The sequence below is a fragment of the Actinosynnema sp. CS-041913 genome, from assembly GCF_050942485.1.
In the GTDB taxonomy this organism is placed as follows: Bacteria; Actinomycetota; Actinomycetes; order Mycobacteriales; family Pseudonocardiaceae; genus Actinosynnema.
Map to the genome: position 1 here is coordinate 6485498 of NZ_CP192037.1, position 451531 is coordinate 6937028.

435 protein-coding genes, 3 rRNA genes, 1 pseudogene and 1 riboswitch (2 of these 440 cut by a window edge) are annotated in these 451531 nt (G+C 71.6%); of the genes and pseudogenes, 193 read left to right on the top strand and 246 right to left on the bottom strand.

Features of this window, described 5'->3' with window-relative positions:
- Positions 1-1094, top strand: partial view of a glutamate synthase subunit beta gene (locus ACQPZF_RS28765; RefSeq protein WP_433262178.1) — the 3' portion only. It extends 358 nt beyond the left edge of the window; the window shows 1094 of its 1452 coding nt (coding positions 359-1452); its start codon lies beyond the left edge, outside the window; the stop codon is at positions 1092-1094.
- A 132-nt stretch (positions 1095-1226) separates the two neighbouring features.
- On the opposite strand, the gene ACQPZF_RS28770 is transcribed toward ACQPZF_RS28765, so the two are convergent.
- From ACQPZF_RS28770 to ACQPZF_RS28785, 4 genes are all read right to left on the bottom strand, one after another.
- Positions 1227-2042 carry a hypothetical protein gene (locus ACQPZF_RS28770; RefSeq protein WP_433262180.1) on the bottom strand — a complete coding sequence of 272 codons (816 nt, stop codon included), beginning with the start codon at positions 2040-2042 and terminating at the stop codon, positions 1227-1229.
- A gap of 167 nt (positions 2043-2209) precedes the next feature.
- The gene (locus tag ACQPZF_RS28775) at positions 2210-2851 is read right to left on the bottom strand and encodes a DUF4360 domain-containing protein (RefSeq protein ID WP_433262182.1); all 642 of its coding nucleotides are present in this window, start codon (positions 2849-2851) and stop codon (positions 2210-2212) included.
- 72 nt (positions 2852-2923) lie between these two features.
- Entirely contained in the window at positions 2924-3547 is a 624-nt protein-coding gene (locus ACQPZF_RS28780) for a DUF4360 domain-containing protein (protein WP_433262184.1), read from the bottom strand.
- 452 nt (positions 3548-3999) lie between these two features.
- Positions 4000-4518 carry a MarR family winged helix-turn-helix transcriptional regulator gene (locus ACQPZF_RS28785; RefSeq protein ID WP_433262186.1) on the bottom strand — a complete coding sequence of 173 codons (519 nt, stop codon included), beginning with the start codon at positions 4516-4518 and terminating at the stop codon, positions 4000-4002.
- A 59-nt stretch (positions 4519-4577) separates the two neighbouring features.
- Between ACQPZF_RS28785 and ACQPZF_RS28790 the strand changes: the two genes are divergently transcribed.
- On the top strand, positions 4578-6083 hold the full coding sequence (locus ACQPZF_RS28790; protein ID WP_433262188.1) for a diguanylate cyclase domain-containing protein: 1506 nt from the start codon (positions 4578-4580) through the stop codon (positions 6081-6083).
- A gap of 73 nt (positions 6084-6156) precedes the next feature.
- Here the strand turns inward: ACQPZF_RS28790 and ACQPZF_RS28795 are convergent, their stop codons facing one another.
- The 4 genes from ACQPZF_RS28795 to ACQPZF_RS28810 are packed head-to-tail and all read right to left on the bottom strand — an operon-like array spanning position 6157 to position 9216.
- A complete protein-coding gene (locus tag ACQPZF_RS28795; protein ID WP_433262190.1) occupies positions 6157-6843 on the bottom strand; it encodes a SecDF P1 head subdomain-containing protein in 687 nt (228 codons plus the stop codon).
- The gene (locus ACQPZF_RS28800; RefSeq protein WP_433262192.1) at positions 6840-7646 is read right to left on the bottom strand and encodes a cyclase family protein; all 807 of its coding nucleotides are present in this window, start codon (positions 7644-7646) and stop codon (positions 6840-6842) included. Before ACQPZF_RS28800 ends, ACQPZF_RS28795 begins: the two co-directional genes overlap by 4 nt.
- Positions 7647-7705: 59 nt before the next feature.
- The gene (locus ACQPZF_RS28805; protein WP_433262194.1) at positions 7706-8803 is read right to left on the bottom strand and encodes a zinc-binding dehydrogenase; all 1098 of its coding nucleotides are present in this window, start codon (positions 8801-8803) and stop codon (positions 7706-7708) included.
- Positions 8800-9216 carry an acyl-CoA thioesterase gene (locus ACQPZF_RS28810; RefSeq protein WP_433262197.1) on the bottom strand — a complete coding sequence of 139 codons (417 nt, stop codon included), beginning with the start codon at positions 9214-9216 and terminating at the stop codon, positions 8800-8802. The genes ACQPZF_RS28805 and ACQPZF_RS28810 overlap by 4 nt, the downstream gene beginning before the upstream one ends.
- A 704-nt stretch (positions 9217-9920) precedes the next feature.
- Here ACQPZF_RS28810 and ACQPZF_RS28815 point away from each other — a divergent pair.
- From ACQPZF_RS28815 to ispG, 6 genes are all read left to right on the top strand, one after another.
- Positions 9921-11327 (top strand): family 2B encapsulin nanocompartment shell protein, encoded by a 1407-nt coding sequence (locus ACQPZF_RS28815; RefSeq protein ID WP_433262199.1) that lies wholly within the window; start codon positions 9921-9923, stop codon positions 11325-11327.
- A gap of 27 nt (positions 11328-11354) precedes the next feature.
- Complete coding sequence (locus ACQPZF_RS28820) at positions 11355-12761, top strand: family 2B encapsulin nanocompartment shell protein (RefSeq protein WP_433262201.1); 1407 nt, start codon at positions 11355-11357, stop codon at positions 12759-12761.
- Between the two features lie 100 nt (positions 12762-12861).
- Positions 12862-13902 (top strand): family 2 encapsulin nanocompartment cargo protein polyprenyl transferase, encoded by a 1041-nt coding sequence (locus ACQPZF_RS28825; RefSeq protein WP_433262203.1) that lies wholly within the window; start codon positions 12862-12864, stop codon positions 13900-13902.
- A 205-nt stretch (positions 13903-14107) separates the two neighbouring features.
- Positions 14108-15034, top strand: coding sequence for a 4-hydroxy-3-methylbut-2-enyl diphosphate reductase (gene ispH, locus ACQPZF_RS28830; protein ID WP_433262205.1), 927 nt, complete (start codon positions 14108-14110; stop codon positions 15032-15034).
- On the top strand, positions 15031-16857 hold the full coding sequence (dxs, locus tag ACQPZF_RS28835) for a 1-deoxy-D-xylulose-5-phosphate synthase (protein WP_433262207.1): 1827 nt from the start codon (positions 15031-15033) through the stop codon (positions 16855-16857). The genes ispH and dxs overlap by 4 nt, the downstream gene beginning before the upstream one ends.
- 5 nt (positions 16858-16862) lie before the next feature.
- Positions 16863-17954: a flavodoxin-dependent (E)-4-hydroxy-3-methylbut-2-enyl-diphosphate synthase gene (gene ispG, locus ACQPZF_RS28840; RefSeq protein ID WP_433274727.1), complete on the top strand. Its 1092-nt coding sequence runs from the start codon at positions 16863-16865 to the stop codon at positions 17952-17954.
- Positions 17955-17977: 23 nt separating this feature from the next.
- On the opposite strand, the gene ACQPZF_RS28845 is transcribed toward ispG, so the two are convergent.
- A complete protein-coding gene (locus ACQPZF_RS28845) occupies positions 17978-20515 on the bottom strand; it encodes an ABC transporter permease (protein WP_433262209.1) in 2538 nt (845 codons plus the stop codon).
- Complete coding sequence (locus ACQPZF_RS28850; RefSeq protein WP_433262211.1) at positions 20515-21270, bottom strand: ABC transporter ATP-binding protein; 756 nt, start codon at positions 21268-21270, stop codon at positions 20515-20517. Before ACQPZF_RS28850 ends, ACQPZF_RS28845 begins: the two co-directional genes overlap by 1 nt.
- Before the next feature lie 436 nt (positions 21271-21706).
- On the opposite strand from ACQPZF_RS28850, the gene ACQPZF_RS28855 reads away from it, so the two are divergent.
- The gene (locus tag ACQPZF_RS28855; RefSeq protein WP_433262214.1) at positions 21707-22051 is read left to right on the top strand and encodes a DUF742 domain-containing protein; all 345 of its coding nucleotides are present in this window, start codon (positions 21707-21709) and stop codon (positions 22049-22051) included.
- A gap of 686 nt (positions 22052-22737) precedes the next feature.
- On the opposite strand, the gene ACQPZF_RS28860 is transcribed toward ACQPZF_RS28855, so the two are convergent.
- Positions 22738-23475, bottom strand: a complete 738-nt coding sequence (locus ACQPZF_RS28860; protein ID WP_433262216.1) for an anti-sigma factor family protein — start codon at positions 23473-23475, stop codon at positions 22738-22740.
- 4 nt (positions 23476-23479) lie between these two features.
- On the bottom strand, positions 23480-24043 hold the full coding sequence (locus ACQPZF_RS28865) for a sigma-70 family RNA polymerase sigma factor (RefSeq protein ID WP_433262218.1): 564 nt from the start codon (positions 24041-24043) through the stop codon (positions 23480-23482).
- A gap of 177 nt (positions 24044-24220) precedes the next feature.
- Between ACQPZF_RS28865 and ACQPZF_RS28870 the strand changes: the two genes are divergently transcribed.
- The 6 genes from ACQPZF_RS28870 to ACQPZF_RS28895 all read left to right on the top strand — a co-directional run bounded on the left by ACQPZF_RS28870 (position 24221) and on the right by ACQPZF_RS28895 (position 30067).
- Entirely contained in the window at positions 24221-24799 is a 579-nt protein-coding gene (locus ACQPZF_RS28870; protein ID WP_433262221.1) for a hypothetical protein, read from the top strand.
- A gap of 11 nt (positions 24800-24810) precedes the next feature.
- Positions 24811-25566, top strand: a complete 756-nt coding sequence (locus ACQPZF_RS28875) for a DUF4142 domain-containing protein (RefSeq protein ID WP_433262223.1) — start codon at positions 24811-24813, stop codon at positions 25564-25566.
- 167 nt (positions 25567-25733) lie between these two features.
- Entirely contained in the window at positions 25734-26573 is an 840-nt protein-coding gene (locus ACQPZF_RS28880) for a ferredoxin (protein ID WP_433262225.1), read from the top strand.
- Complete coding sequence (locus ACQPZF_RS28885; protein WP_433262227.1) at positions 26570-28132, top strand: FAD-dependent oxidoreductase; 1563 nt, start codon at positions 26570-26572, stop codon at positions 28130-28132. Before ACQPZF_RS28880 ends, ACQPZF_RS28885 begins: the two co-directional genes overlap by 4 nt.
- A 54-nt stretch (positions 28133-28186) precedes the next feature.
- A complete protein-coding gene (locus ACQPZF_RS28890; RefSeq protein ID WP_433262229.1) occupies positions 28187-29410 on the top strand; it encodes a family 2 glycosyl transferase in 1224 nt (407 codons plus the stop codon).
- A 165-nt stretch (positions 29411-29575) separates the two neighbouring features.
- Positions 29576-30067 carry a YkvA family protein gene (locus ACQPZF_RS28895; RefSeq protein ID WP_433262231.1) on the top strand — a complete coding sequence of 164 codons (492 nt, stop codon included), beginning with the start codon at positions 29576-29578 and terminating at the stop codon, positions 30065-30067.
- Here ACQPZF_RS28895 and ACQPZF_RS28900 read toward each other — a convergent pair.
- Both ACQPZF_RS28900 and ACQPZF_RS28905 read right to left on the bottom strand, forming a co-directional pair.
- Positions 30041-31114: a YeiH family protein gene (locus tag ACQPZF_RS28900; RefSeq protein ID WP_433262233.1), complete on the bottom strand. Its 1074-nt coding sequence runs from the start codon at positions 31112-31114 to the stop codon at positions 30041-30043. The genes ACQPZF_RS28895 and ACQPZF_RS28900 overlap by 27 nt on opposite strands.
- 174 nt (positions 31115-31288) lie before the next feature.
- The gene (locus ACQPZF_RS28905; protein ID WP_433274729.1) at positions 31289-31990 is read right to left on the bottom strand and encodes a lysophospholipid acyltransferase family protein; all 702 of its coding nucleotides are present in this window, start codon (positions 31988-31990) and stop codon (positions 31289-31291) included.
- A 111-nt stretch (positions 31991-32101) separates the two neighbouring features.
- On the opposite strand from ACQPZF_RS28905, the gene ACQPZF_RS28910 reads away from it, so the two are divergent.
- Genes ACQPZF_RS28910 through ACQPZF_RS28920 form a run of 3 tightly spaced genes read left to right on the top strand, consistent with a single transcriptional unit; the run spans position 32102 to position 35227 of the window.
- Positions 32102-33292, top strand: coding sequence for a PP2C family protein-serine/threonine phosphatase (locus ACQPZF_RS28910; protein WP_433262235.1), 1191 nt, complete (start codon positions 32102-32104; stop codon positions 33290-33292).
- Positions 33292-34797, top strand: coding sequence for a sensor histidine kinase (locus tag ACQPZF_RS28915; RefSeq protein WP_433262237.1), 1506 nt, complete (start codon positions 33292-33294; stop codon positions 34795-34797). The genes ACQPZF_RS28910 and ACQPZF_RS28915 overlap by 1 nt, the downstream gene beginning before the upstream one ends.
- Complete coding sequence (locus ACQPZF_RS28920) at positions 34790-35227, top strand: response regulator (protein WP_433262239.1); 438 nt, start codon at positions 34790-34792, stop codon at positions 35225-35227. The genes ACQPZF_RS28915 and ACQPZF_RS28920 overlap by 8 nt, the downstream gene beginning before the upstream one ends.
- Here the strand turns inward: ACQPZF_RS28920 and ACQPZF_RS28925 are convergent.
- Positions 35224-35847, bottom strand: a complete 624-nt coding sequence (locus ACQPZF_RS28925; RefSeq protein WP_433262241.1) for a TetR/AcrR family transcriptional regulator — start codon at positions 35845-35847, stop codon at positions 35224-35226. The genes ACQPZF_RS28920 and ACQPZF_RS28925 overlap by 4 nt on opposite strands.
- Before the next feature lie 73 nt (positions 35848-35920).
- Here ACQPZF_RS28925 and ACQPZF_RS28930 point away from each other — a divergent pair, with 73 nt between their 5' ends.
- Positions 35921-36700, top strand: a complete 780-nt coding sequence (locus tag ACQPZF_RS28930) for an alpha/beta fold hydrolase (protein WP_433262242.1) — start codon at positions 35921-35923, stop codon at positions 36698-36700.
- 119 nt (positions 36701-36819) lie between these two features.
- Here ACQPZF_RS28930 and ACQPZF_RS28935 read toward each other — a convergent pair whose 3' ends face one another.
- Positions 36820-37080, bottom strand: coding sequence for a GNAT family N-acetyltransferase (locus ACQPZF_RS28935; RefSeq protein ID WP_433262244.1), 261 nt, complete (start codon positions 37078-37080; stop codon positions 36820-36822).
- 431 nt (positions 37081-37511) lie between these two features.
- Here ACQPZF_RS28935 and ACQPZF_RS28940 point away from each other — a divergent pair, with 431 nt between their 5' ends.
- Positions 37512-38498: an LLM class flavin-dependent oxidoreductase gene (locus ACQPZF_RS28940; protein ID WP_433262246.1), complete on the top strand. Its 987-nt coding sequence runs from the start codon at positions 37512-37514 to the stop codon at positions 38496-38498.
- A 281-nt stretch (positions 38499-38779) separates the two neighbouring features.
- Here the strand turns inward: ACQPZF_RS28940 and ACQPZF_RS28945 are convergent, their stop codons facing one another.
- The 3 genes from ACQPZF_RS28945 to ACQPZF_RS28955 form a co-directional block, all read right to left on the bottom strand.
- Positions 38780-40786 (bottom strand): HelD family protein, encoded by a 2007-nt coding sequence (locus ACQPZF_RS28945; RefSeq protein WP_433262248.1) that lies wholly within the window; start codon positions 40784-40786, stop codon positions 38780-38782.
- Between the two features lie 118 nt (positions 40787-40904).
- Positions 40905-41726 carry an ABC transporter ATP-binding protein gene (locus tag ACQPZF_RS28950; RefSeq protein ID WP_433262250.1) on the bottom strand — a complete coding sequence of 274 codons (822 nt, stop codon included), beginning with the start codon at positions 41724-41726 and terminating at the stop codon, positions 40905-40907.
- A gap of 137 nt (positions 41727-41863) precedes the next feature.
- Positions 41864-42004 (bottom strand): hypothetical protein, encoded by a 141-nt coding sequence (locus ACQPZF_RS28955; protein ID WP_433262252.1) that lies wholly within the window; start codon positions 42002-42004, stop codon positions 41864-41866.
- Between the two features lie 209 nt (positions 42005-42213).
- On the opposite strand from ACQPZF_RS28955, the gene ACQPZF_RS28960 reads away from it, so the two are divergent.
- Complete coding sequence (locus tag ACQPZF_RS28960; RefSeq protein WP_433262253.1) at positions 42214-43785, top strand: substrate-binding domain-containing protein; 1572 nt, start codon at positions 42214-42216, stop codon at positions 43783-43785.
- A gap of 75 nt (positions 43786-43860) precedes the next feature.
- Here the strand turns inward: ACQPZF_RS28960 and ACQPZF_RS28965 are convergent, their stop codons facing one another.
- The 4 genes from ACQPZF_RS28965 to ACQPZF_RS28980 all read right to left on the bottom strand — a co-directional run bounded on the left by ACQPZF_RS28965 (position 43861) and on the right by ACQPZF_RS28980 (position 47547).
- The gene (locus ACQPZF_RS28965) at positions 43861-44058 is read right to left on the bottom strand and encodes an MbtH family protein (RefSeq protein ID WP_433262255.1); all 198 of its coding nucleotides are present in this window, start codon (positions 44056-44058) and stop codon (positions 43861-43863) included.
- Positions 44059-44154: 96 nt separating this feature from the next.
- A complete protein-coding gene (locus ACQPZF_RS28970) occupies positions 44155-45486 on the bottom strand; it encodes a lysine N(6)-hydroxylase/L-ornithine N(5)-oxygenase family protein (RefSeq protein ID WP_433262257.1) in 1332 nt (443 codons plus the stop codon).
- A gap of 738 nt (positions 45487-46224) precedes the next feature.
- Positions 46225-47211: a LacI family DNA-binding transcriptional regulator gene (locus ACQPZF_RS28975; RefSeq protein ID WP_433262259.1), complete on the bottom strand. Its 987-nt coding sequence runs from the start codon at positions 47209-47211 to the stop codon at positions 46225-46227.
- A 99-nt stretch (positions 47212-47310) separates the two neighbouring features.
- Positions 47311-47547 carry a hypothetical protein gene (locus ACQPZF_RS28980; RefSeq protein WP_433262261.1) on the bottom strand — a complete coding sequence of 79 codons (237 nt, stop codon included), beginning with the start codon at positions 47545-47547 and terminating at the stop codon, positions 47311-47313.
- A gap of 82 nt (positions 47548-47629) precedes the next feature.
- Between ACQPZF_RS28980 and ACQPZF_RS28985 the strand changes: the two genes are divergently transcribed.
- Together ACQPZF_RS28985 and ACQPZF_RS28990 are read left to right on the top strand one after the other, a co-directional pair.
- Positions 47630-48169, top strand: a complete 540-nt coding sequence (locus tag ACQPZF_RS28985; RefSeq protein ID WP_433262263.1) for an MOSC domain-containing protein — start codon at positions 47630-47632, stop codon at positions 48167-48169.
- Positions 48170-48184: 15 nt separating this feature from the next.
- Positions 48185-48901, top strand: a complete 717-nt coding sequence (locus tag ACQPZF_RS28990; protein WP_433262265.1) for an SDR family NAD(P)-dependent oxidoreductase — start codon at positions 48185-48187, stop codon at positions 48899-48901.
- A gap of 35 nt (positions 48902-48936) precedes the next feature.
- Here ACQPZF_RS28990 and ACQPZF_RS28995 read toward each other — a convergent pair whose 3' ends face one another.
- The 6 genes from ACQPZF_RS28995 to pcaH form a co-directional block, all read right to left on the bottom strand.
- Positions 48937-49668, bottom strand: a complete 732-nt coding sequence (locus tag ACQPZF_RS28995; RefSeq protein ID WP_433262267.1) for an SDR family NAD(P)-dependent oxidoreductase — start codon at positions 49666-49668, stop codon at positions 48937-48939.
- A gap of 107 nt (positions 49669-49775) precedes the next feature.
- The gene (gene pcaC, locus ACQPZF_RS29000) at positions 49776-50150 is read right to left on the bottom strand and encodes a 4-carboxymuconolactone decarboxylase (RefSeq protein ID WP_433262269.1); all 375 of its coding nucleotides are present in this window, start codon (positions 50148-50150) and stop codon (positions 49776-49778) included.
- Positions 50147-50902 (bottom strand): 3-oxoadipate enol-lactonase, encoded by a 756-nt coding sequence (pcaD, locus tag ACQPZF_RS29005; RefSeq protein WP_433262271.1) that lies wholly within the window; start codon positions 50900-50902, stop codon positions 50147-50149. Before pcaD ends, pcaC begins: the two co-directional genes overlap by 4 nt.
- Entirely contained in the window at positions 50899-52239 is a 1341-nt protein-coding gene (locus tag ACQPZF_RS29010) for a class-II fumarase/aspartase family protein (RefSeq protein ID WP_433262273.1), read from the bottom strand. Before ACQPZF_RS29010 ends, pcaD begins: the two co-directional genes overlap by 4 nt.
- A complete protein-coding gene (pcaG, locus tag ACQPZF_RS29015) occupies positions 52214-52780 on the bottom strand; it encodes a protocatechuate 3,4-dioxygenase subunit alpha (RefSeq protein ID WP_433262275.1) in 567 nt (188 codons plus the stop codon). Before pcaG ends, ACQPZF_RS29010 begins: the two co-directional genes overlap by 26 nt.
- Positions 52773-53498: a protocatechuate 3,4-dioxygenase subunit beta gene (pcaH, locus tag ACQPZF_RS29020; protein WP_433262277.1), complete on the bottom strand. Its 726-nt coding sequence runs from the start codon at positions 53496-53498 to the stop codon at positions 52773-52775. Before pcaH ends, pcaG begins: the two co-directional genes overlap by 8 nt.
- Positions 53499-53723: 225 nt before the next feature.
- On the opposite strand from pcaH, the gene ACQPZF_RS29025 reads away from it, so the two are divergent.
- The 8 genes from ACQPZF_RS29025 to ACQPZF_RS29060 all read left to right on the top strand — a co-directional run bounded on the left by ACQPZF_RS29025 (position 53724) and on the right by ACQPZF_RS29060 (position 61287).
- Positions 53724-55301 carry a DUF4331 domain-containing protein gene (locus ACQPZF_RS29025; RefSeq protein ID WP_433262279.1) on the top strand — a complete coding sequence of 526 codons (1578 nt, stop codon included), beginning with the start codon at positions 53724-53726 and terminating at the stop codon, positions 55299-55301.
- Between the two features lie 62 nt (positions 55302-55363).
- On the top strand, positions 55364-56635 hold the full coding sequence (locus ACQPZF_RS29030; RefSeq protein ID WP_433262281.1) for a tetratricopeptide repeat protein: 1272 nt from the start codon (positions 55364-55366) through the stop codon (positions 56633-56635).
- A complete protein-coding gene (locus ACQPZF_RS29035) occupies positions 56632-58041 on the top strand; it encodes a nickel/cobalt transporter (protein WP_433262283.1) in 1410 nt (469 codons plus the stop codon). The genes ACQPZF_RS29030 and ACQPZF_RS29035 overlap by 4 nt, the downstream gene beginning before the upstream one ends.
- A 50-nt stretch (positions 58042-58091) precedes the next feature.
- Positions 58092-58739, top strand: a complete 648-nt coding sequence (locus ACQPZF_RS29040; RefSeq protein ID WP_433262285.1) for a response regulator — start codon at positions 58092-58094, stop codon at positions 58737-58739.
- An 89-nt stretch (positions 58740-58828) separates the two neighbouring features.
- Entirely contained in the window at positions 58829-59206 is a 378-nt protein-coding gene (locus ACQPZF_RS29045; RefSeq protein ID WP_433262287.1) for an ATP-binding protein, read from the top strand.
- A gap of 221 nt (positions 59207-59427) precedes the next feature.
- Positions 59428-60501 (top strand): PAS domain-containing sensor histidine kinase, encoded by a 1074-nt coding sequence (locus ACQPZF_RS29050; RefSeq protein WP_433262289.1) that lies wholly within the window; start codon positions 59428-59430, stop codon positions 60499-60501.
- The gene (locus ACQPZF_RS29055; protein WP_433262291.1) at positions 60498-60878 is read left to right on the top strand and encodes a response regulator; all 381 of its coding nucleotides are present in this window, start codon (positions 60498-60500) and stop codon (positions 60876-60878) included. Before ACQPZF_RS29050 ends, ACQPZF_RS29055 begins: the two co-directional genes overlap by 4 nt.
- A 61-nt stretch (positions 60879-60939) precedes the next feature.
- Entirely contained in the window at positions 60940-61287 is a 348-nt protein-coding gene (locus ACQPZF_RS29060; RefSeq protein ID WP_433262293.1) for an STAS domain-containing protein, read from the top strand.
- A 4-nt stretch (positions 61288-61291) separates the two neighbouring features.
- On the opposite strand, the gene ACQPZF_RS29065 is transcribed toward ACQPZF_RS29060, so the two are convergent.
- A complete protein-coding gene (locus ACQPZF_RS29065) occupies positions 61292-61471 on the bottom strand; it encodes a DUF397 domain-containing protein (protein WP_433262295.1) in 180 nt (59 codons plus the stop codon).
- The gene (locus ACQPZF_RS29070) at positions 61468-62310 is read right to left on the bottom strand and encodes a helix-turn-helix domain-containing protein (RefSeq protein ID WP_433262297.1); all 843 of its coding nucleotides are present in this window, start codon (positions 62308-62310) and stop codon (positions 61468-61470) included. Before ACQPZF_RS29070 ends, ACQPZF_RS29065 begins: the two co-directional genes overlap by 4 nt.
- Positions 62311-62432: 122 nt before the next feature.
- Here ACQPZF_RS29070 and ACQPZF_RS29075 point away from each other — a divergent pair, with 122 nt between their 5' ends.
- Entirely contained in the window at positions 62433-62642 is a 210-nt protein-coding gene (locus tag ACQPZF_RS29075) for a hypothetical protein (protein ID WP_433262299.1), read from the top strand.
- Positions 62643-62691: 49 nt separating this feature from the next.
- Here the strand turns inward: ACQPZF_RS29075 and ACQPZF_RS29080 are convergent, their stop codons facing one another.
- Complete coding sequence (locus tag ACQPZF_RS29080) at positions 62692-67119, bottom strand: HAMP domain-containing protein (RefSeq protein ID WP_433262301.1); 4428 nt, start codon at positions 67117-67119, stop codon at positions 62692-62694.
- 96 nt (positions 67120-67215) lie between these two features.
- Here ACQPZF_RS29080 and ACQPZF_RS29085 point away from each other — a divergent pair, with 96 nt between their 5' ends.
- Positions 67216-68607, top strand: a complete 1392-nt coding sequence (locus tag ACQPZF_RS29085) for a PP2C family protein-serine/threonine phosphatase (protein ID WP_433262303.1) — start codon at positions 67216-67218, stop codon at positions 68605-68607.
- Between the two features lie 2 nt (positions 68608-68609).
- Here the strand turns inward: ACQPZF_RS29085 and ACQPZF_RS29090 are convergent, their stop codons facing one another.
- Positions 68610-68936, bottom strand: a complete 327-nt coding sequence (locus ACQPZF_RS29090; RefSeq protein ID WP_433262305.1) for an STAS domain-containing protein — start codon at positions 68934-68936, stop codon at positions 68610-68612.
- Positions 68937-69074: 138 nt separating this feature from the next.
- On the opposite strand from ACQPZF_RS29090, the gene ACQPZF_RS29095 reads away from it, so the two are divergent.
- Both ACQPZF_RS29095 and ACQPZF_RS29100 read left to right on the top strand, forming a co-directional pair.
- A complete protein-coding gene (locus ACQPZF_RS29095; RefSeq protein ID WP_433262307.1) occupies positions 69075-69458 on the top strand; it encodes an ATP-binding protein in 384 nt (127 codons plus the stop codon).
- 378 nt (positions 69459-69836) lie between these two features.
- Entirely contained in the window at positions 69837-70064 is a 228-nt protein-coding gene (locus ACQPZF_RS29100; protein WP_433262309.1) for a hypothetical protein, read from the top strand.
- A gap of 96 nt (positions 70065-70160) precedes the next feature.
- Here the strand turns inward: ACQPZF_RS29100 and ACQPZF_RS29105 are convergent, their stop codons facing one another.
- On the bottom strand, positions 70161-70361 hold the full coding sequence (locus tag ACQPZF_RS29105; protein ID WP_433262311.1) for an antitoxin: 201 nt from the start codon (positions 70359-70361) through the stop codon (positions 70161-70163).
- Positions 70362-70616: 255 nt separating this feature from the next.
- On the opposite strand from ACQPZF_RS29105, the gene ACQPZF_RS29110 reads away from it, so the two are divergent.
- From ACQPZF_RS29110 to ACQPZF_RS29125, 4 genes are all read left to right on the top strand, one after another.
- Positions 70617-72281, top strand: coding sequence for a DUF885 domain-containing protein (locus ACQPZF_RS29110; RefSeq protein ID WP_433262313.1), 1665 nt, complete (start codon positions 70617-70619; stop codon positions 72279-72281).
- A gap of 108 nt (positions 72282-72389) precedes the next feature.
- A complete protein-coding gene (locus tag ACQPZF_RS29115) occupies positions 72390-72980 on the top strand; it encodes a YdeI/OmpD-associated family protein (RefSeq protein WP_433262315.1) in 591 nt (196 codons plus the stop codon).
- A gap of 75 nt (positions 72981-73055) precedes the next feature.
- Complete coding sequence (locus tag ACQPZF_RS29120; RefSeq protein WP_433262317.1) at positions 73056-73703, top strand: HemK2/MTQ2 family protein methyltransferase; 648 nt, start codon at positions 73056-73058, stop codon at positions 73701-73703.
- On the top strand, positions 73687-73881 hold the full coding sequence (locus tag ACQPZF_RS29125; RefSeq protein WP_433262320.1) for a CDGSH iron-sulfur domain-containing protein: 195 nt from the start codon (positions 73687-73689) through the stop codon (positions 73879-73881). The genes ACQPZF_RS29120 and ACQPZF_RS29125 overlap by 17 nt, the downstream gene beginning before the upstream one ends.
- A 76-nt stretch (positions 73882-73957) precedes the next feature.
- On the opposite strand, the gene ACQPZF_RS29130 is transcribed toward ACQPZF_RS29125, so the two are convergent.
- The 3 genes from ACQPZF_RS29130 to ACQPZF_RS29140 form a co-directional block, all read right to left on the bottom strand.
- Positions 73958-74950, bottom strand: coding sequence for an iron-containing redox enzyme family protein (locus ACQPZF_RS29130; protein ID WP_433274731.1), 993 nt, complete (start codon positions 74948-74950; stop codon positions 73958-73960).
- A 5-nt stretch (positions 74951-74955) separates the two neighbouring features.
- The gene (locus ACQPZF_RS29135; RefSeq protein WP_433262322.1) at positions 74956-76068 is read right to left on the bottom strand and encodes a carboxylate-amine ligase; all 1113 of its coding nucleotides are present in this window, start codon (positions 76066-76068) and stop codon (positions 74956-74958) included.
- A gap of 145 nt (positions 76069-76213) precedes the next feature.
- Positions 76214-76363: a hypothetical protein gene (locus tag ACQPZF_RS29140; RefSeq protein WP_433262324.1), complete on the bottom strand. Its 150-nt coding sequence runs from the start codon at positions 76361-76363 to the stop codon at positions 76214-76216.
- 198 nt (positions 76364-76561) lie between these two features.
- On the opposite strand from ACQPZF_RS29140, the gene ACQPZF_RS29145 reads away from it, so the two are divergent.
- The 8 genes from ACQPZF_RS29145 to ACQPZF_RS29180 all read left to right on the top strand — a co-directional run bounded on the left by ACQPZF_RS29145 (position 76562) and on the right by ACQPZF_RS29180 (position 82699).
- Entirely contained in the window at positions 76562-77467 is a 906-nt protein-coding gene (locus ACQPZF_RS29145) for a Ppx/GppA phosphatase family protein (RefSeq protein WP_433262326.1), read from the top strand.
- A 13-nt stretch (positions 77468-77480) separates the two neighbouring features.
- Complete coding sequence (locus ACQPZF_RS29150) at positions 77481-77858, top strand: STAS domain-containing protein (RefSeq protein ID WP_433262328.1); 378 nt, start codon at positions 77481-77483, stop codon at positions 77856-77858.
- Between the two features lie 327 nt (positions 77859-78185).
- Entirely contained in the window at positions 78186-78542 is a 357-nt protein-coding gene (locus tag ACQPZF_RS29155; protein ID WP_433262329.1) for a hypothetical protein, read from the top strand.
- 2 nt (positions 78543-78544) lie between these two features.
- Positions 78545-79048: a GNAT family N-acetyltransferase gene (locus ACQPZF_RS29160; RefSeq protein WP_433262331.1), complete on the top strand. Its 504-nt coding sequence runs from the start codon at positions 78545-78547 to the stop codon at positions 79046-79048.
- A 52-nt stretch (positions 79049-79100) separates the two neighbouring features.
- Positions 79101-80021, top strand: coding sequence for an anti-sigma factor RsbA family regulatory protein (locus ACQPZF_RS29165; protein WP_433262333.1), 921 nt, complete (start codon positions 79101-79103; stop codon positions 80019-80021).
- A 195-nt stretch (positions 80022-80216) separates the two neighbouring features.
- A complete protein-coding gene (locus ACQPZF_RS29170; RefSeq protein WP_433262336.1) occupies positions 80217-80945 on the top strand; it encodes an alpha/beta fold hydrolase in 729 nt (242 codons plus the stop codon).
- A 141-nt stretch (positions 80946-81086) separates the two neighbouring features.
- On the top strand, positions 81087-81734 hold the full coding sequence (locus ACQPZF_RS29175; RefSeq protein WP_433262338.1) for an HAD family hydrolase: 648 nt from the start codon (positions 81087-81089) through the stop codon (positions 81732-81734).
- A gap of 8 nt (positions 81735-81742) precedes the next feature.
- Positions 81743-82699, top strand: a complete 957-nt coding sequence (locus ACQPZF_RS29180; protein WP_433262339.1) for a TIGR03557 family F420-dependent LLM class oxidoreductase — start codon at positions 81743-81745, stop codon at positions 82697-82699.
- Positions 82700-82704: 5 nt separating this feature from the next.
- Here the strand turns inward: ACQPZF_RS29180 and ACQPZF_RS29185 are convergent, their stop codons facing one another.
- On the bottom strand, positions 82705-83967 hold the full coding sequence (locus ACQPZF_RS29185) for a serine/threonine-protein kinase (protein WP_433262341.1): 1263 nt from the start codon (positions 83965-83967) through the stop codon (positions 82705-82707).
- A 191-nt stretch (positions 83968-84158) separates the two neighbouring features.
- Here ACQPZF_RS29185 and ACQPZF_RS29190 point away from each other — a divergent pair, with 191 nt between their 5' ends.
- Complete coding sequence (locus ACQPZF_RS29190; RefSeq protein ID WP_433262343.1) at positions 84159-84317, top strand: hypothetical protein; 159 nt, start codon at positions 84159-84161, stop codon at positions 84315-84317.
- A gap of 31 nt (positions 84318-84348) precedes the next feature.
- On the opposite strand, the gene ACQPZF_RS29195 is transcribed toward ACQPZF_RS29190, so the two are convergent.
- From ACQPZF_RS29195 to ACQPZF_RS29205, 3 genes are read right to left on the bottom strand one after another with little or no spacing between them, the layout of a single operon-like run.
- Positions 84349-84840, bottom strand: coding sequence for a hypothetical protein (locus ACQPZF_RS29195; RefSeq protein ID WP_433262345.1), 492 nt, complete (start codon positions 84838-84840; stop codon positions 84349-84351).
- Between the two features lie 28 nt (positions 84841-84868).
- Positions 84869-85315 carry a hypothetical protein gene (locus ACQPZF_RS29200; protein WP_433262347.1) on the bottom strand — a complete coding sequence of 149 codons (447 nt, stop codon included), beginning with the start codon at positions 85313-85315 and terminating at the stop codon, positions 84869-84871.
- A gap of 46 nt (positions 85316-85361) precedes the next feature.
- Complete coding sequence (locus ACQPZF_RS29205; protein ID WP_433274733.1) at positions 85362-86639, bottom strand: PucR family transcriptional regulator; 1278 nt, start codon at positions 86637-86639, stop codon at positions 85362-85364.
- 81 nt (positions 86640-86720) lie between these two features.
- Between ACQPZF_RS29205 and gabT the strand changes: the two genes are divergently transcribed.
- The gene (gene gabT, locus ACQPZF_RS29210; protein WP_433262349.1) at positions 86721-88007 is read left to right on the top strand and encodes a 4-aminobutyrate--2-oxoglutarate transaminase; all 1287 of its coding nucleotides are present in this window, start codon (positions 86721-86723) and stop codon (positions 88005-88007) included.
- Positions 88004-89431: an aldehyde dehydrogenase family protein gene (locus ACQPZF_RS29215; protein WP_433262351.1), complete on the top strand. Its 1428-nt coding sequence runs from the start codon at positions 88004-88006 to the stop codon at positions 89429-89431. Before gabT ends, ACQPZF_RS29215 begins: the two co-directional genes overlap by 4 nt.
- Before the next feature lie 120 nt (positions 89432-89551).
- Here ACQPZF_RS29215 and ACQPZF_RS29220 read toward each other — a convergent pair whose 3' ends face one another.
- Complete coding sequence (locus ACQPZF_RS29220) at positions 89552-90580, bottom strand: AI-2E family transporter (protein ID WP_433262353.1); 1029 nt, start codon at positions 90578-90580, stop codon at positions 89552-89554.
- Between the two features lie 111 nt (positions 90581-90691).
- Here ACQPZF_RS29220 and ACQPZF_RS29225 point away from each other — a divergent pair, with 111 nt between their 5' ends.
- Together ACQPZF_RS29225 and ACQPZF_RS29230 are read left to right on the top strand one after the other, a co-directional pair.
- Positions 90692-91306 (top strand): hypothetical protein, encoded by a 615-nt coding sequence (locus ACQPZF_RS29225; protein WP_433262355.1) that lies wholly within the window; start codon positions 90692-90694, stop codon positions 91304-91306.
- Entirely contained in the window at positions 91303-92187 is an 885-nt protein-coding gene (locus ACQPZF_RS29230; RefSeq protein WP_433262357.1) for a DUF4231 domain-containing protein, read from the top strand. Before ACQPZF_RS29225 ends, ACQPZF_RS29230 begins: the two co-directional genes overlap by 4 nt.
- A gap of 76 nt (positions 92188-92263) precedes the next feature.
- On the opposite strand, the gene ACQPZF_RS29235 is transcribed toward ACQPZF_RS29230, so the two are convergent.
- A complete protein-coding gene (locus ACQPZF_RS29235) occupies positions 92264-95566 on the bottom strand; it encodes an AfsR/SARP family transcriptional regulator (protein ID WP_433262359.1) in 3303 nt (1100 codons plus the stop codon).
- Between the two features lie 230 nt (positions 95567-95796).
- Between ACQPZF_RS29235 and ACQPZF_RS29240 the strand changes: the two genes are divergently transcribed.
- Positions 95797-96129, top strand: a complete 333-nt coding sequence (locus ACQPZF_RS29240; protein ID WP_433262361.1) for a hypothetical protein — start codon at positions 95797-95799, stop codon at positions 96127-96129.
- Between the two features lie 185 nt (positions 96130-96314).
- On the opposite strand, the gene ACQPZF_RS29245 is transcribed toward ACQPZF_RS29240, so the two are convergent.
- From ACQPZF_RS29245 to ACQPZF_RS29255, 3 genes are all read right to left on the bottom strand, one after another.
- Entirely contained in the window at positions 96315-97481 is a 1167-nt protein-coding gene (locus ACQPZF_RS29245) for a toll/interleukin-1 receptor domain-containing protein (RefSeq protein ID WP_433262363.1), read from the bottom strand.
- A 103-nt stretch (positions 97482-97584) separates the two neighbouring features.
- The gene (locus ACQPZF_RS29250) at positions 97585-97929 is read right to left on the bottom strand and encodes a hypothetical protein (protein WP_433262365.1); all 345 of its coding nucleotides are present in this window, start codon (positions 97927-97929) and stop codon (positions 97585-97587) included.
- A gap of 107 nt (positions 97930-98036) precedes the next feature.
- The gene (locus tag ACQPZF_RS29255; RefSeq protein WP_433262366.1) at positions 98037-98642 is read right to left on the bottom strand and encodes a TetR/AcrR family transcriptional regulator; all 606 of its coding nucleotides are present in this window, start codon (positions 98640-98642) and stop codon (positions 98037-98039) included.
- 142 nt (positions 98643-98784) lie between these two features.
- On the opposite strand from ACQPZF_RS29255, the gene ACQPZF_RS29260 reads away from it, so the two are divergent.
- Together ACQPZF_RS29260 and ACQPZF_RS29265 are read left to right on the top strand one after the other, a co-directional pair.
- Complete coding sequence (locus ACQPZF_RS29260) at positions 98785-99573, top strand: SDR family NAD(P)-dependent oxidoreductase (RefSeq protein WP_433262368.1); 789 nt, start codon at positions 98785-98787, stop codon at positions 99571-99573.
- A 394-nt stretch (positions 99574-99967) separates the two neighbouring features.
- On the top strand, positions 99968-100486 hold the full coding sequence (locus tag ACQPZF_RS29265) for a lytic polysaccharide monooxygenase auxiliary activity family 9 protein (RefSeq protein WP_433262370.1): 519 nt from the start codon (positions 99968-99970) through the stop codon (positions 100484-100486).
- A 55-nt stretch (positions 100487-100541) separates the two neighbouring features.
- Here the strand turns inward: ACQPZF_RS29265 and ACQPZF_RS29270 are convergent, their stop codons facing one another.
- The 3 genes from ACQPZF_RS29270 to ACQPZF_RS29280 form a co-directional block, all read right to left on the bottom strand.
- On the bottom strand, positions 100542-101270 hold the full coding sequence (locus ACQPZF_RS29270; RefSeq protein WP_433262371.1) for an SDR family NAD(P)-dependent oxidoreductase: 729 nt from the start codon (positions 101268-101270) through the stop codon (positions 100542-100544).
- A gap of 304 nt (positions 101271-101574) precedes the next feature.
- Positions 101575-102195 carry a UdgX family uracil-DNA binding protein gene (locus ACQPZF_RS29275; protein ID WP_433262373.1) on the bottom strand — a complete coding sequence of 207 codons (621 nt, stop codon included), beginning with the start codon at positions 102193-102195 and terminating at the stop codon, positions 101575-101577.
- 1 nt (position 102196) lies between these two features.
- Complete coding sequence (locus tag ACQPZF_RS29280; RefSeq protein WP_433274734.1) at positions 102197-102379, bottom strand: CsbD family protein; 183 nt, start codon at positions 102377-102379, stop codon at positions 102197-102199.
- Positions 102380-102449: 70 nt separating this feature from the next.
- Here ACQPZF_RS29280 and ACQPZF_RS29285 point away from each other — a divergent pair, with 70 nt between their 5' ends.
- Entirely contained in the window at positions 102450-102806 is a 357-nt protein-coding gene (locus ACQPZF_RS29285; protein WP_433262375.1) for a VOC family protein, read from the top strand.
- Between the two features lie 197 nt (positions 102807-103003).
- Entirely contained in the window at positions 103004-103492 is a 489-nt protein-coding gene (locus ACQPZF_RS29290; protein ID WP_433262377.1) for an ANTAR domain-containing protein, read from the top strand.
- Here the strand turns inward: ACQPZF_RS29290 and treZ are convergent.
- The 6 genes from treZ to ACQPZF_RS29320 all read right to left on the bottom strand — a co-directional run bounded on the left by treZ (position 103441) and on the right by ACQPZF_RS29320 (position 112897).
- A complete protein-coding gene (treZ, locus tag ACQPZF_RS29295) occupies positions 103441-105174 on the bottom strand; it encodes a malto-oligosyltrehalose trehalohydrolase (RefSeq protein ID WP_433262379.1) in 1734 nt (577 codons plus the stop codon). The two genes, ACQPZF_RS29290 and treZ, sit on opposite strands and share 52 nt — an antisense overlap.
- Positions 105171-107336: a malto-oligosyltrehalose synthase gene (gene treY / locus ACQPZF_RS29300; protein WP_433262381.1), complete on the bottom strand. Its 2166-nt coding sequence runs from the start codon at positions 107334-107336 to the stop codon at positions 105171-105173. The genes treZ and treY overlap by 4 nt, the downstream gene beginning before the upstream one ends.
- Positions 107333-109456, bottom strand: a complete 2124-nt coding sequence (gene glgX / locus ACQPZF_RS29305) for a glycogen debranching protein GlgX (RefSeq protein ID WP_433262382.1) — start codon at positions 109454-109456, stop codon at positions 107333-107335. Before glgX ends, treY begins: the two co-directional genes overlap by 4 nt.
- 49 nt (positions 109457-109505) lie before the next feature.
- On the bottom strand, positions 109506-109850 hold the full coding sequence (locus ACQPZF_RS29310) for a hypothetical protein (RefSeq protein WP_433262384.1): 345 nt from the start codon (positions 109848-109850) through the stop codon (positions 109506-109508).
- Positions 109851-109937: 87 nt separating this feature from the next.
- The gene (gene malQ, locus ACQPZF_RS29315) at positions 109938-111800 is read right to left on the bottom strand and encodes a 4-alpha-glucanotransferase (RefSeq protein ID WP_433262386.1); all 1863 of its coding nucleotides are present in this window, start codon (positions 111798-111800) and stop codon (positions 109938-109940) included.
- 179 nt (positions 111801-111979) lie between these two features.
- Positions 111980-112897 carry a LacI family DNA-binding transcriptional regulator gene (locus ACQPZF_RS29320; RefSeq protein WP_433274736.1) on the bottom strand — a complete coding sequence of 306 codons (918 nt, stop codon included), beginning with the start codon at positions 112895-112897 and terminating at the stop codon, positions 111980-111982.
- A 108-nt stretch (positions 112898-113005) separates the two neighbouring features.
- Between ACQPZF_RS29320 and ACQPZF_RS29325 the strand changes: the two genes are divergently transcribed.
- Positions 113006-113467, top strand: a complete 462-nt coding sequence (locus tag ACQPZF_RS29325; RefSeq protein WP_433262388.1) for a peroxiredoxin — start codon at positions 113006-113008, stop codon at positions 113465-113467.
- A 53-nt stretch (positions 113468-113520) separates the two neighbouring features.
- Here ACQPZF_RS29325 and ACQPZF_RS29330 read toward each other — a convergent pair whose 3' ends face one another.
- From ACQPZF_RS29330 to ACQPZF_RS29345, 4 genes are all read right to left on the bottom strand, one after another.
- A complete protein-coding gene (locus ACQPZF_RS29330; RefSeq protein WP_433262390.1) occupies positions 113521-114102 on the bottom strand; it encodes a TetR/AcrR family transcriptional regulator in 582 nt (193 codons plus the stop codon).
- 1 nt (position 114103) lies between these two features.
- A complete protein-coding gene (locus tag ACQPZF_RS29335; protein WP_433262392.1) occupies positions 114104-115054 on the bottom strand; it encodes an LLM class F420-dependent oxidoreductase in 951 nt (316 codons plus the stop codon).
- 215 nt (positions 115055-115269) lie between these two features.
- A complete protein-coding gene (locus ACQPZF_RS29340; RefSeq protein WP_433262394.1) occupies positions 115270-116157 on the bottom strand; it encodes a M23 family metallopeptidase in 888 nt (295 codons plus the stop codon).
- A 453-nt stretch (positions 116158-116610) separates the two neighbouring features.
- Positions 116611-117021, bottom strand: coding sequence for a winged helix-turn-helix transcriptional regulator (locus tag ACQPZF_RS29345; RefSeq protein WP_433262396.1), 411 nt, complete (start codon positions 117019-117021; stop codon positions 116611-116613).
- A gap of 168 nt (positions 117022-117189) precedes the next feature.
- Between ACQPZF_RS29345 and ACQPZF_RS29350 the strand changes: the two genes are divergently transcribed.
- Together ACQPZF_RS29350 and ACQPZF_RS29355 are read left to right on the top strand one after the other, a co-directional pair.
- Complete coding sequence (locus tag ACQPZF_RS29350; protein WP_433262398.1) at positions 117190-117840, top strand: DsbA family oxidoreductase; 651 nt, start codon at positions 117190-117192, stop codon at positions 117838-117840.
- Between the two features lie 73 nt (positions 117841-117913).
- The gene (locus ACQPZF_RS29355) at positions 117914-118594 is read left to right on the top strand and encodes an SDR family NAD(P)-dependent oxidoreductase (RefSeq protein ID WP_433262400.1); all 681 of its coding nucleotides are present in this window, start codon (positions 117914-117916) and stop codon (positions 118592-118594) included.
- A gap of 331 nt (positions 118595-118925) precedes the next feature.
- On the opposite strand, the gene ACQPZF_RS29360 is transcribed toward ACQPZF_RS29355, so the two are convergent.
- The 7 genes from ACQPZF_RS29360 to ACQPZF_RS29390 form a co-directional block, all read right to left on the bottom strand.
- The gene (locus tag ACQPZF_RS29360) at positions 118926-121043 is read right to left on the bottom strand and encodes a transglycosylase domain-containing protein (RefSeq protein WP_433262402.1); all 2118 of its coding nucleotides are present in this window, start codon (positions 121041-121043) and stop codon (positions 118926-118928) included.
- Positions 121044-121270: 227 nt separating this feature from the next.
- Positions 121271-122314, bottom strand: a complete 1044-nt coding sequence (locus ACQPZF_RS29365; RefSeq protein WP_433262404.1) for a PfkB family carbohydrate kinase — start codon at positions 122312-122314, stop codon at positions 121271-121273.
- 18 nt (positions 122315-122332) lie between these two features.
- Positions 122333-123028 (bottom strand): RNA polymerase sigma factor ShbA, encoded by a 696-nt coding sequence (gene shbA / locus ACQPZF_RS29370; RefSeq protein ID WP_433262406.1) that lies wholly within the window; start codon positions 123026-123028, stop codon positions 122333-122335.
- Between the two features lie 177 nt (positions 123029-123205).
- Entirely contained in the window at positions 123206-124435 is a 1230-nt protein-coding gene (locus ACQPZF_RS29375) for a class I SAM-dependent methyltransferase (RefSeq protein ID WP_433262408.1), read from the bottom strand.
- Positions 124436-125134 carry a DUF1365 domain-containing protein gene (locus tag ACQPZF_RS29380; RefSeq protein ID WP_433274738.1) on the bottom strand — a complete coding sequence of 233 codons (699 nt, stop codon included), beginning with the start codon at positions 125132-125134 and terminating at the stop codon, positions 124436-124438. It lies immediately after the preceding gene.
- Positions 125128-126369: an NAD(P)/FAD-dependent oxidoreductase gene (locus ACQPZF_RS29385; protein ID WP_433262410.1), complete on the bottom strand. Its 1242-nt coding sequence runs from the start codon at positions 126367-126369 to the stop codon at positions 125128-125130. Before ACQPZF_RS29385 ends, ACQPZF_RS29380 begins: the two co-directional genes overlap by 7 nt.
- Before the next feature lie 16 nt (positions 126370-126385).
- A complete protein-coding gene (locus tag ACQPZF_RS29390; RefSeq protein ID WP_433262412.1) occupies positions 126386-127102 on the bottom strand; it encodes an alpha/beta hydrolase in 717 nt (238 codons plus the stop codon).
- Between the two features lie 55 nt (positions 127103-127157).
- On the opposite strand from ACQPZF_RS29390, the gene ACQPZF_RS29395 reads away from it, so the two are divergent.
- From ACQPZF_RS29395 to ACQPZF_RS29410, 4 genes are read left to right on the top strand one after another with little or no spacing between them, the layout of a single operon-like run.
- Positions 127158-127985, top strand: coding sequence for an alpha/beta fold hydrolase (locus ACQPZF_RS29395; protein WP_433262414.1), 828 nt, complete (start codon positions 127158-127160; stop codon positions 127983-127985).
- 51 nt (positions 127986-128036) lie between these two features.
- Complete coding sequence (locus tag ACQPZF_RS29400) at positions 128037-128222, top strand: helix-turn-helix domain-containing protein (RefSeq protein WP_380725938.1); 186 nt, start codon at positions 128037-128039, stop codon at positions 128220-128222.
- A gap of 4 nt (positions 128223-128226) precedes the next feature.
- Complete coding sequence (locus ACQPZF_RS29405; RefSeq protein WP_433262415.1) at positions 128227-128787, top strand: nucleotidyltransferase family protein; 561 nt, start codon at positions 128227-128229, stop codon at positions 128785-128787.
- Positions 128788-128828: 41 nt separating this feature from the next.
- Complete coding sequence (locus ACQPZF_RS29410) at positions 128829-129464, top strand: hypothetical protein (RefSeq protein ID WP_433262417.1); 636 nt, start codon at positions 128829-128831, stop codon at positions 129462-129464.
- On the opposite strand, the gene ACQPZF_RS29415 is transcribed toward ACQPZF_RS29410, so the two are convergent.
- Positions 129456-130622 (bottom strand): MFS transporter, encoded by a 1167-nt coding sequence (locus tag ACQPZF_RS29415; protein ID WP_433262419.1) that lies wholly within the window; start codon positions 130620-130622, stop codon positions 129456-129458. The two genes, ACQPZF_RS29410 and ACQPZF_RS29415, sit on opposite strands and share 9 nt — an antisense overlap.
- Entirely contained in the window at positions 130615-131379 is a 765-nt protein-coding gene (locus tag ACQPZF_RS29420) for a DeoR/GlpR family DNA-binding transcription regulator (protein ID WP_433262421.1), read from the bottom strand. Before ACQPZF_RS29420 ends, ACQPZF_RS29415 begins: the two co-directional genes overlap by 8 nt.
- Positions 131380-131482: 103 nt before the next feature.
- Here ACQPZF_RS29420 and ACQPZF_RS29425 point away from each other — a divergent pair, with 103 nt between their 5' ends.
- On the top strand, positions 131483-132220 hold the full coding sequence (locus ACQPZF_RS29425; RefSeq protein WP_433262424.1) for an SIS domain-containing protein: 738 nt from the start codon (positions 131483-131485) through the stop codon (positions 132218-132220).
- Between the two features lie 64 nt (positions 132221-132284).
- Complete coding sequence (locus ACQPZF_RS29430; protein WP_433262426.1) at positions 132285-133859, top strand: penicillin-binding transpeptidase domain-containing protein; 1575 nt, start codon at positions 132285-132287, stop codon at positions 133857-133859.
- A 7-nt stretch (positions 133860-133866) separates the two neighbouring features.
- On the opposite strand, the gene ACQPZF_RS29435 is transcribed toward ACQPZF_RS29430, so the two are convergent.
- The 4 genes from ACQPZF_RS29435 to ACQPZF_RS29450 form a co-directional block, all read right to left on the bottom strand.
- The gene (locus ACQPZF_RS29435) at positions 133867-135732 is read right to left on the bottom strand and encodes an ABC transporter ATP-binding protein (protein WP_433262428.1); all 1866 of its coding nucleotides are present in this window, start codon (positions 135730-135732) and stop codon (positions 133867-133869) included.
- A 194-nt stretch (positions 135733-135926) separates the two neighbouring features.
- Positions 135927-136748: an enoyl-CoA hydratase/isomerase family protein gene (locus ACQPZF_RS29440; RefSeq protein WP_433262430.1), complete on the bottom strand. Its 822-nt coding sequence runs from the start codon at positions 136746-136748 to the stop codon at positions 135927-135929.
- Positions 136749-136814: 66 nt separating this feature from the next.
- A complete protein-coding gene (locus tag ACQPZF_RS29445; protein ID WP_015103570.1) occupies positions 136815-137024 on the bottom strand; it encodes a helix-turn-helix domain-containing protein in 210 nt (69 codons plus the stop codon).
- Between the two features lie 164 nt (positions 137025-137188).
- Positions 137189-138817, bottom strand: coding sequence for an ABC-F family ATP-binding cassette domain-containing protein (locus ACQPZF_RS29450; RefSeq protein WP_433262433.1), 1629 nt, complete (start codon positions 138815-138817; stop codon positions 137189-137191).
- Positions 138818-138964: 147 nt separating this feature from the next.
- Between ACQPZF_RS29450 and ACQPZF_RS29455 the strand changes: the two genes are divergently transcribed.
- On the top strand, positions 138965-139741 hold the full coding sequence (locus tag ACQPZF_RS29455; protein WP_433262434.1) for an SDR family oxidoreductase: 777 nt from the start codon (positions 138965-138967) through the stop codon (positions 139739-139741).
- A gap of 300 nt (positions 139742-140041) precedes the next feature.
- Here ACQPZF_RS29455 and ACQPZF_RS29460 read toward each other — a convergent pair whose 3' ends face one another.
- The 3 genes from ACQPZF_RS29460 to ACQPZF_RS29470 all read right to left on the bottom strand — a co-directional run bounded on the left by ACQPZF_RS29460 (position 140042) and on the right by ACQPZF_RS29470 (position 141873).
- On the bottom strand, positions 140042-140416 hold the full coding sequence (locus ACQPZF_RS29460) for a hypothetical protein (RefSeq protein WP_433262436.1): 375 nt from the start codon (positions 140414-140416) through the stop codon (positions 140042-140044).
- 283 nt (positions 140417-140699) lie between these two features.
- Complete coding sequence (locus ACQPZF_RS29465; RefSeq protein ID WP_433262438.1) at positions 140700-141365, bottom strand: hypothetical protein; 666 nt, start codon at positions 141363-141365, stop codon at positions 140700-140702.
- Positions 141358-141873 carry a SigE family RNA polymerase sigma factor gene (locus ACQPZF_RS29470; protein ID WP_433262440.1) on the bottom strand — a complete coding sequence of 172 codons (516 nt, stop codon included), beginning with the start codon at positions 141871-141873 and terminating at the stop codon, positions 141358-141360. Before ACQPZF_RS29470 ends, ACQPZF_RS29465 begins: the two co-directional genes overlap by 8 nt.
- Positions 141874-141890: 17 nt before the next feature.
- Between ACQPZF_RS29470 and ACQPZF_RS29475 the strand changes: the two genes are divergently transcribed.
- The gene (locus ACQPZF_RS29475; protein WP_433262441.1) at positions 141891-142133 is read left to right on the top strand and encodes a hypothetical protein; all 243 of its coding nucleotides are present in this window, start codon (positions 141891-141893) and stop codon (positions 142131-142133) included.
- Positions 142134-142304: 171 nt separating this feature from the next.
- Here ACQPZF_RS29475 and ACQPZF_RS29480 read toward each other — a convergent pair whose 3' ends face one another.
- Positions 142305-142955, bottom strand: coding sequence for a TetR/AcrR family transcriptional regulator (locus ACQPZF_RS29480; RefSeq protein ID WP_433262443.1), 651 nt, complete (start codon positions 142953-142955; stop codon positions 142305-142307).
- Between the two features lie 42 nt (positions 142956-142997).
- On the opposite strand from ACQPZF_RS29480, the gene ACQPZF_RS29485 reads away from it, so the two are divergent.
- Complete coding sequence (locus tag ACQPZF_RS29485) at positions 142998-143627, top strand: FMN-dependent NADH-azoreductase (RefSeq protein ID WP_433262445.1); 630 nt, start codon at positions 142998-143000, stop codon at positions 143625-143627.
- Here the strand turns inward: ACQPZF_RS29485 and ACQPZF_RS29490 are convergent.
- Together ACQPZF_RS29490 and ACQPZF_RS29495 are read right to left on the bottom strand one after the other, a co-directional pair.
- A complete protein-coding gene (locus ACQPZF_RS29490) occupies positions 143624-144289 on the bottom strand; it encodes an acVLRF1 family peptidyl-tRNA hydrolase (protein ID WP_433262447.1) in 666 nt (221 codons plus the stop codon). The genes ACQPZF_RS29485 and ACQPZF_RS29490 overlap by 4 nt on opposite strands.
- Before the next feature lie 28 nt (positions 144290-144317).
- Complete coding sequence (locus tag ACQPZF_RS29495) at positions 144318-144893, bottom strand: hypothetical protein (RefSeq protein WP_433262449.1); 576 nt, start codon at positions 144891-144893, stop codon at positions 144318-144320.
- Between the two features lie 305 nt (positions 144894-145198).
- On the opposite strand from ACQPZF_RS29495, the gene ACQPZF_RS29500 reads away from it, so the two are divergent.
- Positions 145199-146176, top strand: coding sequence for a hypothetical protein (locus ACQPZF_RS29500; protein ID WP_433262451.1), 978 nt, complete (start codon positions 145199-145201; stop codon positions 146174-146176).
- A gap of 150 nt (positions 146177-146326) precedes the next feature.
- Here the strand turns inward: ACQPZF_RS29500 and ACQPZF_RS29505 are convergent, their stop codons facing one another.
- The 5 genes from ACQPZF_RS29505 to ACQPZF_RS29525 all read right to left on the bottom strand — a co-directional run bounded on the left by ACQPZF_RS29505 (position 146327) and on the right by ACQPZF_RS29525 (position 156067).
- Entirely contained in the window at positions 146327-149125 is a 2799-nt protein-coding gene (locus ACQPZF_RS29505) for a S8 family serine peptidase (RefSeq protein ID WP_433262453.1), read from the bottom strand.
- A gap of 145 nt (positions 149126-149270) precedes the next feature.
- Positions 149271-150845 carry a deoxyguanosinetriphosphate triphosphohydrolase family protein gene (locus ACQPZF_RS29510; RefSeq protein ID WP_433262455.1) on the bottom strand — a complete coding sequence of 525 codons (1575 nt, stop codon included), beginning with the start codon at positions 150843-150845 and terminating at the stop codon, positions 149271-149273.
- A gap of 65 nt (positions 150846-150910) precedes the next feature.
- A 5S ribosomal RNA gene (gene rrf, locus ACQPZF_RS29515) occupies positions 150911-151027 on the bottom strand.
- Between the two features lie 102 nt (positions 151028-151129).
- Positions 151130-154209, bottom strand: a 23S ribosomal RNA gene (locus ACQPZF_RS29520).
- A gap of 342 nt (positions 154210-154551) precedes the next feature.
- Positions 154552-156067 (bottom strand): 16S ribosomal RNA (locus ACQPZF_RS29525).
- Together the 16S, 23S and 5S rRNA genes form the textbook arrangement of a ribosomal RNA operon.
- 356 nt (positions 156068-156423) lie before the next feature.
- Between ACQPZF_RS29525 and ACQPZF_RS29530 the strand changes: the two genes are divergently transcribed.
- The 5 genes from ACQPZF_RS29530 to ACQPZF_RS29550 all read left to right on the top strand — a co-directional run bounded on the left by ACQPZF_RS29530 (position 156424) and on the right by ACQPZF_RS29550 (position 161639).
- Positions 156424-157395, top strand: a complete 972-nt coding sequence (locus tag ACQPZF_RS29530) for an MASE1 domain-containing protein (protein WP_433262456.1) — start codon at positions 156424-156426, stop codon at positions 157393-157395.
- Positions 157395-158480 carry a lycopene cyclase family protein gene (locus ACQPZF_RS29535; protein WP_433262458.1) on the top strand — a complete coding sequence of 362 codons (1086 nt, stop codon included), beginning with the start codon at positions 157395-157397 and terminating at the stop codon, positions 158478-158480. The genes ACQPZF_RS29530 and ACQPZF_RS29535 overlap by 1 nt, the downstream gene beginning before the upstream one ends.
- A gap of 40 nt (positions 158481-158520) precedes the next feature.
- A complete protein-coding gene (locus ACQPZF_RS29540) occupies positions 158521-160224 on the top strand; it encodes an EAL domain-containing protein (protein WP_433262460.1) in 1704 nt (567 codons plus the stop codon).
- 91 nt (positions 160225-160315) lie between these two features.
- Positions 160316-161434, top strand: a complete 1119-nt coding sequence (locus ACQPZF_RS29545) for a carboxylate-amine ligase (RefSeq protein WP_433262462.1) — start codon at positions 160316-160318, stop codon at positions 161432-161434.
- 16 nt (positions 161435-161450) lie between these two features.
- Positions 161451-161639: a CBS domain-containing protein gene (locus tag ACQPZF_RS29550; protein WP_433274740.1), complete on the top strand. Its 189-nt coding sequence runs from the start codon at positions 161451-161453 to the stop codon at positions 161637-161639.
- Positions 161640-161738: 99 nt separating this feature from the next.
- Here ACQPZF_RS29550 and ACQPZF_RS29555 read toward each other — a convergent pair whose 3' ends face one another.
- The 8 genes from ACQPZF_RS29555 to ACQPZF_RS29590 are packed head-to-tail and all read right to left on the bottom strand — an operon-like array spanning position 161739 to position 168378.
- A complete protein-coding gene (locus ACQPZF_RS29555) occupies positions 161739-162131 on the bottom strand; it encodes a metal-sulfur cluster assembly factor (protein WP_433262464.1) in 393 nt (130 codons plus the stop codon).
- Positions 162128-162571 (bottom strand): Fe-S cluster assembly sulfur transfer protein SufU, encoded by a 444-nt coding sequence (sufU, locus tag ACQPZF_RS29560; RefSeq protein ID WP_433262466.1) that lies wholly within the window; start codon positions 162569-162571, stop codon positions 162128-162130. The genes ACQPZF_RS29555 and sufU overlap by 4 nt, the downstream gene beginning before the upstream one ends.
- Positions 162572-163843: a cysteine desulfurase gene (locus ACQPZF_RS29565; protein ID WP_433262468.1), complete on the bottom strand. Its 1272-nt coding sequence runs from the start codon at positions 163841-163843 to the stop codon at positions 162572-162574.
- Between the two features lie 34 nt (positions 163844-163877).
- Positions 163878-164645, bottom strand: a complete 768-nt coding sequence (gene sufC / locus ACQPZF_RS29570) for a Fe-S cluster assembly ATPase SufC (RefSeq protein ID WP_433262470.1) — start codon at positions 164643-164645, stop codon at positions 163878-163880.
- A 53-nt stretch (positions 164646-164698) separates the two neighbouring features.
- On the bottom strand, positions 164699-165031 hold the full coding sequence (locus ACQPZF_RS29575; RefSeq protein ID WP_433262472.1) for a non-heme iron oxygenase ferredoxin subunit: 333 nt from the start codon (positions 165029-165031) through the stop codon (positions 164699-164701).
- The gene (gene sufD / locus ACQPZF_RS29580) at positions 165028-166203 is read right to left on the bottom strand and encodes a Fe-S cluster assembly protein SufD (RefSeq protein WP_433262474.1); all 1176 of its coding nucleotides are present in this window, start codon (positions 166201-166203) and stop codon (positions 165028-165030) included. Before sufD ends, ACQPZF_RS29575 begins: the two co-directional genes overlap by 4 nt.
- A gap of 1 nt (position 166204) precedes the next feature.
- Entirely contained in the window at positions 166205-167653 is a 1449-nt protein-coding gene (gene sufB / locus ACQPZF_RS29585) for a Fe-S cluster assembly protein SufB (RefSeq protein WP_433262475.1), read from the bottom strand.
- The gene (locus ACQPZF_RS29590) at positions 167650-168378 is read right to left on the bottom strand and encodes a helix-turn-helix transcriptional regulator (protein ID WP_433262477.1); all 729 of its coding nucleotides are present in this window, start codon (positions 168376-168378) and stop codon (positions 167650-167652) included. Before ACQPZF_RS29590 ends, sufB begins: the two co-directional genes overlap by 4 nt.
- Before the next feature lie 116 nt (positions 168379-168494).
- Here ACQPZF_RS29590 and mptB point away from each other — a divergent pair, with 116 nt between their 5' ends.
- Entirely contained in the window at positions 168495-170057 is a 1563-nt protein-coding gene (gene mptB, locus ACQPZF_RS29595; protein WP_433274742.1) for a polyprenol phosphomannose-dependent alpha 1,6 mannosyltransferase MptB, read from the top strand.
- 15 nt (positions 170058-170072) lie between these two features.
- Complete coding sequence (locus tag ACQPZF_RS29600; RefSeq protein ID WP_433262479.1) at positions 170073-173732, top strand: patatin-like protein; 3660 nt, start codon at positions 170073-170075, stop codon at positions 173730-173732.
- A 4-nt stretch (positions 173733-173736) separates the two neighbouring features.
- Here the strand turns inward: ACQPZF_RS29600 and ACQPZF_RS29605 are convergent, their stop codons facing one another.
- Both ACQPZF_RS29605 and ACQPZF_RS29610 read right to left on the bottom strand, forming a co-directional pair.
- Positions 173737-175758 carry a glycosyltransferase gene (locus ACQPZF_RS29605; protein WP_433262481.1) on the bottom strand — a complete coding sequence of 674 codons (2022 nt, stop codon included), beginning with the start codon at positions 175756-175758 and terminating at the stop codon, positions 173737-173739.
- Positions 175755-176375: a DUF998 domain-containing protein gene (locus ACQPZF_RS29610; protein ID WP_433262483.1), complete on the bottom strand. Its 621-nt coding sequence runs from the start codon at positions 176373-176375 to the stop codon at positions 175755-175757. Before ACQPZF_RS29610 ends, ACQPZF_RS29605 begins: the two co-directional genes overlap by 4 nt.
- Positions 176376-176512: 137 nt before the next feature.
- On the opposite strand from ACQPZF_RS29610, the gene ACQPZF_RS29615 reads away from it, so the two are divergent.
- The 3 genes from ACQPZF_RS29615 to ACQPZF_RS29625 are packed head-to-tail and all read left to right on the top strand — an operon-like array spanning position 176513 to position 179208.
- The gene (locus ACQPZF_RS29615; RefSeq protein ID WP_433262485.1) at positions 176513-177445 is read left to right on the top strand and encodes an ABC transporter ATP-binding protein; all 933 of its coding nucleotides are present in this window, start codon (positions 176513-176515) and stop codon (positions 177443-177445) included.
- A gap of 56 nt (positions 177446-177501) precedes the next feature.
- Positions 177502-178221, top strand: coding sequence for an ABC transporter permease (locus ACQPZF_RS29620; protein ID WP_433274744.1), 720 nt, complete (start codon positions 177502-177504; stop codon positions 178219-178221).
- A 45-nt stretch (positions 178222-178266) separates the two neighbouring features.
- Positions 178267-179208, top strand: coding sequence for a COX15/CtaA family protein (locus ACQPZF_RS29625; RefSeq protein ID WP_433262487.1), 942 nt, complete (start codon positions 178267-178269; stop codon positions 179206-179208).
- Here ACQPZF_RS29625 and ACQPZF_RS29630 read toward each other — a convergent pair.
- Genes ACQPZF_RS29630 through ACQPZF_RS29645 form a run of 4 tightly spaced genes read right to left on the bottom strand, consistent with a single transcriptional unit; the run spans position 179145 to position 183122 of the window.
- Positions 179145-179609, bottom strand: a complete 465-nt coding sequence (locus tag ACQPZF_RS29630; protein WP_433262489.1) for a GbsR/MarR family transcriptional regulator — start codon at positions 179607-179609, stop codon at positions 179145-179147. The genes ACQPZF_RS29625 and ACQPZF_RS29630 overlap by 64 nt on opposite strands.
- 57 nt (positions 179610-179666) lie before the next feature.
- Positions 179667-180185, bottom strand: a complete 519-nt coding sequence (locus ACQPZF_RS29635; RefSeq protein WP_433262491.1) for a DUF742 domain-containing protein — start codon at positions 180183-180185, stop codon at positions 179667-179669.
- Between the two features lie 7 nt (positions 180186-180192).
- On the bottom strand, positions 180193-180636 hold the full coding sequence (locus ACQPZF_RS29640; protein ID WP_433262493.1) for a roadblock/LC7 domain-containing protein: 444 nt from the start codon (positions 180634-180636) through the stop codon (positions 180193-180195).
- Entirely contained in the window at positions 180633-183122 is a 2490-nt protein-coding gene (locus ACQPZF_RS29645) for a nitrate- and nitrite sensing domain-containing protein (RefSeq protein ID WP_433262495.1), read from the bottom strand. Before ACQPZF_RS29645 ends, ACQPZF_RS29640 begins: the two co-directional genes overlap by 4 nt.
- A gap of 250 nt (positions 183123-183372) precedes the next feature.
- Between ACQPZF_RS29645 and ACQPZF_RS29650 the strand changes: the two genes are divergently transcribed.
- Together ACQPZF_RS29650 and ACQPZF_RS29655 are read left to right on the top strand one after the other, a co-directional pair.
- Positions 183373-183780 carry a DUF485 domain-containing protein gene (locus ACQPZF_RS29650; RefSeq protein ID WP_433262497.1) on the top strand — a complete coding sequence of 136 codons (408 nt, stop codon included), beginning with the start codon at positions 183373-183375 and terminating at the stop codon, positions 183778-183780.
- Positions 183777-185354: a solute symporter family protein gene (locus ACQPZF_RS29655; protein WP_433262499.1), complete on the top strand. Its 1578-nt coding sequence runs from the start codon at positions 183777-183779 to the stop codon at positions 185352-185354. The genes ACQPZF_RS29650 and ACQPZF_RS29655 overlap by 4 nt, the downstream gene beginning before the upstream one ends.
- Positions 185355-185422: 68 nt before the next feature.
- Here the strand turns inward: ACQPZF_RS29655 and ACQPZF_RS29660 are convergent, their stop codons facing one another.
- Positions 185423-186274: an ATP-grasp domain-containing protein gene (locus tag ACQPZF_RS29660; RefSeq protein ID WP_433262501.1), complete on the bottom strand. Its 852-nt coding sequence runs from the start codon at positions 186272-186274 to the stop codon at positions 185423-185425.
- Between the two features lie 203 nt (positions 186275-186477).
- A complete protein-coding gene (locus ACQPZF_RS29665) occupies positions 186478-186765 on the bottom strand; it encodes a hypothetical protein (RefSeq protein WP_433262502.1) in 288 nt (95 codons plus the stop codon).
- 37 nt (positions 186766-186802) lie between these two features.
- Here ACQPZF_RS29665 and ACQPZF_RS29670 point away from each other — a divergent pair, with 37 nt between their 5' ends.
- Positions 186803-188425, top strand: a complete 1623-nt coding sequence (locus ACQPZF_RS29670; RefSeq protein WP_433262504.1) for a DUF885 domain-containing protein — start codon at positions 186803-186805, stop codon at positions 188423-188425.
- Between the two features lie 95 nt (positions 188426-188520).
- Positions 188521-189492 carry a quinone oxidoreductase family protein gene (locus ACQPZF_RS29675; RefSeq protein WP_433262505.1) on the top strand — a complete coding sequence of 324 codons (972 nt, stop codon included), beginning with the start codon at positions 188521-188523 and terminating at the stop codon, positions 189490-189492.
- A gap of 42 nt (positions 189493-189534) precedes the next feature.
- On the opposite strand, the gene ACQPZF_RS29680 is transcribed toward ACQPZF_RS29675, so the two are convergent.
- Positions 189535-190119, bottom strand: coding sequence for an FKBP-type peptidyl-prolyl cis-trans isomerase (locus ACQPZF_RS29680; protein WP_433262507.1), 585 nt, complete (start codon positions 190117-190119; stop codon positions 189535-189537).
- Positions 190120-190341: 222 nt separating this feature from the next.
- Here ACQPZF_RS29680 and ACQPZF_RS29685 point away from each other — a divergent pair, with 222 nt between their 5' ends.
- From ACQPZF_RS29685 to shbA (ACQPZF_RS29700), 4 genes are all read left to right on the top strand, one after another.
- Positions 190342-191349 (top strand): hypothetical protein, encoded by a 1008-nt coding sequence (locus ACQPZF_RS29685; protein ID WP_433274746.1) that lies wholly within the window; start codon positions 190342-190344, stop codon positions 191347-191349.
- A gap of 63 nt (positions 191350-191412) precedes the next feature.
- Positions 191413-192003 (top strand): hypothetical protein, encoded by a 591-nt coding sequence (locus tag ACQPZF_RS29690; protein ID WP_433262509.1) that lies wholly within the window; start codon positions 191413-191415, stop codon positions 192001-192003.
- A 63-nt stretch (positions 192004-192066) separates the two neighbouring features.
- Positions 192067-192720, top strand: coding sequence for an HD family phosphohydrolase (locus ACQPZF_RS29695; RefSeq protein ID WP_433262511.1), 654 nt, complete (start codon positions 192067-192069; stop codon positions 192718-192720).
- Positions 192721-192857: 137 nt separating this feature from the next.
- Positions 192858-193448, top strand: coding sequence for an RNA polymerase sigma factor ShbA (gene shbA / locus ACQPZF_RS29700; RefSeq protein ID WP_433262513.1), 591 nt, complete (start codon positions 192858-192860; stop codon positions 193446-193448).
- A gap of 90 nt (positions 193449-193538) precedes the next feature.
- On the opposite strand, the gene ACQPZF_RS29705 is transcribed toward shbA (ACQPZF_RS29700), so the two are convergent.
- Entirely contained in the window at positions 193539-194462 is a 924-nt protein-coding gene (locus tag ACQPZF_RS29705) for a heme o synthase (RefSeq protein WP_433262515.1), read from the bottom strand.
- A 261-nt stretch (positions 194463-194723) separates the two neighbouring features.
- Between ACQPZF_RS29705 and tkt the strand changes: the two genes are divergently transcribed.
- The 7 genes from tkt (at position 194724) to ACQPZF_RS29740 (ending at position 204569) form a co-directional block, all read left to right on the top strand.
- The gene (gene tkt, locus ACQPZF_RS29710; protein ID WP_433262517.1) at positions 194724-196817 is read left to right on the top strand and encodes a transketolase; all 2094 of its coding nucleotides are present in this window, start codon (positions 194724-194726) and stop codon (positions 196815-196817) included.
- A gap of 20 nt (positions 196818-196837) precedes the next feature.
- The gene (gene tal, locus ACQPZF_RS29715; RefSeq protein ID WP_433262519.1) at positions 196838-197950 is read left to right on the top strand and encodes a transaldolase; all 1113 of its coding nucleotides are present in this window, start codon (positions 196838-196840) and stop codon (positions 197948-197950) included.
- A 6-nt stretch (positions 197951-197956) separates the two neighbouring features.
- Positions 197957-199573, top strand: coding sequence for a glucose-6-phosphate isomerase (locus ACQPZF_RS29720; protein WP_433262521.1), 1617 nt, complete (start codon positions 197957-197959; stop codon positions 199571-199573).
- Positions 199570-201111 carry a glucose-6-phosphate dehydrogenase gene (zwf, locus tag ACQPZF_RS29725; RefSeq protein ID WP_433262523.1) on the top strand — a complete coding sequence of 514 codons (1542 nt, stop codon included), beginning with the start codon at positions 199570-199572 and terminating at the stop codon, positions 201109-201111. The genes ACQPZF_RS29720 and zwf overlap by 4 nt, the downstream gene beginning before the upstream one ends.
- The gene (gene opcA, locus ACQPZF_RS29730) at positions 201108-202292 is read left to right on the top strand and encodes a glucose-6-phosphate dehydrogenase assembly protein OpcA (protein WP_433262525.1); all 1185 of its coding nucleotides are present in this window, start codon (positions 201108-201110) and stop codon (positions 202290-202292) included. Before zwf ends, opcA begins: the two co-directional genes overlap by 4 nt.
- Complete coding sequence (pgl, locus tag ACQPZF_RS29735; RefSeq protein ID WP_433262527.1) at positions 202289-203068, top strand: 6-phosphogluconolactonase; 780 nt, start codon at positions 202289-202291, stop codon at positions 203066-203068. The genes opcA and pgl overlap by 4 nt, the downstream gene beginning before the upstream one ends.
- Before the next feature lie 247 nt (positions 203069-203315).
- Positions 203316-204569: a sensor histidine kinase gene (locus ACQPZF_RS29740; protein WP_433262529.1), complete on the top strand. Its 1254-nt coding sequence runs from the start codon at positions 203316-203318 to the stop codon at positions 204567-204569.
- 139 nt (positions 204570-204708) lie between these two features.
- On the opposite strand, the gene ACQPZF_RS29745 is transcribed toward ACQPZF_RS29740, so the two are convergent.
- Entirely contained in the window at positions 204709-206349 is a 1641-nt protein-coding gene (locus tag ACQPZF_RS29745) for a serine/threonine-protein kinase (RefSeq protein WP_433262531.1), read from the bottom strand.
- Positions 206346-207245: a hypothetical protein gene (locus ACQPZF_RS29750; protein ID WP_433262533.1), complete on the bottom strand. Its 900-nt coding sequence runs from the start codon at positions 207243-207245 to the stop codon at positions 206346-206348. The genes ACQPZF_RS29745 and ACQPZF_RS29750 overlap by 4 nt, the downstream gene beginning before the upstream one ends.
- 372 nt (positions 207246-207617) lie before the next feature.
- On the opposite strand from ACQPZF_RS29750, the gene ACQPZF_RS29755 reads away from it, so the two are divergent.
- A complete protein-coding gene (locus ACQPZF_RS29755; RefSeq protein WP_433262535.1) occupies positions 207618-207794 on the top strand; it encodes a hypothetical protein in 177 nt (58 codons plus the stop codon).
- A 214-nt stretch (positions 207795-208008) separates the two neighbouring features.
- Positions 208009-208206, top strand: coding sequence for a hypothetical protein (locus tag ACQPZF_RS29760; RefSeq protein ID WP_433262537.1), 198 nt, complete (start codon positions 208009-208011; stop codon positions 208204-208206).
- A gap of 485 nt (positions 208207-208691) precedes the next feature.
- On the opposite strand, the gene ACQPZF_RS29765 is transcribed toward ACQPZF_RS29760, so the two are convergent.
- The 6 genes from ACQPZF_RS29765 to ACQPZF_RS29790 form a co-directional block, all read right to left on the bottom strand.
- Complete coding sequence (locus ACQPZF_RS29765) at positions 208692-209036, bottom strand: RNA polymerase-binding protein RbpA (protein WP_015103628.1); 345 nt, start codon at positions 209034-209036, stop codon at positions 208692-208694.
- Positions 209037-209071: 35 nt separating this feature from the next.
- Positions 209072-209305 (bottom strand): preprotein translocase subunit SecG, encoded by a 234-nt coding sequence (gene secG, locus ACQPZF_RS29770; protein ID WP_121007938.1) that lies wholly within the window; start codon positions 209303-209305, stop codon positions 209072-209074.
- Between the two features lie 90 nt (positions 209306-209395).
- Complete coding sequence (gene tpiA / locus ACQPZF_RS29775) at positions 209396-210184, bottom strand: triose-phosphate isomerase (protein ID WP_433262539.1); 789 nt, start codon at positions 210182-210184, stop codon at positions 209396-209398.
- A complete protein-coding gene (locus ACQPZF_RS29780) occupies positions 210184-211368 on the bottom strand; it encodes a phosphoglycerate kinase (RefSeq protein WP_433262541.1) in 1185 nt (394 codons plus the stop codon). The genes tpiA and ACQPZF_RS29780 overlap by 1 nt, the downstream gene beginning before the upstream one ends.
- Before the next feature lie 38 nt (positions 211369-211406).
- Complete coding sequence (gene gap / locus ACQPZF_RS29785; RefSeq protein ID WP_433262543.1) at positions 211407-212411, bottom strand: type I glyceraldehyde-3-phosphate dehydrogenase; 1005 nt, start codon at positions 212409-212411, stop codon at positions 211407-211409.
- A gap of 600 nt (positions 212412-213011) precedes the next feature.
- Positions 213012-213539: a hypothetical protein gene (locus ACQPZF_RS29790; protein WP_433262545.1), complete on the bottom strand. Its 528-nt coding sequence runs from the start codon at positions 213537-213539 to the stop codon at positions 213012-213014.
- A 240-nt stretch (positions 213540-213779) separates the two neighbouring features.
- Between ACQPZF_RS29790 and ACQPZF_RS29795 the strand changes: the two genes are divergently transcribed.
- The 4 genes from ACQPZF_RS29795 to ACQPZF_RS29810 all read left to right on the top strand — a co-directional run bounded on the left by ACQPZF_RS29795 (position 213780) and on the right by ACQPZF_RS29810 (position 217529).
- The gene (locus ACQPZF_RS29795) at positions 213780-214511 is read left to right on the top strand and encodes a DddA-like double-stranded DNA deaminase toxin (protein ID WP_433262547.1); all 732 of its coding nucleotides are present in this window, start codon (positions 213780-213782) and stop codon (positions 214509-214511) included.
- Between the two features lie 589 nt (positions 214512-215100).
- Positions 215101-215382: a reverse transcriptase N-terminal domain-containing protein gene (locus ACQPZF_RS29800; RefSeq protein WP_433262550.1), complete on the top strand. Its 282-nt coding sequence runs from the start codon at positions 215101-215103 to the stop codon at positions 215380-215382.
- Positions 215382-216878 carry a group II intron reverse transcriptase/maturase gene (gene ltrA, locus ACQPZF_RS29805; protein ID WP_433262552.1) on the top strand — a complete coding sequence of 499 codons (1497 nt, stop codon included), beginning with the start codon at positions 215382-215384 and terminating at the stop codon, positions 216876-216878. The genes ACQPZF_RS29800 and ltrA overlap by 1 nt, the downstream gene beginning before the upstream one ends.
- Before the next feature lie 204 nt (positions 216879-217082).
- Complete coding sequence (locus ACQPZF_RS29810; protein ID WP_433262554.1) at positions 217083-217529, top strand: Imm1 family immunity protein; 447 nt, start codon at positions 217083-217085, stop codon at positions 217527-217529.
- Between the two features lie 255 nt (positions 217530-217784).
- Here the strand turns inward: ACQPZF_RS29810 and whiA are convergent, their stop codons facing one another.
- From whiA to uvrC, 4 genes are read right to left on the bottom strand one after another with little or no spacing between them, the layout of a single operon-like run.
- The gene (gene whiA, locus ACQPZF_RS29815) at positions 217785-218771 is read right to left on the bottom strand and encodes a DNA-binding protein WhiA (protein WP_433262556.1); all 987 of its coding nucleotides are present in this window, start codon (positions 218769-218771) and stop codon (positions 217785-217787) included.
- Positions 218762-219808, bottom strand: a complete 1047-nt coding sequence (locus tag ACQPZF_RS29820) for a gluconeogenesis factor YvcK family protein (protein ID WP_433262558.1) — start codon at positions 219806-219808, stop codon at positions 218762-218764. Before ACQPZF_RS29820 ends, whiA begins: the two co-directional genes overlap by 10 nt.
- Complete coding sequence (rapZ, locus tag ACQPZF_RS29825) at positions 219805-220662, bottom strand: RNase adapter RapZ (RefSeq protein WP_433274748.1); 858 nt, start codon at positions 220660-220662, stop codon at positions 219805-219807. The genes ACQPZF_RS29820 and rapZ overlap by 4 nt, the downstream gene beginning before the upstream one ends.
- Before the next feature lie 26 nt (positions 220663-220688).
- Positions 220689-222659 (bottom strand): excinuclease ABC subunit UvrC, encoded by a 1971-nt coding sequence (gene uvrC / locus ACQPZF_RS29830; protein ID WP_433262560.1) that lies wholly within the window; start codon positions 222657-222659, stop codon positions 220689-220691.
- A 914-nt stretch (positions 222660-223573) separates the two neighbouring features.
- Here uvrC and ACQPZF_RS29835 point away from each other — a divergent pair.
- Both ACQPZF_RS29835 and ACQPZF_RS29840 read left to right on the top strand, forming a co-directional pair.
- Positions 223574-223783: a hypothetical protein gene (locus ACQPZF_RS29835; RefSeq protein WP_433262561.1), complete on the top strand. Its 210-nt coding sequence runs from the start codon at positions 223574-223576 to the stop codon at positions 223781-223783.
- Positions 223784-224007: 224 nt separating this feature from the next.
- Positions 224008-224853, top strand: a complete 846-nt coding sequence (locus tag ACQPZF_RS29840; RefSeq protein ID WP_433262563.1) for an RNA polymerase sigma factor — start codon at positions 224008-224010, stop codon at positions 224851-224853.
- 283 nt (positions 224854-225136) lie between these two features.
- Here ACQPZF_RS29840 and ACQPZF_RS29845 read toward each other — a convergent pair whose 3' ends face one another.
- From ACQPZF_RS29845 to ACQPZF_RS29855, 3 genes are all read right to left on the bottom strand, one after another.
- Entirely contained in the window at positions 225137-225613 is a 477-nt protein-coding gene (locus ACQPZF_RS29845; RefSeq protein ID WP_433262565.1) for a Rieske (2Fe-2S) protein, read from the bottom strand.
- A 122-nt stretch (positions 225614-225735) separates the two neighbouring features.
- The gene (locus tag ACQPZF_RS29850; RefSeq protein WP_433262567.1) at positions 225736-226125 is read right to left on the bottom strand and encodes a Rieske (2Fe-2S) protein; all 390 of its coding nucleotides are present in this window, start codon (positions 226123-226125) and stop codon (positions 225736-225738) included.
- Positions 226126-226139: 14 nt separating this feature from the next.
- A complete protein-coding gene (locus tag ACQPZF_RS29855; RefSeq protein WP_433262569.1) occupies positions 226140-226628 on the bottom strand; it encodes a hypothetical protein in 489 nt (162 codons plus the stop codon).
- Positions 226629-226952: 324 nt separating this feature from the next.
- Between ACQPZF_RS29855 and ACQPZF_RS29860 the strand changes: the two genes are divergently transcribed.
- The 3 genes from ACQPZF_RS29860 to ACQPZF_RS29870 are packed head-to-tail and all read left to right on the top strand — an operon-like array spanning position 226953 to position 229986.
- Complete coding sequence (locus ACQPZF_RS29860) at positions 226953-228464, top strand: helix-turn-helix domain-containing protein (protein WP_433262571.1); 1512 nt, start codon at positions 226953-226955, stop codon at positions 228462-228464.
- On the top strand, positions 228464-228949 hold the full coding sequence (locus ACQPZF_RS29865) for a hypothetical protein (RefSeq protein WP_433262573.1): 486 nt from the start codon (positions 228464-228466) through the stop codon (positions 228947-228949). The genes ACQPZF_RS29860 and ACQPZF_RS29865 overlap by 1 nt, the downstream gene beginning before the upstream one ends.
- Positions 228950-228999: 50 nt before the next feature.
- Positions 229000-229986 carry a helix-turn-helix transcriptional regulator gene (locus ACQPZF_RS29870; protein WP_433262575.1) on the top strand — a complete coding sequence of 329 codons (987 nt, stop codon included), beginning with the start codon at positions 229000-229002 and terminating at the stop codon, positions 229984-229986.
- Here ACQPZF_RS29870 and ACQPZF_RS29875 read toward each other — a convergent pair.
- Both ACQPZF_RS29875 and ACQPZF_RS29880 read right to left on the bottom strand, forming a co-directional pair.
- Entirely contained in the window at positions 229943-231277 is a 1335-nt protein-coding gene (locus ACQPZF_RS29875) for a M28 family peptidase (RefSeq protein ID WP_433262576.1), read from the bottom strand. The genes ACQPZF_RS29870 and ACQPZF_RS29875 overlap by 44 nt on opposite strands.
- A 122-nt stretch (positions 231278-231399) precedes the next feature.
- Positions 231400-232347, bottom strand: a complete 948-nt coding sequence (locus tag ACQPZF_RS29880) for an LLM class F420-dependent oxidoreductase (protein WP_433262578.1) — start codon at positions 232345-232347, stop codon at positions 231400-231402.
- Between the two features lie 166 nt (positions 232348-232513).
- Between ACQPZF_RS29880 and ACQPZF_RS29885 the strand changes: the two genes are divergently transcribed.
- Positions 232514-233626, top strand: a complete 1113-nt coding sequence (locus ACQPZF_RS29885; RefSeq protein WP_433262580.1) for a serine hydrolase domain-containing protein — start codon at positions 232514-232516, stop codon at positions 233624-233626.
- Positions 233627-233752: 126 nt separating this feature from the next.
- Here the strand turns inward: ACQPZF_RS29885 and ACQPZF_RS29890 are convergent, their stop codons facing one another.
- The 6 genes from ACQPZF_RS29890 to rpe all read right to left on the bottom strand — a co-directional run bounded on the left by ACQPZF_RS29890 (position 233753) and on the right by rpe (position 238375).
- Positions 233753-234181, bottom strand: coding sequence for a PH domain-containing protein (locus ACQPZF_RS29890; RefSeq protein ID WP_433262582.1), 429 nt, complete (start codon positions 234179-234181; stop codon positions 233753-233755).
- 5 nt (positions 234182-234186) lie between these two features.
- The gene (ribH, locus tag ACQPZF_RS29895) at positions 234187-234666 is read right to left on the bottom strand and encodes a 6,7-dimethyl-8-ribityllumazine synthase (protein ID WP_433262584.1); all 480 of its coding nucleotides are present in this window, start codon (positions 234664-234666) and stop codon (positions 234187-234189) included.
- Complete coding sequence (locus ACQPZF_RS29900) at positions 234663-235937, bottom strand: bifunctional 3,4-dihydroxy-2-butanone-4-phosphate synthase/GTP cyclohydrolase II (RefSeq protein WP_433262586.1); 1275 nt, start codon at positions 235935-235937, stop codon at positions 234663-234665. Before ACQPZF_RS29900 ends, ribH begins: the two co-directional genes overlap by 4 nt.
- Entirely contained in the window at positions 235934-236566 is a 633-nt protein-coding gene (locus ACQPZF_RS29905; RefSeq protein WP_433262587.1) for a riboflavin synthase, read from the bottom strand. The genes ACQPZF_RS29900 and ACQPZF_RS29905 overlap by 4 nt, the downstream gene beginning before the upstream one ends.
- 10 nt (positions 236567-236576) lie before the next feature.
- Positions 236577-237572 (bottom strand): bifunctional diaminohydroxyphosphoribosylaminopyrimidine deaminase/5-amino-6-(5-phosphoribosylamino)uracil reductase RibD, encoded by a 996-nt coding sequence (gene ribD / locus ACQPZF_RS29910; RefSeq protein ID WP_433274750.1) that lies wholly within the window; start codon positions 237570-237572, stop codon positions 236577-236579.
- A 62-nt stretch (positions 237573-237634) separates the two neighbouring features.
- Complete coding sequence (gene rpe, locus ACQPZF_RS29915) at positions 237635-238375, bottom strand: ribulose-phosphate 3-epimerase (RefSeq protein WP_433274752.1); 741 nt, start codon at positions 238373-238375, stop codon at positions 237635-237637.
- Positions 238376-238572: 197 nt separating this feature from the next.
- Between rpe and ACQPZF_RS29920 the strand changes: the two genes are divergently transcribed.
- On the top strand, positions 238573-239205 hold the full coding sequence (locus ACQPZF_RS29920) for an SDR family NAD(P)-dependent oxidoreductase (RefSeq protein ID WP_433262589.1): 633 nt from the start codon (positions 238573-238575) through the stop codon (positions 239203-239205).
- Positions 239206-239697: 492 nt separating this feature from the next.
- On the opposite strand, the gene ACQPZF_RS29925 is transcribed toward ACQPZF_RS29920, so the two are convergent.
- Genes ACQPZF_RS29925 through def form a run of 5 tightly spaced genes read right to left on the bottom strand, consistent with a single transcriptional unit; the run spans position 239698 to position 245739 of the window.
- Positions 239698-242199 carry a LuxR C-terminal-related transcriptional regulator gene (locus tag ACQPZF_RS29925; protein WP_433262591.1) on the bottom strand — a complete coding sequence of 834 codons (2502 nt, stop codon included), beginning with the start codon at positions 242197-242199 and terminating at the stop codon, positions 239698-239700.
- Positions 242200-242235: 36 nt separating this feature from the next.
- Positions 242236-242826: a flavoprotein gene (locus ACQPZF_RS29930; protein WP_433262593.1), complete on the bottom strand. Its 591-nt coding sequence runs from the start codon at positions 242824-242826 to the stop codon at positions 242236-242238.
- A 14-nt stretch (positions 242827-242840) separates the two neighbouring features.
- Positions 242841-244268 carry an RsmB/NOP family class I SAM-dependent RNA methyltransferase gene (locus ACQPZF_RS29935; RefSeq protein WP_433262595.1) on the bottom strand — a complete coding sequence of 476 codons (1428 nt, stop codon included), beginning with the start codon at positions 244266-244268 and terminating at the stop codon, positions 242841-242843.
- Entirely contained in the window at positions 244265-245191 is a 927-nt protein-coding gene (gene fmt, locus ACQPZF_RS29940; RefSeq protein ID WP_433274754.1) for a methionyl-tRNA formyltransferase, read from the bottom strand. Before fmt ends, ACQPZF_RS29935 begins: the two co-directional genes overlap by 4 nt.
- Positions 245192-245193: 2 nt before the next feature.
- Positions 245194-245739, bottom strand: a complete 546-nt coding sequence (gene def, locus ACQPZF_RS29945) for a peptide deformylase (protein ID WP_433262597.1) — start codon at positions 245737-245739, stop codon at positions 245194-245196.
- Between the two features lie 253 nt (positions 245740-245992).
- On the opposite strand from def, the gene ACQPZF_RS29950 reads away from it, so the two are divergent.
- Positions 245993-246577 carry an RNA polymerase sigma factor gene (locus ACQPZF_RS29950; protein WP_433262599.1) on the top strand — a complete coding sequence of 195 codons (585 nt, stop codon included), beginning with the start codon at positions 245993-245995 and terminating at the stop codon, positions 246575-246577.
- Positions 246574-247785 carry a hypothetical protein gene (locus ACQPZF_RS29955; protein WP_433262601.1) on the top strand — a complete coding sequence of 404 codons (1212 nt, stop codon included), beginning with the start codon at positions 246574-246576 and terminating at the stop codon, positions 247783-247785. Before ACQPZF_RS29950 ends, ACQPZF_RS29955 begins: the two co-directional genes overlap by 4 nt.
- Before the next feature lie 79 nt (positions 247786-247864).
- Here the strand turns inward: ACQPZF_RS29955 and ggt are convergent, their stop codons facing one another.
- The 14 genes from ggt to pyrR form a co-directional block, all read right to left on the bottom strand.
- Entirely contained in the window at positions 247865-249646 is a 1782-nt protein-coding gene (ggt, locus tag ACQPZF_RS29960) for a gamma-glutamyltransferase (protein ID WP_433262603.1), read from the bottom strand.
- Positions 249647-249734: 88 nt separating this feature from the next.
- Positions 249735-251726 carry a primosomal protein N' gene (locus tag ACQPZF_RS29965; RefSeq protein ID WP_433262604.1) on the bottom strand — a complete coding sequence of 664 codons (1992 nt, stop codon included), beginning with the start codon at positions 251724-251726 and terminating at the stop codon, positions 249735-249737.
- Positions 251727-252019: 293 nt separating this feature from the next.
- Complete coding sequence (gene metK / locus ACQPZF_RS29970; RefSeq protein WP_433262606.1) at positions 252020-253222, bottom strand: methionine adenosyltransferase; 1203 nt, start codon at positions 253220-253222, stop codon at positions 252020-252022.
- Between the two features lie 65 nt (positions 253223-253287).
- Positions 253288-254526 carry a bifunctional phosphopantothenoylcysteine decarboxylase/phosphopantothenate--cysteine ligase CoaBC gene (gene coaBC / locus ACQPZF_RS29975; protein WP_433262608.1) on the bottom strand — a complete coding sequence of 413 codons (1239 nt, stop codon included), beginning with the start codon at positions 254524-254526 and terminating at the stop codon, positions 253288-253290.
- Positions 254523-254801, bottom strand: a complete 279-nt coding sequence (gene rpoZ, locus ACQPZF_RS29980; protein ID WP_053721631.1) for a DNA-directed RNA polymerase subunit omega — start codon at positions 254799-254801, stop codon at positions 254523-254525. Before rpoZ ends, coaBC begins: the two co-directional genes overlap by 4 nt.
- A 3-nt stretch (positions 254802-254804) precedes the next feature.
- Positions 254805-255446, bottom strand: a complete 642-nt coding sequence (gmk, locus tag ACQPZF_RS29985; protein ID WP_433262612.1) for a guanylate kinase — start codon at positions 255444-255446, stop codon at positions 254805-254807.
- The gene (gene mihF, locus ACQPZF_RS29990; RefSeq protein ID WP_033427832.1) at positions 255443-255760 is read right to left on the bottom strand and encodes an integration host factor, actinobacterial type; all 318 of its coding nucleotides are present in this window, start codon (positions 255758-255760) and stop codon (positions 255443-255445) included. Before mihF ends, gmk begins: the two co-directional genes overlap by 4 nt.
- A gap of 300 nt (positions 255761-256060) precedes the next feature.
- Complete coding sequence (gene pyrF, locus ACQPZF_RS29995; protein WP_433262615.1) at positions 256061-256879, bottom strand: orotidine-5'-phosphate decarboxylase; 819 nt, start codon at positions 256877-256879, stop codon at positions 256061-256063.
- Positions 256876-260196 carry a carbamoyl-phosphate synthase large subunit gene (gene carB, locus ACQPZF_RS30000; protein ID WP_433262617.1) on the bottom strand — a complete coding sequence of 1107 codons (3321 nt, stop codon included), beginning with the start codon at positions 260194-260196 and terminating at the stop codon, positions 256876-256878. The genes pyrF and carB overlap by 4 nt, the downstream gene beginning before the upstream one ends.
- Position 260197: 1 nt before the next feature.
- The gene (gene carA / locus ACQPZF_RS30005) at positions 260198-261352 is read right to left on the bottom strand and encodes a glutamine-hydrolyzing carbamoyl-phosphate synthase small subunit (RefSeq protein ID WP_433262619.1); all 1155 of its coding nucleotides are present in this window, start codon (positions 261350-261352) and stop codon (positions 260198-260200) included.
- The gene (locus ACQPZF_RS30010) at positions 261349-261834 is read right to left on the bottom strand and encodes a transporter (RefSeq protein WP_433262621.1); all 486 of its coding nucleotides are present in this window, start codon (positions 261832-261834) and stop codon (positions 261349-261351) included. The genes carA and ACQPZF_RS30010 overlap by 4 nt, the downstream gene beginning before the upstream one ends.
- Positions 261831-263129 carry a dihydroorotase gene (locus ACQPZF_RS30015; RefSeq protein WP_433262623.1) on the bottom strand — a complete coding sequence of 433 codons (1299 nt, stop codon included), beginning with the start codon at positions 263127-263129 and terminating at the stop codon, positions 261831-261833. The genes ACQPZF_RS30010 and ACQPZF_RS30015 overlap by 4 nt, the downstream gene beginning before the upstream one ends.
- Positions 263126-264058: an aspartate carbamoyltransferase catalytic subunit gene (locus ACQPZF_RS30020; RefSeq protein WP_433262625.1), complete on the bottom strand. Its 933-nt coding sequence runs from the start codon at positions 264056-264058 to the stop codon at positions 263126-263128. Before ACQPZF_RS30020 ends, ACQPZF_RS30015 begins: the two co-directional genes overlap by 4 nt.
- Positions 264055-264627 carry a bifunctional pyr operon transcriptional regulator/uracil phosphoribosyltransferase PyrR gene (gene pyrR / locus ACQPZF_RS30025; RefSeq protein WP_433262627.1) on the bottom strand — a complete coding sequence of 191 codons (573 nt, stop codon included), beginning with the start codon at positions 264625-264627 and terminating at the stop codon, positions 264055-264057. The genes ACQPZF_RS30020 and pyrR overlap by 4 nt, the downstream gene beginning before the upstream one ends.
- A 259-nt stretch (positions 264628-264886) precedes the next feature.
- Here pyrR and bldD point away from each other — a divergent pair, with 259 nt between their 5' ends.
- On the top strand, positions 264887-265375 hold the full coding sequence (bldD, locus tag ACQPZF_RS30030) for a transcriptional regulator BldD (protein ID WP_015103676.1): 489 nt from the start codon (positions 264887-264889) through the stop codon (positions 265373-265375).
- 387 nt (positions 265376-265762) lie between these two features.
- Here bldD and nusB read toward each other — a convergent pair whose 3' ends face one another.
- The 3 genes from nusB to ACQPZF_RS30045 are packed head-to-tail and all read right to left on the bottom strand — an operon-like array spanning position 265763 to position 267885.
- Positions 265763-266182 (bottom strand): transcription antitermination factor NusB, encoded by a 420-nt coding sequence (gene nusB / locus ACQPZF_RS30035; protein ID WP_184695701.1) that lies wholly within the window; start codon positions 266180-266182, stop codon positions 265763-265765.
- A gap of 1 nt (position 266183) precedes the next feature.
- On the bottom strand, positions 266184-266747 hold the full coding sequence (gene efp / locus ACQPZF_RS30040) for an elongation factor P (RefSeq protein ID WP_433262631.1): 564 nt from the start codon (positions 266745-266747) through the stop codon (positions 266184-266186).
- Positions 266748-266799: 52 nt separating this feature from the next.
- Complete coding sequence (locus tag ACQPZF_RS30045) at positions 266800-267885, bottom strand: M24 family metallopeptidase (protein ID WP_433262633.1); 1086 nt, start codon at positions 267883-267885, stop codon at positions 266800-266802.
- Positions 267886-267937: 52 nt separating this feature from the next.
- On the opposite strand from ACQPZF_RS30045, the gene ACQPZF_RS30050 reads away from it, so the two are divergent.
- Positions 267938-268342: a B-4DMT family transporter gene (locus ACQPZF_RS30050; RefSeq protein ID WP_433262635.1), complete on the top strand. Its 405-nt coding sequence runs from the start codon at positions 267938-267940 to the stop codon at positions 268340-268342.
- A gap of 30 nt (positions 268343-268372) precedes the next feature.
- Here the strand turns inward: ACQPZF_RS30050 and ACQPZF_RS30055 are convergent, their stop codons facing one another.
- From ACQPZF_RS30055 to ACQPZF_RS30100, 10 genes are all read right to left on the bottom strand, one after another.
- Positions 268373-269863, bottom strand: coding sequence for a beta-xylosidase (locus ACQPZF_RS30055; RefSeq protein ID WP_433262637.1), 1491 nt, complete (start codon positions 269861-269863; stop codon positions 268373-268375).
- A gap of 93 nt (positions 269864-269956) precedes the next feature.
- Positions 269957-270367 (bottom strand): VOC family protein, encoded by a 411-nt coding sequence (locus ACQPZF_RS30060; RefSeq protein ID WP_433262639.1) that lies wholly within the window; start codon positions 270365-270367, stop codon positions 269957-269959.
- Positions 270364-270792 (bottom strand): type II 3-dehydroquinate dehydratase, encoded by a 429-nt coding sequence (aroQ, locus tag ACQPZF_RS30065; protein ID WP_433262641.1) that lies wholly within the window; start codon positions 270790-270792, stop codon positions 270364-270366. Before aroQ ends, ACQPZF_RS30060 begins: the two co-directional genes overlap by 4 nt.
- Entirely contained in the window at positions 270789-271895 is a 1107-nt protein-coding gene (gene aroB / locus ACQPZF_RS30070) for a 3-dehydroquinate synthase (RefSeq protein WP_433262643.1), read from the bottom strand. Before aroB ends, aroQ begins: the two co-directional genes overlap by 4 nt.
- A 19-nt stretch (positions 271896-271914) precedes the next feature.
- Positions 271915-273012: a DNA glycosylase AlkZ-like family protein gene (locus ACQPZF_RS30075; protein ID WP_433262645.1), complete on the bottom strand. Its 1098-nt coding sequence runs from the start codon at positions 273010-273012 to the stop codon at positions 271915-271917.
- Between the two features lie 4 nt (positions 273013-273016).
- Positions 273017-273535 (bottom strand): shikimate kinase, encoded by a 519-nt coding sequence (locus ACQPZF_RS30080; protein WP_433262647.1) that lies wholly within the window; start codon positions 273533-273535, stop codon positions 273017-273019.
- Positions 273532-274731: a chorismate synthase gene (gene aroC, locus ACQPZF_RS30085; protein WP_433262649.1), complete on the bottom strand. Its 1200-nt coding sequence runs from the start codon at positions 274729-274731 to the stop codon at positions 273532-273534. The genes ACQPZF_RS30080 and aroC overlap by 4 nt, the downstream gene beginning before the upstream one ends.
- Before the next feature lie 21 nt (positions 274732-274752).
- Entirely contained in the window at positions 274753-275319 is a 567-nt protein-coding gene (locus ACQPZF_RS30090; protein ID WP_433262651.1) for a prepilin peptidase, read from the bottom strand.
- A 90-nt stretch (positions 275320-275409) separates the two neighbouring features.
- The gene (locus tag ACQPZF_RS30095; RefSeq protein WP_433262653.1) at positions 275410-275865 is read right to left on the bottom strand and encodes a PTS sugar transporter subunit IIA; all 456 of its coding nucleotides are present in this window, start codon (positions 275863-275865) and stop codon (positions 275410-275412) included.
- Entirely contained in the window at positions 275862-276095 is a 234-nt protein-coding gene (locus ACQPZF_RS30100; RefSeq protein ID WP_433262654.1) for a glucose PTS transporter subunit EIIB, read from the bottom strand. The genes ACQPZF_RS30095 and ACQPZF_RS30100 overlap by 4 nt, the downstream gene beginning before the upstream one ends.
- 175 nt (positions 276096-276270) lie before the next feature.
- Between ACQPZF_RS30100 and ACQPZF_RS30105 the strand changes: the two genes are divergently transcribed.
- The 3 genes from ACQPZF_RS30105 to ACQPZF_RS30115 are packed head-to-tail and all read left to right on the top strand — an operon-like array spanning position 276271 to position 278652.
- Complete coding sequence (locus tag ACQPZF_RS30105) at positions 276271-277032, top strand: GntR family transcriptional regulator (RefSeq protein WP_433262656.1); 762 nt, start codon at positions 276271-276273, stop codon at positions 277030-277032.
- A gap of 3 nt (positions 277033-277035) precedes the next feature.
- On the top strand, positions 277036-278364 hold the full coding sequence (locus ACQPZF_RS30110; RefSeq protein WP_433262659.1) for a PTS transporter subunit EIIC: 1329 nt from the start codon (positions 277036-277038) through the stop codon (positions 278362-278364).
- Between the two features lie 18 nt (positions 278365-278382).
- Positions 278383-278652 carry an HPr family phosphocarrier protein gene (locus ACQPZF_RS30115; RefSeq protein WP_433262661.1) on the top strand — a complete coding sequence of 90 codons (270 nt, stop codon included), beginning with the start codon at positions 278383-278385 and terminating at the stop codon, positions 278650-278652.
- Positions 278653-278724: 72 nt separating this feature from the next.
- Here the strand turns inward: ACQPZF_RS30115 and ACQPZF_RS30120 are convergent, their stop codons facing one another.
- Genes ACQPZF_RS30120 through ACQPZF_RS30145 form a run of 6 tightly spaced genes read right to left on the bottom strand, consistent with a single transcriptional unit; the run spans position 278725 to position 284674 of the window.
- Positions 278725-279570, bottom strand: coding sequence for a shikimate dehydrogenase (locus ACQPZF_RS30120; RefSeq protein ID WP_433262663.1), 846 nt, complete (start codon positions 279568-279570; stop codon positions 278725-278727).
- A gap of 2 nt (positions 279571-279572) precedes the next feature.
- Positions 279573-280793, bottom strand: coding sequence for an endolytic transglycosylase MltG (gene mltG, locus ACQPZF_RS30125; protein ID WP_433262665.1), 1221 nt, complete (start codon positions 280791-280793; stop codon positions 279573-279575).
- Positions 280790-281305, bottom strand: coding sequence for a Holliday junction resolvase RuvX (gene ruvX / locus ACQPZF_RS30130; RefSeq protein WP_433262667.1), 516 nt, complete (start codon positions 281303-281305; stop codon positions 280790-280792). Before ruvX ends, mltG begins: the two co-directional genes overlap by 4 nt.
- Complete coding sequence (gene alaS, locus ACQPZF_RS30135; RefSeq protein ID WP_433262670.1) at positions 281292-283964, bottom strand: alanine--tRNA ligase; 2673 nt, start codon at positions 283962-283964, stop codon at positions 281292-281294. The genes ruvX and alaS overlap by 14 nt, the downstream gene beginning before the upstream one ends.
- A 54-nt stretch (positions 283965-284018) precedes the next feature.
- Positions 284019-284285 carry a hypothetical protein gene (locus tag ACQPZF_RS30140; RefSeq protein WP_433262672.1) on the bottom strand — a complete coding sequence of 89 codons (267 nt, stop codon included), beginning with the start codon at positions 284283-284285 and terminating at the stop codon, positions 284019-284021.
- Positions 284282-284674 carry a DUF948 domain-containing protein gene (locus ACQPZF_RS30145; protein ID WP_433262674.1) on the bottom strand — a complete coding sequence of 131 codons (393 nt, stop codon included), beginning with the start codon at positions 284672-284674 and terminating at the stop codon, positions 284282-284284. The genes ACQPZF_RS30140 and ACQPZF_RS30145 overlap by 4 nt, the downstream gene beginning before the upstream one ends.
- Before the next feature lie 203 nt (positions 284675-284877).
- Here ACQPZF_RS30145 and ACQPZF_RS30150 point away from each other — a divergent pair, with 203 nt between their 5' ends.
- The 3 genes from ACQPZF_RS30150 to ACQPZF_RS30160 are packed head-to-tail and all read left to right on the top strand — an operon-like array spanning position 284878 to position 287134.
- Positions 284878-285006: a hypothetical protein gene (locus ACQPZF_RS30150; protein WP_433262676.1), complete on the top strand. Its 129-nt coding sequence runs from the start codon at positions 284878-284880 to the stop codon at positions 285004-285006.
- A complete protein-coding gene (locus tag ACQPZF_RS30155) occupies positions 285007-286194 on the top strand; it encodes a cupin domain-containing protein (protein ID WP_433262678.1) in 1188 nt (395 codons plus the stop codon). It abuts the gene before it with no gap.
- A gap of 16 nt (positions 286195-286210) precedes the next feature.
- Complete coding sequence (locus ACQPZF_RS30160; protein WP_433262680.1) at positions 286211-287134, top strand: sucrase ferredoxin; 924 nt, start codon at positions 286211-286213, stop codon at positions 287132-287134.
- Between the two features lie 129 nt (positions 287135-287263).
- Here ACQPZF_RS30160 and ACQPZF_RS30165 read toward each other — a convergent pair whose 3' ends face one another.
- Complete coding sequence (locus ACQPZF_RS30165) at positions 287264-287992, bottom strand: SAM-dependent methyltransferase (RefSeq protein ID WP_433262682.1); 729 nt, start codon at positions 287990-287992, stop codon at positions 287264-287266.
- A gap of 41 nt (positions 287993-288033) precedes the next feature.
- Positions 288034-289380: a replication-associated recombination protein A gene (locus ACQPZF_RS30170; RefSeq protein ID WP_433262684.1), complete on the bottom strand. Its 1347-nt coding sequence runs from the start codon at positions 289378-289380 to the stop codon at positions 288034-288036.
- Positions 289381-289469: 89 nt separating this feature from the next.
- Between ACQPZF_RS30170 and ACQPZF_RS30175 the strand changes: the two genes are divergently transcribed.
- Genes ACQPZF_RS30175 through ACQPZF_RS30190 form a run of 4 tightly spaced genes read left to right on the top strand, consistent with a single transcriptional unit; the run spans position 289470 to position 291723 of the window.
- Positions 289470-290105: a type VII secretion target gene (locus tag ACQPZF_RS30175; RefSeq protein WP_433262686.1), complete on the top strand. Its 636-nt coding sequence runs from the start codon at positions 289470-289472 to the stop codon at positions 290103-290105.
- 9 nt (positions 290106-290114) lie between these two features.
- Complete coding sequence (locus tag ACQPZF_RS30180) at positions 290115-291134, top strand: CHAP domain-containing protein (RefSeq protein WP_433262688.1); 1020 nt, start codon at positions 290115-290117, stop codon at positions 291132-291134.
- Positions 291131-291403, top strand: coding sequence for a YbaB/EbfC family DNA-binding protein (locus tag ACQPZF_RS30185; protein ID WP_433262697.1), 273 nt, complete (start codon positions 291131-291133; stop codon positions 291401-291403). Before ACQPZF_RS30180 ends, ACQPZF_RS30185 begins: the two co-directional genes overlap by 4 nt.
- Positions 291403-291723 carry a hypothetical protein gene (locus ACQPZF_RS30190; protein ID WP_433262698.1) on the top strand — a complete coding sequence of 107 codons (321 nt, stop codon included), beginning with the start codon at positions 291403-291405 and terminating at the stop codon, positions 291721-291723. Before ACQPZF_RS30185 ends, ACQPZF_RS30190 begins: the two co-directional genes overlap by 1 nt.
- A gap of 446 nt (positions 291724-292169) precedes the next feature.
- On the opposite strand, the gene ACQPZF_RS30195 is transcribed toward ACQPZF_RS30190, so the two are convergent.
- Both ACQPZF_RS30195 and ACQPZF_RS30200 read right to left on the bottom strand, forming a co-directional pair.
- Positions 292170-292922, bottom strand: a complete 753-nt coding sequence (locus ACQPZF_RS30195) for a lytic polysaccharide monooxygenase (RefSeq protein WP_433262701.1) — start codon at positions 292920-292922, stop codon at positions 292170-292172.
- Positions 292923-293315: 393 nt separating this feature from the next.
- Positions 293316-294074 carry an ESX secretion-associated protein EspG gene (locus tag ACQPZF_RS30200; RefSeq protein WP_433262703.1) on the bottom strand — a complete coding sequence of 253 codons (759 nt, stop codon included), beginning with the start codon at positions 294072-294074 and terminating at the stop codon, positions 293316-293318.
- A gap of 74 nt (positions 294075-294148) precedes the next feature.
- On the opposite strand from ACQPZF_RS30200, the gene ACQPZF_RS30205 reads away from it, so the two are divergent.
- Entirely contained in the window at positions 294149-294901 is a 753-nt protein-coding gene (locus ACQPZF_RS30205) for a helix-turn-helix transcriptional regulator (RefSeq protein WP_433262705.1), read from the top strand.
- Here the strand turns inward: ACQPZF_RS30205 and ACQPZF_RS30210 are convergent.
- The 5 genes from ACQPZF_RS30210 to ACQPZF_RS30230 are packed head-to-tail and all read right to left on the bottom strand — an operon-like array spanning position 294828 to position 297930.
- Positions 294828-295379: a hypothetical protein gene (locus ACQPZF_RS30210; RefSeq protein WP_433262707.1), complete on the bottom strand. Its 552-nt coding sequence runs from the start codon at positions 295377-295379 to the stop codon at positions 294828-294830. The two genes, ACQPZF_RS30205 and ACQPZF_RS30210, sit on opposite strands and share 74 nt — an antisense overlap.
- Positions 295380-295390: 11 nt before the next feature.
- Positions 295391-296026, bottom strand: a complete 636-nt coding sequence (locus ACQPZF_RS30215; protein WP_433262708.1) for a hypothetical protein — start codon at positions 296024-296026, stop codon at positions 295391-295393.
- Positions 296019-296285 carry a WXG100 family type VII secretion target gene (locus tag ACQPZF_RS30220; RefSeq protein WP_433262710.1) on the bottom strand — a complete coding sequence of 89 codons (267 nt, stop codon included), beginning with the start codon at positions 296283-296285 and terminating at the stop codon, positions 296019-296021. Before ACQPZF_RS30220 ends, ACQPZF_RS30215 begins: the two co-directional genes overlap by 8 nt.
- Positions 296282-297484 (bottom strand): PPE domain-containing protein, encoded by a 1203-nt coding sequence (locus ACQPZF_RS30225; protein WP_433262713.1) that lies wholly within the window; start codon positions 297482-297484, stop codon positions 296282-296284. The genes ACQPZF_RS30220 and ACQPZF_RS30225 overlap by 4 nt, the downstream gene beginning before the upstream one ends.
- A complete protein-coding gene (locus ACQPZF_RS30230; protein ID WP_433262715.1) occupies positions 297481-297930 on the bottom strand; it encodes a hypothetical protein in 450 nt (149 codons plus the stop codon). The genes ACQPZF_RS30225 and ACQPZF_RS30230 overlap by 4 nt, the downstream gene beginning before the upstream one ends.
- Positions 297931-298086: 156 nt before the next feature.
- Between ACQPZF_RS30230 and ACQPZF_RS30235 the strand changes: the two genes are divergently transcribed.
- Positions 298087-298671: a uridine kinase family protein gene (locus tag ACQPZF_RS30235; RefSeq protein ID WP_433262717.1), complete on the top strand. Its 585-nt coding sequence runs from the start codon at positions 298087-298089 to the stop codon at positions 298669-298671.
- Positions 298672-298684: 13 nt separating this feature from the next.
- Here ACQPZF_RS30235 and ACQPZF_RS30240 read toward each other — a convergent pair whose 3' ends face one another.
- From ACQPZF_RS30240 to ACQPZF_RS30255, 4 genes and pseudogenes are all read right to left on the bottom strand, one after another.
- Positions 298685-299467: an energy-coupling factor ABC transporter ATP-binding protein gene (locus ACQPZF_RS30240; RefSeq protein WP_433274756.1), complete on the bottom strand. Its 783-nt coding sequence runs from the start codon at positions 299465-299467 to the stop codon at positions 298685-298687.
- A gap of 15 nt (positions 299468-299482) precedes the next feature.
- Positions 299483-300121, bottom strand: a pseudogene (cbiQ, locus tag ACQPZF_RS30245) (cobalt ECF transporter T component CbiQ); the annotation flags it as partial.
- Entirely contained in the window at positions 300118-300429 is a 312-nt protein-coding gene (locus tag ACQPZF_RS30250) for a PDGLE domain-containing protein (RefSeq protein WP_433262719.1), read from the bottom strand. The pseudogene cbiQ and the gene ACQPZF_RS30250, both read right to left, overlap by 4 nt.
- Complete coding sequence (locus ACQPZF_RS30255) at positions 300426-301115, bottom strand: energy-coupling factor ABC transporter permease (protein ID WP_433262721.1); 690 nt, start codon at positions 301113-301115, stop codon at positions 300426-300428. Before ACQPZF_RS30255 ends, ACQPZF_RS30250 begins: the two co-directional genes overlap by 4 nt.
- 125 nt (positions 301116-301240) lie before the next feature.
- Here ACQPZF_RS30255 and ACQPZF_RS30260 point away from each other — a divergent pair, with 125 nt between their 5' ends.
- Positions 301241-303724, top strand: a complete 2484-nt coding sequence (locus ACQPZF_RS30260) for a DEAD/DEAH box helicase (protein WP_433262723.1) — start codon at positions 301241-301243, stop codon at positions 303722-303724.
- 75 nt (positions 303725-303799) lie between these two features.
- On the top strand, positions 303800-306754 hold the full coding sequence (locus tag ACQPZF_RS30265) for a BTAD domain-containing putative transcriptional regulator (RefSeq protein ID WP_433262725.1): 2955 nt from the start codon (positions 303800-303802) through the stop codon (positions 306752-306754).
- A 78-nt stretch (positions 306755-306832) separates the two neighbouring features.
- Here the strand turns inward: ACQPZF_RS30265 and ACQPZF_RS30270 are convergent, their stop codons facing one another.
- Together ACQPZF_RS30270 and ACQPZF_RS30275 are read right to left on the bottom strand one after the other, a co-directional pair.
- Positions 306833-307807, bottom strand: coding sequence for an Imm1 family immunity protein (locus ACQPZF_RS30270; RefSeq protein WP_433262727.1), 975 nt, complete (start codon positions 307805-307807; stop codon positions 306833-306835).
- 196 nt (positions 307808-308003) lie between these two features.
- Positions 308004-308528, bottom strand: a complete 525-nt coding sequence (locus ACQPZF_RS30275) for a hypothetical protein (protein WP_433262728.1) — start codon at positions 308526-308528, stop codon at positions 308004-308006.
- Positions 308529-308809: 281 nt separating this feature from the next.
- Here ACQPZF_RS30275 and ACQPZF_RS30280 point away from each other — a divergent pair, with 281 nt between their 5' ends.
- The 5 genes from ACQPZF_RS30280 (at position 308810) to ACQPZF_RS30300 (ending at position 314297) form a co-directional block, all read left to right on the top strand.
- Entirely contained in the window at positions 308810-309949 is a 1140-nt protein-coding gene (locus ACQPZF_RS30280; RefSeq protein WP_433262730.1) for a helix-turn-helix domain-containing protein, read from the top strand.
- Between the two features lie 247 nt (positions 309950-310196).
- On the top strand, positions 310197-311036 hold the full coding sequence (locus ACQPZF_RS30285; protein WP_433274758.1) for a LytR/AlgR family response regulator transcription factor: 840 nt from the start codon (positions 310197-310199) through the stop codon (positions 311034-311036).
- Positions 311033-311422 (top strand): hypothetical protein, encoded by a 390-nt coding sequence (locus ACQPZF_RS30290; protein ID WP_433262732.1) that lies wholly within the window; start codon positions 311033-311035, stop codon positions 311420-311422. Before ACQPZF_RS30285 ends, ACQPZF_RS30290 begins: the two co-directional genes overlap by 4 nt.
- Positions 311419-313128 carry a cation acetate symporter gene (locus tag ACQPZF_RS30295; RefSeq protein ID WP_433262734.1) on the top strand — a complete coding sequence of 570 codons (1710 nt, stop codon included), beginning with the start codon at positions 311419-311421 and terminating at the stop codon, positions 313126-313128. Before ACQPZF_RS30290 ends, ACQPZF_RS30295 begins: the two co-directional genes overlap by 4 nt.
- 5 nt (positions 313129-313133) lie before the next feature.
- Complete coding sequence (locus ACQPZF_RS30300) at positions 313134-314297, top strand: histidine kinase (RefSeq protein WP_433274760.1); 1164 nt, start codon at positions 313134-313136, stop codon at positions 314295-314297.
- A 116-nt stretch (positions 314298-314413) separates the two neighbouring features.
- Here ACQPZF_RS30300 and ACQPZF_RS30305 read toward each other — a convergent pair whose 3' ends face one another.
- Entirely contained in the window at positions 314414-314986 is a 573-nt protein-coding gene (locus ACQPZF_RS30305) for a transposase (protein WP_433262736.1), read from the bottom strand.
- A gap of 203 nt (positions 314987-315189) precedes the next feature.
- Between ACQPZF_RS30305 and ACQPZF_RS30310 the strand changes: the two genes are divergently transcribed.
- From ACQPZF_RS30310 to ACQPZF_RS30325, 4 genes are all read left to right on the top strand, one after another.
- A complete protein-coding gene (locus tag ACQPZF_RS30310) occupies positions 315190-316032 on the top strand; it encodes a metallophosphoesterase family protein (RefSeq protein WP_433274762.1) in 843 nt (280 codons plus the stop codon).
- Entirely contained in the window at positions 316029-316691 is a 663-nt protein-coding gene (locus ACQPZF_RS30315) for a 4'-phosphopantetheinyl transferase family protein (protein WP_433262738.1), read from the top strand. Before ACQPZF_RS30310 ends, ACQPZF_RS30315 begins: the two co-directional genes overlap by 4 nt.
- A gap of 9 nt (positions 316692-316700) precedes the next feature.
- Positions 316701-318179: a glutamate--cysteine ligase gene (locus ACQPZF_RS30320; protein WP_433262740.1), complete on the top strand. Its 1479-nt coding sequence runs from the start codon at positions 316701-316703 to the stop codon at positions 318177-318179.
- A gap of 198 nt (positions 318180-318377) precedes the next feature.
- Positions 318378-319355, top strand: coding sequence for an Imm1 family immunity protein (locus ACQPZF_RS30325; RefSeq protein WP_433262742.1), 978 nt, complete (start codon positions 318378-318380; stop codon positions 319353-319355).
- Between the two features lie 197 nt (positions 319356-319552).
- Here ACQPZF_RS30325 and ACQPZF_RS30330 read toward each other — a convergent pair whose 3' ends face one another.
- The gene (locus ACQPZF_RS30330; RefSeq protein WP_433262744.1) at positions 319553-319906 is read right to left on the bottom strand and encodes a hypothetical protein; all 354 of its coding nucleotides are present in this window, start codon (positions 319904-319906) and stop codon (positions 319553-319555) included.
- A 212-nt stretch (positions 319907-320118) separates the two neighbouring features.
- Here ACQPZF_RS30330 and ACQPZF_RS30335 point away from each other — a divergent pair, with 212 nt between their 5' ends.
- Positions 320119-320814 (top strand): DUF998 domain-containing protein, encoded by a 696-nt coding sequence (locus tag ACQPZF_RS30335; RefSeq protein ID WP_433262746.1) that lies wholly within the window; start codon positions 320119-320121, stop codon positions 320812-320814.
- Here ACQPZF_RS30335 and ACQPZF_RS30340 read toward each other — a convergent pair.
- Entirely contained in the window at positions 320778-322391 is a 1614-nt protein-coding gene (locus tag ACQPZF_RS30340) for an AMP-dependent synthetase/ligase (RefSeq protein ID WP_433262747.1), read from the bottom strand. The genes ACQPZF_RS30335 and ACQPZF_RS30340 overlap by 37 nt on opposite strands.
- 51 nt (positions 322392-322442) lie before the next feature.
- Here ACQPZF_RS30340 and ACQPZF_RS30345 point away from each other — a divergent pair, with 51 nt between their 5' ends.
- Together ACQPZF_RS30345 and ACQPZF_RS30350 are read left to right on the top strand one after the other, a co-directional pair.
- A complete protein-coding gene (locus tag ACQPZF_RS30345) occupies positions 322443-322985 on the top strand; it encodes a TetR/AcrR family transcriptional regulator (protein ID WP_433262749.1) in 543 nt (180 codons plus the stop codon).
- A gap of 4 nt (positions 322986-322989) precedes the next feature.
- Complete coding sequence (locus tag ACQPZF_RS30350) at positions 322990-323397, top strand: hypothetical protein (protein WP_433262751.1); 408 nt, start codon at positions 322990-322992, stop codon at positions 323395-323397.
- Positions 323398-323454: 57 nt separating this feature from the next.
- Here the strand turns inward: ACQPZF_RS30350 and idi are convergent, their stop codons facing one another.
- The 3 genes from idi to ACQPZF_RS30365 are packed head-to-tail and all read right to left on the bottom strand — an operon-like array spanning position 323455 to position 325975.
- Positions 323455-324030, bottom strand: coding sequence for an isopentenyl-diphosphate Delta-isomerase (gene idi / locus ACQPZF_RS30355; RefSeq protein WP_433262753.1), 576 nt, complete (start codon positions 324028-324030; stop codon positions 323455-323457).
- 48 nt (positions 324031-324078) lie between these two features.
- Positions 324079-325152, bottom strand: a complete 1074-nt coding sequence (locus tag ACQPZF_RS30360; protein ID WP_433262755.1) for a 3-dehydroquinate synthase II family protein — start codon at positions 325150-325152, stop codon at positions 324079-324081.
- Positions 325153-325183: 31 nt separating this feature from the next.
- On the bottom strand, positions 325184-325975 hold the full coding sequence (locus tag ACQPZF_RS30365; RefSeq protein ID WP_433262757.1) for a 2-amino-3,7-dideoxy-D-threo-hept-6-ulosonate synthase: 792 nt from the start codon (positions 325973-325975) through the stop codon (positions 325184-325186).
- 214 nt (positions 325976-326189) lie between these two features.
- Between ACQPZF_RS30365 and ACQPZF_RS30370 the strand changes: the two genes are divergently transcribed.
- Positions 326190-327137 (top strand): LysR family transcriptional regulator, encoded by a 948-nt coding sequence (locus ACQPZF_RS30370; protein WP_433274763.1) that lies wholly within the window; start codon positions 326190-326192, stop codon positions 327135-327137.
- Between the two features lie 29 nt (positions 327138-327166).
- Here the strand turns inward: ACQPZF_RS30370 and ACQPZF_RS30375 are convergent, their stop codons facing one another.
- The 3 genes from ACQPZF_RS30375 to ACQPZF_RS30385 form a co-directional block, all read right to left on the bottom strand.
- Positions 327167-327526: a cupin domain-containing protein gene (locus tag ACQPZF_RS30375; RefSeq protein WP_433262759.1), complete on the bottom strand. Its 360-nt coding sequence runs from the start codon at positions 327524-327526 to the stop codon at positions 327167-327169.
- Positions 327527-327718: 192 nt separating this feature from the next.
- Positions 327719-328129, bottom strand: coding sequence for a hypothetical protein (locus tag ACQPZF_RS30380; protein ID WP_433262761.1), 411 nt, complete (start codon positions 328127-328129; stop codon positions 327719-327721).
- Complete coding sequence (locus ACQPZF_RS30385) at positions 328126-329340, bottom strand: hypothetical protein (RefSeq protein WP_433262762.1); 1215 nt, start codon at positions 329338-329340, stop codon at positions 328126-328128. The genes ACQPZF_RS30380 and ACQPZF_RS30385 overlap by 4 nt, the downstream gene beginning before the upstream one ends.
- Before the next feature lie 76 nt (positions 329341-329416).
- Between ACQPZF_RS30385 and ACQPZF_RS30390 the strand changes: the two genes are divergently transcribed.
- The 4 genes from ACQPZF_RS30390 (at position 329417) to ACQPZF_RS30405 (ending at position 334951) form a co-directional block, all read left to right on the top strand.
- Entirely contained in the window at positions 329417-330817 is a 1401-nt protein-coding gene (locus ACQPZF_RS30390; protein ID WP_433262764.1) for an SDR family NAD(P)-dependent oxidoreductase, read from the top strand.
- Positions 330818-331020: 203 nt separating this feature from the next.
- A complete protein-coding gene (locus tag ACQPZF_RS30395) occupies positions 331021-331752 on the top strand; it encodes a hypothetical protein (RefSeq protein ID WP_433262766.1) in 732 nt (243 codons plus the stop codon).
- Entirely contained in the window at positions 331749-332687 is a 939-nt protein-coding gene (locus ACQPZF_RS30400) for an ATP-binding protein (protein ID WP_433262768.1), read from the top strand. The genes ACQPZF_RS30395 and ACQPZF_RS30400 overlap by 4 nt, the downstream gene beginning before the upstream one ends.
- The gene (locus ACQPZF_RS30405; protein WP_433262770.1) at positions 332684-334951 is read left to right on the top strand and encodes a hypothetical protein; all 2268 of its coding nucleotides are present in this window, start codon (positions 332684-332686) and stop codon (positions 334949-334951) included. Before ACQPZF_RS30400 ends, ACQPZF_RS30405 begins: the two co-directional genes overlap by 4 nt.
- Positions 334952-335399: 448 nt before the next feature.
- On the opposite strand, the gene ACQPZF_RS30410 is transcribed toward ACQPZF_RS30405, so the two are convergent.
- The 4 genes from ACQPZF_RS30410 to fxsA all read right to left on the bottom strand — a co-directional run bounded on the left by ACQPZF_RS30410 (position 335400) and on the right by fxsA (position 341498).
- Complete coding sequence (locus tag ACQPZF_RS30410) at positions 335400-336545, bottom strand: hypothetical protein (RefSeq protein ID WP_433262772.1); 1146 nt, start codon at positions 336543-336545, stop codon at positions 335400-335402.
- 31 nt (positions 336546-336576) lie between these two features.
- Positions 336577-337539 (bottom strand): hypothetical protein, encoded by a 963-nt coding sequence (locus ACQPZF_RS30415; protein WP_433262773.1) that lies wholly within the window; start codon positions 337537-337539, stop codon positions 336577-336579.
- Between the two features lie 19 nt (positions 337540-337558).
- A complete protein-coding gene (gene fxsT / locus ACQPZF_RS30420) occupies positions 337559-341266 on the bottom strand; it encodes an FxSxx-COOH system tetratricopeptide repeat protein (RefSeq protein ID WP_433262775.1) in 3708 nt (1235 codons plus the stop codon).
- A 64-nt stretch (positions 341267-341330) separates the two neighbouring features.
- Entirely contained in the window at positions 341331-341498 is a 168-nt protein-coding gene (fxsA, locus tag ACQPZF_RS30425) for an FxSxx-COOH cyclophane-containing RiPP peptide (RefSeq protein ID WP_433262777.1), read from the bottom strand.
- A gap of 162 nt (positions 341499-341660) precedes the next feature.
- Between fxsA and ACQPZF_RS30430 the strand changes: the two genes are divergently transcribed.
- The 4 genes from ACQPZF_RS30430 to ACQPZF_RS30445 all read left to right on the top strand — a co-directional run bounded on the left by ACQPZF_RS30430 (position 341661) and on the right by ACQPZF_RS30445 (position 348139).
- Positions 341661-342782, top strand: coding sequence for an FxsB family cyclophane-forming radical SAM/SPASM peptide maturase (locus ACQPZF_RS30430; protein ID WP_433262779.1), 1122 nt, complete (start codon positions 341661-341663; stop codon positions 342780-342782).
- Complete coding sequence (locus ACQPZF_RS30435; protein ID WP_433262781.1) at positions 342779-343921, top strand: aKG-HExxH-type peptide beta-hydroxylase; 1143 nt, start codon at positions 342779-342781, stop codon at positions 343919-343921. The genes ACQPZF_RS30430 and ACQPZF_RS30435 overlap by 4 nt, the downstream gene beginning before the upstream one ends.
- 105 nt (positions 343922-344026) lie before the next feature.
- Positions 344027-347458, top strand: a complete 3432-nt coding sequence (locus ACQPZF_RS30440; protein WP_433262783.1) for a TM0106 family RecB-like putative nuclease — start codon at positions 344027-344029, stop codon at positions 347456-347458.
- Positions 347459-347593: 135 nt separating this feature from the next.
- Positions 347594-348139 carry a snapalysin family zinc-dependent metalloprotease gene (locus ACQPZF_RS30445; RefSeq protein WP_433262785.1) on the top strand — a complete coding sequence of 182 codons (546 nt, stop codon included), beginning with the start codon at positions 347594-347596 and terminating at the stop codon, positions 348137-348139.
- Positions 348140-348377: 238 nt separating this feature from the next.
- Here ACQPZF_RS30445 and ACQPZF_RS30450 read toward each other — a convergent pair whose 3' ends face one another.
- Positions 348378-349043: a maleylpyruvate isomerase N-terminal domain-containing protein gene (locus tag ACQPZF_RS30450; RefSeq protein ID WP_433262787.1), complete on the bottom strand. Its 666-nt coding sequence runs from the start codon at positions 349041-349043 to the stop codon at positions 348378-348380.
- A 561-nt stretch (positions 349044-349604) separates the two neighbouring features.
- Between ACQPZF_RS30450 and ACQPZF_RS30455 the strand changes: the two genes are divergently transcribed.
- The gene (locus tag ACQPZF_RS30455; RefSeq protein ID WP_433262788.1) at positions 349605-350222 is read left to right on the top strand and encodes a hypothetical protein; all 618 of its coding nucleotides are present in this window, start codon (positions 349605-349607) and stop codon (positions 350220-350222) included.
- Here ACQPZF_RS30455 and ACQPZF_RS30460 read toward each other — a convergent pair.
- From ACQPZF_RS30460 to ACQPZF_RS30485, 6 genes are all read right to left on the bottom strand, one after another.
- Positions 350219-351208 carry a zinc-dependent alcohol dehydrogenase family protein gene (locus ACQPZF_RS30460; protein WP_433262790.1) on the bottom strand — a complete coding sequence of 330 codons (990 nt, stop codon included), beginning with the start codon at positions 351206-351208 and terminating at the stop codon, positions 350219-350221. The genes ACQPZF_RS30455 and ACQPZF_RS30460 overlap by 4 nt on opposite strands.
- On the bottom strand, positions 351205-352005 hold the full coding sequence (locus ACQPZF_RS30465) for a carbohydrate ABC transporter permease (RefSeq protein WP_433262792.1): 801 nt from the start codon (positions 352003-352005) through the stop codon (positions 351205-351207). Before ACQPZF_RS30465 ends, ACQPZF_RS30460 begins: the two co-directional genes overlap by 4 nt.
- Positions 352002-352940 (bottom strand): carbohydrate ABC transporter permease, encoded by a 939-nt coding sequence (locus tag ACQPZF_RS30470; protein WP_433262794.1) that lies wholly within the window; start codon positions 352938-352940, stop codon positions 352002-352004. Before ACQPZF_RS30470 ends, ACQPZF_RS30465 begins: the two co-directional genes overlap by 4 nt.
- 31 nt (positions 352941-352971) lie before the next feature.
- Complete coding sequence (locus ACQPZF_RS30475; RefSeq protein ID WP_433262796.1) at positions 352972-354312, bottom strand: ABC transporter substrate-binding protein; 1341 nt, start codon at positions 354310-354312, stop codon at positions 352972-352974.
- 163 nt (positions 354313-354475) lie between these two features.
- Positions 354476-355237, bottom strand: a complete 762-nt coding sequence (locus ACQPZF_RS30480; RefSeq protein WP_433262798.1) for a DeoR/GlpR family DNA-binding transcription regulator — start codon at positions 355235-355237, stop codon at positions 354476-354478.
- A gap of 315 nt (positions 355238-355552) precedes the next feature.
- Positions 355553-356635, bottom strand: a complete 1083-nt coding sequence (locus tag ACQPZF_RS30485; protein WP_433262800.1) for an alkene reductase — start codon at positions 356633-356635, stop codon at positions 355553-355555.
- A 51-nt stretch (positions 356636-356686) separates the two neighbouring features.
- On the opposite strand from ACQPZF_RS30485, the gene ACQPZF_RS30490 reads away from it, so the two are divergent.
- Positions 356687-357079, top strand: a complete 393-nt coding sequence (locus tag ACQPZF_RS30490) for a MarR family winged helix-turn-helix transcriptional regulator (protein WP_433262802.1) — start codon at positions 356687-356689, stop codon at positions 357077-357079.
- A gap of 157 nt (positions 357080-357236) precedes the next feature.
- On the opposite strand, the gene ACQPZF_RS30495 is transcribed toward ACQPZF_RS30490, so the two are convergent.
- Positions 357237-357740 (bottom strand): enoyl-CoA hydratase/isomerase family protein, encoded by a 504-nt coding sequence (locus tag ACQPZF_RS30495; protein WP_433262804.1) that lies wholly within the window; start codon positions 357738-357740, stop codon positions 357237-357239.
- An 82-nt stretch (positions 357741-357822) separates the two neighbouring features.
- Here ACQPZF_RS30495 and ACQPZF_RS30500 point away from each other — a divergent pair, with 82 nt between their 5' ends.
- From ACQPZF_RS30500 to ACQPZF_RS30520, 5 genes are all read left to right on the top strand, one after another.
- The gene (locus ACQPZF_RS30500) at positions 357823-358368 is read left to right on the top strand and encodes a hypothetical protein (protein ID WP_433262806.1); all 546 of its coding nucleotides are present in this window, start codon (positions 357823-357825) and stop codon (positions 358366-358368) included.
- Between the two features lie 121 nt (positions 358369-358489).
- Positions 358490-361378 (top strand): type 2 lanthipeptide synthetase LanM family protein, encoded by a 2889-nt coding sequence (locus ACQPZF_RS30505; protein ID WP_433262808.1) that lies wholly within the window; start codon positions 358490-358492, stop codon positions 361376-361378.
- On the top strand, positions 361375-361584 hold the full coding sequence (locus ACQPZF_RS30510) for a hypothetical protein (protein ID WP_433262811.1): 210 nt from the start codon (positions 361375-361377) through the stop codon (positions 361582-361584). The genes ACQPZF_RS30505 and ACQPZF_RS30510 overlap by 4 nt, the downstream gene beginning before the upstream one ends.
- An 85-nt stretch (positions 361585-361669) precedes the next feature.
- Positions 361670-364591 carry a helix-turn-helix transcriptional regulator gene (locus ACQPZF_RS30515; protein WP_433262812.1) on the top strand — a complete coding sequence of 974 codons (2922 nt, stop codon included), beginning with the start codon at positions 361670-361672 and terminating at the stop codon, positions 364589-364591.
- Positions 364592-364661: 70 nt separating this feature from the next.
- Positions 364662-365348 (top strand): peptidylprolyl isomerase, encoded by a 687-nt coding sequence (locus ACQPZF_RS30520; protein WP_433274765.1) that lies wholly within the window; start codon positions 364662-364664, stop codon positions 365346-365348.
- Between the two features lie 276 nt (positions 365349-365624).
- On the opposite strand, the gene ACQPZF_RS30525 is transcribed toward ACQPZF_RS30520, so the two are convergent.
- Complete coding sequence (locus ACQPZF_RS30525; RefSeq protein WP_433262813.1) at positions 365625-366347, bottom strand: hypothetical protein; 723 nt, start codon at positions 366345-366347, stop codon at positions 365625-365627.
- A 98-nt stretch (positions 366348-366445) separates the two neighbouring features.
- Here ACQPZF_RS30525 and ACQPZF_RS30530 point away from each other — a divergent pair, with 98 nt between their 5' ends.
- Complete coding sequence (locus tag ACQPZF_RS30530; protein WP_433262815.1) at positions 366446-367099, top strand: MOSC domain-containing protein; 654 nt, start codon at positions 366446-366448, stop codon at positions 367097-367099.
- A gap of 11 nt (positions 367100-367110) precedes the next feature.
- Here ACQPZF_RS30530 and ACQPZF_RS30535 read toward each other — a convergent pair whose 3' ends face one another.
- Entirely contained in the window at positions 367111-367947 is an 837-nt protein-coding gene (locus ACQPZF_RS30535) for an aldo/keto reductase (protein WP_433262817.1), read from the bottom strand.
- Between the two features lie 87 nt (positions 367948-368034).
- On the bottom strand, positions 368035-370062 hold the full coding sequence (paaZ, locus tag ACQPZF_RS30540; RefSeq protein WP_433262819.1) for a phenylacetic acid degradation bifunctional protein PaaZ: 2028 nt from the start codon (positions 370060-370062) through the stop codon (positions 368035-368037).
- 67 nt (positions 370063-370129) lie between these two features.
- Here paaZ and ACQPZF_RS30545 point away from each other — a divergent pair, with 67 nt between their 5' ends.
- On the top strand, positions 370130-370252 hold the full coding sequence (locus tag ACQPZF_RS30545; RefSeq protein WP_433262821.1) for a hypothetical protein: 123 nt from the start codon (positions 370130-370132) through the stop codon (positions 370250-370252).
- Positions 370253-370289: 37 nt separating this feature from the next.
- Complete coding sequence (locus ACQPZF_RS30550) at positions 370290-371261, top strand: LLM class flavin-dependent oxidoreductase (RefSeq protein WP_433262823.1); 972 nt, start codon at positions 370290-370292, stop codon at positions 371259-371261.
- A gap of 164 nt (positions 371262-371425) precedes the next feature.
- On the opposite strand, the gene ACQPZF_RS30555 is transcribed toward ACQPZF_RS30550, so the two are convergent.
- A complete protein-coding gene (locus ACQPZF_RS30555) occupies positions 371426-372325 on the bottom strand; it encodes a proteasome assembly chaperone family protein (RefSeq protein WP_433262824.1) in 900 nt (299 codons plus the stop codon).
- A gap of 12 nt (positions 372326-372337) precedes the next feature.
- Positions 372338-373279, bottom strand: a complete 942-nt coding sequence (locus ACQPZF_RS30560; RefSeq protein WP_433262826.1) for a TetR/AcrR family transcriptional regulator C-terminal domain-containing protein — start codon at positions 373277-373279, stop codon at positions 372338-372340.
- 88 nt (positions 373280-373367) lie between these two features.
- Between ACQPZF_RS30560 and ACQPZF_RS30565 the strand changes: the two genes are divergently transcribed.
- Both ACQPZF_RS30565 and ACQPZF_RS30570 read left to right on the top strand, forming a co-directional pair.
- Positions 373368-374579, top strand: coding sequence for an FAD-dependent monooxygenase (locus ACQPZF_RS30565; RefSeq protein ID WP_433262828.1), 1212 nt, complete (start codon positions 373368-373370; stop codon positions 374577-374579).
- Between the two features lie 107 nt (positions 374580-374686).
- Entirely contained in the window at positions 374687-376537 is a 1851-nt protein-coding gene (locus ACQPZF_RS30570) for an ABC transporter ATP-binding protein (RefSeq protein WP_433274767.1), read from the top strand.
- 99 nt (positions 376538-376636) lie between these two features.
- Here ACQPZF_RS30570 and ACQPZF_RS30575 read toward each other — a convergent pair whose 3' ends face one another.
- Positions 376637-377128 carry an SRPBCC family protein gene (locus ACQPZF_RS30575; protein WP_433262830.1) on the bottom strand — a complete coding sequence of 164 codons (492 nt, stop codon included), beginning with the start codon at positions 377126-377128 and terminating at the stop codon, positions 376637-376639.
- A gap of 228 nt (positions 377129-377356) precedes the next feature.
- Here ACQPZF_RS30575 and ACQPZF_RS30580 point away from each other — a divergent pair, with 228 nt between their 5' ends.
- Positions 377357-378568 (top strand): IS110 family transposase, encoded by a 1212-nt coding sequence (locus ACQPZF_RS30580; RefSeq protein ID WP_433262832.1) that lies wholly within the window; start codon positions 377357-377359, stop codon positions 378566-378568.
- A gap of 5 nt (positions 378569-378573) precedes the next feature.
- Here the strand turns inward: ACQPZF_RS30580 and ACQPZF_RS30585 are convergent, their stop codons facing one another.
- Genes ACQPZF_RS30585 through ACQPZF_RS30595 form a run of 3 tightly spaced genes read right to left on the bottom strand, consistent with a single transcriptional unit; the run spans position 378574 to position 381697 of the window.
- Positions 378574-378921 carry a metalloregulator ArsR/SmtB family transcription factor gene (locus ACQPZF_RS30585; protein ID WP_433262834.1) on the bottom strand — a complete coding sequence of 116 codons (348 nt, stop codon included), beginning with the start codon at positions 378919-378921 and terminating at the stop codon, positions 378574-378576.
- Between the two features lie 21 nt (positions 378922-378942).
- On the bottom strand, positions 378943-380031 hold the full coding sequence (locus tag ACQPZF_RS30590) for a M20 family metallopeptidase (RefSeq protein ID WP_433262836.1): 1089 nt from the start codon (positions 380029-380031) through the stop codon (positions 378943-378945).
- 46 nt (positions 380032-380077) lie between these two features.
- Entirely contained in the window at positions 380078-381697 is a 1620-nt protein-coding gene (locus ACQPZF_RS30595; protein ID WP_433262838.1) for an AMP-binding protein, read from the bottom strand.
- A 151-nt stretch (positions 381698-381848) separates the two neighbouring features.
- On the opposite strand from ACQPZF_RS30595, the gene ACQPZF_RS30600 reads away from it, so the two are divergent.
- Positions 381849-382394 (top strand): hypothetical protein, encoded by a 546-nt coding sequence (locus ACQPZF_RS30600; protein WP_433262840.1) that lies wholly within the window; start codon positions 381849-381851, stop codon positions 382392-382394.
- Between the two features lie 106 nt (positions 382395-382500).
- On the opposite strand, the gene ACQPZF_RS30605 is transcribed toward ACQPZF_RS30600, so the two are convergent.
- Positions 382501-383007 carry an HAD domain-containing protein gene (locus ACQPZF_RS30605; protein WP_433262842.1) on the bottom strand — a complete coding sequence of 169 codons (507 nt, stop codon included), beginning with the start codon at positions 383005-383007 and terminating at the stop codon, positions 382501-382503.
- A 78-nt stretch (positions 383008-383085) separates the two neighbouring features.
- On the opposite strand from ACQPZF_RS30605, the gene ACQPZF_RS30610 reads away from it, so the two are divergent.
- From ACQPZF_RS30610 to ACQPZF_RS30620, 3 genes are read left to right on the top strand one after another with little or no spacing between them, the layout of a single operon-like run.
- The gene (locus ACQPZF_RS30610) at positions 383086-383769 is read left to right on the top strand and encodes an SDR family oxidoreductase (RefSeq protein WP_433262844.1); all 684 of its coding nucleotides are present in this window, start codon (positions 383086-383088) and stop codon (positions 383767-383769) included.
- A 23-nt stretch (positions 383770-383792) separates the two neighbouring features.
- A complete protein-coding gene (locus tag ACQPZF_RS30615) occupies positions 383793-384395 on the top strand; it encodes a DUF4230 domain-containing protein (RefSeq protein ID WP_433262846.1) in 603 nt (200 codons plus the stop codon).
- Between the two features lie 12 nt (positions 384396-384407).
- A complete protein-coding gene (locus ACQPZF_RS30620; RefSeq protein ID WP_433262848.1) occupies positions 384408-385313 on the top strand; it encodes an RluA family pseudouridine synthase in 906 nt (301 codons plus the stop codon).
- Here ACQPZF_RS30620 and ACQPZF_RS30625 read toward each other — a convergent pair.
- Together ACQPZF_RS30625 and ACQPZF_RS30630 are read right to left on the bottom strand one after the other, a co-directional pair.
- The gene (locus tag ACQPZF_RS30625) at positions 385301-385867 is read right to left on the bottom strand and encodes a DUF305 domain-containing protein (RefSeq protein WP_433262850.1); all 567 of its coding nucleotides are present in this window, start codon (positions 385865-385867) and stop codon (positions 385301-385303) included. The genes ACQPZF_RS30620 and ACQPZF_RS30625 overlap by 13 nt on opposite strands.
- Positions 385868-385957: 90 nt before the next feature.
- A complete protein-coding gene (locus ACQPZF_RS30630) occupies positions 385958-386698 on the bottom strand; it encodes a lytic polysaccharide monooxygenase (RefSeq protein WP_433262852.1) in 741 nt (246 codons plus the stop codon).
- A 134-nt stretch (positions 386699-386832) separates the two neighbouring features.
- Between ACQPZF_RS30630 and ACQPZF_RS30635 the strand changes: the two genes are divergently transcribed.
- On the top strand, positions 386833-387909 hold the full coding sequence (locus tag ACQPZF_RS30635) for an NlpC/P60 family protein (RefSeq protein ID WP_433262854.1): 1077 nt from the start codon (positions 386833-386835) through the stop codon (positions 387907-387909).
- Positions 387910-388019: 110 nt separating this feature from the next.
- Here ACQPZF_RS30635 and ACQPZF_RS30640 read toward each other — a convergent pair whose 3' ends face one another.
- The 6 genes from ACQPZF_RS30640 to ACQPZF_RS30665 form a co-directional block, all read right to left on the bottom strand.
- A complete protein-coding gene (locus ACQPZF_RS30640) occupies positions 388020-389108 on the bottom strand; it encodes a glycoside hydrolase family 19 protein (RefSeq protein ID WP_433262856.1) in 1089 nt (362 codons plus the stop codon).
- A gap of 157 nt (positions 389109-389265) precedes the next feature.
- Positions 389266-390039 carry a nucleotide exchange factor GrpE gene (gene grpE / locus ACQPZF_RS30645; protein WP_433262857.1) on the bottom strand — a complete coding sequence of 258 codons (774 nt, stop codon included), beginning with the start codon at positions 390037-390039 and terminating at the stop codon, positions 389266-389268.
- 87 nt (positions 390040-390126) lie between these two features.
- On the bottom strand, positions 390127-390972 hold the full coding sequence (locus ACQPZF_RS30650) for an alpha/beta fold hydrolase (RefSeq protein ID WP_433262859.1): 846 nt from the start codon (positions 390970-390972) through the stop codon (positions 390127-390129).
- Positions 390969-391835, bottom strand: coding sequence for an LLM class flavin-dependent oxidoreductase (locus ACQPZF_RS30655; protein ID WP_433262862.1), 867 nt, complete (start codon positions 391833-391835; stop codon positions 390969-390971). Before ACQPZF_RS30655 ends, ACQPZF_RS30650 begins: the two co-directional genes overlap by 4 nt.
- A complete protein-coding gene (locus tag ACQPZF_RS30660; RefSeq protein WP_433262864.1) occupies positions 391835-392782 on the bottom strand; it encodes a zinc-binding dehydrogenase in 948 nt (315 codons plus the stop codon). The genes ACQPZF_RS30655 and ACQPZF_RS30660 overlap by 1 nt, the downstream gene beginning before the upstream one ends.
- A gap of 113 nt (positions 392783-392895) precedes the next feature.
- Entirely contained in the window at positions 392896-393534 is a 639-nt protein-coding gene (locus tag ACQPZF_RS30665) for an alpha/beta fold hydrolase (RefSeq protein WP_433262866.1), read from the bottom strand.
- A gap of 33 nt (positions 393535-393567) precedes the next feature.
- Between ACQPZF_RS30665 and ACQPZF_RS30670 the strand changes: the two genes are divergently transcribed.
- Complete coding sequence (locus ACQPZF_RS30670) at positions 393568-394524, top strand: helix-turn-helix transcriptional regulator (RefSeq protein WP_433262868.1); 957 nt, start codon at positions 393568-393570, stop codon at positions 394522-394524.
- On the opposite strand, the gene ACQPZF_RS30675 is transcribed toward ACQPZF_RS30670, so the two are convergent.
- Positions 394515-395222 (bottom strand): SDR family oxidoreductase, encoded by a 708-nt coding sequence (locus tag ACQPZF_RS30675; RefSeq protein WP_433262870.1) that lies wholly within the window; start codon positions 395220-395222, stop codon positions 394515-394517. The genes ACQPZF_RS30670 and ACQPZF_RS30675 overlap by 10 nt on opposite strands.
- A gap of 111 nt (positions 395223-395333) precedes the next feature.
- Between ACQPZF_RS30675 and ACQPZF_RS30680 the strand changes: the two genes are divergently transcribed.
- The 11 genes from ACQPZF_RS30680 to ACQPZF_RS30730 all read left to right on the top strand — a co-directional run bounded on the left by ACQPZF_RS30680 (position 395334) and on the right by ACQPZF_RS30730 (position 406878).
- Positions 395334-396371 carry a serine hydrolase gene (locus tag ACQPZF_RS30680; RefSeq protein ID WP_433262872.1) on the top strand — a complete coding sequence of 346 codons (1038 nt, stop codon included), beginning with the start codon at positions 395334-395336 and terminating at the stop codon, positions 396369-396371.
- 112 nt (positions 396372-396483) lie between these two features.
- On the top strand, positions 396484-397908 hold the full coding sequence (locus ACQPZF_RS30685; protein ID WP_433262874.1) for a Dyp-type peroxidase: 1425 nt from the start codon (positions 396484-396486) through the stop codon (positions 397906-397908).
- A 362-nt stretch (positions 397909-398270) separates the two neighbouring features.
- A complete protein-coding gene (locus ACQPZF_RS30690; RefSeq protein ID WP_433262876.1) occupies positions 398271-399311 on the top strand; it encodes a LacI family DNA-binding transcriptional regulator in 1041 nt (346 codons plus the stop codon).
- 149 nt (positions 399312-399460) lie between these two features.
- Entirely contained in the window at positions 399461-400783 is a 1323-nt protein-coding gene (locus ACQPZF_RS30695; protein ID WP_433262878.1) for a hemolysin family protein, read from the top strand.
- On the top strand, positions 400780-401811 hold the full coding sequence (locus ACQPZF_RS30700; RefSeq protein ID WP_433262879.1) for a hemolysin family protein: 1032 nt from the start codon (positions 400780-400782) through the stop codon (positions 401809-401811). Before ACQPZF_RS30695 ends, ACQPZF_RS30700 begins: the two co-directional genes overlap by 4 nt.
- A gap of 118 nt (positions 401812-401929) precedes the next feature.
- On the top strand, positions 401930-402421 hold the full coding sequence (locus ACQPZF_RS30705) for a toxin-antitoxin system HicB family antitoxin (protein ID WP_433262881.1): 492 nt from the start codon (positions 401930-401932) through the stop codon (positions 402419-402421).
- A 119-nt stretch (positions 402422-402540) separates the two neighbouring features.
- Entirely contained in the window at positions 402541-403404 is an 864-nt protein-coding gene (locus ACQPZF_RS30710; RefSeq protein WP_433262883.1) for a DUF4097 family beta strand repeat-containing protein, read from the top strand.
- Complete coding sequence (locus tag ACQPZF_RS30715) at positions 403401-404597, top strand: cytochrome P450 (RefSeq protein ID WP_433262885.1); 1197 nt, start codon at positions 403401-403403, stop codon at positions 404595-404597. The genes ACQPZF_RS30710 and ACQPZF_RS30715 overlap by 4 nt, the downstream gene beginning before the upstream one ends.
- A 55-nt stretch (positions 404598-404652) precedes the next feature.
- Positions 404653-405591, top strand: a complete 939-nt coding sequence (locus tag ACQPZF_RS30720; protein ID WP_433262887.1) for an ATP-binding cassette domain-containing protein — start codon at positions 404653-404655, stop codon at positions 405589-405591.
- Entirely contained in the window at positions 405588-406361 is a 774-nt protein-coding gene (locus tag ACQPZF_RS30725; RefSeq protein WP_433262889.1) for an ABC transporter permease, read from the top strand. Before ACQPZF_RS30720 ends, ACQPZF_RS30725 begins: the two co-directional genes overlap by 4 nt.
- A gap of 256 nt (positions 406362-406617) precedes the next feature.
- Entirely contained in the window at positions 406618-406878 is a 261-nt protein-coding gene (locus tag ACQPZF_RS30730) for a hypothetical protein (protein WP_433262891.1), read from the top strand.
- Positions 406879-406899: 21 nt separating this feature from the next.
- Here ACQPZF_RS30730 and ACQPZF_RS30735 read toward each other — a convergent pair whose 3' ends face one another.
- Both ACQPZF_RS30735 and ACQPZF_RS30740 read right to left on the bottom strand, forming a co-directional pair.
- A complete protein-coding gene (locus ACQPZF_RS30735) occupies positions 406900-408030 on the bottom strand; it encodes a S1 family peptidase (protein WP_433262893.1) in 1131 nt (376 codons plus the stop codon).
- A gap of 177 nt (positions 408031-408207) precedes the next feature.
- Positions 408208-409437, bottom strand: a complete 1230-nt coding sequence (locus ACQPZF_RS30740) for an MFS transporter (RefSeq protein ID WP_433262895.1) — start codon at positions 409435-409437, stop codon at positions 408208-408210.
- 109 nt (positions 409438-409546) lie between these two features.
- Between ACQPZF_RS30740 and ACQPZF_RS30745 the strand changes: the two genes are divergently transcribed.
- From ACQPZF_RS30745 to ACQPZF_RS30755, 3 genes are all read left to right on the top strand, one after another.
- Positions 409547-410461: a helix-turn-helix domain-containing protein gene (locus ACQPZF_RS30745; protein ID WP_433262897.1), complete on the top strand. Its 915-nt coding sequence runs from the start codon at positions 409547-409549 to the stop codon at positions 410459-410461.
- Between the two features lie 4 nt (positions 410462-410465).
- Positions 410466-411341, top strand: coding sequence for a 3-methyladenine DNA glycosylase (locus tag ACQPZF_RS30750; RefSeq protein WP_433262899.1), 876 nt, complete (start codon positions 410466-410468; stop codon positions 411339-411341).
- Positions 411342-411435: 94 nt separating this feature from the next.
- Positions 411436-413214: a substrate-binding domain-containing protein gene (locus ACQPZF_RS30755; protein ID WP_433262901.1), complete on the top strand. Its 1779-nt coding sequence runs from the start codon at positions 411436-411438 to the stop codon at positions 413212-413214.
- Between the two features lie 491 nt (positions 413215-413705).
- Here the strand turns inward: ACQPZF_RS30755 and ACQPZF_RS30760 are convergent, their stop codons facing one another.
- Entirely contained in the window at positions 413706-414671 is a 966-nt protein-coding gene (locus ACQPZF_RS30760; protein WP_433262903.1) for a helix-turn-helix transcriptional regulator, read from the bottom strand.
- Positions 414672-414733: 62 nt separating this feature from the next.
- Here ACQPZF_RS30760 and ACQPZF_RS30765 point away from each other — a divergent pair, with 62 nt between their 5' ends.
- The gene (locus ACQPZF_RS30765) at positions 414734-415138 is read left to right on the top strand and encodes a DUF3224 domain-containing protein (protein ID WP_433262904.1); all 405 of its coding nucleotides are present in this window, start codon (positions 414734-414736) and stop codon (positions 415136-415138) included.
- Positions 415139-415331: 193 nt separating this feature from the next.
- On the opposite strand, the gene gcvP is transcribed toward ACQPZF_RS30765, so the two are convergent.
- The 8 genes from gcvP to ACQPZF_RS30805 all read right to left on the bottom strand — a co-directional run bounded on the left by gcvP (position 415332) and on the right by ACQPZF_RS30805 (position 423240).
- The gene (gene gcvP / locus ACQPZF_RS30770; RefSeq protein ID WP_433262906.1) at positions 415332-418220 is read right to left on the bottom strand and encodes an aminomethyl-transferring glycine dehydrogenase; all 2889 of its coding nucleotides are present in this window, start codon (positions 418218-418220) and stop codon (positions 415332-415334) included.
- 153 nt (positions 418221-418373) lie between these two features.
- A riboswitch (glycine riboswitch) is annotated at positions 418374-418465 on the bottom strand.
- A gap of 195 nt (positions 418466-418660) precedes the next feature.
- Complete coding sequence (locus tag ACQPZF_RS30775; RefSeq protein ID WP_433262908.1) at positions 418661-419230, bottom strand: MerR family transcriptional regulator; 570 nt, start codon at positions 419228-419230, stop codon at positions 418661-418663.
- Between the two features lie 494 nt (positions 419231-419724).
- The gene (locus ACQPZF_RS30780) at positions 419725-420198 is read right to left on the bottom strand and encodes a bifunctional nuclease family protein (protein ID WP_033427967.1); all 474 of its coding nucleotides are present in this window, start codon (positions 420196-420198) and stop codon (positions 419725-419727) included.
- Positions 420199-420341: 143 nt separating this feature from the next.
- Positions 420342-421049, bottom strand: coding sequence for a transcriptional regulator FtsR (ftsR, locus tag ACQPZF_RS30785; protein ID WP_433262911.1), 708 nt, complete (start codon positions 421047-421049; stop codon positions 420342-420344).
- The gene (garA, locus tag ACQPZF_RS30790; protein ID WP_015103832.1) at positions 421046-421510 is read right to left on the bottom strand and encodes a glycogen accumulation regulator GarA; all 465 of its coding nucleotides are present in this window, start codon (positions 421508-421510) and stop codon (positions 421046-421048) included. The genes ftsR and garA overlap by 4 nt, the downstream gene beginning before the upstream one ends.
- A 113-nt stretch (positions 421511-421623) precedes the next feature.
- The gene (gcvH, locus tag ACQPZF_RS30795; protein WP_433262913.1) at positions 421624-422025 is read right to left on the bottom strand and encodes a glycine cleavage system protein GcvH; all 402 of its coding nucleotides are present in this window, start codon (positions 422023-422025) and stop codon (positions 421624-421626) included.
- A gap of 39 nt (positions 422026-422064) precedes the next feature.
- Positions 422065-422649 (bottom strand): CDP-alcohol phosphatidyltransferase family protein, encoded by a 585-nt coding sequence (locus ACQPZF_RS30800; RefSeq protein ID WP_433262915.1) that lies wholly within the window; start codon positions 422647-422649, stop codon positions 422065-422067.
- Between the two features lie 351 nt (positions 422650-423000).
- Positions 423001-423240 carry a hypothetical protein gene (locus ACQPZF_RS30805; protein WP_433262917.1) on the bottom strand — a complete coding sequence of 80 codons (240 nt, stop codon included), beginning with the start codon at positions 423238-423240 and terminating at the stop codon, positions 423001-423003.
- A 435-nt stretch (positions 423241-423675) separates the two neighbouring features.
- Between ACQPZF_RS30805 and ACQPZF_RS30810 the strand changes: the two genes are divergently transcribed.
- Positions 423676-424101 (top strand): STAS domain-containing protein, encoded by a 426-nt coding sequence (locus tag ACQPZF_RS30810; RefSeq protein WP_433262919.1) that lies wholly within the window; start codon positions 423676-423678, stop codon positions 424099-424101.
- Here the strand turns inward: ACQPZF_RS30810 and ACQPZF_RS30815 are convergent.
- Positions 424040-424846, bottom strand: coding sequence for an ATP-binding protein (locus tag ACQPZF_RS30815; protein WP_433262921.1), 807 nt, complete (start codon positions 424844-424846; stop codon positions 424040-424042). The two genes, ACQPZF_RS30810 and ACQPZF_RS30815, sit on opposite strands and share 62 nt — an antisense overlap.
- A gap of 126 nt (positions 424847-424972) precedes the next feature.
- Between ACQPZF_RS30815 and ACQPZF_RS30820 the strand changes: the two genes are divergently transcribed.
- Together ACQPZF_RS30820 and ACQPZF_RS30825 are read left to right on the top strand one after the other, a co-directional pair.
- A complete protein-coding gene (locus ACQPZF_RS30820) occupies positions 424973-425398 on the top strand; it encodes an ATP-binding protein (protein WP_433262923.1) in 426 nt (141 codons plus the stop codon).
- Positions 425395-426183, top strand: a complete 789-nt coding sequence (locus tag ACQPZF_RS30825; protein WP_433262925.1) for a SigB/SigF/SigG family RNA polymerase sigma factor — start codon at positions 425395-425397, stop codon at positions 426181-426183. Before ACQPZF_RS30820 ends, ACQPZF_RS30825 begins: the two co-directional genes overlap by 4 nt.
- Positions 426184-426420: 237 nt before the next feature.
- Here the strand turns inward: ACQPZF_RS30825 and ACQPZF_RS30830 are convergent, their stop codons facing one another.
- The 5 genes from ACQPZF_RS30830 to ACQPZF_RS30850 all read right to left on the bottom strand — a co-directional run bounded on the left by ACQPZF_RS30830 (position 426421) and on the right by ACQPZF_RS30850 (position 430554).
- Positions 426421-426714, bottom strand: a complete 294-nt coding sequence (locus ACQPZF_RS30830) for a WhiB family transcriptional regulator (RefSeq protein WP_433262927.1) — start codon at positions 426712-426714, stop codon at positions 426421-426423.
- 157 nt (positions 426715-426871) lie between these two features.
- Positions 426872-427837 carry a TIGR03557 family F420-dependent LLM class oxidoreductase gene (locus ACQPZF_RS30835; RefSeq protein ID WP_433262929.1) on the bottom strand — a complete coding sequence of 322 codons (966 nt, stop codon included), beginning with the start codon at positions 427835-427837 and terminating at the stop codon, positions 426872-426874.
- A gap of 170 nt (positions 427838-428007) precedes the next feature.
- On the bottom strand, positions 428008-428664 hold the full coding sequence (locus tag ACQPZF_RS30840; RefSeq protein ID WP_433262931.1) for a M50 family metallopeptidase: 657 nt from the start codon (positions 428662-428664) through the stop codon (positions 428008-428010).
- Between the two features lie 140 nt (positions 428665-428804).
- Positions 428805-429509 (bottom strand): DUF4383 domain-containing protein, encoded by a 705-nt coding sequence (locus ACQPZF_RS30845; RefSeq protein ID WP_433262934.1) that lies wholly within the window; start codon positions 429507-429509, stop codon positions 428805-428807.
- A gap of 478 nt (positions 429510-429987) precedes the next feature.
- Complete coding sequence (locus ACQPZF_RS30850; protein WP_433262937.1) at positions 429988-430554, bottom strand: class I SAM-dependent methyltransferase; 567 nt, start codon at positions 430552-430554, stop codon at positions 429988-429990.
- A gap of 114 nt (positions 430555-430668) precedes the next feature.
- On the opposite strand from ACQPZF_RS30850, the gene ACQPZF_RS30855 reads away from it, so the two are divergent.
- Positions 430669-431637: a zinc-binding dehydrogenase gene (locus ACQPZF_RS30855; protein ID WP_433262939.1), complete on the top strand. Its 969-nt coding sequence runs from the start codon at positions 430669-430671 to the stop codon at positions 431635-431637.
- A gap of 163 nt (positions 431638-431800) precedes the next feature.
- Here the strand turns inward: ACQPZF_RS30855 and ACQPZF_RS30860 are convergent, their stop codons facing one another.
- The 4 genes from ACQPZF_RS30860 to ACQPZF_RS30875 all read right to left on the bottom strand — a co-directional run bounded on the left by ACQPZF_RS30860 (position 431801) and on the right by ACQPZF_RS30875 (position 434572).
- The gene (locus tag ACQPZF_RS30860) at positions 431801-432496 is read right to left on the bottom strand and encodes an anti-sigma factor family protein (protein WP_433262941.1); all 696 of its coding nucleotides are present in this window, start codon (positions 432494-432496) and stop codon (positions 431801-431803) included.
- Complete coding sequence (locus ACQPZF_RS30865; protein WP_433262943.1) at positions 432493-433044, bottom strand: sigma-70 family RNA polymerase sigma factor; 552 nt, start codon at positions 433042-433044, stop codon at positions 432493-432495. The genes ACQPZF_RS30860 and ACQPZF_RS30865 overlap by 4 nt, the downstream gene beginning before the upstream one ends.
- 89 nt (positions 433045-433133) lie before the next feature.
- Positions 433134-434045 carry a DUF1996 domain-containing protein gene (locus ACQPZF_RS30870; RefSeq protein ID WP_433262945.1) on the bottom strand — a complete coding sequence of 304 codons (912 nt, stop codon included), beginning with the start codon at positions 434043-434045 and terminating at the stop codon, positions 433134-433136.
- 77 nt (positions 434046-434122) lie between these two features.
- Entirely contained in the window at positions 434123-434572 is a 450-nt protein-coding gene (locus ACQPZF_RS30875) for a hypothetical protein (protein WP_433262946.1), read from the bottom strand.
- A 227-nt stretch (positions 434573-434799) separates the two neighbouring features.
- Here ACQPZF_RS30875 and ACQPZF_RS30880 point away from each other — a divergent pair, with 227 nt between their 5' ends.
- Genes ACQPZF_RS30880 through ACQPZF_RS30890 form a run of 3 tightly spaced genes read left to right on the top strand, consistent with a single transcriptional unit; the run spans position 434800 to position 436164 of the window.
- Entirely contained in the window at positions 434800-435114 is a 315-nt protein-coding gene (locus ACQPZF_RS30880) for a PadR family transcriptional regulator (protein WP_433262949.1), read from the top strand.
- Positions 435111-435581, top strand: coding sequence for a hypothetical protein (locus ACQPZF_RS30885; protein WP_433262951.1), 471 nt, complete (start codon positions 435111-435113; stop codon positions 435579-435581). The genes ACQPZF_RS30880 and ACQPZF_RS30885 overlap by 4 nt, the downstream gene beginning before the upstream one ends.
- The gene (locus tag ACQPZF_RS30890; RefSeq protein WP_433262953.1) at positions 435571-436164 is read left to right on the top strand and encodes a hypothetical protein; all 594 of its coding nucleotides are present in this window, start codon (positions 435571-435573) and stop codon (positions 436162-436164) included. The genes ACQPZF_RS30885 and ACQPZF_RS30890 overlap by 11 nt, the downstream gene beginning before the upstream one ends.
- Before the next feature lie 298 nt (positions 436165-436462).
- On the opposite strand, the gene ACQPZF_RS30895 is transcribed toward ACQPZF_RS30890, so the two are convergent.
- On the bottom strand, positions 436463-437101 hold the full coding sequence (locus ACQPZF_RS30895) for a TetR/AcrR family transcriptional regulator (RefSeq protein WP_433262955.1): 639 nt from the start codon (positions 437099-437101) through the stop codon (positions 436463-436465).
- Positions 437102-437336: 235 nt separating this feature from the next.
- Here ACQPZF_RS30895 and ACQPZF_RS30900 point away from each other — a divergent pair, with 235 nt between their 5' ends.
- Both ACQPZF_RS30900 and ACQPZF_RS30905 read left to right on the top strand, forming a co-directional pair.
- A complete protein-coding gene (locus ACQPZF_RS30900) occupies positions 437337-438542 on the top strand; it encodes an allophanate hydrolase (protein WP_433262957.1) in 1206 nt (401 codons plus the stop codon).
- A 37-nt stretch (positions 438543-438579) separates the two neighbouring features.
- Positions 438580-439584 (top strand): PHP domain-containing protein, encoded by a 1005-nt coding sequence (locus tag ACQPZF_RS30905; protein ID WP_433262959.1) that lies wholly within the window; start codon positions 438580-438582, stop codon positions 439582-439584.
- A gap of 59 nt (positions 439585-439643) precedes the next feature.
- Here ACQPZF_RS30905 and ACQPZF_RS30910 read toward each other — a convergent pair whose 3' ends face one another.
- Positions 439644-440615, bottom strand: coding sequence for a radical SAM protein (locus ACQPZF_RS30910; protein WP_433262961.1), 972 nt, complete (start codon positions 440613-440615; stop codon positions 439644-439646).
- 226 nt (positions 440616-440841) lie between these two features.
- On the opposite strand from ACQPZF_RS30910, the gene ACQPZF_RS30915 reads away from it, so the two are divergent.
- The 3 genes from ACQPZF_RS30915 (at position 440842) to ACQPZF_RS30925 (ending at position 442854) form a co-directional block, all read left to right on the top strand.
- A complete protein-coding gene (locus ACQPZF_RS30915) occupies positions 440842-441480 on the top strand; it encodes a sensor histidine kinase (protein ID WP_433262963.1) in 639 nt (212 codons plus the stop codon).
- A 7-nt stretch (positions 441481-441487) separates the two neighbouring features.
- Positions 441488-442165 (top strand): response regulator, encoded by a 678-nt coding sequence (locus ACQPZF_RS30920; protein WP_433262965.1) that lies wholly within the window; start codon positions 441488-441490, stop codon positions 442163-442165.
- 65 nt (positions 442166-442230) lie between these two features.
- Entirely contained in the window at positions 442231-442854 is a 624-nt protein-coding gene (locus ACQPZF_RS30925; protein WP_433262967.1) for a response regulator transcription factor, read from the top strand.
- Positions 442855-442889: 35 nt separating this feature from the next.
- Here ACQPZF_RS30925 and ACQPZF_RS30930 read toward each other — a convergent pair whose 3' ends face one another.
- From ACQPZF_RS30930 to ACQPZF_RS30955, 6 genes are all read right to left on the bottom strand, one after another.
- Complete coding sequence (locus ACQPZF_RS30930; RefSeq protein WP_433262969.1) at positions 442890-444197, bottom strand: COG1470 family protein; 1308 nt, start codon at positions 444195-444197, stop codon at positions 442890-442892.
- Between the two features lie 90 nt (positions 444198-444287).
- On the bottom strand, positions 444288-447533 hold the full coding sequence (locus tag ACQPZF_RS30935; protein ID WP_433262970.1) for a VWA domain-containing protein: 3246 nt from the start codon (positions 447531-447533) through the stop codon (positions 444288-444290).
- 7 nt (positions 447534-447540) lie between these two features.
- A complete protein-coding gene (locus ACQPZF_RS30940; protein ID WP_433262972.1) occupies positions 447541-448356 on the bottom strand; it encodes an NADase-type glycan-binding domain-containing protein in 816 nt (271 codons plus the stop codon).
- A gap of 407 nt (positions 448357-448763) precedes the next feature.
- Positions 448764-449303, bottom strand: coding sequence for a phage tail protein (locus ACQPZF_RS30945; protein WP_433262974.1), 540 nt, complete (start codon positions 449301-449303; stop codon positions 448764-448766).
- On the bottom strand, positions 449300-451240 hold the full coding sequence (locus ACQPZF_RS30950; RefSeq protein WP_433262976.1) for a putative baseplate assembly protein: 1941 nt from the start codon (positions 451238-451240) through the stop codon (positions 449300-449302). The genes ACQPZF_RS30945 and ACQPZF_RS30950 overlap by 4 nt, the downstream gene beginning before the upstream one ends.
- A protein-coding gene (locus tag ACQPZF_RS30955) for a GPW/gp25 family protein (protein WP_433262978.1) crosses the window boundary here: on the bottom strand, positions 451240-451531 show its 3' portion. The gene runs 119 nt beyond the window's last position; only the last 292 of its 411 coding nucleotides appear in the window; its start codon lies off the right edge, out of view; the stop codon is at positions 451240-451242. Before ACQPZF_RS30955 ends, ACQPZF_RS30950 begins: the two co-directional genes overlap by 1 nt.

Genomic DNA, 451531 nt, shown 5'->3' on the forward strand with positions numbered 1-451531 from the left:
AGATCTCCATCATCGACCGCGCCTGGGACGAGGGCTGGGTCACGCCGCAGGAACCCCGTACCCGCACCGGCAAGCGCGTCGCCGTGGTGGGCTCGGGGCCCGCGGGCCTCGCCGCCGCGCAGCAGCTCACCCGCGCCGGGCACGACGTGGTGGTGCTGGAGCGGGCGGACGCGATCGGCGGGCTGCTCCGCTACGGCATCCCCGAGTTCAAGATGGAGAAGTGGCGGCTGGACCGCCGGCTCGACCAGATGCGGGCCGAGGGCACGCAGTTCCGGACGAACGTGAACGTCGGCGTGGACGTCACGGTCGACGAGCTGCGCGCGTCCTACGACGCCGTGGTGCTGGCCGGCGGCGCGACGGCGTGGCGTGACCTGCCGGTGCCCGGCCGCGAGCTGTCCGGCGTGCACCAGGCGATGGAGTACCTGCCGTGGGCGAACCGGGTGGCGCGCGGCGAACTCGACGCGGCGCCGATCAGCGCCGAGGGCAAGCACGTCGTCGTGATCGGCGGCGGCGACACCGGCGCGGACTGCGTCGGCACCGCCCACCGCCAGGGCGCGCTGTCGGTGACCCAGCTTGAGATCATGCCCCGGCCGCCGGAGCAGCGCGCCGAAACCCACCCGTGGCCTACGTACCCGATGGTGTACCGGGTCGGCTCGGCGCACGAAGAGGGCGGCGAGCGGCTGTACGCGGTGTCCACGGTGGAGTTCCTGGGCGACGCGGACGGCGCGGTGCGCGCGCTGAAGCTGGTCGAGGTGGCGGCGTCGGGCGGCCGGTTCGAGCCGGTGCCGGGCACCGAGCGGGAGATCCCGGCCGAGCTGGTGACGCTGGCGATGGGCTTCGTCGGGCCGGAGCGGGCCGGTCTGGTGGAGGGCCTGGGCGTGGACCTGGACGCCCGGGGCAACGTCGCCCGCGACCAGTCCTTCGCGACCTCGGTGGACGGCGTGTTCGTGGCCGGTGACATGGGCCGCGGCCAGTCGCTGATCGTGTGGGCGATCGCGGAGGGCCGCTCGGCGGCGGCCGGCGTGGACGCGTACCTGACGGGCCGGGACGTCCTGCCCCGTCCGATCGAGCCGACGGACCGGCCGATCGGCTGACGAGACGACCTCGCGGCGGGCGGCCAGTGCCGCCCGTCCGCCGCGAGGTTCCCCAACAGCCTGACCTCGCCCGGTGCGGGCACGTGTTCGGGCAGACCCACGGGAATCAGGGTCTGCCCCCGGGTGGCCTGCTCAGCGCACGGCGGCCAGCCGGAGGTCGGGCACCCGCAGCGACCGGCCGACGAGATCCCGGCCGCTCCACGCGGGGTCCGTGCCGTGCCACGACACCGATCCGCAGCCGAGCGTCGCGGTCGTCTCGCCGGCGGGCAGCGTGCCGGGGAACGCCAACGTCTCCCGCACCACCGCGCCACCGCCGGGCACGTCCAGGAAGAACCGCTCCCGCAGGACCTCGAACAGCCCGTCCAGCCGCAGTTCCGTGCCGTCCGCCCCGACCAGCCGGCACGAGTCGACGACGCTGACCTTCGCCGCCAGCGCGCTGCGGTTCACGGCGGAGACGGTGACCTTGGTGAAGTTCTCCGTCACCCGCACGTCCTCCACGGTGGCCACCAGCGGCCCGACCTCGCCAGCCGCGGGCGCGGCGAGCCGGCCGGCCAGCACCTCCTCGTGCGCGGTCACCCGGTCCACGGCCGACGTGGCCAGCCACGCCGCCGCGCCCCCGACCGCCAGCAGCACGAGCGCCACGCGCAGCAGGGCGTTCGGGCCGGCGCCGCGCGCCCGCACCCCGGGCAGCTCCCGCACCAGGTCCACGGCCAGCGGCGGCGCACCCAGCGCGATCGCCAGCGCGGCGGTCACCAGCGGCGACGTGGTCGGCAGGACGGTCTTCACCACCGCCGTCACGGCCAGCGCCGGCAGCAGGCTCCGCACGACCCGGCCGGGCGTGAGGAACCGCTTCCGCACCCGCGGCGGCGGGCCGGTGCGCCGCGCGGGCGCCCGACGCCGCTCGTGGTACGACCGCTCGTGGTACGCCCGCTCCCGGGAAGTGCTCATCGCGCCCCCACCTCAGGTCCACAACCGTGGCCCCACCAGCGTGCCCACCCGGTGATCGGGCCGGCCGGAGCACACGCCGGAGACCACCCGGACGTGGGACGGTCCGGGCAGCCGCGCGCCTGCCCGGACCGTCCACGTCGGTCACACCGGATCCGCCTCCCTGCCCGCTACCTGCGCGGCGGGCATGTCTTCCAGGCGAAGTGGTAGGTGGTCTTCAGCTCGGCGTCCGTCGAGTCCATGGTCATCATGCTGATCGCCTTCGGGGTGGTCGCCCCGGCGTTGACTCTCAACTCGGTGTTGATGTTGAAGTTCCGCTTCTCACCGCACGGCGCGTAAGCGACGGCGCCGATCGGGATCTGGTCGACAGCCTCCCAGTTGTCGTCATACGCCCCGTCGTATGAATGCGACTTGTACACTGTCTCCGACAAGCCCTGGAAGTAGTAGTTCGCCTTCTGCACTCCAGTGATACCGCGATCCAGCTTCGCGTACCCCCGGTAATCGATCTTCGCGATGCCGTAAGTGAAGCCCTGCGGCACCTTGACGTCGAGGGCCAGTTGGCAGTTCTTCCGGAAATCCGTTGCCGTGGTGCCCGGTCCGACCTTGGCGATGTACTTGCTGTAAGTGACGGTGAACGCCTGACGGTCGTCCGAGACCACCGTAGCCACGGAGCCCTTGGGGCAGCCCGAGCCGTTCACAGTCACCACATCGACGTAGATCACGCCCGGCGGTGGCACATCGCTGGGTGCGCCCCCGGGAGGAAAAATGATCGCTGACGAAGCGAGGGCGGCTGCGGCCACGAAATTCAGCATGAAAGCACCTTCCGACTAGTTCGCGCGGCGGCGATGATTGTCGCTATGTCGCGGCGGCGGCCTGTCCGAAAGCTAGCTGCAGCGCTTCCAGGAGAAGTGGTAGCGGGTGTTCACGTTGCCGTCGGTCGAGTCCATGGCGATGAAGCTGGTGCCCTTGGAGGAGCCGGCGTTGACCCGCAGTTCGGTGTTGACGTTGAAGATGCGCTTCTCACCGCACGGGGCGAACACGATCGAGCCCCACTCGGTGCTGTCGGTGGCCTGCCAGTTGTCGCTGTGCGGGCCGCGGAACGTGTGGCCCTTGCGCGCGGTCCCCGACTGGCCCTGGAAGTAGTAGCCGGCCTGCTGGAGCGCGGTCGCGCCGGACTGGAGGTGGGCGAAGCCCCGGTAGTCCGCCTGGGCGATGCCGAAGGTGAAGCCCTGCGGGTAGTTCACCTGGATGCCGAGCTGGCAGTTCTTCCGGAAGCCGGTCGGCTCGGAGCCGGGGCCGGTCTCGGCCAGGTACTCGCTGTAGGTGACCGTGAACGAGGTGCGGTCCGGTGACGGCGCGACGGCCGTGGTGCCCGCCGGGCAGCCGGAGCCGTTGACCGTGCGAACCTCCACCGTCACGTAATCGGGAGGCGCTTCCGCCTGCGCGGCGCCGCCCGTGGGCACGACAGCGGACAGGGCGAGGACGGCCGCTGCTAATGTGGTCAGCATAAAATGGCCTTTCTCCTGCGTGATGACGCGGCGGCGCTGTGGAAATGTAGCGCAGGATTCCGGCCCCCCGTTCCGCCAACCGGGTGGCAACCAAGTTTCAAACCTCCGCAGGTTGCCGGCGAAAACTTCCCGACAGCCCCGCTGACCACCTGCCGGGAAGTGCGGCAACTTTCAACCACACTTTTCCGGAAATACTGTCTCTCCCGTTCGGACGGCGCTCCGCCCTAAAATCCGACACACCGCCGAGAACAATCGACGGGCCGCCGGGATTCTTTACAAAGGGCACCGGCCATCACCCCATCAGGTGACCATCCGACCGGTATCGATGATATGTCGCCCCCACTCGCGGTGCAGCCTCGGGGGCGGCGGAGCGCATCGTTCGGAGGCCGACCGACACGGCCGGCGCACGTCGAATTCGACTTCGCATTGACGCCGGCAAACACCTCGTCGAATCAATCGGGCCGCGCGGCCACCACCCGCCGGATCAACTCGACCATCTGCGCGCACTCCGCCGGGTCCAGCACCTCGAACCACCGCGCCTCACGCGCGTTCTGGCTCGGGAACACCCGCGCCACGGACCGCCGGCCCTCGTCGGTCAGCGCCACGAACACCACCCGCCGGTCCTGGTCGTCGCGGGTCCGCTCGACCAGGCCCGCCCGCTCCAGGGTGTTGATCAGGTTGGACATCGCCGAGCGGGTCGTGCCCGACAGGTCGGCCAGCCGCGCCGGCTGCGTGGGGCCCAGGATCCACAGCTTGAACATCAGCCGGAACCCCGGCATGGTCCACCCCTGCTCGCGGTGCACCAGCGCCTCGTAGTCCGTGATCATCATGTACGCGAGGTGGAGCACGTTGTACGAGAGGCCGAACGCCTCCGCGTCACCGCCGAACTCCGCGATCCGGTGCCGCGCGAACCGCTCGTAGTCCTGCTCTGTCACCACGTCGTCCGCGACGGGAACCTCCTGCTCTGCCACCTGCGCATCCTCGCAGGGCCGGCCGGTCCGTGGAACGCGAATGCGGCACACTTACCGGCGTGCTCGGGACGAGGCGGTTCGGCATCACGGCGGCGATCGCGCTCGCGCTGGCCGCCGCCGCGTCCGTCGCGGCCAGTTTCGACGTCGTCACCGGTGAGGCCGCCGTGGCGCTGGACGACCTCGCCCAACTCGCCACCGGCCTGTTCGCCACGGGTTCCTGCTGGTGGACGGCCCGCCGGGCGCACGGACCGGACCGGGTGTGGCGGGTCGTCACGGGCTTCGGCATGCTCGGCTGGTCGGTCGGGCAGAGCCTGTGGACCTGGTACCAACTGGTCGAAAAGCGCGCGGTGCCGTCGCCGTCGCCCGCCGACGCGGGCTACCTGAGCATCGTGCCGTTCGCGTTCGTGGCGCTGCTGGTGATCGGCAGCCACCGCCGGTCCGAGCACCCGGACGCCCTGCTGGACCGCCGGTCCCGCAGCGCCCGGCTGGTGCTGCTGCTGGACGGCCTGATCGTGGTCGGCTCGCTGTTCCTGCTCACCTGGACGACGTCGCTGGGCGGCCTGGTGCAGACGGGCAACCCCAGCACGGCCGCGTTCCTGGTCGCCATCGCCTACCCGCTGACCGACCTGGTGCTGCTGGTGATCGTGGTGGTGCTCGGCGCGGACCGGAAAGTCGTGCTGCGGCCCCAGTTGCGGCTGCTCGGCCTCGGCCTGGTCGGGCTGGCCGCGTCCGACGGCGCGTTCGCCTACCTGGTGAGCGTCCAGGCCCCGGAGGTGCCGCCGCTGGCCAACGCGGGCTTCGTGATCGGCCCGGTGCTGATCGCGCTGGCCGCCCTCGTGCCGACCGCGCCGCACACGGCGCCCACCCGCACCGCCCGCTCGTGGCAGTGGGCGTACCTGCTGATGCCTTACGTGCCACTGCTGGTGAGCAGCGTGCTGGTGCTGCGCCGGACCGCGATCGGCGACCTGGCCCCGTTGGACGCGGTGGAGATCGGCTGCGGCTTCACGGTGTTCGTGGCCGTGATCCTCCGCCAGCTCGCGACCATTGTGGACAACGCGAAGCTGGCCGCGATGCTGCGGGAATCCGAACGCACCCTGGCGCACCAGGCACACCACGACGCGCTCACCGGGCTGGCGAACCGGGCGCTGTTCGAACGCCGCCTGGACGAGGCGCTGGCGGCCCACCACGACGGCACGCCGTTCGGCCTGCTGTTCGTGGATTTGGACGACTTCAAGGCCGTCAACGACATCTCCGGCCACGCCCAGGGCGACGCGGTGCTCGAACGCGTCGCCCGACGCCTGCGGGACTGCGTCCGCGACACCGACGTGGTGGCCCGGCTCGGCGGTGACGAGTTCGGCGTGCTGGTGAAGGGTGTGGACGAACCTGAGAAGGTCGCGTTCCGCATCCTCGACGCGCTGGGCGAGGACGTCAGCGCGAGCGTCGGCGTGGTGGTGTGCGCCGACCCGGACCCGGAGGACACCGCCGAGTCCGTGCTGCAACGCGCCGACAAAGCCATGTATGCGGCCAAACGCGACGGTGGCCGGGGACTGGTGATCCATCCCTGACGGCGGTGGTCGCTCGGCTCGCCTCGGGTGCGGGACCTCAGGGGCGAGTTTGGTTCGGGTGCGAGGTTGCGCGCTAGCGCCCGCCCAGCCTCGCCGCCAGTTCCTCCGCTTCGGACCGGTCGAACTGACCGGAGATGATCGCGGTCCCGCCCAGGATCGGTTCGTTGACGCTCGGCGCGGACAACACCGAAGTGTTGAGCACCAGCCCGATTCGCTGCCCCACCGACTCGGCGGTGAGCCGGCCCCAGGCCTCCGCGCCGCCTGGCGTGAACTCGACCTCGACCACGAACCCGCCGCTGTTCTCGTCGGGCCGCGCGGTGGCGCGGGCGATGTCGTCGTTGCCGAGCGCGGCCGGGCCGAGGACGAACCGTTCACCGGTCTTCCGGTCGCACGTGAGCAGTGGCAGGGCCGGGTCGTCCTGTCCCGCCAGCGGGTCCTCGTCCGGGCACCGGAACGCCGACACGAGCGGCTGGTGGTCGGCCGGGTTCGCCAGAGCCGGGTCCTGGCGCGTCTTCCGCTCCGCCTCGATCGCCTGCTGCTGCGGCGCGGTGGACGGCTCCAGTGCCCGCGGCACGCCGCCGGCCTGGCTGGTCGGCGTGGTGGGCGACTGCGCGGCCAGCACCGGGCGGAACAGCAGCACGGAGCGGCCGGCGGGCAGGGCGGCGGCGCCGGTGGCGGGGGTCGGGGTGCCCGCGGTCGTGCAGCCCGCCAGTACCAGCCCCGCCGGCACCAGCAGGGCCGCGACCAGGACGGCCTTCACCGCTTCGGCACGAACGCGTAGATGCTGGCGGGCGAGCCGGAGCCGCGCCGGTTCACGGTGCCGCCGACCAGGATGTGCGCGCCGGTCGCCGGCAGCTTCGCGAGGTTCGCCAGGATCTCCAGGCTGATCCGGTGTTCCCGGTACAGCAGCTTGGACACCGAGTAGGACGTGTCCACCGCGGGCTCCACGCTGAACGTGTCGGTGCCCAGCGCGCCGCGCCGCCCGAGCCGCCCGGTCCGCACCAGCCACCGCGCCGCCTCCAGCGAGAACCCCGGCTGGTGCATCTGCCCCGCCTGGTCGAAGTTGTAGAACGCCGGGGTGCCCCAGCGGTCCTCCCAGCCGGTCCACAGCACGATCGCCGCTTCGTCCGGGATCCGCCCGTGCTCGCGTTCCCAGCGCTGGAGGTCCCGCACGCCGACCGCGTAGTCGGCGTCGCGCGCGGCCCGTTCCCGCACGTCGATCTTCACGGCGGGCAGGAACAGGTCCTCGACGTCGAGTTCGTCGGCGTGCGGCTGGTCCTCGTTGAAGTGCGCGGGCGCGCCCCAGTGCGTGCCGGTGTGCTCGCCCTGCCGCACGTACTGGAGGTAGAAGCCGTCCTCGGGCACGGTGGCCACCGTGGTCGCGGTGAACTCCGGGTCGCCCGGGTAGACGTTGGTCCGGTCGGGATCGTTGACGTGCGCCAGGTTCACGAGCCGGTAGTCCCGCAAGCCCGGCGGGGCCGCCGCCCCGGCCGTCCCCGCACCCGTCACGACCATCCCGCCCACTGTCGAAACCACGCCCGCGAGCATCGACCGTCTGCGCACCGCCGACCACTCCTCCAGCTAGCCGTCACCCGATCCGGGCAACCTTAACCGCCGGGCCGTCACCAGACGACGACCTGCCGGACGGCTTCACCGGACGCCAACCGGGCGAACCCCTCGTTGAGCCGGTCCGGTTCCAGCCGCCCGGACAGCAGCTCGTGCACGGGTAGCCGACCGGCCTCGTACAGGCCGATGAACCGGGGCACGTCCCGGCGCGGCACGCACGACCCCAGGTAGCTGCCCTTCAGCGTCCGCTCCTCGGCGACCAGGCTCAGCGCGGGCAGCGCCACCGTCCGGTCGGGGTGCGGCAGCCCGACCGCCACGGTGGTCCCGCCCGCCGCCGTGGCCAGGTAGGCCTGCTCCAGCACGGCCGGCACCCCGGTGGTGTCGATGACCTTGTCCGCGCCGCCGCCGGTCAGCTCGCGCACCGCCTCGACGGCGTCCGGACCGCCGGCCACCTCGTGCGAGGCGCCCAGCCGCCGCGCCAGCGCCCGCTTGTGCGCCACCAGGTCCACCGCGACGAGTTGCGACGCCCCGGCGACCCGTGCGGCGAGCAGCGCGGCCAGCCCCACTCCCCCGAGCCCGAACACCGCGACCCGGTCGCCGGGCACGACCGACGCGCTGTGGAACGCCGCGCCGGCGCCGGTCAGCACCGCGCACCCGAACAGCGCGGCCACGTCGAACGGCAGCGACGCCGGGATCCGGGTGGCCGACTTCTCCGACACCACGGTGTGCTCGGCGAACCCCGACACCCCGAGGTGGTGGTGGGGTCGCGTGCCGTCGGGCAGCCGCCACCGCCGCCCGCCGCCGAGCAGCGTGCCGTCCCGGTTCGCCGCCGCGCCCGGCTCGCACAGCGCGGGCCGCCCGGCGACGCACCGCCGGCACGACCCGCAGGCGGGCACGAACGAGAGCACCACGTGGTCGCCGACCGAGAACTCCGCGCCGGGACCGGTCTCCACGACCTCGCCGGCCGCCTCGTGCCCCAGCACCATAGGCAGCGGCCGGAGCCGCGAGCCGTCGATCACCGACAGGTCGGAGTGGCACAGCCCGGTCGCGCCGACCCGCACCAGCAGCTCGCCCGGCCCCGGCGGGTCCAGCTCCAGGTCCAGCACCTCCAGCGGACCGCCGACGGAAGCCAGCACCGCGCCGCGGACCTTCACGCGACCACCAGCCCTGCCATCGCGGTCCGCAGCCCGGCCGGGATCTCCACCGGCTTGCGGGTCGCGCGGTCCACGAACACGTGCACGAAGTGCCCTTCCGCCACCACGTCGTCCCGGTCCTCGGGGTAGAACCCGACCTCGTAGCGCACGCTGGACCGGCCGAGCCGGCCGATGCGCAGCCCGGCGTCCACCGCCTCGGGGAACGCGATGGGCGCACGGTAGTTGCAGTGGGACTCCACGCACAGCCCGATCGCCGGGCCGCCGTGGATGTCCAACCCCGCCTCGGCGATCAGCCAGGTGTTGATCACCGTGTCCATGAACGCGTAGTGGACGACGTTGTTCACGTGCCCGTACACGTCGTTGTCCGCCCACCTGGTCGGAATCCGCTGCCAGTGCCGGTAGTCCTCGCGCACACGACCTCCTCGTCAGTCGAGCACCCCGCGTCGGCCCGCCACCCGCCGCGGCGCTCCGCTCGTCCTGCTTACGGCCGGCGGGCGGCGGGCGGAAGACCTCCGGCCGAAATTTTCTACCAGTGTTAGTTTTCGCCCTCGGACCGGTCGCCCGGACTCCACCGCCCACCCTCCTGAACCCCCGATCGAATGACTTCGACCCCCTGACCGAATGACATCGCGGCCACTTCTCGGGGCGCACACGACGTCCTCGCGCATTCCCGGCCGGACCACCGCTGCGTGACCGGACGGACCAACCCCGCACGCTCCGCGCCGACCGCCCGTCGATCGACTACCACGGAAACGGTGAGCGGGCGGGATATCTCCCCGAATTCCCGCACGGGACTGCCTTCCAATGGCTGATCTTCAAGCCGCACTTCTGCGGTATGACGACTCCCGCGCTACTTCCAGCAGAAGTCAACAACCTTTTCGAGTGAACCCGGATACAGCGAAAGAGTTACAGATTCCAGTTCGAGCAGAATATGACCCCTAACGCCGACTAAAATCACCCGTTGATACTTGCGTCGAGCAAGACCTCCACGGCGAGTGTCCAAAGTGGCTCCGCATAGCCCTATGGAGCGTCGCCGTGTTGGCCGCTTCCCGTCCCGCATTCGGCCTCACTACCGTCGGTCCGGACCAATGAGCGAAATCCGATTGGCGGTGTACTGGTGACTGTGACCGATTCGGACGTGGACATCGAACGGCCCCGGCTGAGCCTCGGCACAGCAGCGGCCCGGAACCTGGCCACGACCACCAAATCCGTCCCGCAGATGCAGGGCATCACGTCCCGGTGGCTGCTCAAGGTGCTGCCCTGGGTGCAGGCCTCCGGTGGCGCCTACCGGGTCAACCGGAGGCTCAGCTACGCGGTCGGCGACGGGCGGTTGACGTTCACCAACATCGGCGCGGACGTACAGGTCATCCCGCAGGAGCTGACCGAGCTGCCGCTGCTGCGCGGCTACGACGACGTGGAGGCGCTGACCGCGCTGGCGGGCGTGTTCCAGCAGCGCGAGTACGCGCCGGGGGACGTGATCGTGGAGGCCGGCCGGCCCCAGGACCAGGTGTTCCTCATCGCGCACGGCAAGGTGAACAAGATCGGCCAGGGCGAGTACGGCGACCAGACGGTGCTCGGTGTGCTGGCCAACGGCGACTACTTCGGCGACCAGGTGCTGGCCGGCCCGCAGGACGAGTGGGAGTTCACCGTCAAGGCCGTCACCCCCGTCATCACGCTCGCGCTGAGCTGGGACGACTTCGAGCGGCTCAACGGCAACGCGGGCGGCCTGCGGGCGCACATCCAGCACCTGTCCGCGCCCGGCGCGCAGCGGCAGAACGCGCACGGCGAGGCCGAGATCGACATCGCGTCCGGCCACGAGGGCGAGCCCGACCTGCCCGGCACGTTCGTGGACTACGAGTTGAGCCCGCGGGAATTGGAGCTGAGCGTCGCGCAGACCGTGCTGCGGGTGCACAGCCGGGTCGCCGATCTGTACAACCAGCCGATGGACCAGGTCGAGCAGCAGTTGCGGCTCACCATCGAGGCGCTGCGCGAGCGCCAGGAATACGAAATGGTGAACAACCGCGAATTCGGCCTGCTGCACAGCGCGGACCTCAAGCAGCGCATCCACACCCGCAACGGGCCGCCCACCCCGGACGACCTGGACGAGCTGCTGGGCGTGGTGTGGAAACAGCCGACCGCGTTCCTGGCGCACCCGAAGGTCATCGCCGCGATCGGCCGTGAATTCAACAAACGGGGCCTCTACCCGTCGAGCGTGGACCTTGGTGGCCACCAGGTGCCCGCCTGGCGCGGCGTGCCGATCCTGCCGTGCAGCAAGATCGGGATCAGCAAGACCCGCACCAGCTCCATCATGCTGCTCCGCGCCGGCGAGCAGAACCAGGGCGTCATCGGCCTGCACCAGACCGGCCTCCCCGACGAGTACCAGCCCGGTCTCAGCGTGCGGTTCATGGGCATCGACGAGAAGGCGATCATCTCCTACCTGGTCAGCGCGTACTACTCGGCCGCGATCCTCGTGCCCGACGCGCTCGGCGTGCTCGAAAACGTGGAACTCGGCCGCGAAGACTAGTCCCCGCAACGAGATTGGGAACCTGACGTGACCGTGACAGACCCCGGCCTCAACGCCGAAGAGGCCGAGCGGCGACAGAGCCTGAGCACCGCGGGCGCGCGGAACCTGGCGACCACGACCAAGTCCGTCCCGCAGATGCAGGGCATCACCCCCCGATGGCTGCTGCGCAAGCTCCCCTGGGTGCAGACCCAGGCGGGCACCTACCGGGTCAACCGCCGGCTCACCTACGCGGTGGGCGACGGGCGGGTGACGTTCACCAGCACCGGCGCCGACATCCGGGTCATCCCGCAGGAACTGCGGGAGCTGCCCGCGCTGCGCGACTTCCCCGACGACGAGGTGCTGGTCGCCCTCGCCGGGCGGTTCCAGCAGCGCGAGTTCGCGCCCGGCGACGTGCTGGTCGAGGCGGGCCGCCGGGCCGAGGAGGTCTACCTCCTCGCGCACGGCAAGGTGAACAAGATCGGCCGGGGCGAGTACGGCGACCAGACCGTGCTCGACACGCTGGCCGACGGCGAGCACTTCGGCGCCGAGGTGCTGACCGGCCAGGAGGCCGACTGGGAGTGCACCGTCAAGGCCGTCACGCCGGTGATCGCGCTGGTGCTGCCGTGGCGCGCGGTGGAGCAGCTCGGCGACTCGGCCGACGCGCTGCGCGCGCACCTCCGGGAGGTGGCGGGCAACCGGGACAAGCCGCAGAACAAGCACGGCGAGGCGGCGATCGACATCGCCTCGGGCCACGAGGGCGAGCCGGACCTGCCGACCACGTTCGTGGACTACGAGCTGTCCCCGCGCGAGTACGAGCTGAGCGTGGCGCAGACCGTGCTGCGGGTGCACAGCCGCGTCGCGGACCTCTACAACAAGCCGATGAACCAGACCGAGCAGCAGTTGCGGCTGACCATCGAGGCCCTGCGCGAGCGGCAGGAGCACGAGATGATCAACAACCGGGAGATCGGCCTGCTGCACAACGCCGACCTCAAGCAGCGCATCCACACCCGCACCGGGCCGCCCACCCCGGACGACCTGGACAACCTGCTCAGCAGGCGCCGCAAGACGGCGTTCATGCTCGCCCACCCGAGGGCGATCGCCGCGTTCGGCCGGGAGGCCTCCCGGCGCGGCCTGTACCCCGGCACGGCCGACGTGGACGGCACGCGGGTGACGACCTGGCGCGGGGTGCCGCTGCTGCCGTCGAACAAGGTCCCGATCTCCCGGCAGGGCACCAGCTCGATCCTCGCGATGCGCGTGGGCGAGCAGGACAACGGCGTGATCGGGCTGCACCAGACCGGCATCCCCGACGAGTTCCAGCCGGGTCTGAACGTGCGGTTCATGGGCATCGACGAGAAGGCGATCATCTCCTACCTGGTCAGCGCCTACTACTCGGTGGCGGTCCTGGTGCCCGACGCGCTCGGCGTGCTGGAGCACGTGGAGATCGGCCGCTACTAGCGGCACACCGGCGCACGGCGGCCGGGCCCGGCGCCCGGCCGTCCACCCACTCCTGCGCGCGGCTCTTCCGGGCGCACCCCCCGAACAGGAGAGCCAGCCGATGACCGACCTGGACGTCCCCTCCGCGCACCGGTCCGCGCGGGAGGTGCTGAGCTGGAGCCGCGCCGGCGTCGACCCGGCGCTGCGCGCCGCGGTGGACCGGCTGCCCGACTCGATGCGGGTGATCGCGGGCTACCACTTCGGGTGGTGGGACGAGCACGGTCACCCGACCGGCGCGGACCCGGGCAAGGCGCTGCGGCCGGCGCTGGTGCTGCTCGGCGCGCAGGCGGTGGGCGGCACGGCGGAGACCGCGCTGCCGGCGGCCGTGGCGGTGGAGCTGGTGCACAACTTCTCGCTGCTGCACGACGACGTGATGGACGGCGACACCACCCGGCGGCACCGGCCGACGGCGTGGACCGCGTTCGGGGTGAACGCGGCGATCCTGGCCGGCGACGCGCTGCTGACGCTGGCGCTCGACCTGCTGGCGGGCAGCGGCCACTCGGCGGCGGCGCCGTCGATCCGGGTGCTGTCCGAGGCGACGCAGCGGCTGCACGACGGCCAGGCGGCGGACCTGTCCTTCGAGGACCGCACGGACGTGCGGCTGGCCGAGTGCGTGCGGATGGCGGAGAACAAGACGGCCGGGCTGATCGGCGCGGCGTGCGCGCTGGGCGCGATGTTCGGCGACGGCCGGGCCGAGCAGGTGGCGCGGCTGCGGGAGTTCGGCGAGCACGTGGGCCTGGCGTTCCAGTTCGCCGACGACGAGCTGGGCATCTGGGGCGACCCGGCGGTGACCGGCAAGCCGGTGTACTCGGACCTGCACAACCGCAAGAAGTCCCTGCCCGTGGTGGCCGCGCTGGACTCGGGCACGCCGGCGGCGCGCGAGCTGCACGCGCTGTACCGCGGCGACCGGGAGCTGTCCGGGGTGGAGCTGGTGCGGGCGGCGGAGCTGATCGAGGCGTCCGGCGCGCGGGCGTGGAGCCGGGGCCGGGCCGACGAGCTGCTGGCGCGGGCGCGGGCCCACCTGCGGTCCGCCGGGCCGGCCGAGCGGGCGGAGCGGGAGCTGGACGCCCTCGCCCGCCTCGCCATCCACCGCGACCACTGAGCCCGCCGCCCACCGCCCACCGCCCACCGCGACGCTTGGCCCGCTATCCACCGCGACGCTTGGCCCGCCGCCCACCGCGACCGCTTGGCTTCGCCATCCACCGCGACCACCACGTAGCCCGCCATCCGCCGCGATCACTGAGCCCGCCGCCCACCGCGACGCTTGGCCCGCCACCCCTCGCGACCACTGAGTCAGGAGCCCCGGCATGGTCCTTCCCGTTGTGCTGCTCGCCTCGCCCCGGTCGTTCTGCGCCGGCGTCGAGCGGGCGGTGGAGATCGTCGAACACCTGCTGGCGCGGCACGGCGGGCCGATCCACGTCCGCAAGCAGATCGTCCACAACACGCACGTGGTCGCCGAACTGGAGGAGCGGGGCGCGGTGTTCGTGGACGAGTTGGAAGCCGTGCCCGACGGCGCGACCGTGGTGTTCTCCGCGCACGGGGTGTCCCCCGCCGTGCGCGCGGAGGCCGCGCGGCGCGGGCTGGACGTGGTGGACGCGACGTGCCCGCTGGTCACGAAGGTGCACGCCGAGGCGCGGCGGTTCGCGGCGCGCGGCGACACGGTGGTGCTGATCGGGCACGCCGACCACGAGGAGGTGGAGGGCACGCTCGGCGAGGCCCCGGAGCGGATCGTGCTGGTGGCGTCGGTCGCGGACGTCGAGCGGCTGGAGGTCCCCGATCCGACCAGGGTGTCCTACCTGACCCAGACGACGCTGGCGGTGGACGAGACGGCCGAGGTGGTGGCCGCGCTCCGGGGAAGATTCCCGGCGTTGAGAGGCCCGGGGTCGGACGACATCTGCTACGCCACGACCAACCGGCAGGACGCGGTGCGCGAGATCGCGCAGGACGCGGACCTGGTGCTGGTGGTGGGTTCCGCGAACTCGTCCAACTCGGTGCGGCTGGTGGAGCTGGCCCGCCGGCAGGGCGCGCCCGCCCACCTGGTCGAGGACGCGTCGGGCATCCGGCCCGAGTGGCTGGACGGGGTGCGGGTGATCGGGGTGAGCGCGGGGGCGTCCGCGCCGCCGCGGCTGGTGGACGAGGTGATCACCGCGCTGGGCGCGTGGGACGTCCAGGTCCGCGAGACCACCCGGGAGACCATCCGGTTCACCCTGCCCTCGTCGGTGAGGCCGCGATGACGCTGCTGGAGGCCATCACCGGTCCCCGGGACGTGCGGGCGCTGCCGCCGTCGGCGCTGCCGGTGCTGGCGGGCGAGATCCGCCGGTTCCTGGTCGAGCGGGTGACCCGCGCGGGCGGGCACCTCGGGTCGAACCTGGGCGCGGTGGAGCTGACCATCGCGGTGCACCGGGTGTTCGAGTCGCCGCACGACGTGCTGCTGTGGGACACCGGGCACCAGGCGTACGTGCACAAGGTGCTCACCGGGCGCGCGGCGGAGTTCGAGACGCTGCGCCGCGCCGGCGGCCTGTCCGGGTACCCGTCGGCGGCCGAGTCGCCGCACGACGTGATCGAGAACTCGCACGCGTCCACCGCGCTGTCCTACGCGGACGGGGTGGCGAAGGCGTTGCGGCTCAAGGGTTCCTCCCGGCGAGTGGTGGCGATCGTCGGGGACGGCGCGCTGACCGGCGGCATGGCGTGGGAGGCGTTGAACAACCTCGCCGGCACCGCCCACCCGGTGGTGGTCGTGCTGAACGACAACGGCCGCTCCTACGCGCCGACGACGGGCGGGCTGGCCGCGCACCTGGCCGCACTGCGCGAAGGCCGCTCCTACGGGCCGACCACGGACGGCTTGGCCGCACCGCGCGAACACCGCTCCCACGAGCCGACCACGGACGGGCCGGCCGCACTGGGCGAAGGCCGGCGGCGAACGTTGTTCGAGGACTTGGGCTTGGCCTACCTCGGGCCGGTCGACGGGCACGACCCGGTGGCGCTGGAGCACGCGCTGCACGAGGCCGCGGCGGTGGGCCGTCCCGTGGTGGTGCACTGCGTGACCGGCAAGGGCAGGGGCTACCCGCTCGCCGAGCAGGACCAGGCCGACCACCTGCACACCGTGTCCGCGGCCGGGTCCGGCGGCGGTCGCACGTGGACGGACGTGTTCGGCGCGGAGATCGCGGAGATCGGCGCGGACCGGTCGGACGTGGTGTGCCTGACCGCCGCCATGCGCGGGCCGACCGGGTTGGACGCGTTCGCCGCGCGGTTCCCGGAGCGGGTGTTCGACGTGGGCATCGCCGAGCAGCACGCCGTGACGTCGGCGGCGGGGCTGGCGATGGCCGGGCTGCACCCCGTGGTGGCGGTGTACGCGACGTTCCTGAGCCGGGCGTTCGACCAGGTGCTGCTGGACGTGGCGCTGCACCGGCTGCCGGTGACGTTCGTGCTCGACCGCGCCGGGGTGACCGGGCCGGACGGTCCGAGCCACCACGGCATGTGGGACGCGTCCGTGCTGCCCGTCGTGCCGGGGCTGCGGCTGGCCGCGCCGCGCGACCCGGAACGGCTGCGGGAGCTGCTGCGGGAGGCCGTCGCGGTGGCGGACGGGCCGACCGCGATCCGGTACCCGAAGTCCTCGGCCGGGCCGGACATCCCCGCGCTGCGCCGGGTGGGGCGGTGCGACGTGCTGCGGGACGTGCCGGACCCGGTGGGCCTGCTGGTCGCGGTCGGGCCGATGGCGCGGGCCTGCCTGGACGCCGCCGAGGAGTTGGCCGGGCACGGCGTCCCGGTCCGCGTCGTGGACCCGCGCTGGATCGCGCCGCTGGACCCCGCGCTGGTCAAGATCGCCGCCGCGCACCGGCTGGTGCTCGCGGTGGAGGACACCACGGCCACCGGGGCGCTGGGCGGACGCCTCGCGCAGGCGCTGGCGGCGGTCGGCGCGTCGACCCGGGTCGGCACGTTCGCGCTGCCCGCGAGCTTCCTCCCGCACGGCTCGCGCGCGGAGATCCTGCGGGCGCACGGCCTCGACGCGGCCGGCATCACCACGACCGTCCTGAAACGACTGAAGGAGCACAGTTGACCGCGCTGCAACTGATCCCGCCGGTCCGGCGCCGCCGGCTGTCCCGCAAGGTGTCCCTCGCCGGCGTCGACGTGGGCGGGGACGCGCCGGTCAGCGTGCAGTCCATGACCACGACGCCCACCGCCGACGTGGAGGCCACGCTGCGGCAGATCGCCGAGCTGACCGCCGCCGGGTGCGAGATCGTGCGGGTCGCGGTGCCGTCCCAGGACGACGCCGACGCGCTGCCCGCCATCGCGCGCAAGTCGCCGATCCCGGTCGTCGCCGACATCCACTTCCAGCCCAGGTACGTGTTCGCCGCGATCGACGCCGGGTGCGCGGCGGTGCGGGTGAACCCGGGCAACATCCGGAAGTTCGACGACAAGGTGGGCGAGATCGCCCGCGTCGCCGGTGCGGCGGGGGTGCCGATCCGGATCGGCGTGAACGCCGGCTCGCTGGACCAGCGGCTGTACCGCAAGTACGGCGGGGCCACCCCGGACGCGCTGGTGGAGTCGGCGCTGTGGGAGTGCTCGCTGTTCGAGGAGCACGGGTACACCGACCTCAAGCTCTCGGTGAAGCACCACGACCCGATGGTGATGGTCGCCGCCTACCGGCAGCTCGCCCGGTCCTGCGACTACCCGCTGCACCTGGGCGTCACCGAGGCCGGGCCGCTGGTGCAGGGCACGGTGAAGTCGTCGGTCGCGTTCGGCGTGCTGCTGGCGGAGGGCATCGGCGACACGATCCGGGTGTCGCTGTCCGCGCCACCGGTGGAGGAGGTCAAGGTGGGCGCGCAGATCCTGGCGTCGCTGGGGCTGCGCCCGCGCAAGCTGGAGATCGTGTCGTGCCCGTCGTGCGGGCGGGCGCAGGTCGACGTGTACAAGCTGGCGGAGCAGGTGACCGCCGCGTTCGAGGGTTTCCCGGTGCCGCTGCGGGTCGCGGTCATGGGGTGCGTGGTCAACGGTCCCGGCGAGGCCAGGGAGGCGGACCTCGGTGTCTCGTCGGGCAACGGCAAGGGGCAGATCTTCGTGCGGGGTGAGGTGGTGCGCACCGTTCCCGAGTCGAAGATCGTGGAAACGCTCCTCGAAGAGGCGGTGAAGCTGGCAGCGCCGGAGCCCGCCTGAGGAACGGGCTCCGGCGCTGCGCGTCACTCGTAGGAGATCGCCTGGAGCACGTTGAGGCGCGCGGCGCGGATCGCGGGCAGGATCGCCGCGACCACGCCGATGACGGCGGCGAGGAGCAGGTAGCCGCCTAGCTGCGTCCAGGGGATGCCGAGATCGGTGAAGCCCTCGTCCGCCAGCGCCCGGACCGCCGCGACCCCCAGCGCGGTGCCCACGGCCAGGCCGAGCAGGGCGCCGAACACGGAGATCACCACGGATTCCACGGTGATCATCCGCATCACCTGGGCGCGGCGCATGCCGATCGCCCGCAGCAGGCCCAGTTCCCTGGTTCGCTCGATGACCGACAGCGCCAGCGTGTTGATCACGCCCAGCACCGCGATGAGGATCGCGAGCGCCAGCAGGATCTGGATCATCACCAGCACGGTGTCGAGCTGGGACGCCTGCTGCCGCACGAACGCGCTGCGGTCCTGGACGGTGATCTCCGGGTTGTCCGAGAACAGCGGCTCCACCCGCTGCTGCACGTCCGCCACCGCCGTGCCGGACCGGACCTGCACGAACGCGTTGCTGAGCTGCTGGACCCGGAAGTCCCGCGCCGCGTCCACCGGCAGCACGATCGCGTTGGTGAGCACGTTGTTCTTCGCGTACACCAGGCCGACCGTGTAGGTGACGGCCTCGCCCCTGGTGGTCTGCACCGTGGCCGTGCCGCCCTGCTTGAGGTTCAGCGTGTTCGCCATGTCGTCGTCCAGCGCGAGTTGACCGGGCGGCAGGTCGGCGAACGTGCCGCTCCGGCTCTCCAGGCCGAACTGCCGCTGCATCGCCGCGACGTCCGTGACGGCGACGGCGAACTGCTGCGTGCCGTCGACCAGGATCCGGTCGGAGTACCAGCCGAACGCCGAGTCCACCCCGGGCAGCCGCTCCACCTGGTCCAGCCGGTCGGGGGCGAACGTCGCGTCGCCGCCCGGACCCTGCGCCTCGCCGGAGATGATCAGGTCGGACTTGACCTGGCCCTCGGCCACCTTCGTGATGCTGGTGGTGGCCGAGGCGAGGATGACGCTCACCCCGGTGATCAGCGCGATGCCGACCATCAGCGCCGCGGCCGTGATGGCGGTGCGGCGCGGGTTGCGCGCGGAGTTGCGGCGGCCCAGCGTGCCCGGCATGGACCAGGCCAGCAGCTTGCCGATCAGCGACACCACGGGCCTGCTGATCAGCGGCGTCAGCAGGGCGACGCCGACGAACGCGGTGAGCAGCCCGGACATGATGAACCACAGCGCGGCGTCGGAGAACCCGTACCAGAGCAGCCCGCCGCCGGCCGCGGCCAGCACCGCGCCCGCGATGGTCGGCCGGGTCAGCGGCCGGTCCGGGGTGGCGGCCTCCCGCATCGCCGCGACCGGCGGGATGCGCGAGGCGCGCAGCGCGGGCAGCACGGCCGCGAGCACCGTGACGATGATGCCCACCGCGAACGACGAGATCACCGCGCTGGCGGGCACCGCGATGCCCGCGAGTTGCAGGCTGCCGCCGCCGACGCTGCTGAAGATGTTGGCGAGCAACGCTCCCACGCCGATACCCGCGCCGAGGCCGACCACGGAGGCGATCAGTCCGATGACCACCGCTTCCAGCACGACGGTGCCGACCAACTGCTTGCGGCTCGCGCCCATCGCCCGCAGCAGCGCCAGTTCGCGGGTGCGCTGCGCGACGATGATGGAGAACGTGTTGAGGATGATGAAGATGCCGACGAACAGCGCGATGCCCGCGAAGCCGAGCAGGATGTAGTTGAAGAACGCCAGGCCTTCGCCGATCGCGTCGGCCTGGTCCTTCGCCAGCTCCTCGCCGGTCTTGACCTGGTACCCGTCGCCGAGCCGCTGCTGGATCCGTTGCCGCAGCGCGTCTTCGGCCACACCGTCGGCGGCGCGGACCGTGATGCCGCTGTACGCGCCGGGTTCGCCGAGCAGGAGTTGCTGCGCGACCGGCTCGGTGAACGCGGTGGTGAGTTCGCCGCCCAGCGAGTCGCGGTTGCCCGGGTAGTCGAAGATGCCGGCGACGGTGAAGTCCTTCTTGGTCTCCAGGGTGACGACGGACATCCGCTCGCCGACCTGGAACCCGCCGGTCTTGGCGAGGTAGGCGTTGATCGCGATCTCGTCGTCGCGTTGCGGCGGCCGGCCTTCCCGCAACTGCTGCTGACCGCCGTCGCGCCACGCCATGCCCATGCGGGGCGCGCCGGAGGTGGTGAGCACCTTGCCGTTCTCACCGATCGGGCGGGCGGAGCCCGTCACGTCGCCGACGGCGCTCCGCACCCCGTCGACCGACTGCACGGCCTTGAGGTCGTCGCCGCTGAGCGTGCCCGCGAGCGCCCCGTCCTGGTCGTCGCCCTCGATCTTCGGCTTGAGCGCGACCTGCACGTCCACGTCGGTGTAGATGGTGGTGAACAGGCTCTTGAACGAGCGGTCGAGCGTGTCGGTCAGCACGAACGAGCCGGACACGAACATCACGCCCAGCACCACGGCCAGTCCGGACAGGACCAGCCGCAGCTTGCGCGCCAGCACGCTCTTGAGCGTCGCCTTCAGCATCACACCACGACCAGTTCGTCACCGTCGAGGTGCTTCATCGTGTCCAGCACCGCTTCCGCGGTCGGCCGGTGCAGCTCGCGCACGATCCGCCCGTCGGCGAGGAAGATGACCCGGTCCGCGTACGACGCGGCGTTCGGGTCGTGCGTCACCATCACGACGGTCTGCCCGAACTCGCGCGCGGACCGCTGGAGGAACCCCAACACCTCCGCGCCGGACTTCGAGTCGAGGTTGCCGGTGGGCTCGTCCGCGAACACCACCTCGGGCCGTGCCACCAGGGCGCGGGCGCACGCGACGCGCTGCTGCTGCCCGCCGGATAGCTGGGTCGGCCGGTGGCTCAGCCGATCGCGCAGGCCGACCGTGTCGACCACGGTGTCGAACCAGTCCCGGTCGACCTTCTTGCCGCCGATGGCGAGCGGCAGCGTGATGTTCTCCTCGGCGGTGAGCGTCGGCAGCAGGTTGAACTGCTGGAAGATGAACCCCACCTTGGACCGACGCAGGTCGGTCAACCCCTTGTCCCGTAACCCGTTGACCTTCGTGCCACCGATCCACACGTCCCCGGAGTCGATGGTGTCCAACCCCGCGAGGCAGTGCATCAGGGTCGACTTGCCCGACCCGGAAGGCCCCATGATGGCGGTGAACCGCCCGCGTTCGAAGTCGACGCTCACCCCACCCAACGCGGTGACCGCGGCCTCCCCCGTCCCGTAGGACTTCCACACATCCACCGCTCGCGCCGCGGACTCCGTCTTGCCCGTCACCAGATCCTCCAGTGCCCCTCGCAGACGGCAGTCGCCGTCCCTCGGCAATGGTCCACGGTGGAGCGCGGTAACGCGTCCGGCGCCAACCCTGATTCGAACTCAGGGAAATCCCCGGTACGCGCCGATCCGAAGGTCGCGGTTCACCGGCCGGATACAGGTGGACGGATAACGATTCACCTCATATCAATGCAAAAGCTCGCCATTCCGATCCACTGACGGTTCGTAAGCAACTTTTACCAGCCCGATCATCCGACCCTTCCCGAAAGGTTCAGACACTCCGGGGAAGCAACACGACACAGACCGTGGCAACGACCCGCGATCCTTCCCACATGCCGGGAACATCGAGACAGGAGCCCTTGCCGGCCGTAGGGTCTGGCGTCGTCAGTGACCATGAACACTCGGCCGAGAAGATCATCGACCGCTTGAGGAGCTGGTGGTGTCAACCTTCCGGGTGCGCCCCTACACCAGGACCGGCGGGCGGACACGCTCGACCACGACGCTGGCCATCGAGACGATCGTGTCGACGAACGAACAGGCCCGACGCGACGCACTGACGTCGACCGCCGAACACCGGATCATCAGCGACCTGTGCCGACACCCCCATTCCGTGGCGGAAGTCGCGGCACGCATGCGACTCCCATTGGGAGTGGTCCGCGTACTGCTGGCGGACATGTCCGACATGTCCCTGATCAACGTGCACGAACAAGCCGGCCTAGCCGGCGACGGCAGACCGTCGATCGAACTGATGGAACGAGTCCTGACCGGCCTACGCCGAATCTGACCAACGCGGCCAGCCGACTGACAGACACGGACGGCACCACCAACCCAACCCGGCCCCGCCAACGCAGCCCACACACAGCCCGCGCGCAGCGCTCTTCGCAGTGGCGCGCGCAGCGCGCACACCCCCGGTTGGGCTGCGTGTCATCCCCGTATGGCCTGCCCGCAGGGAACCGCGCTTGTCCTGGTAGTGCAAGCACGCACTTCGCTTGCACTACCAGGACAAGGGTGGTTGTCTTTTGACCAGGTCATGCGGGGATGGCACGACGCCCGAGTCTTGCTTTTGTGATCATCCTTGGCGGCCTGCCTGTCCGGCGAGGACGCTTGTAGCTTTTTGACTCAGCGCGATCGCGACCGCTTCAAGACGAAGAGCGGGCGCTCGCCGCTGGGCAGGCCTCCGGGGAGGAAATGCCAAGGCGTCGTGTTCTCCCCGTATGACCTGTCAAAGACCACCACACTTGTCAAGGAGGCGCAAGCGAAGAGCGTGCTTGCACCTCCTTGACAAGCGCGGTTGCCCTGCGGGCAGGCCATACGGGGAGAACACGAGGCCCCTCTTGTGTGCTCGCGCAAGCTTTGGGTCGGTGTGCTCGCGCAAGCCTTGAGTCGGTGTGCTCGCGCAAGCTTTGGGTCGCGGTGCCAGTGCGGCCTTGAGGTTCGGCGTTCGTCCACCACCGTCCTGAATGGACAGCTCTAGGAAGTGGGCAGTCGGACCAGGGTTGTGCCCTCTTTGGTGTCCCGTACCGAGAACTCGGTTATCTCGTGCCACCTCAGCCCGACGGCCGAGTTGATCCGCACCGGTTCCTTGTCCGGGGTGGACGATCCCACCAGCCACGACGAGACGACCATCGTCTCACCGTTCCCGGCCTTGGCCACCAGCTCGCAACGAGTAGGACCCTTGGCGCCCTTGACTTCCAGGGCCACCGCGGTGCCCCACGGCTCCGCGGTGGCGTTGATCCTGGCCCACACACCGGTAGCGGAGTCGGTGCGGGTGACGGTGCCGGAGACGTCGGGGGCGTTCTTCGCCACGGCCGTCGGCCCCGGCACCGTCGAGGAAGTGTTGGGGTTTGCCACGTTGTCGTTCTGCGAAGGTGACAAGCTGACCGAGACTACCGCGGTCAGCACGACGAGCAGCACGGCCGCGGCGGCGGCCAGGAGCACCGTGTTGCGTCGTCGTCGTGATCGGTCTTGTGAGACGGAGTCCAGCATCGCGCGCACGGAGCGGCCGTCGGGGCGCTCCCCCGCGTTGGCGCGCAGCATGCCGTTCGCGTCGGCTTCGTCCAGGAGGTCTGGCAGTACGGCGAAATCGCGCAGGTCCAGCGCGCAGCGTCGGCATTGGGCGAGGTGGTTCTCGAAGGCGTCCACCTCGTCCTCATCGAGGATGCCGAGGACGTACGCCGCCACGTCCACGTGGTCCGGCCGCGAAGTCACCCTGTCAGCCCCGATCCTGCAATGCCCGCCGCAGGGCGCGGAGTGCGTAGTAAACCCTGGACTTGACCGTGCCCGGCGGCACGCCGAGCACCGCTGCCGCTTCCCCGACGGTGCGATCCCTCAGATACGTTTCGAGAATAGCCTCCCGGTGCTCTTCCGTCAGTCCGTTCATCGCCTCGGCCACCACTATCGCCGCCAGGGTGCGGTCCGCTTCGTCCCGCACGGCGGCCTCATCGGACGGCGTCAACTCCGACTCCTGCGGTCGGACGCTGCGCTTGCGGCGGTCGTCGATGACCAGCCGCCGGGCGACGGTGAACAGCCACGAGCGGAGCAGGACGGGATCCCGTTCCAGCTTCTCGGCGTTGCGCCACGCCCGAACCAGCGTCTCCTGCACGATGTCCTCTGCCCACTGCCGGTCACTGCCCGTCAATCGCATGGCATGCCCGAGCAGCGCACTGCCGAACTCCTGGTAGAGCCTGCGGATCAGCTCGTCTTCCAGACTGAGTTCCGGCCAAGCGTGATCTCTTTGGGGTTGAGTGCTGCGTCTGTGCCGCGCCACGCCACGCATCCAAGCGCGCGAACGGGTGTGAAGTCGAGGGTTTGACGGGAGAAAAAGTCCCCGATTTGTTCGTGAACCGTCACCGCATCGTGTCCGTACTTCCCGGTATCCGCTGCGTTGGCCGGACCGGGACCTCCGGTCGCTAGGCCCTTCGGCGGAACCCGCCAGCAGGAGAAAGGACCAACGATGCGTGGTCGACGTTCCCGAAAGGCAGTGCTGGTTGTTCCGGCTGCCGCGGCATTGTTGCTGGTCAGCGCCTGTGGCGCGGTCACCGGCAGCACTGCGGGCGGCCAGAACGGCGCGGGAGGCGTCAACTCCGGCACGACGACTCTCCAGCAGAACCCGGAATTCAGCAAGGAGCCGCACCAGATGCTGTCGGCCACCGAGTCGAAGCAGGTCGGCTGGTTCGTGGCCGACGCGGGCGGGTTCGCGCTGTACCGGTACGACAAGGACACCGCGAAACCGCCGAAGTCCACTTGCGACGGCGAGTGCCTGAAGACGTGGCCCCCGGTGCTGGTCGGCGAGCACACCATGACGTCCGGTGTGGACCCGACGCTGGTCGGGTCGGTCGCCCGGTCGGACGGCAAGAAGCAGGTCACGCTGGCCGGCTGGCCCCTGTACCGGTACACCGGCGACAAGAAAGCCGGCGACCTGGCGGGGCAGGGCAAGGGCGGCACGTGGTTCGCCATCACGCCGGAGGGCAAGAAGGCGCAGGCGAACGACGGCGCGGCGGACACACCAGGGTCCACCGGCGACGGCAACTGAGGAACCCACCCATGTCAGCCAAGCGCTTCAGCGCGTTCGTGCTCGGTCTGCTGGTGCTGTTCAGCTCCGCGTTCGCGGGCACGGCCCGCGCCGACGACCCGCCGGGCGGGGGCCCGGTGGAGCAGACGCCGCTCGGCCCGATCACCGCGCTGGACAAGGACCTGCTGGTCAAGGTCCGCCTCGCCGGCCTGTGGGAGATGCCCATGGGCGAGGAGGCGAAGACCCGCGCGGCCAGCCAGCGGGTGAAGGACGTCGGCGCCCAGCTCGCGAGCGACCACATGTTCCTGGACGAGCGGGTCGTGCGGCTGGCCGGGCAGATGGGGGTGGCGCTGCCGGACGAGGCCAACGCCGACCAGCAGTCGTGGATGGCGGAGATGCGGTCGCGGACCGGCGCCGCGTTCGACGACTCGTTCGCCAACCGGCTGCGGGCGGCGCACGGCTCGATCTTCCCGGCCATCGGCACGGTCCGCGCGAACACCCGCAACGAGGCCATCCGGCAGTTCGCCCAGGTGTGCAACCAGATCGTGCTCAAGCACATGACCTTGTTGGAGAGCACCAACATGGTCACCGACATGGGCCTGTCGAAGCCCGTCGCCGCCGGCGCGCAGCCGGCGCGGGGCACGGTGACCGCCGATCCGCTGCGGACCTCCCAGGCGGTCGGCCAGACCGGCCCGAATCCCCTGACCGTCCTTCTGATGTGCCTGGCGGGCGCGGTGGTGACCCTCGGGATCCTGCGCCTGTTGCGGCCCAAAACCGACGTCAAGTGAGAGGAGGTGGTGGCCGGAAGTCCCGACACCACAGCGACACCATCGCGGAACTGTTTACACCCTTCACCCGCCCGGTGCGGTCGTGACCACTCCTGCGCGGCCCCACCGGGCGGGTCGTCCCCTCCCACCACCTGCGAGTTCTCTCCCGCCATCTCGGAGGTCTCACCGTGTTCTCCCAGGTTCCGCTGCTGATCGCCCAGGCGACCGGCGGCGACCACGACGCCGGCGTGCGCCACGTCGCGCAGATCTCGGCGCGCCTGGCCTACGCGTTCATGTGCGCCACCCTGTGCTGGGGCGTGCTGATCGCGACCGGCTGGGCCAACAAGATCACCGGCAGACAAGGCCTGCGCAACAGCCACATGGTGCTGGCGACGCTCGCCCTGGCGTTCGGTTCCCTGCACGCCTTCGCGTTCACCCTGATGCGGACGGCCCCGTTCGCCTTCACGCAGATCACCGTGCCGTTCCTGGACGGCGGCCTGTTCCGGCACGCGCTGGGCATCGTCGGCCTCGAACTGATGCTGGCCGTCGCGTTCACCGCGGGGCTGCGCAAGAAGATCTACTACCGCAAGTGGTTGCGGCTGCACCAGCTCGCGTACGCCGCCGTGGGACTCGCCGTCGTGCACTCGTGGTTCGGGGCCACCGCCAACGGGAACCTCGCCCTGCTGTGGGTCGCGGGCCTGAGCGTCCTCGTCCCGACGGCGACCATCGCGCTGGCCCGCTTCCTGCCGCCGCACGTGCTGGTGCGGCTGGGCATGCTGGAGCCGGAGCCGGGCTTCGAGCCCGAGCCGGACGGCGCGGGCGGCAGCGCCCTGGACATCAGCGTGGACAACGAGCGGTGCCACCGCTACGGCATCTGCCAGGCCGAGGCGCCGGGCCTGTTCCAGCTCGTCGACGACGAGCGCCTGCGCTACGAGCGCAGACCGCCCCCGGAGCTGTTCGCCAAGGCGCGAGCCGCCGCGCGGGCGTGCCCCATGCGCGCCATCGAGCTGCGGGAGCGTGTCCGGTGAAGAACGAGGAACGGGTTGTCATCGCGGGCGGCGGGCTGGCCGGGCTGCGGGCCGGCGAGCGGCTGCGCGAACTGGGGTTCCGGGGCGAGATCGTGATCGTCAGCGCGGAGCGCCACCTCCCCTACCACCGGCCGGCGCTGTCCAAGGAGGCCATCAACGGCGAGCTGAACGCCTCGGACCTGCGGCTGACCATCAGCCGCGAGCTGAACGCGATCTGGCGGCTCGGCACCGCCGCCACCCACCTGGAGCCGGACCGGCGGGTCGTCGGACTGCCCGGCGGCGAGGAGCTGGGCTACGACGGGCTGATCATCGCCACCGGCGTCGAGCCCCGGCACCTCCAGGGCGCGCCGCGCCAGGACCAGCGCATCCACGTGTTGCGCACGGTGGACGACGCGATCGCGATCAAGCAGGCCATCAACTCCACGCAGGGGCTGGTGGTGGTGGTCGGCGGCGGCCTGATCGGCTGCGAGATGGCGGCCTCGGTGAAGTCGATGGGCCGGGACGTGGCGATCGTGAGCCGGTCGAGCACGCTGCTCGGCAGCGCGGTCGGCAAGAACATCGCGGACACCGTCACCGAGGCGCACCGGGCGCGGGGCGTGCGGATGGCGATGGGCGTGAAGATCCGGCACTGGATGCCGCAGGCGGGCGGGGTGGCGATCCACCTCTCGGACGGGCAGGTGTTCTTCGCGGCGGTCGTGGTGATCGCCGTGGGGGCCTCGCCGTCGGTGGCCTGGCTGCGCGGGTCCGGGCTGGTGCTGGAGGACGGGGTGCTGTGCGACCCCACGTGCCACGTGGTCGGCGGGACCGACATCGTGGCCGCGGGCGACGTGGCGCAGTGGCCCAACCTCCGCTTCGGAGGACGGCCGCGGCGGGTCGAGCACTGGCTCAACGCGGTGGAGATGGGGCGGGCGGCCGCGGAGAACCTGTTGGCGGGCAGGGAGAGTTCGCGGCCGTTCACCCCTGTCCCCCGGTTCTGGACCGAGCAGTACGGGATGCGCATCCAGGGGTCCGGCCTGCCCGCGATGGGCAAGGACACCACGACGCTGGCCGGGTCGCAGAAGGACCACCGGACCATCACCGGGTTCGTCGACGACGGCCGGCTGGTCGGGATGGTCGGGCTGGACGCGCCGACCGCGATGATCAAGCTGTCGACCGAGCTGTGGCGGCAGAACCGGGTCACGGTGTCCGGCCCCCGGCGGCGACCCCAGCACCTCGCGCCGCCCGACCAGCTCGCCGAGCCGAGGCGGACACCCCAGCCGGTGCCGTACGAGGCCCCGCCGACCCGGTTCGACTCCCCGCCGGCAGGGGGCGACGCCGCACCATCCCGGTTCGACGCTCCGCCGACGCACTTCGAGGTCCCGTCCCGACCGGAGCCGGAGCCGGAGCGGTACGAGCCGGACCCGACGCGGGTCGAACGGCTGGAGCCCGCCCGGTACGAGGTGCCCCGCCAGCAGCAGGAGTCGCAGCCGCTGCCGATACCGCCGCACGCCCCGGTGGTCCGCACCAGGGCGCACCCCCGGCCGCTGGTCCGCACCGGACCGCGGGACAGACCCCGGTGAGCCGTTACCCGGAGGCGGTGGTTCGGTAACCCGGTGCACCCAGCATCCGGACCCATGGCCGACCGGAGTGGCACCACCGTCGTCGGGATCCCGGCCCGCGACGAGGCGCGCACGGTCGGCGCGGTGGCCCTCGCCGCCGACGCCGGCCTGCACCGCGCCTTCCCCACGGGTACGAACGTGGTCGTGCTGGCCGAGAACGGCAGCACCGACGGCACCGTGCGGCGGTTCGCCGAGACGCCGCTGCGGTCCCGCAAGGTGGTGGCCGGCTCGGGCGGCGCGGGCACCGGCAAGGGCACCAACGTGTTCGCGATCATGGACCGGGCGCTGGAGCTGGCCGCGGACCGGGTGCTGCTGCTCGACGCGGACGTGCGGTCCGCGGAGCCCGCGTGGATCGGCCGGCTCGCGGACGCCGTGGCAGGTGCCGAGCCGGTGCTGGCCGTGCCCGCGTACCGGCGGAACCGGTACGAGGCGAACACCACCAACCACCTGGCGAGCCCGCTGCTGGCGGCGGTGTTCGGGGTGCACGTGCAGCAGCCCATCGGCGGCGAGTTCGCGTTCAACCGGGCGTTCCTGGAGCGGTCCCGCGGGTGGCACCGGCCGGACAGCGCCCACCTGTACGGCATCGACGTGTGGCTGACCGCGAACGCCCTGCGCGAGCGCTTGCGGGTGGTGGAGGTGCCGCTGGGGCGCAAGCTGCACAACTCGCCGTTCCCGAAGATCCTGCGGCTGCCGCAGCAGGTGCTGGACTCGCTGTTCCACGTCGTCCTGCGCACCGACCGGCTGCGTCCGCCGGGGTCGGAGGCGCCCGGGGCGCGGGCCGCGGTGGACGGCGCGGCCGTGCGGCAGGACCCGGCGGTCGTGTCGCGGGTGTCGGCGTCGGTCGCGAGGTATCTCGACGCGCACCGGGACGGCGTGCGGACGCTGTTCCCGTCGGCGTGCGGGGTCGGGCCCGCGCCGTGGGGTCTGCGGGTGACCGCGGACGACTGGCCGCACATCCTGGCCGACGCGCTCGCCGCCGTGGCCGAAGGGCGGTTCGAGCCGGCCCGGGACCACCTGGTGGCGCTGTACGTGAACCGGGTGCTGACGTTCTGGGAGGAGATCGACGGGCTGGCCGACGGCGAGGTCGACGCGCTGCTGGACCGACAGGCGGCGCGAACCGTGCGCGCGGTCCAGGGCAGGGGCATCGTGCTGGGCGGCACGACCGGGCCGGACCGGTTCGACGTGCGGCACTGGGCGGGCTTCAACGACGAACCCGCCCTGAGCGCACCCGTCCGGTGACGGCCAATCGGTGACGCCCGCTCGGTGACGCCCGCTCCCGTCACGCCCACCCGGTGACCGCCGCACCCGTGACGGCCGCCCGCTGTGCGCGCTCCGGCGGGAAAGACCCCGGGGCTGCGCGCGTCGAGCGGTAGCTGATCAGCGGAAAGTGGATACCCTGTGCCGGTGGTCTTCTTCGGTATCATGCTCGCCGCGATCGGGGTGTCGACCCTGCTGTGGCGCGATGCCGACGTGGTCGGACTGCCACCGGTCGCGGTAGGCGTCGCGCTGCTCGTCCTGGCCGCGGGCTCGATCGTGTTCGGCGTCGCGCGGCGCAAGCGCAAACGGGTCGAACGGGGCGAACCGGAGCCGGTCGGCTCGGTGATCGCCCGCGCCAAGGCGCTCCCCCGCCTGCTGCGGCAGCGCAAGGCGTACGGCCTGCCCACGTCCCGGCTGGCGCAGTGGGGCTTCGCGATCGTCTACCTCGTGTCGCCGATCGACATCCTGCCCGAACTGCTGCCGGTCGTCGGCATCACCGACGACGCGGGAGTGGCGGTGTGGCTGCTCACCAGCCTGTCCACCGCCGCCGGCCAGTACCTGAACTGGGAACGCGGGCGGAAGGGCAGCGGGCCGGAGCAGAAGGGCGCCGGGTCAGAACAGCAGGACCGCGAGCCCTAGCGCGGCCAGCACGTTCACGCCGGTCGACGCCGCGAACACGCCCACCGGCCGCCACCCGGCCTGCTTCAGCGCACCCGCCCGGAACTCCAGCCCGATGCTGACGAACGCCAGGATCAGGAACCACGTCCGCAGGTCGTTCACCACGCCGATGGCCGCCTTGCCGGACGGCACGTTCGCCAGGTAGACGGTCGCCAGGACGGACGTGACGAGGAACCCGAGCACGAACTTGGGGAACCGGTCCCATAGCTGCCGCCCCGCCGACACGCCGACCGGCTTCCGCTCCACCTTCAGCGCGAAGTACGCGGTCAGCGCCACCGCGACGACGCCGAGCAGGGCGTTCTGCGTGACCTTCACGATGGTGGCGATCTGCAGCGACTCCTCGCCCGCCAACGTGCCCGCCGCCGTCACGGCCGCCGTCGTGTCGATGTTGCCCCCGATCCACGCCCCGGTGACCCGCGGGTCGAGCCCCAGCGCCGTGGCGGCCAGCGGCAGGATGAAGATCGACGGCAGGGCGAAGACGATCACCAGGCTGGCGCTGTAGGCGAGCTGCTCGCGCTTGGCCTGCACCGCGCCCGCCGCCGCGATGGCCGCGCTGACGCCGCAGATCGCGACCGCCGCCGACAGCAGCGCCCGCAGCTTGTCCTCCAGGCCGAGCTTCCCGCCCAGCCACCAGGAGAACCCGAACACCACGCTGATCAGGACCACCGACTGGACGATCGCCGGCCCGGCGGCGGACACGATCACGCCCAGGTTGATCGACGCGCCGAGCAGCACGAGGCCGGTCTTGATGAAGAACTCGGTGCGGAACCCGCCGGACAGCCGCTCGCGCACGCCGGTCGCGCTGAGCACCGCGTTGCCCAGCAGCCCCAGCAGGATCGCGTAGATCGGGAACTCGACCGACGCCCCGATCCCCTCCAGGCCGGTGCCCTTGGTGGCCTTCGGGACGGTGGTCGACAGGTAGCGCGCGGCCCACGACAGCACGAGCACCACCACGACGCCCAGCGCCGCGTCGAGCAGCGGCTTGCGGGTCTGCTCCGAAGTGGCCATCACGGCACCAGGCCCGGCGTGATGACACCGGCCAGCGCCAGCCCGAACAGCGCCAGGCCGACGATCACGGCCAACCAGTCCTCGCTGATGCCCCGAGGTCGTCCGCCCATCGCTCACGCTCCACAATGCGGGAAGGCAACGAGCACCGAACGCTAGCGACCGCAACGGGAACCGTCACCGGCTCCCAGGATGTGGGAGTTCGCGGACACCGGCCAGCAGCGCCGTGATCGCCGCCATGATCCGTTCGGTCGCGGCGTCCAGCACCTGTTTGGTGGGGTTCGGCCCGTACAGGTCGGACAGGTCGACCGGCGGGCCCGCCACCACGTGCACCTTCGTCCACGGCCGCGGCACGAACCGGCCCGGCGGCAGCAGCTCCCGGGTGCCCCACTGCGCCACCGGCACGACCGGCGTGCGGGACTCCAGCGCCAGCCGCGCCACCCCGTTCTTGCCGCGCATCGGCCACCCGTCCGGGTCGGCGCTGAACGTGCCCTCGGGGTACACGATCACGCACTGCCCGTCCTCCAGCGACGACCGCGCCGGGTCCAGCGCCCGCCCGGCCCGCACGCTCCCCCGGTCCACCGGGATGTGCCGGCCCGACGACATCACCCAGCCGATGACCGGCGCCTTCCACAGGCTCGCCTTCGCCAGGTACCGCGGCACCCGGCCGGAGGCGAGGGTGAACGCGGTGAGCGTCACCGGATCGGCGAACGACAGGTGGTTCGACGCGAGCAGCACCGCGCCCCGGCTCGGGATGTTCGCCCCGCCCGCCATCCGCATCCGCACGAACAGCACGAGCAACGGCCACAGCACGTCGATCGCCACCGAGTACCAGAAACCCCTGCCGCGCCTGGGCAACCGCGCGGTCAGCGCCACCATCCGGGAGAAACTCACCCCCGGATCTTCGCTGCTGCCCCCGCGCGCGGTTCCCGCGACCCACCGAACCGCCCTCGACCGGCGGTGATCGCTGTTCGGCTAGGGTCGTCCCCCGTGACCGGGTTGAGCGGAACGCGTGCGGCGGTGGACCGCATGACCGTGCTGCTCGTCGAAGACGACGAGGGCGACGCCGTGCTGGTCGAGGCACTGCTGGACGAGGTCGGCGCGGACATCGACCTGCGCCGGGCGCGCACCCTGCGCGAAGCCGCGCCGCTGGTGCCGAAAGTGGACTGCGTGCTGCTGGACCTGGGCCTGCCCGACACCACCGGCCTGGACGGCCTGACCAGGCTGCTCGCGCTGCCCGCGCCCGCCGCCATCATCGTCCTCACCGGACTGACCGACGAGCGCCAGGGCGAGCGCGCGGTGGCCGCCGGCGCGGAGGACTACCTGGTCAAGGGCCAGGTCGACGGGCCCGCGCTGGTGCGCGGCATCCGGTACGCGGTCGGCCGCAAGCACGCCGAGGAGACCCAGCGGCAGCTTCGCGACGAGAAGCTGCACGCCGCCGAGAAGACCCGGCTGGAACGCGGCCTGCTGCCGTCCCCGATCCTGCACGGCCAAGGCCTCGGCCTGGAGGTCCGCTACCGGCCGGGCGGCAGCCGGATGCTGCTGGGCGGCGACTTCTACGACGCCGTGCGCACCCCCGACGGCACGCTCCAGGTGATCGTCGGCGACGTGTGCGGGCACGGCCCGGACGAGGCGGCGCTGGGCGTGTTCCTGCGCATCGCGTGGCGGGCGCTGGTGCTGGCCGACCAGGAGCCGTCGCGGGTGCTGCGCACGCTGCACGAGATCCTGGAGCACGAACGCCACCAGCCGGGCCTGTTCACCACGGCCTGCATGGTGACCATCTCCCCGGACCGGCGCTGGGCGCGGATCTACCTCGCCGGCCACCCCGAGCCGATGCTGCTGGTCGGCGACCGGGTGGTGGAGCTGCCCCGCGACCGGGCAGGCCTGCCGCTGGGCGTCCTGTCGGACAGCACGTGGAGCGGCCTGGACGTGCCGCTGCCCGCGGGCTGGTCGCTGCTGCTCTACACCGACGGCCTGGTCGAGGGCCGGGTCGCGGGCGACACCGAGCGGCTCGGCTCGGAGCGGCTGATCGAGCTGATCGGCCGGATCACCAAGACCCGGCCGGACTGGGCGAGCCACCCCGCGGGCCTGCTGGACGAGCTGATCACGTGGGTCAAGGAACTCAACGGCGGCGAACTGGACGACGACATGGCCGCACTGCTGATCTCGGACCTGGGCTGATGGTCTACCGCTACCGCACCCGCTGGCCGGCGAGCCGGCTGCTCACCGCGTCCGTGGCGATCCTGATCATCGTCTGCGCCGCCGCGATCGGGAGCGTCACCGTGGGCCTGGCGAGCCTCACCGACGCCCGGACGCTGCTGCTGGACACCGTCGGACCCGCCCGGAGCCAGGTGCTGGAGCTGGACAACGCGCTGATCGACCAGGAGAACGGGGTGCGCGGCTTCGCGCTCACCGCGAGCGAGGCGTTCCTCGACCCCTACCAGCAGGGCCGGCGGTCCGAGCAGGACGCGCTGGCCTCGGCCCGCTCGTCGATCGGAACGGTGCGGCCGGACCTGGCCGACGACCTGGACGCCATCGGCAGCCTGGCGGTCGGCTGGCGCGCGGGCTACGCCGAGGTGGTCATCTCCGAGGTCCGGGCGGCGGACGCGCCCCGGGCCGACCGCGCCGACGCCGAGCGCGGCAAGGAGCTGTTCGACAACGTCCGGCGGGCGGTCGGCGACCTCCAGCGGGCGCTGGACGACGAGGCGGGCAAGGCCCGCGCCGAGCTGGACGCCGTGGCCGACCAGGTGCTGATCCTGGTCATCGGGCTGGGCGTGCTGCTGGTGGTGATCATCGCCGGGGTGGCCGTGGTGCTGCACCGCATCCTGATCCGGCCGCTGGCGGGGCTGGCCGCGCAGGTGCGGCGGGTGTCGTCCGGCGACTTCGTGCACGCCGTGGAGACCGGCGGCCCGCGCGAGACCGTGATGCTGGGCCAGGACGTGGACGCCATGCGCGCCCGGATCCTGAACGACGTGGAGGAGCTGCGCCGGTCCAACTCGGAGTTGGAGCAGTTCGCCTACGTCGCCTCCCACGACCTCCAGGAGCCGCTGCGCAAGGTGGCGAGCTTCTGCCAGCTACTGGACCGCCGCTACTCGGGCCAGCTCGACGACCGGGGCGAGCAGTACCTGCGGTTCGCGGTGGACGGCGCGAAGCGGATGCAGGTGCTGATCAACGACCTGCTGGCGTTCTCGCGGGTCGGCCGGATCACCCGCGAGCACGTGCTGGTGGACCTCAACGACACGGTCGCGCAGGTGCTGGACAGCTACTCCGAGGTGGTCGAGCGGACCGGCGCGACGGTCGAGGTGGCCGAGCTGCCGTCGGTGCGCGGCGAGGCGTCGCTGCTGGGCGGCGTGTTCGGCAACATGATCAGCAACGCCCTGAAGTTCCACGGCGAGGACCCCCCAGTGGTGAGGGTCGAGGTGGAGCGGACCGGCGACTCGTGGACGTTCACCATCAGCGACAACGGCATCGGCATCGAGCCCGAGTACGCTGAGCGGATCTTCGTGATCTTCCAGCGGCTGCACCACAAGGACGACTACCCCGGCACCGGGATCGGCCTGGCGATGTGCCGCAAGATCATCGAGTACCACGGCGGCACCATCTGGTTGGACACCGGTGAGGGCGTCGGCACGACCTTCAAGTTCACCCTGCCGGCAGTAGAGGACACCGAGGACTCCGATGAATGACGCGATGAACGTGGTCGACGTGCTGCTGGTGGAGGACGACCCCGGCGACGCCCTGATGACCCAGGAGGCGTTCGAGCACCACAAGATCCGCAACCAGCTCCACGTGGTGCGGGACGGCGTCGAGGCGCTGGAGTTCCTGCGCCGCGAGGGCGAGCACGCCGACGCGCCGCGGCCGGGACTGATCCTGCTGGACCTCAACCTGCCCAAGATGGACGGCCGGGAGGTGCTGGCCGAGGTCAAGGCCGACCAGAGCCTGCGGACCATCCCGGTGGTCGTGCTGACCACGTCGGAGGCGGAGGAGGACATCCTGCGCAGCTACAACCTGCACGCCAACGCCTACGTCACCAAGCCGGTGGACTTCGACCGGTTCATCGAGGTCGTGCGGCAGATCGACGACTTCTTCGTGACCGTGGTGAAGCTGCCCCGCTAGGCCGGCGCGGTGCCGCCGTACGCCGCCAGGAACGTCCGCACGGCCTCGTCGGCGAACCGGTGGAGTTCCTCGGTGGAGTACGGCTCCGGGTCGAACATGGCCCGGTTCAGCGGCACGGACAGCGCCAGCCAGACGAACTGCTGCGCCGCCAGCAGCGGGTCCGGCGTGTCCAGCCGTCCCTGGTCGGTGAGCTGGGCGAAGCGGAGCGCCATCCGCTCGTAGCCGCGTTCGGGGCCGGAGGCGTACCAGGTGCGGGCCAGGTCGGGGAACCTGTCGGCCTCGCCGATGACGACCCGGCGCATCCGGACCAGGTGCGGCTGGGTGACGACGGTGACCAGCTTGCGGGCGATCTCGCGGAGGTCCTGTTCGAGGTCGGTGCTGTCCGGCAGGTGGTCGAGCACGGCGTCGGACCGCTGCCCGCCTGCCCGGATGTCGGCCGTGATGATCTCGGTGAACAGCCGTTCCTTGTCCGCGAAGTGCTTGTACACGGTCTGCTTGGACACTTCGGCGAGGGCGGCGATCTCGTCCATGCTGGTGCCCTGGTAGCCGTTGCGCAGGAAGACCGTGCGGGCGGCGTCCAGGATGGCGCGGCGCTTGCGGGCGGATCTGGTCTCCTCCATGGGACGTGACAGTACTGGACGGACCAGTACTCCCATCAGTACTGTACGGTCTAGTTCTCTACGGGAGGTAGTCATGTCATTGGCGCGTTCGCAGGACGGCACCACGATCGGGTACACCCGCACCGGCTCGGGCCCGGCCGTGGTGCTGGTGGACGCCGCGAGCTGCTACCGGGACTCCGGGCCGCTGCCCGCCCTGGCGGAGGCACTGGCGTCCGATTTCACCGTCTACACCTACGACCGGCGCGGACGGGGCGAGAGCGGCGACACCTTGCCGTACGCCGTCGAGCGGGAAGTCAAGGACCTGCGGGCGCTGATCGACGTGGCCGGCGGGACGGCGTTCGTGCACGGCTTCTCGTCCGGGGCGGTGCTGGCCCTGCACGCCGCCGCGCAGGGCCTGCCGATCCGGGCCCTGTCCCTGCTGGAGCCGCCGCTGGACGAGTCGCCGGTCGAGGACACCGCGCTGAGCGCGGAGATCACCGCGCTGGTCGACGCCGGGCGGCCGGCCGACGCGCTGCTGCACTTCCACACGACAGTCGGCGTGCCGGAGGAGATCGTGGCCGGGATGCGGCAGTCACCGCAGTGGCCCGAACTGGTCGCGTTGGCGCACACGCTGGTGTACGACCTGGCGATCGTCGGGAAGGCGCCGGACTTCACCGCGATCTCGGCGCCGACGCTGGTCGTGGACAGCAGTCATACCGACGAGCGACTGCGGGCGTGGGCGGACGGCGTGGCAGCGAACCTGCCCGGCGCCGCACGCCGCACACTGCCCGGCGAATGGCACGGCGTGGCGCCGGAAGTGCTGGCTCCCGTGCTGGCCGAGCACTTCAGCGCGGCGGTTCAGCGGACCGAGTAGCGCGGCATCCCGTTCGGTTGTCCGACTCGGTTGGCTGCGCAGGCCGTCGTCGGCGCGGAATCCGTGCACCCCGGGCGCAACCTCAAGGATTCCGGGTTCGGTCCGATCCATGCAGGGTCCTACTTGCCGACAACCTCGGGGTGCTTCTCCAGATAGCTGCGGACGAACGGGCATTCCGGGACGACTTCGAGGCCACGCTCACGCACGTCCTCCAGCGCCTGCCGGACCAGGGCGCTACCGAGCCCCTTGCCCTCGACGCTCACCTCGGTGTGGGTGAACGTGATCCGGCCAGGCTCCAGGACGTACTCGGCGACCCCGCCCAACTCCCCGTCGAGGAACACCTCGAACCTCGACTCGTCGGCGTTGTCGGACACGCTCACAGCCACATCGACTCCAGTGTTCTCGGCGGGGTTTGTGGTAAAAACGCAGGTAGACGTCCTGCTGGTAGCCTACGCTTGATCACTCGATCGGGCGAAGTCCACCGATTCCGGGCACTATCCGGACGCGGATTTCGTTGCCGTAAACAAGGAGCGCGGCACGGCGGCGAGGTACATCGCAAGGCTGGGGCGGAGCCATATCTTCGGGCGTCGCACCGGTAAGCATGAGTCCGGTAAGCATGGGCCCCGGTAAGCATGGGGCGGTGGGCAAGGCGGCGGCAGGCCTGGCACCGGCGCGCATGGCGAGGGCAAGGGCGGGCAGGGCGCCTGGCAGCCGGCCACCAGGCAGGCTCGGCACGGCGTCACCCAGGCCAGGAGTCACGAGACCCACCGTAACCGCGCAGTGCCGTAACCGCGCAGTGCAAGATTGCGCGATGGACGTCTACCTGCTGATCCTGGGCGACCACCTGCCGGACCCGACCTCGGGCCGGGTGGTCAGCGAGGCCGAACGGCTGCGCGCGATCGTGGAGCAAGCCGTCGTGGCCGAGGAGGCGGGCTTCACCGGAGTGGCGATCGGCGAGCACCACTTCACGCGGTACATCGTGAGCGCCCCGGAACTGCTGCTGGCGACCATCGCGGAACGCACCACCACGCTCCGCCTCTCGACCGGCGTCACCCTGCTCGCCCACCACGACCCGGTCCGGGTGGCCGAGGAACTCGCGATGCTCGACGTCCTGTCCGGCGGCCGGGCGGAGATGATCGTTGCCCGAGGGGTGTCCCAGCGCACCGACCTGGCGTTCGGGGTGCAGGACGATCTGCGGGCGAGGTTCGACGAGAACCTGCGGCTGCTCCTGCGGTTGTTGGAGGAGCCGCACGTGACCTGGAACGGCAGGTTCCGCAGTCCGCTGACCGACGTGACCACGACCCCGCGCCCGATCCAGCGGCCCCGGCCCCTGGTGTGGATCGGCAGCGGCTCGGCGGTCTCGGCGGATCTGGCGGTCGAGTTGGAGCTTCCGCTCATGCTGCCCAGCACCCTGCGTGACCCGAGTACCCACCGCGCCGTCGTGGAGCGGTATCGGGCTGCCATGAACGGGCGGGGGCGGGTTGCTCTGCCCAGTCACGTGTTCGTCGCGCCGACTGCGTCCGAGGCGCGTGCGACGTGGCGGCCTCATCTCGCGGCGTACGCGCAGTTCGCCGATCCGTGGCGGGGGGACGGCGGGGTGGACATGGCCGCGCTGATGGATGGCGCGGCGGTGTGTGGCGATCCGGCGGAGGTCACCGATCGGCTCAATCGGTTGAGTGAGTTGTTGGGGCTTGACGCTCAGTTGGTGATGGTCGACATCGGTGGTCTGCCGCACTCGGCGGTGTTGGACGCGATCCGGTTGTTCGGCGCGGAGGTGTTGCCTGGTCTCAAGTCCTGAGTCCTCAGACCCGACAGACCCGACAGACCCGGCAGATCCGACAGACCCGGCAGATCCGACAGACCCGGCAGATCCGACAGACCCGGCAGGCGCGGCAGATCCGGCAGGCACGGCAGGGCCCGGCAAGCGCGGCAGGGCCCGGCAGGCGCGGCACACCCGACAAGCGCGGCAGGACCCGGCAGGCGCGGCACACCCGACGAGCGCGGCAGGACCCGGCCTGCACCTGAGCGGCCGGGTCCTGCCGGGGTTCTGGCGGGAGACCGGGGGTTCGAGCTCGAAGCTCAGCGCTTGAGCCGCACCACCACCAACCGCTGCGTGGCACGGGTGAGGGCGACGTACCGCTCAGCCGCCGTCATCCGCTCCGGCTCCACCACGACCACGGTGTCGAACTCCAACCCCTTGGCCGCAGCAGGCGTCAACCCACCCTCGTACCCGATCACCGCGAAAGTCCCCGAAGAAGCGCACAACCGCGAAACGACCGCCAAATCCTCCACCACCATCTCCACCGGCGACTCCCCCGACCGCACCGACGTGGGCAACACCGCCGAAGGATCCAGCTCCGCCAACGCCGAAGCGGCATACTCCATGACCGCCGCAGGAGTCCGGTAGTTGACGCTCAACCGCCGATGAACCCACCGGTCACGCACGTAGGGCGACAGCAGCGACCCCCAAGACCGCACCCCCGCTTCCGCCTGACGCTGGGCCAGATCACCGACGATCGTCATGGAACGGTTGGGGCTGCGGCGCATCAGCACCCGCCACTCCATTTCGGACAGTTCCTGCGCCTCGTCCACCACCACGTGCCCGTAGGTCCACTCCCGGTCGGCCGCCGCGCGCTCGGCCACCGTCCGGTGGTCGCGGAACGTGTGGCGGTCGGCCAGCCATTCCGCGTTGACCAGGTCCACGGCCCGGAGTTCTTCCGAGTACATCTCCGCATCGGTGTCGATCACCTCCAGCACGCCTTGCGCGTACGAGACCTCCTCGGCGCGTTCCCGTTCCGCCTCCCGCTCGGCGTCGCCGGACGTGCCGAGCAGTTCGGCCGCCTCGTCCAGCAGCGGCACGTCGGACACCGTCCACGCCCGACCGTTCGACCGGTACAGCTCCGGGTACCCGAGGGCGAAGCACCGGCCCTCGTACAGGTCGGCCAGCAGTCGCCGCGCGGTGAGGGTGGGCCACAGCGCGTCGACGGCTTTGCGCAGGTCGGGGTTGTCGTCGAGGTCCCGTCGCACGTCCGCGGCGAGTTCCGGCCAGTCCTCGCCGATCAGCGCCGTCGCCCGGCGGACGAGCACGTCGGCCAGGGTGTCGTGGAACACCTGGCGGGCTTCGTTGTGCAGCAGGCCGCTCGCCCGTGCCTTGTCCCGTGCGGCGAGCGCGGCCGAGGCGTCGACGTGCACGGTCACGTCCTCCAATTCGACCGGCATCGGGTTCTCCGGCAGTTCCTGGCGGTCGGAGATGGCTTCCCGCAGCAGGTCCACGGCCGCCAGGCCGCCCTTGAGGCCTTGGACTTCGGGGGTGTCCTCCAGGGTCGTCCGGATGCCGGGGAACAGTTCGCCGGGTGTCGCGAACACGACGTCGGTCTCGCCCAGTGACGGCAGCACGTCCCCGATGTAGCGCAGGAATCCCGGGTTGGGCCCGACGACGAGCACGCCTTGCCGGGAGAGGCGTTCCCGCTGGGTGTAGAGCAGGTAGGCGACACGGTGCAGGGCGACGGCCGTCTTGCCGGTGCCGGGACCTCCTTCGACGACCAGCACGCCGCGGTGGTCGAGTCGGATGATCTCGTCCTGTTCGGCCTGGATGGTCGCCACGATGTCCCGCATGGTTTCGCCGCGGGGCGCGTCCAGTGCCTCCAGCAGGGTGCCGCCGAGTTCGAGTTCGTCGTCGTGGAAGCTTTCCAGCCGGCGTCCGCGGGTGCGGAAATGCCGCCGTCTGGTGAGGCCTTCCGGGTGTGCGCCGGTGGCGGTGTAGAACGGGCGGGCGATCGGCGCGCGCCAGTCGGTGAGCGCCGGCCGGTAGTCGTCTTCCGGGTCGTACAACCCGATTCGGCCGATGTAGGTGCGGCTGCCGTCGGCGTGGTCGGTGCGGCCGAAGCACAGCCCTTCGTCCGCCACCGTCAGCCTCCCCACCTGCTCGGACAGCGTCCGGACGGCCACCTCGCGGTGCCAGCGCTGTTCGTCCGGGTCGAGCAGGGCGGCGGCCAGCTCGGCCTTCGCCGCGGCCCGCTCGCGGTCGAGCCGGCGGTAGAGGGAAGAAAGCAGTCGTTGTTCCGTGGACAATTCCCCTGTTGCCACGCTTGCCCCCTGTGATACAGTAGGTTGTATCGTTACCTCACCTATCGTGATGAGGTAACCCCTATTTATACCACGGGCTTCGCTATTCGCGCGATCCCATTCGGGTGAGCAGTGCCCGTTATTCGATCTTCGCGGTGTCCGCCAGGGCGGCCCGCTGTCTGCGCAGCGGCACGATCAGGGGCGTGCCGGTCTCGGGGTCGCTGATCACCCGGCAGGGCAGGCCGAACACGTGCTCCACCAACTCCGCCGACACGATGTCGGCCGGGTTGCCCTGCGCCACGATGCCCTCGTCGGGCTTCATGGCGATCAGGTGGGTGGCGTACCGGCAGGCCTGGTTCAGGTCGTGCAGCACGGCGACCAGCGTGTGCCCGCCGTCTTCGTGCAGCTCCGCGCACAGGTCGAGCACTTCGACCTGGTGCGCGATGTCGAGGAACGTGGTCGGCTCGTCCAGCAGCAGGATGGACGTCTGCTGCGCGAGCACCATGGCCAGCCACACGCGCTGCCGCTGCCCGCCGGACAGCTCGTCCACCAGCCGGTCCGCCAGGTCGTGCACGCCGGTCAGGTGCATGGCCTGCGCGGTGGTCTCCTCGTCCTCGACGGACCACTGCCGCAGCAGCCGCTGGTGCGGGTAACGGCCTCGGGCGACCAGTTCGCCCACCGTGATGCCGCCGGGCGCGATGGACGACTGCGGCAGCAGCCCGAGCCGCCGAGCGACCTCTTTGGACCGATAGGACGAGATGACCTCCCCGTCCAGGTACACGGCGCCGGCCCGGGGCTTCAGCATCCGGGCGAGCGCTTTGAGCAAAGTGGACTTCCCGCACGCGTTGGGTCCGACGATGACGGTGAACGAGCCGTCCGGGATCTCGACGTCCAGCCCGCCCACGACCCGCCGCGAGTCGTAGGCCAGGGTCAGGTCCTCGGCACGCAGTCGGGTCGTCATCGCCCGCTCCCCTTTCGCCATTCCCGGGCTCGCGGCGGCACCACGACGTCGCCCATCTCCAGCAGCGCCGAGCCCGGACCCGGTGAGCAGGGCGCGTTCGCCGATCCCGGACGACGCGCCTCCGGTGCGCACGGTTCTCACAGCGCCGCCGGCTGCCGGCACAGGTGGTCCGCGCCGCCGATCAGGGGCGCCACGCGCGGCACGGTGGGGCCGGCGAACTGCCAAGTGATCCCGGGCGTCCGCCTGAGCACGGTCGCCCGCACGCCGTCCCGTCCCACCCGCACCTCCCTGATGTTTAGGTGAGGCTAACCGAACGATCCGGAGCCGGGCAGGCAGGGTGACGGTTGACACTACCGGCCGCGGGACCTGTCCCGGCGACGTGTTGCGAATTCATAACCGATGAACATCGGATGAACACGACCGGGGTCGGCGTCGTGCCCTGACACGATTCCGCCAGCACTCGGTTCGGGTTCGCCGGAGGTGGGTCGTGGACGGTTTCCCGTGGGACGTGTTCATCGGTTGTGTGGCGCTCGCGGTGGCGTTATTCGCATTCATGTGGGAATTCGTCTTCATCGGCCGGAAAAGCCTGGGCTATCGCTGGCAGATGGACACCACGGCGGGCGGGCTGGTCACCGCCGGGGACGCGAAGGTGTCGTTGCTGACGCACCGGGCGAGCAATGGCGGCACCGCCGACGACCCTTCTTTCGCGTTGCTGCGCATCGAGAACAGCGGGATGAGCAACATCACGCCCGGCGATTACGTCGGAATGCCCCGGGACGGGCACGACGACACCGACGACCGGGTCGCGCTGCGCGTGGAGTTCCCCGGACGCCTGGTGATCGGCCTGGTGCTGACCGAGATCAGCGATTCCTACATCACCGCGATGCTCACCACGCAGGCCGGGCTGCGCATTGTCAACGAGCAGCAGGGCAATGACCCGCTGGGGGTCATCGAACTGCCCGCCGTGCCACTGAACCGACGTGACCACTACAAGATTCTGATAGCCCTGGAACGCGCCGAGGGAGCGCCGGCGGCTTTTCCGCCGCCCGCCGTCGTCGGCAGCATCCAGGGCGGCCGGCTCCGGCAGACGAAGAACCGCATCGGCCCGTCGTGGAAGAGCACCGCGCTGGCCGGGACGCTTTCCCTCGCGCTGGCCACCCTGGTGATCATCTCGATCACCCGGGAAGACCCCGCGCCACTGGACTGCGCGAAAGGCAAGCTGACCGTGGTGGGGTCCACGGCATTCGAGCCGGTTGTCCGCAAATCGGCGGAAATGTACGCGCAGACGTGCCCCGACGCGGCCATCGCCATCGAGACGGCGGGCAGCGGCGCGGGTTTGCGCAGGCTCGACGAGGAAGGGCGCAAGCCGGAGAACGGCGGCAACCCGGCCGTGCTGGCGTTCTCCGACGGCGCGAAGCCCGACGGCTACCCGAGCCTGCTGCCGCGTCCGACCGCGTTCTCCTTGTTCACCTTGGTGATCCACCCCGACGCGGGCGTGCAGGACCTGACCGTCGACCAGATCCGCACCCTCTACGAGGGCGGGACCACGAACTGGCGGGAGGTCGGAGGGAACGACCTGCCGGTCGCCGTGATCAGCCGCGAGCCCGGCTCCGGCACGCGCACCACGTTCCAGCGCCGGGTGCTCGGCGGCGAACGCGAGCCCGGCACCAACTCCGACGACTGCCGGACGCTGGACCCCGGCGGCCGGCCCGGCGCCGTGCGGTGCGAGCGGGACTCCACCGACGCCGTGCTGAACACCGTCGCGAACACGCGCGGCGCGATCGGCTACAGCGAGGCGAAGGCGGCGGTCGACCGGGGGGACAAGCTGCGGATCGTCCGCATCGGCGGGCACGCGGCGACCCTGGACGGCGCCGACAAGGGCGCGTACCCGTTCTGGGAGACCGAGTACGCCTACACCTACGGCGAGCCCGCGGCCGACTCCCTCGCCGCCAGCTTCCTGCGCTACCTCACCAACGAGGTGGGCAAGGACATCGTCCGCGCCTCCGGCAACCGCCCGTGCGCGGAGTTGGAGAACCCGCAGCTCTGCGCGCCGCAGTGAGCCGCGTCCGGCACGTGGAATCCCCCGGCCCGGCAAGGATTTCCGCGGACCGCCCTGGCCGCTTGCGGGCCCGGCTCAGTCCCGCAGGCTCAGCGGGCGCAGGTCGGTCCAGTGCTCCTCCACGTAGGCCCCGGCCGCCTCGCGGGTGTCCGGGCCGAACACGGCCCGCCACCCGACCGGGATCTCGGCGAACGACGGCCACAGCGAGTGCTGCCCCTCGTCGTTGACCAGGACGTGGAAACGGCCTTCGGTGTCGTCGAACGGGTTGGTCATCTTGTCCTCCGGTCGGGGTCGGCGCACCTCGGGTAGGCGGGTGGGCTCCTGATCGCTTCGGGCAGCGTGAACTTCCTGGACATGCGGGTGGTTCGGTCAGCCCAGCCGATAAGCGCTGATCGCGTACGCGGGCTGGACCGGGACCGGGGGCGGCTCGCGCCGGTCGAGCACGGACCGGAGGATCTCCCCGACCCGGACGGACGTGTTGGACAGCAGCGACGACGAGATGCCGTGCGTGTGCTCGGTGCCGCCCTGGAGGTAGATGCCGCCGAGCAGGCGGTCCTCGGTGACCAGCCGGTAGTCGCGGCCGACCCGCAGGCGGTCCTGCTCGTCCCGCAGGCACCGCCCGGCCAGCTCGCCCAACAGCCCCGTCGGGTCGGCCTCGCGGTAGCCGGTGGCGTAGACGATCGCGTCCGCGTCGAGCACGGTCCGCGCGCCGGTGGACAGCGACTCGACGGTCACCCGCACCGCGTCGGCGGTCTCCGCCAGCTCCACGACGCAGGACAGGTTCAGCAGCCGGAGCCGTTGCGCGCCGGCGACTTTCTCCCGGTACACCCGCCGGTACAGCTCGGCGATCAGGTCGTTGTCCACCACCGCGTAGTTGGTGTTGGAGTGGTAGTCCATGAGCCGGCGCTTGACCTGCTCGGGCGCGGCGTAGAAGTCGTCCACGGCGGCCGGGTCGAAGATCCGGTTGGCGAACGAGCTGTCGTCGGCCGGGCTGTACCCGTAGCGCGCGAACACCGCGCACACCTCGGCACCCCGGAACCTCTCGTGCAGGTACGCGGTCACCTCCGCGCCGCTCTGCCCCGCGCCCACGACCACCAGCCGCTTCGGGTCCTCCAGGGACTCGATCCGGTGCAGGAAGTCCCGGTTGTGCCACACCCGGTCGGACTGCACCACCCCTTCGGGCAGCGAGGCCCGCAACCCCGTCGCCAACACCAGGTTCCGGGCGCGCCGCACCTCCACCTCCCCACCCGACGTCCGCGACGACACGTCGAAGTGCGTGACCGCCCCGTCCTCGGTCACCGGGCGCACGGCCACCACGTCGTGGTCGTAGGACACCAGGTCGTCGACCTTCTCGGCGGCCCACTCGAAGTACTCGTGGAACTCCACGCGCAGGGGGAACAGGTTCTTGTGGTTGATGAAGTCGACCAACCTGCCTTGGCCGTGCAGGTAGTTCAGGAAGCTGAACGAGCTGCTCGGGTTGCGCAGCGTCACCAGGTCCTTGAGGAACGACACCTGCATGGTCGCGTCGTCCAGCAGCATCCCGCGATGCCAGCCGAACCGGGGCTGGCGTTCCAGGAAGTGGGCGGTCACCACGTCTTCGGGCCGCGCGGCGGCGTTGTGCTCGGTGACGGCGATCGCGAGCGCCAGGTTCGAAGGCCCGAAGCCGACGCCGAGGACGTCGAAGACCGGTGGCTGTGGCATGGCTGTCCCATCGGTGCGACAACAGGGAGTGATCGAACTTTGGTTACCCTAACCTAAGTACACTACCCGGTGGGAGTGATCCAGACCTCTCGGTTGATTAGGCTAGCCTCACCTAGCAACCAGGGGAAGGGCGGTTCGTAGGGTGTCGACGGCCGTCGACGACGCCGTCACCACGCCGCAACGTGGCACTCGTCATGGACACCGTGGCACTCCTCCAGGTTCGGCACCCGGGTACCGCCGACCTCGATCGCCGCACCGAAGATGCTCCTTTTGGCCCACCCACGAGGAAAAAGCACTCGAACGGCGCAGCGCCCCAAGACCCAAAGGTTTTTACGCAGAAGGACGGCAGAAGAGGGACCACGGACTAAAAGCGCTCCAGAAGCACGCAGGTCTGGGCTCAAGCCGGGAACAGCACGCAACGGGACCACATCATCGGAAGCCCTAAAGGCTGCCGGGGGACCGGTGTCAGCGCAACGCGCCGCCCGCAGAGCGACCCGCCCAGCGTGCCAGGCCGCGTGCCTTCGGCCCGAAGAGCACGCGACCTGGCAGCCGCAAGTGCGCGATCCGTAGCGCGCGTGGCGTTCCAGCCGTCCCTGGCAGCATCAGGGGCTTAGCGATGATGTGGTGCCGCTGCTTAGCGTTCCCCGCTTGAGACCAGACCTGCGTAGGTACTGGTCGCCTTGCGTTGTGGTCCCTCTGCGGTGGTGCCGTTGCGTAAAGATCTCAGGCTAATGATCTTCAGGCAGTTCGGCGGGGGACGAGTGTCGTCGGCAGCACTACCGGGTCGAGGCTCAGGCTGTTGCCCTCGAAGCGTGACAACAGCAGGCGTGCCGCTGTGCTGCCCATGTCCCGCATCGGTTGGCGCACTGTGGTCAGTCCGGTGTGGGCCGCGATCGGTATGTCGTCGAAGCCCACCACCGCGACGTCGTCCGGCACGGTGCGGTCCGCCGCTTGCAGTGATCGGATCACGCCGAGTGCCGTCAGGTCGTTGTGCGCGAACACCGCGTCGAACGGGCGGCCGGTCGCGAGCAGTTTCTCCGTGGCGATCGTGCCCCCGTCCGTGCCGAAGTCGCCCTCCACCACCAGGCGTGGGTCGACGTGCACGTCGGCTGCCATCAGCGCGTCCAGGAAGCCGTCCAGGCGTTCCTTCACACACCCGAAGTGCGCGGGACCGGTCACGACGGCGAAACGTTCGCGGCCGGTGGACATCAGGTGTCGCGCCGCCGCCTGCGCGCCTTCCCGGTTGGTGGTGGCGACGGACGGGAAACCGGGGCGGTTGTCCCGGTCGTCGATCACCACCACCGGCAGGCCCTGGCCGTGCAGGGTCTCGATGTGGCCGGACGTGTCCGGCGGCTCGATCACCAGCAGGCCGTCGAACGCCTTCGCCGACACGTGGCCGGCGAACCGGGTCAACGACTCCGCGCCCTGGTTCACCGTGTACAGCAGCAGGCCGTAGCCCTCGGCTTCCAGCTCGTCCACCGCGCCCTGCACGACCTCGCCGGCCCACGGCCACGTCAGCGACGGCACCAGCATGCCGACGGTGCGGGTGCGGCCACGGGCCAGGCCGACGGCACGCGCGCTGGGAACGTACCCGACGTCGGCGATGACCTGCCGCACCCGCACCGCCGTGGCCGCGTCCACGTCCGGCTTGCCGTTGAGCACACGGGACACGGTCGCCTTGCTCACCTGGGCACGTTGGGCGACTTCGGCGATTGTGACGCGCACTGGGCACTCCATCGGTCGGACGGCGGCCGTCGGAACCGGTACCGGAACCGGTTACGGGCAGGCAGTCAACCGTCAACGCCCACGAGCGTCAAGAGTCGATCACGCGAGCATCGCGAGGCCCGCCGGGGTGATCTCGGCGGGCGCCCACGGCCCGCCGTCGTCGTGTCGGGCCGGACGGACCAGTCCGGCGTGCGCCAACTGGCGAGCGGCCGACTGGTCGCTGCACAGCAGACCGTCGACCCGCAGGTCGGGTTCCTGACTGTGCGTCACCTCGGCGCGGCCCGCCGCGACGGCCCGCAGCAGCGCGCGTGCCCGGTGGTTCAGTTCGTCGTCCATGATCATTCACCGTTGTTTGCAGGGTTGTACACCGGGTTCATCGCCGCGACCGGCCGAAGTCTTACTGGGTAGGGTCGGGTTCATGGGGACAGTCGAGGCCGTGAGCCGTAGCGCGGAGTACACGTTCACCAAGCCGAACCGGGACGGCATCCGGCTGGTCGCCGGCCTCGGCGTCGACGGCGACGTGCACGCGGGCGAGTTGGTCAAGCACCGATCGCGCGTGCGCCGTGACCCGACGCAACCGAACCTGCGCCAGGTGCACCTGATGCACGCCGAACTGCACGACGAGCTGAACGCCCTCGGCTTCGCCGTCGCCGCTGGTCAGCTAGGTGAGAACATCACCACGCGGGGCGTCGACCTGCTCGGCCTGCCCGCCGGGACGCGGCTCCTGCTCGGCGCGTCGGCCGTCGTGGAGGTCACCGGCCTGCGCAACCCGTGCCCGCAGATCGAGGCGTTCCAGGAGGGCCTGCTCAAGGAGGTCGTCGGGCGCGACGAGGAGGGCAACGTGGTGCGCCGGGCCGGGATCATGTCGGTGGTCCTGGTCGGCGGCGAGGTCCGGCCGGGCGACGCGATCGGGGTGGAACTGCCCGCCACGCCGCACCGCCCGCTCCAGCCGGTGTAGCTACTGTCCGTGGGCATGGACCTCACGGGCACGGTGACCCTCGTCACCGGGGCGAGCGGCGGGATCGGGGCGGGTGTCGCGCGGCGGTTCGCGGCGGCCGGGGCCTCGGTGGTGGCGCACTCGTTCCGGGGTGAGGTCGATGTCGGCGGACTGGCCGTCGCGGCCGACCTGACCGACGAGGACGAGTGCTTCCGGCTCGTGCGCGAGGCGGCGGCGTGGCAGGGACGGCTGGACGCGGTGGTGAACTGCGCGGGCGTGCAGCCGGTGCGGGAGCTGGCCGGGATGTCGGCCGCCGAGTGGCGGGACGTGGTGGACACCAATGTGCTGAGCGCGTTCTCGTGCACGCAGGCCGCCGTCGAGGTGATGCGGTCGACGGGTGGCTCGGTCACGCACATCGCTTCGATCGAAGGCAGCCACCCGGCGCACGGGCACGCGCACTACAGCGCTTCGAAGGCGGCTTTGATCATGCACGCCCGGTCGGCGGCGCTGGAGTACGGGCGGTTCGGGATCCGGGTGAACACTGTGTCGCCGGGCCTGGTCGACCGGCCGGGGCTGGACCGGGACTGGCCCGAGGGCGTCGAACGGTGGCGCGCCGCCGCACCGCTGGGTCGGCTGGGCACGCCTGAGGACATCGGCGACGCGTGCGTGTTCCTGGCCTCCCCGATGGCCGCGTGGATCACCGGGCACGACCTCGTGGTGGACGGCGGGATCGGCGCGCGTCCGACGTGGTGATCAGCGACGCGCCCGACGTGATGACCGGCCGGCGGTCAGCGGGCGAGGTAGCCGCCGTCCACGGGCAGGATCGCGCCGGTGATGAACGAGGCCTGGTCGGAGGCTAGGAACGCGATGGCGTGCGCCACCTCGGCTGGCTCGCCCAACCGCCCCAGCGGGTGCGCCGCGGCCATCTCCGCCAGGTAGTCCGGCCCGCCCGGCTCCTCCCCCAGCGCCAGCACCCGCTCGGTGCGGATGGTGCCCGGCGCGACGGCGTTGACCCGGATGCCGCGGTCCGCGCACTCCACGGCGAGGTGCTTTGTCAGCCCGGACGCGACGAACTTCGCGGGGCCGTAGGTGGCCTGCCGGGGCTGGCCGGCGACCCCGGAGATCGAGGACACGCAGACGATCGACCGCACCCCGGCCTCGATGGCGTACTTGCAGGTCAGGAACATGCCTTTGGCGTCGACCGCCATCACCTCGTCCCAGTCCCGCTCGGTGGCCTCGGTGACCTCCAGCAACGGGATGACGCCGGCGTTGGCGACCAGCACGTCGATCCGCCCCAGGTCGACCGCCGCCCGCACCATGGCCTGGGCATCGGCCGCCTTCGACACGTCGCCCACCACCGGGTGGACGTCCACAGTGGACTTGAGGCGGTCGAGGCCGGCCGCGTTCACGTCCGCGGCCACGACGGTGGCGCCGAGCCGCACGAACAACTCCGCCGTCGCCCGCCCGATCCCGCTGGCCGCTCCGGTGACGACGCAGACCTTGCCGGACAGGTCGATCACGGGGACTCCTCGACGGGCATCCGGTAGGACAAGCCGCAACGATCGCCGGGGATGACGATAGCGCAGGTCTCCACCGGGCGGCCGGGTGATCCGCGTGGCGCCCGACCTCACTCCGGCAAGGGCTCCGCGAGGATCGGCTGGGCGATCGCGAAGGCCCGGTTGGCGGCCGGCACGCCCGCATAAACGGCCACCTGCAACAAGACCTCCTTGATCTCCTCACGGGTCAACCCGTTGCGCAGCGCGGCCCGCACGTGCATCGCCAGCTCGCCGTCGTGCCCCAAGGTCGCGAGAATCGCCAACGTGATGCACGACCGCGTCCGCCGGTCCAACCCGGGCCGGGTCCAGATCGAGCCCCACGCGTACCGGGTGATCAGCTCCTGGAAATCGGCCGTGAACCCGTCGGTCTTCGCGACGGCCCGGTCGACGTGCTCGTCGCCGAGCACCTCCCGCCGGACCCGCATCCCCTCGTCGTAGCCGCTCATCGCAGGTGCTCGTGCAGGATCACGGCGACGGCGTCGGCCGCCTCGACGTTGGCCAGGTGCGCGGCGTCCCCGACGATGAACAGCTCCGAGTCCGGGATCGCCTCGGCGATCGCCCGCAGGCACTCCGGCGGGGTGGCTTCGTCCTGCGCCCCCGCGACGACGGCCGTCGGGGCCTCGATCGCGGGCAGCACCGACCGCAGGTCCAACGACGCCAACGCGTCGCAGCACCCCGCGTAGCTCTCGTCGTCCACAGTGGACAGCATGGCCTCGAAAGCCGCCACCGTCTCGGGCGAACGGGACCGCAGCGCCGGGGTGAACCACCGGCTCACGACCTGCGCGGCGATCGAGGCCGTCCCGGACCGCCGGACGACGGCCGCCCGGTCCACCCAGGGCTGCGCGGTGGCGTAGGTGGCCGCGGTGCAGCACAGGACGAGTCGGTCGATGCGTTCCGGCGCGTGTCCGGCCAGCCACATCCCCACCATCGCGCCCATCGACACCCCGCAGTACGACACCCGGGCGAAGCCGAGCGTGTCCAGCAGTTCCAACACGTCGTCGCCGAGATCGTCGATCCGGTAGGGCCCGGGGGCCGCCGGGCTGCCGCCGTGACCGCGGTGGTCGTACCGCAGGACGCGGTACTTCTCGCGCAGCAACGGCATCTGCGCGTCCCACAGCGCGGTGGTCGTGCCCAGGGAGTTGCCCAGCACGACGACCGGCGCGTCCTCCGGTCCGCTCAACTCGTAGTGCAGCTTCATCGCTCGGCCTTCCCCCGGTGCGCCGCCAGCGCCCGGTCCACGAACTCGCCCGCGCACCCGGTGTACGCGGCCGGGTCCAGCGCCTCGTCGATCTCCTGTTCCGACAGGTCGATCCGCAGGTCCGCGAGCAGCGCGTCCCGCAGCGACCGCCCGGACAGCACGGCGATCCGGCACACCTCGGTCACGAGGTCCTGCGCCTCGGTGCGCCCGATCCGCGCGGCCAGCCGCCCGGCCACGTGCTCCGCCATCAGCAGGCCCCCGGTCAGCTCCAGGTTGCGCCGCATCCGCTCCGGGTCGACGCGCAGCCGGGACAGCAGCCCGCGCAGGCCGTGCGCCGCGCCGCCGACCAGCCGCAGCAGCTCCGTCACGGTCGGCCACTCGCTGTGCCACGCGCCGACCGCCCGCTCGTGCTCCTGCGCCATCGCCGCCAGCACCGTCGACACCAGGCCCGGCACCCGCCGCGTGCCCGCCGTCACCAGCACCGCCCGCACCGGGTTGTGCTTGTGCGGCATGGCGGATGACGTGCCGCCGTCGGCCTCGGCGACCTCCGCCACCTCGGTCTGCGCGAGCAGCACCACGTCCTGGGCGATCTTCGCCAGCACGCCGGACGCCGTGCCCAGCGCGCCCGCCAGCTCGGCGATCCGGGTCCGGTCGGTGTGCCACGGGATCAGCGGCGCGGCCAGGCCGAGCTGCGCCGCGAGCTGGTCGGTCAGGCCGGGGTCGTCGGCCGCCGCCAGGGTGCCCGCCGCGCCGCCGAACTGCACGGCCAGCCGCTCGGTCCGCACCCGGTCCAGCGCGTCGGCCGCCTCGTCCGCCGCCACCAGCCAGCCCGCGCACTTCAGCCCGAACGTCGTCGGCAGCGCGTGCTGCGCCAGCGTCCGCCCGGCGACGAGCGTCTCCCGGTGCAGCCTGGCCAGCCGCTCGCACTCGCCCGCCACGCCGCGCAGGCCGTCCAGGATCGGCCCCAGCGCCCGGAACGCCACCAGCGACATCGCCGTGTCCAGCACGTCCTGGCTGGTCGCCCCGTTGTGCACGGCCGTCCTGCCCTCGGCCGTCACGTGCGCCCCGATCGCCCGCACCAGCGGCACCACGGGGGTGCCGGAGGTCAGCGCGCCCCCGCCGAGTTCGGCCGGGTCGTAGTGGCCGACGTCGATCGCCGTCACCACCATCCGCGCCGCCTCCTCGGTCACGATGCCCGCCCTGGCCTGCACGATGGCGAGCGCGCGTTCGAAGTCCAGCATGGCCCGCAGCCACGCCCGGTCCGAGATCTCCGCTTCCACGGCCGGGTCGGTGAACAGCGGCCCGAACAGCTCAGACGTCGAAGAAGACGGTTTCATGCTCCCCTTGCAGGCAGATGTCGAAGTGGTAGCCGAACGGCGCGCTCGCGGCGATGAGCGTGCTCCGTGCGGCCGGGTCCTCGATCGAGTTCAGCACCGGGTCGTGCGCGTTGGCCTCCTCCTCGTCGGGGAAGTAGATCCGCGTGACCAGCCGGACCAGCATCCCCCGGCAGAACACCGACACGTTGAGGTGGGGCGCCTCCTGTCCGCCGTCGCCGGTCGGCAGCGGACCGGGCTTCACGGTGAGCACACCGTAGCGGCCCTCGACATCGGTCGCGCTCCGGCCGAAGCCCCGGAAATCCTTCCACCGCACCGCGCCGCGCGGGTCGTCGGGGTGGTCGAACCGGCCGTCCGGGTCGGCCTGCCAGGTCTCCACGACCGCGTCCGGCACGGGGTCGCCGGCGCCGTCCAGCACCCGGCCCTCGACGCGGACCGCGCCGGGCGTGCTCTCCGGCACCACGAGCCAGCCGTCCTCCCACGGCAGGCCGATCGCGAAGAACGGACCGACCGTCTGCGACGGGGTGGTGTGCTGCTCAGTCATCGTCGTCCTCGTCCTCCAGCGGCGTGGGGTTCGTGCCGCGCAGCACGATGTCCCACTGGTAGCCCAGCGCCCACTCCGGCACGGTGCTGTCCAGGTCGAACCGCGCGATCATCGCCTCGCGGGCCTTCGGGTCGCGCACCGAGTTGAAGATCGGGTCCTGGAAGAACAGCGGGTCGCCCGGGAAGTACATCTGGGTGATCAGCCGCTGGGTGAACGCGGTGCCGAACAGCGAGAAGTGGATGTGCGCGGGCCGCCACGCGTTGTCGTGGTTGCGCCACGGGTACGCGCCGGGCTGGATCGTGGTGAACGAGTAGCGGCCGTCGGCGTCGGTGATGGTGCGGCCGACCCCGGTGAAGTTCGGGTCCAGCGGCGCGGGGTGCCGGTCGCCGTCGTGCCGGTACCGGCCGCCCGCGTTGGCCTGCCACACCTCCAGCAGGGTGCCCGCGACCGGCCGCCCGTCGCCGTCCAGCACCCGGCCGGACACGATGATCCGCTGGCCCTGGGGCTCGCCGTCGTGGCCGGCGGTCAGGTCGTGGTCGTCGGGGCCGACCCGGCCCTCGCCGAGCAGCGGACCGGTGATCTCGCCGAGCCGCTGCGGCAGCAGCGTCAGCGCCCGGTGCGGGTGCCTGAGCTGGTTGGACCGGTAGTCCGGCCAGCGCAGCGGCGGCTGGGACGCGCTGTCCCGCCGGTACTGCGGCGTAGTCGTGTCGAATGGCACCGTGACCTCCTGTTCGTCCGCCGAAGAGGATTGTTCAACCTGTCCGCCCGGTCGGCCGGGTGAACCGCCGCCGGGTGGTGCGAACCTAGGTACGACCATTCGGCCGAGCAATGACCAGTTCCACTGAACGGAAGGCCAAAACACCCCTAATTCTGAACCGGACGTGCTTCCCGACCGAACTGCTGGATATCCGCACGCTCGCGCAGAGGAGTGAAGGGATCGAGCATGTCCACACCGCTCACCAGACGTCGCACCACCCGGATGGTCGCCGCGCTGGCCGCGGTCGGCGCCGCCGCGCTCGCCGCCGGGCTCGTCGGCCCGACCGGGCCGGCGGGCGCGTCGAGCCACCGCGAGGCGCCGCTGATCGCGGGCGACCCGGTGGTCGACAACACCGACGTCTACGCGTTCGTCAGCCCCGACAGCCAGGACACGGTCACCCTGGTCGCGAACTTCTCGCCGTTCCAGGAGCCCAACGGCGGACCGAACTTCTACCCGTTCGCCACCGACGCCCGGTACGACCTGAACGTCGACAACGACGGCGACGCCAAGGCCGACCTGACCTACCGGTTCACGTTCCAGACCGAGGACAAGCGCGGCAAGTCCACCTTCCTGTACAACAACGGGGTCGTCACCACGCTGGACGACGAGAACCTGCTGTTCCGCCAGACCTACACGCTGGAGGTCGTCGACCAGCGCGGCAACTCGAAGAAACTGGTGCAGCGCGGCAAGGTCGCCCCGTCCAACACCGGCCCGAAGTCCATGCCGGACTTCGGCGCGCTGCGCGACCAGGCCATCACCGCCGTGCCCGGTGGCGCGAAGGCCTACGTGGGCCAGGCGGACGACTCGTTCTTCCTGGACCTGAGGGTGTTCGACCTGCTCTACGGCGCGGACCTGTCCGAGGTCGGGCAGGACACGCTGCGCGGCTTCAACGCCAACACCATCGCGTTGCAGGTGCCGAAGAACTGGCTGGCGCTGAAGGGCAACGCCGAGCGCAACCCGGTGATCGGCGTGTGGAGCGACACCGAGCGCCGCTCGATGCAGTTGAGCCCCGGCAAGGTCCGGGCGCACGGCGACTGGGTGCAGGTCTCCCGGCTGGGCAACCCGCTGGTCAACGAGGTCGTCGTGCCGGCGGGGCTGAAGGACGCGTTCAACTCGCTCACGCCCGACCAGGACGGCAAGGTCAAGGAGCTGGTCGACCGGGTGGTCGACCCGGAGGTGCCCAAGCTCATCGAGTCGATCTACAAAATCCCCGCGCCCAAGGGCAAGCGGGACGACCTGGTCGAGATCTTCCTGACCGGCATCACCACCAAGCTCGGCGGGCCGATCAAGGCCGACCTCAACTCGCAGTTGAACAACGCCGACGTGAACAGCCGCCGGTTCGTCCCGTCCGAGCAGCTACGGCTCAACATGGGCGTCCCGGTGACCGCCGAACCGAACCGGCTCGGCGTGCTGGCCAAGGACCTCCAGGGCTTCCCCAACGGCCGCCGGCTGACCGACGACGTGGTGGACATCGAGCTGCAGGCGCTGGAAGGCGCGGCGGTGAGCGGCATCGTGGAGGCGCTGGCCGCCGGCGACAAGGTGGACACCAACGAGAACGCGTTCGGCAAGACGTTCCCCTACGTAGCGCTGCCCAACAACGCCGCGGTCAACTCCGGCGCGGCCGAGGTCGCGATCAAACCGACGGCGGGCGGGTCCGGCATGCCGACCGCGCCGCTGGTGAGCGGACTGCTCGCCGTCCTGCTGATCGGAGCGGGTTTCTGGGTCTTCCGGAACCGCACCCGGCAGGCGCCTCCGACCGAGTAGTCCGCCACCCCCGAGGGGCGCGCGTTCGGGCCGCGCCCCTCGGGCTCCACCTGGAGGAACCGATGATCCGGCTCGTCGCCGTCACAGCCATCGTCGGCGGGATCGCCCTGCTGGCCACCGCCGTGTCCGCACTGTCCACACCGGACACCCCGCCGCTGCCTGCGGCGTCCGCCACCGAGTCCGCCCTGCACCGTGACATCTCGGCCGCGCAGGACAAGCTGCGCCGCACCCCCGAGGACGCCGTCACGTGGGCGTCCCTCGGGACCTCGTACGTCGAGCAGGCCCGGATCACTGGCGATCCGTCGTACTACGCCAAGGCCCAGGGTGCGCTGGACACCTCGTCGCGGCACCGGCCGGGCAACGGGTGGGCGCTGCTCGGGCTGGGCGCGCTGGCCAACGCCCGCCACGACTTCGCCGCGGCCCGTGACTTCGGGACGCGGGCGCGGGCCGTGCTGCCGGACACCGCCGCCGTACACGGGGTGCTGGCGGATGCGTTGACGCAGTTGGGTTCCGTCCCCGAGGCGACCGCCGCCGTGCAGCGGATGCTGGACCTGGAGCCCGGTGTGCCGTCGTTCACCAGGGCCGCCTACGAGCTGGAGCAACGCGGTGACGTGCCCGGCGCGCGTGCCGCGCTGGAGAGGGCTCTGACGGCGGCGGCCGTGCCCGCCGAGATCGTGTTCTGCCGGTACCACCTGGGCGAGCTGGCATTCGACAACGGTGAGCCGGACGTCGCCGCCGAGCACTACGAACAGGGTTTGCTGGTCGACCCGCAGGACGTGATGTTGTTGCAGGGCAAGGCGAAGGTCGCCGCCGCGCGAGGTCGGCCGGACCACGCGCTCGACGGTTACCGGGAGCTGGTCGCGCGGTCGCCGCTGCCGCAGTTGCTGCACGAGTACGCGAACCTGTTGCGGCAGGCCGGTCGCGGCGACGAGGCGGCGCGGCAGTTCGAGGTGCTGGACCGCCAGTTCGAGCTGATGAAGGCGTCCGGCGGGGCCGACGACCTGGCGGCTTCGGTGGTCGCGGCCGACCGCGGTGACGCGGTGTCCGCACTGCGGCTCGCCGAAGCGGAGTGGGGGCGGCGGCAGCACGCGCTGGTGGCCGACGCCCTGGCGTGGGCACTGCACTTGAACGGCCGGGACGCCGAAGCGCTCGCGTTCGCCGACCGCGCGGCGGGCTCCGGTTGGCGCAACGCGACTTTCGCGTTCCACCGGGGCACCATCATGGCCGGTCTCGGACACCCCGACGCCGCCGCGGTGCTCCGGCAGGCGTTGGAGATCCAGCCCTACTTCGCGGACGCCTCGGCGGCCCGTGCCACGCTGGCGGGCCTGCGATGAGACTTCTGGCGTTGTCGGCCCTGGTCGCGATGCTCATGCTGGGCGGAGTGGGGTTGGCGACCGCGCACCCGCTGGGCAACTTCACGGTCAACCACTACCACGGGATCACCGTGCACCCGGACCGCGTGACGCTGCGGGCGGTGGTGGACACGGCGGAGATCCCGACCCTCCAGGAACGTCCGTCCGAAGTGGACGGTTACGCGGAGCGGGAGTGCGCGGCGCTCGCGCGGGCCACGGCCGTGGAGGTCGACGGCCGGGTGGCGCCGGTGTCGGTGCGCACCGGCGCGGTCGAGTTCCCGCCCGGGGAGGCGGGGCTGCCGACCACCCGGCTGACGTGCGTGGTGGAGGCGGCGGCCTCCGGGCAGACCGTGACGGTGCGCGACGGCTACCGGGGCGACCGGATCGGGTGGCGCGAGATGACCGCCGTCGGCGACGGCGTGGCCCTGGTCGACCCGCCCGTGCCTGGCGTCAGCGTGAGCGGCGAACTGCGGATGTATCCGGAGGACCTGCTCGCGACTCCGCTGGACGTCCGGTCGGTGACACTGCGGGTCCGTCCGGGCGATGGCGGGGCCGCCGCCGGCACTCCCCTGACCGGCGGCGGCCCTTCCCTGCTGGCCGCGGCGACCGGGAAGTTCACCTCGTTCGCGGGCAGCCGCGACCTGACACCGCTGGTCGGGGTGCTGGCGGTGCTGCTGTCGCTGGTGCTGGGCGCGTCGCACGCGGCGCTGCCGGGGCACGGGAAGACGGTGATCGCGGCCTATTTGGCGGGGCGTGACGGCACGCCGCGGGACGCGGTCGTGGTCGGCGCGACGGTCACGCTCACGCACACCGCCGGGGTGTTGGTGCTCGGGTTGGCGATCAGCGCTTCGAGCGCCTTGGCGGGCGAGTCGGTGCTGCGGTGGCTCGGGCTGGTCAGCGGCCTGCTGGTGGCGGGCATCGGGGTCGGCCTGGTGCGCTCGGCCGTCCGCAGGAGACAACTCGTGGCGGTGGGGCACGGTCCTGGTCACAGCGACAGCCCCGGACACGAACACGGGCACGGGCACAGCCATGGACATGGGCACGGATACGGATCCGGACACGGGCATGGCCACGGGCACCGCATCGGCCGGGCCGGGTTGGTCGGCATGGGTGTCGCGGGAGGCCTGGTGCCGAGCCCGTCCGCCCTGGTCGTCCTGCTCGGCGCGATCGCGCTGGGCCGGACCTGGTTCGGTGTCCTGCTCGTCCTCGGCTACGGCCTGGGCATGGCCGCCACACTGACCGCCGTCGGCCTCCTCCTGGTCCGCCTGCGCGACCGCCTGGCCGCCGTCGAGCGCTTCCGGGACCGGTTCACCGCGCTGCCCGTGGTCACCGCCGCGCTGGTGCTCGTGGTGGGCCTCAGCCTCACCCTGCGGTCGCTGCCCGTCTAGGCTGGGATTTCCCCGCTCGGGAAGCTCAGCCCCTCACGAGGACGCCTCACATGTCTCCACCGGCCCGGCCCCACCCGATCCGCGTTCTCCTCGTGGAGGACCACGACATGGTGGCCGAGGCGATCGGGCTGGCGCTCCAGCGGAGCGACGACGTGCGGGTGGTGGCCACGGTCCGGTCCGCGGCTGCCGCGCTCGCCGCGGCCGGGCAGCACCGCCCGGACGTGGTGGTGCTCGACCGGCGACTGCCCGACGGCGACGGCATCGCCGCTATCGCCGGCCTCCGCGAACTGGGCGCGCAGGTCCTGGTGCTGACCGGCGAGGCCACGTCGTCCATCGCCGCCCGCGTGGTGGACGAGGGCGGCGCGGGGCTGGTGCTCAAGTCGTCCGGGCTGGAAGAGCTGGCCGACGCCGTGCGGCGGGTCGCGGACGGCGAGGCGGTGTTCGACGGGTCGCTGCTCGCCGGGGTGCTCAACCGGCTGACCGGACGGGTGTCGGCCACCGGCGCGTCCCTCACCGCGCGGGAGCGCGAGACGCTGTCCCTGCTGGCCGACGGCGCGAGCACGGACGAGATCGGCCGGCGGCTGGGCGTCGCCCGCAACACCGTGCGCAACCACGTGCAGCGGGTGCTGGACAAGCTCGGCGCGCGGTCGAAGCTGGAGGCGGTGTCGATCGCCCGCCGCGAAGGTCTGGTCGACTAGGACCGTCCGATGGGACTAGTGCACTTGCACTAGCCGCGCTAACCAGAGTGCGTCTCGCGTTGACGGGACTTGTGCCCCACAGTGCCACCGTGGATGTCCCGACGGCGAACCTGGTGGCGGAGTACAGCCCACCGGACGGTCCGGGGAGCGCGGGCCTGGCCCGCGAGTTCACCCGCCGGACCCTGCTCGCCTGGGGCTACTCGGGCGCGCACGACGACGTGGTGCTGGCCGTCTCCGAACTGGTGGCGAACGCGGCCCGGCACGCCCCGGGCCCCGCGCTGCTGCGCCTGGCCGGCGGGAGGGCCCGGGTGCGGGTGGAGGTGTCCGACCTCAGTCCCGCGTGGCCGCGCATCCGCCCGCAGGGCACGGGCGGCGGCTGGGGCCTGCCGCTGATCGACCGGCTGGCCCGCCGCTGGGGCGTGGTCCCGCGCGGTGACGGCAAGGTCGTGTGGTGCGAACTGGGCTGACCGGCCCGCCGACCACCGGACTCCGCGCCGGACCGGCCGAGCCACCGGCCACCGGACCGCCGACCCGACCACCGGATTCCGAGCCGAGCCGGCCGGACCACCGGACTTCGAGCCGAGCCGGCCGGACCACCGGCCACCGGACCGCCGACCCGACCGCCGACCACCGGACCGCGAGCCGAACCAGCCGATTCGCCGGCCGCCGGATGGGGCACAGTGACCCCATGTCGAACCCACCGCGCCGACGGCTGCCCGACCGGATGCCGGACTCGGCGTTCCAGCTCCTGGTGGAGGGCGTGCTGGACTACGCCATCTTCATGCTCGACCCCGACGGCCACATCGTGAGCTGGAACATCGGCGCCGAGCGCATCAAGGGCTACCGGTCCGACGAGATCCTGGGCAGGCACTTCTCCGCCTTCTACCCGCCCGAGGACATCGCCACCGGCAAGCCGTTCCGCGAGCTGGAGATCGCCGTCGCCGAGGGGCGGCTGGAGGACGAGGGCTGGCGGCTGCGCAAGGACGGCACGCGGTTCTGGGCGAACGTGGTGATCACCGCGCTGTTCGGCCCCGACGGCGGCCTGCGCGGCTTCGGCAAGGTCACCCGCGACATGACCGAGCGGCGGCGGGCCGAGCAGACCCTGCTGGAACGGCGGCGGCTGGTCTCGCACCTGGTCGAGGCGCAGGAGCTGGAGCGGCGGCGGATCGCGTGGGACGTGCACGACGACTCGATCCAGTCGATGGTCGCCGTCGGCATGCGGCTGCAGTTGCTGGCGGGCAGGCTGCCCGAGGAGCACGCGCCCACGGTGGCCCGGCTCGACCAGACGGTGCGCGGCGCGGTCGACCGGCTGCGGATGCTGGTGTTCCGGCTGCGTCCACCGGAGATCGACCGGAACGGCCTGGTGCACGCGCTGGACGACTACCTCGGCGACCTCGCGCCGGCGTGGGGCCTGACGCACACCGTGCAAGACCGGCTGGAGCGCGAGCCGGACAGCGAGGCGGCGATCACGATCTTCCGCATCAGCCAGGAGGCGCTGGCGAACGTGCACAAGCACGCGCGGGCGTCCACGGTGGAGATCACCCTGTCCACGGTGGACCGCGGCACGCTGGTGGAGATCGCGGACGACGGCGTCGGCGTGTCCCTGACCGCCGACCACCAGGCGGGTCTGGAGCACTTCGGCATGATCGAGATGCGGGAACGCGCCGAGACGGCCGGTGGCTGGTGGACCCTCGGCGAACGCCCGGAAGGCGGCACCGCGGTCCGGTTCTGGCTGCCCACCACCACCTCGGACGCCCGATGACCAGAGTGCTCATCTGCGATGACGACGACATGATCGGCGAGGCGCTGCACGACGTGCTGACCGCCGAACCCGACCTGGCGGTGGTCGCGGTCGCGCGCACCGCCGTCGAGGCGATCGAGCTGGCCGAGCGGCACTCCCCCGACGTCGTGGTGCTGGACGTCCGGATGCCCGGCGGCGGAGGCATCCACGTCGCCCGTGAGCTGCGCGAACGCTCCCCGACCACCCGGGTGGTGGTGTTCTCGGCCTACACCGACCCGAAGACGGTCACCGAGATGCGCCGCGCGGGCGTGACGGAGTACCTGGTGAAGGGCGTGCCGAACACCGACATCGTGGACACCGTCCGCCGCTTGGGACGAGGGCCGGTCGGGAAGTTGTGACGGCTTCCCGAGTCCCGTAACGTCGTGCGTCGCAACCAGCCACGGCGTCGGGAGTGCCGGCATGGAGCAACCACTGTTCACCGTCGAGTCCTCGTCACACGACGGTGTGCTGAAGGTGTCCGTTGTCGGTGAGGTGGACATGGACACCGCACCGCGCATCCGGGCCGCCTTGGGCTCGGCGAGCACCGTCGTCCTGGACCTGGAGGGCGTGACGTTCTTCGGCTCGGCCGGCATCCAGCTCCTGGTGGATGCGCAACGCCGGGTCCGCGACCTGGCGGTGGTAGCCACGCGCCGGCCGGTGCTGCGCCCCCTGTCGGTGACGGGCCTGGCGCCGTACCTGTCCCTGTGCCCGTCGCCGGACGAGGCTTTGGACCACGTCCGGCGGGGCGCACGCTCCCACGTGGGCTGAGAACTCAGCCGTCGAACCGACCTCGCCGCACCGCCGTGAACAGCGCGGCGACCGACCGTGCCGCCCGGAACTCCAGCCTCGGGCCGTCCGGGTTCTTCGAGTCCCGCACCGCCGCCAGCCCGCCGGCGACTTCGACGCAGGAGTTGGTGTTCGTGCTACGGGTCGACTTCCGCCACACAGTCATTCGGACTCCTTGATCCGGTCGACCTCGCCCGCGATCAGCTCGACGGTCTCACTCGGGCCGAGGGCGACGCTCAGCACCTGGTCCACGGCTTCCTGGTACGCCGTGACGTCTGTCGTCTCCTGGTAGAACAGGCCGCTCAGGCGGTTCTCGACGTGCACCACGCTCATCGCCGGGGTGTCGATGACGAGGAACTCGCCTTCCAGACCAGGATGCCAGCCGGCCGCCTCAGGAATGGCGTGCAGCGTGATATTCGGCCATTCGGCCATCTTGAGCAGGTGGTTGAGCTGCTCCACCATCGCCGACGGGCCGCCGATGCCGCCGCGCATCGCCGCGACCCCGATGAACGCGGTGAACCGCACCGGGTCGTCCCGCATGAGGACGTCCCGCCGCCCGAGTCGGGTGGCGACGCGGATCTCGATCTCCTGCTGCGGCACGCGTCCGCCCCGCATGATCGCCCGCGCGTATCCGCCGGTCTGCAACAAACCGGGAACCAGCAGCGGCGAAACGCTCGTCAGCCGGGTCGCCATTTGTTCGAAGCTGAGCAGCGCGGAAAGCTGCGACTGCTGGTCGGGCAGTGAGACCGCCACCCACACCGAGTCGTCGGTAATCCGCGCCATGTCCACGATCCGCTCGAACTCGCTGCCGACGACACCGAGGTTCGTGAGGATTTCGGCGGTAAGCTCCGGTTCCGGAGGACGCTCCCCCGATTCGGTGCGGGAAAGCTTGCTGTGGTCGATGCCGAGCCGCTTCGCGAACTCGCGCAGACCGAAGCCGGCACGCTCGCGGGCAGCGCGCAGTTCGGCTCCGAGAGCGACGGCCTTGGGTGTGGTGCGGACCATGCGGCACAGCATAGAGGGCTTGCGGCCGGCACCGAAGATCGCTCGATCAGGGCATTGACCGCTCGGTACGCACCGGCCACAGTGGTGCACACCACAGATCCAACCCGAAAGGCGGTATGCCGATGTCCTCGACGGGCGACAGCGGTCAGCTTTCCATGTGGGCGAACTACGACAGCACCGTGCCGATCAAGTACGTGGTCCACGCGGATTCGGTCGCGCTTTCCTTCGGCCAGGGCGAGCTGGAGCTGGCCTTCACGGAATCGGCGCTGGAAACCCTGCTCAGCGTCGGGCGGAAAGCGCTCCAGGAAATGCGCGAACCGGCGGCGAGCTGACGACCGGCGGCCCGTCAGGCCCGGATCACCTATTCCCCCGGGCGGGCCGCTAGTCCTGCTCCAAACCCAAGTAGAACGCCATCAGCCGCAACAGGTGCTCGGTGTCCACCGGCTTGGTCACGTAGTCCGTGGCGCCCGAGGCGAGGCTCTTCTCCCGGTCGCCCTTCATGGCCTTGGCGGTCACCGCGATCACCGGCAGGTCCGCGTACCGCCCCATCGCCCGGATGGCCGCCATGGTCGCGTTGCCGTCCAGCTCCGGCATCATGATGTCCATCAGCACCAACGACACGTCGTCGTACTGCTCCAGCGCCCGCACCCCGGTGATCCCGTTGTCGGCGTAGATCACTTCCAGCCCGTGCAGCTCCAGCACGCTGGTCAGCGCGAACACGTTGCGCAGGTCGTCGTCCACGATGAGCACCTTCTCGCCGTGGAACCGCATCGGCACGGGCGGCAGTTCCACCGGCGCGTCCGCGGGCAGCCCCGGCTCCTCGGCCGGTGACAGCAGGTCCGCCAGGTCCGGCTCGGTGGGCACCAGGCCCTGGTCGCTCAGCGGCAGGTACAGGGTGAACGTCGACCCCGCGCCCGGCTCGCTGCGCACGTCCAGCCGCCCGTCCAGCAGCGCGGCCAGCTCGCGGCTGATCGACAGCCCCAGCCCGGTGCCGCCGTACTTGCGCGACGTCGTGCCGTCGGCCTGCTGGAACGCCTCGAAGATGACCGACAGCTTCTCCGCCGGGATGCCGATGCCGGTGTCCTGCACGTCGAACGCCACCGAGCCGTCACCCAGCCGGATGTGCAGCCGGATTTCACCCTGGTGGGTGAACTTCACCGCGTTGGACAACAGGTTGCGCAGGATCTGCTGCAACCGGTGCTCGTCGGTGTGCAGCGTCGACGGCACCTCCGGGTCGACGGTGACGTCGAAGTCCAGGCCCTTCTCGGCGGCCAGCGGCAGCGTCAGCGCCTCCACGTACCCGACCACGTCCGACACCCGCACCGGGTCGGTCTGCACCTGCATGTGGCCGGCCTCGACCTTGGTCAGGTCCAGGATGTCGTCGATGAGCTGCAACAGGTCCGTGCCCGACGAGTGGATGGTCCGCGCGAACTCCACCTGCTTCGGGTTCAGGTTGCCGTCCAGGTTGTCGGCCAGCAGCTTCGCCAGGATCAGCAGCGAGTTCAACGGCGTGCGCAGCTCGTGCGACATGTTCGCCATGAACTCCGACTTGTACTTGGACGCCGACGAGAGCTGCCGCGCCCGCGCTTCCAGCTCCACCGAGCCGGCCCGCAGCTCCTCGGTGAGCCGCTGCGACTCCACCAGCAGGCTGTCCGTGCGGGAGTTCGCGAGCATGGTGTTCACGTTGACGCCGATGTTCTCCTTCAACTGGTCCAGCAGGTCCAGGTGCACCTCGGTGAACTCGCTGAACGACCCCAGCTCGATCACGCCCAGCGTCTCGCCCTGGAACACGATCGGCAGGATCACCAGGTTCAGCGGCGGCGCGGCCCCCAGCCCGGACCCGATCTCCAGGTACCCCGGCGGCACGTCGGTGACCAGCGCCGTCTTCTTCTCCACCGCCACCTGCCCGATCAGCGACTCGCCGCGGGCGAACCGGATGGGCCGCCCGCCGCGCGGCTGGTAGGCGTAGGTCGCGGTCAGCTCCAGCGCGTCGGACTCCCCGTCCACCAGGAAGAACGCGCCGTGCTGCGCGGACACCAGCGGCGTCAGCTCGCTCATCACCAGCGACGCCATGGCGTGCAGGTCGCGGTGGCCCTGCATCAGGCCGGACAGCCGCGCCAGGTTGGTCTTCAGCCAGTCCTGCTCCTGGTTGGCCCGCGTCGACTCGCGCAGGTTGCCGATCATCCGGTTGACGTTGTCCTTCAGCTCGGCGACCTCGCCGGACGCGTCGACGGTGATCTGCCGGGTCAGGTCGCCGGCGGTCACGGCGGTGGCCACGACCGCGATCGCGCGCACCTGCCGGGTCAGGTTCCCGGCCAGCTCGTTGACGTTCTCGGTGAGCCGCTTCCAGGTGCCCGAGACGCCCTCCACCTCGGCCTGGCCGCCGAGCTTGCCCTCGGTGCCGACCTCGCGCGCCACCCGCGTCACCTCGTCCGCGAACGAGGAGAGCTGGTCCACCATCGTGTTGATGGTCGTCTTCAGCTCCAGGATCTCGCCGCGCGCGTCCACGTCGATCTTCTTCGACAGGTCGCCGCGCGCGACGGCGGTCGTCACCTGGGCGATGTTGCGCACCTGGTTGGTCAGGTTGTTCGCCATGAAGTTGACGTTCTCGGTGAGGTCCTTCCAGGTGCCCGCCACGTTCGGCACCCGCGCCTGGCCGCCGAGGATGCCCTCGGTGCCGACCTCGCGGGACACCCGGGTCACCTCGTCGGCGAACGCCCGCAGCGTGTCCACCATCCCGTTGATGGTGTCGGCCAGCGCGGCGATCTCGCCCTTCGCCTCGACGGCGATCTTCTTGGACAGGTCGCCGCCGGCGACCGCGACCGCCACCGCCGCGATGCTGCGGACCTGCGTCGACAGGTTGTCCGCCATGACGTTGACGTTGTCGGTGAGGTCCTTCCACGTGCCCGCGACACCCGGCACCCGCGCTTGGCCGCCGAGCCGGCCGTCGGTGCCCACCTCGCGCGCCACCCGCGTCACCTCGTCGGCGAAGCCGGAGAGCTGGTCCACCATCGTGTTGATGGTCGACTTCAGCTCCAGGATCTCGCCGCGCGCGTCGACGGTGATCTTCTGGGACAGGTCGCCGCCCGCGACGGCCGTCGTCACCTGGGCGATGTTGCGCACCTGGGCGGTGAGGTTGTTGGCCATGAAGTTCACCGAATCGGTGAGATCCCGCCACGTGCCGCCGACGCCCGGCACCTGGGCCTGGCCACCCAGCCGGCCGTCCGTGCCGACCTCGCGCGCCACTCTGGTGACCTCGTCCGCGAACGACGACAACTGGTCCACCATCGTGTTGACGGTGTCCTTCAGCTCCAGGATCTCGCCCCGGGCGTTGACCGTGATCTTCTGCGACAGGTCGCCCCGCGCCACCGCGGTCGCGACCTGCGCGATGTTGCGCACCTGGGACGTCAGGTTGCCCGCCATGAAGTTCACCGAATCGGTAAGATCCCGCCACGTGCCGGCGACACCGGGCACCTGCGCCTGACCGCCCAGCCGACCGTCGCTGCCCACCTCGCGCGCCACCCGCGTCACCTCGGCCGCGAACGACGACAACTGGTCCACCATCGTGTTGATCGTCGTCTTGAGCTGGAGGATTTCGCCCCGCGCGTCGACGTCGATCTTCTGCGACAGGTCCCCCTGCGCCACGGCGGTCGTGACCTGCGCGATGTTGCGGACCTGCGAGGTCAGGTTGCCCGCCATGAAGTTCACCGAGTCGGTCAGGTCGCGCCACGTCCCGGCGACACCGGGCACCTGCGCCTGACCGCCGAGCCGGCCGTCCGTGCCGACCTCGCGCGCCACCCGCGTGACCTCGTCGGCGAACGAGGAGAGCTGGTCCACCATCGTGTTGATGGTGTCCTTCAGCTCCAGGATCTCGCCGCGCGCGTCCACGGTGATCTTCTGCGACAGGTCGCCCTGCGCCACCGCCGTCGCCACCTGCGCGATATTGCGGACCTGCGAAGTCAGGTTGTTCGCCATGAAGTTCACGTTGTCCGTGAGGTCGCGCCAGGTGCCGCCGACGCCGGGCACCTGGGCCTGACCGCCCAGCCGGCCGTCCGTGCCGACCTCGCGCGCCACCCGCGTGACCTCGTCGGCGAACGAGGAGAGCTGGTCCACCATCGTGTTGACGGTGTCCTTCAGCTCCAGCATCTCGCCCGCCACCGTGACGGTGATCTTCTGCGACAGGTCGCCCTGCGCCACCGCCGTCGCCACCTGCGCGATGTCGCGGACCTGCGCGGTCAGGTTGTCGGACATGAAGTTCACCGAGTCGGTGAGGTCCTTCCAAGTGCCCGCGACACCCGGCACGCGCGCCTGGCCGCCGAGCCGGCCGTCCGTGCCGACTTCGCGCGCCACCCGCGTCACCTCGCCCGCGAACGTGCGCAGCGTCGCGGTCATCGAGTTGAAGCTCTCCACCAGGGTCGCGACCTCGCCGCGGCCCGTCGCGGTGATCTCCTGCGACAGGTCGCCCTGCGCCACGGCCGCCAGCACGCGGCTCAGCTCGGTGGTCGGCCGGGTCAGGTCGTCGATCAGGCCGTTGACCGCCTCGGCCGCCATCGACCAGCCCATCGGACCCGCGCCGGGCGCCAGCCGCTCGCCGAGCCTGCCCTCCTGCCCCACCACCTGGCGCACCCGCACCAGCTCGCCGACCAGCCACTGGTTGCGTTCCGCGATCTCGTTGAACACCTCCGCCAGCTCGCCCACCGGGCCGGGCGGCACGACGAGGCGACGGCGGAAGTTGCCGTCCCGCATTTCGCGCATCGCGGTCAGCAGCCTGGCCAGGGTCACGTCCGTGTCGTCCTGGGCGGTCGTCACGTGGGCCTCCAACGTCAGCGGATCTGCGCCAAGCCTGCCACTGTTGGACCCGGCGTGTCCGCTAGGTTGGGCACGACCCGACACACAGGAGCCGCGATGGCCCAGGGCTACCGGCAAGGCGCCGAAGCGGGCCTCGACCTCGAAGCGTGGCGCCGCCTGGTCGACGGCTTCCACGAAGCCGTGGTCGTGCTCGACCCCGAGGGCGTCGCGCGCGTGGCCAACCCGCTCGCGGCCGTGATGTTCCCGCAGGTCAGCGTGGGCAGGCCGGCCACGGTGGAGGGTCGGTCGCAAGACCTCGGCGGCGGGTGGACCGCGTGGTACCGGGGCGTCGAGGACTTCCTGGACCACGCCTACCGCCGCCTGTCGACGCTCACCGACCGTGCCGAAGCCTTGCGCAACGTAGTCGAACTCGCGCCGGCGCCGCACGCCGTGGTGATCGTGCCGGGCGGGCGCGGCCGGCTGGAGTGGTGGCGGCGGGGCGCGGACGGCGACGTGACGGCGTCCCGCACCACGAAGCAGGCGGCGAGCACCACGCCCGGCCTGCCCGCCGTCCTGGACGGCACCACGCCGACGCTGGAAATCACCCGACTGGGTGACGGCGCGTGGGGCGGCGCGACCGGCGCGGGCACCGCCGTGCCGCTGGCCGACGGCGGGGCCCTGGTGTGCTTCGGCGGGCCGCACGACGGGGACCTGTTGCGCCGGTACGCCGAGCGGGCCTCGGCCGCGCTGGACGTGAGCACCCGGTTCAGCGACCAGGAGCGCACCGTCGAGGCGCTGCGGGCCAACCTGCTGCCGAGCCCGCTGCCCACCATCGCGGGCGTCCGCCTGGCGCGGGTGTACGAGCCGGCGCACCGCCGGGCGCTGGTCGGCGGCGACTTCTACGACGTGCACCCGCGCGAGGACGGCAGCGCCGCGTTCGTGCTGGGCGACGTGGCCGGCAACGGCCTGGAGGCCGCGGTGCACTCCGGACGGGTCCGGCAGAGCCTCCACGCCCTCCTGGTGGTCGAACAGCGGCCGGCGCAGCTCCTGAACCTCCTCAACGCCGCCCTGAGAGCCGCCGGCAGCCGGCTGTTCACCACGCTCGTGGTCGGCAACCTCGTCCCCGTGCAGGCGGGCGGGTTGCGCGTCTCGCTGTCGGCGGGCGGCCACCCCGCGCCCCTCGTGCTGCGTTCCAGTGGCCGCGTGGACGAGGTCGCCGTGCACGGCGGCATCGTCGGCGTGCTGCCCGAAGTCCGCTTCCACCAGACCACCGTGACGCTCGGACCAGGGGAAACCCTGCTGCTCTACAGCGACGGCCTGACCGAGGCGCGGGCCCACGGCGACCGCCAGAACCTGTTCGGCGACACCCGGCTCAAGGCGGCGCTGGCCGAGTGCGCCGGCCTGCCCGCCGAAGCCGTGGCCGAACACGTGCGCCGCGTGGTGTTCAAGTGGCTGGGCAGCACCGAGCACGACGACCTGACCATGCTCGTCGTGCAGGCGGAGCAGTGACCTCAGTCGGTCGCCGCGTCGTCCACCGAGATGTGGATGTGCATAACCTCGGTCAGCTCGGTGAGCCGGAACAGCTTGTGCACCGACGGCTGGAGCGACGCCATCCGGAACTGGCCGCCCGCGCCGTCCAGCCGCCGGTGCCAGTCGAGCATCAGGGACAACCCGGTGGTGTCCATGAACGGCACGCCGCTCAGGTCGACCACCACCCTGGGGCCGGACGTCTCCTCGAGGAGGTCGGAGAGCACGGGCACGGTGTCCGCGTCCAGCTCGCCCGACACCGCGACGACCGTCCAGCCGCCGCGCACCTCACTGCGCACCTGCAAGTCCATCGCGACCGCGCCTCTCCGCCCGGCGGGTGCCGTGCCGCTACAGATCGTGCAGCACGGGGCCCCCGGACGCGACCACTGGGTGGTCCAAGAGACAGGATGTGCGACGATGCGGTAACGGCCGATCAACGGGAGCGGATTGTGCGCAACGAGCCAGCGACGCCGGTGGCCGTGACGCTGCCCGCAACCGCCGGCGCGTCCGCGCAGGCCCGACGCCTAGTCGGCGAAGCGGTGGCGACGTGGGGCATGTCCCCGGACGTCGCCGAGGACGCGGCGCTGGTGGTGACGGAGCTGGTGTCGAACGCGGTGGACCACGCCTCCGGCCCTTTGGAGCTGACGGTGTCCAGAACGCCGCAGGGCATCCGGATCGAGGTGGCCGACCAGTCACCGACCATGCCCCAGCCGAGGCCCGTGGAGGTCGAGTCGGCCCGCGGCAGAGGGCTCATCATCGTCGCCGCGCTCAGCCAGGACTGGGGCACCTCGCCGACCGGCACCGGCAAGACCGTGTGGGCCGAACTCGCCTGACGGACCCCGAAGCGACCCGGACCCACACCGCCCGCGCCGCACTCGCCTGACGGACCCCGAAGCGGCGAAGAGCGGACCCCGGTCGGGATCCGCTCTTCTGGGCACGCCTCCCGTGCCGGTCTCAGGCCCCCTTCATGCCCCGCACACCCCACCGGGCCGCGGTGAGGGTCGCGCTCTGGCCGTTGTGGAAGGACGCGTGCGCGTCGGACGGGGTCGGTGCCGTCCCGCCAGGCGAACAGCCGCCTCAGCAGGGGGTGAAGCGGCACGCCCACTGTCGGGCGGCGCTCGTCCGGGAACAATCAGGGACGTGATCCGTAGGGGTACGGCACTTATTCGTGGGTATCCCGGTGGCTGGGAGACCACGACTGAGGAGGACACGTGTCCACGACCGAGAGCGGTCAGGTGACCGGGACGAAGGACAAGGACTACAACATCATCTGGTTCGTCGAGGCGTGCCTGAGCAACGCGCTGCGCCTGGAGACCTACATCCAGGACGCGGAGCGCGACGGCGACAGCGAACTGGCCGAGTTCTTCCGCCGCGCGCAGAACGAGAGCCGGAAGGGCGCGGAGCAGGGCAAGGGGCTCCTGGCGTCGCGTTTGAAGTAGTCGCGCTCCGAGTAGCCGCCTCGCGCCCGAAGCAGCAGGCCGACGCCAGAAGGGCCGTTCCTCACGGAGCGGCCCTTCTGAATCGTGCCTGCGGGTTTACTTCTGGTCGCCCAGGTTCCGGAGGCCTTCCTTGGCCTTCTCGGTCCCCTGCCCGATGTGCTCGGAGTGCTGCCCGCCGGTCTTCTCGTCCACGAACCGGCCCGCACCGTCGACGCCCTTCTCGGCCTTGTCGCCGTGCTGCCCAAGGGCGTCCTTGGCCTTGTCCTTCAGCTCGTCGAACTTGTCGCCGATGCCCATCTACAATCCTCCTGACCCGGAGCGTCCCGAGTGGACACTCCACGGCGGGGTTACCCCGCCCAGTCCGCGACAGACCCGCACTCACCCGATCGTGGTACCTCCGTGGAGGACGCGCCGGTCCCCCGTGCCCCGGCCGACACCGACGGCGGCGGCTGATCGTGTCCTGCTTCGGCCTGGCCCCCGCAAACGCTCACCGTCGTGCGCCAGCGGCCACTACCCTCCGGACCCGGACGACCGTTCACCGGAAGGAGCACCGTGACCGACGAGCAGCTCGCGGACCTGGCGGCGGACTATTTCCGAGACCGGCTCGAAACGGATCCGTTCAGCGCCACCGCGCACGGCGTGTCCGGCCACGACGGCGACGTGCCCGACCCGAGCCGGGACGCCGACCGGCGCAGGCTCGGCCGGCTCGACGGCTTCCAGCGGCGGCTCGACGGGATCGACCCGGCTCGGCTGACCGGCCAGGACGTCGTGACGCACGCGATGCTCGGCCGCCTGCTGCGGGACCACCGCGCGGCGCTGGCCACCGGGTTCGGCCTGGACGCGGCGGAGATCGCGGTGACCGCGAGCATGGTCGGCGTGCAGAACCAGGTGTTCTCCGACGTCCCGTCGGTCCGGCTGGGCGACGAGGAGGCCATCGGGACGTACCTGCGGCGGCTGGAGGGCCTGAGCGGGTACTTCGACGCGGCGGCGGCGCGGTACCACGAGGCGAGTGCGGACGGCCGGTTCCCCACGGAGTCGGGTGTGCGGCAGGCCGTGCGGCAGTTGCGCGGCTACCTGGTGTCCGATCTGGCGGGCGACCCGTTCCTGCGCCCTGTGCCCGCCCCGGACGCCGAGCGCGTGGCCGCCGTCGTGGAGGGCACCGTGCGCCCCGCGCTCGCCCGGTTCGCCGACCGGGTGGCCGAGCTGCTGCCGGTGGCGCGGGACGACGACCACGTGGGCATCTGCCACGTGCCCGACGGCGAGGCGGCGTACGCGGCGGCGGTGCGGGCGCACACCACCACCGGGCTGAGTCCCGAGCGGATCCACCAGATCGGCCTGGACAAGCTGGCCGAGGTGCACGAGGAGTTCGCGGTGCTGGGCGACAAGGTCCTCGGCACCTCCGACGTGCCGGAGATCCTGCGCCGGCTGCGGGACGACGAAGAGCTGCGGTTCGACAGCGCGGACGAGATCGTGGCGTGCGCGGTCGCCGTCCTGGAGCGGGCGGAAAGCGCGCTGCCCCAGTGGTTCCACCCCTACCGGATCGCGCCGTGCGTCGTGGATCCGATGCACCCGGCGGAAGCCGAGGGCTCCGTGCTGGCCTACTACCGCCCGCCCGCCGTCGACGGCTCCCGGCCCGGCGCGCACGTCGTGAACACCCACCTGCCCCGGTCGCGGGCGCGCTTCGAGTACGAGGCCCTGTCGTTCCACGAGAGCGTGCCGGGACACCACCTCCAGCTCGCCCTGGCGCAGTCGCTGAAGGACATCCCGGACTTCCGCCGCTTCTCCTACGTGACCGCGTACGCCGAGGGCTGGGGCCTGTACACCGAGCGCCTGGCCGACGAGATGGGCCTGTACACCGACGACCTGACCCGGATGGGCATGCTGTCGTTCGACGCGTGGCGGGCGTGCCGGCTGGTCGTGGACACCGGCATGCACCACTTCGGCTGGTCCCGCACCCGCGCCCTGGCGTTCCTCCGCGACAACACCGCGGCGTCGGAGTCCAACGTGCGCAACGAGATCGACCGGTACATCGCGTGGCCGGGCCAGGCGACCGCCTACCTGCTGGGCCGCCTGCACATCGAGGACCTGCGCGCCAGGGCGGCGCGGGAACTCGGCGACCGCTTCGACATCAAGGACTTCCACCACCAGGTGCTGGCCGGCGGCGCGGTCCCGCTGGAGACCCTGACCCACATCGTGGACCGCTGGATCGCGGCCTGACTCCTCCGAGTCCACTCCCGACCCGCCGTGACGAGCGCGGCAAAGTGCTCATGAGGTGAGCACTTTGCCGCGCAGGATGGGTCTCACCTACGGACTCGGGAGAAGCACATGGAGACGCTCGACGGCGCGGAGATCATCGACTTCGCCGACGCGGCGCGGTGGGAGGCGTGGCTGGCCGCCAATCACGAGCGGACGGGCGGGGTGTGGGTGAAGATCGCCAAGAAGGGCTCCGGCCGGACGTCGGTCACACTGCGCGAAGCGCTCGACGTCGCCCTGTGCTACGGCTGGATCGACAGCCAGCGCAAGGCGCACGACGAACACCACTACCTGCAACGGTATTCGCCCCGCCGCCCGACCAGCTCGTGGTCCCAGGTCAACGTGGACAAGGTGGACGCCCTCGTCGCCGCCGGCCGCATGCGCGAACCCGGCTACGCGGCGATCCGCGCCGCGCGGGCCGACGGCCGCTGGGCGGCGGCCTACCAGTCCCAGCGCACCGCCACCGTCCCGCCGGACCTGGCCGCCGCGCTGGCCCGCGACACCGGGGCCCGCGCCCGCTTCGAGCGCCTGGACCGCACCCGCCGGTACGCCCTGCTCCTGCGCCTGATGAAGGCGAAGACCCCCGCCACCCGAGCCGTTGCGCTGCGCCGGGTCGTCGAGTCCCTGGCGCGGCCGGACCCGGTCGGCGCGGACGGGAGCTGAAGGCGCGGGCCAGGATTCACCGAGTCCACCGTGGACTGGCTGTTTGGCGGCCCGGAATCCGGGAATCTCGATCCCATGTGGCTGTGGAGACCGCCTGGGGTGTACCGCCCGCAGGAAGACACGTGGTTGGTCGCCGAGGCGTTGGCCGGCGCGGGTTTCCCGGTCGGCGCGCGGGTATTGGACGCGTGCACCGGCACCGGGGCGCTCGGGGTGGCGGCGGGACTGGCCGGGGCGGGCGAGGTGACGGCCGTGGACCTGAGCAGGCGGGCCGTTCTCGCGGCCTGGTTCAACGGTCGCGTGCGCGGGCTGCCGATCCGGACCCGGCGCGGCGACTTCGGTGACCTGGTCGGCGAACGGCGGTTCGACGTGGTGCTCGCCAACCCGCCGTACGTGCCGGGTGGCGTGGTGCGGCCGAAGGGTCGGGCCAGGGCGTGGGACGCGGGTCCACGGGGGCGGTCCGTGTTGGACCGGCTGTGCGCGGTGCTGCCATTGCTGTTGGCGGACAAGGGGATGGCGCTGGTCGTGCACTCGGTGCTGTGCGATGAGGACGTGACGCTGCACCAGCTTCGCGGTGGCGGCTTGAAGGCCTCCGTGGTCGCCCGGCGGTCGATCCCGTTCGGACCGGTGTTGGACTCCCGGTCGAAGTGGTTGGCGCGCAACGGTTTCATCGAGCACGGTCAGCGACACGAGGAACTGGTGGTGGTCCGTGCCGACGCCGCGTGACAGCCGACGGGTCACCATCGTCCCCGGTGGACCGATGCTGGTGGAAGGACCGGTCGAACTCGTCCAGCCGGACGGCGCGGTGGTGACGTCGGACCGGTTCGTGGTGGCGGTGTGCACGTGCCGGCGCAGCAAGCTGTACCCGTTGTGCGACACCAGCCACCGCGAACGCCGCCGCTGACCACACCGGACGCCCGCCGCCGCGAGCGCCGCCGTTGACCACACCGGACGCCGGCCGCCGCGAGCGCCGCCGTTGATCACACCGGCTGGATGAGGGAACTCGTCCCGTTCCGCCACGACCCCAGCAGGTGCTCGGCCAGCCGCTCCTCCAACAGCTCCGTGGCCCGCACGCCGAACACGACGGACTCGGCCAGCTCCGGCTCCCGCGCCACCAGGTCCCCCACCACGTCGTGACGCATGATCTGCTCGTGCACCGCGTCCGCCTCGATGTGCTCGATGAAGAACTCGACGCAGTCCGGGTGCGCGTCCATCCGCTCCAACGCCTTGGCCATCCGCGCGGCGCTCGGCGCGGTGGTGATCTCCGCCGCCGCGAAGTGGCCCACCAACGCGCCGCGCAACGCCCGGTGCAGCCCGCACATCGACATCAGGTTGACCGTCGCCAGCATCGGCGCCGGCACGTCGTCCAGGTAGTGCAGGTACTCGGACCGCAGGCCCGCGCCGGCGAGCAGCCGCGCGTAGAGCTGGGAGTGCATCCGGTCGCCACGGCCGCCGCCGAACTCGTCGAACTCGACGGCCACCAGCGCGGCCTTCGCCCGGCCGGTCAGCCGCGGGATGACCCACGCGTGCGGATCGGCCTCCTTGAGGTGGTAGATCGACCGGTGGACCAGGTACTCGCGCAGTTGCCACCACGTGCCCTCGTCCCGCAGGTAGTGGCTCACGCCCTGCCCGTCGAGGCGTTCCACCAGCAGTTCGTCCAGCACGTCGCCGATGTCCAGGCGGCCCGGCAGGTCGGCGTGCAGCGCGTCCCGGAACACCCGTTCGAGGACGGCCCGCAGCCGCAGCAGCTCCGGCTCCCACTCCCAGTCCGCCGACACGCCTTCGAAGCCGCGGTAGTGCAGCTCGTAGCACACGTGCAGGGCAAGCTGGAGGTCTTCGCCGTACGGGTCGGCGTCCCGCGCCGCGTCGAGCGGCAGCCCGACCGGCGGCGGGTCGGACCTCAGCGCCTCGACCACCGCGTCGGACACCGGGCCCCGAGGTGTGGGCAGCACGGCGGATTCCAGCCCCTGCATAGTCGTCACGGCGGCGGGTTACCCGATCCCGGCGGTGCGATGCATGCGCGTGCCAACATGTCGACCACCGCCACGGGGCCGCGGACCGCCGCCCGCCGCTGCCGCCGCGCGCCGCTGCCCTCGGCCAAGGCGTTCTCCAAGGCTCCGTCCAGCGCCTTCGACAGCGCGCCGGGGAGAGCGCCGGCCACGTGCTCCACCAGCGACCGCGCCAAGTCCACGGCCGGCACCCGCCCGCCCCGCCACGGATCCACGCCCGGACCGTCCACCCCGTACCGCGAGGCCGACCACACGGCCGCCGCGAGCACGCGGTCGTCCAGCTCCGGCGCCTCCCGCCCGGCCGCGAGGTCCGCCAGCGCCCGGTCCACCAACGCCCGCGTCAACCCGGCCTGCAACACCGCTTCCTCCACCGTGGCCGCCGTGTCCGCGACGCGCACCTCCACGGTCGGGTACCGGGGCGAGGGCCGCGCGAGCCAGAAGGTCATACCGGCGTCCACCAACACACCGCAGTCCACCAGCAGGTCGACCGCCGCGTCGTGCTCGTCCGCCGACCCGAACCGCGGCGGGACGCCCGAGCCCGGGAAGCGCGACTGGTCCACCATCCGCCAACTGCCGAAGCCGGTGTCCCGGTCGTGGGCGAACGGCGAGTTCACCGACAGCGCCAGCAGGGTGGGCAGCCACGGCCGCAGGTGGTTGACGACGGCGACCGCGGTGTCGCGGTCCGGCACACCGACGTGCACGTGGCAGCCGCAACACTGGTAGTCCGCGACCTGACCGCCGTAGATGTCCGAGATCCGCCGGAACCGCTCGCCGGCGGCCAACGGCGGCGCCGGGTCGGCCAGCACGGGCGTGCCGGACGGCACCACCAGCGCGCCCTCCGCCCCGGCCGCGTCCACCAGCGCCCGACGACCCGCGGCCAACTGCCCGCGCAGGTCGTCCAGGTCGGTGCAGACACCGCTGGCGAACTCCACCTGGGTGCCGAACAGCTCGGGGTCGACCTTCGCGCCGGGCGGCAGCTCCCCGACCCGGCTGAGGACCACCCCGGCCCGCGGCACGGTGCGGCGGGTCACCGAGTCCACGAGGAGGAACTCCTCCTCCACACCGACCGTGGTCGTCGTCATAGGCGCGGCAGCGGGCGCGGTGCGGTCCCGATCTCCACGGGCGCTCCCTTCGTCGCCCGTGGAGATACCCCGGGCCGGACACTCCGAAGCCTCACGGCACGGCGGACGGCGCCCACCCGGACGCCGCCGCCTCACCCCGCACCTGTCAGTTGGAGCCCGGCGCGTTCGCGCCGCGGATGCCGCCCTCGGCCTGCCGACCCGCCGCGTACCCGTATCCGACTCCGGTCAGCAGCAGAGCCGTCGTCGCCAGGCAGGCGGTCACGACACGTCGCCGGGTCAAGCGATCATGTCGCATTGGGATTCTCCGTCCCACCCGGCCGCCAAGCAGGGGTGGAGTGAACAGTGGCGGCCACTGGAACCCACCTTCGGGCGACGCGCGACCCCGAACAATCCGGGTAGTACTACGTAGGGCTACGCAAACTCAGCGTGGTTTCACCCGATGTCGCCGTGGGCACCCCCGGTACCTCGTTCAGCAGTGGTTTGGTGGTTACGGATGTCCGGAGGACCAGGTCAGGTCGGCGTGCTCGACGTCGGCTGCTTCAGCGCGCACCTCGTCGTGGTCGAGGACTCGCTGTTGCGCCCCCTGCTGTCCCACAAGACCCGGCTGCGCCTCGACCTGGCCCTGGACGAGCAGGGCGGGCTGAGCCGGCACGGCGTCGAGGAGGTCGTCGCGGCCGTCCGGAAGGCCCGCCGCGTCGCCGAGCGGGCGGGCGTGCGCTGGCTGGTGCCCTGGGCGACGTCCGTGCTGCGTGACGCGCCGAACGCGCCCGAGGTGTTCGCCGAGGTCGCCCACCGCACCGGCACCCGCCTGACGGTCCTGACCGGGCACGAGGAGGCCCGCCTGAGCTACCTGGCGGCCCGCCGCTGGTTCGGCGCCGAGGTCGGCCCGATGCTGGTGCTGGACGTCGGCGGCGGCACGGTCGAGGTGGCCACCGGGACCGAGGCCGAGCCGTGCGCCGTCGCGTCGCTGCCCTACGGCGCGCGCACCCTGTCCAGACGCCCCGTCGACCCGGCGATCGTGCAGGCCGAGGTCCGGGCGCTGCTGGGCGACGTGCGGGGCCACTACGCGGTCGGCTGCTCGAAGGTGTTCCAGCAGCTCGCGAGGCTCTCCGGAGCACGCCCCCAACGCGCGGGACCGCACGTGCCGAGAACACTGCGGCTGGACGACCTGCGGCGCTGGACACCGCGCCTGGCGGCGATGCCGGCCCGGAAACGGGCCCGCCTGCCGGGCATCTCCCGCCACCGCGCCGGGCAGTGCGTCGCGGGCGCGCGGGTGGTCGAGGCGCTGATGAAGGCCGCCGGGCACGACGAGGTCGCCATCAGCCCGTGGTCGACGAGGGAGGGACTGCTGCTCACCCTGACCGGGGCGGGTGACGACGAGATCTGCCGGGTGGCGTGAAGGGGACCAGGGAATGCTGGCGTTGTCGGTCGAGGCCCACCGGACGGGGTGCGCGGTGGTCGTGGCGACCGGAGAGCTCGACCTGGCGGGTGCCCGCCGGGTGCTGGACAAACTGGACCGCCTGGTGACCGAGGGCCGGGACCGGATCGTGCTGGACATGGCCGGGGTGGCGTTCTGCGGGGCGCAGGCCATGAGCGCGCTGGTGCGCACCCGGGCGCGGGCGCAGCGGGCCGGCGGGTGGCTGCGGCTGGCCGCCGTGCCGCCTCACGTGCAGCGGGTGTTCCAGCGCACCGATTTGGACCGGCTGTTCCCGCACTTCCCCGACGTTGCGGCGGCGGCTGCCGGGCGTGCCATCCCGGATCAGCGGATACCGCCCGGCGGCTCGAAGTGACCTTCAGCCCGGTGTCCGGCGTGGAACGACCTTCAAGCCGGTGTCCGGCACCAGACGGCACCGCCGCCCGCGGGCGCGGGACGATCTTCAGGCCGGTGTCCGGCACCACCGACACCGCCGCTCGCCGGCGCGGAACGATCTCGGGATCGGTGCCCGCCGTGAGACGGCCGTGGCCTCCGGGCCCCCGGTTCGATCGTCCCACGGGGTACCGACAACCTCGTCCCGGGAGTACCGGCGATTCCGGCGGGCGGGAGTCCGGCTGTCCCCGAAAGTGCCTGGTCCAGGCATAGTCCGCGGCTCGTCGGGTAACCCGGTCAGGTGACTACGGTGAGACGTGACATCCCGGCCCTGCCCGATCTGGTGTTCGCCACCGCGGCCGAGCCGCAGCGGCTTGCCGACTGGTTGCCGCCGCCGCTCGAACTGGTCGGTCTCAACGACGACATCCTCATCCTCCGCCAGGACTCCCGGCTGACCCAGATCCGTCTCACCGCCGACCTGGACCACCTGATCCTGTCCTGGACGGCCCTCGCCGACCGCGAGTGCGCGGGGGCCCTGCGCGTCAGTCCCCTCGGCGCGGGCCGGAGCGTGGCCGAACTCGAACTCGATCACCCGGACGAGACGCTGGCCACACGGCTCCTCGAAGCGCTCGCGAATGAGGTTGAGCAGGCCTTCACCACCGGGTGATCATGCGGGACGTGGACATCCGCCCCGCCCGACCGGACGAGTTCCCGGTCCTCCAGGCCGTCGAGGTCGCCTCCGGCGAGCCGTTCCGCGAGTTCGGCCTGCCGGACATCGCCGACGACGACCCCATGCCGCTCGACACGCTCCGCCGGCTCCACGTCTGGGTGGCCGCCGACCCCCGCCCGGTCGCCTGGATCGCCGCCGAGCCCGTCGACGGGTACGCGCACGTCGAGCAGGTCAGCGTCCACCCCGGGCACGCCCGCCAAGGCATCGGCGCGCGACTGCTGGACCACGTCGAGGGCTGGGCCGCGGCCAACGGGCTGCGCGGGCTGACGTTGACGACGTTCCGGGACATCCCCTGGAACGCCCCGTACTACGTGCGGCTGGGGTTCGAAGAGGTCACCGAGCTGTCCCCGGGGCTCCGAGCGATCATGGACGCCGAGGACGCGAGGGGTTTGGAACGTTCGAAACGGGTATGCCTGCGGCGTGTGCCGCGGACGGGGGTTTGAACGCGATACTGAGCGGGCACCTCCCGCCGGCAACCGTTCGGAGGTTCACCCAGTGGTCGATTTCGTGCACGAAGCCCTGCTGTACCGCGACGCCGAGCAGTACCTGGCGGGGACAGTGCCCTTCGTGCGGGACGGGCTCGCGGTCGGCGAGCCCGTGCTGGTCGCCGTGCCCCAGGCGAACCTCGACCTGCTGCGCGGAGCGCTGGGCGGCCACGCCGACCGCGTCGAGTTCCTGGACATGATCCGCGCCGGGCGCAATCCCGGTCGGATCATCCCCGGTGTGCTGGCCGCGTTCGCCGACAACGCGCGCGGCGGCCGGGTGCGGATCATCGGCGAGCCGATCTGGGCCGGGCGCACGGACCTGGAGTACCCGGCGTGCGTGCAGCACGAGGCGTTGATCAACACCGCCTTCGAGGACCGGCCGGCCTGGATCCTGTGCCCGTACGACACCAGCGCCCTCACGCCGGACGTGCTGGTGGACGCCGAAGCCACCCACCCGGTCGTGGTGGAGGACTCGCGGCGGCGGCCGAGCGACGGCTACCGCGAGCCGTACCTGACCGCCGAGGACTTCAACCGGCCGCTGCCCGCGCCTCCGGCGGACGCGGTCGCGTACCCGTTCGACCTGGACAGCCTGATCGCCGCGCGCCGGGCGGTGGCGTCGTTCGCGTTCCGCGCCGGGTTGTCCGAGGACCAGGTGGAGGACCTGGTCATCTCGGTGAACGAACTCGCCACCAACAGCGTCGTGCACGCGGGCGGGTCCGGCACGCTGCTGCTGTGGCGGGTCGGCCCGACCGTCGTGTGCGAGGTGCGCGACCACGGGCGGCTGGCGGACCCGATGGTCGGCCGCCGCAATCCGGGCCTGTCCACGCACGGCGGGTTCGGGGTGATGCTGGTGAACCTGCTGTGCGACCTCGTGCGCGTGCACACCCACGAGGACGGCACGTCGATCCGCGTCTACCTGGCCGCCGCCTGAGAAGTCCCTGCCCGCCCGCTCTCCACCCGCCCGCTCTCCGCCCGCCCGTCTCTCCGCACGCCCTTCTCTCCGCACGCCGGCCCGCTCGCCCGATCTCCGCCCGCCTGCCCGCCTGCCCGCTCGCCCGCCTGCCGCTCATCCGCCTGTCCGCCGGAGAACCGGGATCGGGGCCGGCCGGCCGGCAGAATCGACCAGGTGACCCCAGCCCTCCTGCTCGCCCACGGCGCCGGCGGCACCGTGCGCGCGAACTTCGGCCCGCTGATCCCCACCCTGTCGCGCACGCGCCCGGTGTTCTCGGTGGACTTCCCCGGTTCCGGCAAGACCCCGCGCGCCACGGACCCGCTGGAGCTGGACGACCTGGCCGACCGGCTGGTGGCCGCGGCGGGCGACACGCCCCGGGTCGCGGTCCTCGGCTACTCGATGGGTTGCGCGGTCGCGGTCCGGGCCGCCCTGCGGCATCCCGGACGGGTGTCGCACCTGGTGCTCACCGCCGGGTTCGCCCGGATCGACGACGAGACCCGGGCCCGCACCGCCGAGTGGCGGCGGCTGCTGACCGGTGACCGCGCCGAGCTGGCCGGGTTCATCATGTCGGTCGTGCTGGGCGGGCCGTACCACCGCGCCATGACCGCCGAGCAGGTGGAGGGCTTCCTGGAGATCGTGGCGCTGACCCTGCCGCCCGGCGTGGACGAGCAGTTGGACCTCGTGCAGCGGATCGACCTGACCGCCGAGCTGGCGGACCTGGACGTCCCGACGCTGGTCATCGGCACCAAGCACGACCGGCTCATCGCCCCGGCCACGACCCGCGCGCTGGCCGACGCGATCCCCGGCGCGCGCTGGGCCGAGCTGGACAGCGGCCACGCGCCCGCGCTGGAGGCCCCGGCCGAGTGGATCCGGCTGATCGACGGCTTCCTGACCCGACCCTGATCGAGCGCTCCCGGCCCGAACCTGATCGAGGACTCCGGCCCCGACCTTGGTCGAGCGCTCCGGTCCGAACCTGATCAAGGGCTCCCGGCCCGTCCCGTCCCGGCGGTTTGCCGGTGGGCCGGTCGGGCTAACCCCGCCGGTATGGGCAACACGCTGGTCCTGGACGTCGACGGCACCTTGGTCGACACCAACTACCACCACGCCGTCGCCTGGTTCCGGGCGTTCCGCCGGTTCGACATCACGGTGCCCACCTGGCGGCTGCACCGCGCCATCGGCATGGGCGGGGACAAGCTGGTCGCCGCCGTCGCGGGACAGCACGTCGAGGACGAGCACGGGGACGGCATCCGCACCGCGTGGGAGGCCGCGTTCGAGCCGATGCTCGCCGAGGTCCGGCCGCTGGAGGGCGCGCACCGGCTGGTGAAGGCCGCCCAGGAGCTGGACCTGGCGGTCGTGCTGGCCAGTTCCGGCAAGCGCCACCACGTGGACCACTACCTCAAGCTCATCGACGCCGGCGGTGTCGTGTCGACGTCCTCCGACGACGTGGAGCAGTCCAAGCCCGCGCCCGACCTGATCGAGGTGGCGATGAGCCGCGTCGACTCGGACGGGCGCGCGGTGGTCGTCGGGGACTCGGTGTGGGACTGCGACGCGGCGCTGCGGGCCGGGCTGCCGGTGGTGGCGCTGCGGACCGGCGGGTTCGGCGCGGCCGAGCTGCGGGAGCACGGCGCGTCCACCGTCTACGACGAACTCGACCAGTTGCGGGCGGACCTGACCGACCTGCCGATGGCGTAGGAGGAACCGTGCGGATCGGCTACACGCTGATGACGGAGCAGGCGGGACCGCGTGCGCTGGTGCGGCACGCCGCCCGCGCCGAGCAGGCGGGGTTCGACTTCGAGGTGATGAGCGACCACTACTTCCCGTGGCTGGAGGAGCAGGGGCACGCGCCGTACGCGTGGAGCGTGCTGGGCGCGGTCACCCAGGTCACCGACCGGGTCGAGCTGATGACCTACGTGACGTGCCCGACGGTGCGCTACCACCCGGCGGTCGTGGCGCAGAAGGCCGCGACCGTGCAGCTCCTCAGCGGCGGCCGGTTCATGCTCGGCCTCGGCGCGGGCGAGAACCTGAACGAGCACGTCGTCGGCCGTGGCTGGCCCCCGGTGAACGTGCGGCACGAGATGCTGCGGGAGGCCGTGGAGATCATCACGATGCTGTTCGACGGCGGGCACGTCAACTACGTGGGCAGCCACTTCCGGGTGGACTCGGCGAAGCTGTGGGACCTGCCGGAGCGGCGGGTGCCGATCGGGGTGGCGGTGTCCGGCAGCCAGTCGGTGCAGACGTTCGCGCCGCTGGCCGACGCGATGGTCGCCACCGAGCCGGACGCCGAGCTGAGCCAGAGCTGGGACGTGTTCCAGGGCGGCGAGTCCCGCAAGATCGGGCAGCTTCCGGTGTGCTGGGATCCCGACCGGGACAAGGCGGTGGCCCGCGCGCACGAGCAGTTCCGCTGGTTCGCGGGCGGGTGGAAGGTCAACGCCGAGCTGCCCGGCCCGGCCGGGTTCGCGGGCGCGACCCAGTTCGTGCGGCCGGAGGACGTGGCGGAGAAGATCCCGTGCGGGCCGGAGGTCGGGCCGATCGCGGAGGCGGCGCGCGCGTTCGCGGACGCCGGGTTCACCGACCTCGCGCTGGTCCAGATCGGCGGCGACCACCAGGACGAGTTCTTCGACTTCGCGCGGAACGAACTGCTGCCCGCCCTGCGCTGACCCGGTCAGCCTTCGTCGTCTTGGTCTTTGCCGCCGTGTTCGCCGTTCCGGGGCGGGCCGTTCTTCTTGCTCTTCGTGGTCGGCGGCGGCTGCGCGGCTTCGGTCGTGGTGACGGCGGGCTGCCCATCTACCGGCTGCCCGTCGACCGGCTGCTCCCCGACCGGCTGCGCGGCCGACACGACCACGGTCTCCGCCGGAAGCTGCTCCACCACCGTCACCGTGGACGCCGACGGCACGGACGTGCCCTCGGCGGTGGCGGCGGGCGCGTCAAGCTGCTGCCGCAGGTCCTGCGGGGCCGCGTCGTCGGACAGGCTCACGGCGGCCAGCATCGCCAGCACGCCCACCCCGCCCACGACCGCGCTGAGCAGCAGCACGGGCTTCCGGCGGGACGGCACGGGCGGGACCGGCGGCGCCGCGGGCCGTTCCACGACCTCCACGGCGGTCAGCGGGGCCGCGCCGACACTGGCCAGTTCGGCGTCGGCGAGCAGCCGGGCGCACTCCTGGGCGGTGGGCCGCCGGGTGGGCAGCGACTCCGTCATGGCGGTCAGCACGTCGCCCCACGGGCCGGGCAGGTTCGCCGGGATGCGCGGCTCGCGGTGCAGCCGGGCCAGCGCCGCCTCGGTGTCGCCGCCGGGGTACTCGGGCCGCCCGGTGAGGCATTCCAGCAGCACCAGGCCCAGCGCGTAGATGTCGGCGGCCGGGCCGACCTCCCCGCCGCGCACCTGTTCCGGCGCGAGGTAGCCGGCCGTGCCGACCAGCATCCCGGACCGGGTCACCCGGGTGACCTGGGCTTGCAGCGCCAGCCCGAAATCGGCCAGGTAGGCGCGGCGCTCACCGGGTTCGAGCAGGATGTTGGACGGCTTCACGTCGCGGTGCACGACACCGTGCCGGTGCACGTGGACGAGGATCTCGGCGACCTGGGTGCCGATCCGGGCCACCACCTCGGGGGCCAGCGGCTCGCGCATCCGCCGGCGCAGCGTGCCGCCGTCGACGGGCTGCATCACGTAGAACGGGCGGCCCCGGAACGAGCCGGTGTCGTACACGGTGACCACGCCGGGGCACCGCAGCCCGGCCAGCACCTGGGCTTCCCGGTCCAGCCTGACCTGGTCCTCGTGGGTGGCGGAGCCCTGGAACAGCTTGATCGCGACCCTGCGGTCCAGTTTGGTGTCGAGCGCCCGGTAGACCTCGGCCATGCCGCCGGAGCCGTACAGGTTCCCTAACGCGTACCGCCCGTCCACCACTTCACCGGTCAGGTCCCCGTCCCACATCCGGTCGACCTCCGCTGCTCCGACCGAGCCATCCGTGCCCGCAACGTACCCGTCACGCTCCGGAGTGGGCTACCCGGTTTGCCGTTTCGAGTCCATCTACCCGTAGCACTCCCGTCACAAACCGCCGACTTCTCCCCGGTCGGGTGAAGTCCGGACGTTCGGGCTGCCGCAGCAGCGGGTAAACCCCCGCCATGACCGGACCGGAGCGGGAACCGACGTTGAACGAGTTCATCGAGGACCCCGAGGCGAAGCTGGACGCGCTGGGCGAGGTGGACGGGACCAGGGACGTGGTGGACGGCGAAGCCGATCCCGACGAGGAATACGAACACGCCCGAGCCGACGAGCTGTGACCGCCGACGGGACGCCGGCGGTCACCTCCCGTCACGGCGCGGCAGTCGCGCAGGGCGTCGTGGGCGGGGTCGTGGTCGACGTCTGCGTGGGAGCGGTGCTGGGCGGACCGCCCGAGGCCAGGCGGGTGCCGCTGCACAGGTGCGTCTCCACAGCGCCGTCGCCGCCGGCGCCGTGCGCGAACACCAGGTACTTCGTGCCCACGGTGAGCCGGACACCGCACGCCGCGCCGCTGGTGGAGGTCAGGAGGTCCACCCGGCGCGGCACGTCGCCCTTGTGCTCGCGGCCCACCCGGACGGCGTAGCGGTACTTGTCGTCGTAGCTCACCTCCGGGTCGTTGAGCTCCAGCTTCTCGCTGAGCACGACCCCGGCGAACACGTGGTCGGCCCTCGCGTACCGGGCCGGCTCGGTGTCGCCCGGATAACAGCTACACGCGCTGGCCGTGCCGGTGAACACGGCGGTCAGCAGACCGGCGGCCAGCGTCGCCGCGGCCACCGCGTGCGTCAACAAGCGCAGGCGTCTCATCGGCTTCTCCGGGTGGTCGGCCGCCGCGTCACGGGGCGGGCGTGGCGCAGGTGGTGGTCGCGTCGGTCGGCGAGGTGGTCGGCGGGCCGCCGGAGGCCAGTCGGGTGCCGCTGCACTGGTTGGTCTCGACGCGGCGGTCGCTGCTGTCGCCGTGCGCGAACACCACGTACTTGCGGCCGGGGACGAGCTGGATGCCGCACGCCGTGCCCTGGTAGTGGCTGGCGATCTCCACCCGGCGCGGGACGTCGCCCTTGTACTCCTTGCCGACCTTCGTGGTGTAGATGTATTTTTCGCCCTCGCGGCGTTCGCTGATCACCAGCCCGACGAACACGTGGTCCGCCTTGTGGTACTTGTAGCCCTCGCCGCCGGGCAGGCACTGGCACGCGCTGGCGGTGCCGGTGAACACCGCGGTGAGCAGACCGGCCGCCACGGTCGCGACGGCCGCGGCGTGCGCCAGGAAACGTAAACGCGCCACAGGGTTCCCCCTTGAACGGGATGGTCGCGGCGGCGCCGGGGCCAGCTTAGCGGCCGGCGTGCAGAGCGAACCAGAGTTCGGCGCGCAGTCCCGGCGAGTCCAGTGACCTGCCCAGCAGCTCTTCGACGCGGCGCATCCGGTTGCGGATGGTGTGCCGGTGCACACCCAGCTTCGCCGCGGCCGGATCCCACTGACCGTGGCAGCCCAGCCACACCCGCAGCGACGCGCGCAGCGAGGCGTCCAGCGGGGCGAGCAGGGTGGCCGCGTGGAGGGCGATATCCGTTGCCAGCAAACCGGAACCGGGCACGTCCTCGAAGCTCGCGACGTGTTCGTCCCGGGCCCGCAGCGCTTCCCGGTAGCCGCGGGCGACCTCGGTCGCGGTCACCGGGCTGGAGGCGTGGGCGGGCCGGTCGAGTTCGCGGGCCAGGACGACGACGTGCCCGTCGTGCTCGGCCCAGAACCCGGGCGGCTCCTCGGTTCCCTTCGGGAGCACGAAGACGCGGAACGGTCCTTCGGGCGCGTCGGCCACCGGAACCCCGGCGAGCAGCAGGCGGAACTGCGCGGTCCGCAGCTCGCCGCGCACCACGTCGACGGCGTCCGACTTGGCCAGCGCGAGGGTGAGCAGGGACGCGGCGGTGTTCACGATGTTGCGGTCGGCGGTGTCCAGCGGCTCGGCGGTGGACACCGCGAGGTAGCCGCGCCGGCCGAGGGCCTGCATCGCGACGTGCCGCTCCCCCGCCTGCCACGCCGCGCCCGCCGGGCCCGGCCCCAGCCGCTCGGCTTCCCCGCGCAGGTCCGGCAGGTCCCCGCTGGAGTGCACCGGCTCGCCGGACGCGGCGAGCAGCGCCACCGCGCCGTCGACCAGCCTGGCGAGCCTGCTCACCACGGCGTCGGTCGACGTCAGCGCGGCACGGGTGAGGGCGCGCTGGGCGTGGCTGGTGCGGGTGAGCGCCGCGTACTCGTCCACCGCGACCGCCCGCGACACCGCTTTGGTGATCGCGATGAACGGCACCTCGCGCGGCACCTCCACCAGCGGGAAGCCCTCGTCGCGGGCGGCGTCGACCAGCCCCGCCGGCACCCGGGTGTGGCTGAGCCCGGTGCCGAAGCCGAGCCCGACCGCGCCGGCACCCGCCAGCCGCCGCACGTAGGGGCGGTACGGGCCGAGCGCGATGCCGGTGGTCAGCAGCAGCTCGCCGCCCTCCAGGAACGGCGTGGGGTCGGCCAGCTCGGTGCTGTGCACCCAGGCGACCGGCCGGTCCAGGCCGGGGTCGACGTGCACCGGCAGTCCGACCTCGCGGGCGAGGCCGGCGAGCGTGAGGGGCATGGACACTTTGTACAGTGTTCGTGTCCACGATCGCCATTTCCTCCACTGGCCGGCTCGCCTCCGGGGACGGATGCTGGTCCCATGCCCCGACTGCTCACCCAGATCCCCGGACCCCGGTCGCAGGAACTCACCGCGCGCCGCAAGGGAGCCGTGGCGGCGGGCGTGGGCTCGACCCTGCCCGTCTACATCGACCACGCCGAGGACGGCCTGCTGGTCGACGTGGACGGCAACCGGCTGATCGACTTGGGCTCGGGCATCGCGGTGACCGGCGTCGGCAACCCCGCGCCCCGCGTGGCGGAGGCCGTGCACGCGCAGATCGACCGGTTCAGCCACACGTGCTTCATGGTCACGCCCTACGAGGGGTACGTGGAGGTGTGCGAGCGGCTCAACGCGCTGACGCCGGGGACGCACGAGAAGCGCTCCGTGCTGTTCAACTCGGGCGCGGAGGCCGTGGAGAACGCGGTGAAGATCGCCCGGCACGTGACGGGCCGCCCGGCGGTCGTCGTGTTCGACCACGCCTACCACGGGCGCACCAACCTCACGATGGCGCTGACCGCCAAGAACATGCCGTACAAGCACCGCTTCGGCCCGTTCGCGCCCGAGGTGTACCGGGCGCCCATGTCCTACCCGTTCCGCGACGGCCTCAGCGGTCCGGAGGCGGCGTCCCGCGCGTTCGAGGTGATCGGGAAGCAGGTCGGCGCGGGCAACGTGGCGTGCGTGGTGATCGAGCCCGTGCAGGGCGAGGGCGGGTTCATCGCGCCCGCGCCGGGATTCCTGCCCGCCCTGGCCGCGTGGTGCAGCGAGCACGGGGCGCTGCTGGTCGCCGACGAGATCCAGACCGGTTTCTGCCGCACCGGGACGTGGTTCGCGTGCGAGCACGAGGATGTCGTGCCGGACCTCGTCACCACCGCCAAGGGCATCGCGGGCGGGCTGCCGCTGGCCGGGGTGACCGGCCGCGCCGAGGTCATGGACGCCGTGCACCCCGGCGGGCTCGGCGGGACCTACGGCGGCAACCCCGTCGCCTGCGCGGCGGCCCTCGGCGCGATCGACACCATGGTGGAACTCGACCTGAACGCCGCCGCGCGGCGCATCGAGGCCTTCGTGCTGCCCCGGCTGCGGTCGGCGGTCGGCGCGCACGGCGACGTGCGCGGCCTCGGCGCGATGCTGGCGGTCGAGTTCGCCGAACAGACCCCCGAGGTCGCCGCGCGGGTCGCGGCGGCGTGCCACGCGGCCGGCGTGGTCGTCCTGACCTGCGGGACGCACGGGAACGTGCTCCGCCTGCTGCCGCCGCTGGTCATCCCGGACGACCTGCTGGCCGAGGGCGTCACCGTGCTGGAACGGGCCATCAGTGAAGGAGTTGGGCGATGAACACGCCGTACTGGGTAGCGGGTCAGGCCGCGTCGAGCGAGGACGTGGTGGAGGTGCGCAGCCCGCACGACGGCGCTCTGGCCGGCACCACGTCGAACGCGACGGCGCAGGACGTGGAACGCGCGGTCGCCGCCGCCGCGGACGTGGCCGCCGAGTTCGCCTCGCTGCCCGCGCACGCCCGCGCCGCGGCGCTGGACCACGTGTCCCGCCGGCTGGCCGAGCGGGCGGACGAGGTGGCGGCGCTGATCACGGCGGAGTCCGGCAAGCCGCTCAAGTGGTCGCGGGTCGAGGTGACGCGGGCGGTGTCGACGTTCCGCTGGGCGGCCGAGGAGTCCCGCCGCTTCTCCGGCGACCTCCAGCGGCTGGACACCGACCCGACCGCGACCGGCCGCCTGGCCCTGGTCCGCCGCGCGCCGCGGGGCCCGGTGCTGGGCATCGCGCCGTTCAACTTCCCGCTGAATTTGGTGGCGCACAAGGTCGCGCCCGCGATCGCCGTCGGCGCGCCGATCATCGTGAAGCCCGCGCCCGCGACGCCCCTGGTGTCGTTGCTGCTGGGCTCGCTGCTGGCCGAGACCGACCTGCCCGCGGGCTCCTGGTCCGTGCTGCCGGTGCCCAACGAGGTGGCCGGCGAGCTGGTCTCCGACCCCCGCCTGCCGGTCGTGTCGTTCACCGGCTCCGGCCCGGTCGGCTACGGCATCCTGGACCGCGTGCCCCGCAAGCACGTCGTGCTGGAGCTGGGCGGCAACGCGGCGGCCGTCGTCTGTCCCGACTGGACGGACCTGGACTGGGCGGCGCAGCGGATCGCGACCTTCGCGATGTACCAGGGCGGCCAGTCGTGCATCTCGGTGCAGCGCGTGTACATCCACCGCGACGTGTACTCCGAGGTCGCCGACGCGGTCGTCGCGCACGTCCGCAAGCTGGGCACCGGCTCGCCGCAGGACCCGTCGACCGATGTCGGCCCGCTGATCAACGAGGCGGCGGCGCGGCGCGTCGAGTCCTGGGTGGACGAGGCGGAGGCCGCGGGCGCCCGCGTGCTGGCCGGCGGCACCCGCGACGGCGCGACCTACGCCCCGACCGTGCTGGCGGAGGTGCCGGAGGACTGCAAGGTGGTGGACGAGGAGGTCTTCGGGCCGGTGGTGGTGCTCGCCGCCGTGGACTCGGTCGAGGAGGCCTTCGCCAAGGTCAACTCGTCCCGCTTCGGGCTCCAGGCGGGTCTGTTCACGCACGACGTGCGGCTGGCGTTCCAGGCCTCGAAGCGGCTGGCGGTGGGCGGCGTGATCGTGGGCGACGTGCCCAGCTTCCGCGCCGACCAGATGCCGTACGGCGGGGTCAAGGAGTCCGGCACCGGGCGCGAGGGCGTGCGCTCGGCGATGGAGGACCTGACGGAGGAGCGGGTCCTGGTCCTCACCGGCCTGGACCTGTAAGCGCACCGCGGGGTCGCCGCACGCCCTCCGTGGATCGGTGGAGGGCGTGCGGCACTCGCGTTCGGCGCCGCCGACGCGCCGGTCGTCACCGTGGCGCGCGGCCGAACCGCTGTCCCGCCACTATTCCGGCGCCCGGACGCGGGAGGTGAGCAGCGCGTCCGCCCAGCGGGCCTTCGGGTCGATGTCCACCAGCAGGAGCTTGGCCAGCAGGGTCAGCGGGATGGCCAGCACGGCGCCCAGCGCGCCCAGCAGCCAGGCCCAGAAGAGCAGGGCGAGGAAGGTGACGGTGGCGGAGAGGCCCACCGAGTCGCCGACGACCCTGGGCTGGATCAGGGTCTGGATCACGAAGTTCAGCACGCTGTAGACCACGACCACCCAGACCGCGAGCTGCCAGCCGCCCTCCAGCAGGCCCAGCAGGGTCGGCGGGAGCAGGCCGAGGACGAAGCCCACGTTGGGGATGTAGTTGGTGATGAACGCCAGCAGCGCCCACAGGATCGGCAGCGGGATGCCCATGACGGCCAGCGCCACGCCGTCCAGGACCGCGACGACCAGGCCGAAGACCGTGGACACCACCAGGTAGTTGCGGGTGCCCGCGGCGAACCGGCCCAGCGCCGCCGCCACGTCGGGCCGGTCGGCGGCGATCACGGCCATCCGCGCGCCCACGTTGTTCGCGTCCACGCTGAGGAACAGCAGCAGGGACAGCAGGAAGACGATGTTGGACGCCAGGTTGCCCACGCTGCTCAGGACCGTGCCGAGGATGCCCGCCACCCGACCCACGTCCAGGCCGTCCGCGACCTTGCGGAGCTGGTCCGCGCCGACGCCGAACTCGGCCAGCTCGCCGACCGCCGCGTCGGCCAGCTCGCGGGCGCGGCCGGTGTAGTGGGGCAGCTCGGTGGCCAACTGCGCCACCGAGACGACCAGGACCGCGACCAGCGACAGCAGGATCGCGTACACGACCAGCACCAGCGCGGTGGCGGCCACCCAGCCGGGCAGGCCCTTGCGGCGCAGCCAGGTGTGCACCGGGCCGACCGCGATCACCAGGGTCAGGGCCAGGAACACCGGGCCGATGAGCCACGACATCGCCATCACGCCCGCCCCGGTGACCACCGCGGCGGCCGTGCCGAGCAACACCACCAGACCTCTGGGCATCGCCCGAGCCTAGGGCCGCGCCGGCGGATCGGCCTCCGGTCCGACGCGGCCTCCGGTCCGACGCGGCATGTCGGGGCACCGGGGCCGGGTGGAGCGGTAGCGTCACCGATCATGCGGGTCACGTCCAGCAGCGGGCTCTCGCACCTCCCGCGCGACCGGCCGGTGCTGGTGCTGGTCGGCGGCGCGGACGGGATGGCCGCCGAGCACCTCGCGGCGTTCGGCGCGGTCCTGCGCGACCTGGTGCCCCTCCTGGACGCGCTCGGCGCGGTCGTGGTCGACGGCGGCACGGACGTCGGGGTCTCGCGGGCGATGGGACTGGCCCGCGCCGCCGGCGGCGGGCGGTTCCGGCTGATCGGCGTCGTGGCCGACGGGGTCTCGGCCGAGTTCGAGCCGAACCACACCGACATCGTGCTGGTGCCCGGCGACCGGTGGGGCGACGAAGCTCCCTGGCTCGCGGAGGTCGCCGGGCTCGTCGCCGGGTCGCGGACGTCGGTCACCGTGCTGGTCAACGGCGGCGAGATCACGTTCGACGACGCCGCGCTGAGCCTCGCGCGGGAGCGCCCGCTGGTCGTGGTGCGGGGCACCGGGCGCACCGCCGACGCGATCGCCGCCGGCACGGAGCCGCGGGCCGCACGGATCTCCGCCTCGCCGCTGACCGGGGTGGTGGGGCTGGACGGGCTTGTCGCCCACGTCAGCCGGGTGTTCGAGGAGGAAGGGCCGGGATGAGCGGTTTACGCTACGGGGACCTGCCGGGGCTGTTCGAGGCGGCCGACGCCGCGGCGCTGGACGGGCAGCGGCGCTACGTCCGGACAGTGCGGCTGCGGCTGGTGCTGGCGGTGCTGGCCGCCGCGTCCGGGATCTTCACGTGGCTGGTGGGGCGGGTCGACCTGGCCGCGATCGGCACGGCGATCGCGCTGGCCGCGGTCACCGTGACCGAGGTGAACCTGAAGTCCACCCGGCCCGAGGACCGCTGGTACGACGGGCGGGCGCTGGCCGAGTCGGCGAAGAGCCTGGCCTGGAAGTTCAGCGTGGGCGGCGCGCCGTTCGCGAAGGGCAGGCCCGAGCGGGACGTCGAGCGCGAGTTCATCGCCCAGTTGCGCACCCTGCTGGAGGAGGCCCCGACCACGGCCATCACGCCGTCGCGGCGGCCCGTGGTGACCGACGCGATGCGTGCCCTGCGGGCCGCGGACCTGGCCACCCGCCAACAGGCCTACCTGCGGGAGCGCATCGCCGACCAGCAGGACTGGTACTCCGACCGGGCACGGCGCAACGAGCGGCGCGCGGGGTGGTGGCGCACGTCGCTGCTGGCGATCGAGGTGGCCGGGATCGGCGCGGCGCTGGCGAAGGCGGTCGGCGTGATCCGGATCGACCTCGCGGGCGTGGTGGCGGCGGTCATCGCGGCCGGGACGGCGTGGATGAGCGTGCGCCAACTCTCGACGCTGGCCCGCGCCTACACGTTCGCGGCCAACGAGCTGGGCATCGTGCGCGGCCGGCTGGAACTGGTGTCCGACGAGGCGGCGTGGTCGGCCGAAGTGGCCGACGCGGAGGACGCCGTGAGCCGGGAGCACACCATGTGGCGGGCTTCCCGGACCCGTCCGTCGAGTTGAGTCCGGGCAGGCGGTGAAGGCTCGGTGCTCCGTCGCCTCGCCGCGGCCGGCCGTCCAAGGCGGGAGGCCGGGCCGTTCACCAGCCGGGCGACCGCATGTCCAGGGGGAGACCGATCCCGGACAGGAGTTCTTCGGCTCTCTGCCTGTGTTGACGCGCGCGGGCTTCCGCGCAGTCGTGTCCGGCCGTTTCGGCCTGTAGCAGCAGGGCCTGCGCCTCGCCCAGGAGGTGCCCCGTCTCGGCATGGATGGATCGCGCCTGCTCGGCGTGGTCGGCGCCGGCCCGGTGGTCCCCTCGGCGCACGTGGGCCGCGGCGAGGACGGCGTGGGCGTGTCCTTGGTGGAACCGGTGGCCGGTGTGGCGGGCCAGGTCGAGTGCCGCGGTGGCGTCGTCGATGGCTTGTGCGAGGTTGCCGCGGTGGCGGTGCACCGTCGCCAACCCGAGCAGCGCTTCGATCCGCCCTTGCCTGTAGTGCGAGTGGTCGGCGGTCGTGAGCGCGTGTCGGTGCAGTGACTCGGCCTCGTCGAGCCGCGACCTGAGGCAGTGCACGGCGGCCAGGGTGTTCTGCGTGTCGACCGCGACGGCGTGGTGCCCCTTCCCTGATTCGATCGCCTGCTCCAGCAGCTCCACGGCGAGGTCGTGGTCGCCCAGCAGAGCGGCGAGCCTGGCCCGCACCTCCAGGTGCCACGCGATCTCGTGGGTCGCCGAGACCCGCCGGATGTGCGGGGCCGCCACCTCTAGGAGGTCCTCCGTCTCCTTGAGGTGGCCCAGGTGCAGGTGGGTTTCGGCCAGGCCCATCAGCGCGGCGCCACGTCCCCGGTCGTGACCGGACTCGTCCTGCACGGCCCCCGCCCTGGTGAGGTAGCCGATGGCGTCGGCCGGGCGGCCGAGCTTCAACGCGGTCATCCCCAGGTTGATCAGGATGGTGCCGGCGTGGACCAGGCAGGTGGATTCGGCGGTGGCGGTCTCGTCGGCTCGGCTCAGGTAGCGGAACGACGTGGACAGCGTGCCGGTGTAGTACTGCAGGATGCCGAGGTTGGACAGCGCGGCGCACTCGCCCAAGGGCCACTTCGCGGCGATCGCCCCGGTCAACGCCGACTCGAAGTGGTCGACCGCGGCGGCGTAGTCACCCCGCATCAGGTCGAGCACGCCGGCGCTGTTGTTCATCGCGCACACCGCGTGCGGGTGGCCGTCGGCTTGTGCGGCGTGCAGCGCGCTGCCGACGACGGTCGACCAGTGCGCGGTGTTGCCCCGCACGAAGTACCCCTTCAACCCGTCGGCCACCTGCCAGGCCACCCGGTGGTGACCGGTGGCCGCGGCGAGTTCGACGACGGCCGTCGTGTTGAACGCCTCCGCGTTGAGCCAGCCCAGGGCGGAGGCGACGCTGTCGAAGGACATCGGCTCGTGACCGGCCCACCGGGCGCTGCCCGGCAGGCGGACCCTTCCCGCGTCGAGGGTGTCCGCCGCACTGTCGACGGCGTTCGCGTACCAGGTGAGCAGACGGTCCACGGGGGCGCGCCCGTCCTGAGCCGCACGGTCGGCGGCATACAGCCGGAGCAATTCGTGCAGGGCGTAGCGGCCGGGAGCGGGTTCTTCGACCAGGTTCGCCGCCACCAGGTCCCGCAGTTCGCGCTCGGCATCGGTGAGGTCCACGTCGGCGAACGCGGCGACCGCCGGCGCGGTCGTGTCCGGTCCCGGCACCAGGCCGAGCAGTCGGAACACCCGCTGTGCGGACTGGGTCCTGGCGGCGTACGACAGCTCGATGGCGGCGCTGACGGCCGAGGACGGGTCGCCGTGCAGCTCCAGTGCGGCGAGTCGATCACCACTGCGCAACGCGGTGACGTAGTCGCCGATCGAGCGGTTCGGCTGGGCGGCCAGGTGCGCGGCGGCGATGCGGAGGGCGAGTGGCAGACCGTCGCACAGCGCCACCAGGTCGTTCGCCGCTTCGGGTTCGGCGGCGACGCGCATCCCGCCGATGATCCGGTCGAGCACCGCTCGGGCGTCGTCGGCGCCGAGCACGTCCAGCCGCTGTTGCCGGGCGCCCTCGCGGGCCACCAGGCCGTCGAGCCTGTTGCGGCTGGTCACCACCACCGTGCAGTCCGGTGTGCCGGGCAGCAGGGGACGGATTTGATCGGCGTCGACGGCGTCGTCGAGCAGGACCAGCATCTGCCGGTCGGCCAACGTCGAGCGGTAGACCGCAGCCGCGCCGTTCACACCGGAGGGCCGTCTGGTCGGGTCGACCTCAAGTGCCTGCAGCAACTCCTCCAGCGCCTGCCTCGCGGTCAGCGGCGCCCCGGCGCTGTGCCCGCGCAGGTTGACGAAGAGCTGCCCGCCGGGGAAGCGGACCCGGTTGCGGTGGGCCCAGTGCAGGGCCAGCGAGGTCTTGCCAACGCCCGCGGTGCCGGTCAGGACGTGCACCACCGGGCTGCCGTCGGGTTCGTCGTGCGCTCCGTCCAGGATGTGCAGCGCCTGCTCCCTGCCTACGAAACTTCGTGGCGCGGAAGGCAATTGCCTGATGCCGGCAGGGACGACCCGGCCGGCGTCGTGTCGCGGTCGGGATCGCTGTTGTGCGCCCGCCTCGTCCAGAGGCGTATGACGTTCGGCACCGAGCAGTGGATCCGGCTCGCGACCGAGCACCACCCGAGGTTCGGAGCGGCCGGTCAGGAGCCGGCCGTGCAGGTCCTGCAGCGCGGCGCAGGGGTCGGTGCCCAGTTCCTCGACCAGCCGGGTGCGGACCTGTCGGTAGTGCTCAAGCGCGTCGGCGGTCCGCCCCGCCTGGTGCAGGGCCAGCATGTACTGGCCCGCCACCCGCTCGTCCAGGTCGTGCGCGGCGGCTCGCTCGGCCAACTCGACCACCAGGTCGACGCCCCGGCCCAAGCGCAGCCGGGCGGCGGCCAGGTCGTGCCGCGCGGCCAGCAGTTCCTGCCCGAGTCGGTCGCGTTCGGCTTCGGCCCACTCGCCGTCCACTCCGGTCAACGCCTGCCCCCGCCACAACTCCAGCCCGTCGGTCAGCAGCCGAGCGGCCTGCTCGTCGTCGACCTCCGCGTCGGCGGCGGCGCACAGATCGCGGAACCGATGCAGGTCCACCACCGGCGCGGTCGTGTCGGCGATCAGTGCGTAGCCGCTCGAACGGCGCGCGATGGCCACGCCGTGCGCGGCGGCCAGCACCCGCCGTAATCGGGAGATGTAGCTGTGCAACGTCGCCCGCGCCCGCGGTGCCTCATCCGCACCCCAGACCCGCTCGACCAGCCGGTCCACCGGCACCACGCGCCCCGCGTCGACCGCCAGCGCGGCCAACACGCACCGCTGCCTGGGTGCGCCCAGGTGCACCGGCCGCTCGTCGACCTCCGCGCCCACCTCCCCCAGCAGACGCAAGACCACCGCCACCCCCACCGCCCCCGTCCTGACTGCTCCCCGGCCACCAGGCATAGCGGCTTGAGCGGGGCCGTGCAGAAACCCTGCAAGAGATCCACACGACCGGCCCCCCAGCGTAGGACCCACGGCGGCTCGCACAACGTCCGCAACGCCGCCGTGGATCTCCCCGTTCGGCTCTTCTGCACGGCAATAGCGAGAAAACAGGCACCCTAAACCAAAGGAGCAGGTCACCAGCGATGAAGACCAACCTCGCCCGAAGCCTGATGATCACGAGCGTTGCGGTGGGCAGTCTGCTGTCCGCCGGCTCCGTCGCGTCCGCCGCGCCGGTCACCACCACCGCGACTGTGGCCGCCATCCCGAGCTGCGTCATCCTCACCCAGGGTGACACCACCACCGATCCCATCCGGTCGTACGCGAACGTGCGGAGCTTCTGCGCAGGCACCTATCGGATGCGGTTCATCTGGGCGTGGACCACCGACGGGGGCTGCTTCACACTCGCCCCCGGCGACTACCACGGAGAGTCCAAGCCAGGCCGCGGACCGTACGTCTCGGAACTGCGCCCCTGCTGACCGGGCACTTCGCGACCTGACGGCCTCTGTCGCACTGATCCGGATCCACGGATCAGTGCGACGGAGGTCTTGCCAGGTCGGACCTCCCGACGGCAGGGCGAGTCACGCCCGGCACAATCCCACTGCCGGTGACCATGCGCCGGCGTTCTCCCGGATCTTGTCCCGCTGACCAGGCGTGCTGCTGTCTACTCCACGTCGGCGGACGTCGACCCCGGCGGCGAAGGGGCGTCCAGCAACGCCGACACCGGAGCGGGCTCCACCGCCTGGTCGTCCTGCCGTGCCGCGAGCGCATGCAGCAGCGCGCCTGGCTGCTGGACGAGGTGCGGTTCGTGGTTGAGCCGGTATTGCTGTGCCGGGGTCAGTTGGAGCACGCTGAGCTCGCCGTCGACCTTGACGATGAGCAGCGCCCCGATGCGCAGCACCGCGTTGCGCTCCGGGCGCAGCGACTCGATCACCGAAGCGAGGTGTTCCATCAGCCGGGCGGTCACCTCGGCATCCTGCGCGTGCACCAGGTGGGTCTCCGCCGCGTGCGCGGCTGTCGCGCCCAGTTCGCTGCGCCCGAACCCAACCGCCTTGGCCCGAAGCCGTCGAAACCACGACCCGATGACCGGATCGTCCCGGTCGACCACCGCCAGCCCGCTGACCCTCAAGGCGTTCTCGACAGCGCTCTCGACCGCGCGGTGACCGGTTCCGTCACCCAGGTAGATCGACACCGGCACGATCATCACACCGACCAGCGTGCCCACTCCGCCGTCACCGTCAACCGGTCGGGCGTCCAACTCGTCCGTGTCCTGAGGCGGTTGGTGGGTGCCGTGGAGGTTGTCGCGTTGTCGTTCGACGCGGGCTTCTTCGTTGCGGCTGCCTTGTCCATGGTTGATGACGGCCAAGAGCGGGGTGAGGGAGGAGATGGTGAGGGCGGAGATGATGAGGGCGGGAGCGTAGTGGTCGCTGGTGCCGGGGTGGAGGAAGTCAGGGATGTCGGAGCTGCGGTAGCCGGGCAGCACGACCGGAAGCAGTCGCCGTGTCCAGGTGGGCCGGTCCTGGTGGAGGCGGTCGCGGAGCAGCGCGACTTCGGTCTGCACGCCTCGGCTGCGGTCGCCGGGGGTGGTTCCGTCGGCGGCGGCGCGGTACTCGGGGGAGGCGATGATGATGATGTAGTCGGCATTGTCGATCTCGTCCCTGATCCAGCCGGCCCAGTCCTGCCCCGGGACGGGGTGGTTGGCATCCAGGCGGGCGTCGACGCCGAACTGGCGCAGGAGTTCGGCGAACAAGCCCACTTGTCCGATGTGGAGCGGGTCTTCGTGGGCGTAGGAGATGAACACCCGTCGCGGCGGTCTGGCTGTCGTGTCCACGTCCACCATTTGATCGCATCCGGCGGAGTTCCGGATCATCCGGGTGGGTGGTTGGCCCACCGGGCTGGTCTCCGCCAAGTAGAGGCGGACACGAGCAGCCTGGCTATTCGGATCCAGTTGCCGGATCGCAGGCGGTCGCGTGGGTAGAACCCCGACTGTCGGCGCGCTGGTCGACCAGACCCCACAACCCTTGAGCGGCATAGCGGGCACGTTTGAGTTCGATCGTGCGCAGGCCGACGCCCAACTCGACCGCCTTGGCCCGTTGCCGCTCGGCCAACGTGGTCGTCTGCGGGTCGTAGTCGTGCCGCGGGCGGGCGCCGGGAGGCGCACCGGACGGCAGCCCGGTGTCGACCTCGACGTGTCCGGCCGGCACCACCTGCTCGCCGCCCGCGTCGGAGCGCAGCCGCACCGACGTGCCGCCGACCCGAACCAGGCCCGCACTCCGCAAGCGCTTGGGGGGCCACCGGAATACGGGAGAAAGGTTATCCGGACTACGGATCACACCAGAACGGCTACCTGACGCGAAGATCAGGGCGGCTCTCTTCCTCCGAAAGCTCAAACGTGTGGCCGGTCGCCGCCCAGTGCGGCCAGTACGGTCCGGTAGGTCAGGTCGGTCCGTGCGCCTACCTCGCCCGCCGCGGCGCCCAGCATCGGTGAGTTCGTCGGCAGCCGTGCTGCTTCGTGGACGACGGCCAGGTAGATGGCGCAGCACCACGCCGTATCGGTGGCGGTGATTTCGCCGACTTCGCGCAACCGCCTGAACAGCAGTTCGAGCCCGGCCGTGACCTCGGGGCTCAGGGGTGTCATCTTGGTGGCCGGGTCCACGGTGAGTTCCATGATCGCCCGGTTGTCGACCTTGAGCTCGAAGAGCAGCTCGGTCAGCCGGTACAGCGCCGCGACGGGCGGTGCTGTCGCCACTCGCGCCTGGTCGAGCCCGCGCAGGTACCGCTCGTTGAGCAGCCCGGTCAGCGCCTCCAGCAGCGCCTTCCGGGAGGAGAATCGGCGGTGGACGGTGGCGCGCGCGAGTCCCGCGGCGTCGGCGATCCGCTCCAGCGTGGCGGTCGCGTCGACAGCGAGCAGCTCCTCGGCGGCGGCCAGGATCCGCGCCGTGCTGCGCTCAGCGTCCGCCCGCAAGCGCCGCGGTTCGGCGTCTGCGCTCACCCGGCACCCCTCCTTCTCGCTCGGCTCGTCCGAGACGCCCCGGATCAGCTTACATCCGAAGCGTGACCGCCTCACCTCCTCGACTAATTGAGACTTCGGTGTAACACTTGCGGGGTCAAATCAGACGCGAAGGAGAACCACCATGGATCTGGATCTTGCGGGCAAACGTGTCCTCGTGACGGGGGCGAGCAGGGGCATCGGACTGGCGACGGTCGAGGCGTTCGTCGCCGAAGGCGCTGAAGTCGTCGCCGTGTCGCGGAAGAGCACTCCTGAGCTCGAAGCCACCGGCGCGACGTTCGTGTCCGCCGACCTCCTCGACGCCGGCGCGTCGCAGCGGGTGCTCGACACTGTGCTCGCGCGCGACCCACGCCTCGACGTGCTCGTCAACAACGCCGGCGGTGGCGAAGCGGCCGACGCCGACCTCCTCGACCCCATCGGCGGTTCCAGCGCGGCGTGGGGTGACATTCTCACGCTGAACCTCGGCGCCGCCGTGGAGATGACGCGGGCCGCGCTGCCGGCGCTGTCGCGGGCGCGGGGCGCGATCGTGAACATCAGCTCAAGCTCCGCGCGTGACCCGCGCGGGGTGCCGCTGTCCTACGCCGCGGCCAAGGCCGCGCTGAGCGCGTTCTCCCGAGGGCTGGCGGAGAAGCTGGGGGACACGGACGTCCGGGTCAACGTCGTCACACCCGGCGCCACCCGAACCGCGATCCTGACGAGCCCGGACGGCTACCTGGGACGGCTGTCGGCGGGCATGGGCATCGACCACGGAACGTTGCTCGCGGCCATGCCCGAGCAGTTGGGAATGGTGACCGGCAAGCTGATCGAACCCGCTGAGATCGCCCGGGCGGTGCTCCTGCTGGCGTCGCCGACGATGCCCAGCGCGGTCGGCTCCAACTGGAGCGTCGATGGGGGCATCCTCAAGACGCCGTAAGAGTCTCGCCGATGTGGACTGCGTGCGGCGCGAGCAGCTCGGCGTGGTGGCGGTGTCGCGGCAGGTTCCGGGGGCGGAGCGAGGATCGCGGCGTGGGGCGTGCGAGCGCGGCATGAGCCGGGTCGCGGTCCGCGCCCGGTTCGACCCGCCGCCTCTCGTAGTCCACCAAACTGACTGTCGTCGCCCACCGACAACCAGGTCCGGACACCGACAACGTCAGCCGGACAGGACGACAGTTCCACACTCACCGGACAGAAAAGTTGTCACCCGGCAATCACACAGAGTATGGTCTAGACCTGCCGCCGCGTTGGGTGAAATGTCCTGCCCAAAGCGGTTCACGCTGCTTCGGGACCGGTCGCCCAGCGAAGTCACCGCCCACCCGAGAGGAGCTGACATGGCACTCCGCCGAAGGATCGCCGCTATGGCGGCCGGCGTTCTCGCCGCGCCGCTGCTGGTCGTCGCCCTGCCGACGGCCCCGGCGTTCGCCCACGGCTACGTGTCGTCACCGCCCAGCAGGCAGGCCCAGTGTGCGAAGGGCACCGTGGCCTGCGGCAGCATCAAGTACGAGCCGCAGAGCGTCGAAGGCCCGAAGGGCCTGCGGACCTGCCACGGCGGCAACGCCGGGTTCGCCGAGCTGAACAACGACAGCAAGGGCTGGAAGGTCACCAACGTCGGCCGGACGGTCACGTTCAACTGGGTGTTCACCGCCCGCCACCGCACTTCCAACTACGAGTACTACGTAGGTGGCCAGCGGGTCGGGTTCGTGGACGGCAAGATGCAGCAGCCGCCCGCGAGCGTGTCGCACACCATCAACCTCGGCAGTGCGTCCGGCCGGCAGAAGGTGCTGGCGATCTGGAACATCGGCGACACGTCCAACGCGTTCTACGCGTGCATCGACGTGAACATAAGCTGATGATCGACTGAACACCGGTGGGGGCGTGCCAGCCTGTAGGCACGCCCCACCCCGGTCAGCTAGTGAAGCCGCCGTCCACGGCTAGCTGGGTACCCGTGATGTACCGGGCCTCGCCGGAGGCCAGGAAAGCCACCAGGGCGGCCACCTCGTCCGCCTCGGCGTACCGGCCGAGCGCCGTGAAGCCGCGGATCACGTCGGAGTACGGGCCGTCCGCCGGGTTGAGGTCGGTGTCCGTCGCGCCGGGGCGCACCAGGTTCACCGTGATCCCGCGCGGCCCCAGTTCGCGGGCCAGTGCCTTCGTGAGGCCGACCAGCGCGGCCTTGCTCGCGGAGTACAGCGAGAACCCCGGGAACACCGCCCGTTCGGCGACGTTGCTGCCGATGCTGATGATCCGCCCGCCGTCCCCCAGGTGCGGCAGCGCCGCCTTGACGGCCAGGAACGGGGCCCGCACGTTCACGTCGAACGTCCGGTCGAACTCCTCGACCCCCAGCTCCTCCACCGGCCCGATGATGTACGCGCCGGCGTTGTTCACCAGGATGTCCAGGCGCCTCAGTGTCCCGACCGCCTCGTCCACCGCCGCCGTCACGGCCGCCGCGTCCGCGCTGTCCGCCCGGATCGCCACCACCCGCCGGCCCAGCCCCTTGACGCGCTCCACCACGTCGTCCGCGTTGTTCTGATACGTCACCGCGATGTCCGCGCCGTTCCGCGCGAGCCGCGCCGCCACCGCCGCGCCGATACCCCGACTACCACCCGTGACCAGCGCGACCTTGCCTTCGATGTTCATGGAACCCATCCTGGGCGACCGCGGACCGCGAATCCGGCGGCAATCGGACGTCGCGGTGGGCCGCGGACATCGACCGGGAAATCCGTTGCGAGGCGCTCGGCGGACCGCATAACGTGCCCGGTACACGAGGAAGGAGGTGGTCCGAAGTTGTATAGCTACAGGACTCGACGTGAGGTGGCTGTCCGCTAGGACCGGCCTTTCCCAGGTGGTCTGGGCGAATCCCAGGCAGCCACCCGGCCCCCGTGACCCCGAGCCCAGTCCAGCTCGGCCCGCACCTGGTGCTGGAGACGGTCAGGGGGCCGTTTCACGTTCCGAGGTGGTCACGCACGGTGCGCAGGTCGGCCAGGAAGGCGGCGTACGCCTCGGCCCGGTCGGGAGCCCGCAGCACCGACGACGGGTGCACGGTGGTGATGACCCGGTAGTCGTCGGCCTGCTCCAACTGCCCCCGGCGTTCGCTGACCTTGTAGGCGGAGCCCAGGACGGCCTTGGCGGCGGTCGCGCCCAGGCAGACGACCAGTTCCGGCCGCACCTGCCCCAGCTCCGCGTGCAGCCACGGCAGGCAGGCGACGACCTCGCCCCGGGCGGGCGTCTTGTGGATGCGCCGCTTGCCGCGCTCGGCGGGCACGAACTTGAAGTGCTTCACCGCGTTGGTCACGTACACGCCCTCGCGCAGCAGGTCGGCCTCCGCCAGCGCCTTGTCCAGCAGCTTCCCCGCCGGCCCGACGAACGGCTGCCCCTCGCGGTCCTCCACGTCGCCGGGCTGCTCCCCGACGATCAGCAGCCGGGCGTCCGGCGGACCCTCGCCGAACACGGTCTGCGTCGCCGGTCGGTAGAGGTCGCAGCCCTCGCAGCCGCGCGCGGCAGCGCGCAGCGCCGCCAGGTCCGCGCCCTCGGGCACGAACGGGGCGGCGCTGCGCGCGGCCATGTCAGCGGTCGTTGGAGCGGAAGGCGTCCTTGACCTTCTCGCCGGCCTCCTTGAGCGCGCCCTTGGCGCGTTCCGCCTTGCCCTCCGCCTGCCACTGCTCGTTGTCGGTGGCATCGCCGAGGGTCTCCTTGGCGCGGCCCTTCATCTCCTCGGCCTTGTTGCTGACCTTGTCGTCGGCACCCATGGCGGTCCTTTCGGTCGACTTCAGGTCCACACCGTGAATACCCCGCCCGGCCGAGGGGAAACCGGCCGCCATGACCAGCCGGATCATCGCCATCGCGCTCGACAGCCCCGCCGACGCCGCCGACCTGCGCGCGTTCTGGTGCGCCGCCCTGGACTACCGGGAGACCCGGAGGTGGACCGACGCCAAGGGCGTCGAGTACACCGAGCTGGCCGGCGACGGCCCGCTGCTGCTCCTCCAGCCGGTGCAAGAGCCGAAGCAGGTGAAGAACCGGCTCCACCTGGACCTCGCGGCGGACGGCGACCGGGACGCCGAGGTCGACCGGCTCACCGGTCTGGGCGCGCGGGTCGTGCAGCGCGACCCCGACCTGCCGTGGGTAGTGCTGGAAGACCCGGCGGGCAACGAGTTCTGCGTGCTGCCGCCGCGCTGAGGACCCTCCGGTTTCTCCCCCGCACCCGCCTCTACTACGGTGATCGTCTACGCGGTTGAAAAGCCAGCCGCAAGCCACCCCGGCGCCCAGCGTTCTGGGCACCAGGGTCAGCGTCCGCTGAGGGCTTGCCGGAGCTGGCACCGCCTGCCCTCGCACGCACCGCTGACCCGGTTTCGACGTGCGAGAGGAGCCCGACCGTGGTCGGGGACGACGGACTGGACGGAACGCTTGCCGCGCGGATCGCCAGCCTTGAGGCCGAGGTGATCGGCCTGCGCAAGGCGGTGCAGACCCGCACCGTCATCGGGCAGGCCACCGGCCTGATCGCGGCCGTGCAGGGCTGCACCCCCCAACAGGGGTTCCAGCTACTGGTCGCCATGTCGCAACACCACAACGTGAAGCTGCACACCATCGCCCTGAAGCTGCTCGACCTCGCGGCCGAGCTGGGTCCGCGCCAGGCCGTGCGCGCGGTGCACCTGCCGGCCGAGTCCGACGGGCCGGTCGACGGCGACTGGCCGGGGCTGGAGGTGGTGCACGCCGCGCGGCGGCTGGTCGCGGCCTACGACGCCGTCGACACCGCCGCCGACGAGCTGCCGGAGGTGCGAAGACAGCTCGCCGACCAGGTCACCCTGGCCGGTCAGCTCCTGGCGGAGAAGCTGGCCGAGGTCGGCTGGCTGCCGGATAGCTGAACCACCGCGAACGACTCGGCGGGCACGCGCGCCGCCTGCCCCGCCACGGTCGCGTCGGCCGACGCGAGCAGCACTTCGCCGGGGGCCCCGAGCGGGACGTCGACCGCGTCGGGGCCCGTGTTGCACACCACCCGCAGCGCACCGCGGTGCAGCACCAGCACGTCACCCTCGGCGGTGACGTGGAACCGGTCCAGCCGGGGATCGGCGAGTTCCGGCCGGGCCCGGCGCAGCGCGATCAGCGACCGGTGCAGGTCGAGCACCCGGCGGTGCCGGTCCTCCGCCACCTCGTCCCAGTTCAGCGTCGACCGCCGCACGGTCGCCGGGTCCAGCGGGTCGGGCACCTCCGACTCGCCCCACCCGTGCCGGCCGAACTCCCGCCGCCGGCCGGTGCGCACCGCCTCCGCCAGCTCCGGGTCGGGGAACGAGGCGAAGAACTGCCACGGCGTGCTCGCCGCCCACTCCTCGCCCATGAACAGCATCGGCGTGTACGGGGAGCAGAACACGATCGCCGCGCCCACCGCGAGCCGCCCGGACGACACCGACGCGGACAGCCGGTCGCCCACCGCCCGGTTGCCGACCTGGTCGTGGTTCTGGAGGTAGGCGAGGAAGCGGTAGCCGGGCAGCCGCTTGTCCACCGGCCGCCCGTGGTGCCGCCGCCGGAAGGACGACCAGGTGCCGGCGTGGAAGAACACGTCCCGCAGCGTCGTCGGCAGCGCCCCGACGAAGTCCGGGTAGTAGCCGGACGTCTCCCCGGTCAGCGCCACGTGCAGCGCGTGGTGCAGGTCGTCGGACCACTGCGCGTCCAGCCCGTACCCGCCGGCTTCCCGCGCGGTGACCAGCCGGGCGTCGTTCAGGTCCGACTCGGCGATCAGCGTCAGCGGCCGGCCGACGGCCGCCGACAGCGCGTCCACCTCCACCGCGAGCTGCTCCAGCAGGTGCCGCGCGCTCCGGTCCACCAGCGCGTGCACCGCGTCCAGCCGCAGGCCGTCGACGTGGAAGTCGCGCAGCCAGCCCAGCGCGTTGTCCACGACGTACCGGCGGACCTCGTCGGAGTCCGCGCCGTCCAGGTTCAGGCCCGGACCCCAGTCGTTGCTGCCCGCGAAGTACGGCCCGAACCGGTCCAGGTACGCGCCGGAGGGCCCGAGGTGGTTGTAGACCACGTCCAGCAGCACCGCCAGACCGCGCGCGTGGCAGGCGTCGACGAACCGCTTGAACCCGTCCGGCCCGCCGTACGGCTCGTGCACCGCGCCCCACAGCACGCCGTCGTAGCCCCAGCCCGCGACCCCGTCGAACGAGTTCACCGGCAGCACCTCGACGTGCGTGACACCGAGGTCGACCAGGTGGTCCAGCCGCTCGACCGCCCCGTCGAACGTGCCCGCCGGCGTGAACGTGCCGATGTGCAGCTCGTAGAGCACCGCGCCGGGCAGCGCCCGCCCCGTCCACCCCTGGTCGGTCCACGCGAACGCCGAGTGGTCGTAGACGCGGGACGCCTCGTGCACGCCGTTCGGCTGCCACCGCGACCGGGGATCGGGCAGCACGTCGCCGTCGAGCACGAACGCGTAGTCGGTCCCTTCGGCGGGCGAGTGCCACCACCCCCCGTCGCCGGCCGCCATCTCGTGGTCCTGCCCGTCCACCCGAACCAGGACGCGCTCGTGGTGAGGCGCCCACACCGAAAAACTCACTGATCTCCTCGCACCAGCAGTGCCACCGGGTACCGGTCCAGCAGGTCGGCCAGGCGCGGGGCGGCGGGCCGCGACGTGAGCACGTCGGTCCACTCCCCCGGCGGCAGCGGCAGTTCCGTGTCGCCCCAGCCGCCGGCCGCCGCCAGGCCCACCGGCAGTCGGGTGGCCACCGCCACCAGACCGGTCCGTTCGAACGCGACCGCGTGGTCGGCCGCCGGTCCCGCCGCCCGCAGCGGCCGGTAGCCGCGGAACAGGTCGGGCCGGGTCCGGCGCAGCCGCAACGCCTGGTGCGTCACCAGGAGCTTCGCCGCGCCCGAGTCGTCCACGGCGGGCAGCCAGCCGTCCCGGACGCGGTCCAGCAGCCGACGCCGCACCCCGTAGTCCACCGGCCGCCGGTTGTCCGGGTCGACCAGCGACAGGTCCCACAGCTCGGTGCCCTGGTACACGTCCGGCACGCCGGGCGCGGTGAGCTGCACCAGCTTCTGCCCCAGCGCGTTGGACCACCCGTGCGGCTCGATCCGGGACACGAACGCGGCCACGTCGTCGGCGAGCGGGCCGTTCAGCACCTCGCCCGGCCACGCCGCGACCGCCGCCTCGAACTCCTCGTCGTGGTCGACCCACGTGGTGCGGATCTTCGACTCCTTGGCCGCCTTGTCGAGGTAGGCGGCCATCCGGTCGGCCGAGATCGGCCACGCGCCCACCAGCGACTGCCACGCCAGCAGGTTCAGCGCGGGCTCGTCGATCGGGTGCGCGGCGGTCCAGCGGCGCACCGCCGCGGCGAACTCGTCGGGCAGCTCGGCCAGCACCGCGAGCCGCGCCCGCACGTCCTCGGACCGCTTGGTGTCGTGGGTGGACAGCGCGGTCATCGCCGCGGGCGACCCGGCCTCGCGCCGGGCGGCCCTGGTGTGGAACTCGGCCACCGGCATCCCGAACCGGTCCGGCGCGCCGCCGACCTCGTTCAGCGCGACGAACCTGGTGTACCGGTAGAACGCGGTGTCCTCGGTGCCCTTCGCCACGACCATGCCGGACGTCTGCTGGATCCGGGTCGCCAGCTCGCCGCGCGGGTCGGCCCGGACCTGCTCGTCCAGCGCCCGCACGGCCGGGCAGGTCGCCGCCGCGACCGCCGCGTGCCACGCGTCCCAGCCCTCCGGCAGGTACGACCGGTACACCGGGAACGCGGTCATCACCTGCGCCACGGCCTCCTCGGCGAGCGCCCGGTCCGGGTGGTCGACGAGGGCCGCGATCCGCCGCACCTCGGCCCGCAGGATGCCGCGCGCGACCAGGTCCCGGCACTCGTGCTCGACCGCGCCGAAGTCCGTCGCCACGCCCAGCTCGTCGGCCAGCGCGGTGAACGCCCGCTCCCCCGCCGGGTCCACGAACACGCCGCACACCTCGCGCAGCGCGTCGTAGCCGGTCGTGCCCTCCACCGGCCAGCTCGCGGGCAGCGCCTCGTCCGGCCCGAGGATCTTCTCCACCACCAGCCAGCAGCCCGCGCGCTCCTTGAGCCGCCGCACGTACCCGCCGGGGTCGGCCAGGCCGTCCGGGTGGTCCACCCGCAGCCCGGTCACGTCGCCCGCGGCGACCCAGCGCAGCACCTCGCGGTGCGTCGCGTCGAACACCTCCGGGTCCTCCACCCGCACCGCGGCCAGCGTCGTGATGTCGAAGAACCGCCGGTAGTTCAGCTCGGCGTTGCCGCGCCGCCAGAACACCAGCCGGTAGTGCTCGTGCTCCCGCTCCTCCTCGGGCGAGCCGGCGAACGGCAGCAGCAGCGGACCGGCGGACCGGTCGACGTCGAAGTACTCCGCGTACGGGGAGGCCTCGCCGCGCTGGAGCACGTCCCACCACCACGGGTTGGCCGGGCCGTCGTCCACCGCCATGTGGTTCGGCACGATGTCCACCACCAGGCCGAGGCCGGCCTGCCGCAGCGCCTTGCCCAGCGCCCGCCGCCCGTCCTCGCCGCCGAACTCCGCGCGCGCCCGCGTCGGGTCCACCACGTCGTAGCCGTGCGTGGAGCCCGGCGTCGCCTCCAGCAGCGGCGACGCGTACAGCGCGCCGACGCCCAGCGCGTCCAGGTAGTCGACCACGGCCTCGGCGTCGGCGAACGTGAAGTCGGGCGTGAACTGGATGCGGTACGTCGACGCGGGAGCCTCGGGCCGGGTCACTCGACGCCCGTCCGCTGGAGCACCACCAAGGACCGCGCGGTCAGCGTGACCGTGCCGCCCGCCGGCACCGGCTCGCCCCGGTCGGCGTCCTGCACCACGCCGGTCGCCGTGTCGACCACCACCGTCCACTGCGGACCGTAGCTCGCGTCGGGCAGGGTGGTCTCGATGTCCTCGTGGTGGGCGTTGAACGCGACCAGGAAGGAGTCGTCGAGGACCCGCATCCCGCGCTGGTCCAGGCTCGGGATGCCCTCGCCGTTGAGGAAGACCACGACGCAGCGGCCGAAGTCGTCCTCCCAGTTCCGCTCGGTCATCTCCTCGCCGGCCGGCGTGAACCACGCGATGTCGCGCAGCTCGTCGCCCTTGCGGATCGGCTTGCCCTGGAAGAACCGGCGCCGGCGCAGCACGGGGTGCTTGCGCCGGAACGCGGTCAGCGCGCCGGTGAAGTCCAGCAGGTCCTTGTTCTTCTCGACCAGCGTCCAGTCCACCCAGGACACCTCGTTGTCCTGGCAGTAGGCGTTGTTGTTGCCCTGCTGGGTGCGGCCCAGCTCGTCGCCGTGCAGCAGCATCGGCACGCCCTGCGACAGCAGCGTGGTGGCCAGCAGGTTGCGCCGCTGGCGGGCGCGCAGCTCGTTGACCTCCGGGTCGTCGGTCGGCCCTTCGACGCCGCAGTTCCACGACCGGTTGTCGTCCGCGCCGTCCCGGCCGTCCTCGCCGTTGGCGTCGTTGTGCTTCTCGTTGTACGAGACCAGGTCGGTGAGCGTGAAGCCGTCGTGCGCGGTGACGAAGTTGATCGAGGCGTAGGGCCGGCGGCCGTCGTCCTGGTACAGGTCCGACGAGCCGGTGATGCGGGACGCGAACTCGCCCAGCGTCGCGGGCTCGCCGCGCCAGAAGTCGCGCACGGTGTCCCGGTACTTGCCGTTCCACTCCGTCCACAGCGGCGGGAAGTTGCCCACCTGGTAGCCGCCCGGCCCGACGTCCCACGGCTCGGCGATCAGCTTCACCTGGCTCACCACCGGGTCCTGCTGCACCAGGTCGAAGAACGTGGACAGCCGGTCCACGTCGTAGAACTCGCGGGCCAGCGTGGCGGCCAGGTCGAACCGGAAGCCGTCCACCCGCATCTCGGTGACCCAGTACCGCAGCGAGTCCATGATGAGCTGGAGGGTGTGCGGGCTGCGGACGTTCAGCGAGTTGCCGGTGCCGGTGTAGTCCGTGTAGTACTTCGGATCGTCGTCCACCAGCCGGTAGTACGCCTGGTTGTCGATGCCCCGCATGGACAGCGTCGGCCCGAGGTGGTTGCCCTCGGCGGTGTGGTTGTAGACCACGTCGAGGATGACCTCGATGCCCGCCTCGTGCAGGGCGCGGACCATGCCCTTGAACTCCTGCACCTGGTTGGCCTGCTCGGGTAGCGCCGCGTAGCCGTCGTGCGGCGCGAAGAACCCGATCGTGTTGTAGCCCCAGTAGTTGCGCAGGCCCTTCTCGGCCAGGCCGTGGTCGGTGACGAACTGGTGCACCGGCATCAGCTCGATCGCCGTCACGCCCAGCGCCTTGAGGTGGTCGACCACCGCCGGGTGCGCGAGGCCCGCGTACGTGCCGCGCAGCCGGTGCGGCACCTCGGGGTGCTGCATGGTCAGGCCGCGCACGTGCGTCTCGTAGATGACCGACTCGTTGTACGGGGTCTTCGGCGGCCGGTCGTTGGCCCAGTCGAAGAACGGGTTGACCACCACGGACAGCGGCACGTGGCCGGCCGAGTCCAGGTCGTTGCGCTCGTCGGGCCGGCCGAACCGGTAGCCGAACAGCGACTCGTGCCAGTCGACACCGCCGGTGATCGCCTTCGCGTACGGGTCGATCAGCAGCTTGGCCGGGTTGCACCGCAGACCCTGCGCCGGGTCGTACGGGCCGTGCACCCGGTAGCCGTACCGCTGGCCGGGGCCGATGCCCAGCAGGTAGCCGTGGTGGACGAAGCCGTCCACCTCCGGCAGCCGCACGCGGGTCTCGGTCCCGTCGTCGTCGAACAGGCACAGCTCGACGTACTCCGCGACCTCGGAGAACAGGGTGAAGTTGGTGCCCACGCCGTCGTAGCCGGCGCCGAGCGGGTAGGGCGTTCCGGGCCAGGGCCGCACAGATGCTCCTCCGGGACGTGCTGGAACGTATCGACCCTACCGTTCTAGATCACGGCCTCCGGGTGTGCGACCGGACGAGCTGGCCGCGGGCCGCGACCAGCAGCAGCCTGGCCTCCTGGAACTCGCCGTACCGCAGGTGCTCGGCAGCGGCCTGGGCGCAGGCCACGGCCTGTTCGAGGGCGTTGTCGGAGCCCGGATCGGTGCGCCGCAGGGCGGCGACGAGGGACTCCTCCGCGTTCCGCGCCCCCGACAGCGGGTCGGCGAGGTTCGAGGGGCGGACGGCGGCGAGGACCCGTTCGACGGCCACTTCGAGCACGTCGGCGGGGCTCGGGTCCGGCGGGACGATCTTCTGCTCGGGCACCGTCCCGGTGCGGGACGCCAGCTCGGTGTTCACGGGGACTGCCACCTCCAACCCTGGCTCGGGTGACGGCTTGACCATACGCCGCGACAGTGCGGTCTGCCGTGACGGGAGTGTTTCGGATCATCGACCGCGACCTGACGCCAGGGCGGCGGCCACCCGGCGCACCCGGGCGTCGGCGAACAGCTCGGCCAGCCCGACCGGCAGCGGGATCCGCCAGTTCGGGTACTGGTCCACGGTGCCCGGCAGGTTCGGCTGGCGGATCTCTCCCAGCGCGTCCTGGGGCGAGGTGAGCAGCAGCAGCGACGGGGCGCGGGCTAGCAGGGAGTGGAACGCGATAACCAGGTCATCGGCTGCCACCCCCTCCTGGTCGAGCAGTGCGACCAATTCTTCGCGCTCGCGCGCGGCAGCCCGGTATTCCCCTTCCGGGTCCTCTTCAAACTGTCCCAGATCGGCTCGCACCCGAACGTGTTCCGCGCGGAGGAAGCCGGCCACGGTCGGCAGGTCGTGGGTGGAGATGCTGGCCATCGCGGACTCCGTCCACTTCTCCGGCGGGATCAGCGGATGTCCGGGCAGGTCGTAGTCGCGCTGGAACCACAGCACGGCGGAGCTGAGCATGCCGTGCCCGTGCAGCGCCCGGGTGACCTCCGGCTCGACCGTGCCGAGGTCCTCGCCCACGACGACCGCGCCCGCCCGGTGCGCCTCCAGGGTGAGCACGGCCAGCATGGCGTCGTCGTCGTAGCGCACGTAGGTGCCGCGCTTGGGCGGCTCGCCCGGCGGGATCCACCACAGCCGCCACAGGCCGGCGACGTGGTCGACGCGGATGCCGTCGGCGTGCCCCAGCACGTTCCGGATGACCGCGCGGAACGGCTCGTAGCCCTGTTCGGCCAGCTTGTCGGGCCGCCACGGGGGCAGGTTCCAGTCCTGGCCGAGTTGGCTGAACGCGTCCGGCGGCGCGCCGACCCGGACGTCGGGCGCGAACGCGTCGCGCACCGCCCAGGTGTCCGCGCCGCCGGGGTGCACGCCGACCGGCAGGTCGTGGACGATGCCGACGGGCATGGCGCCGGCGGCCCGCCGCGCCGCGGCCAACTGCTGTGCGCACAGGTGCTGGAGCCAGGCGTGGAAGGCGACGCGCTCCGGGTCCGCGGTCGCGGTGTGCGGGTCGCGCTGCGGTTCGGGCCAGGTGCGCCAGTCCGGGCCGTGTTGTTCGGCCAGCGCGCAGAACCGGGCGAAGTCCGTCAGCTCGCCGGCCGGCTCGGCGTGCTCCTCGTGGCGCCAGAGGAGTTCGAGCGCGGCTTTCTTGGCCGTCCACACGGCGTCGTAGTCGATCAGCTCGGTGTCGTTGTCGGGCCGGAGCGCGTCGACCGCCGCCCGGGTGCCCGGATCGGCGTTCCGGTACGCCGGGAGGTCGGCGATCCGAAGGTACAGCGGGTTGGCGAAGCGGCGGCTGGCGGGCGAGTACGGCGACCGTTCCACCGGGACGGTCGGGCTGACCGCCTGCACCGGGTTGACCAGCAGCACGCCCGCGCCGAGTTCGTCGGCGCTGCGGCGGGCGATGGTGGCGAGGTCGCCGAAGTCGCCCATGCCCCACGACTCGGCCGACCGCATCGCGTAGAGCTGGAGCATCCAGCCCCAGGTCCTGGGCACCGGCGGGAGCCTGCGCGGGGCGACGATCACCGTCCGGTCGCCCAGCCGGTGGTAGCCGAGGGGCAGCGCGGCGGGCAGGGCGACCTCGCCGCCGTCCTCCAGCGTGACGGCGCCGTCGCCGTCGAACACCTCGCCCTCGCGGAGCACCACGGTTCTCGGCTCGGGCCGGGGCGCGGCGAGCGCGCGGCGCACCGCCTCCGGGGTCGAGGCGTCCACGTCCAACTGGGCGAGCACCGCCACCACGACGTCGGCGTCGACCTCCGTGCGGCGTTGCGAGGCGTCCTTGTAGTACGTGGCCACGCCGTGTGCTTCGGCGAGTGCGGCCAGCTCGTCGTCCACGTGGGACAGCTTCGCCGCAACGGCGCGAGGGGTCAACGCGGGACTGCTACGCCGCGACGGCGAGGGGATGAACGCGGGCCGGTCCCGCCCCGACGGCACGAGAGGTCGACACGCGGGCCGACCCCGCCGCGCGGGCGCGAAGGGTCAACGCGGGCCGACCCGCCACGAGGGCGCGAGGGTCAACGCGGGGCGGTCGACTCCCGGACCACCAGGTGGACCGACGGCGGCGGCACGTCGTGCGGCTCGTCGCGCAGCCCGGCCAGCAGCCGGTCGACCGCGTGCCCGCCGCGTTCCCGCCACGCGCCCTCGACGGCCGTGATCCCGACCGCCCGCACCAGCTCGGTGCCGTCCAGGCTGACGATCGACACGTCCGCGGGCACGTCCCGGCCGTCCCGGCGCAGCCGCAGGAACACGCCGAGCGCCACTTCGCCGCTGGAGCACAGCACGGCGGTCGGCAGCCGGTCGCCGTCCAGCAGGACGTCCACCACCTGCTCGCCGCCGGCGACGGTCGAGGAGGACCACAGCGTCCACTCCGGACGCACGTGGAGGCCTTCGGCGACCAGCAACTCGTCGTAGGACTCGTCGACGTCCTCGGCCAACACGAGCGCGACCTCGCGGTGGCCCAGCTCCAGCACGTGCCCGGCGGCCAGCCGCAGCGCCTCCCGCAGATCGTCGTCCCGCACCGCGACCACCGGCACGTCCAACGCGTCCAGCGCGGTCCGCTCGGCGTCGGTGAGGTCGACCGACAGCGCCAGCACCCCGTCCACCCGGCGGCCCAGCGGCGGCAGGTCCTCGAAGAACCCGGCGCGGGCCTCGGCGTCCCGCAGCACGTACAGCAGCACGTCGTAGCCGGCCGCCCGCAGCGCCCCTTCCGCGCCCGCGAGCAGGTCACCGCGTCCGACGTCGGCGGTGAGCACGGCGACCGCGTACTTGCGCCCGCCCGCCAGGCTGGAGGCGTCCCGGGCGATCGCGTACCGCATCCGCTTGGCCACCTCGGTGACGTAGCGGCGGGTCGCCTCGGACACGCCGGGCTCGCCCCGCAGCGCCCGCGACACCGTGGCGGCGGACACCCCGGCAGCCCGCGCGACGTCGGACATGCTGGTCAACGCGCACCTCCCTGACACGAGATTAGCGAGAACCGTACGGTGGCCCCGCCGCGAACACCCCGCGAGACGTGATCGACACCCTGCGAGAGGACCCACGCCATGAAGGCAGGCGACACCACCCCCGACTTCACCCTGGCGGACCAGGACGGCACGCCCCGGACCTTGTCCGACCTGCTGGCCGACGGCCCCGTGGTGCTGTTCTTCTACCCCGCCGCGATGACCAGCGGGTGCACGGCGGAGAGCTGCCACTTCCGCGACCTGGCGGCGGAGTTCGCGGCGGTCGGCGCGCAACGGGTCGGCATCAGCACCGATCCGGTGCACCGGCAGAAGCAGTTCGCCGACCTGCACGGTTTCGACTACCCGCTGTTGTCCGACGCGGACGGCGAGGTGGCGGCGCTGTTCGGCGTCAAACGCCGGTTCGGCCCGCTGCCGGTGAAGCGCCACACCTTCGTCATCGACACCGACCGCACGGTGATCGAGGTGGTCAAGTCCGAGTTCGCGATGAACAGCCACGCCGACAAGGCTCTGACCACCCTGCGCACCCACGCCGGCCGTTCGTAGAACTGCGCGCGGTTCCGGACGCGGCCCGCCGGGGTTCGCGGGCTTTCGGGCGGTCAGGGGCGCAGTCCCGCCAGGACGAAGTCGGCGATCTCGTCGGCCAGCCGCGCGGGCGACTTCGGGCCGTCCGGCCGGTACCAGGTCGGTAGCTGGTTGACCACGCCGAGCGCGATCAGCACCGCCGTGTCGGCCGGCACGCGTGCGCTGAACAGCCCCTCGGCCTGCGCCTTCTCGACCACCGCCCGGAACGTCTCGTGGTAGCGGCGGCGTTCCGCCCGGAACGCGGCCATCCGCCCGGCGTCCAGCTTGTGCATCTCACGGACGAACACCGCCGTCTCGTCCACGCTGTCCGCCGTCGTCCCGACCAGGCTGACCATGATCCGCCGCACGGTGGTGGCCGCGTCGGCGCCCTCGGCGATGATCCGGTCCAGGTCGGCCATCTGCCGCCCGATCAGCGACCGGTAGATCTCGAACAGCAGGTCGTCCTTCGAGCCGAAGTAGTGGTACAGCGCGCCCTTGGTCACCGAGGCGGCCTCCACCACCTCCTGCACGGTGGTCCCGTCGAACCCCTTGGCGGCGAACAGCCGGACCGCCGCGTCGACGATCCGCTCGGGCGTCGCGAGGCCCTTGCGCGCCACCTCAGGCTCCGGGCGCGAGGGCACGCACCAGGTCGAGCTGGTCCGCGCCCGTGGGCAGGACTGCGATGACCGGGGTGTCGACGCCGTTGGCCGCGTACTCGGCGATCCGGGCCCGGCACCGGTCGGCACTGCCGTGCACGATGAGGCTGTCCACCACGTCATCCGGGATGAGCGCGCCCGCACCACGCCGGTCGCCGGCGGCCCACGCCTCGTGCATCGGGCGCAACGCCTCGCCGCGCCCCAGCCAGTCGTGGAACGCCGCGTAGGCGGGGACGGTCAGGTAGGTGCTGATCAGCATCCGGCCCAGGGCGCGGGCGGCGTCGGCGTCCTCGGTCGGGCAGACGAAGATCCGCGCGGCCAGCTCGCCCCGCCCCAGCTCGGCCCGGACCTTGACGACGTCCTCCGCACCGAGCCAGTTGGTGATCGCGCCGTCCGCCTCCCGCCCGGCGAGCCGCAGCATGTTCGGCCGCAGCGCGGCGAGCATGATCGGCACCGGCCGCTCGGGGACGCGTTCGAGCCGGAACCCGCGCACGGCGAACGTCTCGTACTCCGCGCTGACCTTCTCACCGGCCAGCGCGGCCTTGAGGAAGCGGAGGGTGTCCCGGGTCCGCTTGAAGGGCTCCGCGAAGTCGACCGCGTTCCACCGCTGGACGATCGCCGGGGAGGACGACCCGATGCCCAGCACGAACCGGTGGCCGGACACCTCGGCGAGGGTGGCGGCGGTCATGGCGAGCGTCGCCGGGCCACGCGTGTAGACGGGTGTGATGGCCGTGCCGAGCCGGACCCGGTCCGACCACTGGGCGGCCAGCGCCAGGGGCGTGAACGCGTCCGTGCCGGCGGTCTCGGCCGACCAGACGTCGGTGTAGCCGAGGTCGGCCAGCTCGGCGACCAGGTTCCGGTGGTCCAGCACCGGCACACCGGTCAACGGCAGCGTGATTCCCCACCGGCCCACGTTCGCCTCCTGAAGGTTCCGGGTTGCCACGGTACCTCAGGTACCGACCAGTCGGTATGCGGCGAGGACCTGCGCACGACCATGCGATCAGTGCCCAGAACACGACTGTGGGCCCGCACCCGGCAATGCCGGGCACGAGCCCACAGCGTTCGAACGGTCGGGTTCTCGGACGTCGGGTTCCGGACGTGCGCCGAGTCCCGGGAAGCGCGTCAGCCTCAGAGGGAGATGCCGCGCTCGCCCAGCCAGCCGATGGGGTCGATCTTCTGCGACCCGCCGATCCACACCTCGAAGTGCAGGTGCGGCCCGGTCGACTGGCCGCGGTTGCCCATGGTCGCGATCTGCTGACCCGCACCCACGTGCTGCCCCTGGGACACCAGGATCTCGTTGACGTGCCCGTAGACGGTGATCGTCCCGTCGCCGTGCTGGACCCGGACCCACAGGCCGAAGCCGCTGGCCGGACCGGCCTCGACCACGACGCCTTCCATCGCGGACAGGATCGGCGTGCCGATGGAGTTCGCGATGTCGACGCCGAAGTGGGTCGTCCCCCACCGCGAGCCGAAGCCCGAGGTGAACGTGCCCTGGGCGGGCTTCGCGACGGTGACCACGGGACGGCGGGCAGCCTCCTGCTCGGCGGCGACGCGGGCCTTCTCGGCCTCGTCGGCGGCGATCCGGTCCTTCTCGGCCTGCGCGGCGGCTTGCTCGGCCGCGATCCGGGCGTCCTCGGCGTCCTTCTGACGCTTGATCTCGGCCTGCCGCGCGGCGTAGCCGTCGGAAGCGTGCTTGATGGACTGGTCGATGTGCCGGCGGACGAAGAGCCCTTCGGACCGCATGAGCTTCGCCGTCTCCAGGCCGGGCTCGATGACGTGCCGGGTCTGGATGGACTGCGGCTCGGGCGCCGACGACTCGGCCAGCGCGATGGCGAGGTCGGTGCTCGCCGCGAGCGGCGAGATCGGGGTGTCGGCCGAACCGGTGACGACGCCGACGCCCGCAGTCAGGGTGCCGAACGCGACGACCGCCGCGATCTTGCTGGTGACCTGCGGTTTGTCGTCCTCCACGCGGTGCGAGCCATTCTTGCCGGTGGTCCTCGGGGACGTGCTGAACACGTTGCGACCACGGGCGCGGATATGCCGTGCCAAGGGGGTTGCCTTCCTGCATCGGGGAGTCCGGTCAAGACACCCGGCGGGGGATCCGGGAGGCGAGGCTTTCGGGGAGCGACGCCGTGTCCTTTTGGTGACCGAACCGTGACATGCGGCGTGGAACGTAACCCCATGTCACAAACGAAGGCAACCCACACGTCGCCAACTAGCGCGAATTGGTGAGATAACACACTGATCGTCACACTACGTGTTCGAGTACCCCGTGGTTTCGTATAGCGCCGTTATAAACCGCAGGTCAGTGGGCACATTGCTTGATCCCGCAAACGGCCACCACACGTGACGTTGGTACCGCCCGTGTCAGTCCGGTTACACAGCGCCACAACAACCGGGTCCGATCGGTCCGTGTCGCCCCGACGAGGGAGAAATTTGCCGGCCAACGGTTTAACCGCATGACTTGCATCAGGGTGTGGTGGCGGTGCGGGTCCGGTGTTCGCGGATCTCGCTGTGGTGGTCGGCGGCCCAGGTGATCAGGGATGTGACGATGTGGTGGAGGTTGCGGCCGAGGGGCGTGAGGGCGTACTCCACACGTGGTGGCACCTCGGCGTAGGCGGTCCGGGTCACCAGGCCGTCCTGTTGGAGTTGGCGCACGGTGAGGGTGAGCATCCGCTGGGAGATGCCGGGGACTTCGCGCTGTAGGTCGGTGTAGCGCAGGGGGCCGGCGTCCAGTACGGCGATCACGAGCATGCTCCACTTGTCGCCGATCCGGTCCAGTATCTGCCGGACGAACCCCATCTGGTCAGCGGGGATGGCGGCGCACGGCCCTCGGCGAGCGGCGGCATCGGGTCGGTCCGCGGTGTCCATGGCGCACATTCCCCTCCGGTACGAACATCGATGTTCCTTTTGTACGGCCTTCCACACTGGTCGATCCTGACGTTACGCACAAACAGTAGGAATCGAGGTGTGTCATGAAAGTGGACGGCTGGTCGGAGATCACCTGCCCGTGGTGCGGTCTGGGCAGCCACCGTCTGGACCGCGCCCGTGGAGCGGTTCGAGCACGACGACGCGGTGGAGGTGATCCACCGCTCGTTCCCGCTCGGCGACGGGTTCCCCGTCGGCAGCACGATCAGCGCGCGCGAGGCCACGTTGCGAAAGTACGGCCTGGCCGGCACCCGCCTGGAGGCGTCGACCCGCCGGATCGAGGCGATGGCCGAGCGGGAGGGCCTGCACCCCTACCGGGTGCTGGAGAACCAGGTCGGCAACACCCGGCTCGCCCACGAGTTCCTCACCCACGAGTTCCTCGCCCACGCCTCGGCGGAGGGCAAGAACCGGGTCGCGTGGGACGCGCTCTTCCGCGCCTGTTTCGGTGTGGCCCGGCCGATCTTCGGCCTCGACGACCTGCTCGGCCGGGCCGACGAGATCGGCATGGAGCGCGAGAAGACCCGGCGCGTGCTCACCGAAGGCCGCTTCGGGCAACAGGTCCAGGACGACGTGGAGTCAGCGCGGCGTCTGGGGGCCACCGGCACGCCGTACATCGTGGTCGACGGCCGGTACGCCCTTGCCGGAGCGCAGGACACCGACACCCTGCTCGACGCCCTGCGCCAGGTCTGGGCCGAGACGCACCCGACCGTTCTCGTTGCCGACAACGACGCGGCGCTCTGCGGCCCGACCGGCCGCGCCGTGCCCGTTTGATCGACAAGCCTGATCCACACGCCCGCCGGGCATCCGCATGTCCCGGCGGTCACGACACGGAAGAGATCCGACTGTGCCCACTATTGCCATCATCGGCGCCGGCCCCGGCATGGGCCTGGCCATCGCCCGCACCTTCGGCAGCCGCGGCTTCGACGTCGCCCTGATCGCCCGCACCAAGGAGAAGCTGGACACACTGGTCGACCAGCTCGGCCGGGACGGCATCAAGGCCGCTGCCTTCCCCGCCGACGTCCTCGACCGCACCGCGCTGACCGGTGCCCTGGACGGAGCGCGGGCCCGCTTCGGCGGCATCGACGTACTGGAGTACTCGCCTGCCCCGCACTCCCCGGTGCCCGGCTTCGCCATGGCCGCTCCCTCGGAGGTCACCGTGGAGAACCTGCAACTACAGGTCGAGTACAGCTTCTACGGCGCCGTCGCCGCGGCCCTGGCGGTACTGCCCGCCATGCGGGAGGCAGGCGCGGGAACCCTGCTGTTCACCACCGGCGGCGGCTCCCTGGACCCGGTGCCGATGCTCGGCAACGTCAACGCCGCTCAAGCGGCACTGCGCAACTGGGTGCTCAACCTCAACAAGGAGCTGACCGGCAGCGGCGTGTACGCCGCCCACGTGGCGATCAACGTCTGGATCGGCGGGGGCGGCCCGGACGGCTCCCCGACGGCCACGCCCGAGCAGATCGCACCCCTGTACTGGGACCTGCACGAACATCGCGACCGCTCCGAGGCCGTCTTCAACGCCTGACCAGTGGCCCGTCTCCGGGGTGGCCAGTTGCCGCGAGCGGGCTGCTGGATTCGGGTCACCGACGCGGCGCTGTTGTTCGACGGAGTGGTCCGGCCCTCTCCCCGGATGGGCGGCGGCGACGTGGTCACAGCCCGACGACCTGCTGAGATGCGACGGCGTGCGAGCCCGACCGGTGAGAAGACGGCCGGCCCCGCCTCACCCGTGGTCGGGAGTGAGGCGGGGCCGGGGTGATGCGAGGTCGGGTGGGACCAGGTTGCCGTAGGACCAGGTTGGAAGAAGGCCGGGACCGGGGTGGTCGGCGACGGTGGCCGGCGGAAGTGGCCGGCGGTGGTTAGCGGAACCTTGGGTCTACGGGCGGTAGGTCCTTGGGGGGCAACGGTTCGTGGAGCACGCGCATCGCGTTGAACCACGTCGGGGCTGCCACTTGGCCACCGAAGACGCCGCGTGAGTCGTCGGTGCCGCAGAGGCGGGGCGGGGAGCTGTTGCAGATCACCTGGGGGGCCACGCCGTCGGTGAAGGTCATGACCGCGCCCGCGTAGTACGGGGTCGCGCCGATGAAGGCCACCGAGTGGTGGCTTTCCGTGGTGCCGGTCTTGCCGATCATCGGCCGGCCGAAGCCCCTGGCCGCCTCGGCCGCGGTGCCGTTCGGTTTCGTGTCGGCGCTCATGCCGGTCGCCAGGGCGTTGGCGAGTTCCGGCGCCACCGCCTGGTCGCAGGCGGCCTCCTTGAGCTGGACCGGCTGGCCGTTGCGGTCGGTGATGTTCTCCACCGGGGTCGGCGGGCACCACGTGCCGCTGCTCATGATGGTCGCCGCGACGTTCGCGAGCTCCAGGATGCTGGTCGGGCCCGCGCCCAGCGTGAACGAGCCGCTGTTGTCGCGCTTGTACCGGTCGCCCTGCGACGGGCCGTTCGAGCCGTCCGCCTTCAGGGAGTCGCCGGCGCTGTTCACGCCCTGCATCGAGTCGCGCAGGCCGAGCCGGTAGGCCATGTCGACCACGTTGTTCAGCCCGGCCTGCTCCTCCAGGATGATGAACGCCGTGTTCGGGGACTGCGCCAGCGCGTCCGTCAACGTCATCTTCTCGGGGTACTTGCCGGCGTTCTCCACCTTGTAGGGCCTGGTGCCGCCGTTTTTGTACACCTTGGACGTGTACGTCGCGGGCACGTCGACCTGCCTGTCGAGGCCCGTCACGCCGCGCTCCAGCGCCGCCGCCGCCGTGAAGACCTTGTAGATCGAGCCCGCGCCGAACTTCGTCACCTCGGCGGGGATCGAGTAGGCGCTCTGGCCCGCCTCGGCGTTGTTGCCGAAGTCGCGGTTCGCCGCGAGCGCGCGCACGCGGTGCTTGTCGGAGCCCGGCTCCACGACCGCCATCGCGTTCGCCACGCCCTCCTGGGTCTTCGGCACCTGGCTCTCGGCGGCGTCCTTCGCCGCACGGGTCGCGACCGGGTCCATGGTCGTGGTGATCGTGTAGCCGCCCCGGCGGACCTCCTCGAACGGCAGGCCGGCCCGCTCCAGGTAGTCGATCAGGTACCGGCAGAAGAAGCCGTACACCGGACCGTCGCCCGCGCCCACGCAGCCGTTCGGCAGCAGCTTCAGGTCCGGCACCACGCCGATGTCCGCCGCCTTGTACTCGGCGGCCTTCTCCTCGGCCGCCTTCGCGTCCGCGCCGAACGCCCCGTTCTCCCGCATCTTGTCGATCACGGTGTTGCGCCGCTTGATCGCGGGCTCCACCGCCGCGCCCGGGTTGAGCCGGCTCGGCTCGTTGACCAGGCCCGCGAGCATCGCCGCCTGCGGCACGGTCAGCTTGTCCGCGGTCGTCCCGAAGTACGTCTTGGCCGCCGCGCCCACCCCGTACGTGCCGTTGCCGAACGGCACGATGTTGAGGTACCCGGTGAGGATCTCGTCCTTGGTCATCTTCTGTTCGAGCTGGGTCGCGATCCGCGCCTCGCTGATCTTGCGGCCCAGGGTCGCCTCGGTGGCCTTCTTGTAGGCCTCCTCCGAACCCTTGCCCACCACGAACGCCAGGTAGTTCTTCACGTACTGCTGGGTCAGCGTCGACGCGCCCTGCGACGTCTCCCCGTCCACGCCCGCCTTGGCCGCGGCGCGCGCGATGCCCTGCCAGTCCACGCCCTTGTGGTCGAAGAACCGCTTGTCCTCGATTGCGATGATCGCGGCCTTCATGGTGTCCGCGATGCCCTCGGACGGCACCGGGATGCGGTACTGCTCGTACAGGTACGCGATCGGCTCGCCGTGCCTGTCCTGGACGGTGGTGACCAGCGGCAGCTCGGCCTTGGTCAGCTCACCGGAGGTCTGGTCGACGGTGTCGGCGGCGCGGTTGGACGCCAGGCCCAGCCCGCCCACGACGGGGAACAGGAGGGCGGCCAGCAGCACACCCGCCACCAGGCACAACCCCAGCATCTTGACCAGACCCGTCGCGCGCGCGGCGAACACTGAACAACCCCTTCCGAGATCCCCTGCGAAAATCCCCTGCGAGTGCACTCGGGGGAAAGCCCTCTGGTTCCTAAGTCGCGCGGCGACCGCCCCAGGTTGCTTGCGCACCCGAAATTACTCCTGCCCGATCTGGCCGGCCGCCAAACCCCCTGCGCCGGGTGGGCGGCGGCCGTCCGGGTACATTGTCGAACAGGAGTTCGACGTAGCACAAGATCACGGATGGGTGATCATCCGGAGGCTCGCAGGCGGATCGTCGCGCTGGCCCGCCGGACCTCGGCTCCCGCGTGGTTCGGCAGGATGTCTTCGAGGAACCCGTATCCGCGCAGTTCGGGATCACCGTGCGAACGCCGGCTCACGGTCCGCCACCAGGTCGCGATGTCCACCCACCCCGGCGCGGACAGCGACCCGCCGAAGTGCTGCACCGACAATGCCGCGCACAGGTTCGCGAACCGCACCCGGTCCCGCAGCGGCCACCCGGCCAACGTCCCCAGCACGAACCCGGCCCCGAACACGTCCCCGGCGCCGGTGGAGTCCAGCGGCGCCACGTTCAAGCCCCGCACGTCGACCGTCTCCCCCGACGCCGAGTCGACGGCGACCGCTCCCCCACCACCACGCGTGACGACCACCACAGGCACGTACTCCGCCAACGTGGCCGCAGCGCGCTCCGGTGTGTCGCAACGCGTGTAGCGCATCGCCTCCACGTGGTTGGGCAGGAACACGTCGTACCCGTCGAGCTGACGCAGCAACTCGGGCGCCCACACGCCGGTCCGGTCCCACCCGATGTCGGCGAACAGCAGCGCCCCCTCGGACTTCGCGGTCCGCACCCACAGCTCCTCCTCCGGCTCGATGTGCACGAAGCACGCCCGCGTGCGCGGAGGCGGGTCGAGCATCTCGTCGGCCGAGACCGGCGGCCGGTGCCCGTGGGTCACCATGGAACGGTCCCGGTCCATCGCCATCGACACGGTGACCGGGGAGTGCCAGCCGTAGAACCGGCGGCAGTAGGTGAGGTCGACGCCCTCCTGTTCGGACAGGACCTCCCAGCAGAAGTCACCGTAGGCGTCCTCGCCGAACGCGGCGGACAGCGCGGTGCGGAGCTGGAGCCGGCGCAGCGCCACCGCCAGGTTCGCGATCCCGCCCGGACACGAGCCCAGGCCCTCGGCCCACACCTCGGTGCCCGGCGCGGGCGGCCGGGGCAGGCCGGTGAAGATGATGTCCAGGAACACCGTGCCGGACAACAACACGTCGAACGCGGGCTCGTCGGCGGCCGTCATCCCCCCACGATGCCAGGGTCAGCCCTGCGCAGCCGCGAACATCTCCCGCATCCTGGCGAGCGCGCGGTGCTGGGCGACCCGCACCGCGCCGGGCGTCGAGCCCACGGCGGCGGCGGTCTCCTCGGCCGACAGCCCCACCGCGACCCGCAGCACCAGGATCTCCCGCTGCCGCTCGGGCAGCCGCCGCAGCAGCAGGGTGACGGCCTCGATCATCTCGCCGTTCATGGCGCGCTGCTCCGGCCCGTCCTCCAGGGCAGGCGTGTCGGGCAGCTCGGGCACGACCTCGGAGCGGCTGCGCACGGCGCGTCGGCGCGCGTCGGCCACCTTGTGCGCGGCGATGCCGTACACGAACGCCAGGAAGGAGCCCGGCTCGTACTGGTACTTGGCGAGCGCCGACACCACCGCGAGGCAGACCTCCTGCGCGATGTCCTCGGCCGAGACGAGCGTGCGCTCCCGCGAGCCGACCCGCGCCCGGCAGTACCGCAGCACCAGCGGGTGGATGCGGGCCAGTAGCTGCCCGATGGCGCGCGGCTCCCCCGCCAGCGCCGCGTCCACCAGCTCGGTCAGCTCGGCCTCGGCCAGCCAGCGCGCGGTCACCCTGGTCGGCACGCCCCCGGCGACCAGGGTGACCTCGGGACGAGCGGGAGCGCCCACGTCGCCGACCGCGCCGATTTCCAGCTCGACGTCAGCCCGCACGGATGCGTGCTGCACCATCCGGCGACCTCCTCACGCTCGTCAAACCTCCGGCCCATCCCGGCTCATTGATGAGGAGGACGCACGGCGGCTCCTGATACGGGTTTCGCCAAAGCTGACCACGATCCGAGTCCAAGTGGTGAGAACAGCACCCGACCGTGGGACCGGATGAACCGATCGGCCCAGTCGCAACGCCCGTTACCTCACCATGCCGAACTGGCGAACACCCAGATAGCCCACCCGGAACCCCGCTTCGGAGTACGCGAGGTAGAACTCCCACATCCGGCGGAACGTCTCGTCGAACCCGAGCGCGGCCACCTCCTCCCAGCGGTCGAGGAACCGCTCCCGCCACCGCCGCAGCGTCTCGGCGTAGTCGTGGCCGAACTCGCGGGTCGCCTCGATCCGCATCCGGGTGTGGTCGCGCACGGTCTCCTCGATCGCCCGCACGGACGGGATGAGGCCGCCCGGGAAGATGTACTTGTGGATCCAGGTGTAGCTGTCGGCGGAGGCGAGCATCCGGTCGTGCGGCATGGTGATGGCCTGGAGCCCGAACCGGCCGCCCGGCCTCAGCGACCGGTCGACCATGCCGAAGTAGGCGGGCCAGTACTCGCCGCCGACGGCCTCGATCATCTCCACGCTGACCACGGCGTCGTACCGGCCGCGTTCCTCGCGGTAGTCGCGCAGGCGGATGTCGACCCGGTCGGCGACGCCCGCCTCGTGGGCCCGCTGCTCGGCCAGCGCCTTCTGCTCGGCGGACAGCGTCAGCGACGTGACGGTCGCGCCGCGCCGGGCGGCCCGGACCGCGAGCGCGCCCCAGCCGGTGCCGATCTCCAGCACCTTGGACCCGGCCCGCACGCCCGCGTAGTCGAGCACGCCGTCGATCTTGCGTAGCTGCGCCTCGTGCAGCGACCCGCGGTCGCCGTCGAACCACGCCGAGGAGTACGTCATGGTCTCGTCCAGGAACACCGCGAACAGCTCGTTGGACAGGTCGTAGTGGCGGTGGATGTTCCGCCGCGACCCGACCACGTCGTTGCTGTCCGACGCGGGGTGCCGGCGTTCCACCCAGCGGCGCAGAAGCTGGAGCTTCGGCGGGATCAGCGTGGTCAGCTTCGCGGCGAACGCGGTCAGCAGGTCGGTGGGCCGCGTGGTCGTCCAGTCGCCGACCATGTACGCCTCGCCGAACCCGATCTTGGCGTCCACGCCGAGCCGGTGGAAGAACGCGTCCGGCCGGTGGACGCGCATGACCGGCGCGTCGGCCCCGCCCGCGCCCAGCCGCGCGCCGCCGGGCAGCACGACGCTGATCGGCAGGCCGCGCACGGCGTGGCGGAACAGCGACTCGGCGATCCGGGCACGCCACGGCGAGCGCGGCGGGGTGTGCAGACCCGGCCAGCCGCCGCGGTCGGGTCGGGGCAGGTCGATCGTGCTCATTCACTCACTCCTCGGAACGACCGGCACGCGTCGTGCCCACAACGCGATGCCGTGGCGGCGGATCAGCCCGGATACCCGGTAGGTCATCAGCGGCCGTCGGACCAGCAGTCGCGCCAGTTCCCGCGGCGTCGCGGGCAGCCGGCGCCCGGTCATCGTCGCGCTGAACGGCGTGGCCCCGCCCTGGCGCAGGGCGATGGTCACGGAGAGTCCGCCGGCCGGTTCGGGCACGCGCATCACGTACTGCCCCGAGGTCTCCAGGAACGGCGACACGGAGAACTCCTTGGCCACCCGCGCGCGCCCGGCCTCGTCCGGGCGCAGCAGGTACGCATGCCGTTCGCCATAGGTGTTGTGTACCTCGGCGATCACGCACTCAAGCTCTCCCGACGCGCGATGGCACCAGAAGAGGGACAGCGGGTTGAAGACGTGGCCGAGCAGGCGGGCGTTGGCCAGCATGGTGATCCGACCGCCGCCGAGGTCGACGTCACGCTCCGCGAGCCACGCGTCGACGTTCCGCCGGATCGTGCGCTCGGGCGACCCGAGGTGGTCGCGCGCCTCGAACCGGGCGAACGGCCGCAGCCACCACGGCAGCCGCGGTAACGCGTCCAGGTCGACCAGCCACAGGTAGGCCCGGTGCCGGAACGCGCGGGCCGGCCGTTCGCGGCGGACGTGTCCGATCTCGACCTCGTACAGGTTCACCAGGCCGCTCCGAGAGCAGCCGCCGCACGCACCCCCGAGGCACACCCGTCCTCGTGGAAGCCCCACCCGTGGTACGCGCCCGCGTACGCCGTGCGACCGGTGGTCAGTTCGGGCAGCCGCCGTTGCGCGGCAAGGGATTCCGGTGTGTAGACGGGGTGCTCGTACACCATCCGGGCGATCACCGAGCCTTGGTCGACAAGATCGGTCGCGTTCAGCGTCACCACGTAGTCGAGGGGCTCGGCGAGCCGCATGAGCCGGTTCAGGTGGTAGCTCACCGACACCGGTCCGCCGCGCTCGTGGCAGGCGGGTTTGAGCACGTTCCACGAGGCCTTCGCACCGGCGGACGCGGGCAGCACGCCGGCGTCGTGGTGCAGCCAGGTCTCGTTGCGGGAGTAGCGGAACGCGCCGAGCACCGCGCGTTCGGCGTCGGTCGGGTCGGCGAGCAGCGCGAGCGCCTGGTCGGGGTGGGTGGCGATGACGACCTGGTCGGCGACGTGCCGCTGGTCGGCGTCGTCGCGCAGCTCGACGCCGTCGGCCGTCCGCCGGAGACCGCGGATCGGGGTGGACACCTGCACGGCGGTCAGGTTCTTCACCGCACGCTCCACATAGGCCCGTGACCCGCCGACCACGGTCTTCCACCGCGGCGTGCCGCCCACGGACAGCATCCCGTGGTTGGCCAAGAACTCGAACAGGTACCGCGCCGGGTAGCGCCTGCTGACGCCGGGCCCGGCCGACCACACGGCGGACACCAGCGGCAGGACGAAGTGGTCCACGAAGTACGTCGAGTAGCCGCCGATCGCGAGGAACGCGCCGAGCGTCGTGTCGTGCTCGTCGGGCACGGCCAGCAGCCGCCGGGCGTGCCGGTAAAACCGCGCCACCTCGGCCAGCATCCGCAGGTAGGCGGGCCGGGCCAGGTTGCCGGGCTGGGCGAACAGGCCGGCCGGCTTGCGCGCCCCGGCGTACTCCAGGCCGCAGCCCCGGCAGCGCACGCTCATCGACATCTCGGAGTCCTGGGTGGACACGCCGAGTTCGCGGAACAGCCGCACGAGGTGCGGGTAGGTCCGTTCGTTGTGGACGATGAAGCCGCTGTCCACCATGGTGGTGCCGCCGTCGCGGGTGGCCAGTTCGTGGGTGTGCGCGTGGCCGCCGAGCCGGTCGTCCTGTTCGAACAGGACCACGTCGCAGCGCCGCTGCAACAGGTAGGCGGCGGTGAGTCCGGAGACGCCGCTGCCGATCACCGCTACTCGCCGCCGGTCACCGTGCTCGCGTTCCGCTCGGCGGGACGTCCCGGCCGAGCGGGATGTCCAGGCCCCTGGGTGTGGGTTCACGCATGGCGTTCGCGAGGTAGGGGGCGACCGGTTCGACCTTCAGCTCGCCGATCACGAAGTCGGCGACCAGGCGGGTCCAGTCGCGGGCGCGGAACAGCATCGCGTGCCCGTCGCCGAGCACCGCGAACCGCGCGACCCGGTCGGTGACCTGTTTGGCGAGCACGGCGTACCGATAGGACTTCGCGGGGTCGGTGGTGCGTTCGCGGTCGCCGTGGGCGATCAGCACGGACCGTCCGGCGAGTTGGTGGTACGGCTCGCCGTCCTCGATCCACGGCGCCAACGCGCACACCGCGACCACCTGGGGGTCGTCGGCGACGCGCAGCACCGTCCGGCCGCCCATGGAGTGTCCGATGAGCGCCACGGGCACGTCCGGGTACTGGCGTCGGATCTCGTCCAACGCCCAGCGCGCGTCCTCCACGGGGTGCAGGTGCGGCGCGTTCCAGCCCCCGTAACGGTGCCGCAGCAGCCATACCGCGACGCCGCGGCCACGCCGCCGGATGGCTCGCGCGAACGGGACCATCCGCAGGTACGGCAGCCGGAAGCGGTGCACCGGGCGGTAGCCGGTGGCGCTGCCGCCGTGCAGGACCAGGACGACCGCGCGGACCGGTCCGGTGGGCGGGAGGACGTCGATGGCGGGTTCCACGGGACAATGTTCGCTCGGGCGGCACGACCGGATCAGGGATGGGACTCGGATCACAGTGATCGAACAGCTCGGGGTGGAGACGGCGGACGGCGTTTTCGACGCGATCGCGGCGGGGCCGGCGGACGGCAGGCCCGTCCTGTTCCTGCACGGCTTCCCGGAGGCGGCCGTCGAGTGGGAGCACCAGGTCGCGATCCTCGGCCGCGTCGGGTACCGGGCGCTGGCGTTCGACCAGCGCGGTTACTCCCCCGGTGTGCGGCCCGAGCGCGTCCCGGAGTACGGGATGGACTCGCTGGTGGGCGACGTGCTGGCGGTGGCGGACGCGCTCGCGTGGCCGCGGTTCGACCTGGTGGGGCACGACTGGGGCGGAGCGGTGGCGTGGTGGACGGCGTACGAGCACCCGGAGCGGGTCCGGACGCTGACCGCGGTGTCGACACCGCACCCGCGTGCGCTGGCCGACGCGTTGAAGACCGACGAGGACCAGCACCTGCGGTCCGGGTACTTCACCGAGTGGCGGTCACGTTCGACCGAGCAGCGGATGCTCGCGGAGGACGCGCTGGCGCTGCGCCGGATGTTCGAGTGGAAGGTGCCGCCGTCGAAGGTCGACGAGTACGTCCGGCGGCTGTCCGAGCCGGGCGCGCTGACCGCCGCCCTGAACTGGTACCGCGCGGGACGTCCGGACGGGCGGGTCGAGCACGTCACCGTGCCGACGATGTACGTGTGGAGCACCGAGGACGTGGCGTTCGGGTCGACGGCGGCGTTCGACACCGCCAAGTGGGTCGGCGGGCCGTACCGGTTCGAGATGCTGGAGGACGTGTCGCACTGGGTGCCCGAGGAGGTGCCCGAGGTGCTGACGTCGCTGCTGCTGGAGCACCTCGGATCGTGATTTTTCCGTGACAATTGAACCGGGCCCCCGGCGTGGCACGTGTTCAGGCGTATGACGGAGTTGACCTACTCGGAGCGCAGGGTCGCGACCCTCGCCGCGTGTGGCCACAGCAACCGGGCGATCGCGATGCGGCTGCACATCACCGTGAGCACCGTGGAACAGCACCTGACCAGGGTGTACCGCAAGCTGGCGGTGGCCAGCCGGACCGAGCTGAAGGGACACGAAGCCCTAGTGTGACCTCATGCGGGTCGCGGGGTTGCTGCTCGCCGCGGGCGCCGGGCGGCGGTTCGGCGGTCCCAAGGCGCTGGTGTCGCACGGTGGCGCGCTGTGGGTCGAGTCGGCCGGCGCGGTGCTGCGGGACGCCGGCTGCGTGCCGGTGGTCGTGGTGTTGGGCGCGGGTGCGGACGAGGTGCGCGCGCGTGCGTCGCTGGGCGACGCGGTGGTCGTGGAGAACGCGGCGTGGGCGACGGGCATGGGCTCGTCCCTGCGGGCGGGGCTGGCGGCGCTGGACGAGTCGGCGGACGCCGTCGTCGTGCTGCCGGTGGACACCCCGGGCGTGCGGGCCGAGGCCGTCCGGCGGTTCGTGGACCTGGCCTCGCCCGAGGCGTTGGCGCGCGCCTCCTACGACGGCGCGCCGGGTCACCCGGTGCTGATCGGCCGGGACCACTGGGCCGCGGTGTCGGCTTCGGCGGCCGGTGACTCGGGCGCGCGGGAGTACCTGCGCACCCACGGCGCGGCGGCGGTGCCGTGCGAGGACGTCGCGGTCGGTGCGGACGTGGACCGGCCCGAGGATCTGCCCTGATCCGCGCACGCGCGGGAACCGGCTGTGCCAGAGTCGAGGGCATGTCACGTCTCAGGGGTGGGCTGCTGGTCGTGCTGGCGTTGCTGGCGACGGGGTGTGCGCGGAAGGTCGACACGGCTTCGGACGGCGGAGCGGACCTCTCGTTGGTCCCGACGCCGGTCTCGACGCCGACCGGGCCGACGTACGTGCCACCGACCGGCGCGTGCCAGGTCCGGTTCGAGATCCCGGAACCGGCTCCGGCCACCACCCCGCCGCCCGCGCCGACCACGTCCCGCGCGCTGCCCGGCGACATGCCGCCCAACCACGTGGACAACCGGTCGTGGCGGGTGCGCAAGGCGCTGAAGCCGGAGGTGCACGCGGCGGCCGTGGCGGTGGCCGAGCAGGTCCGGCCCGGCGTCGAGGCGCTGTGCAACGCGGGTTCCTTCGACCGGGAGGCGACCCGCGCCGTGTTCAGCCGGGCCGGTCAGCCGAAGGTGTGGGTCACCGGGATGGCCTCCTCGTACAGCGAGACGCCGCCGGCCGGGGTCGTCTTCGTCCTCGCCATGGAGGGCGCGCAGGGCACCGGGTGCGTCCTGGGCCACCTGCACCCCGGCCGGGACGGCGGGCCGGGCCAGGTGCTGGTGTCGGTCGACGGCACGACCGGCGAGGGCTCCTGCTACGAGCCGCCGTCACACTGACCCGCCGGCCTTCGTGGTGGTCAACGCGCGGGCGCTGAACGCCACGGCGAGGCACAGCACCGGCAGGACGCCCAGCGCCAGGGTCTGCGAGGTGCCGTGCGCGAGCAGCCCGATCAGCGGCGGGCCGAGCAGGAAGCCCGCCCAGCCGGCCGTGGCGACCCCCGCGATGGCCTGCCCGGCGTGGGCGTCGGACTGCGCGGCGGCCGAGCTGAACGCCACCGGCACGATGCACGCCAACCCGAGGCCGAACAGCCCGAACCCCACCAGCGCCAACCAGAACACGCCCACCAGCAGGGCCACGGCGAGCCCGAGCGCGCCCAGGCCCGCGAGCGTCGCCACGACGCGTGCCGCGCCGAACCGGAGCACCCAGCGGTCGCCCATGACCCGGCCGACGAACATCAGCAGGGCGAACACGGCGTAGCCCCACCCGGCCGCTTCCGCCGACACGCCGACGGTCTCCTTCAGGTACAGCGCCGCCCAGTCGCCGACCGCGCCCTCGCACAGCAGGCCCGCGAACATGATCGCGCCGAGCACGAGCACGTGCCGGTCCCGCCACGGCAGGCCGAGCCGGTGGTCGTCCACCGAGTGGTCGTCGCCGAGCATCGCCCTGGTCAACGGCCACGCGGCGACCAGCACGACCCCGGTGAGCGCGAACATCTGCGTGGTCAGGTCCACCCCGGACCCGATCAGCAGCGCGCCGAGGCCGACGCCGACGAACCCGCCGAAGCTCCACCACGCGTGGAAGCTCGACAGGATCGGCCGCCGGTAACCCGCCTCGACGGCGATGCCCTGCGAGTTCATCGCCACGTCCAGCGCGCCCTGGAACGCGCCCCACAGCGCGAGCGCGAGGAACAGCGCCCACGCCGACCAGGCCAGGCCGAGCGCGGGCGACGCGAGGCCGTACCCGACGAACATCAGCAGCACGACCCGGCGGCTGCCCCAGCGCGCCACCGCGTTGCCGACCAGCAGCATCGCGACCACCGATCCGACGGGCGCGCCGAGCAGGGTCAGGCCGAGCGTGCCGTCGTTGAGGCCGAGGTCCTCCTTGACCGCCGGGATGTGCGGCGTCCAGGCTCCGAACACGGCGGCGTGCAGGGCGAACACGACGGCGGTGGCGACGCGGGCCTTGTGCGGGAGCGCCCGCGCGACGTCAGACAAGGCGGACCTCCACCCCGGCGTCGCGCAGGCGGGACACCTCGTCGGCGGGCGCGTCCCCGTCGGTCACCAGCACGTCGATGTCCTGCACCGCGCACACCCGGCCGAACGCCGTGCGCCCGAACTTGGAGCTGTCGACGGCGGCGACGACCCGCGCGGACGCTTCGACCGCCGCCTTCTTCACCGCGCCTTCGGCCAGGTCGTGCGCGGAGACCCCGGCGCGCACGCTGAGCCCGCAGCTCCCGAGCACCATCGTGTCGAACCGCATCACCTGGAACGCGTACTCGGTGAGCGGTCCGGTGAACGCCAGCTCGCCGGGCCGGATGTCGCCGCCGGGCAGCACCAGCCGCACCTGCCCGGCGGCGCGCAGGGCGTCGGCGGAGTGCAGGGACAGCGGCAGCACGGTGAGCCGCCGGTCGGCCAGCCGCCGCGCCACCTCCAGGGTGGTGCTGCCGCCGTCGAGCACCACGGTCTCGCCGTCGTCGAGCAGTTCGGCGACCGCGACCCCGATCCGCCGCTTGGCTTCCAGCCGCTGCCGGGACCGGGCCGCGAAGGGCGTCTCCTCGCCGGTCAGCATGCTGACCGCCGCGCCGCGCACCCGGCGCAGCAGGCCGTCGCGCTCCAGCGCGTCGAGGTCGCGCCGCACGGTCATCTCGGACGCGCCGACGAGTTCGGCCAGCGCGCCGACGCCGACCCGCTGGCCCTGGCGCAGGCTCTGGAGGATCAGCTCGTGCCGTCTTGCAACATCCATGGTGTTCATGTGAACACGGTTCCTGTTCGAAGGTCAACCGGTCCTGGCGGCGCGCACCCGGATCGGGTAGGACTGCGATCACGCGTTGGTGTAGACCACTGGAGGGAACCGCATGACAGGCAGCGTGCCCGGATCCGACTACGGCGACGTCGTGCGCACCCACCTGACCAGGGTGGAGCAGCAGAACGCCGCCGCGCTGGACGACGTCGCGGAACTCGTCCTGGCCAGCGTCCGGGCCGACGGGATGGTGCTCGCGGCGGGCGCGGGCCACTCGCTGGCGGCCGTCGCCGAGACGTTCTACCGGGCGGGCGGCCTGGCCTGCGTGCGGCCGATCTACCACCCCGAGCTGCTGCCCATGCACGGCGCGGTGAGCAGCACCGCCGCCGAGCGCCGCTCCGGCCTCGCCGCCGAGGTGCTGGGCGAGTCCGGCCTGGCCCCGCACGACGTGCTGTTCGTGTTCTCCACCTCGGGCGTCAACCCGTACCCGGTGGAACTGGCCGTGCAGGCCGCCGACGCGGGCTGCCCCGTGGTCGCGGTGACGTCGCTCGCGGCGAGCGCCGCCGCGCCGCGCCGGGCGGGCACCACACTGGCCGAGAACGCCACCGTGGTGCTGGACAACCTGGTGCCGCCCGGCGACGCCACCTACCCCGCGGACGACCCGGTCACCGCCGCCGTGTCGACCGTGGCGACGGCGTTCCTGTGGAACCTGCTGCTGGTGCGGCTGCTGGACAAGGCGGCCGAGGCGGGCGTGAGCCTGCCGCTGTGGCGCAGCGCCAACGTGGAAGGCGGCGACGCCGCGAACTCGGACCTGCTGCGCAAGTACCAGTCCCGCATCCCGCAGCTCGGCTGAGCAGGCCTGTTCACGATTCCTCCACACGGTCTGGTTAGTCTCCGACCGAAGAGGGGGGTACATCGTGAACAGAACAACGAAACGCTGGGTGCTGGCCGGTGGGGGCCTGGGCGCGGTCGCGGCCGTCGTCGCGGGCGTGATCGTGCTCATGCCGGGAGGCGGCACGTCGGCGCCGTCCAAGCCCACCGCCAGACCGAAGCCGGGACCGGTCGCGCAGGAGTTCATCACCGCCCTGACGACCGGCGACCCGGCCAAGGCCGCGGCCGTCACCGACGCCGCGGCCACCGCCGAGCCGGTGCTCCGGAAGACGTTGCTGGGCATGCCGGGCGTGACGTTCAGCGGGGGCCTGGGCGTGACGCCGCCGATCGCCGACGACACGAGCGCGGTGACGCTCGACGCGAACGTCACCTGGACGCTGCCCGGCGGTGAGCCGTTCAAGTACGCCACCAAGGTCGAACTGCGCCGCGCCGGCGAGAAGTGGCAGGTGCACTGGGCGCCGACCCTGCTGCACCCGCAGCTTGCCGACGGGCAGACCCTGGCCTACACCACGACCTCCGGCGACGGGGCGCTGCTCGACCGCGACGGCGCCCCGGTCGCGCCGGGCTTCGCGCCCGTCGTGGTGCAGTCGGTGAACAAGGAGGTCGGCGGCCTCACCGGCACGCCCGGCTGGCAGGTCGCCGTGGTCGACGCGGCGGGCACGCCCGTGGCGGTGCTGCAGGAGAAGAAGGCCGTGTCGAAGGAGAAGCTGACGCTGACCCTCGACCCGGCCGCGCAGACCGCCGCGCAGGCCGCCGTCGACCAGGTCGCGCTGCCCGCCGTGATCGTGGCGCTGGCCCCGTCGAACGGCGAGATCCTGGCCGTGGCGCAGAACCCGGCGGCCAGCCAGAGCGGGCCGATCGCGTTGCAGAACTACTACGAGCCCGGCTCGACGTTCAAGATCGTGACCGCCACGGCGGCGTTGACCGGCGGCATCGCCACCACGGACACGCCGGTCGAGTGCCCCGGCAAGAAGACCATCGGGCCGCGGCAGATCGTCAACGACGGCCAGTTCGACCTCGGGACGGTGCCGCTGCACCGGGCGTTCGCCGAGTCGTGCAACACCAGCTTCAGCCAGTTGGCGGCCGACCTGCCGGCCGACGCGCTGCCGCGGGCGGCCTCGATGTTCGGCCTGGGCGCGGACTACACGGTCGCGGGCATCACCACGAACACCGCCAAGGTCCCGCCGTCCGAGACGGTCACGCAACGCGTCGAGGCGGGCATCGGCCAGGGCACCATGCAGGCCACGCCGTTCGGCATGGCGCTGGCGGCGGCGACCGTCGCCAAGGGCAGCACCCCGACACCGCAACTGATCCGGGAGATCCCCACCACGGGCGGCCGGAGCACACCGCTGCCCGGCGGGGTGGCGTCCGCGCTGCGCTCGATGATGGGCGAGGTCGTGACCGGCGGCACCGCGCGGGAACTCGCCGGCCTCGGCGGTGTGCGGGGCAAGACGGGGACCGCGCAGCACGGCGACGGCACCCAGTCGCACGGCTGGTTCATCGGCTACCGGGGCGACCTCGCGTTCGCGGTGATGGTGGTCGACGCGGGCACGTCGAAGGTCGCGGTGAGCACGACCGCGGCGTTCCTCGGCGCCCTGTAGGGGTTTTCTAGGCCGCGGCGGGTGCCACGTCGAACTGCGTGCGGTGCAGTTCGGCGTAGCGCCCGTCCGCGGCGAGCAGTTCGGCGTGCGTGCCCCGTTCCACGATCCGGCCGGCCTCCACGACCAGGATCTGGTCGGCCGCCCTGATCGTGGACAGCCGGTGCGCGATCACCAGCGCGGTGCGCCCGTGCAACGCCTCGGCCAACGCGGCCTGCACCGCCGCCTCCGACTCGGAGTCCAGGTGCGCGGTCGCCTCGTCCAGGATCACCACCCGGGGCCTGGCCAGCAGCAGCCGCGCGATGGTCAACCGCTGCCGCTCGCCGCCGGAGAGCCGGTAGCCCCGCTCCCCCACCACGGTGTCGAGCCCGTCGGGCAACGACTCGACCAGCGGCCGGAGCCGGGCGCGCTCCAGGGCGTCCCACAGCTCCTCCTCGGTCGCCTCGGGACGCGGGTAGGCCAGGTTCGCGCGGATCGAGTCGTGGAACAGGTGCCCGTCCTGGGTGACGACGCCCACCCCGCCGCGCAGCGAGTCGAGCTTCAGCTCGCGGACGTCCACACCGGACAGCGTGATCGAGCCCTCGTCCACGTCGTAGAGCCGCGGCACCAGCGAGGCGATGGTGGACTTGCCCGCCCCCGACGACCCGACCAGCGCGACGAGCTGACCGGGCTCGGCCCGGAAGCTGATGCCGTGCAGCACTTCCTCGCCGCCGCGGGTGTCCAGGGTGGCCACCGATTCGAGCGAGGCCAGCGACACCTTCTCCGCCGAGGGGTAGCCGAACCGCACGTTGTCGAACTCCACCGACAACGGCCCGTCGGGCACCGGCACCGCGCGCGGCGACTCGTCGATCATCGGCTTGAGGTCGAGCACTTCGAAGACCCGCTCGAACGAGACCAGCGCGGTCATGATGTCGACCCGCGCGTTGGCCAGCGCGGTCAGCGGCGAGTAGAGGCGGCTGAGCAGGAGCGCCAGCGACACGACGGTGCCGGCGGCGAGGTGGCCGGTCAGCGCGAGGTAGCCGCCCAGCCCGTAGACCAGCGCCTGGGCGAGCGCGGAGACCAGCGTCAGGCCCGTCATGAACCACCGGGTGGCCATCGCGGTGCGGATGCCGATGTCCCGGACGCGCGCGGCCCGTTCCCCGAACTCGGCGACCTCGGCCTTCGGCCGGCCGAACAGCTTCACCAGGGTCGCGCCGGGGGCGGAGAACCGCTCGGTCATCTGCGTGGTCATGCCGGCGTTGAGCGTGGCCGCTTCCCGCTGCAGGTCGGCCATCCGCGTGCCCATCCGGCGGGCGGGCAGCACGAACACCGGCAGCAGCACCAGCGCCAGCGCCGTGACCTGCCACGACAGCGTGAACATGACACCGAGCGACAGACCGAGCTGGATGACGTTGGTGACGACCCCGGACAGCGTCGAGGTGAACGCCCGCTGCGCCCCGATGACGTCGTTGTTGAGCCGGCTGACCAGCGCACCGGTGCGGGTGCGGGTGAAGAACGCGATCGGCATCCGCTGCACGTGCTCGAAGACGGCCCGCCGCAGGTCGTGGATCAGGCCTTCGCCGATCCGCGACGACTGCCACCGCTCGACCAGCCCGAGACCGGCGTCCACCACGGCGATCCCGGCGATCACCACGGCCAGCCACACCACGACGGAGACGTCCCGCCCGCCCACGATGGCGTCGACCACCCGCCCCGCGAGCACCGGTGTGCTCACCGCGAGGACCGAGGACACCACGGTCAGCAGCAGGAACACCACCAGCTTCGCCCGATGCGGACGGGCGAACGCGACCACCCGCCGGAACGTGCCCCGCCGCACCCCTTTGGGCGCGCCGGAAGCCGCCATCGCACTACGCATCAAGCCCCAGGAACCGTCCACGCAAGACTGGAACACGGGAGCGCCCGGCTGACTTCCCGAATACGCCCACGGCGAACCACCGGCCGCCGTTCAGCCGGTTTCGGAGCAGGCCTCCAGAGCCGGCCGCCACTCGGCCGATCCCCGAAGCAGACCTCCAGAGCCGGCCGCCGTTCAGCCGGTCTCCGGAGCAGACCTCCAGAGCCGACCGCCGTGACTCAGCCCGGCGTGGAGCCGGCCGCGAGCGCCGACAGCTCGGCGAGCCGCCGGAGCTGGGCCGTGCGCTCGGCGTGTAGCTGCTCCTCCTCGGACGCGCCGTCGGCCGCGTTCGCCAGCAGCGCCAGCGTCTCGCGCACCGCGCCGGGCATCGGGCGGAGCACCTGGGCGACCAGGTCGTCCACCGCCGCGGCCAGCTCGTCGCCGGGCACGACCGCGTTGGCGAGGCCGATCCGCAGTGCCTCCTCGCCGCCGACCCGACGGCCGGTCAGGCAGATCTCGGCCGCGCGGGAGTACCCGACCAGCCGCACCAGCGGCAGCGTGCCGCCCAGGTCGGGCACCAGGCCGAGGGACGTCTCGGCCATGCAGAACCGCACGTCGTCGGCGGCCACGCGGAAGTCGCACGCCAGCGCGAGCTGGAAGCCCGCGCCGATGGCGTGCCCGCGCACCTCGGCGATCGTCACCCGTCCGGGGTCGCGCAGCCAGCGGAAGCCCTCTTGGAACTCCGCGATCAGCGCCGCGCCGCCCTCGGGGCCCCGCAGCGTGATCTCCGGCAGACCGGGCTCGCCCTCGACCGACGCGCCGCCGAACATGCGGCGGTCGAGGCCCGCGGAGAAGGCACGACCGGAGCCCCGGACGACCACGACGCGGACGTCCGGGTCCAACTGCGCGCCGATCGCCCGCAACGCCGTCCAGGTGGACGGCGTCTGTGCGTTGAGCACATCGGGACGGTCGAGCGTGACCGTCGCACGCGGTCCGTCGACGACGAGCCGCACGCCACCGCGCTCCAGCAGGTCGGCGTCGATGGTGGTCGGTGCCGACATGCGCGAGACCTCCGGGTTCGAGAGGGCGCCGTCTCTCCTCGACGCCCGGTGTTACCGGAGAGTAGCTTACTTCTTCTTCGTGCGGGTGGCGCCACCGCGACCGCGAAGCTGCACACCGGACTCGCTCAGCACCCGGTGCACGAAGCCGTAGGAGCGTCCGGTGGACTCCGCCAACGCCCGGATGCTCGCGCCCTTTTCGTACTTCTTCTTCAGGTCAGCGGCCAGCTTGTCCCGCGTGGCGCCGGTGATCCGGGCGCCCTTCTTCAGGTCAGCCACCTTGTCCCGCCTTCCGTAGACAGCAGGTCGGGCCGTGAAAGCCCCTGTCGTCGCAATGATCGAACACGACGCCCAAGAAGGCCAGCCGATCATGCGAAAAGATCGGTGAGCGGTCGGTTGACCACTGAGAGTGGATCAGGGGTGACGGAGGGGAAACCCTTGGCTCAGGCCAACTGCACGAGCTCCAGGTACTCCTGGGACCAGTGATCCTCGGTGCCGTCGGGCAGCAGGATCACCCGCTCGGGCTCAAGCGCCTCCACCGCTCCGGGGTCGTGGGTGACGAGCACCACCGCGCCCTCGTAGCGGCGCAGCGCGTCGAGCACCTGCTCACGGCTGGCCGGGTCCAGGTTGTTCGTCGGCTCGTCCAGCAGCAGCACGTTCGCCGCGCTCGACACCAGGCCCGCAAGCGCCAGCCGGGTCTTTTCACCACCCGACAGGGTGCCTGCGGGTTGGTCGAGCTGCTCGCCGCTGAACAGGAACGTGCCGAGCAGCGAGCGGAGCTGCTGCTCCGGCACGTCGGGCGCGGCGTGGCGGATGTTCTGCCACACCGAGGCCTCGTGGTCGAGCGTCTCGTGCTCCTGCGCGAAGTAGCCGAGCTTGAGCCCGTGCCCCGCGATCACCTCGCCGCTGTCCGACCGCTCCATGGAGCCGATCAGCCGCAGCAACGTCGTCTTGCCCGCGCCGTTGAGCCCGAGGATCACCACCCGCGAGCCCCGGTCGATCGCGAGGTCGACGCCGGTGAACACCTCCAGCGACCCGTAGGACTTGCTCAGCCCTTCGGCGGTCAACGGCGTTTTTCCGCACGGCGCAGGCTGCGGGAAACGGATCTTCGCCACCTTGTCCGCCTGGCGGGTCTCCTCCAGGCCGGACAGCAGCTTCTCAGCACGGCGGGCCATGTTCTGCGCGGCCACGGCCTTGGTCGCCTTGGCGCGCATCTTGTCCGCCTGCGCCATCAGCGCGCCGGCCTTCTTCTCGGCGTTGGCGCGCTCGCGGCGACGGCGTTTCTCGTCGGCGGCACGGGCCTCCAGGTACTTCTTCCAGCCCATGTTGTAGATGTCGACCTCGCTGCGGGTCGCGTCGAGGAACCACACCTTGTTGACCACGTCGTCGAGCAGCTCGACGTCGTGGCTGATCACGACCAGACCGCCGTCGTGCGCCTTGAGGAACCCGCGCAGCCACGCGATCGAGTCGGCGTCCAGGTGGTTGGTGGGCTCGTCGATCAGCAGGATCGTGCTCGACTTCGCGCCCACACCGGCCTCGGACGCGGCGAACAGGATCCGCGCCAGCTCGACCCGGCGGCGTTGACCGCCGGACAGCGTGCGCAGCGGCTGGGCCAGCACGCGGTCGGCGAGACCCAGGTTGGCGCAGATCCGGGCGGCTTCACTCTCGGCGGCGTACCCGCCCAGCGCCGAGAACCGCTCCTCCAACCGGCCGTACTTGCGCACGGCGGCCTGCAGCTCGACGTCGTCCACCAGCTCGGCCATCGTGGACTGCGCCTTCTCCATGTCGCGCAGGAGCTGGTCGAGCCCACGCGCGGAGAGGACCCGGTCCTTCGCGACGACCGACAGGTCGCCCTCCCGGGGGTCCTGCGGCAGGTAGCCCAGCTCACCGGTGCGCCGGACGTCGCCCGCGTAGGGCTGGCCCTCGCCCGCGAGGACACGGAGGGAGGTGGTCTTGCCCGCACCGTTGCGGCCGACGAGGCCGATCCGGTCGCCGGGCTGGACACGCAGGGTCGCGTCGGACAGCAGGATGCGCGAACCGGCGCGCAACTCCAGGTCGGTTGCGGTGATCAAGGAAAACTCCGGGTGATTGTGGTCGTGCGGGGTCGACGGCGCGGGGAACTCGCGCCGGACCTACTCGATCAAGATGACCACGCCACCAGTCTACGGGTCCGCCGCCACCGAATTAGCCACATGTGTCCACCGGCATACATTGCGTGGATGACTACCGAGGACTTCGCGGGCAGAACGGCACTGGTGACCGGCGCGAGCCGCGGCATCGGCCACCGGATCGCACTGGAACTGCTCACCCGGGGCGCGTCGGTGACCATCACGGCACGCAAGCCGGAAGCGGTCGCCGAAGCAGCGTCGACACTGACGACCACGGCAGGCGTCCCGCCCGACCGCGTCCTGGCCATACCGGGCAACACCGGTCGCGCCGAGGACCGGGAGGAGGCCGTGACCCGCACCATGGACCGCTTCGGCAGCCTCGACGTGCTGGTCAACAACACCGGCATCAACCCCACCTTCGGTCCCCTGGTCGACGCCGACCTCGACGCCGTGCGCAAGATCTTCGACGTCAACGTCGTCGGCGCACTGGGCTTCGTCCAACTCGCGTGGAAGGCGTGGCAGGCCGAACACGGCGGCGCGGTCGTCAACATCGCCTCGGTCGGCGGCCTCCGGTCGACCGGCGTGATCGCGGCATACGGCGCCAGCAAGGCCGCGCTCATCCGCCTCACCGAGGAACTGGCCTGGCAACTGGGCCCGAAAGTCCGGGTGAACGCCGTCGCCCCCGCCGTGGTGAAGACGAGGTTCGCCGAAGCCCTGTACACCGGCCGCGAAGACGAAGCCGCCCACGCCTACCCCATGAAGCGCCTGGGCACCCCGGAGGACGTCGCCCGCCTGGTGGCGTTCCTGGCGTCCGACGCGGCGTCCTGGATCACCGGCGAAACCGTCCGCGTCGACGGGGGCCTCCTCGCCACCGGCGCCCTGGCCTAGGCAGTGTCCTGGTCAGGCGTCATCGAACCGGAGCACCGAAGACCTGGTGGTCGCCCGCCGCGTGAGCCCTGTGCGGCATGGTGGGCGACCTGGTCCTGGTCGATGTGCGAGCAGGCCTTGTCCGCCCACCACCGGACAAACCCGTCACCGCCCGGTCGGCAACGCCGGGCGGTCCGTGGTCATGGACGCGAGTGAGCAGCAAGGCATCGGACGACCGAGGCGGACGTCCGCCCCGGGCCGGCCTGCCCGGCCGTCGATCTTGACGTGAAGCGCGGTCGACAAGGAGTTCCGGATCGGTCCTCACGAACTCTGCGCGGCCCCGGTCTCGCGTACCAGAACGATGCCGTACACAACGGCGCCGGTCCCGACCGCGAGGAACATCAGCGCCCAGGCCCACCGGCTTTCGAGCTGCGCCCGTACCGGCTGCTCGGGGTCGTAGCGCATGGGCAGGTGGTCACCCGGCCGGTACACCTTCTTGCTGCGGCGCAGCGTCGTGGTGACCACCTGGCCGCCCTCGGCGGTGAACCGCACGGTCGGCACCAGCCACGAGCCGTCCTGCGCGACGCTGACCACTTCGGCGCGGGCGGAGGAACGGCCCAGTTCCGCCACCACCCCGGCGACGCCGAATCCGACGAAGACCAACCCCAGGATGACGACCACAACGCCTTTGACCACGCCCACGCCCCCCTCGCGTAGAACCTCTGCGATCAAGCGTACGGAGGGCAACTGGATGTAGGAGGGCATGACGCCGGCGGGGAGCCGAGTTTGCTGGCGGCTGGTGTCCGGCGGCGGTGCGGGGTCGATGATGGGACCTGACCGCCGGTGGGTGGCGCGTCCGGACCACCGCCTCGGCGGAGGTGGGCGGTGGGCTGCCGGTGGGCACGCTCAGGCGGTCCGCATCGGGCTGCTGCGCCGAGACCGCACGGACATCCCTTCGTCCGTCTTCGGCCTCGCCCATCTACGCATTACTCGTCCAGCCCAGCCGTACCGGGTTTGTCCGGTCGTTGTCGGCACCTCCTGTCTCGTGGGTGTTGGTGAGGTTCGTCGTGATCAGCGGGCCGCCGGTAGTGGAGCCTGCTGCTGAGGCGGTCGTTGCGGGCGTTGTTACGGCCGGTGTTGCGGTGGTGCCCTGGGTGGTGTCCGCGGCGGGGGTGGCGGTGGGCGACGGTCGGCCTGGGTCGGGGGTGTGGGTCGAGGCGGTGTGGGTCGGGTTGGGGGTGTGGGGCGGGCCGGTTGAGGTCAGGGGGCTGCTGCCCGTGCCGTGGGTGGGGGTGGTGTGGGCCGGGGTCGGGGTGGTCGGGGGTGTCTCCGTGTGGGGTTGGCTTGTCTTGGGCGCTTCGGTCGGGGATGGGACGGGGTGAGGGGCGTCGGTCGTCGGGTGGTGGGTGGTGGTCGCCGGTGCGTGTGGGGTTGCCGGGTCGGTGGTGTGGGTGGGTTGGCTCAGCGCGAAGCCCACTGCCACGACTAGCGCCGTGGTGCCCAGTGCGCTGCCCGCCACCAGGAACGTCCGGCGGCGGCCTCGGACCTTGTGGCCGTGGTAAATGATGTCCACCGCGCCGAACGTGCGTGGCCGAGGCTGGATGTTCAGCTCCTCGAACATCTCCTTCAGTTGGTCCTCAAGCATTGCGCGACACCTCCTGCCACAACGCACCGAACTCCGGTCCTAGCTTCTGCCGCAGCGCCTTGAGACCGCGGTTGGTGTTGCTCTTCACCGTGCCCACCGAGCAGCGCAGCGCCGCCGCCGTCTCCTCCACGCCCAGGTCGTGCCAGAACCTGAGCACCAGCGCCGCCCGCTGCCGCGCCGGAACCGTGGCCAACGCCTGCCAGACCACCAACTTGTCCTCGCTCAGCACGGTGGTCGCCGGCGCCTCCGGCAACTTCTCGGCGAGCTTCTCCCGCCGCCACCTCACCCGACGCCGCTCCGCGAAGAACGTGCGCACCACGATCTGCCGCAGGTAGGCGTCCAGGCCTTCCCGCCGGGCGAGCTTCGGCCCCGCCAGGTACAGCTTGAGGAACGCGGCCTGCACCACGTCTTCGGCCTCGTGGTGGTTGCCGCACAGCAGATACGCGGTGAAGCGCATCGAGTCGGCGCACCGGTCGAAGTGTTCGGTGAACTCCGCGTCCCAACTCACGCCGTCAGCGCCCCGTAGTGCTCGGCACCGCCGTCGGCTCCGGGTGGCCGGTGGTCGGGTACGGGGTGGGTTCGGGGCCCGGCCAGTCCGTGCTGGTCGGCTCCGGCGTCGTGGGAATCGGCGTCGTCGGGCGCGGGGTTGTCGGAACCGGTGTCGTCTGGGGCGGAGTCGTCGGCACGGGGGTGGTGGACGGGGTCGTGCCCGGCGGCGTGGTCGGGACGGCGGTCGACGTGGGCGCGGGCTGGCCGTTGCCGCTTTGACCGGCCAGGGCGGGCACGGCGGCTGCGATGCCGGCGAGCACGACGGCTCCGGCGGCCACTACTAGACGGGTGCACATGGCTTTCTCCTCGGTTTCCTGGTGGACCACCTCCGATCGGTGAGCCCCTCACCCTTATCCATGCGGTCGGGAGGGCTGGGGGTTGTCATGAGTTTCAGCGGGTTGCCAGCGACCTCGCGACCCGCGCCAACGCCTCGGCGAGCTGGTCGAACGGCAGGCCCCGGTCGACCAGCCAGTGCTGCACCTGCTCGGCCGACAGCGCCGCCAGCAGCACGTCCGCAGCGATGTCCGGCTCCGGGGCGCGGCACAGCTCCAGCAGGTACGCGCAGTGCCTGCGCCAGAACGCGTGCGCGCCGGGGCGGAAGCGCGCGCCCACCGTGGAGGTCTGGGACAGCAGCACGATGTCCAGCGAGTCGCGGAGGAACTCCAGGTAAGCGGTGGTGAACGCGACGAGCCGGTCGTCCGGCCCGACGCCGGGGCCCAGCGGCGCCGACCCGCCGAGGATGCCCTTCTGCAGTTCGGCCTCCCGCTGGTCGAGCAGGGCCGTGGCCAGCCCGGACTTGTCCCCGAAGTGGCGGTAGAGGGTGCCCTTGCCCACGCCCGCCGCGGCGGCCACGTCGTCCATGGTCACGTGCTCGACCCCCCGCTCGGCGAACAGGCGGGCGGCGGCCTCCAGCACCTTCGCCCGGTTCCGCACGGCGTCGGCCCGGACGGGCAGCGAGACCTCGAAGGGCAGCGTCCGGAAAGAAATATCGACGGGAACCTTTGACGAACCGGACCACGGTCCGCTACGGTCGGAATCCATGAAGCGGACTCTAGTCCGATTTGCCGAGGAAGGGAATCTGCCATGTCGAAGCTCCTGCACGTGTCCGCTTCGCCGCGCGGTGAGGCGTCCGAGTCGCTCGTCATCGCGTCGGCGTTCGTCGACGCGTACCGGGAGAGCCATCCCGACGACGAGGTCGAGCACTGGGACCTCTGGGACGGCACGCTGCCCGCCTTCGGCCGCGCCGCGACCGGGGCGAAGATGGCGGTGATCAGAGGCGTCGAGCCGACCGGTGACGAGGTCGGGGCCTGGCGCGCGGTGCTGGCGGCGGTCCGGCGGTTCACCGGCGCGGACCGGCTGCTGTTCAGCGTGCCGATGTGGAACTCCGGCATCCCGTACGTGCTCAAGCAGTTCGTGGACGTGGTGTCACAGCCGGGGCTGGTGTTCGGCCTGGACGCCGAGACGGGCTACCAGCCGCTGCTGGCGGGGCAGGGCAGACGGGCGGCGGTCGTGTACACCAGCTCGGTGTGGGGGCCGGAGGTCGGTCCGGCGTTCGGCTCCGACTTCCAGTCCACCTACTTCGACGACTGGCTCCGGTGGACAGGCATCGCCGACGTGACCCGGATCCGCCACCACCCGACCTTGACCGGCGACGTCGAGGACTCACGGCAGAGCGCCCTGGCCGCTGCCCGGGAGGCCGCCAAGACCTTCTAATCGCGCACGACGATCTCCACCGCGCGGGCCCGCCGGGCGGCGTCGTCCAGCACCGTTCGCCTGGGTTCCGGCACGTCCAGGATCCGGGGGGAGGCGCGGGCGAAGACCGGTTCCAGGCGGCGGTCGGCGCGGAGCAGGTCCAACGCCTGTCGGTCGCCGCCCAGCACCACGGCGTCCAACTCGGCCAACCGCGGGAGCAGGACTCTGACAGCGTCGTCGGCCGCGGCCTGCAAGGCGACCCGGGCCTGGCCTTCACGGCGGCGGGCGAAGCGCTGCTGGGACCAGCCTCCCGCCTTGTTGCGGCCGTGGACCTGGCGACTGTCCGTGGTCGAGACGAGCACTTCGCCGTCCTGGGCCACGCCGATGCTGTGCCCGCCGAGCCGCACCAGGAGCAGGCCTATCCGGCGCGACGTCGTGGCGTTGGCGAGGAGCGGGTCGATGGCAAGACCTTCGACCTCACCCATGGAGGTGAATTCGGCGTAGGCCGCTGTCACCTCTGCGGTGGCTTCGTCGCGCGCTGTGACCAGGACGTGGGCGGGGGTCGTCCGGGTGGTGGCGACGCCTTCGTGCCGGTCGGCGAAGCGGGCGAACCAGCCGGCCAGGCGTTCGGGAGCCACCTCGACCGCCCTGCCGCCGCCCGCCACGGGGCGGATCCTGGCCATGGTCAGGCCGTCATGCCGTCATGCGCTGTCATGCCGGGGCCACCGCCACCCACACCGGGAGTGGGTGGCCGCACTCGGCGGGCGACAGGCGCTGGACGGCGCCGAACCCCGCCCCGGCCAGTTCGTCCGAGATCTGCTCCGGGGAGAGCACCCGGTGGCGGGTGGCGACGGTGCTCGCCACCTCCCAGGTGTTCTCGCCCCGGACGAGCTGGACGACCTCCAGGGCGTACGACTCGCCGTCGGGCGACCAGTCCCACAACTGGACCGTCACCTGGCGGTCCTTGCCCCGGCCCGAGACCTTCGGCGGCGGGGCGGTGGGGCGCAGCAGGCTGAGTTTGTCCAGCTCGGGGACGGCCGCGACGAGCAGCCCGCCCGGACGCAACGCCTCGCGGGCGAGGTGCAGCGCGTGGGTCAGGGCGTTCTCGTGGGCCAGTCTCGGCAGCAGGTCGTCGCCCGCGCGCACCACGTCGACCGGGTGCGGGGAAGGGCTGCGCACGACGTCCAGCAGGTCGACCACCTGGTGCACGCCTGCCCCCAGCACCGCCGCGGCCACCTCGGTCAGCGGGTCCTCCGGCACGGGCACGAGGTCCTGGGCGGCGGTCACCGGGCACACAGTAGGGCCAACCGATCGTCTGACGCCATCCGACCGCACGCCGCTCCGGGCAGGGCCATAACGCCGCGCAGATACCCAAGAGGCCACTTCCTGGACCCCTTGCGCGTCAGGCACAATGTTACCGGCGGGTTTACACGAACCGAAGCTAGAGCAATCACCACTTGACAGAACCAGTGCCACCCCAGTGAACTCGTAACCCATATGGCCCAATCATTGACTCCACCTGGTAGGCAACGCCGCACTACATTGGCGGGTAGGGTCACTGGGGCGTGATCTAATGACAGCGGGGAGTCACAATGACCAACGCTGCCGGTCGACCCAACCTGTCCGTCGACGAACTCGACTCGACGGGACACGGCAGTCTTGCGCAGCTCCTGACCACGGGACCGTTCCCCGAGGCCTTGCGAGCCGCGATCAAAGCCAGCAGGCTGAGCCTCGACCGCATCCAGCACCGGCTCGCTCTGCGCGGGGTCACCATCAGTGTCGCGACGCTGAGCTATTGGCAGTCCGGCCGACGCCGACCCGAGCGACCCGAGTCGCTGGAGGCGCTGCGCCACCTGGAGACCGTGCTCGGCGTGCCGCAGGCAGGCCTGTCCGCGCTGCTCGGCCCACCGAGGCCGCGCGGCAGGCGCTCGCGACCCACGACGATGATGCCGATCGACGCGCTGTGGGCGCGTCGCGAGCGGGTCGCGAACCTGCTCACCAAGGTCGACACGTCCTCCGACGTGAAGCTCGGCCGGATCAGCCAGCACGACCGCATCGAGATCGCCGCCGACGGCGGCCAGCGCTCGGCGTGGGTGCGGCAGATCCTGCGCGCCGAGCAGGACGGCCCGGACCGCTGGGCGCTGGTGTTCGAGACCGAGGAGTCCGACGTCCTCCCCCGGGTCGCCAACCTGCGCAACTGCCACCTGGGGCGGGTCGCCGAGGACACCGACGCGAACATCATGGCCGCCGAGCTGATGTTCGACCGGCCCCTGACCAGGGGCGAGACCATCATCATGGAGTACGAGCTGCTGTTCGCCGAGGGCCACTACCCGGCGGGCAACAACACGTTCGCCCGCAAGTTCCGGCTCCCGGTGCGGGAGTACGTGATCGAGGTGCGGTTCGACCCGTCGTACCTGCCGTCGCGCTGCCAGCAGTTCAGCGTGCCCGCCGGTGACGACACGCCGTCGCGGCGGCGCAACCTGGCGCTGGACAACGCCGGCGGGGTGCACGCGGTGGCGCTGGGTTTCGGACCGGGCGTGTTCGGCATCCGCTGGGAGTGGCCGAAGTAGCCGAAGACCACGAGCGACGGCCCCCGGGGAGCGATCCCCGGGGGCCGTCGTCGTGTCAGCCGGACCGGCCGGTCACACGTAGCCGTTGACGTGCTCAGCCGGACCGGCCGGTCACACGTAGCCGTTGACGTGCTCAGCCGGACCGGCGGGTCACACGTAGCCGTTGACGTGCAGCGACACCGCGCGGATCGAGCCGCGGTCGGACGCCACCGAGTCGACCACCCGGAACGTCCACGTGCCGTCGACCGGCTCGGCGAGCAGCGCGCCCAGCGAACCGGTGGGCCGCCACGTGCCGGTGAACGGCGCCTGCGCCGAGACCACCGACGAGAACGGCTTCTCGGCGGAGTCGTCGAACACCACCTGGCACAGGTTCGCGCCCGTGCCGCCGCTGCGCTGGAACACGGTCGCCGACGCACCGGAAGGCGAAGTCAGCGTGCCCACCAGGTCTTCGACGTAAGTGTGGTCGATGCCGACCGTCGTCGCGCCGTCGGCCGCGCTGCATGTCGCGCCGTCCACCGAGAACGTGATCCTCGCCCCGTGCCCGACGCCGCTGACCGTGATCGGCACCGCCACGCCCACCGTGTCGTTGTCCGGGATCGCCACGACCGGACCGCTGTAGGCGAAGTGCTTCGCCTCCGGGGCAGGCCGACCGACCGCGATCGGGAACGTCCTGGTCGTCGGCGACGTCGCCCCGGCGTAGGTCACCCGCGCGTCGAACCGCACCGGCACACCGATCTGCGCGGACGCGGGCAGCGTCACCTTGAACGTGTTGGTCACCGTCTGACCGGCCTCGACGTTGCCGTAGTACTTCGACCGGGGCGCGATGGTCACCCCCGCCGTCGGCGTGGTCAGCACCAGGCTGGTCGACGCCGCCGGACCGTCACCGGAGTTGAGCACCGGCACGGTCAGCGTGGCCGTGGTGCCCGGCTTCAGGTACTGGCTGCCATCGCTGTCGTTGACCACCGAAGGCTTCTGCGCGAGGGCCAACGGCTGCGGCGACGCGCCCGTGTAGGCCAGCGCCAAGTCGGCCCGCACGATGCCCGCGCCGGTCCGGTTGTCCACACCGGCCTCGCCGATGTCCAGCGCGGTCGCGGTCAGCGCCTCCCGCACCTCGGCCGGGGTGAGGCCGGGGTTGCCGGACAGGATCAGCCCCGCGATGCCCGCCGCGTTCGGCGCGGACGCCGAGGTGCCGAAGAACGGGTCGAAACCGGTGACAGTGGTCCGCACCCCGTCGGCCGCCGTCAGGTCCGGCTTCTGCCGCACCTCGTCACGCGGGGTGCCGTCGGGCGCGAAGAACACCCGACGCGGACCGTCCGAAGTGAATCGCTCGGGCTTCTGCGTGCTGTCGAACACGTTCGGGTACGGCCCGCGCGGGTTCGCCGGGTCGCCCGGCTCCAGGTCGAGCGGGAACGGGACGTTCGCCGGGGCCGCCGCCACGCTGATCGCGCCCTTGGCCGCCGAGTGGCCGCGGGACACGCCGGGCGTCGAGTACTTCTTCAGCCCGTCGGACGAATCCTTGAACCGCCCGCCCAACGCCGACAGCGACAGGTACCTGTCCTCACCGCGGAACTTCACCACCGCCAGCCGCAGGCCGACCCCGCCCGCCGGCGTGTTCAGCCGCTCGTACGGATCCTGCGTGCCGTCCTGGATGTTCTGGCCGGCCGCCACCACGTTGCCCTGCGTGTTGGCCAGGTACAGGTCGTAGTCGTTGAACGAGGACGCCAGCGGGTCCGTCCAGAACAGCGTCACCGGCACGTTGCCCGAGCTGTCCGACAGCGGGTTGAACACCTGCTTCGCGTCGGGGCCGGGGTTGAAGTCGTGCGCGACGCCCGCGAACTTGCCGATGCCCACGCCGGAGTCGACGAAGTCGCCCTCCCAGTGCCCGGACGTGCCGTCGACGACGTTGCCCTCGTTGCCGGCGGACGAGAAGTACACCGCGCCGTCGGCGACGACCTGGTCCACCGCACGGGCGATGATGCCGTCCTGGAACGGCGACTCGTTGAAGTACAGGATGTCGTCCACGATCACGTCGCAGCCGAGCTGGAAACGCAGACCTCGGATGTTGTCCGCGAGGCTCGCGTCGCCGTTGGTCGCGGTCGCGAAGCCGAGGCTCGCGTTGGGCGCGATGTCGTGGAGGATCTCCAGCATCGCGGTGCCCTCGTCGCCCGAACCTTCCTGGCTGGGCAGGATGTCCACGGCCGGCAGCTCGCCCGCGGCCTGCGACGCGGGCAGCGACCGCACACCGTTGGACAACGCGCACAGCTTCACGCCCGTGCCGGTGACCCGATGGGTCTGGCGCGCGGTGTCGGCCGCGTGCGCCCGGTCACCCTCGTTGATCCGTGCGGCGGCCCCCGGAGCGGCCAGCGCGGCGAGGGTGCGGGCCTCGACCTCCTTGGCCTTCTCCTCCTTCGACGGGGCCTTGGCGTCCCGGCCGGCCCGGTCCTGCTGGTGGAACGACTTGTACTCGACGGCCGTCTCCACGCGACGGACGTCGGCACGTGCGGAGAACCCGCTCAGCGAAGCGAGCGGAACCTGGGCGCGGACGGTCTTGCCTTCGGTGGACACCGAACGGATCGCGCCACCCACGCCGCGGACCGCGGCGACCAGCTCGTCGGTGACCTGGTGGGCGCGGATGTCCACCACGACGGTGTTGCCGCTGTGCACCTTCACCCCGGTCTGCAAGGCCGGGAGCTTGTTGAACGCGGTCACGCTGGACCGCCGGCGCTGTTCCACGACCAGCGCGCTGTCCATCTTGGACTCGGCGGGCGTGACGGACCTCTTGATGGCCTGCAACGCGGCGATCTGGGCGGCGGTCCTGTCCTCGACGCCCTTGGTGGCCCTCGGGGGGTCGGCGGAGGCGGGCGTGACGGAGCCGAGCAGGGTCAGCAGAACCGCGGCACCGGCCGCGAGCAGGGATTTTCTTCGGAATCGGCGAATCGGTGAGCGCACAGGCGTTCCCCCACGTTGAGCGTGCCCCCGACGCACGCGACCACCGGCCGGATGTCTCCGGACCGAGGGGTCAACGTATTGCGCACAGATCAGTACCGTCTGCCACCGTTCGGCCTACTTCCCCGGCCCCAAGAGTCATCACAGTTCACAGTACGAACGCGTCCGTCCACAGTTGGCCGGTGCGCCCGGACAGCGCGTCGAGCAGCGCGGCGGCCTGGTTGTCGGTCAGCGACGCCACGAAGTCCACCACCGCCCGGCCACGCGCCAGCCCCCGGACGGCGTCCGGTCCGGACGGTGTCTCCCCCGTCGCGCCGACCAGCGCCGCCGGATCGGTGCGCGCCAGGACCGCGTACTCGGCACTCGCGAGTTCCACCAGGTCGTGCAGGCGGCGGGGCAGCCGGTCGGCCTCGTGCCGATCGGTCACCCACTGCTCCAACGCCTCCACCAACGCCGTCAGCAGCCGCGCCTGACCACGCTGGTGCAGAGCCAGATCAGGGCGCAGCAGCACGAACCGCCGGTGCACGAACTTCAGCACCTGCACCTCGTGCCACTGCCGAACGGCCAACACCACATGCCCGGACCTGGTCGTGGGCTTCTCGATCACACCGACCGAGTCCACCAGCCGCCGCGTCCACCGCGCGGAGAACGCCGCCACCGCCTGCTCAGCCTCCACCGAACCGTCGAACGGCACCGCCAGCAGCCCGTCGACCAGTTCCGCCCGCACCTTGCCGACGGCCTGCGCGAACGCGCCGTCGTCCACCGCCCACGAGTCCTTCGCGTGCAGCCGGCGGCGCAGCGCCTCCAGGGAACGGCCGGGCCGGCGTTCCTGCCCGGCGAGTTCGGCGGCGCTCAACGAAGCCAGTTCGACCGCGTGATCGAGCCAAGTGTTCAACTCGGCCGACACGGTGGCGTGCTGCAACACGCCGACGCGGTGGAAGTCCTCCAAGTCGTGGATCGCGTAGGCGATGTCGTCGGCGGTGTCCATCACGGACGCCTCGACCGTCTGCTGCCACGGCTCCAGCCGTCCCCGGTAGAACTCGCGGGCCTGGGACAGGTCGTCCAATTCGGTCACATAGGCCGAGAACTTCGCCGCACCCGTGCCCGGCGCGTCCGGCGGTTCGGCGCCTCCGCGCGGCGGCGCGGCCATGTCTTTCGGATGCGGCTGCGGAGAGGACAGCCGAGTCCACGGGTACTTGAGCATCGCCGCACGGACCGCCACCGTGAGGTCGAGCCCCACCGCGGCCGGACCGCGCACGTCCGTCGTGGTGACGATGCGGAACGACTGCGCATTGCCCTCGAACCCGTCGGACAGTCCGAACCGGTGCCGGGCCAGGCGGTCCAGCACCTGCTCACCGAGATGCCCGAACGGCGGATGTCCGAGGTCGTGCGCGAGGGACGCCGCCTCGACGACATCCGGATCACAGCCACCGAGCTTGTCGAGCACCCCGGCCAGTTCCGGCCGGGAGCCCAGGCGCTCGGCGATGGCCCGTGCGGCTTGCGCCACCTTGAGACTGTGCGTGAGCCGGTTGTGCACCAGGAGCCCGGACCCGGTGGAACTCACCACCTGGGTGACGCCGCCGAGCCGGGCGAAGAACGGCGAGCTGGCCACCCGGTCGCGGTCCACGCGGAACGGGCTGGCCGCCAGGTCGGCCGGGACGGGCGTCGTGCTGTCGCCACCGGACCTGCGGAGCGTCCTCGGGTCGTCGCGCTCGCGGTGCATGGCAAGAAAATAGACCGTGCGCGGCCCGGAGGCAGCTCCACGAACGCACAAAGCAGGGAAAGAATGTTCGGCGGCGTCCTACTCTCCCACACCCTCACGAGTGCAGTACCATCGGCGCTGGAAGGCTTAACTACCGGGTTCGGAATGGGACCGGGTGTTCCCCCTCCGCCATGACCACCGAAACACTATGAAATTACCAACCACAGACACCCCGCGCCCGTACTCGGTCGCCTGGTGTGTCCGGTTGGTTCTTTCAGAACCGCACAGTGGATGCGTAGCATTTTCGTGACAAGTCCTCGGCCTATTAGTACCGGTCAACTCCAGCCGTTACCGACCTTCCATCTCCGGCCTATCAACCCAATAGTCTCTTGGGGGCCTTACCCCACGAATGGGTGGGATACCTCATCTAGGAACAGGCTTCCCGCTTAGATGCTTTCAGCGGTTATCCCTTCCGAACGTAGCCAACCAGCAATGCCCTTGGCAGGACAACTGGCACACCAGAGGTCCGTCCGTCCCGGTCCTCTCGTACTAGGGACAGCCTTCCGCAAGTATCCTACGCGCGCGGCGGATAGGGACCGAACTGTCTCACGACGTTCTAAACCCAGCTCGCGTACCGCTTTAATGGGCGAACAGCCCAACCCTTGGGACCTACTCCAGCCCCAGGATGCGACGAGCCGACATCGAGGTGCCAAACCATGCCGTCGATATGGACTCTTGGGCAAGATCAGCCTGTTATCCCCGGGGTACCTTTTATCCGTTGAGCGACCACGCTTCCACAAGCCATGGCCGGATCACTAGTTCCGACTTTCGTCCCTGCTCGACCCGTCGGTCTCACAGTCAAGCCCCCTTGTGCACTTGCACTCGACACCTGATTGCCAACCAGGCTGAGGGAACCTTTGAGCGCCTCCGTTACCCTTTGGGAGGCAACCGCCCCAGTTAAACTACCCACCAGGCACTGTCCCTGATCCGGATCACGGACCGAGGTTAGACATCCAGTACGACCAGAGTGGTATTTCAACGACGACTCCACAACCACTGGCGTGGCCGCTTCACAGTCTCCCACCTATCCTACACAAGCCGAACCGAACACCAATACCAAGCTATAGTAAAGGTCCCGGGGTCTTTCCGTCCTGCCGCGCGTAACGAGCATCTTTACTCGTAATGCAATTTCGCCGGGCCTGTGGTTGAGACAGTCGAGAAGTCGTTACGCCATTCGTGCAGGTCGGAACTTACCCGACAAGGAATTTCGCTACCTTAGGATGGTTATAGTTACCACCGCCGTTTACTGGCGCTTAAGTTCTCAGCCTCGCCCCGAAGGACTAACCGGTCCCCTTAACGTTCCAGCACCGGGCAGGCGTCAGTCCGTATACATCGTCTTGCGACTTCGCACGGACCTGTGTTTTTAGTAAACAGTCGCTTCTCGCTGGTCTCTGCGGCCGAAAAATCCTAGCCCGCATGGGGCTTCAAATCCCTCGGCCCCCCTTCTCCCGAAGTTACGGGGGCATTTTGCCGAGTTCCTTAACCACAGTTCGCCCGATCGCCTCGGTATTCTCTACCTGACCACCTGTGTCGGTTTGGGGTACGGGCCGCATGAACACTCACTAGAGGCTTTTCTCGACAGCATGGGATCACCCTACTTCGCCTCAATCGGCTATGCATCACGTCTCAGCCTGAATGACGTGCGGATTTGCCTGCACGTCGGCCTACACGCTTACACCAGTACTACCACTCACTGGCGGAGCTACCCTCCTGCGTCACCCCATCGCTTGACTACTACAAGTTCAGGTCCCGCGCTCCACAACCACAGTCGTCCGAAGACTTCCACGGCGCTTCGGGCGGTTAGTATCACAAGGTTCGCCATGGGCGCGTTCACACGGGTACGGGAATATCAACCCGTTGTCCATCGACTACGCCTGTCGGCCTCGCCTTAGGTCCCGACTTACCCTGGGCGGATTAGCCTGGCCCAGGAACCCTTGGTCATCCGGCGGCAGAGTTTCTCACTCTGCTTTCGCTACTCATGCCTGCATTCTCACTCGTCCAGCCTCCACACCTGGATCACTCCGGCGCTTCAATGGCTGAACGACGCTCCCCTACCCATCCCGACATAATCGGAATGACACGGCTTCGGCGGTGTGCTTGAGCCCCGCTACATTGTCGGCGCAGGACCACTTGACCAGTGAGCTATTACGCACTCTTTAAAGGGTGGCTGCTTCTAAGCCAACCTCCTGGTTGTCTGGGCGACCCCACATCCTTTCCCACTTAGCACACACTTAGGGGCCTTAGCCGGCGTTCTGGGCTGTTTCCCTCTCGACTACGAAGCTTATCCCCCGCAGTCTCACTGCCGCGCTCTCACGTACCGGCATTCGGAGTTTGGTTGATTTCGGTAAGCTTGTGGGCCCCCTAGACCATCCAGTGCTCTACCTCCGGCACGAAACACACGACGCTGCACCTAAATGCATTTCGGGGAGAACCAGCTATCACGGAGTTTGATTGGCCTTTCACCCCTAACCACAGCTCATCCCCCAGGTTTTCAACCCTGGTGGGTTCGGGCCTCCACGCAGTCTTACCCACGCTTCACCCTGGCCATGGCTAGATCACTCCGCTTCGGGTCTAGACCACGCGACTCTGACGCCCTATTCGGACTCGCTTTCGCTACGGCTACCCCACACGGGTTAACCTCGCCACGCAGCACTAACTCGCAGGCTCATTCTTCAAAAGGCACGCCGTCACCCCGAAAGGCTCCGACGGATTGTAGGCACACGGTTTCAGGTACTATTTCACTCCCCTCCCGGGGTACTTTTCACCTTTCCCTCACGGTACTAGTCCGCTATCGGTCACCAGGGAGTATTCAGGCTTAGCGGGTGGTCCCGCCAGATTCACAGCGAATTTCACGAGTACGCTGCTACTTGGGAACACTACAAAGAGATACCGGGTTTTCACGTACGGGACTCTCACCCTCTACGGCCGCGCTTTCCAGACACGTTCCGCTAACCACAGTATTTTCTGACTCTTCGCCAATCCGGCAGAACTGGCCAGTAGGTCCCACGACCCCGCACACGCAACCCCTGCCGGGTATCACACGAATACGGTTTAGCCTCTTCCGCTTTCGCTCGCCACTACTCACGGAATCACGGTTGTTTTCTCTTCCTGCGGGTACTGAGATGTTTCACTTCCCCGCGTTCCCTCCACACACCCTATGTGTTCAGGCGTGGGTGACCCCACATGACTGGGGCCGGGTTTCCCCATTCGGAAATCCTTGGATCTCAGCTCGGTTGACAACTCCCCAAGGCTTATCGCAGTCTCCTACGTCCTTCATCGGCTCCTGGTGCCAAGGCATCCACCGTGTGCCCTTAATAACTTGCCACAAAGATGCTCGCATCCACTGTGCAGTTCTCAAAGAACAACCAGACACCATCCCACCCTGCCAACGCCTACCCGGCCAAGACCGAACGGTTCGAAGACTGAGACAGCCTGTCGTTTCCTCGCTGAAAGGACACTCACGTGTTCCCTCAGGACCCAACAGCGTACCGAACAGAAAACCCGAACCCCTCGCAGACCCTTCCACGCCCTCACGGACAGTACTAACTCTGCGAACAACCCGAGATCCTGCATTAGCCAGCATCCACATCATTGAGCCCCACCCGACGATCATTCGCCGCCGGCGTGGCCTCCGTCCCGGCGAACCGGAACGAGAGATGCTCCTTAGAAAGGAGGTGATCCAGCCGCACCTTCCGGTACGGCTACCTTGTTACGACTTCGTCCCAATCGCCAGTCCCACCTTCGACCGCTCCCCCCCTTACGGGTTGGGCCACGGGCTTCGGGTGTTACCGACTTTCGTGACGTGACGGGCGGTGTGTACAAGGCCCGGGAACGTATTCACCGCAGCGTTGCTGATCTGCGATTACTAGCGACTCCGACTTCACGGGGTCGAGTTGCAGACCCCGATCCGAACTGAGACCGGCTTTGTGGGATTCGCTCCACCTCACGGCTTAGCAGCCCTCTGTACCGGCCATTGTAGCATGTGTGAAGCCCTGGACATAAGGGGCATGATGACTTGACGTCATCCCCACCTTCCTCCGAGTTGACCCCGGCAGTCTCCCATGAGTCCCCACCATAACGTGCTGGCAACATGGAACGAGGGTTGCGCTCGTTGCGGGACTTAACCCAACATCTCACGACACGAGCTGACGACAGCCATGCACCACCTGTACACCAGTCCGAAGAGGCCCATATCTCTATGGGTTTCCGGTGCATGTCAAGCCCAGGTAAGGTTCTTCGCGTTGCATCGAATTAATCCACATGCTCCGCCGCTTGTGCGGGCCCCCGTCAATTCCTTTGAGTTTTAGCCTTGCGGCCGTACTCCCCAGGCGGGGTGCTTAATGCGTTAGCTGCGGCACGGAGGACGTGGAAGCCCCCCACACCTAGCACCCACCGTTTACGGCGTGGACTACCAGGGTATCTAATCCTGTTCGCTCCCCACGCTTTCGCTCCTCAGCGTCAGTATCGGCCCAGAGACCCGCCTTCGCCACCGGTGTTCCTCCTGATATCTGCGCATTTCACCGCTACACCAGGAATTCCAGTCTCCCCTGCCGAACTCAAGTCTGCCCGTATCGACCGCAGGCTCCACGTTAAGCGTGAAGTTTTCACGGCCGACGCAACAAACCGCCTACGAGCTCTTTACGCCCAATAATTCCGGACAACGCTCGCACCCTACGTATTACCGCGGCTGCTGGCACGTAGTTAGCCGGTGCTTCTTCTGTAGGTACCGTCACTCACGCTTCGTCCCTACTGAAAGAGGTTTACAACCCGAAGGCCGTCATCCCCCACGCGGCGTCGCTGCATCAGGCTTCCGCCCATTGTGCAATATTCCCCACTGCTGCCTCCCGTAGGAGTCTGGGCCGTGTCTCAGTCCCAGTGTGGCCGGTCACCCTCTCAGGCCGGCTACCCGTCGTCGCCTTGGTAGGCCATCACCCCACCAACAAGCTGATAGGCCGCGGGTCCATCCCATACCGCCGGAACTTTCCACCCACCACCATGCGGTGACAGGTCGTATCCGGTATTAGACCTAGTTTCCCAGGCTTATCCCAGAGTACAGGGCAGGTTACCCACGTGTTACTCACCCGTTCGCCGCTCGTGTACCCCGAAGGGCCTTACCGCTCGACTTGCATGTGTTAAGCACGCCGCCAGCGTTCGTCCTGAGCCAGGATCAAACTCTCCAATAAGGAATGAGTTGATCGCTCGGACAACACTGACAACACGAACCGGAACAGGGTCCGTGCATATTGCCAGTTGTCCAGTCAATCTCAAAGGAAACCTCTTGACGAGGTTCATAAATTTACTGGCTATTCGGCACGCTGTTGAGTTCTCAAAGAACACGCGCTCACCATCCTGACCCGCGTCTTACCGCAGTCCATTCCGGGGCTTGTGCGCCGCGCTCCGTTCCGGCTTTCCCGGCCCGTTCCGCGCTGGCATGGAGAAACTTACACGAGTGTCCCCGGATAGTGAAATCGGGGGGTCGGTTGTGGCATCTCCGCAGCTAGACGTGGTGCGGAGGGCGAACACGGAGGATGCTGTCCGGGTGCTGCTCCGCCCTCGACTCCGCCCGTGGGGCAAGTACGGCATCCACCTCCTCGTGGTCGCCGCTTGCTACTACGCCGGCGCACGCCTCGGTCTGCTCCAGGCGTTGGTCAACGACCAGGTGACCCCGCTGTGGCCACCGACCGGTATCGCACTGCTGGCTCTCCTGTTGGGCGGTGTGCGGCTGTGGCCCGCGATCGCCGTGGCGGCCTTCGTGGTCAACGCGACGCTGGGCGACAGCAGCTCGGCGTTCCTGATCAGCGCCGGCAACACCCTGGGCCCGGTGGTCGCCTTCCTCCTGCTCAAGCACTTCGACTTCCGACTGGAGCTGGGTCGGACGCGGGACGCCCTCGCGCTGGTCTTCCTGGGCGCGTTCGCGGGCATGGCGGTCAGCGCCTCGGTCGGCACGGGCGCGCTGATGCTCACCGGCGCGATCGACCGGTCGGGCTTCTGGTCCACCTGGTCGGTGTGGTGGACGGGCGACGTGATGGGTGTCCTGGTCCTGGTGCCGCTGGTGTTGGCCGTGCGCGCGGCCCGCCGCCTGGAGCCGGCGCGGGCGGCCGAGTTGGCGGCGCTGCTGGCCTGCACGGTCGTGGTCATGGTGATCGCGGCGACCAGTCCGGTGCGGCTGCTGTACGTGGTGTTCCCGTTCGCCATCTGGGGCGCGTTGCGCTTCCAGCACCTGGGCGCGGCGCCGTGCGCGCTCATCGCGACCGTCATGGCGGCGCGGGGCGCGGCGGCCGGGATCGGCCCTTTCGCCGCCTTGGACGTGTTCCACCGGATGGTGATGTTGCAGGCGTTCAACGTCACGGTCGCGTTGACGACGCTCGTGTTGAGCGCGGTGATCGCCGAGCGCAACGAGGCGCGTAGAGCGATCGAACGGACGTGTGCGCAGTTGACCGACGTCGTGCAGCAGTACCAGCCGTTGTTGTCCCGCGATGCGCTGCCGCCGACCCGTCCGGACGCCCGCTAGTGGACGTGCTGATCGTCGGCGGCGGTCCGGCCGGTCGGGCGCTCGCGGCGGCGTGCTCGGGCCGGGGTCTGGTCACCGCGTTGGTCGACCCGCACCCGGAACGGCCGTGGCGTGCGACCTACGCGGCGTGGACGGACGAGCTGCCGGTCGACGCGCCGATCGCCGTGTCGGCCGGCGGAGCCAGGGTGGTCGCGACGACGGAGCACCGGATCGCGCGCGGGTACGCCGTGTTGGACAACGAACGGCTCCGGCGGCTGCCCGATGACGTGCGGGTGGTGCGGGGCACTGTGGTCGAGCGCGGTCCCCGGCACGTGGTGCTGCGCGACGGGCATGTGCTCAGGGCCGGCCTGGTGGTGAACGCGGCGGGCGCCTCGGAGGGTCGTGCAGCCCAGCACGCCGTGGGTGTGGTGGTGCCGAGAGCCCACGCCGAGCCGTTCGTGGGCGACGGCGAGGCTCTGATCATGGACTGGCGCAAGCCGCCGGACGCCGGTACGCCGGACCCGACGTTCCTCTACGCCATCCCGGTGTCGGACGATCAGGTGCTGCTGGAGGAGACGTCGCTGGCGCGCGCGCCGGGTCTGCCGTTGGCGGAACTGCGGTTGCGCCTGCGCGCGCGCCTCGCCGCGCGGGGGATTCCGCTGCCGTCCGACGAGGAGCGGGTGCGCATTCCGCTGGACGGGCGGCCGGAGGTGGACGCGTTCGGCGCGGCGGCGGGGCTGGTGCACCCGGCCACCGGCTACGGCGTGGCGAACGCGCTGCGGCTCGCGCCCGAGGTGGCACGGGCCATCGCGGACGGCGTGCCGATCAGGCGGGTGGTGTGGCCGGCTCGGGCGAAGGCCGTTCACGTGTTCCGCGAGCGCGGTCTCGCCGCGTTGCTGGCGATGCGGCCCGAACAGGTTCCGGAATTTTTCGACCTATTTTTCCAATTGCCTGAGAATCAGCAACGAAACTACCTTGGCGACCGCGCGGACCCCCGTGGCGCGCTGGGCGCGATGTCCGCCTTGTTCCGCGCCGCGCCGTGGAGGTTGCGGGTCCGTTTGGCATTTTCCGTGCAACCGGCCAAGGGTATGAGAACACCTGGTTAACGGTCTGGGCATACGAAGATCGACCGGGCACGATCAGAGTGTGCCCGCCTTGCTGGATGACGTTCGCTTCGCCTTCCAGCCGCTGTTCAACCTCCACACCGGAGGGGTCGTCGCGGTCGAGGCACTGGCCCGGCCACACGACGGCAGCGTGCAGGATCTGCTCCGCATGGCATTCCGTGCGGGGTATTTGGCGAACACCGACGTGGCCCTCGCCTGTCGTGCGGTCCGCAACGCGGCCGACCACGACTTCACCCTGCCGCTGCACGTGAACCTGCTCGCGATGACGATCGCGGACAAACCGGAGCAGATGGCCCCGCTCTACGCCGCGCTGCGCGACACCGGCCGCACGCCGTCGAACCTGGTGGTGGAAGTCGGCACGCCGTACTCGCGCGCCCCGCGCCACCGGCTGGTCAAGGCCTTGGCCCGGCTGCGCGAGGACGGGTTCAAGATCGGCCTGGACGGCGTCGGCGAGGGCGACTCGCCGCTGTCGCTGCTGGCCGAGGTGCAGCCCGACGTGGTCAAGCTGGACCGCGAGGTCGTCCAGGAGCTGCCCGACAACCCGACGCGGGTCGCGTTGGTCCAGGCCTTGCAGCACCTGTGCGAGGCGACCGACTCGCAGATCGTCGCCGAGGGTGTGGAGACCGAGGCGCAGCTCGTGGCGCTGCGCAAGCTGGGCGTCCGGCTCGCGCAGGGCAACCTGCTGGCGGCGGCGCAGCGCCGGCCCAAGGTGAACGTGACCATCTCGGCCGTGCTCAGCGAGGTCAACGACCCGGAGGCGGTCGGCAAGACGACGACCAAGCCGCTGCGCCGCAAGTCGGGTCCGAAGGTCACCGACTTCCTGCACCCGGCGACCACGCTGCCCGAGTCGGCGACCTCCGAGGACGTGCGGGACGTGCTGGCCACCCAGCCGTCGGTGAGCGGCGTGGTGCTGGTGGACGACGAGGGCCGGCCGCGGTGGACGGTGGACCGCAACCGGTTCCTGCTGGCCGTGACCGGGCCGTTCGGGCACGCCCTGCACGCCAAGCGGGAGGCCGCGCGGCTGGCGGACAAGCCTCGGGTGATCGGCGCCGAGTCGACCGCGCTGGAGCTGTTGGACATCGTCGCGCACGCCAACCGGGAGCGCACCAACGACGACCTGGTGGTCGTGGACGGCGACGACCGGTGCCTGGGTGTGGTGCGGGTGGCGGACGTGGTGCGCGGCATCGCGGAGCTGAAGGTCGAGCAGGCCGCCGCGCTGAGCCCCCTGACCCGGCTGCCCGGCAGCGACTCGATCGCGCGCGAAGTGGACCGGCGGATCCTCAACGGCGAGATCTTCGCCGTGGGGTGGCTGGACGTGGACGCGTTCAAACGGGTGAACGACTCGGTGGGGTTCGCGGCGGGCGACGACTTGATCCGGGCACTCGGGCGGACGCTGACCGAGGGCGCCCCGAAGTTCCCCGGCGTCCAGGTGGGGCACGTCGGCGGGGACGACTTTTTAATCGTCGCCGGTTTGAACGAGATCGTGCCGTACTCGGCGGGTGTGCTGGACACCCCGTTCGACGCCGAAGGGCACGCGGTGACGTTGTCGCTGGCCACGCTGGTCTGCGCAGCGGGTACGGTGGGGTCGTACCGGGAGGTCTCCCGGCTGCTCGCGCCACTGAAGGAGCACGCGAAGTCGTTGCGGGGCAACAGTTGGGTGTTGGGCCGTCCGGGCAGCGACCATGTGGACGTGCTGCGTGGAGGAGCCCACCTCGCGGTCAGCTAGCCGCGCCCGGAAGTTCACCGCATCGCTGCCTGTGCCACTACCCTGATCACTCATAGCATCAGGCTGACTACCCACCGCAGGGAGGTCCCTGGTGAGCGAAGTCGAGGTCACCGCTCTACCGCGTCCGCGAACCGAGTTCGAGACGGCGTTGTCGGTAGGGGTGGAAGAAGAGTTCTTGCTGGTGGACGCGGTCACCGGGGTGGTGGTGCCGCTGGCCGGAGAGGTGCTGGGCGCCGCGGACGGCGTGCTGGACCTCCAGGCCGAGATGACCCGGTTCCAGGTGGAGAGCGCGACCGCCGTGTGCCGGACCATGGACCAGGTGCGCGACCAGGTGGTGCTGGCCCGGCGCGCGTTGAACGGCCTGGCGCGGGAGCACAACGCGCGGATCGTGGCCACGGGGACGCCGGTGCTGGGCGGTGACCGCCCGCCGCCGTTGACCGACAACCAGCGGTACCGGGACATCGCGCTCCAGTACGGGTCGCTGATCGACGCGCTGACCATCTGCGGGTGCCACGTGCACATCGGCATCCCGGACGAGGAGACCGGCGTGCTGATCTCCAACCACCTGCGGCGCTGGCTGCCGGTGCTGTTGGCGATCAGCGCGAACTCGCCGTTCTCCGGGGGGCGCGACACCGGGTACGCGAGCTGGCGCTACCTGTCGTGGAGCCCGTGGCCGTCGGCTGGCCCGCCGCCGCAGTTCGCGTCCCCCGAGGAGTACCACCTGGCGATGCAGGTGCTGCGGGACTCGGGCGCGGCGATGGACAAGGGCATGGTCTATTGGGACGTGCGGCTCTCGGCGAACCACCCGACCGTCGAGTTACGGGTGTGCGATGTCGCGGCGACCGTGGAGGAGGCGGTGCTGATCGCCGCTCTGGTACGGGCCATCGCCGCCACCGCGGTGGCCGGGATACCCGCGCTCCAGGTGTCGGACCTGGTCTTGCGGACCGCTTTGTGGCGTGCGGCGCGTGACGGTGTGGAGGGCGCCGGGGTCGACCCGCACACCGGGCGGTTGGTCGCGGCGGCCGATCAGGTGCGGGCGTTGGCGGATTGGACGCGGCCCGCGTTGCGCGCGTGCGGGGACGAGGAGCTGGTGGACGAGGGCATCGCGCGGCTGCTGGTGGACGGTGGTGGGGCCACCCGTCAGCGGCGGGCGTTCCTGCGTCGGGGTTCGTTGTCCGATGTGGTGGACCTGCTGGTGAGGCAGACCTGAGTTCCTTTCACCTCGAATTCCGCTCTGCCAGGACGCCCGTGGCGAGTTCCGGCGCGCCCGTCGGACCATGGAGGAGCACCAGATCCGGCGGCTGCCGGTGCTGGAGGACCACCGGCTCGTGGGCATGGTGTCGGAGGCCGACCTGGCCCGGCACCTGGACGACGGGCAGATCGCGGAGTTCGTCGAGAAGGTGTACGCGAGGTAGGGCAGCGGTCGCCGGTGGGAACCGACGACCGCTGCCCCGTCACGCTGCCAGGTCAGCCCGTCGCGTCACGCCGTGCAGCGGCTCGGGTCGTGCAGCGGCTCAGACCGTGAAGCCGAGGGCGCGCAGTTGCTCGCGGCCGTCGTCGGTGATCTTCTCCGGGCCCCACGGGGGCATCCAGACCCAGTTGATGCGGAAGTCGTCGACGATGCCGCCGCCGGCGCCGCCGACCAGGGCGCTGCGCGTCTGGTCTTCGATGACGTCCGTCAGGGGGCAGGCCGCCGACGTGAGGGTCATGTCGATCACGGCGACGTTCTCTTCGTCCACGCGGATGTCGTAGACCAGGCCCAGGTCGACCACGTTGATGCCGAGTTCCGGGTCCACGACGTCGCGCATGGCTTCCTCGACGTCGTCCAGGTTCGCCAGGTCCGCCTTCGGCGCGGGCGGTTCGGGCATGCCCTCCACGCCGCGGACCACGTCTTCAGGGGTGGTCATGCCGTTGCTCCTTCACTGCGGGCCACCGCGTCCTTGAATGCCATCCAGCCCAGTAGGGCGCACTTCACACGTGCCGGGTACTTGGCCACCCCGGCGAACGCGATGCCGTCTTCGAGGACGTCCTCGTCGGGCTCGACCTGGCCGCGGCCCTGCATCAGCTCGACGAAGGCGTCCATCTTCTCGAACGCCTCACCCACCGGCTTGCCGACCACCAGGTCGGTCAGCACCGACGTGGACGCCTGGCTGATGGAACAGCCCTGGCCGTCGTAGGAGACGTCCGCGACGGTGTCGCCGTCCAGCTTGACCCGGAGGGTGACCTCGTCGCCGCACGTCGGGTTGATCTGGTGCGACTCCGCGTCGAACGGGTCGCGCAGGCCGCGGCCGTGCGGGTTCTTGTAGTGGTCCAGGATGATTTCCTGGTACATCTGCTGTAGCTGCATCTACGCCACTCCGAAGAACTTCTGCGCCTCGCGGACGCCGTCCAGCAGGGCCTGGACCTCGTCCGGGGTGTTGTACAGGTAGAAGCTCGCCCGCACCGTGGCGGCGGCGTCGAGGCGGCGGTGCAGCGGCCACGCGCAGTGGTGGCCCACGCGCACCGCGATGCCGAGGCTGTCCAGCACCTGGCCCGCGTCGTGGGCGTGGATGCCGTCGATCACGAACGCCACCGCCCCGCCGCGGTCCACCGTGTCGGGCGGGCCGACGATGCGGACGCCCGGGATCTCCGCCAGGCCGCGCAGGGCGGCTTCGGTGAGCTGGTGCTCGTGTGCCGCGACGCGGTCCATGCCGATGGCGTTCAGGTAGTCCACGGCCGCGCCGAGCGCCACCGCCTGCGAGGTCATCGGCACGCCGGCCTCGAAGCGCTGTGGCGGCGGGGCGAACGTGGAGCCCTCCATCCGCACCATCTCGATCATCGACCCGCCGGTCAGGAACGGGGGCAGCGCCTCCAGCAGCTCACGCCTGCCGTACAGGACGCCCACGCCCGAGGGGCCGAGCATCTTGTGGCCGGAGAAGACCGCGAAGTCCACTCCCAGGGCGCGGAAGTCGACCGGGCTGTGGGGCACCGACTGGCAGGCGTCCAGCACCGTCAGGGCGCCGACCGAGCGGGCCTTGTCGACCAGGAGCCTGACCGGGTTGACGGTGCCCAGCACGTTGGACTGGTGGGTGAACGCCACGACCTTCGTGCGCTCGTTGACCGGGTCGTCCGCCAGGTCCAGCCGGCCGTCGTCGGTCACGCCGAACCAGCGCAGGGTCGCGCCGGTCCGGGCCGCGAGCTGCTGCCACGGCACGAGGTTGGCGTGGTGCTCCATCTCGGTGACCACGATCTCGTCGCCGGGGCCGATGCGGAACCGGTCGGCTTCGGGGCCCGCGGTGGCCGCGTTGCCCATCGCGTACGCGACGAGGTTCACGCCCTCGGTCGCGTTCTTGGTGAACACGATCTCGCCGAAGTCCACGCCCACGAAGGACGCGATCTTCGCGCGCGCGCCCTCGTAGGCGTCGGTCGCCTCCTCGGCGAGCTGGTGCGCGCCGCGGTGCACCGCGGCGTTGGCGGTCTCCAGGAACGCGCGCTCGGCGTCGAGGACCTGCCTCGGACGTTGCGAGGTGGCGCCGGAGTCCAGGTAGACCAGCCGCTTGCCTTCCCGCACGGTGCGGCCCAGGATCGGGAAGTCCGCCCGCACGGTAGCGACGTCCAGTGGGGTAGCGGTGGTGGTCACTGATCCGACGCCTCCTCTCGAACTCTCGGAACGCTTACTTGGCGGCTTCCAGACTCCCGGCGTACTTCACGTAGCCGTGCTCTTCGAGCTGGTCGGCCAGCTCGCGGCCACCGGACTCGGCGATCCGGCCGTTCGCGAACACGTGCACGAAGTCGGGCTGGATGTACTTGAGGATCCGGGTGTAGTGGGTGATCAGCATGACCCCCACCTCGCCGGACTCCTTGTACTTGTTCACGCCCTCGGACACCACGCGCAGCGCGTCGACGTCCAGGCCGGAGTCGGTCTCGTCCAGGATCGCGATCTTCGGCTTGAGCAGGCCGAGCTGGAGGATCTCGTGGCGCTTCTTCTCACCGCCGGAGAAGCCCTCGTTGACCGAGCGCTCGGCGAAGGCCGGGTCGATGTCCAGGTCGGTCATCGCGCCCTTGACCTCCTTCACCCAGTGCCGCAGGTTCGGGGCCTCGCCGCGCACGGCGGTGGCGGCGGTGCGCAGGAAGTTCGACATCGAGACGCCGGGCACCTCGACCGGGTACTGCATGGCGAGGAAGAGACCCGCGCGGGCGCGCTCGTCCACGCTCATCTCCAGCACGTCCTCGCCGTCCAGCAGCACTGCGCCGGAGGTGACGGTGTACTTGGGGTGACCGGCGATGGCGTAGGACAGGGTGGACTTGCCCGAGCCGTTGGGACCCATGATCGCGTGCGTCTCGCCGGCCTTGATGGTCAGGTCGACGCCCTTGAGGATCTCCTTGGTCGTCTCGTCGGTGACGACCGAGACGTGCAGGTCCTTGATCTCCAGAGTGGCCATGTCGCTGCTCAGTTCTCCTGGTGTGCGCGCCGGACGGGCAGGCGCTGCGTAAGTCAGTTCGTGGTGTCGTTCAGGGTCACGGTGACGTCGACGTAGACGTCGCCGTCACGGATGTCGACGGCGAAGACGTCGACCGGTTCGGTGGCGGGCGGGGACGACGGCCGGCCGGTGCGCAGGTCGAAGCACGACCCGTGCAGCCAGCACTCGACGCCCTTGCGGGTCACGTCGCCCTCGGACAGCGCGACCTCGGCGTGCGAGCACAGGTCGCGCAGCGCGTGGACGGTCCCGCCGTCGCGGACGAGCACGACCGGGGTGTGCTCGTCGCCGACCTCGAACGCGACCGGCTTGCGGTCGTCGAGGTCGGTCAGCGAGCACACCGGGATCACACCCCCACCGCTTCCAGCTCCGCCTCGATCGCGGCTTCCAGGCGCTCGCGCACCTCGGGCACGGCGATCTTGAGCAGGATCTCGTGGAAGAAGCCGCGCACGACCAGCCGGCGCGCCTGCTGCTCCGGGATGCCCCGCGCCTGGAGGTAGAAGAGCTGCTCGTCGTCGAACCGGCCGGTGGCGCTGGCGTGGCCCGCGCCCTCGATCTCGCCGGTCTCGATCTCCAGGTTCGGCACCGAGTCGGCGCGCGCGCCGTCGGTGAGCACCAGGTTGCGGTTCAGCTCGAACGTCTCGGTGCCCTCGGCCGCCGCGCGGATCAGCACGTCGCCGATCCACACGGTGTGCGCGTCGTTGCCCTGCAGCGCACCCTTGTAGACGACGTTGCTGCGGCAGTTGGACTCCGCGTGGTCCACGAACGTGCGGTGCTCCAAGTGCTGGCCGGCGTCGGCGAAGTACAGGCCCAGCAGCTCGGCGTCGCCGCCGCGCCCGGTGTAGGTGACCACCGGGGTGAGCCGGACCAGGTCGCCGCCCAGGGTGACGACGGTGTGCCGGAACGTGGCGTCGCGGCCCAGCCGGGCGTGGTGCGACGAGACGTGCACCGCGTCGTCGGCCCAGTCCTGGACGGCCACGACGGTCAGGTGCGCGCCGTCGGCGACGACGAACTCCACGTTGTCCGCGTACGCGCCGGAGCCCCGGTGGTCGATGACCACGACGGCTTCGGCGAACTGCTCGGCCCGGACCTGGAGGTGCCCGTAGGCGACCTCGCCGACGCCCGCGCCGGTGACCGTGACGATGGTCGGCCCGACCTTGGTGTCCTTCGGCAGCGTCACGACGGTGGCCTCGGTGAACGAGGTCCACGCCTGCGCCGCGATCCGGTCGCCGGGCGTGCCCGCGACGCCGAGCCGCTCGTCGCCGCGCGCGACGGTCTCGACGCGGACGCCCTCGGCGGCCTGGACCTCCACCGCGGCCGACCCGGTGGCGGCGACGCCGGTGTGCAGGCCCGCCAGCCGCTTCATCGGGGTGAAGCGCCAGATCTCCTCGCGGCCTCCCGGCACCTCGAACGCGTTCACGTCGAACGAGGCGAAGTGGTCGGCCCGCGACGAGATCGGGGCACCCGCGCCGTGCGAGTGGGCCGTCAGGCCGTGTTGCTGGTCTTGAGTGGTGACGGCCATGTCAGCCGACGGCCCCTTCCATCTGAAGCTCGATCAGGCGGTTCAGTTCGAGCGCGTACTCCATGGGGAGTTCCCGCGCGATGGGCTCGACGAACCCGCGCACGATCATCGCCATGGCCTCGTCCTCGTTCAGGCCCCGCGACATCAGGTAGAAAAGCTGGTCCTCGGACACCTTCGAGACGGTCGCCTCGTGGCCCATCGACACGTCGTCCTCGCGGACGTCCACGTACGGGTAGGTGTCGGAGCGGCTGATGTTGTCGACCAGCAGCGCGTCGCACTTCACCGTGGACTTCGAGTGGTGCGCCCGCTTGTTGACCTGGACCAGGCCGCGGTAGGAGGTGCGGCCACCGCCGCGCGCCACCGACTTCGACACGATGGTGGACGACGTGTGCGGCGCCATGTGCACCATCTTCGCGCCGGCGTCCTGGTGCTGACCCTCGCCCGCGAACGCGATCGAGAGGACCTCGCCCTTGGCGTGCTCGCCCATCAGGAACACGGCCGGGTACTTCATGGTGACCTTGGAGCCGATGTTGCCGTCGACCCACTCCATGGTCGCGCCCTCTTCGGCCTTCGCGCGCTTGGTGACCAGGTTGTAGACGTTGTTCGACCAGTTCTGGATGGTCGTGTAGCGGCAGCGACCACCCTTCTTGACGATGATCTCCACGACCGCCGAGTGCAGCGAGTCCGACGAGTAGATCGGCGCGGTGCAGCCTTCGACGTAGTGCACGTAGGCGCCCTCGTCGACGATGATCAGGGTGCGCTCGAACTGGCCCATGTTCTCGGTGTTGATCCGGAAGTAGGCCTGGAGCGGGATGTCCACATGGACGCCCTTGGGCACGTAGATGAACGAGCCGCCGGACCACACGGCCGAGTTCAGCGCGGAGAACTTGTTGTCACCCGACGGGATGACCGAGCCGAAGTACTCCTTGAACAGCTCCGGGTGCTCCCTGAGCGCCGTGTCGGTGTCCAGGAAGACGACGCCCTGCTCCTCCAGGTCCTCGCGGATCTTGTGGTAGACGACCTCGGACTCGTACTGGGCGGCGACACCGGAGACCAGGCGCTGCTTCTCCGCCTCCGGGATGCCCAGCCGGTCGTAGGTGTTCTTGATGTCGTCGGGCAGGTCGTCCCAGGTCGCCGCCTGCTTCTCGGTCGACCGCACGAAGTACTTGATGTTGTCGAAGTCGATCCCGGACAGGTCCGAGCCCCACGTCGGCATGGGCTTGCGGTCGAACAGGCGCAGCGCCTTCAGCCGGAAGTCGAGCATCCACTCGGGCTCGTCCTTCTTCGCCGAGATGTCCCGGACGACGTTCTCGTCCAGGCCCCGACGGGCGCTCGCGCCTGCCACGTCCGAGTCCGACCAGCCGAACTCGTAGTTGCCGATGCTCGCCAGGGTCTCTTCCTGGGTGAGCGGGGCGGCGGTGGTGGTGCGCTGCTCGGCAGCGGCAGTCATGCGGGCTCCCCTCCATCTTTGGTGCGGGTGTCGGCGTCGCCGACGGTCGTCCGGGGTGTGTTCGGGATGTGCGTCGTGCACACGGCATCGCCGCGGGCGATGGTGGCCAGGCGCTGGACGTGCGTGCCGAGCAGGTCGGCGAACGCCGCCGTCTCGGTCTCGCACAGTTGCGGGAACTCGGCGGCGACGTGCGCCACCGGGCAGAGGTGCTGGCAGAGCTGCTCGCCCGCGCCCACGTGGCGCGCCGAGGCAGCGTAGCCCTCCCGGGTCAGCGCGGTCGCCAGGGCCTTGGCCCGCTCGGCGGAGTCCGGCTGGGCCACGATGGCGGACCGGTGCCGGTCGACGAACGCGGTCACGCGGCGCTCGGCGAAGGCTCGTACCGCCTCCACCCCGCCCTGTTCGGCGAGGAACCGGAGCGCCGCCACGGCGAGGTCGTCGTAGGCGTGCCCGAACCGGGCCCGCCCCTGCTCGGTGAGCAGGAACAGCTTGGCCGGGCGGCCCCGGCCGCGCCGGCCCCGGCTGGGGGCCTCCCGGCTGACCGCCTCACCGTCGGCGACCAGCGCGTCGAGGTGCCGGCGCACCGCCGTGGGGCTCAGCCCGAGCTGCTCCGCGACCGAGGCCGCGGTGACCGGTCCCTGCTCCAGCAGCAGCCGTGCGACGGCGTGCCGGGTCCGGCCGTCGTGCCCGGCGGGCACAGCGGCTGGGTCGGTCCCGACGTTTTTCACAACACCAGTGTTGCTTATTTCGCCGGCGCCCGCAAAGATCGGCCCGATCCGGGTGACCCGACTCACGTGCGGGGGCCGGTCGCTACCCTTCGGGCGTGACGGCGGGCGGATTGGTGATGGCGGACCGGGACGGGATAGGCGAGGCCGCGCCCCTCGACGCCCGGGAACGGCGGCAGCTCGACATCATCCGCCGCTGGGGCACCGTGGGCGCGCTGCTGATGTTCGTGGGATCGCTCGGCGCGGGCGCCGCCCCGGTGTTCAGCCCGCTGCCCGGCACCCCGGTGCTCGGCCTGTTCGCCCGGATGCCGAGCGCGGCGATGGCGGTCGTGTGGACCGGGGTGTTCCTGGTCGTGTCGGCGTGGCTGTGGCTGGGGCGCTTCGCCCGGCCCGGCCGGCCGCGGCTGATGTCGCGCAGCCAGTTGGACCGCACGCTGCTGATGTGGATCACACCGCTGGTGTTCGTGCTGCCCATGTTCAGCCGGGACGTGTACAGCTACCTGGCGCAGTCGCAGATCGCGGCGGACGGGCAGGACCCGTACGAGCTGGGCCCGGCCTCGGCGCTGGGCGTCGAGCACCCGCTGACCACGAACGTGCCGAACATCTGGCGTGAGACGCCCGCCCCGTACGGGCCGCTGTTCCTGGCCATGGGCCGGGTCATCGCCATGGTGACGGGCGACAGCGTCCTGCCCGGCGTGTTCCTGCACCGGCTGCTGGTGCTGGTGGGGCTGGCGATGATCGTGTGGGCCCTCCCCCGGCTGGCCCGGCGGTTCGGCGTGCCCCCGGTGAGCGCGCTGTGGCTCGGCGCGGCGAACCCGCTGGTGCTGTTCCACCTGGTGGTGGGCGTGCACAACGAGGGCCTGGCGATCGGGCTGATGCTGGTCGGGCTGGAGCTGGCGCTGCGGCGGATGCCCACGTCGCCCGGGTCGCCGATGACCCGCGAAGAGCTGCTGTGGATCACCCTGGGCGCGACGATGATCACGTTCGGCGCGGCGGTGAAGATCCCGGCCGCGCTGGCGCTGGGCTTCCTGGGCGTGATGATCGCCCGGCGGCTGGGCGGGTCGTTCCCGGACCTGCTGAAGTCGGCCGTGCTGCTGACCGCGATCTCCGGGGTGGTGATGGTCGCGACCTGCCTGGGCACCGGGCTCGGGTTCGGGTGGATCGAGACGCTGAACGTCGCCGGGACCGTCAAGAGCTGGATGTCGCCGCCGACCGCCATGGGCTTCATGGGCGGCGGGCTGGGGCTGCTGCTGGGGCTGGGCAACCACACGGACTCGATGATCGCGCTGATGCGGGTGGTGACGCAGGCGGTGTCCGTCGTCATCGCGGGCGCGCTGCTGTGGAAGGCGTTCAAGGGGCGGATCAAGGCGGTCAACGGGCTGGGCGCGGGGCTGGGCGCGGTGCTGGTGCTCGGGCCGGTGCTCCAGCCCTGGTACGTGCTCTGGGCGGCGCTGCCGCTGGCCACGGCCGTGCTGGCGAAGCGGTTCCGGCTGTTCGCGATGAGCGCCAGCGCCGTCATCGCGGTCATCCTGCCGCCGACCGGGTCGGCGTTCGACGGGCGTGCCTACATCGTGCCGCAGGCGGTGGTCGGCGCGGTGCTCGCGTTCGCCCTGTGCCTGTTCGTGGCCCGCAAGCAGGTCGTGCCGCTGATCCGGCGCGACCCGCTGCCGGACGCCGCGTAACGGAGGGAGCGCGTCATGGCCGTCGTGCCGCAGGAGCAGATCCGGTTCGCCGTCGTCCTCAACGGCGGGGTCAGCCTCGCCGTGTGGATGGGCGGGGTCGTGCTCGAACTCGACCGCCTGACCAGGGCCGACGGCGCGTACGCCGACATCCTGGACGTGGTGGCCAGCACCGCCAGGGCCGATGTGATCACCGGCACCTCGGCCGGCGGCATCAACGGCGCGGCGCTGGCGCTGTCCCAGGTCAACGCGAACGCCAAGCTGGACCGGCTGCGCGACCTGTGGGCCGAGCAGGGCCGGATGGAGCAGCTCCTGCGCACCCCGTTCCGGGGCTCGCCGGTGTCCCTGCTCAAGGGCGACGAGTTCTTCCTCCCCCGCCTGCGGGAGGCCCTGGACCGGTTGACCACGGACTTCGAGCCGACTCCGCCGGACGAGCGGCCGGTCGACCTGCGGATCACCACCACGCTGCTGGCGGGCGTCCCGACGGTCACCCACGACGACCTGGGCCAGGCCCTGGTCCAGTCCTCCCACCAGGGCAGCTTCTCGTTCCGCCGCGACCCGACCGGCCGGGACGACTTCACCGCCGACCGGCTGCCGACCCTGGTGGACCGGATGGCCCTGGCCGCGCGCTCGTCGGCGTCCTTCCCGTTCGCCTTCGAGCCCTCGTACGTGCCGGTCACCCCGGAAGCGGCCGACGGCGACCGCCCGAACATGGCCGAGGTCGCGTCCTGGGCGAACGGGTCCGACAACCGGTCGCGCTACGCGGTGGACGGCGGCGTGCTGGTCAACACCCCGACCAAGGAGGCCCTGGAGGCCATCGACCGGATGCCCGCCGAGGGCCCGGTGCGCCGCGTGATGCTGCTGGTCTTCCCGCACGCCCCCGGGTCCGGGACCGAGCCGGCCGCGCCGGTGGACGGCGCCCTGCCCAGCACCATCGGCACCGGCGCGAAGCTGCTCGGCGCGTTGACCAGCCAGAGCGGTCGCACCTACGTGGAGCGGATCGAGGAGCACAACCGCCTGGCGGCGTCCCGGCGCGGCGGGCGCAGCGCCCTGCTGGACCGCCTGGCGGCGGGCGGCTCCGTCACCGAGAAGCTGTACGCGCTGGCGGCGACCCTGCACGACCACTACGAGGACGTGCGGATCCGGCACGCGGCGCGGGACGTCACCGCCCGCCAGTTCGAGGTGCCGGGCGCGAACGCGGCCGGGTGGACGTTCGAGCGGGTGCGGGCGGCGGCCGAGGCGGCGCAGCGGTCGCACCTGGCCAAGTGGGGCAGCCTGCCCTACGTCCCCACCGCGCCCCAGCCCGCGGCGCTGCCCGACACCGGCTGGCCGTGGGGCATCGGGATGGCCGACCGGCTCGCCTCCGCCGCGATGGACCTGCTCAAACGCCTGGTGTGGGTCGTGCCGGAGGACCTGTCCGGCGACGGCCGCCTCGCCCAGGCCCGGACCAACCTCTACGAGCTGCGCGCGCGGCTGCGGGCCGCGCGCGCCGAACTCGACGGCCAGTGGACGACCAGCGAGCGGCAGGCGCTCAACCAGGCGTACTGGGAGCAGCGCGTGGAGGCGTTCGCGGCCGGGATGCTGTCCGCGGACGGCGTCGGGCAGCGGGTGCGGGCCCAGGTGGACCGCATCGCCGGCATCCTCGGCGACGCGCGCGACGTGCTGGACCGGCTCGACGACGAGCGGGTGCGGATGGCCGGCCTGCGGTCGTGGCGCAAGCTGCTGGCCGAGCCGCGCACGGACGGCGAGACTGCGGCGGGGCTGCTGGGCGCCGACCTGTGGCTGTCCCGGGTGCTGGCGCTGGAGGTGGCGACGACCTGCCTGGCCGACGACTCGCGCCCCGGCCTGGACCAGGCCGTCGACCTGGTGCAGATCAGCCTCCAGACGCGCAACGCGTTCGCCGACTACAGCGTGACCCCCGACGACAAGGCCGGCGGCGCGTCGCTGAGCCGGTTCTCCGGGTTCCTGAAGCGGTCGTGGCGGGTCAACGACTGGATCTGGGGCCGGCTGGACGGTGCGACCATGCTGTGCAAGGTCGTGTTCGACCCGAAGCGGCTGCTGCGCATCGACCGGCTCACCGGCGGCGACGCCCCTCCCGCGCAGCGGGCGCGGGAACGCGTCGACGGCCTGGTGCGCAAGCTGTTCGGCGACGGCGTGCCGGACCGGCTGCGGCCCTACGTCGAGCGGGCCGTCGAGGAGCTGACCGCGATCTACGCCGACCCCGAGGGCGACCACCCGCCGACGTGCGAGGCGCTGGCCGAACTCGCCGCGTGGGGCCTGCACGTGCGGATCATCTGCGAGGAGCTGCCCTCGCTGCGGGCGGCGATCCTGGCCGACCGCAACGAGGGCGCGGACCGGCGGTCGCGGGGCGAGCTGTTCCTGGAGGAGCAGGCGGTGCTGCTGGCGAAGCTGCCGGTGCGCACCGACGCCGAGCGGATCCAGATCGGGATGGACGCGTTGAGCGCGTTCGACCGGGCCGGGATCGGGCGGGAGCCGCTGTCCCAGGAGGCGTCCAGCGACCAGGTGATCCGGACCGCGGCGACCGCCGCGGCGGTGGCCATCACCGTGGCGGACAGCGAGAAGTCCGGGCTGGGCCCGGCGAAGCCGCTGACCCGGGCGCTGCGCGGGGCGGCGCTGCTGCCGTACTGGACGATCACCGGGCTGACCAGGGGCGGGCAGCTCGCGCAGTTCCTCGGGCTGCTCGGGTTCGCGCTGGGCGGCGCGCTGCTGGTGCTGGCGTTGTTCGACCTGCTGCCGGCCTGGGCGGTCGGTCCGGCGGCGGCGTTCGGCAGCGGCACGCTGCTGGCCGCGTTCGGCTACGCCGCGCTGCGGTCGGGGACGCTGCTGCACGGCCTGGTGCTGCTGTCGCCGGTGATCCCGCTGGTGACCGTCGCGATCGACCGGACCCGGATCGCGCTGGGCGCGGGCGGGACCGGGGAGCAGGCGGTGACCGGGATGGTCGCCCTGGGCGGCGTCCTGCTCGTGGTGGTCGGGCTGCTGGTGATCGGCAGCCTGCCCGCGCCGGTCGGCACCCCGCTGGCGGTGCTGAAGAAGGTGCGGCTGCGGCCCCGGCTGCTGCTGCGGCTGCTCGTGGTCGCGCTGATCGTGTGCGGGATCTGGGTCGTCGTGCGGTACCGGCTGTACGACCTGGACGCCTCGCTGGTCGTGGTCGGCACCGCGGTGGCGATCCTGTTCGGCGTCCTGGTGTCGCTGCGGCTGGGGCGCTCGTTGCAGCGGTGGCGCCAGGTCGACGGCGTGTGGGACACCGAGCACGCCGAGCCGCCCGCCGCCGCGACCGCCGGGTGGGCCGCCGTGTACGGGTCGGTGCTGCTGGTGATCGCGGCCGTGGTGCAGGTGTTCGAGCTGCGGTTCGTGGGCTGGGAGGCGGTGCTGGCCACCGCGCTGTCGTTCGGGCTGGTGCTGCTGCTGGTGACGACGTGGTGGGTGCCGCTGAAGGCCCGCCGGCGCATCGCCCGGAACCTGGTGGAGCAGTCCGCTTTCGTGGACTTCGAGGGCAGCGTGGCGGACGGGCTGCTCAAGCGCCTGGAGGGCCACGCCATGCTGTTCCGCTTCCTGACCACCCTGGACGCCGCCGGCAAGCCCGTCCTGGGCCCCGGTGGCCTGCGGGTCGCGCGACGGATCACGCTGCTCCAGGCCACCGGGGTGGACGACTACTGACGGCTCAGGCGACCAGGGCCGGGCGCGTCGCGACCACGGGCAGGCCGATCGCCCGCGCGTACAGCGACTCGAACGTCTCCAGCGTCGACTCGATCGCGTGCGACGCGATCAGCTCGCTGCTCGCCGCGCCCATCCGCGCCGTCACCGTCGGGTCCGAGATCACCGAGTGCAGCCGGTCCGCCAGGCCCGCCACGTCGCCGGGCGTGAACAGCCAGCCGTTGCGGCCCGGCCTGCACAGGTGCGGCAGGGCCATCGCGTCGGCGACCACGACCGGCTTGCCGGCGGCCATCGCCTCCATCGTCGCGAGGCTCTGCAGCTCGGCGATGCCGGGCATGCAGAACAGGTCCGCGCCGGTGTAGGCGTCCAGCAGCTCCTCCTCGTCCACGAAGCCGCGGAACCGGACGCGGTCGGCGATGCCGAGGTGCCGGGCCAGCAGCTCCCACTCCCCGCGGCACGAGCCGTCGCCCACGATGTCGGCGTGCAGCCTCGGCACGAGGGCCACCGCGCGCAGCAGTTCGTCGACGCGCTTCTCCTCGTCCAGCCGGCCCACGAACAGCACGGTCGGGGCGTCGTTGGTGCGCACCGGCCGGCGCAGCCGGTAGCGGTCGATGTCGATGCCGCACGAGACCGGGATCGCGCGGGACGGGAAGCCGTTGTCGTGCAGAAGCCGCACGGCGCGCGGCGTCGGGGCGGTGACGACGTCGGCCACCCCGAACACCCGGCCCAGGTCGCGCCACGCCCAGCGGGACGCCAGGCCCTGGAGCCACGCCGGGACGCGGGCGTGGCCGAACAGGTTCTCCGGCATGAAGTGGTTGGTGGCCACGGTCGGGATGCCCATCTCCGCCGCCTGCCGCAGCACGTACCGGCCGACGACGAAGTGCGCCTGGACGTGCACCAGGTCCGGCTTCAGCTCGGTGAGCAGCGCCCGCACGTCCTTGCCCACCTGCCACGGCAGGCCGATGCGGAACGTGCGGTGGAACGGCGTCCGGTGCGACCGCAGCCGGTGGACCGTGATGCCGTCGACGTGCTCGGTGCGGGCTTTGCCGACCGGGTCGACCGCGATCACGTGCACGTCGTGGTCACGGCCCGCCAGGCCGGTGGCCAGGCGGTGGGCGAACCGGGCCGCGCCGTTGACGTCCGGGGGGAACGTCTCCGCGGCGATCACGATCCGCATGGCGCGTCCGTCGTTCACTGGGGTCTCCGATCTGATAGGTGCAGGAAGGTTCTGGGTGCGGGCCAGCACGGCCACCCCGCCGATGGCGACGGCGGCGCAGGCCAACTCGGCCAGGGCGATGGACCCGCTGGTCCGGGTGGCCTCGCCGAGCAGCCCCGCGCCGATGCCGACGGCGACGAGCGGGTCCACCACGGTGAGGCAGGCCACCGCCAGGTGCGGCGGCCCACTGGCGTAGGCGTGCTGGATGAACCAGCCGCCGACGAGCAGGGCGACGGCGATGCCCGCCGCCGAGAGTGCGGTCGTCCAGGCGACGGAGCCCTGCTGGATGTCCTGGGACACCGAGCGCATGAGCACCGAGACGTAGCCGTAGGCGACGCCGCCGGCCGCGCCGAAGCCCAGCGCCCGCAGCGCCGGCTTCGTGGCCAGCACCCCGAGCAGGCCGGGTGCGGCGATCAGGCCGAGCGCCAGCAGGCCCGCGGTCAGCTCGGCCTCCGGCGCGACCGGCGTGGCCGTGGCGCTGCCCGCCGCGAGGAACACGAACGCGCCGACGCCGAACGTGGTCAGCGCCACGGCCGGGAGTTCGCGGCGGCGGCCGTCGAGCACCGCGGTGATGCCGATCGCGAGCACGCCCACCGGCTGCACGACGCTCAACGGGGCCATGCCCAGCGCCACCGCGTGCACCCCGGCGCCGACCACCAGCAGCACCAGACCGCCCAGCCAGCGCGGCCGGCGCAGCAGGTCCAGCACGCGCAGCGTCCCCTCGGTGGCGCTCACGGCGTCGTGCTGGAGCCGCGCGGCGAAGGCGAAGAACGCCGCGCCGACCACCGCGAGCAGGACCGCGAGCCAGGTCATGCCCTCGCCTCCCGCCGGGCGACCGCGGCGGCCAGCGCGAACAGCAGGCCGTAGAGGAGCGCGAACAGGACGCGCTCGAAAAGACCGAGCAGCACGGCCCCCTGATAGCTGAGAGTCACGTGGCTCACCATGAATGCCACCGAAGTGATACCCGCGGCGACCGAAAAACGACGCACGGTGGTACTGGAAATGAACCGGCGGGAAATCAGCCAACCCGCCAGCGGCAGGCTCGCGAACATCACCGCGCCCGCGTACCGGTGCACCGCGCCGGAGAACGACGTGGGCGTCCCGGTCGGGTCGGTGGGGAACACGGCGGCCACCGCGAGGCCCGCCGCCCACAGCCCCATCAGCACCGCCACCGGCCCCCGCCTGGGCAGACCGCGTCGGACCAGCACCGCGAGCAGGGCGACCGAGGCCGCGGCGAGCGACAGCGCCGTGATCGCCAGCAGCCCGCTGCCGTTGTCGACGAAGATGTAGTCGCTGATCGTGTGGCTGATCGGGCTAAGTTCGCCGACCGACGCCACGTGCAGGTAAACAATCGGGAACAGCGACAGGACAAGGCCCGCAACAGCCAGCGGCAGGACCGCCGCGTGTCTTTTCCCCCGGATCTCCGTCACAAGGAAATCTTGTCCGCCGAACGGGGTCGGAAACTATCCGGATTGCCCCCGAGGGAACCCTGAGGTGACCCCGACCGCGAGGGTGGGGCTGACCCCACCACCAGGGTGGGGCGCGCCACGCCCTAGGCTCTGCCGTCGTGAGCCCGCCACCCCAGCACCCTGCCGTGGAAGTGTCGGGGCTGGTCAAGCGCTACGGCTCCGTGGTCGCGGTGAACGGCCTCGACCTCACGCTCGACCGCGGCGCGGTGCTCGCCCTGCTCGGGCCCAACGGTGCCGGCAAGACCACCACAGTAGAGGTCTGCGAGGGATTCCGCCGGGCCGACGGCGGGCAGGTGCAGGTGCTGGGACTCGACCCGCGCTCGCCCGAACTGCGCCCGCGGATCGGCGTGATGCCGCAGGGCGGCGGCGGTTACCCCGGCGTCCGGGCGGACGAGATGCTGCGGCTCGTCGCGACCTGCGCGGCCGATCCCCTGGACCCCGCCTGGCTGCTGGACGTGCTCGGGCTGACCGGGGTGGGCCGCACCCCCTACAAACGGCTGTCCGGCGGCCAGCAGCAGCGGCTGTCGCTGGCGTGCGCGCTGGTGGGGCGGCCCGAACTGGTGTTCCTCGACGAGCCGACCGCCGGCCTGGACCCCCAGGCCCGCCGGCTGGTGTGGGACCTGGTCGGCGCCCTGCGGTCGGACGGGGTGAGCGTGCTGCTCACCACGCACCTGATGGACGAAGCCGAGGCGCTGGCCGACTCGGTGGTGATCGTGGACGGCGGGCGGGTGGTCGCCGCCGGCACGCCCGCCGAGCTGACCTCGCGGCCCGGCGACGACCAGCAGTTGCGGTTCCGGGCGCGGCCCGGCCTGGACCTGACGCTGCTGACGGTCGCCCTGCCGGAGGGGATGCGGGTGCGCGAGGCGTCGCGCGGCGGCTACCTGGTGCAGGGGCGGATCGATCCCCAGGTGGTGTCCACGGTGACGTCGTGGTGTGCGCAGCAGGGTGTGCTGGCTGAGGAGCTGACCGTGGCCAAGCGGAGTCTCGAAGACGTGTTCCTGGACCTGACCGGGCGGGAGCTGCGGTCGTGAGCGGATTCGCCCCCGGCACGTTCACCCCCGCCCCGGGACGGGGCAGGCTCGGGCGGATGCTCTGGGCGCAGGCCCGGACCGAAGCCGTGCTCACCCTGCGCAACGGCGAGCAGGTCCTGCTGACCGTGCTGATCCCGGTCGCGCTGCTGATCGCGCTGAGCGTGACCTCGGTGATCCCGCTGCCCGAGCCGCGGGTGGGCTCGGCGGTGGCGCGCGTCCTGGCGCTGGCGGTGATCTCCTCCGCGTTCACCGGACAGGCCATCGCGCTCGGGTTCGACCGCCGGTACGGGGTCCTCAAGCGGCTCGCGGCCACCGCGCTGCCCCGGTGGCTGCTGGTGGCCGGGCGGATCGCCGCCGGGTTCGCCGTGGTGGCCGTGCAGGTGGCGATCCTGGCGGTCACCGCACTGCTGCTCGGGTGGGACCTGCCCTCGGCGGCGGGCGTCCTGTGGACGGTCGTGCTGCTGGCGCTGGGCACGCTGTCGTTCGGCGCGCTGGGCGTGCTGCTCGGCGGGGCGCTGCGGGCCGAGATCGTGCTGGCGCTGGCCAACATCGTGTGGTTCCTGCTGCTGCTGGTCGGCGGCGTGGCGCTCGGCGTGGACAGCCTGCCCTCCGGCCTGGCCGCCGTGGTCGAACTGCTGCCCTCGGCGGCGCTGGCCGAAGGTCTGCACACCGCCATCGTGGACGGCGCCGCGCCGGGGCCGCGGCCGGTGCTGGTGCTGATCGCGTGGGGTGTGGCGGGCGCCGCACTCGCGTCGCGGACCACCAGGCTCGACTAGACCCGGCCGCGAGGTCTCAGGGAACGGTACTTACCATCGGTAGCCGTGCCCACCTGGTTCACCGGTCCGCTCGTCAAGCTCCAGCGCGTGTTCGCCATCGCGGTCGTGATCGCCGAGGCGGGGATCGCCGTCACCGGGTCGGTGGTGCGCGTCACCGGGTCCGGTCTGGGGTGTCCCACCTGGCCCGAGTGCGTCGCCGGGAGCCTGGTGCCGGTCGAGCACCCCGAGGTCGCGCCGCTGCACCAGTGGGTCGAGTTCGGCAACCGCACGCTGACCGGCGTGGTGGGCGTCATCGCCGCGCTGTGCGTGCTGTCCGCCTGGTACGACCGGCCGCGGCGGGCGCGGGTGCTGAAGCTGGCGCTGATCCAGTTCGGCGGCGTGGTGCTGCAGGCCGTCATCGGCGGCTCGCTGGTGCTCACCGGGCTGCTGTGGTGGACGGTCAGCATCCACCTGCTGGTGTCCATGGTGCTGGTCTGGGCCGCCGTGCTGCTGGTCGCCGCACTGCGCGAAGGCGACGGGCCCGCCGTGCCGCTGGTGTCCGGGAACGTCCAGCGGCTGCAAGGCGTGCAGGCCGTCGTGCTGGGCCTGCTGCTGCTGGCGGGCACGTTCGTCACCGCCGCCGGGCCGCACGCCGGCGACTCGGCCACGCCCCGGCTCGACCTGCCGGTGCCCACGCTGGCCCAGATCCACGCCGACCTGCTGTTCCTGTTCCTCGGCATGCTGATCGCGCTGGGCTTCGCGCTCGGCCGGCACGCGCGGCGGGCCTACGCGATCCTGGTCGCGACGGTGGTCGCGCAGGGCGCGGTCGGGATGGTGCAGTACTGGACCGGGGTGCCCGAGGTGCTGGTCTCGGTCCACGTGCTGGGCGCCGGCGTGGTCGTCATCGCCACCGCCAACCTGTGGACCGCGACCCGCGTGCGGCCTCACCTCGACGAGGTGGGCCTGCGCTCCCAGACGGCGGGCAGCTCCGTCGCCAGCCACGTGTAGAGGTCGTCCACGGTCCGCAGCCGCAGCGCCCGCTCCGGGTCGCCGCTCATCAGCCGCATGCCCGACTCGGTCAGCTCGCGGACGCTGGTCAGCGCGTCCAGCTTCCGCTGCACCAGGTCGGCCCACCTCTTCTCGTTGATCCGGTACTGCGCCGCCTGCCTGCCGCGCCGCGTCCGCTTGGTCACCAGACCCTCGTTGACCAGGAACTTCAGGTTCGTGGAGATGGAGCCGCTGGACGCCTCCAGCTCCTGCGACAGCTCCGCCGCCGTCCGCTCGCTCGGCAGGCACACCAGCAGGTAGCCGAGGATGCGACCACCGATCAGCGGGATGCCCTCCTCGGCGAAGTGCGCGGCGAACCGCTCGATCCACGCCGACAATCTCGTCTCGCGTCCGACGCCCACCCTGACCTACCCCCTGCTTCGGTCGACACTGAAGCCACAGTGGGCAGTCTAGGGCAGTCAGAGCCGGCGCAGACCCGCCAACACGCGTTCCATCAGACCCAGGTCCGGCTGCCCGCCGTCCTCGGAGGCCGTCTCGTGCACGTCGATCAGGCCCCGTTCGGCCATGTCGCCGAGCAGCACCTTCGCCACGCCCAGCGGCAGCCGCAGCAGCGCCGCGACCTCCGCCACCGAACGCGGGCTGCCCACCAGGCCGATCACCTGGTGGTACTCGGCCTTCAGCGCGCCCTGGTAGTCCCAGTCGACCGCCGACACCAGGGTCTCGATCTCAAGCTGGTGCGACGACGTGGTCCGCCCGCCCGTCCACGAGTATGCGCGCACGATCGACGCGGCCTCCTCGCGCGGGTAGTCGAGGTCCACGTCGTCCTGGAACGCCCGGTGCGGACGCGTCGGGTGGTCCGCCGAATCCGGTTTCCGGGCGCGCCCCGACCTGGGCTTCCGGTCGGAGCCCAGGCTGAAGCCGTTGAGCAGATCGGCGAACGTCTGCTCGACGGCGGACTCGTCGTCCTGCTGGCTCATGACCACCTCACGCCGACGGGCGGGCCATCATCCGCTTCACGCCGTGCAGCTCGGCGCGCAGCTCGGGGGTGAGGAGCTGGCCGACCTGGTCCACCACGACCGTCATCTCGTAGGCGACCTGGCCGACGTCGGCGTCCGGCGCGGCCAGCACCGCCAGGCAGGAGCCGTCCCGGATCGACATCAGCAGCATGATCCCGTACTGCATCTCGATCACCGAGCGCAGCACGCCGCCGCCGTCGAAGCACCTCGCGGCCGACTCGGTGAGGCTCGCGACCCCCGCCGCGATCGCGGATAGCTGCTCCGCCCGGTCCTCGGGCAGGCCGCTGGACGCGGTGAGCAGCAGGCCGTCCACCGAGATCACCACGGCATGGGCGACGCCCGGCACGCGTTCGGCGAAGTTGCTCACCAGCCAGCCGAACTGGTCGACCTGCCGTGACCTCTGCCCGCTCATGTTGTGCTCTCCCGCCCCGTTCGGTTCTCACCGGAGTCCCGCACACCTTGCCGGACTCCGGTCTGGTAGCTCGACAGGAACCCGCGTGTCGCGTTCGGATCCCTCCGGACGGGTGCCACCGCATCGGGTGCACCCGGTCGTTCGGCGACCAGGTTCGAGCGCGGTCGCCGCTTGGGCAGCTCCGCGTCGTCTCCCTCGACGCCGAGCCCCTGTACCCCTTGTACTCCTTGCCGCCCCGGTGCGGAGTCTGCCGGATCCTCGGCCCGGTGGCGCGGGGGTTGCGCCGAACCGTTCGGCTGCGGAGCCGTGGAACGGCCGACGAACCAGGTGGAGCGGAGTCGGGGTGCGGGGCGTGCGGAGGTCGGTGCGGCGGGTGCGGAGTCCCTCGCGTGGCCGCGGAAGGACCTCCAGCCGTCCTCGCGGGCCGCTGCGGTCGTCGGAACGGCGGTGGTCGGGCCGGCGGTATGCGGGCCGGCAGTGGTCGACGCGGCGCTGGTCGACGCGGCGGTGTTCGGACCGGCGGTGTTCGGGCCGGCCGCGGGTCCGGCGGCCGGCGGCGTGACCGCACGCACGAGTTCGGCGGGCACCGCCACGACGGCGCGCACCCCCTCGCCCTGTTCGCGCAGGCCGACCTGGATGCCGTGCCGGCCGGCGAGCCTGCCCACCACGTACAGGCCCAACTGGCGCGACACCGACAGTTCCGCCGAGTCGTCGGCCGCGGCCCGCGCGATCTTGCGGTTCGCCTGGGCCAGGTCCTCCTCGGACATGCCGACGCCGACGTCGAGCACGTCCACCAGCACACCGCCGCCGGGGCGGGCCCGCCCGCCGACCACGACCTGGGTGCGCGGCGGCGAGAACGAGGTGGCGTTGTCCATCAGCTCGGCGACCAGGCGGACCAGGTCCCCCGCCGCGTAGCCGACCACCTCGACCGACGGCGTGGCCTGCACGACGACCCGCTGGTACTGCTCGATCTCCGACGCGGCGGCGCGCAGCACGTCGGCCAGCGGCACCGGGCGGGTGAAGCGGCGGGCCATGTCGCTGCCCGAGAGCACCATCAGGTTCTCGTTGTTGCGGCGCATCCGGGTGGCCAGGTTGTCCAGCTTGAACAGGTTCCCGAGCTGCTCGGGGCTCTGCTCCTGCCGCTCCAGCTCCTCCATCAGCCGTAGCTGCCGCTCCACCAGGCCCTGGCTGCGGCGGGACAGGTTGATGAACGCGTTGCGCATGCCGGCGCGCAGCTCGGCCTGTTCGGCGGCGGAGCTGACCGCCTGCCGGTGCACCGCGTCGAACGCGCGCGCGAGCTGGCCCAGCTCGTCCGTGGTGTGCACGGGCACCGGCTCGATCCGGACGTCCGGCGCGGCGTCCTCGCGGAGCTGGGCGACCAGCGTCGGCAGCCGGTGCTGGGCCACGTCCAGCGCGGCGACCCGCAGGGCGCGCAGCGAGCGCAGCAGGTTCCGGCCGACGACGAAGCCGACCGCGGCCGCCGCGAACAGCGAGGCCAGCAGGATCACCGACGCCGCGCCCGCCCGGTCGCTGGTCTCCTCCTGGAGCCGGGTGGAGGTCTCGGTGAGCTGGTTCTCCAGGCGGCGCAACACGGTGTCGAGCTGCTTGCCGGCGCCGACCGAGCCCTCGTGCCACACGTCGGGGTTCACTCCGTCGCGCACCGACCCCGGGTCGATGCGGACCAGTTGCAGCAGGCTGTTCCGGGTGTCCACGGCCTGGCCGGCGACGGCGGTGACGTAGTCCGCCTGCTGCTGCCGGGTGGCGACGGCGGAGAAGTCGGCGATCTTGTCCTGCTGGCGGGTCACCGACTGCTCCAGCAGGATGACCTCGTTGTCCAGCAACGACCCCCGGCTGATCCCGGCCAGCACGGTGGCGTGCTGCCAGGACCACTGCTCGCCCGCCATGGCGAGGTTGTGCAGGGCGGTGGCGGTGCCGGACAGCGCCGGGTCGCCGAAGTCGCCCACCATGGCCTGGTCGAAGTCCATCAGGGCGCGCAGCACGACGGTGTAGCCGCCGACCGCGCCCGCGAGGTCGGCGGTGCCCGCCAGCACCAGGTCCCGTAGCTGCGACAGGCCGTCGAGGTGCACGCTGACGTCCCGGAACCGGTCGCTCGCGACCTCGCCGAGGGACGTGGTGCGCTCCAACAGGTTTCGTACGCCGGCGGCAGCCGCGTCGGTGACGCGCGCCAGCTCCGCGTACTCCCGCGCCTGCAGGCCGGAGTTCTCGCCGCGCCGGGCCGACAACGCGCGTTCCGCCTGCACGCCCGCGATCAGCGGATCGAGCCCGGCACGCAACGTCACCATGCGCTGCATGGCGGAATAGCCGTCGGAGGCCCGCACGTCGCCCTGGATCTGCACCATGCCCGCGCCGACGGCGACGATCACCGGCACGGTGAGCACTGCGGCGAGCTTGACCGGCAGGCGCCAGTTCCGCCAGTCCGCGACAGCACCCCACCACGGCCAGCGTGCGCTGTTGTCGCCAGTCACCAGACAAGTCCCGGGAGTGTCGGAGTAGTTGATCCGCCGCGTGGAGCGTCACCTGCGCGAACAGCCGGCGGGCGGCGGATGTCGTTGCGCGATACTAGGTCGACTTCGGGGCCACGACAACGACCCCGGCGCATGTGCTCATCCGTTCGGCTCAGGCACGGACGGCGAAGACCCACTCCAGGGGCCCGATTCCACCGTTGACTGCGGGCCGCGCGCGGTTACGCTGATCGCTCACCGAGCCGGAGGATTGATGACGAAGGCAATCCTGCCCCCGACGGAGTCGCGACGTGCGCGGGGCTTCGCGACGTTCGACGAGCCCGGAGTGCCGCTGCTGGTCGACGAGGCGGGCGCGCCGGACTACGCGGCGATCAGGGACAGCGCCGACTTCCGCGAGCTGCGCCGCCGCGTCACGGTGTTCGTGCTGCCCGCGACCATCGGGTTCCTGGCCTGGTACCTCGGCTACGTGGCGCTGTCGGCGTACGCGCCGGAGTTCATGGGCGCGAAGGTGTACGGCGTGATCAACATCGGGATGGTGTTCGGGCTGCTCCAGTTCGCCACCACGATCGGCCTGACCCTGCTGTACGCCCGGTACGCCCGCCGCCGGATCGACCCGCAGGTCGCGGCCGTCCGGGCGCTCACCGCGGAGGAGCGCCCGTGACCGGCGGCAACACCGCGATCAACCTGGGCGTGTTCGCGGTCTTCGTGGTGATCACGCTCTTCGTCGTCTACCGGGTGGGCAACCGCAACGCCAGCGCGTCCGACTACTACGCGGCGGGCAGCAGCTTCACCGGACCGCAGAACGGCGTCGCGCTGTCCGGCGACTTCCTGTCCGCCGCGTCGTTCCTGGGCATCTCGGGCAGCATCGCGGTCAACGGCTACGACGGCTTCCTGTACTCCATCGGCTGGGTGGTGTCCTGGCTGATGGGCCTGATGATCATCGCGGAGCGGCTGCGCAACACCGGCCGGTTCACCCTCGGCGACGTGCTGGCGTTCCGGATGCGGCAGCGCCCGGTGCGCGCGGCGGCGGCGAACGTGACGCTGGTGATCTCGCTGTTCTACATGATCGCGCAGATGGCGGGCGCGGGCGCGCTGATGGCGTTGCTGCTGGACGTGCACACGAAGGGCGGGCAGGCGCTCGTCATCGCGGTCGTCGGCGTCGTGATGGTGATGTACGTGCTCGTCGGCGGCATGAAGGGCACCACGTGGGTGCAGATCATCAAGGCCGTGCTGCTGATCCTGTGCGTGACGCTGATGACCGTGTTCCTGCTGGGGAAGTTCGGCTTCAGCCTGTCCTCGATCCTGGAGACGGCGAGCCTGCGCACGCCGCTCGGGCCGGAGGTGCTGGAGCCCGGCGCGCGGTACGGCGGTTCCCCGTTGGCGCGCCTGGACTTCATCTCGCTGGCGTTGGCGCTGGTGCTGGGCACCGCGTCGCTGCCGCACGTGCTGATGCGGTTCTACACGGTGCCGAACGCGCGGGAGGCGCGGCGGTCCGTGGTGTGGGCGACGTGGATGATGGCGACGTTCTACCTGTGCACGCTGGTGATCGGCTTCGGCTCGCTGGCGCTGGTGGGCTCCGACGCGATCAAGGCCGCGCCGGGCGGCGAGAACTCGGCCGCGCCGCTGCTGGCGTTCCGGATCGGCGGCGCGGTGCTGCTGGGCATCGTGTGCGCGGTGGCGTTCGCGACGATCCTGGCCGTGGTGGCGGGGCTGACTTTGACGGCGTCCGCGTCGTTCGCGCACGACGTGTACGCGAACGTGATCAAGCGCGGCGCGGCCGATCCCCGGTCGGAGCTCCGGGTGGCCAGGCTCACCGCTGTGGTGGTGGGGCTGCTGGCCATCGTGGGCGGCATCGCCGCGAACGGGCAGAACGTGGCGTTCCTGGTGGCGCTGGCGTTCGCGCTGGCGGCGTCGGCGAACCTGTCGACGATCATCTACTCGATGTTCTGGAAGCGCTTCAACACCAACGGGACGCTGTGGGCGATCTACGGCGGGCTCGGGTCGTGCATCGTGCTGATCGCCTTCTCACCCGCCATGTCCGGGACGAAGACGTCGGTCTTCCCCGACGCCGACTTCGCGTGGTTCCCGCTCGGCAACCCGGGCCTGGTGTCGATCCCGCTGTCGTTCCTGTGCGGGTGGCTGGGCACGCTGCTGAGCCGGGAGCGGGCCGACCCGGCCAAGCAGGCCGAGATGGAGGTCCGCTCGCTGACCGGGATCGGGTCCGGGCTCCGGTAGCCCGACTACCGGGCGGCCAGCCTCGGCTACCGGACGGCCGGCCTCGGCAACCGGGCAGCCAGTCCCGGCTACCGGGCGGCCAGTGCCGCCCGGACCGCCGACGCGAACCGCATCGGCGCGGCGGCGTCGGTCTGCCGGAACCCCAGCGACGGCTCCACCAGCTCCAACTCCAGCACCAACGGCGCACCGTCCGCCCCGGCCACCAGATCCACCCGCGCGTAGAGCAGGTCGGCGCGCCGCAGGCCGAGCAGCCCGGCGGCGGCGTCCATCGCGTCCTCCGCGACCCGCCGCTGGGCTCCGGACGGCGACGCCCCGGACAACCGCTCCACGACGTACAGGCCGGACTCGTCGTACTCGGCGTCGGGGGTGAGCATCGCGCCCTTGGTGAACGCGTGCGAGTACTGGCCGCCGAGGAACACCAGCGCCGTCTCCCCCAGCGCGTCGACCGCGGCCTGGTACGGCTGCACCAGCGCGGGCACGCCCAGTGCCGCCAGGTGCGCGGCAGCGCCCGCGAAGTCGCCGGCCGCCACCCGCAACGCCCCGCGCGAGCCCGCGCCGACGGTCGGCTTGACCACGAACTCGCCGGCGGGCCAGTCCGCGAACCCCGGCGTCGCGACGGACGTCGGCACGACCGGCACCCCGGCTCCGGCGAGTTCGACCAGGTACGTCTTGTCGGTGTTCCACGGCACGACCGCCGCCGGGTTGGCCAGGGCCGGCACCGAGGCGCACCACTCCAGGAACTCCGGCAGCCGCTCGGTGTAGTCCCACGTGGACCGCAGGACCACCAGGTCGGCCGTCTCCCCCGACCCCCACACCGACCACGACGCCTCCGCGCCGACCTCGGCCAGGGCGTCGATCAGGGCGGCGTCGTCGCCGTCGCCGGCGGGTAGGGAGGCGCAGGTGGCGAAAAGAACCTTCACCGCCGCAGCTTAGTCAACCCGCCGCCTGGGCGAAATGGCGTAGCGGACGCTCGGCCGGGTGCCGAGGGACACGGGTGAGCCCGAGCACGTTGTTCCCCCCAGCGCCGCCACCTTGTTCTGGGCAACGTGAATGGTAATGAGAAGGTGCCCGGATTTGGCTTACTTCGCCCGATCGAGTGATCACCTCGGGCCGAAGTCGCAGGTCAGCGGCCTGCCATCCGGTGGCGGTGGGCGGGGCCGATCTTCGTGGCCGCGGTCGTTTCGCGGTCCCACTCGTGTGGTTCCAGGTCCGGCACGGCGGCGATCATGGCCTCGGCCGCCGCCGCGTCGGGCAGGATCACGTCGCCCATCGCGCCGTCGTCGCCGACCAGCACTACGCGCGCGCCGGCTAGGCCGATGTTCTCCACGACGGCCCGTGTGGGCTTGCCGTGGGCCGCGACGAACGCCGTCGCCGTTTTGACCGCCGCACCGATCTTCTTCTCCTCAGCCACCCCGCCAGCCTAGAACCTGCGGGTAACTTCCGTGCACGTGACCGAAACCACGACACCGACCCGGCTGGTCGACGACTTCCTCGGCTGGCACTTCGACCGCACGCCCGGCACCGCCGCGATGCTCGGCTCGCTCGACCACGACCACACGCTCGGCGACTTCAGCGCGCAGGCGTTCGCCGACTACGACCGTGAGGCCGCGGAGTGGCTCGAACGGTTCACCGGGGCCTCCGCCGACGGCCTCGAAGAGTCCGTCGACCGGGACCTCGTCATCTCCGTCCTGCGCGGCCACCTGGCGAAGGCCGCCTGGCCCGCGTGGCGGCGGGATCCCTCGATCTATTCCTCCGCCGTGTTGTTCCCGCTGTTCACCGCGTTTCTCAACCGGCTGCGGCCGGAGCCGGAGCTGGTCGGCAGCGTGATCGCGCGGCTGGCCGAGGTGCCCGCCCTGCTGGCCGCGTGCGAGGCGAACCTCGACCCGGGGCTCGCCTCGGCGAAGATCGTCGAACGGGCCGCCGCGCAGGCCAGGACCGGGCGGGCGTTCCTCACCGGCACGCTGCCCGCCGAGGTCGCCGATCCCGTTCTCCGGGTGAAGCTGGCGGACGCCGCCGAGCCCGCCGCCGCCGCGTTCGACCGGCTCGCGGACTTCCTCGACCGGTTCGCCGAGGCCGCCACCGGTGACTGGCGGATGGGCGAGGGGCTCTACTCGACGTTGCTCCGGGAGCAGGAGATCCTCGGCTACGGGGCCGCCGAGCTGCACGAGCGGGGCAGGGCCGCGTATGACGAGCTGGCGGCGGAGATGCGGGAGCTGGCCGGGTCGGACGACTGGCACGCCGTGATGCTCGGGCTCCAGGAGGACCACCCGCCGACGCCCGAGGCGATGCGGGTCGAGTACGAGGCCGAGACGCGGCGCGCCCGCGCGTTCCTGGTCGAGCACGGCCTGGTGACGCTGGCCGACGGCGAGGAGTGCCGGGTGGTGCCGTCCCCGTCGTTCCAGCGGCCGATCCTGAGCGTCGCGTCCTACCTGTCGCCGCCGCCGCTCACGTCCGCCCGGGTGGGGCACTTCTTCGTGCCGTCGCCGCCGGACGACTTCACGCCCGACCAGGTCACGCAGCGGCTTCGCACGAACTCGCGGGCGCAGCTCGCCACGATCGCCGTGCACGAGGCCTACCCCGGCCACCACTGGCACCTGTCGTGGCTGGCCGCGCAGAACCGGCCGGTGCGCAAGGTGTTCCGCACCCCGTACTTCTCCGAGGGGTGGGCGCTGTACGCGGAGAAGCTGCTGCGCGAGCACGGCTACTTCAGCGCGGACACCGTCGGCGACGCGAAGAAGGCCCGCGCGCAGGAGTTGGCGCACGTCGAGGCACGGCTGTTCCGCGCCGCCCGGATGATCGTGGACACCGGGTTGCACTGCGGTGACATGAGCGTCGCGGAGGCGGAGGAGTTCATGACCACGAAGGCCTCGCTGACGCCGGGCACGGCGCAGGGCGAGGTGCTGCGGTACTGCGCGTGGCCCACGCAGGCGCCGTCCTACCTGACCGGCGCGTTGGAGATCGAGCGCATCCGGGACGAGTTCGCCGGCACGCAGCGGGAGTTCCACGACAGGCTGGCCGGGTCGGGTGCGTTGCCGCTGGGACTGGCCCGCCGGGTCGCGCTGGGGCGGTGAGCCCTCCGGGCGCCGACTTGACGGGACGCGGAACAGGGCGCGGCGCGCGAGAGTTGGCCTAGAGCAGAACCGATGGAGCGTACGGAGGACGGGACATGCCCAAGGCTGTGGTGGTGCGCGCGACCGGCGGGCCAGAGGTGTTGGAGTTCGGCGAGGTGGAGCCGAAGACGCCGGGCGCGGGTGAGCTGCTGGTGGACGTGGCGGCGGCCGGGGTGAACTACATCGACACCTACCACCGCGAGGGCCGCTATCCGCTGCCGCTGCCGTTCGGCATCGGTCTGGAGGGCGCCGGCCGGGTGGCCGCGCTCGGTCCGGACGTGGCGGGGTTCGCGGTCGGCGACCGGGTGGCGTGGGCGGCGGCGTTGGGCAGCTACGCCGAGCAGGCGCTGGTGAAGGCGTCGGACGCGGTGCCGGTGCCGGACGGGGTGGACGACGACACGGCGGGCGCGCTGCTGTTGCAGGGCCTGACCGCGCACTACCTGGTGGCGTCGACGTACCCGGTGCGGGAGGGCGACGCGGTGCTGGTGCACGCCGCGGCGGGCGGGGTGGGGCTGCTGCTGGTGCAGCTCGCCAAGGCGCGGGGCGCGCGGGTGATCGGCACGGTGTCCACAGGGGCCAAGGAGGCGCTGGCGCGGGAGGCCGGCGCGGACGAGGTGATCCGGTACGACCAGGCGGAGTTCGCGCCGCGGGTGCGGGAGCTGACCGACGGCCGGGGTGTCGCGGTGGTGTACGACGGGGTGGGCGCGGCCACGTTCGACGGGAGTCTGGCGAGCCTGCGTCCGCGCGGCTACCTGGTGCTGTTCGGCGCGTCGAGCGGCGCGGTGCCGCCGGTGGACCCGCAGCGGCTCAACCAGGCGGGTTCGGTGTACCTGACCCGGCCGTCGCTGGGCGCGTACACGGCCACCCGGGAGGAGCTGGAGTGGCGTGCGCGCGAGCTGTTCGCGGCGGTCGCGGACGGGTCGCTGAGCGTGCGGATCGGCGGACGCTACCCGCTGGCCGACGCCCGGACCGCGCACCAGGACCTGGAGGGCCGCCGCACCACGGGCAAGCTGCTGCTCATTCCGTGACGTGCGAGGGGGCCCCGGCGCGTGCCGGGGCCCCTGGCGGACTCAGCCCTGCACCTTGACGGCGTCGATCACGAAGATCAGCGTCTCGCCGGGTTGGATGGAGCCCCTGCCCTGCGGGTAGCCCTTGTCGGACGGCACGACGAGCAGTCGCCGACCGCCTTCCTTGAGGCCGATGAGGCCCTCGTTCCAGCCCTGGATCACGGAGGCCTGGCCGATGTTGGCCAGGTCGAGCGGCTGGCCCTTGTCCCAGGACGCCTCGCGGGTCTTGCGGTCGCGGAAGGTGGCCAGCACGTAGTGGAGCTGGGCGGTGGAGCCCGCTTTGATCTCCGGGCCGGTGCCCTCGGTGAGGTCCTTGACCAGCAGGCCGTCCTGCGGTGTGCAGCCGCTCGGCACGGTGATGGCCGGCTTCGCGCCCGGCTCCCCCGTCACCTGGTACTGGGTCACCTCGCAGGGCGGGCCGCTCGGCTCGGGCAGGTCCTCGACGGTCTGCTCGCCCGCCGCGGGCGCCGTCGCCGCCGGGGTGGTGGTCTTGGTGGACGGCCGGTCGCTCGCGGTGCACGCGGTCAGCGCCAGTCCGGCGGACAACAGGGACACGAGGGCCAGGGCCGTACGGCCGACAGTACGCATGGTTGCGGAGCTTATGGGGCCGCCCCGGACGCCGTACCGCCAGGCCCACCGCCAGGCGCAACGCCGGTCACGGTCCGCTGCGAACGGCCCGAAAACATTCCGCGAAAGTGCCACTAATTACCGCTTCCGCAGTTCGGCGGCCAAGCGTAGGGTAACTCCGCGCACTTGATCGGATACCGCCGGCATTCGGCCTTTCGGGTGCCCGCCAAGGAGGTGACCACCGTGTCCGCGGAGCCCGGGGGCGAACGCGGCAACCTGTTACAGGAATTGTTCTGGACCAGGACCGGACTGCTTCTGCTCATCCTCGTGGTGACCTCCGCGGGCTGCCTGGCCATTTCCAGCAACCTGGAGCAAGGACCGCTGCGGGGCTTCGTCGCGGCGGTCGGCACGGGCACCATGATCTCCGCCGTGGTCGGTTTCACGCAGACGCTGGTCACCAGTGCCGCGGCGCGGCGGGCGCTGATCGCGCCGGTGGTGGAGGAGAGCCGCAAGGCGCTGCGCGACCTCACCGCCGAGTACCGGGCGCTGGACCGCGAGTTCTTCCCGAGCCACGTGTTCGAGCCGACCGCACGGCCGGACCCGGCGTTCAACCAGCTCATGATGCAGGACCTGGAACGCACCCGACTGTACGGGTTCCGGGGCTTCGCGGGCCGGTACGCGGCGTGCCGGCTGCTGCTGTCGCAGTCGGAGTGCCAGCTCAGGGCGGTCCTCGCCGATCCGCGGGACGCGGACGCCATCGGCGGCCGGGCCCGGTACCTGCTGCGGCACGAGGGCGCGGACGGCGACTACGACACCATCGCGGACCGGTTGCGCGACCAGATCCGGATCGGCCTGGTGGGTTTGTTCCTGACCCGCGGCCGGTGTTCCCGGATCGACCTGACGATCGTGTCCGATCCGCCGCTGGACCGGCTGGAGCTGTTCGACGACAGCGCGTGGCTCAGCCTCTACAGCAACACCAGCGCGGGCGTGGTCCGGTTGTACCCGCGCACGCTCCGGTTCTCCGAGGGCTCGTTCCTGTACGGAATGGAACGCGCCGAGTTCCTCCGCATCAGCAATTCCAAGGCAGGACTGCATGTCGTCATCACGCCGCGCACCACGCGCGGCGACTTCCTGGTGTTGTTCGAGAAGATCACCGGCGCCGGGTTGTCCGAAGAAGGTTTCCAGGAGCTGGCGGACAAGTTCCACCGATTCCGCCGGGAATTCTCCGCCTCCGCTCGGTTGGGGAGCTGATAAGCCGTGTTGAGCGAGTACGCCGGGTCCTCCGCGGTAGCGGACCTCGCCACGATCATCACCGTGGCCGACCCCCCTGTCGTCGACCATTGGGAACACGTCGCGGGACGGTTCCACGAGTGGGCGAACCGACCCGGCCTGAAGCAGAGACTGCGCGCGCACCTGTGCGCCCTCACCCCGCAGGAGGAGATGCGGGTGGTCGCCCGGTCGCGGGAGACGACCACGCACTTCGCGTGGTGCCTGCGGGACGAGCCGGCCGAGCCGTTCACGTTCTGGCTGCACGAGTACAAACCGCAGCACGACTGGCGGCAGGGCTACGCCGACTCGATCCACAACCACCGCTACCACTTCTGCACGACCCTGTTGGCAGGCTCCTACCTGCACGAACGCTTCACCGCGCGGCTCGCGGAAGACGGCCGGTCCATCGCGGAGACCGAACTGCTGCGCAGCACGCAGGCCCAGCGGGGCGATTCCGGGACGATGCTGGCGCACGAGTTCCACCGCATCCCGAAAGCGGCGGACGACACGCTGACGTTCCTGGTGAAGAGCCGCGCGGTGAGCCCGTGGAGCCTGTCCTACGACCCGGACACGCGGACCAGCCACCGGCACGTCCCGGTGGAGTCCAGGCTGGAGGAACTGACGAAGACGCTGTGACGATCCGGGGCCCGATCCCCCGGGCACCGCCTACCATCGGCCCACCCGGCACGGGAGGGTCCGATGAGCACGGTCTCGAAACCGACGGTCACGGCGCGGGCGGTCGCCGGAGTGGAGCGCGAGGTGGGGCGGCTGTGCCGCGGCCTGGCGGCGAGGCTCCAGTTCCACGGCTGGCACCACGTCAGCTTCGTGCGGGACAAGGCGGTCGGCTTCGCCCGGCGCAACGGCGCGGACGTGGCGCTGGTCGAGGTCGCCGCCCTGGTCCACGACGTGAACTACATGGTCCGGAAGAACTCGCTGCCGGTCGACGGGCGGCGGCTGCGGCTGGCCATCCTGGCCGGCGCGGGGGTGCCCGACGAGGTGGCCGCGCGGGTCGACGCCGTGGTGGAGGAGGCCGAGATGCGCACCCGGCACCGGCACATCTCGCTGGAGGCGCAGGCGCTGTCGGACGCGGACACGCTGTTCAAGGCGCTGCCGGTGACGCCGGTCGTGCTCGCGCCGAAGTACCTGGAGGAGAACGGCATCACGCTGCGCGAGCTGGCGCACAAGATCGTCGGCGAGCAGCAGGCCAAGCAGGACGGCGGCTACTACTTCTACGACCCGGAGGCCGCGGCGACGTACTCGCGGTGGGCGTCGGCGAACCTCGAACTGTGGCAGTGCATCGTTGAATCGTTGGACGATCCCACCGTCGACCGGCTACTCGCGGCGGTGTCCTGACCAAGTCCTAAACCTGTTAGGGCCCAATTTGGGCCGAAAGTCACCTGTAATTGCTCCGAATGCCCGCGTAATACTTACCGTCAGTGCGCGTCCCCCCGGTGAAGTCGCGGTGGGCGCCGCGGCGGGGGAGGTGCGTGGTGTTCGCGGACGACAGGACGGGCCCGTTACGGGCGACGGTCGCGCCAGAGGTCGTGACGGCGGCGGTGGCGGGTGCCCGGGACGCGGTGGAGCTGCTGCTCAAGGCCGTGCGCCCCGCGGTGCTGCGGTACTGCCGCGCGCGGTTGGGCGGCGGCTCCGCGACGCCGCCGGACGACGTGGCGCAGGAGGTGTGCCTGGCGGTGCTCCGGGCGCTGCCCCGGTACCGGGACGAGGGCCGGCCGTTCCTGGCGTTCGTGTACGGCATCGCGTCGCACAAGGTCGCCGACGCCCACCGGTACGGCGCGCGGAACCGGGTGGACCCGGTGGCCGACGTGCCGGACGCCGCGGTCACCGAGGCGGGGCCCGAGCTGCTCTTCCTGCGCGGGGAGCTGTCCGAGGAGATGTCCCGCCTGCTGGACGTGCTGCCGCCCAAGCAGCGGGAGATCCTGCTGCTGCGCGTCGTGGTGGGGTTCTCGGCGGAGGAGACGGCCGAGGCGGTCGTCTCGACGCCGGGCGCGGTGCGGGTGGCCCAGCACCGGGCGCTGACGCGGCTGCGGAAGGTGCTCGCGGCGCAGCTCGTCTCCAGCTAGACGCTCCCGCCGCGCTACCGCCGCCGCGGAACGGCGGGGCGGAACGGTGGGGCGGTCAAGACGGCAGGGCGGCCGGAACGGCAGGGCGGGTCAGAACGGCAGGCCGAGCACCGGAAGTCCGACGACTGCGTCAACTGCCAGCCCACAGAAGACCAGCATCAGGTAGAGGTTGGACATGTGGAAGAACTTCATCGTGTTCGTCGACCCGCCCCGGCGCACGACGCCGTGCAGGCGGTGCGCGAACACGGCGAACCAGACGCCGGACAGCGCCGCCACGGACACGTAGATCCACGACGTCACGGGGGCCAGCAGCAGGGTGCACCCGACCGTGATCCACGAATAGATGACGATCTGCCGCGTCACCTGCTGGGCCGTCGCCACCACCGGCAGCATCGGCACGCCCGCCCGCGCGTAGTCCTCCTTGAACTTCATCGCCAGCGCCCAGGTGTGCGGCGGGGTCCAGAAGAAGATCACGCCGAACATCGCCAGCGCGGGCCAGGCGACCGTGCCGGTCACCGACGACCAGCCGATGATCACCGGCATGCAGCCGGCCATGCCGCCCCAGATGATGTTCTGCGACGTCCGCCGCTTGAGCACCAGCGTGTAGACGAAGATGTAGAACAGGATCGTCGCGACGGCGAACACCGCCGAGATCAGGTTCGTCGTCATCCACAGGAACAGGAACGACACCACCCCGAGCACCACGCCGAAGATCAGCGCGTTGCGCGGCGGGATGGCGTTGCGGGCCAGCGGCCGGGCGCCGGTCCGCTTCATCACCGAGTCGATGTCCGCGTCGACGTAGCAGTTCAGCGCGTTCGCCGAGCCGGCCGCGAGCGTCCCGCCCGCCAGGGTGCACGCGATCAGCCACAGCGGCGGGAGGCCGCGGGCGGCCAGCAGCATCGCCGGGATCGTCGTGATCAGCAGCAGTTCGATGACGCGGGGCTTGGTCAACGCCACGTACGCGCCGACGACCTGTCGGGGCGACCGCGCCGGAAGCTCGCTGACGGCACTCATCGCACTCCTTGGTCGGGTCGGGGATGCGCGAATCGTAACCGCGCGTTGGAAACACAGCCCGTTCGGGTACGTCTGAACGGGACGGGACGCCGGTTCGTATCCCCTGTGCGTACACCCACAGAGCGTTCGCGACACGCACGCCGGACGTGCCGACTAGGCTGGCCGGCGGACGAGGGAAAACCGCGGATCGGGCCTGACGGGATCGATTGAGAGCCCACCCGTCCCACCCCGCCGCCTACGTGAGACTGGAGCTGGAAGTCCGTGTCCGTCACCGATGACATCACCCGGCTGACCGAGGCCCAACTGCCCGACGACTGGACAGAGCTCGACCGGCGCGCCGTGGACACCGCCCGCGTCCTGGCCGCCGACGCGGTGCAGAAGGTCGGCAACGGCCACCCCGGCACCGCGATGAGCCTGGCGCCACTCGCCTACACCCTGTTCCAGCGCGTGCTGCGGCACGACCCGGCGGACCCGGACTGGGTGGGCCGCGACCGGTTCGTGCTCAGCGCCGGCCACTCCAGCCTGACCCTCTACATCCAGCTCTACCTGTCCGGCTACGGCGTGGAGCTGGACGACCTGAAGGCGCTGCGGACGTGGGGCTCCCGGACTCCCGGCCACCCCGAGCACCGGCACACCCCCGGCGTGGAGATCACCACCGGCCCGCTGGGCCAGGGGCTGGCCTCCGCCGTGGGCATGGCGATGGGCGCGCGCCGCGAGCGCGGCCTGTTCGACCCGGACACCGCGGTCGGCGAAAGCCCGTTCGACCACCACATCTTCGTGATCGCCTCCGACGGCGACATCGAGGAGGGCGTGACGTCCGAGGCGTCCTCGCTCGCGGGCACGCAGCAGCTCGGCAACCTCACGGTGATCTACGACGACAACAAGATCTCCATCGAGGACGACACGACGATCGCGCTGTCGGAGGACACCGCGAAGCGCTACGAGGCCTACGGCTGGCACGTGCAGGTCGTGGAGGGCGGCGAGAACGTCACCGGCATCCTCGACGCGCTGGAGAAGGCCAAGGCGGAGACCGGGCGGCCCTCGTTCATCCTGGTCCGCACGGTCATCGGCTACCCCGCGCCGAACAAGCAGAACACCGGCGCGGCGCACGGCGCGGCGCTCGGCGGCGACGAGGTCGCGGCGGTCAAGAAGATCCTGGGCTTCGACCCGGAACGGACCTTCGAGGTCGCCGACGAGGTGCTGGCGCACGCCCGCGAGGTCGTCAAGCGCGGCGAGGCGGCCAAGGCCGAGTGGCAGCGGTCGTTCGACGCGTGGGCGTCGGCGAACCCGGAGCGCAAGGCGCTGTTCGACCGGCTGGTGGCGCGCGAGCTGCCCGAGGGCTGGGCGGACGCGCTGCCGTCGTGGGAGCCCGACGCCAAGGGCGTGCCGACCCGCAAGGCGTCCGGTGAGACGCTGACCGCGCTCGCCCCGGTGCTGCCGGAGCTGTGGGGCGGCTCGGCCGACCTCGCGGAGAGCAACCTGACCACGATGAAGGGCTCCGACTCGTTCGGCCCGGCGTCGATCTCCACCAAGATGTGGCAGGCCGGCCCGTACGGCCGCACGCTGCACTTCGGCGTCCGCGAGCACGCCATGGGCGCCATCCTCAACGGCATCGCGCTGCACGGCCCGACCCGCCCGTACGGCGGCACGTTCCTGGTGTTCTCCGACTACATGCGCCCGGCCGTGCGGCTCGCCGCGCTGATGAAGTCCCCGGTCACCTACGTGTGGACGCACGACTCCATCGGCCTGGGCGAGGACGGCCCGACGCACCAGCCGATCGAGCACCTGGCCGCGCTGCGCGCGATCCCCGGCCTGTCCGTGGTGCGCCCCGGCGACGCGAACGAGACCGCCGCCGCCTGGAAGGCCACCGTCGAGCAGACCGAGGGTCCGGTCGGCCTCGCGCTCAGCCGGCAGAACCTGCCCGTGCTGGAGGGCACGAAGGAGAAGGCGACCGAGGGCGTCAAGAAGGGCGGCTACGTGCTGTCCGGCGACGGCGAGCCGGCGCTGATCCTCATCGCGACCGGCTCCGAACTCCAGATCGCGGCCGAGGCGCGGAAGGTGCTCGAAGCCGAGGGCGTCGCGACCCGCGTGGTGTCGATGCCCAGCATCGAGTGGTTCGACGCGCAGGACGACGCCTACCACGAGTCGGTGCTGCCGTCCTCGGTGAAGGCGCGGGTCGTGGTGGAGGCGGGCATCGCCCAGCCGTGGCACCGGTTCGTCGGCGACGCGGGCGAGATCGTCTCCATCGAGCACTTCGGCGCGTCGGCCGACTACCAGACGCTGTTCCGCGAGTTCGGTTTCACCACGGAGAACGTCGTCGCGGCGGCCCGCCGGTCGCTGGCCAAGGTCCGCTAGTCCCCTAGGGAGATGACGAGATGAGTTCCCACCCGCTGGCCGCGCTGAGCGACGCCGGTGTGTCGATCTGGCTGGACGACCTGTCCCGCGAGCGGCTGAACACCGGCAACCTCGCCGACCTGATCACGAACCACCACGTGGTGGGCGTGACCACCAACCCGACGATCTTCGCCGCCGCCCTGGCCAAGGGCGCGTCCTACGACGAGCAGGTGCGCGAGCTGGTCGCGCGCGGCGCGGACACCGACGCGGCGGTCCGCGAGATCACCACCACGGACGTGCGCAACGCGTGCGACCTGTTCCGGACCGTCTACGAGGCCTCCGACGGCGTCGACGGCCGGGTGTCGATCGAGGTCGACCCGCGCCTGGCGGGCGACACCGAGGCCACCATCGTCGAGGCGCTGGACCTGGCCAAGACGGTGGACCGGCCGAACCTGCTGGTGAAGATCCCCGCCACGGTCGAGGGCCTGCCCGCGATCACCAAGGTGCTGGCCGAGGGCGTCAGCGTGAACGTGACGCTGATCTTCTCCGTCGAGCGCTACCGCCACGTGATGGAGGCGTTCATCACCGGTCTGGAGCAGGCCAAGGCGAACGGCCACGACCTGCGCGGCATCCAGTCCGTGGCGTCGTTCTTCGTGTCCCGCGTGGACACCGAGGTCGACAAGCGGCTGGACGCGCTGGGCACGCCGCGCGCCAAGGAGCTGCGCGGCCGGGCCGCGATCGCGAACGCGCGGCTGGCGTACGCGGCGTTCCAGGAGACGTTCCGCGGTGAGCGCTGGGAGGCGCTGGTCGCCGCCGGCGCGCGGGCGCAGCGCCCGCTGTGGGCGTCGACCGGCGTGAAGGACCCGGCGTACTCGGACACCCGGTACGTGGACGAGCTGGTGGTGGCCGACACGGTCAACACGATGCCGGAGAAGACGCTGCACGCCGTCGCCGACCACGGCAAGATCACCGGTGACACCGTGACCGGGCGGGCCGCCCAGGCGCAGGAGGTCTTCGACGGGCTGGTCGAGGTCGGCCTCGACCTCGACGACGTGTTCATCGCGCTGGAGACCGAGGGCGTGGACAAGTTCGAGAAGTCCTGGGCGGAACTGCTGGAGACGGTGACCGGACAACTGAACCAGGCTAAGGACTGAGAACACATGACCGAGGTGGTCTCCGTGGAGATCGTCCGCTCGCCGAACGAGGACCAGGTCGCCATCGTGGTGGGCGACCTGGTCCGGGACCGGGTGGCGAGCAAGCTCACCGCCGGCGACGCCACGCTGTGGGGTCGCGAGGCGGAGTCCGAGGCGTCCATCCGGCTCGCCTGGACCACGCTGCACGAGACGTCCCGCCCGCTGGTCGCCGAGATCGCGGCGCTGCGCGCGGAACTGCTCGCCGAGGGCGTGGACCGGGTGGTGCTCGCGGGCATGGGCGGCTCGTCGCTCGCGCCCGAGGTGATCACCGGCACGGCCGACGTGCCGCTGGTGGTGCTGGACACCACCGACCCCGGCCAGGTCGCCGACGCCCTGGCCGGCGATTTGGAGCGCACCGTGCTGGTGGTGTCGTCGAAGTCCGGCGGCACCGTGGAGACCGACAGCCACCGGCGGATCTTCGAGGCCGCGTTCGCCGCGAAGGGCGTCGACGCGGCGTCCCGGATCGTCGTGGTGACCGACCCCGGCTCCCCGCTGGAAGCCGCGTCGCGCGAAGCGGGCTACCGCAAGGTGTTCCTGGCCGACCCGAACGTCGGCGGCCGGTACTCGGCGCTGACCGCGTTCGGCCTGGTGCCGTCCGGGCTGGCGGGCGCCGACATCGCCGGGCTGCTGGACGACGCGGCGTCCGCCGCTCCCCTGGTGTCGGCCGACTCGCCCGACAACCCCGCGATCGTGCTGGCGGCGACGTTCGCCGTGGCGCACGCGCACGGCGCGGAGAAGGTCGTGTTCGCGGACACCGGCTCGGGCATCGCGGGCCTCGGCGACTGGGCCGAGCAGCTCATCGCCGAGTCCACCGGCAAGAACGGCACCGGCCTGCTGCCCGTCGTGGTGGAGGGGCCGGGCGCGCCGGGCTTCGTGGACGCGCGGTCGGACGCCACCACCGTCGCGATCGGGCCGGCCACCGGCTCGTCGTCGCTCGCGGTGGAGGGCCCGCTGGGCGCGCAGTTCCTGGTGTGGGAGTACGCGACCGCGCTGGTGGGCCGGGTGCTGGAGATCAACCCGTTCGACCAGCCCGACGTGGAGGCGGCGAAGAAGGCCGCCAGGTCCCTGCTGGACGCGCCCACCGAGGGCGCCTCGGCGCCCGCGTTCGTGGACGGCCCGATCGAGGCCCACCCGAGCGGGGGCTGGCTGCCCGACGACGTGAAGACCGTCGCCGACGCGCTCAAGGCGCTGGTCGCCGCCGCGCCGGAGCACGGCTACCTGTCCGTGCAGGCCTACCTGGACCGGCTGGACGACGCGTCGTTCGCGCTGGTCCGCCCCGAGCTGGCGCAGCGGTCGCACCTCCAGACCACGTTCGGCTGGGGCCCGCGCTTCCTGCACTCCACCGGCCAGTACCACAAGGGCGGCCACCAGAACGGCGTGTTCCTCCAGCTCACCGGCGCGTCCGGGACGTCGCTGGACGTGCCGGGCCGCCCGTACGACCTGGGCACGCTGCAGCTCGCGCAGGCGCTGGGCGACGGCCAAGTGCTGGCCGGGCACGGGCGCCCGGTGCTGCGGCTGCACCTCACCGACCGCGTCGCCGGGCTCGCGCAGCTCGTCGAAGCCATCCAGGAGGACGGTTCGTGACGGCCCCCACCAGGCGCAACCCGTTGCGGGACGCCCGCGACAAGAGGCTGCCGCGGATCGCCGGGCCGTGCGGCCTGGTCATCTTCGGCGTGACCGGCGACCTGTCCCGCAAGAAGCTCATGCCCGCCATCTACGACCTCGCCAACCGGGGTCTGCTGCCGCCGGGCTTCGCGCTCGTCGGCTTCGCCCGGCGGGACTGGGCCGACCAGGACTTCATGCAGGTCGTGCACGAGGCGGTCAAGCAGCACGCGCGCACGCCGTTCCGGCAGGAGGTCTGGGACCAGCTCGCCGAGGGCATCCGGTTCGTCCAGGGCACCTTCGACGACGACGCCGCGTTCGACTCGCTCGCCGCCACCGTCGCCGACCTCGACCGCGAGCGCGGCACGGGCGGCAACCACGCGTTCTACCTGTCGGTGCCGCCGAGCGCGTTCACCACGGTGGTCAACCAGCTCAAGCGCGCGGGCCTGGCCACGCCGCCGACCGACAGCCCCGGCCAGTGGCGGCGGGTCGTCATCGAGAAGCCGTTCGGGCACGACCTGGGCAGCGCGCGGCTGCTCAACAAGATCGTCAACGACGTCTTCCCCGAGGAGTCGGTGTTCCGCATCGACCACTACCTCGGCAAGGAGACGGTGCAGAACATCCTGGCGCTGCGCTTCGCCAACCAGCTCTACGAGCCCATCTGGAACGCCAACTACGTCGACCACGTGCAGATCACCATGGCCGAGGACATCGGCCTGGGCGGGCGCGCGGGCTACTACGACGGCATCGGCGCGGCCCGCGACGTGATCCAGAACCACCTGCTCCAGCTACTCGCCCTGACCGCGATGGAGGAGCCGGTGTCGTTCCGGCCGTCCGACCTGCGGGCGGAGAAGGTCAAGGTGCTGTCCGCGACCAAGCCGGTGGGCCCGTTCGGCGAGACCACCGCGCGCGGCCAGTACACCGGCGGCTGGCAGGGCGGGCAGAAGGTGCCCGGCCTGCTGGAGGAGGGCGGCTTCGCCAAGGACTCCACCACCGAGACCTACGCGGCGATCACCTGCGAGATCAACACCCGGCGGTGGGCGGGCGTGCCGTTCTACCTGCGCACCGGCAAGCGGCTGGGCCGCCGCGTCACCGAGGTGGCCGTGGTGTTCAAGCGCGCGCCGCACCTGCCGTTCGACGACACCGCCACCGAGGAGCTGGGACAGAACGCCCTGGTGGTGCGGGTACAGCCGGACGAGGGCGTGACCATCCGGTTCGGCTCCAAGGTGCCCGGCAACACCATGGAGGTCCGGGACGTCACGATGGACTTCGGCTACGGCCACGCGTTCACCGAGTCGTCCCCCGAGGCCTACGAGCGGCTGCTGCTCGACGTGCTGCTCGGCGAGCCGTCGCTGTTCCCGAAGAACGACGAGGTCGAGCTGTCCTGGGAGATCCTCGACCCGGTGCTCCGGCACTGGGCCGCCACCGGCGCCCCGGAGAAGTACAAGGCAGGGACCTGGGGCCCGGCGTCGGCGGACGAGATGCTGGCCCGCACCGGTAGGCACTGGAGGCGTCCGTGATCATCGACCTGCCCTCGACCACCACGTCGCAGGTCAACAGCAAACTCGTGCAGCTACGCGAGGAGGGCGGCGCGGTCACCCTCGGCCGGGTGCTGACCCTGGTCATCGTCACCGACGACGGCGCGAAGACCGAGGACGCCGTGGACGCGGCGAACGACGCCAGCCGCGAGCACCCGTGCCGGGTGATCGTGGTGGCGCGCGGCGCGCGCAAGGCCGCGCCCCGGCTGGACGCCCAGATCCGGGTCGGCGGCGACGCGGGCGCGTCCGAGGTGATCGTGCTGCGGCTGTACGGGGAGCTGGCCAACGAGGGCGCGTCGTGCGTGGTGCCGCTGCTGCTGCCGGACACCCCGGTGGTGGCGTGGTGGCCGCACGAGGCTCCCCCGGTGCCCGCGCTCGACCCGATCGGGCAGCTCGCGCAGCGGCGGATCACCGACGCGGCGGCCGAGAAGAACCCGATCAAGGCCCTGGACCAGCGCAAGGCGTCCTACACGCCGGGCGACACGGACCTGGCGTGGACGCGGCTCACGCTGTGGCGGGCGATGCTCGCGTCGGCGTTCGACCTGCCCCCGTACGAGAAGGTGACGGAGGCGGAGGTCAGCGGCGAGGCCGACTCGCCGTCCACCGACCTGCTGGCCGCGTGGCTGGCGGGCGCGCTGCGGGTGCCGGTGAAGCGGTCCAAGGCCGCTCGGGGCGTGGGCATCGTGGACGTGCGGCTGGTGCGCCGGTCCGGCGAGGTCGAGCTGGTGCGCCCGGACGGCAAGGTGGGGACGCTGTCCCAGCCCGGCCAGCCGGCGCGCCGGGTGGCCCTCCAGCGCCGGGAGATCCGCGACTGCCTGGCCGAGGAACTGCGCCGGCTCGACCCGGACGAGGTGTACGAGCTGGCGCTCAAGGCGCTGGGCAAGGTCGTGCGCGGCCGTGGCCCGGCGAAGACCTCGGCGGCGGCCAAGAACACGGCGGGGCCCAAGACCTCCACTGCGTCCAAGGGCGCGGCGGAGTCCAAGACCTCCACTGCGTCCAAGAGCACGGCGGCGTCCAACGCCACGGCGGCACGCAAGCCCTCGTCGCCCGCCCGGAAGCCCGCCGTGGACCAGCCGGTCTCCGCCGACGGCAAGGCCCCGGCCAGGTCCGCCAAGTCCGCCGCGGGCAACGGCGCGGCGCCCAAGGCGAAGGCCAGGACATGAGCCGCCCGGAGGTGGTGGTGCACCGGGACGGCGACCTGCTGGCCGCCGCCACGGCCGCCCGCCTGGTCACCAAGCTGGTCGACGCGCAGACCGCGAGCGGCTCGGCGTCCCTGGTGCTGACCGGCGGCCGGACCGGCATCGCGGTGCTGGAGCAACTGCGCACGACACCGGCCCGCGACGCCGTGGACTGGTCGCGCGTGGACCTGTACTGGGGTGACGAGCGCTTCCTGCCGGCGGGCCACGAGGAGCGCAACGAGACGCAGGCGCGGGCCGCGCTGCTCGACCACGTGCCGGTGGACCCGGCGCGGGTGCACCCGATGGAACCGTCCGACGGCCGCTTCGGCGACGACCCGGACGCGGCGGCCGACGCGTACGCCGACATCCTCGCCTCGGCGGCCCGCCCGGAGGACCACGGCCCGGTGCCGTCGTTCGACGTGCTGCTCCTCGGCATGGGCGAAGAGGGCCACACGGCGTCCGTCTTCCCCGGCTCGCCCGCCGTCTACGAGCGGGAACGCGCGGTGGTCGCGGTCCGCAACTGCCCGAAGCCCCCGCCGACGCGGGTGAGCCTGACCCTGCCCGCCATCCGCCAGGCCCGCGAGGTGTGGCTGATGACCACCGGCTCGGCGAAGGCGGCAGCCGTGTCGATGGCCCTGACCGGCGCGGGCGAGGTGCAGATCCCGGCCGCCGGCGCGCTCGGCAAGCGCCGGACGCTGTGGCTGCTCGACTCGACGGCCGCGGCGAAGGTCCCGGAGCTGTTCACCCCGCCGCTCGCGTGATCCCGGGCGGCGCCGGCACCCGGCGCCGCCCGGACTTCGCACGTGATCCACGTCACTCTGATGAGCCCATCCGGGGAGGCTCCGCCGTGCGCCGGCGTTCGCGCTCGCAATTTTGTGGTGTCCGCCGCGTCCCATTCGGGTAATCGAGGCGTCTCGTTGGGTGAGGCGGGGCGGGGCGGCCACTTCGGGGGCGGAGGAGCGGGTCATGCCAAGCGCGGCGACAGCGCAGTACGGTGATGAGCGGCGAATGGCTGACACGGGAGGGCGAGTCCTGGCCGGCAACGCTGTCGAAATGCTGCCGAGCGGCGGGGTCAACGGCGTCCCGGCCGAGCGGGTGCACAGCGCTGCCCGTGGTCGGCGCGGCCTCAAGGCGCTGCTGGCGCGGCACCGGCAGCTTTTCCTCGACGTGGGCGCCGTGGCCATCGCCGCGTTCGACGTGTGGTTCTGGTTCGCGCCGGACGCGAAGTCCTACAACTACGTGCTGTCGATCATCGCGGTGGTCGCGGTGGCGTTCCGCCGGCGGTTCCCGTTCCTCGTGGTGCTGCTGACGGTGCCGGGGTTCCTGGCGGGCATGGCGCAGCTCGCCGCGATGATCGCCCTGGGCACGCTGGCCAGGCAGAAGCTGCTGGCCACCCAGACCTACATCGCGGCCGGGCTGGTGTGGCTGAGCCGGTTCTTCCTGTGGCCGCCCGAGGACTTCCTCGCGCTGGCCTGGACCGCCCACATCCACAACGCGATCTACGGCTGCATCGTGGCCGGGATGCCGATCGCGATCGGGCTGCTGGTGCACGCCCGCGAGGAGCTGTCCGCCCGGATCGCGGAACTCGCCGCCAGCCGCGAGCGGGAACGGGTGCTGCACGCCCACGCCGTCCGCGCCGACGAACGCGCCCGACTGGCCCGCGAGATGCACGACGTGGTGTCGCACCAGGTGAGCCTGATCGCGATGCAGGCGGGCGCGCTGCGGATCGCGGTGGCCGACCCGGACGCGAAGCAGGTGGCCGGCACCATCCGCTCGCTGAGCACCCGCACCCTCGACGAGCTGCGCCAGCTCGTCAGCGTGCTGCGCACCACCAGCGGCGACGACTCGCCGCAACCGCGCGTCGCGGAACTGCCGCAACTGGTGGCCAGTGCGGGCATCCCGGCGTCGCTGAGCGTGCAGGGCCCGGTGGACGACCTGCCCGCGCCGATCTCGGGCGCGGTCTACCGCACGGTCCAGGAGGCGCTGACCAACGTGCGCAAACACGCGGGCGGCGCGGCGACCGCCGTGCACGTCCAGGCCGATCCCGACGTGCTGCGCGTGGAGATCCGCAACGACGCCCCCGCCCAGCCCCGGGAGTGCTCCACGCTGCCCAGCGGCGGGCACGGGCTGGTGGGGCTGCGGGAACGGGCCGCCCTGCTGGACGGCACGTTCGAGGCCGGTCCGTCCGAGGACGGCGGTTTCCGGGTCGCGGTGTCCTTCCCGCTGGCGCGTTCGCTGGACCGGTCCGACGAGACCGGCTGACCGGCCCCGACCCGGCGAGGCCGGCCGATCCGCCTCGTTCCGGCGAAACCGGCTGACCAGCCCGACCCGGCGAAACCGGCTGATCAGCCCCGACCCAGCGAGGCTGGCTGGTCTGCCTCGCTCCGGCGAAACCGGCTGACTAGCCCCGGCCCGCCCGGCGGCGCGTGGCCACCGCGGTGCACACGGCCGCCGCGAGGCCCAGCGCGCCGCACACGATCGCGGGCCACAGCGCCGGTTCGTGCCGCAGCAGCACGGACGGCAGCAGCCACACCGCGACGCCGAGCCCGAACCCGAGGGGCGCGGCGGCCACCACCGCCGCCGCGCCGGACTGCCGCCTGCGCAGCGACCGGAGCAGCGACTCCAGGTAGGCGAGGGTGAACAGCAGCAGCACCGCGCCGCCCGCGCCCATGATGCTGACCATCGGGTGGGTCGTCGGCCGCAGCGAGTACTCGCGGACCGTCCCGCCGGACTCGACCGCGGCCGACGCCGCCCCGCCGATGATCCACCGCGCCGCGCCGGGCAGTTCGAACGCCGCCGGCGGCACGGTGGTCACGTCGGCCAGCGTGATCCCCACGGCCGTGACGCGCAGGCGGGCGGGCTCCGTCAGCCCGTCCACCGCGACGGGTTTGCTCAGGTCCCGCTCCAGCGGCGGCAGGTCGCGGCTCGGGACGGTGAACGGCAGCGCCAGCAGGACCGCCGCGAACAGCGCGGCGGCCAGGGCGAACCAGCGTGCGGGCTTGGGGTGGACCAGCAGGTCGCGCGCGGGGACGAGGGTCTGCCTGCCCAGGACGACCGGCGGCGGCCCGGCGTCCACCAGCGTTGCCCGCACCGGGATGTCCAGCGTCTCGCGCGGCACCGAAGGGTGGGTGGCCGGGCGGGTGCCGGCCGCCGACACCCGCGGCGTCAGGTGCAGCGGCAGGCCGACCCGCATCAGCCAGTCCGGACCGAACACCCCGGCCGCCGCGCCCGCCAGGTCGATCGCGAACGTCTCCGCGTTGCGGTACCGGGTGTGCGGTTCGCGCTCGATGCCGCGCATGACCACCTGCGCGAGCGGCGCGGGCACCTCCGTGAGCGGGCGGGGCGCCTGGTGGACGTGCCGCTGGATCATCGCCAGCGCGCCGCCGCCGCTGTCGAACGGCAGGCGTCCGCTGAGCAGTTCGTAGAGCACGGTGGCCAGCCCGTACACGTCGGCGGCGGGGCTGAGCGGGTTGCCCAGCGCCTGCTCCGGCGACAGGTAGGCGGGCGTGCCGAGCACCTGGCCGCCGTGCGTCACCAGCGTCGCGCCCTCGCTGACCACCTGCGAGATGCCGAAGTCGGCCACCTTCAGCGCGCCCTGGGCCGTGAACAGCAGGTTCTTCGGCTTCACGTCGAGGTGCAGGACGCCCGCGCCGTGCGCGGCGTGCAGGCCGGACAGCGTGGCCAGGGCGAGCGCGCACGACTGGGCGGGCGTGAAGCCGTGCTCGGAGAACTTCGACCAGACCGTGCCGCCGTCCAGCTTCTCCATGACCAGCAGGTGCTCGCCGTGGTCCTGCACGTAGTCGTAGACCGGCACGATGTGCGGGTGGTCCAGCCGGGCCAGCAGCCGCGCCTCGTGCTCGAACCGGGCGCTCATCCGGGCGTCCTCGGCGAGCATTCGCGGCAGCCGCTTGACGGCGACCGGCCGGCCCAGCGGCCGGTGCACCCCCTCGTACACGACACCCATGCCGCCGTGCCCGATCCGCGGGCCGATGTCGTACTGCGGCAGGGCCGCGACCACGCTGGGGCTGGGCGCCGTCGTCACGCCGCACCGCCCGGCAGCGGACGGGTGATGCGCTGGGTGGCCTCCGGGTCGACCGGCGGGTCCGCCGCCGGGTGGGGCGTCAGGTAGCCGAGCGCGAACGCCGCCGCCGCCGCGCCGAGGATGAACGGGATCTCGGCGGCCGGGGACGGCGCCACCACCCGCAGGACGGACAGCGAGATCACCGCGACCAGCCCGGTGCCGATGCCGGCGGGGAGGAACTGCATGGCGCGCTGCCACCGGTTGGCCGGCAGCCGGCGGCGGGCCAGTGCCCACAGGGCGCCGATCCAGGCGAGCGCGGTCAGCCCGAACACCGCGATGCCGAAGATCCCGTACACCGACCACAGCGAGCCGCGCACGTCGCCCGTGGTGCCGATGGCCGCGATGACCTCGCGCTGGGCGTCCAGCACCTCGATCTCCGTGGGCAGCAGGCCGGTGGCCTGGGCGCCGAGCTGGCCCAGGTCGAGGACGAAGGCCTTGGTGACGCTCTCCTGGGCCGGGACGTCGAACGGCACCGTGGTGTCGTAGGAGAAGAAGGTGAGCGCCAGGGCCGTGCCGGACAGGCGGACGGTCTTGACGTGGCGCACCGTGTCCGTTGTGTTGTGGACGGTTACCGAGACCCTCGACGAGCCGGACGGGTCCAGCACTAGTTCGTGCGAGCCGACCGGGCGGCCGTCCACGGTGGCGCTCAGCGTGACCGTGTCGGGGGCGGTCAGCGTGACCGTGTCCGAGGCGGTCAGGGTGGCGGTGTCCGGGGCGGTCAGGGTGGCGGTGTCGGGGGCGGTCAGGGTGGCGGTGTCGGGGGCGGTCAGGGTGGCGGTGTCGGGGGTGGCGTGGGCCGTGGGCGCCAGGAGGATCCCGGTGATACCGGTGAGGAGCAGTAAACCGACCCTGCTCATAATGCGTCTCACAGGGGCACCTCGAAGTTCAGGGACGCGGACGAGTCCGGGAGTCGGCATGCGATCGGCAGGAACACTAGCTCTACTCGGTGCCGTCGCCTATGGCGTTACCGCCTTCTTGTCCACTCCGGCCTCGGCGCAGCAGGCGCCGGCCATCACGCTCACGCCGAACACCGGTGCTCCGGGGGCCGGGTTCACCGTCGGTTGGGTCGGGTTCTCCTGGGATCCCGACTGCTACCAGCGGATGCAACTGTTGTGGGACAGCGCCAGTACCGTGTTGGCCACGCCCTGGCAGAGTTATCGCGGGTCGGTTGCCGTGGCTGTGCCTGCTTCGGCTGCTGCCGGGGCTCACACCGTTGTGTTGCGCACTACTTGTCGTGGGAGCATCGCCCGGAACACGTTCACGGTGGTGGTGGCTCCTCCTACTACTTCCCCGCCGGTGGTGACCACTACGTCGGTGCCTGTGGTTACTACTACTTCGGTGCCGGTGGTTACTACTACTGCCTCTTCTCGAACTACTACGACTACTACTGGTTCGAGTTCGAGTAGTTCGGTGCCTGCTGTCAGCTCGTCGGCTCCTTCGGCCTCGGTGTTCTTGGGTGGGGACGGGGCGTTGACGTTGGACAAGGACAACGTCCAGCCCGGGGATCCCTTGACGGCTACCGGGACCGGGTGTCGACCCGGGGCGGAGGTTCGGCTCAGTTCGTTGGGTGAGGATGTGGGGCGGGCTCGGGCCGATGGGGCCGGGACGTTCAGCACCCGGGTGGAGTTCGCGACCGTTCAGCCTGGGCGGCATGTGATCCGCGCTGATTGCGGGGTGATCCTGGTGGGGAGTGTGGATGTGGCGTTGACCAGTTCCACCGGTGGGTCCGCCTCGACCCTGGCGGTGTTGGTGTTCTTCCTGCTGGTCGGGGTTACCTTGCTGCGTCGGCAGTTCAGTGCGTTTCGTCGGGCGGTTTAGGGTTGTGGTCTCAGGTTCTGGTTCCGGGATTGTCGGTGGTGCGTGGGAGAATTGATATCGGGGGCCGGGGGCCACGCCTGGGTTGGTTTTGGTGTTGAGTGTTGGGCTGTGTGGCGTTGGTCGAAAGATCACAAGCGTCCTCGCCGGACTGGCAGGCCGCCAAGGATGATCACAAGTGCCAGGGCGTCGTGTCATCCCCGTATGGCCTGGTCAAAGACCACCACCCTTGTCCAGGGAGCGCAAGCGAAAAGCGTGCTTGCACTCCCTGGACAAGCGCGGTTCCCTGCGGGCAGGCCATACGGGGATGACACGCAGCCCACCGCTCGGTGTGCGCGCTGCGCGCGCCACTGCGTCGAGCGGAGTCGGCCGGGGCGGAGAGTGCGGAGCGCGGCGCGGGTTCGAGCGGGAAGTGCGGGGGTGTGGCCCTTAGATTAGACGGCGGCGGCCCCCGTGGTGGGTCCACGGGGGCCGTTGACGCGTTGGCGTTAGGGCTCTTCGCGTTGCTTGCGCAGCTTGGTCAGCGCCTCTTCCAGGATCGCCTCGCCGTCCGCGTCGGAACGGCGCTCCTTTACGTATGCCAAGTGCGTCTTGTACGGCTCGTTGCGCGGAGGAGCAGGGGGCGCCTGCTCGTCCCTGCCCGCCGGCAGACCGCACCGGGGGCAGTCCCAGTTTTCCGGGATTTCCGCTTCGACCGCGAACGACGGACGCGACTCGTGCGCGTTGGCGCACCAGTACGACACCCGACGACGGGGCGCGGACTCGCCGCGCTCCGACTCGCCCATCGGGCCTGCGCCGACGCGGGTACCGCGAATCGCGTTACCACCAGCCATCGACCCTCACACCCCCACCACGTGGATTCCCTCTGTCAGTTGACCTTGAGCAGCAGCCCGATGCCGATGATGGCGATGACCCAGATCGCGCCGACGAACAGCGTCAGGCGGTCCAGGTTCTTCTCCACCACGCTCGACCCGGACAGGCTCGACTGCATACCGCCGCCGAACAACGAGGACAGACCACCGCCACGACCTCGGTGCAGCAGCACCAGCAGGATCAACAGCACGCTGGAGACGATCAACAGGATCTGCAGAAACAGGATCATTTCTTCCTCGCTGTCAGGCAGGTGACGCCACAGAGTACCCGGTCAACTGCCGACCGTGGACCACCTCGGTGGTAGGGCATGTTCAACACATCAGGGTAGAGGTCCGCCGGCCGCGAGGGCGCACAGCTTGGTGAACTCGTCCGAGTCCAGGCTCGCACCGCCCACGAGGGCGCCGTCGATGTCCTTCTGGGCGACCAGCTCACCGATGTTGCCGGACTTCACCGAACCGCCGTAAAGCACCCGAACGGCCGAAGCCACGTCCTCGCCGTACAGCTCGGCGAGCTTGACCCGCAGCGCGGCGCACACCTCCTGCGCGTCGGACGACGAAGCCACCTTGCCGGTGCCGATCGCCCACACCGGCTCGTAGGCGATGACGACGTCCTTCGCCTGCTCCGCGGTCAGACCCTTGAGGCCCGCCACCAACTGGTCGGTGCAGTGCGTGACGTGGTTGCCCGCCTCGCGGACGTCCAGCCGCTCGCCCAGGCAGAAGATCGGCGTGACGCCGTGCTTGAGCGCGGCCTTGACCTTCTTGTTGACGAGCGCGTCGTCCTCGTGGTGGTACTCGCGCCGCTCGGAGTGGCCCACGGTCACGTAGGAGCAGCCGAGCTTGGCCAGCATCAGGCCGGACACGTCACCGGTGTACGCGCCCGAGTCGTGCGGCGAGAGGTCCTGGGCGCCGTACTTGAGCAGCAGCTTGTCGCCGTCGACCAGGGTCTGGATGGACCGGATGTCGACGAACGGCGGCAGCACCGCCACCTCGACCTTGGCGAAGTACTTCTCCGGCAGCGAGAAGGCGATCTTCTGCACCAGGGCGATGGCCTCCAGGTGGTTGAGGTTCATCTTCCAGTTGCCCGCGATGAGCGGCTGGCGCGCGGCCATCAGGCACCGCCTTCGGTGGGGTCGTCCGCCAGCACCGCGACGCCCGGGAGTTCCTTGCCTTCCAGGAATTCCAGGGACGCCCCGCCGCCGGTGGAGATGTGCGAGAAGCCGTCTTCGGGCAGGCCGAGCGCGCGCACGGCGGCGGCCGAGTCGCCGCCGCCGACGACGGTGAACGCGTCGCTCTTCACGAGCGCCTCGGCGACCGCCCGGGTGCCGCCGGCGAACGCCTCGAACTCGAAGACGCCCATCGGGCCGTTCCAGAACACGGTCTGGGCGTCGGCCAGCTTCGCCGCGAACAGCTTCTGCGACTCCGGACCGATGTCCAGGCCCTGCCGGTCGGCGGGGATCGCGGTCGCGGCCACGACGTCGTAGTCGGCGTCGGCGGCGAAGTCGGTCGCGGCCAGCACGTCGACCGGCAGCACCAGCTCCACGCCGCGGGCCTCGGCGTCCCGGAGGAAACCGGCCACCTGCTCCACCTGGTCTTCCTGGAGCAGCGACCGGCCGACCTCGTGGCCCTGGGCCTTGAGGAACGTGTACGCCATGCCGCCGCCGATGAGCAGGCGGTCGACCTTGGTGAGCAGGTTCGCGATGACGCCGAGCTTGTCGGACACCTTCGCTCCGCCGAGCACCACCACGTACGGGCGCTTCAGATCGTTGGTGAGCTTGTGCAGCACCTCGACCTCGGCCAGCACCAGGTTGCCCGCGTAGTGCGGCAGCCGCTTCGCCACGTCGTACACCGACGCCTGCTTGCGGTGCACGACGCCGAAGCCGTCGGAGACGAACGCGTCCGCCTTCGCCGCCAGCTCGTCGGCCAGCGCGCCGCGCTCGGCGTCGTCCTTGCTGGTCTCGCGCGGGTCGAAGCGGATGTTCTCCAGCAGCACCACGGTGCCGTCGCCGGCCGCCTCGGTGCCGAGTTCGACCTTCCGGCCGAGCAGCTCGCCCAGCCGCTCGGCGACCGGGGCGAGGGAGAACGCGGGATCGGGCTCGCCCTTGGGGCGGCCCAGGTGGGCGGCGACGAGGACGCGGGCGCCCGCGTCGGCCAGCGCTTCGAGGGTGGGCGCCGACGCGCGGACGCGTCCGTCGTCGGTGATCTTGTCGCCGTCGAGGGGGACGTTCAGGTCGGCACGCACCAGCACGCGCCGACCCGACACACCCTCGGCGATCAGGTCACTCAGAGTCTTCACAACCGGTCTTTCCGCTCGGTGGCCGTCGACAGGGGCGGTCAGAGCTTGCTGGCGACCAGGTTGACCAGGTCGGCGAGGCGGTTGGAGTAGCCCCACTCGTTGTCGTACCAGCCGACGACCTTCACCTGGTCGCCGATGACCTTGGTCAGCGGCGCGTCGTAGATGCAGGACGCCGGGTCGGTGACGATGTCGCTCGACACGATCGGGTCCTCGTTGTAGCGGAGGTAGCCCTTGAGCGCGCCTTCGGCGGCGGCCTTGTAGGCGGCGTTGACCTCCTCCACGGTGGTCTCGCGGCCGACCGTCACGGTGAGGTCGGTGGCCGAGCCGGTCGGCACCGGCACGCGCAGCGCGTAGCCGTCCAGCTTGCCCTTCAGGTCGGGCAGGACCAGGCCGATGGCCTTCGCGGCGCCGGTGCTGGTGGGCACGATGTTCAGCGCGGCGGCGCGGGCGCGGCGCAGGTCCTTGTGCGGCGCGTCCTGGAGGTTCTGGTCCTGGGTGTACGCGTGGATGGTGGTCATCAGGCCACGCTCGACGGTGAACGCGTCGTGCAGCACCTTGGCCAGCGGAGCCAGGCAGTTCGTGGTGCACGAGGCGTTGGAGATGACGGTCTGCGAACCGTCGTACTGGTCGTCGTTCGCGCCCAGCACCACGGTGAGGTCCTCACCCTTGGCCGGCGCGGAGATGATGACCTTTTTGGCGCCACCCTCGTCGACGTGCTTGCGCGCGGCGGCGGCGTCGGTGAAGAACCCGGTCGACTCGACCACGACGTCGACGCCGAGGTCCTTCCAGGGCAGCTTGCCGGGGTCGCGCTCGGCCAGCGCCTTGATGGTCTTGCCGTCGACCTCGATACCCTCGTCGTTCACCTTCACGTCGTGCGGGAGCCGACCGAGGATGCTGTCGTACTTCAGGAGGTGGGCCATCGTCTTGACGTCACCGAGGTCGTTGAAGGCGACGATCTCGATGTCGTGCCCGCTGGCCTGAACGGCGCGCCAGAAGTTGCGACCGATGCGGCCGAAACCATTGACACCTACGCGAACCGTCACGGTGAGTCTCCTCGATACTCGACTGGCGATGCGCCAGGGGGCGTGCGGAAGGGCTGCGAGCAGCCGCGAACCAGCCTAGCCTCCACGCTGCGTCCCTGGTCACGTGGATCACCAGGATCTCTTTATCGAACAAGAAAATCCAGCGTTACCGTTCAGTAACCACACGACGGGTAACGCCAAGCCCCCGACCCAGCCCGTCACGCACACGCGAAGCTCGCGCGCCGGCGCACAAGCCGGGCCTCGTGTCCTCCCGTATGGCCTCGGCGCAGCCCAGGCATACGTGTCAAGGGGTCCGGAAACACAAAAGAGCCACCGCAAAAGCCTCCCGGAGGGCCCCTTGGCGCGTGTGGTTGCCCTCTGCGCCGTAGTGGCTGTGAGCAGGCAGTTTGGTGAGGTGCGTACCGCGCCGGGACTCCCAGGGGAGCACCAATCTCACAGGGAGTCCTGGGCCTGGCCACGATCGAGCCGCGCAAGCGCAAGGACGGCACCACCGCGTACCGCCTGAAGTGGAGGTACAGCGGGGGCCGCGACGGTGCGCCGCAGAGCATCACTTACGACGACCACGGCGACACCAAGTCCATGCGGGGCGCGGTTGAGGCGCTACGGCACCTGGTCTACGACGACTTGCGTGTGCTGACGTTCGAGTTGGTGACCGGGCAGCGTCAGGTGAGCTACACCGGTCCCACGTTCGGTCAGGCCGTTGAGGCGTACGTGTCCACGCGGACGCGGGCCCGCACGGACACGAAGGAGCTGTACCGGCGCACGCTCACGTGTCGGGCGGGCAGCCTGTTGTCCCGGCCGATCGAGAGCGTCAACGACGACGACATTCGGCGGGTGTTGGCCGAGATCACCGATGCGGGGAACCAGGCCGGACAGGCCGAGGTCGTTGGCGTTGCCACCGTGTGCGACTTCCACGAGCTGGACGACGGTGGACACGGCCGCGTCTCCGGGCTGGTGGACGCGGTGGCCCTGTTCCACGTCGAACGCCAGGTTGACGAGTCCGTCCATCGTGGACAGTTTACGCCATGCCTGCTGGAGTTCTTCCCTGGCATGGAAGGCGTGGCCGTCGCTGAAGTCGGCCGGGATCATCGCGGCCGGCTCGGCCAGGTCGTCACTGCGTGCGGCCAAGGCGTTCTCCGTTGGTCAGTCGGTGGTCGTCTCGTCCGGGCGCGAATGCAGTGCGTTACGAACTTGCCAACTTGCCAAGGTCTAGGGAGAGGTGGCAAGTCGGGGTGGCAAGCCGAGTACGGGTGCGACTTGCCCGCTTGTTCTACGCCTGGGCAAGTGGGCAAGTTCGCCACTGTCCGTGTCGTCCCGGTGACTGTCGTACCCCTGTGCCACGCTGACGCCGGGGAGAGGGGGTAGGGGGTGGCGTCAGTCGGGGACGTGGCCGCAGGGGTCCGGGCCGCGTGCGAGAAAGGCGGGCAGGCGCGCACGGCGTTGGAGCAAGCGGAAGACCTGGCCCAAGAGGCACACGCCATGTTGGCCCGCGCGTTGGAAGGCGCGCACCACCTCGAAGCGGACGCGGCACAGGTGTTGGCCGCATTCACGGGGATGGTGGACGCGTGCAAGGGCTACCTGTGGCCACTGCTCAACGAAGCGGTGAAAGGGGCCGAGAGCTACGCGGACCGCCTGGCGGCCGAGAGCACCCCCGCGCCGGCCCCCACCTCTCAGCGGCCCGCACAGCCACCGCAACAGCCACCCACGGCACAGCCGCAGCAGCCCCCGGCCCGCCAGTCCGAAGCGGCAGACCCGCCCACGATGCCGCGTGAACGAGTGGAAGCGATCCGCCGTACCTTGCCCCCACCCGTTGTCACCGGGAGTGGACAGAAGACCGTAGGGCAGTGGATCAATTCGGCGGACGGCACGGCCGAGCCGGTCACGAGTGGGTTCGACCAGCGTTCGGCGTTGGTGCAGAGCCAACTGGCGCGCATGGGATTGTCGGCGGGTACGCGTCGATCCGGTGACGTGGAAATGAAGGTGGCCGCGTACATGGTGGCGAACGGGATCAGGCACGCGGAGGTGGTCGTCAACAACACCCCGTGCTTGCGACACGAGGTCGCATGCGTCAAGTGGATCAGCCGAATGGAGGTCCGATGATATCGGATGGATGATCCCGGATTTGTGTCCGTGAGTCCGTCCCCGCTTCCGACGTGCGTCGCTGGTAACGGCGGGGTGCGAAGCTCGGATGAAAGCCGAAGGGCTCCCGTTCCATCCGGGGGCCACGGGCAAGGGGAAGACCGGACGGGTGAATGCAGTGAACCTTCAGCGACGCCGCGTTATGTTGGACCCTCGCGGATGGGAAGTCGGAGCGGGGTACAGGACTGGCCGCAGAGAAGCGGCAGGTGCCGGTCATGGAGCATGGGTTGACCGGATGGACACCACCGTCCCGCGGTTCAGGAGGCACCCACCCCGGTCGGATCTTGCGCATGCGGAACGTGGTAACCCCGTCGAGGTCCACGGTTATTTCCCGTGGTAGGCCGATCGTGAGAGAGGCGGAATTCCCCGGCGGGATCGGGATGGTCCGGGAAGCGAATGCCGACGGTCGAAAGGCGACGGGAAACTGTACACGTCGTTCCGGTTTTCTCCATGTCGGAGTGTGCGGCCAACCGGTCGGATACGGGCGGGTGCCCGGCCCGAAAGGGAGCTGACGCGGATCAGGTGAGCCTGTGGGAGTGGAGGTGACGCGATGCCCGAACCGAAGGATAAGTTGGACACCACCCCGGCGGGGTCGGTGAACGGACCGGAGGACGGCTTCCTCGACTGGGACGCGGTGGATTTCCGTGCAGCCGAGAAGCAGGTACGGCGGCTGCGTCAGCGCATTTTCACGGCGAGTCGTGCGGGGGACCTGAAGAAGGTCCGCAATTTGCAGAAGTTGATGCTGCGCAGCCGTTGTAACACTCTGGTGAGTGTGCGGCGGGTGACGCAGGTCAACGCGGGCCGCCGGACGGCGGGAATCGACGGCCGGTAGTGGCCTTCGACGACCAGCGCGCCGTGCTGACCTGGTGGGTTCACCGCCAGGTGAGACCATGGAGGGCGAAGCCCGTCCGGCGGGTGTACATTCCGAAAGCCAATGGGAGGCAGCGCCCGCTCGGTATTCCGGTGGTGGTGGACCGTCTGCTGCAAGCACGTATGGTCAACGCGTTGGAACCAGAATGGGAGGCCCGGTTCGAGCCTCGTTCCTACGGGTTCCGGCCGGGGCGCGGCTGTCACGACGCGATCGCCCAGATATTCCAGTCCTCACGCGGGCGCAATCCGCTGCGGCGGTGGATTCTGGACGCGGACCTGGCAGCGGCGTTCGACCGCATCGACCACGGTCACCTGCTGGAAGCGCTCGGGACGGTTCCCGGCAGCGACCTGATCAGGCAGTGGCTGAAAGCCGGTGCGATCGACGGCGGGCGGTTCGTCCCGACCGGGGAGGGAACTCCCCCGGGCGGGGTGATCAGCCCATTGTTGCTCAACATCGCGCTGCACGGGATGGAGGAAGCCGCAGGCGTACGGTATCGGAATCTCGTCGGCAGGATCGGCTACACCGAACCCGGCTCGCCGATTCTCGTGCGTTACGCCGACGACCTGGTCGTGCTGTGTCATACACGGGAACAGGTCGAACAGGTGAAAGCTCGACTGGCGAAGTGGCTGGCACCGAGGGGGCTGTCGTTCAACGAGGACAAGACACGTGTGTCCCACCTCGACGGCGAGGGCTATGACTTCCTCGGGTTCCATGTTCGCCGTTACAACGGCAAACTGCTGATCAAACCCAGTCGGGATGCGGTGGCCAGGATCAGGAGACGGTTGCGTGCCGAGGTATTGTCCCGCAACGGGGACAATGTCCCGGCGTTGCTGCGCGCGCTCAACCCGATCGTGCGCGGCTGGTCGGCCTACTACCGTACCGTGGTGTCCAAGAAAGTGTTCCACGACCTGGACAACTATGTGTTCCACTTGCTCTACAAGTGGGGGCTGCGCCGTCACCCGAGGAAGTCGAGACGGTGGATCGTCTCGCGCTACTTCGGCAGGTTCCACTCGGCCAGGAACGACTACTGGGTGTTCGGCGACCGGGACACCGGCGCACATATCCGGAAGTTCAACTGGACGAAGATCGTTCGACATGTGATGGTGATCGGCACGGCCTCGGTGGACGACCCCACTATGGCCGATTACTGGGCGGCCCGTCGCCGCAAATCGGCCCCACCGGTCGACAGGACGACCCTGCTGCTGCTCAAACAACAGCAGGGCAGGTGCTGGGTCTGCGGCGACTACCTGCTCTACGCCGATCACCAGCCAGGAAGCCCACAGGAATGGGAACAGTGGCTGCGGGTGGTCAAGAAAGCGATCCACGCAGGACAGATCGCCTCGGAACCGCCGCACAAGACGAACAGGGAACCGATCCGCCTCATACACGCCTACTGTCGGACACAGTTCCGGCAACAGGATTCGCAAACCGCACGACAGCCTCCAGGGCTTGCTTGAGCCGGATGCGGCGAAAGTCGCAAGTCCGGTTCTGAGGGGGCGGGGACGCAGCAATGCGTCCCCGCTACCCGGCCGCAACTTTCCCGAGAGTTGCGACACCCTGATACCCGTCCTGTTGCCGGAAGGCTTCACGCTCACGGTGCACGGACAGGCAGCTAATGGCACCCGTTTCCAGAAATGCTACACAGGAGGAGCCGAACCGTGGTGGCGCTGATCGCAGCGTATGACCCCGACAGCGAAGAACCGACGACCTTGACCACGGCGGCTGAGCTGGACGACGTGTTGGACCGGGTCGCCGCATGGGGACACCGGGCCCTCATTGAGTTCCGGTTGGCCGAGCCGGCGGATAAGAACGCCCGACAGTTGGCGCTGAGCGCGGGACTGCACGGCGCGTCGGACCGGGGAACGCTGATCTACTCGTCACCGGCCGGGGTGTGGTTCAGCAAGGCGTCACCCGGTCCGGAGTGGGAACCCGCCGAACGGATCTTGTACTACTACATGAGCGCGGACACCGAATACCCACCCGATTCGGAAATCCCGCTGGACCTGGTACGCCGGGCCGTCCACGACTACATGACCAACGGCGGCCAACAGCCGAGCGGCCCCGACTGGCACACGCCACCCCCGTGGTATCCCACGGCGTTCAAGTAGCCCGGCCCCGAGCCCCCCGAGTAGCGCCGGACCCGGCCGATCACCGACCGGCCGCCACTCGCCAGATCAGGCCGCTACCGGCCGCTGCGGACCGCCCTGACCAGCGTCAACGCTGGTCAGGGCGCCGAGGGACAACAAAGGTTGCCTCTGGCAGGCCCTACGGGAGGACACGACGCCCTTCCCTCCCCGGAGGCCTGCCCAGCGGCGAGCGCCCGCTTTTAGCTCGTAGACCAAAGCAGAAGCGACCCTCAGACCTCAGACCTCGGCCTCCAACATGTCCGCCGTGACGGCCGACTCCGTGTCCGGCATCCCCAACTCCTTGGCCCGCTTGTCCGCCATGGCGAGCAACCGCCGAATCCGCCCGGCCACCGCGTCCTTGGTCATCTGGGGATCGGACAACTGCCCCAACTCCTCCAACGAGGCCTGCCGGTGCGCCAACCGCAGCGCCCCGGCGGCGGCCAGGTGATCAGGAGCCTCCGGCCCGAGGATCTCCAACGCCCGCTGCACCCGAGCCGCCGCCGCGACCGCCGCCCGAGCCGACCGCCGCAGGTTGGCGTCGTCGAAGTTGGCCAGCCGATTGGCGGTGGCGCGCACCTCGCGGCGCATCCGGCGCTCCTCCCAGGCCAGCACGCTGTCGTGCGCGCCCAGCCGGGTCAGCATCGCCCCGATGGCGTCGCCGTCCCTTATCACCACCCGCTCCGCACCGCGCACCTCGCGGGACTTGGAGCCGATGCCCATCCGCCGGGCAGCGCCGACCAGGGCCAGCGCCGCCTCCGGGCCGGGGCAGGTGACCTCCATGGACGACGAGCGGCCGGGTTCGGTCAGCGAGCCGTGGGCCAGGAAGGCGCCCCGCCAGGCCGCCTCGGCGTCGCAGACGCCGCCGGACACGACGGGCGCGGGCAGGCCGCGGACCGGACGGCCGCGGGGGTCCAGCAGGCCGGTCTGGCGGGCCAGGCCCTCGCCGTCCTTCACGACCCGGACCACGAACCTGGTGCCCTTGCGCAGCCCGCTGGACGTGATGGTGAAGACGTCCGACTGGTGCCCGTACAGCTCGTGGATCTCGCGGCGCAGCCGCCGGGCCGTCGAGCCCAGGTCCAGCTCCGCCTCGACCACGACCCGCCCGCCCACGATGTGCAGGCCGCCGGCGAACCGCAGGAGGGACGCGACCTCCGCCCGGCGGCAACAGGTCTTGGCGACGGCCAGCCTGCTCAGCTCGTCCTTGACCGCCGACGTCATCGCCACGGCTCATCGCCTCCCCTGGTCTCGCGTTCTTCCTGGAGCGTTGTACTTGACGGCCCCGGAGCCGCCGCAGGCAGGCCGTCCAACGCACGGCGAATGCCCGACGCCAGGGCGGCCGGGTCGTGGCGGTCCGGGAAACCCGGCAGCGCGATCGGCGCCAGGTGCGCCGCAGCGCCGAGAGCTGCGGCGGCCCGCCGCAGCCGGTCCGGGACGGGCACGGCGTCGACGTCCGCGATGACGGCGTCCACCCGCAACGTGGGCGCGTGCTCGCACAACACGTCCAGGTGCAGTTCCGGGGAAAAGCCGGCGGTTTCCCCCGGTTGGGGGACCAGGTTGAGCACCACGACCTTCTTCGCCGACGTGCGGGTCAGGGCGTCGTTCAGCTCCGGCACCAGCAGGTGCGGCAGCACGCTGGTGAACCACGACCCCGGCCCCAGCAGCACCACGTCGGCGTTGAGCACCGCTTCCACGGCCTCCGCGCACCCCCGCGGCGGCTCGCCCGGACCGCCCGGACCGTGCAGGCGGATCCGCTGCACCCGGCCCGGCGTGGTCGCGATCGCCACTTGGCCCCGGATGCGGCGCACCACCTCGGCGTCCTCGTCCAGGCCCGTCACGTCCGCCTCGATCTCCAGCGGCTCGGTGCACATCGGCAGCACCCGGCCCCGGACGCCGAGCAGCCGCCCGGCCTCCGCCAGCACCGCCACCGGGTCGCCGAGCTGCTCCAGCAGCCCGGCCAGCACGAGGTTGCCGATCGCGTGGCCCGCCAGCGCGCCGGTGCCGCCGAACCGGTGCTGGAACAGCCGCGCCCACAGCGCGCCGCTGCCATCGTTGTCGGCCAGCGCGACCATCGCCTTGCGCAGGTCGCCGGGCGGCAGCAGGCCGAGTTCCCGGCGCAGCCGCCCGGACGAGCCGCCGTCGTCGGCGACCGTCACCACCGCCGTCACGTCGTCGGTCACCCGGCGGAGGGCGGTGAGCGTGACGTGCAGTCCGCGCCCACCGCCCAGTGCCACCGCGGTCCAGCCGGCCGTTCGCGAACTCACTCGCGTCCCAGGTCCCGGTGGACGACCTTCACGGCCATGCCGTCCTCGGTGGCCAGCCGCGAGGCCAGCTCCTCGGAGATGGCCACGCTGCGGTGCTTGCCGCCGGTGCAGCCGACGGCCAGCGTCAGGTACCGCTTGCCCTCCCGCCGGTAGCCGGCGCCGATCAGCCGCAGCAGCTCGTGGTAGCGGTCCAGGAACTCCTCCGCGCCCTCCTGGGTGAGCACGTAGTTCCGCACCTCGCCGTCCAGGCCGGTCTGCTCGCGCAGCTCCGGGATCCAGAACGGGTTCGGCAGGAACCGCACGTCCATGACCAGGTCGGAGTCCATCGGCAGGCCGTACTTGTAGCCGAACGACAGCACCGTCACGCGGGTCCTGGTCGCCGACTCGGTGCCGAACGTGTCCTCGATCTTGGCGCGCAGTTGGTGCACCGACAGCGCGGACGTGTCCAGCACCAGGTCCGCCTCCTCGCGCAGCGGCGTGAGGAGGATCCGCTCGGCCTCGATGCCGTCCGCCAGCCGTCCGTCCGCCTGCAACGGGTGGCCCCGCCGCACCGACTCGAACCGCCGGATCAGCACGTCGTCGGTGGCCTCCAGGAACAGCACCTTCGGCTTGTAGCCGCGGGCGTCCAGGTCCTTGATCACCGCCGCCAGGTCCTCGGTGAACGCGCGGCTGCGCACGTCCATCACGACCGCGACCCTGGTGATGGCCCCCCGCGCCTGCGCGCCCAGCTCCACCATCGTCGCGATCAGCTCGGGCGGCAGGTTGTCCACCACGAACCAGCCCAGGTCTTCCAGGCACTTCGCGGCGGTGCTCCGGCCCGCCCCCGACAGGCCCGTCACCACCGCGACCTCGATGCCGGACTTCTCGCCGGCCTGTGCGCTCACTTGTGCTCCCTCTGCTGGTCGGCTCGGCCGACACCCTCGCTACCGGCCGCGCCCAACGTCGCGTGCACGGCCTCCGCGGTGCGCCTGCCCACACCAGGCACCCCGCTGATCTCCTCGACGCTCGCCTCCCGCAACTTCTTCAGCGAGCCGAAATGCCTGAGCAGCGCGGCTTTCCGCGTCTGCCCCAGCCCCGGCACGTCGTCCAGTGCCGAGGTCGTCATGCGCTTGGACCGCTTCTGCCGGTGGTAGGCGATGGCGAACCGGTGCGCCTCGTCGCGCACCCGTTGCAGCAGGTAGAGGGCTTCGCTGGTGCGGGGCAGGATCACCGGGTCCGGCTCGCCGGGCACCCACACCTCCTCCAGCCGCTTCGCCAGCCCGACCACGGCCACGTCCGTGATGCCGAGTTCGGCCAGCACGTCCGACGCCGCCTGCGCCTGCGGCGCGCCGCCGTCGACCACCAGCAGGTTCGGCGCGTACGCGAACCGGCGCGGCTTGCCCGTCTCCGGGTCGATGCCGGGCAGCGGGCCGTCGGGCCGGTCCGCGTTCTCCCGCAGGTACGCCTGGAACCGCCGCCGCACGACCTCGGCGATCGAGCCCACGTCGCCCTGCTCCGCCCCCTCGCGGATCGCGAAGCGCCGGTACTCGGACTTGCGCGCCAGGCCGTCCTCGAACACCACCAGCGACGCCACCACGTCCGTCCCCTGGACGTGGCTGATGTCCGTGCACTCGATGCGCAGCGGCGCGCTGTCCAGCCCCAGGGCGTCCTGCAGCTCCTGCAACGCCGCCGACCGGGCCGTCAGATCGCCCGCACGACGCAGTTTGTGCTGCTGGAACGCCTCCTTCGCGTTGCGCTCGACGGTCTCCATCAGCGCCCGCTTGTCACCGCGCTGCGGCACCCGCAGCACGGCCTTCCCGCCCCTCAGGTCGCCGAGCCACTTCTCCACGGCGGCGGCGTCGTCGGGCAGCTCGGGCACCAGCACCTCGCGCGGCACGGGCGCGGACTCCACACCGCTGGCCCGCGCCGACTCCACCTGCTCACCGTAGAACTGGGTGACGAACTGGTCGACCAGCGCCGCGACGCCGGTGTCCTCCACCTTGTCCACGACCCAGCCGCGCTGCCCGCGCACCCGTCCGCCGCGCACGTGGAAGACCTGGACGGACACCTCCAGGTCGTCCTGGGCGAACGCGACGACGTCCGCGTCCGTGCCGTCGCCGAGGACCACGGCCTGCTTCTCCAGGGCCCGCTTGAGCGCCGCCTGGTCGTCCCGCAGCCGGGCGGCCTTCTCGAACTCCAACTCCTCGGCGGCGGCCGTCATCTCCTTCTCCAGACGGCGCACCATGGCGTCGGTCTTGCCCGCGAGGAAGTCGCAGAAGTCCTCGACGATGTCCCGGTGCTGGTCGGCGTCGACCCGGCCGACGCACGGGGCGGAGCACTTGTCGATGTAGCCGAGCAGGCAGGGGCGGCCGATCTGGCCGTGCCGCTTGAACACGCCGGCCGAGCAGGTGCGGGCCGGGAAGACGCGGAGCAGGAGGTCGAGGGTCTCGCGGATCGCCCAGGCGTGCGCGTACGGGCCGAAGTACCGGACGCCCTTCTTCCGGGGGCCGCGGTAGACGTGCAGGCGGGGGAACTCCTCGTTGAGCGTCACGGCCAGCACGGGGTAGGTCTTGTCGTCCCGGTACCGGACGTTGAACCGGGGGTCGAACTCCTTGATCCAGTTGTACTCCAACTGGAGAGCCTCGACCTCGGTGCCGACGACGGTCCACTCGACACCGGCGGCGGTGGTCACCATCTGCCGGGTGCGCGGGTGCAGGCCGGCGACGTCGGCGAAGTACGAGTTCAGCCGCTGGCGCAGGCTCTTGGCCTTCCCGACGTAGATCACGCGGCCACCCGCGTCACGGAACTTGTACACGCCGGGGGCTTCGGGGATGGTGCCTGTCGCAGGGCGATAGGTCGACGGGTCGGCCACTCGACAAGACTACGTGCGACCACCGACAATCGATCCGGCACGGTCCTGGACGGGCGGTGGGCGACTCACTTCGGTGGTCGCGGGCGGGTGCTCGGGTCGAACGAAACCCGAGTGACCATGAGCACGTCGAACGCCCCTGCGAGCGCGACGCCGCCGCCGACCGAAGCGCGAGACTTCGCGAGGTCGGGGCCGGGCTGTGCGCCGACGCGTAGCCGACCCATCCCTGGACCGGGACCTCAGGGGCCGAGTTCGACTTTGAGGTCTTCCCAGAACACGCTGCCGGGCCGGGATCGGTCGCACGAGCGGCAGGACGTCAACGCGGGTCGATGTAAAACGAGGGCGTGGCATCAGCCAGCACTCTCCGGTGTCACTGACGCAGTTCCGCCTGCTGCAACGGCAGTGAACTACGTCCGGGTGTAACAGCTTTGATCCGTGTCCGATACAGGTGCAGGCTCACCGTCGACGAGCCGCACACCTATTGCCAACATGTTGCAATTGATGCTTAGTCGACCCCACATACTGACGTCGCGACCGGAACCCATCGTCGATACAGGGGCACGAGTGGGTGACGGACCCGCTCAAGCGTAACCTAACGACGTTTGGTTCTGATGAGAGAAGCTTTCTTGCAGGCCAGCAGTTGAATGAAGCTTCGCCCACACCTGACGCTTCTCAGCGGGAAATACTTCCGGTACCGAAGTGTCTCACCGTGGAAGCGCTCCCTCAAAGGTAGGATCATTCACTCTTTGGGGGCCGGTTCGCCGGCTGCAAACAGGGTGTGATTGGCTTCCGAGCGACCTGCTGCACCGCAACTGGTCGCACAACTCCATCTGCTCACCCTCGACGATCGGTGCATCTCACCGGCGGCTTGAACGCACCTCGTTCGCGGGGTGGCCTGCCCTGTACGGGGAGGTGAAATGAGCAGCGAACCTGGTTCCGACGGCAGCACGACGCCAGAGAAGCCTGAGGACGAGTCGATGCCGCCGAAGACGGACTCGACGAAGCCGAGGGACGGCACGCCGGAGGAGCGGGAGACCCAGAAGAAGGCGCGTTGGCGCGCGTGGGCCAAGACGGCCTTCTCCTGGGCACTCCGTACCGCCGTCACCTGGTGGTTTAGTCAACTGTAACCAGGTGGCGACTTGTTCAACCACGTGTGCAGAGGTGGAGGTGAGGCCTCGCCGGGCGGTGGGATGCCAGTCCCACTGCCCGGCACCACGTCCCGAGATCATCTCAGGACAGTCCTCACGCTTCTGCACACCCGGTCATAGGTCAGCCTAACGCGGCTAACCCACACGTGACCCTGAAAAATCACGTTGTGCCTGGTCACAGTGCCAACGTTACGGAGCCTTCAGTGACCAACGTCCTTGATCGGCAGCTCACGGCCGTGCCAGCGCAGCCGCCGGCTGCTCGCACCCGGGTAGCTGGTTTCCCTGAACCGCTGCTCGACGAAGACCAGGTCGCCGACCTGCTCGCCCGCCCGGGATCTCCCTCGGATGCGGACAGAGCCCTTCTTGAAGCCTTGCGAACGGAGGACTTTCACGGGCCCGCGTATCGCTTGCTCATAGATCGGTTGGCCAGCTACACCCTTCCGGTGATAACAGCATTTATCCGCACGCGCCAGATTTTTCAGGAAAGCGCCAATCATGGGCGACATGTGGCGGTGCCGCCTTGGTTTGTCCCCGAAGACGCGGACGAACTGGCCGCCGAAACGGTTGCCGAAGGATTGGCACTCCTCCAAAAGCAACTGAGAGGCGGCCGATGGAACCCTGATCACGGAGCATCGCTTACCACGTATGCAATCGGCGCCTGCATACGCTCTTTTCCAAACGTTTTTCGACGTTATGAGCGTTTCCATGGTAGCTGGCTGGAACACACGCACGCCAGCGGCGTTGCCGCGGACGACTTTCCTCAGCGATGGAGTGCTATACGTTCGGCCGAAGATACTGTCATGGCAAAACATTCCATCTCCTCAGCCCTGGCAGACTTGAGTGAGGTCAAACTTCAGGTCCTGTTCTTAAGCGCCGAGGAGGTGCCCCAATGGGAAATAGCCCAACAGCTCGGATTAACCATCAGAGCGGTAGAAGGGCAGCTTCGGCGGGCGCGGGCTGAACTGCGTGCGAGCTTGGATCGCGAATCTCGCCGATCCCCTGACATAAAATGCGCGGACTGCAACCGGAAGCGACCCTCCAGCAGATAGCATCTGTCGGCGGGTGTCGGAGTCCTGCTCGGTCGTCACCGCGATACGGCGCCACACGTGCCGGCAGTTCATCCAACGCTAGAGTCTGTCGGGCGGTGAGGCGCGCGGTGTCGTAGGCACCTCGAAGTACGGCGCCTGGTCCGGCAGCAATGCCGCCCGAATGGCTTTTCCGGAGAGCCGATTCCCGCCGCCGGACCTCGTCGCCCACCCACTGCGGGTCGGCTCCGCGCCAATCAGGCATCCGCGAGGCCCGGTCGATCGCGCGGCCCGTTCCGTCGACGTCTCAGGCCGGCACCACCTGGTCGCCCTGCACCTTCACCGGCACGGCCGTCAGGCCCTTGGTCGCCGGCCCCTTCTTCAGCGAGCCGTCGGAGGCGCCGAACTGGCTGCCGTGGTTCGGGCACGTGATGGTGCCGCCGGTCGGCGCGCCGACCGTGGTGCCCGCGTGCGGGCAGGCGGCGTCGAAGGCCTTCACCGTGTTGCCGGTGCGGGTCACGACCAGTTGGCCGCCGTCGAAGTCCACGATCACGCCGCCGCCGTCCGGCACTTCCGACAGCGACACGATGCCCTCGGCGGACGGCGTGCCGCCGCCGGTCGTGGTCGGGGGCTGGGTCGGGCCGCCGCCCGTCGTGCCGGTCGAGCCGCCGGGTGGGGAGGTGGCCGTGCCGCAGGCCGCCAGTCCGCCGGGGACGGCTAGTGCCACGAGCACGCCGCACAGCATCGAGCGACGGGACAGCCCTGGGTTCTCGGTGGTGCTCAACCGGTCCTCCGCGATGTGGTGGTGGGTGGTCGTTCGGCTACACCCGCAATACGAGACCACGCGGAGGGAGGTTCGACACTTCGATCGATATCACACTGTCGACATCGACAGGTCCGCTCGGGTCAGGCCAGCACGATGTCCTCGCCGGACACCCGCACCGCCACCTCCACCAGGCCTTTCGGCGACGGCCCGGACAGCACCGCGCCCGACGACGGGTCGAACGTGCTCCGGTGCGTCGGGCACGTGATCACGCCGGCGGCCGGCGGGTTGACGATCGTCCCCTGGTGCGGGCACGCCGGGTTGAACGCGCGGACCCCGGCCGCGGAGCGCACCACCAGGAGCTGGCCGTTGCCGGGCATCGGCACCAGCGCGCCGGCGTCCTCCGGCACGTCGGCGAGCCCGGCGACCCGGTCCCCCGTCCTGGCGGAACCCACGCCGGGCTGTCGTGCGGCGCCGGTGCCGCATCCGGTCAGGGCGAGCAGGCCGCACAGCAGCAGCGTTCGGCGTTCCACCCGCCCATCTTCACCTACTTGTCCTGGGCGGACGCCGTGCGGGCCAGCGCGAGCACCGCGGTGAACGGCGGGAACCAGTGCCGCGAGTGCGACGGCGGGTTCGCCCAGCGCAGCGAGCCGTAGCGGGTCATCGTCGGCGGCAGCGCGATCCGCTGCGGCGAGCGGACGAACTGGACCTCGGGCGGCGCCTTCAGGTGCGTGGGCAGCAAGGCGACGAGTTCGGCGAGGAAGATCCAGTGCTCCCGCGGACCCGGGATGACGGTGACGGGTCCGGCCAGCATCCTGGCCTTCAGGTCGGCCAGCACGCGGGAGCCGATCCGCGCGGGCATGGCCAGCGCGGTGGTGGCGGGGCCCAGCGGCAGGAAGACGCCCTGCTCGGTGACGGACACCTTCCAGCCCAGCAGCCGGTAACCCGCGATGGCCTCACCGAGCGCCTGCTGGTGCGCGCGGTTGCGGGGCCCGGAGCGCGGGCTTTCTGCGGTGGTCGTGGCGGTGATGCTCATCGGCGGAGGTCCCTCCCCGGTCGGGTGGAGCGGGCGGGGCGCCCGGCGCCGGGGGTCGTCCCGGCACAGGCACCTCCCGGCAGGGTGGGCGCGCCGGAGCGTGATGACCACACCGGCGGCGGGTGGGAACCATGCACCGGACGCATCAAGCCCATCCACCACACGGCGTCACCACACCCCGACACGGCGCTCCACCCGGTCTTATGCACGAGATGCATGGACTCCGCATGACATCTCGGTAGACTGCCGGGCACGCTCAGTGACGGGAGCGAGCCGATGGAACCGAGAGCTCGAAGGGCATCCAGTACCAGGCGCGCTTGCCCGTTGTGCGGAGCGCTGATCGCCGCCGACAACACGGACCGGCTCTGCCACCGGTGTCGGCGCAACGCGCGTACCGATATCTACGGCCCGCCCGAGGTCCCGGCCGACTTCTGGGACCACGAGACGATGGCCGCGGCCTTCGCCGACCGTGACATGGGAGCGGTCCTCGCCGCTTACCGCCACCACCCTCAGCACGTCAGCCGCGTCACCCAGGACCGCATGGCGTCCTGGCTGGGGATCAGCCAGGCGCAGCTTTCGCGGTACGAGACCGGTGAGAACCCGATCGACCGGATCGACCGCCTGCGCCACTTCGCGCGGGCGCTCGGCGTTCCCGGTGACCGGCTGTGGTTCGACCGAGTCGGAATCCCAAGCCAGGCAGGCCGACCCGACCAGGGCGTCCCGCCGGATGTGCTCGCCGCGGCGTGGGACGCGTCGAGCATCGCAAGATCGGTCGAGGAGACGGCGAGGAGCGACTTGGCGATCAGCAGACGAGCGGCGCTCACCGGAGCTGCCGCGGTGGCTATGGGTCCTGCTCTGGTCGAACCGCTACAGCGGTGGCTCCACCCGCTTCAGCCCCTGTCCAAGTGGTCGTCCAGCGCGGCGATCGGCGAGGAGGAGTTGGCGGCGTTGCAGCACGTCGCCGACGGGCTGCGCGGGTGGGGCGGACGAGGCGGGTACGGGCTGGCGCGCAAGGCAGTGCTCGGGCAGTTGGAGGAACTGGCCGAGCGGTTGTCACGCGCCCCGGCGGGCCCGACGACGGAACGGGCCTTCTTCATCGGCGCGGAGCTGTCGAAGGTCGCGGCGAGCATGTCGTGGGACGCGGGGATGCACGACGCGGCCCAGCGGTACTACGTGCTCGGCGTCCGCTTGGCGAAGGCGGGCCGCAACGACCCGTTCGCCGCCCTGTGCCTGGCGGCGATGGCGCGGCAGATGTTCGACCTGGGACGCCCCGAGGACGGTCTGGAGCTGGTGCAGCTCGGCCAGTACGGGACGCGGCGCAACGCGACGCCGACGTTAGAGGCGCTGCTGCGCACGCGTGAGGCGTGGGCGTACGCGCAGATGGGCCGGGTGCGTGAGTTCCACCGCGCGGTGGGGCAGGCGCAGGACAGCTTCGCGCAACGCCGGGAGGGCGCGGAGCCGTGGTGGCTGAACACCTTCGACGAGGCCGAGCTGGAGGGCGTGATCGGGGCCCGGATGCGCGACCTGGCCGGGCACGACCCGCGCCAGGCCCCGCAGGCCGAGCAGCACATCCGACGGGCGCTGGACCTGCGTGACCCCGCCCGGGTGCGCAACCGGACGTTCGACGTGATCGGTCTGGCCCGCACGCGGATGGTCGCGGGCGAGCCGGAGGAGGCCTGCGGCCTGATCCACGACGTCCTGCCCACGGCGGCGGGGCTGGCGTCCGGGCGGATCGTGCGCAAGTTGCAGGATTTCGCGAAGGAGGCCGAGCGCCACCGCGATCTGCCGGTGGTGCGGGACACCCGCGAGGCCATCCGCGGAGTTCGGACGGCCTGATGCGCGTGGGGATCACCGGGCACAGCAATCTGGTGCCCGAATGCGTCGACGCCGTGCGGACGGCTGTCCGGACGGCGCTGGAGGCCGAGGCGGCGGGCGGGCCATCCCTGGTCGGGGTGACCTGCCTGGCGCCGGGCGCGGACCAGCTATTCGCGCGGGCGGTGCTGGAACTCGGCGGGCGCGTCGAGGCCGTGCTGCCCGCGATGGACTACCGCGACAAGCTCAAGCCGGAGCGGCGGGCCGAGTACGACGAGCTGCTGGCGAAGGCGGACGTGGTCAGCGTGCTGCCGAACGAGCTGTCCGGCCGGCACGCGTACGTGATGGCGAACGAGCGGATGCTCGCGTCGGTGGAGCTGCTGATCGCGGTGTGGGACGGCGGCCCGCCGGACGGGCGCGGCGGCACCGCGGACGTGGTCGAGACGGCACGCGCCTCGGGCGTGCCGGTGGTGGTCGTGTGGCCGGAAGGAGCGAGACGGAAGTCGTAAGTAGGAATCGCGGACAATAGCTGTCCGCGTTGGCCGGCAGACTGGCCGACATGCTGGAAACGTCGGCCCGTCTGCTGAAACTGCTGTCCCTGCTCCAGGTCCGCCGCGACTGGACGGGGGCGGACCTCGCCGCGCGGCTCGGCGTCGACGTGCGGACCGTGCGGCGGGACGTCGACAAGCTGCGCAACCTGGGCTACCCGGTGAACGCCGCGCCCGGCGTCGCCGGCGGGTACCAGTTGGGCGCGGGGGCGGAGCTGCCGCCCCTGCTGCTGGACGACGACGAGGCGGTGGCCGTGGCGGTAGGGTTGCGCACGGCCGCCAACGGCACCGTCTCGGGCATCGAGGAGACGTCGGTCCGGGCGCTGGCGAAGCTGGAGCAGGTGCTCCCGTCCCGGTTGCGGCGGCGGGTCAACGCGCTGCAGGAGCACACCGTCGCGCTCACCCCGGCGGTCGCGACCGTGGACCCGCGGACGCTGACCACGATCGCCGGCGCGTGCCGGGACCACCAGCGGCTGCGGTTCCCCTACGCCGGGCGGGAAGGCGACACGAAACGGCACGTCGAGCCGCTGGGCCTGGCCCACACCGGGCGGCGCTGGTACCTGGTGGCGTGGGACGTCGACAAGGCGGACTGGCGCACGTTCCGGGTGGACCGCATCCCCGAGGAGCCGGCCCTCGGCGCGCGCTTCACACCCCGTGAGCCGCCGGCGGAGGATTTGGCGTCCTATGTGTCGCGGCAGCTTTCCGTCGCCCCGTACACGTACCAGGCGGAACTCGTCATGCACGCGCCGCTGGACGAGGTCGCCCTGCGCACGTCCAGGACGTCCGTGCACCTGGAACCCCTCGACGACACCCGGACCCTGCTCACCGTCGGGTCGCCGTCGCTGGAGGAGCTGGGCCTGTGGATCGGGCTGATCGGCATCGACTTCGACGTCCGGGAGCCGCCGGAACTCGCCGAGCACCTGCGGGTGCTCGGCGAGCGCTTCCTCAACGCCGCTAGCTCCGTGCGCAGGCCAGGCGGTACGCCGCCGCCCCGATGAGTTCCAGCGACACCTGGAGCCGTTCGGCGCTCACGTTGCCCGCGATGGTGTCCTCGGGCGTGTGGTAGAGCGGTTCGAGCTGGTGGGGGCCGCCCTCGCCGCGCCAGCTAAAGTTCGCGGCGGCGATCTTGCGCTCGTGGAACGGCACGTGGTCGCTGCTGCCGCGGGCCACCGGGCCGTGCACGCGGGGGTCGTAGCCGAGGCGCCCGGCGGCGGCGGCGACCTCGCGCGTGGTGGCGTTGTCGCCGCCGTCCACGGACAGCAGCCAGTACGCGCCGGCCGGTCCGTGGCTGGTCGCGACCATGTCGTTCTGGAAGACACCGGCGATCCGCGCCGCGTCCGGGTCGGTGAGCCGGCTGACGTAGTGGCGCGAGCCCAGCAGGCCCTGCTCCTCCGAGCCCCACAGGACGAACCGCAGCGCCTTGTGCGTGGGCAGGTAGCGCAGGACGCGGGCGAGTTCGAGGGTCAGGACGGTGCCGCTGCCGTCGTCGTTCGCGCCGGGCGAGCCGGGCACGCTGTCGTAGTGGGCGGTCACCATCACCACACCCCGCCCGCCGAACGTCGCCGGGCGTTCGGCGATCACGTTGTACGAGGTCAGCGACGCGTGGTGGGTGGTGGAGACGGTCAGCGAAGCGGGCGGGGCCGCGCGGAGGCGTTCGACGTGGACCTGGGCGATGCCGAGCACGGGCACGGCGACCTCGGCGGTCAGCGTGGGCGAGAACGCGCTGGTCTTGCCGGCGGGCGGCGTCGACACGCGGCCGATCAGGATCGCCGCCGCGCCGCGGGCCGCCGCGTCGTACACGGCGGTCGAGCCGCTGGGGACGTTCACCAGCAGCACGATCTTCCCCGTCACGTCGGCGGGCAGCACCGCGCCGGTGTCCGCGTCCAGCACGGGCCCGGAGGCCGTGACGCCGAGCGCGCCGAACCGGGACGCGCCCGCGTGCCACGTCGACCGGTCCGGCAGCGCCAGCGACGACAGGTACTTGTCCGGCACGGTGAACGGCTGGAGTTCCACCCGGTAGCGCAGGTCCCGCAGCACGCCGGCGAGGTAGTCGCGCGCCCGGTGCTCGGACTCCGTGCCGCCGATCCGCTGGCCGATCCGGTCGCTGAGCACCCGCAGGTGCTCCATCGCCCGCCGCGCCCGGACCCGGCCCACCACCGGGAAGTCGCCGAGCAGCAGGTCGGGCGCCTGGGAGGCGCCCGGCCGCTGCGCGCGGGCCGCCGGGTTGAGCCCCAGCGTCACCGCGCCCGCCGCCGCCACCGCACCCGTCAGAACAGACCGTCTACGCATTCGAGACCCCCCAGTGGTTCGCGTGGTCACTCGAACCTAAACACGGGAGGATGCGGCGGGAAGAGTGCCGTTGGGGGACAGCGGACCTGCCGACGGCACCACGACGATCAGCGGGATGGCGGCTACTTGATGAACTCGGCCGCGAACCGGCGGACCTGGCTCTCGTCCGTCGGGTCCTCGAACCCGACGATCAACTCCTGCACGCCGGCCGCCTCGTACGCGGCGATCCGGTCCCGGACGGTGTCGATGGTGCCCACCAGCCCGTAGCCGCCGAGGTCGCCGGGGTAGGCGAACTCCACGCCCGGCGGCACGGCGGCGCGGGCCTCCTCGTCGGTGTCGCGGATGATGCACACGGTGGTCGTCGTGCGGCGGATGTCGTCGAAGTTCCGCCCCACCTCGTCGCAGTGCCGCTTCAGCACGGCGTACTTGTGCTCCAGCTTGGCCGGTGACTCCATGACGTTGCAGGCGTCGGCGTACCGGGCGGCCAGCCGGAGGGTGACCTTCTCCCCGCCGCCCGCGATCATCAGCGGGATGTGCGGCTGCTGGATGCCCTTCGGCTGGTTGATGCCGCCCTGGACGCGGTAGTGCCTGCCCTCGAACGTGGTCTCGTCCTTCGTCCACATCGACAGGATGATCTGGACGGCCTCCTCAAGATGCCGCAGCCGCTCCCCCGCCGTGCCGAACTCGTAGCCGTAGCCCACGTAGTCCGGCTCGTACCAGCCGGCCCCGATGCCGAACGTGAGCCGGCCGTGCGACAGGACGTCCACCGTGGACGCCATCTTCGCCTGGAGCGCGGGACTCCGGTAGCTGTTGCCGGTCACGAGCTGCCCGACCCGGACCCGCGAGGTCTCCCGGGCCAGCGCGGTGATCACCGACCAGACCTCGAACACGAACCCCTGGGACGGCGGGATCGTGGTCAGGTGGTCGGGGGCCCAGAGCGTGTCGTACCCGAGTTCGTCCGCGGCCCACGCCAACCGGGTGATCGTCTCGAACGCCTCGGCCGGGTCGGGGATGTGCGCGAACTCCTGCGCGAACCCCGTCGGCAGAAAGATGCTGTAGTTGATGGCCACGGTGTGCGGTCCTTCCTGATCCGTGCGGTACGCCAGTGGAGACCCGGCGCGGGCCGGAATGGGTTCGGTCCGCGGACGGCCGACCCACCGGAACCGGCTGATTGCCGGCCGACGTGACGGGGAAGACCTGTTCCGACGATCACCCGGACGACTCGGAGGACGCCTGATGCCGCTCACCGTCGAAGGAACCGTCGCGCCCGGCTTCGAACAGGTCGCGAAGGCGTTCGGTGCGGGCGGCGACGAGCCCGCGCAGTGCTGCGTCCACCTGGACGGCGAGCCGGTGGTCGACCTGTGGCGCGGCGAGCCCGAGGACGCCATCCAGGTGGTCTTCTCCGCGACCAAGGGCGCCACCGCCGCGTGCGCCAACCTGCTGGTCCAGCGCGGCAGGCTCGACCTGGACGCGCCCGTCACCCGGTACTGGCCCGAGTTCGGCCGACGCGGCAAGGAGGCGACCCTGGTCCGGTGGGCGCTGACCCACCGGGCCGGCGTCCTGGCCCCCGATCCTGGGCTGACCTTCGACGACGTGACCGACTGGACGACCGTGACCGAGTCGCTGGCCGCCGCCGCTCCCGTGTGGCCGCCCGGCACCGCGTACGGCTACCACGCGCAGACGTACGGCTGGCTGGTCGGCGAATTGGTCCGCCGGGTGGACGGCCGGGGTCTGGGCCGGTTCTTCGCGGAGGAGATCGCCGCGCCCGCGCGGGCCGACTTCTGGATCGGCCTGCCCGAGTCCGAGGAGCACCGCCTGGCCGAAATCGTGCCCCAGCCGGCGGAGGAAGCGCCCGACGACGCGGAGGACGTGGACGTGTCGGAGTTCATCGGCCCGCACCTCATGACGGCGTTCACGCTGAACGGGGCGCTGCCGGAGGACCCGGTCGAAGCCGCCGCCGACCGGCGCTACCGGGCGGCCGAGATCGGGGCGTCCGGCGGCGTGGCCAACGCCCGGGGCCTGGCCCGCACGTACGCGTGGCTGCTGGACGAGTTCACGCCGGCGACGATCGCCGACATCCTGCGCCCGGAGACCTCAGGACCCGACCAGGTGCTGTCCTCGCGGGCGACCGAGGTCGAGCAGCGCTTCGGGCGGGGCTTCCTCATCCGCACCCTCGCCGGCGGCACACCGACCTTCGGCCACGAGGGAGCAGGCGGCACCACGGCCTTCGCCGACCCCGCCCGCCGCCTGGCCTTCGGCTACACGACCACCCACCTGGTCCAGGGCCCGCCGGGAATCGACCCGCGGGTGGAGCCGCTCATCACCGCCGTGTACGACTCGCTCACCTGACCCCGCCGGCCCGCTCACGCTCCGCAGGCCCCGCCGTCGTGCCCGCTCGACGGCACGGGCCGGACGTCAGCCGGTCGCCGCGCGGGTGCAGGTCGCGCCGGGCCCGGTCGACCGCACGGCCGGACGTCAGCCGGTCGCCGCGCGGTGCAGGTCGCGCAGTGCCCGGACCGCCGCCACGGCGTGCTCGCGGTCCACCGCCTGCACGGCCATGATCGACACGTACTCGTCGTCCGGCAGTTCCAGCCGCGCCCACGAAGCCCCGTCCGGGAACGACACGTGCAGCACCTCGTCCCACTCGAAGCGGCGCGCGGTGATCACGTTGCGGACCTCGACGCCGGTCGCGTCGGCGCGCACCCGGGGCCGGGCCAGGAGCAGCACCCCGCACGCCAGCAGCACGCCCAGCAGGACCATCGCCACCTGGTCGGACGTCCGGAAGATCGCCCCGGTCGGCGTGTCGCCCAGCAGCCAGCCCACCACGCTGAACACGGCGACCAGGAACACCGCGCTGACCACCGCGACCGCGCGGATCTTCCGGGGACGGAACTCGACCGCCACCGCGATCACGACGCAGCCCTGAGCGACCGCAGCACCAGCGCCGTGTCCAGCGCCGCCACCACCGCCTCGAAGCCCTTGTCCTCCGCGGAGTCCGCGAAACCGGCCCGCGCCAGCGCCTGCTCCTCCGTCTCGCACGTCAGCACCCCGTTGCCCACCGGCGTCGACGCGTCCAGGGCGACCCGCGTCAACCCCGCCGTCACCGCGTCGCACACGTACTCGAAGTGCGGCGTCCCGCCCCGGACGACCACGCCCAGCGCCACCACGGCGTCATGGGTCCGCGCGAGTTCCTGCGCCACGACCGGCAGCTCGATCGCGCCGGCGACCCGCGCCACCGTGGGCGACGGCACACCGGCCAGCGCAGCCGCCTCCAACGCCCGCTCCACGAGCTGCCCGGTGATCTTCTCGTGCCACTTCGTCGCCACCACGGCCAGGCTCACCCCCGCCGCCTCCGGAACCGCCGACCCCGGCCGGCCCTCGCCGCTCATTCCACACCCTCCGTGCTGACCACCGCGCCACCCTGCCCCAACGCCTCGTACTGTTCCAACTGGTGCAGCTCGTGCCCCATCCGGTCCCGCTTGGTGCGCAGGTACCGCAGGTTCTCCGGGTTCGGCGAGATGGGCAGCGGCACGCGGTCGAGCACGGTCAGGCCGTAGCCCTCCAGGCCGACCCGCTTGGCCGGGTTGTTGGTCAGCAGCCGCATGGACTTGATGCCCAGCTCGCACAGGATCTGCGCGCCGGTCCCGTAGTCGCGGGCGTCGGCGGGCACGCCCAGCGCCAGGTTCGCGTCCACGGTGTCCGCGCCGTCGTCCTGCAACTGGTACGCCTGAAGCTTGTGCATGAGGCCGATGCCACGCCCCTCGTGCCCGCGCATGTAGAGCACGACACCGCGCCCCTGCGCCGCGACGGCCTCCAGGGCGGCGTCGAGCTGCGGGCCGCAGTCGCAGCGCAGCGACCCGAACACGTCCCCGGTCAGGCACTCCGAGTGCACGCGGACCAGCACGTCCTCGCCGTCGCCGATCTCGCCGTACACCAGGGCCACGTGCTCGATGCCGTCCAGCTTCGAGTCGTAGCCGACCGCCGTGAACGTGCCGTGCGCGGTCGGGATGCGGGCCTCGGCGGCGCGCACCACCTGGGTCTCCACCCGCCGCCGGTAGGCGATCAGGTCGGCGATGGTGATCAGCACCAGGTCGTGGTCGGCGGCGAACACCTCCAGCTCGTCGCGCCGCGCCATGTCGCCCTCGTCCTTCTGCGACACGATCTCGCACAGCACCCCGACCGGCGCGAGCCCGGCCAGCCGGGCCAGGTCCACGCCCGCCTCGGTGTGGCCCGGCCGGCGCAGCACCCCGCCGTCCCGGGCGCGCAGCGGCACCACGTGACCCGGTCGGGTGAAGTCCTTGGCGTCGGCCGACGGGTCGGCGAGCAGCCGGATCGTCCGCGCGCGGTCGGCGGCCGAGATGCCCGTCGACACGCCTTCGCGGGCGTCCACGGTCACCGTGTACGCGGTGCCGCGCTGGTCCTGGTTCGTGTGGTACATCGGCGGCAGGTCGAGCCGGTCGCAGTCCGCGTCGGTCAGCGACACGCACACGTACCCCGACGTGTACCGGACCATGAACGCCAGCAGCTCGGGCGTGGCCTTCTCGGCCGCGAAGATGAGGTCGCCCTCGTTCTCCCGGTCCTCGTCGTCCACGACGACGACCGGCCGGCCCTCCGCGATGTCCGCGATGGCCCGCTCGATGTCGGCGAAGTCGTGCTTCACCGTGCCTCCTCCGCGCCATTGTCGCGCAGTTGGCCGCGCAGATGGGGGAGCGCGAGCCGTTCGACGTACTTCGCCAGCACGTCCACTTCGAGGTTGACCGGGTCGCCGGGGCCGCGCCTGCCCAGCGTGGTCAGTTCCAGCGTGGTCGGGATGAGGCTGACCGTGAACTGGTCCTCGGCCACCGCCACGACGGTCAGCGACACGCCGTCCACCGTGATCGAGCCCTTCTCCACCACGTACCGGGCGAGGCCCGGCGGCAGTCCGATGTGGACGATCTCCCAGTGCTCGGCCTTCTCGCGGGCCAGGATCGTGCCCGTCCCGTCCACGTGGCCCTGCACGATGTGGCCGCCCAGCCGCTGCCCGACGGCGGCGGCGCGCTCCAGGTTGACCCGGTCGCCTTCGGCGACCTTGGCCAGGCTGCTGCGCACCAGCGTCTCGCGCATGACATCGGCGGTGAACGCGCCGTCCACGACGTCCACCACGGTGAGGCACACGCCGTTCACCGCGATCGAATCGCCGTGCTTGGCGTCGCTGGTCACCAGCGGGCCCGCGATGGTGACGCGAGCCGCGTCCGGCAGGTCCGCGACGGCGACGACCTCACCCAACTCCTCGACGATCCCGGTGAACACCGTTCCTCCTCTAGCGCGCGGACGCCGGCACCGCGGAGATCCGCACGTCCGGTCCGCACATCCTGACCTGCTCCACGACCAAACCCACAGCGTCGGTGATGGTCGACACCCCGGCATCCCGCAGCGCGGTCGGCCCGTCGCCCAGCAGCTTCGGTGCGATGTAAGCGAGCACCCGGTCGATCCGGCCCGCCCGCGCGAACGCACCCGCCAGCGTAGGCCCGCCCTCCAGCAGCACGTCGACCACACCACGCCGGACCAGTTCATCCAGCACCGCGTCGGGGTCGTGGGTGCGGACGTGCAGCGTCTCGGCCTCGTCGTCCAGCACGCGCGCGTGCCGCGGCAGCTCACCGACCCCCACGACCACCCGCAACGGCTGCCGGACCGCGCCTGTTCCCCGCGCGGTCAGCCTCGGGTCGTCGGCGCGGACCGTGCCGGTGCCGACCACGATCGCGTCGATCGTGGAGCGCAGCCCGTGGACCTCGGCGCGGGACTCCTCGGAGCTGATCCACCGGCTGGTGCCGTCTTGGGCGGCGCTGCGCCCGTCCAGGGTGGCGGCGTACTTCCAGGTCACGTGGGGGCGGCCGGTGCGGGCGTAGTGCAGCCACGCCCTCAGCGGCTCCACGTGGGTCGGCAGGTGTTCGGCGTCGACGCCCGCGGCCCTGAGCACGGCGGCTCCCCCGGCGGCTTTGGGGTTCGGATCGGCGTTGGCGTAGACGACTCGCGACACCCCCGCTTTCAGCAGGGCTTCCGTGCACGGCGGGGTGCGGCCGTCGTGCGCGCACGGTTCGAGGGTGACCACGGCGGTGCCGCCGCGGGCGCGTCCGCCGGCTTCGGCGAGGGCCACGACCTCGGCATGGGCCTGGCCGGGCGGGCGGGTCGCGCCGGTGCCGACCAACTCGCCGTCCGCCGAGAGGATCACCGCGCCCACCGGCGGGTTGGGGCTGGTCGTGCCGTGGACGCTGGCGCTCGCCGCGACGGCCAGCGCCATCGCCTCACCCAGCGCCATCACGTCACCCAGCGACGGCCGCGCGCCCCGCCCCTCGTCCGTGTCCACCGCGTGCGGGTCGTTCACCGTGCGCTTGATGCCTGGCCGCTTGATGCCTGGCCGCTCGGAGCCTGGTCCCGGGTGTCCTGGCCGCCAGAGGTCTGGGCGCGGGAGGTTCGGGCGCGGGAGGCCTGGGCGCGCAACCGTTCCACCGCCTGCCCCGGATCGGCGGCGGCGTAGACCGCGGACCCTGCGACAAAGCAGTCCACCCCGGCCTCGGCGGCCTGCTCGATGGTGTCCTCGTTGATGCCGCCGTCGATCTCCACGACCAGCGTCAGGTGCCCGGTGTCGACCAGGCGGCGGGCCGTGCGGACCTTGTCCAGGACGTCCGCCATGAACTCCTGCCCGCCGAACCCCGGCTCGACCGACATCACCAGCAGCGTGTCGTAGTGCTTGAGCACGTCGACGTACGGCTCGATGGGCGTGCCCGGCTTCAGCGACAGCCCCGCCTTCGCACCCGCCGAACGCAGGTCCTTCGCCAGCCGCACGGGGTCGGCGGCGGCCTCCACGTGCACCGTCACGTTGTGCGCGCCGGCCTCCGCGTAGCCGATGGCCCAGCGGTCCGGGTCCTCGATCATCAGGTGGCAGTCCAACGGGATGTCGGTGGCGCCGCGCAGCGACTTCACCACCGGCAGCCCGATGGTCAGGTTGGGCACGAAGTGCGCGTCCATGACGTCCACGTGCAGCCAGTCCGCGCCGGACACGGCGGCGGCCTCGTCGGCGAGGCGGGCGAAGTCGGCGGACAGGATGCTCGGGGCGATCATCGGCTGGTGGACCACGGGCAGTCAGTCTAGGGTTCCGCCATTGCCCTGACCTACCGGGGAGTCATATTTCACCCTGCCTACCCGTTCACGCGGTTTTCCGGCTTCCGCTGAACTTTTCGCACTACTCACGCGGGTAGTTCCCCAACCGCCGCCGGGAGATTACGTTCGTCGCGGGGCAGAACTGGGGAGCGCTGGGGATGAACGCCGAATTCAGTCACAGGACCACACTCGTGACGGGCGCCTGCACACCGCTGGGCCGCGAGGTGGTGGAGTGGCTCGCGCGGAAGGGAGCGCTGGTAGCGGCCGTGGACAGCGACGGGGCGCGGCTCGCGGACCTGGTCGAACGGCTGCAGGGCGAGGGCCTGCGGATCGCGGGCAGGCAGATCGACGTGACGTCCAGCGCCGCCGTGGACGCGCTGGTCGACCAAGTGGAGCGGGAATTCGGTCCGATCGACGCCCTGGTGACGACGGCCGGCGCACTGCGGCCGGGCCCGGCGCTGTCGATCACGGACCAGGACTGGTCGCACAGCTTCGCGGTGAACGCCGACGGGGTGTTCCACGTCTCCCGGGCGGTGGCCACGCGGATGGTCGGCCGCGAACACGGGACGATCGTGATGATCGCCGCGCACACCGCCACCTTGCCCCGGTCGAACGTCGCGGCCTACGAGGCTTCCCGGGCCGCCGCCGTGGCCTATACCGAGTGCCTGGCGGTGGAGGTCGCCGCGCGGGGCGTGCACTGCGCCGTCGTCGCGCCGGACGACGTGTGCCGGGTGGTGGACGAGGTCCGCTTCCTGCTCGGCGACACCGTGTCCCACCCGCAGTCGGCCTGAACGAGGAGCACCGACGAAGATCGGCCGCCGGAGCACCTCCACCACCGGCGGACTCATGCGTGCTTTCGAAGCAGCGCGCCCACTGCAGAGGGACCACAACGGCGAGGTGACCGGAAGCTACGCAGGTCTTGGACAATCGTCGGGAACGCTACGCAAAACGACCGGCCCATCGAGAGAAACTACTCCGCGGCCGGGATGTCGCCTACCGACCCCGTGCCCGAAGCGACACGGCCGGCTTCTCGCCGCTGATCCCGCCTCGGGCACGGGGTTGGTTCGGGTGCAAAGATTTTTCGAAGGGGTGGTCAAGCTGCGTAGCGTTCCCCGGCGACTGTCCAAGACCTGCGTACGTACTGGTCACCCCGCCGCCGTGGTCCCTCTGCGGTGGTGCCGTTGCGTCAAAAGCGTCCTTGACTCAATCGCTATTGCTTCATAGCGCGCTTGACACTGTGTGCTTTTGCTTTGAAGCGCCTTGAAGCGAAGTGCGGAAAAGCGTTAAACCTCGGCGTGTTCCTGTTCGTGCGCAAGCCGTGCCAACTCGACCCGTGAACTGATCCCGAGCTTCTTGAAGATTCCCCGAAGGTGGTAATTCACCGTGTGCGGGGACAGGAAGAGCTGCTTCGCCACCTGCCGGTTGGTCAGGCCCGCGCCCACCAGGCGGGCGATGTCGCGTTCCGGCTCGGACAGTCGTTGCCAGTCCTCGCCCGCGCCGGCCGCCGCGGTCTCCACCGGCGCACCGATCCGGCGGCGCAACCTCGCCGCCTCGCCGTCCGCACCCATCCGGTCGAGGATTTGCAGTGCCTGCTCGGTGTGGGTCGCTGCCCGTTCCGGGTGTCCGGACTCCGCCAGCAACAGGGCCAGGTCCTCGTTCGCGTTCGCCTTGGCCCACGGGTGCCGGTGTCGGTCGGCGGCCGTTGCCAGCGCCTCCTCGTCCTGGTCCACCAGGGCACGGGCGTGGCTCGCGCCGGTCGACACCGCCGTGAAGCCGGGGTTGTCGCCCGCCAGTTCCTCCGCCGCGCCGACCACGGTTCCCGCCAGTCCGCTGTCGCCCACGGTCAGCGCCAGCCGTACCAGCCACGGCGCCGCGCCGGGGTCTTCCATCAGCATCCGGCGGGCGGTGTCCCGGTCCGCCATGCGCTCGTGGGCCAGTTCCGACGCACGGGCCGGGCCTCCCTGTGCGTGGGCCAGCAGCAGTTCCACCCAGTCGTACTGCCCGGAGTGCAGGACCGCCTCGCCGCCCGCCAGGTCGCCCCGGTACCTGCGCACGTGTTCGGCCGCCGTCGGCACGTCGCCTCGGAGCAGGGCGACCGTGGCCAGCACGGTCGACGCGAGCGGCACGAGCAGGCGCAGGCCGCGGTCGCGGGCCAGGGACATGCCGGCGTGGGCCGAGGCCTGTGCCTGCGCCAGTTCGCCCGCCTGGGTGAGCACGCGGGCTTGCGCGATCATGCGGGCGGCGGGTGCGCCGGCGGTCACGGCCTCGTCGGTGTCCGGGCCGTCGCCGCGGACCAGTCTGTCCGCGTTGCCGAAGTCGCCCAGCGCCGACAGCTTCAGCGCGTACGCCACCGCCGCGTGCGACTGCCACCACGCGGTCGGCGGGTCCAGTTCCCAGCGGGTCGACTCGCGGCCCCAGTACATGCTCTCGGCGAGGTTGCCCGCCGTCCACTCCAGGCACGAGTGCACGGTCGCCGCCATCACCACGTCCGCGTCGCTCGCCATCCGGTCGCGGGTGGTCAGCACGGACAGCGCGTGCGGGCCCGCGCGGTGGCCGGTGGCGAAGTACAGGGCCAGCAGACGTCCGGCGGCGGCGAGCCGGCGCAGCGGTTCGGACTCGGCGGAGGTCGCCAGGGCGTGGTCCAGTTCGGCGACGGCGTCGGTGGGGCGGCCGTCGGCGAGCAGGATCCCGGCCAGCGCGGTGTGCAGTTCGGCGGCCGGGCCCGCGTGCAGGTGTCGGGACAGGCTGTCGCGGGCCAGCGCGATGGCCGAGCCGAGTTTGCCGCTCGCGGCCAGCGTGCGGACGCCGTGCACGGCGCTCGTGCCGCGGTCCTCCTCCGGCCGGGCTCCCCCGGCGGGGGCGGGCAGGTCCCGGCACGTCGAACGCAGCACGGCGGCGTCGTGGCGCAGCGCGTGCAGCACGGACTCGGGGATCGACTCGACCACGGCCCGCCAGGCCAGGTCCGAGCCGAATTCGAGGCGTTCGTCCACGCACACCACCAAGCCGGAGCCGAGCACCTCGTCCACGGCCAGCAGCAGCGCGGCGGTCGTCTCGCTCATCATGGTGGCGACGTCGTGCAGCAGGAACGACTTGCCGATCACCGCCGCGACCCGCAGTAGCTGGGTGGCCTTCGCGGAGAGCTGGTCGACCTGGCCGCGCACCAGGGCGCTCACCCGCTGCGGCAGCCAGCCGCCGCGCAGCCGGGCCGTGCCGTCGCGCAGGTCGAGCTGGCCCTCCTCGCGCAGACCGGTGACGAGTTCGCTGATCAGCCTGGGGTTGCCGGCGGCGGACGCGACGAGCGCGGCGAGATCGGCCTGGGGTGCGGCGCCGAGCATGTCCTTGAGCATCTGCTCGACCACGTCGTCGGCCACCGGACCGAGGTGCAGCACGTCGCCGTGGGCGGGCAGGGCGCGGCGGATCTCGACGCCCGCGTGCGCGCCGGTCAGCGCGACGAGGGTGGTGACGCGGCGCTCGCGCAGCAGCGGCAGCAGGGCGAGGACGGCGGCCGGGGCCTGGTGCGCGTGGTCGACGGCGACCAGCGGGCGGGCGTTGCGGTCGTGTTCGGCGTGGTGCAGGGCCCGGGTGAGGTCGGCCGAGCCGGCGACGTGCTCGCCGGAGACCAGGACGACGGCGTAGCCGCGGTCCCGGGCGGCGGCGACCGCCTCGTGCAGCAGGAGCGTCTTGCCGGAGCACGGCGGGCCGTCGATGGCCAGCAGGCCACCGGGCGCGGACAGGAAGCGGAGAACCGAAGCCCATTCACGATCCCGGCCGTACAATTTCGACACATTCAAGACTGCTACGCGTCTCGGTTGGCTGTCAATTCACCTCTTTTTGTCGAATACGGCGAACGGCGCAACCTCGGCGAGTTCTCTCAGCACATCTTCAGGTCCGCCGCCGATCACCCTCGCCCCGGCGGCGCGCAGCACCGCCAGATGGCCGCGGTAGGCGGGATGATGGGATTGTTCGTCACCCACTCGGGTGAGGACGACCATCGGCGCGCGGCGGCCGAGCGCTTCGCACAGCACGGTGAGGGCCTGGTTGTCGCCCATGCCGAGGGCGAGCTTCGCGATCGAGTTCAGGGTGGCCGGCGCGAACACGAACGCGTCCGGCACCGGGTGCGGTTTCGGCTCGGTGGGCAGCCGGGAGGTCCACCGGACCGGCAGGTCGGTGAGCGCCGCCAGGCCCGCCACCTCCGGCTCCAGCCACCGCGCCGCGGTCGGCGTGAGCGTGACGGCCAGCCGCCAGCCCTGCCGGGCCAGCGGCTCCGCCAGTCCCGTCCGGAACCACCGCTCCACCCCGCCGGCGCCCGAGGCCACCAGCCCGAGCACCGGCCCCGCCGCCACCTGCCCTGTCACCACCTGCCCCGGCTGCTCCGGCCCTGGCTCCACCGGCGGCCCGGTCGGACCGCGCACCGATCCGGCGTCCCTCAGGCGGGCCGGCGCAGCAGGGCGCAGAACATCGCGTCCGTGCCGTGCAGGTGCGGCCACAACTGGACCTGCGGGCCGTTGCCCAGGTCCGGCACCTCCGGGAAGAACTCGCGGGTGTCCAGCCGTTCCGCGCCGGTCCGGCGAGCGACGTCCGCGACCACCCCGACCGACTCCGACAGGTGCGGCGAGCACACCACGTACGCCACCACCCCGCCGGGACGGACCAGGTCCAGCGCGGCGGTGAGCAGCTCGCGCTGGAGCCGCGCCAGCGGGGCCACGTCGGACGGCTGCCGCCGCCACCGCGCCTCCGGACGCCGGCGCAGCGCGCCCAGGCCGGTGCACGGGGCGTCCACCAGGACGCGGTCGAAGCCGCCCGCCGGCAGACCCGAGTCGCGGCCGTCGGCCACGTGCACGGTGACCGGCAGGTGGGCCACCACCTTGCGGGTGAGGTCCGCGCGGTGCGGGGCCTTCTCCACCGCGTCCAGGGTCGCCCCGGAGAGCGACGCCAGCGCGCCGAGCAGCACGGCCTTGCCGCCGGGGCCCGCGCACAGGTCCAGCCACCGCTCGTCCGGACCCTCCACCGGCACGCGGGTCAGCGCCAGGGCGCATAGCTGGCTGCCCTCGTCCTGGACCGTGGCCAGCTTCTCGCGCACCGGGTCCAGGTCGCCGGGGTCGCCCGAGCCGGGCTCCAGGTGCACGCCGTACGGCGAGTACGGCGCGACGTCGCCGCCGGTCATGGCGGCCAGCTCGTCCGCGCTGCACTCCCCCGGCCGGGCCGCCAGGTGCACGGCGGGCCGGGTGTCGTCGGCGATCAAGGCCTCCTTCAGCGGCTCCCCGCGGCTGCCCAGCGCTTCGGCGAACGCCTGCGCGATCCACCGGGGGTGCGCGTTCGCCATCGCCACGTGGCCGATCGGGTCGCTGTCCTCGTCCGGCGCGACTTCGTCGATCCACCCGGCCTCGTCCTGCGCCGTGACGCGGCGCAGCACGGCGTTGGCGAACCCGGCCGCGCCGGAGCCCAGTTCGGCGCGCACCAGGTCCACAGTGGACGCCACCGCGGCGTGCGGCGGGATGCGGGTCCGCAGTAGCTGGTACGCGCCCATCCGCAACGCGTCCAGCACCGAGCCGTCCACTTCGGACAGCGGGCGGTCGGAGCACGCGGTCAGGATCGCGTCGAGCAGGCCCTGCGCGCGGGACGTGCCGTAAGCCAGTTCGGTCGCCAGCGCGGCGTCCCGGCCGGTGATGCGGCGGTCCCGCAGCAGGCCCGGCAGCACGAGGTTCGCGTACGCGTCCCGCTGCCGCACCGCGCGCAGGGTGTCCAGCGCGGCCAGCCGGGCCGGGTCCTCCACGGGAGGTCGGGACGGGCCGGTGCGCCGGCGCGGCGGGTGCGGTCCGCGCGGACGGGACGGGCGCGAAGAACGCTCGGTCATGAAATGCGCTCCCCAGCCTCGATGCGGACGCCGCGCGCCCAGTCTGTCGCCGACATCCGCTTCTTGCCCTGTGCCTGCACGTCGCTCAGCACCACCGGTGTGGTGGCCGTGCCGACCAACACGCGTTTGCGCTCCACCCGCACCTCGCCGGGGGCCAGGCCGTCCTCCTCCAGCGGGGTGACCGGGCCGAGCTTGAGCCGTTCTCCGCGGAACTCCGCCCACGCGCCCGGATCGGGCGTCACGGCCCGCGCGACCCGGTCCAGCGCCGCCGCGGGCATCCCGACGAAGTCCAGCCGGGCGTCCTCCACGGTGACCTTGGGCGCGTAGCTCACGTTCTCCTCCGGCTGCTCCACCGGGCGCAGCGTGCCGTCCTCGACCCCGTCCACGGTGCTCAGCAGCAGCTTCGCGCCGGACTCCGCCAGCCGGGCCAGCAGCTCACCGGCCGTGTCCCGCTCGCGCACCCGCTCGGTGATCACGCCGAACACGGGGCCCGCGTCCAACGCCTTGACGATCCGGAACGTGGTCGCCCCGGTGATGTCGTCGCCGTGCCGCACGGCCGCCTGCACCGGCGCCGCGCCCCGCCACGCGGGCAGCACCGAGAAGTGCAGGTTCACCCAGCCGTGCTTCGGGATGGCCAGCGCCGACTCGGGCAGCAGCGCGCCGTAGGCGACCACCGGGCACAGGTCGGGCCGGAGCGCGCGCAGCCGGGCCTGGAAGTCCGGGTCGCTCGCCTTGGCCGGGGCGAGGACCTCGATGCCGTGCTCGTCGGCGAGCGCCGCGACCGGCGAGCGCTCGACCTTGCGGCCCCGGCCGGCCGGGGCGTCCGGCCGGGTCACGACGGCCACCACCTCGTGGTGCGAGTCGAGCAGGACGCGCAGTGAGGGCAGCGCCACCTCGGGCGTGCCCGCGAAGACCAGACGCATGGTCACGCCCCTCCGAACAGCGGGTGCGGCGACTGCTTGAGCGTCGGCATCCCGCCGTCGAACCACGACTGCTGCCGGATCGCCCGCATCGCCTCCTTGCGGGTCTGGTCGTCCAGCCGGTCCAGGAACAGCACGCCGTCCAGGTGGTCCGTCTCGTGCTGGATGCACCGGGCCAGCAGGTCCGTGCCCTCCACCTCGATCGGCTCGCCGTGCATGTTCCAGCCGCGGGCGACGACGGCGAGGTGCCGGCGGCAGTCCCACGACAGGCCCGGGATGGACAGGCAGCCCTCGGGCCCTTCCTGGAACTCGTCCCCGACGACCTCGAACGTCGGGTTCACCAGGTGGCCCGCGAAGCCGTCGCAGTGATAGGTGAACACCCGCAGGCCGACCCCGAGCTGGGGGGCGGCCAGCCCCGCGCCGCCGGCGTCGCTCATGGTGTCCCACAGGTCCTTGACCAGCTTGCGCAGTTCCGCGTCGAAGTCGGTGACCTCGACGGCGGGGGTCCGCAGCACCGGGTCGCCGAACAGCCGGATGGGTTGGACGGTCACGCACTCTCCTCGAACGGGGGCAGACAGCCAGTCTAGGAGAGCGGCCAAAGCGCGATCGGACACCTGTGCCCGAGCCGGCGCTCGTCGCCGCTCAGCGGTCCAGGTCCCGGCTCGATCCGGCTCGGTGGTCCAGGTCCCGGTCGAGGAGGGTCACTCCGGCCCGGCGCCGCCAGGAGGTGGCCGAGAGAAGCCCCGTACTCCCCCGGGATGAGGTCGGGTGCAACGCGGGGGGTGCCTGCGGCTACCTACTGGCATGATCGCTGCGACAACGAGGCGGCAGGGGGCGGCACCGTTGGCCGAGACCGACGCTGAGCTGTGGCGACGCGGAGACCAGGCCGCGTTCGCCGTGCTGTTCGACCGGCACGCCGAAGCGGTGTGGAACCACGGCTACCGCCTCACCGCCTCGTGGTCGATAGCCGAGGACCTGACCTCCGCGACGTTCCTCGCGGCGTGGCGGCGGCGGGCCGAGATCACCCTGGTCCGGGACTCCGCGCTGCCCTGGCTCTACACCGTGGCGGGCAACCTGGCGCGCACCGAGTTCCGCCGGCTCGGTCGATTACGCCGGGCGCTGAGGCGCCTGCCGAACGGCGACCTGGTGCCCGACCACGCCGAGACCGTCATCTCGGCGATCGACGACGACCGGGAACTGCGCCGGGTGCTGGAGGTGGTGCGCGGGATGCCGACCGCCGAACGGGAAGCCGTCGAGCTGTGCCTGCTCGGCGAACTGTCCGCCGCCGAGGCCGCCGAGGTGCTCGGCGTGGCCGAGGTGAGCGTGCGCTCGCGCATCTCCCGGGCACGGGCCCGGCTGCGTGCCGTCCGGGTGGAGGAGGTCCAGTGAGCTTCCCGGAACTGCCCCCGCGCCGCACCCTGCCCCCGGACGTGCGGGAGCGGATGCGCCGCAAGGTCTTCGGCCGCCGGACGACCGCGCGCACGCCGCTGACCGCCGCGGCCGGCGTGGCGCTGCTGGTCGCGGCCGGCGTGGTCGGCGTCGTGGTCGGCCAGGGCGCCTCGACCGACTCGGACACCATGACCTCGAACACCACGACGCCGCCCGCGGCGATCCTGACGCAGCGGGGTTTCGCCGCGCCGGACGAGGTGCGGCAGATCGACACGACGGCGGAGGACACCGCCGCCTGCGGTTTCGACCGGGCGCTGTTCACCGCCCGGCTGCCGGGCAGGCGGGTGCTGGCCGCGCCGGGCGACCGGTTCTGCGAGCTGACCTACTCGATGGTCTCGGTGGCGACGGCGCCGGACACGACGGTCGGCGACGACGCCCGGTTGCTGTGGCGCTCGCCGACCGACGTGCTGGTGGGACGGGTGCCGCCGAACACCGTGCGGCTCCAGGTCGTCCAACCCGAGCACAATCTCCCGCAGGCGGGCGCGCTGGTCGGCGACAGGTACTTCGTGACGATGGCCACCACGACCGGGCTCATCGCGGTCATCCTGTCGTTCTCCGGCGCTCGCCCGGACGCCTCGCACTCCTTCAACGCGCTCGACGTGCCGGTGCGGGCGAACACCGCCGACCGGTTCCCCGGCGGGAAGTCCGACGCGCGGGAGGGACAGACCGTGCTGGCGCGCTGCCTGGACTGGGCGATGCGCAACTCGACCGCGCGGATCGAGGACACCGCCCACTGGCAGCTCGGGGCGTCCACCGGGGTCGACACCGTGGCCGGGCTGGCGGTGCTGCGCGGCCCGGCGGGAGCCACCGCGTACTGCCTGATGAGCGAGTTCCGACCGACCGAGGTCCGCCCCCCGATGCCGGTGGAGGACACGGGCAACGCGTTCACCGTGCTCGACACCAGCTTGACCAGGACCGACGCGCTGCGCGGCATCGTCGCCCGGCTGGGTGGGGTCGTGCGGGATGACGTGTGGCGGATGGACCTGGTCGACACGCGTGGCGACGCCCGGTCGGTGGAGGTGCAGCAGGGCACGTTCGCGGCTTGGGTGGCGAACGTGCCTTCGTTGGACATGGCGACGCTGGCGGGCGTGCGGCTGCGGGCCTACGGCAAGGACGACGCGCTGCTCTACGAGGCACCGGCGGTCTAGCCCGGATGCCCCGTTGAGGGGGCGGGGCATCCGGGCTTCTTCGGGCAACGGGGGTTCGGGCGGGATGGGCTCGGGCGGGTCAGCCCGGCCAGACGGCTCGGGCTGACCCACCCCCGCGTCGGGTGGTTTCGGCGGCGGCTCGCCAGCGGCCGTCCGGGAGGCGTTCCACCGCGGTCACCGCGCCGATCTCGTTGGTCGACGTGAAGCGGTGGCCGAGGGTGTGCAGGGCGCCGGCCTCCTCGGTGCCGAGGAACGTCGCCTCCGCCTGGGTCGTGGTGGCGTTGCGTTGGGACGCGCGTGGCGCGGCGATCGCTTCGACCAGCGGCACGCCGCGGTCCAGGCGTTGGGTGAGCACCTGGAGGACGGTGGTGATGATGCTCGCCCCGCCGGGTGAGCCGAGGGCCAGCACGGGTGTGCCGTGGTGCAGCACGATGGTCGGGGCCATCGCGGAGCGCGGGCGCTTGCCGGGGCCGGGCAGGTTCGGGTCGGGGACGCCGGGCGTGACCGGGGTGAAGGAGAAGTCGGTCAGCTCGTTGTTGAGCAGGAACCCCCGGCCGGGGACGACGATCCCGCTGCCGCCCTCCTGTTCGAGGGTGAGGGTGTGGGCGACGACGTTGCCCCACCTGTCGGCGACCGTGAGGTGCGTGGTGTCGGTGCCCTCGTACGGCGTGGCGGCGTCCTCGCCGGTGGTGGCGCAGGGCTTCGGGGCGCGCGGGTCGCCGGGCGCGACCGGGCTGGTGAGGACGGCCGTCGGCGAGATCAGGCAGGCGCGGCTGTCGGCGAACTCCTGGGACAGCAGTTCCCTGGTCGGCACGTCCACGAAGCTCGGGTCGCCCACCCAGCGGTTGCGGTCGGCGAAGGACAGCCGGCTCGCCTCCAGGAAGCGGTGCAGGTACTGGACCGGGGTCTCGTCGGCGAGCTTCGTGGTCTCCAGGATGTTCAGGGCCTCGCCCACCGTCGTGCCGCCGGACGAGGGCGCGGCCATGCCGTACACGTCCAGGCCGCGATAGCGGCTGCGGGTCGGTTCGCGCAGCGGGGCGTTGTAGTTGCCCAGGTCGGACGTGGTCAGCTTGCCGGGCCGGACCTTACGGGCGGCGGCCGGGTCGACCGGCGGCGCGGTGACGGTCTGGACGAGATCGCGCCCGATGCCGCCCCGGTAGAGCGCGGACACGCCGTCCTCGCGCAGCTCGCGGTAGGTGTCGGCGAGGTCGGGGTTGCGGAACGTGCTGCCGACCGCCGGAGCCGGCAGGTAGAGCGCCTTGGTGGAGGTGAAGTCCGCGAACCGGGCCGCGTTCTGGGTGACCTGGCGGTGGAACGTCGCGTCGACGGTGAACCCGCGCCGGGCCAGGTCCTCGGCCGGCTTGAGCGCCTGGTCCAACGAATGGGTGCCCCACCGCTGGAGGGCCCGCTGCCAGGTGCGCGGCGTTCCCGGCACGCCCACCGACAGGCCGCTGGTCACCACTTCGCCGAACGGGATGGTCTTGCCGTCCTCGATGAAGAGGTTCTCGTCGGCGCTCGCGGGAGCCGTCTCGCGGCCGTCCAAGGTGGACACCTGGCGGGTCCGGGCGTCGTAGTGGACGAAGAACCCGCCGCCGCCGATGCCGGCGGAGAACGGGTCCGTGACCCCGAGCGCCGCCGCGACCGCGACCGCCGCGTCGACGGCGTTTCCGCCCCTGCGCAGGACGTCCACCCCGATCTGCGAGGCGTCAGGGTCGATGCTCGCCACCACACCACCCGCGCCGACCGCTTCGGGCACGCGGGGCGGCGGGGTCGGGGCGGCTCGCGCGGAGGCGAGTGGAGTGACGAGTGGAGTGATGAAGAGGAGGGAAGCGAGGGCGCCGGCTACCGTCGACCTGAGCATCATTCCCTTGTACCGCAGGCACGACTAGGGCAGAACCCCCGCCAGGTCGAATCCCACCCCAGGTTGTACCCCCGCCGGGTGGTCGGTTCTAGAGGACTTCCAGCGGGTCGAGTTTCACTCGGATGGGGTCCGGGTCTTTGCGGGCGCTGCGGGTGGCCTGGAGTGCGGTGAGGGCTTCCGACAGGGCTTTGCCCTCCGTTCTCGCCACGCGGACCAGGGCGCGTTCCCGCTGCCCGTCGTCGGAGAGCGGGACCGGGCCCAGGATCTCGCCGGTCGGCGGCAGCGGCAGGTCTGCCAGCGCGGCAGCCAGTGCGTCCGGGGCGCCGTCCAGGGTGGCCATGCGCACGGCCGGCGGGAAGCCCAGTTCGGTCCTGGCGGCCAGTTCCTGCCTCGCGTGCCACACCGGATCCCAGCGGACCAGGGCCTGGACCGGCGCGAGGCTGGAGTCGGCGATCACCACCACCCTGCCTGCCGGGCGGGCCAGGGCGGCGGCCGTCATCCAGCGGCGGAGGGTCTCCTCGGTGGCTCTCAGGTCGGCTCGGCCCAGCAGTGCCCAGCCGTCCAGCAACAGCACCGCGCCGTAGCCGCCTTCGGCGGTGGGCTCCGCGCCGGGGGTCGCGACCACCAGGGCCCGGCCGGCCGGCACGGTGGCCAGGACCTCGTCCGCGCCCGAGGTCCGGACCGGGATGTCGCTGAACGCCCGGCCCAGTTCCTCGGCGGTCCGCCGGGCGCCGATGACCTGGCCCCGCAGTCGGCGCGAGCCGCAGGCCGGGCAGCGGAACGCCGCCTCCGTCGCGGCGCACCACCGGCAGTACGCGGGCTTCGGCACGCCGTCCTCGGCGCCGCCGGGCAGCGCCAGCGGGCCCGCGCAGCGGCGGCAGCGGGCCGGCGCCCGGCACGTGCCGCAGGCCAGCGACGGCACGTAGCCCCGCCTCGGCACCTGGATCAGGACCGGGGCGTCCTCGGCGAACGCCGCCCGCGCCGCGTCGAACGCGATCGACGGAAGCCGCGCCGACCTCGCCGCCGGATCCTTCACCTCCTGCCACGCGTTGTCGCCGACCGCCGCGACGCGGGGCGCCACCGCGCGCAGCGCGTCCCTCGTCGCGACCACCTCGTGGGCCCAGCCGCTGTCCACCAGGAGCTGCGCCTCTGCCGTCCGCGCGAAGCCGCCGACCAGCAGCGACGCCCCGGTCAGGTGCGAACGCTGCACCAGCACGTCGCGGACGTTCGGGTACGGCATGCGCGGCTCGGCGTGCAGGTCGTCGCCGTCGTCCCACACCACCACCAGCCCCAGGTCGTGCACGGGCGCGAGCGCCGCGCCACGCGTGCCCAGGACGAGCCGCACCGCGCCCCGCCGCACCGCCAGCCACCGCTTGTACCGCTCGGACGGCCCGAGGTCGGACGACAGCGTCACCACCGCGTCCGGCCCGGCCAACGCCGCGCACGCCTCGTGCAGCCGCGCCAGATCGCGGTGGTCCGGCACGACCACCAGCGCGCCCCGGCCGGTGCTCACCACGGAGGTGGCCGCCTCCGCCAGCCGCGCCGGCCAGTCCTCCGCCGGCAGCGCCTGCCACACCGCCCGCGCCGGCCGGCCGGCCCGCAGCGCGTCCAGCAGGTTCGGCCCGAACGGGTACCGCGACCAGCCCTCGGCCGAGGGCGCGGCCGGGTTCGGCACGGGCTCCGGGGACGGCTTCGCCTCCACCCGCGCGTGCCGCGGCGGGATCGCCATCCGCAGGACGTCGTTCAACGAGCCCGCGTACCGGTCCGCCACCGCCCGCGCCAGCTCCGCCACCTCGGGCGACAGCACGGGCTCCGGCGAGATCACCCGGTCCAGGAAGCTGAGCTTGCGGCCGTAGTCGGACTCCTCGGCCCGGTCGAGCAGGAACCCGTCGACCAACTGGCCCGCGAACCGCACCCGGACCCGACAGCCGGGCACCGCGTCCGCGTCCTGCTCGGTCGACACGAGGTAGTCGAACGGCCGGTCCAGGTGGGCCAGCGGCACGTCGACACAGATCCGGGCGACGGGCAGCGCAAGCGCGGGCACGCGTTCGCCGCGCCTGGTGGTCGCCTTGCCTGCCATGCGCTGAGGTCTACCAGAGAGCCTCCCCGCGGCAGTCGGAGCGGTAGGGCTGGGCGTGTGTTCTCATGGGTCTATCTTCGAACTTGTGTTCGAGATGTGCAAGATCACGATCGGGTGATGTCGAAACGCGCGCGCCGCTGATCCGGAGACCGGGTCGACCGAGGTCGTCGGTTGACAGGTCCCGGATCAGCGGCGCGGGTATCGAGTGGTCGAACAGGTAGGTCCACGGCCTCGCCGCGGACCGGCCAGCCGGCCAGCCAGCCGGTCGGCCGGTAGGTCAGCCGGTTAAACCGTCACGCGCCGGCGGCCGTGCGGAGGGCGTCCGCGCGGTCGGTGCCCTCCCAGGGCAGGTCGACGTCGGTGCGGCCGAAGTGGCCGTACGCGGCGGTCGGGGCGTAGATCGGGCGGAGCAGGTCGAGGTCCCGGATGATCGCGGCGGGCCGCAGGTCGAAGACCTCCGTGATGGCCTGCTGGATCTTGGTCGGGTCGACCGTCTCGGTGCCGAACGTCTCCACGAACAGGCCCACCGGGGCGGCCTTGCCGATCGCGTACGCGACCTGCACCTCGATGCGCGTCGCGAGACCGGCGGCCACCGCGTTCTTCGCCACCCAGCGCATCGCGTACGCGGCGGACCGGTCCACCTTCGACGGGTCCTTGCCGGAGAACGCGCCACCGCCGTGCCGCGCCATGCCGCCGTAGGTGTCCACGATGATCTTGCGGCCGGTCAGGCCCGCGTCGCCCATCGGGCCGCCGATGACGAACCGGCCGGTCGGGTTGACCAGCAGCCGCACGTCCGACGTGTCCAGGCCCAGCTCGGCGATCTCCGGCAGCACCACGTGCTCGCGCACGTCGACACCGAGCAGCTTCTCCAGGTCGATGCCGTCCGCGTGCTGCGTGGACACCACGACCGTGTCCAGCCGCACCGGCTGGTCGCCCGCGTACTCGATGGTGACCTGGGTCTTGCCGTCCGGGCGCAGGTAGGGCACGGTGCCGTCCTTGCGCACCGCGGTCAGCCGGCGGGACAGCCGGTGCGCCAGCGCGATCGGCAGCGGCATCAGCTCCGGCGTGTCGGTGCACGCGTAGCCGAACATCAGGCCCTGGTCGCCCGCGCCCTGCTTGTCGATCTCGTCGTCCGCGCCGTCGACCCGCTGCTCGTAGGCCGTGTCCACGCCCTGCGCGATGTCCGGGGACTGCGAGCCGATGGCCACGTTCACGCCGCACGAGCGGCCGTCGAAGCCCTTGGCCGACGAGTCGTAGCCGATCTCCAGGATCTTCTCCCGGACGATCGACGGGATGTCCGCGTAGGTCTCCGTGGTGACCTCGCCCGCCACGTGCACCTGGCCGGTGGTGATCAGCGTCTCCACGGCCACCCGCGAGCGGGGGTCCTTGGCCAGCAACGCGTCGAGGATCGAGTCGCTGATCGCGTCGCAGATCTTGTCCGGGTGCCCCTCGGTCACCGACTCACTGGTGAACAGCCTGCTGCTGTGCTGGCTCACGGCACTCCTCTATCTGGTTCCATCTGCGATTGGGTCAAGCTTACTGAGGGCTCCGGCCCGACGTCTCAAACTCCGCACGTCGGGACAACGGCGTCCCACACTGCGGACGCCAGGCGGGCCTTCGAGCCGAGCGGGAGGGGGGTTTCCGCCCCGGCGGAGGACAGCAGCCACCCCGCGTTGTCCTCGACCTCGAAGGCCTGGCCGTCGCCGACGGCGTTGACCACGAGCCAGTCACAGCCCTTGCGCTGGAGCTTCGCGCGGCCGTATTCCAGCACACCGGTCCCGCCGTCACCGGTCTCGGCCGCGAAACCGACGACCACCTGGCCGGCCCGGCGGGCCCCGACCAGTTCGGCCAGGATGTCCGGGTTGCGGGTGAGCGCGACGGGGTCCGGGTCGCGGTCGGTCTTCTTGATCTTGTGCTCGGCGAGCGCCACGGGGCGGAAGTCCGCGACGGCGGCGGCCATCACGACCACCTGCGCGTCCTTGGCCACCCAGTGCATCGCGTCCCGCAGCTCGGCGGCGGTGCCCACCCGCTCGACCTCCACGCCGGCGGGCGGCACGAGGTCGGCGGTGTGCGCGGCGACCAGCGTGACCCGCGCGCCGCGCTGCGCGGCGACCCGGGCCAGCGCGAAGCCCTGCCGGCCGGACGAGCGGTTGCCCAGGAAGCGCACCGGGTCCAGCGGCTCGCGGGTGCCGCCGGCGGAGACGGCGACGTGCAGGCCCTCCATGTCCCGGGGCAGCGCGTCGGGGCGGTCCAGCAGCAGCCGGGCCAGCTCCACGATCTCGGCGGGCTCGGGCAGCCGGCCCTTGCCGGTGTCCTTGCCGGTCAGCCGGCCGCTCGCGGGCTCGGCCACGACCACGCCGCGCGACCGCAGCAGCGCCACGTTGGCCCGCGTCGCCGGGTGCTCCCACATCTCGGTGTGCATGGCCGGCACCAGCAGCACCGGGCAGCGCGCGGTGAGCAGCGTGTTGGTGAGCAGGTCGTCGGCCAGCCCGTGGGCGGCCTTGGCCAGCAGGTTCGCCGTGGCGGGCGCGACGACCACCAGGTCGGCGTCCTGCCCCAGCTTCACGTGCGGCACGGACGGCACGTCCGAGAACACACCGGTGTGCACCGGCTGCCCGGACAGCGCCTCGAAGGTGGCGGCGCCGACGAACTTCAGCGCGCCGTCGGTGGGCACGACCCGCACCGCGTGGCCGGACTCGGTGAGCCGGCGCAGCACCTCGCACGCCTTGTAGGCGGCGATGCCCCCGCCGACCCCCAGCACGACGCGGGGACGGGCGGGGGCCTCGGCGGAGTCGGTCACTCGCCTTCGGTGTGCTCAAGGAGACCCGCGTGGATCTCCCGGAGCGCGATCGACAGCGGCTTCTCGCGCGGGCCCGGCTCGACCAGCGGGCCGACGTACTCCAGCAGGCCCTCGCCGAGCTGGGCGTAGTAGTCGTTGATCTGGCGCGCCCGCTTGGCCGCGTAGATCACCAGCGCGTACTTCGAGCTGACCTGCTCCAGCAGGTCGTCGATCGGCGGGTTGGTGATGCCCTCCGGAGTGCCCGACAGCGGGCCCAGCTCGGTGTGCGTGGTCACTCGTCAACGCTCCTGCGATTGGTGTGTCTGGGGCGGCCGTCCTGGTCGCACGTCGGGCGACGGGCCGACCACCAAGTCTAGCAAGCGGGCCGCGGCGGACCGCACATCGGCGTTCACCACGACCTGGTCGAACTCGGGCTCGGCCGCCAGTTCCTCCCGGGCGATCTCCAGCCGGCGGGCCACCACGGCGGGGTCCTCGGTGCCGCGGCCGGTCAGCCGGCGCACCAGGTCCTCCCACGACGGCGGCGCGAGCATCACCAGCCGCGCCTCGGGCATCGCGGCCCGGACCTGGCGCGCGCCCTGCAACTCGATCTCCAGCAGCGACGGCCGGCCGGACGCCAGCGCGCGCTCCACGGGCTCCCGGGGGGTGCCGTAGCAGTTGCCCGCGAACTCGGCGTGCTCCAGCAGCTCGCCGGCGGCGGCCATCCTGCGGAACTCCTGGACGTCCACGAAGCGGTAGTGGACGCCGTCGACCTCGCCCGGCCTCGGCTTCCGGGTGGTCACCGAGACGCTGAAGTGCACGTCGGGCCTCATCCGGCGCAGCTCGGCCAGCACGCTGGACTTGCCCACGCCCGAGGGCCCGGAAAGGACGGTGAGGCGGGACCGGGCGCGCACGCCCGGTCCCGCCCCGGTGCCATCACTCACTCGCCGCTGAACTCGGTGAGCAGCGCCTTGCGCTGCCGCTCACCCAGGCCGCGCAGCCGACGGCTCGGAGCGATCTCAAGCCGCTCCATGATCTGCTGCGCGCGGACCTTGCCGACGCCCGGAAGCGCCTCGAGCAGCGCGGACACCTTCATCTTGCCAAGGACCTCGTCGCTCTCGGCGGCCTTGAGCACGTCCGTCAGGGTCGTGCCGCCACGCTTGAGGCGCTCCTTGAGCTCAGCCCGAGCGCGACGAGCGGCAGCAGCCTTCTCCAGCGCTGCGGCCCGCTGCTCCTCGGTAAGCTGGGGAAGGGCCACGATTTCCTCCGTGGTGTGGGAATTTCAATTCTGGATCGGTGCCGCGACCGTACCGAGCGCAATTGCCTGGGTACAACGTGGATCCCAGTCAGGTGAATCTTTCAGCGCCCGGAGGTAGCGGCGGGTGGTAGTAGTACCAACACCCTCCGACAAGCCCATCACCGCCACCGGTAACGCCTTGCGCACGACCTGTGTGGTATGCGCTCGATGGGGGATGGACCCGTCGGTGGCCAGGACCGTACCAGGCAGCGTTTACGCAGGTGAGCGGACCACGCAAAGCGGGTCGGGATTTGATGGTGATCACAGGTCCAGGGAGTCCCGCACAGCGGCTGCGGCGGACCGCAAACTTGCGGAATCCGGGCCGTGCCGGAGCACGTCCCGGGAGCTCGCCGGGAGTACCCCGCGCAGGTCGCGGCCGAACACCGCGCGGAGGTCCGCGACCGTCGCGCCCTGGGCTCCGAAACCCGGCGCCAGGACGGGTCCGTGCAGGTCAGACAGGTCGATGCCGAGGTCGCCCACGGTCGCGCCGACGACCAGCCCGACGTCTCCGAGGGGGTCCGCGCCGGCATTCCGGCGGGCCGACTGGTCCACGATCGCCTGCGCCACGGAACGGCCGTCCCGGTCGGCCGCGCGCTGCACCGAGGAACCCTCGGGATTCGAAGTCAACGCCAGCACGAATACGCCGCGCCCGCTCGCGTGTGCGGCTTCGAGCGCCGGATCGAGCGATCCGAAACCGAGGTACGGCGACACCGTGACGGCGTCGCCGGCGAGCGGCGAGCCGTCCGTGAGGTATGCCGCCGCGTAGGCGGCCATGGTGGACCCGATGTCGCCACGCTTGGCGTCCACCAGGACCAGCGTGCCGCTGTCCCGGAGGTCCGCCACGACCCGCTCCAGGACGGCCACGCCCCGCGAGCCGTAGGCCTCGAAGAACGCCGACTGGGGCTTCACGACGGCCACGTGGCCCCCGAACGCCTCCACGCAGGTCAGCGCGAAGCGTTCGAGGCCGCGGGCGTCGCGGGGCAGCCCCCAGGCGTCCAGGAGGCCCGGATGGGGGTCGATGCCCACGCACAGCGGGCCGTGCTCGGCGGTGGCCTTCGCCAGCCGTTCCCCGAACCTCACGCGTCACCCCGTTCCGCGCCCTCGTCGGCCCGCAGGGCCGCCTGGAGCGCCTGGAGGGGCCGCACGCCGATGTCTCCCCTGATGACCGCCTCGATGCCGTGCACGGCCGCCGCCGCGCCCTGGATCGTCGTGACGCACGGGATGTCCTTGGCCACCGCCGCCGTGCGGATCTCGTAGCCGTCCACCCGGGGGCCGTTGTTGCCGTACGGCGTGTTGATGATCAGGTCGACACCGCCGTCCAGGATGGCCTCGACGATGTTCCCCGCGCCCTCGGAGTGCTTGCGGACCACCGTGCACGGGATGCCGTTGCGGCGCAGCACCTCGGCCGTGCCGGCCGTCGCCAGCACCTCGAAGCCCAGGTCGGCGAGCCGCTTGACCGGGAAGATCATGGCCCGCTTGTCCCGGTTGGCCACCGACACGAACACCCGGCCCGAGGTGGGCAGCGAGCCGTACGAGGCGGTCTGGGACTTGGCGAACGCCGTGCCGAAGGACACGTCGATGCCCATCACCTCGCCGGTGGACTTCATCTCCGGCCCGAGCAGCGAGTCCACGCCCTTGCCCTCCGGCGTGCGGAACCGGTGGAACGGCAGCACGGCCTCCTTGACCGCGACCGGGGCGTGCGGTGGCAGCTTCGCGCCGTCGCCGCGGGCCGGCAGCAGGCCCTCCGCGCGCAGTTCGGGGATGGTCGCGCCGAGCATGATCCGCGCGGCGGCCTTGGCCAGCGGCACGGCCGTCGCCTTGGACACGAACGGCACGGTGCGGGACGCGCGCGGGTTGGCCTCCAGCACGTACAGCACGTCGTCCTTGAGCGCGTACTGGACGTTGAGCAGGCCGCGCACCCCGATGCCCTCGGCGATGGCCCGCGTGGACCGGCGCACGGTGTCGATGTCCGTCTCGCCCAGCGTGATCGGGGGCAGCGCGCACGCCGAGTCTCCGGAGTGCACCCCGGCCTCCTCGATGTGCTCCATCACACCGCCGATGAACACGTCCTCGCCGTCGAACAGCGCGTCCACGTCGATCTCGATGGCGTCGTCCAGGAACCGGTCGACCAGCACCGGGTGCTCCGGGCTGACCTCCGTGGCGCGCTGGATGTAGCTGCGCAGCGACTCCTCGTCGTAGACGATCTCCATGCCGCGCCCGCCCAGCACGTACGAGGGCCGCACGAGCACCGGGTAGCCGATCTCGTCCGCGATCGCCTTGGCCCGGGGGAACGACGTGGCGGTGCCGTACTTCGGCGCGGGCAGGCCCGCGTCGGTGAGCACCTGGCCGAACGCGCCCCGGTCCTCGGCGAGGTGGATGGCGTGCGGCGGGGTGCCCACGACCGGCACGCCCGCGTCCTCCAGCCGCTGCGCCAGGCCCAGCGGCGTCTGGCCGCCCAGTTGCACGATCACGCCCGCGACCGTGCCGGAGCGCTGCTCGGAGTGGACCACCTCCAGCACGTCCTCGAACGTCAGCGGCTCGAAGTACAGGCGGTCGGAGGTGTCGTAGTCGGTGGACACCGTCTCCGGGTTGCAGTTGACCATCACCGTCTCGTACCCGGCCGCCCGCAGCGCCATGGCCGCGTGCACGCACGAGTAGTCGAACTCGATGCCCTGCCCGATCCGGTTCGGACCGGAGCCCAGGATCAGCACCTTGGGCTTCTCGCGCTGCTCGGCGACCTCGGTCTCGGCCTCGGGGTCCAGCTCGTAGGCCGAGTAGTGGTACGGGGTCCGGGCCTCGAACTCGGCCGCGCAGGTGTCGACGGTCTTGAACACCGGCCGCACGCCCAGGCGGTGCCGCAGCGTCCGCACGCCGTCCTCGCCGGCCAGTTCGCCGCGCAGGGTGGCGATCTGGCGGTCCGAGAGGCCGGCCCGCTTCGCCTTGCGCAGCAGGCGCCCGTCCAGCACCGGGGCGTCCTCGATCTCCCGGCGCAGGCCCACCAGCCAGGCGAGCTGCTCGATGAACCACGGGTCGATGCGGGACGCCTCGTGCACCTGCTCGATCGTCGCGCCCAGGCGCAGCGCGCGGTCCACCGTGTACAGGCGGCCGTCGTGGCCGGCGCGCAGGGCGTCCAGAGTGGACTCCAGCGTCGCGTCGGGGTCCGCCGTGGTCCAGAAGCCGGCGGCCTTGGTCTCCATGGAGCGCAACGCCTTGCCGAGCGCCTCGATGAAGCTGCGGCCGATGGACATGGCTTCGCCGACCGACTTCATCGTCGTGGTGAGCGTCCGGTCCGCGCCGGGGAACTTCTCGAACGCGAAGCGCGGCACCTTCACCACGACGTAGTCGAGAGTCGGCTCGAAACTCGCCGGGGTCTCGCCGGTGATGTCGTTCCGGATTTCGTCGAGCGTGTAGCCGATGGCCAGTTTCGCGGCGATCTTGGCGATCGGGAAGCCGGTCGCTTTCGACGCGAGCGCGGACGAGCGGGAAACGCGCGGGTTCATTTCGATCACGACCATGCGCCCCGTTTCCGGGTGGATCGCGAACTGGATGTTGCAGCCGCCGGTGTCCACGCCGACCTCGCGGATGACCGCGATGCCGACGTCGCGCATGTGCTGGAACTCGCGGTCGGTCAGCGTCATCGCGGGCGCGACGGTCACCGAGTCGCCGGTGTGCACGCCCATCGGGTCGATGTTCTCGATGGAGCACACCACGACCACGTTGTCGTTGCGGTCGCGCATCAGCTCCAGCTCGTACTCCTTCCAGCCGAGCACGCTCTCCTCGATCAGCACCTCGGTGACCGGGGACTCCGCGAGCCCGCCGGCGGCCAGCCGCTCCAGCTCCTCGGGGGTGTGCGCCATGCCCGACCCCAGGCCGCCCATGGTGAACGACGGCCGGATGACCACCGGCAGGCCCAGGTCGGCGACCGTGGCGCGGACCTCGTCCATGGTCCGGCACACCGTGCTGCGCGGCACCTCCGCGCCGAGGCCGCGCACCAGGTCCTTGAAGATCTGCCGGTCCTCGCCGCGCTGGATGGCGTCGATGTCCGCGCCGATCAGCTCGACGTCGTACTTCTCCAGCACACCGCGCTCGTGCAGCGCGATGGCGGTGTTCAGCGCGGTCTGACCGCCCAGCGTCGCCAGGATCGCGTCCGGGCGCTCGGCGGCGATCACCTTCTCCACGAACTCCGGCGTGATCGGCTCGACGTAGGTGGCGTCGGCGAACTCCGGGTCGGTCATGATGGTGGCCGGGTTCGAGTTGACCAGGCTGACCCGCAGGCCCTCCGCGCGCAGCACGCGGCACGCCTGGGTGCCGGAGTAGTCGAACTCGCAGGCCTGCCCGATGACGATCGGGCCCGAGCCGATGACCAGCACGTGTTTGAGATCGGTCCTCTTCGGCATGTCAGCGGTCCTCGTCCATCGTCTGTCCCCCGGCGGCGCCGGACATCAGGTTGCAGAACTCGTCGAACAGCGGCGCGGCGTCGTGCGGACCGGCCGCGGCCTCCGGGTGGTACTGCACGCTGAACGCGGGCACGTCGAGGGCGCGCACGCCCTCCACGGTGCCGTCGTTCGGGCAGTAGTGGCTGAGCTGGACGCGGCCGAAGTCCGAGCCGAACTCCTCTCCCGGCTCGCCTTCCAGGGCGAAGCCGTGGTTCTGCGAGGTGATGGCCACCCGGCCGGTCGCCACGTCGATGACCGGGATGTTGATGCCCCGGTGGCCGTAGCGCATCTTGTAGGTGTCGCGGCCCAGCGCGCGGCCCAGGATCTGGTTGCCGAAGCAGATGCCGAACAGCGGTATCCGCCGCTCCAGGACGCTCCTGGTCAGGTCCACGGCGTGGGCCTGGGTGGCGGGGTCGCCGGGGCCGTTGGAGAGGAAGACGCCGTCCGGGGCGACCGCGGCGATCTCGGCGAAGGTCGAGGTGAGCGGGAGGACGTGCACCTCGATGCCCCGGGCGGCCATCATGCGCGGGGTGTTGGACTTGATGCCCAGGTCGAGGGCGGCCACCCGGAAGCGCCGCTCACCGATGGCGTCCACCACGTAGGGGTGCGCGGTGGTCACGTCGCCGGCCAGGTCCGCGCCCTTCATGGCGGGGGCGGTGCGGACCCGCTCCAGCATGGCCTCCGGCGAGTCGAGCTGGTCGCCGGAGAAGACGCCGGCCCGCATGGCGCCCCGTTCGCGCAGGTGGCGGGTCAGCATCCGGGTGTCGATGCCCGAGATGCCGACGATGCCCTGGCGCACCAGCTCGTCGTCCAGGCCGCGGGTCGAGCGCCAGTTCGAGGGCGTCCGCGCCGGGTCGCGCACCACGTAGCCGGCGACCCAGATGCGGCTGGACTCGTCGTCGTCGTCGTTCCAGCCGGTGTTGCCGATCTGCGGCGCGGTCTGCACCACGATCTGGCGGTGGTAGGACGGGTCGGTGAGGGTCTCCTGGTAGCCGGTCATGCCGGTGGAGAAGACGACCTCGCCGAGGCTCGCGCCCCGCGCGCCGTAGGCGTCGCCGCGGAAGACGCGGCCGTCCTCCAGGACCAGGGCCGCGGTTGTCGTTCCCGTGTTGTTCATGCGCGGCCTCCCAGCGCTCGCACCCACTGCTCGTACACGTCCTTGTCGTCGCCGCGGAAACCGGTGTCGAAGGTCCGGCCCTCGCGCTGCCAGCGGAGCACCAGCAGCCCGTCGGCGGTCATGACCTTGCCCGCCAGGGCGCGGGCGGTGCGGGCGCCCTCGATGTCCTCCAGCGGGATCCACATGGCGCCGGCGCCCGTCCGCTCCACCAGGACGCCGCGGTCGGTCAGCTTCAGCGTGGCCTCGGCGCGGTGGCCGATGTCGCCCACCGCCACGCGGTCCTGCCAGTCGTCGCCGATGGTGGTGCCCACGTAGACGCCCGTGGTCTCCAGCTTCGCCGGGCCCGGCTCGGTCGGGGGCTGCGGGAAGCCCGGCAGGGTCTCGGCCTGGTGGCGGGCGCGGCGCCGCCAGCCGTGCCACATGCCGTAGACGCACAGGGCGAAGACGGCCAGGACCGCCAGGGACAGCAGCACGCGGGTCATGCGGGAATCCTTCCGCCGGTCGCGGTCACCCGCCCGCGCAGCAGGGTCGCCACGACCCGGCCGGGCAGCTCCATGCCTTCGAACGGGGTGTTCGCGGCGATGCTCGCGAAGTCCGCGCCGCGGACCGTCCACCGGGCGTCCGGGTCGACCAGGGTGAGGTTGGCCGGCTCGCCGACGGCGATCGGGCGGCCGTGGTCCGGGAGGCCGGCGATGGCGGCCGGGCGCTCGCTCATGACCCTGGCCACGCCACGCCAGTCGAGCAGGCCCGGTTCGACCATGGTCCGGACGACGACGGACAGCGCGGTCTGGAGGCCCAGCATGCCGGGGCGGGCGGCGGACCACTCGCAGTCCTTGTCCTGGACGGCGTGCGGGGCGTGGTCGGTCGCCACGCAGTCGATCACGCCGTCGGCCAGGGCCTGGCGGAGCCCCGCAACGTCCCGGGCGGTGCGCAGGGGCGGGTTGACCTTGTTGACCGGGTCGTACGTGTCGAGGCGGTCGTCGGTCAGGAGGAGGTGGTGCGGGGTCACCTCGGCGGTGACCCGGGTGCCGCGGGCCTTGGCCCAGCCGACTACGTCCGCCGTGCCGGCGGTGGAGACGTGGCAGACGTGCAGGCGGGCGTCCACCTGCTCGGCCAGGAGGCAGTCGCGGGCCACGATGGCTTCTTCGGCCGCGGCGGGCCAGCCCTGTAGACCCAGGCGGGCGGCGTGCTCGCCTTCGTGGGCCTGCGCGCCGACGGTGAGCCGGGGCTCCTCGGCGTGCTGGGCGATCACCACGTCCAGGGCCTTGGAGTACTCCAGGGCGCGGCGCATGACCAGCGGGTCGTGGACGCAGAGGCCGTCGTCGGAGAAGACCCGGACGCCGGCTTTCGCCATGGTGCCCAGTTCGGCCAGCTTCTCGCCCTTGAGGCCCACCGTGACCGCGCCCACCGGGTGGACGTCCACCAGGCCGACCTCGCGGCCCCGGCGGGCCACGTGCTCCACCACCACGGCGTTGTCCGCGACCGGGTCGGTGTTGGCCATCGCGAAGACCGCCGTGTAGCCGCCCAGCGCGGCGGCGGCCGAGCCGGTGGCGATGGTCTCGGTGTCCTCGCGGCCGGGTTCCCGCAGGTGGGTGTGGAGGTCCACGAAACCGGGCAGGAGGATCGCGCCGTGGCCCTCGATGACTTCGGCGGTGTCCGCGGTGTCGGCGGTGTCCGCGACCTCGCCGATCGCGGCCACGAAGCCGTCGCGGACCAGCACGTCGGTCGGGTCGCCCTCGCCGTACGGGCGCACTCCCTTGAGGATCAAGGGCTTCACGCGGTCTCCTCCTCGTGGGCAAGCAGGTGGTAGAGGACGGCCATGCGCACGTGCACGCCGTTGCGCACCTGGTCGGTGATGGCGGCGCGCGGCGAGTCCGCCACGCTGCTCGCGATCTCCATGCCGCGCAGCATCGGTCCGGGGTGCAGCACCACGGCGTGGTCGGGCATGAGCTTCAGGCGGTGCTCGTTGAGGCCGTACGCGATGGAGTACTCGCGGGCCGAGGGGAAGAACCCGCCGTGCATCCGCTCCGCCTGGACGCGCAGCAGCATCACCGCGTCGTGGCTGGGCAGTTCGGCGTCCAGCTCGTGCGACACGGTGACCGGCCAGTTCGCCACCCCGGTGGGGAGCAGCGTGGGCGGCGCCACCAGCGTCACCTCGGCGCCGAGGGCGGTGAGCAGGTGGACGTTCGAGCGGGCCACCCGGCTGTGCAGCACGTCGCCGACGATGGCGATCCGGCGGTCCTTGAGGTCGCCGAGGCGTTCCCGCAGGGTGGCGGCGTCGAGCAGGGCCTGGGTGGGGTGCTCGTGCGTGCCGTCGCCGGCGTTGACCACCGAGGTGCCGGTGTGCTTGAGCCAGCCCGCCAGGCGGTGCGCCGCGCCGGACGCGGGGTGGCGGACGATGACGCAGTCCGCGCCGGCCGCGGCCAGGGTCAGCGCGGTGTCCCGGAGGGACTCGCCCTTGCTGACGCTGGAGCCGGACGACGAGACGTTCACCACGTCCGCGCTCATCCACTTCCCGGCGATCTCGAAGCTGACCCGGGTGCGGGTGGAGTTCTCGTAGAACATCGTGATGACGGTGCGCCCGCGCAGGGTGGGCAGCTTGCGGACCTCGCGGCCTTCGAGGGACTGCTTGAGGCCCGCCGCCGTGTCCAGGATCGCGGTGGCGTCCGCCGGGTCGATGCCCTCGGTGGACAGCAGGTGCTTCACCGCAGCACCACCCCGTCCCGCCGGTCGAACTCCGCGAGCAGCACGTGGACCTCCTCGGACCGGGCGGTCGGGACGTTCTTGCCCACGTAGTCGGCCCGGATCGGCAGCTCGCGGTGGCCCCGGTCGACCAGCACCGCGAGCTGCACGGCGCGGGGGCGGCCGTGGTCGCGCAGGGCGTCCAGGGCGGCGCGGATGGTGCGGCCGGAGAACAGCACGTCGTCCACCAGGACCACCAGCCGGTCGTCGATGCCGCCATCCGGGAGCTTCGTCGTCTCAAGTGGCCTGGTCGGGCCCCGGCGCAGGTCGTCGCGGTAGAGCGTCACGTCCAGGGTGCCGGTGGGTACCGCCACACCGCTGAACTCATTGATCTTGACGGCTAGTCTCCGCGCGAGCGGTGCTCCCCGGCTCGGAATCCCCATCAGGACTACTTCGGGTGCGCTCGGTGCATCGAGAGCGGTCTTCTCGATGATCTGATGGGCCATTCGGGCGACGGTGCGCGCGACGTCACCGGCCGACAGGAGCTCGCGCTCCCCGGCCGGGTCCGTCGCGCCACGTTGACGTGGCGCCACGGTTGGACCTCCTTCCCCGCCTCGCTGGACGGGTCCTTAAAGGACGTCGGACACCCGGTTGCGACCGGGCTGACCAGCACCGTATCAGGCTTCGCGGGTCAATCTTCCGGGTGGTCCGCGTGGTCTCGCACACCTGCGATCGGCGAGATCGGCTTGACCTGGTGACCACGGAGAGCAATCATTACTCTGCGTATTGATCTAAGCCTCCCCGCGGCAGTCCCCTACCGGCTGACGGGGCGAATGAACGGAGAACCGCCACATGGGCGACTACGCCAAGGCGCTGGGGGCCAAGCTCCGCGCGATCCGCCAGCAGCAGGGCTTGTCTTTGCACGGCGTCGAGCAGAAGTCCGGCGGTCGCTGGAAGGCCGTGGTCGTCGGCTCGTACGAGCGCGGCGACCGTGCCGTGACCGTGCAGAAGCTCGCCGAGCTGGCCGACTTCTACGGTGTGCCGGTCGCGGAGCTGCTGCCCGAGGGCCGGGTGCCCTCGGGTGCCGAGCCCGCGACGAAGATCGTGATCAATTTGGAGAGGTTGCAGCAGTTGCCCGCGGAGAAGGTCGGGCCGCTTGCGCGGTACGCGGCCACCATCCAGAGTCAGCGTGGCGACTACAACGGCAAGGTGCTGTCGATTCGGACTGAGGACCTGCGGTCGTTGGCGATCATTTATGACATGACGCCTGGGGAGTTGACCGAGCAGCTCATCGACTGGGGTGTGCTGCCTCCTGAGGCTCGACCGGCCAAGGAGGACTGAATCGCTGTTGGCTTGGGCCGGTGGCTGGGGCTGCTGGTTTGAGTGGTTGGGGGCCGCTGCCTGTCGTGGTCAGGGGGCGGCCCTCGCTCTGTGGGTCGAATCGCTTTCGAGCGTCTCGCTGGGTTGGGTCGAATCGCTTTCAAGCGTCCTCGCCGGACAGGCAGGCCGCCAAGGATGATCACAAAAGCAAGACTCGGGCGTCGTGTCATCCCCGTATGACCTGGTCAAAGACCACCACCCTTGTCAGGGATGCGCAAGCGAAAAGCGTGCTTGCACATCCCTGACAAGCGCGGTTCCCTGCGGGCAGGCCATACGGGGATGACACGCAGCCCACCGACAGGTGTGCGCGCTGCGCGCGCCACTGCGTCGAGTGGTGGTGCCCTCGTGTTACAGGACGGCGCGTAGTTGGTCTGCGATTACCGCGATGCGGCCCAGTACGCCGTTGACGAACCGTGGCGAGTCGTCGGTCGATAGCTGTTTTGCCAGCTCTACGGCTTCGTCAATCGCTACCGCGTCGGGGACGTCGGTGGCCCACAGGAGTTCGTAGAGTCCTGTCCGCAGCACGGCCCGGTCCACGCCCGGCATGCGCTGGAGGGTCCAGCCTTCGGCGTGTTCCGAGATCAGGTCGTCTATGCGTGCCCGGTGGGTGGTGACGCCTTCCACGAGGCTGATCGTGTAGTCGTTGATCGGCGGGACGTCCGGGGAGCCCACTCGTTCGGCGAGGAGGGTCACCGCGTCGACGCCCCGCAGGTCCGCCTCGTAGAGGACGTCCACCGCGCGTTTGCGGGCCTTGCTGCGTGCGCCCATCTCAGCCGTTCACACGGCCGAGGTAGCGGCCGTCGCGGGTGTCGACCTTGATCTTCTCGCCGGTCGTCACGAAGAGCGGGACCTGGATTTCGGCGCCGGTTTCCAGGGTTGCGGGCTTGGTGCCGCCGGTGCTGCGGTCGCCTTGCAGGCCTGGGTCGGTGTGCTGGATGAGCAGTTCGACGCTGGTCGGCAGTTCCACGTAGAGCGCTACGCCCTCGTGGACCGCGACTACCGCCTCCTGGTTCTCCAGCATGTAGTTCGCCGCGTCGCCGACGGTTTCCGCCGGGACGCTCAACTGGTCGTACGTGTCGCCGTCCATGAAGACGAAGTCGGTGCCGTCCTTGTACAGGTAGGTCATGCCCCGCTTGTCCACGGTGGCCGTGTCGACCTTGGTGCCAGCGTTGAAGGTCTTGTCCACGACCTTGCCGGACAGGACGTGCTTCAACGTGGTGCGCACGAAGGCGCCACCCTTGCCCGGCTTGACGTGCTGGAACGCGGTGACGGTCCAGAGTTGGCCGTCGAGGTTCAGCACCAGGCCGTTCTTGAGGTCGTTGGTGGTGGCCACGGGGGTGGGCTCTCCTGTTACGTGTGCGCGGGCGTCCGTCGGTGTTCGGGCGTCAGACGACCACTAGCTCTTTCGTGGTCAGGGTGAGGAGCTCCGGGGCGCCTTGGCGCACCACGAGCGTGTCCTCGATGCGGACACCGCCCTTCCCGGCCAGGTACACACCGGGCTCGACAGTGACCGCCATACCGGGCAGAAGTGTACCGTCACCCGCCTTGGACAGCGCCGGAGCCTCGTGGATCTGCAGGCCGACGCCGTGTCCGAGGCCGTGCACGAACTGCTCGCCGTAGCCCGCCTCCTCGATCACGTCACGGGCCGCCGCGTCCACCGCGCTGACCGCCGTGCCGGCCGCCAGCGCCTTGCGCCCGGCCGCCTGGGAGGCCGCGACCAGCTCGTACAGCTCGCGCTGCCAGTCGGCGACCTTGCCGACGACCAGGGTGCGGGTCATGTCGGAGTGGTAGCCGTCGACCAGGGCGCCGAAGTCCAGCTTCACGAAGTCGCCCGCGTGGACGACCGCGTCGGCGGGGCGGTGGTGCGGGACGGCCGAGTTGGCGCCGGCCGCGACGATGGTCTCGAAGCTCGGGCCGGCCGCGCCGTGGTCGAGCATGCGGCTCTCCAGTTCGCGGGCGATCTCGCGCTCGGTGCGGCCGGGGCGCAGGCCGCCGTGCTCGATGAGGCTCGCCAGTGCCCGGTCGGCCGCCGCGCACGCCATGCGCAGCGCCTCGATCTCCGCCTCGTCCTTGACCAGGCGCTGCTCCTCCACCAGGCCGGCCGCGCGGACCAGCTCGACCTGCTCGGCGGCCTCGGTGAGGATGTCCAGGCTCTCCACGGTGACGTGGTGGCTCTCGTAGCCGGTGCGCGCCGGCCCCGCCTTGCCCGCCCGCTGCGCCAGGGCGACGTCGCACGGCCGGTCGATGACCCGTTCCAGGTCGGGCACCTGGTGCTCGGCCTGGGTCAGGTAGCGGCCGTCGGTGCAGAAGACCGTGGCGGCGTCGGACTCGGCGGACACCAGCAGCGCGGCGTTCGAACCGGTGAACCCGGTCAGGTAGCGGATGTTGAGCAGGTTCGTCACCAGCAGCGCGTCCAGCTCCCGGTCCCGGAGCGTGGCTCGCAGTGCGGCGCGGCGAGGTGCATGCGGCATACCCGCAGACTAGAGGCATCGCCGGGGGCCGGGTGAGGCTTAGGGTGTGGCAATGCGCAGGTGGCTGCCCCGGGGGCTGTGGATGGGATTGCTGCACGGCGGGGTGCAGGTCGGCACCGACGCGGTGAGCGTGCACAGTCCCGGCGCTTCGCCTTCGCTGCGCTACATAGCTCTGGGGCTGGTCGTCGTGGCGGGTGTGTTGTGGGGCGCGCTGGACACGTGGCGGCAGTTGGACGGGCGCGGGATGGTGTGGTTCTTCGCCGCGTTGGTCGCCGGGCCGCTGGCCGGGTTGGTCGGGGTGCTGGGGAAGTCGCTGTTCGTGGACCAGACCGGCGTCGAGGCGCTGGGGGCGGCGTTGACCGGTGGAGCCGCCTTCACTGCATTGCTGGTGCTTGCCACGGCCGGTGTGGGGATGGGGCTGGGCAACGTCCTGCCGCAGCCGAAGGGCTCCCACTAGTCCGGTTGTCCGGGCTTCGGCCGGCCGGTCCTAGCGGCGCAGGTCACCTGCTTGTTCGTAGCCGTCCCAGGTCTTCTGGGTGACGGCGGTGATCGGGGACGAGTTGAGCGTGAGGACGTCCTCCGCGCCCACCAGCCAGAGCTTGTCGTCCAGCAGCAGGCCCAGTCGGCCGTTCGGCGCGCGTACCGCCTTCGCGCCGGCCGGGATGCGGGCGGCCAGTGGCAGGTCGTCCACGACGGCCGGGCGGCGGTCCAGCACCCGGGTGGCCAGGCGGTCGGTCACCGAGCGGCGTTCCACTCGGACCACTTCGCCTCCGACGACCAGGTCGACGGTGTTCTCCGGGGACGGCACGGCGAAGCCGTCCAGGACGCGGGCCGCGTCCTCGGACTTGCAGCCCGGCACGTTGGTCAGGTCCAGGCCGAAGTGGCCCAGGTCGGTGGGCGCGGCGGCGGCTCCGTCGACCGTGGCGCGGACCACGTCCAGCGGGATGCGGCCACAGGGGTCCTCCGGCGAGATCGGGGCGTGGCCGTCCGGGGTGCGGACGAGGCCGGGGCCCTCGCGCCAGCGGCCGGGGATGGTGGCCGACGGGATCGGGTTGCCGGAGAAGTCGTGGTTCCAGAAGGTGATCGTGGTGCCCTGCTCGGTCTCGTGGGCGATGGCGAAGGCCTTCAGCGCGTCCACGTACATCCAGTCGGCGCTGAACGCGTCGACCACCGAGCGGGTGCGGGGCTTGCGGGTGTCGGCGACCGGTTCGAAGCCTCGTTCGCCCAGTGCTTCCACGTGGTTGAGGAACGTCGGGTTCCGGGCGCGCAGCACGAACTGGCCCGCGCCGTTCCAGCCGGCGGCGCGGCCGGTGGTGTCGGTGAACAGCAGGTAGAACCAGCCGTCCACGAACAGCACGGACGGCTGGCCGGCGCCGTAGGTGTTCTCGCGGGTCGTGTCGTAGGAGGGGCTGACGATCGGCTGCCCGCCCGCGTCCCTGGTCCAGTGGACGCCGTCCGGGCTGGTGGCGACGCCGATCGCGTTGCCGTGGGCGTGCTCCCCCGCCGCGCCGGTGTAGTACAGGTAGTACGTGCCGCCGACCTTGAGCACCGACGGGTCGCAGACGTGTTTGCCGTCGAAGCCCGTGACGCTGCCGGACAGGACCGATTGGCCGGGGCCGCCGTCGGGTGCGGTGAACGGGCCGTCGGGGCCGGCGCTCTCCGCGTAGAGCAGGTCGTCGCCGGGCGGGTCGGCGAAGCGGAGCTGGCTGCACCACCACATGCGGATCCGGCCGCCTTCGGCGACCACGGCCGGGCCGTAGTTGTACGGGGCCTCCGCGCCGGCGGCGACCACGCCGGGGCTCTGCCTGCCCCGGTCCGCGGTGATGGGCGGGGGCGGCGGGGGCTTCCTGGTGGTGGTCGTGGACGTGGTGGTCGTGGTCGGGGCCGGTGCGGCGGCCGGTTCGGCGGCGCTGGGCGCGCACGCCGCCACCGCGGCTGAGGCGAGGATGCCTGCGAGGAGCCTCGTCGGGCCGGCCATGGTCTCCACTTCCGAACGAAACGGTCGACACCGGGGGCACGAGAGGCGTCCGGTTCCGGTTCAGTGTAGAGATCGACTCACCCTGTCGGGTGACTACCGATCGGGCGCGACCAGCTCGACTTCGAAACCGTCCGTGTTCTCCAGGTAGGCGGCGTAGTGATCAGCGCCACCCGCGTGCGGGTGCCGGTCGGCGAACATCAGCGACCAGCCGTGGTCCGGCGCGCGGGCGGCCAACTCGTCGAGCCGCCGCCGGCCGCCGACGTGGAACGCCAGGTGGTTGAGCCCCGTGTGCAGGCGGTGGTGGGCGTCCATGGCCGGCGAGTGCTCCACCACCAGGTACGTCGGGCCCAGCCGCCAACTCACCCCGGCGCTCCACCGCTGGTACTCGGTCCAGCCCAGCTCGCGCAGCAGCCAGCCGATGCTCGCCTCCGCGCGGGCCAGGTCGGGCACCCACAGCTCCACGTGGTGCAGCGCGCCGGGTGTCGGTTCCCGGCCGGGGGTCATGCCTTGGCGGCGAGCCAGCGGATGGCGAGGGGGTAGCCCTGGACGCCCAGGCCGACGATGACGCCGTCCGCCACCGCCGAGAGGTAGCTGTGGTGGCGGAAGTCCTCGCGTTTGTGGACGTTCGAGATGTGCACCTCGACCAAGGGCGCGGTGAGCTGGGAGCACGCGTCGCGCACGGCGATCGAGTAGTGCGTCCACGCTCCCGCGTTGAGCACGACCGGGGTGGATTCGTCGGCTGCCCGGTGCAGCCAGCCGAGCATCTCGCCCTCGAAGTCGGTTTGCCGGACTTCCACCTCGACGCCCAGTTCGCGGCCGGTCTCCTCGCACAGGGCCACCAGGTCGGCGTACGTGGTGCGGCCGTAGACGTCCGGCTCACGGGTGCCGAGGCGGCCCAGGTTGGGGCCGTTGAGCACGAGGACCTTCACAGCAGGATGCTCCCGCCCGACTTCGGCTCGGCGGCCACCGCCGAGTACGCGGCGGCGATCAGGGACGGGTCCGGGCCTTCCAGGCGGCCGGGTTTGGCCAAGCCGTCCAGCACCACGAAGCGCAGCACGCCGGCGCGGTTCTTCTTGTCGCTCTTCATGCCGTCCAGGAGTTGCGGCAGCGCGTCCGGGTCGTACTGGGTGGGCAGGCCGAGTGACGTGAGCACGCTGCGGTGGCGGTCGGCGGTCTCGTCGTCCAGCCGGCCGGCCAGGCGGGCGAGTTCGGCGGCGAACACCAGGCCGACGCTGATCGCCGCGCCGTGCCGCCAGCGGTAGCGCTCGCGGCGCTCGATGGCGTGGCCCAGGGTGTGGCCGTAGTTGAGGATCTCGCGCAGGTCGGACTCGCGCAGGTCGGTGGCCACCACGTCGGCCTTGACCTGGATCTTGCGGCGGACCAGTTCCTCGATCACGTCGCCGGTCGGGTCCAGGGCCCGGTCCGGGTCCGCCTCGATCAGGTCGAGGATCGCCGGGTCGGCGATGAAGCCGCCCTTGACGACCTCCGCCATGCCGGCGATCAGCTCGTTGCGCGGCAGGGTCTCCAAGGTGGCCAGGTCGACCAGCACGGCCTGCGGCTCGTAGAACGTGCCGACCAGGTTCTTGCCCGCGTCGGTGTTGATGCCGGTCTTGCCGCCGATCGCCGCGTCCACCATGCCGAGCAGCGTGGTCGGCACGTGCACCAGCTTGACGCCGCGCATCCACGTGGACGCGACGAACCCGGCCAGGTCGGTGACCGCTCCCCCGCCGAGGCCGACCACGGCGTCCCGGCGGCCCAGCCCCATCTGGCCGAACACGTTCCAGCAGTACCCGGCGACCCGCAGGTCCTTGCCGTCCTCCGCGTCGGGGACCTCGACGCGGTGCGCCTCGACGCCCGCCGCCGCCAGCTCCTCGCGGACCACCTCGGCGGTCTCGGCGAGCGTGGGCGTGTGGACGATCGCCGCCTTGTCCGTGCCTCGCAACACCTCGACCAGGTCGCCCAGCAGGCCACGGCCCACCACCACGTCGTACGGCCGCTCCGCGGCCACGCGGATCCGCACCGGCTCGCCCATCACCATTCCCCTTCGTCGGTCACCATTCGACCACGTCCGCGGCCAACACGTCCGCGCCCCACACGCCGGCCAACAAGTCGGCTTGATCCTTGACGGCCGTGCGCGCGGAGCCCTTGATCTTCGGCCAGCCTTCGACGTGGAAGGTGACCGTGCGCCCGCGGAACGTGTACCGCCACGCCCCCGCCACGCGCCCGTGCACCACCAGCGCACCGGGACTCCCGACCGGCCGCCACACCCGCTTCGCGACCTCGGGCTCCGCCACCAGCCAACGCGGGCCGAGCAGATACGGGTCGCGCGGGAACAGCAGCAGTCCGGCAGGCGGTTCAGGCGCGTCCCGCACGTCATCATGCGCCAGCAGCCGCCGCCCTTCGACCGCGACCGGACGCAACTCCGGCCAGACGTCCTGCGGACCCGCCCCGAGCCACTTCTCCGCGTCCGCCTTGGCGAACGGCCCGACGAACCGCGCGTAGTCCCGCAGCAGGGTCGGCTCTACCGCGCCACTGTCCCGAGGACGGTCGGCGGGCGGACCGGCAGGAGGCGGACCGACGGCGGGTCCACCGGGTGTGGCGGATGCGGCGGGGCCGAGTTGGTCGGTGGGGCGGCGGAAGGCCAGTTTCGCGCCGAGCGGCTCCAGTTCGATGCCGGCGAGCAGCGTGCACAGGCGAAACAGGCCCTCGATCACGTGAGGGACCTCGCAGCGTGGGCAGTGCGGGCTGACCACTTCCGGCAGGTGGGGGCTGATCGCGCCGGACAGCTCGCCCTTGGTCGCCGTCTCGTCGGGGAACTCGCGGCGCATCAGCTCGACGACCAGGTCCACGTGCTCCAGGTCGGGCGTCGGGTACGCGCCGCACCACGCCGCCAGTTGATCCGTCGTGCGGGGGCGCAACTGCCGTCGCAGTCCCGGCAGGTCGGCCGGCCGGTGCAGGTGAGGCGCGCCACGCAGGCTCAGGACGCGGACCAGCGGCTCGTCGTGCCGGTGGTCGCGCACGGCGATGGCCGCCGCGCCGGTCTTGGGCGGGCTGTCCACCACGCCGAGCGCGAGCACGCCCAAGTCGCCGCCGTGCAGACCCTGCACCGCGGCGCGGTGCGCGAGGACACGTGCGGCGGTCAGGTCCACGGGCTCACGTCGGCTCGCTCGGCCGCCATTGCGCGAGCACGGCCTCGACCACCTGCTCCGGCTCCAGGCTGTCGGTGACCACCTCGATGGTCGCGACCTCCCGGTACAGCGGCAGGCGGGCGTCGAGCAGCGCCTTGAACGTCGACCGCGGGTTCACCCCGGCCAGCAGCGGCCGTGCGGTGGACAGGCCGGTCCGCCGCACGCCCTCGGCCATGCCGACGTTGAGGAACACCACGGTGTGCCCGGTCAGGCGTTCCCGCGTCACGGCGGACAGCACCGCGCCGCCGCCCAGCGCCAGCACGCCGCCGTGCTCGGCCAGGCCCTTCGCGACCGCCTCCTCCTCCAGCGCCCGGAACGCCGGCTCGCCGTCGGTGGTGAAGATGTCCGAGATGGACTTGCCCGCCGTGGCGACGATGTCCTCGTCGGTGTCCCGGAAGGACGCCTCCAGCCGCTCGGCGAGGAGTTGGCCGACCGTCGTCTTGCCCGCGCCGGGCGGACCGAGGACGACGAGCTTCGGCCTCACAGCCCCTCCCAGCGGGCTTCCAGGGCCTCCAGGTAGGACGCGACGTTGCGCCTGGTCTCCGCGATCGAGTCGCCGCCGAACTTCTCCAGCGCCGTCTCCGCGAGCACCAGCGCCACCACGGACTCCAGCACCACGCCCGCCCGCGGCACCGCGCAGACGTCCGACCGCTGGTGGATGGCCACGGCCGGCTCGCCGGTCCGGACGTCCACCGTGGACAGTGCCCGGGGGACGGTCGAGATCGGCTTCATCGCGACCCGGACCCGCAACGGCTCGCCGTTGGTGATGCCTCCCTCCAATCCTCCGGCCCGGTTGGAGCGACGCGTCACCCCCTTCGGCCCGGTTCCCCGGTCGATCTCGTCGTGCGCCTCGCTACCCCACCGCTCGGCGGTGGTGAAGCCGTCGCCGATCGCCACGCCCTTCATCGCCTGCACGCCCATCAGCGCGCCCGCGAGCCGCGCGTCCAGCCGCCGGTCCCAGTGCACGTGCGACCCGAGGCCGGGTGGCAGGCCGTAGACGATCACCTCGATCACGCCGCCGACCGTGTCACCGGCCTCCTTCACCGCCTCCACCTCGGCCACCATCGCCTCGGTGCCACGCGGGTCGAACGCCCGCACGGGGCTGGCGTCCACCGCCGCGAGGTCACCCGGACCGGGCGCCGGCGCGTCGGCGGGCGTCTTGGCCCTGCCGATCGACACCACGTGGCTGACCACGTCGACGTCGAAGACCTGCTTGAGGAACTGCCTGGCCACGGTGCCCAGCGCGGTGCGGGCGGCGGTCTCCCGCGCGCTGGCCCGCTCCAGCACCGGCCGCGCCTCGTCGAACCCGAACTTCTGCATGCCGGGCAGGTCGGCGTGGCCGGGCCGGGGCCTGGTCAGCGCCTCGTTGCGCCCGGTGGGCTTCAACTCGGACGGGTCGACGGGATCGGCGGACATCACCTTCTGCCACTTGGGCCACTCGGAGTTGCCGATCCGCACGGCGATCGGGCCGCCCTGGGTGAGCCCGTGGCGCACCCCGCCGAGGATCTCGACCTCGTCGGCCTCGAACCCCATCCGGGGACTGCGCCCGAACCCGAGCCGTCGCCGTTCCAATTGGACGGTCAGGTCGGCAGTGGTGACCTCAACCCCGGCGACCATGCCTTCCAGCACGGCGACCAAGGCCGGTCCGTGGGACTCCCCAGCGGTGATCCAGCGCAGCACGCGCCGAATCCTTCCACAGCGTCAGTACGGCCCCCACAGCGACGTCAGCCACGTCCCGCCCAGCAGGCCGGGGCCGTGCGGCACACCGCCGGATGGCCGCCACAGCGCTACGACCAGCGTGATCGCGCTCGCCAGCGCCGCACCCACCGGCAGCGCGAGCCACGACACCGACCCGAGCACCGCCCCCATCGCCCCGGCCAGCTTCACGTCGCCCCCGCCGAGCGAGGAGGGCGCCAGCCGGTGCACGGCTAAGTGGAGCCCGAAGAACACCAGACATCCGACCATTGCGCGCCCCAGGTCGGCTCCGGCGAACCACAGCACCACCGCCAGGAGCGGGTACGCGGGCAGCGTCAACGCGTCCGGCAGCCGCCTGTGCCGGAAGTCCGCAATAGCGAGCAACACGCCCAACCACGCCACTGCCAGCGGCACGGGGAGCCAGTGCGGAGGGCTCACCGAGGCACTGGCGAGCCACAGCACGGCCGTGGGCAGCGCGCACCACAGCCATCGGACGTCCGTGCCTCGCGGCAGGACGCGGAGAACCTTCGCACCGAGGATTCCGGCGGTGCGGCCGGACAGTGGGATGACCATGGGTCAACGGTGGCGGATGGGCCGTTCAGAGCACAAGAACAGGTTCGGATGAATGGTCCATTCATCCGAACCCGTCGGCGTCGAGCACTCTCAGTGCTGCCAGGAGAACAGGGTGTCACCAGCCGTCACGGGTCCGGGAGCGGCCTGGTCGAGCAGCGCGTCCGCGGTGGCGTCCAACGCGATGACCGGGCAGATCGGGGCGAACCCGGCGGCCTCGATCCCGGCCGGATCCCAGGTCACGACCGGTTGCCCGGCCCGCACCGACTCGCCCTTGACCACGTGCAGGGTGAAGCCCTCGCCCTTGCGCTTCACGGTGTCGATGCCCAGGTGCACGAGCACCGCCGCGCCGTCCGCCGTGGCCACCACGAACGCGTGCGGGTGCAGCGTGACGACCGTGCCGTCCACCGGGGACACCACCTCGCCCGCCACCCGGTCCGGCTCCACGGCGATGCCGGGGCCCACCATGGCTTGCGAGAACACCGGGTCCGGCACCTCGGTCAGCGGCACCACCCGTCCGCTGACCGGACTCGCCACGCGCAACGTCACAGCAGGTCCTCGATGTCACTCGCCAGGGTGTCGGCCTCGGGCCCGACGACGACCTGCACGATGTTGCCCGCCCGCATCACGCCGTGCGCGCCGAGCGCCTTGAGCGCCTTCTCGTCCACCCGGTCGCCGTCCTCCAACTCGCAGCGCAGGCGCGTGATGCAAGGCTCGATCTCCACGATGTTGTCCGCCCCGCCGAGCGCGGCGACGATCTTCTCCGCCTTGTCCGCCACTTCAAGTCCTCTCTCGACACCCGCAGTGAGGGTGCCACCGCTCGGGCACGGTCCCGTAACGGCGGTTGACACCCGCTTGGCGCGCGGAGCATCCTCCCCGCACCAACTGGTCTAGACCGGAAAGTACCAATCGGGGTTTGACCGCGCGACTACGGGGCGAGCACGGGGAGGTGTCATGAACCGCAACGAGATCGTCGACGGGCCCAAGCCCAAGCACGCCCAACTCCGGGACATCCTGCGGCGCATGGCCGAGCAGGAGCTGCCGCCGGGCTCGCCGATCCCGTCCGAACGCGACCTCGCGCAGCAGTACCGGGTCTCCCGGATCACGGTGCGCGCCGCGGTCGGTCAGCTCGTCGCCGAAGGTCTGCTGACCAGGGCGAAGGGCCGGGGCACCTTCACCGCCCGGCGGCGCATGGACGCCCAGCTCTACTTGGAGTCCTTCACCGACGACATGCGGCGGCGCGGTCTCGTCCCCACGACCGAGGTGCAGCGGTGCGCCGAAGAGGTGCCGCCGCCGGCCGCGGCGTCCGCGCTCGGCCTGCCCCCGCACGAGCCCGCCTGCCACCTCGTCCGCCTGCGCCGGGCCGACGGGGTGCCGCTGGCGGTCGAGCGTGGCTGGTACCACCCCCGAATCCTGCCCGGACTGCACCGGCACGACCTAACCGCCTCGCTCTACACGCTGCTCGCCGACAGCTACGGCGTGCAGCTCGACTACGCGCAGCAGACGGTCTGGGCCGAAGGCGCGGACCCCGAAACCGCGAAGCTGCTGGGCGTCAAGACCGGCAGCGCGCTCCTCGTCTTCCGCCGCGTCACCAGCTCCTCCGGTCGACCCGTCGAAGACATGACGTCCTGGTACCGGGGCGATCTCTACCAGGTGACCATGCAATTGGACCGGACCGACCCGGAATCCGGCCCGCTCTCCGCCAAAGGGAGGTAACCCATGAGCGCCAGCGCCCCACAGGCCGTCGGCGGTCGTGACATCAAGGGACTCGCCACGCTTCAGCGGTTCGGTCGCAGCCTCATGCTGCCGATCGCCGCGCTGCCGGTGGCCGGTCTCCTGGCCCGACTGGGCCAGGACGACTTGCTGGGCAAGAACGGCTTGGGGTGGAACAAGGTCGCGGCGGTCATCGGCAACGCCGGTGACTCGATCCTCGCCAACCTGCCGCTGCTGTTCGCAGTCGGCATCGCGATCGGGTTCGCCCGCCGGGGTGACGGTTCGACCGCCTTGGCCGCCGTCGTCGGCTACGTGGTGATGCAGGGCGTGTTCACGGCGATGTCGCCGTTCGTCCTGGACCAGCCGACCGAGGTGGGCGCCAAGCCTGTCCTGATCGACTACCGGGTGCTCGGCGGCATCGTGGTCGGCCTGATCACCGCCGTGCTCTGGCAGAAGTACCACCGGATCAAGCTGCCGCCGTACCTGGCGTTCTTCGGCGGTCGCCGGTTCGTGCCGATCCTGGTCGCCGCCGTGATGGTCGTGGTGGCCGTCCTGCTCGGCCTGATCTACCCGGTGTTCAACAGCGGTATCAAGAGCCTCGGAGAGGCGGTCACCGGCAGCACGATCATCGGCGCGGGCGTCTTCGGCGTCGTCAACCGCCTGCTGATCCCGCTCGGCCTGCACCACATCATCAACAACGTGGTGTGGTTCCAGTTCGGCGAGTTCACCACCGCCGACGGCAAGGTCGTCCACGGCGACATCACCCGCTTCCTGGCCCACGACCCGACCGCCGGCACGTTCCAGACCGGCTTCTTCCCGATCATGATGTTCGCGCTGCCCGCCGCCGCCCTGGCGATCGTGCACACGGCGCGACCGGCCCAGCGGAAGCTCATCGCGGGCATCATGGGCTCGGCCGCGCTGACCGCGTTCATCACCGGCGTCACGGAGCCGCTGGAGTTCGCGTTCATGTTCGTGGCGTGGCCGCTGTACCTGATCCACGCGGTGCTGACCGGCACCTCGCTGGCGATCACCAACGCGCTCGGCATCCACGACGGGTTCTTCTTCTCGGCGGGCGCGATCGACATGATCCTCAACTGGGGCATCTCGACCAAGCCCTGGCTGCTGGTCCTCGTCGGCCTGATCTACGCGGTGATCTACTACTTCCTGTTCCGCTTCGTCATCACCAAGTGGAACCTGCGGACCCCGGGCCGGGACGACAACGAGGACCCGGAAGCGGATCCCAGCGTCGTCGAGGGCACCGAGGTCAGGGAGGGCACCGGCGCCGGGGAGACGGAAACCCGCGCCAAGCGCACGCGTCCCGACCGGGACGGCTGAGAGACGAGAGGACGGATCATGGCTGAGCGACGGGTCACCGTGGCGAGCAAGGTAGGACTGCACGCCCGCCCTGCCGCCCTGCTGGCGAAGGCGGCTGCGGGCCAACCGGTGAAGGTCACCATCCGCAAGGACGACGGCCAACCGGTGGAAGCAGCCAGCGTGCTGGGTCTGATGACCCTCGGCGCGATGCACGGCGACGAGGTCGTGCTGGCCGCGGACGGCGAAGGCGCGGACGCCGCGCTGGAAGCCATCGCGGAGATGATCGCCACCGACCTCGACGAGGGCTGATCCACCCGGACGATCGACGACCGGGCCCCTGCTCGCACCTCGTGCGAGCAGGGGCCCGGTCGTGCGCGGGGTCTACTCCCCCAACGGCAACGGCAGGACGTCACCCGTCGCGGCACGCAGGGCGTCCCGCATCGCCGCCCGCGGCACGGGCCGGCCGGTGAACAGCGCGGACTGCCCGAAAGCCTGGTGCAGCAACATGTCCAGCCCGGTCGCCAGGGCACGGCCGCGCTTCGCCACCGCGGACGCCACCGGCGTGGGCCACGGGTGGTAGATGACGTCCAGGACGCACGGCGCCTCCGCCAACGAGGTGGCGATCGGCGCGGTGGCGGCCGGCGGAACGGTGCTCACCAGCACGTCGGACGAGGCCGCCAAAGCCGCGAAATCCGCGGTGTCCCAAGAGATCACGGTCAACGACACACCGACCCGGGCGGCACACGCCTCGGCCTCGGCGGCACGCGCCGCCGAACGGACCACGAGCGAGAACGACGTCACACCGACGGAAGCCAGGCCCACGAGGGCAGCCGTGGCCGTGCCGCCGGCTCCCAGCAGCACGGCGTGCGAACCGCCGGTGAACCCGCAAACAGCGCGGAGCGCGCCCAGCACACCGTCGACGTCCGTGCAGTCGGCACGCCAGCCGTCCGGGGTGGGGACGAGGGTGTTCGCCGCGCCGACCAGCGCAGCCCGCGAAGTAGCCGACGAGGCGACCGCGAGAGCCGCCCGCTTGCCGGGCATCGTCACGGAAAGACCCGCCCACGAGGAATCGAGCCCGCGCACCAGCGGCTCGACACCGTCGGCGGAACACTCGATCCGCGTGTAGGACCACCCGGACAGGCCCAGCGCCGCGAACGCGGCGTTGTGCAGCACAGGCGACAGCGAGTGGGTCACCGGCGAGCCGATGACCGCGGCTTGGCGGGCCACCGTCAGAAGACACCCTCCGCGCGGGCCTTGTCGACCAGGCGGTTGTGCTCGTCGATGTCCTCCGAGAAGCACGACGTGCCGTCCTTCTGGCACTTCACGAAGTACAGCCACGCGCCGGCCTCGGGGTTGATCGCCGCGGTGATCGCCTCCCGGCTCGGCGAGCCGATCGGCGTCGGCGGCAGACCGGCCACCTTGTACGTGTTGTACGGCCCGGAACGGTTGCGGTCGTCGTCGCTGGTGGTCACGATCGGGCGGTCCAGCTTGTAGTTGACCGTCGAGTCGAACTGGAGGATCTGGCTGACCGCCAGCCGGTTGTAGATGACCCGCGAGACCTTGCCGAAGTCCTTCTCCAGGCCTTCCTTCTCGATCAGCGACGCGATGGTCAGCACGTGGTACGGCCGGAAGCCGGTCGTCTTCGTGCCCGCCGGGATGCCGTAGCCCTGCAACCGCTGGGTCGACGTCTCGATGACGCTCTTCAGCAGCTCGGGGGCCGACGCGCCGGGCTTGAGCTGGTACAGGCCGCGCGTGATCAGGCCCTCCAGCCGGTGCTCGCGGGGCGCGCGGCCGAAGTCGGCCAGCGCCCACTCCGGGATGCCCAGCGCCGCCGCGTCGGCGTTCTCCGCCGCGTCCCGCAGCTCCTGCGGCGTCACGCACTTCTTCACGCCGCCCAGCTCCGCGCACGAGGCGTCGGACAGCATCGACAGGATGCCCTTGGTGACCTTGCCGTCCACGCCGGTGATGTCGTGCAGCACGTTGCCGCCCTTGACCTCCAGCGGGACGACCTTGGCCTTGGGGTCGGTCATCCGGTCGACCGCCGCCTGGCCGGACATCCTGGTCTTCATCAGGTAGAAGCCGGGCTGGATCGCGGTGACCCGCGGGTCCTCCCGCCCCGCCTCGGTGAACGCCCGCGCGCTGGCCACCACGTCCTGCTCCCGCAGGGTGGTCGCGATGGTCGTCACCAGGTCGCCGTCCTTGACCTCGACGACCACGTCCGCCTCGCCGGCGCCGGCGTAGTCCTCGAACGAGCCGATGCCGCTCAGCGTCTGGTACCCGTAGTAGGCGCCGACGCCGCCGACCGCGAGCACCAGCGCGACCACGATCCACAGGATGGTCCGCTTGCGCCGGCGCTTGGCCCGCCGCGCCGCCACCGCCCCCGACTTGGCGCGCGGCCGTTCGTCGTGGTGCACGTCAGGTTCGCTGAACAACCCGAGGTCGTCGCTCACGTGCGGTCCTTCGCTCCGGGGGCTCGCTCCTCATCGGCAGAGCGGGCCACGTGTCGTGCCCGTGCGTCCAGCCAGGACTGGAGGATCTCGACCGCGGCAGCCTGGTCCACGACGGCACGTTGCTTCCTGCCCCGCACCCCGCGCTCGGCGAGCACCCGGCTCGCCGTGACCGTGGTCAGCCGCTCGTCGTGCAGCCGCACCGGAACCGGTGCGACTCGCCCGGCCAACGCCGCAGCGTACGCCGCCGCCGTCTCCGCTGCCGGCCCGTGTCGCCCGGCCAGGGTCCGTGGCAGACCGACCACGACCTCCACGACGCCGTGCTCGGTGACCAGTCCGGCCAGGTCCGCGAGGTCCCGCCCGGACTTCTCGTCACGTGCCAGGGTAACGAGCGGAGTCGCCAGAAACGCCCCCGGGTCGCTCAGGGCGACCCCTACCCGGACCGCTCCGACGTCGACGCCCAGCCTCCTGCCGAGGCCGGGGTCGTCGACGCCGGGACGGTCAGTGCTGCTCAACGGCGCGGTCCACCTCGGCACGCAGGGCGGCCAGGGCCTGGTTCACGCCGGCGGGGTCGGTGCCGCCGCCCTGGGCCAGGTCCGGCTTGCCGCCGCCCCGGCCGCCGACGGCGGGGGCGAACGCGGGCACCAGCTTGCCGGCGGCGAGCCCCAGCGAGCGGGCGGCGGCGGTGGTGGCCACCACGAAGCTCACCTTGTCGCCGTCCGGGGCGAACAGGCCGACCACGCCGGGCCGGTCGCCGAGCCGGTTGCGCACCTCGCCGGCCAGCGTCCGCACGTCGCCGGCGGGGGTGCCGGGGGGCAGGGTGAGCGCCACCAGGGCGACCCCGCGCACGTCGAGGGCCTGCTCGGCCAGCGAGCCGGCGCTGGACAGCAACTGGGCGGCGCGGACCCGCTCCAGCTCCTTCTCCGCCGTGCGCAGCCGCTCGACCAGGGCCTCGACCCGGGCCGGCACCTCGGCGTCGGGCACCTTCAGCAGCGAGGCCACGTTCTGCACCAGGGCCCGCTCCCGGGCCAGGTACTGGAACGCCTCGATGCCGACGTAGGCCTCCAGCCGGCGCACCCCGGAGCCGATGGACGACTCGCCGATCACCGTGATCGGGCCGATCTGCGACGAGTGCTCGACGTGCGTGCCACCGCACAGCTCACGCGACCACGGACCGCCGATCTCGACCACCCGCACGGTCTCGTCGTAGGTCTCGCCGAACAGGGCGACCGCGCCCATCTCCTGGGCGCCGCCCATGTCGGTGTAGACGACCTGCACCGGCAGGTCGCGCCGGACCGCGAGGTTGGAGACCTCCTCGATCTCGCTGCGCGTCTCCTCCGACAGGCCTCCCGTCCAGGCGAAGTCCAGCCGCAGGTAGCCCGGCTTGTTGTAGGAGCCGCTCTGCAGCGCGGACGGGCCGAGCACCTGCCGCAGGGCGGCGTGCACGACGTGCGTGCCGGAGTGGCCCTGGCGGGCGCCGACGCGCCACTCCGGGTCCACCCGGGCCTCGACGTGCTCGCCCTCGGCGATCTCGCCGGACAGCACCCGCACCTGGTGCACCCACAGCTTGCGGGCCACCTTCTGGACGTCCACGACCTCCAGCTCGGCGCCGCCGGACACGATCGTGCCGGCGTCGCTCTCCTGGCCGCCGGACTCGGCGTACAGCGGGGTGCGGTCCAGCACGACCTCGACGATCTCGCCCTCGCGGGCGGAGCGGACCCGCTTGCCGTCGCTGATGATGCCGCGCAGGGTGGCCTCGGAGGCCAGCTCCTGGTAGCCGGTGAACTCGGTCGCGCCGAGGTCCAGCAGCTCCCGGTACACGGTCTGGTCGCCGTGGCCGGTCTTCTTGCCGGCGGCGTCGGCCTTGGCGCGGGCGCGCTGCTCGGCCATCAGCTTGCGGAACCCGTCCTCGTCCACGGTCAGGCCCGCCTCGGCGGCCATCTCCAGGGTGAGGTCGATCGGGAAGCCGTACGTGTCGTGGAGCTGGAACGCCTTGTCGCCGGGCAGCGTGGCGCGGCCGTCGGCCTTGACCTCGGCGGCGGCGCCCTCGAAGATCCGCGACCCGGCCTCCAGGGTCCGCAGGAAGGTGTCCTCCTCGGCCTGGAGCACCTGGGCGATCCGGGCGAACCCGCTGACCAGCTCGGGGTAGGTCGGGCCCATGGCGTCCCGGACCAGCTCGGCGAACCGGACCAGCACCGGCTCGGTCACGCCCAGCAGGCGGGCGGACCGGATGATCCGGCGCAGCAGGCGGCGCAGCACGTAGCCGCGGGCCTCGTTGCCGGGGGTGACGCCGTCGCCGACGATCAGCACGCCGCTGCGGGCGTGGTCGGCGATGACCCGGAACCGCACGTCGTCGACCGGGTCGGCGCCGTACTTGCGGCCGGACAGCTCCTCGGCCTTGCGGATCACCGGGAGCACCAGGTCGGTCTCGTAGACGTTGTCCACGCCCTGGAGCAGGAACGCCACCCGCTCCACGCCCATGCCGGTGTCGATGTTCTTCTTCGGCAGGGAGCCGACCGGCTGGTGGCCGTCCTTCGGGCTCAGCTCGCCGCGCACGTCCTGCATGAAGACCAGGTTCCAGATCTCCAGGTACCGGTCCTCGTCGACGACCGGGCCGCCCTCCTTGCCGTAGGCGGGGCCGCGGTCGTAGTAGATCTCCGAGCACGGGCCGCCGGGGCCGGGCACGCCCATGTCCCAGTAGTTGTCCTTGCCGTCCCGGCGCTGGATGCGCTCCTGCGGCAGGCCGGCGACCTTCTGCCACAGCTCGATGGCCTCGTCGTCGTCCAGGTAGACGGTGACCCAGATGCGCTCCGGGTCGAAGCCGTAGCCGCCGTCGTCCTGGGACTTGGTGATCAGCTCCCAGGCCAGCCGGATGGCCTCTTCCTTGAAGTAGTCGCCGAACGAGAAGTTGCCCGCCATCTGGAAGAACGTGTTGTGGCGGGTGGTCTTGCCGACCTCGTCGATGTCCGGCGTGCGCACGCACTTCTGGATGCTGGTGGCGCGCTCGTACGGCGGCGGGGCCTCACCGAGGAAGTACGGCTTGAAGGGCACCATGCCGGCGTTGACGAACAGCAGGTTCGGGTCGTCCAGGATCAGCGAGGCACTGGGCACGACGGTGTGGCCGGCTCGCTCGAAATGCTCGCGGAAGCGCTTGATGATCTCGTGGGTCTGCACGGGCTCGTCCTTGGATCTGGAGTGGAAATCAGGGCACGGCGAGGCGAACGACCTCTAGCGGTCGTTCGCCCTGCGCGCTCGCCGACCCGGCGTGAAGCCCGTCTGACGTTCCACGCTCTCTTGCAACTCGTGCTCGCGCTCGGTCATTCCCGCGCGGACCTCGGCGCCGAACGAGCCGATCGCGCCGGCCAGCTCGCGGAGTCCCTCGCCGACGTTCGCGCCGATGCCGGCCGGGGTGGCGGCGTGCGCGGCCTGCCCCGCCTTGCGGGTGGCGACCACGCCGGCGGCGATGCCCAGGCCGAACCAGAACAGCCGCCTCATCGCCGGCCCCGCCGGGAGTGCTTCTTCGGCGACTGGGCGGCGGCGCGGCGCGCCCGGATGGCCTTGCTGACGCCGTAGGACAGCGCGGCGGCCTTGACCAGCGGGCCGCCGAGGGTGGCGGTGAACAGCGAGGTCAGCGCGGAGACGTTGCCGGTGACCGCGCGCGCGTTGGCGGTGATCCCGTCCACCCGCTCAAGCTGGGTGTTCACGTGCGTGATCGTGGTGTTCGCGCCGGTGAAGATCGGGTCGCTGTTCTGGTGCGCCTTGCGGATGGCGATGGTGGCCTCGTCCAGCGTGCGGCCCAGCTTGATCAGCGGGATGGCCAGCAGGATCACCAGCAGCACGAACGCGCCGGCGGCGACCAGCGCGGCGATCTGCCCTGGCGACACGGATCCTCCTGAAAGGCTTGCTGGGGGCGTCGGGCGCCCAAGGTTACCGTGTGTCGCCCGAATGACCTCTGGTGGATCTCCGTTCCGCCTGCCGCGCGCCACCGGCCGGCATGTGAGAACTACTCGGATGACCGATGACCTGCCCGTTCCGTTGCCGTACCGTGATCTTCGCTGTTCGACCCCCACTTCCAGGAGGACACGGCATGGCTCAGGAGAACGAGACGTACGAGGCCCCGTCCAGCGGCCTGCTGCTCAGCGCGGAGCCGCTGACCGGCGCGGTCGACCGGGGCAAGGCCAACGGCGCGGTCGCCGACAACGACGGCAACGACTGAGTGACCGTCCCGTCCCTGGCTGACCTCGTCGCACCGGTCGGGGTCAGCCAGTTCTTCGCCGCGGTGCAGGGCCGGGTCCACCGGCGGTTCCCCGGCCGGGCGGGGCGGTTCGCCGACCTGCTGCCGTGGTCGGAGGTCAACCGGGTGCTCCGGCAGCACCGGCTGGAGTTCCCCCGCCTGCGGCTCGCGCGCGGCGGCGAGGTCGTCCCCGCGCACTCCTACTCGGAGCTGGTGGAGACCCGGCGCACCGGGCTGGTGCCCCGGCTGCTGCCCGCCGGTTTCGCCGCGGAGATGCGGGGCGGCGCGACGCTGGTGCTGGACTCGGTGCACGAGCTGTTCGGCCCGGTGGGCGAGCTGGCGGTCGCGCTGGAGCACGAGCTGCGCGAGCGGGTGCAGGTCAACCTGTACGCGGGCTGGGGCGTCACGCACGGCTTCGACGTGCACTGGGACGACCACGACGCGATCATCGTCCAGGTCTCGGGCCGCAAGCGGTGGCGGGTGCACGGGGTGACCAGGCCCGCGCCGTTGCAGCGGGACGTGGAGCTGCCGGAGCGGCCGTCGAACGAGCCGCTGGAGGACTTCCTGCTGGAGGACGGCGACGTCCTCTACGTGCCGCGCGGGCACTGGCACGACGTGTCGGCGGTCGGCGAGGAGTCGCTGCACCTGACCATCGGGTTCAACCGGGCCACCGGGGTGGACCTGGTGGCGTGGCTGGCCGACCAGTTGCGGGCGGACGAGGTGTTCCGCACCGACCTGCCGCGGTTCGCCGCACCCGAGGAGCAGGCGGCGCACGCGGACGTGCTGCGGGCCCGGGTCGCCTCGCTGATGGACGCGGGCGTGGTGGGGCGGTTCCTGGCGGACCGGGACGCGCAGGCCCCGGCGATCCCGCACGTGGGCCTGCCGTGGACGGCGACGCGCGACCTGCTGCCGGCCGGCGACGAGGCCGAGGTGCGGTTGCTGACGCCGCGAGCGGTGCTCACCGTCGGCCCGGAGACCGTGTCGCTGGAGGCGGCCGGTCAGCGGCTGGTCTTCGCGGCGGCGGCGGCACCGGTGCTGGAACTGCTCGCGGGCAGTGCCCGGCACTCGGTGAAGTCTCTGGTGGAGGCCGGAGCGCCGACCCTGGACCGGGCGACGGTGCGAGCATTGCTCGGCGAATTGGTCACCAGAGGAATGCTCGCACCGGAGTGATCCGGTAAGATTAGGTATGCCTAACGTAAGTTCGGGCCTGCCGGGGTGCGCGATCCTCACGCGCCAGCTTGGCGGCAACCCGGCCGGTACCGCGGCGCACATGACGTCGTGGCTGCTGATCGAGCAGCCCGGTCCGTGGCCGTCCGACGCGTTGGAGCAGACCCTGGCCTCGGTGTTCGCGCCGGGGCGGCTGGACGGGCCCCGCGCGGCTGGCCTGCGCCCGCTGCTCATCCGCCGCCCCGGCCGGCACCGGCGCGCCGAGTCCGGGCCGCGCTCGGTGTTCGTGGCCAGCGGCGTGCCGGGGAACCGGTGGCTCGAACGGCTGGCGTTCGAGGACCTCGGGTCGCTGGACGTGGCCGCGCTGGCGGCGGGCGTCCCCGGTCACGGCGAGCGCGTCGACGGGCCGTTGTTCCTGGTGTGCACGCACGGCACGAAGGACATGTGCTGCGCGGTGCTGGGCCGCCCGCTGGCGGGCGTGCTGGGCGCGAACCACCCCGGCCGGGCGTGGGAGGTCAGCCACGTCGGCGGTGACCGGTGGGCGGGCAACCTGCTGGTCGTGCCGGACGGGTTCCTGCACGGGCAGCTCGACCCGGGTGAGGCGGCGCTGGTCGCGAAGGCGGCGCTGGCCGGGCAGGTGCAGCCGGAGCAGCTCCGCGGGCGGACGTCGGCGTCGAGCCCGTGGGCGCAGTACGCCGAGATCGCGGTGCGCAAGCACGTGGGGGGGCTGCGCGGGCTGGACGCGGCGCTGGCCGTGGCCGAACGGCCGGTCGAGTCGCCGGACGGCGAGGCACGGGTGGTGACCGTGCAGGGTGTGGATCACCTGTACGAGGTGACGGTTCACCGCAACGAGGCTGCCGTGAGGGGCGAGAGCCGCTGCTCGGGCGTGATCGCGCCGGCCGCCTACACGACGGACGACATCAAGACACCGGCCACGGCCTGAGCGGGACGCGCCGACCACGACCTGCCCCTGCGCGGGACGCAGCCACGGGTTGAGTGGGGCGCGCCGACCACGACCTGAGCGGGAGAGTCGTCCCGCCCGGTATCCCCGGCCGGACGGGACGACCGGTCCCTACCGCCGGGCCAGCGTGAGGTAGGCGAAGCCCATGCTGCCGCGGTAGCCCTTGAGCCACAGGTCGCGGTGGTCGTCCACGATCTTCCGGGCCTCGGCCGCCTCCGGGTGGTCCGGGTTCTCCAGCAGCCAGCGCTCCCGGCCCGCGCACCAGCGGGACTCGAAGCTGTCCCACTCGTCCAGCGTGGCGGTGGCCAGGTTGAGCAGCCGGTAGCCGCAGGCCATCGCCAGGTCCACCAGCTCGTCCAGGGTGCCGAACTCGTCGGGGGCGAAGACCTCCAGCGTGCGGGCGTTCGGCTCGCTCTCCCAGAACCCGTCGCCCAGCAGGAGCCGGCCGCCGGGCTTGAGCCGGGCGTGCATCGCCTCCAGCGTCCGCCGGGTGCCGCCCCACGCGTGCGACGCGCCGATCGAGATCACCACGTCCGCCGGCGGCGTCTCCCACGTGGTCACGTCCGCCCGGTCCAGCCGGACGCGCTCGCCGAGGCCGCGGGCCTCGATGTTCGCGTTGCCGCGGTCGATGGCGTAGTCGTCGGAGTCGACGCCGAGGCCGATCGCGCCCGCCTCGTGCTCCACCGCCCGGAGCAGCAGTTCCGCCCAGCCGCACCCGTAGTCCACCACGGTCGCGTCGCGCAGCGGGGCGAGGCTGTTGATCAGGTCGTACGCCTTCGTGTCCGACAACGGCGAGTTGAAGTCGAGATAAGCATGGCCATTGGCCGGAGCATCGTTCACGGCGCACACCGTTGCAGACGCGGCCCGGATCGGCATCGGATTTATTCCTGCCCCCGGACAACCCGGCGCAGCTTGGGCAGCCGTTCGGCGATGTATCGCTCCGCGCCCCGGCCGGTCGGCTCGTAGTAGTCGCGGCCCACCAGGTCGTCCGGCGGGTACTGCTGGGTCAGCACGCCCTCCGGCACGTTGTGCGGGTACCGGTAGCCCTGCGCGTTGCCGAGCTTCTCCGCGCCCGCGTAGTGGCCGTCCCGCAGGTGCGCCGGGACCGAGCCGATCGCGCCTTTCCGCACGTCCGACATGGCCGCGCCGATCGCCGTGGTCACCGCGTTCGACTTCGGCGCGGTCGCCAGGTGGACGGTGGCGTGGGCCAGGTTCAGCGCGCACTCGGGCAGGCCGATGAGCTGCACGGCCTGCGCGGCGGCCACGGCGGTCTGCAACGCGGTCGGGTCGGCCATGCCCACGTCCTCGCTGGCGTGGATGACCAGCCGCCGCGCGATGAACCTCGGGTCCTCCCCCGCCTCGATCATGCGGGCCAGGTAGTGCAGCGCGGCGTCCACGTCCGAACCCCGGATGGACTTGATGAACGCGCTGGTCACGTCGTAGTGCTGGTCGCCCTGCCGGTCGTAGCGGACGGCCGCCTTGTCGACCGTGGCCTCCAGCGTCGGCAGGTCCAGCACACCGGTCCCGGACACCGCGTCGGCGGCGGCTTCGAGCGCCGTCAACGCCCGCCGCGCGTCACCGCCCGCCAGCCGCACGAGGTGGTCCTCGGCGTCCGGCTCGACGGTGACCGCCCCGTTCAGCCCACGCTCGTCCACGACCGCCCGGCGGACCAGGGCGCGCACGTCGTCGTCGCCCAGCGGACGCAACTGGAGCACCAGCGACCGGGACAGCAGCGGCGAGACGACCGAGAAGAACGGGTTCTCCGTGGTCGCGGCGACCAACAGCACGATCCGGTCCTCCACCGCGCCGAGCAGGGCGTCCTGCTGGGTCTTGGAGAACCGGTGCACCTCGTCGATGAACAGCACGGTCGACTCGCCGGAGCGGACCAGCCGGCGACGCGCCTCCTCGATGACCGCGCGGACTTCCTTCACCCCCGCCGAGAGCGCGGACAGCGCGGCGAACCGCCGTCCGGTGGTCTGCGAGACGAGCGTGGCGAGGGTGGTCTTGCCGGTGCCGGGAGGGCCGTAGAGCATCACCGACGCGGGCGAGGACCCCTCCACCAGCCGACGCAGCGGCGCGCCCGGCCCGAGCAGGTGCCCCTGGCCGACCACCTCGTCCAGCGTGCGCGGACGCATCCGCACGGCCAGCGGGGCGTTCGCGGCGATGCGCTGCGCCCGCTCCTCCGGGTCGACGCCGAACAAGCCCTCGTCGAACAGCCTTTCGTTCACGTGTTCGACTGTAGCTCCCCTGTGCAGTCCCGCTGTCCGAGCGTGCAACGGCGGTTCCCCGGCGGGCGCGGGCGCGCCAGGGTGGCCGCATGAGCAGGCTGAGTCCGGAGCAGATCGCCCGGCACGCCCACGACGCGGGGTTACGCGGTGAGGACTTGACGATCGCGGTGGCGTTCGCGCTGGCCGAGTCCGCCGGCGCCCCAAGGTACCGCGAGTACTTGGACGAGGCCCGGCGCGGTGTGAAGGCGTTGGGCCGCAACGGCTCCGGTGGTTCGGAAGGCGGCTCGGGCGGAGGTGGTCCGGGCGGGCGCGGCGGCTCGGGCGGGCGTGGTGGCTCGGGCGGGAACGGCGGTCCGGGCGGGCGCAGTGGCTCGGGCGGGAACGGTGGCTCGGGCGGGCGTGGCGGCTCGGGCGGCAACGGCGGGTTCTCCGTCGACACCGGCATCCTGCGTGATTACGCGCGCCGCACCCAGAACACCGCCGACGACCTCACGGCGTTGGGCCGCAAGCACGTCCGCGAGGTCCGGGAGATCGCCGAGGACAGCTTCGGCCGCATCGGCAAGCAGTCCGGTTTCGCCGACGCCCTGGACGGCTTCGGCGCGGCACTGCGCAAGCAGGTCAAGGCCGTCGCGCACAACACCGACGCGCTGGCCGCGTCAGCGGCCCGCTCCGCCCGGTCGTACCGGGACCAGGAGGACGACATCGCCCGCTCGCTGGGGAACTGAGGATCTACTGTGGACACACGCGAGATGGCCCGGCACTTCGCGGAGAGCATGATCGGGCACCGAAATTCCCTGGCGGGCAAGGCGGAGGACGCGGTGAAGGTGCAGTACGCGCTGCACCAGACCGCGACCGGCCTCACCGACCGGCACGAGGACCACCGCAAGGCGTCCAAGATCGTGCTGGAGCACTGGAAGGGCGCCAACTCGGAAGGCTTCGAGAAGCGCTCCGGCCGGCTCGGCAGACAACTGGGAACCACCGCCGACGCCGCCCGCGAGGCCGAGCAGATCGTCGCCGGCGTGAGCAGCACCCTGACCACCGGGCACACCAGGGCGCGGCAGGCCGTGGACGAGTACCTGGACAAGGCGACCCGCCTGCTCGACGCCGGGAAAGCGGTCGGCTCGCAAGCCGCGCTGCTCAAAGCCGTCGCGGCGGCGGCCGACCTGGAACCCCGATACACCAAGGAAACCACCGCCGCCGTCCGGCACGCCCGAGCCGAACTGGAGGACGCGGCCCGCAAGCTCCGCGCCTTGGAGCGCGAGGCCGAGCACGACGGCGTGGCCGACGGCCGGGCCGACCCGACGAAGGTCCGCACCAAGCCGTCGAAGGCAAGGGAACGCGGCCGTGCCCGGACCATCGTGTCAGCGGCCCGACGCCAACTCGGCGTCCGCGAGAACCCACCGGGCAGCAACCGCAACCCTTACGGCCCAACCGCCGCGTGGTGCTCGTCGTTCGCGACGGCCATGTGGCGCAAGGCAGGCGTGGACATCCCGCTGCTGCCGTTCACCGGGGATGTGTTCCGTTGGGGCCAGCGCCACGGCAAGGCGTACACGACACTGAGCGCCGTCCGCCCCGGCGACGTGCTGCTGTTCGGCTCCGGCCCGCAGAACACGGCCACCAGCAAGCACATCGGGATCGTGGAGAAGGTCTCCGGCAACACCGTGACCCTGATCGAGGGCAACTCCGGCGACGCCGTCCGGCGCAACACCCACCAACTCAACTCGGGCAAGTTCTACGGAGGAGTCCACCCGTGATCAGCGCACACGCCCACGACCCGGACCAAGGCGTCGCGGTGGAGGTCGGCCCAGGCGGCGCGCTGCGCGACCTCACCCTGGACAGCCGAGCCCTACACCTGGGCCCAGACCTGGCCCGCACCATCCTGACCCTGGTCGACACCGCCACCGCGCGCGCGAACGCACGGGTGGCGCACACCTTGGGCAACCTGGACGAACTGGGCCTAAGCGTGGACGCGCGGCTGACCGAAACGGTGGAAGACACCACGCCCACGACTTGGAGGGTCTGATGAGCCTCGGCGAACGCTTGGACGCAATCCGGGCCAAGGCGACCGACGACGGCGTGGCGGTAACCGTCGACCTACACGGCAAACTGGTAGACCTGACCTTCGCCAAGGAAGCGTTCGCACAACGCCCCGAAACACTAGCCGCCACCATACGACGACTGGCGGAACAGGCAACAAACGACGCACTAACCCACGGCATCGCCGCAGTAAGCGAGAGCACCAGCATCCTTCAAAAAATTCTACGAAACGACACCACCGCAGAGGAACCACAAAGCAAGGTGACCAGTACTTACGCAGGTCTGGTCTCAAGCCGGGAACGCTAAGCAGCGGCACCACATTATCGCTAAGCCCTGAAGCTGTCAGGGACGGCCGGAACGCCACGCGCGCTACGGAACGTGCACTTGCGGCTGCCAGGTCGCGTGCTCTTCGGGCCGAAGGCACGCGGCTCAGACGGCTGGGCGGGTTGCTTTGCGGGCGGCGCGTTGCGCTGACACCGGTCCCCGGGCAGCCTTTAGGGCTATCGATGATGTGGTCCCGTTGCGTACTGTTCCCGGCTTGAGCCCAGACCTGCTCAGGTTCCGGTCGCCTTGCTTCGTGGTCACTCTTCTGCCGTCTTTTTGCGTAAAAACTGAAATCCAAAACGGAGGCTATCGTTCTTGGCGTTCTTGGCGAAGCTCCCGGCTGGACAACTGATCGCTCCTGTCGTTGCCCTGCCGGGAGGCTCGCCTTCTATCTCACCGACTTATCGCGACCGGCGAGTTGAACCGTTCTACAGCCGCTGCCACAGGGAAGCGGTGTTCGGTGGTTCCCAGCCGGCCAGGGACGTGTGTGCCTGGAGGCAGCGGTACGAAGCGCCGCCGTAGGTCACCTGCGAGCCCGCCGTGTACGAGACGCCGGCTGCCCACGGGCCGGTCACCGGCGGCGTGGTGGTCGTCGGCTGCGTGGTCGTGGTCGGCTCGGTGGTGGTCGTCGGCGTCGACGTGGTTGTCGGGCCGGGGCCGCCGGGGCCTACCTGGAGGTCGACGCAGTTGTAGAACGCCATGGCCGTGTCGGCGATGTTCCAGATGGCCAGCAGCTTGATCCGGCCCGTGCGCCCGCCCAGGCTCACGTTGTGCGTGACGGTCTTGCCGGGCTGGCGTCCGCGGTCGTTGAACTCGGCGATCTTGCTGCCGCCGACGAAGTACTGCCACGTGGCGGTGGAGTGGTTGGCCAGGATCGCCCAGTTGAACGTGACGCTGTCGCCCACGGTGGTCGCGGGCCAGGCCTTCCGGTCGTCGTTGAGGGGCGCCCAGCGGCCGTCGCCGCCGTGGCAGTTCTGCTGCCCCTTCAGGCCTTCCACGCTTCCCGGTTCGTAGATGATGTCCCCGCAGCCGGAGACGCGGCCCGCGAAGCACACCGCCTGCCGGCTGGGGGGTGAGGTGATGTAGCCGTGCGCACTCGCTGTTCCCGCTGACATCACGACGATGAACGGGGCGACGCCCACGCCGGCGAGGACCGCCGCGAGCTTCCGTTTCAGACTCATTGTCCAGCTCCTTCGGGGGGAGACCCCCGAGAGGTCTCCCTGGGCAGGGTCCAAGTCCGCGGCGGCCGGATCGTGCCGGTACGTGACGTCCCGCAGGCGGATCGACACGTACCGCGATGTGGTCTAGACCATAAACGTGAATATCATCCTCGGTCAAGAATCCGAACGGACCGTCCCCACCTGCGACAGCCCGCCCAGCAGGGCCTGAACGACCGGGCCGACGTCGGCCTCCGCGGAGGCGTCCCGGTTCCAAGACCGGGCGGACGTGGGCCAGGAGCGGTCCGGACCAGGCCGGGGCCCGCTCTCCGGGGCCACCTTCGAGAGTGCCGGCCGCACCCGGCTCCCCGCACTCCCGGCCCCGCATTCACACCAGAGGACTTTTTAACCGACCGGTCAGCCCACCGCGGCCAGCATCCCGGCCAGCTTGCGGGTCAGCCACGCGCCGTCCGCCGGGGTGACCAGGACCCAGGGCTCGCCGGCCACGTCCTCGGCCGCCATCGCGTACCGGCCGGCCGTGGTGTCGGTCCAGCTCAGGATCGGCGACCGGCCGGCCGGACCGGAGCACGCGAGCTGGCCCGCCGCGCCCCGCCCGGCCTCGACCAGGGTGGTCACCGCCCTGGTGGCCCGGCCGGTCACGCCGCCGTTGGCCAGCGCACGTTCCAAGGCCGGGTAACCGGCGGACGCATAAGCCTCCATCGCGGCCGAGAACACGGACCGGGGCAACCGCAGTTGCTCACCCGGACCCGGCTGGGCGTCGCCGATCACCTTGGCCATCGCGCCCACCACGTCCCGGATCGGCTCCAACGCCACCTCGTGGTCGTTCAGCACCGCCAGCACGCCCCGACCACCCCGCACGGCCGCCAGCACCCGCCACGGCTGCGGGCGGAAGACCAGCGCGTCCACGGACAGCGTGCTGCCGTTCAGGTAGCCGAACAGGTCCTCCAGCTCGGGCGCGATGTCGTCGCCGTCGGCCAGCCCGGCCGAGGACAGCGCGTGGAAGACGTCGACGCCCAGGTCCTCCCGCTCGGCGATGGTCTCCCCGTGGGACCGGACCTCCAGCGGATACGGCGGATCGCCCACCCCCAGGTCCTCCCACAGCAGGTCGAACTCCACGTGGGACAGGACGACCGCGGTCGCTGAACGGCGTGCCATGTCGGCCGAAGATAGCGGTCCCGACCACGCGGTGTGCGGGGCTTGGCGAAGTCCGCGGCCGTACGCTGACCGGCGTGGACGTCGCCAACGGGCTGCTGACGGTACGCGCCTCGGGCGCCGCGGCGGCCAAAGCGGCGCTCAACGGCTCGTCCGGTCCGCCGGAGCACATCCAGCTCCTGTTGGGCTGCACGGTGCCGAGGGGCCTGCCGAACAGCGGCGCGGCGCTGCGGTTCCCCGACTGCTCGCTGCACGTGGCGCCGGCCGGCGCGGCGCTGCTGACGGTCGCCGAAGCCAAGCTGACGATCGGGTTCGCCGAGCTCAAACCCCTGATGTTCCAACCGGTCCCGGTGGACGCGGCGCTGCGCTCGGTGTTCTCCGGGGCCATCGCGCACGTTCTCGCCGCCGCGCATGTGCTGGACCCGCACGGCCTGTCCCACCACCTGCTCGGCCTCGCCGAACTGGTGCTGCGCAGCGCCCTGCGGGCCGAGCTGGACCGGGTGGACGCGCTCGCCGCGCGCCGCCGGGACGCGGTCGACTACATGCGCGCCCACCTGTCCGACCCGAACCTGGGCGCGGACGTGATCGCCAAGGCCCTGCACATCTCGCGCCGACGTCTCTACCAGCTTTTCGACGACGGCCAAGGCGTGTCCGAACGCATCCGGGGGCTGCGCGTGGACCGGGCCAAGGCGTTGCTGTCCGACCCGGCGAAGGCCGGCCGGGGCATCGGCGAGATCGCCAAGGACTGCGGTTTCGTCAGCGCGGCGCACTTCTCCCGGACGTTCCGCCAGGTGGTCGGCCGGACGCCGAGCGAGTTCCGGGGTCGGTGAACTCCATCCCGGACACGAACCGGCCCGCCAGGCCGGCCACGTCCAGCCAGCCCCGCCCGGTGGGCGAGTGCAGGGTGAACACGGCGACCCGCGGGCGCGCCGGATCGGTCACCACGACCTGGAGCTGCGCGCCCGAGCCGGTGACCGGTATCCGTTCCACGATCACCACCGGGTAGCCGGTCGCGGTCACGCCTTTCGTCACGTCCCGGATGGCCGGGCCGGCGAGCTGGACGCCGAGCGCGGGGTCGACCGGCCGGTCCACCGGCACCACGCCGGCCATCAGCAGCGCCGGGTCGGCGTCCCGGTGCTCGACCACCGCCAGCAGGCCGAAGCCGTGCCGGTGCGCCAGTTCGGCGGCCTGGGTCGCGGAGACCTCCAGGCCGGGGTCGCGGGTGCCTTTGACGCGGCGCAGCACGGCCAGCAGTTCCTCGGCGGTGCGATCGGGTGAGCCGAGCGCCACCGGGGTGACCCCCGGCACGGGGACGAGTCTCACCCGAGGCCCGCCGCGAACGCCGCCGCCGCGCCCCGGGGGCCGGCCGGTCCGGGTGGGCCGAGCAGCACCGAGGCCAGGTCGGCGGTGAGCGCCGAGAACCCGGCCAGGGTGTCGGCCAGCGCGGTGGAGGGCTCCTCGGACCGCAGCCGTTCGGCGACCCGCCGGGCCTCCGCGTGGTGGTCGCGCGCCAGCAGCCGGGCTTCCGCCAGCACCTCGTCCAACTGCCGGGCCAGCTCGTCGTGCCGGGCCGCGGCGGCGGCGTGGACCTCGGCGTGCGCGGGGGTGAACCGGGCCAGCGCGCCCGCGTGGTCGACCTCGTCGGCGGCCTCGGCCAGGTCCCGGCGCAGCCGCACGGCCCGCCGGTCCAGGTCCTCGGCGCGCCGCTGGTTGCCCAGCAGGGTGGTGGCCCAGGCGTCGAGCACCTCCGCCGCCGCCCGCATCGCGTGCCGGACCGCCGTCAGCTCGGACACCACCGCCTCCAACCGCGTCGTCAGCCCCTCGGCCGCCACGCCCGTCCAGCCCGCGGGGACGCCGGGCACGACCACGTCGACCACACAGCGCGCGCTGACCGCCGCGACGGCCTCCGCGCTGCCCGGCGCTGGGTCGAACCCCAGGCCCCGGTAGTCAGTCATGGGGCAGCTCGTCGGCCTGCCGGTAGGTCTCCCCCGCCGTGCGCACCTCGTCCGCGACGGTGGTCAACGCCAAGCCGCGCAAGGTGTCCGACCACTCGGCGAGCAGCTCCGTGACGGCCTCCGTGACCCCTTCCGGACCGAGGTCGCCGACCGGTTCATCCACAGTGGACAGTGTGGTGCGCAGCTCGTCGGCGGTGTCGGCGAGGCGGTCCGCGAAGCCGGCCAGCTCGTCCGGGTCGACCGCGTAGCCGCCGCTCATTCGCCCAGCACCGGCGGGAACGCGGGCGGCAGGTCGTCCAGCAGGTCCAAGCCGTTGTCGTAGCGGTTGCGGTGTTCCAGGTCTTCCTCCCGGCCGCCCTGCGCGACCGGCGGGAACATGCCGAAGCCCTGCGGCCCGCCCGCGCCGACCGGGCCGACGCCGCCCCGCGCCGCCGCGCCGCCGGGCACCGCGCCGATCACGCCCGACGAGCCGCCGGGACCGACCGGGCCGAAACCCCCGGGACCGAAACCCCCGGGAACGCCGGAGCCGAACGCGCCGTGACCACCGGCCGAGCCCGCCGCGTACCCGCCGGGCACGGACGCGCCACCGGGCAGTCCGGGGATGCCGAAGCCCGCCGGACCACCGGCCGCCGCGACGGTCGTCGTGCCCTCGGGCCGCGCGCCGGGCAGCGGCTCGGGCACCGGTCGGTGCGGTGGCTCGGGCCGCGGCCGGCCGTCCGGTCCGGACTTCGGGCCGGAATCCGGGACCTGCTCGGGACCGACGTAGTCGGGCCGGTGGTCCGGCGCGGGCATCGCCCCGTCCGGCGCGTCGTCGAACGTCGGGAGCTTGTCGTGCACGAACCGGCTCGCGTCTTCGTAGTCCCGCATCACCCGCACGGCCTCGGCCTTAGCCCGCTGCTGCTCCTTCTTGGACGGCATGTGGTCGTCCAAGAGCTGGTCCGCCATGTACGCGCCCTGCGGCCCGTCGAGCGTCGCCACGTCGTACCCGTCGGCGAACCACTTCTCGGCGGTCGGGTGCACCGGCTCGGGCATCCGCCGCGACGCCTCCTGCACGGCCTCGGTGTACGCGTCGAGCCCGCCCCCGATCCGGAACGCGCGCTCGGAGGCGTCCGTCGCCCACTGCGTCAGCCGGGTCACCGAGCCGGCGGCCACCACCGACGACGGGCCGCGCCACGACTGCACCAGCTTCTCGACCAGGTCGTGCACGTCCTTGGTGGCCTGGTCGATGTCGCCGGCGAGGGTCTTCCAGTCGTGGCCGCGCTGCCCCATCCGGCCGAGGTCGGCGGACTTGACCATGTCCCACAGGTAGCGGTGCGGGTAGACGTCCCAGTTGATGCGGCCGAAGTTCTCCAGCCGCCGGTTGGCCTTCTTGCGGTTCGAGACCTTGCGGGCCTGCCGCACCTGCCGCGGGGTCGGCGGGTGGTCCTCGGAGTGGAGCCGGTGCCTGCGCTCGGTCACAGCTTCCTCAACTTCTCGGCCGCCGCCTCGTCCTCGGCCTGGTGGGTGGCCCCGACCTGGTGCAACGCCGTGCGCAGCGCCTCCAGCTCGTCGAGGTAGGACCGCAGCGCCGTCCGCACGCCGCCGTCCAGGTCGCCGGCCCGCAGCCCGAACGCCCGGCGCATGTGGTGCGTGACCGGCCCCTTGCCGTCGCCGAACGGCTTCTGCAGCTCGTCGGCCTTGTCCAGGTGGTCGTAGAGGGTGCTGTGCAGCTCGTCCAACTTGCCCAGGGCCGCGGTCAGCTCGCTGAAGTCCAGCTCGATCCGGTCGCCGTCCTGGGCGACGATCCCGGCCGCCCCCGCGCCGGTGGGCGCGGCGACCGGTGGCAGCGGCGCGTGCCGCCGCGGCTCGTCCTCGTACTGGTCGCGTAACCGCTTGGCATCCTCGATGCCGCGCACCCTCTCCATGACGCACATCGTGGCGGCCCCACCGTCCGACCACCAGACCGGGTGCACAACGGGAGCATCGGCCATGCACGATCGGACAAAGACGAGGTTTCTTCAGGAATCCACCCTGTGGGAGAATTGTCTTCCGTGCCGTCACCTGCCGTTCATGCACGCGTCGTGTTGCTCGCCGGTCCATCCGGGTCGGGCAAATCCACCCTCGCCGCCGAGCTGGGCGGGCCGGTGCTCCGCTTGGACGACTTCTACCGCGAGGGTGACGACCCGCTGCTGCCGCGGGACGACGCCGGCCTGCCGGACTGGGACGCGGAAGGGTCGTGGAACACCGAGGACGCGCTCCGGGCCGTGATCGAGCTGGCCACGACGGGTCGTGTGGAAGCGCCGGTCTACGCGCTCGGTGAGGACCGCCGGGTGGGTTGTCACGTCGTGGAGGCAAGCGGCCCGTTCATCGCCGAAGGCCTGTTCGCGGACCGGCTCGTGGCGGGCTGTCGGCGGGCGGGCGTGCTCCAGGACGCGATCGTGCTGGCGCCCAACGCGTTCGTCACGTTCGTGCGCCGTTTCGCCCGGGACGTCGTGGAGGCGCGCAAGCCGATCCCGGTCCTGCTCCGCCGCGGCCTGCGGCTGCTGCGCGAACAGCCCGCCGTGGTGCGCCGCTGCCTCGCGGCGGGGATGCGTCGGCTCAGCCCGCGCCGGGCACGCGGGGACCTCGCCCGGGAACTGGCTCACCGCGTCGGCGCCGCCCGCTGAGGCACCCGACCGGTCAGTCCAGCTTGAACCCGAACGGCAGTTCCAGCCGGTGCTTCGCGAGCAACTCGGTGTCGGCCAGGATTTCCCGCGTCGGCCCGTCGGCCACCACGACTCCACCGTCGATCAGCACGCTGCGCGGGCAGAGCTGCAACGCGTAGGGCAGGTCGTGCGTGACCATCAGCATGGTGCGGTCCAGGCCGAGCAGCACCTCGGCGAGTTCCCGGCGGGCCACCGGTTCCAGGTTCGCCGACGGCTCGTCCAGCACCAGGATCTCCGGGTCGCACGCCAGCACGGTCGCCAGCGCCACCCGCCGCCGCTGCCCGCCGGACAGGTGCAGCGGGGACCGGTCGGCGACGTCCGCCATGCCGACCGCGTCCAGGGCCTGCGCGACCCGTGCGTCGAGCGCGTCGCCGCGCAGCCCGAAGTTCGCCGGTCCGAACGCGACGTCCTGTCGCGCGGTGGGCAGGAAGAGCTGGTCGTCGGGGTCCTGGAAGACCACGCCGACCCGGCGACGGATCTCCCGCAGGTGCTCCTTGGCCACCGGCAGCCCGGCCACCTCGATCCGCCCGCTGCCGCCGCCGAGCACGCCGTTGAGGTGCAGCACCAACGTGGTCTTGCCCGCGCCGTTCGGCCCGAGCAGCGCGACCCGCTCCCCCGGCTCGACCCGCAGGTCCACGCCGAACAGCGCCTGGTGGCCGTCCGGGTAGGCGAACGCCAGCCGCTGCACCAGCAGCGCGGGCGCGGTCCGGTCCGTCGCCGCCGAGTCCGCCACCACGTTCTCCCTCCCGTCCGGCATCCGGCCGGTCCAGCCGCGCGACACCATGGCCAGGTGCACGCGCTCGCCGCGTTCGTAGGAGCGGATGAACAGGCTGCCGACGCCGCGCGCGGTCGCGCCGAGCTGCCAGAGGAACCGGGGGTCGTCGCCGCGTGAGATGCGCGCCACCCGCATCCGCTTCGCCTCGGCCACGACGACATCGGCGTACCGGAGCATGAGCGTGGCGATGGTGACCATGAGCGACGGCATCCGCAGCCGTTGCAGCCCGAGCAGCAGGTCCTGCGGTGCGGTGGTGGCGGCGAGGGTGAGCGAGACGAGGACGCCGAGCGTGCCCTTGGCGAGGATGTTCCACCCGGCCAGCGAGCCTTCCAGCGACACGAAGAGCCCGAGGAAGTCGACCCGCTCGCCGACCCCGGTGAACGGCAGCAGCAGCGCCAGCACCACGAACGGCAGCTCGATCAACGCCCGTGCGGCGAACCAGCCCACCGGCACGCGCGCGACGAACCAGACCGCCGTGATCGCGAGCAGGTAGGCGCCGAACGCCCAGAACGCCTCCCGCGGCGTCGCCACCACGCAGAGCACGGCCACCACCGCGGCGACGATCTTGACCTGCGGCGGCAGCCGGTGGACCGGCGAGTCCCCGGGCCGGTGCAGGACCCCGTGCCCGGCGCTCACGCCGTCGGGTCGGTCTTGGTCTTCGGTTCCGTCCCGGGCCGCTTGCGGAGCAGCCAGAACAGCCCGCCGGCGACCAGCAGCGTGAGGACGACGCCGACCACGCCCGCGAGCCCGGTCAACCGGTCGTCACCGCCCACCGCGTAGTCCGCGAACGGCCCGTCCGCCAACGGGTGGTCCTGGGCGTGCTCGGCGATCCCGTGCTCCTCGGTGACGTGGTCGAGGCCGTCCGGGTTCGAGTCGGCGAAGTACGAGACGCCGCCCGCGAGGACCAGGCTGACCACCGCGAACCAGGCGAAGAAGCGCTTCACGCCTTCAGCTCCAACTTCTGCGGCTCGCCGCGCAGCAGGTAGACGAGATCGGGTCGGGCCGCGGCGACGGCCGTCACGGTGGCCGCCGTGATCAGCCCCTCGCCGACGCCGATCAGCACGTGCACGCCGAGGACGGCCGCCGCGACCGTGCCGAACGCGACACCGCCCGCACCGCCGATCGCGTACTCGACGACGAAGCCGGACGCGGCCAACACCGTGTTGACCAGCGCCGACAGGAAGGCGACCAGCGCCAGCCCGCCCTTGTTCCGCTTGGCGAGCGGCCGTAGCGCCACCGCGGTCAGGTAGCCGACGGCGGTGCCGATCAGGGCCATGTTGGTGACGTTCGCGCCGAGCGCCGTGACCCCGCCGTCGGCGAAGAACAGCGACTGCACGACGAGCACGATGGTCACGCACAGCGCGCCGACCCACGGTCCGACCAGGATGGCCGCCAGCGCGCCGCCCAGCAGGTGGCCGCTCACGCCGGGCAGCACCGGGAAGTTCAGCATCTGGGTGGCGAACACGAACGCGGCCACGAGCCCGGCCATCGGCGCGGTGCGGTCGTCGAGGTCGCCGCGGGCCTTGGCCAGCGCCACCCCGACCCCGATGACGGCCACCGCGACGAAGGCCAACGAGGTCGGCGCGTTGAGCAGGCCGTCGCTCATGTGCATTGCTACCGGTTCGGACACGGCCCACACGGTAAGTGCCACTGCCCGGCTGTGGCCAGCACGGTGCAACAACAATACGCCGCCACGCCCACCGCCGCTCCCGCGGGCGGCCCCGAGGCCGGCGCTACCCCTATGATCTGCCTGCGATGACTCTCACCGACCTGCTGCCACCCACACCCGACCCGGACGTCCTCTACGACACCTTCGCCGAGTGGGCGCACGGTCGCGGGCTGGAGCTGTACCCCGCGCAGCAGGAGGCGTTGATGGAGATCGTCTCCGGCTCGAACGTCATCCTCAGCACACCGACCGGCTCGGGCAAGAGCCTGGTCGCCATCGGCGCGCACTTCGCCGCTCTGGCCGAGGGCCGGAAGACCTACTACACCGCGCCCATCAAGGCCCTGGTGTCGGAGAAGTTCTTCGCCCTGATCGACACGTTCGGCGCGGAGAACGTCGGGATGATGACCGGCGACGCCAGCGTCAACGAGTCGGCGCCCATCCTCTGCTGCACGGCCGAGATCCTGGCCAACATCGCCCTGCGCGACGGCGCGGACGCCGATGTCGGGCAGGTCGTCATGGACGAGTTCCACTTCTACTCCGAGCCCGACCGCGGCTGGGCGTGGCAGGTCCCCCTGATCGAGCTGCCCAAGGCGCAGTTCCTGCTGATGTCGGCGACGCTCGGCGACGTCTCGTTCTTCGAGAAGGACCTGACCCGGCGCACCGGGCGCGCCACCACCGCGGTCCGCTCCGCCGACCGGCCGGTGCCGCTGAACTTCCAGTACGTGACGACGCCGCTGCACGAGACGATCGAGGAGCTGCTGCACGGCCGGGAAGCGCCGATCTACGTCGTGCACTTCACCCAGGCGTCCGCGTTGGAACGCGCCCAGGCGCTGATGAGCGTCAACGTCGCCACCCGGGCCGAGAAGGACGCGATCGCCGCGATGATCGGCCGGTTCCGGTTCACCTCCGGGTTCGGGAAGACGCTGTCCCGGCTGGTCCGGCACGGCATCGGCGTGCACCACGCCGGGATGCTGCCCAAGTACCGCCGGCTGGTCGAGCAGCTCGCCCAGGCCGGCCTGCTGAAGGTCATCTGCGGCACGGACACGCTCGGTGTCGGGATCAACGTCCCCATCCGCACGGTGGTCTTCACCGCACTGTCCAAATACGACGGCACGCGCACCCGCCACCTCAAGGCGCGCGAGTTCCACCAGATCGCGGGCCGCGCCGGGCGCGCCGGGTACGACACCATGGGCACCGTCGTGGTGCAGGCGCCGGACCACGTGGTGGACAACGAGAAGGCGCTCGCGAAGGCCGGCGACGACCCGAAGAAGCGGCGCAAGGTCGTGCGCAAGAAGGCGCCCGAGGGCTTCGTCTCGTGGAGCGACCAGACGTTCGAGCGCCTGAAGAACGCCGAGCCCGAGCCGCTCACCTCCAGCTTCACCGTCAGCCACGCCATGCTGCTCAACGTGATCGGCCGCCCCGGCGACACGTTCGCCGCCATGCGGCACCTGCTGGAGGACAACCACGAGGACCGGCCCGCGCAGCGCAAGCACATCCTGCGCGCCATCTCCATGTACCGGGCGCTGCTCGCGGCCGGCGTGGTGGAGCGGGAGGGCACGCACATCCGGCTGACCGTCGACCTCCAGTTCAACTTCGCGCTCAACCAGCCGCTGTCGCCGTTCGCGCTGGCCGCGTTCGACCTGCTGGACCGCGCGTCGCCGAGCTACCCGCTGGACATGCTGTCCATCGTGGAGTCCACTTTGGACGACCCGCGGCAGGTGCTGTCCGCGCAGGAGCACAAGGCGCGCGGCGAGGCGATCGGCGCGATGAAGGCCGAGGGCATCGAGTACGACCAGCGGATGGAGCTGCTGGAGGAGGTGACGCACCCCAAGCCGCTCGCCGAGCTGCTGGAGGCCGCGTTCACCACCTACCGGCGCGGGCACCCGTGGGTCGCCGACCACCACCTGTCGCCGAAGTCCGTGGTGCGGGACATGTTCGAGCGGGCGATGACGTTCACCGAGTACGTGTCGTACTACCAGCTCGCCCGCTCGGAAGGCCTGGTGCTGCGGTACCTCGCGGACGCGTACAAGGCGTTGCGGCAGACCGTGCCCGAGGACGCGAAGACCGAGGAGCTGAACGACCTCGTGGAGTGGCTGGGCGAACTGGTGCGCCAGGTCGACTCCAGCCTCCTGGACGAGTGGGAGAAGCTGCGCAACCCCGGCGCCGAGGACACCGCGACCCCGCTGGACGACGCCCCGCCGGCCGTCACGCGGAACGTGCGCGCGTTCCGGGTGCTGGTGCGCAACGCGCTGTTCCGCCGGGTCGAGCTGGCGGCGCGGCGGAACTACTACGAGCTGGGGCAGCTCGACGGCGACGCGGGCTGGGGCGCGGAGGACTGGCAGGACGCGCTGGAGCCGTACTTCGAGGAGCACGACGAGATCGGCATGGGCCCCGACGCGCGCGGCCCGGCGCTGCTGGTGATCACCGAGGAGCCGGGGCGCTGGGTGCTGCGGCAGATCTTCGACGACCCGGCGAAGGACCACGACTGGGGCTTCACCGCCGAGGTCGACCTGGCCGCGTCCGACGAGGCGGGCGCCGCCGTCGTGCGGATCACCGAAGTCGGCAAGCTGTAAATCTCGGGCCATCCGGTGGTACTCCGGGGGGTGCCGGGGTACCAGCATGTCAAGGTCGGGAGGGAGCGGAGGCGATTGACCCTGTCGCAGGACGAGTTCGGCGTGCTCGGACCGCTGGTGGTCCGCCGAGACGGTCGGATCGTCCCGATCACCGCCCCGAAGCACCGGATCGTCCTGGCGACGCTGCTGCTCGGCGCGAACCGCTCGGTGCCCGCGAGCGACCTGATCCGCCGGGTGTGGGGCGAGGCGCCGCCGGACCGGGCCGCGCAGACGCTCCCGGTGTACGTGATGCGGCTGCGCCGGGCGCTCGGCGACCCGCAACTGATCCACACGACGCCCACCGGCTACCGGATCGACCTGCCGCACGACGCGCTGGACCTCCACCGGTTCGGCGACCTCGCCGAGCGGGGCGCGGCGCTGGCGGCGGAGGAGGACTTCACCGGGGCGTGCGCGGTGTACGAGGAGGCGTTGGCGCACTGGCGCGGGACGGCGCTGGCGGACGTGCCCTCGGAGTCGCTGCACGAGACGGAAGCGCCGAACCTGGCCGAGCAGCGCCTGCGGGTGACCTCCGAGCTGATCGACGTGAAGCTGCGGCTGGGGCGGTGCGACGAGGTGATCGCGGACCTGCGCCGGCTGACCGCGCAGCACCCGTTGCGGGAGCAGTTCTGGTCCCAGCTCATGATCGCGCTGTACCGGGCCGACCGGCAGGCGGACGCGCTGGACGCCTACCGGCAGGCCAGCACCGCGCTGGCGCGCGAGCTGGGCGTGGACCCGAGCGACGGGCTGCGGTCGGTCCACCACGCGATCCTGACCGGGGATCCGGCGCTGCACCAGCCTGCCGTGAACGCCTGGGCGCCGGTGTCGCAGCTTCCCGCTCCGGTGGGGAACTTCGTGGGGCGCGGGGCGGAGCTGACCCGGGTCACCGGGTTGCTGACGCGGGCGGGCGCGACTGTCGTGGTGTGCGGGCCGCCGGGGGTGGGCAAGACGGCGTTCGCCACTTCGGTGGGCCACGCGGTGCGCGACCGGTACCCGGACGGCCAGCTCTACGTGAACCTGCGAGGGCACTCCACCTCGCCGCCGTTGCCCACTTCGGCGGTGCTGGCGCGGTTCCTGCGGGCGATGGGCGTGCGGGCGGACCACATCCCGGTCGACGAGCAGGACCTGGTCCGCGGCTATCGGGCCCGGTTGCGCGGGCGGCGGGTGCTGATCACGCTGGACAACGCGGCCTCGGTCGAGCAGGTGCTGCCGTTGCTGCCCGGCGAGCCCGGGTGTTCGGTGGTGATCACCAGCCGGAACGAGCTGCGGAAGCCGTTGCGCGCCACGTTGGTGCGGCTGGACGTGCTGCGGGGCGACGAGGCCTGGAAGCTGCTCGCCCGGTCGTTGGGGCCGGAAGCGGCGATGGCGCAGTTCGACGCGATCTCGGAGCTGGCGCGGCTGTGCGGGTACCTGCCGTTGGCGTTGCGGATCGCGCTGGGCAACCTGGTGGGGTTGCCGCACGCCGATATCGCGTCCTACGTGGACGAGTTGCGTGGCGGTGACCGGTTGGCCGCACTCGCCGTGGACAACGACGACACGGCGGCGGTGCGGCGGGCGTTCGACCTGTCCTATGCGGCGTTGGGTGATGGGGCGGCTCGGCTGTTCCGGTTGGTCGGGGTGTTGCCGGGGCCGGACTTCAGCGCGTTCGGGGCGGCGGCGTTGCTCGACGCGTCCGAGGGTGAGGCGCGGGAACTGCTGGAGGAGCTGGCGTCGGCGCACCTCGTGCAGCGGGTGGGCGTGGACCGTTTCGCGATGCACGACCTGTTGCACGACTACGCGGTGGACCGGGCCGCCGCGGCCGAGGAGGACGTGGAGTCGGCCCGGACGCGGTTGTTCGAGTGGTACTTGCGGACGGCGTTCGAGGTCGGGGATGTGCTGTACCCCGAGTTGAGGCCGCCCTCGGCTCCGCCTTCGATGACCGCGGACGCGGCTCGGGCGTGGTTGAACGCGGAGCGGCCCAGTGTGCTGGCGGCCACCGAGTATTGCGCTTCATCGGGGCCGTTGCCGATGGCTTGGCAGTTGATCGACGCGGTGAGCGGGTATTTCGGGTCGCACGGGCATCACGTGGAGTTCCTGCGGGCCATCCGGTCCGCGTTGGGAGCGGCTCGGGAGTTGGGCGATTCCGATGCCGAGACTTCGATGTTGGTGTGGTTGGCGGCCGAGCATCGCAACCTGGGGAATTTGCGGGAGGCTCAGCGGTATCTGCGGGAGGCGTCCCCTTCCGGTCGGACGTTGTGGCTGCACGCCGGGCTGGACGGGGTGGTGAACCTCGAACTCGGCGAATTCGGCGGTGCGGCGGCGGCTTTCGACCGGGTGCTGGAGTTGAGCGCGGCGCTGCCGGACAATCCGTATATCCGGGTGGGCGGGCTGGCCGGGTGGGGCGCTCTGCACTTGATGCGCGGCGAGTTCGAGCCATCCCGGGAGCGGTTGGCCGAGGCGTTGTCGTTGGCCCAGGCCGCGGGTGGGGTGAACCTGGAAGCCGCCTGTGCGTCGTTGCTGGGTCGGTGGCATGCGGCTCAGGGCTCGTTCGCGCAGGCCGTGTCGCTCCACCGGCAGGCGCTGGCCATCTGGTACCGCACCGGGGCCCGGCATGCCCGTGCCGAGGGGATGGCACATCTTGCCGGCGCGTTGTGTTTGGGTGGGGAGCACGCCGAGGCTTTGCGCACTGCTCAGCGGTCGTTGGCGTTGGTGCAGGAGTTGGGTGGGGATCCTCGGGTGGAGTGCGAGGTGCACAACGCTTTGGGGCTGGTTCTGCGGCATTTGGGGAAGCCCGGGCGGGCGGTTGCCGCTCATTTGCGCGGGTTGGAGTTGGCGGCTGCTTGTGATTATCGGTATGGGGTGGCTCGGTCGCATATCCAGTTGGTGCCGGCGTTGGCTCTGGATGGGCGGCGGGAGGATGCTTTGCGGCATGCCCGGATTGGGCTTGAGTTGGCTGCGCGTAGTGGGTTTCATGCATTTGCGGAGAGTGCGGCCGGGATGTTGGCCTCGCTTTGAGGTGGGACCTCACACGTGCTGCACGTGAACCGGGTGACGTACCGGCCGAGCGGGAACCACTCGGCGGATCCGGCCGGGCTACTCCCAGCGCGGCTGCCACTCGATCCCGCTGGGCCATCCGCCCCCATTGCTCATGAACTCGTGGGCGGCGCGGCGTGCTTCGGTCAGCGGGATCTCCGCATCTGCGGGGAATTCGGTATCCGAACCGGTGAAGTAGTAGATGGGAAGCGACTCGGCGATATGCAGCCCCTTGCTGATACAGCCGTCCGGCTTGTCCGGCCCGAAGTAGTAGAGGACTCCGCGCCCGGATCTGGCGTCCAAGCCCACGTCCAACAGCACGTGACCGGGATTGTCCGCGGTCAGCAGTTGAACAGTGGTGGGCACGTTCCAGCCCGTGACCGTGTCCAACACGGCGTCCAACTCGGCTGGGGTGTGCACGATGGTGGGCCCATCGGCGTTCCGGTCGAACCATGCTTCTAGCGCCACCACGGACGGGCACCTCCTGTGTACCGCTTGCGGAACCGTTCGCCGTTTTCGGTTGATGATCGGTTGAGCGGCGCCATCCGGACCTATCCACCGGCCGTGTGTCTTCTGGCCCGTATTGGGCACCACGGTTGGTGGTAGTGCGCGCCGTAGTTGCTCGATCCGCTCCGGCGGGACCACGGGCGGTTCGTCGGGTTCTGCCAGGCGGCCGGGCGTCGGCGCTGGCTGTGTCGAGGGTGGTGATCCGTGCCGTTGCGCGGGTCGCCGCGCGGCCGGGGAAGCGGTGGCCGCGCGTTCCACACGGGCCGCGATGGCTTCAACCGCTCTCATGGCTTCGTTGAGCAACGGCCACAGGTAGCCCTTGCATCCGTCCGTCACCTTGACGAACTCGGCCAGCATCACTTCCGCATCGGCGATGAGATCGGTACGGGTGGCACTCGTCATCACCTCGGCCAACTGCGCGTGTGCGTCCAGGTCCAGGTCTTCCCCCTGCTCCAACGCCGTCCGGGCTTGCTCGGCCTTCTTGCCCGCAGCCCTGATCTGTGCGGCCACCTCGCCGGTCGACGCCACGCGTCCCCTTTCCACACCTCAGCGTCGCACAGGACCCGCGTCGCTCGTTGTGGCCCGTGCGAGTGCCGACTCGGGCGCATCTCCGCTTCCCCACATGGGAAGCCCGAATTCGCCGATCACCAGAACCGTAGGCGTCGGAAGAGCCCACCCCTTGCCGGCCGCCTCTACCAGCACCCGAACTTCTTCGGCGGCACCGTCAGTCAGGTATTCCAATGCCCTGTCGAACCAACGTAGTGCTTCGTCGACATTTCCAGATGTCTTCAGCATCTTCGGCATAGAGTTCATCGGCCCGAGTGAGTTTCTTGGCCGCGTTGTCCAGATCTCCCGACCGGAACGCCAATGCTCCCAGTTCGCGCAAAGCCCAAGCTACCCCTACCGTGTTTCCGCAGGCAAGATGCCACTCCACCAACTCGACCAGGCACGCGGCGACTTCGTCGGCCATGCCACGCGCCCGGTAGATGCCGGCGAGGGTGTCCAGCGCGTGTGCATGTCCACTCAGCGCATCGTCGGTCGGGTTCGCCTGACACAGTGCACGCCAGACCGACACCATCCGAGCTGCGGTCGCCGTGGCCGCGGCGAAGTCGTTCATCCGCGCGTAGGCGACCGTTGCCTGGTAGAGGAGCTTCGAGGCAGACTCCGCCAGCGGGAACCGGTCGGCCAGTTCCAAGCTGAGGCTGTGGAACCTGACGGCGTCGATCTCCTGACTTCCCGACGGCAGCATCGCCCGCCCACACGTAGCGAAGCGCCTCTGCCGCTTTGTCTACATCTCCTTTCGTCAGATAGCACCGGACAACCGACAAGGTGTTCTCGTGAGAAGTCATTGTGACCACATTTCGTACTCGGATTCGGTTGGATCGGGTCGTGCAGCGGAGGTTGACGGCAGCCGCATGACGATTGGATCGACCGGCGGCGTGTACCCGGGGAGTAGTCTCTTGGATGCGGAGCGTCGCTGGAACGAAGTGAGCGTCCACAGCCGTCCACAGCCGTCGGGAGCCGGTCGTCATGTCCGAGACAGCACGAACGCTTCGAGCGGCCAGGGAGGCAGCGGGCTTGAGCTTGGCCGTTATGGCCCAGCGCACGCACTACAGCAAGTCACTGTTGGGGATGGTGGAGAACGGCCAACGCACGGCGACGCCCGAACTGGTGGCGGCCTACGAACGTGTGCTGAACGCACAGGGGTTGGGTGAGGATGTGAACAGACGGGAGCTACTGGCGGCAGCCGCAGCCGTGTTCGCCGGAGCCAACGCGCCGGAACCACTCGCCCGTCTGCTCGATGGGCTCACGTCAGCCGACGCTCCCGGCAAGGTCGGGCGCTCCGAGGTCGAAGCGGTTCGGCACGCGACGACCGTTTATACGACGATGGATCTTCGGTATGGGGGTGCCGTCGCCGCTGACGTCTCCAGTGGTGCTCTCCGTTGGGCGGTAAGTCTTCTTGACGCTCCGATGCGTGATGACACCCGGGTCGCGCTCTCTGCGGCGGTGGGAGCGCTCGCGGACCGGACGGCTTGGACGCACTTCGACTCCGGGCGGACCTACTCGGCGCGGCGGCTGTCGACGTTGGCGCTCCGCACCGCCGACGCCGGGGCCGATCCGGACCTTCGCGCGCACGTGGTGCTGAACATGGCCGCACAGGTCGGCGATGAATCCCCCGCGGACGCGGTGAACCTGGTCGAGTCCGCTCTGTCCGATCACCGCGTCTGTGGGATGGAACGCGCGAACCTCCATGCCGGGCTGGCCGGGCATCTGGCGAAATCCGGCGATAAGCGCCGAGCGCTTCGGCATGTTGTGGAAGCTGAGGCTCTTGCCGGGCGAGGTGGGGAGACGCCGCCGTGGCTTCGCTTCCTCACGTTCGACCATCTCGACTCGATCATCACTCAGTCGTTGGCTGCCGCTGATGAGAGTCGTGAAGCGATCCAACGGTTCGAGCGCCTTTTGCCCCGCATGGATCCGGCTCGGCTGCGGGGACGGGCGGGGCGCATGATCGACCTCGCCGACCTGTATGTCGGGGGTGGTCGGGTGGATGAAGCGCGTGCGTTGGCCGATGAGGCTGGTGTGGCTTTGAGCGATGTTCGGTCTGTACGGGTGGCGGGTCGGCTTGTGGCCCTGCGGCGGCGGGTTTCAAGCGTCGCGTCTGGCTCGTGACGAAGAGCGGCGCTCGCCGCTGGGCTGGCCGCCAAGGATGATCACAAGGGCAGGACTCGGGGTGTGCGCGCTGCGCGCGCCACGGCGAGAGCGCGAAGCGCGCCACTGCGGAGAGCGCGAAGCGCGCCGGTGACTGTGGGTTACATGGGGGTTGGTGGTCGGGTGTCATTGCTCTCGGCTGCTCCAGGGGCGAGGATGGCCGTCCAATGGTCTAATCGCCGTCGCCGTCGACCTGCATTGGATTTCCATGACGTCAGGACTTCCCTGCCCGATCTGTGAGGGGCCGGAGCGCCGTGGGGTGCTGGAGCGCGGGCTCCGGTTGCTCGCGGTGGATGATGAGGCTCCTGCTTTGGATGATCTTGTCTATCTGTTGCGGTCCGATCCTCGGGTCGGGCATGTCGAGGCGGTGACCGATGCGACCAAGGCCTTGCGGAGTCTGCATCGTGGGATGGATGCCGGGCAGGGGGTGGATGCCGTCTTCCTCGACATCCGGATGCCCGGGTTGGACGGGTTGGACTTGGCTCGGGTGTTGTCGCGGTTCGCGCAGCCTCCGCCGATCGTCTTCGTCACCGCCCACCAGGAGCCTGCGGTCGAGGCGTTCGAGCTCAAGGCGCTCGACTACCTCTTGAAGCCGGTTCGTCCGGAGCGGCTGGCCGAGTCCGTGCACCGGATCGTGCACGAGGTGTTGGACTCGAAGGTTGTCGAGCCTGCCGTCTCCGCTCCGGTCGAGCGGGTGCCGGATGTCGGGGACGAGGTCATCCCCGTCGAACTCGGTGGGATCACCCGGTTCATCCGGTTGGCCGATATCCGGTACGTGGAGGCGCACGGGGACTACGCGCGACTGCACACCGCTACCGGTAGTGGGTTGGTTCGGGCCGCCCTGACCGGGCTTGAGGAGCGGTGGCGGTCGGCTGGGTTTGTTCGGATCCACCGCAGTCACCTGGTTTCCCTTGGGCATATCGACGAGTTGCGGCTTGAGGACGGGCATCTCAGCGTCAACATCGGGGGCGCCGTGCTGCCGGTCAGTCGGCGGCATGCCCGGCACCTCCGGCAGTTGCTGGTCCGGCGCAACCGGCAGTCGTCGTGAGTTCGCCGGAGCGGCCTCCTGCCCGGCAGCGGGTGGTGGTGACCAGTCCTCGCACGCGGGCTCCGCGTGCGCCTCGGCCGTATCCGGCTTCGCGGGAGATTGACGAGCAGAGCGAACTCGGCGCGGTGTACATGCGGTCGTTGATACGGACTCAGCGGCGGCTCGGGTTGTTGTTGTGCGCGGTGGTGTGCGGGAGTGTCGCCGGGTTGCCGTTGGTGTTCACGTTGGTTCCGTCGGTGGCCGCGCAGCGGATGTTCGGTGTGCCGTTGCCGTGGCTGCTGTTGGGTGGGCTGGTGTTCCCGGTGTTCGTGTCGGCCGGCTGGTTCTACATCCGCCAGGCCGAGCGCAGCGAGCGCGAGTTCGCCGAACTGGTGGAGCGTTCGTGAGCAGTACGTACGGCATCATCGCGGTCTTGGCGGTCGCGTTCGGCACGATGCTGGTGGGCACGTACGGGTTGCGGGTCTCGCGCACCACGTCCGACTTCTTCGTCGCGTCGCGGACGGTTTCGCCGTGGTGGAACGCTTCCGCCATCGGCGGCGAGTACCTGTCGGCGGCCTCGTTCGTCGGCATCGCCGGGCTGATCTTCGCGCACGGGCCGGACATGCTGTGGTTCCCGGTCGGGTACACGGCCGGCTATCTGGTGCTGCTGGCGTTGGTCGCCGCTCCGTTGCGGCGCAGTGGCGCGTACACGCTGCCCGACTTCGCGGAGGCGCGGTTCGGGTCGACGGTGGTCCGTGCGGTGGCCAGTGTGCTCGCCCTGGGCATCGGGTGGCTGTACCTGTTGCCGCAGTTGCAGGGCGCCGGATTGACGTTGCACACGTTGACCGGCGCGCCGGACTGGGTGGGCGCGTTGGTCGTCGCGGTTGTCGTGACGGCCAACGTGATCTCCGGCGGGATGCGCAGCATCACGTTCGTGCAGGCTTTCCAGTACTGGCTCAAGTTGACCGCGATCACCGTTCCGGTGGTGTTCCTGGTGATGGCGTGGCAGGCGCACGGCGCGCGTGACCTCACCGGGCCGGAGTTGCCGGTGTTCGACCGCGAGACGACGGTCGGCTTCGACAGCGACACCTCCGTCCACGTCGACCGGCCCGTGGTCTTCCACGGAACCGGTGTGGTGGACGGGGAACGGGTCGACGGGCCGAGGGAGTTGCGGGACGGTGACCACACCATCGCGTCCGGCTCGCGGTTGGTGTTCCCGGAAGGCGCCACGGTGCCCCGGGTTTCCTCGATTCCCTACAACACCAACGAGACCTGGGCCTTGCCACTGCGGGGTGGCGAGAGTTTCCCGCTGTACGGGGTGTATTCGCTCATCATCGCGACGTTCCTGGGGACGATGGGGCTGCCGCACGTGATCGTCCGCTTCTACACCAACCCGAACGGGCGGGCGGCTCGGCGCACCACGTTGATCGTGTTGGGGTTGTTGGGGGTCTTCTACCTGATGCCGCCGATCTACGGTGCGCTGGGACGGCTCTACACGCCCGAGCTGCTGATGACCGGTGACACCGACGCCGTGGTGCTGGTGCTGCCCAGTCGGATGGTGGACGGGCTGGGCGGGCAGCTACTCGGGGCGTTGGTGGCCGGTGGGGCGTTCGCGGCGTTCCTGTCGACGTCGTCCGGGCTGATGGTGTCGCTCGCCGGTGTGTTGAGCCGGGATGTGTTGCGGTTGCGGGGAGTTCGCGGCTTCCGGGTGTCCACCGTGCTGGGCGTGCTGGTGCCGCTGGGCATGACGTTGCTGGTCGGCAAGGTTCCGGTGGCGGACATGGTCGGGCTGGCGTTCGCCGTGGCCGCGTCGTCGCTGTGTCCGTTGCTGGTGCTGGGGATCTGGAGCACGCGGATCACGACGGTCGGCGCGGTGGCCGGGATGCTGGCGGGTGGGGTGCCGGCGCTGGTGGCGGGGCTGGTCACCATCAGCGCCGGTGGCGGGAACGTGTTCCTGGCCCGGCCGGCGGCGTGGACCGTGCCGTTGGGGTTCATCGTGATGTACGTGGTGTCCCTGCTGACGCCGCGCAAGGTGCCACCGGGGGTGAACCACGTCATGGTGCGGTTGCACGCGCCCGAGAACCTGGGTCTGCGCAGTCAGGACCGGATGTGACGGCGATGTGGACGGCGGGCGCGATACTGCTGGCCGGCCTGGCCGTGGTGATCACGCTGTGGCGGACTTCCCGCGCCCGCAACGACTTCCTGACGCAGGAGCAGCGGATCACCTTCGAGACCCTGCACACGGCGTGGTCGGCGGCCCCGCCGTTGCGGGCCGGGCTGGTGCCGGAGGCGGCCAAGAAGTCCGCCAAGCACCTGCGCACGCTGCTCGGCACGCCCGCGCTGGCGTTGACGGACGAGACCGAGGTCGTCGCGTGGGAGGGCAGCGGCGAGCACCACTCCGCCGACGCCATGGCGCTGGCCGGCGAGGTGTTCGGGACGGGCCGGACGCGGGCGTTCGACATCGCCTGCGACCAGCCGGACTGCCCGGTGCACACGGCGGTCCTCGCGCCGCTGACGGTGGAGGGCCGGGTGGTCGGCGTGCTCGCCGCGTACAGCCGGGAGCCGTCCGCCGGGTTGGTGCGGGCCACCAACGAGGTCGCGCGGTGGGCGTCGGGGCAGCTTGAGCTGGCCGAGCTGGACCGGTCGCGGACCCGGTTGGTGGAGGCCGAGGTCCGGGCGCTGCGGGCGCAGATCTCGCCGCACTTCATCTACAACTCGCTGTCCGCCATCGCTTCCTACGTGCGGACGAACCCCGAGCGGGCGCGGACCCTGCTGCTGGACTTCGCCGACTTCACGCGGTACTCGTTCCGGCGGGCCGGGGACTTCACGACGTTGGCGGAGGAGCTGCGGTCGATCGACCAGTACCTGGCACTGGAACGCGCCCGGTTCGGCGAGCGGCTGAAGGTGACCCTGCAGATCGCGCCCGAGGTGCTGCCGGTGACCGTGCCGTTCCTCTGCCTGCAGCCGTTGGTGGAGAACGCGGTGCGGCACGGCATGGAGGGCAAGGTCGGGCCGGGGCACATCTCGATCCTGGCGGCGGACGCGGGTGAGGAAGCGCACATCACCATCGAGGACGACGGGATCGGGATGGATCCCGAGGCGCTGCGCCGGACGCTCGCGGGCCAGGTCGGGGAGAGCGCCGGCATCGGGCTGGGCAACATCGACGAGCGCCTGCGGCGGTGCTACGGCGACGACTACGGGCTGGTGGTCGAGACCGCGCAGGGGCTGGGCACGAAGATCAGCGTGCGGGTGCCGAAGTACCAGGCAGGCGTCCACGCGTAGGGCGTGCGCCTGGGTCGAGGCACCAGGCGAGGTCCACGCGTAAGGCGTGCGCCGGGTCCGTCCGGCGGCGACCAGGGCGGCCGAGGCGACGTGCCGTTCTCCCGTCCGCAGACCCGTTACCCCGCCGCCCGGGTTCCCCGGCGCTCGGCCGCGTCCAGGACGAGGCGCAGCCACTCCGACTCCCCCGAGCTGCTCTCCAGGGCCACCCGCCGCAGCCGCAGCCACAGGCCGGCGTCGGTCCACTCCTGGAAGCGGCGGTGCACGGTCGGCACGGTCACGCCGAACGTCGCGGGCAGGTGCCGCCACGCGCAGCCGCTGGTCAGGACGAACACGATGGCGGTGAAGATGGCGCGGTCGGACACGCGGCCCCGGCCGCCACCCTGTCGGCGGACCTTCGCCGGGGGGATGAGCGGTTCGACCATCGCCCACAGTGACGGCGGCACCAGGCGGACGGCCAGGTGCTCGATCACGTCGGCGTGCGGGGGCCTCGGAGGTGTCTCCGGCGCCCGGCGCACCCACTGCTCCTGGCGCTGGGCGTCGCCGCGCTGGCGGGCGCGCAGCAGGGTCGCCAACGCCGCCTCGTCACGCCGGGGCGCGACGGCGGGGTGCGTGTGCTGTTGGGCCTGACGGGCTATCTCCGCGCCCACTGTCCGGCCGAACGGCTGCGCGGGTCGTACGTAGTTGGTCATCAGGTCCTCCGCCACAGGACTGTCGTGATGCCCATCACGCTAGGAAGCCGGCCGCTCACGGGTAACCACCGAGCCGCCGAACGGGGTGAGTCAGCGTCACACGGCCACCGGAAGACCGCTCAACGGCGTGCCTGGCGCGACGAACGGGCGAGCGGTCGTTCCGGAGATGCCCTCTCCCGGCCCGCCGGGACGGATACCCTCGAATCGTGACACCGCGCCTGCTTGCCACCAGCGACCTGCACGTGACCTACCAGCAGAACCGCGACTTCGTGACGGCGATCGAGCCCCGGTCCGCCGACGACTGGCTGATCGTGGCCGGTGACGTGGCCGAGAAGCTCGGCGACGTCGAGTGGGCGCTGGGCGTGCTGCGCAAGCGCTTCCGCAAGGTGGTCTGGTCGCCCGGCAACCACGAGCTGTGGACGGTGAAGGACGACCCGGTCCAGACCCGCGGCGAGGTGCGTTACAAGCAGCTCGTGGAGCTGTGCCGGAGCATCGACGTGCTCACCCCGGAGGACGGGTACGCGGTGTTCGAGGGCGCCGGCGGGCCGGTCGCGGTGGCCCCGCTGTTCACCCTGTACGACTACACGTTCCGGCCCGCCGGGACGGCGGACAAGGAGTCCGCGCTGGTCGTGGCGCAGGACGCCGGGGTGGTGTGCACGGACGAGTACTTCCTGCACCCCGACCCGTACCCGAGCCGCGAGGCGTGGTGCGCCGCGCGGGTCGAGGAGTCCGAGCGGCGGTTGCGCGCGGTGGACCCCTCGTTGCGCACGGTGCTCATCAACCACTGGCCGTTGGTGCGTGACCCCACGTTCGTGCTCCGCTACCCGGAGTTCGCGTTGTGGTGCGGCACGGAGCGGACCGCCGACTGGCACGTGAAGTACCGCGCGGCCGTCATGGTGTACGGCCATCTGCACATCCCCCGCACGATCCGCAAGGACGGCGTGCGGTTCGACGAGGTGTCGCTGGGCTACCCGCGCGAGTGGCAGCCCCGTGGCTGGACGAAGGCGCCGTTGCTGGACGTGCTGAGGGAAGGGGACGCCCGGTGATCTCCGACATCCTGCCCGCGCCGGTCGCGGCGATCGACACGTTCGAGGACCACGAGGCGGAGCTGTTCCCCGAAGAGGAAGAACTCATCGCGGAGGCCGTGGACAAGCGCCGCAAGGAGTTCACCACCGGACGGCACTGCGCGCGCACCGCGCTGGGGCAGCTCGGCTTCGCGCCCGTGCCGTTGCTGCCGGGGCCTCGCCGGGAGCCGACGTGGCCCTCCGGGGTGGTGGGGAGCATCACGCACTGCAAGGGCTACCGCGCGGCGGCCGTGGCGCGCACGAGCGAGGTCTGGACGATCGGCATCGACGCCGAGCCGAACGCGCCGACCCCGCCCGGTGTGCTGGAGGCGATCGCGCTGCCGCCGGAGCTGGCGATGGTTTCGGAGCTGGGCGCGGCGGGGAACAAGGTCGCGTGGGACCGGCTCCTGTTCAGCGCGAAGGAGACGGTCTACAAGGCGTGGTTCCCCCTCACGCGGGCCTGGCTCGGGTTCGAGGAGGCGGAGCTGACCATCAACCCGGACGACGGCACGTTCAGCGCGCGGATCCTCGTCGAGGCCCCGGTCGTGGACGGGGTGCCGCTGGACGGGTTCACCGGCCGCTGGCTGGCGCGGGAGGGGTTTGTGGTGACCGCGATCGCGGTACCTGCCTTGACGACCTAGGAGGCGATCATGGGCGACGAGGTGGCAAGGCACGAGTTCACCCGCGAGGACCGGACGCGGTACCGCACCAAGGTGCGCCGGTGCCTGGACGTGTTCGCCCGGATGCTGAGCGAGGCGCGGTTCGAGTTCGACCGGCCGGTGGCCGGTCTGGAGATCGAGCTGAACCTGGTGGACGACGCGGGCGACCCGGCGATGCGCAACGCCGAGGCGCTGGAGGCGATCGCCGACCCGGACTTCGTGACCGAGCTGGGCCAGTGGAACCTGGAGATCAACGTCGCGCCCCGACAGCTCACCGCGGGCGGCATCTCCGATTTCGAGTCGGTGGTGCGCGCCTCGCTGAACGAGGCCGACCGCAAGGCGCGGGACGTCGGCTCGCACATGGTGATGATCGGCATCCTGCCCACGTTGCAGGCCAAGCACATGGCCCTCGACGCGCTGTCCGGCAACCCCCGGTACGCGCTGCTGAACGAGCAGGTGCTCGCCGCTCGCGGGGAGGACATCCAGATCACCATCGGCGGCGTGGAGAAGCTGGCGATGACCGTCGACTCCATCGTGCCGGAGGGCGCTTGCACGTCGGCCCAGTTCCACTTGCAGGTGCCGCCGGAGTCCTTCGCGGCGTACTGGAACGCGGCTCAGGCGATCGCCGGCATCCAGGTGGCGGTGGGCGCCAACTCCCCGTTCCTGATGGGGAAGGAACTGTGGCGGGAGACGCGGATCGCGTTGTTCCAGCAGGCCACCGACACGCGTAGCGACGAGCTGAAGGAGCAGGGCGTCCGGCCCCGGGTGTGGTTCGGGGAGCGGTGGATCACCTCGATCTTCGACCTGTTCGAGGAGAACGTCCGGTACTTCCCCGCCCTGCTGCCGATCTGCGACGAGGAAGACCCCGTGCAGGTGCTGGACCGTGGCGACACGCCTTCCCTGGCGGAACTGCGGCTGCACAACGGGACCATCTACCGGTGGAACAGGCCTGTCTACGACGTGGTGCGGGACAAGCCCCACCTGCGGGTGGAGAACCGGGTTCTGCCGGCCGGGCCCACGGTCGTGGACACGTTGGCCAACGGGGCGTTCTACTACGGTCTCGTGCGGATGTTCGCCGAGGAGGAACGTCCACTGTGGTCACAGATGTCGTTCAGCGCGGCCGAGGAGAACTTCACGGCCGGCGCACGGCAGGGAATCGAGGCGCAGGTGTACTGGCCCGGCCTCGGCACCGTGCCGGTCGCGGAACTGGTGCTGCGGCGGTTGTTGCCGTTGGCGCACGAGGGGTTGGTGAAGCTCCGGATCGAGCAGGATGAGCGGGACCGACTGCTCGGGGTCATCGAGCAGCGGTGCTTGAGCGGGGTGAACGGGGCCACTTGGCAGGCTCGGACGTTCCACCGGCACTACGACCATTCCTCGTTGGACCGGCCCGAAGCGCTGCGACGGATGCTCCGGTCCTATCGGGACCTCATGCACAGCAACGAACCTGTGCACTCTTGGCCGGTGTCCTGACGAAAGCCTGCGCGAGCACACCGACCTAAGCCTGCGCGCACAAAGAAGGGCCCTCGTGTTCTCCCGTATGGCTACCGCGCCGGTAGCCAGAGCCGAGCCCGGTGAACTCCGAACGGCGAAACCGCAACGCCGGTGTGTCCACCATTGGCACACCGCGGCCCGTCACCCGTGCGGGCAGTCGTCAAGGCGGCGCCGACCGTGGCACAGTTCGACCACGGGAAGGGGGACGAGGTGGCATCGCTGCCCGACGTGGCCGCCGGCCTGTCCAACGCGTGCGACAAGGCATCGCAATGTCGCGACGCATTGGGCCAGGCTCAGGACCTGGCGGAAGAGGCTCACGCACTATTGGCCAACGCGCTGACCGGATCCCACGGCCTCGACGCGGACGCCGAGCAGATGCTGGCCAGGTTCACGGAAGTGGTCAACGGAGTGACCGACCTGTGGAAAATTCTCGGGAAGGGCTTGGACCACGCTCAGGCCCTGCTGGCCACGTTGACGGGCTCGACCGGTCCGCCACCGGCTGCGACCACCCCACCGTCCCTGCAACAGACGCCTCCGGCGCAACGGCTCCCTGCCCGCCAGGCGGACCCGCCGATCCTGCCATCCGACGAAGTCGAACGGCTGCGTCGGAAGCTGCCTCCGTCCGTAGTGCCCGACACAGGACGGAAAACCCACCGATGGTGGATCGGCTCGGACGGCCAGGCGCGGAAGATCGTGAGCGAGCGAGATTCGCGTTCCGATCTCGTAGAACGGCAGTTGGCCGAGAAGGGGTTGCGCAGGAAGATCACCCGTTCCGGCGTTACACAGGAGGAGCGAAACCGTGGTGGACCTAGAGGCGTGGTACGACGTAAAGCGCGACGCCGCCACGATCGTCCGCACCCAGGCCGAGCTGGACGCCGTGTTGGACACCTCAACGTCGGGGTTCACGGCGGAACCCGACGTGGAGCGCTCTACTACGCCGAAGACGGCGCGGAGTGGTTCAGCGTCGGAGAACCGGAGCCGAGCGGGAGGCCTGCCGACCGGCTTCTGTACTACTACATGAACAACAGCACCGAATTCCCCGGCGACTGTGAGATCCCGCTGGACGTGGTGCGCTTGGCCGCTCACGAGTACATGACCACCGGGGGTGAGCGACCTACCGTGTCCGCCTGGCAACCGGCACCCGACTGGTGGTGACCGACACCAGGTCATACGAGAAGAACCGCAGCCGTTACGGCTCCTGGTCGACCTGCTTGAAGCGTCGCTCACCGCTGGGCAGGCCGCCAAGGATGATCACAAGGGCAAGGCTCGGGCGTCGTGTGTGCGCGCTGCGCGCGCCCAGGGCAAGAGCGCGAAGCGCGCCGGAGCCACGGGGGGGCGGAGCGCGCTGTTGTTCAGGCGCGGATTTGTGCTGGGATTCGGATTGGTGCGTGTGCCTTCCAGACTGCGACCAGCTCTGGCAGTAGGACGTGCCACGGTAGTGCCGCCAGCACCTCGTGTCGTGCGACCAGGACCAGCCTGCCCTCGTCGTCCGCGTCCAGCCAGACGGCTTGGAAGCTTGCTCCGTGTTCGGGTGCTTCGGCAATCACGGCAGCGGTCGCGTTGGTGAGGTCTGGTTTGGCTACTCGGCGGACGGCTGCGGTGGCGTTGTGCAGTATTTCGTGCCGGTCGGAGAGGACGTGGACGGCTTCTGCCAGGCGCCACTCTCCCAGGCCTGCGCGGACCTGCACCGTCATCGACTCGTACACAGCGGACAGGGTATGTGTGGAGGGGCTGGGCGCTGTGGGCACGCGATTCGCCTTCCGAATGGGTCAGGTCACGTCAAGGTAACAGGCCGGCCGGCGGGTCGCGTCTCGGAGCGTTGCCTGTTCCGCCTGTTGGACAACGGCTGCCGGACAAGCGTTCCTGTCGGTTCCCTGAACGGAGGAACACGGTTCGGCTACGGTCCGTTGTCATCGGTGTGCTGACCGATGGACTCGCTCCTACCCGTTCCCCGGCCCGTCTCGTCGCGTTCGGCGGGGCTGCTGCCGTGTTGCTGACCGTCGTCATGGTCGGATTGCTGGACCTGCACCGGCTGACGACCACGGCTGTGGGGTTGCGGCGCACCATCTCCGAGTACGCGCTCGGGCCGCAGCGTTGGGTGTTCGACACTGCTGTCGTACTGCTCGCGGTGGGGTCGTTGGCCATTCTTGCCGTGTTGGTGCGCAGGGGGATCACCCGGTGGGCGTCGCCGGGCTCCGTGGCGTTCGTGGCGTGGTCGGTCGGACTGGCGCTGGTGGTGGTCTTTCCCAAGCACAACTGGGCGGTCGGGCCCAGCATGAGTGGCACCGTCCACCGGGTGGCCAGTCTGGTGGCGTTTCTCAGCCTGCCCGTCGCGGCCATGCTGCTGGCCCGTCCGTGGCTTCGGGACGCGGTGTGGGGGGCACATGCTCGTTGGGCGTTCCGGTTCGGGGTGTTGTCCGCGTTGAGCTTCACCCCGATCCTGTACGCGGTGCTGGTGAACGTGGTGGTGGGCACGTCCTGGTGGCGCGTGCTGCCGTTGGGCTACATCGAACGGCTGCTGGTGTTCGTCGAAGTGATCGCCGTGCTGGTGGTCGGGGTGTGGGCGATCGCGGTGGCTCAGCCCGCGTACAGGTTGTCCAGCACGTCGCGGTAGCGGTTCTCGATTTCGCGGCGGCGCATCTTCATGCTGGCGGTCAGGGTGCCGTCCTCGACGCTGAAGTCCTCGTCCAGCACCGCGAACTTCTTGATCGTCTCGTGTCGGGCGAGGGTTTCGTTGACCGCCTTGACCGCGCTGCCCACCTCGGCGTCGGCGTCCAGGCCCTCCGGCGCGGTGTCCGGGTCGAGGGTGACCAGGGCGACGCAGTAGTTGCGCTGGTCGCCGTGCACCAGGACGTGCCCGATGTAGGGGCTGGCGGACTTGAGTTTGCTCTCCACCGACTGCGGCGCGACGTACTTGCCCGCCGAGGTCTTGATCAGCTCCTTCTTGCGGTCGGTGATGAGCAGCCTGCCGGCGTCGTCGACCGTGCCGATGTCGCCGGTGTGCAGCCAGCCGTCGACCAGCGTCGCGGCGGTCTCGTCGGGCAGGTTGTGGTAGCCGCGCATGATGCCGCGCCCGCCGATGAGCACCTCGCCGTCCTCGGCGAGGCGGACCTCCGTGCCGGGCAGCGGTTTGCCGACGGTCCCGAACTCCTGCTCGCCGGGGCGGTTGAGGAACGCCGCCCCCGACGACTCGGTCAGGCCGTAGCCTTCGAGGATCGTGATGCCCGCGCCCTCGAAGAACCGGCCCACCTCCGGGGACAGCGGGGCGGAACCCGACACGAAGTACCGGATGCGGCCTCCGACGCGGTCCCGCAGCTTGCCGAACACCAAGCGGTCGGCGATCTTCCGGCGCACTGTCCACTGTGGATGCTCGGCGACTTCGAGCGCCCAGTTGAACAGCTTCTCCTTCACGCCGCCCTCGGCGCGCATCGCGGCGACCACCCGGCTGTGGATCTTCTCGAACACGCGTGGGGCGCCGGCCACGATCGTGGGTCGCAGTTCCTTGAGGTTGTCCGCGATCCGGTCCGCCGAGCCGTCCACCGCCGTGCGCATGCCGGTCGCGATCATGGCGATCTGGAGCACCTTGCCGAACGAGTGCGACATCGGGAGCCACAGGAAGTGCAGGTCGCTCTCGCGCAGCACGCCCAGCTCGGTGACGGCTTCGGCGGTGTAGAGCCAGTTGTCGTGCGTCAGCTCCACTCCCTTGGGCACGCCGGTCGTGCCGGAGGTGTAGATCAGCGTGGCCAGCCGCTCCGGGGACAGGTCGTCCACCATGGCGTCGTAGTCGCCGACCTCCGACGCCGGCAGGGCGTCCGTGGTGACCACGCGGGCGTCGCCGGCCTTCCCGACCAGATCGGGGTCCGCGACCACCAGGATGCTGCCCGAGTCGCGGATGATGTGCGCGGCCTCCTCGCGCGTGCTGCTCGGGTAGACGGTCGTGGTCACGCCACCCGCCGCGAGCACCGCCAGGTCGGCGATGATCCACTCCGCGCTGGTCTGCGCCATGATCGCGACCCGCGCCTCGTCCTTGACCCCCAACTGCCGGAACCCCAGCGCCCGCACCCGCACGACCTCGCCGAGGTCCGCCCAGGTCAGCGATGTCCACTCGCCGTCAACCCGGTGGCGCAGGGCCTCCGCGCCGGGGGTCGCACGCACGCGTTCACGCAGCAAGTCGGGGATGGAACGGGCCATGGCGGACCTCCAGGCGGTGGAGCAATGCTCTAGAGCGCTACTCTAGTCCGCGTGCGGGCGGATCGTCAGCAGGCGGTGCTGAACGCGGCGCTGGCGCTGGTGGACGCGGGCCTGCCGGTCACCATCAGCGCCCTGACCGCGCGATCCGGCGTGTCCAACGGCAGCATCTACCACCACTTCGGCAGCCGGGCGGGCGTGTTCGAGGCGCTCTACGGCGACAGCTTCGCCCACTGCGTGGCCGCCATGACGCCCGCGCTGGCGCTCGGCGACACGGAGAAGGTCGTGCGCGGCGTGGTCGTCCGCTACCTCGACTGGGTGGCCGAGAACCCCGGTCGTGCCAGGTTCCTCTACGCCGCGCCGCTGACCGCCGACCCGGTCGCGAAGGCGGCGGCGTTCGCCCCGATCGCCCAGTGGTTCGCCGCACGCGCGGCGGAGGGCTCCGTGCGCCCGTTCCCCTTGTGGGCGTTGGACCCCGTGGTCATGGGACCGGCCCACGAGTGCGCCCGCCGGTACCTGCTCGGCGTCCTGGACCTGGCCGAGGCACGCGATCCGGTGGCTGATGCGGTGTGGGGAGTCGTCGCGCCTCTAGGGTGAGCGCATGGCTTCTTGGGGAGACCTCCGCGCGTACATCCACGACACCTACGACGTGATCTCCGAGCAGGAGGACGAGATCCGGATCCTGTTCAACTTCGAGCAGTTCGACGAGGACGACGAACGCACCCAGGTGATCATCCTGGTGCGGGAGATGCTGGACAAGCTGCACGAGTGGGTGCAGATCGCGTCGCCGATCGGCCTCGCGGCGAACGTGGACCTGCGCGCGCTGCTGGAGGAGGTCGGCAACTCGACCATCGCCTGTGGCGCGGCGATCATGGGTGAGCACGTCGTGTTGCGGCACTCGCTCCCGTTGGTGGACCTGGACATCCACGAGTTCACCGATCCGCTGGCGTTGTTGGCCGGGACGGCGGACCAGTTGGAGGAGCGGTTCTTCGGCGGTGACGACTACTAGGCGGCGATGTGGTCCTGCTTCGCGGTGTCCCCGGCCGTGTCCAACGGGAGACCCTGGTCAGGCGCGGGCGGCCGGCGGGAGGTCGGTGGTCGGTGCGGTGGGCCAGGCCCAGGGGTCCGGGTCCAGGGTGGCCAGTTCTTCCACCTGCAGCGCGCACCACGGGGAGATCGGGCGTACGCCGGCCAGCACCGCCGGCACGAAGTCGGACCACCGGACCCATTCGAAGTCGTCCACCTCGTCCGGGTTCGGGGTCGGGTCGTGGTCCACCAGGCCCCGGTACACCGGGCACATCTCGTTCTCCACGACGCCGTTCTCCATGACTGCCCGGTAGCGGAACGCGGGCAGCACCAGGTCCAGCGTGATGTCCGTCAGTCCCAGCTCGTCCCCCAGTCGACGGCTCACCGCCGTGGCCGCGTCCTCGTCGGGCGCCGGGTGGCCGCAGCACGTGTTGGTCCAGACGCCGGGCCAGGTCTTCTTGTGCAGGGCCCGCCTGGTCAGCAGCAGCCGCCCGTCCCGGGAGAACAGGTAGCTGGAGAACGCCAGGTGCAGCGGGGTGTCCGCGTGGTGCACGTGTGCCTTGTCGGCTACGCCGATCCTGGTTCCCGACTCGTCCAGCAGCACGACTTGTTCCACGCGGACCACCCTGCCACACCGGTCGTCGCCACCGCGCGGGAACGAGGGTCAGGTCTCCTTGCAGAACTCGCCGATCGGGATGCCGACGTGCCGCTGCTCGGTCGCGAGGTACCCGAGCAGCTCGTCGCCCCGGCGCAGTTCGGTGACGTTGCGGACCTTTCCGCCGGGGCCGAGCACGCGCACGTGCCAGTCGTCCTGCACGGTGAGGCTGACCTCCACGCCCTCCGGCGAGTGCGCGGTGATGGTGAGGATCGGGCGGGACTCCAGCTTCGCCCGGCCCACGGTCAGCTCGCGGGTGCGGCCTTCGGAGTCCACCGCCAGCACGGTGCTGCCGGAACGGAGTTCGGACAGGTAGTTGGTGCGGTTGTCCGGCCCCAGCACGTACGAGTGCAGGGCGCCCGCGTTGACCCGGAACGGCCGGGTCGGCATGTACGGCAGCGGGTGGGTTTCGCTGCAGCACAGGATGAAGCCGGACGAGTACGAGCCGACCAGGATGCCCTCGTCCTCCCGGAAGTGCGAGCACGTGTCGACGCACACCCGGTCGCCGAGGCCGTTGTGCGCGATGCCCTCCACGGTGAGCGTCGTCAGCGTCAGCGGCGCGGTCCTGGCCTCCAGCAGACGGGCCAGGCGGAACACCTCGGTCGCGTCGCTTGGTGCGAGCAGCACACCGTCCGAGCCGTGTTCCAGCACGTCCAGCACGATCGCGGCTTCTTCCAGGTCCGCGACGACGGTGACCAGCCTGCCCGCCGCTCCGTCGGCGGCGGCGATGACGATCTCCAGCGGGATCTTCGTCGGGTCGGCGAACGCGACCACGGTGTGCTCCAGCTTCACCGCCGCCGCGCACGCCAGCTTCAGCGTCCGGTCGTCGCGCACCCGCACGAACGCCGCGGTCGCGGTGAGCCGGTCGAGCTGGTCCTGGTCGTCCACGGTGGTGACGACCAGGTGCGGGCTCGCCGCGGGCCGGTCGGCGATCAGCACGCGGCCGATCGTCGGCGGCAGCGTGTCGAGCAGGGCGGCGTCGTCGGACACGATCCCGGCCAGGCGGGCGTGCACGGCGGCGTCGACCACGGACTCGCGGTGCGCCTCGGGAACGGTCCGGAGGTCGATCCAGGCGAACTTCACGCCAGACTCCAATGACGGGTAGCGGGCGAGGTCACGACACGGCGCCGGTCATGGCGTGCACGAGCGCGGCGTGGTGGTCGACGTGGATCACCGACGCGAGTTCGGCGACCAGCGACATCGGCGACGGCGAGGTGAACACGCGGCGGCCGACGGCCAGGCCCGCGCACCCCGTCGCCATCGAGGCGCGGGCGTGGTCGACGACGCTGCCGACGGTGGCCGGCCCACCCGCGACCAGCACCGGGATCGGGCAGCTCGCGACGACCTCGGCCATCCGCGCCACGGGCAGCGCGAGGTTGGTCTTGACGATGTCGGCGCCCAGGTCGACCGCGATGTTGACCACGTGCGCGAGCAGCACCGGGTCGTTGGGGTCGCCGATGCGCGGTCCGCGCGGGTAGACCATGGCGACCAGCGGGACGTTCCACGCGTCGCACGCGTTGGCGACCACGCCGAGGTCGGCGAGCTGGCGCTCCTCGGTGTCGGAGCCGATGTTGACGTGGACGCTGACCGCGTCCGCACCCATCCGCAGGGCTTCCTCGACCTCGCCGACGAGCACCTTGGCGTTGGTGTCGGCCGCGTGCGCGGTGCCCGCGCTCAGGTGGACGACGAGCGCGCACCCGCCGAGCAGCACCGGGTCTATCGTGCGCACGCGTCCTTTGTGGACGATGATGGCGTCGGCCCCGCCGCCGACGACGGACTTGATCAGGTCGTGCCACCGGTCACGCGACGCCACCGGACCGTCCGAGACGCTGTGGTCCAGTGGGACGAAGAGGTACCTGTCGTCACGCGGACGGGAAAGGCGTCGCAGCCGCAACGCTTTCCTCATGTCGCTCACACCTCCCCAGGCTGCTGTGGCGATGGCCATGCAGAGCGTGGTGGAGACCCGACTCTTGCGGGGAGGTGGCAGCTAGCGATAACTCCTCAGTTATGCACCTGTTGGAGCAGCCGGACGCCACGCATTTTCCACTGGGCGTCAACCCCACACACTCGCTCGGAAGGTGTTTGGCGTGATGGGGTTGCCCTAGGCTGCGGCGGTGCACATGGAGCTCAGACATCTCCACGTCGTGCTGACCGTGGCCGAAGCGGGCAGCATCAGCCGGGCCGCTTCCTCCTTGAAGATCGCACAGGCCGGCCTCACCGCGCAGCTCCGCCGCATCGAACGCGGTTTCGGCGGTCCGCTGTTCCTGCGCCGCAGCGACGGCGTGGAGCTGACCGAACTCGGCCGCCACGTCGTGCTGCGGTCCCGCGACCTCGTGGAACGGTTCGACGACCTGCTGGTGACGGCGCACAAGATGGCGGCCGGGAGCGGCAGTCCGGGCATCCGATTAGGCGGGGTGGCCGGCTCGCTGACGCCGCTGCTGGTGGGCGTGGTGCGCGGCCTGCTGCCGAACCAGCCGCAGACCACGCACATCGAGCGCAGTTGCGACGCGGTGTTGGAACTGGTCCGCGCCGGGAAGCTCGACCTGGCGCTGGTGGTGGAGTTCCCGCAGAGCCCACTGCGGATCCCCGAAGAGGTCGACTGCCGCTCGGTGGTGGCGGAGCCCATGTTGGTGGGAATAGCGGCGGGTCACCGGCTGTCCGCGCGCAGCGAGATCCGGCTGTCCGAACTGGCCGACGAGGACTGGGCGGTGCCGGAGGAGAACTACGGCGGCGGCCGGCTGAACCTGCACCTCGCCTGTGAGGCCGCCGGTTTCACCCCGCGGTGCGTGCACTTCGGCGTCGACCCGGCGTCGGCGGCGGAACTGGTGCGTTCGGCGCACACCGTGGCGTGCTTCTTCCCCACCGGACAGGAATTGCCCGGCGTGGTCCTGAAACCGATCGTCGGCAGCCCGCTCCACCGCCGCGTGACGCTGGTGTGGCAACGGGGTTGCGCCGCCGCCGAGTACGTCGAAGACATCCACGCCGCGCTGCTGAGGGCCTACCACGAGCAGGTCCGGTGCCAGGCCCGCAAGCTGACCGCCACCGGCTTCACCGCGGCGGCTAGCTGACGCCCCGGTCCGGGCTGCCCGGTGGACCATCACTCCTCGTCCCGGGCGGTGTACCGCTCCGCCATCTCCAGGTCCCACCAGGCTGCGAAGAACTGGAAGTCCACCGCGGACCGGTTGACCACCTGGTGCTCCTCGTAGGGCCGGAAGTGCACGATGTCCCCGGCCGCGAACGGCACCGGGCCGTCCGCCGTGACGATCTCCGCCGCGCCCGAGACCGCCACCCACACCTCGTGCTCCCGGTGCCCGTGGATGCCGGACGCGGCACCCGGCCGCACCACGCACCACGACCCGTCGAACGGGGCGTTCACCAGCGGCCACGGCATGAGCCGCCGCGCCACCAGGCCGTCGTGGCGGACCAGCTCGTCCGGGTCGAGCCGGCGGATCTCCATGCACGCTCCCCGCATCGACCCCGGAACTGCCGCGCCGATTATCGCGACGCACCAGCCGGCGGCGACAGTCCGCGGCCGAACAGCCCATCGGAGTTTTCTATTGTGGGTACGGGGCTGCGCCCGCGGGGGCGGGGTTGCGCCCTGATGCACCTCGGACTGCCCGGCGGTCGGCGGTGTCCGATCCGTCCTGCGCTAGTCCGAGTGCCGCAGCACGCTCTCCACCTCGGTCCGGAAGACGTTGACGCCGTCCTCGCCGTCCGGCGCGCCGTGCGCCTGGAGCAGGTGCAGCAACGCCACGCCGTGCGCCGACCGGTGGGCCAACGCGCGGAACGAGAACGCGGCCTCGTAGACCGCCACCGACGTGGCCAGCGCCGCCGCCACCGTTGCCAGGAACCCCCACAACGCCCGCCGCCCGGGATCGGCCACCGCGACCGCGCCCAACGCGGCGGCGCCGGTGAAGAGCAGCACGGTGAGGCTCGTGGTCCACCGCCGAGCCGAGGAGTACCGGGCCTGGGCGTGCTCGAACCCGGCCAGCCGCTCCCCCACCCGGTGGCGCAGGTAGGCCCGGAGGAACTGCGAGCGGTGGTCGTCGACGAGGGTCATGACTGGCTCACCGGTTCGTGTCGGTGCCGTGCCACCTCGGTCGCCAGCTCGCGCGCCCGCTCCTCGCGTTCGGTGTCGTCGGCGGCCGGCGGCGCGGCCAGGTGGTCGAAGTACAGGGCGCGCAGGTGCTCGGCACGGATGCGCGCCTCGGGGTTCTCGCCGTTGCGGGACAGCACCGCCAGCACGGCGGCTCCCGCGCCCGCCACCGCCAGCAGCACACCGGGCCAGGGCGCGTCCCGCAGCCAGATCTGCAACGCGCCGAACGAGGTGGTGGCGAACCCGGCCCCGATGGCGAGCACCACCAGCAGCCGAGCCCGGCCACGTTCCCGCAACGCCGCGACCTCCTGCTCGTGCAGGACCGGCGCGACGACCTGGTTGGCCTCGTGGATGGCGTCCGCCAGCAGCGGGTAGTCCAGGACGTAGCCGGGATCGATCACCGGGTGCGGCTCGGGCGCCCGGAACCGCAACCGCGGCCACACCGCCAGCGGCGGCACGGCGGCGTGCAGCTTGGACCCCGGCTTCGCGCCGAGCACCCGGTGCAGCACCGCGACGACGCGGTCCGGACCTTCGTCCAGGTGCACCACGGCGACCTGCCCGCTGCGCACCAGCACGGCGAGGTCGTCGGACAGCTTGCCGCCCGCGATCTCGTCGGCCAGCCCGCCGGTCCCGGCCAGCACCAGCAGCGGCCGGTCCCGGCTCAGGTGGTCGACCAGCGCGGACCGCGCCACCTCACCGCCGCCGACCAGCAGCGCGAGCGCCGGACGCCGGGCGCCCGCGATCGCGTCCACGGTCCGGAACAACGCGGGCACCTCCTCGCCCCAGTGCGAGCCGGGCACCAGCACCGCCGTGTCGTGGCCGGCGTTCAGCCGCACCTCGCCCTCGGCGGGCTCGTCGTCGGCCGCGACCCGGCCGGACGGCGCGACGCCGACCAGCCGCGGCCGGCGCCCGTCCAGCGCCTGGACGGCCAGGCCGACCAGGTGCGCGAGCCCGGTGTCGGCGCCCGCCGTGACCACCACGGCGTCGCGTTCGGCGGCGGCGGCGAGCACCGCCCGCAGCACCGGCAGCACCGATGCCGCCTGCTCGGTCTCCACCGCCTCGGTGGGGCCGAGCAGGGCGAGGACCGGGCGGACCCGGGGCAGACCGAGGGCTCGCGCCCGGATGTCGGCGTCGGGGTGGGCCAGTCGGCGCACCCGCGGACCCGCGGTAGACATGCGGGGGACCTTAGCGGGGCTTCACGCGCATTTCACCCGTCCGGACGACGGATTTTCGGCAGGTAGGATTTTCACCGTGCAAATCGACCCTGCCGAGATGGAGATCGCCCTGCGGGTGCTCGCCCGGGTGGACGAACTTCCCACCGAGCACCCCGACGTGGTGGCCATCCGCCGGGCCACGTCGAGCATCTACAAGAGCGTCCGCAAACGCCGCAAGGCCGCCCGCCGCGAGGCCGTCACGACGGCCGACCGCGCGGTGACCGAGGCGACCGCCACCGGGTCGCCGACCCGGATCGACGACGAGACCAAGGGCGTCCTGCTCCAGGAGCCCGAGCCGGGCGCCGTCGCGGGCACGCTGCTGCGCGCGCGGTCCTGCTACACGTGCAAGCGCCGGTACACCGAAGTGGACGCGTTCTACCACCAGTTGTGCCCGTCGTGCGCGGCGCTGAACCGGGGCAGGCGGGACGCGAGCGCCGACCTGACCGGCAAGCGGGCGCTGCTCACCGGCGGCCGGGCGAAGATCGGCATGTACATCGCGCTGCGGCTGCTGCGTGACGGCGCGCACACCACCATCACCACCCGGTTCCCGCGTGATGCCGTGCGGCGGTTCGCGTCGATGCCGGACAGCGCGGACTGGCTGCACCGGTTGCGGGTGGTCGGCATCGACCTGCGCGACCCGAGCCAGGTGGTGCGGCTGGCCGACTCGGTCGCCGCCGCGGGCCCGCTGGACATCCTGATCAACAACGCCGCGCAGACCGTGCGCCGGTCCGCCGACGCCTACGCGCCGCTGATGGCGGCCGAGTCCACCCCGCTCCCCTCCGGCCCGCTGCCGGAACTGGTGACGTTCGGGCACGCCGTGGAGGCGCACCCCATCGCGCTCACCGACGGGTTGTCCGACGCCGTGCGCGACGTCCTGCCCGAGGTCACCGCGCTGGCGTTGACCGCGGGCTCCAAGGAGATCGACGCGGGCGGCCTGGTGCCCGACGAGCACGCCGTGAATAGCTGGGTGCAGCGGGTGAACGAGGTCGACCCGGTGGAGCTGCTGGAAGTGCAGCTATGCAACAGCACCGCGCCGTTCATCCTGATCTCCCGGCTGCGGCCCGCGATGGCCGCCGCACCCGCGCGCCGCAAGTACGTGGTGAACGTCTCCGCGATGGAAGGCCAGTTCAGCCGCGCCTACAAGGGGCCGGGCCACCCGCACACGAACATGGCCAAGGCCGCGCTGAACATGCTCACCCGGACCAGCGCGGAGGAGATGCTCACCTCGGACGGCATCCTGATGACCGCCGTCGACACCGGCTGGATCACCGACGAACGCCCGCACCCCACCAAGCTGCGGCTGGCCGCCGAGGGCTTCCACGCCCCGCTGGACCTGGTCGACGGGGCGGCGCGGGTGTACGACCCGATCGTGCGCGGCGAACTCGGCGAGGACCTGTACGGCTGCTTCCTCAAGGACTACGCGCCCGCACCGTGGTGATCCGGCCCGCACCCGTGGTGATCCGGCACGCGCGTGGTGATCCGGCCCGCGCCGTGGTGATCCCGGCCACCGCCGGGACGATTCCGTCCACTGTGGAAAGTAGCAACGGGTTTGCGCCATCCGGGTATGCCGGTTAACGGAACCGCTCTCCTGTGCGACTCTCCGTCGGTAGGCTGGGGCAGTCGCCGGGCGTGGGGGTGGGCATGGGTCGCGGGCGGGCTGGTCGCGCCGCCATCCTGTTGTGCCTGACCGCGTTGGTCCAACCGGCGTCGGCGATCGCGGCCTCCGCCGACGCGGACGAGGACGCGAAAGCGGTGTTCTGCCTCGCCGGCGCCCAGCGGCAGCCGTTACGGGACGCCGGAAAGGCCCTGGACCTGGCAGTTCCCCCGGACGTGACGAACTGGCGGCGGGACCGACCCGCCGAGTTCGACCGGGCGTGCTCGGCGTTGTACCGGGCGGTGAAAGCGCCGCCGCCCAACCCGTTCGCGGACGCCCTGCCGTTCCTCACCGCGTTGCTCGGCGCGGTCCTCGCGTTCGCCGCGGCCACGTGGCGCGAGCGGGTGATGCGAGGAAGGCAGGTCGGTGACGCGCTGCGCACGGCGGTGATCGACTTCCACGACGCGGCGCGTGCTTACCTGGACAGTTGGGGCGCCAACCGCCCGGAGGCCGCCGTCCGCACCGCGCGCGGGAAGCTCGTCACCCAGCTCGCCGTCGCGCACACCGACCACCCCCGGTGGACGAAGTTGCGCGGCCTGCGCGACCAGCTCGCCGCCGGTCCGCTGGGCGACCGGCTCACCGCGGGCTGGGCCGGTCCCGACGACCAGCGGACCGCCGCCCTCGTCGCGGCGCTCGACGCCCTGCGCGACGACGTCCTCCTGGTCGCCCGCGCCCTCGGCCGGCCGCTGCGCCGGCAGTCCGCGCTGAAGGCGACATGACCGTGCCCCGCCACCCCATCAACCCGTTCCCGCTGCCCGGCTGGGAACGCACACCGATGCGCCCGCTGCGCCCGTGGGAGCGCAAGGCGCACCGCGACTACTACGTGGACGTGGACGGCGCGGAGAGCGCGTTCCAGGAGTACCAGCAGGAGATCGGCGACCTGACCGGCGTGCTGGAGGACGGCCGGCTGGTGCTGGTCACCGGCGACTCGGGCTGCGGCAAGACGGCGCTGGTCAACCGGTGCGCGGACTGGACGGTGCTGGAGCTGCGCAAGCGCGGCATGCGCGGCGTCGTGGTCGACCTGACGGGGTGCCTGCCGGAGGACGAGGAGCTGTCCATCCAAGAGCGCGCCGTGCAGGTCTGCGACCAGCTATTCGACCAGCTCGTGGACACCCAGGCGCTGCGCCAGACCGCCGTGGACGAGCTGCGCGGCGACCGCGACAACCCGCAGCGCGTGTTCCCCCGGCTGGGCCGGGCGCTGGCCGAGGAGGTCGTGCTGATGGTGCTGCTGCCGTCGCCGAACGAGCTGCTGGACGAGGTGATCCGGTACGCGCGCCAACTGCGCAGCCCACGCGTGCTGTTCTTCGCCGAGTCGGCGTTCTTCGGCGTGGACGACATCGCCGAACTCGTGCGGCGGCTGGAGACGTGGGTTCCGCCGATCACCCTGCTGGTGGGAAAACTGGACGACGGCGATCCGGAACGCTTCGCCGACGACCGGCTCCTGCGTCACTCCGAAGTGGGGATCTATCCACAACTGAGTGATCAGGCGGTCGAATTGCTGAGCCGGATCTGTCAATCCGTCGCCATGCTCCAGCGGATTCTGCACGGCACGTACGAACGAAAACTCGAAACCGGCCTAAGCTACACCGAGGCCGACCTGGTGACCGTCGAAGACATCCGGGCGTACTTGAACGGACTGGGGATGCACCCATGAGCGGCAGCGACGAACTCCCGCCCCCGCGGAAGAACCCCTTCTCGCCGATGGCGGTCGCCCTGATCATCGAGGACTTCCAGGACGACTTCGACGCGGCGGACGTCACGATCGCCACCGACGCCGGGCGGCTGGCCGTCGCGCACCTCGACACGTACCTGGAGGCCGCGCCCGGCGCGGGCACCGTGCTGGCGATCCTCGGCGACTACGGCACCGGCAAGACGCACCTGGCGGTGCGGCTGGTCCGGCACGCCCGGCGGGTGCTGGACGACCCGTCGCGCGCCCTGTACCTGGAGGCGACCGCGGAGAGCTTCGTCGAGCTGTACCGGCGGTTCATGCGGCGGCTCGGGAGGGAGGGGGTGCGGGCGCAGGTCAGCGACTACTACGCGGACATCGTCGCCGACTCGCTGCAGAGCACCGGGCTGACCGCCGACACGCTGGAATGGCTGGGCAGCAGGCAACTGGAGCCGCAGGAGGTGGTGGAGCGGCTCGGCCTCATGGAGAGCGCGCTGCTGCGCAAGGTCCAGGACACCCTGCGCCAGGTCACCAACAACAAGGACTTCGGCACGGCGCTGACCCTGCTGCTGCGGCCGGGTTTCGAGCACGCGGTGTGGTCGTGGCTGCTGGGTGGCGCGCCGGACCAGGTGCTGGTGGAGCGCGGCATCACCACGCCGATCGACACCGAGGTCGCGGCGCTGGAGGCGATGGGCGTGTTCGCCCTGCTGTTCGGCGGGCGGCAGCGGCGGTTCGTGCTGGCGGTGGACGAGCTGGACAAGATCTTCTCCGCCGACAACCAGCCGCAGGCGCGGACCATGGCGGCGTTCCAGACGATGTTGCAGGTGTTCGCGAAGGCCGGGGCGTGCCTGGTGCTGTGCGGGCTGCCGGAGTTCAAGGCGGTGCTGTCGCCCGCGGTGCGGCAGCGCATCCCGTACACGGTCAAGATGTCCGGCCTCAGCCACACGCAGGTGCGCGAGTTCATCATGCGCGCCCAGCAGGCGCTGACCGGGACGACGACGCTGGCGCCGTTCACCCCGGAGACCGTCCGCTACCTGCGGGACGTGGCCGGCGGCAACACGCGCAACGTCGTCCGCCTGTGCCACCGGGTGTTCCGGCTGGTGGACGACCGGGTGCGGGTGACCGGCGACCGGGACGTCACGGCGACCGACGAGATGGTGCGGCAGGCGGCACGCGACCTGTTCGGCTCGCTGAGCGCGGACGACCTGGACGGCGCGGTGCGGCGGCTGCTCGACGCGAACGGCTGGGAGTACTGGCACAACCACCTGCTCGGGTCGGGCGAGGACTCGCTGGCGGACTACTGGGTGACGTTCCCCGACCGGGACGGCGGGTGCGCCGTGCTGCTGACCGGGTCGCTGCTGGACAACGCCGACGTGACGACCGTGATGCGGCGGGTGTCGGCGGTGCGCGAGGCGGAGTCGGACGCCGAGATCATCCTGCTGGTCAACGGGGTGCTGACGGACGGCGTGGCGATCCAGCTACGCGAACCACTGGGCCGCGAGCCGCTGGTGTACTCGGAGCGGACGTTCGCGGACGACTTCAAGGCCCTGCTCGGCGCGACCAGCCGGCCGGACGAGCACGATCCGATCTCGTCCTTGCGGCAGCGGATGGCGCAACTGTCCCGGCAGCAGTCGAGCATCTACGGGTTCATCGAGCAGCTTGCCGAGCACGTGGACGGGATGCGCACCTCGTCCGACCGGCAGTTCGGGGCGATCGGCAGGCAGTTGGCGCTGCTCGTCGGCTCGGCCCCGGCGCGGGCGGCGGCGGACAACCGGCTGCCGGGCGAGGTGGAACGGCTGTTCCGGGACGCGGTGGACGCCCTGGAGAGCCTGATCCAGTTGGACATGATGCTCGACGAGGCCTTCGACTTCGCGCCGCCGCAGACCCAGGAGGCGGTGCACCGTCGGCTGCGCACACCGGAGTTCACGGATGCCGCCGCGAAGGCGATCTTCATCCAGAAGACGGTGTTGGCGTTCCGGGGTGCGGTGGCGGAGTGGTTTCGGGGGGAGGGTGGTTCGGCCGAGGCGGAGGACCGGCTGGAGCAGCTTTGCGGGATTTATGACGACATCGTGGAGTTCCTGCCGCTGTTCGACCTGGATCCGTTGTTCGGGCTGCCGCCTTGGGGTGCGCGGACCGGGGGGTTGGTGGCCGACGTGAGCCAGGTCGCCCGGCGCAACCGGGTGCACGACGCCCTCCGCAACCTCAGTCCTCGGGTTCGGCGAGCGGTGTTGAAGGCTTCGCACACCGGCTGAGGGCCAAGAAGCAGAGCATCCCGTTCTTGTTTTTCAATGTTTTACGCAGCTTGACGGCAGAAGGGTTACCACGGACTCAAAGCGCTCCAGAAGCACGCCGGTCTGGGCTCAAGCCGGGAACATCAAGCAACGGGACCACATCATCGGAAGCCCTAAAATCTGCCGGGGACCGGTGTCAGCGCAAACACGCCGCCCGCAGAGCAACCCGCCCAGCGTGCCAAGCCGCGTACCCAGAAGCAGAACGCGACCTGGCACCCGCAAGTGCACGATCCGTAGCGCGTGTGGCGTTCCGGCCGTCCCTGACAGCTTCAGGGCTTATCGATGATGTGGTCCCGTTGCTTAACGTTCCCGACTTGAGACCAGACGTGCGTAGGTACAGGTCGCCTTGCGTTGTGGTCCCTCTGCGGTGGTTTCGTTTCGTAATACTTCATTGCAAGTGCGTTCCGGACTACCGAACCCGTGCCAACCGCCGAAAAGCGGCCGGCGCCAACGGAAGCGGCAAACGCGGCCGGCGCAGCACGTGGGGTTCCGACACCGCCGACTTGGGCGGACGGACGCGGTCGTAGTAGCCGTTCGTCAAGGCGTGCAGCAGGTTCACCACGACGACCGCCGGCGTGACCACGGCGATCGCCCCGGGGAAGTTCGGCTCCAGCAGCAGCGCCAGGATGATCGCCGTCAGCCCGTTCTGCTGCCCCAGACACAGCCGCATCCGGTCGCCGCGCCACCGCCGGGGCAGCGTCAGCACCCACGCCACGACACCCTGCGACAGGAACGCCGCCGCGCCGAGCACCGCCCCGACCCCGGCCAGCGCCCACGAGAACTCCGCCGCGAGCACCAAGCCGACCGCCAAGGTCGCGGCGAACAATCCGACCTCGGCCAGCCCGTCCACGCACCGCCCTAGGTCCGGCCGGAAGAACAGGCCGATCAGCGCCAGCGCCAACAGCAGCGAGAACTGCACCGCCACGAACCCGACCGCCAGCACCGCGAGCACCAGCACGGTCCGCACCAGCACCCGCACGGCCCGCCGGTGCGCACCGGACACGCGCCGCCGGACCAGTCGCCACAGCACATAAGCACCGCCGGCCAGCGCGAGGTTGAGCGCGAAGTTGACCGAGAACGCCCCGAACCCGCCGACCGCACCGCCCTGCAACGCGAACGACGTGATGTAGACCGTCAGCAGCACGGTGATCGGATCGTCGAACGACGCCCACGCCGACAGCAGCGCCTTCGCCGACGGCGACATCCGGGACTTGGCGCGCATCGCCGCCACCGACAGCGGGTCGATCTGGGCGACCGCCACCGCCAGGATGAGGTGCCACGGCTCCCGGTACACCAGGTACATCACGCCGAAGATCAGCACGACCTTCGCCAGCACACCGAGCGTGACCGCGAGCACCACCGTCCGGAACTGCCTGCGGAATTCCGCGATCTCGATACCGCTCGTGCTGGCGTACAGGCCGAACCCCAGCAGCGCGGTGATGAAGAAACCATAAGCCGCGGATTCGTCGACTGCACGAAGTCCCCATTGCGCGGCGACCAGCCAGCCCACGCCGAGAGCGGCTAACAGCGCAACCGAACGGACAGCGGGCGTCACCATTCCAAGGTAGGTAATCACCGCACCCGTTTCAAGGCCCGGATGGAGTGAGCCGGGTGGCCAAAGCGGACATTCGATCATCCGCCTCCCCGACCTGCGCCTGGTCGATGGTCACGCCCACGACGTATTCGCCCGGACCGAGCCGGTAGTAGTAGACCGCGCCCATCTCCACGTCCAGCACCGCGCGCACCAGCAGCCCGCCCACCACCGGCCGCACCGCCCGGTTGAGCCGGGTCGCCAGCCCGCCCAGCTCGCGCACGAACCCGAGGTAGAACCGCCGCCGTGCCTCCACCGTGACCTGCTTGAAGAACGGGCCCAGCGACGGGTCCGCCAGGTGGTCGACCATGGCCAGCACCTCGCCGCCGGCCACGTGCGCCACCAGGTGCAGGTCCTGCGCCCGCACGGCCTCCGCGCACGCGTCCAGCGCACCCTCCCCCGCCGACACGTGCGGCTCGCGCGGACCCGCGCCAGGCAGGGCCTGGGGTGCGCCGAACGTCTCCCACCCGCCGGGGTTGAGCGAGCCCAGGCTCAGCTCGCCGCGCAGGCCGGTGGCCAGCTCCGCGATCGCCCGGTCCGCCTCGTCCACCGCCGGGTGCCCGAACAGCGGTCCCGCGCCCGCGTGGTCCAGCACCAGGCCCACGACGTGCTCGGTGGGCACCACGGAGTCGCAGAACAACGCGCCCTGCTCGGTGTGCAGCACGGTCCGGATCAGCCGCCCGGTGCGGGCCTCCTGCAACGCCCGGTCCAGCGACGTGACCTGGAACGTCAGGTGCCGCCCGAGCCGCTTGAGCTCCTCGCGCCGGGTGCCGCCGGGCAGCGCGTCGGGCGGGGACGGCGGGTCGCCCAGCGCGTCCACGCCGAAGTCGAACACCCCGCTGCTGTAGTGCGCGAGGTAGTGCAGCGCGGGGCTCTTGACGATCGCCGCGCGGCAGGCGTGCCGGGTGGTGTCGAACTCGGGGCCCAGGTGCTCGGCCTCCTCCTCGTACAGCTCCACGCTGCTCCCTCCTGCGCGCTCAGGTGTGCGGGACGTCGACATCGCACTCCCGCCAGTCCTGGTCGGCCGGGTGCGCCGCCACCCGCAGGTTGTGCGCCGCCACGGCGGTGTGCGGGTGGTCGGGCCCGAGGAACTCGACGCAGTCGGCGTGCGCCTCGGCGATCAGCACGGCCGCCTGGTCGGTCTCCCCCGCCGCCGCGCGGACCCGCGCCTCGTCCACGGCGGCGGCCAGCGTCCACGGGTGCGTGTCGCCCAGCCGACCGCGCAGGGTCTCCGCCGCCGCCGCGACGCCGTCCACCGCGCCCGCGTGGTCGCCGACCGCCCCCAGCGCGAGGCCCAGGCCCAGCCGGCACAGCGCGATGAACGGGTGGTGCTCCCGGATGCCCTCCAGCCCCTGGAACCCCTCCAGCGCGGTCCGCGCCAGCTCCACGGCCAGCTCCGGGTCGCCGCCCACCCGCCGGTGGTCGGCGGCGAAGCTCAGCGCGCAGCCCAGCGTGTACGGGTGGTCGGGGCCGATCAGCTCGCGGTAGTCCCGCAACGCCTTGCCGGTGCGTTCCTTCGCCGCCCGCGTGCGACCGGCGAGCCGCAGCGCGATGGCGTAGTTCCAGTGCACCCCGACCTGGGTCTGGTTCAGCTCCGGGCGCAGGCTCTGGAGCTTCTGCGACGCGGCCAGCAGCGACTCCAGCGCCTCCGGGTAGCGCCCCAGCTCCCGCTGGTAGAGCCCGATCTGGGCGAGGGTGACCCAGGTGAACGCGTCGCGTTCGCCGAACAGCCGCCGGCGGCGGCGGAAGTTGTCCTCCTCCAGCGTCAGCGCGCCCGCCGCGTCGCCGGACAGGAACATCGACGACGCCAGGTTGTTCGCCGCGCGCCGGGTGTCGGGGTGGTCCTCGCCGAGCACCGACCGCAGGCTCTCCCAGGTGGCCTGGTCCTCCACCAGCGCCTCGGTGAACAGGCCCAGGCCGCGCAGGTCGCCGCCCCGGCCGCGCGCGGTGATCAGCGGCTGCGGGTGGGTGAGGTCCAGCGCGCGGCGCTGCTGGGCGAGCGCGAGGTCGTCCAGCCGCAACGCCTCGGCCGGTTCGCCGAGCACCCGGTGCACGTTGGCGAGCTGGGCGGCCAGCCGGTTGCGCAGCGGGTCGTCCGCGCCGAACCGGCGGGTCCACGACTCCAGCAGCTCGCGGCCCGGCTCCAGGGCGGCCCGCCGGACGCCCGCGCCGCCGTCGGTGAACAGGAACCGCACCTGGTTGACCAGCCAGCGGCGCACCTTCGGGTCGGCGCTGCGCACCGCGCCGGACGGGAACACGTGCTGTTGCAGCTCCTGGAACCGGACGCGCCGGGTCGGCGACTTGTCCTCCACCTCGGTCGGGGCGTAGGCGGCGAGCGCGGCCAGCACGTCCGCCTGCCGGGCGTCCCGTTCGGCGGGCGGCATCCCGACGCGCAGCGACCGCTGCACGACCCGGTGCAGCCGCAGCGAGTACTCGTCGCCCCAGTCGACGCGGAACAGCCCGTGCCGCGCGCCCGCCCACAGCACCCGGTCGATCTCGGCCGCGTCCAGCTCCAGCGGGGCGGCGTCGACGCCCCCGACGGCGATCAGCCGGTCCAGGAACGCGGGCGAGCGCACCAGGCCGAGCGCGACGCCCTGCGGCGACAGGAACGCGCACAGCCGGGCCAGCAGCACGGCGACCCGGCCGATCCCGTGCTCCCGCAACGATCCGGTCACCACGTCGACCACCCGCGCGACACTGTCCACTTCGGACTGGCCGATCCGGTCGAAGAAGGTGCGCACCGCCCAGCCCGCGGCGTCCGCGTCCGACGAGCCCGCGCCGCGCTCGGCCCGCACGGTCTCCGCGAGCCACGCCCCGGCCAGGTCCAGCGCCAGCGGCAGGTGCCGCACCTCCGCCGCGACCCGCCGGGCGTCGTCCGCGGTCAGCCCGCGCACCCGGTCCAGCAGCATCGCCACGCTGTCCGCCGCGGTCATCGGGACCAGCTCGATGGACGGCGCGGCGGCCGTGTTCGAGGTGATCAGGACGTGGCCGGTCGCGCCCGGCGGCAGCAGGTCGGCGATCGCGTCCAGGTCGTCGGCGTTGTCGTAGACCAGCAGGAACCGGCCGTAGGACGGGTCGGTGGCCAGCCGGTCCAGCGCCGACAGCGAGCCGAAGTCGGTGGAGCCGGGCAGCCGCAGCCGCACGGCCAGCTCCGCCAGGCCCACCTGCACGGACTGCCGGTCCTGCGCGGACAGCCACCACACGGCGTCGTAGGCGGCGGAGAACCGGTAGGCGTACTCCAGCGCCAGTTCGCTCTTGCCCACGCCCGGCTCGCCGTTGAGCGTGACGACCGCGCGCTCGTCGCCCGCGTCGGCGAACTCGTCGCGCAGCGCCTCGATGTCCTCGTCCCGCCCGACGAACGCCCGGTGCCGCGGCGGCAGCCGGAACACCACCGGGTCCTCGCCGGGGAGCCGCATCGGCGCGTCGTGCGCGGTGCCGGGCCGGTCGATCAGGCCGAAGTGCCCGAGCAGCTTGGCGCTCAGCGTCTCCGGCAGGTGCTCGTGCACGGACAGGCCGTCCCCGCCGTCCTCGGCCAGCAGCAGCCGCAGCACCGTGACGCCCGGCGGCGGCTCGACCTCGTCCAGGTGCGGCGAGACCAGCACCACCACGCCGGTCGGGTACGCGTCGGCCTGCGCCACGTCGGCGAGCGGCACCACCTGCGCGCCCGCCCGCTCCAACTGGCCGCGCACCCAGTCGGCCCAGGCCCGGTCGCGCGGCGCGTAGACGACGGCCACCCGGTCCGCGTCGGCCGCGGCGGTCAGGCCGAACACCCGGCGGTAGCGGGCGCGCAGCACGGCGGGCACCGGCGCGCACGCGGTGACCTCGCCGCCGCTGACGGCCGCCGCGAGCCTGCCGTACTGCGCTTCCAGGCCGCCGCCGCCGCTGGGCTCCTCGGCGAGGATCGCGAGCAGCGGGTCGAAGGCGTCGAACGGCCGGTACGGGATCTCGACCGTGCCGCCGTCCGGCACCCGCTTCGCCTGCCCGGCCAGCAGTTCCGCGAACGCGGCGTGGATCTGCGAGCGGATGCGCTGCGCGCGGGACTGCTCGGCGTCGTCGAACAGCGTGGCCACCGGCACCACGTCGATGCGGATCGGGGCGCGCTTGCGCACCTGCGCGGCCAGGTCGGCGGCGTCCGCTATCGCCCTCGGGCGCGGCCGGAAGCACACCACGGCCAGCTCGCACAGCGTCGCGATCAGCGTCAGCGACTCGTCGGCCATGCCGGTGGGCGCGTCGATCAGCACCTGGTCGTAGTCGGATTCCGCGAGCCGGGCCCGCAGCTCGGCGATCGCGCCCGCGTCGCCGTGCTGCGACTCGGGGCGCGGCCGGCCCGCCGCGTCGGTCGGCATCGGGGCCACCACGTCGATGTGGCCGGTGGCGTCCGGCACGGGCGGCGCGAACCGCTCCACCACCGGCGGCGGGTCCTCCTCGTGGGACGGGTCCGCGAGGTAGGCGGCGAGCAGCGCGCGGCCCAGCGCGTCCGGCAAAGCCTGGCGGGACACCAGGAACGGCTCCAGGTACTCGCGCACCCGCGGCACCTCCGAGCCCCAGTCGACCACCAGCACCCGCCGGCCCGCGCCGGCCAGCACCCACGCCAGGTTCGCCACCGCGCTGGTCCGCCCGGTGCCGCCGGTCGCCGACAGGAACGCCGTCACACCGGTGTGGACATGGCCCGCGGGGCTGCTCATCGACTGCTCCAGATCGGCGGTGCGGGACGGACTTCGCGACGGATCGGCGTCACCCGGATGGCCGCTACAGGGAACTCTCGAACGCGGCGAACCGGTTCGGCATCTCGGCGTTCTCGGCGAGGATCCGGTGCAGGGCGGCCCGCAGCGCGGTGTCCGGCAGCTCCGCCAGCCGCGCCAGGTCGAGCCCCGTGACGTCGAGGAGTTCGGACTCCAGGACGGGTTCCTCAGCCATCACGCCATACCCCCTCACCGCAAAGCTGCGGGTTTGTCCGCAGTGCGCTGATCCCCATCCTAGTGCGCGGCAACGGACAATGCGGGGAATCCTCCGATTGGCGGAAGTAGCGGCCGGCCCGATGTGTTTGGTTTGTTCGGGGGCCGATGGATCGGGGGGTGGATGGAAGCGCGGCCGTTCCGCCAGTTCGTGGTGAAGGTGCACAGCCGCTGCAACCTCGCCTGCGACTACTGCTATGTCTACGAACTCGCCGATCAAAGCTGGCGGTCCCGGCCGCGCGCGATGTCGCCGGAACTGGTGGCGCACACCGCCGAACGGGTGGCGCGGCACGTGCGCGCGCACGGGCTGGCCGAGGTGGAAATCGTGCTGCACGGCGGTGAGCCGCTGCTCTTCGGGCGGGCCGCGGTGGAGTCGCTGGTGCGCCGCTTCCGGTCCGCGGTGCCCGCCGAGGTGCGGTTCTCCGTGCAGACCAATGGAACCCTGCTGGACCGCGCGTTCCTGGAGCTGCTCACGGCACTGGACGTGCGGGTCGGCGTGAGCGTGGACGGCGATCCGGAGTCCCACGACCGGCACCGCGTGCGGCCGGACGGAACGGGGAGCTGGGCGGCGGTGCGGACGGCTTTGCGGTTGCTGTCCGGCGAGTTCCGCTCGGTGTACGGCGGTCTGCTGTGCGTCGTGGACGTGCGGTCGGATCCGCTCGGCGTCTACGAGTCGCTGCTGCGATTCACGCCGCCCGCCGTCGATTTCCTGCTCCCGCACGGGAACTGGTCCGCGCCACCGCCCGGTCGGGTCGCCGGCTCACCGGACACGCCTTACGCGGATTGGCTGACCACGTTGTTCGACCGCTGGTATGTCGAACCGAAAACGCGGGTGCGGCTGTTCGAGGAGTTGCTGAACGTCGTTCTGGGCGGGCGATCCGGTGTGGAAGGCGTGGGTTTGACGCCGCCCGCGCAGGTGGTGGTGGAGACCGACGGCACGATTTCCGCGTCCGACATCCTGGCGTCGTCGTCCCCGGCTGCGGCGTTCACCGGGTTGCACGTCGCGCGGGACGATTTCGACCAGGCCTCGGTGTTGCCGGAAATCGTTGCGGGACAGTCGGGTCTGGCCGGGCTGCCGGCGGGCTGCCGGTCCTGCGACGTGGTGTCGGCCTGCGGCGGCGGCCTGCGCGCGCACCGGTTCGCGGCCGACGGCTTCGACCACCCCTCGGTGTACTGCGCCGATCTGTACCGGCTGGTCAGCCACGTCCGCGACCGCGTGGCGGCGGACCTGGCGGCGCTGGCGTGACGGTTCGGCCGTGGCGCCTGTCCGCGGCGGACTTCGCCGCCCTGGCCAGGGGGCAGGGCGGGGCGCGGGCGGTCCGTGCGCTGCGGCTGGCCCGGCGCAGCCGGACCTCGTTGCTGATCCGGATGATCGCGGCGGCGGCCGAGGCCCGACCGGCGTATCGCCTGCTGGTGGACGCCGACCGGGCGTCGCCCTCCGCCGCGGCCCGGGTGTTGGACTACCCCTCGGTGGGCGCCTGGGCGACCCGGACGGCGTTGGCGTTGCGGCGTGGTTCGCCGGCGCGTCCGGCCGAGCTGGCGTTCGTGGCCGCGGCGGCGGCCATCCGCGCCGGGATCGAACCCCGGGTCGAGTTCCCGCCGGTCGACGTGTTGTCACTGCCGTCGCTGGGGGTCGCCGATCCGGCTTCGCTGGCCTATGAGCCGTTGCCGGAGGTGGTGCTGGGTACGCACGTGGTGCAGCTCGACGGGTGGGCGGGTGGCGGGGTGCCGCCGGGGCTGGCGGTCGACCGCGACGCCGACCCGGAGCGGTGGCGGTCGGCGTTGGGCGGCGCCTGGGAGGTGCTGGCGCGCGATCATCCGGGGATGGCGGCCGAGTTCGCGGAGCTGGTGACGGTGTTGACCCCGATGCCCTCGTCGCGGTCGGGCACCAGCAGTGCGACGGTCGCGGACGCGTTCGGGTGCGTGTTCCTGTCCTTGGCGCCGGACCCGGAAACGCTTGCGGCCACCCTGACGCACGAGGCCCAGCACACCAAGCTGGTGGCGCTGATGGACCTGTTCCCGCTGCTCGTGCCCGATCGGCGGGAGGTCTTCTACGCGCCGTGGCGCGAGGACCCCCGGCCGTTGGCCGGGCTGTTGCACGGCACCTACGCCCATCTCGGTGTGGCGGCGTTCTGGCGCACGCGCCCGGGGCTGCCCGCGCAGACCGAGTACGCCCGCTGGCGGTCGGCCGCGCTGACCACCGCCGAGACGCTGCTGGCCAGTGGGAAGCTGACGCCGACCGGCCACACCTTCGTGACCGGCATGGCGGACGTCCTGCGCGAGTGGTGCGCCGAACCGGTCCACCCGGCGGCCCTGGCGCGAGCCGCCGCCGACGCCGCCGAGCACCGTTCCCGCTGGCAGGCCCGCATGGCGAAGCACCGCTGACCGGCGGAGCGGGCTCCCGATCCCGGCAGTGGCCCTGCCGACACTCCCGCGACTCGCCGGGCGCGGTCCACTGGCCTGGGCCGTTCGGCCGCGATACTGCCCGCCATGCTCACCGCCGAAGGCAGGCTCGTCCACTCCCCGGCGGACCTGGTGGACCTGCTGGAGTGCGAGCACCGCAGCCGCCTGTCCTTGGCACTGGCCGTCGGCCTGCCCGACGCACCGCGACCCGACGCGCAGCCGGACGTGTTGGCCGCCAGGCACGGGATCGCGCACGAGCGAGCCGTGCTGGAGCGGTTCAAGGCCCGGGGCGACGTGGTCGAGATCGCCCAGCCCGCGCCCGTCCACGAGGCGTTGGCCGACGCCGCCGCGGCGACCCGGGCCGCCGTCCGGGCCGGTGCGCCGGTCATCTACCAGGGCGTCTTCTACGCCGACGGGTTCCACGGGCGCGCCGACTTCCTGGTCTTGACGGAGCGGGGATACGAGCCGCAGGACGCCAAGCTCGCCCGGCACGCGACGCCGGCGTCGGTCGTGCAGTTGACGGCGTACGCGAACGCGTTGGGCCCGGACGCCGGGCCGGGCATGCACCTGCTGCTCGGTGACGACAGCGTCCGGTCCTTCCGCGTCGCCGACTTCCTGCCACTGGTGCGCAACCTCCAGGAGCGGCTGCGCGATCGCGTCAGCGGGCCGGCGAGCCTGCCGGAGCGGCTGTGGGACGACGAGCGCCCGGCGTGCGCCGGCTGCCGGTTCTCCCGGCACTGCGCGAGCGGCCGGGATCGGGACCGGGACCTCTCGCTGGTCGCGGGCATCCGCACGGACCAGCGGCGCAAGCTGGTCGCCGCCGGGCTGGGCACGATCGACGCCCTCGCCAACGCGACCCGCGAGGACCGGCCGGCGACGATGTCCGCCGCCACGTTCACCGGGTTGCGGGCGCAGGCCGCGTTGCAGGTCATCCAGGACGACTCGCGCACCTCCGACGACCCGGTCGGCAAGGTCGCCTACGAGGTCGTCGCGCCCGAGGCGTTGGCGGAGCTGCCCGCGCCCAGTGCCGGGGACCTGTTCTTCGACATGGAGGGCGACCCGTTCGCGCTCGCCGGCGAGGGGCTGGAGTACCTGTTCGGGGTGGTGACGCCCGAGGAGGAGTTCACGCCGTTCTGGGCGCACACCCGGCCGCAGGAGAAGGCCGCCTTCGAGCGTTTCGTGGACTTCGCGACTCAGCGGCTGGCGGAGCACCCCGGAGCGCACGTCTACCACTACGCGCCGTACGAGGTCAGCGCGTTGAAGCGGCTCGCGGCTCTGCACGGGACGCGCGAGGAAGCCGTCGACCACCTGCTGCGGTCCGGGGCGCTGGTGGACCTTTATGCCGTGGTGCGCAAGGCTTTGCGGGTTTCGCAGCGGTCGTACTCGATCAAGTACCTGGAGCCGTTGTACATGCCTTCGGCGCGGGGCGGGGACGTGACGAACGCCGTGTCCAGCATCGAGGCCTACGAGGAGTTCCTGACGCTCAACGAGATCGACGACGTCGGGCGGGCCGAGGAAGTGCTGAACGGTATCGCCGAGTACAACGCGTACGACTGCGTCTCGACGCGGCGGCTCTACCGGTTCCTGTTGGAGGTGCGTGAAGAGGCGGGCATCGAGCCCCAGGTCCCCGAGAAGTCCTTTGTGGACGAGATCGAGGACGAGATGGCCGCCCAGCGGCGCGCCGAGCGTGCCGAGCGCATGGCCGCGGTGGTCGACCCGCTGCTGGAGGGACTGCCGGACAACCCGGCCGAGTTCACGGCCGACGAGCGGGCGCGGGCGTTGCTGGCGGCGGCCGTCGGGTACCACCGGCGGGAGACGAACCCGGCGTGGTGGGACTTCTTCCGGCAGGTCGCCGCGCCGTTGTCGGAGCTGGAGTCGGACAGCGCGTGCGCCGTCCCGGTGTCGGTGCGGGCGGAGGACTGGGCGATGCCGTCCGGTCGGGTGCGCAAGGCCAAGCGCGAGGTGCGGGTGCGGTGCGACCCGGACCGGCCGCACCCGTTCACGGCGGGTGACCAGGTCCGGTTGCTGTACCCGGGCACGCCGAACCGGACCCGGGACGCCGTGGTGCTGGGCGAGTCGGCGGAGGACATCACGCTGGTGGAGAGCGTGGCGCCGGACGAGATCGACGCGGACAGGCCGGTGGCGGTGCTGCCCGGCAGCCCGGTGCGGCCCTCGCCGAAGGACGAGGCCGTGTACGAGCTGGCCCGCCTCGTGGTCGACTCGCTGCCCGAGCTGCCCGCACACCCCGGCGTGGACCTGGTCCGGCGGACGCCGCCTCGGGTGCGTGGCGCGCTGCGGCACGACCGGGATGTGATCGCCGACGTCATCGCGGCCGTCGACGCGCTGGACGGGTCGGCGCTCGCCGTGCAGGGGCCGCCCGGCGCGGGCAAGACGTACCTCGCGGGACGGCTCATCGCGCACCTCGTGCGGGGCGGGCGGAGTGTCGGGGTGACGTCGAACAGCCACAAGGCCGTCGAGAACGTGCTCGGCGCGGCGCGGGCCGCCGGGCGTGAGCTGGGTGTGCCGATCCCGACCGCCAAACGGCCCAAGGGCACTCCGGCGAAGGACTGCGCCTGGGAGCAGCCGAGGGACAACCCCGCGCTGGTCCGTTGGCGGCACGACCAGGGCGCCGGACACCTGGTGGGAGGGACGGCGTGGACGTTCGCCAACGCCGCCCTGCGCGAGCAGCCGTTCGACGTGGTGATCGTGGACGAGGCGGGGCAGTTCGCGTTGGCCGACGCGCTGGCGGTGTCGATGTGCGCGCGGAACCTGGTGCTGCTCGGCGATCCCCAGCAGCTTCCGCAGGTCGTGCAGGGCACGCACCCGGCGGGTGCGGACGCGTCGGCGTTGGGGCACCTCATCGGTGACGCGGACGTGATCCCGTCGGAGCTGGGGTACTTCCTGGACCAGACGCGGCGGATGCACCCCGATGTGTGCGAGCCGGTGTCGCGGCTGTCGTACGCGGGGCTGCTGCACGCCCACCCGAGCACGGCTTCACGAGGGATCTCCGGGCTGGCGTCCGGTGTGTACGTGCGCGAGGTGGAGCACCGGCACAACACCACCAGCTCGCTCGAAGAAGCGTTGGCAGTGGTGGATGTCGTGCGTTCGCTGATGGGCCGCATGTGGACCGACGGGCCCGGCGCGCGGCCGTTGGACGACTCGGACGTGCTGGTGGTCGCGCCGTACAACATGCAGGTCCGGTTGGTGCGGCGGGAGCTGGAACGCGTCGGGTACGAGCACGTCCGGGCCGGCACGGTGGACCGCTTCCAGGGGCAGGAAGCGCCGGTCGTGATCACCACCATGACCTCGTCGGCGGCCGTGGACCTGCCGCGCGGACTCGACTTCCTGCTGTCCCGCAACAGGTTGAACGTCGCGCTGTCGCGCGCGCAGGGCGTGGCGGTCGTGGTGTGCTCGCCGCGGCTGGTCGAAGCCGACATCCGCGGGGTGGACCAGTTGCGCCTGGTGTCGGGGATGATCGGGCTGCTGTCGGATGCCCGCCCCTGGCCTACCGACGCCTAGGCCCATCGGCACCCAGGCCCACGGCGATCCAGGCCCATCCACGGCATCTATGCCCAAAGGCTATGACGCCATCCGGTCAACTCCTCTTAATGTGAATAAACACGAGAACCTTCCCCCTGCACTGAAGGAGATCGTGTGACCAGCAGGTTCCTGCGCTTCGCACTCGGAGCGCTGTTCACTTCCCTCGCCCTGGTCGGCACCAGCCTGACCAGTGTGGCAACGGCGGCGCCCGCCGCGCCGTCGGCACTGGCCAGGACCGTCTACTACAGCGCCTCCGGCTACTCGGCACAAGCCGACCAGGCCGCGCAGATCTGGAATTCCAGGGTGCCCAACCTGCGGCTCGTCCGCGGGGGCAACGCCACGATCCGGATCTCCGCGACCAACGGAGGCGGTTCCCGGGCCTATCCCTGCGGGCTCGGGTGCGCCACGATCTACATCGACAACCGCGACGTTGCGGCGGGCAACTACGCGTTGCGGATCGTGGCACACGAGATCGGGCACGGCCTGGGGCTGCCCGATACGTACAACGGCATCTGCTCTTACCTGATGTCGGGCGGCAGCGCGGGAACGTCCTGCCGCAACGTGAACCCGAACGCCCAGGAGGCGAATCGGGTGAACCAGCTCTTCGCCGGCGGTTTCCGGTCCGCCGCAGGCACTCCCGACGTCTATGTGAGGGGCTGAGTTCCTCGGGGTTGTGGTGGCGGGTCGCACTCCCCGCCACCACGGCTCCTCGGTCCGCGTCCTCCTTCGGCGGCTGAAGCTCGGCGGCCGGGGCTGTTGACGGAGGCGGTCGGATCGCGATGGCCGGGCAGGTCTCCCGCCTGCCCGGTCATCGGGCTTTGTACCGTGGGAGCGGTTATCCGTTTCGTGGGTGCGGTTATCCGTTTCGTGGGTGCGGTTCGCCGTTGCGTGAGTGCGGTTAGCCGAGGATGAGCGGGAGTTTGGCGGTCAGGTCGCCCAGTTCGGTTTTCTGTTCGTCGGTCGGGGTTTCGCGGCCGGTGCCGATCAGCAGGGCTTCCCGGTCGTTGAAGGGCTTGGGGAACGTGGCGCCGGCTATCGCCTCCAGCATCTCGCGTGAGCGGGCGAGGGTTTCGGCGGGTGGTTTTGCCGCGTCCGGCAGGTGTTTGATCAGGTCCAGGTGGTGCAAGGTCCATTCCAGGACGTACGCGTCGAGGTAGTCGCCTGCGGTGAGGACCATGTCCTGGGTGCTGACTCGGGTTGCCGGGTCGGCGAGTCGGGCGGCGCGGCCGGCTGCGGAGCCTACGTCGTCCAGGTGGAACTTCAGCAGTCTCGGGTCTTCGTAGGCGGCGGCCAAGCGGACGGTGAGCGCGTCCAGCGGATCGTCGCCGGTTGGTGGTGTTGCGGTGACTTTCCAGTAGGTGGTCGCGGTTCTGGTTGGTTCTCCGGTGGTCGGGGTTACCAGGGTGATCAGGACGTCTTGGGCGTCGATGATCAGGTGGCACACCAGGTCCCGCACTCGCCAGCCGGTGCAGCCGGATGGGGCGGCGAAGTTCTCGTCCGGGAGGTCGGCGATCGTTTCGCGCAGCGCTGTCCAGGAGCGTTCGAAGAGGTCCGCGTGATCCACATTGGCACGGTAGTGCGGTGTTGGGAAGGCGGACAAGCGGGTTGTCGGGTGCGCAGATCGGCTGATCACCTGGGTTGGGTCGAAGGGCGTTCAAGCGTCCTCGCCGGACTGGCAGGCCGCCAAGGATGATCACAAGGGCGGGACTCGGGCGTCGTGTCATCCCCGTATGGCCTGGTCAAAGACCACCACCCTTGTCCAGGGAGCGCAAGCGAAAAGCGTGCTTGCGCTCCCTGGACAAGCGCGGTTCCCTGCGGGCAGGCCATACGGGGATGACACGCAGCCCAACCGGGGGTGTGCGCGCGGCGCGCGCCACGGCGAAAGCGCGAAGCGCGCCACTGCGAAGAGCGCGTCGCGCGCCAAGGGCAAGAGCGCGAAGCTCGCCACGGCGTCGGGCGAAGGGGCTGTTGGTATCCGTCATTTGCGACGTAGCGTGCGCGGTCAGTCACAGTTCGATGACAGGCTGGTGTCGTCCGAATGCCGACTTGGGTTTTCGATCGGGTGGCATGTCGTCCCCCCAATAGGGTGACGGCCTTCCACTCCCCTGCACACTTGGAGTACCCAATGCAGCTCGCACGGACCGTTGGCGCGGCGATCGGCGTCGCGGCGGCCCTCGTGACCACTGGCCTGATCACCGCCGTCCCCGCCTCCGCGCACACCCCGACGGTGTGGGCCAAGTGTGTGGATGAGAAGGCGGTGCTGCACGTCGACCTCAAGGCCTACGCCCACGAAGGCAACAAGTTGACGGTCAGCGTCGACGGCAAGGAGCTGGAGCAGCGGACTTTCGGCTCTAGCTACACCCACGACTACGACGGCGGCGACGCCACCGTTCCGCACTCGTTCAAGGTCGTCGTCAAGGCGTCCGACAGCGACAACTACTCGTTCACCAGGGGCGAGAACGGCGAGCTGGACGTCCCGGCGTGCGTCGAGGAGGTGCCGTCGACGGTGCCCAGCACGCCCAGCAGCGAGCCGAGCACGCCGCCGTCGGAGACCAGCACGCCCAGCAGCGAGCCGACCTCGTCCAGTGCCGCTCCGGTGGCGACCACGACCGCCGCGCCGCCCGCCGAGGGTGGTCTGGCGAACACCGGTGCGACCATCGCCATCCCGCTGGTGATCGGTCTGGTCCTGCTCGGCGGCGGCACGGCCGTGCTGCTGGTGCTGCGCCGCCGCGCGAAGGCTTAAGGCAGTACTTGGATTTTGCGGCCCTGGCCTGCCTGGAAGCGGGCCAGGGCCGCTGCGTAGTCGGTCAGCGGTTCGCGGTGGCTGATGAACACCTCCGGGTCGAGGACGCCGGTCGCGAACAGGTCCGCCGCGCGTTCGAACGAGTGCAGCACCGCCATCGAGCCGGTGATGGTGATCTCCTGGTGGTAGATCCGGTACGGGTCGATGGTCACCCGCGCCGCGTAGTCGGCGACGCCGAACTGCAGGAACGTGCCGCCTTTCGCCACCCGGCCCAGGCCGTCCTGGATGGCGTCGGCGTTGCCGGTGGCGTCGATGACCACGTCCCAGCCGTGCGGGCGGTCCAGTTCGTCGGCGGAGGCGGCCGTGGCGGTGCAGCCCAGGAGTCGTGCGGTGGCAAGGCGTTCCGGGTTCACGTCGACCACTTCGACCGATGACGCGCCGGTGAGCTTGCCTAGCTGGAGCATCATCAGGCCCATCGTGCCGGAGCCGTAGACCAAGATCCGGCTGGCGATCTGCGACCGCAGCACGTCGTAGCCGCGCACGGCGCAGGACAGCGGTTCGATGAGGGCCGCGTCCTCGGTGCGCACGTGGTCCGGCAGCCGCACGCAGTTCGCCACCGGGGCTACGGCGTATTCCGCCGCGCCGCCTCCTGTCGTCACACCGATCGCCGCCCAGCGTTCGCACAGGTTGTTGCGGCCGGCGCGGCAGTAGCGGCATTCGTGGCAGTACAGCGAAGGGTCGACGGCCACCCGGTCGCCCACGCTCAGCTCGGTCACTTCGGAGCCGGTCTCGACGACCACGCCGGCGAACTCGTGGCCCGGCACGACGGGCAGCGTGGGCGCGAACTCCCCTTGCAGGATGTGGAGGTCCGTGCCGCACAGCCCGCACGCGGCGACGTCCACGACGACCTGGCGGGGGCCCGGCGCCGGGTCGGGGACCTCGGCGACCTCCACCGCGCCGACCCCAGTGATCACGGCTGCTCTCACTTCACGGCTCCCAACGACAGGCCCTGGACCAGTTTGTCCTGGGCGGCGAACCCGGCGGCCAGCACCGGCAGCGACACCACCGTGGCGGCGGCGCAGACCTTGGCCAGGAACAGGCCCTGGCTGGTGACGAACCCGGTCAGGTAGACCGGGGCGGTGCCCGCGACCACGCCGGTCAGCACGCGGGCGAACAGCAGCTCGTTCCAGCTAAAGATGAAGCAGATCAACGAGGTCGCGGCGATGCCGGGCATGGCGATCGGCGCGACCACGCGGCGCAGCGTGGTGAGCAGGCCGGCCCCGTCGAGCGCGGCGGCCTCCAGGATCTCCCCCGGCACCTCGGCCAGGAACGACCGCATCAGCCACACCGCGATCGGCAGGTTCATCGACGTGTAGAGCACGACCAGGAACGAGATGTTGTCCAGCAGCCCGGTGTGCTGCGCGACCAGGTAGACCGGCAGCAGCCCGGCGACGACCGGCAGCATCTTGGTGGTCAGGAAGAAGAACAGCACGTCCGACCACTTCTCGACCTTCTTCACCGAGAGCGCGTAGGCGGCCGGGATCGCCAGTGCCAGCACGAGGAGCGTCGATCCGACGCTCGCGCTGAGCGAGTTGGCCAGCGGCGGCCACGGGTTGGCGTCGAAGAACTCGGCGTAGCTGTCGAACGTGATCGGCGCGGCGAGCGAGGGCGGGTTGGTGGCCGCGTCCGGCTCGCTGTGCAGGGAGGTCAGCACCATCCAGGCGACCGGCGCGAAGAACAGGATGCCGGTGAACCACGCCAGGACACCCCAGATCCGGCTCATGCCCGCACCTCCGTCCGGTTGGCGGCTCCGCCGTCGGTCGTCCGATTCGCGGCTCCGCCGTCGGTGTCCCGGAGCAGTGAAGAGACCACGCGCAGCGTGAAAGTGGCGATGACGATCGACCCGATGACGACCACGACGCCGGCGGCGGACGCCTGGCCGTAGTCGTGGGCCTGGTAGAACGTCTGGTAGATGGTGTACGGCAGGTTCGCCGTGCCCAGGCCGCCGGACGTGATGGTGAAGACCGCGTCGAAGTTCTGCACGATGTAGACCGACCCGAGCAGCGCCCCCAGCTCCAGGTACTGCCGCAGGTGCGGCAGCGTGAGGTAGCGGAACACCTGCCACGTCGAGGCTCCGTCGATGCGGGCCGCCTCCACCGCGTCCTGCGGGCGGCTTTGCAGGCCCGCCAACAGGATCAGCATCATGAACGGCGTCCACTGCCACACCAGGGCCGCTTCCACTGCGGTCAGCGGCATCCCGCTGATCCACTCCGGCTGGGGCGCGTCCGCCCCCGACAGCCACGTGAGCACGCCGTTGAACAGGCCGTACTCCGGGTTGTAGAGGGCGTGCTTCCACAGCAGCGCGGCGGCCACCGGCACCACCAGGAACGGTGCGATGAGCATCGTGCGCACCACGCCGCGCCCGGTGAACTTGCGGTCCAGCAACAAGGCCAGGAGCAGCCCCAGCACGAGGCTGACCAGCACCACGGTCGCGGTCAGCAGCACCGTGGTGCCGATGGCCGACCGCAGGTCCGGGTCGGTGAACACGGCGACGTAGTTGTCGAACCCGGCGAAGCCGCGGTTGGCCGGGTCGAGCGAGTTCCACCGCATCAGCGAGATCACCAGCGTGGCCACGAACGGAAGCTGGGTCACGATGACGGTGAAGACGAGCGCGGGGAGGAGCGGGGCTCGCCTTGCCCAGCGCGCCGCCGCGGTCACCTCGGCCTCCCGAACGGCGTGGGGTTCGTCATCACTTGCCCCGGTACTTCGCGGCCACGGTTTCCGCCAGGGCCTGGCTCTCGTCCAGCGCCGAGTCCACAGTGGACGAACCGGCGATGGCGGCGCTGATCTTCTGCGACACCTGGGTGCCGAGGTCGGTGAACTCCGGGATGCCGACGAACTGGATGCCGCCGACCGGCCGGGGCTGCACGCCGGGGTCGGTGGGCTTGGCGCTCGCGATGGCCGCCTCCGCCTGCTTGGCGAACGTGCCGCCCGCCGCCAGGTACTCGGGCCGCCGGTAGGTCGACGAGCGCTTGCCGTCCGGCACCTTTGACCAGCCCAGGTTCCGGCCGGCCAGCTCCTCGTAGCCCTTGCCGGACGCCCAGGAGATGAACTTCCACGCGTTGTCGGCCTTCTTGCTCGCCTTCTGGATGCCGAACGCCCACGTGTACAGCCACGCCGAGCTGTCGGTCCGGACGGTCGGGGCCTGGGCGAAGCCGAGCTTGCCGTGCACCGGGGAGTCCGCGGCCTCCAGCAGGCCGGCGGCCACGGTGGCGTCGTACCACATGGCGACCTTGCCCTGGGTCATGTTGTTCAGGCACTCGGCGAAACCGGCCTGCGGCGCGCCCGCCTCGCCGTGCGCGCGGACCAGGTCGACGTAGAACCTGGTGGCCTCTTTGAACTCCGGCGCGTTCACCCGCGGCTGCCAGTCCTCGGTGAACCACGTGCCGCCGAAGGTGTTGACGACCGTGGTCAGCGGCGCCATCAACTGGCCCCAGCCGGGCTGGCCGCGCAGGCAGATGCCCTTCATGCCCGGCTGTGCTCCGTCTACTTTGGACGCTATGTCGGCGACTTGTTGCCAGGTGGGTTTCTCCGGCATGGTCAGGCCCTTGGCGTCCAGGATGTCCTTGCGGTACATGAGGAATGACGACTCGCCGTAGAACGGCTCCGCGTAGACCTTGCCGTCCGCGGCGGTCAGCGAGTCGCGGATCGGCTTGAGGATGTCGTCCTGGTCGAACGCCGTGTCCTTGGCGAAGTAGTCGTCCAGCGGGGTGAGCCAGCCGTTCTTGGCGTAGATCGGCGTCTCGTAGTTGCTGATGGTGGCCACGTCGTACTGCCCGGCCTGGCTGGAGAAGTCCTGGCTGATCTTGTCCCGCACGTCGTTCTCCGGCAGGACGGTGAAGTTGACCGTGATGCCGGTGTCCTTGGTGAAGTGGGCGGCGGTCAGCTCTTGCAGGTCCTGCAGTTGCGGGTTGTTCACCATCAGCACATTGATCGAGTTCCCGCCGGCCCCGCCGCCGCCCGCGCCCGCGCACGCCGTCGTGGCCAGGAGTATCACGGCGGCCAGGCCGCCGTAGCGCAATGACTTCATCGTCTTGCCTTTCTCGGGGCGTGCGGGACCAGGCCCCTGCGGTGGGGGCTCGGTGGCGGGGCTCGGTAATGGGGCTCGGTAACGGAGCTTGGCGGCGGGGCTCGGTGACGGGGCTCGGTAATGGAGCTTGGAGGCGGGGCTCGGTGGCGAGATTCGGTGGCGGCTAGGCCCGGACGACCTTCGGGCCCAGCAGGGCGTAGCGGTGCGCCTCGCCGGCGGGGAGGACGGAGTCGGTGACGATGGCTTCGAGGTCGGACACGGTGGCGAACCGGTGGAAGCTCGCCACCCCGAACTTGGTGTGCACGCCGACGAAGACCTTGCGGCGCGCGGCGGCCAGCGCCTGCGCCTTGACCGCGCCGACCGCCGGATCGGGCGTGGTGAGCCCGTGTTCGCGCGAGATGCCGTTCGCCCCGATGTACGCGAGGTCGATCACCATCTCGGACAGCATCCGGGTGGCCCAGTGGTCCACGGTGGCCAGCGTCCGACCGCGCACCCGGCCGCCGAGCAGCAGGACGTTCACCGAGGGCACTTCGGACAGCACGGCCGCGGTGGGCAGCGACGCGGTGATCACGGTCAGCGGCCGGCCGGCGGGCAGCGACTCGGCGACCAGTTGCGGGGTGTAGCCCTCGTCCACGAACACGGTCTCGGCGTCACCGAGCCGGTCGGCGGCGGCCCGTGCGATCCGCCGCTTCTCCGGGACCATGGAGGCGGACCGGAACTTCAGCCCGGTCTCGAACCCGGCGCTCTCCACCGGGAACGCGCCGCCGTGCGTGCGCCGGACCAACCCGTGCTCGTCCAGCAGCCGCAGATCCCGCCGCACGGTCTCCTGCGCGACCTCCAACTCGGCCGCGATCTCGGCGACGTCCACCCGCCCGTCGGCACGGGCCCGAGCCAGGATGCGCCGCTTGCGCTCATCCGCCCGCACACCGCACCTCCCGCCCACTCGGACCGCCACTGCCCGTTCGGGCCGCCCATAAGGTGTAACACCGGGAAAACAGTGTGGCTACCGTCACACATGGACGAACAATGCCCGAGTTCTGCCCGGTACGTCTGCCCGAACGCACACCGGACAAGCGATCCTTGCCCGATCAGGCTCCAGCGCCGGCCCGATTGCCTCGACGCCGAGAGCCGACACCCGACCAGTGGTCACTTGTTCGGGTGTCGGCTCTCAGCGCACCGGACCGATTCCGTCGGTGCTCCATGCTTGGATCGATATCGGGGGGTCTTCAATCCGGCAGCGTCACCCCGCCGGCACCGGCGCGCCGGCCAACGGCGGGTAGTCGGTGTAGCCGCGCTCGTCGCCCCCGAAGAACGTGGCCGGGTCGTGCGTGTTGAACGGACCGCCGGTGGACAGGCGGGTGGGCAGGTCGGGGTTCGCCAGGAACAGCGCGCCGAACGCCACCGCGTCCGCCGTCCCGTCCTCCACCAGGTCCAGGTGCTCCGGGCCGGTGACGCCCTCGGGCGTGTGCGGGTTCAGGATCAGAGCTGACGTGAAACGCTTGCGCAGCGCCGAAGTCAGCTCGCGGTCGTGTTGTTCCGCGATGTGCAGGTACGCCAGGCCGACCGGGTTGATCGCGTCGACCAGCGCCGGGTAGACCTCGCGGTGGTCGGTTTCGCTGATGTCGTTGTAGTCGTTGGCCGGGGAGATGCGCAGGCCGACGCGGTGCGCGCCGATGGCGTCCGCGACCGCCCGCACGACGGCCACGGGGAACCTGATGCGCCCCTCGACCGAGCCGCCCCACTCGTCGGTGCGCCGGTTGCTGTTGGGCGCGAGGAACTGGTGGATCAGGTAGCCGTTGGCCCCGTGCAGTTCCACGCCGTCGAAGCCCGCGTCCACGGCGTTGCGCGCGGCGGACGCGAAGTCCTCGATGGTCGCCTCGACATCGGCCGACGATAGATCGACCGGTGTCACGAACTCCTGCAGGCCGGCCCCGGTGAAGACCTTGCCGTTCGCGCGCACGGCGGACGCGCCCACCGGGTGCAGGTCGCCGGGCAGCAGGCTCGGGTGGCCGATGCGGCCGGTGTGCATGAGCTGCGCGAAGATCACGCCGCCGTTGGCGTGCACGGCCTCGGTCACCGGCCGCCACGCCTCCACCTGCTCGGCGGAGTGCAGGCCCGGCGTGTCCGGGTAGCCCTGGCCGACGACGGACGGCTGGACGCCCTCGCTGATGATCAGGCCGGCGGACGCGCGCTGGGCGTAGTACTCGGCCATCGCGGGTGTGGGCTTCGTGCCGAACGCCCGGCTGCGGGTCATCGGCGCCATCACGACGCGGTTGGCGAGACGGGTGCCGGCCAGGTCCAGCGGGTCGAAGGCGGTGGTCATGGTGTCCTCCCGATCAGCCACGCCATCTTCCGCATCGCCCGGCTGCACCGGATGCTCGCGGGACAGCTCCTGCGCCGGGCGGGCCTGCACCCCGGCCAGGAGCTGGTGATGATGCGGCTGTGGGACTGCGGCCCGCAACGCCAAGCCGACCTGGTGGGCGTGCTGGACTCGGACTCGGCCACCATGACCCGCACCGTCCAACGGCTGGAGCGCGCCGGGTTCGTGCGCCGGGTGCCCGATCCGACGGACCGGCGCGCCACGATCATCGAGCCGACCGCCGCGAGCCAGGCCTTGCGGCGTGAGGTGGAGCGGATCTGGGAGGAGCTGGAAGGGGCCACCACCGACGGCTGCGACCCCGGTGAGCGCGCCGACATCCTGCGGGTGTTGGAACGGCTGGAGTGCAACCTGGTGGAACGGACCGGCCGGACCCTGCCCGACGCCTGAGCCCACCGGCGCTACCGGACCTCGGCCCGCCGACGTGCGGCGGCGGTCAGGGTCGACGGGCGGCGGGGGCTGGGGTCCGCAGGCCGCGGACATCCAGCGGCGGTCAGGGGCAGTCAGGGGCGGTCAGGGGCGGCGGGCTGCCGACATGCAGCGGTGGTCAGGGGCGGCGGGCCGCCGACATGCAGCGGCGGGCCAGTGCCACCGCGGCCGACAGCACCGCACCCGGCGGCACCACCTGGTCGACCATGCCCATCCGCAACGCCTCGTCCGCGGTCACCCGGCGGGCCATCAGCACCTGCTGCCCGGTCACCCGGACCAGCCCGCCGCCCTCCGCCAGCACCCGGTGGTCGCACGCCATCGCCAGCTCCGCCACCGCGCCGAACGCGTTGCCGCCGATCGCGGCCACCACGGGCACCGGCAGGGCCGCCAGTTCGTCCCGCAGCGCACGCAGTTCGCGGGCGTGGGCACGCCGCTCGGCGGCACCGACGTAGACCACACCCTTGGGGTCCGCCGACAGCGCACGCTCGCAGCCGTACAGGACCAGGGCGTCGAAACCGCCCAGAGTCGGCAGCACGGCACGCAGGCGGGCCGCCGCGGCGCCCAGTGGCGTGTCCACCCGGATGACCGCGACACCACCCGAGACTTCAACTGTGACCGGCATCAGTAGCCCATCGTGGCCGACCATTCCCCCGGTTGTCATGCTCATGCCCACTATCGGGTGACACGTGGGGTTCAATATGTCGGTGAAACGGTTCGCGGTGATCGCAGTGGTGCTGGCGACGGCCGGGTGCGCGACACCGGTCGCCGGTCGCCCGGTGGCCGGACCGGTCACCACCAAGACCTCGTCCCCCGAGGTCGTGCGGTGGATGAACAACTTCTGCGGTGTCGCCAATTACCTCGTCGCGTCCGGCGGGGTGCAGGTCGGGGAGGCGCCCGCCGACCCCGCCGCCGCCAAGAAGTCGATCAGCGATGCCCTGGGGCGCGTGGTGGACATCCTCGACGTCGCCGTCCACGACCTGGAAGAGCTGACCCCCGCCCCGGTGACGGCCGCCGACGCCGCCGTCGAGGTGATCGTCGAGCCGCTGGCCAAGGCGCGGGACAAGTTCGTCTCCGCCAAGTCCACCGTGGACGGCGCGGCCGAGCTGACCACCGACGTGTTCTCGTCGGTCATGCAGAACATGACCGAGGCGGTGTCGGTGATGAACGACGCCGTCGAGAAGATGTCCGTCACCTCCCTGCCCGACGAGTTCACCGACGCCGCGACCCAAGCCGAGAACTGCCGGCAGTAGCCGCCCACCCCACCCGGCACTGCCGCGTTCACCTGCGGTTTCCGCATCCTGGCGGGGTGCGCGCAAATCTGGGGGCACACCCCCCATGTGCGAGAACCCGTCACATGACACGTTGGGCAACGTGACCCCGTCCGCCGTCGACCGGCTGCCCGCCTCCTGGTGGCACAGCGGCGTGCGGGGCGCCTCCCACGAACTGGTCGCCCCGAGCGGGCGGCCGGCATGGGCCGCGTTCGTGGAACGCGCCACCGCGACCGCGGCCCATGCACACTTCCCCGGCGGCGACTGGGACGAGGCGTTCGCGTTCGCGCTGCGCCCCCTGGTGCGCGCCGCGCGGGCGCAGGACGCCCGGCTGGACGACGACTTCGGCCGCCGCCTCGGCCGCCGGCTGGCCCGGATCGCCGCCCGCACCCTGGTGCTGGAGCTGAACCTCAAGCGGCTCGCCGGCGAACTGGACGGCCGGACGCCGCAGGACCGGTTCACGCACTTCGCGGAGCACCTGGACCTGGCCGACCTGTTCGCCAAGTACCCGGTGCTGGCCCGCCTGCTCGGCCAGGCCTGCCTGCACGCCGCCCACGCGCACCGCGAACTGCTCGACCGGTTCGCGCGGGACCGCGCCGACATCGTGCGGACGCTGCTCGACGGCCGCGACCCCGGCCCGGTGGCCACCGTCGAGACCGGCAAGGGCGACGCCCACCAGCGTGGCCGCGCGGTGGCCGTGCTGACCTTCCGGGACGGCCGCAAGGTCGTCTACAAGCCGCGTCCGGTGGCCCTGCACGCCACCTTCGGCGAGCTGCTGGCCTGGTTCGACGGCCACACCGGCCTCGGGCTGCGGGTGCCCGCGACGGTCTCCCGGCCGACCCACGGCTGGCTGGAGTTCGTCGAGCACGCGCCGTGCGCGGACACCACCGAGGTGGGCCGCTTCTACCACCGGCTGGGTGCGCTGATCGCCCTGCTGTACGCGGTGGACGGCACCGACATGCACTACGAGAACCTGATCGCGTGCGGCGAGCAGCCGGTGCTGGTGGACGTCGAGACGCTGTTCCACCCGACCGTCGGCATCCCGTCCGACCCGGCGGTGAAGGCGCTGGCCCGCTCGGTGCACCGCACGGCCGTGCTGCCGCGCGTGCTGCTCGGCGAGCACGGCGCGCTGGACATCGGCGGCGTGGGCGGCGACCACGGCGAGCTGTTCCCGGCCGACGGCGTGGCGTGGCTGCACCCCGGCACCGACCGGATGCGGCTGGTGCGCCGGCCCGCCCCGCTGCCGCCGGCACTGAACCGGCCGACCGTGCGCGGGACCGAGGCCGAGCCCGCCGACTACCAGGGCGCGCTGCTGGCCGGGTTCCGCACGGGCTACGACGCCCTCTACGACCACCGGGACGAACTGCTCGGCGAAGACGGCCTGCTGCGCCGGTTCGCCGACCTGCCGGTGCGGTTCGTGCCCCGGATGACCCAGCTCTACGCGACGCTGCTGGACGAGTCGACGCACCCGGACGCGCTGCGCGGCTCGCAGGACCGCGACCTGGCGCTGGACCTGCTGTGGGACGAGTCCGCCGCGGAGGACGTGCTGCGGGCGCTGGTGCCGCACGAGCTGACCGACCTGTGGGCGGGCGACGTGCCCCTGTTCACCACGCGGCCGGGTACCCGGGACGTGTGGTCGGCGGGCGGCGACAAGCTCGCGGACCTGCTGCCGGTGTCCGGTCTGCGCGCCGTCGAGGACAAGATCGCCGCGCTGGACGAGGTGGACCGGCACGACCAGCAGTGGCTGATCAGCGCCGCGCTGGCGAGCCGCCCCCGGCCGGTGGACCACCGCACCGGGGCCGGTGTGCCCGCTCCGCTGGAGGCGGGCGTGCCGGACCCGCAGCGGCTGCTGGTCGCGGCGTGCGGCATCGCCGACGAGGTGCTGGCCCGCGCCAACGCCGACGGCCGCCGGGTCAACTGGGTCGGCCTGGAGCTGGTGGACGACCGGCACTGGGCGGTGGCCGCGATGGGCGCGGGACTGTCCAACGGGTATACCGGCGTGGCGTTGTTCCTGGCGCAGCTCGGCGAGGTGACCGGGGCCTCCCGGTACACCGAGTTCGCCCGCGACGCGCTCGCGCCCGTGCCGGGGCTGCTGCGGTCGTTCGCCGCCGACCCCGAACTCGCGGTCGCCGTGGGCAGCGGCTCGTTCCACGGGCTGGGCGGCCTCTGCTATGCGTTGGCGCGCTTGGCGAACCTGCTCGATGACGACGAGATCTCGGGCTGGTTGAGCCAGGCGGTCGACCTCGCGGCGGCGGTGGAAGCGGTCGGTGAAGATCCGGCGAACATCGTGGAGGGCTGGGCGGGCGGCCTGGCCGCGATGCTCGCCGTGCACGCGGAAAGCGGTCTCCCGGCGGCCGAAAAGCTGGCCCGCCGCTACGCCGACCGGCTGCTCGCGGCGCACCCCGGCGGCGACGGCTTCGCGCGCGGCCGGGCGGGCATCGGCTGGGCCATGCTGCGCTACGCGCGGGCCGGCCGGGACCACCGTTACGGCGTCGCCGGGCGCGCCCACCTGCGTGCGGACCACGCGCTGCGGCAACGACTCCTGGACGTGGGCGAGGCGGACCATAGCTGGTGCTCCGGCCTGTCCGGCGCGGTCCTCGCGCATTCGGCCCATCCCGATCAGCCGGTCGACACGTACACCCTGCACCTCGACCGGTGCCTGAACGCCTTGGCGGTGCACGAACCCCTGCGCGACCTGAGTCTGTGCCACGGTGAGCTGGGCGTCCTGGAATCGCTGGCCGTGCTCGCCGAGGGCGGGCACGATCTGGCGACGGCCATGCTGACCCGACGCGCCGGGCTCGTCCTCGGCGCGCTGGACCAGTACGGGCCGCGGTGCGGCACGCCGGGCGGCGTGCCGTCGGCGGGTCTGCTCACCGGCCTGGCCGGCATCGGCTACGGCCTGCTCCGCCTAGGTCTCCCCGAGCGGGCGCCCTCGGTGCTCCTGCTCGAAACCCCTGCCAATCCCAACCCTCGCAAGGAGAATCCCCGATGAGCGACGCCAACCGCGACGAGGTCACCACCTGGCGCGACGACCAGGACGGCGACCACCCGGCCGGCGAGATGGCGCTGTCCCGCAAGTCCAAGACCGGTGCGCGCGCCCGTGCGCTGGCCGGCCTGACCCTCGCCGTCGGCGCGTACGCGGTGGTCGCCGCGGGCCTCGCCGACAGCACCTCGGTGAGCGCGCCCCACATCATGTAGCGCCCGACCACCGGTACCGGCCGGACTGCCCGTCCACACTGGGGGTGCGGGCAGTCCGGCGTGCGCTTGGCTAAGGTCGGCACCCATGCAGACCCGCGCGCCGGTCGTGGTCGGCCGCGACGACGAACTCCGGGTGTTGGACCAGGCGCTGACCGACGCCGCCGCCCACCGCGGGCGTGCCGTGTTCCTGGTCGGCGAGCCGGGCATCGGCAAGACCCGGCTGGCCAGGGTGACGGCGGGCGCGGCGTTCGACCGGGGCATGCGGGTGCTGCGCGGCCGTGGCTCGACCATCGGCCCGATGGTGCCGTTCCGCCCCTTGGCCGAGGCCCTGATGTCCTTGCTGCGCGGCGGTGACGGGCCGGACCTGCGGGCGCTGGGCCCCTACCAGCCCGTCCTGGGCCGCCTGGTCCCCGAGTGGGGCGCCGAGCCGCCGGAAAGCCACTCGATCGTGGTGCTGTCCGAGGCCGTGCTGCGGCTGCTGGCCGTCATCGGCCGCGACCGGCCGTGCCTGGTGGTCCTGGAGGACCTGCACGACTCGGACGCCGAGACGCTGGCCGTGATCGACTACCTGGTGGACAACCTGGACCAGGTGCCGGCCGCCCTGCTGGTCACCACGAGGGCCGACCCGGGGCCGACCCTCGACGTGATCCGGCTGGCCGCCCAGCGGGACGCTGGCACGCTGCTGGAGCTGCGCCGGCTGGACGAGCGGCAGGTGTGCCGGATGGTCGCCTCCTGCCTGGAGGTGGACGTCGCCGAGGTGCCCGGCGCGGTGGCCGAGCGCCTGTGGTCCGACAGCGCCGGCAACCCGTTCGTGGTCGAGGAGATCCTGCACAGCCTGGTCAACAGCGGCCTGCTGGTGCGCGGTCCGGAAGGCTGGCAGGCGCTGGGCGAACTGCGCGTCAACGTGCCGACGGCCCTGGTCCGCTCCATCGCGCACCGCACGGACCGGCTGGGCCCGCAAGGCCGGGAGCTGCTCTCGGTGGCCGCCGTCCTGGGCCACCGGTTCCCGCTCTCGGTGCTGCGCGAGGTGACCGGCATGGACGACCGGAACCTGCTGTCCCACCTGCACGCGGGGGTGGCGGCGCAGCTCGTGACCCCGGACGAGCCGGTGCCGGACTGGTACGCGTTCCGCCACCCGCTGACCGCCGAGGCGCTGCTGGCGCAGCTCACCCCGACCCACCGGGCGGACGTCTCCCGGCGCACCGCCGACGCCGTCCGGAAGCTGCACCCCGACCTCCCCGGCGAGTGGTGCCCGTTGGTGGCGTCACTGCGCCTGGACGCGGGCCAGACCGCCGAAGCCGGCGCCCTGCTGGCGGAAGCGGGCAGACGCGCGCTGGCCGACGGCGCGGCCGGCTCGGCGGTCCGCCTCCTCGACCACGCGCACCGGCTGCTGGCCAGCCAGGTGGACGTGGGCGTCCGGGCGGACGTGCTGGCGTCCCTGCTGCCCGCGCTGGGCGAGGCGGGCCAGTTCGAACGGGCCTTCGCGCTGATCGACGCGGTCACCGAGCTGAGCACGGCGGGCCTGGACCGGGTGCGCCGGGCCGAACTCCACACCGGCCTGGCCCGGGTCGCCTGGCTGGCGGGCCGTTCGGCGGACGGCATGGCCCAGGTGGAGGCGGCACGGGCGCTGCTGGGCCCGGACGCCGACGACGCGCACGCCGCCCGCGTCGACTCGGTAGCCGCGTTCCTGACCCTCAACGCCCAACGCCCCGACCGCATCGCGTCCGCCGAGGTGCTGGCCCGCCGAGCCGCCGAGGCCGCCCGCCGAGCGGCCCTCCCCGAAGTGGGCTGCGAGGCCTGGCAGCTACTGGGGATCCTCGCCCGGGACCGCGACCTGGGCGAGGCGACGGACCACTTCACGAGGGCGCGGAAACTGGCCGAGGAACACCACCTCGCCATCCAGCGCATCCACGCCGTGGTCAGGCTGGCGGGCATCGACTGGCTGGCGGACGGCTCGGCGGCGGAACTGGCCGAGGCACGCGAGGAGGCACTGCGGGTAGGCGCGATCACGGTGGCCTACAACGTGGACGCGATCCTCGGTCTGGACGCCGTGCTGCGCGGCCAGTACCCGGCGGCGGAGGAACGACTGGCCCGCTGTGGCGAGGGCACAAGACGCCTGCAACTCAAGTCGATGACCCTGTACGTGCTGATGGCCCAGGCGACCGCCGCCGCACACCAGGGCAAGCGGTCCGAAGTGGACAGTGCGGTGGCGGAGTTCCACGAACTGGGCGGGATCGGCTCCCAGGAACGCCCCCTGTGCTTCGGCCTGGCAAGGGCCTTCTGCGCCCTGCTGGAGGAAGACCGCGACCTGGCGACCCACGACCTGTCCCGCGCGATGGCCTACGAGGCGGAAACCCCGACGACGTTCCACCTCTCCGGCACCCACGGCCTGCGAGTGCTGCTGGGCACCCTGACCGGCGACATAGACCGACCGACATACCAGGAAATCGCCCACTCGGCCGCAGCGGGAATGCGCTGGAACCGAGTCTTCGGCCACTTCGCCCACGCGGTCCTGCTGGGCAGGGAAGGAAGAGAAGCGGAAGCCTCGACCGCAGTCCGTCACGCCAAGGAAGCGGCGACGATCTACCCGCTGGCGAGGCACCTGGGCCTGCGCCTGGTGGCGGAGGCTGCGGCAACCGACGGCTGGGGTGAGCCGGAAGGCTGGCTGCGAGGGGCGGAGGAGTACTTCCACCAGACCGGCGGCACCGCCGTGGCCAGCGCCTGCCGGGGCCTGCTGAGGCAACTGGGAGCCTCGGTCCCCCAGCGCAGGACAGGATCGGACCAGGTTCCCAGAGAACTGAGGGCCCTGGGCGTCACCGTGCGGGAGTTCGAAGTCTTCCGACTCCTGGCAGGCAGACTGGGCAACAAAGCCATCGCGACCCGCCTGCACATCTCCCCGCGCACGGTGGAGAAACACGTGGCCAGCCTGATCACGAAGACAGCCCAACCGGACCGCGAGTCGCTCAGCAGCCTGGCGGCGGACCTCGGACCCTCCGACCGGCCCTAGCAGGCGGTTGTCCGACTGGGCTAGGACTGTCGTCGTGAGGATCCTCCTGGCACTGGTGCTGACGGCGGTCATGGGCAGCGGCGGCGTGGCGCACGCGACAGACACCCCGGAAACAACCCACGACCGAGACGTGACGAAGGGCCCGTGCGCCTACACGAAAACCCCGGACGACCCGGCGGCCCGTCCGGTGAAACTCCCCCCGGACCCGAGGCGCACCCCGTCGAGGGGCAAGGTGGACGTGCTGCTCAAGACCAACCAGGGCCCCATCCCCCTGGTCCTGGACCGGGCGAAGGCCCCCTGCACAGTGCAGAGCTTCCTGCACCTGGTGAGCAAGAAGTTCTACGACGCCACCACCTGCCACCGCCTGACGGCCTACCCGACCCTCAAGGTCCTGCAATGCGGCGACCCGACCGGCACCGGCGAACGAGGCCCAGGTTACAAATACAAGGACGAACTGCCCACCGACCTCGAACCGGCCCCCAACGACCCGACCGGAGAACGCCGAATCTACCCACGCGGCACCCTGGCAATGGCGAACGCGGGCCCGGACACCAACGGCAGCCAGTTCTTCCTGGTGACCACAGATTCCATCCTGCGCCCGAACTACACGGTCTTCGGCACCATAAAGGAACAGGGCCTGGACACCCTGGACAAGATCGCAAAAGCAGGCATAGCCCCCACCCCGGACAACCCGGCCCCGGTAGACGGCCGCCCAGCGCAACCGGTGGACATCAGCCGAGCCAAGAGGGGCTGCTGACAACCACGCGCGCGACACACGAACCGAACCCGCGCGCAGCGCACACCCTCAGCTAGGCTGCGTGTCATCCCCGTATGGCCTGCCCGCAGGGAACCGCGCTTTCCCTGGGAATGCAAGCACGCTTTTCGCTTGCATTCCCAGGGAAAGGGTGGTGGTCTTTTGACCAGGCCATGCGGGGATGACACGACGCCCTGGGCACTTGTGATCATCCTTGGCGGCCTGCCTGTCCGGCGAGGACGCTTGAAGCTCTTCGAGCAAGAGCGACCGCGCGACACCCTATTGAGCAGGCGCAGAAATCCGAATATCCGCGTTCCAATCAGCGAACTGATGCACAGTACGCTGAAAAACCCTGTCCTCCAACGTCTTCAAGGTCTCCTCAACCCGAACCGGCAATCCCCCGGCCCCCACCCAAACCACCGCAGTACCAGTGAAACCGGACTCATAAGCAGCCAACAACTGCGCCCGATGAGTGACATCGGCAACCTGCGAAGCCTGCACCCGCAAGTCCACCAACATGGTGTACCGCTGAACCGGCACCCCATCCAAGGATTCCTCAACAGACTCCACGATCAACGACCCACGCAACGCCCCCACCACAGACCGGGGATCGACCTCATCGGCAAGACCCTCGACAGTAACCCCGGACTTCACCGGAACAAGATCAGACCGGCCAAGCCGACTCCAGGAACCGCCACCGGAACGCGCATACCCGGCATCCGAAAGCACCACCACATCCACCGCATCCTCACGCAGCGCAACCAACCGCCCCTGCGAGGACCGAAGCAGATCACCATCCACCTGCACCCGCCGCCCGGACATGGTGGTCTCGGCGGAAAACCGCACGGAGTACTGCGAATCCGACCGGGCGACCAACGACGTGACCAGGGCGGCGGTATCCCGCGCCGGAGGCTCCAGGGTAGGCGCCGGCAGAGCCCTCCGCTCCGCACACCCCGCCAGCACGCCAACGCACAGCACCAACCCCACCACGGACCTGCGCATGACTTCCCCCACGAAACCCGGTAAACGGCACCCATCCTCGCGCACCGACACCCGATAAGGAGTGCGATCCCGCAAACTACCTCAGCTACCGTCGTCCCATGCCACACGTGCTCTCGGTCAACCTCGGCACCCGCACCGACTTCGACCACGCCGCGCTAGGCCACACCGGCATCGGCAAACGCCCGGTGACCGGCCCGATCGAGGTCCGGGCCCCACGACAGGACGGCAGCGGCCTCATCGGCGACCACATCTCGGACAGCCGCAACCACGGCGGCCCGGACCAGGCGGTCTACGCCTACGCCCGGGAAGACCTGGACGACTGGGCGGCGGAACTGGGCCGGGACCTCGCGCCGGGCCTGTTCGGCGAGAACCTGACCACCGCCGGCATGGACCTGTCGAACGCCCGGATCGGCGAACGCTGGCGGATCGGCACCGCGCTGGTCCAGGTCACGAACCCGCGCATCCCGTGCCGCACGTTCGCGGGCGTCATGGAGGAACGGGGCTGGATGAAGACGTTCACCCGCAAAGCCGTGCCCGGCGCGTACTTCCGCGTCCTGGAGTCCGGCACCATCACGGCCGGCGACGAAGCGACCCTGGTCGAACGCCCGGACCACGACGTGACGATCCAACTGGCGTTCAAAGCCCTCACCCTGGAACCCGAACTCCTCCCGCGCCTGCTGAACGCCGGCGACCTGCTCACCGACGTGGTCCGCAGCCGGGTCGAGCGCCGCTTGACACCCGACCCGGCCTGAAAACGGCGACCTCAGCCCAGCGCCGACAGCTTCTCGAACGACTCGTCGGTCAACGAGATCGACGCGGCGGCCGTGTTCTCCTCCAGGTGCGTCAACGACGACGTCCCCGGAATCGGCACCACCACCGGCGAGCGGCGCAGCAACCACGCCAGCGCGAGCTGCGCGGGCGTCGCGGAGTGCTCCTTCGCCGCCGCGTCCAGCACACCGCCGGGCCGGGCCAGCTCGCCGGTCGCGACCGGGTACCACGGGATGAACGCGATGCCGTTCTCGGTGGTGTGGTCGAGCACGGCCTCGTGCTGCCGGTTCGCCAGGTTGTACATGTTCTGCACGCTGGCGATGGGCGCGACGGCCTGCGCCGCCCGGAGCTGCTCCACGTCCACTTCGGACAGCCCGATGTGCCGGATCTTGCCCTCGTCCTGGAGCTTCTTCAGCTCGCCGACCTGGTCCTCCAGCGGCACCTCGGGATCGATGCGGTGTAGCTGGAACAGGTCGACGCGCTCCACGCCGAGCCGGCGCAGGCTGCCCTCCAGCGCGTGCCGCAGGTAGGCGGGCTTGCCGAGGGTGTGCCACTCGTCGGGCCCGGTCCGGATCAGACCCGCCTTGGTCGCGATGACCAGGTTGTCGTACGGGTGCAGCGCCTCCCGGATCAGCTCCTCGTTGACGTGCGGGCCGTACGAGTCGGCGGTGTCGATGAAGTCGATCCCCAGCTCCACGGCGCGGCGCAGCACGGCGATCGCGTTGTCCCGGTCGGCCGGGTGGCCCCAGATGCCCTGGCCGGTCAACCGCATGGCGCCGTAGCCCAGGCGGTTGACGGTCAGGTCTCCACCCAGCGTAAAGGTCTCGGACACCTCAAGTGCTCCTCTTGATCGGTGGGTAACGCCCCACCCGCGCCAACCCGACCGGGTGGGCGCGTGTTCCCGATCCGGGGAACAAACTCACCGCGTCTTGGCCACCAGCGTCAACACGTCGTACTTGGCCACCGACTCGCCCTTCTGGTTGACCAGGTCGGCGTCCCACCGCACCTCGCCGTAGTCCTGGTCCTCACGCGGCGTGATCTGCTTGGCCGTCAACGTCACCGTCAGCTCGTCACCCGGGAACGTGGGGGTCAGGAACCGCAGGTTGTCCAACCCGTAGTTCGCCAGCACGGGTCCGGGCTCGGGCGACACGAACAAGCCGGCCGCGAACGAGACGACCAGGTACCCGTGCGCGACCCGACCACCGAAGAACGGGTTCGCCGCGGCGGCCTCCTCGTCCATGTGCGCGTAGAAGGTGTCCCCGGTGAACGACGCGAAGTGCTCGATGTCCTCCAGCGTCACCACGCGCGGGCCGGCCACCACCGAGTCGCCGATCCTCAGTTCCGCCAACGACTTCCGGAACGGGTGCAGGTCGGACTCCTGCCGGTCCGCGCCGGTCACCCACCGCCCGGTGACGGCGCTCAGCACGCGGGGGCTGCCCTGGACGGCCGTGCGCTGGAGGTGGTGCAGCACACCGCGGATGCCGCCCATCTCCTCGCCGCCGCCGGCGCGTCCCGGCCCGCCGTGCACCAGCGCGGGCAGCGGCGAGCCGTGCCCGGTGGACTCCTTGGCGTCGTCCCGGTCCAGCACCAGCAGCCGGCCGTGCCAGGGCGCGACGCCGAGCACGACCTCCCGCACGAAGTCGGCGTCGTGGCTGACCACCGACCCGACCAGGCTGCCCGCTCCCCTGGCCGCCAGCTCCACGGCGTGCGCCACCCCGTCGTAGGGCAGCAGCGTGGACACCGGCCCGAACGCCTCCACCTCGTGCGGCTGGGCCCGGTCCGGGTCGGCCTTCAGCAGCACCGGGGACAGGAACGCCCCGCGCTCGGCGTCGGCGTCCACGACCTCCACCCGGTCCGGCGACCCGTAGACGACCTCACCGGCCTCCAACAGGGCCTTCAACGACCGCCGGACCTCTTCCCGCTGCTCCAGGCCGGCCAGCGCGCCCATCCGGACCGACTCGTGCGCCGGGTTGCCGATGACCACCTTCGCCAGCCGCTCCCGCGCCGCCTCGGCCACCGCGTCCAGCAGCGGACCGGGCACCAGCGCCCGCCGGATGGCCGTGCACTTCTGCCCGGCCTTCACCGTCATCTCGCTGACGAGCTGCTTCACGAACAGGTCGAACTCGGGCGTCCCGGCCACCGCGTCCGGGCCCAGGATCGAGCAGTTCAGCGAGTCGGCCTCGGCGTTGAACCGCACCGAGGACCGCACCACCGCCGGGTGCGTCCGCAGGAGCTGCGCGGTGGAGGCGGACCCGGTGAACCCGACCAGGTCCTGCGGGGTCAGGTGGTCCAGCAGGTCGCCCGCGCCACCCGAGACGAGCTGCACCGCACCCTCCGGCAGCAGCTCGGACGCCAACATCAGCTCGACCAGCTTCTCGGTGATGTAGGCGGTCTGGGAAGCCGGCTTGATCAGCGACGGCACGCCGGCGATGAACGCGGGCGCGAACTTCTCCAACGGCCCCCACATCGGGAAGTTGAACGCGTTGATCTGCACCGCGACCCCGCGCAGGGGCGTCCCGATGTGCTGCCCGACGAACGTGCCGCCCCGGCTCAGCGGCTCGACCGCGCCGTCCACGTAGACGGTGTCGTTCGGCAGCTCGCGCTTGGCCTTGCTCGCGTACCCGAACAGCACCCCGATGCCGCCGTCGACATCGATCAGCGAGTCCGTCTTGGTCGCCCCGGACCGCGCGGACAGCGCGTACAGCTCCTCCCGGTGCTCCCGCAGGTGCGACGCGAGGGCCTTGAGCAGCGCGGCCCGCTGGTGGAACGTCAGCCCGCGCAGCGCCGGCCCGCCGACCCGGCGGCCGTGGTCCAGCGCCGCGCCGAAGTCGATGCCCGCCGACGAGATCCGGGTGATCTCCTCACCGGTCACCGCGTCGTGCAGCGGCACGCCCTCTGCGGACGAGGTGTGCCAGCGACCGGACACGTAGCTGCGCAGCATGGCCATCGGGTGTCGACCTCCTTGTCGGGTGCCGGTGGGTGTCCCGGCATACCCGACAGTAAGGCCTTCCGTCGTGGCTCGGCTGAAGACCGCTTCGCGCCACACCGCCCCTGCCGTTGACTACGGGATGATCCGGTCATTCGGGACCTACGGCAAGGTGCGGCTGGGCGTGGCGGCGGACACCACCCGGCTGTGATCGGAATCCGGGCTCGCGCCGGGGTGTTGGACGAGATGTGAAGCTCTCCGTCCTGGACCGGTCGCGCACCCGCGCGGGCAGCTCCCACGCCGACGCCCTGCGCGACACCGTGGAGTTCGCCCGGCAGGCGGAAGCGTTGGGGTACCACCGTTTCTGGGTGTCGGAGCACCACGGCGTGCCCGGTGTGGCGGGGTCCGCGCCGACCGTGCTGGCGGCGGCGATCGCCGCCGCGACCAGCCGCATCCGGGTCGGGACGGGCGGCGTGATGCTGCCCAACCACCAGCCGCTGGTGGTGGCCGAGCAGTTCGGCGTGCTGGAGTCCCTGTTCCCCGGCCGGATCGACCTGGGCCTGGGTCGTTCGGTCGGCTTCACCGAGCCGGTGCGGCGGGCGCTGGGGCACGACAAGCGGGACGCGGCCGAGTTCGGCGTGCAGCTCGACGAGCTGCTGTCCTACTTCACCGGCGACGCCGCCGTCTCGGCGTATCCCGCGCGCGGCCTGCGCGTGCCCGCGTTCGTCCTGGCGACCGGGAAGGGCGCGGAGGTCGCCGCGTCCCACGGGTTGCCGCTGGTGATCGCCGCCGTCCGGGGCGAGGAGGCGATGGTGCGGGCGATCGACGGCTATCGGGCGCGGTTCACGCCGTCGGCGTGGGCCGACGAGCCGTACGTGGTGGTGTCGTCGACGGTCGCGGTGGCCGACACGACCGAGGACGCGTGGCGGCTGCTGCTGCCCGAGGCGTGGTCGATGGCGTACTCGCGGACCCGCGGCGAGTTCCCGGCGCTGATCCCGCCGGACGACGTCCTGGCCCGGGACATGACCGCGCGGGAACGCGCGCATTTCGAGGAGTCGTTGCAGGGCCACCTCTTCGGCACACCGTCCGAGGCGGCGAAGGCGCTGGCCGGGCTGGTGGGGCGGACCGGCGCGGACGAGGTGCTGCTGACGACCAGCACCTACGACCGGGCGGCGATGCTCACGTCCTACCGGCTGCTCGCGGAGCAGTACTCGAACTGACCGCGCGAAAGCCGAACCGACCGCCACGCAGCGCCCGGACCGACCGCGCACCGCACGACAGTCCGACCGACCGCGCAGTGCCCATGCCGACCGCGCGACAGCCGAACCGACCGCGCAACCGGACCGGCGTGCGGCCGGCTACCCCCTGGGCAGCCGGCCCACCCTCAGCGGTCCCGCTGGCGCTCGGCCAGGAACCGCTCGAACTCCGCGCCCAGCTCGTCCGCGCTGGGCAATTGCTCGTCCTCGCCGACCAGCAGGTTGTCCGACGCCTCGGTGAACGCGTCGTACTGCCGCTCCAGCGCCTCCACGACCTGCGCCACCTCCTCCGACTCGCCCACCTGGCGGGCGATCTCGGCGTTCGTGCGGAGCGCGGCCTCCTGCAACGCGGCGGACGACACGGTCAGGCCGGTGGCCTTGGTCAGCGACTCCAGCAGGCCCACGGCCGCCGTCGGGTACGTGCCCTGCGCCAGGTAGTGCGGCACGTACGCGGCGAAGCCCATCGCGTCGTGGCCCGCCTCGCCCAGCCGCAGCTCCAACAGCGCCGACAGGTTGCCCGGCACCTGCACCCGGCTGAACGGCGACGCCTCGGCCACCAGCTCCGGCCGGGTGGCGTGCGAGATCACCGACAGCTTCCGGGTGTGCGGAACACCCATCGGGATGCCGTGGAAGCTCACCGCGAGCCGCACGCCCCACCGCTCGACCAGCGAGCGCACCGCCGCCGCCACCGCCTCCCAGCGGCGATCCGGCTCGGGACCGGTCATCAGCAGGAACGGCGTGCCCACCGAGTCGTGCAGCAGGCGCACCACCAGCTCGGGCGCGTCGTAGTGCTCCCACCGGTCGGTGGCGTAGGTCATCGTGGGCCGGCGGGCGCGGTAGTCGATCAGGTCGTCCACGTCGAACCGGGCCACCACCCGGTGCTCGTGCACCGCCAGCAGGTGGTCGACGAGCGTGGAACCCGCCGCGCCGGCGTCCATGAAGCCGTCGAAGTGGTGCAGCAGCACCGCTCCGCTCAGGTCCGGGACGTCGGAGTCGACCTCGAACAGATCCTCCGGGTCCAGCGCCACCTCGTGCCTCCCTCAGGTAGTCCTCTGTGCGTTCAACGCGGACCGGGCGCTGATCCATTCCCCGATCCCGTCGAGCATCCGGGCCAGGCCGAACTCGAAGAGCGTGCCCAGCTCCATGTCCAGCTCGGTCTGGACCATTCGGGCGAACAGCGGGAACCGCCCGGTCGCGGCGATGCCCACCACCACGTCCGCCTGCCGTTCGAGCCATTCGTCGTCGGTGATCCCGGTGCGCTGCCGGTCCTCGGCCTCCAGCTCCAGGTTCACCGCGATGCCGCGCACGAAACCGAACAGGGTGACGGACGCGTGCAGCCTCTCCTCCAGGGTAAGGCCGTGGCCGTCCAGGGACTGGAGCGTCCACTCGGTGTGCGCGACGGCACTGGGCAGAAGCTGCGGACGGGTCATCGACATCGCGCCCGCCAGCCAGGGATGCCGGCGGAACAGCTCCCACTGGAGCCGGGCGGACGCTTCCAGCCGGGCCCGCCAGCCGTCCGGGCGTGGGTCGGGCAGCGGCTGCGCGGCCATGACGGTGTCGATCATCCGGAGGACCAGCTCGTCCTTGCCGGGGACGTGCCGGTAGAGCGACATGGCGGCCACGCCGAGCTGTGCCGCGACCCGCCGCATGGAGAGCCCGGCGAGCCCTTCCCGGTCGGCGATGTCGACGGCCGCCCGCACCAGCCGTTCACCGGTCAGCTCCGGCTCGCCGCGCGCCTCCTTCTCACCGGCGGCCGTGCTCGCCACCACCGGGCCGGCCACCACCGTGCCGACGCCCGGAACGGCCTCCACCAGGCCGTCCTTCCGCAGCGAGGCCAGCACCTTGGTGGCGGTGGCCATCGCGACACCCCAGGTGGAGGTGATCTCCCGGGTCGACGGCACCCGGTCGCCGGGCCGCAACTCCCCCCGGTCGATCCGCTGTCGGATGTCCCGCGCGATCCGTTGGTACACCGCGTCCGCCATGACCCTCCTCCGCACTAGTGCGCCAGGTTAGTGCACTAGTGCACTAAATAGCAATTGACGTGCTAGTGCACTCATGTACGTTGTACGCATGAACACCGTACTGATCTCCGGCGCGAGCATCGCCGGCCCCACTCTCGCCCATTGGCTGCGCCACCACGGCCTGACCCCGACCGTCGTGGAGCGGGCTCCCGCGCCCCGGCCCGGCGGCCAGGCCGTCGACGTGCGCGGGACGGCCCGCGAGGTGATCGCCCGGATGGGCGTGCTGGACGAGGTGCGCGCCGCGCACACCGGGGCGCGCGGGATGGCGTTCGTCAACGCTTCGGGCAAGCGCACGGCGACCATGGCGTCGGACACGATGGGCGACTCGGGCGGGGCGATCGCGGAGATCGAGATCCTGCGCGGTGACCTCGTGCGAATCCTCCACGACAAGACGAAGGACGACGTCGAGTACCTCTTCGACGACACCGTCACGTCGCTGACCGAGACGCCCGACGGCGTGGACGTGACCTTCGAGAAGTCCCCGCCGCGCCGCTTCGACGTGGTGGTGGGCGCGGACGGCCTGCACTCGAAGGTGCGGGCGCTGGCGTTCGGCCCGGAGTCGCGGTTCGTGCACGACATGGGCGCGTACACGTCGATCTTCAGCACCACGCAGCGGGAAGACCTGGACGGCTGGATGCTCATGCACACCGTGCCGGGCCGCACGGCGGGCATCTACCCGACGCCGGGCGGGGCGGCGAAGGGCATGTTCGTCTTCAAGTCCCCGGTCATCCCCCACGACCGCCACGACGACGGCTTCCAGCGCGACCTGATCGCCCGCGCGTTCGCCGGCGGCGGCTGGGACGTGCCGCGCCTACTGGCCGACCTGAGGACCGCTCCGGACTTCTACTTCGACCGCCTGTGCCAGATCCGGATGGACAAGTGGTCACGCGGCCGGATCGGGCTGCTGGGCGACGCGGCGTTCTGCGCCTCCCCGATGGCGGGCAACGGGACGAGCATGGCGCTGGTCGGGGCGTACCTGCTGGCCGGCGAACTGGCCACCGCGCCCGACCACACCACGGCGTTCCGCCGGTACGAGGAGGGCATGCGGGAGTACGTGGCCCGGTGCCAGAAGTTCGCGCTGGGCGGGATGGACGGTTTGCTGCCGAACTCGCGCTGGTTCATCAGGATGCGCGACCTCACGATGCGCGTGGTCCCGCACATCCCGGGCGCGTCGAAGCTGTTCGGCGACCTCCAGAAGATCGCCAACACCGTGACGCTGCCCGCTTGTCGGACTGCCGACCGGCCACGCCGGATGTCCTGACACCGCGAACCCGCAACGGGCCGGGTGTCCGATCCGTCCAAATGGCTTGACCTCCAGCTCGATCGAGGTCTTACGTTCCCGCCATGGACATGGAAGTCACGGCGTGGATGTCGCTGTACCACGTGACCAACGCCCACGACGACAAGCGGCCCTTCTCCAAGGCCACGCTGCGCCGGATCTGGTCGTTCGCGCGGCCCCACAAGACGAGGCTCGTGCAGTACCTCGCCCTGAGCGTGGTGGTGTCCGTGTTGGCGGTGGCCACCCCGGTCCTCGCCGGGCGGATCGTCGACGCCATCGTCCACGGGTCGGCGTTGGACGTGGTCCTGGGGCTGGCCGGGCTGATCGCGGGCATCGCCGTGCTGGAAGCGGGTCTGGGGCTGGTGACCCGCTGGCTGTCCGCGAGCATCGGCGAGGACCTCATCCTGGACCTCCGCACCACGGTGTTCGACCACGTCCAGCGGATGCCCATCGCGTTCTTCACCCGGACCCGCACGGGGGCGTTGGTCAGCCGGCTGAACAACGACGTGATCGGCGCGCAGCGTGCGTTCAGCGACACCCTGTCCAGCGTCGTCGGCAACGTCGTGACCCTCGTCCTCACGCTTGTCGTGATGATCGGCCTCTCCTGGCAGATCACGCTGCTCGCCCTCGTCCTGCTCCCCGTGTTCGTCCTGCCGGCCCGCCGCATGGGTTCGCGGCTGGCCCGGCTGGAACGCGAGGCCGCCAACCACAACGCCACCATGAGCACCCAGATGACCGAGCGGTTCTCCGCGCCGGGCGCGACGCTGGTGAAGCTGTTCGGCCGCCCACAACGCGAATCGGCCGAGTTCGCCGCCCGCGCCCGCCGCGTCCGGGACATCGGGGTGCGGTCGGCGATGGTGCAGACGGTGTTCCTCACGGCGCTCACGCTGGTGTCGGCGCTGGCCCTCGCACTGGTCTACGGGCTGGGCGGCTTCTACGCCCTGCGCGGGCAGCTCGACCCCGGCTCGGTGGTCGCGCTGGCCCTCCTCCTCACCCGCCTCTACGCCCCGCTCACCGCACTCGCCAGCGCGCGGGTCGAGGTGATGAGCGCACTGGTCAGCTTCGAGCGCGTCTTCGAGGTGCTCGACCTCAAGCCGCTGATCACCGAGAAGCCGGACGCGACCACCGTCCCCGACGGCCCCGTGTCGGTGGAGTTCGACCACGTCGGCTTCGCCTACCCGGCCGCCGACAAGGTCTCCCTCGCCTCCCTCGAAGAGGTCGCGGTGCTGGACACGAGAGGCGGGGTGCAGGTCCTGCACGACGTGTCCTTCCGCGCCGAGCCCGGTCAGGTGGTGGCGCTGGTCGGGTCGTCGGGCGCGGGCAAGTCGACGATCGCCTCGCTGCTGCCCCGGCTCTACGACGTGGACAGCGGTGCCGTCCGGCTGTCCGATGTGGACGTCCGCGAGCTGTCCTCCCAGGCCCTCCGCGACACCCTCGGCATGGTGACCCAGGACGGCCACCTGTTCCACGAGTCGATCCGGGCGAACCTCCTGCTCGCGCGACCGGAGGCGGCCGAGGACGAGCTGTGGGACGTGCTGACCAGGGCCCGGCTCGCCGACCTCGTCCGCTCGCTCCCGGACGGCCTCGACACGGTGGTCGGCGAGCGCGGCTACCGGCTGTCCGGCGGCGAGCGCCAGCGCCTCACCATCGCCCGCCTGCTGCTGGCCAAGCCGAGGGTCGTCATCCTGGACGAGGCCACGGCGCACCTGGACTCCACGTCCGAGGCGGCCGTCCAGGCGGCGCTGGCCGAAGCCCTGGCCGGCCGCACGGCCGTGGTCATCGCGCACCGGCTGTCCACGATCCGCGCGGCCGACCTGATCCTGGTGGTGGAGGACGGCCGGGTGGTGGAACGCGGCACGCACACCGACCTGCTCGCCGCCGGCGGCCGGTACGAGGAGCTGTACCGCACGCAGTTCGCCGAGGAGGCGTCAGTCTCCTGACCCGAGGGTCGTCGCGGCGGTCAGCCTCGCCGCGTCCTCGCCGGAAGTGGAGGACGTGAGGTCGTCGAGCGCGGGGAGACGAGTGCGGTCGGGCACTTTTCACGCCAGCCCGTCGAAGTAGGGCTTCATCGACGGGTAGTACGAGTCGAAGTCCGGGAGCGGCGCGCCGCTTCGGGACGCCACCAGCATGTCCAGGTAGAACTCCCAGCCGGGCCCGATCTCGCCGACGCCCTCGGCGGAATCCAGGTGGTGCACCAGTTTCAGCTCGGTCACGCCGTCCACTTCGGACAGCAGCAGTTCCAGCCGCCACGTCCCGTGGTCGTCGATGGTCGACACGGCCAGCCGCATCGGCGGCTCGCACGCCTCGATGCGCGCCTCCATCCACGGCTCCTGCTCCTCGTACGCCATCTGGATCTTGATGGTCCGGCCGGGCGCGGCGTCGCCCTCCCACGGGCCGAACCAGCGGGCGGTGCGGTCGGGCTCGGTGACGCTGGCCCACACGTCCTCCGCGTGCGCGCGGAAGGTGCGGGTCAGCACGAGATCGTGGCCGGTGCCGACCGGAAACAGCCGGCCGGTGGGTGGACTGGTCATGCGGTGTTCTCCCTAAGATCGAAGTTGTTCGGGGTTGGTGCCCCGGATGCCCGGGACGATGGGGTGTGGCTGATGCGGTGTTTGCCGTGAGGTGGCTCCAGAGGAATGGCCGCCCCGTCGTTCTGGACGCCCTGGCCACTGATTCAGATCTGATGCGGATCGTCGCTGTTTAGGGACCTGTCGGCGGGGCTGTCCACGGGGTTGAGGTTCGGCAACAGGAGAACGGAAGTGACGGTTCGACCGGTGGTCTGGGTCGGTGTCGACGTCGGCAAGGCCCGCCACCACGCGTGCGCGATGGACGCGAACGGCAAGGTCGTGTTCTCGCAGGGACTCGCCAACGACCAGGCCGCGATCGGGCAGCTCGTCGCCCGCGCCGTGAAGTCGGCGGCCGAGGTGCGGTGGGCGATCGACCTGACCAGCAGCGCCGGCACGCTGCTGATGGCGGTCCTGGTCGCCGGCGGGCAGCAGGTGGTCTACGTGCCCGGCCGGGTCGTCAACCGCATGACCGGCGTGTTCCGGGGCGAGTCCAAATCCGACGCCAAGGACGCCCGGGTGATCGCCGAGACCGCCCGGATGCGCACCGACCTGACGCCGGTGACCGCCACCGACGACCTGGTCGTCGAGCTCACCCGACTCACCGCGCACCGCGAGGACCTGACCGCCGACTGGGTGCGCGGGATCAACCGGCTGCGCGACCTGCTCACCGGCATCTTCCCCGCGCTGGAGCGGGCTTTCGACTACTCCACCCGCAGCGCCCTGGTGCTGCCGACCGGGTTCCAGACCCCCGACGCGATCCGCGCCGCCGGTGAAGCCGGTGTCGCGGCGTTCCTGCGCGAGCACGGCGCCTGGCCCAAGGGCATCCCCGGCATGGCCGCAGACGCGCACGCCGCCGCCCTGGCCCAGACCGTCCGCCTGCCCGGCGAGGCCACCACCGCGGCCCTGATCGCCCGCCAGGCGGCCCACCTGCTGGACCTGGACCGGCAGATCAAGGACACCGACAAGCTGATCACCAGCCGGTTCCGGAACCACCCCCAGGCGGAGATCATCGAGTCCCTGCCCGGCCTCGGCCCGATCCTGGGCGCGGAGTTCGTCGTCGCCACCGGCGGCCACCTGACCGGATTCCACAGCTCCGGCCACCTGGCCTCCTACGCCGGACTCGTCCCCGTCGCCAAGGACTCCGGACGGGTCACCGGAAATCTGCACCGGCCCAAGCGCTACAACCGCAGACTGCGCCGGGTGTTCTACATGGCCGCCCTGTCCAGCCTCAAACTCCAGGGCCCGTCGCGAACCTTCTACGACCGCAAGCGCCGCGAACGACTCATCCACACCCAGGCCCTGCTCGCACTCGCCCGCCGCCTGGTCGACGTCCTCTGGGCACTGCTGCGCGACGGACGGACCTTCACACCCGTCTCGCCACAGGCGGCCACCGCCGCAGCTTGACACGGTCATTCAGATTCCTCTCGCCGGTCCGCGCGGCGGTCGCGGCGCGTCCGGTAGACCTCGGTTTCCAGCGCGTCGAGGCGGTGCTCCCAGCTTGCCGGCCGGGCGAACTGCGCCAGCCAGCGCGCGAGCCCGTCCAGCGGCCCGGGGTCGAGCGCGTAGAACCGCTGTCTGCCAACGAGTTCGTCGCGCACCAGACCGCTTTCCCGGAGCACCCGCAGGTGCCTGCTCACGGCGGGCCGGCTGATGTCGAACCGGGCTGCGATCTCCCCGGCGGACAGCCGGTCCGCGTGCAGCATCACCAGGATCTCCCGCCGCACGGGATCGGCGATCGCGCCCGCCACCTCGTCCACGCCAGAAGCGTAACCGATGGGTTACGCGTTAGGCAATGACCGGAGATAGGCGCTGAGCGCCCGGTAGTACGGCTCCACGGTGTCCAGGTCGGCGTACTCGTCCGGCCCGTGCTGCCCGTCCCCGCCGATGCCGAAGATCACCGCGTCGACCCCTTGCCGGTAGTAGAACCGGGCGTCGGCCGCGCCGTGCTTGCGCAGGAGGTCGCCGGAGAACCCCTGCGCACGGGCCGCCGCCCGCAACGCCACCACGTCCACGCTCGCCGGATCGGCCCGGTGCGGCGGCTCGACGTGGCTCACCGTCACCGGCAGCGAGCACACCGACGACAGGTGGGCGGCGATCTCGGCGGTGCCCCGCCCGTCGAACGCGGGGTCCTCCGGCGGGAACCGGATGTCCAGCCACGCCGACGCGTCCGCCGGGATCTGGTTCAACGCCGTGTTCGACGTCTCGATCCGGGCCACGTTGACCGTCGTGCGCCACACCTCCGACCTCGCCTCCGGGTACGCCACCAGCAGCGCGTCCACCGCCCGCAGGAGCTTGACCAGCGCGTTCTCCCCGAGCCACGGGTACGCGCCGTGCGCGGCCCGCCCCACCGCGTCGATCCGCGCGGCGACCAGCCCCTTCGACTCTGTGACCAGCCGCAACGCGCTGTGCTCGCCGATGACGACGAACCGGCCCGTCACGCCCTGTTCGAGCTGGTGCAGGGTTCCGTCCCGCCCGCCGACCTCCTCGTCGGTGACGAGCTGCAACGCCATCGGGAACGGCGTCCGCACGTCCCGGAACACCGACGCCAGCACCAGCGCCGACAGCTTCATGTCCTGCGCCCCGCGCGCGTACAGCCGGGAGCCCTCGCGCCGGGGCGTGAACTGCTCCGGCGCACCCGGCACGACGTCCAGGTGGGCGTTGAAGACCACCCGGAACGGCTGCCGCGCGGAGCCCCGGTACACCAGCGCGCTCGGCTTGCCCCGTGACTCGAACCGCTCCACGGTGCAGCCCGGCCCCACCACGTCGAGCACGAACTCCAGTGCCCGCGCCAGCTCCGCGGGCCGGTCGGCCGTCGACGGGATGCGCAGCAGGCCGTCCGCCCTCGCCAGGAACTCGTCCGGATCCACAATGCACATCGTGCCGCAGAACCCGCTGGAGGGCCGTCCACGGGCCCTAGGCGTGCTCCGCGTCGGCGTCGGGCAGACCGAGTATCCGCACGGCCTGCCGGCGCATCTCCACCTTGCGGATCTTGCCGGTCACCGTCATCGGGAACTCCTCGACCACGTGCACGTAACGCGGGATCTTCTGGTGCGCCAGCCTGCCCGCGCAGAAGTCGCGCACCGCGTCGGCGGTCAGCGGCGCGGCCCCGGGCCGCATCCGCACCCACGCCATCAGCTCCTCGCCGTACTTCGCGTCCGGCACGCCGATCACCTGCGCGTCGAGGACGTCCGGGTGGGTGTGGAGGAACTCCTCGATCTCGCGCGGATACAGGTTCTCGCCGCCGCGGATCACCATGTCCTTGATCCGGCCGGTGATGTTGAGGTAGCCGTCGTCGTCCATCACGGCCAGGTCGCCGGTGTGCATCCAGCGGGCCGCGTCGATCGCCTCGGCCGTCCGGTCCGGCTGCTCCCAGTAGCCCAGCATCACCGAGTAGCCGCGCGTGCACAGCTCGCCGGGCGTGCCCCGCGGCACGGTGCGGCCGTTCTCCGGGTCCACCACCTTGACCTCCAGGTGCGGACCGACCCGGCCGACGGTCGACACCCGCCGCTCCAGCGAGTCGTCGCGGCGGGTCTGCGTCGACACCGGGGACGTCTCCGTCATGCCGTAGCAGATCGAGACCTCCCGCATCCCCATCCGCTCCACGACCTGCTTCATCACCTCCACCGGGCACGGCGAGCCCGCCATGATCCCGGTGCGCAGCGACGACAGGTCGAAGGAGTCGAAGCCGGGGTCGGCGAGTTCGGCGATGAACATCGTGGGCACGCCGTACAGCGAGGTGCACCGCTCGTCCGCCACCGCCTTCAGCGTCGCGGCCGGGTCGAACGAGGGCGCGGGGATCACCACGCAGGCACCGTGCGAGGTGGCCGCCAGGTTGCCCATGACCATTCCGAAGCAGTGATAAAACGGCACCGGGACGCAGATCCGGTCCTCCGCGGTGTACCCGCACAGCTCGCCGACGAAGAAGCCGTTGTTGAGGATGTTGTGGTGCGACAAGGTCGCACCTTTGGGGAACCCGGTCGTGCCCGACGTGTACTGGATGTTGATCGGGTCGTCGGCGGACAGCTCCGGCCACTGCGGGATGTCGTCCGAGTGCAGGTCCGTCCACTCCGGACGGTCGAGCAGCACGACCTGGCGCAGACCCGCGCACCGGGGCCGCACCTCGGCGATCATCCCGGCGTAGTCGGAGGTCTTGAACGACGCCGCGGCGACCAGCGTGCGCACCCCGGACTGGTTGAGCACGTACTCCAGCTCGTGCACCCGGTACGCGGGGTTGATGTTGACCAGGATCGCGCCGATCCGCGCCGTCGCGTACTGCACGACGACCCACTCGGCCCGGTTCGGCGCCCAGATCCCCACCCGGTCGCCGACACGGACCCCGGACGCCCACAGCCCGGCCGCGACCGAGGCCACCTCGGCGGCCAGCTCCCGGTAGGTCCACCGCCGCCCGGTCGCGCATTCGACCAGCGCCTCACGGTCGCCGTGCGCGGCCACCGCCCGGTCGAAGTTCGCCGCCACGGTGTCACCCAGCAGCGGCACCTCCGAGGTGCCCGAGGAGTAGCTCAGGTCCGCCATCACGGCAACGTACCGCAGCCCCCCAGCCCCGCGACCGCTCCGAATGGACGTCGTCCCCCAGCGCCTCCCCGCCGACTCGACGCGCGGCCACGTGGAGGCCGGCGTCGGGTCAGCGCTGCCGGGCACGCGGCCGGTACGGCACAGTGGAGGCATGGACCTCACGCCACGCGCGTTCTTCGACCTGGCCCGCTCGACCGTCGACACGGCCGTCTCGGTGCCCGGCCGCGTGCTCGGCCTGCTGGAGGCGGCGGAGCAGGTGGTGCGTCGCGCCGACGAGCTGGTCGCCCGCACCGGCCGCATGCTGGACGACACCGAGGCGCTGGTGGCACGGGCCCAGGTCGTCACGGCCGCCGCCGAGGCCGTCACCACGGACGCCGGCCGGACCGCCCGCACGTCCCGCGAGCTGATGGACAGCTACGCGCCGCTCGCGCAGCGCGCGCACCCGTTGGCGCAGCGGTTCGTGGACGAGCTGTCGCCGCACGAGGTGGACGCGGCGATCGAGCTGGTGGACCAGCTACCGGTGCTGACCAAGCACCTGCTGGAGGACGTCCTGCCCATCCTGTCCACCCTGGACCGGGTCGGGCCGGACATCCACCAGCTATTGGAGGTCACCAACGACGTGCGGCAGGCGATCCTGGGGATTCCGGGGTTCGCGTTCCTGCGCAAGCGCGGTGAGGAGAAGCAGGAAGACGACTAGGATTTCTCCGACCAGGGAGGGCGGGGATGGTGGCTCAGGACGCTGCGGTGCCGACGGAGTTCCCGCAGGCGATCGGCCGTGTTGCGGCCGGCGTGGCACACCACCCCTACGTGCCCAACGCCTCCGCGACGGCCGCGAAGTGCTCCTCGGTGAGCCCGGTGGCGGGATCGACCGGGATCAACGCGGTGACATCCCGCCGCCGCTGGAGGAAGGCCTCCCGCGCCGACGGGAACAGCCCGAAGTCGTCGTCCACCCACGCCAACGGCCGCCCGGCGGCGAACCGCCCGACCGCCGCGTACTTCCAGCCGGGTCGTCCCTCGTAGGCCCGGAGACCGACGACCGGCAACACGGGCAGTCCCAGCGCGGGGCCGATGGTCGCGTTGGCGCGGTCCTCCCACGTCGTCGCCCACGCCAGGTCGGCCCCGACCCGCTCGGCCAGGTCCAGCAGCGCGGGCCCGTGCGCCGGGTTCAGCCACGCGTGCTGCGTCTTCCGGCTCCACCGCGACAGCCGCCACCGGAACTCGACGTACCCGTCCGGCGGCGCCTTCGCGGCCCACGGGTTGAGCGGGCCGTCGACGTCCAGCAGCACCAAGGGCTTCGGGTCACCCCGCACGTAGTACCCCCCGTCCCTCCCCAGACCCAACCACAACGGCGGACAATGATCACCGGGACACGTGGAGGAGGGCGCCGGATGAACGAACCGGTCGCGGTCGTGACGGGCGGGAATCGCGGAATCGGGCTGGAGGTGTGCCGGCAGCTCCGCGAACTCGGGTACGACGTCGTGCTCACCGCGCGCGACGCCGGCAAGGCCGAGCGGGCCGCCGCGCGGATCGGGGTCGGCCACCACCGGCTCGACGTCACGGACGACGAATCCGCGGCGGCGCTCGCCGGGCACCTGGCGGAGCGGTACGGGCGGCTGGACGTGCTGGTCAACAACGCGGCCATCCACTACGACTCGTGGCAGCGGGCGTCCGGCGCCGATCTCGCGGTCGTCCGGGAGGCCATGGAGACCAACCTCTACGGGCCGTGGCGGACGGTGTTGGCGTTGCTCCCGCTGATGCGCCGAGGGCGGCACGGGCGGATCGTCAACGTGTCCAGTGAAGCCGGGTCGCTGGCCGCCATGGACGGCGGCACCCCGGCCTACGGCACGTCCAAGGCGGCGCTCAACGCGTTGACGCGGATGCTCGCGAGCGAGTTGCGGGATGATCGGATCCTGGTCAACGCGATCTGTCCCGGTTGGGTCGCGACGGACATGGGCGGTGCGGGCGGCCGGCCGGTGGAGCACGGCGCGGCGAGCGTGGTGTGGGGTGTGACGCTGCCGGACGACGGCCCCACCGGCGGGTTCTTCCGCGACGGGCAGCGGGTTCGCTGGTAGCCGAACCGGGGTACCCCGGCGGCATGAAGTGGCGCATCGGGGTCGTGGTGGCGGCGTTGGCCGCCGTGGTCGTGCTGGTGGCGGCGTTCGTGGTGGTCCCGAGGTTCGGCACGGACACGGTGGACCGGAGTCAGCCGGCGGTCCTCCAGTCGCTGCGGGACCTGAGCCAGTTCCACGCGGCGGCCGGCGAGTACCAGGTGGTGCTCGACATCGAGCACGACGTCCGGTACGTGCCCGCCGTCCTCGCGGGGCAGCGGACGCTGTTCGTCGCGGCCGGCTCGGTCAACGCCTACGTCGATTTCAAGGACTTCGCCGAGGGCGCGCTGCAAGTGTCGCCGGACGGCGAGTCGGTGCGGGTGGCGTTGCCGAAACCCGTGCTGGACAAGCCGAACCTGCACCAGGAGCGGTGCTACGTGTTCGCCCAGGAGCGCGGGCTGGTGGACCGGCTCGCCGCGATCGTGGAGACCCAGGACCAGCAGCCGTTCTACGTCGCCGCCGAGCAGAAGATCGCCGACGCGGCACGGGACTCCGGGCTGACCGCGCGGGCCGAGGAGAGCACCCGCAAGATGCTGACCGGGATGCTCGGCGGGCTGGGCTACCAGGTGCGGTTCGACGGGGCCGACTAGGCTCACCGCCCGATGAGACGCAAGCTCCGGCCGCCGCTGCCCCAGCGCCACGGCCTCGACCCCGCCCGGCTGCGGCTGCCCGAGGACGGGCCGTGGCCCACCGTCCGCGACCACCTGGTGGCGCGGCTGCCGAGGGTCGCCCCGGAGCGGATCGACCTGATGCTCGCCGAGGGCCGGGTCTACGACCTCGACGGGCCCATCGCGCCGGACGCGCCGTTCGCCCCCGGCACGTCGGTGTGGTTCCACCGGGACCTGCCGGACGAGACGCCGGTCCCGTTCGACATCGGCATCGTGCACCGCGACGACGCCATCGTGGTCGTGGACAAACCCCACTTCCTGGCCACGATCCCGCGCGGCAGGCACATCGTGCAGACCGCGCTGGTCCGGCTGCGCCGGGAACTGGGGCTGCCGGACCTCGTCCCCGCGCACCGGCTGGACCGGGTCACCGCCGGGCTGGTGATGTTCGTGGCCGACCCGAAGCTGCGCGGCCGGTACCAGACGATGTTCCGGGACCGCCTGGTGCGCAAGGAGTACGAGGCGATCGCGCGCTACGACCCGGCGCTGGAGCTGCCGCGCACGGTGCTCAGCCGGATCGTGAAGGTCAAGGGCGTCATCACCGCGCAGGAGGTCGAGGGTCCGCCCAACGCCGAGACGCTGGTCGAGCTGGTCGAGCACCGGGACGGCTGGGGCCGCTACCGGCTGACGCCCGCGACGGGCCGCACGCACCAGCTACGGCTGCACATGGCCGCGCTGGGCGTGCCGATCCGCCACGACGACTTCTACCCCGTGCTGCACGAGAAGCCGCTGGACGACTTCACGAACCCGTTGCAGCTACTGGCGAAAGTCCTGGCCTTCACCGACCCGGTGACCGGGGAGCACCGCCGGTTCGAGAGCCGGCTGCGCCTCTACTCCAGGTAGCCCAGCATCTGCGCGATCTGGCCGGTGCGGGACTGGAAGATCCGTTCCGCCAAGGCCTTCGCCTGGGGGTTGACGCCGCCTTCCCGTTCCATCTTGGCCATCTCCACCGCGTTGTGCTGGTGGGCGATGAGCAGGTTCAGGAACGCCTTCTCGAACTCGCCCGAGCCGGTGGCGGCCAGCGCCGCGATCGCCTCGGGGCTGGTGGAGTGGTCGCCGCCGTGGCCCGCGTGGAGCTGCGGGTTGTCACCGGCGGTCTCCGGCTGCTTCCAGTCGGCCAGCCACTTGAGCATCGAGTCCACTTCGGATAGCTGGGTGACCTCGATGGCGGAGGCCATGTTCTTCACGTCCGACCGCACGGGGCGGTCCTTGGCCAGTTTCACGATCTCCAGCGCGGTCCGGTGGTGGGACACCGACATCTGGAGGAACATCACGTCGACCGGGTTGAACTCGTTGGTCTCCACGACGGCGGACACGGGTCCGGTGGGCGGGGGCACATCGCCTCCGCCGCCCAGGCCGCAGCCGGAGAGCACCAGCAGGCCGGCCAGCACTGCCATGAGGCGTCGCAAGGTCGTCCTCCAAGGGGGCGGGGAAGGGCCCGCCCGCGCGGTGGCAGGGTCGCGCGGACGGGCCTTCGCAGACCGTTCTTACAGCCGCTGCCAGAGGGAAGCGGTGTTCGGCGGTTCCCAGCCGGCCAGGGACGTGTGCGACTGGAGGCAGCGGTAGGACGCGCCGCCGTAGGTCACCTGCGTGCCGGCCGAGTACGCGGTGCCGGCCGCCCACGTGCCGCCCACGGGCGGGGTGGTGGTGGTCGTCGTCGGCTGCGTGGTGGTCGACGGCGTGGTGGTGGTCGTCGTGCCGGGGCCACCGGAGCCGACCTGCAGGTCGACGCACGCGTAGAACGCCATCGGCGTGTCGGCGATGTTCCAGACGGCCAGCACCTTCACCCGGCCCGTGCGCCCGCCCAGGCTCACGTTGTGGGTGACGGAGGAGCCCGGCTGGCGACCGCCGTCGTTGAACTCGGCGATCTTGCTGCCACCGACGAAGTACTGCCACGTGGTGGTGGCGTGGCGGGCGGTGATGGTCCAGTTGAACGGGACGTTGTTGCCCACCGACGTGGCGGGCCACGCCTTGCTCTCGTCGCTGAGCGGGGACCAGCGGCTGTCGCCGGCGTGGCAGTTCTGCTGGCCCTTCCGGCCTTCCACGCTCTGCGGCTCGTAGATGACCGGGCCGCAGTTGGAGACGCGGCCCTGTGCGCACATCGCCTGCCGGCTGGGCGGCGAGGAGATGTAGCCGTGCGCACTCGCCGATCCCGCCGACACCACGACGATGAACGGGGCGATGCCCACGCCGGCGAGAACCGCCGCGAGCTTGCGTTTCAGGCTCATTGTCCAGCTCCTTCGGAGGAAACCCCGAGAGGTTTCCCTGGGCAGGGTCCAAATCCGCGGCGGCCGGATCCACGCCGGGTGTGACTGCCCGCAGGGGGACGGGCACACTCGGCGATGTGGTCTAGACCATAATCGTGAACGTCATCCGGGTCAAGGATCTGAACCGGCTGGTCGAGTCACCCGTAACCCCCGGTGTGACCCCACATCCCGGTAGGCGCCTGGCCGCGCTGGCCGCGGTCGCCGTCACGGCGTTCACACTGCCCGGCACGGCATCCGCCCAGCCCACGGCCTCGGACGCGCTCCAGCGGTACGAGGACCTGTCCCGCGAGGCGGAGCGCCTGCACGAGGAGCACCTGCGCGCCCAGGACGACCTCACGGCCAAGCGGGGCGAACTGGACCGCGCCGACGCCGACCTGACCGAAGCGGCCCGGCTCGGCGACCGGGCGAGGGCGGACCAGGACCTGTTCCGCGGCCAGGTGGACGTGCTCACCGAGGCCTCCTTCGAGGGTGCCAGTTTCACGCAGCTCTCGGCACTGCTCGTGTCGGATTCCCAGCAGGACTTCCTGAACCGGTTGAGCGCGCTGGACGTGCTGGCGGCCGACAGCGGCGAGGCCCTGGACCGCCTTTCGGCGGCGGTGGACGCGACCGAACGGGCTACTTCCGGCGCGCGGGACGCGCAGTCACGAGCCTCGCGGGCGACCGACGAGGCGCAGCGGCTCGTCGACGACATCGCCGACCGCAAGACCGCGATGGACCGGCAGGTCTCGGACGCCCGTGCGCAGTACCGGTCGCTGTCGGCGGCCGACAAGGCGGTGCTGGCGGCCCCCGGCGACACCTCGGCGGTGGACGTGCCCGCGGGAGCGGCCGGGGCGGCGCTGGAGTTCGCCTTGGCGCAGCGGGGGAAGCCGTACGTGTTCGGCTCCAACGGCCCGAACTCGTGGGACTGCTCCAGCCTCACCCAGGCCGCCTACCGGGCGGCGGGCGTGCCCATCCCCCGGACCACCTACACCCAGGCCGCGGTCGGCCGGTCGGTGACGCGGGCGCAGGTCCAGCCCGGCGACCTGATCATCTACTACTCGGGCCAGTCGCACGTGGCGATGGCGGTGGACGGGGTGCGCGCGGTGCACGCGTCGACGGAGGGGGTGCCGGTGAAGATCGCCGACATCGACTCGATCGGCCCGATCAGCGTCATCCGCCGCGTGGTCGGCTGACACCCGCCCGAAGCGAAACCTCCCGCACGATCGGCCGACACGCACCCGGAAACGGGGCCTGCCGGGTGCGGCAGACCCCGCTTTCCCTGCGTCTCGGCAGGAAGGTTCTCTCAGCAGGACAGGTTGTTGCCCGCCGGCACTCCCAGGATGCCCACAAACCGCTGGTACGCGTTCACCCTGCTCTGGACCTGCGCCGGGTTGCGGCCGTCGCACTCCAGGGCCCCGTTGATGCTGCGGATCGTCTGGCCGAAGCCGTGCCCGTCGACCATCGCGTTGTGCGGGGTCATGGTGCCCGGCCCGTTCTGCGTGTTCCAGTACCAGAGGCCGGTCCGCCACGCCACGGAGGCGTCCTGCTGCACCAGCCACGGGTTGGTCAGCAGCGGCAGGCCCAGCGCGTCGCCGGCCGCCTTGTAGTTGAAGTTCCAGCTAAGCTGGATCGGTCCGCGACCGTAGTACGCCGCCTGTCCGGCCGGGCAGCCGTAGGGCTGGCTCGCGTCGCAGTAGTGCGGGTAGTTGGCCTGGTTCTGCTCCACGATGTGCACCAGGCCGCCGGTCTCGTGGTTGACGTTGGCGAGGAACGCCGCCGCTTCCTGCTTCTTGACGGTGTCGCTGCCGGTGTTCGCGAAACCGGGGTACGCGCTGAGCGCGGCGGTCAGGCCGCGGTAGGTGTAGAAGGGGTTCCGGTTCGGGTACATCTGGTTGAACTGGGCTTCGCTGACCACGAAACCGCCGGGGTGGGGCGGGTTGGAGGTCGTGGTGGTGGTCGGCGGGGTCGTGCCGCCGCAGCCGGTGTACGGATCCCAGTACCAGGTGGACACCGTCGGGTCGTAGCCCGGGTTGTCGTGCTCGGCGATGTAGGACTTGCCGTCGGTGTACCGGACGATGCTGCCCGCGGCGTAGAACTGGCCCTGCACCCATGCCGGGTGGTTGCAGGACGTGGGGGGCGGAGTGGTGCTGCCGCCGCAGACGCCCTGGTCGGCCCAGACCTGCGCGGTGCCCGGAGTCTCGTTCTGGGTCCACCACTTCGCCGACCAGTTGCGGCCGTTGTAGGAGGCCGTCTGGCCGCCGGTGTAGGTGGCGGACGAACTCCACGCGGTCGCACAGGCGGCGGCGGAGGCCGTGGTCGTGGCCACCGCGACGGTCAGTGCCGCCCCGACCACGATCGTGGCGATGGCCGCCACTACGCGGAATCTCGACACGTGATCTCTTCTTCCGTTCGAGCGCCCTCGGACGTGACGGGGGCCACTCAACCGGATTGGTCTACACCAGTCAAGGGTGAAGTCCGGGTGTCCGACCAGGTCAGGTCGGTCCTGTGAAGCCACACCACCGGGCAAACACCGGGCGGGAGGAAGTCGATCAGTCGCGCACGTACATCACGACGGACGGGTGCACGACGACGCGATCCCCGTCGGCGTAGCCGGGGCGCACGGTGCGGGCGACGGTGTCGACCAGGTCCTCGTCAGCGGTCGGCTCGGTGCCCACCACGTGGTGGGCGTCGGGGTCGACCGGGCTCCCATCGGGCACCAGGAGCCGGATTCCGGCCGCTGCCAACAGGTTCTCCGCCTGCTTCGCCAGACCTCCCGGCAGTTTCGGCATCAGGTCGGACAAGCCGCGCACCAACACGTCCTGGGACGGAGCAGGCACCGGCCGCCGGCGGGGGACCTCCGTCGCCGCCGCCCCGAGCAACAACGCCCCCACCAGCAGCCCCAGCGCCGCGCCGACGGGCGGCGGCACGGTCGCGGGCACCGCTATCGACGTCCACCAGCCGTCCGGCGTCGCGTGGGAGCCGACCACGCCGCCGGTGGACACGAGCAGTGCGACGGCGGCTTGGTCGACCTCGCCGACCAGCACCGCCACCTGCGCCGTGCCCGTCCGGGACGACGGCTCGTTGGCCCGAGCCGGGCGCACCACCACCGCGCGACCGCCGGCCGGGAGCACCCGCGCGACCGCCTCGTCGATCGCGGCCGGGTCGGACACCTGCCGAGCGGTCTCCAAGGCGTGGGCCGCGACCGCTCTCGTGTCCACGGACGGGGCGCCCGGGGAGAGGACCGCGCCCAGGGCCGAGAACGTCCCCAGCGCCCCCACGACGACGAGGGCACTGGCGACGGTGATCCTTCGCGTTCGCGGCACACTTCAGACAGTCGTCCGGATTCGGGGACGGCTGAGCAGGCCGTCCGGGTGAATCAGCGCCGCGCGGTCGGCCCGCCACGGAGCGTGTCAGGCGGTGTGCCGCACCCACCGCTCGATGAACAGGTCCCAGACCCCGGCCGGGAACTCGTGCCCGGTGTCCGGCAGCACCAGCAGTTGCGCGCCGGGGATCTCCGCGACCAGCGCTTCCCCGTGCCTCAACGGCATCAGCGGGTCCACGTCGCCGTGCACTACCAGCGTCGGCGCCTTGATCTCCCCCAGCCGCGCCCGCCACGACTCGCCGACACTCATCTTGAAGTGGTTGCCGCTGGACGCCAGGTGGGGCGACCGGTCGAACACGCGGCCCGCCAGCGTGCGGGCGGCGGCCTCGTCCACCGGGCGGGGGCCCTGGAACGGGCGGTTCGCCGCCACCAGGTAGTCGACCACCGCGTCGCGGGACGTCCAGTCCGGCTCGGGCGTGCCGCCGGCCGCGAAGTGCGCGAGCAGCGCCGGGTCCATCGGCGGCAGGCTCGGGTCGCCCGGTCCGGCGGGGCCGGTCGCCATCAGCGTCAAGGTCAGCACGCGGTCCGGGTGTTCCAGCGTGAGTAGCTGCGCGATGCCGCCGCCCATGGAGATGCCGACGACGTGCGCCCGGTCGACGTCGAGGGCGTCCAGGACGCCCACCGCGTCCGCCGTGAGATCCGGGAACGTGTAACCGGGTTCGCCGGGCGGGTAGGCGACCGACCGGCCGGTGTCGCGGTGGTCGTAGCGGATCACGAACCGGCCGTGCGCGGCCAGCCGGGCGCAGAAGTCGTCCTCCCACAGGTCCATCGACCCGGTCGAGCCCATGATCAGCAGCACCGCCGGGTCGTCGGACGAGCCGAAGGTCTCCACGCAGAGGTCGACGCCGTTGGCGCGCAGGATCTGTTCAGTCACCACGTCACGGTAGCCGCCGCGACGAGTTCGGCCTGGCGGAAGCGGTCTTCGGTGAACGGCATGGCGACGATCCGGTCCGCGCCCGCCTCGGCCAGCGCGGCGAACCGCTCGGCCGCCTGCGCGGGGGTGCCGGTGACGAGCACCTCGCGCGCCTGCTCCTCGGGCATCCCGTAGTCGGTCATCCCCTTGACCCGCTGGTCGATCACGGACGCGGGCACGTCGCCCAGCGCCACGCTGACGCCGACCGTCACGCCGGGTCGGGGCCGGCCGAACTCGTCGGCCAGTTCCGCCAGCCGCCGCACCCCCGCCGCGACGGCCCGGCGCGGCACGAACGCCGGGTACCAGTGGTCGCCGAACCGGGCGGTCCGGCGCAGTGCGGCGTTCGTGCCGCCACCGACCAAGACCGGCGGCATAGCCGCCCCGGGCGAGAGCGCGATGTCGTGGCCGTGCAGGGAAACCGTCTCGCCGCGCACCAGTCCCGGCAGGACCTCCAGCACCGCGTCGGTGCGCTTGCCGCGGTCCGCGAACGGCACGTCCACCGCCCGCCACGCGGCCTCGCCGTGCGCGTCGCCGCCGCTGCCCACGCCGAGCAGCACGCGGTCACCGGAAAGGTGTTGCAGGGTGGCGATCTGCTTCGCCGTCCACGCGGGTTGGCGCAGCGCCACCACCATCACGCCGAAGCCGAGCTTGATCCGCGTGGTGACGGCGGCGGCGGTGGCGTGCACGAGGGTGCTGTCCAGGAACGGGTTCACCGGGATCAGGTGGTCGCCGTGCCACAGCGACTCCAGGCCGAGGCCTTCGGCGTGCTGGGCGTAGGCGACGATGTCGTGGCCGTAGCCGGGCAGCGTGATGCCGACGTCCATCACCGCACCTCCAACAGCGTTTTCCCCACCGTGGCACGGGATTCGATGGCGGCGTGCGCGTCGGACGCCTTCGCCAGCGGGAACCGCTGCCCGATCACCGGCCGCAGCGCGCCTTCCGCGGCCTGGTGCAGGACGGTCGACACGAGTTCGCGCAACCGGTCCGGCGTCGGACGCGACCCCTGCACCAGCGTCACCTCCCGCTCGGCGGCCCGTTCCGGCCCGATGCCCGCCCACTCGCCGCTCGCCAGGCCGTAGCTGAGCATCCGCCCGCCCGGTGTGATCAGGTCGAACGCGGCACGCGCGGTGTCACCTCCGACACCGTCGAACACCACGTCCACCGGGCCGACCTTCGCCGGCCAGTCGGCGGTCCGGTAGTCGACCACCTCGTCCGCGCCCAGATCGCGGACGACCTCGCCCTTGTCCCGACCGCCGGCCGCGCCGACGACGACCGCGCCCGCTGCCTTCGCTAGCTGCACGAGCAGCGTGCCGACACCTCCCGCCGCCGCGAGCACCAGCACCCGCTGCCCCGCGACCGCGCCGACCGTGCGGAGGTTGAGCAGGGCGGTGCGGCCGTCGGCCATCAACGCGACCGCCGTGTCCAGCGGCACGCCGTCCGGGACGACGACCACACCCGCCGCGTCCACCGCCGCCCGTTCGGCATAACCGCCCTGTCCGCCGGTGGCCGTGACGACCCGCCTGCCCACCAGACCGGGGTCCGCGCCGGGGCCGACCCTGGTCACGACGCCTCCCACGCCGTTGCCCGGGATGACGGGCGGGCGCACCGAGAACGGCCCCTGGCCGGTGCGCCGGTACTGCGTCTCGACGAACGTGATGTTGGCGTAGGCCACTTCCACCAACGCCTGTCCGGGACCGGCTTCCGGATCCGGCGCTTCCCCCGCCACCAGCACTTCCGGCCCACCGAACGCCGTCAACCACACCGCACGCATGTCATCCCCCGGGGCCGCTCCGACTGTGCGCCCAGCCTCCGACCTCCAGTTCGGTGGAGGTCAACACCGGACCGGCGACTGTGTTCGGGGTCACCCGGTCGCCGACCTGCCGGCTACGAAGTGGCGCCTGCGGACTTCAGCACGTCCGAGAGTGCCTCCGCACCACCGTCGATGAAGTTGTGCGACGTGTCGATTTCGAGCACCCGCCACCTCGGGTCGTCCCGGTAGGCGTCGCGGAACTGGATGAACGGGCTGTCTTCGGTGCCCTTCGCGAACAGGTACCAGCGGTCGGTGATCTTGTCGACCGCGCCGGTGATGCGGGGGCGTTGCAGCAGGGACGCGATGGGGTGGGCGAAGGCGCGGCGGTCGAAGAACGGCATCGGCGCGACGGAACGGCCGTCCCCGGCCGCGCCGTCGATGTACCACTCGCGCCACGGGCCGTGCACCAGGTCCCACACCGACTGCCCGTCGCCCGGCACCAGCGCGTCCACGTAGACCAGGGCCTTCACCTTGTCCGGCACGCGGTCGGCGACGGTCGTGACCACCATGCCCCCGTAGCTGTGGCCGGCGAGGACCACGTCGTCCAGGTCCCGCACGAGCGCCAGCACCTCGGCGGTGTGGTCCTCCAGGTTGCCGGTCCGGCTCAGCGTCGGCGCGTGCACCTCGTGGCCGAGCGCGCGCAGGTCGGTGGCGATCGGGTCGTAGTACCAGCCGCCGTGGCAGGCGCCGGGGATCAGCACGTAGGTCGTCATGGGGCCGACGCTAGGCCCGCTTTAGGACATAGGATGTCCGTGATGAACATGCCCGCGCGGATGTTGCGACTCTTGTCACTCCTCCAGGGCCGGCGGGAGTGGACCGGCACGGAGCTGGCGGACCGGCTCGGGGTGACCGACCGGACGGTGCGGCGGGACATCGAGCGGTTGCGCGAGCTGGGGTATCCCGTCGCCGGCACCACCGGGACGGCCGGCGGCTACCGGCTGCTGTCCGGGCGGGACCTGCCGCCGCTGCTGCTGGAGGACGACGAGGCGGTGGCGGTCGCGGTGGGGCTGCGGACGGCGGCCGGTGTCGCGGGGATCGAGGAGAGCGCGATCCGGGCGTTGGCGAAGCTGGAACAGGTGCTGCCGGACCGGTTGCGGCGGCGGATCAGGGCCGTGGGCACGGCCATCGCGCGGATACCGCTGGGTGGTGGGCCGGTGTCCGACCCGGCCGCGCTGGGGGTGCTGGCGGCGGCGTGCCGGGATCGGGAGATGGTGCGGTTCACGCACCGCGGCGTCTGGCGGAAGGTGGAGCCGGGCAAGCTGGTAACCGCTTTCCGGCAGTGGTACCTGCTGGCGTTCGACCCGTCGAAGGACGACTGGCGCACGTTCCGGATCGACCGGATCGGGATGCCGGAGCCCACCGGGCACCGGTTCCCGGCGCGGGAACTGCCGGCGGAACCCGCGGCTTTCGTCGCCCGCGTGCTGGCCGAAGCGCCGTACCGGTACACCGCCACGGCCTTGGTGCAGGCGCCCGCCGACGTCGTGGAGGCCCGGCTGATGGTGGCGTTGCCGGGCAAGGTCGAAGCGGTGTCCGCACGCACCTGCCGGGTGCGCCTGCGCGCCAACACCATCGAGCCGCTCGCCGCCGACCTGCTGTTGATCGCGGCGGACTACGCGCTGGACGCTCCGGAAGAGGTGCGGAAAGCGCTTGCCGCGGTCGCCGGGCGGCTCGGCGGGGAGGCCGGGCGGTCCGGTCAGCGGTAGGCGTCCTGACCGAGCGGGCGCACCAGGATCTCGTTGACGTCCACCGTGGACGGCTGCGACACCGCGTACATCACGGCCCGCGCCACGTCGGCGGGCGCGAGCTTCGGGTCGCCCAGCCGGGAGGTCGGGATGCCGCCCGTGTCGGTCAAGCCGGGCTGGACGAGCGTCACGCGCACGCCGGTGCCGACGCACTCCGCCCGGATCGCCTGCGCCAGCCCCGTGACGGCCCACTTCGTCGCCGCGTAGAGGTTCCCCGGCCGCACGCCCCGCCCGGCCGCCGACCCGGTCAGCACCAGGTGCCCGCCGGACCGGATCAGCGCGGGCAGCGCCGCCCGCGCGGTGAACGCCGGGCCGCACACGTTGGTCAGGACCATGTCGCTCCACTGCGCCGGCGGCGCGCCCTGCGAGGACGTGAACGAGGTGACGACGCTCGTGCCCGCGTTGGCGAACACCACGTCGAGCCGCCCCCATTCCTCCTCGACCCGGCCGACCAGCGCGGCGAGCTGCTCCCACGCCCGCACGTCGCAGGAGGCGACCCACACCCGGTCCGGACCACCCAGGCGGGCGGCCTGCTCGGCCAGTTTGTCGACGTCCCGCGCGGTCAGCACCAGCCGGTACCCGGCCTCGGCCGCCGCCTGCGCGGTGGCCAGACCGATACCGCGGGAAGCCCCCGTGATGAGGAATACCCCTTCGCCCATGTCGGCAGGCTACTGCTGGTTGGATCAGCGCACCGCGCTACACCGGTCAGAGGCAGCACACGCGCCTTCGGCGGCGTAGTAGTAGCGGACATCCTTGTCGATTGGGGGAACATGGACATCAACCGCAGGGTCGCGCTGGGACTCGGCTCGGCCGCGGCGGCGGGCGCCGTGCTGGGGACGCCGGGCACGGCGCAGGCCCAGGAGACGGACGCCGAGTGGGACGCGCTGATCCCGACCACCGCCGACCTGGCCCGCCGGAAGATCGCGCGGAAGTACCGGCGCGAGACGGGGTGGGCGGGCGGCACGTGGTCGTCCTACATCGGCGTGGCGGACCCCGACGGGGTGGTGCGGCCGGCCGTGGAGGTCGAGGCGGACCGCGTCGTCGAGGCGTACAGCGTGAACAAGATCGCGGTGGCGGTCGCGGTGCTGGACAAGGTCGACCGCGGGCTGATCACGCTGGACCAGCGGATCGACGTCACCGCCGCGATCGTCATCCAGGACACGGACGGGATCTTCGGGCTGGACGGCGCCTATCCGTCGTCGGTCACGGTGGGGCACGCGCTGGCCGCCCTGTTGACGGTTTCGGACAACACGGCGGTTCGGCTGTGCGGGCTGGTCTGCCCGGCGCTGGAGTTGAACGAGATCCTGCGCGGGAAGGGCTTCGTGCACACGCAGGTCGTGCCGGTGGCCAACCCCAACCGGTTCTTCCTCGGGACCACCACGGCTCGTGAGACGTACACGTTGTTGCAGCGGCTGGTGAAGGGCGAGTTGCTGTCCGAGACGTCCACGGCGCACCTGTTGAAGGTGTTGCGGTCGTTGACGTCGTTCACCGACGGGGTCCGGTTGAACCTGTCCTCGGCGGAGCGGTTGAACGTGGCGACCAAGGCCGGGTGGTTCGCGGACGGGCGCAACGAGGCCGGGATCGTGTTCGACGCCTCCGGCCGGGCGGTGATCACCTACGCGTTGTTCGCCTCCGGGCGGTTCGCCGGGGATCAGGCGGCCAACGCCGACAACTACAGCGCCACCCATCCCGCGTTGCGGGCACGCGCGGCGTTGGGGCGGACGCTGTACGACTCGGTCCTGCGGATCACCACTTCCCGGCCCCGGGCCTACGAGGCGCAGCCTTATCGGGCTGCCAACGGAGGGTGATCCGGCTACGGCCGATGGCCGGTGTTACGCAGGTCTCTTACGGTGGGTGTATCTGGCGGGACTCTGTGTGGTCTTGTCATCGAGGGACATTCGGGGGAATGGGGTCTCGGGGATGACCGAGCTGCTGCACCTGCACGCCGAGCGGCGGGGTGTTCGGCCGCCGTTGCGGGGGTCGCGGGAGATCCAGGGGAATGTGCTGGCCGCGTTCAACAAGGACCACCAGCAATTCCGGTTCGTGCGCTTCACCGACGCCCGCCTGGGCCGGACGTGGCTCGCCGCGATGCTCGGGCACGTGTCGGTCACGGCGGACGTCGAGGACTTCAACGAGGCGTTCTCGTTGGGACGGGCGATGTTCGGGGCCGATCCGCAGTCGCTGCGGGCGACGTGGACGAACCTGTCGTTGACGCCCGCCGGGCTCGCCCGGATCGCGGTCAACCCGGAGGCGGTCCTGCGCGACCTGCGGGAGCGTGATCCGGAGCTGGTGCAGGGCGCCGCGGCGCGGGCCGGTGTCAACGGGGACGATCCGGAGGAGTTCCGGTTCGGGCGGGACGACCAGCAGATCCACGCCGTGGTGACGGTGGCGTCCGACACCCGGGAGCGGCTTGACGCGGTCGACACGTTGCTCGATCTGCTGGACGACCTGTTGGGCGTGACGAAGGTCTACCAGGAGAACGCCGAGACGTTGCCCGCACCGCGTCGGGGGCATGAGCACTTCGGGTACAAGGACGGCATCTCCCAGCCGGGGGTGCGGGGGTTCCACGAGGAGGACCCGCACCGCACAGGGCATCGGCTGGGGCACTCCGGCGCGCTGCTGGTCAATCCCGGCGAGTTCGTGTTCGGCTACGAGACCGAGCGCGGCGACGAGAGCACGCGGACCGCGCGGTGGTTGCGGGACGGGTCCGTCCAGGTCGTCCGGCGGCTGACGCAGGACGTCCAGGGGTGGGATGCCGCGGTCGAGGAGCACGCTCGGGCGTTGGGGGTCACGGCCGCCGAGATGGGCGCGATGCTGATCGGCCGGCACAAGGACGGGCGTCCGCTGGCCGCTCCCGCGGACGAGGCGTTGGGGCTCGGGCCGGACCGGAACGACTTCGACTACGCCGACGATCCCCGCGGGCAGGTCACGCCGTGCCCGGCGCACGTGCGCAAGACCAATCCCAGGTCGTTCACGTTCCGCGATCCGCGCCAGCGGCGGATTCTGCGGCGCGGCATCCCGTTCGGGCCGCCGTACTCGGCGGACCCGCGGGCCGAGCGGGGGCTGATGTTCGTCGCCCACTGCACTTCCGTGCGGGAGCAGTTCGAGTTCCAGCAGCGGGTGTGGGCGGGCAACCCGGATTTCGCCGGTGGTGAGGACGGCGCGCCCACCGGCACCGACCCGGTGATCGGGGGTGCCGGCGCGGCGCGGTTCGAGACGTCGGAGGTGGGGGCCGCGACGTTGACGTTCGAGAGGTTCGTCCGCACCACGGGCGCGTTGTACGCCCTCGTCCCGTCGGTCAGCACGCTTCGGCTGCTGGCGGCGGGGCGGGAGTTGCCCCGGTAGGGAGCCTGGCCCGGTGGATGCCGGGCCGGCGCTGCCGGGGGCGGGGTTGTCCCGTCAGGGGCGCGCCGGAGGCCGGTCGTGGCCGCCGTCCACGATCGGCCTCCATGCCCTGCGAGGTCGACGCGCGAGCAGCCCCCCACCCAGCGACGGCGCGCGAGCAGCCCTCACACCGGCAGCGCAAGCGCGCGGGGGTGCCTTATCCCCGGCGACCCCCGCGCGCGAGGTCCGATCCCGTCGGTGCGGAAAGCGCTTTCCACCGCCAGGACCCGCTCCTTCCCCGCTCCTCCCCCTCTCCACTTCAGCCGTCGACCGACCGGCGCGGGCTACCCTCGACAATCCCACGACGCGAGAAGGAGACGACGGTGGCAGCGCGGCAGGTCACGCTGGCCGAGGTGGCGAAGCACGCGGGCGTCTCGCTCGCCACCGCGTCCCGCGTGCTCAACGGCAGCACCCGCCAGGTCAGCGACGAGCTGCGGGACCGCGTCGTGGGCGCCGCGCGCGAGCTGGGCTACCTGCCCAACGCCTCGGCGCAGGCGCTGGCCCGCAACAGCAGCGTCCTGGTCGGCCTCGTGGTGCACGACATCGCGGACCCGTACTTCGCCGGCATCGCCGCCGGAGTGACCCGGATCGCCGAGCAGGCGGGCCTGGTCGTCGTGCTCGGCACCACCGGCCGCGACCCCGACCGCGAAGTGCAACTGGTCAACACGCTGCGCGCGCACCGGGCGCGGGCGGTGGTGATCGCGGGCAGCCGGACCACCGACCGGCACGCCGTCGCCCGGCTCGCCGCGGAGATCGCCGCCTTCACCGGCCAGGGCGGGCGGGTGGCGTGCGTGTCGCAGGCCAAGCTCGGCGTCGACACCGTGGTGCCCGCCAACCGGGCCGGCGCGCGGGCGCTGGCCCGTGAGCTGGCCGCGCTCGGCCACCGGCGGTTCGCCGTGCTGGCCGGGCCGCCGGACCTGGTCGTGGCCCGGGACCGGCTGGCCGGTTTCAAGGCGGGCCTCGCCGACGCCGGTCTGCGGCTGCCCGCCGCCAACGTGGTGCACGGGGGGTTCACCCGGGACGGCGGGCACGCGGCGGTCGCCGGCCTGCTCGCCGCGAAGACCGGCGCCACCTGCGTGTTCGCCGTGAACGACGTGATGGCGATGGGCGCGATGGCGGCGCTGCGCGAACACGGTCTGCGGGTGCCCGAGGACGTGGCGATCGCGGGCTTCGACGACATCCCGACGCTGCGCGACCTCACGCCCGGCCTGAGCACGGTCCGGCTGCCGATGGAGGAGATGGGCGAACGGGCCGCGCGGCTGGTGCTGGACGAGGCCGGCGGCGAGCCGCGCACGGTCCGCGTGACCGGCGACGTGGTACTCCGCGCGAGCACCTCGTCACCCAGCGGAACCGGACTGCGCTGACCGGCGTCGACTCTCTAAACTGGACACGCAGCCCGACCCCGTCGAGGAGTGATCCCTTCCGTGCGCGACGCGCGATCTCCTGGTCGCAGTACCGAGCCGGGTCCGACACCCGGCTCTCCGCAGGACCCGGCCCCCAGCAGGGGTGCCCGGTGACCGGAATCCTGCTCAGCGTGCTCGGCCTGGTCGCGGTCGTGGCGCTGACCATCGGCACGTTCATCGCGGTCGCCGCCGAGTTCTCCCTCACCGCGCTGGAGCGCAGCACCGTCGAGTCACACGTCGCCGCCGTCGGCGACGCCAAGGCGCGGACCGTCGAGAAGGCGCACCGGTCGCTGTCGTTCCAGCTCTCCGGCTCGCAGCTCGCGATCACCTTCACCACGCTGATCACCGGCTACATCGCCGAGCCCGCCATCGCCCGGCTGGTGTCGCCCGCGCTGACCGGACTCGGCGTGCCGGAAGCGGCGGCCCGGCCGATCTCGCTGGTCATCGCGCTCGCCCTGGCGACCTCGCTGTCCATGGTGTTCGGCGAGCTGGTGCCGAAGAACCTGGCCATCGCCAAGCCGCTGGAGACCGCGCGGGCCGTCGCCGGCATCCAGGCGGGGTTCTCCACGGTCTTCCGCTGGCTCATCACCGGCCTCAACGGCGCGGCGAACTGGCTGGTGCGCCGGCTGGGCGTCGAGCCGGCCGAGGAGCTGGCGTCCGCGCGGTCGCCGCAGGAGCTGGGCGCGCTGGTCCGCTCCAGCGCCGAACACGGCACGATCGACGCGGGCACGGCGACCCTGCTGGACCGCTCGCTGCGGTTCGGCGACCGCACCGCCGACGAGCTGATGACGCCGCGCGTGCGGGTCGAGTCGCTGCGCGCCGACGCGACCGTGCTGGACCTGCTGGCCAAGGCCCGTGAGACGGGGTTCTCCCGGTTCCCGGTCTACCACGGCGACCTGGACGAGGTGCGCGGCATCGTGCACGTGAAGCAGGCGTTCAACGTGCCGCGCGCGCAACGCGCGACGACCCCGGTGTCGGCGCTGACCAGGCCGGTGCAGACGGTGCCGGAGACGTTGGCGGGCGACGCGCTGCTGGACCGGCTGCGGGCGTCGGGCCTGCAGACCGCGCTGGTGGTGGACGAGTACGGCGGCACCGCCGGGCTGGTCACCCTGGAGGACCTGGTCGAGGAGATCGTCGGCGACGTGCGCGACGAGCACGACCGGCGGGAGAGCGCGCCGGTCCGGCAGCTCGGCCGGGACCGGTGGCTGATGTCCGGGCTGCTGCGCGACGACGAGGTGTTCGAGGCGACCGGGTTCCGGATGCCGTCCGGCGACTACGAGACGCTGGCCGGCCTGGTGCTGGCACGGCTCGGGCGCATCCCGGACGTGGGCGACGAGACCCGGGTCGACGGCTGGCGGATCACCGTGGTGCTGATGGACCGGCACCGGGTGGCCGAGCTGCGGGTCGAGTCCCCGTCGGCGGTGCCGCGATGAGCATCCTGGTCATCTTCCTGCTGCTGGCGGGCAACGCGTTCTTCGTCGGCGCGGAGTTCGCGATCATCACCGCCCGCCGCGACCGCCTGGAGGCGCTGGCCGACCAGGGCAGCGCGCCGGCCAGGGTGGTCATCCGGGCGGGCCGCGAGCTGCCGCTGCTGATCGCGGGGGCGCAGCTCGGCATCACGCTGTGCTCGCTGGGGCTGGGCGCGCTGGGCGAGCCCGCCGTGGCGTCGATGCTGGAGGTCCCGTTCGGGGTGCTGGGGCTGCCGGACGCGGTGCTGCACGGGGTGGCGTTCGCGCTGGCGCTGGTGATCGTGGTGGCGCTGCACACCGTGCTGGGCGAGATGGTGCCGAAGAACCTGGCGATCGCCGGACCGGAGCGCACCGCGCTGTGGCTGGTGCCCGCGCACTACTGGTTCTGCCGGCTGGTCGCGCCGCTGCTGCGCGGGTTCACCGTGCTCTCGACGGCCGTGCTGCGGCTGGTGGGCGTGACGCCGAAGGACGAGCTGGAGTCGGCTTACACGCGGGACGAGCTGGCGCTGCTGATCGCGCAGTCCCGGCAGGAAGGCCTGCTGGAGGACTCCGAGCACCGGCGGCTGGCGCAGGCGCTGTCGTCGACGGAGCGGACCGTGGCCGACGTGCTGGTGCCGCTGGACCGGGTCACGACCGTGTCGGCGCGGCCCACCATGGGCGAGGTGGAGGACGCCGTGTCGGCCACCGGGTTCTCCCGGTTCCCGGTGGCCGACGACGGCCGGCTGGTCGGGTACCTGCACGTGAAGGACGTGCTGGACCTGGCGGACGCCGACCCGGCCACGAAGGTGCCCGGCCACCGGATCCGGGGGCTGCCGGAGGTGGCGGCGGACGCGCGGCTGGACGAGGCGCTGGCGGTGCTGCGGCGGGCGCAGAGCCACCTGGCGCGGGCCGTGGCGGCGGATGGCAGGGTGCGCGGGGTGGTGGCGTTGGAGGATCTGCTGGAGGAGTACGTGGGAACGGTCCGCGACGGCACCCATGTGCGAAGGGACTGACCGTGTCGGCCTCCGTGGCTGAGGTCTGACCAGCGCAAACCCATCTTGGCACCTGATGGTGCCAAGATGGCACCACCTTTGGGTTGCCATGGCACCACATCACTGCCATAGTGGTGCCATGGACCTCACGCCCTTCGTCGACAACCTCCGCCGCGAACTCGCCACGGCCGCCGAGGCCGTCGGTGAGGACGCCCGCACGCTCGCCGAGCGGCTGACCGGCCAGGTCGAGTCCGCCACCCGGCTGACGCTGCTGGAAGCGCTGTCGGCGGCGGCGTCCGAGATCACCCGCGAGCTGGCCCCCGGCTCGGTGGACGTCCGGCTGCGTGGCCGCGACCCCGAGTTCGTCGTTTCGGCGCCGCCGGCCGAGCAGGCGTTCCACGAGACGCCCGAGGCCGCGCCGCCACCTCCGCCGGCCGACGACGACAGCGCCATGACGCGCATCAACCTCCGCCTCCCCGAGCACCTCAAGCTCCGCGTGGAGGAAGCCGCCGGCAAGGCGGGCGTCTCGGTCAACGCCTGGCTCGTCCGGGCCGCGTCCGCCGCCCTCGACCAGGGCGTCCGCCAACCGACCCGCCACACCGGCCAGCGCTACACCGGCTGGGTCCGCTGACCGGCCCGACCCTCGCAACCACCTGACCGGCGCAACCACCCGACCGGCCCGGCCACCTGACCGGCGCAACCCACCTGACCGGCCCGAACACCCGACCGGCCCACTACCAGGGGACAGCCATGCCCATTTTCGCCACACCCGAGCCGATCACCGCCACCCTCGAACTGGTGATGGGCGAGACCCGGATCATCGCCGGCGACCGCACCGACACCGTGGTCGACGTCCGACCCCACGACCCGGACCGCGAGGGCGACGTGAAGGCCGCCGACCAGACCCGCGTCGAGTACGCGGACGGCCGGCTGCTGGTCAAGACGGCCAAGCTGCGCGGCATGTTCAACCGGGGCGGCTCGGTCGACATCGTGATCGAGCTGCCGACCGGCTCCAGCGTGCGCGGCGACACCGCGCTGGGCGGCCTCCAGGCCCTGGGCCGGTTCGGCGAGTTCCGGTTCAAGAGCGCGACCGGCGACCTCCGGGTCGACCGGACGGGGCCGACACACCTGCGCACCGCCATGGGCAACGTCAGCCTGGGCCACGCGACCGGCCACGCCGACGTGCAGACCGGGACCGGCGAGCTGTTCGTGGAGCGCGTCGACGGCTCCGCCGTGATCCGCAACTCCAACGGCGTCATCCGGATCGGCGAGGTCACCGGCGACCTGCGGGCGCAGAACGCGAACGGCGACATCTCGGTCGACCGGGCGCTCGCCGACGTCACCGCCAAGACCGCCAGCGGCAGCGTGCGGGTCGACGAGGTGGTGCGCGGCACGGCGGTGCTGGAGACCGGCGCCGGCCGGGTGGAGATCGGCATCCGGCACGGCACCGCCGCCTGGCTGGACGTCCGGACGGTGCTCGGCGCCGTGCACAACTCCCTGGAGTCCGCTCCAGGCCCCGAATCCGGCGCGGACGCCGTCGAGGTCCGCGCGCGCACCGGCATCGGCGACATCGTGATCCGCCGGGCCACCCCGATGAAGGAGGACGACTCATGACCACCCTCGCCGAGCAGTGGGGCATCCACCCGCAGCAGTTCTGGCTGCGCGGCGAACGCCCCGCCGAACCGGTCCGCTTCGAGGAGGAGACCGGGATGTGGACCGTCTACGGGCACGAGGAGGCCGTCGCGCTGCTCGGCGACCCGAAGACGTTCTCCTCCGCCCACGTCAACGAGCTGTTCCCGATCGAGATGGAAGCCTCCATGTCCGAGGGCAACCTGCTCGACATGGACCCGCCGGACCACCGCAAGCTGCGCAACCTGGTGAGCAAGGCGTTCTCCGCGAAGGTCGTGGCCGATTTAGAGCCCCGGATCGCCGCGCTCACCCACGAACTGCTCGACGCCGCGGTGGACGGGGGTCGGCTGGAACTGGTGAACGACCTCGCCTACCCGCTGCCGGTGATCGTGATCGCCGAGCTGCTGGGGCTGCCCGCGAGCGACCGGGAGCTGTTCCGGGGCTGGGTGGACGTCATGTTCTCCGAGACCACCCAGCTCTCCCTGAACGACGACAAGGAGAAGATGCTCGCGGAGTTCGCGGCCCAGGCCGAGGGCATGGCCCCGATGCTCGACTACCTCCGCGCCCACGCCGTCGAACGCCGGAAGAACCCGCGCGAGGACCTGATCAGCGGTCTCGTGCGGGCCGAGGTCGACGGGGCGCGGCTCAACGACAACGAGGTGGTCAACTTCGCCACCGTGCTGCTGGTCGCGGGGCACGTCACCACGACCATGCTGCTGGGCAACACCACGCTGTGCCTGGACGCCCACCCCGACCAGCGGGCGCGGATCCGCGCCGACCGGTCGACGCTGCCCGCGGCGATCGAGGAGTCGCTGCGGTTCCTCACCCCGTTCGCGTCGCTCGCGCGGGCCACCACCGCGGACGTGGAGCTGGGCGGGCAACGCATTCCGGCCGACCAGTTGGTGATGACCTGGCTGTCCGCCGCCAACCGCGACCCGCGGCGGTTCGCCGACGCCGACCTGTTCGACGCCACCCGCGACCCCAACCCGCACCTCGGCTTCGGCCGCGGCGTCCACTTCTGCGTCGGCGCGCCACTGGCCCGGCTGGAAGGCCGGATCGCCGTCGACATCCTGCTCGACCGGTTCCCCGACCTGCACGTGGACCCGGAACTGCGGCCGACGTTCATGCCGTCGCCGAACATGACGGGCGTGCGCACGCTGCCGATGCGCGTCGCCTGATTTCACCACTCCCGCACGTTCGCACCACTCCCGCAAGTCTTCCTGAGGGGCATCCATGACCATCTCGGCCTTTGGGCTGCGCAAAAAATTCGGCGACCACGTCGTGCTGGACGGCATCGACCTGGACGTCGCCGACGGCACCGTGTTCTCGCTGCTCGGCCCGAACGGCTCGGGCAAGACCACCACCGTGCAGATCCTGTCCACCCTGATCACGGCGGACGCGGGCGAGGTGCGGATCGCCGGCCACGACCTGCGGTCCGACCCGGACGGCGTGCGGTCGGCGATCGGTGTGACCGGGCAGTTCTCCGCCGTGGACGGCCTGCTCACCGGCGAGGAGAACCTGCTGCTGATGGCCGACCTGCGGCACCTGCCCCGGCGGGAGGGCAGGCGGGTCGCCACCGGCTTGCTGGAGCGGTTCGACCTGGTGGAAGCGGCGCGCAAGCCCGCGTCCACCTACTCCGGCGGGATGCGGCGGCGGCTGGACCTGGCGATGACGCTGGTCGGGGGGCCGCGGGTGATCTTCCTGGACGAGCCCACCACCGGGCTCGACCCGCGCAGCCGGCACGGGCTGTGGCAGATCATCCGCGAGCTGGTGGCCGACCAGGGCGTGACGATCTTCCTCACCACCCAGTACCTGGAGGAGGCGGACCAGCTCGCCGACCGGATCGCCGTGCTGGACCACGGGAAGCTGGTCGCGCAGGGCACCGCCGCCGAGCTGAAGCGCCTGGTGCCGGGCGGGCACGTGACCCTGCGGTTCGCCGACGCCCGCGGGCTCGACGCGGCGGCCCGCGCCCTCGCCTCGACCGGCCGGGACGACGACGCGCTGACGTTGCAGGTGCCGGGCGACGGTGGCGTGCGGTCGCTGCGCGCCCTGCTGGACGAGCTGGACCGGGCCGACGTCGAGCCGGACGGCCTCACCGTGCACACCCCTGACCTGGACGACGTGTTCTTCGCCCTGACCGGGCGGCCGACCTTGGAGGAACCCGCGCGATGACCGCCACCCACACCGTGTCGGACTCGCTGACGATGCTGCGTCGCGACTTCCGGCACCTCCAGCGCTACCCGGTGATGGCCGTCAGCGGCCTGGTGATGCCGGTCTTCATGATGCTGCTGTTCGTCTACGTGTTCGGCAGCGCGATGGTCACCACCGTCGGCGGCGGCACCTACATCAACTACCTGGTGCCCGGCATCCTGGTGATGGGCGTCGGCGCGGCCTCCGCCGGGACGGCGGTGAACATCAACGTCGACATGACCGAGGGCATCATCGCCCGGTTCCGCACCATGGCCATCGCCCGCGTCTCGGTGCTGACCGGGCAGGTCCTGGGCAGCATGATCCGCACCGTGGCGAGCCTCACGCTGGTCGTCGCGGTGGCGCTGCTCATCGGGTTCCGGCCGCAGGCGTCGTTCAGCGAGTGGCTGCTCGCGATCGCCGTGCTGCTCATGCTGACCCTCGCGCTGACCTGGCTGGCCGTCGCCGGCGGCCTGGCGGCGAGCAAGCCCGAGGGCGCGAACGGGTTCGCGCTGCCGTTCCAGTTCCTGCCGTTCATCAGCAGCGCGTTCGTGCCGACCGACTCGATGTCGCCGGGCCTGGCGTGGTTCGCCGAGCACCAGCCGTTCACGCCGATCATCGACACCCTGCGCGGCGTGCTCACCGGCACGCCGATCGGGAACAGCGCGTGGCTCGCCATCGGGTGGTGCCTGCTCGCCACGCTGGGCGGCTACTCCTGGGCGCGGAAGCTGTACAACCGCGACCCCTCGCACTGATCGGTCCGACCGAGGGCGGGTGAGGTCCCGGCGACGCTGCCGGTGGCACCGCGCGGGGGGCGTGCCACACGCCCCCCGCGTTGCCGTCCGCCGTGCGCGGTGCTGCGGTGGCGCGGTGCTGCGGTGGCGCGCGGTGGCCCGGTGGCCCGGTGGCCCGGTGCTGCGGTGGCCCGGTGACACCGCGGTCCACTGTGGACGGGCCGGGCCGGCGGCCCTGGGCGGTGCGCGCGGGGGACAGCGGGTTACGGTGTCCCCCGTGGACCCGCGTGAGGACGAAGAGGACGACTTCGACCCCGAAGACGACGACTTCGAGGAGGACGAGGAGGCGGACGAGGACGACCTGTTCGGCGTCACCTCGGAGCCCCGCACGATCTGCCACCTGTGCGGCGGAGCGGGTTTCGTCGCGCACCCGACGTCCGCCGTCATCGGCGGCGTCCCCCGGACCGTGGACAACGGCCGGGAGTGCCCGCACTGCCACGGCGCCCGCAAGTTCCCCGGCCTCGTCCCGCCGCTCTGAGCCCCGTTCCGCGCCGAAGGCCTACAGATCGGTCACGATCGAAACGCCTTGGCTGCTCGCGATGAGGCTCCACTTCTCGGCGAAGTACATCGCGCCGGAGATCGCGACGTGCATTCCGTGGACGACCACCGCGCTCCGGTCGGCGTTGTAGGTGTAGAACGGCGCGCCGGAATCTCCGGCCTGCGTCGGCGTGCCCTTGTCGTAGCTGATGAGATTCCGGGTGCAGCCGGCGGCGTCGCAGAACTGGCCGTTCGTGTTGACCACGCGGTGGCCGCATTTCTCGGCGCTGACGGCCCCGCTGCGGCAGTAGTCGCTGCGGCCCACGACGGGATCCGACGCGCCGGCCACCCGGATCGCCTTGCCGTTCACGTCGCCGACGTAGATCTGCCGCGTGTAGTAACCGGCCTCCACACGGGCGATCAGCGCGATGTCCCGGTCCGGGTAATTCCAGTTGTAGAAGTAGCCCATGAATTCGCCGCTGCCGGTGTTCTGCACCGGCCGACCGATCGGCACGCCCGGCACGTACCCGCAGTGGCCCACGGTGAGCAGGTAACGGTCCCCTTGCGGGTCTTTGACGGTGAATCCGCTGGTGCACCGCTTGGTCCCGACGGTGATGGCCGCGCCTCCCCGGAACGGGACCGGGTCGTACTGCCTGGAGTTCCGGCCGCCCGTGCCGTGCCGGTGCTCCACCGGGATCGCCAACCCGGCGGACAGCGACCGGACAAGCGTTTGCGGCGCATCGGAGGTCACCACCATGACATCGCGGGCGAAGTCGAAAGCGGAACCGAACACGTGTCCCGCGGCCTTGTTCCGCTGCGCTTCGGCGCGGATCCGGCTGTGCACCGCGTCGATCCCGGCCTGGGTGGTGCTGCTGCGCCGCACGATCGGGGTGGCGCCGTCGACGGCGAAATCGGCGGAGGTCCGCGCACTGCCGGGGCCGGTGGCCGGCAGCACCACCACGAACTGACTGCGCTGTTCGTCGTAGTAGACGCCCAACGCGCCTTTTTCATCGGCCAGCGTGTGGAGAATGCGATTGGCAGCGAACAGCCGGCTTTCCGGCGGCGCGCTGTCCGCATAGGCCGAAAAACCTCCGGAGAGCAGGAGCAGAGTTGCGAACAGGCTGAATAACGCACCTCTGCGACGGGTGGCCACGTGGTTCCTCCATACGGTCGACCTTGAATGGGCATCGCGTATGAACCAGGTCGTTCGCCGAATGACCACATGCTATCGCCCGCCGGGTAGCCGGGCGATAATTGAGGAAAAGTTACTCCGAACGTCCCGATTCCTGGACCTGGCGGTCGGATCGGACGCGACCGTTCGGGATGATCGCTAGACCTTGCCCGCGAGCGTCCCGGCGGCCCCCTCGGCCGCCCGCTCGGCGTCCGCGAACGCCCGCGGCGACAGCCCGTGCCAGGCGACGACCAGCGCCGCGAGCTGGATCGCCGCGCCCATCACCCACACCGCCCGCAGCCCGAACCCGGACGCCACCAGACCGCCGGCCAGCGCGCCCAGCGGGGTCAGGCCCCACGCGAGCGTGCGGTGGCTGGTCAGCACGCGACCCAGCAGCCCCGCCGGGGTGAACCGCTGCCGGCTGGACTGCGAGCAGACGTTCCACAGCATCACGATCGCCGACTGCGCGAACATCACGAACCCGACGGCCGCCGCCCACGGCGGCAGCACCGCGACCAGCAGGTGCGTCACCACCATGCCGAGCTGGGCGATCCGCATCGACCACGCGTACCCGATCTTCGCGACCACCCGGTGCACGACGAACGAGGCGGCCACCCAGCCGACCGCCAACGCGGTGAGCAGCAGGCCGTACCCGACCGGGCCCAGGTGCAGGACCTGCGTGGCGTAGAGGACGAACATCGACATGGCCGCGCTGGCCGCGAACGACCCGAGCCCGACCGCGATCGTGATCGACAGCAGCAGCCGCGTGCCCACCAGGAACTTCAGCCCGTCCGCGATGTCCCGCAACGGGTGCTTCTTCGACGGCGTCAGCGCCTTCGACGGGATGCCGCGGCTCAGCGCGCACGCCACGACCGCCGCCGCCACCGCGATCCACGGCGGCGCGCCGAACCCGTAGCCCACCAGGAACCCGGTGGCGGGCGGGACGACGAACTGCACCACGCCCTGGTCGATGAGCATCAGGCGGGTGTTGGCGGCGGCGAACCGGTCGGGCTCCACGACATCCGGCAGCAACGCTCCGGCGGCCCCGTCGCCCAGCACCTGCGCCGCCGTCACCACGAAGGCCACCACCAGCAGCAGCGGCAGGCTGAGCTGCCCCACCGTGCCCGCGACAGCCAGCGCCAGCGCGGCGCTCGCCTGCACCGCGAAGGCCGACCCGAGCACGGTGGTGCGCCGCACGCGGTCGATCAGGACGCCGGCGAACAACGAGAGCAGCAGCCACGGCGACTGGCCGACGATCCTGACCAGCGACACCTCGGTCGGGTCGGTGGTGATCGACACCGCCACCAGCGGCAGGATCGTCAACATCAGACCTTCGGCGACCGAACCGGACACTGCGACGGCTTGTAGCCGCACCCACCCCCTGGACATGCGGACCACCCTGCCAACCGGATTGGCGGACGCGAACGTTTTAGCACCGGCTCAAACGACCCTCCGCCGGGCGGTGGCGGAGCGCGGGCGTGCCGGGGTGGGATGAGGCATGGCTCTCCGGTTCACCGTCTCGCCGCTGTGGGAGACCGTCGCCGCCATGCGGGTCCTCGCCGCCCCCGGCTACTTCCCCGTCCACCAGCGCTGGATCACCTGGGCCGAGCGCAAGACGGCCGAGCTGGGCGACGACCCGACCCTCCTCACCGCCCTGGTCACGCTGCCGGTGGTGCCCGAGTTCCTCATCCCCACGCCGGGCATCCGCTCGATCGGCATCGACGAGGAACTCCGCTGGCTGCCGCGCGTCGCCAAGCCCGCCCGGGTCGCCGCCGCCCTCCCCGACGACCCGCGCTTCCGCCCCCTCCTCGACCACCACGGGAAAACCCTCGCGTCACTCCGCGACCGGCTGAAAGCCGTCCACGACGCGATCATCGCTCCGGTCTGGCCGAGGCTCGAAGGCGTGCTCCAGGGCGACATCGAACGCCGGGGCCGCCGCCTGGTCGAAGCCGGCGCGCCGACCGTGCTCGCCGAACTCCACCCGGACGTCGCCTACCACGACCCCGACCTCGAAGTGCACGGACGACACGTCGTCGTCGGCCGGCGGGACCTCGCCCTCGTCCCCTCCGCGTTCACCTGGCCGGACGTCTACCTCCGCATCGGCCCCGCCCGGCTGGCGCTCTGCTACCCCGCCCACGGCTTCGGCTCGCTCTGGGAACGCCCCACCGCACCGGCCGACGACACCCTGGCCCGCCTCCTCGGCCAGACCCGCTCCCGCCTGCTCCGGGAACTGGAACGCCCGAGCACCGTCACCGAACTGGCCGCGCGCCTGGGCGTGACGGTCGGCGCCGTCTCGCAGCACCTCACCGTCCTGCGCGCGGCCGGCCTGGCGGTGAGCCGCCGCGAGGGGCGCGAGGTCGTCTCGCTGCGCACCGGCCTCGGGCTGGCGCTCGTCCAGGGGGAAGTACGGTAGTGGGGTGCGTGTGCTGTCCGAAGCCGAGTGGACCGCGCGCCGGGACGCCCACACGGCCCGCGTCCGCGCCTGGACGGTCCCGCACCACGAGCGCAAGGCGCGCGGCGAGAAGCACCCGGTGCTGGACTTCCTCTTCAGCTACTACTCCCACCGACCCTCCCGGCTGGAGCGCTGGCATCCCGGCCCGGACGTCGTGCTCGCCGGCAACGCCGCCGAGGAGTACCTGCGGTGGCCCGCCTACCGGCAGACCGACGAGGGCGTGACGCTGGACGTCGAGGCGTTCGCCCGTGAGCGCCGGCACACCATCGAGTTCGTCCACCGCCTCCTCACCGCCACGGCCTCCCGCGCGCCCCGGCTGGGCTGCTTCGGCTTGCACGAGTGGGCGATGGTCTACCGGTCGGACCGGGTCCGGCACGAGGCGTGGCCGTTGCGGCTGGGCGACGAGGGCACGGACGCCGTCGTGGCAGCGAACAGGGTGCAGTGCAGCCACTTCGACGCGTTCCGGTTCTTCACGCCGGAGGCACGCCCGCTCAACGTGGTGCAGCTCACGCGCGAGGACCAGGTCCGGATGGAGCAGCCCGGCTGCCTGCACGTGTCCATGGACATGTTCAAGTGGTGCTACAAGCTCGACCCGGCGACGCCGTCCGACCTGATGGCGGACTGCTTCGAACTCGCGCTCCAGGTCCGTGAACTGGACATGCGCGCCAGCCCGTACGACCTGCGGGCGCTCGGCTACCCGCCGGTCCCGATCGAGACCGCCGAGGGCCGGGCGGAGTACGTCCGGCGACAGAGCGCGTTCACCGAGGCCGCCGCGCCACTCCGCATTGCCCTGATCGAGCTGACGCGGACTTTTCTCGCGCCTCCAGTCACTTCCGAGTGACTCACCGTCACTTCACCTGCTTCGCAGACTTCACCTGTTAGCGTGACGCCGGTCGGGATTCGCCAGCCGTAGTCGGACGCTGAGAGGGAAGACGATGTCTCGACACCGCGCGCTGCGGACGAAGGTGCGGCGCGGAATAGCCACTTGGCCGGTCGCGATCATCGGTGTGGTCGCCCTCCTCGTCCTCGGGTACTTCGCCTGGACGTGGGTCGGTGGTGTCGTGGAACGCCGGGCCGCCGCCCAGGCGGGTGACTGCCGTGAAGGCGAAGCCCTGTTGCGGGTCTCCGCGACGCCCAGCGTCGCCGAGGCGGTGCGCGCGGCGGCCGAGTCGTGGAGCAGGCAGCGCCCGGTCGTGTACGACCACTGCATCCGGGTCGCGGTGCAGTCCATCGACTCCGAGGTCGTGCTCCAAGGCCTCACCCAGGGCTGGGACGAGGCGAAACTCGGCGAACGCCCGCACGCGTGGATCACCGACTCGACGCTGTGGGCGAACCGGCTCGGCGCGCAGAACCGCACCCTGCTCGGCGCGCAGCCGGTGTCGATCGCGGCCAGCCCCGTGCTGCTGGCACTCCCCCAGGACGGCGCGCAGGCGCTCCAGGCCGGCGTCGGCTTCCGCTGGACGGACCTGCCCGAGGTGACGTCTGCGACGGGCGGCTGGCAGCGGCTCGGCAAGCCGGAGTGGGGCGACTTCAAGGTCGCGATGCCCGACCCGGCCACGAACGCCGCGACCGCGATGGCGATCCAGTCCGCACTGGCGGGCGCGAGCCCGGACGGCAAGGGCCCGGTCACCACCGCGATGCTGGAAGTGGACACGGTGAAGACCACCCTGAGCAGGCTCACGGCGTCCAAGCCCGAGGTGACTCCCACGACCACGTGGAGCGCGCTGTCCCTGCTGGCCGACAAGCCCGAGGTCAACGGCTCGGGCTTCAGCGCGGTGCCCGTGTTCGAGGTGGACCTGTACCGGCACAACACCGGCAAGGACACCGGCACCCCGCCGTTGCGCCCCCTCTACGGCGTGGCCCCGGGCGGCCCGTCGCCGGTCGCGGACTTTCCGTACGTGCCACTGGCAGGTGACTGGGTGGGCGAGGCGCAGGTCCGGGCGTCCCAGGAGTTCCGGGAGTTCCTGCTGGAGGCCGACCAGCAGAAGACCCTGGCAGGCGCGGGCCTGCGGGTCGACGTGACCACCGAACGCCCGAAGCCGTCACCGGGCATCCGCTGGGCGACCATGACCGACAAACTGGTGCCCGCCGACGCCGACACCACCCAGCAGATATCGGCCGCGTGGGCGACCGCCGACAACGGCCAGGTGGTCACCGTGCTGGTGGACACGTCCAAGTCGATGGAGGAACCGGGCGGCGCCGGCAAGCCCCGGATGGTGTGGGTGAAGGACGCGCTGTCTGGCCAGGTGAACCGGTCGGTGTCGGGCTCGCTGGGCCTGTGGGAGTTCTCCCGGGCACTGGACGGCGAGAAGCCGTACCGACAACTGGTGGCGACCGGCCCCGTCCTCGGGCAGCGGCAGCAACTGCTGGACGGCGTGGCCGGCCTGCGCCCGCAGAGCGCGACCCACCTGTACACGAGCCTGGTGGCGCTGTACACGAAGACGTTGGAGAACTACCAGCAGGGCAAGCGGAACCGGATCATCGTGCTGACCGACGGCGCCAACGACGGCGGGCTGACCTTCGACCAGCTCAAGACCGAACTGGCGAGGCTCAAGCAGGACGGCAAGGACATCGCGATCAGCGTGCTGGCCCTCGGCCCGGACCCGGAACGCCAACCGCTGGGCGAACTGACCCGATCGACCGGCGGAACGCTGTCCGTGGTGGAGGACGGCCGAGGGGTGGACGCGGCCTTGGCCCAACTCCTCTCCGCTTAGACCTTCCGGACAACCGCCAAGAACGCAAAGACGGCAAAGCGGACAAGAGCGCAAATCTTTTACGCAGCTTGACGGCAGAAGAGTGACCACGAAGCAAGGCGACCAGCACCTACGCAGTCTGGACTCAAGCCGGGAACACTACGCAAAACGACCGTATCATCGAAGTCCTGTGATCTGCCGGGGACGGCCGTCAACCGCACACGCCGCCCGCAAAGCAGCCCGCCCAGCCGCGTTCCCCCTCTGCCGAGATCCGCCACTCAATCAGGCTGGGAGGGCTGCTTTGCAGGCGGCGAGTTGCGCTGACACCGGTCCCCCGGCAGCCTTTAGAGCTTCCGAAAGTGTGGTCCATTCCCGTAATGTCCCCGGCTGCATCCAAGACCTGCGTAGGCGCTAGTCGCCTTGCGTCGTGGTCACTCTTCTGCCGTCAAGCTGCGTAAACCACTGAACAAAAGCCTTTGCCTCGTTCACGTCGTGGCGCTTTGGCTTTTGACTCAGGCATACACAGCGGCCATGGCGGTCAGCGTGGTCTTGATCCGTTCGCGCAATTCAGGCGGTTCGACGACCTCCGCGTCCGGGCCGAGCCGGAGGATGTCGACCAAGGCGTGTTCCAACGACTCGACCGGCACCTGGACAGTGGTCCAGCCCTCCTCGGGCACGACCTCCGCCAACGCCCGCCCGGCGACCAGGCTGAGCAGGACCTGCGCCCTCTTCAGCCCGGCCTCGGTCATCCGCACCGTGACGGACATCGGGTACATGCGCTCCTCGAAACGTTCCGACCAGCCCGCCCAGAATCCGGTGAGGTCGAATCCCTCCGGCCGCGAGAACCCCTCGTCCGTCGACTGGACTTCGAGCACCCGCGACACCCGATACGTCCGCAGATCACCGCCCGCCTCGGCCACCAGGTACCAGAGCCCGGCCTTGAGCACGAGCCCGAGCGGCCCGATGACCCGTTCCACCTCGACGCCCCGGCTCCCCCACCGCCGGTACCGGATCCGCAACCGCCGCTGGTTCCACACCGCGTCGGCGATGTCACCGAGGAAGGGCATCTCCTCCGTCTGCCGGAACCACCCGGACGTGTCCAGGTGGAACCGCTCCCGAATCCGCCCGGCCCGCGACCGCAACTCCGGCGGCAACGCGGCGAGCAGCTTGAGCTGAGCGGCGGCGACCACCGTGCCCAACCCGAGTTCCGCCGCCGGGCCGGGCATCCCGGCGAGGAACAGCGAGTCCGCTTCCTCCCCGGTCAGTCCGGTGAGCCGCGTCCGGTAGCCGGCCAGTAGCTGATAACCGCCCGTCGGCCCCCGATCCGCGTAGACCGGCACCCCGGCCGAGCCGAGCGCCTCGACGTCCCGGTACACGGTGCGCACCGAGACCTCCAGCTCGTCGGCGAGTTCCTGCGCGGTCATCCGGCCCCGTGACTGGAGCAGCAGCAGGAGCGAGAGCAGACGACTGGCGCGCATGATTCCCAGTGTGCCCGGAAACCTGACACGACCTGTCAGGTACACCCCTCAGGATCGTCGCCATGAGCACTCAGGCAACCGGCCCGGTCGAGATGAAGAGCTGGGACGAGCACACGTGGGACGGCAAGCGGTACGACGAGGCCACCGGTCCCAAGCAGACCACCGGCGGGATGACCACCGCCTACCGGGGCGACCTCGAAGGCACCGGTGACATGAGGTTCCTGATGTCCTACCCGGACGACGACACCTGCCGCTCCACCGGCTACGAGGTCGTGACCGGCACCCTGGCAGGCCGGACGGGCACGTTCGTGCTGGAACACGTCGGCGGCTTCCGCGACGGCGTGGCGGAGGGCACGTTCACCATCGTCTCGGCCACCGGCGACCTGACCGGCCTCACCGGCGAGGGCACGGTCAGGTGGGCCCAGGGCGAACCGGGCCGCTACACGATCGACTACGACCTGTCCTGAGACGACCACCCGGGAACGCCGCCCAGGACCCGCCGCGAACACGCGGGCGCGTCGGCAGGTGTGAGAACACCCGCCGACGCGCCCGAAACCCTCCTGCGCGACCAGCTCCGGCAACAGGTGCCCGATGATCAAGTCGCGTGATGAGACCTCATGGTCAGCCCCCGTGGCCAGACTCCGTGGCCAGACTCCGTGGTCAGCCCCCGTAAGCGGACACCGGGGGGCACGAGCAGACGAGGTTGCGGTCGCCCTTCGCGCCGTCGATCCGGCGCACCGGGGGCCACATCTTCGGCGCGGACGTCCCCGCCGGGAACACCGCCACCTCCCGGCTGTACGGGTGGTCCCACTCGCCCGTCACCGAAGCCGCCGTGTGCGGGGCGTTGCGCAGCGGGTTGTCGTCGGCCGGCCACTCGCCCGCGCCGACGCGGTCGATCTCGCCCTTGATCGCGATCATCGCGTCGATGAACCGGTCGATCTCGGCGAGGTCCTCGCTCTCCGTCGGCTCCACCATCAGCGTGCCCGCCACCGGGAACGACATGGTCGGCGCGTGCAGGCCGTAGTCGGCGAGGCGCTTGGCCACGTCGTCCACGGTCACGCCGGTCGCCTTGGTGATGGCCCGCAGGTCGAGGATGCACTCGTGGGCCACGAAGCCGCCCTCGCCGGTGTAGAGGACGGGGAAGTGCTCGTCCAGCCGGCGGGCCACGTAGTTGGCCGCCGCGACCGCCGTCAGGGTGGCGCGACGCAGGCCGTCCGCGCCCATCATCCGCACGTACGCCCACGAGATCGGCAGGATCGACGCCGAGCCCCACGGCGCGCCGCTGATCGGGCCGACGCCCGTCTCAGGGCCCGCGCCGGGCTGGAGCGGGTGGTTGGGCAGGAACGGCGCGAGGTGCGACCGCACGCCGATCGGGCCGACACCGGGGCCCCCGCCGCCGTGCGGGATGCAGAACGTCTTGTGCAGGTTCAGGTGTGACACGTCCGAGCCGAACTTGCCGTACCGGGCGAGGCCGATCAGCGCGTTGAGGTTCGCGCCGTCGACGTACACCTGGCCGCCCGCGTCGTGCACCACGCCGCACACCTCGCGCACGGTGTCCTCGTACACGCCGTGCGTCGACGGGTAGGTGATCATGATCGCGGCGAGGTCGTCGCGGTGCTCCTCGGCCGTCGTGCGCAGGTGGTCCAGGTCGATGTTGCCCTTGTCGTCGCACTTCACCACGACGACGCGCATACCCGCCATGACGGCCGACGCGGCGTTGGTGCCGTGCGCGGACGACGGGATCAGGCACACGTCGCGGTGCGCGGCGCCCTGCGAGCGGTGGTAGGCGCGGATGGCCAGCAGGCCCGCGAACTCGCCCTGGCTGCCCGCGTTGGGCTGCAACGACACCGCGTCGTAGCCGGTCAGCTCGGCCAGCCAGGTCTCCAGGTCCTTGATCACGGACAGCAGGCCGGCGGCGTCCTCGGCGGGCGCGAACGGGTGCAGCTCGGCGAACTCCGGCCAGGTGACCGGCTCCATCTCGGCGGTGGCGTTGAGCTTCATGGTGCACGAGCCGAGCGGGATCATGCTGCGGTCCAGCGCCACGTCCTTGTCCGAGAGCTGCCGCAGGTAGCGCAGCAGGGCGGTCTCGGAGCGGTGCGCGTGGAACACCGGGTGGGTCAGGTAGTCCGTGGTGCGGCGCAGGTCGGCGGGGATGCCGTCGGCGGTGTCCGCGTCCAGGCCGTCGACGTCGGCCACCGTGACGCCGAACGCCTTCCACACCGCGGACAAATCCTCGCGGGTGGTGGTCTCGTCGCAGGCGACGGACACCGTGTCGGCGTCCACCTGCCACAGGTTCACGCCCAGGTCGCGGGCGGTGGCGACGACCTCGGCCGCACGCCCCTCGACGCGGGCCTGGACGGTGTCGAAGAACTCGCCGTGCACGACTTCGATCCCGCCCTCGCACAGCCCGGCGGCCAGCACGGTCGCCATCCGGTGCGCCCGCGTCGCGATCGCCTTCAGCCCCTCCGGGCCGTGGTAGACCGCGTACATGGAGGCGATCACGGCGAGCAGCACCTGGGCCGTGCAGATGTTGCTGGTCGCCTTCTCCCGGCGGATGTGCTGCTCGCGCGTCTGCAGCGCGAGCCGGTAGGCGAGCGACCCGTCCGCGTCCACGGACACGCCGACCAGCCGCCCCGGTAGCTGCCGCTCCAGCCCCTGCCGGACGGCCAGGTAGCCGGCGTGCGGCCCGCCGAACCCGACCGGCACCCCGAACCGCTGGGTCGTGCCGACGACGACGTCCGCGCCGATCTCGCCCGGCGGGCGCAGCAGCGTCAGCGCCAGCAGGTCGGCCACGACGACGGCGTGCCCGCCGGCCGCGTGGATCTCCCCGATCAGCGCCTGCTGGTCGCGCACCACACCGGACGCGCCGGGGTAGGACAGCAGCACGCCGAAGAAGTCGCCCCCGAGCCCCAACCCCTCCAGCCCCTGGGACAGGTCGGCGGTCACGATCTCGATGCCCAGCGGCTCGGCCCGGGTCTCGATCACGGCCAGCGTCTGGGGGAGCGTGTCGGCGTCCACCACGAACCGGTTCGACTTGCTCCGACCCGCCCGGCGGACCAGCGTCATCGCCTCGGCGGCGGCGGTCGACTCGTCCAGCATCGACGAGTTGGCCAGCGGCAGGCCGGTCAGGTCGGCCACCGCGGTCTGGAAGTTCAGCAGCGCTTCGAGCCGCCCCTGCGAGATCTCCGGCTGGTAGGGCGTGTACGCGGTGTACCAGGCGGGGCTCTCCAGCACGTTGCGGCGGATGACCGGCGGCGTGATGGTGCCGTAGTAGCCGAGGCCGATCATCTGCTTGAGCGGCCTGTTCCGGCCCGCGAGGGCACGCAGCTCGGCGAGCGCCTCGGTCTCGGTGGCCGGCGCGGGCAGGTCGAGCACCAGGTCCCGCTCGCGGATCGACGGCGGCACCGCGCGCTGGGCCAGTTCCTCCAGCGAGCCGACGCCGATGACGTCGAGGATGCGGGCCAGCTCGGCGGGCCGCGGACCGACGTGCCGGTCGGCGAAGGGGGTGCCGTGCTCAAGAGCGGCGAGGGGGATGCGGTCCTGCGTCATAGCTACGCCTCCGGGGCTACGGGCACACTTCTGCCGTTGCCCTCCCCCTCTGTCTTCCGCCCGAACCGGGCGCCTGAGAGCTTCACGAGGCCCTCGCGGACCAGGCTTGCACCGTCGGCGGGGTCGGTCGCCCGACCCGCTTTCCAGAGGCGTCTCACCCGCGCGGTCCTTGCGCCTGAGAGGTTCCGGGGAGGATTTGCTCCTTCGGCGCCGAGCCGCGGCTCGGACTCTCCCGCACGGGATAAATCGACTACCCGCGAATGGTACCCGGCAGGCCGCGCGACACACTCACGGACGCGACACGGATCTCAACCGGCCCGCTCACGCTCGACGGCCTGCCCTGCTCACGCTCGACCGGCCCCGCTCGACCGGCCCGCCCCGCGGAGGCACAACCGGCCCGCCCGCTCACCCGGGAACCGGCGCCGCGGACACCGCTCCGCTCAACCGATCGCCCGCGTGCGCCGCCGCCGGGACAGCTCGTCGTTCCCCGGCGCCTCGTCGACCTCCAGCCCGTCGGCCCGCTCGGCCGGGAACTCGTGGATCGTGCCGCTGATCTCCCGCATGGCCCCGCTGACCGCGATCCCGAACACCCCTTGACCGCCTTGCAGCAGGTCCACGACCTCCTCGGGCGAGGTGCACTCGTAGACCGTCGTCCCGTCGCTGAACAACGTGATCCTGGCCAGGTCCTGCACCCCCCGCTGCCGCAGGTGGTCGACGGCGACCCGGATGTTCTGCAACGAGACCCCGGTGTCGAGCAGCCGCTTGACCACCTTCAGGACCAGGATGTCCTTGAACGAGTAGAGCCGCTGGCTGCCGGAACCGTGGGCACTCCTTATGGTCGGGTTGACCAGCCCGGTGCGAGCCCAGTAGTCGAGCTGGCGATAGGTGATGCCGGCGATCTGGCACGCGGCGGGCCCGCGATAGCCGACGAGTTCGTCCGGCAGCGAGGAGTCCGGGAACAGCTCGCCCTGTTCTCCGGTTCCCGCCCGGATGGGCGCTTCCTCGACCACGCCTGCCTCCCCTCGGTCCGGCCACGACAGCCGGCGACCAACGTGAAGCCGCCCGGCGCGGAAATCACACCGTGGCAATTCACCTGAGTTCGACGGTAAGTCCGCCTAGGGGGCAGGTCAACGCGACGCGCTGAGCGTGTCGCACCTCAACCTCAACTAAAGGTAGAGAGAGTCAGCCGACGTAAGCCATTCGGGTGACGTTTAGTGATCGTTTAGCCGATCACCGCTGACGTTGTGTAATCCAAAGGTGTGACACCGGGGGGTGGCACGCGGGGCAGATCCACAACGCACCGCAACACCACGAGGGGCCGCTCCAACTCGCGGCTGGACGACCGGCCTCTCGTGGTTCACCCACCCCACGACGTGAGTGAGAAGCCCCCGGAGGCCCGGCCGGCGGCGAACGCGCCCAACGACAAGCAGAAGGTCCGAAGCACCCGCTCCGGACCTCTAGAAGCCCAACCCGCGAACCCGCCACACCAGGCGGGCCGGCCCGACTACGTGTCCGCGCCCCGGAAGTCCTCCGGCGAAACGGAGTCGAGGAACTCGCGGAACTTCTCCACCTCGTCCTCCTGCTCGTCCGGGATGATCAACCCGGCCTCGGCCAGCACCGACTCCTCGGCGTGGATCGGCACCCCGATCCGCAGGGCCAGCGCCACGGAGTCGCTGGGCCGGGCGGACACCCGCACATCACCGTCGAACACCAGCTCGGCGAAGTAGGTGCCCTCCTGCAGATCCGTGATCCGGACCTGTTCAAGCTGCCGCCCGAGCGCCCCGATCACGTCCTTGAGCAGGTCGTGCGTCAACGGCCGGGCAGGTCGGACACCCTGCTGTTCGAGGGCGATCGCGGTGGCCTCGACCGAGCCGATCCAGATCGGCAGGTAGCGTTCGCCCTCGGTTTCGCGCAGCAGCAGGATCGGCTGGTTGGCGGGCAGTTCCACCCGCACGCCCACGACGCGCATCTCGCTCATCGGGTCTCGCCTCCCTCAGCGCGCTGAAATTCTGGCGTCCCCGCTCCAAACGAGGATCCCCCACCTACTCTTTCGACGCTACCCGCCAAGCGGGCCTTGTGCGCAACCGCCCGGTATCCCCGGATCACGATGCGGACACGTGTTCACCGCGGCGAAACGCGGCCACCTGCGACGTCACGCAGGCCGGCCTTCACCAGGAGTGTGTGCAGCGTTACGGAAAGCGCCGCCAACTCGCGGACCACTTCGTCGGCTCGGGCCCGCGCACGGGGATCCCGCCGGCGGTACAGCGGGGCCACCACCTGCTCCACGAGGCTTACTTCGCGATCGGCGGCCACCCGGAAACCACGCAGTTGACGCGGCTCCAGCCCGTACTCGGCCATCGCGCGCACGGTGACCGCGATCTGCACCGCGTCCTGGTCGTAGACACCGGCCCGGATCAGGCCGTGCTGCTCCAACTCGGCCAGCGCCGCGGGCTCCAGCCCGGAGCGGGCCAGCAGTTCCTCACGGGTCGCCCGGTGGGCGGAGCCGGTGAACTGGTCCGCCGTGGGCGCGCCGTCGACCGCGCGGAGGAGGCGCGGGGACACGCCGGCGTCGGCCGCGTCCAACTGCTCCTTGATGACCTTCAGCGGCAGGTAGCGGTCGCGCTGGGCGGCCAGGACGTACCTCAGCCGCTCGACGTCCGCCGACGTGAACTGGCGGTACCCCGATGCGGTGCGTGCCGGGCGGACCAAGCCCTCCGACTCCAGGAATCGGATCTTGGAGATCGTGACGTCGGGGAAGTCCGATCGCAACTGCGCGAGCACCGCGCCGATGCTCAACCCCCCGCGCTGTGGCCGCCCGGCCGCCGTCACTGCGCCCCCTGACCCCCGGCGCCCGGACCGGTCAGGAACACGAGGCGGAACTTGCCGATCTGCACCTCGTCGCCGTTGGCGAGGACCGCCTGGTCGACGGGCTCGCGGTTGACGTAGGTGCCGTTGAGGCTGCCCACGTCGATCACCACGAACTCGCCGCCCTCACGGCGGAACTCGGCGTGCCGGCGGGACACCGTCACGTCGTCGAGGAAGATGTCGCTGTCGGGGTGCCGACCCGCGCTGGTCGTGTCGCGGTCGAGCAGGAACCTCGACCCCGCGTTCGGACCGCGCTTGACCACGAGCAGGGCGGACCCGGCGGGCAGCGCGTCGACGCCGGCGACGGCCGGCTCCTGGGCGGGCGCCTCGGCGCCCTCGACCTCGGCGAGGAAGTCGGCCCGGAAAACGGAGGTCCGCTCCGGGGACTGCTCGGGCGGAACGCCTGGCCCGTCGTTCGTGCTCACCTGAGCTCTCCTCCTGCTGCTGGAACCGTCGAGACCGCTAGAACCTATCGTGCCCGAACCCTGGTCTGAGGAGCGGCTCCCCCACCGACCGAAGAGCCGCCGGAAGATCGACGTCACTCCGAGGCCGCCAGCTCCTGGTACGCGGCGGCGTCGAGCAGGTCGTCGACCGCGGTGGGGTCGTCCAACCGCAGCTCCACCATCCAACCCTCACCGTACGGATCGCTGTTGACCAGGTCCGGCTGCTGGTCCAACGAGTCGTTGCGGGCGATCACCTCGCCCGCGAGCGGCGCGTAGATGTCCGACACGCTCTTGGTGGACTCCACCTCACCGAGCGTCTGGCCCGCGCCCACCTGTTCGCCGAGCTCCGGGAGCTGGACGAACACGACGTCACCAAGCTGCTCTTGGGCGTAGTCGGTGATGCCGACGCGCACGGTGTCGTCACCAGTGCGCAACACCCACTCATGTTCCTCGGTGTACTTGAGCTCCTCGGGAATCACCGCGGTGTGCTCCTTCATGACGGTGGATCTTCGCTGCGGGATCTTCCCACGACCGGTTCAGACCGGCGCGACCCCCGGCGGTCTGCGGAGCGCGAGGAAGAACTGGTAGACGTACAAGGCTCCGGACCACAGGTAGAGCGCGCAGCCCCAGACCATGAACGCGTAGGCGACCGGCCGGGCAATCTGGGCGGCGGTGGACGTGCCCTGGGCGAGCAGCAGCATGGGGAACGCGTAGAGCAGGTTGAACGTCGCGCCCTTGCCCAGGTAGCTGACCTCGAACGGCCCGTAACCACGGGCCCGCAGGACCGGCAGGCACGCGCCGACCACGATCTCCCGCCCGACCAGGACGGCCGCCACCCACAGCGGGACGATGTCGCGCACGACGAACGCCACCAGCGTGGCCAGGATGTAGAGCCGGTCGGCGGCGGGGTCGAGCAGCGTGCCGAGCCTGCTGGTCTGGTCGAGCCAGCGGGCGATCTTGCCGTCGAGCCAGTCCGACAGGCCGGCCGCGACCAGGACGACCAGCGCCCAGCCGTCGGCTTGCGGGCCGAGCAGGAGGTACAGGAAGAGCGGCACGCCGAGGAGCCGCAGCACGCTGAGCGCGTTGGGGATGGTCAGCAGCCGGTCGGCGGGATCCTGCACAATCCGGAATCGTAGAGGTTCGACTTCGGCGGCGGGCACGGCGTCGCGGGTAGAGCCCGGTGATGCGACCACCGGGTTGCGGGCCGGTCGCGGAGAGCGGTCGGGCCGGTCGCGGAGAGCAGTCGGGCCGGTCGCGGAGAGCAGTCGGGCCGGTCGCGGAGAGCAGTCGGGCCGGTCGCGGAGAGCGGTCGGGCCGGCACGGTCCGCCCGAGCCGACTCGCGGAGTGGTCGCCGAGCGGTCGGCAACGCCACGGTGGTGAACCTCGGACTCGGGGGCACCCGCCGTGTCAGGCGCGGGGAGTCCGAGTGTTCGACTCGGTTCGACCCGTTCGGCTCACCTCAAGCGCGCCCTCAGTGGGCGCGGGTGCGGCTCCACCCTCGGCGTTGCAACTGCTCGCCGCTGAGCGCCTGGGGACGACCTCGGTCGTCCACCCCGACCCAGCGGGCGCGGAAACCTTCGAGCACGTAGGCGTGGCCCTTGCTCCAGACCACGCTGCACGGAGCGGTGGGCAGCGATCCCGCGCCGGCGGAGAGCGCGCGCGCTGCCCTGGGCTTCGCGGGCTCGGACTCGGTTTCCGTTCTGGTGCTCATCGTCAATCCCTCCATGTGGGGAGTCGTCCGCGGCCCTCGCGGCGTTAACCCCTGCCCACGATTCTGCGCGAACTGTGGTCTCCGCCACCTCCTATTTGCGGTAAGTCTCGGTCATCGGACGGTTCGGTCGCCGAGTTGCGCGGAAACCTTCCCCCGCGGTGTAGCGCCGCGCTCCGCGACCAAACCGTTCGACGTTCGTCACGCGCCGCACACCGACTGCCGGATTACACTGGTACTGATCAAGACGCCATCTGCCCGCTTGTGGTGTCCGTACGGGCTCCGTACGGTAGGTGGCGCAGCGGTTGAGCCAACAGCCGCGCCGGGGAAGCTCCGGCTTACGGGCCACAAGTGCCGCCACGCTGCGTTTTCGTGCTCGGCGCGTTCCGCACGCCTGGGCTTCCCTCCCCAGCGGTACCAGGTGAAGAGGAGTCCCTCGTGACGGTTCAGGATCCGAACGTCGTGGCGACGAGCGGAGCCGAATCCGCCCCGGACAGCGCGCGGACCGGGCGGGTCGTGCGCTCGGTGGAGTACCCCGCCGACGGCGTGACGGTGATCGCCGCGACCGGGGAGATCGACATGCTCACCGCGCCCGAGTTGCGGGCGGACGTGCTCGGCAGGCTGGACAGCGACCGCACGCTGGTGCTGGACCTGTCCGGGGTGAGCTTCCTCGGCTCGGCGGGCCTCGCGGTGCTGGTCGAGGCCTCGCAGCACGCCAAGCGCCGCGGCACCGCGTTCCGGGTGGTCGCGGTGGAGCGGGCCGTGATCCGGCCGCTGGCGGCGACCGGGCTGGGCGAGGTGTTCAGCGTGTACGGCTCGGTGGCGGAGGCACTTGCGGCGGACGGCGCGTCCTCGGCGGGCTAGCGTGCGCCACCAGGTCCACGACCTGGTCCACGCCGGCCGCCATCAGCGCGATGTGCGCGGGGCTGTGCTCCGGCGCACGCACGACGACCCGGTTGCCCGCCGCGGCGGCGGCCTCGGCGACCGCGTGCAGTCCGCGCATCAGCCCCTCGCTGCGGTTCCCGAGCCGGCGCAGGTCGACCACGATCGGCACGGCGCCACCCCGGGCGGCGGTGAGGATGCGCCGGCGCACCGCGGGCCCGGCTCGCGCGGGCACGTCGCCGGAGACCACCACCTCCACCCATCCGGGGTGCGCGGACACCAGGACCTGGTCGAACGCCGGCGCCGGGTGGGCGCCCCGGCCGGACCGCCCCGGCCTCAGCACGAGGGTGACGCGGGTGCCGTCCGGGGCCCGCTCGATCCGCACCTCGTCCACGCTCTCCCGCATCAGCAGCAGGCCGCGGCCCCGGTCGGAGAGCGTGACGGGCGGCACCCGCCAGCGGCCCTCGTCGACCACCACGACCCGCACGTCCCCGTCCGGGCGGGCTTCGGCCTCGACCTTCACGAGGCCCGGCTCGCCGGGCGGGTAAGCGTGCTCCACGGCGTTGCTCACCGCCTCGTTGACGGCGATGACCAGGTCGTACCGGTCGTCTTCGGACACGCCGACATCGATCAGCCAGGTGTCGAGCCCGGCTCGGACCGCTGCCAGCAACCCGGCATCGGTCGGGTACTCCACTCGCCAGCGGTGGTCCGCGAGTCGATCGGTCAAGAGGCCTCCCCATGGCGCACCAACCAGTCTTCCCAGCGCGGGCGTGCCTTACACGTGTGAGGTTGGATCTGTTCGGGTACCGATAGCTTCAGCACCAGCGAGACAGAAACGGACGATGAGGTGAGCGTGTCGCACACGGAGCCGCAGAGCGGCGAGTCGGATGACCCCTTGGCCGGGGTGGAGTTGCGGATGGCCGCCGACCCCACGCAGCTATCGATCGTGCGGGCGGTGGCGGCCGACATCGCCATGCGCCAGGACTTCGACCTGGACTCGATCGAGGATTTGAAGCTGGCGGTGGACGAGGCGTGCTCCACGCTCATCTCGCTGGCCGCGCCGAGCACCGTGCTGAGCGCGCGGTTCGTCGTGGTGAACGGGGCGGTGCAGGTGTTCACCACGGTCGGCTCCAAGCGCTCGGCGCCGCCGGACCGGGACAGCTTCGGCTGGCGGGTGCTCAGCGCCCTCGTGGACTCGGTGACCACGTGGGTCGCTCCCCGGTCCGACGCGTACGAGGTGCACATCGACCTCGTGAAGCGCTCACAGGGGACGGCGTGACGGGATCCGACAACGGGGGCACGACGCGATCCCAGGGGGATTACGACCACTTGGCGCCGTTGTTCGTCCGCCTGGCGGCGACGGCCCAGGGCGACCCGGAGCGGGAACGGCTGCGCGACGAGCTGGTGACCGAGCACCTGCCGGTGGCCAAGCACATCGCCCGCCGCTTCGGGCACCGCGGTGAGCCCTACGACGACCTGGTCCAGGTGGCGACGGTCGGTTTGATCAACGCGGTGGACCGCTTCGACCCGGAGCGGGGCAGCGACTTCCTGTCGTTCGCCGTGCCGACGATCATGGGCGAGGTCCGGAAGTACTTCCGCGACTCTAGCTGGTCGGTGCGGATGCCCCGGCGGCTCAAGGAGCTGCACCTGGCCATCAACGCGGGTTCGGCCCGGCTGTCCCAGCAGCTCGGGCGCGCTCCCACGCCGTCCGAGCTGGCGGAGCACCTGGGGTTGACCCGCGACGAGATCCACGAGGGGCTGGCGGCCGGGAACGCCTACCACAGCGCGTCCCTGGACGACCTGCTGGTGGCCGACGACAGCTCCATCTCGCTCGGCAGCACGTTGGGCGAGGAGGACCCGGAGCTGGAGGCGATCGAGCAGCGGGAGGCATTGCACCCGTTGTTGGAGAAGCTGCCCGAGCGGGAGCGGAAGATCGTGGTGATGCGGTTCTTCGGGAACATGACGCAGACCCAGATCGCGCAGAAGGTCGGGATTTCGCAGATGCACGTCTCGCGGTTGCTGGCGAAGACGTTGCGGCAGTTGCGTGACGGGTTGACGGAGTAGCCGGATGAGGCCGTTGTGGGGCCTCGTGGTGTCTTCGGGCCGCGCGCGATCGTATGGTCGCGCGCGGCTTTGTCTTCGGTGGTGCCGGGTCGCTGTGTTGGTCCGGGTACGCGGCTGGGCGTGTCGATCCGGGTGCGGGGGCTGGGCCGGTCCGGCTGCGGGGGCTGTGTCGCCGTGCCTCCGCGGTGTTGCGTCAAGAGCAGAAGAACCGTCGAAAGCTGGAGAAGTGCCCGGCTGTCAGGCGGCTACGCGGCGGCGGGCGGCGGCGATCAGGCGGCGGCGTTCGTCTTCTCCCATGCCGCCCCACACGCCGTAGGGCTCTTGGACGTTCAGTGCGTGTTCGCGGCACTGGTTCAGGACCGGGCAGCGACCGCAAAGCTGCTTCGCCCTCTCCTCCCGCGCCGCGCGGGCGGAGCCGCGCTCGTTGTCCGGGTGGAAGAAGACGGCGCTGTCTCGGCCGCGGCAGAGGCCCTCCTTCTGCCAGTCCCAGACGTCGGTCACGGGCTTCGGCAGGCGCGCGGTGCTGGTCATAGTGGGCGTACCCCCTGCTGGAGTCGGTTCAGGTGCTGATCACTGCGTACCCCGGCGGGCGGGGCGGACAAACGTGTCGGCCCCCAATCGGGTTACCCCGCCGGGGCCGGCTTCCCGGTGCGCCGGGCGCACGTCCGAGGTGTCGCCTTTTGGCTGGTCATCGCGCGATCCCGTGGACCTTCGGGGCCACCTCGCGGGCCCAGAACTCGAAGAACTCGCCCTGCTGGGGACCGATCTGCTGCACGTACACCTCGTCGTAGCCCGCGTCGACGTACTCCTGGACCGCCTGCACGTACGGCTCGGGGTCCGGTCCGACGGGCACCGCCTCGGCCATCATCTCCTTGGTGACCAGGGTCGACGCCTGCTCGAAGTGCCGTGGCGACGGCAGCACCTGGGCCAGTTCGCCGGGTAGCTGCTCGTTGGGCCACAGCCGGTGGGCCAGGTCGACGGCTTCCCCGGCCGTCGGCGCGTGGCACACCTTGAAGCCCGCCTGGGCGGGTTTGCCGTGGCCGCCGGTCTCGTGGAACCTCCGCACCAGGGACTTGTCGGGCTTGGTGCTGCACAGGCCGTCCCCGATGCGGCCGGCGAGGGTGGCCGCCTTCGGGCCGAACGCGGACACGTAGATGGGCACCGGCTGGTCGGGAAGGGTGTAGATGCGGGCGTTCTCGACCGTGTAGTGCTTGCCGCGGTGCTCGATGTCCTTGCCGGTGTGCAGCTTGCGGATGACCTCGACGGCCTCCTCCAGCATCTCCAGGCGGCGCGGCGCGGAGGGCCACGGGTCGCCGAGGATGTGCTCGTTGAGGGCTTCGCCGGAGCCGACGCCCAGCACGAACCGGCCTTCGCACTGCACGGCGGCGGTCGCGGCGGCCTGGGCGATGACGGCGGGGTGGGTGCGCACCGTGGGGCACGTGACGGCGGTGGTGATCGGCAGGGTCGTCACCTCGGACAGCGCGCCGATCACCGACCACACGAACGGGCTCTGGCCCTGCTCGCCGTTCCACGGGTGGTAGTGGTCGGAGATCCACAGCCGCTCGAAGCCGGCGTCCTGGGCCTGGCGGGCCATCCGGACCAGCTCCCGCGGCCGGTGCTCCTCGCTGGACAGGAAGTAACCGATGCTGACCATGGGCTCCGGTTACCCGCGCAGGAACTCCTGAACCTCGGTCCGGACGCCCGCGGTCAGCGTGGCCCACGCGTTCGGGTCACCCTCGTGTGTGGCTTCCGCCACCGCTTTCACCTGGTCGAATGACGCGCGTGGCGGGATCGGCGGCACCTCGCAGGCGGTGCACCGACGGGTTACAGCGGTAACAGCAGCCGCCCGCCCAGCAGCAGTGCGCCGATCGTGACGACGGCGAACAGCAGCACCCACAGCAGGCCCGGCACGCGGGTGATGCGGGCCAGTTGGTCGGCGTCGGAGTGGGGCGCGCGCCCGCGCATCCGGCGGCTCTGCAGCTCACCCACCGGGCGCACCCCGCCCAGCAGCAGGAACCAGGCCACGAACAGCGCGAACGCCGCCTGCCACTCGGCCGTGGCGTACCAGGACACCGCGAACATCACCGCGCCGGTCAACACCACCGACAGCACGCCGAACAGGTTCCGGATCATGATGAGCATCCCGGCCAGCAGCACCACCGTCGCCCACAGCAGCGGGCGCACCTGCTCGGCGGTCACCAGCGCCGCCGCGCCGAGCCCCAGCAGGGACGGCGTCACGTACCCGGCGACGTACATGAGCACGACGGCGATCCCGGTCGGCTTGCCGCGCGACACGGTCACGCCGGACGTGTCCGCGTTCAGCTTGATGCCCTCCAGCCGGCGGCCGGTGAGCAGCGCTACCAGGGCGTGCCCGCCCTCGTGCGCGATGGTGATCGTGTTGCGGCTCAACCGCCAGATACCGGGACTGGCCACCAGGACCAGGGCGAGCACGGCGGGCGCCCACTGCGTGAGTGTCGACATCGCCGTCCAGGATGCCAGGCCGGGCCCGCCCGTGGTCCGGACTTCTCGGGCTTGGCCTGGAGCGCGCTCCAGCAGCCAGGTCGACAGCAAGGAGCGGCACGGTCCAGTGTGGACCGTGCCGCTCCCCGACGGACTGCCCGTCAACGGTAGTGGCGCGCCTTGTGCTGCTCGGCGATCGCCGGGTCGATCGGCTGGACCGGACGCGGGGACACGGTCGGGTCCATCGACTCGACGCGCTCGCCGCGCACCGTCTCGCGTTCCCGGACGTCCTTGTCGTGCCAGTTCTGCTGGTCGTGCAGGTCGTCCCGATCGCGCTGGGTGGGCATCCCGGTGTCCCGGATGCTCTCGTCGCGGACCGGCTCGTGCTCGCCGACCGGCTCGACTTCCTGCTCCGGCACGACGACCTTCCGCCGCGCGGGCAGCACCGCGATCAGCAGGCCGACCGCCGCCAGCCCGAGGTGCAGCCAGTTGTCGTTCACGTTGAGCGCCAACGGGTTGCCGAGACCCGAAATCGGGTTCACGGACACCACGCCGGCCAGCATCAGACCCCACACCAGCACGGCGCCGTAGACCAGGAACACGATCCAGCCGTACAGCCGGGCGAGGCCCGAGCCGGTGGCCATCAGCAGACCCAGCACGCCGAACGCCAGGTGGATGACGTTGTGCAGCGGGTTGACCGCGAAGCCGAGCAGCATCGAGTGCTGCTCGCCCGCGAAGTCGCCGAACCCGGTGCGCACGAAGCCGGCGACACCGGCGACGAGGAACGCCAGGCCGAGGAGACCTGCCAGCACCTGGGCGGGCTGGAGTCCAGCGACCTTGACACGACCGACGGTCGAGTGGGTCATCACGCCCTCCCATGAGGACCGCTGGAGCCCGCCAGCCGGGCTCCGGACGCCCCTCGACTACCCGACCTCCCCCGGTGGCAAACCAGGGTGGAAGCGGGCGCACGGACCCGCCCCCGACCGGACAGGAGTCACCACCTCGCCGTGCCGAGGTTTCGTCCCGACCCACCCCATGAAGGCCGGGGCGTCGCGTCGCGCGATACCCACGCGCAAATCAACAAGATAAAGAGCGCAATAGGGCCCGTTAATGGCCGCGGGCACCGCCCGACATGCTCGGGCAGTCCTTAGGCGACCGGCCTACGCGCAGGTCAGCGGTGGAGAGTTCACTTCACGAAAAGAGAACGTCGCCGCGCCGGTCCACTCAGACTCACTGGCGTCCACGAAGCTCCCCCCTTCCCGTTGTCGGCTCCGACTATGTCTCCCGCAACGGGTTGCCGTCAAAGCATTAACCACGTTAAAGGCCGGCTCGGCCGGCTCCCACCTACACAACGCCCGGCGCGGTCCAGACGAGCGAGTACCGCCAGTAGAGGTGCCGCCGGACCCGTGCGCCCGGGATCAGCCGCTCGGCGCCGGCCTTGATCTCGTCGACCGACATCGACCAGTCCCGCACCGGGGCGGCGCTCACCGGGTCGTCCCGGACCAGCTTCCGGGCGATGTTCGGGGGCACCGAAGCCAAGCTCACCACCCAGTCCCAGGCGGTCTTCTCCTTGGCCAGCCCCAGCACCGCCAACACGCCACCCGGCGCGACCAGGCCGCGCAACCGCTCGACGGCCGCGATGAACGGCATGTGGTGCAGCGTGGCGATGCAGGACACGAAGTCGTACGGCCCGCCGAGGTCGTCGGCCAGCACGTCGGCCCGCCGGAACGCCACCCCCGGAGCGGACATGTCGACGGCCCGGTCCACCGCGGTCACCGCCAGCCCGCGGGCGGCGAGCTTGCGCGCGAACGCCCCGTGCCCGCACCCGACGTCCAGCGCCGTGCGCGCCCCCGGCGGCACCTGGTCCAGCAACAGCGGGTGGTAGTGCGCGTTGTGGTCGAAGTGCTTCACACCTCCGTAGACGCATCACCACGCGCGGGGTTCATCGGCGGGCGCGCGCCTTGACCTCGACTTAAGTCGAACTTCTACGGTGGCGACCACAACCGACGCGAGGGGGAACACAGGATGCGTGCCATCCGACAGCACGAGTTCGGCCCGGCCGAGAACCTGCGGTACGAGGAGGTCCCGGACCCGGAACCACAGGCCGGCCAGGTGCGGGTCGCGGTCTCGGCCGCCGGGGTGCACCTGCTCGACACGTCGATCCGCAAGGGCGAGACCGGTGGGCCGTTCCCGGCGCCCGAGCTGCCCATGACACCGGGACGCGAGGTCGCCGGGGTAGTGGTCGGGCTCGGTGCCGGCGTCGACGCGAGTTGGCTGGGCAAGCGTGTCGTGGCGCACCTCGGCATGGCCCACGGCGGGTACGCCGAGCTGGCCGTCGCGAACGTCGCCGCCCTGCACGAGGTGCCCGACCACGTCTCGGACGACGCCGCGGTGGCCATGATCGGCACCGGCCGCACCGCGTACGGCGTGCTGCGCGTCGCCGAGCTGACCAAGGACGACGTGGTGCTCGTGCCGGCCGCGGCGGGCGGTCTCGGCGCGCTGTTCGTGCAGGAGGCCAAGGCGGTCGGCGCGAAGGTGGTCGGCGCGGCGAGCACCGGCAAGCTGGACGTGGTGCGGGACCTCAAGGCCGACCTCGTGGTGGATTACACCCTCGACGACTGGTCGGACGAGGTGCGCGCCGAGTTCGGCGAGGTGACGGTCGTGCTCGACGGCGTCGGCGGGCAACGGGGGCGGCAGGCGCTGGAGCTGCTCGGGATCGGCGGCCGGATCATCCTGTTCGGCTGGTCGTCCGGCGAGCCGACCCGGATCGAGACCGCGGACCTGTACTCGCGCGGCCTGACGGCGTCGGTCGCGGTAGGCCCCCGGATCCTGAAGAAGATGAACCTGCGCGACCTGGAGACGCTGGCGCTCGCCGCCCTCGCCGAGGGCCGCCTCACCCCGCTGACGACGACGTTCGCCTTGTCCGCCGCGGCCGACGCGCACACCGCGCTGGAGAACCGCACCACCAGCGGCAAGGTCGTGCTGAAGCCCTGAAGCCCTGAAGCCCTTCGGCACTGAAGCACTGAAGCACTGAAACACTGAAGCCCCAACACGCGGGAAGGACCGCCGTGCGCCCCGCCCGAGAGCGGGGCGCACGGCCTCCCCGGTCGGCCGGCGGGCCTGTCGACGGGGCCCGCCGGCCCATGAGCCCGTCGGCTCAGACCTGCACGGTGACGATCCGCTCGCCGTCGAAGTTGCGGACCTCCACGGCCGCCACGTCGTCCGGCGCGACCAGCGCCGAGCCGTCCAGGTTCGTGCCCTCCTGCTCGCCGAGCGCCGACACCAGCCAGCTCCCGGCCTCGTGCCGGGTGCCGTCCTTGGCCACGACCACCAGCCTGCACTTCTCGTTCTTCGCGATGCCCGCCACCGAGGCGTTCACCCGCACCCACCCGGCGGCGGGCTTGACCTTCACCGTCATCCGGGCGCCGGTCGCCGGGTCGACCGCCGTGCCGAGCCTGGTGTTCGGCTGGTCGGTCGGCGGCGTCGTCACCGCCTGCTGCTGGGTCGGCGCGGTGCTCCGGCCGACGGCGAACCCGCCGCCCAGCACGACCGCCGCGACGGCCGCCGCCACCAGTCCCGCGCCGATCCGCCGACGCCGGACCTGACCGCCGCGTTCCGCGCGCACCTGCCGCAGCGTCCGCTGCAACAGCAGGTCCCCGCCCTCGGGCGGCCCGTCGAGCAGCAGTTCGGGCGGCACGTCACCCATGGCCTCTTCCATCGCCCGCAAGTCGGCCAGTTCGGTGCGGCACCGCGGGCAGGCCGCCAGGTGCTCCTCCACCGCGCGCACCTCCGGCTCTTCCAGGACACCCAGGACATAGGCGCCCAGTAGCTGTGGATCGTGGTTCGTGGTCATCCGGCCACCCCCTTCAGCGCGACCTGTTGTCCGACGAACGTCTCTCGCAGGGCCCGCAACGCGTAATGTGATCTCGATTTGACCGTGCCCGGCGGCACGCCGAGCGCCTCGGCCGCCTCCGTCACGCTCCGGCCGCGGAAGTAGATCTCCATCAGCACGTCGCGGTGGTCCGGCGACAGCCGGTCCAACGCCTCCAGCACCACGACCGAGTCCACGACGGAGTCCGCGTGGTCGCGTTGCACCGGCGGCGTCGCGGGCGACTCCGCCACCTCCTGGGGCCGCGCCGCGCGGGCCCTGATCCGGTCGGTGACGATGTTGCGCGCCACCGTGAGCAGCCAGCCGCGCACCGAGCCCTTGCCGTTGACCAGGGCGTCCGGGTGTCGCCACGCCCGGACCAGGGTTTCCTGGACGACGTCCTCCGCTGCCGCCCGGTCCCCGGTGAGCCTGGTGGCGTAGGCGAGCAGCGCCCGGCCGTGCTCCTCGTAGAGCGATCGGATCAGCGCCTCGTCGGCCGCGGGTTCCCGTTTCCGGGACCACAAAGCCGCCATCCACCCACTCCTCTCGTCAACTCCTCACCGCGGACACGGCTCCCGGGCGGGTTCGGTTCAAAGCCGGCCGGAAAAAGTCCGGGCGGACCTCACCCGCAGGTCTGCCCCTGGTTGAGGCACGCCGCGATCCGCGCGGTCAGCGCGTCGGGCATGACGTTGACGGACATCGCGTGGTCGGTGCGCGGGTCGCGGTCCTGCTCGGGGAAGCTGTCCAGCGCGAACGGCCGTTCGGGCGGCACGTCGTAGGCCACCCGGACGCGCAGCTTCGGCATCGGGAACGTGCCCTGCGGGCAGACGCCGTTGGCGGCGGGGAACACCGCGTGCGCCCGGTGGGAGGCGCTGTCGGTGTTGCGGCCGTCCCAGCAGCTCGGGAAGTCGTAGGTGCGCAGCACCTGCCGCCCCGCCCCGCACACCGGGTACCGGTCGGTGTGCCGGTCCTCGAACCCGGTGCAGCTCCACTTCGCGGTGCCGGTGCCGGACGTCAGCGCGGCCGGGTCGCCGGTGATCATGCGCAGGAACCGGGGCATCGGCAGGACCTTGCCGACCGGGCTGCCGGTGAACGTCACCCGCACGGCGGCGGGCGGCAGCACCTCGCCGGTGTTGCCGTGGACCCCGCCGCCGGGCGCGTGCCCGTCGTGGCCGCCGCGGTCGGTGAGCCGCAGCACGGGCCAGTAGTAGGTGGACAGGTCGCCGCCCGCGCACGTGGTGGACGCGGCGGCGAGCGACCGGTCGGTGCTGGTGTGGTCGGTGCTCAGGTTCCCCACGTACTCGTGGGTGTGGTGCGCGCCGAACGGCGTGCCCGGCGCGATCACCATGTTGTCGGCGTTGAGGTGCCGTGCCTCGTTGCGCCCGCAGTCGACGCTGAACGTGCCGGTGGACGCGTCCCGGGTGGCGGCGACCGCGTCCACGCGGACCGGCACGTCGTCGATGGCGACGAACCGCTCGTCGGCGCCGCACCCGGCGAGGAGGACGACGAGTAACAGTGGGAGCAACCGCCTCACGGGCACAGCTTGCCATTTTTGGTCCGTGACATGTGCATCCGTCCAGTCGCGGCGAGGTGAACACCGCCTGACCCGGCTTACGCGGAGACCGTGATCAGAACCCGCCCGTCGACGGTGACGACGCTGATCGTCGCGACTTCGGCGGGATCGACCATGGCCGCACCGGCAAGACCGGTGTCCCCCCGGCGCGATGCGACCCATCCACCCGCGACGTACCTGCGGCCGGCCGAATCGGTGACGACCAGCTCGCACTTCTCACCGGGGTCGATCCCGTCGACGGCGGCGTGCAGCCGCACCCAGCCGTCGGCGGGAGTGATGGTGGTGGTCATCCGGGTTCCGCTCGCCGCGGTGGCGACCAGGACCCGTTCCCCGGGCGCGCTGTGCCGGCCCAGGTGGACGCCGACGACGAGCACGGCGGCGATGAGCGTGGCGCTCACCGCCGTCACGATGCCGCCGCGACGCCTGCGGTCCCGGGCCTTCTCGGCCCGGACCTGGCGCAGCGTGCGTTCGAGGAGGGGGTCGCGCATCTCGGACTCGGTCAGCTCGTTCCCTGGAGGCCCAGCGGGGACGGGTTGCGGTGCGGGTTCATCGGCGGGTTGGCCTTTCCGTGCGGTGGTGGACACCCCTGACACGGAGCCGTCGGACGATCGGTTCAACCCGGAAAACAGGAGGCCCGACACCCGTTTTCTGCGGAGCGCAATCGGACGACCCTAGGTAGAGTTAGACCATGGTTGTGGCTCGGAAGGGACCGAAGATGACTCTGCCTACCCAGTTGGTGCTGGGTGTGCTGCTGGAGGAGCCCGCGCTGGAGCGGTACGGGCTGGAGATCTGCCAGGTCGCCGGGCTGCCCAGTGGAACGGTCCACCCGATCCTCGCCCGGCTGGAGCAGTGCGGCTGGGTGGAGAGCCGGTGGGAGGACGCCGATCCCCACGAACGCGGCCGGCCCCGGCGGCGGTACTACCGGGTCGACCCGGACAGCGTCGCGGCGGCTCGCGCGGCCCTCGCGCGGGGGCGCGGGGCGGTCGCCCGGCTCGGCCTGCTGCGACCCCATGCGGCAGGTGGGACATGACTCGACGACACCGGCTGGCTCGTATCCGGTTGCTCGCGCACGACCTCGAAGTCGTGCTGGACGGCACGCTCGACCGGATCCTGGACCGCAAGCTCGCGCACCACCTCGCACTCCAGTTGAGGCGTGCGCTGGAGCGCAACGGGGACGTCCGGCTGCGCCAGGTCTACGAACGGGTGCTGTGGCTGGAGTTCGCGGTGGAGCGCAACCTGCTCGCCACGGCCAGCTTCGAGCCGATGGCGGCAGCCGCGCGGATCATCCGGCTGGAACTGGAGCCCCGGCCGGGCAGCCGGCTGCTCCACCTCGCCGTCGCCGTGCTGCCGCCGTGCCACCAGGCCCGGTACCACGAGGAGTTCCGCGCGGAACTGGCCGACCTGCCGCCGGTCCGCCGCGTCCCGCACACCCTCCGGCTGCTGAGCCGGTCCTGGACGTTGCGCCGCGCGTTGCAGGGGGCGGACGATGACCGTTGAGCTGCCCCGCGGCCGGCGTCGGTTGCGGCACCCTCCCGGCCCCGAGTACCGGTCGATCTTCGTGGTGGACATCGCCGGGTTCGGGCGGTGGTCCAACCCGCACCAGATCGTGGCGCGGGACGTGCTGACCCACGCCGTCCGCGACGGGTTCCGCGCCGCCGGCATCCGGTGGAACGACCTCGGCGTCCAGGACCGGGGCGACGGCATGATGGTGCTGATCCCGCCCCAGGTGTCCAAAGTGGACATCCTCGACCCGGCCATCCCCCGGCTCATCGACCAGCTCGGGCGGCACAACCGGGCCTCCGCGCCGCGCATCCGGGTGCGGATCAGCCTGCACGCGGGCGAGGTGCACCGGGACGCCCACGGCTGGGTGGGCAGCGACCTGAACACCGCGTGCCGCCTCGCCGACGCCGACCCGGTGCGCGCGAAGCTGGCCGGTGACGCCGTCCTCGTCGTCTCGGACGTCCTCTACCAGAGCGTGGTCCGGCACGGGTACCGCCGGGTCGACCCGGCGGCGTTCGGCCGGGTCGAGATCGCGGAGAAGGAAGTCCGGGAGCCCGCCTGGGTCGCCCAGGTGTCGTGACCGGGCGGCGGCACGCCGCACCCGCCGAATGCTGCTGCCGCCGGCCGCGCGGAGGTCGTTCGGCTACGCCATGAGCAGGCAGGCATGGGTGTCGGTAGCAACGCGCGGCGAAAGTCCCTTGTAGACGGTGCGTGCCGGGCTGGGCTACCGACGCGCGCGGAGTCTGGTTCCGGCAGACCTGCGTTCCGGCGCTTGCCACGGCGCCGCCGGCATTCGGTCGCCGCGCGGTGGCTCGCGAGGTGGAGAAGTCGTTGCGCCGCTTGGCCGAGCTGTTCCCCCCGCCTCGTGACCCGGAGGTCTAGGGGGAAATCCCGTACACCGACCGCAGCCACACGAAGGCCAAGGTGTCCACCAGCTTCCGGTCCCGCTTCGTCGAGCGCCGCGCGAGCGACCGGCCCACGAACGCCTGCTCGTTCATCGACACCAGCACGGCGGCGAGCGACCGCGCGTCCGGACCGTCGACCGCCACGCCGGCCGCGCGTTCGGTGACGATCTGCTCGGCGGTGGCATCGATGAACTTCCGCGCCACACCGGTCCAGAAGTCGCGCATCAGCGGGTCGGTGTCGCGGGCGCGGACGGCGGCCCGCAGCACCGGGCCGTGCGCCTGCCACAGCGCCATGGTCGCGCCCAGCGCCCGCCGGATGGCCGCCTCGGGTGGTTCGCTCCCGCGTCTCAGCCAGGACGAGGCCGACTCGTACAGCGCATCCAGCACGCGGGCGGACAACGCGTGCAGGACCGCTTCGCGGGACGAGAAGTGGAAGTAGAACGTGGACCGCGAGATACCCGCGCCGGAGGCCAACTCGTCCACCGCGATGTCGTCGAGCGAACGGCTCTGCAACAGCCGTTCGGCGGTGTCCAGGATGGCCTGCGAAGTGAGATCGCCTTTGCTGGGCCTACGTCGAGACCCAAGGGAACCTACCGGTGACCGTGGGGACATGGCGGACATGCTGGCTTCACCGACCCGGCGACCGCAACCCTCCGGACGGACCCTCGTCTCAGTCGGAAGTCGTTCCGCCGGCGGCCGGCACTGTCCGGAGTGGACGCGAACGCTTTTCGGAGTCCGAGGTGGAACCCGCACAAAGTCCACACCTGCCCGGCAGACGGCCCGGCGACATCGGCCGGTCGGCGGTCAGCACGTGCGCTCGATGAGCACGGCCTGGTAATACTCGCGGGTGGAACGGGGGTGGAGCGTGGACCGGCTCGCGGCGGCGCGGGAGCGCATCCGGGCGGTGGATCGGCCGGAAATCTGGATCGCGCTGCGGGACGAGGACGAGGTCCGGCGGGAGTTCGCGGCGGCGTCCGGGCCGCTGGCCGGGAAGTTGCTGGCGGTCAAGGGGAACATCGACGTGGCCGGCCTGACGACCACGGCCGCGTGCCCGGCGTTCGGCTATCGGCCGGCCCGGGACGCGGAGGTCGTCCGGCGGTTGACGGCGGCCGGCGCGGTCGTGCTCGGCGTGACCAACATGGACCAGTTCGCCACCGGGCTCGTGGGCACCCGGAGCCCGTACGGCGCGGTGCGCAACGCCGTGGACCCGGCCCGGGTGTCCGGCGGGTCGAGTTCCGGGTCGGCGGTCGCGGTGGCGTTGGGGATCGTCGACCTGGCGCTCGGCACCGACACCGCCGGGTCGGGTCAGGTGCCCGCCGCGTTCAACGGCATCGTCGGCCTCAAGCCGACCTACGGGCTGGTCCCCGTGGAGGGCGTCGTGCCCGCGTGCCGGAGCCTGGACTGCGTGTCGATCCTCGCCCGGACGGTGGACGAGGCCGAGCAGGCGTTGGCGTGCGTGGCCGAGCCGCCCGCCGTGCCGGTGCCGACGCACCGGCTGGGGGTGCCGACCGACCTCGGCGACCTGGCGGACGGCTGGGCGGAGGCGTTCGAGGCGGCGGTGCGCAGGTTCCCCGGCGAACTGGTGCCGATCGACCTCGACCCGTTCCTCGACGCGGGCCGACTGCTGTACGGGGGCGCGTTCGTGGCCGAGCGGTACGCGGCGGTCGGCGGGTTCATCGACGCGCACCCCGACCAGGTGGACCCGACCGTGCGGGAGATCATCTCGGCGGCGAAGGACATCCCGGCCTACCGGCTGTTCCGCGACCAGGAGGAGTTGGCGCGGCTGAAGGCGGCGGCGTTCCGGGAACTGGACCGGGTCGACGCGCTGGTGCTGCCGACCACTGCGGAGCACCCGACGATCGCCGCCGTCGAGCGCGACCCGGTCGGCGTCAACGCGCGGCTCGGCCGGTTCACCGCCTTCGTCAACCTGCTCGGCCTGTCGGCGCTCGCCCTGCCGGCCGGTGGGGTGGCCGGCCTGCCGTTCGGGATCTCCTTGGTGGGCAAGCCTTTCCACGACAGCGGCCTCCTCCGCGTCGCCCGGTCCGCGAGTTGACGCGCGTTCCCCGCCCGAACGGAGTAGACAGGACAGGGTGGACCCCCATTGGGCATTGCGGCAGGTGGCGTTCCAGTTGGAGCGTGCGGGCGAACCCACGTACCGGGTGCGGGCATTCCGGCGGGCCGCCGAGGTGATCGCCGCCCTGCCGCCCGGTGACCTGGCCAAACGGGTGGCGGACGGCACGCTGACCGACCTGAACGGCATCGGCAAGGCGACCGCGGGCGTGATCGTCGACGCGGTCCAGGGGCGCGAGCCGGTCTACCTGGCGAAGTTCCAGGAGCCGGTGGTCGGCGGCCAGGCCCTGCGCGCGAAGCTGAAAGGCGACTGCCACACGCACTCCGACTGGTCGGACGGCGGCAGCCCGATCCGCGAGATGGCCGAGGCCGCCCGCGACCTGGGTCACGAGTGGATGGTCCTCACCGACCACTCGCCCCGGTTGACGGTGGCCAACGGGCTGTCCGCCGACCGGCTGCGCCGGCAGTTGGAGGTGGTGGCGGAGTTGAACACCGAACTCGCGCCGTTCCTGGTCCTGACCGGCATCGAGGTGGACATCCTGGACGACGGTTCGCTCGACCAGCACCCGGACCTGTTGGCAGAGCTGGACGTCGTGGTGGCCAGCGTCCACTCCAAGCTGCGGATGCCGGCGGCGGAGATGACCGAACGCCTGCTCACCGCCGTGGCCGACCCGCACGTGGACATCCTGGGCCACTGCACGGGGCGCCTCGTCACCGGCAAGGGTCGGCCGGAGTCGCAGTTCGACGCCGAGGCGGTGTTCACGGCCTGCCGCGACCACGGGACGGCCGTCGAGATCAACTCACGCCCGGAACGCCGGGATCCGCCGGGGCGGCTGCTGCGGCTGGCCGTGGAGTTGGGCTGCACGTTCTCCATCGACAGTGACGCCCATGCTCCCGGCCAGCTTGACTGGCTGTCCTTCGGGTGCGAACGCGCCGAGGAGTGCGGTGTCGAGCCGGATCGGGTGATCAACACTCGCGGCGCGAAGGATCTGCTGGCCCTCACCGGTCAGGGCGGTACGGGCTAGAACGCCAAGAGCCGGAAGCGCCTGGACGCCGGGAACGCCGATTGCCGCCGTTCAGGTTTTCAGCGGCCGGCGTTGGCCGTGCGGCCGGCCCGTGAGGCGCGCACCAGGTGCCCGTACCAAGGGATCAACGGTCCGGTACGGCCGTCGACCAGCCGCTGCCAGGTGGCACGGCACAGGTCGAGGAACGGACCGGCGTCCCACCCGGCCGCGAGGTCGCTCAACGGCCGGTCGTAGATGTTGCCCAGCCAGTACCGCCGGTCGAAGCCGTAGGCCACCGGCACGGCCGCGCCGTTGGCCTCGATCACCAACGGGGTCAGCCAGCTTCCCAGCGGCTGCGCGGAGGCCACCGGCACGGCCATGAAAGCCGCCGGTTTGCGGGCCAGCATGGTGCGGGGCACGGCGTCGAGCTGCACCGCCAGGCCGTGTTCCTCGGCGATCCGTCCCAACTCGACGGCCGCGTACGCCAACTCCACCGCGTCCGGCCGCTCCCCCGCCATCAGCCGGTTCGCCACTCCCTCGGGCTCCAGCGGGTGCACCTGGAGCAGCAGCGCGCCGGACTGGGCCGCCGCCAGCGCCACGTCCCCGAGCTGCGTCGCGTTGCCCTGGGTGAGGGTGGTGATGACGCCGACCGGGATGCCCGCCTCGGTGAGCCGCCGGATGCCGGCCAGCGCCTTCTCGAAACACCCCGGCTGGTCCCGGATGCGGTCGTGGGTGGTCTGGTCGCCGTCCACCGACACGGCCACCAGGTCGACCAGGCCCCGGACCAGGCCGATGCGGCGCTGGTTGAGCGCCACCGCGTTGGTGGTGACGGTCGTTCGCATTCCCGCTTCCCGCGCGGCCCGCAACAATGCGGGTAGTTCCGGGTACAGGAAGGGCTCGCCGCCGGACACGCTCAGCACGTCGTAGCCGAGCGCGGCGGCGTCCCTGACGGCCGGGCCCAGCAGGCCGATGGGCACGGACTCCGCGACGTCCGGTCCTGAGCTGGAGTAGCAGTGCAGGCATCTCAGGTTGCACAGCCTGGTGGGATGCACCTGAAGGACCGCGCTGCCGCCCGTTTGCCGCATTTCCACCCTCCCGTGGCACCTGATATTCGTATGGAGCAGACAGTCGGCCCGGTGATACGTCATTCCGTCACCATTGACCCGATCAACTCACCCCAACGTGGGAACCTGTGGGGTTGCTTGAAACGACGGCTGACCGCACAGCGACTTCGTATACGAGGCGGTCAAGCCCGAGTGCTCGCCTGGGGGAGGGGACATGCGCCGCAAATTCGCAGTGTCCACCGATGTGGCCGACGAGGCCCGGCGCCGGGTGCTGCGGGACCTGCACGACGGGTTGGGGCCGTCGCTCGCCGCGATCGCGCTCGGCCTGCGCGCGGCCCGGCACCTGGTGGCGCGCGACCCGGCGTCGGCCGGGCCGCTGCTGGCCAGGCTGGAAGAGGAGATGCACAACGCGGTGGGCGAGATCCGGCGGCTGGCCGCGGGCGCGTACCCGGCGGAGCTGGCCCGGCTGGGGTTGGCCGGCGCGGTCCGGGCGCACGTGGCGACGCTGGCCGACCGGCACCCGGTGCGGGTGTTCGTCCGGGTCGACGGGGCACTGCCGGAACTGCCGATCTCCGTTCAGGTGACGGCGTACCGGATCATCACCGAAGCGCTGACGAACGTGGTCCGGCACGCCGGCGCGCGCACCTGCGTGGTGCGGCTGTGGTGTGCGGACGGCCTGCACGTGGAGGTCGTGGACGACGGGTGCGGCGCGGGCAAGGCCGAGGGGAGCGGAGTGGGGCTGAACTCGATGCGTGAACGCGCCCGCGAGATCGGCGGGACGTGGGCGATGGAGGACGCCGCGGCGGGCGGCACGCGGATCGCCGTCGACCTGCCCGTCGCGGGTGGAGTGTGAGCGGGACATGCCGCCTGCGCTGCGGGCGCTCGTGGTGGACGACCACCCGCTGTTCCGCTATGGGCTCGCCGCGGCACTGGCTGCCGCGTCCGACTTGGAGGTGGTCGGCGAGGCCTCGGGCGGCACGATGGCGGTAGAGATGGCCGCCGCGCTGCACCCCGATGTCGTCGTGATGGACCTCAACATGCCCGACCTGGGCGGGGTGGAGGCCACCCGGCGGATCGTCGCGCACGACCCGGCCGTGCGCGTGCTGGTGCTGACCATGTTCGACGACGACGATTCGGTGTTCGCCGCGATGCGTGCGGGCGCGCTGGGGTACCTGCTCAAGGCGGCCCGGCCGCAGCAGATCGTGCGCGCGGTGCGGGCGGTCGCCGAAGGCGAGGCCATCTTCAGCCCGGGTATCGCGGTGCGGCTGCTGGCGTACTTCGGCACGACGGCCAAGTCGAAGGTGGAGGCGTTCCCGGAGCTGACCGCGAGGGAGCGGGAGGTGCTGCGGCTGATGGCCGACGGCCGGGGCAACGCGGCGATCGCCCGCGTCCTGGTGCTCAGCCCGAAGACGGTGCGCAACCACGTGTCGAACATCCTGCGCAAGCTGCACGTGGCCGACCGCGCCCAGGCGGTGTCCCGGGCCAAGGAGGCCGGTCTGGGCGACGAGTCGGGACACATCGGGACCACCGGCCCATAGTGCCGGGACACCCCGGGTGGCGACCATGGTCGGGGGGAACATCGGCCACTAGGGCGGGAGCAGCGATGAACGGTGAGCAGACGGCGGTCGCCCTGCACGCGGCGGACTCGATCACCAGGGCCGGCGTGACGGCCGCCCTGCGGTCGCGGCCGGAGATCCGGCTGGTCGAGCCGGACGAACCCGCGCCGGTGGCGCTGGTGGTGCTGGAGAGGCTGGACGGCGCCGCGCAGCAGCTACTGCGCCGGCTCCAGGTGCAGGGCAGCCCGAACATCGTGCTGGTGGCGGGCGACATCGCCGACCCGGAGCTGCTGAACATCATCAGCAGCGGGGTGTCGGCGGTGATCCGCCGGTCCGACGCGACCCCGGACACGTTGGTGCGCCTGGTGAAGGCCACGGCGGCGGGCCAGGGCGCGCTGCCGCCGGACCTGCTCGGCCGACTGCTGGACCGGGTGTCCCGGTTGCAGCGCAACGTGCTCAACCCCAACGGCTGGACCATGGCCGGCATGTCCGACCGGGAGACCGAGGTGCTGCGGCTGATCGCGGACGGCTTCGAGACCAAGGAGATCGCCGACAAGCTGTGCTACTCCCAACGCACGGTCAAGAGCATCCTGCACGACATCACCAACCGGTTCCAGTTGCGCAACCGCGCGCACGCCGTGGCGTTCGCGTTACGCGAAGGCCTTATCTAGCAACGTTCCCGTCGGTGTTCTTCGCCCGAGGCGGTTCACTCGACCCTCCCGGAGAAGGACACCGACGGCTTGCAGTTGCCCTTGTCCGTGGGGTTCTGGCAGCTCACCGCGATCACGATCTTCTCACCCGACTTGAACCGCAGCGGCTGCACGTAGTGCCGGTCCAGGTCCCGGTAGTTGCCCAGGCCCAGCTCCAAAATCGTGCTGCGGGTTCCGTTGGAGTCACGCATGACCCGGAGGGTGCCGGTGTCGCCGCGCGGGTTCTGCATCACGATGTCGCTGATGTGCAACGTCTTCTGGTCGTCGGGCGTGAAGACGAAGTCGGTGAACAGGTCCGGGTTGGTCACGATCGCCGCGTCGGCGGCCACCCGGAAGTCCGTCGGCTCGCCGGGCGCCGCCGCTCCCGGGCGGTTCGGGTTGGGCGACGGCTGGGTGCCGGGGGCCGCGCCGGGGTCCAGGCCGACGGCCTCCATGGCCTTCTCGGAGTTCCCCTTGGCCTGCGCGGAATCCGTCTTCGCCTGGCCCGCGCTGTCCTCGGCCCGCTGCGCGGCGGCCTTGACGTCGTTGGCCTGCTCGGTCGCGGCGTCGCGCGCGGCCGACTTCACGGCCGGCTGCAACAGGGTGAACCACAGCGCCGCCAGCACGGCCGCCAGCGCCAGCAGCGCGAGCAGGGCGGGCAGCAGCCACCTGGGCAGTAGCTGGCGCTGCACGAACGTGCCGTCGACGACCAGCGGGTTGCCGACGTTCGGCAGCACCTCCACCCGGAACGGCCGGGTCTGCGGCTGCCCGCGCAGGAACGTGTCGCGCGGCTTGACGAGCAGCTTGACGAACGCGGCCGTGCCGGGCGCGAGCACGATCTCCGGCCGGTCCACCGTGAAGTCCAGCTCGCCGTCCGGGTCGCTCGGCGTGAACCGCACCCCCACCGGGTGGTTGCCGACGTTGTCGACGGCCAGCTCGTACTTGCCCCGGCGGCCCGCCTCCACCTTGCCGGGCACCAGTTCGGCGCTCAGGTCGGTGAACGAGCCGACCTCGACCACGCCCTCCTCGACCACCGAGCCGTACGGGTCCTCCCGGGACGTCACGCGCACGCCGAAGTGCACCGGCCCGGCCGCCACCTCGACGGCCCGCGGCGGCGCGAACCGCACGACGACCTCGGCGGACGCCTGCGGCACCAGGTTCACCGACGGCGGTTCGGCCGCGGCCCACGCCGCGGCGTCGCCCACCACGTCCACGGTGAACTGGTCGACCAGCTCGCCGGTGTTGCGCACGACGACCGTGCAGGTGACCTCAGAGCCCGGCTCCACGGCCAATCCCGTGGCGGACAGCGTCGCGGTAGCGCCCATGTCGTGAATCCTCCGGTCTGGCGGTGCTGGGTGGCACGAGGCGGAAGGGTGGGGCGTGGTGCGTTCCCCGCTGCCCCTACGGGCAGCCGTTCAGCCACGTGCCGCGAAGTCGGGCGGTTGCAGGGTTCTGGGCACGACGAGGAACGGGTTCGACCGCACCGCGCCGAATCCGGGTCCGGCGACCGGGGTGGCCGCCAGCTCGCGTGGTCCGATCAGGTCGTTCTCGAACACCAGGACCTGGGCGTCGATCGTGCCGTCGGCGCGCACCGGGACGGTGCCGGGCTCGGCCGAGATGCCCACCGTCCAGGTCAGCCGCACGGTGCCGCCGGGCGGGAACCCGCCGCCCGTCACGCGCGGCACGAACCCGGTCGGCCCGACCAGCGGCTCGACGGCGATCCGCGGTTGGCGCACCAGGACCTGCGCGACGGAGGTGTTGTCGGCGGCGTCGTTGTCCGGCCCGACGCCCAGCACCGAACCGCCGGCACTGGTGTCCACGGCGGCCTTGGCGGGCAACGTGATCCGCACCTCGGCTTCCTGAAGGGGTTGCAGGACACCGATGTCGCACCCGGCGCCGTCCGCCGCGCAGCCCGGTGACACGGCCCTGGGCGGCAGCAACTGGGCCGGCAGCGACGTGACGATCCGGACGCCCGTCATCGGCGTTCCCGCGCCGTTGCGCATCTTGTAGACCACGGTGATGTCGTCACCGCCGACGAAACTCTCCGCCGGCAGCACGGCGACCGCGAGCGCGAGCGAGCCCGGTGTGACCGGGGGCTTGATTTCCTCGTCCACGGTGACCGCCACCTCGGCCCGGTTGTCGGCCGGGTTGACGTCCGGGCCCACTTCGGCCCGCACGACCTGCTGCCCCGCCGCGATCCCGGTGAGGGTGACCCGGATCTCCGCCCGCGACCGGGGTGCGAGCCGGCCGAGCGAACACGTCGTCCCGCCCGGGAAACAGGAGCCGACGGTCGTGGTGAGGCTGTCGACGCGCAGGCCCGGCGGCACGGTCAGCGTCACCGTCGCGGGCTGCGCGGCCGGGGTGTGGCCGGTGTTGGTCACCACGAACCGCGCGGTCGTGGTGCCCTCGAACGGAATCCGGGCGGGCGCGCCGGAGCCGGTGACCACGAGGTCCGGCAGCCGCTGGAACGCGGGGCTGCGGGCGTCCTGCTCGCCGAACGAGACCAGCTCCCGCTGCGGGCCGCCGCTGGGCGGCACGCCGAAGATCCGGCGCGGCCCCTCCCCCGACGTGTACCGGGAGAACACGATCAGCGCGCCGTCCGGCGACCAGGCGGGCTCCTCCGCGCCGTCGCCCTCGGGCACCAGCACGGTGGCGTTCCCGCCGGCTGCGTTCGCCACGCACAGGGCGTCCTCGTGTTGGAACACCAGCCGGTTGCCGTCCGGCGACCAGTCCGGGTGGCCGTCGACCCGGCCGCACGTCCGTCCGAACCGGATGGATAGGTCGGTCTGCACCACCGGTCCGCCGCCGACGTCGGCCAGCCAGAGGTCGCGGTACGGCACGTTCTCCGGGACGAACACCGCCACCACCGAACTCGCCCGTCCGGTCCGGCCGCCGCTGGTGGCCGTGCACGTGACGGTCGTGATGCCGACCGGGAACGACGCGCCGGACGTGGCGTCGCAGGACGGCGTGAGCGGCTGGCCCGTCGCGGAGGTCGCGGTCGCGCTGAACTCCACCGGCACCGGAACGCCTTGCGGGCTGGGCGCCGCGGCCCCGTTCACCACGACGGTCGGCAGCCCGGCGGCGGCCTCGGTGATCCGGATGGTCTGCTCGCGGCGGTCGGTGGGTTCCGCGCCGTTGAACAGGAACCGGACCGTGCAGCCCCTGGTGTCCCCCACCGCGCTCGCGGACGGGCCCGGCGGGTCCAGCCGCACCGTCTCCTGGAACGTCACCTCCGTGTCGCCGCCCACGGTCACCGATGGCGGCTGGAACGTGATGGAGACGCCCTGCGGGCAGTGCGCGACCGGCGTGACGGTCACCGGCAGGCTCCTGATGCCGCCGTCGATGGCCTGGGCGATCGCCTCCGGTTTCGCGCCGGCTTCGACCAGCGTGCCGCCGGTGTGGTCGACCAGCGCCCTGGCCTGGCCACGGGTGTTCAGGCCGTCGGACCGGGTCAGGATCGGCACCGCGACGACCTTGACGCCCCGCGGCTGCGACACCGGCGGGTACGTGCCGGTCAGGTCCTCCTTGACCTCGTCCAGCGAGTAGTAGGGCGGCGAGCACTCCGACGGGTTGCTCGGCGGGCTCGTGCCCGGTGGCGGGTCGCACGGGTCGCCCGCCTGCTTGCTGGTGGCGTCACCGGCGATCACGATGATCCGGCTCGCGCCCTCGGTGTTGAACACGCGGTGCCTGCCGGGGTCCGCCGGGTCCAGGTCACGGGTCAGGCGGTGCAGGCCGTTGAACCAGTCTTCCGACAGGATGCTGCCGCCGCCGAACGCCTGGAGCTTCCTCTCGTCCAGCAGCACCTCCCGGATGCGCGCGGCCGTGGCCAGGTTCTCCACCAGCTCGTAGCGCAGAGGACCGTCCCAAGTGTCCTTGTAGGACGCCAGACCGAAGCGTGCGCCGGGGTCCTTCGCCGTGATGGCGTCCATGACGGCCGGGATCTGGAGCTTGAAGCTGGCCAACGCGGTGCCCATGGAACCCGTGGTGTCCAACAGGAACATGATCTCCGGCAGCCGTGGGAAGGTCGGGGTGCGCAAGGTGGCGCTCGTGGTGAACGACCCGCCGAGCGGCGTGGACCCGCCGACCGAGCGCGGCGTCACCAGCGGTGTGTCCAGGCCTTGGCTGTTGCGGCTGAACGCGATCGTCCCGCCGTCCGGCGACCAGGCGGGCGTGCTGTCCTGGCTGCGCAGGTGGTCCGGCTTCGGCACGCTGGACAGCAGCACGCCGTCCGAGACCCGCACGATGCCGATCGAGTCGCCGTCCGTCACCGCCAGCCGCGTGCCGTCCGGGGACCACGACGGCTCCGACTGGCCCTCCCGGCCGCTGAGCCGGCGAGCGTTCGAGCCGTCCGCGTCCGCGACCCAGACCCTGGCGGGCTGCTCCGAGCCGGGGTACTCGGTCCACGCGATGCGCGTGCCGTCCGGCGAGTAGGCGGGGTCGCTCTCGTGCGGCCGGCCTCCGCGGGTCACGGCCTGCTGGTCGCCACCGTTCGCGTCCGTGCTCCAGAGGTCGCCGGGCCCGCCCCGGCTGGCCCCGATCCGGTACGGCTTCAGGGGCTCCGCCTGCGCGTTCGCGATCGACGGCCGGTCGGCGAGCAGCAAGCCGCCCAGCAGCACGCCGACCACCGCCACCGCGGTCGCTCTGCTCGTCCGTCCGATCACCACTGCCTCATTCCACCGTGAAGAACTCGATTTCGGAGATGGCCACCTCGTTGCCCTGCAACGACCTGTGCAGGGACTTCACGAACACCTCGACCGACTCGGCGCCCTCGCTGTGCTCGATCTTCACCGGCTGCGCGTCGGGTGTGTCGGCGAGCGTGAGGTCGAACGTCCGGCCCGTCGAGTAGACCAGGTGCACCTTCTCCGGCCGGTGCGCCGTCTGGAACTTGTCGCCGATGCCGATCTGGAAGATGGCCCGCTTGACGTCCACCGGCCGGTCGAAGTTCAGCACCAGCGCGGGCAGTTCCGGCTCGACCGGCGCGGCCCAGTAGGTGCTCTTGACGTTGTCGGCGGCCAACCCCGCCGCGTGGCCCGGACTTTCCGCCGTCGCGGTGATCGCACTCGGGCGCACCGGCTTGGGGTCGTTGGAGAACCAGTCCTTGACCTCGCGCGTGGCCGAGGTCGCCTGGTCGTTCACCGCCTGCCGGAACGGGCTGTACAGGCCGTAGAGGCCCACGCCGGCGAGCAGGAGGATCGCCAGCGCCCAGCGGACCACCCGGCCGATCACCCGGCCCGGCGAGCCGCGCCGGCGATGCCGGGTGCCCGCCTTGGCCGGCTCGCGGCGGGGGAAGATCCGGCGCCACCACTTCTCCTTGACGACCTGCGCCTCCACCAGCTCGTGGCCGCAGCGGGCGCAGAACCGGCGGGTGGGCGCGTTCGCCTCGCCGCACTGGCCGCAGATCAGGTCGCCGGCCTGCGGGACGCGGCGCTCGGTCAGCCGGGGCTTGTGGCCGGGCGGGGCCTGGCGCTCGTCCGTGGGCTGCATCGCACCGGGCTGCTGGGCTTGCGGTTGCTGAGCCTGCGGTTGCTGCGGTTGTTGCTGTGGTTGTGGTTGCTGTTGAGGCGGCTGGCCTTGCGGAGGGCCTTGCCAGCCGGGCGGTGGCGGTCCTTGCCATCCCGGTGGCGGCCCCTGCCATCCGGGCGGCGTCGGACCCGGCCAACCCTGCGGCGGGCCTTGTGGTGGCCGCCCCGGCTGCGCCTGCCACCGCTGCGGTTGGCCCTGCTGACCCTGCTGGTTCTGTTGGCTCTGCTGGTTCGGCTGGCTCTGCTGGCTCTGCGGCGCTCCGGGCACCGGTTGCGCGGCCTGTTTCGGCTCCCACTCCAGGTAGGTGCCGCACGAGCCGCAGAACTCGGCGCCCTCGGCGTTGCGTTCGCCGCACTGCGCGCAGACAATCATGGTCCCCCAACCTCCAGTTCCACCACGACGTGCGCGGGCACGGCGTCGGCGATCGCGGCGGCCAGCCGCACCCGGTCCACTGTGGACGGGTCGGCCACGCGCACCCGGACGGTGACCCGGGCCGGCCCGGTGTCCGGCAGCGGCAGGCCCGCCCGGTCGGTCGACGTGCAGCCGCCGCTGTCGAACACCTCCACCCGCCCGCCGGTCAACAGGCTCACGTGCTCCATCAGCCCCCGCCGCGTGCCGCGCCAGCGGTGCAGCCGCACGGCCGTCGCGACCAGCAGCCGGCGGTGCTGGGTCGACCAGCCCTCGCCGACCTCCAGCGCCACCCAGTGCGCCAGCCAGTCCAGGAAGTCCTCCGGCGCGACCCGCGGGTCGAGGTAGCCCGCGAAGCCGTCCAGCGCGGTGAACACCGGGGCCAGCACCTCGTCCAGCGCGGCGAGGAAGTTCTGGGTGAACCGGTCCTCCACGTACACGCCGGGCAGCCGGTCCGCCAGCGGGTGCGGCGTGGGCAGGGTCGGTCCGCCGGTCCTCATCGCGCCACCCGCACCTGGTGGCCGTAGGAGAACGCCAGGCCGTTGGGCGGCAGGTCCAGCCGCGCGACGGCGTTGCCGCGCTCGCCGGTCACCGGGTTCGCCCCGAACAGCTTGATCTCCTCGACCAGCTCGACGCCCGGAAGCCGTTGCAGCACCGCGAACACCTCGCCGGACTGCACGGGCCGGCCGAACGGCCAGCCGTCGCCGTCCGGGCCTCCGTTGATCGGGTTGAAGTAGTCGTACAGCGCCTGGACGCACCGCGTGCGCAACACGTCCTCCGGCGTGCCGGCACGGGCCCGGAGCTGCGCGACGACCGTGACGCCCTGGTAGAACGGCGGTTCCACGGACACCCGCGCGCCGATGCACCGGCGTTCGTCCAGGAACCGCTCGATCCGCTGCCGCGCCTCGGCACTCGGTTGCAGGGCGCCGAAGTCCGACTCCTCGTTCAACCCCACGGCAGGCACGACCAGGACCCGCACGGCGGCCGAACCAGGCCCGGCCGGCACGCACCGGACCCGGGCGATCTCCGGCGCGGCCTCGCGGGTCAGCAGCTCGTAGTCCTCGGCGGTCACGGCCCGGTCGCGGGTGCGCAGCACGAGCGGGCCGCGCAGCGCGGCGTCCTTCACCGACTCGCCCGCCACACCGCCGCTCGCGGGCTCGCGGTTGGTCACCGAGCTGACGAACGGCACCGGGTCGCGCTGCACCTGGAGCAGGCTGCGCGCGACGTTGCCGCGCAGACCGCCGCCGGTCCGGTACTCCGGCACCCGGATGGCGGCCGACTTCCCCGGCACCGCGCCGTAGTTGCGGACGCTGCCGTCCGGCTGGCGGATCGCCGGGCCGAAGATCACCTCGCCGCCGACGCGGTCCAGCACCACGTGCCGGTCCCGCGGACCGGACTCGGCGAACGACCGGACCTCGGTCCACTGCTCCCAGCCGTTCGACGTGGCGACCTCGACCACGAGCGTGCCGTCGTCCACCACCACGGGGGTGCGGGTGAGCTTGAACCGTTGCCCCGGAACGCCTTCCGACACACCGACGGTCTCGCCGCGCACGATGTCGGCGTGCGTGGCGTCGGTCGTGCCGCCGATGGTCGCGGCGGTGACCGACAGGAGTTTGGGCGACTTCTGGTAGAACGGCCGGTCCGCCGCCGGTTCGGTGGCACGGCAGCGCAGCCAGCCCGCGCGCCGGCGGGCGACGACCGAGGCGGTGTGCGTGCGCGGCACGTGCACCACGACGTCGCCGGGCGTGTTGAAGCCGCCGGTCGAGTCGCGGTCGACCTCGCACTTGGTCCAGCCGTTGCCGTTCCACGCCTCCCACCGCCACGGCGGGTCACGCGGGTCGACGCCGCGCCCTTCGGCCTGCGCCTCCACGCGGAGCAGCACGGCGCAGCCCGGCACGGCGTTCGACAGTCCGAACAGGACGGTGTCGCCGGGTGCGGGCGGTTCGGCGAAGCACTCGGGGGCCTTGCCGTCCTTCAGCTCGTCGGTGCGGTCGGCGGGCGGGATGGTCGAGTCGGCGATCGCGGTCACCAGATGCGTCAGCTCGCACGGCACGATCGACAGCTCGCGGTCGACGGTGAACACGACCGGGTCCTCGATCTCGCTGCGCTCGGTCGCGACCTGCGCGCCGCTCGGCACCACCACCGGCACCTCGCGCGGCGCGGACAGCCAGAACGTGACCTCGGCGCGGGCGGCGGTGGGCGGGAACAGCTTGACCCCGATCAGGTCCAGGAACCGCAGGTAGTGCAGGTCCGGCACCCGGTTGAGCCGGTACAGCAGCTCGTCCACCATGTGCGCGAACGCCTCGATCAGCGTGACGCCGGGGTCGGACACGTTGTGGTCCGTCCACTCCGGACAGTGCTGCTGGACGCGGCGCTTGGCCTCGTCCACGAGGTCCTGGAAGCGCCGGTCGTCCAGGTTCGGTGTGGGCAGCGACATCAGACGCCCTCCTCGTCGGCCTCGTGCGGCGGGATGACGTAGAAGGGGAACACCAGGTTGCGCGGGTCGTTCGTGCCGCGCAGCGCGTACCGGATGTCGATGAGCAGCGTGCCCTGGTCCACCTCGTCGAAGCCGACCGACACGTCCGCCAGCGTGATCCGGGGCTCCCAGCGTTCGAGGGAAAGCCTGACCTCGTAGGCGATCCGGCCCGCCGTGGCGGCGTCGGCGGGCGCGAACACCAGGTCGTGGATGGCGCAGCCGAACTCCGGCCGCATCGGGCGCTCGCCCGGC

Bases quoted from the DNA above. Each gene is read 5' to 3' on its own strand.
- ACQPZF_RS29835 (WP_433262561.1), top strand. From the start codon at position 223,574: ATGAGCAGCGAACCTGGTTCCGACGGCAGCACGACGCCAGAGAAGCCT.
- ACQPZF_RS29280 (WP_433274734.1), bottom strand. From the start codon at position 102,379: ATGGGTGCCGACGACAAGGTCAGCAACAAGGCCGAGGAGATGAAGGGC.
- ACQPZF_RS30275 (WP_433262728.1), bottom strand. From the start codon at position 308,528: ATGCTGCCGTCGGGAAGTCAGGAGATCGACGCCGTCAGGTTCCACAGC.
- pcaC (WP_433262269.1), bottom strand. From the start codon at position 50,150: ATGAGCGGCTACGACGAGGGGATGCGGGTCCGGCGGGAGGTGCTCGGC.
- fxsT (WP_433262775.1), bottom strand. From the start codon at position 341,266: ATGAGCAGCCCCGCGGGCCATGTCCACACCGGTGTGACGGCGTTCCTG.
- ACQPZF_RS29875 (WP_433262576.1), bottom strand. From the start codon at position 231,277: ATGCGTAGACGGTCTGTTCTGACGGGTGCGGTGGCGGCGGCGGGCGCG.
- ACQPZF_RS29085 (WP_433262303.1), top strand. From the start codon at position 67,216: ATGGCCCAGGGCTACCGGCAAGGCGCCGAAGCGGGCCTCGACCTCGAA.
- ACQPZF_RS28920 (WP_433262239.1), top strand. From the start codon at position 34,790: ATGAATGACGCGATGAACGTGGTCGACGTGCTGCTGGTGGAGGACGAC.
- ACQPZF_RS29950 (WP_433262599.1), top strand. From the start codon at position 245,993: ATGATCGCTGCGACAACGAGGCGGCAGGGGGCGGCACCGTTGGCCGAG.
- ACQPZF_RS30890 (WP_433262953.1), top strand. From the start codon at position 435,571: ATGACCGTTGAGCTGCCCCGCGGCCGGCGTCGGTTGCGGCACCCTCCC.
- ACQPZF_RS29090 (WP_433262305.1), bottom strand. From the start codon at position 68,936: ATGGACTTGCAGGTGCGCAGTGAGGTGCGCGGCGGCTGGACGGTCGTC.
- ribH (WP_433262584.1), bottom strand. From the start codon at position 234,666: ATGAGCGGCGAGGGCCGGCCGGGGTCGGCGGTTCCGGAGGCGGCGGGG.
- sufB (WP_433262475.1), bottom strand. From the start codon at position 167,653: ATGACTGCCGCTGCCGAGCAGCGCACCACCACCGCCGCCCCGCTCACC.
- ACQPZF_RS30495 (WP_433262804.1), bottom strand. From the start codon at position 357,740: ATGCCGGTCACAGTTGAAGTCTCGGGTGGTGTCGCGGTCATCCGGGTG.
- ACQPZF_RS30440 (WP_433262783.1), top strand. From the start codon at position 344,027: ATGCTCACCGCCGAAGGCAGGCTCGTCCACTCCCCGGCGGACCTGGTG.
- ACQPZF_RS28875 (WP_433262223.1), top strand. From the start codon at position 24,811: ATGTCAGCCAAGCGCTTCAGCGCGTTCGTGCTCGGTCTGCTGGTGCTG.
- ACQPZF_RS30305 (WP_433262736.1), bottom strand. From the start codon at position 314,986: ATGACCAACTACGTACGACCCGCGCAGCCGTTCGGCCGGACAGTGGGC.
- ACQPZF_RS30610 (WP_433262844.1), top strand. From the start codon at position 383,086: ATGAACGAACCGGTCGCGGTCGTGACGGGCGGGAATCGCGGAATCGGG.
- ACQPZF_RS29050 (WP_433262289.1), top strand. From the start codon at position 59,428: ATGTCGAACCCACCGCGCCGACGGCTGCCCGACCGGATGCCGGACTCG.
- ACQPZF_RS29120 (WP_433262317.1), top strand. From the start codon at position 73,056: ATGTGGCTGTGGAGACCGCCTGGGGTGTACCGCCCGCAGGAAGACACG.
- ACQPZF_RS30745 (WP_433262897.1), top strand. From the start codon at position 409,547: ATGGCTCTCCGGTTCACCGTCTCGCCGCTGTGGGAGACCGTCGCCGCC.
- ACQPZF_RS28870 (WP_433262221.1), top strand. From the start codon at position 24,221: ATGCGTGGTCGACGTTCCCGAAAGGCAGTGCTGGTTGTTCCGGCTGCC.
- ACQPZF_RS29025 (WP_433262279.1), top strand. From the start codon at position 53,724: ATGTCCACACCGCTCACCAGACGTCGCACCACCCGGATGGTCGCCGCG.
- ACQPZF_RS30010 (WP_433262621.1), bottom strand. From the start codon at position 261,834: ATGACCCGCGTGCTGCTGTCCCTGGCGGTCCTGGCCGTCTTCGCCCTG.
- ACQPZF_RS30395 (WP_433262766.1), top strand. From the start codon at position 331,021: ATGGGTCGCGGGCGGGCTGGTCGCGCCGCCATCCTGTTGTGCCTGACC.
- ACQPZF_RS29605 (WP_433262481.1), bottom strand. From the start codon at position 175,758: ATGACCTGGCTCGCGGTCCTGCTCGCGGTGGTCGGCGCGGCGTTCTTC.
- ACQPZF_RS29740 (WP_433262529.1), top strand. From the start codon at position 203,316: ATGGCTGACACGGGAGGGCGAGTCCTGGCCGGCAACGCTGTCGAAATG.
- ACQPZF_RS29420 (WP_433262421.1), bottom strand. From the start codon at position 131,379: ATGAACACCATGGATGTTGCAAGACGGCACGAGCTGATCCTCCAGAGC.
- ACQPZF_RS28780 (WP_433262184.1), bottom strand. From the start codon at position 3,547: ATGCTGACCACATTAGCAGCGGCCGTCCTCGCCCTGTCCGCTGTCGTG.
- ACQPZF_RS30525 (WP_433262813.1), bottom strand. From the start codon at position 366,347: ATGCGCAGGTCCGTGGTGGGGTTGGTGCTGTGCGTTGGCGTGCTGGCG.
- ACQPZF_RS30280 (WP_433262730.1), top strand. From the start codon at position 308,810: ATGTCCGAGACAGCACGAACGCTTCGAGCGGCCAGGGAGGCAGCGGGC.
- mptB (WP_433274742.1), top strand. From the start codon at position 168,495: ATGGCGGACCGGGACGGGATAGGCGAGGCCGCGCCCCTCGACGCCCGG.
- ACQPZF_RS28965 (WP_433262255.1), bottom strand. From the start codon at position 44,058: ATGACCAACCCGTTCGACGACACCGAAGGCCGTTTCCACGTCCTGGTC.
- ACQPZF_RS29275 (WP_433262373.1), bottom strand. From the start codon at position 102,195: ATGGCCGCGCGCAGCGCCGCCCCGTTCGTGCCCGAGGGCGCGGACCTG.
- ACQPZF_RS30240 (WP_433274756.1), bottom strand. From the start codon at position 299,467: ATGCCGGACGGGAGGGAGAACGTGGTGGCGGACTCGGCGGCGACGGAC.
- fmt (WP_433274754.1), bottom strand. From the start codon at position 245,191: ATGCGTCTGGTCTTCGCGGGCACGCCCGAGGTGGCGCTGCCCTCACTG.
- ACQPZF_RS28775 (WP_433262182.1), bottom strand. From the start codon at position 2,851: ATGCTGAATTTCGTGGCCGCAGCCGCCCTCGCTTCGTCAGCGATCATT.
- ACQPZF_RS28915 (WP_433262237.1), top strand. From the start codon at position 33,292: ATGGTCTACCGCTACCGCACCCGCTGGCCGGCGAGCCGGCTGCTCACC.
- ACQPZF_RS29440 (WP_433262430.1), bottom strand. From the start codon at position 136,748: ATGTCGGCACCGACCACCATCGACGCCGACCTGCTGGAGCGCGGTGGC.
- ACQPZF_RS30920 (WP_433262965.1), top strand. From the start codon at position 441,488: ATGCCGCCTGCGCTGCGGGCGCTCGTGGTGGACGACCACCCGCTGTTC.
- ACQPZF_RS29720 (WP_433262521.1), top strand. From the start codon at position 197,957: ATGACCGAGGTGGTCTCCGTGGAGATCGTCCGCTCGCCGAACGAGGAC.
- ACQPZF_RS29405 (WP_433262415.1), top strand. From the start codon at position 128,227: ATGCGGGTCGCGGGGTTGCTGCTCGCCGCGGGCGCCGGGCGGCGGTTC.
- ACQPZF_RS30780 (WP_033427967.1), bottom strand. From the start codon at position 420,198: ATGAGCGAGATGCGCGTCGTGGGCGTGCGGGTGGAACTGCCCGCCAAC.
- carB (WP_433262617.1), bottom strand. From the start codon at position 260,196: ATGCCGAAGAGGACCGATCTCAAACACGTGCTGGTCATCGGCTCGGGC.
- ACQPZF_RS29105 (WP_433262311.1), bottom strand. From the start codon at position 70,361: ATGGGCATCGGCGACAAGTTCGACGAGCTGAAGGACAAGGCCAAGGAC.
- ACQPZF_RS29490 (WP_433262447.1), bottom strand. From the start codon at position 144,289: ATGGCCAGGATCCGCCCCGTGGCGGGCGGCGGCAGGGCGGTCGAGGTG.
- ACQPZF_RS28900 (WP_433262233.1), bottom strand. From the start codon at position 31,114: ATGGCCACTTCGGAGCAGACCCGCAAGCCGCTGCTCGACGCGGCGCTG.
- ggt (WP_433262603.1), bottom strand. From the start codon at position 249,646: ATGCTCAGGTCGACGGTAGCCGGCGCCCTCGCTTCCCTCCTCTTCATC.
- ACQPZF_RS30740 (WP_433262895.1), bottom strand. From the start codon at position 409,437: ATGTCCAGGGGGTGGGTGCGGCTACAAGCCGTCGCAGTGTCCGGTTCG.
- ACQPZF_RS28925 (WP_433262241.1), bottom strand. From the start codon at position 35,847: ATGGAGGAGACCAGATCCGCCCGCAAGCGCCGCGCCATCCTGGACGCC.
- ACQPZF_RS30885 (WP_433262951.1), top strand. From the start codon at position 435,111: ATGACTCGACGACACCGGCTGGCTCGTATCCGGTTGCTCGCGCACGAC.
- ACQPZF_RS29135 (WP_433262322.1), bottom strand. From the start codon at position 76,068: ATGACGACGACCACGGTCGGTGTGGAGGAGGAGTTCCTCCTCGTGGAC.
- ACQPZF_RS30875 (WP_433262946.1), bottom strand. From the start codon at position 434,572: ATGCGCGACCCCCTCCTCGAACGCACGCTGCGCCAGGTCCGGGCCGAG.
- ACQPZF_RS29465 (WP_433262438.1), bottom strand. From the start codon at position 141,365: ATGCTTGAGGACCAACTGAAGGAGATGTTCGAGGAGCTGAACATCCAG.
- ACQPZF_RS30365 (WP_433262757.1), bottom strand. From the start codon at position 325,975: ATGAGGAAAGCGTTGCGGCTGCGACGCCTTTCCCGTCCGCGTGACGAC.
- secG (WP_121007938.1), bottom strand. From the start codon at position 209,305: ATGATCCTGTTTCTGCAGATCCTGTTGATCGTCTCCAGCGTGCTGTTG.
- ACQPZF_RS29220 (WP_433262353.1), bottom strand. From the start codon at position 90,580: ATGCCCAGAGGTCTGGTGGTGTTGCTCGGCACGGCCGCCGCGGTGGTC.
- ACQPZF_RS29285 (WP_433262375.1), top strand. From the start codon at position 102,450: ATGACCAGCCGGATCATCGCCATCGCGCTCGACAGCCCCGCCGACGCC.
- ACQPZF_RS29270 (WP_433262371.1), bottom strand. From the start codon at position 101,270: ATGAACATCGAAGGCAAGGTCGCGCTGGTCACGGGTGGTAGTCGGGGT.
- pgl (WP_433262527.1), top strand. From the start codon at position 202,289: ATGAGCCGCCCGGAGGTGGTGGTGCACCGGGACGGCGACCTGCTGGCC.
- ACQPZF_RS30350 (WP_433262751.1), top strand. From the start codon at position 322,990: ATGGCTTCTTGGGGAGACCTCCGCGCGTACATCCACGACACCTACGAC.
- paaZ (WP_433262819.1), bottom strand. From the start codon at position 370,062: ATGGCCATGCTGCGCAGCTACGTGTCCGGTCGCTGGCACACCTCGTCC.
- ACQPZF_RS29175 (WP_433262338.1), top strand. From the start codon at position 81,087: ATGGGCAACACGCTGGTCCTGGACGTCGACGGCACCTTGGTCGACACC.
- ACQPZF_RS30860 (WP_433262941.1), bottom strand. From the start codon at position 432,496: ATGACCACGAACCACGATCCACAGCTACTGGGCGCCTATGTCCTGGGT.
- ACQPZF_RS30845 (WP_433262934.1), bottom strand. From the start codon at position 429,509: ATGACCCACTCGACCGTCGGTCGTGTCAAGGTCGCTGGACTCCAGCCC.
- ACQPZF_RS29455 (WP_433262434.1), top strand. From the start codon at position 138,965: ATGACTACCGAGGACTTCGCGGGCAGAACGGCACTGGTGACCGGCGCG.
- ACQPZF_RS30895 (WP_433262955.1), bottom strand. From the start codon at position 437,101: ATGTCCCCACGGTCACCGGTAGGTTCCCTTGGGTCTCGACGTAGGCCC.
- ACQPZF_RS30230 (WP_433262715.1), bottom strand. From the start codon at position 297,930: ATGGAGAGGGTGCGCGGCATCGAGGATGCCAAGCGGTTACGCGACCAG.
- ACQPZF_RS29215 (WP_433262351.1), top strand. From the start codon at position 88,004: ATGAACACGCCGTACTGGGTAGCGGGTCAGGCCGCGTCGAGCGAGGAC.
- ACQPZF_RS30710 (WP_433262883.1), top strand. From the start codon at position 402,541: ATGCCCATTTTCGCCACACCCGAGCCGATCACCGCCACCCTCGAACTG.
- ACQPZF_RS29190 (WP_433262343.1), top strand. From the start codon at position 84,159: ATGACCGGACCGGAGCGGGAACCGACGTTGAACGAGTTCATCGAGGAC.
- ACQPZF_RS29365 (WP_433262404.1), bottom strand. From the start codon at position 122,314: ATGACGGCCGCCGACGAGCCCGCGTTCGACGTGTTGTTGTCCGGCACG.
- ACQPZF_RS30685 (WP_433262874.1), top strand. From the start codon at position 396,484: ATGACCGAGCTGCTGCACCTGCACGCCGAGCGGCGGGGTGTTCGGCCG.
- ACQPZF_RS30475 (WP_433262796.1), bottom strand. From the start codon at position 354,312: ATGAAGTCATTGCGCTACGGCGGCCTGGCCGCCGTGATACTCCTGGCC.
- ACQPZF_RS29375 (WP_433262408.1), bottom strand. From the start codon at position 124,435: ATGAGCACGATCGACCTGCCCCGACCCGACCGCGGCGGCTGGCCGGGT.
- ACQPZF_RS29800 (WP_433262550.1), top strand. From the start codon at position 215,101: ATGCCCGAACCGAAGGATAAGTTGGACACCACCCCGGCGGGGTCGGTG.
- ACQPZF_RS30835 (WP_433262929.1), bottom strand. From the start codon at position 427,837: ATGGTCAGCATCGGTTACTTCCTGTCCAGCGAGGAGCACCGGCCGCGG.
- ACQPZF_RS30195 (WP_433262701.1), bottom strand. From the start codon at position 292,922: ATGAGTCTGAAACGGAAGCTCGCGGCGGTCCTCGCCGGCGTGGGCGTC.
- ispH (WP_433262205.1), top strand. From the start codon at position 14,108: ATGGTCCTTCCCGTTGTGCTGCTCGCCTCGCCCCGGTCGTTCTGCGCC.
- ACQPZF_RS30370 (WP_433274763.1), top strand. From the start codon at position 326,190: ATGGAGCTCAGACATCTCCACGTCGTGCTGACCGTGGCCGAAGCGGGC.
- ACQPZF_RS30215 (WP_433262708.1), bottom strand. From the start codon at position 296,026: ATGACTGACTACCGGGGCCTGGGGTTCGACCCAGCGCCGGGCAGCGCG.
- ACQPZF_RS29410 (WP_433262417.1), top strand. From the start codon at position 128,829: ATGTCACGTCTCAGGGGTGGGCTGCTGGTCGTGCTGGCGTTGCTGGCG.
- ACQPZF_RS30175 (WP_433262686.1), top strand. From the start codon at position 289,470: ATGAGCAGGCTGAGTCCGGAGCAGATCGCCCGGCACGCCCACGACGCG.
- ACQPZF_RS30490 (WP_433262802.1), top strand. From the start codon at position 356,687: ATGCTCGCGGGACAGCTCCTGCGCCGGGCGGGCCTGCACCCCGGCCAG.
- ACQPZF_RS30805 (WP_433262917.1), bottom strand. From the start codon at position 423,240: ATGAGCACCAGAACGGAAACCGAGTCCGAGCCCGCGAAGCCCAGGGCA.
- gabT (WP_433262349.1), top strand. From the start codon at position 86,721: ATGCCCCGACTGCTCACCCAGATCCCCGGACCCCGGTCGCAGGAACTC.
- ACQPZF_RS30715 (WP_433262885.1), top strand. From the start codon at position 403,401: ATGACCACCCTCGCCGAGCAGTGGGGCATCCACCCGCAGCAGTTCTGG.
- ACQPZF_RS29075 (WP_433262299.1), top strand. From the start codon at position 62,433: ATGTCCTCGACGGGCGACAGCGGTCAGCTTTCCATGTGGGCGAACTAC.
- ACQPZF_RS30660 (WP_433262864.1), bottom strand. From the start codon at position 392,782: ATGCGTGCGGTGTGGTTGACGGCGTTCGGTGGGCCGGAAGTGCTGGTG.
- ACQPZF_RS30930 (WP_433262969.1), bottom strand. From the start codon at position 444,197: ATGGGCGCTACCGCGACGCTGTCCGCCACGGGATTGGCCGTGGAGCCG.
- ACQPZF_RS30700 (WP_433262879.1), top strand. From the start codon at position 400,780: ATGAGCATCCTGGTCATCTTCCTGCTGCTGGCGGGCAACGCGTTCTTC.
- nusB (WP_184695701.1), bottom strand. From the start codon at position 266,182: ATGGGCGCACGCAGCAAGGCCCGCAAACGCGCGGTGGACGTCCTCTAC.
- ACQPZF_RS30755 (WP_433262901.1), top strand. From the start codon at position 411,436: ATGTCTCGACACCGCGCGCTGCGGACGAAGGTGCGGCGCGGAATAGCC.
- dxs (WP_433262207.1), top strand. From the start codon at position 15,031: ATGACGCTGCTGGAGGCCATCACCGGTCCCCGGGACGTGCGGGCGCTG.
- ACQPZF_RS29060 (WP_433262293.1), top strand. From the start codon at position 60,940: ATGGAGCAACCACTGTTCACCGTCGAGTCCTCGTCACACGACGGTGTG.
- ACQPZF_RS30220 (WP_433262710.1), bottom strand. From the start codon at position 296,285: ATGAGCGGCGGCTACGCGGTCGACCCGGACGAGCTGGCCGGCTTCGCG.
- ACQPZF_RS29240 (WP_433262361.1), top strand. From the start codon at position 95,797: ATGAAGACCAACCTCGCCCGAAGCCTGATGATCACGAGCGTTGCGGTG.
- ACQPZF_RS28940 (WP_433262246.1), top strand. From the start codon at position 37,512: ATGGACGTCTACCTGCTGATCCTGGGCGACCACCTGCCGGACCCGACC.
- ACQPZF_RS29055 (WP_433262291.1), top strand. From the start codon at position 60,498: ATGACCAGAGTGCTCATCTGCGATGACGACGACATGATCGGCGAGGCG.
- ACQPZF_RS30455 (WP_433262788.1), top strand. From the start codon at position 349,605: ATGCAGCTCGCACGGACCGTTGGCGCGGCGATCGGCGTCGCGGCGGCC.
- ACQPZF_RS30945 (WP_433262974.1), bottom strand. From the start codon at position 449,303: ATGAGGACCGGCGGACCGACCCTGCCCACGCCGCACCCGCTGGCGGAC.
- tal (WP_433262519.1), top strand. From the start codon at position 196,838: ATGAGTTCCCACCCGCTGGCCGCGCTGAGCGACGCCGGTGTGTCGATC.
- ACQPZF_RS30615 (WP_433262846.1), top strand. From the start codon at position 383,793: ATGAAGTGGCGCATCGGGGTCGTGGTGGCGGCGTTGGCCGCCGTGGTC.
- ACQPZF_RS30680 (WP_433262872.1), top strand. From the start codon at position 395,334: ATGGACATCAACCGCAGGGTCGCGCTGGGACTCGGCTCGGCCGCGGCG.
- ACQPZF_RS30485 (WP_433262800.1), bottom strand. From the start codon at position 356,635: ATGACCACCGCCTTCGACCCGCTGGACCTGGCCGGCACCCGTCTCGCC.
- ACQPZF_RS28930 (WP_433262242.1), top strand. From the start codon at position 35,921: ATGTCATTGGCGCGTTCGCAGGACGGCACCACGATCGGGTACACCCGC.
- ACQPZF_RS30925 (WP_433262967.1), top strand. From the start codon at position 442,231: ATGAACGGTGAGCAGACGGCGGTCGCCCTGCACGCGGCGGACTCGATC.
- sufU (WP_433262466.1), bottom strand. From the start codon at position 162,571: ATGCAGCTACAGCAGATGTACCAGGAAATCATCCTGGACCACTACAAG.
- ACQPZF_RS30830 (WP_433262927.1), bottom strand. From the start codon at position 426,714: ATGACCAGCACCGCGCGCCTGCCGAAGCCCGTGACCGACGTCTGGGAC.
- ACQPZF_RS29920 (WP_433262589.1), top strand. From the start codon at position 238,573: ATGAACGCCGAATTCAGTCACAGGACCACACTCGTGACGGGCGCCTGC.
- ACQPZF_RS30090 (WP_433262651.1), bottom strand. From the start codon at position 275,319: ATGGTCATCCCACTGTCCGGCCGCACCGCCGGAATCCTCGGTGCGAAG.
- ACQPZF_RS29400 (WP_380725938.1), top strand. From the start codon at position 128,037: ATGACGGAGTTGACCTACTCGGAGCGCAGGGTCGCGACCCTCGCCGCG.
- ACQPZF_RS30385 (WP_433262762.1), bottom strand. From the start codon at position 329,340: ATGTCTACCGCGGGTCCGCGGGTGCGCCGACTGGCCCACCCCGACGCC.
- ACQPZF_RS29695 (WP_433262511.1), top strand. From the start codon at position 192,067: ATGAGCACGGTCTCGAAACCGACGGTCACGGCGCGGGCGGTCGCCGGA.
- ACQPZF_RS28990 (WP_433262265.1), top strand. From the start codon at position 48,185: ATGGACCTCACGGGCACGGTGACCCTCGTCACCGGGGCGAGCGGCGGG.
- ACQPZF_RS30060 (WP_433262639.1), bottom strand. From the start codon at position 270,367: ATGACCCCCGGCCGGGAACCGACACCCGGCGCGCTGCACCACGTGGAG.
- ACQPZF_RS29855 (WP_433262569.1), bottom strand. From the start codon at position 226,628: ATGAGCATCACCGCCACGACCACCGCAGAAAGCCCGCGCTCCGGGCCC.
- ACQPZF_RS30045 (WP_433262633.1), bottom strand. From the start codon at position 267,885: ATGCCGCATGCACCTCGCCGCGCCGCACTGCGAGCCACGCTCCGGGAC.
- ACQPZF_RS30575 (WP_433262830.1), bottom strand. From the start codon at position 377,128: ATGACCAGTCCACCCACCGGCCGGCTGTTTCCGGTCGGCACCGGCCAC.
- ACQPZF_RS29140 (WP_433262324.1), bottom strand. From the start codon at position 76,363: ATGCGACATGATCGCTTGACCCGGCGACGTGTCGTGACCGCCTGCCTG.
- ACQPZF_RS30670 (WP_433262868.1), top strand. From the start codon at position 393,568: ATGTCCGTGATGAACATGCCCGCGCGGATGTTGCGACTCTTGTCACTC.
- ACQPZF_RS29040 (WP_433262285.1), top strand. From the start codon at position 58,092: ATGTCTCCACCGGCCCGGCCCCACCCGATCCGCGTTCTCCTCGTGGAG.
- ACQPZF_RS29265 (WP_433262370.1), top strand. From the start codon at position 99,968: ATGGCACTCCGCCGAAGGATCGCCGCTATGGCGGCCGGCGTTCTCGCC.
- ACQPZF_RS30570 (WP_433274767.1), top strand. From the start codon at position 374,687: ATGTCGCTGTACCACGTGACCAACGCCCACGACGACAAGCGGCCCTTC.
- ACQPZF_RS30140 (WP_433262672.1), bottom strand. From the start codon at position 284,285: ATGAGGCGGCTGTTCTGGTTCGGCCTGGGCATCGCCGCCGGCGTGGTC.
- ACQPZF_RS30950 (WP_433262976.1), bottom strand. From the start codon at position 451,240: ATGTCGCTGCCCACACCGAACCTGGACGACCGGCGCTTCCAGGACCTC.
- pcaG (WP_433262275.1), bottom strand. From the start codon at position 52,780: ATGACTGAGCAGCACACCACCCCGTCGCAGACGGTCGGTCCGTTCTTC.
- ACQPZF_RS30055 (WP_433262637.1), bottom strand. From the start codon at position 269,863: ATGGCCGGCCCGACGAGGCTCCTCGCAGGCATCCTCGCCTCAGCCGCG.
- ACQPZF_RS29510 (WP_433262455.1), bottom strand. From the start codon at position 150,845: ATGCACCGCGAGCGCGACGACCCGAGGACGCTCCGCAGGTCCGGTGGC.
- ACQPZF_RS30520 (WP_433274765.1), top strand. From the start codon at position 364,662: ATGGGCAGCGGCGGCGTGGCGCACGCGACAGACACCCCGGAAACAACC.
- ACQPZF_RS29965 (WP_433262604.1), bottom strand. From the start codon at position 251,726: ATGGCAGGCAAGGCGACCACCAGGCGCGGCGAACGCGTGCCCGCGCTT.
- ACQPZF_RS29620 (WP_433274744.1), top strand. From the start codon at position 177,502: ATGCTCTGGGCGCAGGCCCGGACCGAAGCCGTGCTCACCCTGCGCAAC.
- ACQPZF_RS30620 (WP_433262848.1), top strand. From the start codon at position 384,408: ATGAGACGCAAGCTCCGGCCGCCGCTGCCCCAGCGCCACGGCCTCGAC.
- ACQPZF_RS29070 (WP_433262297.1), bottom strand. From the start codon at position 62,310: ATGGTCCGCACCACACCCAAGGCCGTCGCTCTCGGAGCCGAACTGCGC.
- ACQPZF_RS28865 (WP_433262218.1), bottom strand. From the start codon at position 24,043: ATGCGTGGCGTGGCGCGGCACAGACGCAGCACTCAACCCCAAAGAGAT.
- ACQPZF_RS30110 (WP_433262659.1), top strand. From the start codon at position 277,036: ATGAGCGCCAGCGCCCCACAGGCCGTCGGCGGTCGTGACATCAAGGGA.
- ACQPZF_RS30530 (WP_433262815.1), top strand. From the start codon at position 366,446: ATGCCACACGTGCTCTCGGTCAACCTCGGCACCCGCACCGACTTCGAC.
- ACQPZF_RS30915 (WP_433262963.1), top strand. From the start codon at position 440,842: ATGCGCCGCAAATTCGCAGTGTCCACCGATGTGGCCGACGAGGCCCGG.
- ACQPZF_RS29680 (WP_433262507.1), bottom strand. From the start codon at position 190,119: ATGCGTACTGTCGGCCGTACGGCCCTGGCCCTCGTGTCCCTGTTGTCC.
- ACQPZF_RS30705 (WP_433262881.1), top strand. From the start codon at position 401,930: ATGGACCTCACGCCCTTCGTCGACAACCTCCGCCGCGAACTCGCCACG.
- ACQPZF_RS30510 (WP_433262811.1), top strand. From the start codon at position 361,375: ATGAGCGACGCCAACCGCGACGAGGTCACCACCTGGCGCGACGACCAG.
- ACQPZF_RS29225 (WP_433262355.1), top strand. From the start codon at position 90,692: ATGCGGGTCACGTCCAGCAGCGGGCTCTCGCACCTCCCGCGCGACCGG.
- ACQPZF_RS29325 (WP_433262388.1), top strand. From the start codon at position 113,006: ATGAAGGCAGGCGACACCACCCCCGACTTCACCCTGGCGGACCAGGAC.
- ACQPZF_RS29160 (WP_433262331.1), top strand. From the start codon at position 78,545: ATGCGGGACGTGGACATCCGCCCCGCCCGACCGGACGAGTTCCCGGTC.
- ACQPZF_RS30840 (WP_433262931.1), bottom strand. From the start codon at position 428,664: ATGTCGACACTCACGCAGTGGGCGCCCGCCGTGCTCGCCCTGGTCCTG.
- ACQPZF_RS29635 (WP_433262491.1), bottom strand. From the start codon at position 180,185: ATGAGCCAGCAGGACGACGAGTCCGCCGTCGAGCAGACGTTCGCCGAT.
- ACQPZF_RS30465 (WP_433262792.1), bottom strand. From the start codon at position 352,005: ATGAGCCGGATCTGGGGTGTCCTGGCGTGGTTCACCGGCATCCTGTTC.
- pcaD (WP_433262271.1), bottom strand. From the start codon at position 50,902: ATGAAGCTGCACTACGAGTTGAGCGGACCGGAGGACGCGCCGGTCGTC.
- ACQPZF_RS30855 (WP_433262939.1), top strand. From the start codon at position 430,669: ATGCGTGCCATCCGACAGCACGAGTTCGGCCCGGCCGAGAACCTGCGG.
- ACQPZF_RS30375 (WP_433262759.1), bottom strand. From the start codon at position 327,526: ATGGAGATCCGCCGGCTCGACCCGGACGAGCTGGTCCGCCACGACGGC.
- ACQPZF_RS29935 (WP_433262595.1), bottom strand. From the start codon at position 244,268: ATGACCGAGCGTTCTTCGCGCCCGTCCCGTCCGCGCGGACCGCACCCG.
- ACQPZF_RS30190 (WP_433262698.1), top strand. From the start codon at position 291,403: ATGAGCCTCGGCGAACGCTTGGACGCAATCCGGGCCAAGGCGACCGAC.
- ACQPZF_RS29010 (WP_433262273.1), bottom strand. From the start codon at position 52,239: ATGAAACCGTCTTCTTCGACGTCTGAGCTGTTCGGGCCGCTGTTCACC.
- ACQPZF_RS29345 (WP_433262396.1), bottom strand. From the start codon at position 117,021: ATGTGCGCCATGGACACCGCGGACCGACCCGATGCCGCCGCTCGCCGA.
- ACQPZF_RS30160 (WP_433262680.1), top strand. From the start codon at position 286,211: ATGCCTAACGTAAGTTCGGGCCTGCCGGGGTGCGCGATCCTCACGCGC.
- ACQPZF_RS30940 (WP_433262972.1), bottom strand. From the start codon at position 448,356: ATGCAGCCCACGGACGAGCGCCAGGCCCCGCCCGGCCACAAGCCCCGG.
- ACQPZF_RS29500 (WP_433262451.1), top strand. From the start codon at position 145,199: ATGACCAACGCTGCCGGTCGACCCAACCTGTCCGTCGACGAACTCGAC.
- aroB (WP_433262643.1), bottom strand. From the start codon at position 271,895: ATGGGCGAGCCGGTGCGGATCCGCGTGGCCGCGGAGCGGCCGTACGAC.
- ACQPZF_RS30340 (WP_433262747.1), bottom strand. From the start codon at position 322,391: ATGGCCCGTTCCATCCCCGACTTGCTGCGTGAACGCGTGCGTGCGACC.
- ACQPZF_RS28770 (WP_433262180.1), bottom strand. From the start codon at position 2,042: ATGAGCACTTCCCGGGAGCGGGCGTACCACGAGCGGTCGTACCACGAG.
- ACQPZF_RS30300 (WP_433274760.1), top strand. From the start codon at position 313,134: ATGTGGACGGCGGGCGCGATACTGCTGGCCGGCCTGGCCGTGGTGATC.
- ACQPZF_RS29640 (WP_433262493.1), bottom strand. From the start codon at position 180,636: ATGAGCGGGCAGAGGTCACGGCAGGTCGACCAGTTCGGCTGGCTGGTG.
- ribD (WP_433274750.1), bottom strand. From the start codon at position 237,572: ATGGCGCTGGGTGAGGCGATGGCGCTGGCCGTCGCGGCGAGCGCCAGC.
- ACQPZF_RS30285 (WP_433274758.1), top strand. From the start codon at position 310,197: ATGACGTCAGGACTTCCCTGCCCGATCTGTGAGGGGCCGGAGCGCCGT.
- ACQPZF_RS30380 (WP_433262761.1), bottom strand. From the start codon at position 328,129: ATGACCCTCGTCGACGACCACCGCTCGCAGTTCCTCCGGGCCTACCTG.
- ACQPZF_RS29765 (WP_015103628.1), bottom strand. From the start codon at position 209,036: ATGGCTGGTGGTAACGCGATTCGCGGTACCCGCGTCGGCGCAGGCCCG.
- ACQPZF_RS29675 (WP_433262505.1), top strand. From the start codon at position 188,521: ATGCCCAAGGCTGTGGTGGTGCGCGCGACCGGCGGGCCAGAGGTGTTG.
- ACQPZF_RS29185 (WP_433262341.1), bottom strand. From the start codon at position 83,967: ATGTGGGACGGGGACCTGACCGGTGAAGTGGTGGACGGGCGGTACGCG.
- ACQPZF_RS28845 (WP_433262209.1), bottom strand. From the start codon at position 20,515: ATGCTGAAGGCGACGCTCAAGAGCGTGCTGGCGCGCAAGCTGCGGCTG.
- ACQPZF_RS30150 (WP_433262676.1), top strand. From the start codon at position 284,878: ATGGCTCAGGAGAACGAGACGTACGAGGCCCCGTCCAGCGGCCTGCTG.
- rpe (WP_433274752.1), bottom strand. From the start codon at position 238,375: ATGATCGCCCCGAGCATCCTGTCCGCCGACTTCGCCCGCCTCGCCGAC.
- sufC (WP_433262470.1), bottom strand. From the start codon at position 164,645: ATGGCCACTCTGGAGATCAAGGACCTGCACGTCTCGGTCGTCACCGAC.
- ACQPZF_RS30725 (WP_433262889.1), top strand. From the start codon at position 405,588: ATGACCGCCACCCACACCGTGTCGGACTCGCTGACGATGCTGCGTCGC.
- ACQPZF_RS30200 (WP_433262703.1), bottom strand. From the start codon at position 294,074: ATGGCACGCCGTTCAGCGACCGCGGTCGTCCTGTCCCACGTGGAGTTC.
- ACQPZF_RS30865 (WP_433262943.1), bottom strand. From the start codon at position 433,044: ATGGCGGCTTTGTGGTCCCGGAAACGGGAACCCGCGGCCGACGAGGCG.
- ACQPZF_RS29230 (WP_433262357.1), top strand. From the start codon at position 91,303: ATGAGCGGTTTACGCTACGGGGACCTGCCGGGGCTGTTCGAGGCGGCC.
- shbA (WP_433262406.1), bottom strand. From the start codon at position 123,028: ATGGTGCAGCACGCATCCGTGCGGGCTGACGTCGAGCTGGAAATCGGC.
- ACQPZF_RS29115 (WP_433262315.1), top strand. From the start codon at position 72,390: ATGGAGACGCTCGACGGCGCGGAGATCATCGACTTCGCCGACGCGGCG.
- ACQPZF_RS29705 (WP_433262515.1), bottom strand. From the start codon at position 194,462: ATGAGTGCCGTCAGCGAGCTTCCGGCGCGGTCGCCCCGACAGGTCGTC.
- ACQPZF_RS28825 (WP_433262203.1), top strand. From the start codon at position 12,862: ATGACCGACCTGGACGTCCCCTCCGCGCACCGGTCCGCGCGGGAGGTG.
- ACQPZF_RS30105 (WP_433262656.1), top strand. From the start codon at position 276,271: ATGAACCGCAACGAGATCGTCGACGGGCCCAAGCCCAAGCACGCCCAA.
- ACQPZF_RS28890 (WP_433262229.1), top strand. From the start codon at position 28,187: ATGGCCGACCGGAGTGGCACCACCGTCGTCGGGATCCCGGCCCGCGAC.
- fxsA (WP_433262777.1), bottom strand. From the start codon at position 341,498: ATGGCTGAGGAACCCGTCCTGGAGTCCGAACTCCTCGACGTCACGGGG.
- tpiA (WP_433262539.1), bottom strand. From the start codon at position 210,184: ATGGCCGCGCGCCAGCCGCTCATCGCGGGCAACTGGAAGATGAACCTC.
- ACQPZF_RS29320 (WP_433274736.1), bottom strand. From the start codon at position 112,897: ATGTCCGACGTCGCGCGGGCTGCCGGGGTGTCCGCCGCCACGGTGTCG.
- ACQPZF_RS30400 (WP_433262768.1), top strand. From the start codon at position 331,749: ATGACCGTGCCCCGCCACCCCATCAACCCGTTCCCGCTGCCCGGCTGG.
- ACQPZF_RS30880 (WP_433262949.1), top strand. From the start codon at position 434,800: ATGACTCTGCCTACCCAGTTGGTGCTGGGTGTGCTGCTGGAGGAGCCC.
- ACQPZF_RS29425 (WP_433262424.1), top strand. From the start codon at position 131,483: ATGACAGGCAGCGTGCCCGGATCCGACTACGGCGACGTCGTGCGCACC.
- ACQPZF_RS29130 (WP_433274731.1), bottom strand. From the start codon at position 74,950: ATGCAGGGGCTGGAATCCGCCGTGCTGCCCACACCTCGGGGCCCGGTG.
- ACQPZF_RS30430 (WP_433262779.1), top strand. From the start codon at position 341,661: ATGGAAGCGCGGCCGTTCCGCCAGTTCGTGGTGAAGGTGCACAGCCGC.
- bldD (WP_015103676.1), top strand. From the start codon at position 264,887: ATGGGCGACTACGCCAAGGCGCTGGGGGCCAAGCTCCGCGCGATCCGC.
- ACQPZF_RS30565 (WP_433262828.1), top strand. From the start codon at position 373,368: ATGAACACCGTACTGATCTCCGGCGCGAGCATCGCCGGCCCCACTCTC.
- ACQPZF_RS30515 (WP_433262812.1), top strand. From the start codon at position 361,670: ATGCAGACCCGCGCGCCGGTCGTGGTCGGCCGCGACGACGAACTCCGG.
- ACQPZF_RS29195 (WP_433262345.1), bottom strand. From the start codon at position 84,840: ATGAGACGCCTGCGCTTGTTGACGCACGCGGTGGCCGCGGCGACGCTG.
- ACQPZF_RS30050 (WP_433262635.1), top strand. From the start codon at position 267,938: ATGCGCAGGTGGCTGCCCCGGGGGCTGTGGATGGGATTGCTGCACGGC.
- ACQPZF_RS28970 (WP_433262257.1), bottom strand. From the start codon at position 45,486: ATGCCACAGCCACCGGTCTTCGACGTCCTCGGCGTCGGCTTCGGGCCT.
- ACQPZF_RS29145 (WP_433262326.1), top strand. From the start codon at position 76,562: ATGTCCGGAGGACCAGGTCAGGTCGGCGTGCTCGACGTCGGCTGCTTC.
- ACQPZF_RS29750 (WP_433262533.1), bottom strand. From the start codon at position 207,245: ATGAGCAGGGTCGGTTTACTGCTCCTCACCGGTATCACCGGGATCCTC.
- ACQPZF_RS30655 (WP_433262862.1), bottom strand. From the start codon at position 391,835: ATGGACGTCGGCATCACGCTGCCCGGCTACGGCCACGACATCGTCGCC.
- ACQPZF_RS30320 (WP_433262740.1), top strand. From the start codon at position 316,701: ATGGGCGACGAGGTGGCAAGGCACGAGTTCACCCGCGAGGACCGGACG.
- ACQPZF_RS30600 (WP_433262840.1), top strand. From the start codon at position 381,849: ATGGACCTCACGCCACGCGCGTTCTTCGACCTGGCCCGCTCGACCGTC.
- ACQPZF_RS29485 (WP_433262445.1), top strand. From the start codon at position 142,998: ATGTCGAAGCTCCTGCACGTGTCCGCTTCGCCGCGCGGTGAGGCGTCC.
- ACQPZF_RS30765 (WP_433262904.1), top strand. From the start codon at position 414,734: ATGAGCACTCAGGCAACCGGCCCGGTCGAGATGAAGAGCTGGGACGAG.
- ACQPZF_RS30720 (WP_433262887.1), top strand. From the start codon at position 404,653: ATGACCATCTCGGCCTTTGGGCTGCGCAAAAAATTCGGCGACCACGTC.
- ACQPZF_RS29865 (WP_433262573.1), top strand. From the start codon at position 228,464: ATGCGCGTGGGGATCACCGGGCACAGCAATCTGGTGCCCGAATGCGTC.
- ACQPZF_RS30625 (WP_433262850.1), bottom strand. From the start codon at position 385,867: ATGGCAGTGCTGGCCGGCCTGCTGGTGCTCTCCGGCTGCGGCCTGGGC.
- ACQPZF_RS29035 (WP_433262283.1), top strand. From the start codon at position 56,632: ATGAGACTTCTGGCGTTGTCGGCCCTGGTCGCGATGCTCATGCTGGGC.
- ACQPZF_RS28950 (WP_433262250.1), bottom strand. From the start codon at position 41,726: ATGACGACCCGACTGCGTGCCGAGGACCTGACCCTGGCCTACGACTCG.
- ACQPZF_RS29650 (WP_433262497.1), top strand. From the start codon at position 183,373: ATGACGAAGGCAATCCTGCCCCCGACGGAGTCGCGACGTGCGCGGGGC.
- ACQPZF_RS30630 (WP_433262852.1), bottom strand. From the start codon at position 386,698: ATGAGCCTGAAACGCAAGCTCGCGGCGGTTCTCGCCGGCGTGGGCATC.
- ACQPZF_RS30760 (WP_433262903.1), bottom strand. From the start codon at position 414,671: ATGCGCGCCAGTCGTCTGCTCTCGCTCCTGCTGCTGCTCCAGTCACGG.
- ACQPZF_RS29480 (WP_433262443.1), bottom strand. From the start codon at position 142,955: ATGGATTCCGACCGTAGCGGACCGTGGTCCGGTTCGTCAAAGGTTCCC.
- ACQPZF_RS30595 (WP_433262838.1), bottom strand. From the start codon at position 381,697: ATGGCGGACCTGAGCTACTCCTCGGGCACCTCGGAGGTGCCGCTGCTG.
- ACQPZF_RS30675 (WP_433262870.1), bottom strand. From the start codon at position 395,222: ATGGGCGAAGGGGTATTCCTCATCACGGGGGCTTCCCGCGGTATCGGT.
- ACQPZF_RS29870 (WP_433262575.1), top strand. From the start codon at position 229,000: ATGCTGGAAACGTCGGCCCGTCTGCTGAAACTGCTGTCCCTGCTCCAG.
- ACQPZF_RS29260 (WP_433262368.1), top strand. From the start codon at position 98,785: ATGGATCTGGATCTTGCGGGCAAACGTGTCCTCGTGACGGGGGCGAGC.
- gcvH (WP_433262913.1), bottom strand. From the start codon at position 422,025: ATGAAGGAGCACACCGCGGTGATTCCCGAGGAGCTCAAGTACACCGAG.
- ACQPZF_RS28985 (WP_433262263.1), top strand. From the start codon at position 47,630: ATGGGGACAGTCGAGGCCGTGAGCCGTAGCGCGGAGTACACGTTCACC.
- ACQPZF_RS30405 (WP_433262770.1), top strand. From the start codon at position 332,684: ATGAGCGGCAGCGACGAACTCCCGCCCCCGCGGAAGAACCCCTTCTCG.
- sufD (WP_433262474.1), bottom strand. From the start codon at position 166,203: ATGGCCGTCACCACTCAAGACCAGCAACACGGCCTGACGGCCCACTCG.
- ACQPZF_RS30115 (WP_433262661.1), top strand. From the start codon at position 278,383: ATGGCTGAGCGACGGGTCACCGTGGCGAGCAAGGTAGGACTGCACGCC.
- ACQPZF_RS29600 (WP_433262479.1), top strand. From the start codon at position 170,073: ATGGCCGTCGTGCCGCAGGAGCAGATCCGGTTCGCCGTCGTCCTCAAC.
- ACQPZF_RS30260 (WP_433262723.1), top strand. From the start codon at position 301,241: ATGACTCTCACCGACCTGCTGCCACCCACACCCGACCCGGACGTCCTC.
- carA (WP_433262619.1), bottom strand. From the start codon at position 261,352: ATGAACAACACGGGAACGACAACCGCGGCCCTGGTCCTGGAGGACGGC.
- ACQPZF_RS29205 (WP_433274733.1), bottom strand. From the start codon at position 86,639: ATGCCCCTCACGCTCGCCGGCCTCGCCCGCGAGGTCGGACTGCCGGTG.
- gcvP (WP_433262906.1), bottom strand. From the start codon at position 418,220: ATGACGCAGGACCGCATCCCCCTCGCCGCTCTTGAGCACGGCACCCCC.
- ACQPZF_RS29030 (WP_433262281.1), top strand. From the start codon at position 55,364: ATGATCCGGCTCGTCGCCGTCACAGCCATCGTCGGCGGGATCGCCCTG.
- ACQPZF_RS29065 (WP_433262295.1), bottom strand. From the start codon at position 61,471: ATGACTGTGTGGCGGAAGTCGACCCGTAGCACGAACACCAACTCCTGC.
- ACQPZF_RS30560 (WP_433262826.1), bottom strand. From the start codon at position 373,279: ATGGCGGACGCGGTGTACCAACGGATCGCGCGGGACATCCGACAGCGG.
- ACQPZF_RS30665 (WP_433262866.1), bottom strand. From the start codon at position 393,534: ATGACGACCTACGTGCTGATCCCCGGCGCCTGCCACGGCGGCTGGTAC.
- ACQPZF_RS28980 (WP_433262261.1), bottom strand. From the start codon at position 47,547: ATGGACGACGAACTGAACCACCGGGCACGCGCGCTGCTGCGGGCCGTC.
- ACQPZF_RS29885 (WP_433262580.1), top strand. From the start codon at position 232,514: ATGCCGCTCACCGTCGAAGGAACCGTCGCGCCCGGCTTCGAACAGGTC.
- ACQPZF_RS28905 (WP_433274729.1), bottom strand. From the start codon at position 31,990: ATGGTGGCGCTGACCGCGCGGTTGCCCAGGCGCGGCAGGGGTTTCTGG.
- ACQPZF_RS29555 (WP_433262464.1), bottom strand. From the start codon at position 162,131: ATGACCACCCCTGAAGACGTGGTCCGCGGCGTGGAGGGCATGCCCGAA.
- ACQPZF_RS29150 (WP_433262328.1), top strand. From the start codon at position 77,481: ATGCTGGCGTTGTCGGTCGAGGCCCACCGGACGGGGTGCGCGGTGGTC.